This window comes from Gemella massiliensis (genome assembly GCF_900120125.1).
Taxonomy (GTDB): Bacteria; Bacillota; Bacilli; order Staphylococcales; family Gemellaceae; genus Gemella; species Gemella massiliensis.
This window is the reverse complement of sequence record NZ_LT635544.1, coordinates 172,501-595,003: the sequence shown is the minus strand read 5'-3', so window position 1 is coordinate 595,003 and position 422,503 is coordinate 172,501. Positions and strand designations below refer to the sequence as shown.

General features: G+C 30.4%; 372 protein-coding genes, 9 tRNA genes, 1 rRNA gene, 2 other RNA genes, 15 pseudogenes, 2 riboswitches and 2 other annotated features. Of the genes and pseudogenes, 92 read left to right on the top strand and 307 right to left on the bottom strand.

What is annotated here, in order from left to right; genetic code table 11:
- Positions 1–69 (bottom strand): 16S ribosomal RNA (locus BQ7358_RS02755); the annotation flags it as partial.
- Positions 70–463: 394 nt separating this feature from the next.
- Between BQ7358_RS02755 and BQ7358_RS02750 the strand changes: the two are divergent.
- A pseudogene (locus BQ7358_RS02750) lies at positions 464–1,414 on the top strand (DDE-type integrase/transposase/recombinase); the annotation flags it as partial.
- Between the two features lie 447 nt (positions 1,415–1,861).
- Here BQ7358_RS02750 and miaA read toward each other — a convergent pair.
- The 3 genes from miaA to mutS are packed head-to-tail and all read right to left on the bottom strand — an operon-like array spanning position 1,862 to position 7,418.
- Entirely contained in the window at positions 1,862–2,758 is an 897-nt protein-coding gene (miaA, locus tag BQ7358_RS02745) for a tRNA (adenosine(37)-N6)-dimethylallyltransferase MiaA (RefSeq protein ID WP_072520182.1), read from the bottom strand.
- A 9-nt stretch (positions 2,759–2,767) separates the two neighbouring features.
- Entirely contained in the window at positions 2,768–4,741 is a 1,974-nt protein-coding gene (gene mutL, locus BQ7358_RS02740) for a DNA mismatch repair endonuclease MutL (protein WP_062173145.1), read from the bottom strand.
- 4 nt (positions 4,742–4,745) lie between these two features.
- Positions 4,746–7,418, bottom strand: a complete 2,673-nt coding sequence (mutS, locus tag BQ7358_RS02735) for a DNA mismatch repair protein MutS (protein WP_062173144.1) — start codon at positions 7,416–7,418, stop codon at positions 4,746–4,748.
- A gap of 533 nt (positions 7,419–7,951) precedes the next feature.
- Between mutS and BQ7358_RS02730 the strand changes: the two genes are divergently transcribed.
- Entirely contained in the window at positions 7,952–9,139 is a 1,188-nt protein-coding gene (locus BQ7358_RS02730) for an FtsW/RodA/SpoVE family cell cycle protein (protein WP_072520181.1), read from the top strand.
- Between the two features lie 88 nt (positions 9,140–9,227).
- On the opposite strand, the gene BQ7358_RS02725 is transcribed toward BQ7358_RS02730, so the two are convergent.
- The 16 genes from BQ7358_RS02725 to ssrA form a co-directional block, all read right to left on the bottom strand.
- A tRNA-Arg gene (locus tag BQ7358_RS02725) sits at positions 9,228–9,301 on the bottom strand.
- A gap of 101 nt (positions 9,302–9,402) precedes the next feature.
- Positions 9,403–9,675: a 30S ribosomal protein S15 gene (gene rpsO / locus BQ7358_RS02720; protein ID WP_027130682.1), complete on the bottom strand. Its 273-nt coding sequence runs from the start codon at positions 9,673–9,675 to the stop codon at positions 9,403–9,405.
- Positions 9,676–9,825: 150 nt separating this feature from the next.
- Positions 9,826–10,740, bottom strand: coding sequence for a bifunctional riboflavin kinase/FAD synthetase (locus BQ7358_RS02715; protein ID WP_062173143.1), 915 nt, complete (start codon positions 10,738–10,740; stop codon positions 9,826–9,828).
- Between the two features lie 16 nt (positions 10,741–10,756).
- Entirely contained in the window at positions 10,757–11,680 is a 924-nt protein-coding gene (gene truB / locus BQ7358_RS02710; RefSeq protein WP_062173142.1) for a tRNA pseudouridine(55) synthase TruB, read from the bottom strand.
- On the bottom strand, positions 11,680–12,129 hold the full coding sequence (locus tag BQ7358_RS02705; RefSeq protein ID WP_062173141.1) for a Fur family transcriptional regulator: 450 nt from the start codon (positions 12,127–12,129) through the stop codon (positions 11,680–11,682). Before BQ7358_RS02705 ends, truB begins: the two co-directional genes overlap by 1 nt.
- 12 nt (positions 12,130–12,141) lie before the next feature.
- Complete coding sequence (locus BQ7358_RS02700; RefSeq protein WP_062173140.1) at positions 12,142–13,026, bottom strand: deoxyribonuclease IV; 885 nt, start codon at positions 13,024–13,026, stop codon at positions 12,142–12,144.
- Entirely contained in the window at positions 13,026–14,357 is a 1,332-nt protein-coding gene (locus tag BQ7358_RS02695) for a DEAD/DEAH box helicase (RefSeq protein ID WP_062173139.1), read from the bottom strand. Before BQ7358_RS02695 ends, BQ7358_RS02700 begins: the two co-directional genes overlap by 1 nt.
- 356 nt (positions 14,358–14,713) lie before the next feature.
- A complete protein-coding gene (gene deoC / locus BQ7358_RS02690) occupies positions 14,714–15,352 on the bottom strand; it encodes a deoxyribose-phosphate aldolase (RefSeq protein WP_062173138.1) in 639 nt (212 codons plus the stop codon).
- Positions 15,353–15,362: 10 nt separating this feature from the next.
- A complete protein-coding gene (locus tag BQ7358_RS02685; protein ID WP_072520180.1) occupies positions 15,363–16,667 on the bottom strand; it encodes a thymidine phosphorylase in 1,305 nt (434 codons plus the stop codon).
- A 17-nt stretch (positions 16,668–16,684) separates the two neighbouring features.
- Positions 16,685–17,233: a hypothetical protein gene (locus tag BQ7358_RS02680; protein ID WP_062173136.1), complete on the bottom strand. Its 549-nt coding sequence runs from the start codon at positions 17,231–17,233 to the stop codon at positions 16,685–16,687.
- 19 nt (positions 17,234–17,252) lie between these two features.
- On the bottom strand, positions 17,253–17,582 hold the full coding sequence (locus BQ7358_RS02675; protein WP_062173135.1) for a hypothetical protein: 330 nt from the start codon (positions 17,580–17,582) through the stop codon (positions 17,253–17,255).
- A 2-nt stretch (positions 17,583–17,584) separates the two neighbouring features.
- Positions 17,585–18,070 (bottom strand): hypothetical protein, encoded by a 486-nt coding sequence (locus BQ7358_RS02670; RefSeq protein WP_062173134.1) that lies wholly within the window; start codon positions 18,068–18,070, stop codon positions 17,585–17,587.
- Between the two features lie 24 nt (positions 18,071–18,094).
- On the bottom strand, positions 18,095–19,084 hold the full coding sequence (gene floA / locus BQ7358_RS02665) for a flotillin-like protein FloA (RefSeq protein WP_062173133.1): 990 nt from the start codon (positions 19,082–19,084) through the stop codon (positions 18,095–18,097).
- Between the two features lie 25 nt (positions 19,085–19,109).
- A complete protein-coding gene (locus tag BQ7358_RS02660; protein WP_062173132.1) occupies positions 19,110–19,736 on the bottom strand; it encodes an NfeD family protein in 627 nt (208 codons plus the stop codon).
- Between the two features lie 5 nt (positions 19,737–19,741).
- Entirely contained in the window at positions 19,742–20,461 is a 720-nt protein-coding gene (locus tag BQ7358_RS02655) for an MBL fold metallo-hydrolase (protein WP_072520179.1), read from the bottom strand.
- 268 nt (positions 20,462–20,729) lie between these two features.
- Positions 20,730–21,088, bottom strand: a transfer-messenger RNA (tmRNA) gene (gene ssrA, locus BQ7358_RS02650).
- Between the two features lie 97 nt (positions 21,089–21,185).
- Here ssrA and BQ7358_RS02645 point away from each other — a divergent pair.
- Together BQ7358_RS02645 and BQ7358_RS02640 are read left to right on the top strand one after the other, a co-directional pair.
- Positions 21,186–22,433 carry a replication-associated recombination protein A gene (locus BQ7358_RS02645; RefSeq protein WP_062173130.1) on the top strand — a complete coding sequence of 416 codons (1,248 nt, stop codon included), beginning with the start codon at positions 21,186–21,188 and terminating at the stop codon, positions 22,431–22,433.
- 46 nt (positions 22,434–22,479) lie between these two features.
- Positions 22,480–22,776, top strand: a pseudogene (locus BQ7358_RS02640) (TfoX/Sxy family protein).
- A 99-nt stretch (positions 22,777–22,875) separates the two neighbouring features.
- Here the strand turns inward: BQ7358_RS02640 and murB are convergent.
- From murB to BQ7358_RS02610, 6 genes are all read right to left on the bottom strand, one after another.
- On the bottom strand, positions 22,876–23,775 hold the full coding sequence (gene murB, locus BQ7358_RS02635; protein ID WP_062173129.1) for a UDP-N-acetylmuramate dehydrogenase: 900 nt from the start codon (positions 23,773–23,775) through the stop codon (positions 22,876–22,878).
- Complete coding sequence (locus BQ7358_RS02630) at positions 23,759–24,289, bottom strand: GrpB family protein (protein ID WP_062173128.1); 531 nt, start codon at positions 24,287–24,289, stop codon at positions 23,759–23,761. The genes murB and BQ7358_RS02630 overlap by 17 nt, the downstream gene beginning before the upstream one ends.
- 219 nt (positions 24,290–24,508) lie before the next feature.
- Positions 24,509–25,075, bottom strand: coding sequence for a DNA-3-methyladenine glycosylase I (locus BQ7358_RS02625; protein WP_062173127.1), 567 nt, complete (start codon positions 25,073–25,075; stop codon positions 24,509–24,511).
- A complete protein-coding gene (gene mfd / locus BQ7358_RS02620; RefSeq protein WP_072520178.1) occupies positions 25,065–28,625 on the bottom strand; it encodes a transcription-repair coupling factor in 3,561 nt (1,186 codons plus the stop codon). Before mfd ends, BQ7358_RS02625 begins: the two co-directional genes overlap by 11 nt.
- A gap of 308 nt (positions 28,626–28,933) precedes the next feature.
- On the bottom strand, positions 28,934–29,491 hold the full coding sequence (gene pth, locus BQ7358_RS02615) for an aminoacyl-tRNA hydrolase (RefSeq protein ID WP_062173125.1): 558 nt from the start codon (positions 29,489–29,491) through the stop codon (positions 28,934–28,936).
- 75 nt (positions 29,492–29,566) lie between these two features.
- Positions 29,567–30,517 (bottom strand): ribose-phosphate diphosphokinase, encoded by a 951-nt coding sequence (locus tag BQ7358_RS02610; protein ID WP_062173124.1) that lies wholly within the window; start codon positions 30,515–30,517, stop codon positions 29,567–29,569.
- Positions 30,518–30,724: 207 nt separating this feature from the next.
- On the opposite strand from BQ7358_RS02610, the gene glyA reads away from it, so the two are divergent.
- Entirely contained in the window at positions 30,725–31,942 is a 1,218-nt protein-coding gene (gene glyA, locus BQ7358_RS02605) for a serine hydroxymethyltransferase (RefSeq protein WP_062173123.1), read from the top strand.
- A 135-nt stretch (positions 31,943–32,077) separates the two neighbouring features.
- Entirely contained in the window at positions 32,078–32,548 is a 471-nt protein-coding gene (locus tag BQ7358_RS02600) for an S-ribosylhomocysteine lyase (protein ID WP_062173122.1), read from the top strand.
- A 72-nt stretch (positions 32,549–32,620) separates the two neighbouring features.
- On the opposite strand, the gene yajC is transcribed toward BQ7358_RS02600, so the two are convergent.
- The 8 genes from yajC to BQ7358_RS02560 all read right to left on the bottom strand — a co-directional run bounded on the left by yajC (position 32,621) and on the right by BQ7358_RS02560 (position 39,190).
- Complete coding sequence (gene yajC, locus BQ7358_RS02595; RefSeq protein WP_062173121.1) at positions 32,621–32,884, bottom strand: preprotein translocase subunit YajC; 264 nt, start codon at positions 32,882–32,884, stop codon at positions 32,621–32,623.
- Between the two features lie 78 nt (positions 32,885–32,962).
- Positions 32,963–34,117, bottom strand: coding sequence for a tRNA guanosine(34) transglycosylase Tgt (gene tgt / locus BQ7358_RS02590; RefSeq protein WP_062173120.1), 1,155 nt, complete (start codon positions 34,115–34,117; stop codon positions 32,963–32,965).
- Between the two features lie 21 nt (positions 34,118–34,138).
- Positions 34,139–35,167, bottom strand: coding sequence for a tRNA preQ1(34) S-adenosylmethionine ribosyltransferase-isomerase QueA (gene queA / locus BQ7358_RS02585; protein ID WP_062173119.1), 1,029 nt, complete (start codon positions 35,165–35,167; stop codon positions 34,139–34,141).
- A gap of 323 nt (positions 35,168–35,490) precedes the next feature.
- Positions 35,491–36,702: an FtsW/RodA/SpoVE family cell cycle protein gene (locus tag BQ7358_RS02580; protein WP_062173118.1), complete on the bottom strand. Its 1,212-nt coding sequence runs from the start codon at positions 36,700–36,702 to the stop codon at positions 35,491–35,493.
- A 3-nt stretch (positions 36,703–36,705) separates the two neighbouring features.
- Entirely contained in the window at positions 36,706–36,990 is a 285-nt protein-coding gene (locus tag BQ7358_RS02575) for a DUF1507 family protein (protein ID WP_062173117.1), read from the bottom strand.
- A gap of 9 nt (positions 36,991–36,999) precedes the next feature.
- On the bottom strand, positions 37,000–37,200 hold the full coding sequence (locus tag BQ7358_RS02570) for a YqgQ family protein (protein WP_062173116.1): 201 nt from the start codon (positions 37,198–37,200) through the stop codon (positions 37,000–37,002).
- A gap of 11 nt (positions 37,201–37,211) precedes the next feature.
- Complete coding sequence (locus tag BQ7358_RS02565) at positions 37,212–38,651, bottom strand: hypothetical protein (protein ID WP_062173115.1); 1,440 nt, start codon at positions 38,649–38,651, stop codon at positions 37,212–37,214.
- Positions 38,652–38,686: 35 nt separating this feature from the next.
- Positions 38,687–39,190, bottom strand: a complete 504-nt coding sequence (locus BQ7358_RS02560) for a PTS sugar transporter subunit IIA (RefSeq protein WP_062173114.1) — start codon at positions 39,188–39,190, stop codon at positions 38,687–38,689.
- Positions 39,191–39,447: 257 nt separating this feature from the next.
- Here BQ7358_RS02560 and BQ7358_RS08950 point away from each other — a divergent pair, with 257 nt between their 5' ends.
- Both BQ7358_RS08950 and BQ7358_RS08945 read left to right on the top strand, forming a co-directional pair.
- Positions 39,448–40,272, top strand: a complete 825-nt coding sequence (locus BQ7358_RS08950) for an ISL3 family transposase (RefSeq protein ID WP_234971559.1) — start codon at positions 39,448–39,450, stop codon at positions 40,270–40,272.
- Complete coding sequence (locus BQ7358_RS08945; RefSeq protein WP_231723783.1) at positions 40,241–40,849, top strand: transposase; 609 nt, start codon at positions 40,241–40,243, stop codon at positions 40,847–40,849. The genes BQ7358_RS08950 and BQ7358_RS08945 overlap by 32 nt, the downstream gene beginning before the upstream one ends.
- A gap of 95 nt (positions 40,850–40,944) precedes the next feature.
- Here the strand turns inward: BQ7358_RS08945 and BQ7358_RS02550 are convergent, their stop codons facing one another.
- From BQ7358_RS02550 to BQ7358_RS02510, 9 genes are all read right to left on the bottom strand, one after another.
- Positions 40,945–41,883 (bottom strand): serine hydrolase, encoded by a 939-nt coding sequence (locus BQ7358_RS02550; RefSeq protein WP_072520177.1) that lies wholly within the window; start codon positions 41,881–41,883, stop codon positions 40,945–40,947.
- A gap of 153 nt (positions 41,884–42,036) precedes the next feature.
- Positions 42,037–42,795 carry a GNAT family N-acetyltransferase gene (locus BQ7358_RS02545; RefSeq protein WP_062173112.1) on the bottom strand — a complete coding sequence of 253 codons (759 nt, stop codon included), beginning with the start codon at positions 42,793–42,795 and terminating at the stop codon, positions 42,037–42,039.
- A gap of 93 nt (positions 42,796–42,888) precedes the next feature.
- Positions 42,889–43,563 carry a tRNA (adenine(22)-N(1))-methyltransferase gene (locus tag BQ7358_RS02540; protein WP_231723805.1) on the bottom strand — a complete coding sequence of 225 codons (675 nt, stop codon included), beginning with the start codon at positions 43,561–43,563 and terminating at the stop codon, positions 42,889–42,891.
- 32 nt (positions 43,564–43,595) lie between these two features.
- Positions 43,596–44,807 (bottom strand): DNA polymerase IV, encoded by a 1,212-nt coding sequence (locus BQ7358_RS02535; RefSeq protein ID WP_062173110.1) that lies wholly within the window; start codon positions 44,805–44,807, stop codon positions 43,596–43,598.
- Positions 44,808–44,871: 64 nt separating this feature from the next.
- Positions 44,872–46,659 carry a ribonuclease J gene (locus BQ7358_RS02530; RefSeq protein ID WP_083577628.1) on the bottom strand — a complete coding sequence of 596 codons (1,788 nt, stop codon included), beginning with the start codon at positions 46,657–46,659 and terminating at the stop codon, positions 44,872–44,874.
- The gene (locus BQ7358_RS02525) at positions 46,640–47,428 is read right to left on the bottom strand and encodes a ribonuclease HII (RefSeq protein WP_062174694.1); all 789 of its coding nucleotides are present in this window, start codon (positions 47,426–47,428) and stop codon (positions 46,640–46,642) included. The genes BQ7358_RS02530 and BQ7358_RS02525 overlap by 20 nt, the downstream gene beginning before the upstream one ends.
- The gene (gene ylqF, locus BQ7358_RS02520) at positions 47,418–48,290 is read right to left on the bottom strand and encodes a ribosome biogenesis GTPase YlqF (RefSeq protein ID WP_062173108.1); all 873 of its coding nucleotides are present in this window, start codon (positions 48,288–48,290) and stop codon (positions 47,418–47,420) included. Before ylqF ends, BQ7358_RS02525 begins: the two co-directional genes overlap by 11 nt.
- 590 nt (positions 48,291–48,880) lie before the next feature.
- Positions 48,881–49,954: a PTS sugar transporter subunit IIC gene (locus tag BQ7358_RS02515; RefSeq protein ID WP_072520176.1), complete on the bottom strand. Its 1,074-nt coding sequence runs from the start codon at positions 49,952–49,954 to the stop codon at positions 48,881–48,883.
- 103 nt (positions 49,955–50,057) lie between these two features.
- Positions 50,058–50,384, bottom strand: a complete 327-nt coding sequence (locus tag BQ7358_RS02510; protein ID WP_062173106.1) for a winged helix-turn-helix transcriptional regulator — start codon at positions 50,382–50,384, stop codon at positions 50,058–50,060.
- Positions 50,385–50,563: 179 nt separating this feature from the next.
- Here BQ7358_RS02510 and BQ7358_RS02505 point away from each other — a divergent pair, with 179 nt between their 5' ends.
- Entirely contained in the window at positions 50,564–51,193 is a 630-nt protein-coding gene (locus BQ7358_RS02505; RefSeq protein WP_062173105.1) for an NAD(P)-dependent oxidoreductase, read from the top strand.
- A 99-nt stretch (positions 51,194–51,292) separates the two neighbouring features.
- Here the strand turns inward: BQ7358_RS02505 and BQ7358_RS08940 are convergent, their stop codons facing one another.
- The 6 genes and pseudogenes from BQ7358_RS08940 to ffs all read right to left on the bottom strand — a co-directional run bounded on the left by BQ7358_RS08940 (position 51,293) and on the right by ffs (position 54,469).
- On the bottom strand, positions 51,293–51,484 hold the full coding sequence (locus BQ7358_RS08940; protein WP_234971558.1) for a hypothetical protein: 192 nt from the start codon (positions 51,482–51,484) through the stop codon (positions 51,293–51,295).
- Between the two features lie 5 nt (positions 51,485–51,489).
- Positions 51,490–52,137, bottom strand: coding sequence for a DegV family protein (locus BQ7358_RS02500; protein WP_234971557.1), 648 nt, complete (start codon positions 52,135–52,137; stop codon positions 51,490–51,492).
- Positions 52,138–52,152: 15 nt separating this feature from the next.
- Positions 52,153–52,332: a hypothetical protein gene (locus BQ7358_RS08935; protein ID WP_234971563.1), complete on the bottom strand. Its 180-nt coding sequence runs from the start codon at positions 52,330–52,332 to the stop codon at positions 52,153–52,155.
- A 9-nt stretch (positions 52,333–52,341) separates the two neighbouring features.
- Positions 52,342–52,532, bottom strand: a pseudogene (locus tag BQ7358_RS08930) (DUF1836 domain-containing protein); the annotation flags it as partial.
- A gap of 217 nt (positions 52,533–52,749) precedes the next feature.
- Positions 52,750–54,108: an MATE family efflux transporter gene (locus BQ7358_RS02490; protein ID WP_062173103.1), complete on the bottom strand. Its 1,359-nt coding sequence runs from the start codon at positions 54,106–54,108 to the stop codon at positions 52,750–52,752.
- A gap of 96 nt (positions 54,109–54,204) precedes the next feature.
- An RNA gene (gene ffs, locus BQ7358_RS02485) (signal recognition particle sRNA large type) lies at positions 54,205–54,469 on the bottom strand.
- A gap of 213 nt (positions 54,470–54,682) precedes the next feature.
- On the opposite strand from ffs, the gene BQ7358_RS02480 reads away from it, so the two are divergent.
- The 8 genes from BQ7358_RS02480 (at position 54,683) to BQ7358_RS08920 (ending at position 56,877) form a co-directional block, all read left to right on the top strand.
- A tRNA-Asn gene (locus tag BQ7358_RS02480) sits at positions 54,683–54,756 on the top strand.
- Between the two features lie 2 nt (positions 54,757–54,758).
- Positions 54,759–54,846: transfer RNA gene (locus tag BQ7358_RS02475), tRNA-Ser, on the top strand.
- A gap of 10 nt (positions 54,847–54,856) precedes the next feature.
- Positions 54,857–54,931, top strand: a tRNA-Glu gene (locus BQ7358_RS02470).
- 27 nt (positions 54,932–54,958) lie between these two features.
- Positions 54,959–55,034 (top strand) — tRNA-Asp (locus BQ7358_RS02465).
- A gap of 4 nt (positions 55,035–55,038) precedes the next feature.
- Positions 55,039–55,111, top strand: a tRNA-Phe gene (locus tag BQ7358_RS02460).
- A gap of 11 nt (positions 55,112–55,122) precedes the next feature.
- Positions 55,123–55,198 (top strand) — tRNA-His (locus BQ7358_RS02455).
- A gap of 277 nt (positions 55,199–55,475) precedes the next feature.
- The gene (locus BQ7358_RS08925) at positions 55,476–56,300 is read left to right on the top strand and encodes an ISL3 family transposase (protein WP_062172723.1); all 825 of its coding nucleotides are present in this window, start codon (positions 55,476–55,478) and stop codon (positions 56,298–56,300) included.
- Positions 56,269–56,877, top strand: a complete 609-nt coding sequence (locus BQ7358_RS08920) for a transposase (protein WP_234971553.1) — start codon at positions 56,269–56,271, stop codon at positions 56,875–56,877. Before BQ7358_RS08925 ends, BQ7358_RS08920 begins: the two co-directional genes overlap by 32 nt.
- Positions 56,878–56,955: 78 nt before the next feature.
- On the opposite strand, the gene BQ7358_RS02445 is transcribed toward BQ7358_RS08920, so the two are convergent.
- The 4 genes from BQ7358_RS02445 to BQ7358_RS02430 all read right to left on the bottom strand — a co-directional run bounded on the left by BQ7358_RS02445 (position 56,956) and on the right by BQ7358_RS02430 (position 62,754).
- Positions 56,956–58,305, bottom strand: a complete 1,350-nt coding sequence (locus BQ7358_RS02445; RefSeq protein ID WP_062173102.1) for a glucose-6-phosphate isomerase — start codon at positions 58,303–58,305, stop codon at positions 56,956–56,958.
- Between the two features lie 21 nt (positions 58,306–58,326).
- Entirely contained in the window at positions 58,327–59,310 is a 984-nt protein-coding gene (locus BQ7358_RS02440) for a gluconeogenesis factor YvcK family protein (protein ID WP_062173101.1), read from the bottom strand.
- Between the two features lie 4 nt (positions 59,311–59,314).
- Entirely contained in the window at positions 59,315–60,175 is an 861-nt protein-coding gene (gene rapZ, locus BQ7358_RS02435; protein ID WP_062173100.1) for an RNase adapter RapZ, read from the bottom strand.
- A gap of 146 nt (positions 60,176–60,321) precedes the next feature.
- Complete coding sequence (locus BQ7358_RS02430) at positions 60,322–62,754, bottom strand: transglycosylase domain-containing protein (RefSeq protein WP_062173099.1); 2,433 nt, start codon at positions 62,752–62,754, stop codon at positions 60,322–60,324.
- Between the two features lie 346 nt (positions 62,755–63,100).
- Here BQ7358_RS02430 and BQ7358_RS02425 point away from each other — a divergent pair, with 346 nt between their 5' ends.
- A complete protein-coding gene (locus tag BQ7358_RS02425; RefSeq protein ID WP_062173098.1) occupies positions 63,101–63,400 on the top strand; it encodes a hypothetical protein in 300 nt (99 codons plus the stop codon).
- 158 nt (positions 63,401–63,558) lie between these two features.
- Here BQ7358_RS02425 and BQ7358_RS02420 read toward each other — a convergent pair whose 3' ends face one another.
- The 15 genes from BQ7358_RS02420 to BQ7358_RS02345 form a co-directional block, all read right to left on the bottom strand.
- Entirely contained in the window at positions 63,559–65,349 is a 1,791-nt protein-coding gene (locus BQ7358_RS02420) for an ABC transporter ATP-binding protein (RefSeq protein ID WP_072520175.1), read from the bottom strand.
- Complete coding sequence (locus tag BQ7358_RS02415) at positions 65,342–67,492, bottom strand: ABC transporter ATP-binding protein (protein WP_072520174.1); 2,151 nt, start codon at positions 67,490–67,492, stop codon at positions 65,342–65,344. Before BQ7358_RS02415 ends, BQ7358_RS02420 begins: the two co-directional genes overlap by 8 nt.
- Before the next feature lie 4 nt (positions 67,493–67,496).
- Complete coding sequence (locus BQ7358_RS02410) at positions 67,497–67,931, bottom strand: MarR family winged helix-turn-helix transcriptional regulator (protein ID WP_062173097.1); 435 nt, start codon at positions 67,929–67,931, stop codon at positions 67,497–67,499.
- Positions 67,932–68,050: 119 nt separating this feature from the next.
- A complete protein-coding gene (locus BQ7358_RS02405) occupies positions 68,051–68,656 on the bottom strand; it encodes an ATP-binding cassette domain-containing protein (protein WP_062173095.1) in 606 nt (201 codons plus the stop codon).
- A 389-nt stretch (positions 68,657–69,045) separates the two neighbouring features.
- Positions 69,046–69,288: a hypothetical protein gene (locus BQ7358_RS02395; RefSeq protein WP_062173093.1), complete on the bottom strand. Its 243-nt coding sequence runs from the start codon at positions 69,286–69,288 to the stop codon at positions 69,046–69,048.
- 1 nt (position 69,289) lies between these two features.
- Positions 69,290–70,069, bottom strand: coding sequence for a hypothetical protein (locus BQ7358_RS02390; protein ID WP_072520173.1), 780 nt, complete (start codon positions 70,067–70,069; stop codon positions 69,290–69,292).
- A gap of 247 nt (positions 70,070–70,316) precedes the next feature.
- A complete protein-coding gene (locus tag BQ7358_RS02385; RefSeq protein ID WP_062173091.1) occupies positions 70,317–71,762 on the bottom strand; it encodes an N-acetylmuramoyl-L-alanine amidase in 1,446 nt (481 codons plus the stop codon).
- 3 nt (positions 71,763–71,765) lie between these two features.
- Complete coding sequence (gene dtd / locus BQ7358_RS02380) at positions 71,766–72,218, bottom strand: D-aminoacyl-tRNA deacylase (RefSeq protein ID WP_062173090.1); 453 nt, start codon at positions 72,216–72,218, stop codon at positions 71,766–71,768.
- Positions 72,219–72,225: 7 nt separating this feature from the next.
- The gene (locus BQ7358_RS02375) at positions 72,226–74,406 is read right to left on the bottom strand and encodes a RelA/SpoT family protein (RefSeq protein ID WP_062173089.1); all 2,181 of its coding nucleotides are present in this window, start codon (positions 74,404–74,406) and stop codon (positions 72,226–72,228) included.
- Between the two features lie 181 nt (positions 74,407–74,587).
- A complete protein-coding gene (locus BQ7358_RS02370) occupies positions 74,588–76,078 on the bottom strand; it encodes an amino acid permease (protein WP_062173088.1) in 1,491 nt (496 codons plus the stop codon).
- A gap of 89 nt (positions 76,079–76,167) precedes the next feature.
- Positions 76,168–76,347: riboswitch (Lysine riboswitch) on the bottom strand.
- A 409-nt stretch (positions 76,348–76,756) separates the two neighbouring features.
- Entirely contained in the window at positions 76,757–77,122 is a 366-nt protein-coding gene (locus BQ7358_RS02365) for a single-stranded DNA-binding protein (protein ID WP_062173087.1), read from the bottom strand.
- A 51-nt stretch (positions 77,123–77,173) separates the two neighbouring features.
- Entirely contained in the window at positions 77,174–77,458 is a 285-nt protein-coding gene (locus tag BQ7358_RS02360; protein ID WP_062173086.1) for a cupin domain-containing protein, read from the bottom strand.
- Positions 77,459–77,477: 19 nt separating this feature from the next.
- A complete protein-coding gene (locus tag BQ7358_RS02355) occupies positions 77,478–78,239 on the bottom strand; it encodes a class I SAM-dependent methyltransferase (RefSeq protein WP_062173085.1) in 762 nt (253 codons plus the stop codon).
- Between the two features lie 331 nt (positions 78,240–78,570).
- Positions 78,571–78,930 (bottom strand): DUF1304 domain-containing protein, encoded by a 360-nt coding sequence (locus BQ7358_RS02350; protein ID WP_062173084.1) that lies wholly within the window; start codon positions 78,928–78,930, stop codon positions 78,571–78,573.
- A gap of 27 nt (positions 78,931–78,957) precedes the next feature.
- Entirely contained in the window at positions 78,958–79,356 is a 399-nt protein-coding gene (locus tag BQ7358_RS02345; protein WP_062173083.1) for a MarR family winged helix-turn-helix transcriptional regulator, read from the bottom strand.
- A gap of 223 nt (positions 79,357–79,579) precedes the next feature.
- Here BQ7358_RS02345 and pgtP point away from each other — a divergent pair, with 223 nt between their 5' ends.
- Complete coding sequence (pgtP, locus tag BQ7358_RS02340; RefSeq protein ID WP_062173082.1) at positions 79,580–80,926, top strand: phosphoglycerate transporter protein PgtP; 1,347 nt, start codon at positions 79,580–79,582, stop codon at positions 80,924–80,926.
- A 126-nt stretch (positions 80,927–81,052) separates the two neighbouring features.
- Here pgtP and BQ7358_RS02335 read toward each other — a convergent pair whose 3' ends face one another.
- From BQ7358_RS02335 to BQ7358_RS02250, 18 genes are all read right to left on the bottom strand, one after another.
- Positions 81,053–81,670: a response regulator transcription factor gene (locus tag BQ7358_RS02335; protein WP_072520171.1), complete on the bottom strand. Its 618-nt coding sequence runs from the start codon at positions 81,668–81,670 to the stop codon at positions 81,053–81,055.
- Complete coding sequence (locus tag BQ7358_RS02330) at positions 81,648–82,913, bottom strand: sensor histidine kinase (RefSeq protein ID WP_234971556.1); 1,266 nt, start codon at positions 82,911–82,913, stop codon at positions 81,648–81,650. The genes BQ7358_RS02335 and BQ7358_RS02330 overlap by 23 nt, the downstream gene beginning before the upstream one ends.
- Before the next feature lie 112 nt (positions 82,914–83,025).
- Positions 83,026–83,940, bottom strand: a complete 915-nt coding sequence (locus tag BQ7358_RS02325; protein WP_062173079.1) for a PhnD/SsuA/transferrin family substrate-binding protein — start codon at positions 83,938–83,940, stop codon at positions 83,026–83,028.
- A gap of 86 nt (positions 83,941–84,026) precedes the next feature.
- Positions 84,027–84,683 carry a DNA alkylation repair protein gene (locus tag BQ7358_RS02320; RefSeq protein ID WP_062173078.1) on the bottom strand — a complete coding sequence of 219 codons (657 nt, stop codon included), beginning with the start codon at positions 84,681–84,683 and terminating at the stop codon, positions 84,027–84,029.
- Positions 84,684–84,687: 4 nt separating this feature from the next.
- Positions 84,688–86,289: a CTP synthase gene (locus tag BQ7358_RS02315; RefSeq protein WP_062173077.1), complete on the bottom strand. Its 1,602-nt coding sequence runs from the start codon at positions 86,287–86,289 to the stop codon at positions 84,688–84,690.
- Positions 86,290–86,434: 145 nt separating this feature from the next.
- Positions 86,435–86,992 carry a signal peptidase I gene (lepB, locus tag BQ7358_RS02310; protein WP_231723801.1) on the bottom strand — a complete coding sequence of 186 codons (558 nt, stop codon included), beginning with the start codon at positions 86,990–86,992 and terminating at the stop codon, positions 86,435–86,437.
- 177 nt (positions 86,993–87,169) lie between these two features.
- On the bottom strand, positions 87,170–87,784 hold the full coding sequence (pyrE, locus tag BQ7358_RS02305; RefSeq protein WP_062173076.1) for an orotate phosphoribosyltransferase: 615 nt from the start codon (positions 87,782–87,784) through the stop codon (positions 87,170–87,172).
- A 13-nt stretch (positions 87,785–87,797) separates the two neighbouring features.
- Complete coding sequence (gene pyrF / locus BQ7358_RS02300) at positions 87,798–88,505, bottom strand: orotidine-5'-phosphate decarboxylase (protein WP_062173075.1); 708 nt, start codon at positions 88,503–88,505, stop codon at positions 87,798–87,800.
- 54 nt (positions 88,506–88,559) lie between these two features.
- The gene (locus tag BQ7358_RS02295) at positions 88,560–89,477 is read right to left on the bottom strand and encodes a dihydroorotate dehydrogenase (protein WP_062173074.1); all 918 of its coding nucleotides are present in this window, start codon (positions 89,475–89,477) and stop codon (positions 88,560–88,562) included.
- A gap of 10 nt (positions 89,478–89,487) precedes the next feature.
- The gene (locus tag BQ7358_RS02290; protein ID WP_062173073.1) at positions 89,488–90,252 is read right to left on the bottom strand and encodes a dihydroorotate dehydrogenase electron transfer subunit; all 765 of its coding nucleotides are present in this window, start codon (positions 90,250–90,252) and stop codon (positions 89,488–89,490) included.
- A gap of 14 nt (positions 90,253–90,266) precedes the next feature.
- On the bottom strand, positions 90,267–93,443 hold the full coding sequence (gene carB, locus BQ7358_RS02285) for a carbamoyl-phosphate synthase large subunit (protein WP_062173072.1): 3,177 nt from the start codon (positions 93,441–93,443) through the stop codon (positions 90,267–90,269).
- A 34-nt stretch (positions 93,444–93,477) separates the two neighbouring features.
- Complete coding sequence (gene carA, locus BQ7358_RS02280) at positions 93,478–94,572, bottom strand: glutamine-hydrolyzing carbamoyl-phosphate synthase small subunit (RefSeq protein ID WP_062173071.1); 1,095 nt, start codon at positions 94,570–94,572, stop codon at positions 93,478–93,480.
- 152 nt (positions 94,573–94,724) lie between these two features.
- A complete protein-coding gene (locus tag BQ7358_RS02275) occupies positions 94,725–96,014 on the bottom strand; it encodes a dihydroorotase (RefSeq protein WP_062173070.1) in 1,290 nt (429 codons plus the stop codon).
- A gap of 16 nt (positions 96,015–96,030) precedes the next feature.
- A complete protein-coding gene (locus tag BQ7358_RS02270; protein WP_062173069.1) occupies positions 96,031–96,912 on the bottom strand; it encodes an aspartate carbamoyltransferase catalytic subunit in 882 nt (293 codons plus the stop codon).
- 175 nt (positions 96,913–97,087) lie between these two features.
- Positions 97,088–97,612, bottom strand: coding sequence for a bifunctional pyr operon transcriptional regulator/uracil phosphoribosyltransferase PyrR (pyrR, locus tag BQ7358_RS02265; RefSeq protein ID WP_062173068.1), 525 nt, complete (start codon positions 97,610–97,612; stop codon positions 97,088–97,090).
- Positions 97,613–97,838: 226 nt separating this feature from the next.
- A complete protein-coding gene (locus BQ7358_RS02260) occupies positions 97,839–98,936 on the bottom strand; it encodes an MGDG synthase family glycosyltransferase (RefSeq protein WP_062173067.1) in 1,098 nt (365 codons plus the stop codon).
- On the bottom strand, positions 98,936–99,562 hold the full coding sequence (locus tag BQ7358_RS02255) for a phosphatase PAP2 family protein (RefSeq protein ID WP_062173066.1): 627 nt from the start codon (positions 99,560–99,562) through the stop codon (positions 98,936–98,938). Before BQ7358_RS02255 ends, BQ7358_RS02260 begins: the two co-directional genes overlap by 1 nt.
- Before the next feature lie 84 nt (positions 99,563–99,646).
- A complete protein-coding gene (locus tag BQ7358_RS02250; protein WP_062173065.1) occupies positions 99,647–100,579 on the bottom strand; it encodes a dihydroorotate oxidase in 933 nt (310 codons plus the stop codon).
- A 185-nt stretch (positions 100,580–100,764) separates the two neighbouring features.
- Here BQ7358_RS02250 and BQ7358_RS02245 point away from each other — a divergent pair, with 185 nt between their 5' ends.
- The 3 genes from BQ7358_RS02245 to BQ7358_RS08910 all read left to right on the top strand — a co-directional run bounded on the left by BQ7358_RS02245 (position 100,765) and on the right by BQ7358_RS08910 (position 103,300).
- On the top strand, positions 100,765–101,748 hold the full coding sequence (locus BQ7358_RS02245; RefSeq protein ID WP_072520170.1) for a DDE-type integrase/transposase/recombinase: 984 nt from the start codon (positions 100,765–100,767) through the stop codon (positions 101,746–101,748).
- Between the two features lie 150 nt (positions 101,749–101,898).
- Positions 101,899–102,723, top strand: a complete 825-nt coding sequence (locus tag BQ7358_RS08915) for an ISL3 family transposase (RefSeq protein ID WP_062172723.1) — start codon at positions 101,899–101,901, stop codon at positions 102,721–102,723.
- Positions 102,692–103,300 (top strand): transposase, encoded by a 609-nt coding sequence (locus BQ7358_RS08910; protein WP_234971554.1) that lies wholly within the window; start codon positions 102,692–102,694, stop codon positions 103,298–103,300. The genes BQ7358_RS08915 and BQ7358_RS08910 overlap by 32 nt, the downstream gene beginning before the upstream one ends.
- A gap of 410 nt (positions 103,301–103,710) precedes the next feature.
- On the opposite strand, the gene BQ7358_RS02235 is transcribed toward BQ7358_RS08910, so the two are convergent.
- From BQ7358_RS02235 to BQ7358_RS02190, 10 genes are all read right to left on the bottom strand, one after another.
- Positions 103,711–105,429, bottom strand: a complete 1,719-nt coding sequence (locus BQ7358_RS02235) for an ABC transporter ATP-binding protein (protein WP_174222371.1) — start codon at positions 105,427–105,429, stop codon at positions 103,711–103,713.
- The gene (locus tag BQ7358_RS02230) at positions 105,419–107,167 is read right to left on the bottom strand and encodes an ABC transporter ATP-binding protein (RefSeq protein ID WP_062173062.1); all 1,749 of its coding nucleotides are present in this window, start codon (positions 107,165–107,167) and stop codon (positions 105,419–105,421) included. Before BQ7358_RS02230 ends, BQ7358_RS02235 begins: the two co-directional genes overlap by 11 nt.
- A gap of 231 nt (positions 107,168–107,398) precedes the next feature.
- Positions 107,399–110,368, bottom strand: coding sequence for an MMPL family transporter (locus BQ7358_RS02225; RefSeq protein ID WP_062173061.1), 2,970 nt, complete (start codon positions 110,366–110,368; stop codon positions 107,399–107,401).
- A 138-nt stretch (positions 110,369–110,506) separates the two neighbouring features.
- Positions 110,507–111,073 (bottom strand): TetR/AcrR family transcriptional regulator, encoded by a 567-nt coding sequence (locus tag BQ7358_RS02220; protein WP_062173060.1) that lies wholly within the window; start codon positions 111,071–111,073, stop codon positions 110,507–110,509.
- A 375-nt stretch (positions 111,074–111,448) separates the two neighbouring features.
- Positions 111,449–112,489 carry an LLM class flavin-dependent oxidoreductase gene (locus BQ7358_RS02215; RefSeq protein ID WP_062173059.1) on the bottom strand — a complete coding sequence of 347 codons (1,041 nt, stop codon included), beginning with the start codon at positions 112,487–112,489 and terminating at the stop codon, positions 111,449–111,451.
- 1,326 nt (positions 112,490–113,815) lie between these two features.
- Positions 113,816–115,309 carry a carboxylesterase family protein gene (locus BQ7358_RS02210; RefSeq protein WP_072520169.1) on the bottom strand — a complete coding sequence of 498 codons (1,494 nt, stop codon included), beginning with the start codon at positions 115,307–115,309 and terminating at the stop codon, positions 113,816–113,818.
- An 11-nt stretch (positions 115,310–115,320) separates the two neighbouring features.
- Positions 115,321–116,787 carry an ABC transporter ATP-binding protein gene (locus tag BQ7358_RS02205; protein WP_072520168.1) on the bottom strand — a complete coding sequence of 489 codons (1,467 nt, stop codon included), beginning with the start codon at positions 116,785–116,787 and terminating at the stop codon, positions 115,321–115,323.
- Between the two features lie 10 nt (positions 116,788–116,797).
- Complete coding sequence (locus BQ7358_RS02200; protein ID WP_106388765.1) at positions 116,798–117,493, bottom strand: energy-coupling factor transporter transmembrane component T; 696 nt, start codon at positions 117,491–117,493, stop codon at positions 116,798–116,800.
- Positions 117,494–118,084, bottom strand: coding sequence for an MptD family putative ECF transporter S component (locus BQ7358_RS02195; RefSeq protein WP_062173056.1), 591 nt, complete (start codon positions 118,082–118,084; stop codon positions 117,494–117,496).
- Positions 118,085–118,725: 641 nt separating this feature from the next.
- A complete protein-coding gene (locus BQ7358_RS02190) occupies positions 118,726–119,016 on the bottom strand; it encodes a hypothetical protein (protein ID WP_062173055.1) in 291 nt (96 codons plus the stop codon).
- A gap of 184 nt (positions 119,017–119,200) precedes the next feature.
- Here BQ7358_RS02190 and BQ7358_RS02185 point away from each other — a divergent pair, with 184 nt between their 5' ends.
- The gene (locus BQ7358_RS02185; protein WP_062173054.1) at positions 119,201–119,578 is read left to right on the top strand and encodes a winged helix-turn-helix transcriptional regulator; all 378 of its coding nucleotides are present in this window, start codon (positions 119,201–119,203) and stop codon (positions 119,576–119,578) included.
- A 530-nt stretch (positions 119,579–120,108) separates the two neighbouring features.
- Here the strand turns inward: BQ7358_RS02185 and BQ7358_RS09265 are convergent.
- The 7 genes and pseudogenes from BQ7358_RS09265 to BQ7358_RS09330 form a co-directional block, all read right to left on the bottom strand.
- Positions 120,109–120,243 (bottom strand): annotated as a pseudogene (locus tag BQ7358_RS09265) (hypothetical protein); the annotation flags it as partial.
- Between the two features lie 91 nt (positions 120,244–120,334).
- The gene (locus BQ7358_RS08670; protein ID WP_062173053.1) at positions 120,335–120,847 is read right to left on the bottom strand and encodes a transposase; all 513 of its coding nucleotides are present in this window, start codon (positions 120,845–120,847) and stop codon (positions 120,335–120,337) included.
- A pseudogene (locus BQ7358_RS08905) lies at positions 120,771–121,115 on the bottom strand (IS481 family transposase); the annotation flags it as partial. The gene BQ7358_RS08670 and the pseudogene BQ7358_RS08905, both read right to left, overlap by 77 nt.
- A gap of 93 nt (positions 121,116–121,208) precedes the next feature.
- Positions 121,209–122,264, bottom strand: a complete 1,056-nt coding sequence (locus BQ7358_RS02170; RefSeq protein ID WP_062173052.1) for an acyltransferase family protein — start codon at positions 122,262–122,264, stop codon at positions 121,209–121,211.
- A gap of 322 nt (positions 122,265–122,586) precedes the next feature.
- A complete protein-coding gene (locus BQ7358_RS02165) occupies positions 122,587–123,492 on the bottom strand; it encodes an alpha/beta hydrolase fold domain-containing protein (protein WP_072520167.1) in 906 nt (301 codons plus the stop codon).
- A 189-nt stretch (positions 123,493–123,681) separates the two neighbouring features.
- Positions 123,682–123,828: a Maff2 family mobile element protein gene (locus BQ7358_RS02160; protein ID WP_072520166.1), complete on the bottom strand. Its 147-nt coding sequence runs from the start codon at positions 123,826–123,828 to the stop codon at positions 123,682–123,684.
- 193 nt (positions 123,829–124,021) lie between these two features.
- Entirely contained in the window at positions 124,022–124,144 is a 123-nt protein-coding gene (locus BQ7358_RS09330; protein ID WP_442899684.1) for a hypothetical protein, read from the bottom strand.
- Between the two features lie 379 nt (positions 124,145–124,523).
- Here BQ7358_RS09330 and BQ7358_RS08900 point away from each other — a divergent pair, with 379 nt between their 5' ends.
- Together BQ7358_RS08900 and BQ7358_RS08895 are read left to right on the top strand one after the other, a co-directional pair.
- A complete protein-coding gene (locus BQ7358_RS08900; RefSeq protein ID WP_234971555.1) occupies positions 124,524–125,348 on the top strand; it encodes an ISL3 family transposase in 825 nt (274 codons plus the stop codon).
- Positions 125,317–125,925, top strand: a complete 609-nt coding sequence (locus BQ7358_RS08895; protein ID WP_234971554.1) for a transposase — start codon at positions 125,317–125,319, stop codon at positions 125,923–125,925. The genes BQ7358_RS08900 and BQ7358_RS08895 overlap by 32 nt, the downstream gene beginning before the upstream one ends.
- Positions 125,926–126,127: 202 nt before the next feature.
- Here BQ7358_RS08895 and BQ7358_RS08665 read toward each other — a convergent pair whose 3' ends face one another.
- The 5 genes from BQ7358_RS08665 to BQ7358_RS09315 all read right to left on the bottom strand — a co-directional run bounded on the left by BQ7358_RS08665 (position 126,128) and on the right by BQ7358_RS09315 (position 129,349).
- A complete protein-coding gene (locus BQ7358_RS08665) occupies positions 126,128–126,271 on the bottom strand; it encodes a hypothetical protein (protein ID WP_156439982.1) in 144 nt (47 codons plus the stop codon).
- Between the two features lie 125 nt (positions 126,272–126,396).
- Positions 126,397–127,875, bottom strand: a complete 1,479-nt coding sequence (locus BQ7358_RS02150) for an Lsa family ABC-F type ribosomal protection protein (RefSeq protein WP_072520165.1) — start codon at positions 127,873–127,875, stop codon at positions 126,397–126,399.
- Between the two features lie 118 nt (positions 127,876–127,993).
- On the bottom strand, positions 127,994–128,161 hold the full coding sequence (locus tag BQ7358_RS09325; RefSeq protein WP_456071310.1) for a DUF4368 domain-containing protein: 168 nt from the start codon (positions 128,159–128,161) through the stop codon (positions 127,994–127,996).
- Between the two features lie 7 nt (positions 128,162–128,168).
- Complete coding sequence (locus tag BQ7358_RS09320) at positions 128,169–128,462, bottom strand: hypothetical protein (protein WP_062173047.1); 294 nt, start codon at positions 128,460–128,462, stop codon at positions 128,169–128,171.
- Positions 128,463–129,058: 596 nt separating this feature from the next.
- Positions 129,059–129,349, bottom strand: coding sequence for a MobA/MobL family protein (locus BQ7358_RS09315; protein WP_456071309.1), 291 nt, complete (start codon positions 129,347–129,349; stop codon positions 129,059–129,061).
- A gap of 358 nt (positions 129,350–129,707) precedes the next feature.
- On the opposite strand from BQ7358_RS09315, the gene BQ7358_RS02130 reads away from it, so the two are divergent.
- Complete coding sequence (locus tag BQ7358_RS02130) at positions 129,708–130,730, top strand: hypothetical protein (protein WP_072520164.1); 1,023 nt, start codon at positions 129,708–129,710, stop codon at positions 130,728–130,730.
- A 522-nt stretch (positions 130,731–131,252) separates the two neighbouring features.
- Here the strand turns inward: BQ7358_RS02130 and BQ7358_RS02125 are convergent.
- The 13 genes and pseudogenes from BQ7358_RS02125 to BQ7358_RS02065 all read right to left on the bottom strand — a co-directional run bounded on the left by BQ7358_RS02125 (position 131,253) and on the right by BQ7358_RS02065 (position 139,535).
- Complete coding sequence (locus BQ7358_RS02125) at positions 131,253–131,954, bottom strand: B3/B4 domain-containing protein (protein ID WP_062173045.1); 702 nt, start codon at positions 131,952–131,954, stop codon at positions 131,253–131,255.
- A 306-nt stretch (positions 131,955–132,260) separates the two neighbouring features.
- Positions 132,261–132,998 (bottom strand): hypothetical protein, encoded by a 738-nt coding sequence (locus tag BQ7358_RS02120; RefSeq protein ID WP_062173044.1) that lies wholly within the window; start codon positions 132,996–132,998, stop codon positions 132,261–132,263.
- Positions 132,999–133,281: 283 nt separating this feature from the next.
- Positions 133,282–133,569, bottom strand: a pseudogene (gene tnpA, locus BQ7358_RS02115) (IS200/IS605 family transposase); the annotation flags it as partial.
- A gap of 249 nt (positions 133,570–133,818) precedes the next feature.
- Positions 133,819–134,436, bottom strand: coding sequence for a DNA alkylation repair protein (locus tag BQ7358_RS02110; protein ID WP_062173042.1), 618 nt, complete (start codon positions 134,434–134,436; stop codon positions 133,819–133,821).
- A 32-nt stretch (positions 134,437–134,468) separates the two neighbouring features.
- Entirely contained in the window at positions 134,469–134,858 is a 390-nt protein-coding gene (locus tag BQ7358_RS02105) for an NUDIX hydrolase (RefSeq protein WP_231723816.1), read from the bottom strand.
- 178 nt (positions 134,859–135,036) lie between these two features.
- Positions 135,037–135,474: a GNAT family N-acetyltransferase gene (locus BQ7358_RS02100; protein WP_062173041.1), complete on the bottom strand. Its 438-nt coding sequence runs from the start codon at positions 135,472–135,474 to the stop codon at positions 135,037–135,039.
- Between the two features lie 38 nt (positions 135,475–135,512).
- Positions 135,513–135,992, bottom strand: a complete 480-nt coding sequence (locus tag BQ7358_RS02095) for a GNAT family N-acetyltransferase (RefSeq protein ID WP_062173040.1) — start codon at positions 135,990–135,992, stop codon at positions 135,513–135,515.
- 400 nt (positions 135,993–136,392) lie between these two features.
- Positions 136,393–136,935, bottom strand: a complete 543-nt coding sequence (locus BQ7358_RS02085; RefSeq protein ID WP_200773557.1) for a class I SAM-dependent methyltransferase — start codon at positions 136,933–136,935, stop codon at positions 136,393–136,395.
- Positions 136,881–137,159 carry a hypothetical protein gene (locus tag BQ7358_RS08750; RefSeq protein WP_200773555.1) on the bottom strand — a complete coding sequence of 93 codons (279 nt, stop codon included), beginning with the start codon at positions 137,157–137,159 and terminating at the stop codon, positions 136,881–136,883. The genes BQ7358_RS02085 and BQ7358_RS08750 overlap by 55 nt, the downstream gene beginning before the upstream one ends.
- A 32-nt stretch (positions 137,160–137,191) precedes the next feature.
- The gene (locus BQ7358_RS02080) at positions 137,192–137,404 is read right to left on the bottom strand and encodes a helix-turn-helix domain-containing protein (protein WP_062173039.1); all 213 of its coding nucleotides are present in this window, start codon (positions 137,402–137,404) and stop codon (positions 137,192–137,194) included.
- 126 nt (positions 137,405–137,530) lie between these two features.
- The gene (locus BQ7358_RS02075) at positions 137,531–137,689 is read right to left on the bottom strand and encodes a Maff2 family mobile element protein (RefSeq protein WP_072520163.1); all 159 of its coding nucleotides are present in this window, start codon (positions 137,687–137,689) and stop codon (positions 137,531–137,533) included.
- A gap of 3 nt (positions 137,690–137,692) precedes the next feature.
- Positions 137,693–138,004 (bottom strand): hypothetical protein, encoded by a 312-nt coding sequence (locus BQ7358_RS02070; RefSeq protein ID WP_062173038.1) that lies wholly within the window; start codon positions 138,002–138,004, stop codon positions 137,693–137,695.
- A gap of 226 nt (positions 138,005–138,230) precedes the next feature.
- Entirely contained in the window at positions 138,231–139,535 is a 1,305-nt protein-coding gene (locus BQ7358_RS02065) for a VirD4-like conjugal transfer protein, CD1115 family (protein ID WP_456071308.1), read from the bottom strand.
- 226 nt (positions 139,536–139,761) lie between these two features.
- On the opposite strand from BQ7358_RS02065, the gene BQ7358_RS02060 reads away from it, so the two are divergent.
- Positions 139,762–140,745, top strand: a complete 984-nt coding sequence (locus BQ7358_RS02060) for a DDE-type integrase/transposase/recombinase (RefSeq protein ID WP_072520192.1) — start codon at positions 139,762–139,764, stop codon at positions 140,743–140,745.
- A 549-nt stretch (positions 140,746–141,294) separates the two neighbouring features.
- On the opposite strand, the gene BQ7358_RS02055 is transcribed toward BQ7358_RS02060, so the two are convergent.
- The 23 genes and pseudogenes from BQ7358_RS02055 to BQ7358_RS01960 form a co-directional block, all read right to left on the bottom strand.
- Positions 141,295–141,819: a hypothetical protein gene (locus BQ7358_RS02055; RefSeq protein ID WP_072520162.1), complete on the bottom strand. Its 525-nt coding sequence runs from the start codon at positions 141,817–141,819 to the stop codon at positions 141,295–141,297.
- Positions 141,820–141,874: 55 nt separating this feature from the next.
- Positions 141,875–143,335, bottom strand: coding sequence for a MobQ family relaxase (gene mobQ, locus BQ7358_RS02050; RefSeq protein WP_072520161.1), 1,461 nt, complete (start codon positions 143,333–143,335; stop codon positions 141,875–141,877).
- A gap of 238 nt (positions 143,336–143,573) precedes the next feature.
- Complete coding sequence (locus BQ7358_RS02045) at positions 143,574–143,894, bottom strand: DUF3847 domain-containing protein (RefSeq protein WP_072520160.1); 321 nt, start codon at positions 143,892–143,894, stop codon at positions 143,574–143,576.
- Between the two features lie 383 nt (positions 143,895–144,277).
- Positions 144,278–144,694, bottom strand: coding sequence for a hypothetical protein (locus BQ7358_RS02040; protein WP_200773554.1), 417 nt, complete (start codon positions 144,692–144,694; stop codon positions 144,278–144,280).
- Between the two features lie 13 nt (positions 144,695–144,707).
- Positions 144,708–144,830, bottom strand: coding sequence for a hypothetical protein (locus tag BQ7358_RS09130; protein ID WP_256386950.1), 123 nt, complete (start codon positions 144,828–144,830; stop codon positions 144,708–144,710).
- Positions 144,796–145,284: a ClbS/DfsB family four-helix bundle protein gene (locus tag BQ7358_RS02035; protein WP_200773553.1), complete on the bottom strand. Its 489-nt coding sequence runs from the start codon at positions 145,282–145,284 to the stop codon at positions 144,796–144,798. Before BQ7358_RS02035 ends, BQ7358_RS09130 begins: the two co-directional genes overlap by 35 nt.
- 163 nt (positions 145,285–145,447) lie before the next feature.
- Positions 145,448–145,630, bottom strand: coding sequence for a transposase (locus BQ7358_RS08745; RefSeq protein WP_072520159.1), 183 nt, complete (start codon positions 145,628–145,630; stop codon positions 145,448–145,450).
- Between the two features lie 84 nt (positions 145,631–145,714).
- Positions 145,715–146,137, bottom strand: coding sequence for a DUF4368 domain-containing protein (locus BQ7358_RS09310; protein ID WP_456071307.1), 423 nt, complete (start codon positions 146,135–146,137; stop codon positions 145,715–145,717).
- A gap of 3 nt (positions 146,138–146,140) precedes the next feature.
- Complete coding sequence (locus BQ7358_RS02025; RefSeq protein WP_456071306.1) at positions 146,141–147,553, bottom strand: recombinase family protein; 1,413 nt, start codon at positions 147,551–147,553, stop codon at positions 146,141–146,143.
- An 85-nt stretch (positions 147,554–147,638) separates the two neighbouring features.
- On the bottom strand, positions 147,639–147,941 hold the full coding sequence (locus BQ7358_RS02020; protein ID WP_072520158.1) for a conjugal transfer protein: 303 nt from the start codon (positions 147,939–147,941) through the stop codon (positions 147,639–147,641).
- Positions 147,938–148,387, bottom strand: a pseudogene (locus tag BQ7358_RS08540) (PcfB family protein). The gene BQ7358_RS02020 and the pseudogene BQ7358_RS08540 overlap by 4 nt, the downstream one beginning before the upstream one ends.
- 32 nt (positions 148,388–148,419) lie before the next feature.
- Entirely contained in the window at positions 148,420–149,055 is a 636-nt protein-coding gene (locus tag BQ7358_RS02010; protein WP_456071305.1) for an ATP-binding protein, read from the bottom strand.
- A complete protein-coding gene (locus BQ7358_RS09305; RefSeq protein WP_456071304.1) occupies positions 149,030–149,272 on the bottom strand; it encodes a P-loop NTPase family protein in 243 nt (80 codons plus the stop codon). The genes BQ7358_RS02010 and BQ7358_RS09305 overlap by 26 nt, the downstream gene beginning before the upstream one ends.
- The gene (locus BQ7358_RS02005) at positions 149,269–150,039 is read right to left on the bottom strand and encodes a replication initiator protein A (RefSeq protein WP_072520156.1); all 771 of its coding nucleotides are present in this window, start codon (positions 150,037–150,039) and stop codon (positions 149,269–149,271) included. Before BQ7358_RS02005 ends, BQ7358_RS09305 begins: the two co-directional genes overlap by 4 nt.
- 208 nt (positions 150,040–150,247) lie before the next feature.
- Positions 150,248–151,312 carry a hypothetical protein gene (locus BQ7358_RS02000; RefSeq protein WP_072520155.1) on the bottom strand — a complete coding sequence of 355 codons (1,065 nt, stop codon included), beginning with the start codon at positions 151,310–151,312 and terminating at the stop codon, positions 150,248–150,250.
- Positions 151,313–151,443: 131 nt separating this feature from the next.
- On the bottom strand, positions 151,444–151,725 hold the full coding sequence (locus BQ7358_RS01995) for a CD1845 family protein (RefSeq protein WP_072520154.1): 282 nt from the start codon (positions 151,723–151,725) through the stop codon (positions 151,444–151,446).
- An 18-nt stretch (positions 151,726–151,743) separates the two neighbouring features.
- A complete protein-coding gene (gene rlmD / locus BQ7358_RS01990) occupies positions 151,744–153,357 on the bottom strand; it encodes a 23S rRNA (uracil(1939)-C(5))-methyltransferase RlmD (RefSeq protein ID WP_083577627.1) in 1,614 nt (537 codons plus the stop codon).
- A gap of 247 nt (positions 153,358–153,604) precedes the next feature.
- Positions 153,605–154,051 carry an ACT domain-containing protein gene (locus BQ7358_RS01985; RefSeq protein ID WP_062173021.1) on the bottom strand — a complete coding sequence of 149 codons (447 nt, stop codon included), beginning with the start codon at positions 154,049–154,051 and terminating at the stop codon, positions 153,605–153,607.
- Between the two features lie 11 nt (positions 154,052–154,062).
- Positions 154,063–155,367, bottom strand: coding sequence for a GTPase ObgE (gene obgE, locus BQ7358_RS01980; protein ID WP_062173020.1), 1,305 nt, complete (start codon positions 155,365–155,367; stop codon positions 154,063–154,065).
- 243 nt (positions 155,368–155,610) lie between these two features.
- Positions 155,611–155,684: transfer RNA gene (locus tag BQ7358_RS01975), tRNA-Gly, on the bottom strand.
- A 278-nt stretch (positions 155,685–155,962) separates the two neighbouring features.
- Complete coding sequence (locus BQ7358_RS01970; protein ID WP_072520152.1) at positions 155,963–156,412, bottom strand: threonine/serine exporter family protein; 450 nt, start codon at positions 156,410–156,412, stop codon at positions 155,963–155,965.
- Positions 156,413–156,421: 9 nt separating this feature from the next.
- A complete protein-coding gene (locus BQ7358_RS01965) occupies positions 156,422–157,192 on the bottom strand; it encodes a threonine/serine exporter family protein (RefSeq protein WP_062173018.1) in 771 nt (256 codons plus the stop codon).
- A gap of 85 nt (positions 157,193–157,277) precedes the next feature.
- Positions 157,278–158,483 carry a glycosyltransferase gene (locus BQ7358_RS01960; RefSeq protein ID WP_072520151.1) on the bottom strand — a complete coding sequence of 402 codons (1,206 nt, stop codon included), beginning with the start codon at positions 158,481–158,483 and terminating at the stop codon, positions 157,278–157,280.
- A 221-nt stretch (positions 158,484–158,704) separates the two neighbouring features.
- Here BQ7358_RS01960 and BQ7358_RS08890 point away from each other — a divergent pair, with 221 nt between their 5' ends.
- Both BQ7358_RS08890 and BQ7358_RS08885 read left to right on the top strand, forming a co-directional pair.
- Complete coding sequence (locus BQ7358_RS08890) at positions 158,705–159,529, top strand: ISL3 family transposase (RefSeq protein ID WP_062172723.1); 825 nt, start codon at positions 158,705–158,707, stop codon at positions 159,527–159,529.
- Complete coding sequence (locus BQ7358_RS08885) at positions 159,498–160,106, top strand: transposase (protein ID WP_234971553.1); 609 nt, start codon at positions 159,498–159,500, stop codon at positions 160,104–160,106. The genes BQ7358_RS08890 and BQ7358_RS08885 overlap by 32 nt, the downstream gene beginning before the upstream one ends.
- A gap of 120 nt (positions 160,107–160,226) precedes the next feature.
- On the opposite strand, the gene BQ7358_RS01950 is transcribed toward BQ7358_RS08885, so the two are convergent.
- Complete coding sequence (locus tag BQ7358_RS01950) at positions 160,227–160,952, bottom strand: rhodanese-like domain-containing protein (RefSeq protein ID WP_062173017.1); 726 nt, start codon at positions 160,950–160,952, stop codon at positions 160,227–160,229.
- A 157-nt stretch (positions 160,953–161,109) separates the two neighbouring features.
- Between BQ7358_RS01950 and BQ7358_RS01945 the strand changes: the two genes are divergently transcribed.
- A complete protein-coding gene (locus BQ7358_RS01945; protein ID WP_062173016.1) occupies positions 161,110–162,633 on the top strand; it encodes a ClC family H(+)/Cl(-) exchange transporter in 1,524 nt (507 codons plus the stop codon).
- A gap of 74 nt (positions 162,634–162,707) precedes the next feature.
- Here BQ7358_RS01945 and BQ7358_RS01940 read toward each other — a convergent pair whose 3' ends face one another.
- Positions 162,708–163,505, bottom strand: coding sequence for a Cof-type HAD-IIB family hydrolase (locus BQ7358_RS01940; protein ID WP_062173015.1), 798 nt, complete (start codon positions 163,503–163,505; stop codon positions 162,708–162,710).
- A gap of 457 nt (positions 163,506–163,962) precedes the next feature.
- Between BQ7358_RS01940 and BQ7358_RS01935 the strand changes: the two genes are divergently transcribed.
- From BQ7358_RS01935 to BQ7358_RS01925, 3 genes are all read left to right on the top strand, one after another.
- A complete protein-coding gene (locus BQ7358_RS01935) occupies positions 163,963–164,697 on the top strand; it encodes an ATP-binding cassette domain-containing protein (protein ID WP_062173014.1) in 735 nt (244 codons plus the stop codon).
- The gene (locus BQ7358_RS01930) at positions 164,690–165,361 is read left to right on the top strand and encodes a methionine ABC transporter permease (RefSeq protein ID WP_062173013.1); all 672 of its coding nucleotides are present in this window, start codon (positions 164,690–164,692) and stop codon (positions 165,359–165,361) included. Before BQ7358_RS01935 ends, BQ7358_RS01930 begins: the two co-directional genes overlap by 8 nt.
- A gap of 186 nt (positions 165,362–165,547) precedes the next feature.
- Positions 165,548–166,372, top strand: coding sequence for a MetQ/NlpA family ABC transporter substrate-binding protein (locus BQ7358_RS01925; RefSeq protein WP_062173012.1), 825 nt, complete (start codon positions 165,548–165,550; stop codon positions 166,370–166,372).
- A gap of 248 nt (positions 166,373–166,620) precedes the next feature.
- On the opposite strand, the gene malQ is transcribed toward BQ7358_RS01925, so the two are convergent.
- The 18 genes from malQ to BQ7358_RS01830 all read right to left on the bottom strand — a co-directional run bounded on the left by malQ (position 166,621) and on the right by BQ7358_RS01830 (position 190,409).
- Positions 166,621–168,129 carry a 4-alpha-glucanotransferase gene (gene malQ, locus BQ7358_RS01920; RefSeq protein WP_072520150.1) on the bottom strand — a complete coding sequence of 503 codons (1,509 nt, stop codon included), beginning with the start codon at positions 168,127–168,129 and terminating at the stop codon, positions 166,621–166,623.
- An 83-nt stretch (positions 168,130–168,212) separates the two neighbouring features.
- Positions 168,213–170,045, bottom strand: coding sequence for an acyltransferase family protein (locus BQ7358_RS01915; RefSeq protein WP_072520149.1), 1,833 nt, complete (start codon positions 170,043–170,045; stop codon positions 168,213–168,215).
- Between the two features lie 17 nt (positions 170,046–170,062).
- A complete protein-coding gene (locus BQ7358_RS01910; protein WP_062173010.1) occupies positions 170,063–172,231 on the bottom strand; it encodes a Tex family protein in 2,169 nt (722 codons plus the stop codon).
- 178 nt (positions 172,232–172,409) lie between these two features.
- A complete protein-coding gene (acpS, locus tag BQ7358_RS01905) occupies positions 172,410–172,763 on the bottom strand; it encodes a holo-ACP synthase (RefSeq protein ID WP_062173009.1) in 354 nt (117 codons plus the stop codon).
- 274 nt (positions 172,764–173,037) lie between these two features.
- A complete protein-coding gene (locus tag BQ7358_RS01900) occupies positions 173,038–173,667 on the bottom strand; it encodes an MBL fold metallo-hydrolase (protein WP_062173008.1) in 630 nt (209 codons plus the stop codon).
- A gap of 165 nt (positions 173,668–173,832) precedes the next feature.
- Positions 173,833–174,531: a zinc metallopeptidase gene (locus BQ7358_RS01895; RefSeq protein WP_062174681.1), complete on the bottom strand. Its 699-nt coding sequence runs from the start codon at positions 174,529–174,531 to the stop codon at positions 173,833–173,835.
- 189 nt (positions 174,532–174,720) lie between these two features.
- The gene (locus tag BQ7358_RS09125) at positions 174,721–175,905 is read right to left on the bottom strand and encodes a cobalamin-independent methionine synthase II family protein (protein ID WP_265736671.1); all 1,185 of its coding nucleotides are present in this window, start codon (positions 175,903–175,905) and stop codon (positions 174,721–174,723) included.
- Positions 175,906–176,038: 133 nt separating this feature from the next.
- Positions 176,039–176,380: a sulfurtransferase-like selenium metabolism protein YedF gene (gene yedF / locus BQ7358_RS01880; protein ID WP_062173005.1), complete on the bottom strand. Its 342-nt coding sequence runs from the start codon at positions 176,378–176,380 to the stop codon at positions 176,039–176,041.
- Positions 176,381–176,760: 380 nt separating this feature from the next.
- Positions 176,761–178,605, bottom strand: a complete 1,845-nt coding sequence (gene typA, locus BQ7358_RS01875; RefSeq protein ID WP_062173004.1) for a translational GTPase TypA — start codon at positions 178,603–178,605, stop codon at positions 176,761–176,763.
- Positions 178,606–178,795: 190 nt separating this feature from the next.
- On the bottom strand, positions 178,796–180,451 hold the full coding sequence (locus tag BQ7358_RS01870) for an L-lactate permease (protein ID WP_062173003.1): 1,656 nt from the start codon (positions 180,449–180,451) through the stop codon (positions 178,796–178,798).
- A gap of 565 nt (positions 180,452–181,016) precedes the next feature.
- Positions 181,017–181,472, bottom strand: a complete 456-nt coding sequence (smpB, locus tag BQ7358_RS01865) for an SsrA-binding protein SmpB (protein ID WP_062173002.1) — start codon at positions 181,470–181,472, stop codon at positions 181,017–181,019.
- On the bottom strand, positions 181,469–183,613 hold the full coding sequence (gene rnr / locus BQ7358_RS01860; protein WP_062173001.1) for a ribonuclease R: 2,145 nt from the start codon (positions 183,611–183,613) through the stop codon (positions 181,469–181,471). The genes smpB and rnr overlap by 4 nt, the downstream gene beginning before the upstream one ends.
- A gap of 60 nt (positions 183,614–183,673) precedes the next feature.
- Entirely contained in the window at positions 183,674–183,904 is a 231-nt protein-coding gene (gene secG, locus BQ7358_RS01855) for a preprotein translocase subunit SecG (protein WP_040461049.1), read from the bottom strand.
- 74 nt (positions 183,905–183,978) lie between these two features.
- Positions 183,979–185,046, bottom strand: a complete 1,068-nt coding sequence (locus tag BQ7358_RS01850; protein ID WP_062173000.1) for a PIN/TRAM domain-containing protein — start codon at positions 185,044–185,046, stop codon at positions 183,979–183,981.
- A gap of 396 nt (positions 185,047–185,442) precedes the next feature.
- Entirely contained in the window at positions 185,443–186,825 is a 1,383-nt protein-coding gene (radA, locus tag BQ7358_RS01845) for a DNA repair protein RadA (protein ID WP_072520148.1), read from the bottom strand.
- A 2-nt stretch (positions 186,826–186,827) separates the two neighbouring features.
- Positions 186,828–189,302 (bottom strand): ATP-dependent Clp protease ATP-binding subunit, encoded by a 2,475-nt coding sequence (locus BQ7358_RS01840; RefSeq protein ID WP_072520147.1) that lies wholly within the window; start codon positions 189,300–189,302, stop codon positions 186,828–186,830.
- Positions 189,303–189,306: 4 nt separating this feature from the next.
- Complete coding sequence (locus BQ7358_RS01835; RefSeq protein ID WP_062172997.1) at positions 189,307–189,828, bottom strand: CtsR family transcriptional regulator; 522 nt, start codon at positions 189,826–189,828, stop codon at positions 189,307–189,309.
- A gap of 167 nt (positions 189,829–189,995) precedes the next feature.
- Positions 189,996–190,409 (bottom strand): YjdF family protein, encoded by a 414-nt coding sequence (locus BQ7358_RS01830; RefSeq protein ID WP_062172996.1) that lies wholly within the window; start codon positions 190,407–190,409, stop codon positions 189,996–189,998.
- A gap of 575 nt (positions 190,410–190,984) precedes the next feature.
- Here BQ7358_RS01830 and clpP point away from each other — a divergent pair.
- Entirely contained in the window at positions 190,985–191,638 is a 654-nt protein-coding gene (clpP, locus tag BQ7358_RS01825; RefSeq protein ID WP_072520146.1) for an ATP-dependent Clp endopeptidase proteolytic subunit ClpP, read from the top strand.
- Positions 191,639–191,780: 142 nt separating this feature from the next.
- Here the strand turns inward: clpP and rpsI are convergent, their stop codons facing one another.
- The 3 genes from rpsI to gltX all read right to left on the bottom strand — a co-directional run bounded on the left by rpsI (position 191,781) and on the right by gltX (position 194,310).
- A complete protein-coding gene (gene rpsI / locus BQ7358_RS01820; protein ID WP_062172994.1) occupies positions 191,781–192,173 on the bottom strand; it encodes a 30S ribosomal protein S9 in 393 nt (130 codons plus the stop codon).
- Between the two features lie 19 nt (positions 192,174–192,192).
- Entirely contained in the window at positions 192,193–192,630 is a 438-nt protein-coding gene (rplM, locus tag BQ7358_RS01815) for a 50S ribosomal protein L13 (RefSeq protein ID WP_040461052.1), read from the bottom strand.
- Positions 192,631–192,849: 219 nt separating this feature from the next.
- A complete protein-coding gene (gene gltX, locus BQ7358_RS01810; protein WP_062172993.1) occupies positions 192,850–194,310 on the bottom strand; it encodes a glutamate--tRNA ligase in 1,461 nt (486 codons plus the stop codon).
- A 141-nt stretch (positions 194,311–194,451) separates the two neighbouring features.
- Here gltX and cls point away from each other — a divergent pair, with 141 nt between their 5' ends.
- Complete coding sequence (gene cls / locus BQ7358_RS01805) at positions 194,452–195,969, top strand: cardiolipin synthase (protein ID WP_062172992.1); 1,518 nt, start codon at positions 194,452–194,454, stop codon at positions 195,967–195,969.
- A 63-nt stretch (positions 195,970–196,032) separates the two neighbouring features.
- Positions 196,033–196,980: a foldase protein PrsA gene (locus BQ7358_RS01800; protein ID WP_062172991.1), complete on the top strand. Its 948-nt coding sequence runs from the start codon at positions 196,033–196,035 to the stop codon at positions 196,978–196,980.
- A gap of 223 nt (positions 196,981–197,203) precedes the next feature.
- Here the strand turns inward: BQ7358_RS01800 and BQ7358_RS01795 are convergent, their stop codons facing one another.
- The 7 genes from BQ7358_RS01795 to BQ7358_RS01765 form a co-directional block, all read right to left on the bottom strand.
- A complete protein-coding gene (locus BQ7358_RS01795) occupies positions 197,204–198,163 on the bottom strand; it encodes a Gfo/Idh/MocA family protein (protein WP_072520145.1) in 960 nt (319 codons plus the stop codon).
- A 103-nt stretch (positions 198,164–198,266) separates the two neighbouring features.
- Positions 198,267–198,911, bottom strand: coding sequence for a VTT domain-containing protein (locus BQ7358_RS01790; protein ID WP_062172989.1), 645 nt, complete (start codon positions 198,909–198,911; stop codon positions 198,267–198,269).
- 72 nt (positions 198,912–198,983) lie between these two features.
- The gene (rho, locus tag BQ7358_RS01785; protein ID WP_062172988.1) at positions 198,984–200,258 is read right to left on the bottom strand and encodes a transcription termination factor Rho; all 1,275 of its coding nucleotides are present in this window, start codon (positions 200,256–200,258) and stop codon (positions 198,984–198,986) included.
- Positions 200,259–200,392: 134 nt separating this feature from the next.
- The gene (locus tag BQ7358_RS01780; RefSeq protein ID WP_062172987.1) at positions 200,393–201,280 is read right to left on the bottom strand and encodes a DMT family transporter; all 888 of its coding nucleotides are present in this window, start codon (positions 201,278–201,280) and stop codon (positions 200,393–200,395) included.
- A 10-nt stretch (positions 201,281–201,290) separates the two neighbouring features.
- The gene (locus BQ7358_RS01775) at positions 201,291–202,622 is read right to left on the bottom strand and encodes a hypothetical protein (protein WP_062172986.1); all 1,332 of its coding nucleotides are present in this window, start codon (positions 202,620–202,622) and stop codon (positions 201,291–201,293) included.
- Positions 202,615–203,454, bottom strand: coding sequence for a 6-phosphogluconolactonase (locus BQ7358_RS01770; RefSeq protein WP_062172985.1), 840 nt, complete (start codon positions 203,452–203,454; stop codon positions 202,615–202,617). Before BQ7358_RS01770 ends, BQ7358_RS01775 begins: the two co-directional genes overlap by 8 nt.
- A gap of 125 nt (positions 203,455–203,579) precedes the next feature.
- The gene (locus tag BQ7358_RS01765; RefSeq protein ID WP_072520144.1) at positions 203,580–207,218 is read right to left on the bottom strand and encodes a UvrD-helicase domain-containing protein; all 3,639 of its coding nucleotides are present in this window, start codon (positions 207,216–207,218) and stop codon (positions 203,580–203,582) included.
- Between the two features lie 111 nt (positions 207,219–207,329).
- Here BQ7358_RS01765 and BQ7358_RS01760 point away from each other — a divergent pair, with 111 nt between their 5' ends.
- Complete coding sequence (locus tag BQ7358_RS01760; protein WP_062172983.1) at positions 207,330–208,160, top strand: metallophosphoesterase; 831 nt, start codon at positions 207,330–207,332, stop codon at positions 208,158–208,160.
- 59 nt (positions 208,161–208,219) lie between these two features.
- Here the strand turns inward: BQ7358_RS01760 and pepF are convergent, their stop codons facing one another.
- Positions 208,220–210,028, bottom strand: a complete 1,809-nt coding sequence (pepF, locus tag BQ7358_RS01755) for an oligoendopeptidase F (protein WP_062172982.1) — start codon at positions 210,026–210,028, stop codon at positions 208,220–208,222.
- A 472-nt stretch (positions 210,029–210,500) separates the two neighbouring features.
- Between pepF and BQ7358_RS01750 the strand changes: the two genes are divergently transcribed.
- The 3 genes from BQ7358_RS01750 (at position 210,501) to BQ7358_RS01740 (ending at position 213,986) form a co-directional block, all read left to right on the top strand.
- Positions 210,501–211,622, top strand: coding sequence for an acyl-CoA dehydrogenase family protein (locus tag BQ7358_RS01750; RefSeq protein ID WP_072520143.1), 1,122 nt, complete (start codon positions 210,501–210,503; stop codon positions 211,620–211,622).
- 50 nt (positions 211,623–211,672) lie between these two features.
- Complete coding sequence (locus tag BQ7358_RS01745) at positions 211,673–212,482, top strand: phosphate/phosphite/phosphonate ABC transporter substrate-binding protein (protein WP_072520142.1); 810 nt, start codon at positions 211,673–211,675, stop codon at positions 212,480–212,482.
- 142 nt (positions 212,483–212,624) lie between these two features.
- Positions 212,625–213,986, top strand: coding sequence for a Na+/H+ antiporter NhaC family protein (locus BQ7358_RS01740; protein WP_062172979.1), 1,362 nt, complete (start codon positions 212,625–212,627; stop codon positions 213,984–213,986).
- Positions 213,987–214,048: 62 nt separating this feature from the next.
- On the opposite strand, the gene BQ7358_RS01735 is transcribed toward BQ7358_RS01740, so the two are convergent.
- Both BQ7358_RS01735 and BQ7358_RS01730 read right to left on the bottom strand, forming a co-directional pair.
- On the bottom strand, positions 214,049–214,600 hold the full coding sequence (locus BQ7358_RS01735; RefSeq protein ID WP_062172978.1) for a GNAT family N-acetyltransferase: 552 nt from the start codon (positions 214,598–214,600) through the stop codon (positions 214,049–214,051).
- Between the two features lie 26 nt (positions 214,601–214,626).
- Complete coding sequence (locus BQ7358_RS01730; RefSeq protein ID WP_062172977.1) at positions 214,627–215,472, bottom strand: sulfurtransferase; 846 nt, start codon at positions 215,470–215,472, stop codon at positions 214,627–214,629.
- Positions 215,473–215,776: 304 nt separating this feature from the next.
- Between BQ7358_RS01730 and BQ7358_RS01725 the strand changes: the two genes are divergently transcribed.
- Positions 215,777–219,679: a pneumococcal-type histidine triad protein gene (locus BQ7358_RS01725; RefSeq protein WP_062172976.1), complete on the top strand. Its 3,903-nt coding sequence runs from the start codon at positions 215,777–215,779 to the stop codon at positions 219,677–219,679.
- A 294-nt stretch (positions 219,680–219,973) separates the two neighbouring features.
- Entirely contained in the window at positions 219,974–221,254 is a 1,281-nt protein-coding gene (gene serS / locus BQ7358_RS01720; RefSeq protein WP_072520141.1) for a serine--tRNA ligase, read from the top strand.
- 200 nt (positions 221,255–221,454) lie between these two features.
- On the opposite strand, the gene BQ7358_RS01715 is transcribed toward serS, so the two are convergent.
- The 13 genes and pseudogenes from BQ7358_RS01715 to BQ7358_RS01655 all read right to left on the bottom strand — a co-directional run.
- Complete coding sequence (locus BQ7358_RS01715; protein WP_062172974.1) at positions 221,455–222,885, bottom strand: alanine/glycine:cation symporter family protein; 1,431 nt, start codon at positions 222,883–222,885, stop codon at positions 221,455–221,457.
- 154 nt (positions 222,886–223,039) lie between these two features.
- Positions 223,040–223,846 carry a hypothetical protein gene (locus tag BQ7358_RS01710; protein WP_062172973.1) on the bottom strand — a complete coding sequence of 269 codons (807 nt, stop codon included), beginning with the start codon at positions 223,844–223,846 and terminating at the stop codon, positions 223,040–223,042.
- Between the two features lie 310 nt (positions 223,847–224,156).
- Positions 224,157–224,633: a 23S rRNA (pseudouridine(1915)-N(3))-methyltransferase RlmH gene (gene rlmH, locus BQ7358_RS01705; protein WP_072520140.1), complete on the bottom strand. Its 477-nt coding sequence runs from the start codon at positions 224,631–224,633 to the stop codon at positions 224,157–224,159.
- Positions 224,634–224,636: 3 nt separating this feature from the next.
- Positions 224,637–225,446: pseudogene (locus BQ7358_RS01700) on the bottom strand (Cof-type HAD-IIB family hydrolase).
- A 599-nt stretch (positions 225,447–226,045) separates the two neighbouring features.
- Positions 226,046–226,924 carry an ABC transporter ATP-binding protein gene (locus BQ7358_RS01695; protein WP_083577626.1) on the bottom strand — a complete coding sequence of 293 codons (879 nt, stop codon included), beginning with the start codon at positions 226,922–226,924 and terminating at the stop codon, positions 226,046–226,048.
- Positions 226,925–227,023: 99 nt separating this feature from the next.
- A complete protein-coding gene (locus BQ7358_RS01690) occupies positions 227,024–227,731 on the bottom strand; it encodes an ABC transporter permease (protein ID WP_062172971.1) in 708 nt (235 codons plus the stop codon).
- A gap of 2 nt (positions 227,732–227,733) precedes the next feature.
- Positions 227,734–228,357 (bottom strand): ATP-binding cassette domain-containing protein, encoded by a 624-nt coding sequence (locus BQ7358_RS01685; RefSeq protein WP_062172970.1) that lies wholly within the window; start codon positions 228,355–228,357, stop codon positions 227,734–227,736.
- Positions 228,358–228,578: 221 nt separating this feature from the next.
- Positions 228,579–228,629, bottom strand: a pseudogene (locus BQ7358_RS09260) (hypothetical protein); the annotation flags it as partial.
- A 338-nt stretch (positions 228,630–228,967) separates the two neighbouring features.
- On the bottom strand, positions 228,968–229,744 hold the full coding sequence (gene radC, locus BQ7358_RS01675; protein WP_062172968.1) for a RadC family protein: 777 nt from the start codon (positions 229,742–229,744) through the stop codon (positions 228,968–228,970).
- Complete coding sequence (locus BQ7358_RS01670; RefSeq protein WP_062172967.1) at positions 229,738–230,466, bottom strand: prepilin peptidase; 729 nt, start codon at positions 230,464–230,466, stop codon at positions 229,738–229,740. Before BQ7358_RS01670 ends, radC begins: the two co-directional genes overlap by 7 nt.
- A gap of 126 nt (positions 230,467–230,592) precedes the next feature.
- Positions 230,593–231,450: a MetQ/NlpA family ABC transporter substrate-binding protein gene (locus BQ7358_RS01665; RefSeq protein ID WP_062174677.1), complete on the bottom strand. Its 858-nt coding sequence runs from the start codon at positions 231,448–231,450 to the stop codon at positions 230,593–230,595.
- A 499-nt stretch (positions 231,451–231,949) separates the two neighbouring features.
- Positions 231,950–232,714 carry an alpha/beta fold hydrolase gene (locus BQ7358_RS01660; protein ID WP_062172966.1) on the bottom strand — a complete coding sequence of 255 codons (765 nt, stop codon included), beginning with the start codon at positions 232,712–232,714 and terminating at the stop codon, positions 231,950–231,952.
- A gap of 755 nt (positions 232,715–233,469) precedes the next feature.
- Positions 233,470–234,420, bottom strand: a pseudogene (locus tag BQ7358_RS01655) (DDE-type integrase/transposase/recombinase); the annotation flags it as partial.
- 296 nt (positions 234,421–234,716) lie between these two features.
- On the opposite strand from BQ7358_RS01655, the gene BQ7358_RS08740 reads away from it, so the two are divergent.
- Positions 234,717–238,019 (top strand): LPXTG cell wall anchor domain-containing protein, encoded by a 3,303-nt coding sequence (locus tag BQ7358_RS08740; protein WP_072520139.1) that lies wholly within the window; start codon positions 234,717–234,719, stop codon positions 238,017–238,019.
- A gap of 95 nt (positions 238,020–238,114) precedes the next feature.
- Here BQ7358_RS08740 and thiE read toward each other — a convergent pair whose 3' ends face one another.
- From thiE to tenA, 4 genes are read right to left on the bottom strand one after another with little or no spacing between them, the layout of a single operon-like run.
- Positions 238,115–238,747: a thiamine phosphate synthase gene (gene thiE, locus BQ7358_RS01645; RefSeq protein ID WP_062172964.1), complete on the bottom strand. Its 633-nt coding sequence runs from the start codon at positions 238,745–238,747 to the stop codon at positions 238,115–238,117.
- A 1-nt stretch (position 238,748) separates the two neighbouring features.
- Complete coding sequence (gene thiM, locus BQ7358_RS01640) at positions 238,749–239,531, bottom strand: hydroxyethylthiazole kinase (protein WP_062172963.1); 783 nt, start codon at positions 239,529–239,531, stop codon at positions 238,749–238,751.
- A gap of 4 nt (positions 239,532–239,535) precedes the next feature.
- Complete coding sequence (gene thiD / locus BQ7358_RS01635) at positions 239,536–240,330, bottom strand: bifunctional hydroxymethylpyrimidine kinase/phosphomethylpyrimidine kinase (RefSeq protein ID WP_062172962.1); 795 nt, start codon at positions 240,328–240,330, stop codon at positions 239,536–239,538.
- Positions 240,330–241,010 (bottom strand): thiaminase II, encoded by a 681-nt coding sequence (gene tenA / locus BQ7358_RS01630; RefSeq protein WP_072520138.1) that lies wholly within the window; start codon positions 241,008–241,010, stop codon positions 240,330–240,332. Before tenA ends, thiD begins: the two co-directional genes overlap by 1 nt.
- Positions 241,011–241,113: 103 nt before the next feature.
- Positions 241,114–241,212, bottom strand: a riboswitch (TPP riboswitch).
- A gap of 279 nt (positions 241,213–241,491) precedes the next feature.
- Between tenA and BQ7358_RS01625 the strand changes: the two genes are divergently transcribed.
- The 8 genes from BQ7358_RS01625 to BQ7358_RS01590 all read left to right on the top strand — a co-directional run bounded on the left by BQ7358_RS01625 (position 241,492) and on the right by BQ7358_RS01590 (position 250,120).
- Complete coding sequence (locus BQ7358_RS01625; protein ID WP_072520137.1) at positions 241,492–242,010, top strand: hypothetical protein; 519 nt, start codon at positions 241,492–241,494, stop codon at positions 242,008–242,010.
- Position 242,011: 1 nt separating this feature from the next.
- Positions 242,012–243,460 (top strand): LPXTG cell wall anchor domain-containing protein, encoded by a 1,449-nt coding sequence (locus BQ7358_RS01620; protein ID WP_072520136.1) that lies wholly within the window; start codon positions 242,012–242,014, stop codon positions 243,458–243,460.
- Positions 243,461–243,632: 172 nt separating this feature from the next.
- Entirely contained in the window at positions 243,633–244,982 is a 1,350-nt protein-coding gene (locus BQ7358_RS01615; protein ID WP_062172959.1) for a G5 domain-containing protein, read from the top strand.
- Positions 244,983–245,108: 126 nt separating this feature from the next.
- Positions 245,109–246,461 carry a heme-binding Shp domain-containing protein gene (locus BQ7358_RS01610; protein ID WP_062172958.1) on the top strand — a complete coding sequence of 451 codons (1,353 nt, stop codon included), beginning with the start codon at positions 245,109–245,111 and terminating at the stop codon, positions 246,459–246,461.
- A gap of 14 nt (positions 246,462–246,475) precedes the next feature.
- The gene (isdE, locus tag BQ7358_RS01605; RefSeq protein WP_062172957.1) at positions 246,476–247,432 is read left to right on the top strand and encodes a heme ABC transporter substrate-binding protein IsdE; all 957 of its coding nucleotides are present in this window, start codon (positions 246,476–246,478) and stop codon (positions 247,430–247,432) included.
- Positions 247,433–247,547: 115 nt separating this feature from the next.
- On the top strand, positions 247,548–248,522 hold the full coding sequence (locus tag BQ7358_RS01600; protein ID WP_062172956.1) for a FecCD family ABC transporter permease: 975 nt from the start codon (positions 247,548–247,550) through the stop codon (positions 248,520–248,522).
- Positions 248,522–249,286, top strand: coding sequence for an ABC transporter ATP-binding protein (locus BQ7358_RS01595; RefSeq protein ID WP_062172955.1), 765 nt, complete (start codon positions 248,522–248,524; stop codon positions 249,284–249,286). Before BQ7358_RS01600 ends, BQ7358_RS01595 begins: the two co-directional genes overlap by 1 nt.
- Before the next feature lie 261 nt (positions 249,287–249,547).
- Positions 249,548–250,120 (top strand): TetR/AcrR family transcriptional regulator, encoded by a 573-nt coding sequence (locus BQ7358_RS01590; RefSeq protein ID WP_062172954.1) that lies wholly within the window; start codon positions 249,548–249,550, stop codon positions 250,118–250,120.
- Positions 250,121–250,423: 303 nt separating this feature from the next.
- On the opposite strand, the gene BQ7358_RS01585 is transcribed toward BQ7358_RS01590, so the two are convergent.
- The 20 genes from BQ7358_RS01585 to tpx all read right to left on the bottom strand — a co-directional run bounded on the left by BQ7358_RS01585 (position 250,424) and on the right by tpx (position 271,851).
- The gene (locus tag BQ7358_RS01585; RefSeq protein WP_062172953.1) at positions 250,424–250,780 is read right to left on the bottom strand and encodes a DUF956 family protein; all 357 of its coding nucleotides are present in this window, start codon (positions 250,778–250,780) and stop codon (positions 250,424–250,426) included.
- Between the two features lie 13 nt (positions 250,781–250,793).
- Positions 250,794–252,002, bottom strand: a complete 1,209-nt coding sequence (locus BQ7358_RS01580) for a leucine-rich repeat domain-containing protein (RefSeq protein ID WP_062172952.1) — start codon at positions 252,000–252,002, stop codon at positions 250,794–250,796.
- A gap of 12 nt (positions 252,003–252,014) precedes the next feature.
- Positions 252,015–253,550 carry a hypothetical protein gene (locus tag BQ7358_RS01575; RefSeq protein WP_106388763.1) on the bottom strand — a complete coding sequence of 512 codons (1,536 nt, stop codon included), beginning with the start codon at positions 253,548–253,550 and terminating at the stop codon, positions 252,015–252,017.
- A 3-nt stretch (positions 253,551–253,553) separates the two neighbouring features.
- A complete protein-coding gene (locus tag BQ7358_RS01570) occupies positions 253,554–254,510 on the bottom strand; it encodes a glycosyltransferase family 2 protein (protein WP_062172951.1) in 957 nt (318 codons plus the stop codon).
- Between the two features lie 14 nt (positions 254,511–254,524).
- The gene (locus BQ7358_RS01565; RefSeq protein WP_072520135.1) at positions 254,525–255,556 is read right to left on the bottom strand and encodes an L-threonylcarbamoyladenylate synthase; all 1,032 of its coding nucleotides are present in this window, start codon (positions 255,554–255,556) and stop codon (positions 254,525–254,527) included.
- 56 nt (positions 255,557–255,612) lie between these two features.
- Positions 255,613–256,401 (bottom strand): energy-coupling factor transporter transmembrane component T family protein, encoded by a 789-nt coding sequence (locus tag BQ7358_RS01560; RefSeq protein WP_062172949.1) that lies wholly within the window; start codon positions 256,399–256,401, stop codon positions 255,613–255,615.
- Entirely contained in the window at positions 256,394–257,281 is an 888-nt protein-coding gene (locus tag BQ7358_RS01555) for an energy-coupling factor transporter ATPase (RefSeq protein WP_062172948.1), read from the bottom strand. The genes BQ7358_RS01560 and BQ7358_RS01555 overlap by 8 nt, the downstream gene beginning before the upstream one ends.
- Positions 257,257–258,087, bottom strand: coding sequence for an energy-coupling factor transporter ATPase (locus BQ7358_RS01550; RefSeq protein ID WP_072520134.1), 831 nt, complete (start codon positions 258,085–258,087; stop codon positions 257,257–257,259). Before BQ7358_RS01550 ends, BQ7358_RS01555 begins: the two co-directional genes overlap by 25 nt.
- A 391-nt stretch (positions 258,088–258,478) precedes the next feature.
- Positions 258,479–258,625, bottom strand: coding sequence for a hypothetical protein (locus tag BQ7358_RS08660; protein WP_156439980.1), 147 nt, complete (start codon positions 258,623–258,625; stop codon positions 258,479–258,481).
- Positions 258,625–259,416, bottom strand: a complete 792-nt coding sequence (truA, locus tag BQ7358_RS01545; RefSeq protein ID WP_062172946.1) for a tRNA pseudouridine(38-40) synthase TruA — start codon at positions 259,414–259,416, stop codon at positions 258,625–258,627. Before truA ends, BQ7358_RS08660 begins: the two co-directional genes overlap by 1 nt.
- A gap of 75 nt (positions 259,417–259,491) precedes the next feature.
- Positions 259,492–260,187 carry a pentapeptide repeat-containing protein gene (locus tag BQ7358_RS01540; protein ID WP_062172945.1) on the bottom strand — a complete coding sequence of 232 codons (696 nt, stop codon included), beginning with the start codon at positions 260,185–260,187 and terminating at the stop codon, positions 259,492–259,494.
- A 100-nt stretch (positions 260,188–260,287) separates the two neighbouring features.
- The gene (locus tag BQ7358_RS01535) at positions 260,288–262,234 is read right to left on the bottom strand and encodes a fructose-1,6-bisphosphatase (RefSeq protein WP_072520133.1); all 1,947 of its coding nucleotides are present in this window, start codon (positions 262,232–262,234) and stop codon (positions 260,288–260,290) included.
- A gap of 262 nt (positions 262,235–262,496) precedes the next feature.
- The gene (locus tag BQ7358_RS01530) at positions 262,497–265,523 is read right to left on the bottom strand and encodes an SbcC/MukB-like Walker B domain-containing protein (protein ID WP_062172942.1); all 3,027 of its coding nucleotides are present in this window, start codon (positions 265,521–265,523) and stop codon (positions 262,497–262,499) included.
- Positions 265,510–266,646 carry an exonuclease SbcCD subunit D gene (locus BQ7358_RS01525; protein WP_072520132.1) on the bottom strand — a complete coding sequence of 379 codons (1,137 nt, stop codon included), beginning with the start codon at positions 266,644–266,646 and terminating at the stop codon, positions 265,510–265,512. Before BQ7358_RS01525 ends, BQ7358_RS01530 begins: the two co-directional genes overlap by 14 nt.
- A gap of 253 nt (positions 266,647–266,899) precedes the next feature.
- Complete coding sequence (locus BQ7358_RS01520; RefSeq protein ID WP_062172938.1) at positions 266,900–267,511, bottom strand: NUDIX domain-containing protein; 612 nt, start codon at positions 267,509–267,511, stop codon at positions 266,900–266,902.
- 12 nt (positions 267,512–267,523) lie between these two features.
- Entirely contained in the window at positions 267,524–268,474 is a 951-nt protein-coding gene (gene whiA / locus BQ7358_RS01515; RefSeq protein WP_062172936.1) for a DNA-binding protein WhiA, read from the bottom strand.
- Between the two features lie 115 nt (positions 268,475–268,589).
- Entirely contained in the window at positions 268,590–270,023 is a 1,434-nt protein-coding gene (locus tag BQ7358_RS01510) for an ATP-binding cassette domain-containing protein (protein ID WP_072520131.1), read from the bottom strand.
- 1 nt (position 270,024) lies between these two features.
- Positions 270,025–270,717 (bottom strand): energy-coupling factor transporter transmembrane component T, encoded by a 693-nt coding sequence (locus BQ7358_RS01505; RefSeq protein ID WP_062172931.1) that lies wholly within the window; start codon positions 270,715–270,717, stop codon positions 270,025–270,027.
- 2 nt (positions 270,718–270,719) lie between these two features.
- Entirely contained in the window at positions 270,720–271,340 is a 621-nt protein-coding gene (locus BQ7358_RS01500; protein WP_062172929.1) for an MptD family putative ECF transporter S component, read from the bottom strand.
- Between the two features lie 10 nt (positions 271,341–271,350).
- A complete protein-coding gene (tpx, locus tag BQ7358_RS01495; protein WP_062174675.1) occupies positions 271,351–271,851 on the bottom strand; it encodes a thiol peroxidase in 501 nt (166 codons plus the stop codon).
- Positions 271,852–272,033: 182 nt separating this feature from the next.
- Between tpx and BQ7358_RS01490 the strand changes: the two genes are divergently transcribed.
- On the top strand, positions 272,034–274,076 hold the full coding sequence (locus tag BQ7358_RS01490; RefSeq protein WP_062172927.1) for a DUF5776 domain-containing protein: 2,043 nt from the start codon (positions 272,034–272,036) through the stop codon (positions 274,074–274,076).
- A gap of 194 nt (positions 274,077–274,270) precedes the next feature.
- On the opposite strand, the gene metG is transcribed toward BQ7358_RS01490, so the two are convergent.
- Together metG and BQ7358_RS01480 are read right to left on the bottom strand one after the other, a co-directional pair.
- Positions 274,271–276,268, bottom strand: coding sequence for a methionine--tRNA ligase (metG, locus tag BQ7358_RS01485; RefSeq protein WP_072520130.1), 1,998 nt, complete (start codon positions 276,266–276,268; stop codon positions 274,271–274,273).
- 690 nt (positions 276,269–276,958) lie between these two features.
- Positions 276,959–277,909, bottom strand: a pseudogene (locus BQ7358_RS01480) (DDE-type integrase/transposase/recombinase); the annotation flags it as partial.
- A gap of 200 nt (positions 277,910–278,109) precedes the next feature.
- On the opposite strand from BQ7358_RS01480, the gene BQ7358_RS01475 reads away from it, so the two are divergent.
- From BQ7358_RS01475 to BQ7358_RS01465, 3 genes are all read left to right on the top strand, one after another.
- Positions 278,110–278,550 (top strand): DUF1307 domain-containing protein, encoded by a 441-nt coding sequence (locus tag BQ7358_RS01475; protein WP_062172923.1) that lies wholly within the window; start codon positions 278,110–278,112, stop codon positions 278,548–278,550.
- Between the two features lie 338 nt (positions 278,551–278,888).
- On the top strand, positions 278,889–279,443 hold the full coding sequence (gene def, locus BQ7358_RS01470) for a peptide deformylase (protein ID WP_062172921.1): 555 nt from the start codon (positions 278,889–278,891) through the stop codon (positions 279,441–279,443).
- Between the two features lie 216 nt (positions 279,444–279,659).
- Positions 279,660–280,103, top strand: coding sequence for a YehR family lipoprotein (locus tag BQ7358_RS01465; RefSeq protein WP_062172919.1), 444 nt, complete (start codon positions 279,660–279,662; stop codon positions 280,101–280,103).
- Positions 280,104–280,166: 63 nt separating this feature from the next.
- On the opposite strand, the gene prfB is transcribed toward BQ7358_RS01465, so the two are convergent.
- The gene (gene prfB, locus BQ7358_RS01460) at positions 280,167–281,276 is read right to left on the bottom strand and encodes a peptide chain release factor 2 (RefSeq protein ID WP_062172917.1); all 1,110 of its coding nucleotides are present in this window, start codon (positions 281,274–281,276) and stop codon (positions 280,167–280,169) included.
- 403 nt (positions 281,277–281,679) lie between these two features.
- On the opposite strand from prfB, the gene BQ7358_RS01455 reads away from it, so the two are divergent.
- Together BQ7358_RS01455 and BQ7358_RS01450 are read left to right on the top strand one after the other, a co-directional pair.
- Positions 281,680–283,371, top strand: a complete 1,692-nt coding sequence (locus BQ7358_RS01455) for a M3 family oligoendopeptidase (protein WP_062172916.1) — start codon at positions 281,680–281,682, stop codon at positions 283,369–283,371.
- Between the two features lie 206 nt (positions 283,372–283,577).
- On the top strand, positions 283,578–284,315 hold the full coding sequence (locus BQ7358_RS01450; RefSeq protein WP_072520129.1) for an HAD family hydrolase: 738 nt from the start codon (positions 283,578–283,580) through the stop codon (positions 284,313–284,315).
- 244 nt (positions 284,316–284,559) lie between these two features.
- Here BQ7358_RS01450 and BQ7358_RS01445 read toward each other — a convergent pair whose 3' ends face one another.
- The 4 genes from BQ7358_RS01445 to BQ7358_RS01430 all read right to left on the bottom strand — a co-directional run bounded on the left by BQ7358_RS01445 (position 284,560) and on the right by BQ7358_RS01430 (position 288,151).
- Entirely contained in the window at positions 284,560–284,856 is a 297-nt protein-coding gene (locus tag BQ7358_RS01445) for a PrsW family glutamic-type intramembrane protease (RefSeq protein WP_062172912.1), read from the bottom strand.
- Positions 284,857–285,115: 259 nt separating this feature from the next.
- Positions 285,116–286,009, bottom strand: a complete 894-nt coding sequence (locus tag BQ7358_RS01440; RefSeq protein ID WP_062172909.1) for a hypothetical protein — start codon at positions 286,007–286,009, stop codon at positions 285,116–285,118.
- Between the two features lie 172 nt (positions 286,010–286,181).
- Positions 286,182–287,009, bottom strand: a complete 828-nt coding sequence (locus tag BQ7358_RS01435) for a hypothetical protein (RefSeq protein WP_072520128.1) — start codon at positions 287,007–287,009, stop codon at positions 286,182–286,184.
- Between the two features lie 209 nt (positions 287,010–287,218).
- On the bottom strand, positions 287,219–288,151 hold the full coding sequence (locus tag BQ7358_RS01430; RefSeq protein WP_072520127.1) for a helix-turn-helix transcriptional regulator: 933 nt from the start codon (positions 288,149–288,151) through the stop codon (positions 287,219–287,221).
- A 470-nt stretch (positions 288,152–288,621) separates the two neighbouring features.
- On the opposite strand from BQ7358_RS01430, the gene efeO reads away from it, so the two are divergent.
- The 5 genes from efeO to BQ7358_RS01405 are packed head-to-tail and all read left to right on the top strand — an operon-like array spanning position 288,622 to position 293,344.
- A complete protein-coding gene (gene efeO / locus BQ7358_RS01425; protein WP_072520126.1) occupies positions 288,622–289,503 on the top strand; it encodes an iron uptake system protein EfeO in 882 nt (293 codons plus the stop codon).
- 1 nt (position 289,504) lies between these two features.
- Entirely contained in the window at positions 289,505–290,740 is a 1,236-nt protein-coding gene (gene efeB, locus BQ7358_RS01420; protein ID WP_062172905.1) for an iron uptake transporter deferrochelatase/peroxidase subunit, read from the top strand.
- On the top strand, positions 290,709–292,421 hold the full coding sequence (locus BQ7358_RS01415; protein ID WP_234971552.1) for an FTR1 family iron permease: 1,713 nt from the start codon (positions 290,709–290,711) through the stop codon (positions 292,419–292,421). The genes efeB and BQ7358_RS01415 overlap by 32 nt, the downstream gene beginning before the upstream one ends.
- A 9-nt stretch (positions 292,422–292,430) precedes the next feature.
- Positions 292,431–293,138, top strand: coding sequence for a twin-arginine translocase subunit TatC (gene tatC, locus BQ7358_RS01410; protein WP_062172903.1), 708 nt, complete (start codon positions 292,431–292,433; stop codon positions 293,136–293,138).
- A gap of 5 nt (positions 293,139–293,143) precedes the next feature.
- On the top strand, positions 293,144–293,344 hold the full coding sequence (locus BQ7358_RS01405) for a twin-arginine translocase TatA/TatE family subunit (RefSeq protein WP_072520125.1): 201 nt from the start codon (positions 293,144–293,146) through the stop codon (positions 293,342–293,344).
- Between the two features lie 45 nt (positions 293,345–293,389).
- Here the strand turns inward: BQ7358_RS01405 and BQ7358_RS01400 are convergent, their stop codons facing one another.
- From BQ7358_RS01400 to BQ7358_RS01330, 15 genes are all read right to left on the bottom strand, one after another.
- Positions 293,390–294,307, bottom strand: a complete 918-nt coding sequence (locus BQ7358_RS01400) for a homoserine O-succinyltransferase (RefSeq protein ID WP_062172899.1) — start codon at positions 294,305–294,307, stop codon at positions 293,390–293,392.
- 552 nt (positions 294,308–294,859) lie between these two features.
- Entirely contained in the window at positions 294,860–295,921 is a 1,062-nt protein-coding gene (locus tag BQ7358_RS01395; protein WP_072520124.1) for an SHIRT domain-containing protein, read from the bottom strand.
- Complete coding sequence (locus BQ7358_RS01390; protein ID WP_062172895.1) at positions 295,897–297,354, bottom strand: Sgo0707 family adhesin; 1,458 nt, start codon at positions 297,352–297,354, stop codon at positions 295,897–295,899. The genes BQ7358_RS01395 and BQ7358_RS01390 overlap by 25 nt, the downstream gene beginning before the upstream one ends.
- 400 nt (positions 297,355–297,754) lie before the next feature.
- Positions 297,755–298,318, bottom strand: coding sequence for a histidine phosphatase family protein (locus BQ7358_RS01385; protein ID WP_062172893.1), 564 nt, complete (start codon positions 298,316–298,318; stop codon positions 297,755–297,757).
- An 87-nt stretch (positions 298,319–298,405) separates the two neighbouring features.
- Complete coding sequence (locus BQ7358_RS01380; protein WP_268762335.1) at positions 298,406–298,891, bottom strand: histidine phosphatase family protein; 486 nt, start codon at positions 298,889–298,891, stop codon at positions 298,406–298,408.
- Between the two features lie 83 nt (positions 298,892–298,974).
- Positions 298,975–299,943: a class 1b ribonucleoside-diphosphate reductase subunit beta gene (nrdF, locus tag BQ7358_RS01375; protein ID WP_021752530.1), complete on the bottom strand. Its 969-nt coding sequence runs from the start codon at positions 299,941–299,943 to the stop codon at positions 298,975–298,977.
- 19 nt (positions 299,944–299,962) lie between these two features.
- Entirely contained in the window at positions 299,963–302,053 is a 2,091-nt protein-coding gene (gene nrdE / locus BQ7358_RS01370; RefSeq protein ID WP_072520123.1) for a class 1b ribonucleoside-diphosphate reductase subunit alpha, read from the bottom strand.
- Positions 302,040–302,420 carry a class Ib ribonucleoside-diphosphate reductase assembly flavoprotein NrdI gene (gene nrdI / locus BQ7358_RS01365; RefSeq protein ID WP_072520122.1) on the bottom strand — a complete coding sequence of 127 codons (381 nt, stop codon included), beginning with the start codon at positions 302,418–302,420 and terminating at the stop codon, positions 302,040–302,042. The genes nrdE and nrdI overlap by 14 nt, the downstream gene beginning before the upstream one ends.
- 268 nt (positions 302,421–302,688) lie before the next feature.
- Positions 302,689–303,405, bottom strand: a complete 717-nt coding sequence (gene treR / locus BQ7358_RS01360) for a trehalose operon repressor (protein WP_040460791.1) — start codon at positions 303,403–303,405, stop codon at positions 302,689–302,691.
- Between the two features lie 166 nt (positions 303,406–303,571).
- The gene (locus BQ7358_RS01355; protein WP_062172886.1) at positions 303,572–304,978 is read right to left on the bottom strand and encodes a peptide MFS transporter; all 1,407 of its coding nucleotides are present in this window, start codon (positions 304,976–304,978) and stop codon (positions 303,572–303,574) included.
- A gap of 411 nt (positions 304,979–305,389) precedes the next feature.
- The gene (locus BQ7358_RS01350) at positions 305,390–305,590 is read right to left on the bottom strand and encodes a cold-shock protein (protein WP_021752428.1); all 201 of its coding nucleotides are present in this window, start codon (positions 305,588–305,590) and stop codon (positions 305,390–305,392) included.
- Positions 305,591–305,825: 235 nt separating this feature from the next.
- Positions 305,826–306,302, bottom strand: coding sequence for a DNA-directed RNA polymerase subunit delta (gene rpoE, locus BQ7358_RS01345; protein ID WP_021752427.1), 477 nt, complete (start codon positions 306,300–306,302; stop codon positions 305,826–305,828).
- Between the two features lie 20 nt (positions 306,303–306,322).
- Positions 306,323–307,957, bottom strand: coding sequence for an arginine--tRNA ligase (gene argS / locus BQ7358_RS01340; RefSeq protein WP_062172883.1), 1,635 nt, complete (start codon positions 307,955–307,957; stop codon positions 306,323–306,325).
- Between the two features lie 27 nt (positions 307,958–307,984).
- The gene (locus BQ7358_RS01335; protein ID WP_062172881.1) at positions 307,985–308,362 is read right to left on the bottom strand and encodes a hypothetical protein; all 378 of its coding nucleotides are present in this window, start codon (positions 308,360–308,362) and stop codon (positions 307,985–307,987) included.
- A 3-nt stretch (positions 308,363–308,365) separates the two neighbouring features.
- Positions 308,366–310,279, bottom strand: coding sequence for an ABC-F family ATP-binding cassette domain-containing protein (locus tag BQ7358_RS01330; protein WP_062172879.1), 1,914 nt, complete (start codon positions 310,277–310,279; stop codon positions 308,366–308,368).
- 454 nt (positions 310,280–310,733) lie between these two features.
- Here BQ7358_RS01330 and BQ7358_RS01325 point away from each other — a divergent pair, with 454 nt between their 5' ends.
- Together BQ7358_RS01325 and BQ7358_RS01320 are read left to right on the top strand one after the other, a co-directional pair.
- Positions 310,734–311,420 carry a YdjY domain-containing protein gene (locus BQ7358_RS01325; RefSeq protein ID WP_062172877.1) on the top strand — a complete coding sequence of 229 codons (687 nt, stop codon included), beginning with the start codon at positions 310,734–310,736 and terminating at the stop codon, positions 311,418–311,420.
- A 79-nt stretch (positions 311,421–311,499) separates the two neighbouring features.
- A complete protein-coding gene (locus BQ7358_RS01320) occupies positions 311,500–312,696 on the top strand; it encodes a TVP38/TMEM64 family protein (RefSeq protein WP_072520121.1) in 1,197 nt (398 codons plus the stop codon).
- Between the two features lie 401 nt (positions 312,697–313,097).
- Here the strand turns inward: BQ7358_RS01320 and BQ7358_RS01315 are convergent, their stop codons facing one another.
- The 15 genes and pseudogenes from BQ7358_RS01315 to BQ7358_RS01245 all read right to left on the bottom strand — a co-directional run bounded on the left by BQ7358_RS01315 (position 313,098) and on the right by BQ7358_RS01245 (position 326,626).
- Positions 313,098–315,710, bottom strand: a complete 2,613-nt coding sequence (locus BQ7358_RS01315; RefSeq protein WP_072520120.1) for an FtsX-like permease family protein — start codon at positions 315,708–315,710, stop codon at positions 313,098–313,100.
- 4 nt (positions 315,711–315,714) lie between these two features.
- The gene (locus tag BQ7358_RS01310; RefSeq protein ID WP_062172872.1) at positions 315,715–316,416 is read right to left on the bottom strand and encodes an ABC transporter ATP-binding protein; all 702 of its coding nucleotides are present in this window, start codon (positions 316,414–316,416) and stop codon (positions 315,715–315,717) included.
- 103 nt (positions 316,417–316,519) lie between these two features.
- Entirely contained in the window at positions 316,520–316,864 is a 345-nt protein-coding gene (rplS, locus tag BQ7358_RS01305) for a 50S ribosomal protein L19 (RefSeq protein ID WP_062172870.1), read from the bottom strand.
- Positions 316,865–317,093: 229 nt separating this feature from the next.
- Positions 317,094–317,774, bottom strand: a complete 681-nt coding sequence (locus BQ7358_RS01300; protein ID WP_062172868.1) for a M48 family metallopeptidase — start codon at positions 317,772–317,774, stop codon at positions 317,094–317,096.
- A gap of 2 nt (positions 317,775–317,776) precedes the next feature.
- Positions 317,777–318,460, bottom strand: coding sequence for a YggS family pyridoxal phosphate-dependent enzyme (locus BQ7358_RS01295; protein ID WP_062172866.1), 684 nt, complete (start codon positions 318,458–318,460; stop codon positions 317,777–317,779).
- A 66-nt stretch (positions 318,461–318,526) separates the two neighbouring features.
- Entirely contained in the window at positions 318,527–318,976 is a 450-nt protein-coding gene (locus BQ7358_RS01290; protein WP_062172864.1) for a DUF4064 domain-containing protein, read from the bottom strand.
- The gene (locus BQ7358_RS01285) at positions 318,976–319,425 is read right to left on the bottom strand and encodes a Fur family transcriptional regulator (RefSeq protein WP_062172862.1); all 450 of its coding nucleotides are present in this window, start codon (positions 319,423–319,425) and stop codon (positions 318,976–318,978) included. Before BQ7358_RS01285 ends, BQ7358_RS01290 begins: the two co-directional genes overlap by 1 nt.
- 3 nt (positions 319,426–319,428) lie before the next feature.
- On the bottom strand, positions 319,429–320,004 hold the full coding sequence (locus BQ7358_RS01280; RefSeq protein WP_062172860.1) for an NUDIX hydrolase: 576 nt from the start codon (positions 320,002–320,004) through the stop codon (positions 319,429–319,431).
- Between the two features lie 15 nt (positions 320,005–320,019).
- On the bottom strand, positions 320,020–320,940 hold the full coding sequence (rnz, locus tag BQ7358_RS01275; protein WP_062172858.1) for a ribonuclease Z: 921 nt from the start codon (positions 320,938–320,940) through the stop codon (positions 320,020–320,022).
- 9 nt (positions 320,941–320,949) lie between these two features.
- The gene (locus BQ7358_RS01270; RefSeq protein WP_062172856.1) at positions 320,950–321,231 is read right to left on the bottom strand and encodes a cupin domain-containing protein; all 282 of its coding nucleotides are present in this window, start codon (positions 321,229–321,231) and stop codon (positions 320,950–320,952) included.
- A 3-nt stretch (positions 321,232–321,234) separates the two neighbouring features.
- Positions 321,235–322,110 (bottom strand): CvfB family protein, encoded by an 876-nt coding sequence (locus BQ7358_RS01265; protein ID WP_062172853.1) that lies wholly within the window; start codon positions 322,108–322,110, stop codon positions 321,235–321,237.
- A gap of 99 nt (positions 322,111–322,209) precedes the next feature.
- Positions 322,210–322,623 carry a transcriptional regulator SpxA gene (gene spxA, locus BQ7358_RS01260; RefSeq protein ID WP_021752501.1) on the bottom strand — a complete coding sequence of 138 codons (414 nt, stop codon included), beginning with the start codon at positions 322,621–322,623 and terminating at the stop codon, positions 322,210–322,212.
- A gap of 156 nt (positions 322,624–322,779) precedes the next feature.
- The gene (locus BQ7358_RS01255; RefSeq protein WP_072520119.1) at positions 322,780–324,648 is read right to left on the bottom strand and encodes a SasC/FmtB family protein; all 1,869 of its coding nucleotides are present in this window, start codon (positions 324,646–324,648) and stop codon (positions 322,780–322,782) included.
- 234 nt (positions 324,649–324,882) lie between these two features.
- Positions 324,883–325,017 (bottom strand): annotated as a pseudogene (locus tag BQ7358_RS09255) (YSIRK-type signal peptide-containing protein); the annotation flags it as partial.
- Between the two features lie 625 nt (positions 325,018–325,642).
- On the bottom strand, positions 325,643–326,626 hold the full coding sequence (locus tag BQ7358_RS01245) for a DDE-type integrase/transposase/recombinase (protein WP_072520188.1): 984 nt from the start codon (positions 326,624–326,626) through the stop codon (positions 325,643–325,645).
- Between the two features lie 168 nt (positions 326,627–326,794).
- On the opposite strand from BQ7358_RS01245, the gene BQ7358_RS01240 reads away from it, so the two are divergent.
- The 10 genes from BQ7358_RS01240 to BQ7358_RS08870 all read left to right on the top strand — a co-directional run bounded on the left by BQ7358_RS01240 (position 326,795) and on the right by BQ7358_RS08870 (position 334,350).
- Positions 326,795–326,878: transfer RNA gene (locus tag BQ7358_RS01240), tRNA-Leu, on the top strand.
- Positions 326,879–326,990: 112 nt separating this feature from the next.
- Positions 326,991–327,314 carry a PadR family transcriptional regulator gene (locus BQ7358_RS01235; protein ID WP_082729112.1) on the top strand — a complete coding sequence of 108 codons (324 nt, stop codon included), beginning with the start codon at positions 326,991–326,993 and terminating at the stop codon, positions 327,312–327,314.
- A 13-nt stretch (positions 327,315–327,327) separates the two neighbouring features.
- On the top strand, positions 327,328–327,948 hold the full coding sequence (locus BQ7358_RS01230; protein ID WP_062172848.1) for a DUF1129 domain-containing protein: 621 nt from the start codon (positions 327,328–327,330) through the stop codon (positions 327,946–327,948).
- Between the two features lie 107 nt (positions 327,949–328,055).
- Positions 328,056–328,949 (top strand): cation diffusion facilitator family transporter, encoded by an 894-nt coding sequence (locus BQ7358_RS01225; RefSeq protein ID WP_062172846.1) that lies wholly within the window; start codon positions 328,056–328,058, stop codon positions 328,947–328,949.
- A 215-nt stretch (positions 328,950–329,164) separates the two neighbouring features.
- On the top strand, positions 329,165–329,971 hold the full coding sequence (gene mvk / locus BQ7358_RS01220) for a mevalonate kinase (RefSeq protein WP_062172845.1): 807 nt from the start codon (positions 329,165–329,167) through the stop codon (positions 329,969–329,971).
- A complete protein-coding gene (gene mvaD / locus BQ7358_RS01215) occupies positions 329,953–330,864 on the top strand; it encodes a diphosphomevalonate decarboxylase (RefSeq protein ID WP_062172843.1) in 912 nt (303 codons plus the stop codon). The genes mvk and mvaD overlap by 19 nt, the downstream gene beginning before the upstream one ends.
- Positions 330,831–331,829, top strand: a complete 999-nt coding sequence (locus BQ7358_RS01210) for a mevalonate kinase family protein (protein WP_062172841.1) — start codon at positions 330,831–330,833, stop codon at positions 331,827–331,829. Before mvaD ends, BQ7358_RS01210 begins: the two co-directional genes overlap by 34 nt.
- Positions 331,830–331,848: 19 nt before the next feature.
- Entirely contained in the window at positions 331,849–332,796 is a 948-nt protein-coding gene (fni, locus tag BQ7358_RS01205; RefSeq protein ID WP_062172839.1) for a type 2 isopentenyl-diphosphate Delta-isomerase, read from the top strand.
- 152 nt (positions 332,797–332,948) lie between these two features.
- Positions 332,949–333,773, top strand: a complete 825-nt coding sequence (locus BQ7358_RS08875) for an ISL3 family transposase (RefSeq protein WP_062172723.1) — start codon at positions 332,949–332,951, stop codon at positions 333,771–333,773.
- Positions 333,742–334,350: a transposase gene (locus tag BQ7358_RS08870; RefSeq protein ID WP_231723783.1), complete on the top strand. Its 609-nt coding sequence runs from the start codon at positions 333,742–333,744 to the stop codon at positions 334,348–334,350. Before BQ7358_RS08875 ends, BQ7358_RS08870 begins: the two co-directional genes overlap by 32 nt.
- 49 nt (positions 334,351–334,399) lie before the next feature.
- On the opposite strand, the gene BQ7358_RS01195 is transcribed toward BQ7358_RS08870, so the two are convergent.
- The 16 genes from BQ7358_RS01195 to gnd all read right to left on the bottom strand — a co-directional run bounded on the left by BQ7358_RS01195 (position 334,400) and on the right by gnd (position 351,385).
- Positions 334,400–334,558, bottom strand: coding sequence for a hypothetical protein (locus BQ7358_RS01195; protein WP_062174664.1), 159 nt, complete (start codon positions 334,556–334,558; stop codon positions 334,400–334,402).
- A gap of 136 nt (positions 334,559–334,694) precedes the next feature.
- A complete protein-coding gene (gene rpsU / locus BQ7358_RS01190) occupies positions 334,695–334,868 on the bottom strand; it encodes a 30S ribosomal protein S21 (protein WP_003147339.1) in 174 nt (57 codons plus the stop codon).
- 314 nt (positions 334,869–335,182) lie between these two features.
- Positions 335,183–336,094, bottom strand: coding sequence for a class I SAM-dependent methyltransferase (locus BQ7358_RS01185; protein WP_231723795.1), 912 nt, complete (start codon positions 336,092–336,094; stop codon positions 335,183–335,185).
- A gap of 242 nt (positions 336,095–336,336) precedes the next feature.
- Positions 336,337–336,696: a Spx/MgsR family RNA polymerase-binding regulatory protein gene (locus BQ7358_RS01180; protein WP_072520118.1), complete on the bottom strand. Its 360-nt coding sequence runs from the start codon at positions 336,694–336,696 to the stop codon at positions 336,337–336,339.
- Between the two features lie 163 nt (positions 336,697–336,859).
- Positions 336,860–338,104 (bottom strand): NAD(P)H-dependent oxidoreductase, encoded by a 1,245-nt coding sequence (locus tag BQ7358_RS01175; protein WP_062172831.1) that lies wholly within the window; start codon positions 338,102–338,104, stop codon positions 336,860–336,862.
- 17 nt (positions 338,105–338,121) lie between these two features.
- Positions 338,122–338,835, bottom strand: coding sequence for an NADPH-dependent FMN reductase (locus tag BQ7358_RS01170; RefSeq protein WP_371524216.1), 714 nt, complete (start codon positions 338,833–338,835; stop codon positions 338,122–338,124).
- 52 nt (positions 338,836–338,887) lie between these two features.
- Positions 338,888–339,823 carry an FAD:protein FMN transferase gene (locus BQ7358_RS01165; protein ID WP_072520117.1) on the bottom strand — a complete coding sequence of 312 codons (936 nt, stop codon included), beginning with the start codon at positions 339,821–339,823 and terminating at the stop codon, positions 338,888–338,890.
- 1,088 nt (positions 339,824–340,911) lie between these two features.
- On the bottom strand, positions 340,912–342,228 hold the full coding sequence (gene eno, locus BQ7358_RS01160) for a phosphopyruvate hydratase (RefSeq protein ID WP_062172827.1): 1,317 nt from the start codon (positions 342,226–342,228) through the stop codon (positions 340,912–340,914).
- A gap of 59 nt (positions 342,229–342,287) precedes the next feature.
- Positions 342,288–343,049 (bottom strand): triose-phosphate isomerase, encoded by a 762-nt coding sequence (gene tpiA / locus BQ7358_RS01155; RefSeq protein WP_268762334.1) that lies wholly within the window; start codon positions 343,047–343,049, stop codon positions 342,288–342,290.
- Positions 343,050–343,081: 32 nt separating this feature from the next.
- On the bottom strand, positions 343,082–344,278 hold the full coding sequence (locus BQ7358_RS01150; protein WP_072520115.1) for a phosphoglycerate kinase: 1,197 nt from the start codon (positions 344,276–344,278) through the stop codon (positions 343,082–343,084).
- 246 nt (positions 344,279–344,524) lie between these two features.
- On the bottom strand, positions 344,525–345,532 hold the full coding sequence (gene gap / locus BQ7358_RS01145; protein WP_062172821.1) for a type I glyceraldehyde-3-phosphate dehydrogenase: 1,008 nt from the start codon (positions 345,530–345,532) through the stop codon (positions 344,525–344,527).
- Between the two features lie 22 nt (positions 345,533–345,554).
- Positions 345,555–346,595, bottom strand: a complete 1,041-nt coding sequence (locus BQ7358_RS01140) for a sugar-binding transcriptional regulator (protein WP_062172819.1) — start codon at positions 346,593–346,595, stop codon at positions 345,555–345,557.
- Between the two features lie 181 nt (positions 346,596–346,776).
- The gene (locus BQ7358_RS01135; protein WP_062172817.1) at positions 346,777–347,385 is read right to left on the bottom strand and encodes a hypothetical protein; all 609 of its coding nucleotides are present in this window, start codon (positions 347,383–347,385) and stop codon (positions 346,777–346,779) included.
- 85 nt (positions 347,386–347,470) lie between these two features.
- Positions 347,471–348,433 carry an asparaginase gene (locus BQ7358_RS01130; RefSeq protein WP_072520114.1) on the bottom strand — a complete coding sequence of 321 codons (963 nt, stop codon included), beginning with the start codon at positions 348,431–348,433 and terminating at the stop codon, positions 347,471–347,473.
- A gap of 176 nt (positions 348,434–348,609) precedes the next feature.
- On the bottom strand, positions 348,610–349,983 hold the full coding sequence (gene zwf, locus BQ7358_RS01125; RefSeq protein WP_062174660.1) for a glucose-6-phosphate dehydrogenase: 1,374 nt from the start codon (positions 349,981–349,983) through the stop codon (positions 348,610–348,612).
- Positions 349,973–351,385: a decarboxylating NADP(+)-dependent phosphogluconate dehydrogenase gene (gene gnd, locus BQ7358_RS01120; protein WP_062172815.1), complete on the bottom strand. Its 1,413-nt coding sequence runs from the start codon at positions 351,383–351,385 to the stop codon at positions 349,973–349,975. The genes zwf and gnd overlap by 11 nt, the downstream gene beginning before the upstream one ends.
- Before the next feature lie 241 nt (positions 351,386–351,626).
- Here gnd and aldA point away from each other — a divergent pair, with 241 nt between their 5' ends.
- Positions 351,627–353,078 (top strand): aldehyde dehydrogenase, encoded by a 1,452-nt coding sequence (aldA, locus tag BQ7358_RS01115; RefSeq protein WP_062172813.1) that lies wholly within the window; start codon positions 351,627–351,629, stop codon positions 353,076–353,078.
- Between the two features lie 93 nt (positions 353,079–353,171).
- Here the strand turns inward: aldA and guaB are convergent, their stop codons facing one another.
- The 5 genes from guaB to BQ7358_RS01090 all read right to left on the bottom strand — a co-directional run bounded on the left by guaB (position 353,172) and on the right by BQ7358_RS01090 (position 357,791).
- Complete coding sequence (gene guaB / locus BQ7358_RS01110; protein WP_062172811.1) at positions 353,172–354,635, bottom strand: IMP dehydrogenase; 1,464 nt, start codon at positions 354,633–354,635, stop codon at positions 353,172–353,174.
- 17 nt (positions 354,636–354,652) lie between these two features.
- Complete coding sequence (locus BQ7358_RS01105) at positions 354,653–355,243, bottom strand: xanthine phosphoribosyltransferase (protein ID WP_062172809.1); 591 nt, start codon at positions 355,241–355,243, stop codon at positions 354,653–354,655.
- Between the two features lie 218 nt (positions 355,244–355,461).
- Positions 355,462–356,337, bottom strand: a complete 876-nt coding sequence (gene hslO, locus BQ7358_RS01100; RefSeq protein WP_062172807.1) for an Hsp33 family molecular chaperone HslO — start codon at positions 356,335–356,337, stop codon at positions 355,462–355,464.
- A gap of 252 nt (positions 356,338–356,589) precedes the next feature.
- The gene (locus BQ7358_RS01095) at positions 356,590–356,997 is read right to left on the bottom strand and encodes a hypothetical protein (protein WP_062172804.1); all 408 of its coding nucleotides are present in this window, start codon (positions 356,995–356,997) and stop codon (positions 356,590–356,592) included.
- A gap of 20 nt (positions 356,998–357,017) precedes the next feature.
- Positions 357,018–357,791 (bottom strand): type III pantothenate kinase, encoded by a 774-nt coding sequence (locus tag BQ7358_RS01090; RefSeq protein WP_062172802.1) that lies wholly within the window; start codon positions 357,789–357,791, stop codon positions 357,018–357,020.
- Between the two features lie 256 nt (positions 357,792–358,047).
- Here BQ7358_RS01090 and BQ7358_RS01085 point away from each other — a divergent pair, with 256 nt between their 5' ends.
- Both BQ7358_RS01085 and BQ7358_RS01080 read left to right on the top strand, forming a co-directional pair.
- The gene (locus BQ7358_RS01085) at positions 358,048–358,776 is read left to right on the top strand and encodes a metallophosphoesterase family protein (RefSeq protein WP_062172800.1); all 729 of its coding nucleotides are present in this window, start codon (positions 358,048–358,050) and stop codon (positions 358,774–358,776) included.
- Positions 358,760–359,128, top strand: a complete 369-nt coding sequence (locus tag BQ7358_RS01080) for a DUF6176 family protein (RefSeq protein ID WP_062172799.1) — start codon at positions 358,760–358,762, stop codon at positions 359,126–359,128. Before BQ7358_RS01085 ends, BQ7358_RS01080 begins: the two co-directional genes overlap by 17 nt.
- Before the next feature lie 318 nt (positions 359,129–359,446).
- Here BQ7358_RS01080 and BQ7358_RS01075 read toward each other — a convergent pair whose 3' ends face one another.
- From BQ7358_RS01075 to thrC, 4 genes are all read right to left on the bottom strand, one after another.
- Positions 359,447–359,956 (bottom strand): GNAT family N-acetyltransferase, encoded by a 510-nt coding sequence (locus BQ7358_RS01075; RefSeq protein WP_062172797.1) that lies wholly within the window; start codon positions 359,954–359,956, stop codon positions 359,447–359,449.
- Between the two features lie 78 nt (positions 359,957–360,034).
- Entirely contained in the window at positions 360,035–361,111 is a 1,077-nt protein-coding gene (asd, locus tag BQ7358_RS01070) for an aspartate-semialdehyde dehydrogenase (protein ID WP_062172788.1), read from the bottom strand.
- A 27-nt stretch (positions 361,112–361,138) separates the two neighbouring features.
- Positions 361,139–362,017 (bottom strand): homoserine kinase, encoded by an 879-nt coding sequence (gene thrB, locus BQ7358_RS01065; RefSeq protein ID WP_062172786.1) that lies wholly within the window; start codon positions 362,015–362,017, stop codon positions 361,139–361,141.
- Entirely contained in the window at positions 362,017–363,489 is a 1,473-nt protein-coding gene (gene thrC / locus BQ7358_RS01060) for a threonine synthase (RefSeq protein ID WP_062172784.1), read from the bottom strand. Before thrC ends, thrB begins: the two co-directional genes overlap by 1 nt.
- A gap of 129 nt (positions 363,490–363,618) precedes the next feature.
- Between thrC and BQ7358_RS01055 the strand changes: the two genes are divergently transcribed.
- From BQ7358_RS01055 to BQ7358_RS01045, 3 genes are all read left to right on the top strand, one after another.
- Positions 363,619–364,767, top strand: a complete 1,149-nt coding sequence (locus BQ7358_RS01055; protein ID WP_062172782.1) for a homoserine dehydrogenase — start codon at positions 363,619–363,621, stop codon at positions 364,765–364,767.
- Positions 364,768–364,818: 51 nt separating this feature from the next.
- Entirely contained in the window at positions 364,819–366,129 is a 1,311-nt protein-coding gene (locus tag BQ7358_RS01050; RefSeq protein ID WP_062172780.1) for an aspartate kinase, read from the top strand.
- A 90-nt stretch (positions 366,130–366,219) separates the two neighbouring features.
- The gene (locus BQ7358_RS01045) at positions 366,220–366,843 is read left to right on the top strand and encodes an NAD(P)H-dependent oxidoreductase (RefSeq protein ID WP_072520113.1); all 624 of its coding nucleotides are present in this window, start codon (positions 366,220–366,222) and stop codon (positions 366,841–366,843) included.
- Positions 366,844–367,021: 178 nt separating this feature from the next.
- Here BQ7358_RS01045 and BQ7358_RS01040 read toward each other — a convergent pair whose 3' ends face one another.
- Positions 367,022–367,918, bottom strand: coding sequence for a 1,4-dihydroxy-2-naphthoate polyprenyltransferase (locus BQ7358_RS01040; RefSeq protein ID WP_234971551.1), 897 nt, complete (start codon positions 367,916–367,918; stop codon positions 367,022–367,024).
- A gap of 170 nt (positions 367,919–368,088) precedes the next feature.
- Between BQ7358_RS01040 and BQ7358_RS01035 the strand changes: the two genes are divergently transcribed.
- Positions 368,089–368,952: an NAD(P)-dependent oxidoreductase gene (locus BQ7358_RS01035; protein WP_062172776.1), complete on the top strand. Its 864-nt coding sequence runs from the start codon at positions 368,089–368,091 to the stop codon at positions 368,950–368,952.
- A 161-nt stretch (positions 368,953–369,113) separates the two neighbouring features.
- Here BQ7358_RS01035 and BQ7358_RS01030 read toward each other — a convergent pair whose 3' ends face one another.
- Both BQ7358_RS01030 and BQ7358_RS01025 read right to left on the bottom strand, forming a co-directional pair.
- Positions 369,114–370,190 carry a hypothetical protein gene (locus BQ7358_RS01030; protein WP_062172774.1) on the bottom strand — a complete coding sequence of 359 codons (1,077 nt, stop codon included), beginning with the start codon at positions 370,188–370,190 and terminating at the stop codon, positions 369,114–369,116.
- 15 nt (positions 370,191–370,205) lie between these two features.
- On the bottom strand, positions 370,206–371,153 hold the full coding sequence (locus tag BQ7358_RS01025) for an HD domain-containing protein (protein WP_062172771.1): 948 nt from the start codon (positions 371,151–371,153) through the stop codon (positions 370,206–370,208).
- A gap of 259 nt (positions 371,154–371,412) precedes the next feature.
- Positions 371,413–371,633, top strand: a binding site (T-box leader).
- A gap of 42 nt (positions 371,634–371,675) precedes the next feature.
- Positions 371,676–371,886: a binding site (T-box leader), on the top strand.
- A gap of 83 nt (positions 371,887–371,969) precedes the next feature.
- Between BQ7358_RS01025 and metE the strand changes: the two genes are divergently transcribed.
- The 6 genes from metE to BQ7358_RS01005 all read left to right on the top strand — a co-directional run bounded on the left by metE (position 371,970) and on the right by BQ7358_RS01005 (position 379,311).
- The gene (metE, locus tag BQ7358_RS01020; protein WP_072520112.1) at positions 371,970–374,204 is read left to right on the top strand and encodes a 5-methyltetrahydropteroyltriglutamate--homocysteine S-methyltransferase; all 2,235 of its coding nucleotides are present in this window, start codon (positions 371,970–371,972) and stop codon (positions 374,202–374,204) included.
- A 12-nt stretch (positions 374,205–374,216) separates the two neighbouring features.
- A complete protein-coding gene (locus tag BQ7358_RS08865) occupies positions 374,217–375,107 on the top strand; it encodes a homocysteine S-methyltransferase family protein (RefSeq protein ID WP_234971550.1) in 891 nt (296 codons plus the stop codon).
- Positions 375,032–375,796 (top strand): methylenetetrahydrofolate reductase, encoded by a 765-nt coding sequence (locus tag BQ7358_RS08860; RefSeq protein WP_268762333.1) that lies wholly within the window; start codon positions 375,032–375,034, stop codon positions 375,794–375,796. Before BQ7358_RS08865 ends, BQ7358_RS08860 begins: the two co-directional genes overlap by 76 nt.
- A complete protein-coding gene (locus BQ7358_RS09120; RefSeq protein WP_250636700.1) occupies positions 375,796–376,056 on the top strand; it encodes a hypothetical protein in 261 nt (86 codons plus the stop codon). The genes BQ7358_RS08860 and BQ7358_RS09120 overlap by 1 nt, the downstream gene beginning before the upstream one ends.
- A 245-nt stretch (positions 376,057–376,301) precedes the next feature.
- The gene (locus BQ7358_RS01010; RefSeq protein WP_062172767.1) at positions 376,302–377,000 is read left to right on the top strand and encodes an ABC transporter ATP-binding protein; all 699 of its coding nucleotides are present in this window, start codon (positions 376,302–376,304) and stop codon (positions 376,998–377,000) included.
- 1 nt (position 377,001) lies between these two features.
- On the top strand, positions 377,002–379,311 hold the full coding sequence (locus BQ7358_RS01005) for an ABC transporter permease (RefSeq protein ID WP_072520111.1): 2,310 nt from the start codon (positions 377,002–377,004) through the stop codon (positions 379,309–379,311).
- Between the two features lie 232 nt (positions 379,312–379,543).
- On the opposite strand, the gene BQ7358_RS01000 is transcribed toward BQ7358_RS01005, so the two are convergent.
- The 9 genes and pseudogenes from BQ7358_RS01000 to BQ7358_RS09115 form a co-directional block, all read right to left on the bottom strand.
- A complete protein-coding gene (locus BQ7358_RS01000; RefSeq protein ID WP_197415958.1) occupies positions 379,544–380,791 on the bottom strand; it encodes an SLC13 family permease in 1,248 nt (415 codons plus the stop codon).
- Between the two features lie 866 nt (positions 380,792–381,657).
- A complete protein-coding gene (locus BQ7358_RS00995) occupies positions 381,658–382,593 on the bottom strand; it encodes an AraC family transcriptional regulator (protein ID WP_200773552.1) in 936 nt (311 codons plus the stop codon).
- A 57-nt stretch (positions 382,594–382,650) separates the two neighbouring features.
- A pseudogene (locus tag BQ7358_RS00990) lies at positions 382,651–383,433 on the bottom strand (SDR family NAD(P)-dependent oxidoreductase).
- A 555-nt stretch (positions 383,434–383,988) separates the two neighbouring features.
- Positions 383,989–386,106 carry an AAA family ATPase gene (locus tag BQ7358_RS00985; RefSeq protein WP_083577624.1) on the bottom strand — a complete coding sequence of 706 codons (2,118 nt, stop codon included), beginning with the start codon at positions 386,104–386,106 and terminating at the stop codon, positions 383,989–383,991.
- 18 nt (positions 386,107–386,124) lie between these two features.
- On the bottom strand, positions 386,125–386,538 hold the full coding sequence (locus BQ7358_RS08730; protein WP_197415956.1) for a hypothetical protein: 414 nt from the start codon (positions 386,536–386,538) through the stop codon (positions 386,125–386,127).
- A 36-nt stretch (positions 386,539–386,574) separates the two neighbouring features.
- Positions 386,575–388,380 carry a DEAD/DEAH box helicase gene (locus tag BQ7358_RS00980; protein WP_200773550.1) on the bottom strand — a complete coding sequence of 602 codons (1,806 nt, stop codon included), beginning with the start codon at positions 388,378–388,380 and terminating at the stop codon, positions 386,575–386,577.
- The gene (locus tag BQ7358_RS00975) at positions 388,377–390,020 is read right to left on the bottom strand and encodes a site-specific DNA-methyltransferase (RefSeq protein WP_072520110.1); all 1,644 of its coding nucleotides are present in this window, start codon (positions 390,018–390,020) and stop codon (positions 388,377–388,379) included. Before BQ7358_RS00975 ends, BQ7358_RS00980 begins: the two co-directional genes overlap by 4 nt.
- Positions 390,021–390,023: 3 nt before the next feature.
- Complete coding sequence (locus BQ7358_RS00970) at positions 390,024–390,917, bottom strand: ORF6N domain-containing protein (RefSeq protein WP_062172755.1); 894 nt, start codon at positions 390,915–390,917, stop codon at positions 390,024–390,026.
- A 268-nt stretch (positions 390,918–391,185) separates the two neighbouring features.
- A complete protein-coding gene (locus tag BQ7358_RS09115; protein WP_257721424.1) occupies positions 391,186–391,308 on the bottom strand; it encodes a type 1 periplasmic-binding domain-containing protein in 123 nt (40 codons plus the stop codon).
- Positions 391,309–391,379: 71 nt separating this feature from the next.
- Between BQ7358_RS09115 and BQ7358_RS00965 the strand changes: the two are divergent.
- Both BQ7358_RS00965 and BQ7358_RS00960 read left to right on the top strand, forming a co-directional pair.
- Positions 391,380–391,853, top strand: a pseudogene (locus BQ7358_RS00965) (DDE-type integrase/transposase/recombinase); the annotation flags it as partial.
- A 1,008-nt stretch (positions 391,854–392,861) separates the two neighbouring features.
- The gene (locus BQ7358_RS00960; RefSeq protein WP_062172750.1) at positions 392,862–393,053 is read left to right on the top strand and encodes a hypothetical protein; all 192 of its coding nucleotides are present in this window, start codon (positions 392,862–392,864) and stop codon (positions 393,051–393,053) included.
- A 496-nt stretch (positions 393,054–393,549) separates the two neighbouring features.
- On the opposite strand, the pseudogene BQ7358_RS00955 reads toward BQ7358_RS00960, so the two are convergent.
- The 5 genes and pseudogenes from BQ7358_RS00955 to BQ7358_RS00935 form a co-directional block, all read right to left on the bottom strand.
- Positions 393,550–393,984, bottom strand: a pseudogene (locus tag BQ7358_RS00955) (transposase); the annotation flags it as partial.
- 735 nt (positions 393,985–394,719) lie between these two features.
- Positions 394,720–396,264, bottom strand: coding sequence for a glutamine-hydrolyzing GMP synthase (gene guaA / locus BQ7358_RS00950; RefSeq protein ID WP_062172749.1), 1,545 nt, complete (start codon positions 396,262–396,264; stop codon positions 394,720–394,722).
- 353 nt (positions 396,265–396,617) lie between these two features.
- The gene (locus BQ7358_RS00945) at positions 396,618–397,994 is read right to left on the bottom strand and encodes an ISL3 family transposase (RefSeq protein ID WP_072520108.1); all 1,377 of its coding nucleotides are present in this window, start codon (positions 397,992–397,994) and stop codon (positions 396,618–396,620) included.
- Positions 397,995–398,261: 267 nt separating this feature from the next.
- On the bottom strand, positions 398,262–400,286 hold the full coding sequence (locus BQ7358_RS00940; protein WP_062172745.1) for a glycosyltransferase family 39 protein: 2,025 nt from the start codon (positions 400,284–400,286) through the stop codon (positions 398,262–398,264).
- Positions 400,287–400,288: 2 nt separating this feature from the next.
- Entirely contained in the window at positions 400,289–401,290 is a 1,002-nt protein-coding gene (locus tag BQ7358_RS00935) for a glycosyltransferase family 2 protein (protein WP_062172744.1), read from the bottom strand.
- A gap of 133 nt (positions 401,291–401,423) precedes the next feature.
- Here BQ7358_RS00935 and BQ7358_RS00930 point away from each other — a divergent pair, with 133 nt between their 5' ends.
- Entirely contained in the window at positions 401,424–402,437 is a 1,014-nt protein-coding gene (locus BQ7358_RS00930; protein WP_072520107.1) for a lactonase family protein, read from the top strand.
- A 244-nt stretch (positions 402,438–402,681) separates the two neighbouring features.
- Here BQ7358_RS00930 and pyk read toward each other — a convergent pair whose 3' ends face one another.
- From pyk to glpK, 7 genes are all read right to left on the bottom strand, one after another.
- Complete coding sequence (pyk, locus tag BQ7358_RS00925) at positions 402,682–404,127, bottom strand: pyruvate kinase (RefSeq protein WP_062172740.1); 1,446 nt, start codon at positions 404,125–404,127, stop codon at positions 402,682–402,684.
- A 94-nt stretch (positions 404,128–404,221) separates the two neighbouring features.
- Positions 404,222–405,184 carry a 6-phosphofructokinase gene (pfkA, locus tag BQ7358_RS00920; protein WP_062172737.1) on the bottom strand — a complete coding sequence of 321 codons (963 nt, stop codon included), beginning with the start codon at positions 405,182–405,184 and terminating at the stop codon, positions 404,222–404,224.
- Positions 405,185–405,330: 146 nt separating this feature from the next.
- On the bottom strand, positions 405,331–408,603 hold the full coding sequence (locus BQ7358_RS00915; protein WP_072520106.1) for a DNA polymerase III subunit alpha: 3,273 nt from the start codon (positions 408,601–408,603) through the stop codon (positions 405,331–405,333).
- Between the two features lie 322 nt (positions 408,604–408,925).
- Positions 408,926–409,504: a flavin reductase family protein gene (locus tag BQ7358_RS00910; RefSeq protein ID WP_062172733.1), complete on the bottom strand. Its 579-nt coding sequence runs from the start codon at positions 409,502–409,504 to the stop codon at positions 408,926–408,928.
- A gap of 21 nt (positions 409,505–409,525) precedes the next feature.
- On the bottom strand, positions 409,526–410,254 hold the full coding sequence (gene yaaA, locus BQ7358_RS00905) for a peroxide stress protein YaaA (RefSeq protein ID WP_062172731.1): 729 nt from the start codon (positions 410,252–410,254) through the stop codon (positions 409,526–409,528).
- A gap of 6 nt (positions 410,255–410,260) precedes the next feature.
- Positions 410,261–410,671 (bottom strand): hypothetical protein, encoded by a 411-nt coding sequence (locus tag BQ7358_RS00900; RefSeq protein WP_062172729.1) that lies wholly within the window; start codon positions 410,669–410,671, stop codon positions 410,261–410,263.
- A 126-nt stretch (positions 410,672–410,797) separates the two neighbouring features.
- The gene (glpK, locus tag BQ7358_RS00895) at positions 410,798–412,294 is read right to left on the bottom strand and encodes a glycerol kinase GlpK (RefSeq protein ID WP_062172727.1); all 1,497 of its coding nucleotides are present in this window, start codon (positions 412,292–412,294) and stop codon (positions 410,798–410,800) included.
- Between the two features lie 353 nt (positions 412,295–412,647).
- Here glpK and BQ7358_RS00890 point away from each other — a divergent pair, with 353 nt between their 5' ends.
- Positions 412,648–413,424 carry a DUF6612 family protein gene (locus tag BQ7358_RS00890; protein ID WP_062172725.1) on the top strand — a complete coding sequence of 259 codons (777 nt, stop codon included), beginning with the start codon at positions 412,648–412,650 and terminating at the stop codon, positions 413,422–413,424.
- A 187-nt stretch (positions 413,425–413,611) separates the two neighbouring features.
- Positions 413,612–414,988 (top strand): ISL3 family transposase, encoded by a 1,377-nt coding sequence (locus BQ7358_RS00885; RefSeq protein WP_072520105.1) that lies wholly within the window; start codon positions 413,612–413,614, stop codon positions 414,986–414,988.
- A 53-nt stretch (positions 414,989–415,041) separates the two neighbouring features.
- On the opposite strand, the gene BQ7358_RS00880 is transcribed toward BQ7358_RS00885, so the two are convergent.
- The 7 genes from BQ7358_RS00880 to BQ7358_RS00850 form a co-directional block, all read right to left on the bottom strand.
- Complete coding sequence (locus BQ7358_RS00880) at positions 415,042–417,276, bottom strand: HAD-IC family P-type ATPase (protein ID WP_062172721.1); 2,235 nt, start codon at positions 417,274–417,276, stop codon at positions 415,042–415,044.
- Positions 417,277–417,479: 203 nt separating this feature from the next.
- Positions 417,480–418,571: an NAD(P)/FAD-dependent oxidoreductase gene (locus tag BQ7358_RS00875; RefSeq protein ID WP_197415954.1), complete on the bottom strand. Its 1,092-nt coding sequence runs from the start codon at positions 418,569–418,571 to the stop codon at positions 417,480–417,482.
- A gap of 228 nt (positions 418,572–418,799) precedes the next feature.
- Positions 418,800–418,988, bottom strand: coding sequence for a DUF951 domain-containing protein (locus BQ7358_RS00870; RefSeq protein WP_062172719.1), 189 nt, complete (start codon positions 418,986–418,988; stop codon positions 418,800–418,802).
- 3 nt (positions 418,989–418,991) lie between these two features.
- Positions 418,992–419,864 carry a mechanosensitive ion channel family protein gene (locus BQ7358_RS00865; protein ID WP_062172717.1) on the bottom strand — a complete coding sequence of 291 codons (873 nt, stop codon included), beginning with the start codon at positions 419,862–419,864 and terminating at the stop codon, positions 418,992–418,994.
- Between the two features lie 2 nt (positions 419,865–419,866).
- The gene (locus BQ7358_RS00860) at positions 419,867–420,724 is read right to left on the bottom strand and encodes a ParB/RepB/Spo0J family partition protein (protein ID WP_062172716.1); all 858 of its coding nucleotides are present in this window, start codon (positions 420,722–420,724) and stop codon (positions 419,867–419,869) included.
- Entirely contained in the window at positions 420,717–421,478 is a 762-nt protein-coding gene (locus tag BQ7358_RS00855; RefSeq protein WP_174222381.1) for a ParA family protein, read from the bottom strand. Before BQ7358_RS00855 ends, BQ7358_RS00860 begins: the two co-directional genes overlap by 8 nt.
- Positions 421,475–422,338, bottom strand: coding sequence for a ParB/RepB/Spo0J family partition protein (locus BQ7358_RS00850; protein ID WP_072520104.1), 864 nt, complete (start codon positions 422,336–422,338; stop codon positions 421,475–421,477). Before BQ7358_RS00850 ends, BQ7358_RS00855 begins: the two co-directional genes overlap by 4 nt.
- Positions 422,339–422,503: the final 165 nt, after the last annotated feature.

The window sequence follows — 422,503 nt, the reverse complement described above, 5'->3', positions numbered from 1 at the left end:
TCGCTCGACTTGCATGTATTAGGCACGCCGCCAGCGTTCGTCCTGAGCCAGGATCAAACTCTCCAAATATTTTCTTATTTGTTTGCTTGATTTAGCTCTTTTTAAAGTTTTATAGTTCCTTTTTGAACTGTCCTTTTTTGGAATTACGTTGACTTAATTCGTTTAGTTTTCAATGTTCAATTTGTTGCTTTAGCAACTTTTCTATCCTATCATTTTATTTCAGGTTTGTCAAGTTTTTTTCTTTTCCTTAACTTTTCCTACTTTAAAATCTTTTATCGTTCGTCTTCTTTCTTGAAGACGTGTACTAGTTTATCATTTTTACTTGTTGTTGTCAATACTTTTTTAAAATTTTTTTGGTTTATAATGTAGTGTTACAATAGATGTGAGACATATAATAAAAATAAAGAAGAGTAAATCCTGTATAATGAAGTTACCTACAAATCAAAAAAAGGAATTTAGTCTTATGAAAACTATTATAACAGAAAATATAGAAAAAACACAACGATATATACCTCATACTTTACAAACAAGAATAGCTGCAGTTAAAACTTATAGAAACGGTAACTCTATTCGTTTTGTTTGTAGGCGCTATAAAATATCAAAAGCCTCTCTTTTGCGTTGGAATAAAAAATATGACGGTACTAAAGAGTCTCTTATAGATAAGTCTCATAGACCTCATTCCATTCACCCTAACGCCCATACAGTTGAAGAATTGTCTTGGATTAAAAATCTTATTAAACGTAATCCTAATATTTCTATGATTGAATTATATGCTAAACTTAAATTCAACAAAGGTTATAAAAGACATCCTTGTTCTTTATTTAGAGTGCTTAGAAAATTAGGCTTTTATAAAGATACTAAGAAAAAAGTAATTCCTTATAAACCTAAACCTTATGACACACCTACTGAAATTGGTAAAAAATGGCAACTTGATGTGAAATATGTTCCTAAACGTTGTTATGTAGGAGAAATTCCTGATAAATTTTATCAATATACTATTATTGATGAAGCTACTAGGGAAAGATTTATTTTCCCTTTTAAAGAACAATCATCATATTCTACTGTTCAATTTGTTAAAATGGCTATTGATTATTTTGGGTATAAACCCAAGATAATTCAAACTGATAATGGTTTTGAATTTACGCATTTTAAAGATACTAAACGAATACACCCTTTTGATGTATTGTGTAATAATCTTGGCATTAAACATCAACTTATTAGACCTAGAACTCCTAGACATAACGGTAAGGTTGAACGTAGTCATAGAAATGATAATGAACGTTTTTACAGGCATTTATCTTTCTTTTCGTATGATGATCTTATATCTCAGATGAAAAAGTATCTATATCGCTCTAACCGTCTTCCTATGCAGACTTTAAATTGGCTTTCTCCTGTTGAAAAAAGAAAAGAGCTACGGAAAGAGTCTATAAAAATATGCCGGCTTTATAATTCCTTGTTAGATAATAGATTTCACAACTTATTTGTCAAGGACAAGGGCTACGCCTTTTTCAAATCCTTGACAAATAAGTTTTAGAAATCTGAAATGTTCTCTAAGGAATTAAAGCTGGCAAATCTAATCAAATAATGTATTTTACGTCGGGGGCTTCATACGGTTTACATAGAAGCTAGCTTCTATGTAATTCTATTATATCCAGTATTTATTTTTTACTTTTTTGTCTCACATCATTTACAAATGTACATTTTTAAAATTTTTTTGGTTTATAAATAAAATATATGTTGTAGTTTGTAAAATAACAACTGTTTTTTAAGTTGCTAGAATAGTATACTTACATATAAAGTTTTTTATCAAGAAGTAATTTACGGAGAATTTTTCGACATTCTCCGTATTTATCACTTAGTATTAATTTATTTGAAAAAACTTTCTAATATCACTTTCTATATTTTCCGTTATTTTTTCATCACTTACATTATACCAAGTACCATTCATCTTATTTCTAAACCACGTTAATTGACGCTTAGCATAATGGCGAGAATTTTTCGCAATATTATTTATCGTTAAATCTTTATCCACTTCACCTGCCAAGTATGGTAGCATCTCTTTATACCCTATTGCGCCCAGCGGTTGAAGATTTTTCCCATATTTTTCTATAATATCTTTAACTTCCTGTTCTAAACCTGTTTCAAACATTATTTCTACTCTACGATTAATTCTCTTATATAGTTCTTCTCTATCTCTATTTAAAATTATTATATAAGGGTTATATTTTTCAAAAATTTTATTTCCGTTTTTATTATGTACAATAGACTTTTTTTCTGATATTGCATAGTTATAAGCATTAATAACTCGACGACTATTTTCCAGATCAATACTTTTATATGTTTCCGGATCATTTTCTTTTAAATAAACCTTTGCATCCTCCGGTGTAACTTCTTCAATATAAGCCAATTCACTGAAATTATAATCATTCAACACTGCATTCATATAAAAACCTGTCCCACCGATTAATAAAGGCAACTTTCCTTTATTATGAACTTCTTCTATTTTTTTTCTTGCCAATTTTTGAAAATCATAAACAGAACAACTATCTGACGGTTCTAATTCATCTATTAAATGATGACTTACTCCCCCCATCTCTTCCTTAGTCACTTTTGCAGATCCTATATTAAAATATTTATATATTTGAACACTGTCTATAGAAATAATTTCACAGTTTAATTTTTTTGAAAGTTTTATGCTTTGTTCTGTTTTTCCTACAGCTGTTGGGCCTACCATTGCAATTAAAGGTATTTTATTCATCGCTACCTCCTAGACGATCCGCTTAAACATTTTTTCTAAATCTTTTTTATCCATTTTAGTAATAATCGGTCTTCCATGCGGACAGGTAAATGGATTTTCACATTTGTAAAGGTCACTTATAGCTTTATTCATTTCTACTTCGTTTAGCACCTGATTAGCTTTAATAGACATTTTACAACTTGCCATTGCCAACGCATCATTACGTAATTCTACTAATGTTATATTTCTATTATTTAAAACTTTATCGACTACTGTCTTAATAACTTCTTCGCTTTCTTCAGCAGCCCAAAGCGGAAATTCACGTACCACATACGAATTATTCCCAAATTCTTCAAACTCTATACCTAGTTCCTTGAATTTTTCCATATTACTCTTTATATCAGCAACTTCCTCTACAGAAAAATTAAACATAAGTGGGACTAAAAGTTGCTTTTTGTAATTAGCCTTTTGAGAAAATTCTTTTTGTAATTTTTCATAATTATAACGTTCCGCAGCTGCATGCTGATCTATTAAAAATATTTTATTGTCAGCTTCTGCTAATATATATGTTTTAAATATTTGTGCAAGAACCTTTAAATCAGGTAATATTTTGGTTTTAGTTTCCGGTTCTTGTTTATAATCTATTCCCTTGTTTATCTCAAAATCAGCAGCAACATTTTTAATCTCATCACTGCTATTATAATCATCAAATTCTTCGTTCTTAGAAAAATTCATAAAATTTTCAATTTCTTTTACTGTAGGTTTTTCATTACTTGAATTTTTTCTTCTTAGTTGTGGATTTGGTGTGAATTTTAATTTTGAATCTGTCGTATTATAAATTGAATTTTCTTTGTTATCATAATTTCTTTTTATTAATTCTAAATCTTCTTTATCTCCGAAATTAAATTCATTTTCTTTTATAATATACTTATTATCTAATTCTTCTAAAAAATTTATTTTTTCTATATGTTCTTTCTCTTTTTTTGTCAATACATTGTTCATTCCCTGCGGAATATAAGTATAGTTACTTAATCTATCAAAAATAACTCGTTTTATCAAAGTTACCAACTCTGTTTCTTTTGATAATCTCACTTCTTGTTTTGTTGGATGAACATTAACATCAAGTAAAACCGGATCCATTCTTATATCTATGATACAAAGCGGATAACGATTTTTCATAAGTAAAGTACCATAGGCGGCTACAATTGAATTTTGAATAATATAATTTCTTATATATCTCCCATTAATAAATATATTAATATAGTTCTTACTGGCACGTGTTTCTTCCGGAACAGAAATATATCCTTTTATTTCATAATCATCATTGTTACCGGAAAATTCTATCATATTTTTAGCTACAGTCATACTATATATTTTCGATATAATCTTATGAATATTACCGTCACCATAGGTTTTTAATAATATTTTCCCATCTACATGCACCTCAAAGGCTATATTTGGGTACGAAAGAGCGAATTTATTAATAACATTCATTATATTAGCCTGTTCAGTGTGCGGATTTCTTAAATATTTTAACCTTGCAGGCGTGTTATAAAATAAGTTTTCAACACTTATGTCAGTTCCTTTTATAGGAGCATACCATTCATCTTTAACAACTTTACCTGACTCCAACGTCATCATCTTCCCTTGCATTTCACCACTACAGCTTTTTATAATGACTTTACTTACAGAAGCTATACTCGCAAGTGCTTCACCTCTAAACCCTAATGTATCTATATGAAACAAGTCATAGTCATTATTAATTTTACTTGTGGCATGTCTTAAAAAAGCTTTTCCTAAATCATCGTTGCTAATACCACTACCGTTATCAATAATTCTTATTTGTTTAATTCCGAATTCTTTTATTATAATCTTAATATTTGTACTACCGGCATCAATCGAATTTTCCAATAATTCTTTAACAACGGAAGAAGGTCTTTCCACCACTTCTCCGGCTGCTATTTTATTTGATAATTCCGCAGACAGTATATTTATTTTTCCCAATACATTATTCCCCCTTGTTTATTTTTTTTTGTAATTCATATAACAAATTAAACGCTTCAAATGGAGTTGTTTCCATAAAATTTACAGAATTTAATTTTTCCTTAACAAATTTTAATTCTTCACTTTCTTCCCCTAAGTCTAATTGCAATTTAGTATACTCTTTTTTATTTTCTTTAACTCTTTTCTGAATATTTTTGTTCAACTCATTGGCATGATTTAATTGTTTTTCTAATAATTCAATTTTACTTTGTTGAGTTTCAATAATTTTCACTTTATTAGAAATCTCATTAATTTCTTCTGTATTTTTTTCAACAACTTTCCTTACAACATCATTATTATCTAATACGCCCTCTTCTAATTTTGTTAAAATATTATTTGCACAGGTTATTATATCATCCGGTAATTGTGCTAATTTAGCTACATGAATACCATAGCTTTTTTCTATTGGTCCTTCTTTTATTTTATATAAAAATATCAGCTCCCCACGATCCTCTTTTGCCGATACATGAATATTTTTTATCCCTTGTACTTTATCTTCTAATTTTGTAAGCTCGTGGTAATGCGTCGAAAATAATGTTTTACATTTAATAGTATTATTAATATATTCTAAGATAGATTGTGCAAGTGCAATACCGTCATAAGTTGAAGTACCTCTACCTATTTCATCAAAAATTAGCAATGAGTTTTTGGTTGATTCTACCAAAGCGTTCTTTGCTTCCATCATTTCAACCATAAACGTAGATTTCCCCCCTGCTAAATCGTCACTTGCCCCTATTCTTGTAAATATCTTATCGAAAATCGGAAGATTTGCCATCGTAACAGGTACAAAAGAACCTATCTGAGCTAATATTACTATAAGTGCAAGTTGCCTCATATATGTAGATTTCCCCGACATATTTGGACCTGTTATCAATAAAATATTATTATTGGAAGATACCGTACAATCGTTACTTATATAACTATCTGCACTGACATTTCTTTCAACAATAGGATGACGTCCCTCAATTATTTTTATTTCATTATTATCATTAAAAATAGGTTTTACATAATTGTATTCTTCCGCCACATCAGACAACGAAATAAAAACATCAATATCACTTAATGTATTTGCAACTTTTTGAAGCCTTGGTATAAAACTGTAAATCATTGTTTTAATCTCTTGAAATAATTTTAATTCCAATTCTTCAATTTTTGTTTTCGAATTAATAATATGTTCTTCAACCTCTTTTAATTCTTCTGAAATAAACCTCTCACAATTTGACAAAGTTTGTTTTCTATGATAACCGAATTCTGTTGGATCTACACTTTTAAGCCCTACTTTAGATATTTCTATATAATGACCGAAAACTTTATTATACCCTATTTTTAAATTTTTTAAACCTGTTCTTTCTTTCTCACGCTTTTCGATTTCAAGAAGTGTTTTACTCCCATTCTTACTGGCATTTTTATAACTGTCAAGTTCAGCGTTAAAACCTGCTTTTATAACACTGCCTTCTTTTACAGTCTGTCCGGCATCATCATCGATAGTATTTTCCAAATAATCCGCAAGATCTGCTAATTCATCAATTCCGTTCGCTATCTCAACTAATTTTTTTGAATTAAAACTCAACAGTAAATTTTTAATATTTGGAATTTGCTCCAATGTTTTTTTCAAATTCAAAAGTTCTCTGGGGCTAACCATATTATAAGACACTTTTGTTGCTATTCTCTCAAGATCATAAACTTCTTTTAAATACATTTTTACATCAGATTTCTCAAAGTAATGTTTAACAAAATCTTCTACTAATTGTTGACGAATTTTTATTTCGTTGATATTTAATAATGGATTTTCCAACCATTTTTTCAATTTTCTAGAACCTGCTGCTGTTGACGTTTTATCAATTATACTAAGCAATGAACCCTTTTTACTGCCATTTGCCATATTTTGCGTTACTTCAAGATTTTTTATTGAATAGTTAGTCATATACATAAATTTATTTTTAAAATATATTTCAAATTTTTTCAAACTTGATACATCTTTATATTGAGTTTTTTCTATATACTCCAATAAAGTATTACAACACAATCGAAGATTATTATCTTCTATATCGGCAGTAACATTTTTTTCTACAGACGGATTAAACTCTACTTCTGTTATATAAGCACTAATGTTCAGTTTTTGCCCCTTAATACTAACTATTTCTTTAATATTATTTTTAAAAATCTCATCTTGCAATTCCGTCATATTATCAAGAACAGTACAACTACTATCGCCCGTCATAATATCGCAAAATGAAAAATAAATTTTATTATCCTTTACATAAACACAACCTAAAAAATTATTTTCATCATAATTCTTATAATTCATATAAGTACCGGGGGTAACAACTTGAACGACTTTTCTTTCTACTATTTTACCCTGTCCCGGCTCTGATACCTGTTCACAAATAGCCACTTTGTATCCATTATTTACCAAAATATCAATGTAACTTGCTGAAGAATGAAAGGGAACACCGCACATCGGTATTTTCTCAGCTCCTCCTTCACGTGCCGTTAATGTAATTTCTAAAATTTTTGATGCTTTAATCGCATCATCAAAGAACATTTCATAAAAATCACCAAGACGATAAAATAAAAACATGTCTTGATAATCTTTTTTTATTTTTAAATACTGCTCCACCATTGGTGTATATTTCATATATTCCAACCTTTCTTCATATCACTTTATAATCTACTATATCATATCTTTCATAATCTATACCACCTATAAATACGACTTAATTACGTAGAATACTTAAAACATCTTACTATGAATAACCACAAACATTAAAATATTTGTAGTTAAACTCTTTATATATTTTGTTTTTCATTAATTGTTATTATAGCTTTACCATTTTTTCATTATATATTTTTAAAAATACTTTACTAATATACTTTAATTTTTATATTTTCAAGTATTAAACATATATATAAAATTTACAATATCTATTCACTTATTCTATTTATCATAAATCAAAATAACTTCTAATTTATTAATACTTACTATATTATTTTCTGGATTTTAAACTTATTAAAAAATATTTCTACACTTGATTATAACATATATTTTCTTAATTTAAAATTATTAATAATACATCATAACAAACCCTATAAACTATTTTTATTAACTAAAATATCAAAATTTGCCAAAATATTCTTGTTATTGTATAATTACACAAAAGGAGTTGTATTATGCGAAATTTTATAAAAGATAAAATTAATCTATCAATACTTATATTTTATTTTATATTCTCTCTATCAAGTTTAATATTGATAGCCTTAGCTGAATATAATAACAACATCACACCAACTTTATTTTTAAAACAACTGCTGTTTTATATTTTAGGATTTTTTATTATTTATTTTTTACAAAAAATTCCGATTGATTATATAGAACGCTTAACACTGCCATTTTATTTATTTTCTTTAGTTTTACTGGTTGGAATATTTTTAGTTCCTAATAACCTTGCTCCCATCGTTAACGGTGCTCGCAGTTGGTATAATCTTAAAATATTCACATTACAACCATCCGAATTTGCAAAAGTTGCTACAGTTGCAATGATTAGTTTTCTTATTAAAGAAAATAGTTTTAAAGAAAGTAGCGATAAAATCAAACTATTAAAAATATTATTAATTATCGCACTTCCTTTTATTTTAGTTTTAAAAGAAAATGATTTAGGAAACGGTTTGTTTTTTATATTTTTATTCTTAGGATTGGTCTTTTTGGTTAGTACACACAGAAAAACTTTATTAAATATTTACTCAGTTGTTCTTGTTATCCTTGGTATCATTATTTTAGCCGCACTTTATTTCCCGCGACTGCTTTCTTTGGTTGGTCTAAAATCTTATCAACTAAATAGAATATTATCGTGGTTAAATCCTGAAGGCTATAGACAAGACTATTCTTATCAAATAACTCAAGTTATAAGCGAAATTAATCGTGGCGGCGTTACCGGTACATTTGCTAAAAATAAAAACTATATTGACGAACAATTTAATGATTTTATTTTTTCTATTGTTGCTAAAAACTTTGGATATATCGGTGCATCGTTATTTCTTATATTGTTCTTTATTTTTATATTAAGATTATTTAGTATTGTAAAAAAATGCGAACAAGGAAACTACAGTTACTATTTTATTCTTTTAGCAATTTGTAGCTTCTGCTTTTCATTTTTTATAAATATCTTTTCTACTTTGAGTATTATTCCCGTTATTGGAATTAGTATGCCGTTTATAAGTTATGGCGGTAGTTCTCTCATCGCAAATGCACTTCTCTTCGGTATTATTGTAAAAATAAACGCCACCATTTATGAGGAATATTTAGAAGATGAATATTCTGAAGAACAAAAAGATGAATACAATCATCAATACTATGAATAATGGCTGCATAATAAGTACAGAGTGTTTACTATACTCTATACTTATTATGCAGCCAAAAAAAATAGAACCAAAAGTTCTATTTTCATTACGTCCCAGAAGGGATTCGAACCCCTGACCGACGGCTTAGAAGGCCGTTGCTCTATCCTGCTGAGCTACTGAGACAACTCACTTCTTACAAAGCACTATAATAGTATATCAATAATACAATATTATGTCAATACCTTTTTGAAAAATTTGAAGGAGAACAACTCCTTCAAATTTTACTATCGTCTTAAACCTAAAGATTTAATTAACTCACGATATCTTTGAATATCTTTTTTAATTAAATAGTCTAACAAGTGACGACGACGGAAAACTTTTTTTAGCAATCCACGACGACCGGCATGATCTTTTTTATGAGTATTCAAATGCTCAGTTAAAGCATCAATTTCTGCTGTTAACACCGCAATTTGCACTTCCGGAGAACCGGTATCTGATTCATGAGTACGGTATTTAGCAATAATTTCTTGTTTTTTTTCTTGACTAATTGCTGCCATTCTTTATTCCTCCATATATTATTTTTTTCCTTAATCCTAGTAAAGAATCTGGAGTGTTTCCATACCACGACTAAGGCACATTGATTATTCTACATTATTTTTATACTTATTTCAAGTAAAAGATAATAATTTTACAATTTTTTATAAAATCTATATTTCTTTTTGCTCACAAACCATTTTGTCTTTTTGTAATTGTTTTTTTAAATGATTAAAACTTTCAAATTTTTGTTCTTTTCTTAAAAAATCGTAAAAATAAACCTCTATCATTTCTCCATAAATTTCAGCATCAAAATCTAAAATATGAGTTTCTATAAATTTTTTATCTTTAACTTCCGACACTGTCGGGTTATAACCGATATTGGTAATTGATTTATATATTTTATCCCTTACTTTCGTTTTGGTAATATAAACACCATTAGTTTTCGGAAGCAAATACGAAGATTCCATTTTTAAATTTGCTGTCGGAAAATTTATAGTTCTTCCTAGTTGACGTCCCTTCACTACTACTCCGGATATTGAGTAATATCTACCGGTAAAATCATAATACCCGGTAAAATTTGCACTTTCCACAAATTCTCTTAGTACTGTTGTTGATATTTTTCTATCTCCAATCATCTCTTCTTCTAAAATATTTACCTCTATATCACCATAGTCAACCATTAATTTCGGCGTCCCTGCTCCTTTATATCCAAACTTATAATCATAACCGCAAAATATTTTCTCCACGTTTAATTGTTTTAATACTTTATCAATATAGCTTTCTGCACTTAATGTTTGTAGTTGTTTATTAAAACTTAAATAGTACACTTCTTGTACTCCAAGTGCTTCAAATATTTCTGATTTTTTCTCAAGCGGTGTTAAACATTCAACACTTGTATGACCAAAATACTCCTTTGGACTTTTGTCAAGTGTTATTACTATCGGAATTATATCTGTTTCTTTCAGCATTTCCGTTATTATTTTTTTATGTGCTTTATGAACACCATCAAAAAAACCTAACGCTGCCACTCTTCTTTTATTATCTTTTTTTATTTGTCCCAAATTAGAAATATTAAAAATTTCCATAATTTACCTTTCTTAACTACTCTATTATCTTCGGAAATATCGTTTTTACCGATAACAATTCATCTTCACTATGTTTTAAATAGTATACCGCTATCGCTTCTTTGTTATAAGTAAATACCACAGACGTTGAAAAATCATAATCGGGGAATTGCTCTTTTCTAAAACGCAAGCCATTCATTACTTGCTTAGCACGACACATCGGAAGTTCTAAAAATTGATATTCTTCCAATGCATATTCTTTTGGTAATAAATATTTTATTAAATTCCCTTCTTTTATTGCAAGTTCTACTTCTGATAATTTTAAACAATCATCAACACCTATTTTCCCACTCCGTGTCCTTGTTAATTTACTCATTGTACTAGGAATATTTAATAACGCACCGATTTGTGTTGCTATCGTTCTTATATACGTTCCTTTTCCACAACTAATATCAAGTGAAAAATAATATCGTCCATCTTTGTAATACTCACTGCCATCTATAAAATCAATATTGAAAATATTTACCGTTCGGCTTGGTATTTTTACATCAAATTTCCCAATTCGTGCATATTCATATAGTTTCTTTCCTTTGACCTTGACGGCTGAATATATAGGTGGTATTTGCTCTATTTTGCCAACCATAGTCATAAGTTTTTCCTTAATGTCCGCTATATTTACATCGGTTACCTTCTGCTCTTTTACAATTTCACCGGTTAAATCTTCCGTTGTTGTTTGTACTCCTAAACAAATTTCCGCACGGTAACTTTTACCTAAATTCATAGCATAATCACTAACCTTAGTTGCACCGCCTAATAGTAATAAAAGAACTCCATCCACTTCAGGATCTAATGTACCGGCATGACCTATCTTTTTCATCTGCAATATTTTTCTTGCTTTAAAAACCACATCATGGCTTGTCATTCCACGCTCCTTATAGATTGGTAGGATACCATTGTACATTATTTATTCTCCTTTTTTTCAAGGCACTTAGGACACAAGCCGTAAATCTCAAACTTATGACCGTCAATTCTATATCCTTCTAACTCAGGAACTTTTAAATCTGCACAAACATTAATATGAACTGTCTTCGCCTTACCACAATTTAAACAGATATGATGATGGTGATGATGATCAACATTTAAACAACCTATTTTAAAATATTTTTCACCTTTTATTTCTGTTGCTTCTAAAATACCTAACTCTTCATACGTGCTTAAATTTCTATAAATAGTATCAAAACTTAACCCGGGGTATTCTTTTCCTACTGTTTCAGAAACATATCTTGCATTAATATACCTATCTTCACTAACGAACAATTCTACCATTGCCCTACGCTTATCGGTATATTTATACCCTTTTTCTTTTAAATACTTCATTATCTCATCGACTTTTTCTTCTACCGTACTCATAGTCCTTCTCCTCTATGTTTCTTTTTTAAAATCTATATCGAATATTCCACGACGCAACATATCAATTTCATATTTATAAGGAGCAAACTCCTTATTTTCACCATACCACGGAGTTTCTAAAATTTTTGGAATATGCTTAAATTCACTAAGATGAACAATACGATTAATCGCATCAAATCCAATCCCGCCATATCCTATATTCTCATGTCTATCTTTATGAGCCCCTAAAGAATTTTTACTATCATTAATGTGTAATACTTGGATACGCTCAAGCCCTACTATCTTATCAAACTGTGTTAAAACCTCATCAAGATTATTTACAATATCATACCCGCCTTCAAAAACATGACAGGTATCAAATGTAACAGTCAATCTATCATTTAACACCACGCCGTCAATAATTTGAGCAATTTCTTCAAAACTTCGTCCACACTCACTACCTTTACCAGCCATTATCTCAAGTGAAATATTTGGTACCATATCTTCAGTAAGTACCTCGTTTAATCCCTTAATGATACTTTTAATCCCCTTATCTTCACCGGCTTTTACGTGAGAACCGGGATGTAAAACAATATTCTTTGCCCCAATTTTTTCAGTACGCTCTATCTCCAGGCGTAAAAAATCTATCGCAAGTTTATAAATTTCCGGTTTTATTGTATTTGCCAAATTGATGATATACGGTGCATGAACAACAATATCACTAATATTATACTCTTTCATCAAATTTTTCGCCTCAGAAATACGAAGTTCTTCTATAGGTTTTCTTTTTGTATTTTGCGGTGCACCTGTATAAATCATAAATGTATCACTACCATAACTTGCAGCTTCTTTTACAGAACCAAGCATCATTTCTTTACCCGACATTGATACGTGTGACCCTATTTTTAAACTATTCATCAATTACCTCTATTTGTCCTATTCATTCTTTTCGCAAATTTTCTGCGTTCTTTTTGTTTTAATTTATCCATTTTATATTTATATTTTTTCTTATAACCCGGTTTTACTTTCTTTGATACTTTTACTTTTGATTTTAATTTTTCCGTTAAATTATGATCAGCTACTATTTTCTTTCTACTCTGACGTTTGTTTCTATCCTTTGTTTCAATAAATTGTCCGTTTTTAATATCTACATGATTAAATTTTATACCACGATTTTCTAATATTTGCAGTTTTTCTTCATCCTTACTGTTATAAATCGTAATACATTCTCCACTCAACCCTGCACGACCGGTTCTACCTGCTCTGTGAATAAAAAAGTCTAAATCATTAGGAATATTAAAATTAATAACATGACTAATTCCTTCGATATCAATACCTCGGCTCATTAAATCACTAGCAACTACATAAGTAAAATCTAAATTATTAATTCTGCGTTGCATTTGCTTTCTCTCACGTGGTGTTAAATCACCATGCAACACACCAACATTAAGTCCTTGTTTAATTAAATAATTACTAATTTCCTCTACTTCTGTTTTTTTATTGGCAAAAATCAAAGCTAAATATGGATTGAGCACCGTTGTTATTTCATACAATTTCTCAAAACGTGTAGAACTTTTTTCTGGTACTAGTATATAGTTTATTTTCCCAAATTTTGCATTATCCACATCAATATGTTGTGCATTGTTTAAATATTTTTTTAAAAAATAACTCATTTGTGTTGGGATAGTTGCAGAAAAAACTAGAAATTGACAATTTGTTGCTGCACGTTTAGATAATTTATCTATATCTTCCATAAAACCTAAATCAATCATCATATCACATTCATCAATAACCAACGTTTCTACTTCTTTTATCGATAAAGCACTGGCTCTATCCAATTCTAAAACCCTTGTCGGTGTTCCGATAATAATATGCGGTGCATTCGATACACGCTCTATATCACGGTTTAAATCTTGACCCCCGATACACAAAGTAATTTTTATTTCTTTTTCACTAAATGTTGCAATATGCACTGCCATTTCATATAACTGGCGTGATAACTCACGTGTCGGTGCCAAGATAATACTCTGTGTTTTCTTCCTATCTAAATCCAGCTTACTAAAAATCGGCAATAAAAATGAATGACTTTTTCCACTACCTGTTTGTGACCTTGCCACAATATTTTTTTCTTTCAACACCGGAGAAAATACTCTCTCCTGAATTTTTGTCGGATTTTTAAATCCTAAATCAATTATCGCCTTATTTACAAAGTCTTTAAATCCATATTGTTCAAATGATTTTGATAACATTATATCTCCTTTATACTATCAACACTTACTATCCACTCAATACTACTACATATAATAACTATTTTATTTATAATAAACCATTTTTTATTATACTATAAATGCTTATTTTTAGCCATTAAAATTATTTTTTATTAATGTTATATTAAAAATATATTTATTATATATTATGCTTTGATATAATAATTTATCTTTTTTTATAAACATTATAATAAAAAATTACACTGAATTTATTTTTACAATTTAGTTTTCAAAATAATTTTAAAATTAATAATAAAAAACTAAGTAACGTAATGTTGCTTAGTTTTTTCTCATGTTACGTATTTAACACAGAACCATCAAAATAGCTCTTTTTTAAATTATTTTATTATTTCTATTCCTGAACTTGTTCCTAATCTTTCCGCTCCAAGTTCTATGTATTTTTCCGCAGTTTGTTTATCCTTCACTCCACCGCTTGCTTTTACCTTAGCTTTATTACCGACAACATCTTTCATAAGTTTAACATCTTCAAATGTTGCACCGCCGGTACCGAAACCTGTTGAAGTTTTCACGAAATCAGCTTTAGCATCTAATGATAATTCACACGCTTTTATTTTTTCTTCATTTGATAAATAACAAGTTTCTATAATTACCTTTAAAATATTTTCTCCTATAGCATCTTTTATTTGTTTGATTTCGTTTTTTACATAATCATATTTACCATCTTTTAATTTTGCTACATTAATTACCATATCAATTTCCGATGCTCCTTGTTCAATTGCATCTTTAGCTTCAAAAACTTTTGCTTTTGTTGACATCGCCCCTAGAGGAAAACCTACCACAGCTGCTACTTTTACATCACTACCTTGTAACATTTTTTTTGCATCATTAACATAGCAACCATTAACACAAACACTATAAAACTTATGTTTTTTCGCTTCTTCACAAAGTTTTTTTATATCATTCTCTCCTGCTGTTGCTTTTAAAATTGTGTGATCTATGTATTTATTTAATTCCATATATACCTCTCTATTCTATTATTTCTAATATATTATTAATTTTTTTTGGTTTTTCTTTTTTAATTATATAAGATTTTAATACCATATTTTTACTATTTAAAATATTTTCATCATTATTGTAATAAATTTTAGCAAGAACTTCTCCTTTTCTCACAAAATCTCCTACTTTTTTGTTTAGTTTTATACCGACAGCATGATCTATAATATCATCTTTTGTAGCACGTCCCGCTCCAATTACCATAGCCGCTTTTCCTATTTCTTCAGCTTTAATTTTGGAAACATAACCTTCTTTATCCGAAGTAATTATCAAGGTTTCATTCGGTATAGGGAGTAAAGAATAGTTATTTATTATCTCTCCATTTCCTCCGCTTAATTGTATAAATTCTTTCAATGCGTTTAGAGCTTTTCCACTTTCAATCACTTTATCAATTTTTTTAGAGGCTTCATCAAAAGTTTTTACCTCCCCTTTGTATTTTAAAGCAAGGTAAACTATCTCGTAAACAATTTCTTTAAGATCTGTTGCCCAATTTCCTTTTAATGCTTCTATTCCCTCTATTATCTCACTAGCATTACCAATATTAAAACCTAACGGTTCATCCATATTTGTAAGAACCGCTATTGTTTTTCTGCCTACAACATTTCCTATTTCAACCATTCTTCGTGATAATTCTCGTGCCTCTTCTATTGTCTTCATAAAAGCACCATCTCCAACCTTAACATCTAAAATTATAAGATTGGATTGAATAGCTAATTTTTTACTCATAATGCTACTGGCTATAAGCGGTATACTATCTACCGTTGCAGTCACATCACGTAAAGCATATATCTTTTTATCCAACGGAACTATTTTATCACTATAACCCATTAATCCTATTCCGGTTTTACCGGCAATATCCATTAATTCTTCTTTTGTTGTACTAAATTCAAAATTTTTTATTGATTCAAATTTATCAATAGTTCCACCTGTATGTCCTAACCCTTTTCCGGATAATTTTGTAGTAGCCATTCCCAGTGTTGATAAAATGGGGCCTAAAACAACAGTTACCTTATCTCCGACACCACCGGTAGAATGTTTATCCACCAGATAAGAATTAAGGTTATCAAAGAAAATTGTATCTCCGGAATCTCTCATTGTAATAGTAAAATGGGCAAGCTCATCAGTTGTCATATTATTAAAATAAACCGCCATTAAAAATGAACTTATTTGGTAATCAGGAACTGTTCCATTCAAATATCCATGTAACAATGTTTCAATTTCCGATTTAGACAATTCATGATTTTTCTTCTTTTTATCAATAATGTCAACAATACGCATAAAATTCTCCTCTTTATTTAATAGTCTTTACAATAAAAATTCTTCAAATTATACTTCTCTTTTTCTATGTAAATATTATCTGATATTTCAATAATTTGCAATGATTTTCTTTCTTTTAATATTAGTGATAATTCTAAATAACTTTTTTTGCTGTATATTAACTTATCACGTATATTATATACTTTATAACCCAATAATATTAAAGTATAAGATTTAAATTTGAATTTTAATGTTGTTAGTAAGAAAAACACTATCGCAAGAATTATTAACTTTATATTTATATTCATTTTATCATGAATAATTAAAAAAGTTAATATGATACTAAGAATTAAATAAATATAATCAATTTTTTTTACAGATATTATCTCCTTTTGAGAACAGACAAAAACGTTTGTCGGCTCTTCTAATCCTTGTTTTATAATACCAATAAAACATAATATTAATAAAATAATTATCAAAACTACATTTTCAATATCCTGTTTAATAAATGAATAAATAAGTAAAAAAAAATAAAGAGGTATAAATGAACAGATACAATAACTTAAATAGTTATAAACTCTTTTCATAGATTATACCTCCTGATACTTAGCGTTTACTCTTAGGTTTAGACAAAATCTCCGAGAAAATTATATCATTTATAATTTTTTCTTTATCCATAATGCTTGAATTTGATAAAATTTCTTTTTCTTTATCAACTATAACTCTATTTTGTCTTTGAATAGTTCTATTATAATTCATACTATCCTTTTCATCAATAGTAATATCGCTTTTTATTAAATTTTTTTTATTTTGTCTTTGTCCTTTAACTTTACTTTTTGAGACTTTTTTACGTTCGGTCTTCTTATTTTCTTTTTTAAAACTATTAATAGTTAAACCAATCACAAATATTATAATAGAAATAATTACAGAATTCATAACTAAACTCTTTTCCTTGTATTTTTTCTATTCAAATATTCTTTTGCTATAAGTCCTCTTACAATATTTTCTTTAGAATAGACCAGCTTTTTAGAATATACTTCTTTGGATAACCGAGTATTATTTATCGGCTCGAACAAAGTCTTTTTAGTTTCATTATGTTTTTTATTATAATATTGTTCATATTTATTTAAAGTTCTCTGTTGTTGTAAAGTTTTTCTTTTTATAGTAGCAACTTCTTTTTTAGGCTCTCTATTTGTATTAGGTAAATTCTGCCTACTCAGTGATTTTTGAGCATCATATCCACTTCTAATCTTTTTAATTTCTTCAATTGTTTTCAGAGCAAATTCTCTGGCTCTATCAAGTTCAATCTGTTTAGAATTATTTAAACGTTTTTTATATTTTTTACTATCTGATAAAAATACGGCAGCAAAAATAATTAATATAACAATAAATATTATAGGTACAGCGAAGAGTACAAATGTCATACTACTACCCCCTCTGTTTCTTTATTATTTATTTTCTGTTGCTTCCGGTTGTGACATTCGTTTTATTGAATCTCTCATTCCGGTATCAGCCTCTAGGTTTTTATAATTCATGTAATCCATAACCCCAAGATTACCTTCTTGGAACGCTTTTGCCATTGCAAGCGGTAATTCCGCCTCTGCTTCAACCACTTTAGCACGCATTTCTTGAATTCTTGCTTTCATTTCTTGTTCAGCCGCTACCGCCATAGCACGACGTTGCTCTGCTTTTGCTTGGGCAATATTCTTATCTGCAATCGCTTGTTCTGTTTGAAGATTTGCACCTATATTTTGACCGATGTCAACATCAAGAATATCAATCGATAAGATTTCAAATGCAGTCCCCGCATCAAGGCCTTTATCAAGAATTGTTTTAGAAATTCTATCCGGATTTTCCAAAACAACAGTATGTGACTCGGAAGAACCAATGGTAGAAACTATACCTTCACCTACACGGGCAATAACCGTTTCCTCTCCTGCTCCCCCTACTAAGCGTTCTATATTAGCACGAACGGTAATTCTAGCTTTTGCTTTTACCTCAATACCGTTAATCGCGACACCTGCAATATATGGTGTTTCAATAACCTTAGGATTAACACTCATTTGAACAGCTTGGAGTACATCACGTCCTGCAAGGTCAATCGCAGCACAACGTTCAAACGTTAAACTAACAATATTGGCACGATGAGCAGCTATAAGGGCATTAATTACCCTATCGACATTCCCTCCTGCTAAGTAATGACTTTCCAATTGATTAATAGTCACATCAAGCCCGGCTTTATGTGCTTTAATCATCGGATTGATAACACGACTTGGAATAACACGTCTTAGACGCATTCCTACCAATGTAAAAATGCTAACTTTTACACCGGCCGCTATAGCACTAATCCACAATCCCAACGGAAAAAATGTAAAAAATATTGATAATACAATAAGTACTATAACTAAAATTATACCTGTAAAAATTAATTCCGGCATAATACGCCCTCCTTATATTATAAAATTATTTTTTTCTCACTACGATACGCATACCTTCAACATGCGTAACTTCAATAATATCACCTTTTTTAATAAAATCTCCATCGGTAACCACATCAAACTTTTCATCATTCAATACAGCTGTCCCGGCAGGTCTTAAGTCAGTATATGCTACTAAACTTTTTCCAAGTAATTCCGCTCTGCTTTCCATAGCTACATAACCGTCTTTTGTTGTAATAGCATCCTTTAATACTAACGCATTTAAAAATACTAACTTTTTGTTCAATATATGTCTATTAAATATGTACAAACCAATAAATAATATTATCGCTATAACCATAATAAATGTAACGCTATAAGTAGCGTTGTTGATATAAATTATCGCACTTATCAAAGTTATAATTCCTATCGTTCCTATTATTCCGCCCGGAACAAACATTTCTAAAACAACAAGAGCTATTCCACTTAAAAACATCACTAAAACAAATATATTTATATCTGTATTATATGAATGTAAAGCTATATAAACTGCCAAACTAAGAATAGATATTATTCCATAAAGATTAAATTTCTTTGAAAATAATTGTTGACAAAATGTAAGTGACATTAATATTAAAAGGATCCAATCAAGATACAAATACATATTTTCCATTTTGATTACCTCAGCTTATCATATTCTTTTTCTAAATAATCCAACAGTGCTTTTCTTGAAAAAATATTTCCATGCCCCGGTATAGCAAACTCAAAATCTAAGCCTTGAATTTTGTCAATGTAATTTCTTAATTTTTCTTTATTATAACTTATAGGTTTTGTGTAATAATTTTTGGCATGACTATCACCTAAAAATAAAACTTTTTCACCAGGAACATAAACAATAAAAGCATCATTAGAATGAGAATTATCACTATATAAACAAGTGATTTTATCATTTCCGATATTAATAATAATATCACCGGATTTTGGAATATCAGGTATCCTTATTTTTACTTGACAATTTTCATATACTTTTTCAAAAACATCTGCACTATATCTTATTTCCGCTCCGTTTTTCACCCTTTTTTCAATGCTGGCAATATCCCAACTAAGTTTTGATAGCTCTATAAGAGCTTCTTTAGCCTTAGTTGTTGCAATAACCGGCATATCCAAATAACTTGCACCGAAACTATGATCCCAATGATGATGAGTTAATATTACGTAACTTGGCATTGGTAAATTTTCTTTTTTTAAATCATTTAAAAATTCTTTCACCTGCTTTGGACCGTTTCCTGCATCTATCATCACGGAAAAGTTATCTCCTCTTATATAGCCAAGTGCAGGTTCTAAATACATATACCTTTGTTTCGAGTAATATATTCTATCTGAAAATTTTATTAACATACCTGTTTACTTCCTTGAAATGATAACCTTATTATAGCATAATTTATTTTTCTAGTAAACATTTTCAAATTTACACAAACTGTATTAATCTAACGTATTGTCTATTTATATAAATTTTACACTTAAAATCCTAATAATATTATAACTAACATAAATAATATCCGACAATAACTTATAATATAAAGTTAAAAGATAAAAAGAGAGCGACTCAAAAATCGTGATTTCATTAAAAATTGATTTTTTCGAGTCGCTCCGTATAATTTTTTAGATATGGAGATGGCGGGATTTGAACCCGCGTCCAAAAACACCTCCCCTTAGTTTCTACATGTTTAGTTTATCTATTGAATTTAATTTTCTACATAAGCCGATAAACAGGCAATAGAAAACGAGTTTGATTTATCTCTTAATAAACTTTACAAACGGAAAAGTATATTCGTAGACTGCTATTTAATGAACCGATTAACATTGCCGCAGTCGAACAAAGTAACCAGCCTTTAGCCTATTAAGCTGCTAAAGCGTAATTTGTTTTTTCGCCAGTTATATTTAACTGAGTGTGTTGTTAAAGAAGTCAACCCTCCTACATGCCGCCAAGAAGACCAGTATCCCTGTCGAATCCTAAACATCCCCTAACTGATGCTATTATTCTATCATAATTTTTAAAATATGTAAAACTTTATTAATTTTTATGCTATAATTATCTTAACTATTTATTTGGAGGTTTCTTATGCAAACATTAATAAATAAACTACGCCCCCAAAAAATTAATGACATAATAGGTCAGAGTCATCTTATTGGGGAAAATAAAGTTCTCACTAAAATAGTTGACAGCAAAAAGATGTTCTCTTTTATCTTATACGGCCCACCCGGAACCGGGAAGACATCTATCGCTTCTGCTCTAGCAAACGAACTTGACTATAAATTCAAAATACTTAATGCTGTGAATTGCACAAAAAAAGATTTGACAACCGTTATTGAAGAATCAAAACGTTTTAAAAAAGTTATTTTGCTATTAGATGAATTTCATAGACTTACCAAACCGATGCAAGATATACTCTTACCGGAAATTGAGTATGACAATATTTATGTTATTGGTTGTACCACCAATAACCCTTATCATACTGTTAATCCTGCAATTCGCTCCCGTCTAATTATTTTTGAATTAAATCCGATTTCTGAAGAAAATATTTATAATCATTTAAAAAAAATATCAGCAGATAGAGAATTATTTTCTAAAAATCTTAATATAGATGATAATGTTTTTAGAACTATCTCACTTAATTCCGCCGGAGATTTACGATTTTCTTTAAATGTATTAGAAATACTATATAATCTGTCTGATGAAAACTCTCATATAACTAAAGAAGATCTTTTAAATCTTTCTTTGGGACATAATACCCATTATGACGCTGACGGAGATAGTTTTTATGATATAATAAGTGCCTTTCAAAAATCAATTCGTGGTAGTGATGTTCAAGCATCTCTATATTACTTAGCCTTATTAATCGATAGCGGTGACTTAGATACTATTTATCGTAGAATGACCGTTATCGCTTATGAAGATGTTGGGCTTGCCAATCCTAATATCGGTGCATTTGTTCACTCTGCTATAGAAAGTGCAAAAATGCTTGGGCTTCCTGAAGCACGTATTCCTCTTGCCAATGCTGTTATTCAATTAGCACTGTCAATAAAATCAAATAGTGCTATCACAGCAATTGATAATGCACTAACAGAAATTAAAAATAATCCAAAATTTGTTATTCCTACACACTTAAAAGATAATCACTACAGCGGAGCTGAAAAGTTAGGTCATGGCGTAGGATACAAATATCCACACAACTCTCCTAATGGATATATTAAACAGCAATACTTACCTGATAACTTAGTAGGTGCAGAATTTTATTCTCCAAAATTAAATAATAAAAATGAACAAAATCTGGCACAATATAAAAAATTTGTAGATAATTCCAAATAAAAAATTAGAAAGTTGAGATAATAATACAGCTTCCGGCAAAAAATATTTGAATTTTATTTTAGAACAGTTATCATCACTGGAAAATATAAAATATCGTGAAATGATGGGTGAGTATATTTTGTATTACAAAGATAAAATTGTTGGCGGAATATATGATGACAGATTGCTCGTTAAACCCATAAAATCGGCTATAAATTATATGGAAAATTAAAATATAAATTACCATATGCTAATGGAAAAAATGATATTAGTAGATAACGTAGATAATAAAGAATATTTATCAGGATTGTTTGATGTTATGTTTTATGAATTACCCGCTCCGAGAAACAAAAATAAAGGATAAAATCTATATCAAATAAAATTAATAAAACATAACTTCACTTTGTATTCAACTGCATTACAAAAAGAGTTAGTCATTTTAAAAAAGGACTAACTCTTTTACCTATTCTCCTAAAATTTTCACTTCACATTCCAATTTAACACCGGAATTTTTTAGAACTTCTTCTTGAACTTTTTTTATTAAATTTTTATAATCTTCACAAGTTGCATTACCGATATTCACCATAAAACCTGCATGTTTTTTAGACACTTGTGCCCCGCCGACAGTTACCCCCTGTAAATTTGCATCTTGAATTAACTTCCCTGCAAAGTAACCAACCGGTCTCTTAAATACTGAACCGCATGAAGGATATTCGAGCGGTTGTTTTTCACCTCTTAACTTATTCAATTCATCAACTTTGGCGATTATATCATCTTTATTACCTTTAGTCATTTTAAAATATACTTTTGAAATAATTTCTTTTGTTTCTTGAATAGTAGAATGTCGATAACTAAAATTCATTTCATTATTTGAATAAACTTTTTTATTACCGTTTCTATCAAAAACTTCTACCTTTAAAACAACATCTTTCATTTCACCACCATAGGCTCCCGCATTCATAAATATTGCGCCTCCTATGCTACCGGGTATTCCACACGAAAATTCTAAATTTGTCAATGAGTTTTTTATACAAAAATCTGTAAGTTCTTTTAAAGTTACACCAGCATAACATGATATTATATCATTATGTAGCTCTATAGCAGTCATTTCACTAGTTATAACGACTATACCTTTTATTCCGTTATCAGAAATAAGAACATTAGAACCGTTTCCAAGAACAGTTAACTCTACTTTATTTTTGTTACTGAAGCGAATAACATTTTGAAAGTCTTTCTCACTTTTTACTTTTACAAGTATTTGAGCATTTCCTCCGGTTTTTGTAAAGCTATACTTCCTTAAAGGTTCATTTTCCAATACTTCACTATCACTTAATAATTTTCTTAATTTATCTACTTCTATCATCTACTCTAACCTTCTTTAAAATTTCACCAATAAATTTTGCTTTTTCATTTGAATACTCTTTAAATGATAATTCTAAACATCTTTTCTTAAAGTCATTATACTCTACTTTTATATTATCATAAGAAAGTAATTCTATACTTTTCAAAAAATCGTTATAAATATTCGTATTTCTTTGAACGACATATAAAACAACATCGTAATTCATACTAAAATAATCAGTAAGACGTGCATATTTTATAACACCCTTGATGCTATTGTGAGCTATTCTATGATAATTTATATTATTTAATCTCTTTTCATCAAAAGTTGTTATTTCATGTAAATTTTCTACTATGACCAAAATATCGACAATATTTTCTCCTAATACATTTGTCATACTGGTTGCTCCGATATGTTTAAACTCACAGCTAGGCATTTTGGGAATTGCTTTTATTTTTTTTATTTCAGCATAAAACAATTCCTTGTATTGTTTCCCATTACTTATATTTTCAATTCGTACAATTCTTTTGTTCATTAAAATTTATCCAATCACCTATTTCAAATACTTATCCATTATACTTTCTTATTTCGATAATGTAAAGTTAAAAAGTATTAATAAATATCTAATAACTAAATAAAATAATCAGTATATGTGGATAAACAGTAAATTAGCAATAAATATTTTAAATGGAAAATTGTACCTAATTTTTACTTATATGTTTAACTTTTTCTAAAATTAATTCTAATTTGCTTTCTAATTTTTACTGCATTCTTTATAACAAAAACACTCTCCAGTATGATCATTTAACATTCCTATAGCCTGCATAAAACTGTAAATAATCGTACTTCCGACAAAAGTAAAACCACGTTTTTTCATATCTCTACTAATCTTATCCGATAAATCACTGGTGCTCGGCACTTCACTACTATTGTTAAAATTATTTTGTATTGTTTTATAATCTGAAAATTTCCAAATATAATTATCAAAAGTTCCAAATTCTTTTTGTATTTCTAAAAATGCTCTAGCATTTTTTCTAACACTGTAAATTTTTAATTTATTTCTAATTATACTTTCATCCTGACGTAAATTTTCTAAATATTCATCTGAGTAATTTGCACAAATCTTATAATCAAAGTTATTAAAAGCACGTTTAAAATTTTCTCGTTTTTTTAAAATTAATGACCAGCTAAGGCCTGCTTGCATTCCTTCTAACACCAAATATTCAAAAAATTCTCTTTCATTATGTGTAGGTCTACACCATTCATTATCATGATATAAAATATCTAATTCATTCTTCGCCCATAAACATCTATTTTTCATCTTCTTTTTCCTTTATTAAATTATCATTTACTATTCTTAGCAGCTTTGTAAGACGTCTAATATTATAATTATCTTTTTTATCAACTTCTAAATAGAAACCATCTTTTGCAACAATTTTAACATCTCTATATACGTTTAATGCCGTAAATAACTCCTTACCGTTCAAACTATTAAAAATATCTTTATTAAAGGTAATCACTACCTTATTAGCGAGCTCTTTTATACTTTCTACATAAGTATCTTTAGCTATTATACGAAGATAACATATATCAATAAGATTTTCCACTTCACTTCCGAAATCTGAAAATCTATCAATTAAATCTTCTACCACTACTTCTATTTCTTCAAATGTTTTTGCATTGTTTAATCGTTTATAAAAATCAATTTTATCTCCGTCACTATTAATATATTCTTTAGGAATAAAAGCATCAACGTTTAATTTTATTTCTACATTATCCTTTTCTACTTCAAATATATCTGTTTTAATTTTTGGAGCTGTTTCTTTTATAATATTTTTATAGTATGCAATATCTTGATTTTTATCTCGGGATAAAATCGGTTCTAATATTTCTTTTTTCAACATAAGTTCCTGCTCCAGCATTTGCGAGTATAGTGTATAACCTACCGAATCAATAAAGCCGTGTTGCCGTCCCCCCAGTACATCTCCGGCACCTCTGATCGATAAGTCTTGCATAGCTATTTTAAAACCGCTACCTAATGTTGTAAAGTTTTTTATCGCTGATAACCGTTTTTCTGAAGATTCTGTTAAGGATTTAAAAGGTTTGTACATTAAATAAGCATATGCTTCTCGTGTACTTCTTCCTACTCGTCCACGCAATTGATATAGTTGACTTAACCCAAATTTGTCCGCATCTTCTACTATTAAAGTATTAACATTCGGAATATCAATACCTGTTTCTATTATAGTAGTTGTTATTAAAACATCGTATTTTTTATCGATAACATCTGCCATTATATTTTCCAATTCTTTTTGACTCATTCTTCCATGTGCAAAAGCGATATTTACATCCGGAAGCATTTCTTTTAGTTCAAGATATTTTTCATCAATAGTTTCTACCCTATTATAAACGTAAAAAATTTGACCTCCTCGTGCCACTTCATTCAAAATCGCCTCTTTTATTATCATTTTATTTTCAGCTGCAACAAAAGTTTGAATGGGCTGACGTTCTCTCGGAGGTGTTTCTATTACCGACAAATCCCTTATTCCTATTAAGCTCGTATGTAATGTCCTTGGTATAGGGGTTGCACTTAGAGTTAGTACATCAACCGTATTTTTCAAATATTTTATTTTTTCCTTATGTTTTACGCCAAAACGTTGTTCTTCGTCTATTATTAATAACCCTAAATCACGATACTTAAATTTATCGTTAAGAAGTTTATGCGTGCCTATTATAATATCAATCTGCCCCTCTTCAAGTCTTTTAACAATTCGGGTTATATCTTTGATTGTATTAAACCTACTTACAACTTCAATATTAATTGGAAAGTTTTCAAATCTTGTAACAAAATTTTCATAATGTTGCTCAGCCAACAAAGTTGTCGGAACTAAAATAGCAACTTGCTTATTGTCCATAACCGCTTTAAACGCTGTCCGCATAGCAACTTCCGTCTTCCCAAATCCAACATCACCACACAAAAGTCTATCCATAGGACGCTCTTTTTCCATATCCCGTTTTATTTCTTCCGTTGCTTTTATTTGATCGTCAGTCGGAATAAAATTAAAATCAGCCTCAAACTCACCTTGTTCAATGCTATCTAAACTAAAAGCATAACCTTTATTTAATTCTCGTTTAATATATAATTTTATTAAATCTTCTGAAATATCTTCAATTTCTTTTTTAACTTTTGACTTAACTTGTTGCCATTTTTTAGTACCAAGTTTATTTAATGCCGGCTTTCTATTATCAGTAGAGGCTGTATATTTCTGGATATAATTCATATTATGAATATCAACATAAATTATATCTCCACCATCATAAATTATTTTTAAAAAATCTTTGTACACGCCACCGACTTCAACATTTTCTATACCTTTATATAATCCTATCCCATGACTTACATGAACAATATAATCCCCAATATTTAATTCTTGGTAATTTCTTATTTTTTCAGAATTTTTATATTTGAAATTGATTCTACGTTTTTTCTTACCTTCTTTTACAAAAAGTTCATAAGGTGTAAGTAATAATATTTTATCTTTACTATCTTCAAAACCTTTCAGATTAAATTTATTTATATCTACAAATATCTTACCTTCTTTTATTCCATAGTAAATATCATCATAAAAGTGATTATCAAAAAGTATTTTTTCTATATAATTTTTTTGTTTTTGATTATTCAAAGAAATAATAACCTTATATTTATTATTTAATTTTTCTCTAATTTCTTTAACTAAAAACTCTTCATTTGCGTAATAAGTCAAATCTATAACATCTAAATTATAATTTTTTTCAATTATTTTATCACTTAACTTTAAATTTGACAGATAATACTTCGTTGTATTAATATTTAATAATTTTTCGAAAGCAATATTATCAATAATATCTTGAAAAATATAATTTCTATTCATCTCCGATAAATTTACCAAAAAATATTCTTTAAGATTTTCTTGTTTTTCTACTATTTTATTATAATTATCAAAGAAAATTATACTATCCTCGGGTAGGTAATCTATTACACTGTATGTTTTATCATAAATTAAATTTGAAAAATTTTCTAATTCACTAAAATCATTTGTTGCCTGATATAGCTCTATCTTTTGATTAAGGTACTCACTAATTTCTTTATAATTTTCTTTTTTATGTAAAACTTTGTCGTCCAATTTTTTCACTATATTATTAATAACCATATTTTTTTCTCTGTTGGTTAAAAAGAAATCGCTAGTTGGATAAATATAGGTTTTTTCCTGCTTTTTTAATGATTTTTGCGTAACAATATCAAACTCTCTTATACTGTCTAATTCATCATCAAAAAAATCTAACCTGATTGGATTATTACTTAACGGACTAAATACATCAACAATACTCCCACGTTTAGAAAATTCTCCGACTACATCAACGCTATTAACTCGATTATATCCCATATTAACTAATCTTTTTTGAAGATCTTCAAAAGAAATAACGGTATTAAGTGTAATTTCAAAACTATTATTTTTAAAATCCTCCGGTTTTTTTATAGTTCTATATATTGCTTCTATCGGAATAATAATAATGCTGGGAATATTATTTACAAGATTTTCCAACACTTGTATTGAATTTTGAATCAAATCATTACTTTTAGTTACAAAACGTTTTAGCACATCAATTTCCGGATATAAATAAGTTTCTTCTTCGAACTCACTTATTAATGAAAAAATTTCTTCTGCTTCCGCTTTCCCTTGAGTGAATACTATGGTCATCTTTTTGTTTTTTTCAAATTCATTAAAAATTTGTAATGCTTTTGTAGTAATATTATGACCATAAATTCCTATATTTTTATAACGTTTATCAAAATTTAAATCTACAATTTCAAATAAATTTTTAAGTAACATTTCATCCTCCTTTTTACAAAAATTTTTACACGGCAAATAGGGTGTGGATCTAAAATCGTAACTTTATAGAAATCAATCTATAGATCTACCCCTACATAATATTTTAAACATAACATATATAAATATTTTATAGTAAGAAAGTTTTATACAAATTATTTGAAAAATGAAACACTTTAACACTAAAATAATTAACAGTTCTTCATTATATATAAAATTCTGTATATAATCTGCATTACTTTCCAATAAATTACATTACTATGTTACTTATTTTTGAAATACTTTCGATACTTTAATTATAATAATTCTTTTTAGTTATACTTATTCATTAATTCTACTATATTCATTTTTGAAAAATCTTCTATAGCATCAATGCTTTTTTTATAAATTTTTTCTATTTCATTCATTTCTTCTTTTGAAAATTTCCCGAGTACATAGTCAACAACTTTCATTGGAGGTGTCGGTCTATCTATCCCAATCTTTAACCTATTAAAATTTTCGGTGCCTAAATGTGAAATAATACTTTTTATACCGTTATGCCCACCGCTACTTCCTTTTGCCTTCAATTTAAAACTTGCTGTTTTAGTATCTAAATCATCATAAACTACAAGTATATCATCTATATCTATTTCAAAATAATCATAAAATTTCCTTAAAGCCTCACCTGATAAATTCATATAAGTTGTCGGCTTTATTAATAAATACCTTATCCCGTTATAATAAGCAACCGTATAATCAGCATTAAATTTATTTTTATCAAAACTGACTCCCCAGTTTTTTGCTAATTCATCTAAGATCATAAATCCTATATTATGTCTTGTATTTGCATATTGTTTACCGGGATTTCCAAGCCCAACAATTAATTTCATTTTTTCTCCTTTCTTAATTAATATTTAAAAAGGCAACGAATTCGCTGCCTTTTTTTAATCTTCAAAAACTTTATATTAATCAAAAAGAACACTTACCGGTTCGTTGTGATGAATTCTATAAATTGCTTTAGCAATCAATTCACCGACACATAACGGAACCATTTTATCTAATTTTTTCTCTTCCGGTATATGAATTGTATTTGCATATACCAACTCTTTAATTGGAGAATCCTCTATTCTTTCCAACGCTTGCCCACTTAATACAGCATGCGAACAACTTGCATACACCTCTTTTGCACCCATATTTTTAAGTGCTTTAGCTCCCAGTGTAATAGTTCCTGCCGTATCTATAATATCATCTATAAGAATACACGTTTTCCCTTCGATATTACCTACAATATTCATTACCTCCGCAACGTTCGGTTTAGGTCTTCTTTTATCTATTATAGCTATCGGCGTATTCAACGAATCCGCTAATTTTCTGGCACGTGTAACTCCTCCATGATCGGGGGAAACAACAACAACATCGTCCATATCCGTTAACTTGTTTTTAAAATATTTCGCAATAATCGGTACTGCCATAAGATGATCTACCGGAATATCAAAGAAACCTTGAATTTGAAGTGCATGTAAGTCTAAGGCAATTACTCTGTCAGCTCCAGCTACTTCTAAAAGATTAGCTACCAATTTAGCAGTAATCGGTTCTCTACTTCTCGCTTTTCTATCTTGTCTTGCATATCCATAATATGGAATTACTACATTAATAGTATCTACAGAAGCACGTTTTAAAGCATCAATCATAATTAAAAGCGTCATTAAATTGTCATTTACAGGTTCACTTGTTGATTGAATAACAAATACCTCACAACCTCTAACACTTTCTTCAATATTGATAGAAACCTCCCCATCGCTAAACTTTTTAACACTACATTTACTAAGTTCCACCCCTAGTGAATTTGCAACTTGTTTTGCCAGTGGAATATTAGAATTCAATGAAAATAGCTTCAACGGTTTATCTACAAGCATTTTAAATATTCTCCTTAAATTTGGTTCGATATAGTAATACAGCCGTATCCCTCTATAATTATAGCACAAATAATTTCGATTTTCTACCTAAACCCCGAACTTAATTTCAATTCATTTGTTTTGATTTCAATTTATCATATGTTAAAATATTTCTATAAAAATTGAGAAACTATCATCTCTACAAATCTAATTATAAAGGAGCTCTTAATGGATAAAATTTTTGAACTTATTGAAAAAGAAAAAGATCGTCAAAATACAAATATTGAACTCATTGCTAGTGAAAATTTTGTTTCAGAAAATATACTAAAAGCAACCGGAAGTATTCTTACCAATAAATATGCCGAGGGTTATCCCGGAAAAAGATATTATGACGGCTGTGAAGTTATTGATGAAATAGAAACTCTTGCTATTGAAAGACTAAAAAAATTATTTAATGCTGAATTTGTCAATGTTCAAGCTCATTCCGGTTCTAGTGCTAATATTGCAGTTTACATGGCTTTACTAAATCCGGGGGATACTGTTCTTGGTATGAGCATGGATTCGGGAGGACATTTAACACATGGTAGTCGTGTAAACTTCTCCGGAAAAATATTTAATGCTATCTCCTATGGCGTCACTAAAGATACTCATCTTATCAATTATGATGAAGTGTTAAAACTTGCAAAAGAGTATAAACCTAAAATGATTATAGCCGGGGCGAGTGCTTATTCTCGTATAATAGATTTTAAAAAATTTAGAGAAATTGCCGATGAAGTCAATGCTTACTTAATGGTTGATATGGCTCATATCGCAGGGCTTGTTGCTACTAAATTACATCCTTCTCCATTACCTTATGCTGACGTTGTAACTTCTACCACACATAAAACTCTTCGTGGCCCTCGTGGAGGAATTATATTAACCAATAACGAAAAAATAGCTACTAAAATCAACAAAATGATTTTCCCGGGAGCCCAAGGCGGTCCGTTAGAGCATATTATTGCAGCAAAAGCAATCTGCTTTAATGAGGCTTTACAACCATCATTTAAACTTTATCAACAACAAGTTCTAAATAACATGAAAGCTATGGTTAAAACTTTTAAACAAAATAATATTCCTGTTGTAAGTAACGGAAGTGATAATCACCTTTGTTTAATAGATACCTTTACTACTTACGGTATTAACGGTCATGATGCCAGTGATTTACTAAGTAAAGCATATATCACATGTAACAAAAACGGTATCCCGTTTGATACGTTACCGCCGGCAAAAACAAGCGGACTTCGTTTAGGTACAGCGGCTATGACTACTAAAGGGTATGTTGAAGAAGATTTTATTGAAATCACCAACATTATCTGCAACTTACTGAAAAATGGAAAAAGCTATCTCCCAGCAGCTCAGTTGGAGGTAAAAAAAATAACAAGTAAAAAAAGAAAAGAATTTAGATAAATCTATCCGTTACCATAAGTCAATTTTATTGTATTTTTACACAATTTTTTATATTAATTATACACTTTTTTATTTAGAAAAAATATAGTATAATTACACTACAATCGAAAATTTATTTTTTAATGGAGAATAACGATGACTAATAAAAAAATGAATGTTGAAAGTTTTAACCTTGATCATACTAAAGTAGTTGCACCTTATATTAGGCTTGTTGGAGTATATAGCGGAGAAAATGGTGATAAAATATATAAATATGATATTAGATTTTGCCAGCCGAATAAAGAACATTTAGCAATGCCAAGCCTTCATTCTCTTGAACATTTAATTGCAGAATTAATTCGTAATCACCTTGATAATGTTTTGGATTTTGGACCAATGGGTTGTCAAACAGGGTTTTATTTATCAGTAATAAATAATGATAGCTATGAGGCGGTAGTAGAAGCTCTTACCAAGACGTTGGAAGATGTTCTTGTTGCTACTGAAGTCCCGGCTTGCAATGAAATACAATGCGGCTGGGCAGCTTCTCACTCCCTAAAAGGCGCTAAGCAAGAAGCTATAAAATTCCTAGATAAAAAATCTGAATGGAAAAACGTATTTGGTAAGTAATAAATTTATTTTTTAAAATATTATAAAATAAAAATCGAAGATTAGAAAATTTTTCTATCCTCGATTTTTATTTTATTTAGCCGCTAAACTACGAATAGCATTTCTGTCCAACTCAATTTCTACTTTAGGTGCTATTCTTACCTTAACTGTCAGTGTTCCTACTTCTATTATATCTCCGTATATCCCGGCGAATGTGACGATTCTGTCACCTTCTTTTAAAGAATCCTGTAATAATTTTAATTCTTTATTTCGTTTTGATTGCGGTCTTATCACTATAAAATACATAAAACCAAATAATGCAACTATCATTATTATATTAATATATTGACTTGGCATATTTTTTACCTCCGAATTTCTGTATATGTTTATTCTACTATAATGTTTTAAAAAAATAAACTATAAATATTAGTATTATTAGAAATTTTTAGGATTTTCCTGATTTAAACCATATTTTTCGAAAAATTCTTCTTTATAATCTAATAATCTATCTTCCATAATTGCCTTACGAATATTTTTCATCATATTAATTAAAAAATGTATATTATGTGTTGATGTAAGCCTTGCTCCAAATATTTCATCTGCTTTAAATAAGTGGCGAAGATATGCCTTAGTATAATTTTTACAACAATAACAATCACACTCCGAATCCAGCGGGGTAAAATCTTCCGCATATTTTGCATTTTTTACAACAACTCTTCCCTGCGACGTCATACATGTTCCATTTCGTGCAATACGCGTAGGTAATACGCAATCAAACATATCAACACCACGTAATACACCCTCAAACAACGCATCAGGAGATCCTACACCCATTAAATATCGTGCCTTATTTGTAGGTAATAACGGTGTTAGATATTCTAATACCCTATACATTTCATGCTTAGGTTCCCCAACTGAAAGCCCTCCAATTGCATATCCCGGAAAATCTAAACTCACTAAATCCTTTGCACTTTGTTTTCTTAAATCATCGTATCCTGCACCTTGCACAATCCCAAAAATACTCTGCGTTTTCGGATTTTTATGTGCTTTTAGACAACGTTCTGCCCAACGTGAAGTTCTTTCAACAGATTGTCTAATATATTTATAATCATGATTAAAATCAGGACATTCATCAAATGCCATCATAATATCAGAACCAAGTGAATTTTGAATAGCCATAGCTTTTTCAGGAGATAAAAATAATTTTTCACCCGATAGATGATTTCTAAAATGAACTCCTTCTTCTTCTATTTTTCTTAAATCACTTAATGAAAATACTTGAAATCCTCCTGAATCGGTTAAAATACTCCCATCCCAATTCATAAATTTATGAAGACCTCCGGCTTTTTCTACTATACCCTCTCCGGGTCTAAGCCATAGATGATATGTATTGGATAAAATAATATTTGCTCCCATACTTTTAACTTCTTCCGGCGACATTGCTTTAACTGTTGCCTGTGTCCCTACCGGCATAAATACCGGAGTTTCAAAACTACCATGCGGAGTATGAACTATACCAAGTCTTGCTCCTGACTGTTTACAAGTTTTAATATGCTCATACCAAACTGCATTTTCTCTTACATCTCTCATTACATAATCCTTTCTCAAACATCATATTATCATCATCGCATCTCCAAAACTAAAGAAACGATATTTATTGTCCACTGCAATCTTATATAATTCTAACACTTTTTCTCTGCTATAAAATGCACTAACCAACATTATTAGTGATGATTTCGGCAAATGAAAGTTAGTTATCAAACCGTCTACACATTTAAACTCAAATCCCGGATAAATAAATATATTTGTCCATCCGGAAGCCGCAACTATCTTTCCATTATTATCTCTAGCAATAGTTTCTAAAGTTCTTGTAGAAGTTGTTCCAACCGAAAAAACTTTATTACATCTTTTTTTTGTTTCATTGATTATATTTGCAGTTTCTTCATCAATTGTATAATATTCAGAATGCATATCATGATCTTCAATATTTTCAGTCACAACCGGGCGAAATGTTCCAAGACCTACATGAAGCGTCAAATAAGCAATATTTACACCTTTTTCTTTTATTTTTTTCAACAATTCTTCTGTAAAGTGTAACCCTGCCGTTGGAGCCGCTGAACTGCCGATTTCTTTTGAATAAACCGTCTGATAACGTTCTTTATCAATTAATCTTTCTTTTATGTACGGTGGCAGTGGCATTGTTCCCAGTTCATCAAGACGTTCTTGAAAAATTCCCTCATAGCTAAACTTAAAATACCTAAAGCCATCATCCATTACTTTGATACACTCCGCTTCCATAACTCCGTCACCGAATGAAACAATACTTCCTATTTTTATTCTTTTGGCAGGTTTTACTAAACACTCCCAAATATTATGTTCTTTAGTTTTTAAAAGTAGTACCTCAATAGCTGCACCGGTTCCTTTTTTCTCCCCATATAAGCGTGCCGGCATTACACGGGTATTATTAAGAACTAATGTATCTCCGGGATTAAAATAATCTATAATATCAGAGAATACCTTATGTTTATAATTATTGTTTTTTCTATCAACCATAAGTAATTTACTAGTATCTCGTTTTAACAACGGAGTTTGTGCTATCAACTCTTCTGGTAAATTAAAATTAAACTCTTCTAATTTCATTTAATATCTCCTTTAAAAGTTACTTTACTATTATAGCTTGAATGTTAAAACTTATCAAGTTAACCATCAAATTTATTTCTTTCTCAAATAAAAAAATAAACCTAAAGTTAAAATTCTAGGCTCTCCTAGAAATACGGGTATGAAATTTTTTCATTTATTAATTTCATTAAAAATAGCTCCCCAAAACTTATCCAAGTTTCGGGGGCTAGTACCTATCCATATTTATTATACAACCCAAAAAACTAATTTAAAGACAAAACTCTAAAAGTAACAGAGCATATTCTTAAACTTTTAGTAAAATTTTCACTTTAAATTAGTTATTTTTATAAATTTTGTTTATCTTCTCTTAAAGATTTAACATGAGCAAGAATATTGGTAACTATACCAAGTCCTATACTAAGAATTAAAAGCGAACTTCCTCCATTACTTACAAAAGGAAGTGGTACTCCTGTCATGGGAATGGAAGCAGTAACCCCTCCAATATTTATAACAGTTTGAACTGATAAAAGTGTTGCAAAACCTATTGCATACATGGCACCAAACGTATTTTTAGATTTAGTCCCCGCAAAAACAGCTTTTCCCACCAATATACAAAGTAACAGAATTACAAATAACACTCCTATAAGACCGAGTTCTTCTGCAATAATTGCTAAAATAAAATCTGTATGAGCTTCCGGCAGATAACCGAGTTTTTGAATAGAGTTTCCTAAACCACGACCCACTAAGCCACCATTACCAAACGCTATATAGGAATTTATTACCTGATCGGCCGCTGCACTAAGATTCTCTGAAAAAGGATTCAAAAATACCTTTATCCGATTAGTTCTATATGAGCTTCCGGAAAACAACCCTGTAATAAATAAAATACCTATTAACATGACACTCGCCAATAATGCAAGTGTTATAATTTTCCTAATATTTTTAAAATTCATATTGGAACAAAGCGCCATAATTCCAACAACACTAAGAGTTATTAAAACCATTCCGGTATCATTTTGAGCAAATATAACCGCTGTTAAAAATAACGGTATTCCAAAAATATTAATTAACTCACTGCTTGTTAAGACTTGTCTTAATTTTGTCTTTCTTGTTTCTAAAATAAATGCCATATAAATAATAATAAATAGTTGTGCTAAAGTTGACGGTTGAAAACTAAATGCCCCTAATCTTATCCATGATCTTGCACCATTTATACTTGGTAATGCAAACGGAATTAATAGTAATCCTAAAATAATGAACTGCCCATATTTTAATAAATTTTTACTTCTAAAAATTTCGAATGGAATTACTACTGAAAAGATTAAAAACGCCACGTAAGATAATGATGCCCAAATCGCTTGCCTTATTAAAAAATAATTTGCATCTACCGGTATAGACGATGTGAATGTTCCATACTTATTCCCAATCATACTGGCGCTATAAACCATTATACAACTTAAAATAAATAAAATTAATAATGTTAAAGCTACTACAAGATCTAATTTTACATGACGTCGTTCATGTTTTATACTTTGCTGTAATCTTATTATCTTCATAACCTAGTTTGCTTTGCTTTGGTTGTCAACACTGCCATACATCATACCGGCTTTATCTTCAAGATCGGTCAAAATTTTCTTACCTGCCTCCGCAGTGATACACCCTATTTCTACCGCAAGATTTATTTCTTTCGTTAATCCAAAAATTTGTGTATCAATTACATCTTGATATAATGGACATTTTTTTTCACCTTTAACTGAAAGACACGCTTCAATCATATCTTCGATTTTCATAATATCTTCTTCTATTCTCTTTCTAACTTTTATAAATATAAGACTATTTTCCATTTTTCTCACCTATCCTTTCGCTAATTCATAATTCATCTCATGTTTTATAATAGCAATCGCTCTTATAAAATCTTCTTTGGAAATTAATTCTAATCTTTTTAATTCTCTTACTTCATACTCTACCATACTTAAAGTATGCTTTCTATCTTTCATATATATTATTATACCAAAAGATTTTAAAAATTGTTGTAAATCATAAAAATTTATCATCATCTTCACCCTTAATAATTACTAAGTTCTTCCACCAAGTTTTTATATTTCTCAAGATTACTAATTTTTAATGCCTTATCTGCATATTCCTTAGATTTACTATAATTACCTTCTTGTCTTTCTATTAATGCCAATTTGTAATAAAGCGGTGCAAAACTGCTATCAAACTGAATTCCCTCTAAGAATACTTTTTTAGCATCATTAACTGAAAGGTTTGTCATTTTAATCATACCTAACTCATAATATGTAAGTGCCGATTTATTTCTGGAAGTCAATTCTTTTTCTAAATTAAAAATATCCTCATCACTTCTCGGTTTTTCCAACCTTTTATCAATTTTTCTAACTAAGTAAGTATTAACTTTACTTTTTGTATCAATATTAGCAATTTTTACAACTATCCCGGACACCATAATCAATACAAAAGCTATTGATAATATATAAATACTCCTTTTATTCAATAATAATAGTTGCAAAAACACCCCAACTATAAATGAAAAAATATAAAGAGCAACGTTGGTGTTTAGTAGTATAGCACTTCCCAACAAATACACTAATGATAAAGAAACAGCGTACATAAATTGCAAATTATTACTTTTTTTACTTAACTGCGTTAAAAATATAGAACCTAAAACTGCCAGATAAGAAACAACAGGAATATTTAAATCTCCCGAATAACCAAACAGCAAAAACAGATTAAAAATGATAGCTGTAGTTATTAATATTACCGACGATTCACGAATATTCAAATTCTTATTAAATAATAACGATGATACAAAAATACTCACTACTACTATAAATAAGCTCATAAAATCATTAACAACAAAAACACTCGTTATTAACCTATAAAATTGTCCGCTAATAATTCCTTGATAATCATATCCTAAAAATTTATAAATTGAGAAACTTCCGTTACTTGCATAAATACTAACATATTTTAAGAAAAACAATAATAAATAGCATAACGAAATTATGTTAAATTTGACATCAAATACTGTTTTATTTAAAGTTTGTTTTTTGTATAGTTCTACAACTCTGGTTTTATAACGTGATGTATCCGGAGAATCTTCAATAAATTTTAAATCACGTTCTTTCACGAATAGCTTACTATTTTTTTCATTAAATAAAACTCTTTCTATTATCAAATCACTTGAAATTTTATACTTTTTATAATCTGTAATTATCTCATCATATTCCGGTGAAACAAATATTATTTTAATTTTTAAATTTTTCAATTTAAACATTTTTTTCAATCTTGTTTCGTTCCGAATTATATTAGAAATTACACTATCTATTTCAGTTGTTTTAAAATTATTGCTATAAATAAATCTTACCAACTCATTATCATCATTTATTAACCAAACATCTTTCTTCTCCGGACGATAATAAAGTATATTATAATTATATTTAACAATATGCAAATATACTATTTTCCAAAATTTTTTATCATTCATAATATTATACTATTAAAACTTAAATAGACTCGCATCTATTTAAGTTTTATTTTTGCCACTTCTTGTGAAAAATCTACGGTTTCATTTAGTTTTAAAACACTAATATCTTCAACAATATCCATATTTGTAACTACACAAGGGGTAATGATATCTTTTGCTTTTTCTTTTACTAATTCTAAATCATAAGTTAATAATGTTTGACCGACCTCTACTTTATCCCCGGCTGACACTAAAACATCAAATCCTTCACCTTTCATAGATACTGTCTCTAAACCAACATGGATAAGTAACTCTACATCTCCTGTCTTTATTCCGAAAGCATGTTTTGTCGGAAATACTTGGATAATTTCTCCCGAAACCGGTGACAGCAATTTTCCTTCTTCAGGGATAATTGCAAAACCATCACCCATCATTTTCTGTGCAAATACCGGATCCGGAACTTCAGTAATGGCTACTACTTTTCCTTTCATATAAGAATTTATTACTAATTCTTCTGTTTTTTTATCTTCTTTTCCGAATAATTTTGATAAAAATCCCATTTCAATCCTCCGTACTAAAATATTACCCTAATATACCTATTATATACTTTTATATAGCTTTTTTCAATTATTTTTATCAAATTATTTTCAAAACATTATCTCACTTAATCGCAAAAAAACATCTAATTTTTATGGTTGTATAATAAATACGGGGCATGGAAAAAAATCCATACCTCGTATTATTTTTTAATATACAAAAAGACAAATATCCAATATAATTAAAGTGCAAAAAAATAAACTATGAAAGGATATCTGTCATGAATAATTTTAACACAAAAACAAAAGAAATAAAAGAGGGAGAATTCATTAAAAACCTACTACAAATAAAAGATAAAAATATAACTATTGAGAAAACACATAACGAAACTATAAAAAATAATCAAAAGTACTTTGTATTCAAAGGTACCTTAACATATAAACCCAAGAAGTGTGAATGCTGTGGTTGTCTTAATAAAGGTTATACTGTAGTTAAAAACGGCTTTAATGAACTTACTAGAATTAATCTATTAAAAATATCAGGTATCCCTGCTTATTTGGAACTAAGAAAGCAACGTTTCAAGTGTAAAACTTGTAATAAAAAATTTGTAGCTACTACTTCTTTTGTAGATAAATACTGTAGTATTTCTAAAAATGTTAAGTTTTCTATAATGAGTGATTTAGCTGATACTTTATCTTTTAAACAAATAGCCAAAATGAATAATGTATCGGTTAATATTGTTATAAGAACTCTTTATAAATGTAAATCCCATGTAGACATTCTTAACTATAATACCTTACCTGAGTATTTATGCTTTGATGAGTTAAAGTTTACTAAAGATAGTAAAAATGGTATGAGTTTTATTTTTTTAGATGCTTTAACTCATGAGATTATTGATATAGTTGATGGTAGAACTGAGTATATTTTAAATAATTATTTTTCCAGATTTTCTAAAGAGGCTAGAAGTAATGTTAAGGCTATTTGTATTGATATTTATACTCCTTATATGAAGTTGATTAGAAATAAGTTTCCTAATGCTGAAATTGTTATAGATAGGTTTCATATTATTCAAAATGTTAATAGAGAACTTTATTCAAAATGTTAATAGAGAACTTAATAGAACTAGAGTTAAGCTAATGAATATTTACAAAAAACAAAAAGGTATTAATTATACTCTTTTAAAAAATAATTGGAAGTTAATATTAGAAGATGAAAGTAATGTTACTCATGGTAGGTTTTTCTTTAATAGGAGTTTTAGGAGTTTAGTTACTAGACGTGATATTTTAGATTATTTATTAGGATTAGATTGTATATTTAAGGCTAGCTATGAGAGAGTTCAGGATATTAGATATGCAATAAGGTATAGAAATGAGTTGGAGTTTAAAGAATTAATTGAAAAATCTACTATCGATTTATCTGATGGTGTTAGTAAGGCTATTAATACTATGAGAAAACATAAAGGGTATATGCTTAATAGTGTTAGGTATTCTATTTCTAATGGTTCTTTGGAGGGTATTAATAATAAGATAAAGGTTTTAAAGAGAGTTTCTTATGGTTATAATAGCTTTTATAACTTTAGATTACGCATTTTAGTTGTTTCTAGGTTATTTGTTTCTGAGTATAAAAATAATATTTCTTTTAAGGGCGTTTTGAAAAATGCCAAGCAACACTGCATTGCTTAGCATTTTATCCTTATTTTTTCTCATGCCCCGTATTTGACACAGAGCCATTTTTATCAAAGTTAGATGTTAATATTGTCGAAATAACTGTAATTACTTTACATATTATTATCAGTAAGATTATTTATCTCTTTTGCCATTTCTGAAATACTATTTCCTGAATTTGACAAATTATTTGTATATATGAGCAGCATATAGTCTTGATCACCAAATACTATAGCAGTGTCGTGCATATTGGCATCTATTCCGCCATACTTACTCGCTATTTTTTTATCTTGAATACCTTTTTTTATCCATTCACTATCTTTTGTGTCTTGCAAATATTTTAATAATTCAGGGTAGTTATCTCTTTCTGAATATAATTTACTCCATGCTGCCTCCATCATTTTTGGAGTTACTTTATTTTTTTGTGCTTGCGCTACAGGTAGAGAAACACCTAATTGTGCAAAATATTTAGTAAGAACATCGCTGGCTGTCGCACTGTTCCCAATGAGCATTCTGGTAGCTGTATTATCAGAATATTGAATCATATTTTGAATTACATACTCTAATTCATAACTATCCTTTTTAGGTTGATTGGTTATTTCTCCCCCACCTTCTTCTAAAAATTTCTTATTATAATAAATCGGCTTATCTTTAGATATTTCTCCTGCTTTTATTCTATCATAAATCTTCATAGCATATACAACTTTAACGGTACTCGCCGCTGTAAAATATTTATCATCTGCTACCGCAAATCTGTAACCGGTTGAAAAATTTTTATAAACAACACCAATTTCGTTATTTCCTTGATATTTGCTAACTATATTATTCATAGCCTCATCAAGTTCCGCTTGATTTAATTTTTTCTTTTCTTGACTTTCTTCTTTGGACTCATTATTTTTTTGAACCTGTTCCTGTTTTGAAACTTCTACTTGATTATCTTTATGTTTTTTAGATTTCACATAACCACCGGCAGAAAAAACTCCATAAATAATAAGGACAACTACTGAGGATTCTATAATAAATTTTAATATTTTTTTAACTACCTTTTTCAATTTTATTTACCTACTCTCTTCTATAAAACCACCACTATTAGTTTACTACACATAACAAAATTCATCAATATTTTAAAAATATTTTCCAAAAATATTCGGTTGTACTTATCCTCTTTAATTCTATAATTAGCCAAATATTTATTAAAGCATTTCTTAATTAACATTCGATTTTAGATAAAAATCTTGCTTTGATATTTTTTTAAATCCAATTTTTTCATACATATATTTAGGTGTATCATTACTATCAGCAACCAATACTACATTTTCTTTTCTCATATTTAACACTGCGTAATTTAAAAGATGTTTAGCAACTCCTTGTCTTCTGTACTCTTTGGCTACATACAGATTATCAACTTCAAAAAAGTCTGTTTTCATTATTACATTCATAGTTCCTATAATTTTATCATTATCTTTTGCTATTAATTGAAGTATATTTTCTGAACGAATATTTTCATAAAGCAACTCTTGATTATGAATTGCCCATCGACTATCACCCAGTTCCGAATCTATTTTATATTGAAACTCTAAATATTCACTGTTATCTTTTTTCTGTAAAAATTCTACTTTATAATTACTCAGATTTTGTTCAACAAATTCTTCTCTTTTCAAATGGTACAAGTCAAAATTTATCTCATTATATCCATCTTTTTTTAGATATTTTTTTAATTTTTTAGAAAGTTCTTTTTTCTCCGGTGTAGCTATATGAATAAAATTAATACCGGCATCTTTAAAAAATTTATAACAAGAAGCTATATAATATTCCAACTCATCAACAATTTCCGGCATTTGTTTTATAAGTAAATAATTTCCACTAAAATTTAATTTCGATTTTAACATTTGATAAATAACATATCTATCTGTTTCTACTGCTACTTTTGATCTAGAATACATATCTTTAAAACTATATTCCATTTTCTTACACTCCTATCTTGTGTCTATCCAAATCAATTATGATTTATAAATTATAAATACCGTTCTAATAAATTTTTTTGTAAATCTTAAAAACTACTGAATTAGCGCTTCTATTTTTTTATATTTTTCTTCCTGCACCTTTATTTTCTCTAGCTGAGTATTGTTAGATTTTTTTAGTTGTGCTAATATATAATTTATTTTTTCTAATTCTAAATTTTGTTTCTTTATATATAGTTCCGGTTTTTCTTTTGTTAAAAATTTTCCAAAATTTATCTCATCTTCTGTTAAATTCATTTTTCCAAAACTAGCTACTATTATTTCATAAATATGCCCATCTTCTTCTATTATGTCTTCTGCATCTATTTTATATCCTAATTCTTGCAATTTAATGCGAACGAAATTTTCTCCAACATTTGGTTGTAAAATTAAACTCGGCTTGCTTTTTAATTTTCCTTTTCCATTTTCCAATATTTCAGCTATTAATTTTCCACCCATTCCACAAATAGTAATTACTTCTATATTGTCATCAAGTGATATTGCATCTAATCCTGCTGCTTTCCGACATTCAATAATTTTTGAAAAACCTTCTTGTGCTACATTTTTTTGAGATACTTTATATGGACCTTCTACTATTTCACCGGCTATAGCAAAATCTATTTTTTTATTTTTGACCAAGTATAAAGGTAAATATGCATGATCACTTCCTATATCTGCAAGCCTTCTACCCGTAACATATGTTGCAACTAATTCTAATCTCTTATTAATCATCAGCATTTTTCTTCCTTTCTTTTAGGTTTTTATTAATCTAAAAAATCTTTACTAAAGCTTGTAGTTATTATAGTCTTTTTGTTTTTATTATCATTTTTTTGAGGACTTGTAAGAACTTTATCACCAAATTGTTCTTTTAAACTTCGTGATAATTTTCTTAACTTTTCTTCTTTTTTATAATTTTTTTCATCAAAAATATCTAATTGAATGTTTAAATCTTTTAATTTTTTTATCTCATTTAATGACACTCCCAATAACCTTATCCCTACATTAAAATCATAATTTTCGGATAATAATTCCCAGGCATAACCAAAAATATCTTTTTCAGCATTTATGTACTCAGAAATTTTTTTCGAACGTGTCATAACCTTAAAGTCAGAAAATTTAATCATTATAGAAATATTATTCCCTACATAATCTCGTGATACAGCTCTTTCACTTACCTTTTTACTTAATTTTTTTACTTCTTTTAATATTTCCTCTTCTTCTATTAAATCACTGGAAAATGTTTTAGAATTTCCTATTGATTTTCTTTCTACGGTGTATTTTAACACTCTACTATCTTCTCCATTGGCTCTTTTTTTTAATCTTAAACCTTGAATTCCAAGAATACTATGTAAAATAACCTCATTAGCAGTTGCAACATCACCTATTGTATTAATTTTTAGTTTTTTTAATTTTTTTGTTGCAGCTTTTCCACAACCGTGCATCTTTTCTACATCAAGATTCCACAATATTTCCTTATAATTTTTTTTATTTATTATCGTAAAACCAAGCGGTTTTTTTAAATCCGATGCCATCTTTGCAAAAAATTTATTATAAGAAATCCCTATACTCGAAGGTATTTTCAGTTGTTTATATATTCTTCTTTGAATTACAGCAGCGACTTTTATCGGATCTTTTATTTCACTTAAATCTATATAAGCCTCATCTATAGAAACTATTTCAATTTTATCAGTATATTCCCTTACTAAATCAAAAATCCTTTTTGATTCTATTTGATATTTTTCAAAATCAGGACGTACTATTTGCAAACTTGGACATAATTTTCTGGCTTCTCCTACTCTCATTGTAGTTTTCACTCCAAAAGATCTTGCCGGATAATTGGAGGTAACTATTATTCCATGTCTTTTCTTAACTTCTCCTGCAACTGCCAACGGTCTTCCCTTTAATTTTGGATTATACTTTTCTTCGACACTTGCATAAAAACAATTCATATCGATATGAGCAATCACTTTAGACATAAGCTACCTCCTTTTTAGTTAGTTATAAGGGGACAATTAATTTATTATCCCCTTTTATTTTTTATTAAATTAATGTAAAGTTGACTATAATTATAGGTTTTCGTTTTGTACTATCATAAAGTAGACTGGATAACATACTTCTAATTTCTGATTTTATTGTTGAACAATCACGAATACTCTTTATAGGATTATTAATTAAGTATTCTGTGACTTTTTCTTCAGCTTCTTTTATGAGTTCAGCACTTTTTTTAACATAGACAAAACCCTTTGTTTGAATACATGGTCTTCCGACTAAACTTTTAGTTTTTCTGCTTATTGCATACGAGGTTACAAAAATACCGTCATTTGACAACAACTTTCTATCTTTTAAAACACTGTCTTCTACATCTCCAATTCCACGACCATCTACAAGAATATTTCCAACCGGAATATTTTTTAATAATTCTTTTGCCTTATTACCTGAAATTTCCAACGTAGTACCTTTTTCCAATATGTGAATATTTTTTTTGTTAACACCTGTTTCCGCTGCTATTTCTGCATGTTTTCTTAAATTCCTAAATTCTCCTTGAACAGGAATAAAGTGTTTAGGCATTAACATATTCAACATCAATTTTAATTCTTCACGTGTAGCGTGACTTGCAGCATGAAGACGTTTAGAGGCGGTAACAACATTAGCACCTAATTCTACAAGAAGATTTAATGTTTGGAATAACATAACTTCCATGTTAGGTGATGGAGTTGCCGCTATCATAATAGTATCTCCTTCTTCTATTTGAATATTGGTAATAGATTTCTCTGCAATATTTTTCATCGCTTCAATGGGTTCTCCTTGTTCTCCGGATGAAAGAATACATATTTCATTTTGTGGATAGTTTTTTAAATCGTCTATACCAATTAATTTATCGTCTTCTATTTCTAGGTAATTCATATTTCTTGCACTATTTATAGAATCTTGAATAGCTTGACCCAGTAATAATATTTTTCTATTTTGACCTAATGCGGCTTTAACAATATGAGAAATTGTTAAAAAATTAGAGGCATAACACGTAACAATAATTCTTTTATTAGCTTGATAAAATGCGTTATCAATCTGTTCTGCCGCCTCATTTTCCGGCACATTATATCCCTTTACATTAGCATTACTGGAATCACTTAGTAATACCATAACACCTTTTTGACCTAGTTGGCTAATTTTTAACATATCTGCTCTGTATTCTTTACTTACAGATTGGTCAAACTTAAATTCTCCGGTATAAACTATATTTCCTTGTGCGGTAGAAATGCAAATACCTAGTGAATCCGGCATAGAATATGTCGTTTTAAAAAATGTTATATGAGCATTATTAAAATCATATTTATTATTCTCTCTAACATAATAAAATTTAATACGACGTCTGATATTTAATTGTTTTAAATGATTTTTTAATAAATCAATCGTTAATTTAGAACCATAAACAGGACACTTCAGCTTATCTATTATATAAGGAACAGCCCCCATAGAACTTACACGTCCATTAGATAAAAAGATACCTTTTACCCTATTCTTATTCTTAATCAAGTAACTAATATCCGGTATAACCGCATCTATCCCTATCATTTCAGTTTCAGGGAACATAAGACCGGCATCTAAAACAAATATCTCGTCACCAATTTCTACCATATACATGTTTTTAGCTACTTCTTCTACTCCCCCTAACGGAGTTATACTAACCTTTGGATAATTTTTTCTTGATTTACTTGGTTTTTTCTTTACTTCTTTACTCTCAATGTTATTTAATTTATTTTTCACAACATTATTTTTTTTATGTACGCTGATCTTCTGACCATGATTATTATTTTTTTCGTTGTTCATTTTTTCCTCCTTGTATTATTGTTTTTATCGGTTCAAAATCTCTTCGATGTATTGGACAAATTCCATATTTATCTAAGGCTTCCAAGTGTCTCTTGGTGCCATATCCTGCATTATTTTCAAAATCATAATATGGATATTTTTTTGAATAATCTTCCATTAAGCGATCACGATATACTTTAGCTATAACGGAAGCCGCCGCTATTGAAACGCTTTTTTCATCACCCTTAACCATACTAAAATTTGAAATTGGATAATTTCCAAATGGCATGGCATCAATTAAAAGAAAATCCGGCGTCTGTGATAACTTTTCAACAGCTTTTTGCATTGCTATTCTGCTGGCATTATAAATATTATATTTTTCTATTTCTCTATTATCTACTTCACACACCGCATATGCTAATGCTTCAGCTTTTATTTTATCGTACAATTCTTCACGTTTAGTTTTTGATAATTTTTTTGAATCATTTAATCCTTCAAAATAATTATCCGGTTTTAAAATTACCGCAGCTGCTACTACCGGACCCGCCAAAGGTCCACGACCTACCTCATCTACTCCACAAATATACTTATACCCACTATTATAACACTTATTTTCATAAAATGACTTTTTTTCGTATTCTTTTTTTAGAAAATTTTTCTTTTCTTGTTTTTTATTATAACTAAGTAATATTTTTTTTACACCTATTCTCTCATCTTTTTGCAATGTTTCTATTATTTCTTTTTCTACTATCTCTTGTGAAAAAATTTCTTTTATTTCGTTAATTTTCATCATTAATTTCCACCATTTCTTGATAATTATCTAAGGTAATTAATCCGAATTTTTGTGTTCTGAAATCTTGGATAAGTAATTTTATAGTAGAATCATAGTCATAATCTCCGGCAATCTTTTTAAATTTCTTCTCAGCAATTTTTTCCATAATAAAAACATTGTCATCATCTTGTGACACATTTATTTTATAAAGGTTATTTAAATTTTCTAAATAATTTGTTTTTAATAATTCTATTAAGTATAAACATACATCATCAAGTGGTGTTATATCATCTTTTATTGAAGCAATTAAACTTAATTTTTTACCTATTTTTTGATTGTCAAATTTGGGCATTAAAATTCCCGGTGTATCCAACAACTCAATATCTTTATTCAATTTTAACCACTGTTGTTTTTTAGTAACACCTGGTTTATTAGCAGTATTTGCTACATTTTTTTTTATCAATTTATTGATAAATGTTGATTTTCCGACATTAGGAATCCCTATTACCATAGATCGAATTGCTCTTGGTTTTATACCTTTTTCTACTTGGCGAGCAATTTTTTCTGCTAATTCTTCTTTAGCCTTACCAATTACTTTATTTAAGTTATTGCTATTTTTTGAATCAGTGTAAACAACAACATATCCTTTATCTTCAAAATAATTTTTCCATTTTGCAGTTTCTTTTCTATCACATAGGTCAACCTTATTAAAAATAATAATTTTCTTTTTGTCTTTCACTACTTCATCTAAGTACATGTTGTGTGATGATAACGGACAACGAGCATCTACAAGTTCAAATACAATATCTACTAATTTTAATTTTTCTTTTACTTCTCTTGTTGCCTTTGCCATATGCCCGGGAAACCATTGAATAACCATGCAATTTTAACTCCTTTTGTTATTTAATTATATATTATTTTACAAATATTCCAGCAATGGTTAGTAGTGGTATGGACGCCTACAACTAACCTACTACGTAGGTGGATTTTTCGGCTAGAATTTTAGCCAAGGTCTAAAATTCTCCAAGTAAAATGCTTTTAGCATTTTACTATTACCACTACAAACATTGCTATTAAGTTCGTTGCTGTTCAAAGGTTAATTTTTAAGGGTAACATACTACTATAAAATCAGCAAAAAATAATATTTTGTATATAAATATATAATTGTATTTACAGTCCTATTTATTTTACCATATTTTAATGACTTTTGAATACTATTTATATGTATTTACAATTTTTTTATATTTTAACTTTTCATAGTATAATATTTATTATCTCGTTAAAACAGCAAAAAACAATCTCAACGTCAGTCATATAACATTGAGATTGTTTTTAAATTGCACTAATTTTTTTGAGCGGTATTTTTATTTTATCCGTCTTTTTGCATATTCATCAAAATTCTTGCACCTATCTTAAATACTTTATTAATTAACTGTACATAATATATATATATGTATGATGTATTATTTATTATAATGCAAGTTGGTAATCTGATGATTTAACATATCCTTTTTTTTCCATGTAATAATAAACTGCATACGATAATATCGCCGGCAAAATAAAATGCAGTAGCAATATTTCTACAAGAAGTATCATATGGTTAGTATGCCCAGCCATTGTTTGCCATGTCATAAGTTGTCCAACAAGACCTGATGTCCCCATACCACCACCGGCAGGGTTATTCTCCATTGCACATACAAGTGTTGCTACCGGACCAAGTATAGCACTTGCTATAATAGGCGGTATCCATATAATAGGTTTTTTCATAATATTCGGAACCTGAAGCATTGATGTTCCTAAACCTTGTGCAAGTAATCCGTTCCAACCATTTGCTTTAAAACTAATTACCGCAAATCCTACCATTTGCGCCGCACACCCGACAGTAGAAGCTCCTGCCGCTATACCCGACAATCCTAAAATTATAGATAATGCCGCCGAACTAATCGGTAATGTTAAAATAATTCCCATTACAACTGATACAACTATTCCCATTATAAATGGTTGTAATTCTGTTGCCTCTCGAATAAATGAACCAAGCATTTTCATACCACTAATTAAATATGGACCGGTATAATAAGCCACAACGGCTCCAATAATAATCGTAACAAAAGGTGTTACAATAATATCTATTTTTGTTTTTCCTGAAATTAATCGTCCACACTCAGCCGCAATAACGACAGCAATAAAAGCCCCAAGCGGATCACCTGAACCACTAATAGAAAGTTTCCCCTGTTCAATTAGATGGTTTGTACCAAGGTTAGAACCAAATGCTCCAAGAAATCCAACAACACCTGATGCTAAAATTACTAACTTAGGTGCTTTCAACGCATGTGCTACTCCTATACCGATTACAGGTCCTGTAAGTGCCATGGCTATCGTCGCTACAGCAACTAAAAATCCTGATAACCCTCCACTTAAGCTTAATGCTATCTGTTTAATAATAAGCCCGATTATAAGAGTACAAAACAACCCAAGAGCCATACCGTTTAGTGCTACAATGAAGTATCTATGAAATACTTTTGACAACAAACTATTTTTATTCATAGTTATTCCCCTTTAATATATATTAAAATAATAGTGCATACTTATGCACCTTGACTATATTATAACTCATAAACAATTAATTATCATCTAAATTATTTTCTTTTTATAAATTTTCCAGTTTATTTCTATATGTCATTCCCCAAGAACCTAATGAGTTTATCACTAGTTCTAAAGAATTTCCTAAATCCGTTAACGAATATTCAACACGTGGCGGTACTTCTGCATAAACTTTTCTATTAATTAATCCGCTTTTTTCCATTTCACGTAAATTGGCGGTAAGAACTTTTTGTGATACATTACCTACAGATCTTTTTAATTCTCCAAAACGTTTAGTTCCCTCTAATAAATCACGAATAATAAGTATTCTCCACCTATTACTTATAAGAGTTAGTGTCAGTTCCACAGGACATGCCGGTAAATTTTTTTCCATAATTAATTACCTCCGAAAAAATTAAGTTTTATATCTAATAAAACTTATAATACACAATAGTTTCTTTTAAGTAATTATATTACCTTAAAGTGCGTACTTTACATTTAGTTTGTATAAGTATATTATATTATTATCAAAACAAAAATTCAATAATAGATTTAAAAACGGAGGTCATTGAAATGAAAATAGCAGTTATAGGAGCAAACGGTAAAGCAGGTAGTTTAATTGTAAAAGAAGCAGTAGAACGTAATCACGATGTTACAGCAATCGTTCGTTCAACCAACAAAACAGTAACAAATGAAGTTATTGAAAAAGATTTATTCGATTTAACTAAGAATGATTTAAAAAAATTTGATGTTGTAATTAGTGCAATAGGAGCATTTACCCCTGAAACTTTTCCTATTCACAGCAAATCAATAGAATACCTTACAACTCTACTAGCAGATAGCGATATCCGTTTCTTAGTTGTGGGTGGTGCAGGTAGCTTATATATTGATAATACACATACTACTCGTCTATTGGATACATCTACTTTCCCGGAAGAATTTAAACCATTAGCTACTGCGCAAGCTGATGAATTAGATCTACTAAGAACCAAAAATAATGTAAAATGGACATTTATAAGTCCTGCTGCCAATTTTATTGAAAATGGAGAAAAAACCAATAAATATGCAACTGCCGGAGAGGTATTTACGGTAAATCAAAAAGGGGAAAGTTCTATAAGTTATGCCGATTATGCCAGTGCAATGCTTGATGAAGTAGAAAATGGAAATCACATTCAACAACGTATCTCAGTTTATAGATTATAATACTCACAAAAAATAAAGGTATAAAAGAAATAAGGTACTAACTCCAAAACTTGTCAAAGTTTTTGGGTTAGTACCTAAACGCTATTCCACCTTTATTTTTTAATTAATTTCGTATCCTAGTAAAATTCCGCCTTCTTCTGCATAAAAGCTGCACAAACCTGAAGTTCGTATAATTGAAAAAGTTATATTTCCATAAAATTCTTGTAATTTACTTTCCAATTTTTTACAAATTCCTTCATTATTCCTATGAGTTATAACTACTTTTCCACCTTTATAACCATGTTTTTTCATTTCATTTATAATCTCAGTAATTGCTTTTTTTCACCACGAACTTTATGTAATAAATGAAGCGTCCCTTCATCACTTGCTTCCCCAACCATACGAATATTTAAAAGTCCGACAACGGTTGCCGCTAGTTTACTAAGTCTTCCGTTTTTTACTAAATTATCAACTTTTTCCAATACAAATAATAATTTTGAATTTTTATGATACTCTGTTATTTTTTCCACTATCTCCTCAAAATCATATCCTTGACCTATTAAACTATTTAACTTCAAGACTAATAAATCCATATGCCCCCCTGCCGATAAGCTATCTATTACATGTATATTAGCTGCCGGGTTGATTTCATATAACATTTTCTCAGCGATTTTTGCACTATTATAACTGCCTGATAATCCGCTGGTTAGTGTTAAAACGAATATATTATCTGTATTTTTATATGCTGATAAAAACGCATTAGGACTAGGGCATGCAGAACGTGCTACTTTTTCACTTGAATAAATTTCTTCCATCATAAAATCTATATCTAAATCTAAAGTATCTTTGTACTCTTTCTCCCCTATTTGAATAGAAAATGGAATTCTTTCAAAAACTGTATTCTCTGCTAAATTAGGTATTTCCCGTAAGTCGCAGCCGGTATCTACCACTATTTTCCAATTCATTATTTCTCTCCTTTACTATACTTCTTCTTGTTTTTCTAAATCTTCTACTATCATATGAGTTTGTTGATATAAACGAATGGTTCTACAAGCCAAAATAATGGCAGCCGGTATATCATCGCTTTCTTCACCATTCATGCAACGAACAAAATTATCATACATTTTTTCTGATTGATTGTTTTTGGTTAATAATTTCACCGTTTTACTGACCTCTTGAATTGAGAAAACATTTTTTAAACACGTTATAACTATAAGGCGTGCTAATTGTCTTCTTGTATATTTTTTTTAATGGGTTTATCTAAATATCCATGTTTAACATAATTATTTATCATTGCTGAGGTTAAGCCCTTTTCTCCATGAACAACTGCTGTGCTATCTAGTTGATTAACATAAAGCAATACCTGATCTAAATATAAATCAAACTCCGGTAAATCAATCCATTTTGGATATATATTTTCTTTCAAATTACCATCACCTTTTTATCTAGTTTTGATAACTACATTATATGGTTTTTATAAAATATTGTCAAGAAAAAAATTACGCTTTCAACTAAAAACAGCTAAATTTAACACTTTATTGCTTTTAAAGTTGATTACGTAATTTTAGATTATAACATTATATTGAATAAATTTTCCTGTTAATCTTTCTTTTCATATACCAATAATAAATTAAAATACCGATAGCATAAAAGGTTAAACCGATAATCCAGCCTATCCATAGACCATCAATTCCTATATTGCGAACGAATACCAAATAATAAGATATAGGTATTCCTATTAAATAATATCCTATCCCCATTGTCACACAAATAGGAACAGCCTTTTTATAACCACGCAAAACCCCTGCTAAACATGAAGCAAAAGAATCACAAATGGCAAATCCTATTGCATACAATAACAAATGCGCTGTTAAATTTATTACCCCTTTATCATTTGTATATAGATAAGGGATTTTTGAATCAAATATATAGACCATAAGTCCTGATATAAATGAAAAAACCATACCTATGCCACACCCAATAAATGTATATCTCTGAGCCATCTTATAATTTTTTGCTCCAACATGAAATGCTACAATAATTGTTACAGTATTTGCTACACTAACCGGTAAACTATACAAAAAACCCGAAAAATTTAATGCTGATTGATGGGCAGCAATTATAGTTGTATCGAACCTTGATACCATAAGTGATAATGTTGAAAACACTACTGTTTCCAATGCTGCTGCAAACGCTATAGGTACCCCAAGTCTAAAAATTTCTCCCCAGTGATTAAGTTTAATACTCTCTTTTTGAAATATTTTATATTTATTTAATTTTGGATGTTTTATTGTAAGGACTAATGCAATAAAAAACAATGCAGTATATGTTACCGATACGGCTACAGCATTTCCGGCTCCACCTAACTCCGGCATTCCAAATTTTCCAAAAATAAAACTATAAGCAAAAAATACATTAATCGGAACTGAAATTACCATCATAATCATTGATAAACGGGTTAAGCCTAAGCTATCCATAAAACCACGAAGTACAACGTAAAGAAATATTGATAATACTCCAAAACTCTCATAAAATAAATATTTTTTAGTAACTTTAGCTATACTTTCCTCTAAACCTAGTGAATTTACTACCGGTGTAGCTAAAGTATTTAGCCCAATTATTAAAATTATACTAATCGCTATAGCTATATACAAAAATTGACGAACTTTCGTCGGAATTTCATCCTCTCTTCCCTTTCCAATTAGCTGTGATACTATCGGAATAATGGCAAGTACTATTGCATTAAGCGTGTACATAATTGGATTCCATATATTAACTCCCATACTTACCCCTGCTAAATCTGTCGGGCTGTAATGTCCTGCCATAAACGTCCCTATCATTCCCGATGAATATGAAATAATTTGATAAATCAATACCGGAATAAGTAATTTTATAAATATTATTGATTGCTCTTTTATATTTTTTCCTTGATACATAAAATCCCCTTTTTCACTAATACAATTTCTATTTCTATAGTTTAAACATTAAAAAAATCCAAAAGTTAACACTTTCAGATACTCATCGATTTATAAATATGCAACCAAGACTTGAATAAACTAAAAGACCGTTAGTCTAATCGCCAACTCAACCTTGACAAAAACTCACACCCACAATAAACATACTTAATGCTGCTTCCTTCCGGACCTGACATGGTTCATAAGCACTGCGTCGTAAGGTGCCTCAGTCTCAACATTACGTGTTAAACTCGACATCCCCTAATTTACCCGCATCTCGGTATTCAGTCTTGCTAAAGCGGATTGCAAGTACAGGGCACCGCTAACTCCCCACCTAGCATTTCTATATTATAGCAAATTTAAAAATAAAAAGCAAGAGCTTTTATTTATACTTTTTTTGTCTCACATCATTTACAAATGTACATTATTATTTATACTTTTTTGTCTTACATCTATTGTACCTATGCAATACAATATCATAATTTTTCTAAAAAAGTGTTGACTTTATATATATATTTATGTATAATAATAAATGTTCATTGCAACTGAACATTTATCCACAGTAGCTCAGTTGGTAGTAGCATCTGACTGTTAATCAGAGGGTCGCAGGTTCGAGTCCTGCCTGTGGAGTTGGAGTAGTACTCAAGAGGCTGAAGAGGCGCCCCTGCTAAGGGTGTAGGTCGGGAAACTGGCGCGAGGGTTCAAATCCCTCCTGCTCCGTTTTTTTTGTGGCCCGTTGGTCAAGCGGTTAAGACACCGCCCTTTCACGGCGGTAACACGGGTTCGAGTCCCGTACGGGTCACCATTTTTTTGAGAGTAAGAGTATAAAGTAGGTCCCGTGGTGTAGCGGTTATCACGCCTGCCTGTCACGCAGGAGATCGCGGGTTCAATTCCCGTCGGGACCGCCATTTTGCCTTGATAGCTCAGTTTGTAGAGCAATGGATTGAAGCTCCATGTGTCGGCAGTTCGACTCTGTCTCAAGGCATTTTTTTTATGGCGGCTGTGGCGAAGTGGTTAACGCATCGGATTGTGGTTCCGACATTCGAGGGTTCGATTCCCTTCAGCCGCCCCATTTTTTGAATATTGTATTTAATATGATGATACATGTTATTATCATATTTTTATTTTATAATATATATTCTTTTATTTATGTATAAGTTACATAAAACATTTCCCAATATGTTTCGGTACTTCACAAAACTTAAAAGTGAACTGATTAAAATTGGTTGTATAATAAATACGGGGCATGGGAAAAAATCCATACCTCGTATTGTTTTTTAATATACAAAAAGACAAATATCCAATATAATTAAAGTGCAAAAAAAATAAACTATGAAAGGATATCTGTCATGAATAATTTTAACACAAAAACAAAAGAAATAAAAGAGGGAGAATTCATTAAAAACCTACTACAAATAAAAGATAAAAATATAACTATTGAGAAAACACATAACGAAACTATAAAAAATAATCAAAAGTACTTTGTATTCAAAGGTACCTTAACATATAAACCCAAGAAGTGTGAATGCTGTGGTTGTCTTAATAAAGGTTATACTGTAGTTAAAAACGGCTTTAATGAACTTACTAGAATTAATCTATTAAAAATATCAGGTATCCCTGCTTATTTGGAACTAAGAAAGCAACGTTTCAAGTGTAAAACTTGTAATAAAAAATTTGTAGCTACTACTTCTTTTGTAGATAAATACTGTAGTATTTCTAAAAATGTTAAGTTTTCTATAATGAGTGATTTAGCTGATACTTTATCTTTTAAACAAATAGCCAAAATGAATAATGTATCGGTTAATACTGTTATAAGAACTCTTTATAAATGTAAATCCCATGTAGACATTCTTAACTATAATACCTTACCTGAGTATTTATGCTTTGATGAGTTAAAGTTTACTAAAGATAGTAAAAATGGTATGAGTTTTATTTTTTTAGATGCTTTAACTCATGAGATTATTGATATAGTTGATGGTAGAACTGAGTATATTTTAAATAATTATTTTTCCAGATTTTCTAAAGAGGCTAGAAGTAATGTTAAGGCTATTTGTATTGATATTTATACTCCTTATATGAAGTTGATTAGAAATAAGTTTCCTAATGCTGAAATTGTTATAGATAGGTTTCATATTATTCAAAATGTTAATAGAGAACTTTATTCAAAATGTTAATAGAGAACTTAATAGAACTAGAGTTAAGCTAATGAATATTTACAAAAAACAAAAAGGTATTAATTATACTCTTTTAAAAAATAATTGGAAGTTAATATTAGAAGATGAAAGTAATGTTACTCATGGTAGGTTTTTCTTTAATAGGAGTTTTAGGAGTTTAGTTACTAGACGTGATATTTTAGATTATTTATTAGGATTAGATTGTATATTTAAGGCTAGCTATGAGAGAGTTCAGGATATTAGATATGCAATAAGGTATAGAAATGAGTTGGAGTTTAAAGAATTAATTGAAAAATCTACTATCGGTTTATCTGATGGTGTTAGTAAGGCTATTAATACTATGAGAAAACATAAAGAGTATATGCTTAATAGTGTTAGGTATTCTATCTCTAATGGTTCTTTGGAGGGTATTAATAATAAGATAAAGGTTTTAAAGAGAGTTTCTTATGGTTATAATAGCTTTTATAACTTTAGATTACGCATTTTAGTTGTTTCTAGGTTATTTGTTTCTGAGTATAAAAATAATATTTCTTTTAAGGGCGTTTTGAAAAATGCCAAGCAACACTGCATTGCTTAGCATTTTATCCTTATTTTTTCTCATGCCCCGTATTTGACACAGAGCCTTAAAATTTATTATCAGTTCACTTTTTATATTTTATTTTAATCTCTCCTCCAATTCTTTTCTTAAATCTTCAAAGCCAGGTTTTCCTAATAGAGCAAACATATTTTTCTTATACGCTTCTACCCCCGGTTGATCAAACGGATTTAATCCTTGCATATATCCGGAAATAGCAACAGCTTTTTCAAAGAAGTATACTAAATATCCAAATGTAAACTCACTCATATCCGGTAATTCTATTACAAAGTTCGGTACACCACCATCAGTATGAGCAAGTAGTGTTCCTTCAAAAGCCTTTGTATTTACAAAATTCATTGTTTTACCTGACAAGTAGTTTAAACCGTCTAAGTTGTTCTCCGCTTCTTTTAATTCAATATCTTTGTTAGGAGTTTTCACTTTAAGAATAGTTTCTAACAAAATTCGACGCCCCTCTTGAATATATTGCCCCATTGAATGTAAATCCGTTGAAAAACACACACTTGCCGGATACAACGCTTTACCGTCTTTACCTTCCGACTCACCGAATAACTGTTTCCACCATTCATTAAAGTATACCATCGACGGTTCATAAGAAACTAAAATTTCTATCAATTTACCTTTTTGTTGTAAAATATTTCTCATTACCGCATATTGATAGGCAATATTTTTAGATAAATCAGCTGTTGCCAGTTCATTTTGTGCCAGTTTAGCCCCTGACATTATTTTGTCAATATCAATACCACTCACAGCTATTGGTAATAACCCTACTGCCGTTAATACTGTAAAACGTCCTCCTACATCATCAGGTACCACAAATGTTTCATATCCTTCATCGTCAGCTAATGATTTCAATGCACCTCTTCTTCTGTCAGTTGTAGCAAAAATTCTTTCTTTTGCACCCGCTTTCCCATATTTTTCTTCTAACAACTCTTTAAAAATACGAAACGCAATTGCCGGTTCTGTTGTCGTTCCTGATTTAGAAATTACATTTACTGAAAAGTTTTTATTGGTAGTTTTTAAGTAGTTCACTAATTCTTGCGTATATGTAGATGAAATAGTATTTCCTACAAAAAACACCTGCGGAGTTTTTCTACCTTTATCATAAAAATTATAAAAACTGTCATTCAACATTTCTATTGCCGCTCTTGCTCCCAAATATGAACCACCTATACCGATTACTACTAATACATCTGAGTTCTCTTGAATTTTTTTAGCCGCTATTTTAATGCGTGAAAATTCTTCTTTATCATAATTAGTCGGTAAATCTAACCAGCCCAAAAAATCATTTCCTATTCCCGTTTTGTTATGCAAAGTATCATGTGCTACTTTTACATAACTTTCCATATTTTTCATTTCTTGTTTATCAAAAAAATTTAACGCTTTTGAATAATCAAAATTTAAGTGCATTCTTCTTCTCCTTATATTTTATTACCTTTTATTATAAATAATTGTTGGTTTATCGTCTATAATATAATTGTAAATTAATTCAGATACCTTATCTGCATTGTGCCGAATTACATTATTTTCAACGATACCGACGTTTTTATTTTCTATTAATTCCACCCCAAGTGTAGCAATTTCTTCTTTGTCTATTTCCACTGCGGTTTGTTGTTCTTCTTTGTAACGTTCCAAAATTTCTTTTGAAAATACATTTGAATTTGCAATTACAATATCAAAAATATTTTTCCCAATATGTTTATTTATTGCTTTTATATGATCTGATACAGTGTAATTATCCGTTTCGCCATGTTGGGTCATAACATTACAAACATACATTTTTTTTGCACTGCTTTTAATAATAGCCTCTGATACTCCTGATATCATCAAATTGGGAATAATAGATGTATATAAACTACCCGGCCCCATCACAATATAATCACAATGTTCTATTGCTTTAATAACATCCGCATTCGCCTTTACTTTCGATGGCGTTATATAGACATTGTCGATTTCTCCACCTGCTTTTGTAATTGATGATTCACCTCGAATAATTTCTCCACTTTTAAGCACTGCATTTAATGTTGCCATCTCATTGGTTGTCGGTAAAACTGTTCCACTGACATTTAAAATTTTACTCATAATTTGAACAGCTGTACTAAAATTCCCATATATATCCGTCATTGCCGCAAGCATTAAATTACCTACCGGATGCCCCTTTACTTCGCCAGAATCAAAACGATACTGAAACATTTTTTCAAGATATGGTTCTACATCTGACAAAGCAGCTATTACATTTCTGACATCTCCGGGGGAAGGAATATTCATATCACTGCGAATTTTTCCGGAACTTCCTCCATCATCGGCAACAGTCACAACAGCCGTTATATCCAATGGATATTTTTTTAAACCACGGAGCAAAACCGACAAACCGGTTCCACCACCGATAGTTACTACTTTTACTCTATTATTCATTATTCTACCTACCCTTATTAATATCTCTGTGTTCAAGATACACTCTATAACCTAAATTTTTTACATCTTCATGTAATTTTCTTGCAATACTAACCGAACGATGTTTCCCGCCGGTACAACCTATTGCTATTGCTACTTTATCTCGCCCTTCGTATTGGTATTTATCAATCATATAAAAAATTAATTCTTTAAATTTATCATAAAATTCAGCGGTTACTTTATCTGAAAAAACATAATTAAATACTTCTTCTGAGCATCCGGTCTTTTCTCTCAACTCTTTAATATAGAAAGGGTTTTTAAGAAATCGAACATCAATGATATTATCCGCATCAATAGGAATACCGTACTTATAACCGAAACTTGATATTGTTACATGATAACTGTTTCTTTTTTCAATACCAAAATCTTCTAAAATTTTAGTTTGTAAATCTTTAACGGTAAAATTAGAAGTGTCATAAATATAATTTGCCACTTCTTTTACATCTGCCATTACTACTCTTTCTCGCTTTATTCCTTCAAGTAAACTATATTTAACAGATAGAGGATGATTTTTTCGTGTTTCTTTAAAACGATTAACAAGGACTTGATCATCGCTATCTAAAAATATTATTTTTACATCAAAATATTCACTGGTTTGTACTTTTTTTAATAATTCTTTCAAATCAACAAAAAGGTGTTTACTTCGAATATCAATACTCACTGCTATTTTATCTATATCTTTTTCTTCAATAATTCTAAGAAAATCTTCTAATAACAATCCCGGTAAATTATCTGTACAAAAGTATCCCTGATTTTCAAAAATCTCCAAAGCTGTATTTTTACCGGCCCCGCTTATTCCTGTAATGATTACTAATTTTTTTTTCATAGTTTCACATCCATTGAATTAATATTTTTTCTTTTATAAGTTAAAAAGAAAAATTTATATATACTATTGTACACTAAATTTATTTTTTTGTGTAGTATTAAAAAAGTAGAGCAATTTTATCTTGCTCTACTTTGTATATCGTAAGATTATCCGTCATTATCTCCGTTACTGTCATTTATATTATTTCTCGTGGTATTATTGCCACTTGATTGATTTCTTTGATTTCGATTATTATCATTGTTTGAACTATTATTTCGACTGTTACCGTTATTTAAGTCACCATCTCTTCTTTGTGATTCTTGATTTCGCTTAGTTCTCTCTTCTATTTCTCGTCGTTCACTATCACTTATTACTTTGACAGTTCCATTCACAGAACCCACATCTTTTGGTACAGTAAATCCTTTAGGTGGGTGTATTTTAACAATATTCTGCATATTAACTCTATACAACATCTGTGTTTTTTGTGTATCTTGTTGTGTCATGTATTTAGTTGGACCATCTATGGTATCAAACCCTTGCCACACCGCCAAAGTATAATTACTTGTATAACCAATTGTCCAAGAATCTTTGGAGTAGTTATTTATATCAAAACCATACTTTGTTGCTTCTCCTTCTCCAAAAGTTGTAGTCCCGGTTTTCACAGCCATATCAGCACCTGACACTCTGGCATATTGTGCCGTTCCATTAACCACATTTCGGAGCATTGAAGTCATTATATAAGCTGTTGATTCTTTTATTACTCGTTTTTTATCATCTTTGCTGAAGCTTCTTACTTCATTTCCTTCATTATCATATACTTTTTTTATAGTTTTAGGAGTAGCGTAATAGCCTCCGTTACTAAACGGGACATACGCAGCTGCCATTTGAAGCGGTGAAAAACCATCTTTACTACCGCCTATAGGTGTTGTTAGTGAATCATCCGTTATATCAATTCCAACATTCGCCGCATATTGTTTTACTTTATCAAAGCCTACTTGCTGATATGTTCTAATAGCCGGAATATTGTACGACATTGTCAAGGCGTTATTCATAGTGACTTTCCCATGATAAACTCTATCCCAGTTTTGAATATTGGAACCTTGAATTTTTGTATCATCAATTAATTGCCCCGAATTCCACCCTAAATATTCTATCGCCGGTCCGTATGCCAGTATAGGTTTTATAGATGACCCCGGTTGCAGTTTCGCCTGCGTCGCAATATTATAACCATTAAATTTCTGATTTTTTCCTCCATATAATGCCGCTATTCCACTATTTTCATTATTTAACACAACCATAGAAACATTGCTTGCTTGTTTTATACCGACATAGTTTGAAGTTACACTGTCACTTAGTGTACTTTGTATTTTCGGATCAAAGTTTGTGTATATTTTTAATCCTAAATTCAATACATCCCCCTCATAATCCTTATACTCTTTGCTGTTTCTAAGCTCATTAACAATTTGGTTCATATAAGATGTATATTTAGAATCGAACTCGCTTGACAATATCACCCTACTGGTTTCATCACGTTTTACAATTCCGGACATAACATCCGTATTCTGTGCCGCCGTCAATTCTTCCTGTGTTATTTTACCGTGACGTTCCATCAAATGAAGTACAGTATCACGTCTGGTTTTTGCCGCTTCCGGATTATCATAAGGATTATAAGTGTTAGGATGTTGAGGTAGTCCGGCAAGTAATGCCATCTGCGGTAAAGTAAGCTGATTAACATTTTTATTATAATAATATTTAGCCGCTGTTTTTAATCCATATACTCCGTCAGAATAGTAGATTCTATTAACATACATCGTGAAAATAGTTTCTTTGTCATAATTTTGCTCTAGTTTATAAGCAAGATATGCCTCCTGAACCTTACGTTTAACACTCTTATTATCATCTAAAAATGTTCTTTTTATAAGTTGCTGAGAAATTGTCGAAGCACCTTGCGAACCAAATCCGCTTGTTAAATTTGATACAACAGCCCCGATTAGACGTCTATAATCTACTGCACCGTGTTCAAAGAATCTATTATCCTCAGTTGCCAAAATAGCATTTTGCATTTGTTCCGGTATATCTTTAGTTTCTATATTTTCTCCGACCTGATTACCTAATTTAGCTACTTCGTTGTTGTTTACATCATAAACAACTGTTCTGGAATTATTATCTAAAATTTTAGAATCAAATGCCGGTGCTTGAAAAATCCAAAATACGCACAAGAAAAACACCGTTATTATGAAAATACTCGTTGCATACAATCCGTATCTTAATACCTTAGCCCAGACTGAATTTTTTTTCTTTTTATTATTAGGATTACTTATTCTATTAGATTTTCTTATCGGTGGTTTATTTCCACCTGAATAATTTTGATTATTTTCTGAATTATTACCGTTACGCCCTTGAGATACCCTACGGCTACCATTAGGCACACCGCCACCCAAACGTTGAGATTTTCTTCTCATTACCTCTTCTCCCAACGCTCTAGGACGTTGGTTTGGGTTATTATTTCCACGTGAAATATAACCTCCCGGTGTAACATTTTTTTTATCATTTGAATGTCTATCTCTTCTTGATAAACGCTCATTGTTATTTTCTGTCATAATATATCCTTTCTCTTTATTATGTTAAATACATTATACATCATTAATTTTAATGTATATCAAAAAAAAAATCAATTTTATTTAAACAATTTTTAACATATTAATATTCTTTTAATATTTTTGTAACAATACATCTTTAATAAATTAAAATATTCTGGTTTTCTTATTCAATACTAAAATTATATTTTATATACTTTAAACTGAATTTACAAACTAAAATTTCTATTTGTTACCTAGTATATATTATATAAATATATAATTTAAAATCTTAAAAAATAAGTGTTTTTCTTGCAAAAACTACCATTATTTTGTATAATGGTAAAAAATAAAACTAAAGGAGATTTTTATGTATACTATGAACTTATCTAGTTTGGAGTCACCAGACCTCTGTTTCTCACAAGACGATGAATATTCCCAGGATTTTAATACAGAAATAGATTATGAGGACGAAGTTTTATCAGATTATGCTGATGAAAGTTTTAACGAGGTTGAGTTTTTAACGGCTGATGATGACAAATTTTTAGATTACTCTAATGAGATGTTTCTTTATAAAGAATATTCATATGATTTTGATGAGGACTTCGAGTACGATGAAGTCAGTATATCTAATGATCAGATAATGTTAGAAAATATAGGCGAAGCCTAAATTTAACAGATGAATATAAAAATTCCATAATAAATATGGAGTATAAAAAACAAAACGAAATACTAAGCGGATTGGCTCTGCTTAGTATTTTTCTTATATTTATTAATTCTTACAATTAAAATTCTCAGCATCTAAATCTAAAAGACGCTGAGAATTTTTTATTCTGCAAATTGGCTTTGATATAATTCTGAATAGAAACCTTTTTTCTCTAACAGTTCATCATGACTACCTTGTTCAATAATATCTCCATCTTTTAAAACAAGAATTTTATCTGCATTTCTAATAGTTGATAATCTATGAGCAATAACAAATGTTGTACGCCCTTCCATCAGCTTGTTCATCGCTTTTTGAATTAACACTTCTGTTCTTGTGTCAACACTTGAAGTTGCCTCATCAAGAATTAAAATCGGTTTATCTGCCAAAATAGCACGTGCAATAGTTAAAAGTTGTTTTTGACCCTGCGAAATATTTGAAGCCTCTTCATTTAATTCCATATTGTATCCACCCGGTAATGTTTTAATGAAGTGATGAATATGAGCCGCTTTAGCCGCAGCTATTACCTCTTCATCAGTTGCATCTAAACGACCGTAGCGTAAGTTTTCCATTATCGTACCTTTAAATAACCATGTATCTTGAAGTACCATTGTAAAGTAAGAACGTAAATCTCCTCTATTAAATAATGAAATATCCTTACCGTCTATTGTAATTTTACCACCATTAATGTCGTAAAAACGCATTAACAACTTAACCATAGTGGTTTTCCCTGCTCCCGTCGGCCCGACAATTGCAACCATTTCTCCTTTTTTAACATCACTTGTAAAATTTTTAATAATTATTTGATCTTCAATATACCCGAATCTAACATGATCAAACACGACGTTACCTTGTTTTTCAGTTATTTTAATAGGATTAACTACCGGCTGTTCTTCAGTGGCATCTAAAAACTCAAAAACACGTTCTGCCGCTGCAGTCAGACTTTGCACTTGCGTCATTGATTGAGCAATTTGTCCTATAGGTTGCGTAAAACTGCGAATGTATTGAATAAATGCTTGAATATCACCTACTCCAATTTTTCCGTTTGCAACCAATAACCCTCCTGAAAACACTATTCCCACGTAGCCTAAGTTTCCTACAAAGTTTATAATAGGAAACATCATCCCAGAGAAAAACTGTGACTTCCATGATGAACCATATAATTCACTATTTTTTTTCTTAAATTCTTTTATACTTTTATCTTTATGATTAAATGCTGTAATAATATTTTGCCCTGAATAACTTTCTTCCACCTGTCCATTAACATCCGATAGTGATTTTTGTTGATTGACAAAGTACTTTTGACTCATTTTAGTTAAACTCCCTAATAAAATTGCAGATATCGGGATTATTACAAGAGCGATTAAAGACATTACCGGACTGATTGTGAACATCATTACTAATATTCCCAACACCGTCATTACACTTGCTATAAGTTGAGTAAACCTTTGGTTAAGCCCTTGCCCAAATGTGTCAACGTCATTTGTAATACGAGATAAAGTTTCTCCAACTGTTCTTTGTTCAAAATACCCCATCGGTAATTTATTGATTTTCACACTAATATCTTTTCTCATATCATAAGTTAATTTTTGAGAAACATTACTCATCAACCAACCTTCCAGAAATATAAATAATGATGAAATAGCATATAAACCTAATGTTGTCAAAAGAATACCGGCTATTTTACCAAAATTTATTTCGCCTGTATTGTTTATTTTAGCAACCAAACCTTCAAATAACTCAGTAGTTGCACGCCCCATAATTTTAGGACCTATAATTGAAAAGATTGTTCCGGCTATTGAAAAAATAATAAGAAGTATCATAGGTATAGTGTATGTTTTAAACATCATCATCATTATTCTTTTAAATGTTTTGCCGAAATTATCAGCTTTTCTTACTTTTTTTTCATTACCCATGGCGCTTACCTCCTTTTCCCAATTCTTCTTCACTAAGTTGACTTTCTGCAATTTCTAAATATGTTGGACAATTATGAAGTAATTCTTCATGGCGTCCTATTCCTACTATTTTCCCTTCATTCATTACAATAATTTTATCGGCATTCATAATGGTTGCTATACGCTGTGCAACAATAATTGTAGTAATGCCCGACATTTTTTCTTGTAGCGTACGACGTAGTTTAACATCTGTTTTATAATCTAATGCTGAAAAACTATCATCGAACAATAATATTTTAGGTTTTTTCGCCAAAGCACGGGCTATGGATAAACGTTGCTTTTGCCCACCGGATACGTTACTTCCACCTTGAGCAATAGAACTAGAAAATTGTCCTTCTTTTTCAAGAACGAACTCACTAGCTTGGGCTATTTCCGTTGCTAATTTCATATCAGTATCGCTGATATTTGCATCACCAAACTTAATATTAGATTCAATAGTTCCACTGAATAAAACACCTTTTTGTGGTACAAAACCTAAAATGCTACGTAGTTTACTCATACTGACATCTTTAATATTCACTCCATCAATCGTAATTTGACCTTGCTGAGCGTCAAAATAACGAGGTATTAAATGAAGTAGTGTCGATTTCCCACTACCGGTGCTTCCTATAATAGCTGTTGTTTCCCCGGCTTCCGCTTCAAAGTTTATATCAGTCAAGACCGGATTATCCGCACCTTCAAACGTAAATGTTACATTTTCGAAACGAAGTGTTCCTTTAACATCATTTAATTTATTATCATCAACTTCTTTATTATCAACTACACTAATTGGTGTATCCAATACTTCATCAATACGTGTAGCCGCTACTGTAGCACGTGGTAATTGCATTACTAAAAATGTAAAAAACAGAAATGACATAACGATTTGCATTGTATAGGTAATAAATGCCATCATATCACCTACTTGTATAGAGCCGTTATTAATATTTTTACCACCGACCCAAATTATTAACAGAGCAATAGCGTTCATAATTAACATAATTGCCGGAAATAAAATTGACATAACACGATTAACAAATAGCTGATTATCCATTAAGCGTTTATTTTCTACATCAAAACGTTCTTCTTCATGTTTTTCGCGCCCAAAGACACGAATAACCGAAATACCCGTTAGCAACTCACGACTTACTAAATTAACTTTATCAATTAATTTTTGCATTATTTTAAATTTAGGAATTGACACTGCCATTATAAGCCCGATAATTAAACCTAGAACTCCGATACCGACAGCAATAATCCATGTCATACCGGTATCTGTTTGCATAACTTTGTAAATTCCCCATATCGCCATTATCGGTGCATAGAATGCAATAAAAAGTAACATATTTAAAGCATTTTGAATTTGTTGGATATCATTCGTAGTACGAGTTATTAATGATGCCGAAGAAAATTTATCAATATCTTGTTTTGAAAATGATAATACTTTGGTAAATAGTTTTTCACGTAGATTATATGCCACTTTTGCAGATACCCTACTCGAAATTAAACTTGAAAAAATACTTGCCACACCGCCAATCAATGTTACTAAAATCATTTTCCAACCGATATTTTTTAAATAATTTGTACGAATATTATTCGTATCAATATCAACTTTTTTATATTCTTCTTTTACGAAAGCTATTCCTCCTTGTTTAGTCATCATATTAGCAGATTGCCCTAAATCCTCAATAGCTTTTTTTCGTTGTTCTACCAATGTATCTTTCTGAACAACTCCGGCACTAACACCTTGTACCATTTGTTCTAATTTAATATTTTTATTTTTTGCTCCAAGCACAACAGTCATAGTTTCTTTAAAAATATTATTTAATTCATCTCGTGTTTCTTGTGAGATATTCTTTAATGTGTAAATATTGTTATTTTCTTCATAATTATTTTCTACCTTTTCAACTTCTTCAACAGTCATAAATACTTCTAATGTTTTTAATGACTCCTTGCTAATCTTAGTAGGTACTGAATCTTCAATACCACTTTGCTGAATTCCCGTATCTACTATTTTACTGGTATAAGTTGGTAATTCCAACTCCGTCATAGCCCTGACAGCAAGCAAGGATACTAAGATAATCATCGGCACTAAAAAACTTTTTAAATACTTAAATAATCTCATAGTATTACTCTTCCTCCTCTAAATCTCCTTTAACTACTTTGTTAATTTTAGCTATTAAATGTATCCAATTAATTTGTTCTTCTAAAGTAAATTTATCCCAAAGTTGTTGAAACCATTCTTCATATTTGGTACGTTCGCTCACCATATATTCTTCTCCAACTTTAGTTAATTGCAATAATTTTTTTCTTTTATCTTTAGTATCCGGCACCTGTTCAACAAAACCTTTATCCGTTAATTTTGAGATTATTGCCGTAACTCGAGATTTAGTAACACCGAGTTCCTCTCCAAGTTTTTGCATTGTTATACTTTGAAATTCCAATATAATTAATAATGCGTGGAATTCAACCTTTCGAAAAGGTTTATTTTCTTTGTTATGAAGTTTTTTCATCGTTACCCTAAGGTCATCCATAACATTCATAGCTTTTTTATAATTATCCATCTTATCACCACCCTATAAAAATAGTTCACATTATTAACTAAAAAGTTAACCATGTGAACTATTATATATAAAATTCTCCTTTTTGTCAAGGTTAGTTAATATATTTTTTTATAAAAAAACTATAAATATATTACCTCATCACATAACATATCTATATCCATTTTTATATGAGTTGTAAGAATAATTAAACGATTTGGATTTATATAATTTTTAATATATTCCCTTGTTTTATTTGCAGAAACCTCATCTAATCCATTGAAACATTCATCTAAAATAAGAGTTGTGGGATTTGACATAAAAGCCTGTATTAATAGCATTTTTTGTTTTGTTCCAAGCGATAACTGTCTATATTCTCTATCCTTATACTTCTCTACATTATAAAATTTCAACCAATACGATATATCAATTTCTTTTTTACTGTCGGACAAATTTTTTATAATATTCAAATTTTCATAAAGGGTAAAATCTTCCGTAAACTTTGGATTTTCTATAATAATTCCTGCATCTTCTATAAAATTATTTTTATTACGTATTTTTTTATTATCTTGAAAAACATTACCGCTTGTTAAAGTAGTATATCCACATAAACATTTCATTATTACAGTTTTTCCACTACCATTTTCTCCAACCAAACCGTAAATTTTACCATTCAAGAATTTTAAATTAAGATTTTCAAAAATAATCTTAGATCCATATTTTTTTAAACCATTTTGTATTCCTAACATATTTAAACCTCTTCATTCAACAATATTTTTTTTATTACTATCATTATTACAACTATTATATATATCCAAAACAAAATCATAGTACTTAAATAATTAATGAAAAATATATACAATATAATTAATATGTATATCAACGAAAATCTTTCTGTTTTTTTAATATTGAAAAACGTAAATATTATTAACCCAAGTAACAATAATAAAGGCAACTTTGCTATATCTACAATACCGTTGTAATAGTTATATAAATTTATATCTTTTGTTTTAATCGTATACGCTATTATCAATACAAATAAAAATATTACTGCATCCCTAAAGAATATTTTAAAGAAAAAAGAAAATGTCTTTATTTCTAAATCCAATATACTTGTACATTTATATCTTATCATTTTTTAAAAATTTTCTATATTTACTGATAAAACCTTACTATATACATAAAAAAACGCCATATATAAAGCTAACAATAAGATTACTTGTTCAATAATTATCTGTCTATCTTCATCAAAAATTTTGTGCATATCATATCTGATAAACTTACTAAAAGTTATTTGTGAAATTTCCCTAACATTAAACATCAGTCCATAAAAGACCGGTATTGCTATACTATATCCATATAAATTTTTCAATCTACTCATTTTAAAATTCTTTCTTATGCGTTAATTTAAACAATAAATATATTATCCCCATATAAATAAACGAAATAAACATCTGAATATTGCTAAATGCAACTCCACTAAACCAAGAAATAGACCCTTCTATCCCCAGTGATCTTGATATATACATTTTTAGAAAATCGCTAACTACATAAAGTGATAGAATATATGCTATTATTAAATAAATATAATTATACCCATAATCTATCAATGTTATTAAAAGCATTGTTGTAAAAAATATGTACATTCCGGTAAATATTACCAATAGAACAATATATCCGAAAAATGGCCCATTAACAAAACTAAAGATATTATTTTCCGGTACAAAATCATCAAAATTAGCACCTTTTCTTACTTTAAATCGTGTCAGAATATAGCATACTACGGTGTATGCCAATAGTACAACATAGAAAAATACAACCGGTAAAAAAGTAAGTAAATATTTATTTATACTTCTACTTTTTCCAATTAAATATTTAAAACTCTTATTTTTTATTTTATTATATTTATATAAAGCAACTACTATCATCGAAGGTAATAATAAAATAGTATAATCAATTATCGCTCTGTACATTACAGCCGGATCATAACTTGAGGAGAAAAAACTATTTCTCAGTGACACCCCATCAGCTGTTAAATCCGATGCATTTGTATCAAATTGGTAAAATTCAACTAATTCTTTTAAATCTCTTAATACAAAATATAATATCAAGAAAAAAATAGAATAAAAAATTATTTCTTTTATTTTAATATATTTACTCATGTTATTCTCCTATATTTCTCACTTAAGTATTTGATAAATGAGTTGCTCCTTCCATTCCAAATAAAACTACTATTATTAAAATTGTTTAAAATATTTTACTCACCTTTAATTTTTCTTTAATATGTTTATCTAACTTTCACTTCAAATATATCATATATATATCAAACGCTTTTATTTATAGTTATTAAATACATTTAAAATTCTTAAAAAATAGTAGGAACAGAAAAATTTCTGCTCCTACTATTTTTTATTTGCTGAATGCCCACGCTTGTAATAAATTATTTTCCACATCATTTTTGGTAAATCCGTTATAACTATTCAACTTAACATCATCATCATTTGGATCATTAATATAAAATTTTTCATCTTCATAACCACGAATAACTTTATACGTTGCCTTATCCCCAAACAATCCACTCTTCATTCGTACTAAAATAGGTTTATTATCTTTTAATGCCTGCTCAATATCTTCTATTTTACCAATATCAACTTTTTCCACTTTTAGATTATACTTGTCTGCAAATGCTGAAACAATACTTCCATATGTTCCTTGATTTTTAATATAATACTTATTACCTGCCCAATTCACAATATCATCAACACTTGGCGAATTATCTTCAATTAAATAATTAGCTATCATTGCTAAGGAAACAATCGCATCTCCATTTTCTTCTATTGTTTTCTTACCGTCTAAACCATATGAAATATTTCTATAATTATCTTGTTTAGTATAATACATCGGTATATTCAACCCTTTTTGTGGAAGATTTAGGAGCTGCTCTTTTCTCTTGGCATTGTAATTATCAATATTAATAAGATAATATAAATAAGATTCAACACCTTCTTTTAATGCTGTAATATACTGTTCATTAAATATTTTATCATTTAGTATATCTACATCAACCTTATCAGCTAAATTACCTGATATAATTTTTACTTGTGGTAAATTTTCGCTTAATTGATCAAAGTTACTTTGTTTTTCCGCTGAAGATATTTTAGAAATATATCTTGTTTTTAAGTTTTTTTCTAATGCACGGGCTATCCTTGATGATTCTGTTGTTAAATAATGTATTTTAAGTCCCTCACTATTTTTATTTGTTGCATTGTTTACATCAAATTCAAGTAATACATCCGCTTTATTATCTACTGAAATTTTCTTAATTTCATCTTTTGTCGGAATAACATCGTTATTTTCTCTCGTTAATATTACTTTTACACCGTCATTCGATAATTTTTTTTGTAATTTTTTTGCTATTTCTAAATTATAATTTTTGGGGTAAATATTTTTATAATCAGGCTGTTCTTCTTTTTTTATTATTGGATTTATTACTACGGTGTACGTAGCAAGTTTTTCTTTATTTTTATCTTCCGGACTTTTTATATCACTTCCTAATATCGCCCACCCCGGTATCCAACCTACATACTTATCGTTAGTTTCCACTTCATACCAAGCATCCATTTTGCTTAACATTTTCACATTGTCACCGGCAAAAATCTTTTTAAGCGACGGATAGGAGTCATCAGGTCCTGTCCTAACTTCTATTTCTTTAGATATAGCCAGATTATTTTCTTCATTCATGTTTTGCGGATTTATTTTTTTTGAAAAATAATACATTCCTCCAAACAAACAAAATAAGGTAATCAACCCTAACATTAATAATAAAATTGAATTATTTGTTCTTCTTATTTTCATACATTAATTTCCTGCCGATAATTTTTCATAAATAATAGTAACCGGACCGTCATTTACTATATTTACTTCCATCATAGTTTGAAATATTCCGGTTTCTACATTGACACCTTCTTCCCTTAAATATCCATTAAAGACTTCATACAATTCTTTTGCTTTTTCTGCCGTTGCCGCATTTGTAAAACTAGGTCTTTTACCTTTTTTAGTATCAGCATAAAGGGTAAATTGAGATACCGATAAGATGCTTCCTCCAACATCCTTTAATCCCAAATTTAATTTTTCATTTTTATCTTCAAACAATTGAGCTTCCGCTATTTTTTTCGCAAGATACTTTGCATCTTCTTTCGTTGACCCTTTATGAACTCCAACTAAAAGACAATACCCTTTACCTATAGTACCGACAATTTTCTCATCAACACTGACACTTGCTTTTTTTACTTTTTGTAATACTATTTTCATATTTCACCTATTTTACTATTCTTTCCACATTATAAACATCCGACAATTGTCTTAGTTTTTTTATAATAAAATCACATTCATCAACATTTTTTACATAGATTCCTAAATTAATCACGCATGTTTTATTAAGTTTAGATTCAGAATTAAGTTTTTTTATTTCTACCCTACTCTCATTTAATGTCAATAATACTTGCTGTAATAATAAATCTCTATCAAAAGCATGGATTTGTAATGTAACGCTATAATGTCTATGATTAAGACTTTGTACCCATTCCACATCTAAAAATCTATCTTTATCTTCTTCACTAAGATTCGGACAATTACTTCTATGGACTGTAACACCACGCCCCTTTGTTATGAAACCGACTATTTCATCCCCCGGAATTGGCTGGCAACATTTAGATAGTCTTACTAAAATATTATCAACACCCTTTACATAGACACCGGTTTCCGTAATAATATTTTTATTATCATCTTCCGCATTTACCAATTTCTCCAGTTTAGCTTGTGCCATTCTTTCTTTCCGAAGTTTTTCAGTTAAACGAGTTACAACTTTATTGGCAGTAAGACCACCATATCCGATCGCAGCATAAAGTTCTTCAATACTGGCAAATTTATACCGAGATAAAACAATTTCTATATTTTCTTGCGTTAACACTTCATCAATATCAAAATTATTTGCCTTAATTTCATCTTTAAGAAGTATCTCACCTTTTATTAGGTTTTCTTCTCTAGCTGCTTTTTTAAAGAACGATTTTATTTTTGATTTTGTCTGAGAAGATGTTGCTATATCAAGCCATGAACGTTTCGGACCGGTAGAATTTTTACTCGTTCTAATATCACAAATTTCTCCTGTAGATAATTTATAATCAAACGGTTCTATCTTATCATTTACTGTCGCTCCGATCATTTTATTTCCGACTTCTGAATGAATAGCATAAGCAAAATCAACAATACATGAGCCTTTAGGTAATTCTATGATATCGCTATTCGGTGTAAAAACATATATTTTATCACTTAATAAATCTACTTTTAGAGATTCCATAAAACTTTCGGCTGTAGTTTCAGTTTCATCGTTAGCAGCCATTTGTTGAAACCAATTTAATTTTTCATAAAAATTATTTTTTTTATTGACTTTTTTACCTTCTTTATATGCCCAGTGAGCAGCAATACCTTTTTCAGCTATTTCGTGCATTTCATAAGTTCTAATTTGTACTTCAAGTGTTTGTCCGTCAGGTGCTATTACTGTCGTATGTAACGACTGATACATATTCGGTTTAGGCATCGCTATATAGTCTTTAATCCGCCCGGGGATAGGAACCCACAAGTTATTTACAAGTCCTAAAGTTGCATAACAATCAGCAATGCTATCTACCAATACACGTACAGCTAATAAATCATAAATTTGATCAAACGTTTTATTTTGTTTTATCATTTTTTTATAAATACTGTAAATATGTTTCGGTCTTCCGTTTACTTGAGCTTTAATATTATTCTCCCTTAGCAATTCGGTAATACTAAAACACGCCTCTCTTATGCTCTCTTCTCTTGCGCTACGTTTTTGTTTCATCATACCGACAATAGAAAAATATTGTGCGGGATACATATATCTTAATGATGTATCTTCAAGTTCCCATTTTATCGAACTTATCCCTAATCTATGAGCAAGTGGTGCATAAATTTCTAATGTTTCGCTGGCTATTTCACGTTGTTTTTCTTCCCTCATGTATTTAAGGGTTCTCATATTATGAAGTCTGTCGGCTAATTTTACAAATATTACTCTTAAATCTTTAGCGATTGCTACAAAAAGTTTACGATGATTTTCTGCTTGAGATTGCCTTTTAGAGCGAAATTTTACCTTATCTAATTTTGTAACGCCGTCCACTATTACGGAAATATCTTCGCCAAACTCATTTTGAATATCTTCTAATGTAAATTTAGTATCTTCTACTACATCATGTAAAAAACCTGCACATATAGTGGCATAATCTAATTTAAGTTCCGTCAAAATCCCTGCAACTTGAATAGGGTGCAAGATATAAGGTTCTCCTGATTTTCTAAATTGATTCTCATGTGCAATTTTTGCAAATTCATATGATTTTTTTATAATATTTATCTGCTCTTGCGATAAATATTTTCTTGCCATATCTTCAACATTTTTATAGTCATAAGGGTATTCAAGATTCACAGAAATTCCTCCTTCTTTAAAATTTTCTTTATCCCTATTATCATACCACAAAAACTAACAAATTTGTTATATTTTATTAAATTTTAAGTTAAAACACCTTTGAATACATCGCCCCAAAAAGTTAGACCAAGAAAATCTAACTTTTTGGGGTCGATATAAAATCAAAGATGTCTATTATTTATTATTTAGTTTCCACATCTTGAGATAAGTCAACCTCGTTTAGTGGAATAATTTTAGTTTTATATTTTACTTTGTGATATATATAGAAGAATAAAAATATCGGAATTCCCATATACGTGGTTAGCATACCGCTCCAATTTACTATACCTTTTGTTATTAATTCTGTATCCTGTCCAACAATTACAATAATACAAAGTACTAAAGCAATAATTGGACCAACCGGGAACCATTTTGCACGATATTTCAAATCTTCTAAATTTTTCCCTTGGGCTGTATATGCTTTTCTGAAACGATAATGACTAATTGCTATTCCTAACCAAGCAATAAATCCGGTAAGCCCGCTGGCTGCCACGATATAAGTATACGCATTTTGATTAGTAAGTTGAACCAGAAAAATTACAAACACTACCGCAGCGGTAGTAAGCAAAGAAATAACCGGTGTACCATATTTAGTTACTCTACTAAATATCGGATATGCTAATTTTTCTTTACTCATAGCATAAAGCATTCTTGTTGAAGCATACAATCCTGAATTACCTGCTGATAAAATAGAAGTTAGTATAACCGCATTCATTACACTGGCGGCTAAAGCAAAACCGGCGTTTTTGAACACTATGGTAAACGGTGATTTTGCTATTTCTTCTGTACTGCCGGCACCTAATAAGTCCGGTGAAGTATATGGAATAAGTAATCCTATTACCAAAATAGCCAGCACGTAAAAAATTAATATTCTCCAAAAAACTTGTTTTACAGCTCTTGGGATACTTTTTTCCGGATTTTCGCTTTCTCCAGCTGTAATACCGATTAATTCTGTACCTTGGAAAGAATATCCGGCAATTAAAAATACACCGAGTGTTGCTAAAATCTGTCCTGATAATGAATTATTTTCTCCAATAAACGGAGCATCTCCTATAGTCAAATTTTTAAATCCGATATAAGGACCGCCCAAAATTCCAAAAATTGTTAAACAACCTACTACTAAAAATATTATAACTACTACTACTTTAATTAATGCAAACCAATATTCACTTTCACCGTAGACTTTTACACTCAAAGAATTTAATAAGATAATTAATGCCAGAAAAATTATACTCCAAGCCCAGCTTGGTAAAATACGCATCGGTTCCCAATAACTGACTGCCAACGCCGATAATTCTACGTCTGCCGCTACTGTAATAACCCAATTAAACCAGTAGTTCCACCCAAGGGCAAACCCCAATGACGGATCCACATATCGTGAAGCATATGTACTAAACGACCCTGAAGTCGGTAAATACGTAGCCATCTCACCCAAAGATGTCATTAAAAAATACACCATAAGACCGATACAAAGGTATGCGACAATCGCACCTCCCGGTCCGGCACTATGAATCGCTTGACCACTCGTCATAAATAATCCACTACCGATACAACCACCAATAGCGATCATACTTATGTGACGTGATCTAAGATTTCTTTTTACTTCTGTTGCGTTGCTATTATTATTTGTCATTATAAAACCTCCTTAGATAAAAATAAAAAAGCACAACATCTACCATATTTGTACGGAGTCATACTTCAACAATTATCTCTCCAAAACAAGATACTAGTAGCTCAACATAGCACAACATGGCTATGACAGTCCTATACCTATTAAGTATAGTCCCAACAATATTAATATAGGATTAATACCATTTCGGCGACGTTTCCTTTCTGATAATGTCATAAAGCCCTATACTTTCAATTATCATACTATTAAAAATCGCGACCTCTACCTCACTCATTTCGTGAGGCATATATTTAATTTTATGGTTCTAATTATAGTATAGTTTTTTGGGCTTGTCAATAGAGAAAATTCATTTTTAATAATATATTCACTAAGCTATAATACAGATTGTTAAATAAAACCACCCGTATTCAGTCTATTTATATAGAATATTAGCAATATATTTTATGTATAATAAATTATATACTTATATACGAAATATTTTTTGTTGCTAATTCTATAATAATGGCAACCTTAAGAAATCAACCGCAAAGGACAAAAACGAGCCTAATACCACTACTAACCCTTGCTGAAATATTTGTAAAATAATATATATATTTTCCTCTTTTTTGTATTATTAAACCAAACAAAAATCTTTAGTGTTTTATCAATTATAACACTAAAGATTTTCATTAATTTAATTTTTTATTGCCCTAACACAAAAACATCACCGGCTTGCTCTTCTTTTTTATTTCCCCTACTTAAAAACGAAACTTTATTAGCAATTATAGATAATTGATAATGATTAACTCCGTTCTTATCTTTATAAACATTGTTACTAAGGTTTCCCACTATGTTTAGTAGACTACCTTTATCACAATATTTAACCGTATTTTCCGCATTTTTCCCAAAGGTGGTAAATTCTAAAAATTCTGTTTCATATTCGCCATCTTTATTTTTGTAATCAGATTGCACTGCTAATGTTGCTTTTAAATAATTTTTCCCACTTTCACTTTCTCTTAATTCCGGTTTTTTTACTAATCTTCCAATCAATATTACTTGATTTAACATATTATTACTCTCCCTTTATTTATTATTAAAATTCTTATCAAATTTTTATCACTATTTATGAATTAATGTAACAAATACTTCGCCCGCTTCTAAAAATTCTGCATTAATATAATTATCACCATCAAAATGCAAAACTTTTCCCGGTTCTACTATGTGAGTTTCAGTCTCATTAAGATGTACCTCAACTTTTCCCTTAACAACTATAAATATTACTAATGCTTCCGGATGATTATGTTTAGGTATTTTATCACCCTTATTCCCAACTTTTTTTACCAATTTAAATCTATCATGTGTTTTTAATAATCCTGCTTCATTAAAAATAGTTCCTATTTTCATTTTTAAATACTCCTTTATTTTAGTCATTTTTAATTTTTTTATTGATAAAACATACGTAGTTCATATCGTTTTTCAATTTACCAAATGTCGTTTTCATTTTTATAAATTGTTCTCTATTCTCAGGTTTTAGACCATTTTTTACGATTCGTAATGTATTAGCTATTCCCTCATCTTTAACCATTCCTTCCGGAGTCATTAAAGTAAGTTCACCTTGAAGAGAATTTACAATTTTAAAACCGTGTTCTTCAAATAGTTCTTTCCATTCATTTTTTGGAAGTGGAAAAACATTGATGTTTATTGAATCTGACAATATTTTTCTTGTTTCTTCATAATTATTTATCAATATTATATCGTGTGTTAATAATAATCCTCCCGGTTTTAATACTCTAAAATATTGTTTAAGTGCTCTGTCTTTACTTTTATTACTACACATTGTTAACATCGCTTCATTAATTACATAGTCAAAACTATTATCAGGAAATTCTAAATGAAAAGCATCAGCACGTAAAAATTTAATATTTTTAAATCCTTTTTTTACCGCCACTTCTGTTGCTTCTTGTATTGATGTTTTATCAACATCTATCCCTATAAATGCAGTCGCCGGATATTTACCGGCTAATTCCAAGAGATTTACTCCCCTATTGCAAGCTACTTCAAGAACACTATCTCCCGGTTTAAAATTAGTATGTGCTAATAAAAAATTTGTTCCTGTCACTCCTCCGGGCCTTAGTCTTTTTTTACCGAGTTTTTTTAAAAACTGATGACCTTGCTCTTTTTTCATAATACTTACCTCCTAATTAAATTATTATCATCATCCTTTATTTTATAACATATCAATTTATAAAGCCAGTTTTTTTATAGCGTTTTATAAAAAATTATATGTAATAAATAATATACATAATAATATCATAGACACAAATATTATTAAATTTCCTTTAATATTTTTATCTCACAATATCTAACTTTAACAGTTTGTTTAAAATCATTTATAAAGTATATTAACGTTATTACTTATTTGCATTATAATTATTCCCAATTAGTAAGTTTATTATTACAAAATAAAAAAATTAATACTTAATGTGTACTAATTTTTTTACCTATTATATTACATTTTAAAAAAGCAATGAAATTAATGCTAAAATTGGTAATCCTCCTTGTTTTAAAATGATTTTTTTATCACTTGTTAAACTACCATAGATTGCTACTAAAATAATATATATTAATAACATAGCTACAACTTCTTTAGCATTATTTGAAATAAATGCTCCATACAATAAAGCAATACCCAGCAAACCGTTATAAATCCCTTGATTTTTAAACAATATATTTAAAGCCGGTCTTCTTAATTCTTCTTGACTTATATTAAATACCCTACTTGTACTTTGAGAATCTGTCGCAAATGTTTCTAAATACATAATATAAAAAAACAATAGTGCTACCAATACTGTTAAAATTGTTGATATAATATTCATTTCAATACCTCTTTATTTCATATTTTTTTAAAATTTATTTAATAATGATACTAAATTCTTTAAATCATCATGTGTAAATTCCGAATTTAATATATTATTTAAGTCATATTCTTTCTCACAGTTATCAATTTTCACTTTAGCATACTCTGTTATCTCCACATTCATTTCTCTATTATTTTGTTCATTTCTACTTCGTTTAATATACCCTCCTTGTTCCAAAATTTTTAAATGTCTTGTAATAGCTGCGCCATCTATTTGCAATGTATCACATAATTTTCGTTGAATACACGGTGAATTTTCCTTTAAATACATAAGGATTTGATAACGTGTTAGACTAACGCCCATTTCATTTTCAAATAAATACGTCAGTTGTTGATTGATTATCTTTAAGTTATACAGTAAGTCACTAAATTCTTCTACTTCCATAATTACTCCTTTTAATTATTGATAAGTCAATAGTTTTCCTAATTAGTATAATTCATAATTGTTGACTTGTCAACGATTTTAATGTAAGAAATTTTCTTACATTCAATGTAAGGCTTTTTCTAATTCTCAAAAACTTTGATTTATAAACTTTACAATCGTTTTCTGGTTTTCTATAATTATAGTTACAAATTAAAAATATTTTAACCAAGGAGGAAACAAAAATATGTTTTCATTTCTTAAGGCATCTACCCCTAAACCCAGAATTGAAAATTCTAGGACGGACGCTGAATATAAAAAACTTCGATGGCAAGTATTTTCCGGTGTATTTATAGGGTATGCAGCATACTATTTAATAAGGAAGAATTTTTCTCTTGCTATTCCATATTTAATTGATCAATATGGTTATACTAAAGCTGATTTAGGTAAAGTTTCTCTTGCTTTATCTCTTGCATACGGATTTAGTAAATTTATTATGGGGAACGTATCGGATAGAAGCAATCCCAAGTATTTTATTACTATCGGATTAGTTGCTTCTGCACTTGTTAGTTTAATATTCGGGTTAGTGCCGGCTGTACTTTCATCGCTTACATTTATGATTGTTTTATCCGCACTTAACGGTTGGTTTCAAGGTATGGGGTATCCTCCGGGAGCTAAAACAATGACAAACTGGTTCTCAACTTCAGAACGTGGTGCTTGGTGGAGTTGGTGGAATATTTCTCATAATCTTGGTGGAGGATTAATAGGACCTCTTGCACTATTAGGATTATCTATATTCGGTGCTTGGCAATCATTATTTTACTTACCTGCAATAATTGCAATCATTCTGGCAATTATTATGTTCTATTTAATGAAAGATACTCCGGAATCAGAAGGTTTACCTCCTGTTGATGAATGGAAAGGTGAAAAAATTATAGAAAAAATCGAATCTGCTCACACATTATCAGCTAAGGATATTTTCTTTAAATACATTATTAATAATAAATTTTTATGGGCTATAGCTATCGCTAATGTGTTCGTATACTTTGTACGCTATGGTATTATTGACTGGGCACCTACATATTTAAAAGAAGTTAAACACTTCTCAGTTGATAAACAAAGTTGGGCTTATTTCCTATATGAATATGCCGGTATATTTGGAATGTTAGCCAGCGGGTATTTGAGTGATAAAGTGTTTAAAGGGCACCGTGCTCCCCCTATGTTATTATTCTTAGTTGGTGTACTTATTGCTGTGTTTATTTACTGGAAAAATCCTCCGGGCAATCCGCTTATTGACAATGCTTGTCTTGTAGCTATTGGATTTTTAATCTATGGACCTGTTATGATGATCGGTTTACAAGCTGCCGATCTTGTCCCACGTGTCGCTACAGGAACGGCAACAGGGCTTACCGGATTATTTGGGTATCTGCTGGGTTCTGCCAGTGCAGGCTATGTAATGGGTAAACTTGTTGATCTATTCGGCTGGAACGGTGGTTTTTATGCGTTAATTCTTTCTTGTATTTTGGCATTTATCTTCATCGGTTTAACACTATTCAAAAAAACTTCTAAACAGTTAGAAACTAAAACAAAATAATATTATAAAAGCTATAGACTCGGTATTTATCCGACTATCTATAGCTTTTATATCTTTTTATGCTGTTAAATAAATCCTGTAATTTTCTTTTTATTAGTAAAAATAACCATTTTATTTATAAGTAATTTATAACATTATATTATGTTTTAAATATTCCACTAATTCACTTCGTTTCTTTGTATTAGTTTTTTCCATAAGACGCTTTTTATAAGTATCTATCGTTTTTACACTCAAAAATAATTTCTCTCCTATTTCAGTTAAAGTATATCCCATTAAAATATATTTTGCCACTTCTTTTTCCCTTTCACTAAGTTCAGATATTGCTTTTTCTTGATATAATTCATAAAAAATACCACTATATTTCTTATTAATATATATTTCACCATTATTCATAACTCTATCTATTGCTGTTAATATTTCCTCATGTGCATTACTTTTTGTTATATAGCCTCTAGCGCCTAATCTCAAAGCTTTTTTTACATAGTTTTTATCTTCATACATACTTAAAACCAAAACTTTTGAATTAATATTCAGTTCAGTTACTTTTTTTAATATGTCATATCCTGTTCCGTCCGATAATGATATATCACAAATTATTAAATCATAATTCATGTTTTTTATCTTTTCCATTGATTCTTCTACTGTTGAACAATCTTCTACTACTTCCTTACTATAATGATCTTCTAATAACACTTTAATTCCTATTTTTATCAATTTATGATCATCTATAAGTAATATTTTCATCAATTTTTTCCTCCACCATATTTCTTCTAAATTTACATTTTAGAATGGTTGTATATTCTAAATTATTATCTAATTCAAATTGACCGTCAAAATCCAATACTCTTTCTCGAATTCCATAAATTCCTAATCTACCTTCTTTTCTTGCCTTTTCCACCCTATCTAAAGTTAATCCTACACCATTATCCGAAATCGCTAACGATATATAATCCGAATTAATATAAAATTTTATATCAACTTTTGTAGCCTGTGAATGTTTTCTTATATTTGTTAAGGTTTCTTGAATAATTCTATAAATAGTTATATCAAAATTGCTATTTTTTAAATCAATATAATTGGTATCAAATGAAACATCTAAATTATAGAGTTCCTTATAATCTTCAATGTATTTTAAAATTGTTTCTTTTAAACCATGTTCTTCCAAACTGGCAGGTCTTAAATTCACCGCAATATTTCTTATATTTGTTAAACTTTGTTCTATTTCATTTTTTATTAAATTTAACCTTTCTTTCTTCGTTTCATCTTTTTCCTTTTCAATTAAATTACTCAATAGAAACAATAAACTGGCTAAAGATTGGCTTACTTCATCATGAAGCTCTCGTGAAAGCATTGCTCTTTCTTTTTCTTGAACCTTAAAAACTTTATTTAATAAATGATTATTTATTTTTTTATTACTTCTATTATCCTCTACCATTTCATTTATGGAATCTACTAACTCATAAAAGTCTTTGCTATAACTGTATTTATTAACTTTGTTTTTATAATCACCTTTATTTATTATTTCATTTGTTACTTTTGTTAAATCTTCGACCGGTCTTTCTATCATTTTTGATATGCGATATGCTATTATTAACAAAAATACAAAAACTATAACGTTTAATGCTATTATTTTTATAAACTCAAGATAAGTTAAATTGTATATTTCTTTTGTGTAAAATCCTATTCGTATATACCCTATATTTACTTCATCTATACCGGAAGTAAAATCCATAATTTCCCCATTATTGCTTCGGTATATTCTAAATTTATCATTCTCCACTTTCACTTCTGATAACTTCTTAGGCAGTTCCTTTAAGGTTTTTCCTAAAACATTTTTTTCATTGTCATAAATAATAATATATGAAACTTCCTTATTAGAACTGAGATTTTGAATTTTTTGATGAATTTCATATGTATTATTTGTTCGAATATCTTCAGACAGCATACTTGATAATTGATAATATACTTGGTTTATCCTATTTTTCATAGCATCTTCTAAAATAATTTTATTATTTTTGTAAGTATAGGATAAAATTATACTGGTATATATAGTATAGATAACAATAAAAAAAGTTATAATTTTATTTTTTATTTTTAATTTACCTAACATCTTTAACCTCTTCTAATAGAGTTGGATAGTTTTCTATTTTTGTATCTTCAAAATTTTTAATTTGTAATCTTTCTAATACTGTTTTTATAGTGCTATCTTTATCTATATTAAATAAAATATTCTTTAATTTTTCTTTATCCTTATAATTTTTATGCGTTACTACCGGTCCGGTTGCAACTTCCGGAAATATTTTTATTACTTTTATATTATCTTTTATATTAGAATCTTCATTTGCTAGATTTTGCAATGCCCAGTCATCTATACTCGCTGCGTAAACTACTCCGCTAAGTACTTGTTTTATAGAATCTTCATGACTATATGTAAAATAATATTTATTATTAAAAAATTTATTAATGGTTGTGTTTTGTTGTTTAAAGTAATTATTCACTGCCAAATAACCTGAATAACTATAATTATCTACAAAAGCAAAATTTTTATTATTTAATTCTTCAAAATTTTCTATTTCGGAATCTTTTCTGGTAATAATTATCGGATGATAGTATGCTTTTCCTCTGTTCGGTCTGGCTATTAATTCTAAATCTTTTTTATCTTCATATAAAGAATAAGCACCTGTCGATAAAAAGGCTATATCTATTTGATTATTTTTTAATAAGGTATTTATTTCTTTATAACTTTTTTTCTGAACCAATTTAACTTTTTTATTTAGCTTTTTACCGATATAACTTACCAATTCTTTTTCAGACACGTAACCTTTATTTCCACCGGTTACAGATATAATTCCTATTGTTACTATATCTTCAGGTATTGAATAATTTTCATTAATATTCACCGTATCTTTAAAATCTATATATTCTGTATTGGTTTTATTATTTAGAGAGGTTACTAAGAATAACAGTAGCAATGCTACAACACTATATACAAAATATAAAATCTTTTTACCCATATTGTTCCTCCTAAAATAATTTTCTTACTTATTATACAATAAAAAGTACATTTTAGAAATCTCTAAAATATACTTTTTATTTTAATCTATAAATATTTACCTGCTTCTTTTATACTAAGATTAGACATCTGTTTATGATATTTTTCTATAAAACTTTTTACCCACTTAGGATTTGTTTTTGAGTAATCTCTTAATGCCCATCCTACTGCTTTATTTACAAAAAATTCCGTATGATTTAAATTATTTATTAGTATTTTTTCTAATAAATCTACGTTGGTGTTTTCTTTTCTTAATAATTGATGATCAATTGCGACACGTCTAAGCCAAATATTATCATCTTTACTCCACTCTAAAATTACACTTTCCAATTCTGAATAACGACTAATAAGGCTTCCAATAACCCTATCAAGAATATCAACACTATCCCACCATGATTTTGTAACAACAAGGGATTTTAGTTTAGGTAAATCTTCTTTTACCAAAAATTTCTGCATTGTTTTTAAATAATATCCTGCTATATATTGGCACTCTCGTTTATCGTATTCCCAACAATATTTTATAAAATTCCAATCAATACTTTTGGTTTTTTTCGCCTCTTTAAAATATGGTGTCCATAATTCTTTTCTTTTCGGAGCTTGGATACCAAAAAACAAAAACTTATTTTTCATATACTTTTCCATAAATTTCGCTTGGGTTGGATTAGCATTTTTTTCAAATTCTTTTATCAAATTTTCTAAATTCATAATTTTATTTTCTATTATCTAAACTTGCTTTAATAAAACCAGCAAATAATGGATGTGATTTTTCAGGGCGTGATTTGAATTCCGGATGAAATTGTCCTGCGATAAACCATGGATGTTCCGGCAATTCAATGACCTCTACTAAACGACCGTCAGGACTTACACCTGATAAAACTAATCCTTTTTCCATTAAACGTTCACGATAAAAGTTATTAAATTCATAACGGTGACGATGACGTTCAGTAATCTCCAAAGCATTATATTCTTTATGTGCTTTAGTTCCCTCTGTTAAAACGCATGGATAACTTCCTAAACGTAAAGTCCCCCCCATCTCTACCACATTTTCCTGATCCGGCAGTAAGTTAATAATTGGGTATGGAGTATTCGGATCAAGTTCTGATGAATGTGCTCCGGTAAGTCCACAAACATTACGTGCAAATTCTACTGCTGCAAGCTGCATTCCTAAACAAATACCGAAATAAGGCACTTTATTTTCACGTGCATATTTAATTGTTGTGATTTTCCCTTCAACACCTCTATCTCCAAAGCCTCCCGGTACTAAAATTCCGTCTGCATCTTTTAGATAATCATATACATTTTCTTCTGTAATATCTTCTGATTGGATCCAATCAATTTCCACTTTTGCATTATATTTATATCCTGCATGTTTTAATGATTCTACAACTGAAATATATGCGTCATGTAATTCAACATATTTTCCGACTAAAGCAATTTTAACAGTATCTTTTAAATTATCAACACGTTTTACTAATGATAACCATTCTGTCATATCTGCTTCCGGTGCTGTCAAATTGAAGTGTTTTAAAACAATATCATCGATTTTTTGATTCTTTAAATTAACCGGTAGTTCATATAAATTACTAACATCTCTACTTTCTATAACATGTTGTTTTGGAATATCACAGAATAATGAGATTTTTGCGCGCAGCTCATCTGTTAACGCAAGTTCATTACGAACGACGATAATATCCGGTTGGATTCCTAACCCACGCAATTCTTTAACTGATTGTTGAGTTGGTTTTGTTTTCATTTCTCCAGCAGCTTTAATATAAGGTAACAAAGTACAATGTATATAACAAACATTTTCACGCCCTAAGTCGCTTCGAATTTGTCGAATAGCTTCTACAAACGGTAATGATTCTATGTCCCCTGTCGTACCGCCGATTTCTGTAATAACAACATCGGCATCACTTGATTCACCCGCTAATAAAACACGTGATTTAATTTCGTTAGTTACATGAGGAATTACCTGTACTGTTCCTCCTAAATAATCTCCACGACGTTCTTTTTCAATAATTGATGAATAAACACGCCCCGCAGTTACGTTTGAATATTGCCCTAAATTTACATCAATAAAACGTTCATAATGTCCTAAATCTAAATCCGTTTCCGCTCCGTCCTCCGTTACAAATACTTCTCCGTGTTGATATGGACTCATTGTTCCCGGGTCAACATTCAAATATGGATCAAATTTTTGCAAAGTTACTTTTAATCCTCTGTTTTTTAACACTCTACCTACTGAGGCAGCTACTATACCTTTTCCTAATGATGATACTACTCCACCTGTTACGAAAATATATTTTGTCATTGCATTCTCCTTTAAAAATAATAAAACCCCCTACTATTTTTAAGTAGGGGGACTGTTCCTTAATTTCACTCTTTCAGAGTGCCCGTCTATTATTCTAACATAATGTAGTGTTTTAAGCAATTAAAAACCTTCAATATTTTTTTAATTAAAAGAATTTAAATGATTTAAGCGGGTAGTATCTTAAACTTACTTTTCCTATCATAGCTTCTTTTTTTACAAAACCAAAAATACGACTATCTGTACTATGTTGTCTATTATCTCCCATTACGAAATATGTTCCTTCCGGAACGGTTTTTGATTTCGTACTGCTTAAATACTCTATATTAAAATCCGGTGTTAATGGTGAATTACCTTCTGATTTTGCTTCTTTTATCTTCTGCTCAAGATATGGCTCATCCACTTTTTGACCATTTACATATAGTACATCATTTTTATATTCAATCGTATCTCCCGGAACACCAATAATACGCTTAATATAATCATCTGTTTCATTAGCATGGAAAACCACTTCATCTCCACGTTTATAATTTTTACTTAATTTATTAACGAACACTTTATCATTATCTGCAAATGTATAGTCCATCGAATGACCTTTTACGGTGAACGGAGCAATTACGTACGTACTCAATACTAAATAAATAACTATAGATACGACAACGACAACTATCCATTCCAAAATTTCTCTCAAAAATTTCACTGTCACAATCCCTCTTTTTTATATTATTATGATTTCTAATTTTATCACACTTCTTGGTAAAAATCAAAAATGTCTTGTCGTACTATTATAGTTTCTAAACATTAAGTTAACTTTAAAGAAACAATATATTTTGATGGTTTCTATATACTTATACTATTACGTTTGGGGAACTATAAAGATATATTACAAATCATTTCTCCATTTAAGAAGTTTTTCTACATCTTCTTTTTTAATATAACCATTATTAAGTGCCTCTTCTATTAAATAGTTATAATTTGTCAATGTGTGGTATACCACATTATCTTTAGCAAATGCTTCTTTTGCTTTCAATAAATCATAACTAAATATTGCTACAACTCCCAAAACTACTACTCCTGCTTCTTCTAGAGCTTTTACTACCTTTAATGATGACAATCCTGTTGAAATTAAATCTTCGATAACAACAACCTTTTGTCCGGCAATTAAACGTCCTTCTATCTGATTGGTCTTACCGTGCTTTTTCTTTGAATTTCTCACATAAACCATAGGTAAATTCAGTATCTCACTCACCCACGCAGCATGTGGAATACCTGCAGTAGCTGTCCCCGCTACTGCTTCTACATCTGGGAAAAATTTCCCAATCAATTCTGACAATCCGTTAGCTATTTCTCTTCTTGTTGTTGGATACGACATCGTTATTCTATTATCACAATATATAGGAGATTTAATTCCCGACGTCCATGTAAAATAATCATTGGGTCTTAATGTCACCGCTCCAATATCCAGTAAATGTTTTGCTATTTGATTTTCTATGTTCATAGTTTACTCCTTTTCATTCATTATTGTTTGTAAATTGCTCTTTAATAAATTTATATATTTTTTGGGGATTACTTACTTTAGTTATTGAACGACCGACTACAATATAGTTACTACCTTTTTCGTTTGCCATTTGAGGTGTAGCTACACGTTTTTGATCCTCTGTTCTGTCGTTTTTCAATCTTATTCCCGGAGTTATTTTTAAAAAATTTTCTCCACATTCTTCATTAATCAACCCAACTTCCCATACTGATGATACAACTCCGTCAAGCCCCGCTTTTTTTGACAAACGCGCATAGTTTCTCACACTTTCTTCTAGTGATGTTATCACTAATTGCTCTTTTTTCATATTTTCTTCCGACGTTGAGGTAAGTTGAGTAATAGCTATTACTTTTGTATTTTCTCCACCGCCATCTACCATACCTTGTTTAGCAGCTTTTAACATTTCAAATCCTCCTGCTGCATGTACCGTCAATACATCTATATTGAATTTAGCTAGCCCTTTTGCTGCACCATAGACTGTGTTAGGTATATCATGAAGTTTTAAATCTAAAAATATTTTATGCCCTAAATTCTTTATCTTTTCTATTATTATAGGTCCATTTTGTAAATATAATTCCATACCAATTTTTACGAACAATTTTTCTTTTTCAAACTTTTCTAAAAATCGCAATGTTTCTTTTACTGTTGGGAAATCTAAAGCTATAATAACATCTCTTTGCATTGTATATTCCTCCTTTTGTTATACTTATAATAATTTATTAACAGTCAACAATTTTTAATTTTTATAAGCACGTCCTTTTAAATCCAATATATGATTTACTCCTAATTCGTCTAAGGCATTCTCTAGTTTATCAATGATTTTTGGGCAAACATAAGGATCTGTAAAATTTGCCGTCCCTACTGCCACGGCACTTGCCCCGGCTGAAATAAAATCAATTACATCCCATTCATCCATAATTCCGCCCATACCAATTATTGGAATATCAACAGCTTGTGATGTTTGATAAATCATACGGATTGCTACCGGTTTTATTGCAGGGCCCGACAACCCTCCCGTTACATTTGCTATTATCGGTTTTCCTGTTTTTTTATCTAATCTTATTCCCACCAATGTATTAATCATTGTTATACCATCAGCACCTCCACTTTCAACAGCTTTTGCCATTGTTACAATATCGGTTACGTTAGGTGATAATTTTACATAAACCGGCACTTTGGATACTGTTTTTACTCGTTCTGTCAAATAATGTGCCGTACTTGGATCTGTGCCGAATTGAATACCGCCGCTTTTCACATTAGGGCATGATATATTTAATTCCAACGCATGTACATTAGGTGCTTTACTTATATGTTCTGCAACATAAACATAATCATCTACCGTACTGCCGGCGATATTGGCTATAACTGGCACATTATACTGTTCAAGTTCTTTTAGCTTAGTATTAATAATAGTGTGTACACCGGGATTTTGTAATCCTATTGCATTAAGCATTCCGCTAGAAGTTTCCGCTACTCTCGGTGTCGGATTCCCAAACCTTGCCTCTTTTGTTGCAGCTTTTATCATAATTGCACCAAGTTTTGATAAATCGTAAAATTGAGCATATTCCAATCCGAATGCAAAACATCCTGAAGCCGGCATTATAGGATTTTTTAAATTTAAACCGGGTAGTTGCACTTTTAATCGCTCATTCATAGTTAATCTCCTATACCGCTATCTCGTCCGCTTTATACACCGGACCGTCATAACATACTCGTGATACCATACCGTCTATTTTGTTACAAACACAGGCATAACACGCTCCTACACCACACGCCATTCTCTCTTCCAGTGAAATATAACCTATATGCTCACTGTCCATATTTTTTAATGCCTTTAACATTGCTAATGGACCACAGCTGTAATATTTATCGTACTGAATATTATATTTTTTTATTATATCGGTAACGAATCCTTTTTCACCATATGTTCCGTCTGCCGTTGCGACGTAAGTAGTTCCTAATTTTTCAAATCTTTCTTTGTAAAAGACATCTTTTTCATTATTAAAACCTAAAACATGAATAGTTTTTACCCCTTTTTCATTGAATTTCTTTGCCAGTTCGTATAATGGTGGAACACCTATCCCACCTCCTACTAAAAGTGCTGTTTCTCCTTTAATTAAAGTAGTAATGTCATATCCCTTACCTAACGGACCTAGGACATCAACCATCTCCCCTATATTAAGTTTTGAAATACACTTTGTCCCCTCTCCGTTTACTCGATATACTATAACAAAAGTTTGTTCTTCTTTATTTATTTCACAAATTGATATTGGGCGACGTAATAGAAACTCTCTTCCTTTACCAACTTTTATATTTACAAACTGCCCCGCTGTATTCATCTCATTTACTATACTTCCTTCTAGGGTTAACTTATATATTTTATCTGCTATTTTCTTATTTTCTACTACTTTAACTAATTGTACCTGCATTAAAATCCTCCTACTTATAATGGTAATATATTAAATGAAATTGATTCAAGAACTTTTAATAAAGCATTCGCCGTATCAAGTGACGTCATACATACAATCTCTTGTTCGCTCGCCACTCGACGAATTTTAAAGCCGTCTTTTGTTACATCTTTATCTTTTGATGTTGTATTAATAACTATATCAACATCTCCATTATATATCGCATCTAATACACTGTATTCACTTTGACTAATCTTTCCGACAGCTGTTACCCTTAAATTATGTTGTTGTAAAAATTTTGCCGTCCCTTCTGTTGCTAATAAATTGTATCCTAAACTTGAGAAGCGTTTCGCCAGCATCAGTGCTTCTTCTTTATCGTCATTGCTTATTGTAAACAATATATTACCTTGATCGCTAACTCTAATTCCTGCAGCTACCAACCCTTTATATAATGATTTTTCCAAAGTTGTATCACTTCCTAATACTTCACCTGTTGATTTCATCTCTGGACCAAGAGTAGTATCTACGTCTTTTAATTTTTGAAAACTAAATACCGGTACTTTTGTATAAAAATTATTGCTTTCAGGTAATAGTCCTGTTTCATATCCTTGTGATTTTAATGTTTTTCCTATTATCGTACCGGCTGCAAGTTTTGCCATAGGCACACCTGTAATTTTGCTTAAAAATGGTACTGTACGTGAACTACGAGGATTTACTTCAAGAACAAATACTTCTCCTTTGCTTATTACATATTGGATATTTAATAAACCTACTATATTTAAACCTTTCGCTAATTTTATTGTATATTCTATCAGTTTCTCTTTTTCTGAAGATGACAGTGTTTGTGGCGGATACACCGAAATCGAATCACCTGAATGTACCCCTGCACGTTCAATATGTTCCATTATTCCCGGTATTACAACAGTTTCCCCGTCACTAATTGCATCAATCTCTATTTCACGCCCTACTAGGTAACGATCCGTTAATACCGGATGTTCCGGCGTTAATTTAACCGCTGTTTTCATATAACGACGTAATTCTGATTCTTCATAGACTATTTCCATAGCACGACCACCTAATACGTACGATGGTCTTACTAATACCGGATATCCTATTTCTTTTGCATTTTTTAGTGCCGTTTCAACATCAAAAGCTGTTTTTCCTAATGGTTGTGGAATAGCTAATTTATGAAGTAAGGCTTCAAACTTATCTCTGTCTTCTGCATTATCTATTTCTTCAAGTGCCGTACCTAAAATATTTACGCCGTTTTTTTCTAATTTATCCGCTAAATTAATTGCCGTTTGCCCACCGAATTGTACTACTACTCCTAGCGGTTTTTCGTGATTAATAATTGCCATTACGTCCTCTTCGGTTAGCGGTTCAAAATAAAGTTTATCTGAAATGGTAAAGTCCGTTGATACAGTTTCCGGATTGTTATTAATAATAATAGCTTCATACCCCGCTTCTTTTATCGCCATTACAGCATGCACCGTTGCATAGTCAAACTCAACACCTTGTCCTATTCTTATTGGTCCGGAACCGAGAACTATAATTTTTTCTTTAGTGCTGACGATTGATTCCTGTTCCTGCTCATAACTTGAGTAAAAATACGGTGTTTCTGATACAAATTCCGCTGCACATGTATCAACCATTTTAAATACCGGAATAATATTATTTTTTTGACGTAATTTGTATACATCACTTTCTGCCATATTCCAACGATGTGCAATTACTCTATCGGAGAATCCATATTTTTTAGCATATTCTAATAACTCTAAGTTACCGATATTTTCTTTTAATTCATGCTCAATATCAATTATGTTTTTCATTTTTTCCAAGAAAAATATATCAATTTTGGTAATTTCATGTATATCTTGGGTACTCTGCCCACGGCGTAATGCCTCGCCGATAAAAAATAATCGCTCATCACCTGCTTGTCTTACTTTTTCTAATATTTCTTCTAATGAAAAATCTCCGCCATTCGGTAACCCTAAGTGATGAACTCCATATTCTAGTGAACGTATCGCTTTTAATAAACTCTCTTCATACGTTCTTCCTATTGCCATAACCTCACCGGTTGCTTTCATCTGTGTCCCAAGTTTTCTATCGGCATTTTCGAATTTATCAAATGGAAAACGTGGTATTTTACTTACCACATAATCAAGTGTTGGCTCAAAGCAGGCATACGAATTTTTAGTTACAGGGTTAATAATCTCATCTAATGTTAATCCCACGGCTATTTTTGCGGCTATTTTTGCTATTGGATAACCGGTTGCCTTTGAGGCAAGTGCTGATGAACGTGACACTCGAGGATTTACCTCTATAATATAGTATTCAAATGATTTTGGATCTAATGCCAGTTGCACATTGCAACCGCCCTCGATTTTTAAAGCTCTAATAATTTTCAATGATACATCACGTAACATATGATATTCTCTATCTGTTAATGTTTGCGACGGTGCTACCACTACAGAATCTCCGGTATGAATACCAACCGGATCTATATTTTCCATATTACAAACTACAATTGCCGTATCGTTACTGTCACGCATCACTTCATATTCTATTTCTTTAAAACCTGCAATTGATTTTTCCAATAAACACTGCGTAACCGGTGAATAATGTAATCCGCTACTTACAATCTCATTCAAATCATTTTCATTATAACAAATTCCACCTCCGGTACCACCCATGGTAAATGCCGGGCGAACAATAACAGGATAACCTATTTTCTCAACAAAAATATATGCCTCATCTAACGTCGTGATAATTTCCGACTCCGGTACAGGTTCGTCTAATTTATTCATTAAATCTCTAAATAGCTCCCTGTCTTCCGCTCGTTCTATTGAACTTAATTTCGTACCTAATAATTCTACTCCATAGCGTTCTAATATGCCGCTCTTATGTAATTCAACAGCAAGGTTCAATCCTACTTGTCCTCCTAATGTCGGTAGCAGAGCATCAGGACGCTCTTTGCGAATTATTTTACTGACAAACTCTAACGTTAATGGTTCCATATACACTTTATCTGCAATTTCTTTATCTGTCATAATCGTTGCAGGATTCGAGTTTACTAAAATAACTTCATATCCTTCTTCTTTTAGTGAAAGGCAAGCTTGAGTTCCCGCATAATCAAATTCTGCTGCTTGTCCAATAATAATTGGTCCTGATCCGATTACTAATATTGTTTTAATATCTTTACGTTTTGGCATTATTGTCGTTCTCCTTGTATCATCTTTTCTCTTGCTATTTCTTTTTAGTCGCTTTATATTTACTCATATTTTCTATAAATTGATCAAATAGATAGTTTGGATCATGTGGCCCTGGTGATGCCTCCGGGTGATATTGTACCGAAAATACCGGATAATATCTATGTCTTACACCTTCACAAGTTTTATCATTAACTGACAGATGCGTTAATTCCAAGTCGGTACTCTCCAAAGATTTTATATCCACACTATATCCGTGATTTTGCGATGTTATATCAACTTTTCCGGTTAGTAAATTCTTTACCGGATGATTAGCTCCACGATGACCAAATTTTAATTTATAAGTTTTTGCACCACCTGCAAGAGAGATTAACTGATGTCCCATACAAATTCCAAATATCGGTAATTTATCCATTATCTCTTTTATCATTGCGATTGTTTCCGGGACATCTTCCGGATCTCCCGGCCCATTACTCAGCATAACTCCATCCGGATTTAAACGTAATAATTCTTTAGCTGAAATATTATAAGGTACAACTACAATATCACACCCACGTGCATTTAACTCACGTAAAATACCTGATTTCATGCCTAAATCCACTAAGACTACTCTATATCCTTTTCCGGATGATTGATAAGCACGTTGGATTGACACTTGAGAAATTTGATCCGTTGGAAGATTTGAACTTCGTAACTTTTTAAGCACTTTATCACTGTCTACACAAAGGTCGGTAATTACACCCTTTATTGTTCCGTGTTCTCTTATTTTTCTCGTTAAACTGCGGGTATCAATTCCTGAAATTCCCGGAATTTTCAAATCTTTTAATACATCATGAAGAGTATACTCCGTTCTAAAATTTGATGGTTTTTTACAAACTTCTCTTACTATTAATCCCTTAATACTTGGTGTTATTGTTTCAAAATCATCTCTGTTAATTCCGTAATTCCCTATTAGAGGATAGGTAAATGTTACTATTTGCCCATTATATGAGGGATCCGATAATGTTTCCTGATACCCTGTCATTCCGGTGTTAAAAACGACTTCTCCTACTGTTTCTATATCGGCACCAAAACCGTAACCCTTATATACCGTACCATCTTCCAAAATTAGCTGCTTATTATAACTGTACATAACTTTTCTCTCTTTCATTAATTTTTTGCAAAATTTATTTCAACATTTAATAATGATAAAGTATTCTACTTAACTTATATATGGTGTGTAAATACCATATCTTAATTTAAAAATTTTTCTATATATATTGAACTTTTATTGTATTTTTACCACTATAGATATTTTATATCAAACACTTCTTCATCTTTATATGCTATTTGTCCTTCACTTAATGTTAATACAGGTATTCCATAAATTTCTTCATCTACATAAGGAGTATTGCGTCCTTTTGATAAAAAATTATCCGGATTAATTGTTAAACTTTTTTCTAAATCAATCACTACTAAATCGGCATACCCATTTTCTTCCAATGTACCGAAAGGTAAGTCAAAAATATCTGCAACACGTTTTGTCATAACTTCTACTAAAAAATCTAATGAGAAAATTCCTGTTTTTACAAATTTTGTATATAACTGACTAAATGCTGTTTCACTACCGACAATACCAAATGCCGCTTTTTGCATTGGTAACTCTTTTTCATAAGTTGCATGCGGTGCATGATCTGTTGCTATTATATCAATAGTACCATCTAGCAGCCCAGCTATTAACGCTTTTCTATCCTCGCGTGAACGTAGCGGTGGGTTCATCTTCCATATACCGTTATTATCCGGAATATCCATTTCATCACTAATCAAATGATGTGGGCATACTTCACACGTTACTTTTATGCCGGCTTTTTTCGCCTCTCTTACTATTCTTACGGATTCTTTTGTTGATACGTGACACACATGATAGTGACAACCGCTTGCTTCTGCCAACAACACATCACGAGCTATTTGAACTGATTCACATATTGACGGTATCCCCGGCAGACCAAGTTCACGACTACGACGACCGCAGTGCATACAACCTCCTCGTATTAACGAATTATCTTCGCAATGTGCTACGATTGCTTTTCCTAATTCAGCTGCTACTTTCATTGATTCATACATCATATTTGCATTCTGTACCCCACGACCATCATCACTAAATGCAAAAACATATTTTGCCAACTCTTTAAATTCTGCATATTCTCTACCTTGTTCTCCTTTAGTTATTGCACCGTAAGGAATAGCACGAATGACTGAATCTCTTTCAATAATATCTAATTGTAATTTTAAATTTTCATAATTATCCGGTACAGGATCCAAATTAGGCATCGGCATAACCGTTGTAAAACCACCACGAGCCGCTGCACGAGAAGCATGATAAATATTTTCTTTATATTCAAATCCCGGTTCTCTCCAATGTACATGGACATCTATAAATCCGGGAGAAACAAATTTCCCTTCTAAATCAAGCACTCTATCTACCTTTTCCTCAATGTTTTCAGTTATCTTTAAGATTTTCTTACCGTCAACTAAAATATCTTTTTTCACTAATATTCCATTTTCTAATATTTGACCATTTTTTAGTAGTAACATACTGTACTCCTTTTTATTATAAATTATTGTCTTTAATTATTTTTTCTATCATTGCCTGACGCATAAACATACCATTTTTCATCTGTTCAAAAATAACTGATTTTGAGGATTCAACCAACTCATCAGCAATCTCCATATCACGATTCACCGGTGCCGGATGCATAATAATTGCTGTATCCTTCAAGTGCTTATACCGTTCAAGAGTTAGACCATAATTTTTGTGATATTCCTCTTTTGTTAAACTCATATGTTCACTATGTCTTTCATGCTGTACACGTAATAACATACAAATATCCACTTTTTCAATTATTTCATCAAAATCTACAACTTTTCCAAGTGTTTCATCTTTAAAACACTCCGGGCAAACAAAACTAGCCTTTGCGCCAAGGCGTGTTAACATATTGTAATTACTGCGTGCAACACGAGAATTTTTAATATCTCCGGCAATAATAATATTTAAATCGCTAAATTTACCGAATCTTTCGTATATAGTCATTAAATCGAGTAAACACTGGCTTGGATGTTCACCACTACCATCTCCTCCGTTAAGTATCGGTATATTTAAACTTTTTAGTTCTTTATAATATTTCTCTTTGTTATGTCTTATCACCAACATATTACAACCTATCATCTCAAGAGTTTTGCATGTATCGTAGAATGTTTCTCCCTTATTAACTGATGATGTTGTTATATCAAAATTAATAACATTAAGTCGATGTTTATGCTCAGCTACTTCAAAACTATGTTTTGTTCTTGTTGAATTTTCAAAGAATAAATTTGCAACATATAAATCTTCACGCGGTGCTACTTTTTTACCACTTTTTAATTCTAATGCACGTTTAACAAGAGAATATACTTCCTCATTTGTTAAATCTGACATTGATACTATATTTTTCATTGCTACCTCCAGTTCAATATTTATGAATAAAATAAAATACCTTAAAGTACGGGCTTCAAGGTATTTTGGTTATAGTATTTCTTATTTTATAAATATATATTTTTATCAATAAAAAATATATATTCTTACCAATCCCTTGCTAGCCTCTCCGGGCTATCTTAAAAAGATTTTTTATCTATATTAGTAATATTTCTTCACTATTGTCCACTTCATTTAAAAGCACTTTGACATTTTCTTTTTTTGAAGTTGGAATATTTTTTCCGATATAATCTGCACGTATCGGCAATTCTCTATGTCCACGATCTACTAATATCGCAAGTCTTATCGCTTGCGGTCGACTAACGTCCATAATTGCATCAATCGCTGCACGAACTGTTCGTCCGGTATACAGTACATCATCAACTATAATTACAGTTTTTTCATTCAAATTCATTTTAAACTTAGGTGTCTTTATTTCCGGGTCTTGTGATTGTTTTTCCAAATCATCACGATAAAATTTAATGTCCAATACCTCCACCGGAACATTGAAGTTTTCTATTATCTTAATTTTTTCTTTTAAACGTTTAGCCAAATAAACACCACGTGTTTTTATACCGACAAGAACGACATCATTAATATCATTACGTTCTAAAATTTCGTTTGCTATACGTGTTATCATTCGTGCTATCATCGTTTCGTCAAATAGTACTCTTTTTTTCATCTCTCACCTCATAAAAAATATCCTACTCATATGAGCAGGACAACAATATACTATACACCCGGATTAATTAAATGTGGTTATTTTAATCACGTATCTTTGCTGACCTCTCCGGATCACATTAAAGATTATTATTCAAATTATCGTTAGTATATACCATAATATTCTTATTGTCAAATAATATGGCAAGCAAAAATAATCTTTCTATACATCTATAATATTTTAAAATTTATACTTTAATTATTTTTACTATATCTTCACAGATTTTTTCCGTTGCATTTGGTAGATAATTTTGTGCCATATTCTTTTTTATCTCTATTAACTGTTGTTTGTTTTCTAATAATTTACTTATTATATCGACTAGTTCTCTATTTGTATCCGCAATTTTTGCCATATTATTTTTTTCAAAATATAAGGCGTTCTCTTTTTCTTGTCCCGGAACAGGTTTTAATAAAACTAGCGGAATATTACTGGCTAAACTTTCTGTAATAGTTACACCGCCGGCTTTCGTCACAATTACCGTTGATGCTTGCATCCATTCTCTCATATTAGTAGTGTAACCTAAAATCTTAACATGATAGTTTTCTTTATATAATCTTTTCAATAAATTTTTTAATTTTACATTTTTTCCACAGACTATCGCCAACTGTATATTTTTATTTCTTGCCAGTATAGCATCTACTATTTTATTAAAATTTTTTAATACTCCAAATGCTCCTGCCACCAAAAGTAAGGTTTCTTTCTTAATATCTAAATTATTTTTAGCTAACCATTGTTTTTTGGATATTCGTATATCAAATTTTTCTGAAATTGGTAATCCTAAAACCTTTATATTTTTTTCCTTTACACCCGCTTCTATAAACTGTATTTTTGTATTCTCACATGGTACAAAATATTTTAAGGCATTTTCAGTCAACCAACTTTTGTGAAAATGATAATCTGTCACCACATTAACAATAGGTATTTTTTTATTTTTTAAAAGTGTTAATGCCGGCGTTGGAAATGTTGATACTATTATATCAGGTTTGAATTTCTCTATTTTACTGTATAAATAATGGTAACTGAAATATCTATAGGCAGATGTTTGTTTATTATTTTTACCCATATAGTACAAATATCCATAAACATTTCTAAAATATGAAAAACTATATAAATATAATTTTCTCAATACTGAAGTTAAGCGTGGATGAGCTTGTAAAAATAAATCACATTCATCTACTATAACCCTATCTTTATATTTTTTTTCAAACATTTCTTTTAAATTTCCCGAGACTTGTAAATGACCGTTACCAAAAGAACCTGTAATTAATAATATTCTTTTTTTCATTATTTTTCTCCGTACTTGTATAAAGGACTTTTATAAAATACCCAATAATAAAACACTACTACCGTTATCCCAAGTGCTGCTCCTGCTATCGTATCAGTGGGATAATGTACACCTAAATATATTCTTGAAAATATTATAAATATTATTCCAATTGTTGCTATAGTTAGCGTAACTTGTTTCGTTAATTGTTGATATATTTTTACAATAATTAATGCCATCGAAAAATATAGTATTGTCGCAGACACTGTATGCCCACTTGGAAAACTATATCCCGAAATCTCCGCCAATCTATGAATTTGTGGTCTGGGACGTTGGATAAAGTTTTTAATACCCATTACCAACAAGCTACATGTCAACATACTTATCGTTAAATACAATGCTTCTTGTTTATATTTCTTCAAATATAACACGATAACTATTACTGTTGTAATTATTATATTTTGAATTGTATCCGATATATTAGTTAATAATGCCAGTATTTTTGTGAGAATTGGTGTTTCTAAACTCTGCACTATTTTTATAATTTCCATATCTAATGGGACTAATATATTATTAAAACCCAACACCACTATAATAAAAATTGTTAAACTGCATACCGGTAGCAATATATATCTCTTTCCTATCATCTATTACCCCTTTAATATAAATTTTAAATTATATCTAATCATTTTATCATTAAAATATTTATTTAATTTGATTTTCTAACAATATTATTCTATTATTTTTAACTTCCCTCTAAATTGTTCTAAACTTGTATATCCTTTTTCTTTCATTATAACTTTAAGTTCTTCATTTAATCTTGTAAAAACACCTACACCTTCTTTATGTAAAGTTGTTCCAACTTGAACTAAGTCCGCTCCACACAATATATGTTCAAAGACATCTTTACCGTTAATTACTCCACCGGTTCCAATAATTCTAATATTAGGGTTTAATCTTTCTCTAAATGCTCTTACATTAGCCAATGCTGTCGGTTTAATGTACTCACCGCCAAGCCCGCCAAAACCGCCTTTTGGCTTAATTACAACTTGTTCTTTATCAATATCAATACATAATCCGTTTCCTATACTATTGACACTATTTACATAAGTTAAAGGAAATTTATTTAAAATAGTTGCCATTCCATCAAAATGTGCTATGTCAAAATACGGTGGCAGTTTCACACCAAGCGGCTTTGTAAAGAATGTGAAAACTTCACTGAGCAGTTTTTCCATCAACTCAAAATCATATGCAATTTGAGGTTTTCCGGGTATATTTGGACATGATAAATTAAATTCTGTAACTCCTTGATAATCGCTTTCCTGAATTTTATTAAGCAAATTTATATTTTCTTCATAACTCATTCCTGTTACTGATAAAAATTGTAACTGAGCACCTTGTTGTTGGCGTTCAATCACATAATTCAAATAATAATCAAGACCCTTATTTGGCAGTCCCATTGAATTAATACTACCTAATTTTGTATCATAATAGCGAGGTTTTAAATTACCCTCTCGCTCAACCTGTGTCGCCGTTTTTGTAATAAAAACTCCCGCTTGACTATTTGTAAGCTCTTCTAATTCTTCAATAGACATACAATGAACACCGGAAGCATTCATAAGCGGACTGGTTAATTCTACTCCTAAAAAATTAGTTTTTAACATTCTCTAAACCTCCTGTGTATATTAAAAACAGTTTAACATAAAAACCGAATAATAACCATTACTAATTTTTATTTATCTAAAAATATATGTAGTGTTACAATAGATGTGAGACATATAATAAAAAAAAAGAAGAGTAAATCCTGTATAATGAAGTTACACCAAATCAAAAAAAGGAATTTACTCTTATGAAAACTATTATAACAGAAAATATAGAAAAAACACAACGATATATACCTCATACTTTACAAACAAGAATAGCTGCAGTTAAAACTTATAGAAATGGTAACTCTATCCGCTTTATTTGTAGGCGCTATAAAATATCAAAAGCCTCTCTTTTGCGTTGGAATAAAAAATATGACGGTACTAAAGAGTCTCTTATAGATAAGTCTCATAGACCTCATTCCATTCACCCTAACGCCCATACAGTTGAAGAATTGTCTTGGATTAAAAATCTTATTAAACGTAATCCTAATATTTCTATGATTGAATTATATGCTAAACTTAAATTCAACAAAGGTTATAAAAGACATCCTTGTTCTTTATTTAGAGTGCTTAGAAAATTAGGCTTTTATAAAGATACTAAGAAAAAAGTAATTCCTTATAAACCTAAACCTTATGACACACCTACTGAAATTGGTAAAAAATGGCAACTTGATGTGAAATATGTTCCTAAACGTTGTTATGTAGGAGAAATTCCTGATAAATTTTATCAATATACTATTATTGATGAAGCTACTAGGGAAAGATTTATTTTCCCTTTTAAAGAACAATCATCATATTCTACTGTTCAATTTGTTAAAATGGCTATTGATTATTTTGGGTATAAACCCAAGATAATTCAAACTGATAATGGTTTTGAATTTACGCATTTTAAAGATACTAAACGAATACACCCTTTTGATGTATTGTGTAATAATCTTGGCATTAAACATCAACTTATTAGACCTAGAACTCCTAGACATAACGGTAAGGTTGAACGTAGTCATAGAAATGATAATGAACGTTTTTACAGGCATTTATCTTTCTTTTCGTATGATGATCTTATATCTCAGATGAAAAAGTATCTATATCGCTCTAACCGTCTTCCTATGCAGACTTTAAATTGGCTTTCTCCTGTTGAAAAAAGAAAAGAGCTACGGAAAGAGTCTATAAAAATATGCCGGCTTTAATTCCTTGTTAGATAATAGATTTCACGGTTGTATAATAAATACGGGGCATGAAAAAAAATCCATACCTCGTATTGTTTTTTAATATACAAAAAGACAAATATCCAATATAATTAAAGTGCAAAAAAAATAAACTATGAAAGGATATCTGTCATGAATAATTTTAACACAAAAACAAAAGAAATAAAAGAGGGAGAATTCATTAAAAACCTACTACAAATAAAAGATAAAAATATAACTATTGAGAAAACACATAACGAAACTATAAAAAATAATCAAAAGTACTTTGTATTCAAAGGTACCTTAACATATAAACCCAAGAAGTGTGAATGCTGTGGTTGTCTTAATAAAGGTTATACTGTAGTTAAAAACGGCTTTAATGAACTTACTAGAATTAATCTATTAAAAATATCAGGTATCCCTGCTTATTTGGAACTAAGAAAGCAACGTTTCAAGTGTAAAACTTGTAATAAAAAATTTGTAGCTACTACTTCTTTTGTAGATAAATACTGTAGTATTTCTAAAAATGTTAAGTTTTCTATAATGAGTGATTTAGCTGATACTTTATCTTTTAAACAAATAGCCAAAATGAATAATGTATCGGTTAATACTGTTATAAGAACTCTTTATAAATGTAAATCCCATGTAGACATTCTTAACTATAATACCTTACCTGAGTATTTATGCTTTGATGAGTTAAAGTTTACTAAAGATAGTAAAAATGGTATGAGTTTTATTTTTTTAGATGCTTTAACTCATGAGATTATTGATATAGTTGATGGTAGAACTGAGTATATTTTAAATAATTATTTTTCCAGATTTTCTAAAGAGGCTAGAAGTAATGTTAAGGCTATTTGTATTGATATTTATACTCCTTATATGAAGTTGATTAGAAATAAGTTTCCTAATGCTGAAATTGTTATAGATAGGTTTCATATTATTCAAAATGTTAATAGAGAACTTTATTCAAAATGTTAATAGAGAACTTAATAGAACTAGAGTTAAGCTAATGAATATTTACAAAAAACAAAAAGGTATTAATTATACTCTTTTAAAAAATAATTGGAAGTTAATATTAGAAGATGAAAGTAATGTTACTCATGGTAGGTTTTTCTTTAATAGGAGTTTTAGGAGTTTAGTTACTAGACGTGATATTTTAGATTATTTATTAGGATTAGATTGTATATTTAAGGCTAGCTATGAGAGAGTTCAGGATATTAGATATGCAATAAGGTATAGAAATGAGTTGGAGTTTAAAGAATTAATTGAAAAATCTACTATCGATTTATCTGATGGTGTTAGTAAGGCTATTAATACTATGAGAAAACATAAAGAGTATATGCTTAATAGTGTTAGGTATTCTATTTCTAATGGTTCTTTGGAGGGTATTAATAATAAGATAAAGGTTTTAAAGAGAGTTTCTTATGGTTATAATAGCTTTTATAACTTTAGATTACGCATTTTAGTTGTTTCTAGGTTATTTGTTTCTGAGTATAAAAATAATATTTCTTTTAAGGGCGTTTTGAAAAATGCCAAGCAACACTGCATTGCTTAGCATTTTATCCTTATTTTTTCTCATGCCCCGTATTTGACACAGAGCCGATTTCACAACTTATTTGTCAAGGACAAGGGCTACGCCTTTTTCAAATCCTTGACAAATAAGTTTTAGAAATCTGAAATGTTCTCTAAGGAATTAAAGCTGGCAAATCTAATCAAATAATGTAATTTACGTCGGGGGCTTCATACGGTTTACATAGAAGCTAGCTTCTATGTAATTCTATTATATCCGGTATTTATTTTTTACTTTTTTTGTCTCACATCATTTACAAATGTACACTAATTTTTATTTATCTAAAAATATATTTTAAAAACTCTGCTCTCAACTCATTTATAAATTTTTATAAACTTCAAATATTATAAAAATGAAGTCTAATAACATTTTTAGACTTCATTTTTATTTATCTTTTAATAAGTAAATTGCTCTACCGCATGTGCTTTATCAACTAACTTTTTATAAATAGTTGAGTTGTCCAATAAATATTTATGTGTTCCTTGACATTCTACAACACCATCATCAAGAACAACTATTTTATCAGCATTTTCTATTGATTTTAATCTATGAGAAATAACTAACACTGTTTTATTAACAGTCAGTTTATTTAAACTTTCTTGAATTTTTTTCTCAGTTTCTACATCAAGTGCCGCTGTAATTTCATCTAAAATAATTATCGGTGCATTTTTTAAAAATGCACGTGCTATTGATAAACGTTGACGTTCTCCACCTGATAGGGTAGCACCGTTTTCTCCAATAATGGTATCATAACCGTCCGGTAATTTATCTATAAAATCACAATATGCCAATTTGGCAGCCTCTTTTACTTCTTCATCCGTTGCATCCTTACGTCCGATACGAATATTCTCCAATATCGAAGTGTTAAATAATACAACATCTTGAAAGACTATTGAAATATATTTGAATAGTGAATCTGTCGCTATATCTTTAATATCATGGTTATCTATTGTTATGCTCCCCTTATCGTAATCATATAATCGTGATACTAATTTTAAAACGCTGGTTTTCCCACAACCTGATACACCTACTAAAGCTGTAACTTCATTTTGTTTAGCTACAAAGCTTACATCTTTTAGAACCTTACTATTTTTATCATATGCAAACTCTACATTTTTTAATTCTATATCAAAATTATTAAATTCTACATTTTTTCCTTCTTGTAAAGGAAATTCTTTTATTTCTTTTATTCTTTTTATTCTTGAGTCAAGATAAAATATTTCTGTAGTATTAGCACTTAAACCATCTACTGCTTCTTTTATTTTTGTAGCGGCAAAAATATAACCTAGTAGGTATAAAAGATTTATACTTCCATTTGCGTATAATATAGTTCCTACAACTATTACCCCTGCTAAAGATAATTGAGATATTATCCACGATAAAAGCATAGGTACAAATAAAACTACTTCTGCTTTTAAATGTATTTTTTCACTTTCTTCCATTTTTTTATCTAAACTTCTTCTAATTTTTTCAGATAATCCGAAACTTTTTATATCTTGTTGTAACTCAATCGCTTCTTGGAAACTTTCTGAGTTTGCTCTTAATTTATCATAATGCTTCTTATTGGCAGAAAGTTGTAGTTTTTTTGAAATTACTATAAACATATAACTTACAGCAACCGATATAATAACGGTAAGCCCGAGCCAAACATTTCCAAGTAATAACAATATTGATATAATAGGGAAAAATATGAAAAATCCTATCGCTTTAGCCATAGCATGACTCATAGCGTGTTCTATTGCCTCAACGTCTTTCATTACAGTTTGACTTATGTCAGATAAATCGTGTTTTGAAAAATATGACAGAGGTAACTTACTAATTGTTGTTGCTATATCTATTCGTAAATTTTCACTCTCTCTATACGTAGCATTAAACAGAGAATCATACTCTTTGTCTAATAATATATACATAACTATTAGAACTACTATAGATATACCTAAATACTCATATTTATTTTTAATATGATCCAACAACAATCCATCTATAAAATACATTAATAATATTGCCGGGAACATATTTATAAAATATACTAAAAATGAGTATGTGCTGGCTCTCATTAAATCCTCGGCTCCTTGATCGGTTAATGCAAATAAATTTTTAATCCTATTTTTCATGACTAACCCTCCATTCATTTGCCTGTCCATAAACTCTTTGAAACTCTTTATATGAACTATCTATAGACATTAATTCTTTATCAGAACCTCGTTCGATAATTTTTCCATTATCAACTACAAGTATTTCATCTACATTTCTTATACTTGATAAACGATGAGCAATCATTATCACCGTTTTATCTTTAATAAGATTTGCAAAAGCTCTTTGTAATTCATACTCATTATCAGGATCCACCGCTGCACTTGCCTCATCCATGATTATTATTTTTGCATCTTTTAAAATAGCTCTGGCAATTGCTATTCTTTGTTTTTCTCCGCCTGATAGATATACTCCCTTAGTTCCGATTATAGTATTTTCTCTATCTTTAAATTTATCTAAAATAGTATCGCATCCTGCAAGATGAAGAGCCTCCATAACTTCTTCATATGTTGCATCATCTCTTCCTAATTTTACATTTTCATAAATACTATTTTTAAATAGTTTTACACTTTGAAATACAAAAGAAATATTTTTAATAAGTGCTTCTTCTTTATATGATTCTATATTTTCACCACCAATTTTTACAGCTCCTGAACTAATTTTGTAAAAACCGGAAATAAGTTTAGCTATAGTTGACTTACCGCTTCCTGAAGAACCTACAAAAGCATAACTTTTATTCTCTTCAAGTTTAAAACTTAAATTATTCAAAATAAGTTTTTCATTATAGCCAAAATTAACATTTTCAAATTCTATATCAAAGTTTTTAAATTCTTCTTTATCACCAAAACTTAATTTATTGCTTTGCATTTCATTAAAAATATTTTCTAATTTTTCTACTACAGAAGTTCCTAAATATGCGTACATCGAAACATACATTATTCCCATAATAGATACAAATAAAACTCCACTTAAAAACAGTATCATTATTAATTCAACAGTTAATTGTCGTGGGTCACTCATGTCAATAAAAAATATAACAATTGGTATTATTATAGCTATAAAACCATAAAAGAACAGTTGAAACCCGACATACCCTCTCTTACAACTCATAGAATAATCAAGAGCATATTTTGAATAATCTTTTATGGCATTATGCAAGGCTTTAAATGATAAAACATTAATACCGAAAATTTTTATTACCTGTATACCCCTTACATACTCAACGGTTTCACTACTAAGTCTTTCTAAAGATTTTTGGTAAATATCCATAAAGTTCTTTTCACCCATCATAAGTGATAATGCTAAACCACTAACTAAGCATAAAACCACCAGTGATACTCCTACTTTCCAGTTCACTATAAACCCTAATATTAAAATTAAAATCGGCGTTAATATCGCACGTGCATTGTCCGGGATTAAATGCGCCACTATCATGTGAGTCTGTTCTGCATTATCATCAATAATTTTTCTTGTTTTTCCTGAACTATGGGTATCAAAAAAACTGAAACTTGCATTTGATAATCCATTTATTCCATATTTTCTAAGATTTGTTTCTAATCTGAATCCTAAAACATGAGTTATTATCCCTGAAATTCCATATAATATCGAACTACCAACCAAAAAGCCTACTATAACAAACGCATAGTATTTAGAATCGGATATATTATTATCAATGACTAATTTATTTAGAAATTCATTAAAATAATAATATGCACTTATAGTTGAAATAACAGAAAATATAGAAAACAATATCCCTAGATAAACTAAATAACGTTCTTTTGGTACATAATATAATATTTTTTTATAAACGTTTAGCATAAATTTCCTCCTTATTTTTTATGGTAAAACTACCACTATTTTATTTTTTATATATTAAGCAATTTTATAAAAAATTTATATTACCATTGTATCACTACAGCTATTAATTGGCAATAATAATTACTATCAATTAATAAATTCTTAAATCTAATAAATTGTATAGGAGCAACTTAATAAAACCCATTTCTTATGAAATCACGATTTTAAGTCACTCCTTTTTAAATTATTATATCATTTTTTAGTTACAATATTTTTACCATAACTCAATTTAACAACTGCCGACATAATAATCGGCAACACAACTGCAAGTATAGCCAGACCTACTATTACACCAAGTGCCACATGAATAAGTGTAGTAATACCTGATGGATAAAGTGCTGCGAATGTCCCACCAAGAATAATAGCAGCTGAAATAACAACACCTCCAATTGTTCCTGAAGCATGATAAATAGCTTCTTTAGGTGTTAGATGAGCTAAATTTATATTTTCTTTATAACGCATCGCTAAAAATATACTATAATCCACTCCTAATGCTATTAGCATAATGAAGATAAAGAATGGTGCATTCCACGCTAAATGTTCTTTTCCTAATATTAATTTAGATAACAACTCCGCTATACTTAATGAAGCAAAATAAGTTCCGATTAATGTTCCCACTATCGCAATAGGTTGAACGATTGAACGGGTAATAGCTATAAGCATAACGGCAATACCAATTAACATAATTGTTGCCGAACGGGTAAAATCCTTATTGGTTAAGTTTTCTAAATCATTTATTTGTGATGTTTGTCCTCCGATAGCTATTTTTGCATCTTTCAATGATGTTCCCGCTGTAATAGTTTTTAACTCACCGTCTAAACTGTTGATTACTTTAGCTGAATCTAAGGTGCTTGGCTTATCTTTTAACACTACGGTTAATTTTGTTACTTTTTTATCTTTTGACAAATATTGATCAAAACTACGATTAAGTTGTCCTGAATTTAATACCGAATTAGGAACATAAAATGTATTTCCGACAAATGATTCTCCTAATTCTTTTAAATAACTGTTGGCATCTGTTATACCTGTATCAATTGTTGACAGTCCTGTATTAGCTTTAGATAATCCGTTTGTTAGTTGGTTCACACTGCCACCCATTTGTTGCAATGCGTTATTTAATTGGTTTGTTCCATCGCTTATTTGCTTACTTCCTGTTTGAATTTTATTCATTTCACTAAGAAGTGTATCCCCTCCTGCTCTTATTTTAGTTATCGGTTCATTCAAGGTTTTTGTTTGTTGAACAAGTGCTGTTACTTCACCAGTTAATTCCTTACTTTGTGCTTTCAATGTAGTCAACTGCTCTGTTATTTGTGATAAAGTTGTTACTTTTTCTTCTAATTTTGTTAATCTCGGATCATTTATATTAGCATTGATTTTATCAATTAATAATGACAATTTAGCTAATTTATTACTAATTACCTCCCCTTTAATTCCCAAACTGTCTATTTTTTTTGATAAATCTGATAAATGCTGCATTTGTTCCCCCAGCATTGCTATTTTTGGACTGGTTATTATACTTTCTATATTATTATTAAATGTATCAACCCCATTAACATATGTACCTAATCCTGAATTAAACTTAACTGTTCCGTCTGCTAATTTATTAGCACCATCTGCTAATTTATTTACCTGTCCTAATTTCCCGGTAACATCTTGATCTTCTATTTTAGTTTTAGCTGTACTCAACCCACTATTAATTTTTTTAATACCGTCTTGAGCCTCCCCAACTCTTTGCAACAAGGTGTTAAATTGATCTTTCAAATATAAAGCATCAATTTTTTCACCTGTAGGCTCCGTTACAGAAAGCACTTTATCTACTTCATTTTTATTTTTTAAATATGTCGTAATTTTGTTTATTTCACTTAAATCTTCTTTGTTAGTAAGTTCTCTATCTGTTCCTATATATATTGATACTGGAGCAATCATTCCTTTGGAAAAATGTTTTTCTACAACTGTATATCCTTGTTTGGCAAAGTTAGTTTCCGGTAATTCATCCGCATCATTATAATTTAATGTACGACTTGATAACTGCATTAAAAACGGTATTATCAATACTAGCATTACCCCTAACATTACTACAGGTTTTTTTAATGTTATACCTGACAATAATGACCATAATTTACTCTCCTTATGACCGGCGGCTTTTCGATTTGGAAGAAACATTTTTTCACCAAGTACGGTCATAAAAAACATATTAAGTGTTAATAAATTAAGCAATAACACCGCTATACCAATAGCTACGCTAACCGCAGATTGATAAATAATAAAATCTGCCAATCCCAATACGGCAAAACCTATAAATACGGACGAGCCACTGTATATAATTGTTTTCCCCGCTGTTCTTAGTGCTATCTTAGCCGCTTGTATTTTTCCTATACCGCTTGTTAACTCTTCTTTAAATTTTGTATACAATAAGATGTTATAATCCGTTCCAATACCGAGTAACACAACAGCTAAAAATACCTGCGTAAAATTAGACAACGGCAATTCATAATGCCATGCTAAATTCATAGTTATATTTAACGATACGATTAACGAAATTCCAACTGTAATCAATGACAGAAGTGGTGCAACCCATGAACGAAAAACAATAATTAACACTGCTAAAATAAACACGATTGAAATAATTTCTGTTTTCTTTATACCTTTTTGTGTTTCATTAGCAAATTCATGTGTTAAAACATCACTACCTGTTACATATGTATTTAGACCTTCTGTTTTTAATTCCGTATTAATATTTTCACTCATTTCTCTTACTTTATCCTTATCAACCGAAATAAGTGCTAATTCTGTCGTTTTATCTTCACTTAAAAGTTGTTTTTCAGCTTCTTTACTATCTGCGGCACTCGTTATACCCTTAATAGAATAATCATCTTTTTTATCCTTTAAACGATTTAAAATTTCGACAATATTTTTACGATTATCATCCGTTAATCCGCCATCACGATTAAAGACGGCAATCACTTGACTGGTATTTTGATTGTTATTATATTCAATTGACAACTTATTAGCTACCTGACTTTGTAAGTTTTCAGGTAATTTAATCTGCCCTTTTTCTCTGACAACTTTTGAAATACTTGGCATTGTCAGTAAAGAAATAATCAGTATACCTAACCACACTATTAATATTGATGTATATTTATTTTTTAATATCTTTCTCATTACTATTTATCTTTATTATCCTTTCAAAATAATTCCTACATTTTCTTCATTAATAAATAATTTATTTTTGTTGGAAATAAAAAATTTTCACCCGCAATGAACAATCATTCATTTTATTGAAAAATTTTTTGCGGTTATTTAATTTCTAACCGCATGCCAACAACTTTCCCTTAATTCCAACAATATATCTTCCGATAAATCAAGCATATTATTATGTTGCAAACAAATCGCCATCTCTATCGGTGCATAAACAAGTGCGATATACGCATTGTTAGGTAAATTTTTAACAATTCCCTGTTGTTTAAAATTTTCCAAATCTTTAAAAATAAACTCAAAAAAATTTGTTAAACAATTATTACTTTCTTTTGTTAAATAATATGAATACGAGTTATCATTAATAAATAAAAATGCTCTGTTGTTCTCTTTACAAAATTCGTATAATTTATCAAAAATATAATAAAACTTTTCTTTTGCTGTATATCCCGCAGGATAATCTTTCATTATAAAACGACTTAATTTATTTACTGTTTCCTGAAAGAGTTCATTTATCAAACTCTCCTTACTTTCAAAATAACGATAAATTGTCCCAACGCTAACTCCTGCCGCTTTCGCTATAGGTGGAATTGCTGTTCCGTCGTACCCTTTATGTAAAAACATTTCCAATGCAGCTCGAAGTATTCGCTCACGTTTATCATTTTTCTCCATCAAATTCACCTACCATTTTTACTAATTTAAAAAACTTAGCTTCAAAATGAATAATCATTCATTTTTACTAGTATATCATGTGTTATATATATTGTAAAGAGAAAATCGTAGAATTTTTTTTCTTAATCAATTTTATTAAAGTATAAAATAATGTATATTTCTCATTTAATATTTCATAATTAATAAATATCACCTTGTTTAAAAAATTAATCATTGTATCGGTTTATTTTTCACTAACTTAAAACTATTAAATACCCACAGTATAAAGTTATCCTATCTATCAAACAACATCACTATTCTTATAAATATACTCTTATTTTAACATACCAAACTTTACTAATCTCTCAAAATTAGAATTATACTAACCAACCTATATTACATCTCTTTTACAACTTCCGCTAACAGCTGATATGAATAATGTTGTGCCTGTTCATCGTAAATATACGAGTTAATCAACAATTCATCAAAGTTTACTCTTCGTTTCAAATTTTCTATTTGTTTTCTTACGGTTTCTTTACTGCCGATAAAAGAAACTTTCGTCATATGTTCAACAATGCTCTTTTCATGATCTACAATCTCATTATAATCAAATGCTATCGGGCCGAAATGCGGTACCTTTGTTGCAATTGCATAGTTTTTCCATACGGATTCTTCTGAATTTAAAGGAGGTTGTAATCCTTGAGGATTATTAGTTACTATATTAAGAAACGCTTGTAATTGAGTTGTTGATAATTTCTTGGCTTCTTCATCAGTATCAGCTACAACTGCATTAGCGCCGAGAATTACATATGGTTGCTTCAAACTACTTGACGGCTTAAAATAATGACGATATATAGCTATCGCATTTTCCATCATACTAGGTGCAAAATGTGCTGCAAATGAATATGGTAAACCTAACTCTGCTGCTAAATAAGCACTATCCGTACTTGACCCTAATATATAAAGCGGTACATTACGCCCAGCCGCCGGATAAGCATGAACAGGTCGTTCATCTTTAAAATATTCCGCCAATTCGTTTACTTCTTTTTTGAAATCTAATTCTTCACTTTTTACCCTTCGGATAGCACGTGATGTATTGTAATCCGTTCCCGGAGCTCTACCTAACCCTAAATCCACCCGTTTAGGATATAAAGTATCAATAGTTCCATACTGTTCAGCAACAATATACGGGCTATGGTTCGGTAACATAACACCACCGGATCCAACACGAATTTTATCAGTATTAGCTAATGTATGTTGAATTAAAAGTTGTGTTGCACTGCTTGCAACATTTTTCATATTATGATGTTCAGCTATCCAATAACGCGTATATCCTAATTTTTCTACTTTTTTTGCCAACCTAACCATTGCATCTATAGCATCTTTAAAACTCTCATCTTGACGTAATGGTACCAAATTTAATACCGATAATCTCATATACAACCTCCTTTTATATTTTACCTACTGTTACTATTTTCATACTGATAATGCTTTGCACATTATTTTTAAATAACTCTATAAGAATACCTATATTTTCACATATATAAATTTACTTTTATATCGCAGAATAATAATACCTTTCTTAATTATAATTTAGTAATTAATTTTTTCGATTATAAAAATATTAAATAAATTGTACTTAACATCATTTTTTATTTACATAAACACTTATAATCTCATATAATAAATTCCGCTAAATTTTATCAACTATAATATTATCATAATTCATTATACTCCTTGAAGTTAACTTTAAGTTAAATTATTTTACAATATACTGATTAAAATAAAAACTAGAATAACATAATTTTATGAAGATTATATTATACCAGCAATTTATCTATATATTTATATACAAAATATTATTTGTTGCTAATTCTATAGTGGTGTGGCAAACTTAAGAACTCTCTTTAATTCTTAGGTTTATGAGCGCCTTTAGCACGAATAAATCTTAGAAGTAAAGTATGCAACAGGAACTTGAATTTCAAGGAATGTAGTGACGAGGAAATTCTTAGTTCCCACTGCTAACGTACGCAATGGATTTCTTAAGGTTCACCTGAGCTTATAATCTCAGGTGAAGCCAGTATTCCACCACTAAGAATAGCAACGAACCTAATAGCAATGTTTGTAGTGGTAATAGTAAAATGCTAAAAGCATTTTACTTGGAGAATTTTATGCGTCACTTCTAATATTTATGAGTGCTATCTGCACATCATAAATATTAGAAGTGACGTATGCAAAGACACTAGTATCATCAAAGCCATAAACCATAGGTTGCAGATGATACGTTAGTGTCAACTGCTGACCCGTGGCAGTAGCTACTAGCTAATCTTTTACTCACTTTGTTCGTAAAGATTAAAGTAGCCTTGCATACCTTACTTCTACGAATTTTTACGCATCATAGATGCTAAAAATTCTAGAATTAACCTAGGTTAGTTGTAGGCGTCCATACCGCTACTAACCATTGTTAGAATATTTGTAAAATAATATATAAAAAAATTGTACTATAGGTGTTTTAAAACTCTTCGCTAAAAATCAGTATGAGAAAATTATGAAAAAATTTGCTGACTACATAAATTCATAAACGTAGTCAGCTCTTATACAATTTATCACATCAATAAATTTTAAAATTAATAAACTGTACAAGAAAGATTTGATAAAATCGCGTTCTTACGAAGTCATAATTTTTAAGCCTCTCTCATTGCCCATTGAAATTACACTTTTAAATTTTTATTCGGTTATTTACTTATTTATAACCATCTTTTATTATCTGCGATTACTTATATATTCTTTTCTCAGTTTATCAGCAATACCGCTATTTTGGGTACGATGAATAAGATCTACATGTGGAAATGGTACAGCTTTAATATCTTTATCATACTGTATAATTTTATCCGTTTCATTAAAAAGCGGGCGGTCTGCTATTTTCCCTGATTTTATAAATTCTGTCCAATCCTTTTGAATTGACATAACTGCTCTTCTATTCTCATCGGTAATTTGTATATTCATCTTGTCTATAGTCCCAAAGAAAAATGCAAGTTCTGCTCCATGGTAGGAACCACAAAGCCCATTATACAAGTTAGGAACATAATTCATTCTATATCCGTATATAGGGCATTTTTTCTCCAACGTTTCCATAAGAAATAATGTACTTGAATGAAATACAAAGAGCTCCATAATCAGAACTTGTAAATCAACAACTCCAGTTGCTTCCGTTTTAAATTCATTTTTAAGTATTTCTGCAAATTCCCCATATTTTTTTAAAAGAATTTCTTTCAGTTGTTCTTTTTTCTTTGTAATCCCAAGAGTTTTATAATACATTGGTAATTCAATCATAGAAAATTCATCCTTATTTGCTCCTATTAACACAGGCATAGAAGGAAATTCTCCTCGTTTTAATAAATTCATAGGATGTTCTGTGAAAAACTTACCATCGATAATATCATTTTGTCCCCCTTTTATTTTTAACAAATCCTTAACGGATAGTTTTTTTAATTCCTTAAGTCCGGTTAAATGATTTTTTGCTAATAGTTTCTTATATTGATTTTTAGCAAAATCAATTTTTGATAATATCGGAATGTTTCCCGCACACAATATCAATTTATGAAATAATTTGTTACTTGTAGAATTTAAATAATGATAAAGAGCTGCAACCGCACCACCACAATGCCCCATAAGTGTAATATTAGTATTATCTCCACCAAATGAGCTTATATTATTTTGAATCCAGGTTAATGCTGTTTGCTGATCAAGATAAGCAAGAGAACCTCTTATTTCTCCATTATCAAAAATAGGCATATAACCGAAATTCCCTATTCGATAAGTAATTGTAACTGCTACAACTCCCTGTTCAGCAATATGATTCATCATATATATCGGAACTGTCCCTGATCCTTCGCCCCCACCATGTAAAAATACAACAACCGGTTTTTTTTCTGTAAATTTATCAGAGGCCCATATATTTACTACAAACGCATTTTCTGTCTGAACATCTTTTAGTGGTTGAAATTCCGGGCGCAACATATGATGTTTCATAAAAATATTAAGTTTTAATGGATATTTTTTCTGTGGAAAGCAAAAACTTCCTTCTCTATTCAAAAAACTATCTTCAGAATACTCTTCCCTAGATATAAGTTCAGGATATTCAAATCTTTCAGCCCTTGCGTAAGGCACACTTAAAATAGAATGCACATCATTCCCTTGAAAATCTTTACCTACTATATCAGTATAAACTTTTCCAATTTTAGTTTGTAAAATCATTTATTCTCCTTTTATACTTCAAAATACTTTACTATCTTTCCGTCTTCAATCTGCAAAACAAAATCACAACAAAGTTTTATAAGTTCCGGATCATGTGTAGACACAAATAATGTTTTCCCTTGATTAACCAGACTCTGTAGCAACTCAGAAACAGCGCACATATGAAGATAATCTAAACCTGATGTAGGTTCGTCAAATAACAAAATCTCCGCTTTTGCTGCCATAGCCGAAGCTATAGCTACTCTCTGCTTCTGACCGCCTGAAAGTGCCATTGGGTGCTTATCCTTAAATTCAAGAAGTCCTAGATTATCTAAGATCTTATTACAAACCGAAATATCTTCTTTCTCCATGGATAATAGGACTTCTCCAACTACACTATCTGTAAAAAGCTGATGATTTACATCTTGCATCACCATATAGGACTTTCTTATTAATTCTTTTCCCCTATATATATTTTCCCCTATCTTTAATTCTCCTTTACAGCTCTTTTCCAATCCGCAAAGGCATCTTAAAAAAGTTGACTTCCCAGCTCCATTCTTTCCCGTAACACCTATTATGCTTCCCTTTTTTACAATTAGATTAGGTATTTCCAAATCCAATTTAGACTTATCTACTTTCTTTTCCCTTCTTCTTTTATATCTGAAAGTAAAATTTTTTAATTGAATTTTATCTTCATTGGTTAAAATTACCGGTTTATCAATATTATTCAATTCATCTGTAAATTGGCTGATATATTTAGATTCTAAATTTACAGGTCGTAACTTCATGTTGCGTAACTCATCTTCGTTTAGCTTACTAAACTCTTTCTGCCACTCCTTTTTAATCTCTCCATCTTCCATATATATTACTCTATCAATTAAATCTTTAAGATACCAAAGTCTATGTTCAGAAATAACTATAGTTTTACCTTGTTTTTTCCATTGCAATATTATTTCTCTTAAATCTTCTATTGCTTTCCAATCCAAATTAGATGATGGTTCATCTAACAACATTATCTTTGGCTTTAAGGCTGCAACCGAAGCACACGCAATTTTCTGCTTTTCTCCCCCGGAAAGTTCAAACAAACTTCTTCCTTTCAAATTATCTAAATGCATTTCCTGCATGATTTCATTTTTTCGTTTTACTATTTCCTCCACAGATAAGCCTAAATTTTCAGCCCCAAAAGCAATTTCCCCTTCAGTGTCTAAAGAAAAAAACTGACTTCGTGGATTTTGGAATACAGAACCGACAGTCCCGGCTAATTCATATAACTCGGTATTTACTACATCAAAGTTCGCTACCCTTAAATTCCCATCTAATTCCCCTTTGTAATAATGAGGAATTAATCCATTAATAAGTCTAGTTACAGTAGTCTTTCCACAACCCGATGCCCCAGAAAGTAGAATAGTTTCTCCTTCTTTAATTTCCAATGATATATTTTTTAAATCCTGTTTTTCAGATCCTTTATATCTAAAGTTAATATTTTCTATCTTAATCATAAAATCTCCTCTACAGCCCCCAAATATAACCTATGGTTAGGGTAGTAAAAACAACAAATGCTACATAATCAAATTTTTTAAAACCTATTTCACAAATATTGCTTCTTGTAACAGGTGCTCCTAATCCTCTGGTAATAGCTGCTGCCGAAAGTTCATCTCCAATAGAAACACATGAAAATAAGAGTGGTATAATTCTGTACTCAATCATCTTTATCAAATTTCCTCCTGCAAGACTAATACCTCTCATCTTCATAGCATCTCTTATATGCCCATATTCCTCTTTTATAGTGGGGAAAAATCTCAAAACTACGGCCAAGGAAATAGCTAATCCCTTAGGGCAATGCAACTTATTTAAAGCCACCATAAATTCGTTAACTTTAGTGGTTCTTACCGTATACCATGCCATAATAGCAGAAGGGAAAAATTGTAACATAACACTGCAGTACCCTAATGCTAAAGCACTAATGAAACCGCCTCCATTGTTAATAAAAAAATGCATAGCTAAAATTCCAAGTATATAAAATATAGTGAATCTAATAGCCGTTTTGACCTTTCCCTCAACTATTAATAGTAAAATCGGAACTATGGTAATAACCACCCTAAGTGTTAGACTAAGAGTGGTAGTTGCTGTTGACATCGTTAAAAACGATATTAAAAACATCATATACATTTTTGTTCTGGGATCTAGTGAAAATTCATTTCGCACTTATGCAATACCTGCTTTCTCAAAATGTTTTTTAACAACTTTCTTCCCTATAATCGCACCTATTACTCCAAAAATAAAACTTAAAACAATAAGTGGAATTAAAGTTGTGGTATTGATATATGTAAATAAACCATCCACATATTCACTTGAGAAATTTCCCGATTGCAAATTCTCACGATAACTATCTGCAGTAAATACAACAGGCAGAAAGTTTGCTGAACACCACATAGAAAATACTCCAAAACTAATTATAGTTTTCTTACTATTCTTATAATTACCGGATTTTGCAATTAAGTCGCTAATAACACCCACAGCTAAAATCATAGGTGCACCCAGCCATCCCATACCGGTAAAATACATAATAATTGCTAATAATGTAGCCATCATGGTTATCATACCGAATTTTTCAACTTTTGTATAAAAAAGCATCATCGGTATAGCACTCAATAATGGAATAATCGCTACATAAGCGGCTACAATGAATGGATGAATAAAACCACTCATACCGGCAGCAAATTCCACTACAAATATCAAAGCAGTAAATATACCTACATTTATAAAATCTTTTACATTTAATTTTTTACTATCCATTTCTAACTCTCCTTTAAGTTAAGCATTTTCATTTACTTCTTTAATTATAATCAACTATCTCTAACTCGTCAATACTATTATAATAAATTACTAATAGATTTGGATTGTCAACACTTTCCTAGACAACATTCATAAAAAGACTGTACTTTTAAGCCATCACCACTAAATTTTTAATTAACAACCAACATCCTTTATCCATTTTTTAATAACTATTTAGAATAGTAAATTTTCAGAGAAAATTAACACTGTTCCCAAAGGTTTAAACACAATATCTCTTGACTAAGTGAAAATTTTTCCTAAAATAACCCTACAACAAATATTTTCGATTTATATTATCTCTATTTCCTTTTGTTTTTATCGCATCTACCACTAATTTATCATCTTTATTCTTCGTTCTTCCTGACTGAATATCCTATAATCTCTCGGTTTATTTTTTTCTGTTTCACTTTCATTTTGTAAAAATTTTTGAGATTTGTGACTTTGTTTTGTATAGATAAAAATAATTCTTTGAAATATTTATTTCTGCATAAAGTTTTTAGCAGAAAACAAAAAAGATGATAGTTTTTTGCCTATCATCTTTGATAATTATTTTTTCTTATACCCAGTATTTAATACAGAGTCAGCTTTTAATATGTTACAGTTTAAGCTACTTCATAGAAGCGCACATCTGGATCGGTAGACCAAGTCGGCTTAAGTCCGACAAAAACATCGTTTTTAAACATGTCTGTTTCAAGATATGCCTTTGCATGCTCCATGCTATCGAAACCATGAATAACCTGAACATCCTCATCACGGATGAGCAGTTCTTTCGTCATTGCGCCTTCGATATTGTCAAGGAACGGCTGGCGGTAGTCGGTGTAGACCTTCGCTGCAGCAGGACGGTTTTCTGGGCTGATGACCATTGTGATCTCAAGATACGCTTTTACTTTCATCGTGAATACCTCCGAATATTTTATATTTGAATTTGCATTTCCTGAATGCAATTACAGTGTACCATAGATGCTAAATAAATAAAAGATATAAAGAATTTTATTTGTTACTTATAAATTTAATAGTGATTATATTTTTAAAAGTACTAATGCTATAATAAAAGTAGAAAGTTTGGAGGTGCTTAATATGTATCAAAAGAAAATGCAGCCGGACATCAGGTGTCCGTTAGAATATGGACTTAAATTGTTCGGAGGAAAATGGAAATCCCGCATAATCTGTATTCTGAATGAAAAAGGTACTTTACGGTATAGTAGTATTCGTAAGGAAATGTTGAATATCACGGATGCCGTGCTTGCCGCTACATTGAAGGAACTTATCAATGACGAGCTTGTCACCCGTAAGCAGTACGATGAAATACCTCCGAGAGTGGAGTATTCTTTGACAGATAAAGGTAAATCAGTTGTGCCAATTCTCCAAAACATTTGTAAATGGGCGGGCCTTTTCCAGAGAGAAAGTAGCGACAACATTATGACACAATGTCAAAAATGTGATTACAATAGATAACTGAATTTTATATATTACTTCAAGAAAACAAAAAATATGTCCATATTCATAAAAACTTATTAACAAACATATATTCTACGCAGTATAATACATCCTGTAAATTTACAACTAGGATGTACAGTAAATAGAGATGAGAAAAAACCACTACTTCTATTTATTATACAACCTGAATATTAGGACGAATAAGAAGAAAGCTAAACAACCATATGCTGCTTAGCTTTTCTCTGTCCCCTTGTACATTTGTAAATGATGTGAAACAAAAAAAGTTAAAAATAAATCACGGATATGATGGGGCTGACCCCAAAAGTGAAAAGAAAACCCAAGAAAAGATTGTGAAAAACTTATTTTTTGGTTTTTTCCATGATTTTTAACTGAAAATATAAAAAATATTTCCCAATAAAATCAATTGATTTCCCTTTGTTTATTAGTTATTTTTCTAGTTTTATTAGATTGTGGGAAATAGCATGTAGGGTAAATTCGACTCTCACATTTTCAATTCTGCAAAGGGGAAATCTTGTGAACGCTAGATTTTATCTTAAGTTACCAAAGAACCTCTCAATTTCTATTTTTCTTTTCGAATATATTTTCTTAGTTTCTTCATTTTTTAAAAGTCTTGCCTTTAACTCTTCATACGTTAGATTGTATAAAATAATCCTATTCTCTTTTGCTTTCGTACAGAGTTATTTTAACGAATAATCACCACAGTCTTCACATTTATATTGTTTTAAGTCTCTTTTATATTCATATTTATTTGTTCTACTTACAATTTTCAAAGTATATATATCTGTTATTTGGGCATAAAAAACTATCATTAAGTACGTTATATCCCCAGTTTGATGAATTTTTTATATTTTCTTCACAGTAGACACAGTTTTCTTTGCTTTCGTATCCTGCATCAGCTACTATTATTTTTGGATTTATTACCCCTTGCGATTTTATATATTCCATATGTGGTTGGAATATTCTTACATCTGTTGGATTTTGATGTATTGTAAATTCTAATACATATTTATTGTGTACTCCTACTTGTATATTGTATTCTGCTTTTAATTGTCTATTTTTCATATGATCATCTTTCATTCTCATGAATGTTGCATCTGTATCAGTTTTAGAGTAACTGTTTCTTTCTTGATGTATTTCTAATTGTTCTTCATATTTTTTAGTCTTGGTAGGTAACTGTACCGATCTCCTAAAAGTTAGATTTTTTGGGGTCGGTACAAAGAGAGCAAGGATGTTTTTTATAACCTTTATTAAATTTAAGTTTAGCATATAATTCAATCATAGAAATATTTGGATTACGTTTAATATAGTTTTTAATCCATGTTATTTCTTCTTGTGAGTGTGGTTTATGTGATTTATCCATAAGGGAGAGTGTTTTGTTCCGTCATATCTTTTATTCCAACGCATAAGTGATGCTTTAGATTATTTTGTATCGTCTACAAATAAACTCTATAGCATTGTTATTTCTATATGTTTTTACTGCTGCAAGTCTTATTTGTAGTGTATGGGGTATATATCGTTGTGTTTTTTCTGTTATAATAATTTTCATGATTTTTTGGTTTATACTATTATTATATCATGGAGATGATTTTTTGTTTATTAATTTTAAAAAGAAGTAACGATTTTTTCGCTACTTCTTTTTTCTACTGTCCTTTTGGATCAGCCACCTCTTTTGAATATTAATAATTATCAAATGGATAGCCTTTGCAGAAATTATACTAACTAAGAAAACGACTATTGTGAAGAGAATGTCATTTAAATTTGAAGAAGTAAAATATTTACCGAAAAATGTAATAGCAAGACCGTGAATCATATATAATTCAAAGGATATTGTACCTAACTTTAGTAAATAATTATTACTGAAGTCAATATTTTTTATAATTAGCATAAAATATATCGTGAAAATAATATTGTCTAGATTCGCTGAAATTGCATAACTATAGGCATCTACTAATCCTACTTTGGTAAGAACAATATTATATTTATGAGATATAAATATTAAAATAGTAAAAAGCATTAGACTTAAAATATAATATTTTCCAAAGAAATAATCTATTACTTTTTTGTTTTTTGCCCAAACTAATCCTATAATAAATGTAAGAATACTATTATACCACCAAAATCCATAATTCAATTTTATAGCTACAACAATATATAATACAATAAAGATAAAATTAACCGTAATACTCATGGTAGTATTCTTTATAAATTTAAATGAGATATAGAAAAATATATAAGTAAAAATTATAATATCAACAAACCAACCATTATATATTATAGTTGTATGTTTTAAAAATAAATTATAAAAGAAATTCAAATTTATTATTTCTTTTAGATATACCACTCTATAAACTAAGTATATTCCAGAGATAAATACAAATGGAATAAGTATTTTCAACAGTCTTTTTCTAAAAAAACTAGTTAAATAATCAGATTTTACTTGGGTTTGAATATATAATCCATAGCCAGATAAAAAGAAGAAAATAGAAACAATATAAGTACCCATATATTGAAAATTAGAAAAAGTCTCCCCAGAAGATATCCACTGAGATAGGTGATGTAATATTATGCCAATAGCTAATAATCCTTTTAATCCGTTTGTTGAGTTCTTGTCTAAATAATCTTTATTACCCTTTGGGAGCAAAAATATTAAACCTGAAAATAATAATAGTATTATTATATCCATAGCATCCTCCTTAATTTTATATAGAAATTGTATCGCATATCTTTTTAATATGCAATACAAATTTAACTATTTTATATCAGGCAGTAAATTTCATTATATACATTTGTAAATGATGTGAAACAAAAAAGTTAAAATAAATCACGGATATGATGGGGCTGACCCAAAAGGGCAGTAGAAAAAGGAAAAATATACCTTATATTTTCTTGTAAAATTAGTTTTAGATATAGTAAAAATCTCCTTAGTATTTTGTGGTAAATTTATTATATCAGATTTTTACTATGTTTTTTTTTCTAATTTGATTTTTCAATTTCCCATAGATAAATCATTTGTGATATTCAATCATATTTCTCCAACCTGATTTCGCTTCTTTTACAACAGGAAAAAATGGATAACAGTGATACAAATTTCCCCCTATTTCCGAAATAACCCTTACCCCACATTCTTTTAATTTAGTTTTGATGGGTTCATATGCGGCATATAATACTTCATCACTTCCATAGGAAAGATAAACCTCTCCTACCCCGTGATAATCTCCCTTTTCAAGATATAACATATATTCCGGAACATTTTTACCATGAGTCAAAATTTTATCCATTTTTTCCATATAAGACAGACTCAATAAAACATCTTTTTTATCAAGTTCCTGCCCTTTTCTTATCAACTCTTCATCTGTAAAGCATTGTCCGGGTGATGACGCATATATTTTCTTGGGAACTTCAACTTCTTTATGCATTGCATTGATATGAGATACAAGTCCTAATGCAAGTGTCGCACCGGAAGAACTTCCCGTAACAAGAATGTTCGAAGCGCTATAAGTATTGAGCATTGACTTATACAAAGCATAAATCCAATCAAATACTTCATCAATTGTATGATCTATGCAAAGCGGATAATATGGAATAACCATATTTCGTCCACTTTCAAGAGCTATTTTCAAAGCCTTTTTAATAGAAGCCGGACGAGGATGCACAAGCATACCACCCCCAATTAAAAATAGGCACACTTTCTTTGTCGGTTTCTTATGAGTTATATATACAACCTTTTCCCCATTAAACTCTTTAATTTCATAGTCTATTTCATTATGAGAAAGCATAGGAATCTTTGTTTTATCCATATCCTTTCGAGCTTTTGCAATCAACTCAGCTTCACCTGAATTAAAATATTTTTTAAATCCTATGAACTTAATAAATGCTTTTAAAAAACGATATTTCAACGATAAATTAGACATTTTTCTACCTCCTTATCTTCTATATTAACCATAATACATTATTTTTTTGTAGTTCAATGCAATACTAATCCTCTTTTTTCACTACTATACTTACAAGGATTATACCATAAATATTAATTATATCCAATATTTGCTTGCCTTTATGTTTTTATTTTAGAGATTTGGTTGTGTCGTTCAGTCTTTATTTTATCAATTGCTTGGAGCCTGTGATTTAGCTACAAGATTGTCATTCCCATATCTTTCCACGAGGTTGATAATTCCCCATGTTTCAAGCTCTGCGCCTACTGCCATAACTAAAATTTTTAATATACTAACAGCTTGTGTAAAAAATTCCATAATTTATTCCTGCTCATTTTCTTCTTTATTTTCAATTTTGTTATATGACTTCACTACAAAGTTTTTGTAAGTCTTTCACCCTTTTTCACACTTCTTAAAGTAGCCGAAGATGCAAATTAAATCACCTTTTGAAAACTCCTTAGCCACTTCAGATTTATTGTTATAGGCTGTACAGTTGGTATACTCTCTATATTTATTCGTAACTTTTTAAAAGAACAAAATTTACAACTTGAACCTCTTCATCGCCTTTATTAAAAGTCCCAAAAGTAGGTTTTTTTAACAAGTTGGCATTGATGTTAATCATCTCTTTATTCATTTATTTCCCTCCGATTAAAAAAGCGACTGAAAAGTTAATTCCAATCGCTAAGCGTTTGCATATTCAGTTGTCTTTTAAGTAGGGCTTCTTATCCTTATCATCGTATCTCCTTTACTTTCTGTAACATATTTAAGGAATTAGTATTTCAACGTATATATATATATTAGTGAAAGGCATTTGAAATACTAGTTAGCTTCTCTACGAGTTTTCCCTATTTATTGATCGCAATATAAATTGAAAATAGGCATGAAAAAAGAGGTTGTATAATAAATACGGGGCATGGGAAAAATCCATACCTCGTATTGTTCTTTAATATACAAAAAGACAAATATCCAATATAATTAAAGTGCAAAAAATAAACTATGAAAGGATATCTGTCATGAATAATTTTAACACAAAAACAAAAGAAATAAAAGAGGGAGAATTCATTAAAAACCTACTACAAATAAAAGATAAAAACATTACTATAGAGGAAACACATAGAGAAATCATTAAAAACAATCAAAAGTACTTTGTATTCAAAGGTACCTTAACATATAAACCCAAGAAGTGTAAATGCTGTGGTTGTCTTAATAAAGGTTATACTGTAGTTAAAAACGGCTTTAATGAACTTACTAGAATTAATCTATTAAAAATATCAGGTATCCCTGCTTATTTGGAACTAAGAAAGCAACGTTTCAAGTGTAAAACTTGTAATAAAAAATTTGTAGCTACTACTTCTTTTGTAGATAAATACTGTAGTATTTCTAAAAATGTTAAGTTTTCTATAATGAGTGATTTAGCTGATACTTTATCTTTTAAACAAATAGCCAAAATGAATAATGTATCGGTTAATACTGTTATAAGAACTCTTTATAAATGTAAATCCCATGTAGACATTCTTAACTATAATACCTTACCTGAGTATTTATGCTTTGATGAGTTAAAGTTTACTAAAGATAGTAAAAATGGTATGAGTTTTATTTTTTTAGATGCTTTAACTCATGAGATTATTGATATAGTTGATGGTAGAACTGAGTATATTTTAAATAATTATTTTTCCAGATTTTCTAAAGAGGCTAGAAGTAATGTTAAGGCTATTTGTATTGATATTTATACTCCTTATATGAAGTTGATTAGAAATAAGTTTCCTAATGCTGAAATTGTTATAGATAGGTTTCATATTATTCAAAATGTTAATAGAGAACTTTATTCAAAATGTTAATAGAGAACTTAATAGAACTAGAGTTAAGCTAATGAATATTTACAAAAAACAAAAAGGTATTAATTATACTCTTTTAAAAAATAATTGGAAGTTAATATTAGAAGATGAAAGTAATGTTACTCATGGTAGGTTTTTCTTTAATAGGAGTTTTAGGAGTTTAGTTACTAGACGTGATATTTTAGATTATTTATTAGGATTAGATTGTATATTTAAGGCTAGCTATGAGAGAGTTCAGGATATTAGATATGCAATAAGGTATAGAAATGAGTTGGAGTTTAAAGAATTAATTGAAAAATCTACTATCGATTTATCTGATGGTGTTAGTAAGGCTATTAATACTATGAGAAAACATAAAGAGTATATGCTTAATAGTGTTAGGTATTCTATTTCTAATGGTTCTTTGGAGGGTATTAATAATAAGATAAAGGTTTTAAAGAGAGTTTCTTATGGTTATAATAGCTTTTATAACTTTAGATTACGCATTTTAGTTGTTTCTAGGTTATTTGTTTCTGAGTATAAAAATAATATTTCTTTTAAGGGCGTTTTGAAAAATGCCAAGCAACACTGCATTGCTTAGCATTTTATCCTTATTTTTTCTCATGCCCCGTATTTGACACAGAGCCTAAATCCATAGCTATAACGCATAAAAATACCCTCCTTACTGATTGTCCAGTAAAGAGGGTACATATCAAAAGTTGAGGACTGTTTTTTTATTTTATTTCTCTAAACTTAGTTTCTGAACCTTTTTTATGATAATACTTAAATTTGATCCTGTTTCTTTAGCTATTATATAATGAATTAAGTTTGCCGTTTGCCGTTTGCTCCTTTGATAACTCTGTTTCCAAAATAACATTATCAATTTTAATACAAGTATTTACATTTTTCAGTCTTACTTTTTCAATTATTTCTACTAAAAGTGTCATTTTAGGTATTCTATTTTCCCTATCGGTGTTATTCCTCTCAACAATGCAATTATTTCCATAATTCTCAAACTCACAATACTTTATACTTTCATTAGATTCTTCTAAACTTTGATTGTTTATTTCGTTTATAATTGTATTATTTTATTAGCCATATCTTCTAAAAATCGCTTATCGTGTTCCACAAATATAAGTGTAGGCTTTGCTTCTTTTATAATTTCCTCAATCTGTATTCTTGATATTACATCTATATAATTTAATGGTTCGTCCCAAACAAATAAATGAGCTGGCTTTGACAAACTTACGACAATTAAAACTTTCTTTTTTTGTCCATCACTATAATTCTTCATATCCATTTCAAATAATTCTCTTGAAAAATCTAATTTTCTAAGAATTGTTTTACACAATGTTTCATCAACATCTTGCTTATGAATATACTCATTTAGGCTACCTGTTAAATCAGATGTATCTTGAGGTATATACGATATTTTCAAATTACTTACTAATTTTACCTCACCTGTATATTCATGATTTAGACCTAATAAAATTTTAATCAAGGTCGATTTTCCACTTCCATTACTACCACATATAGCTATTATATCGCCTTGTTTTATCTCAAAGCTTAGGTTATTTAATATCTGTTTTTCTCCATAGTGTGATGATAAATCACCAACCGATATTAGAGGATTTTTGTGATGATGTAACGGATGCAGTAATAGACTTTCCTTTGTTTCAATATCTTTTAATAAATTCTGTTTTTCTTCTATTGCCTTATTTTGTCTATTCTCCAAATTCTTAGATTTTTTCATCATCTTGGCTGACTGATGACCTATATGTCCTTTGTCCGGTTTTACACCTGATACTTTCACACCATTTTTAGTGTTTTCAATTTTATCAGACCAAATTTTACTTTGTCTTGCAGCTTCTTTTAATCGTTTAATATCTTTTCTTAATCTCTCATTTTGACTGATTTCAAATTGATCTTTCATCAATTTGTTTTCATACCATGATGTATAATTTCCTGATTGAACATCAATAGAATTCCTGTTAATAGAAATAACATGATTGACACAGCCATCTAAAAAATCTCTATCATGAGATATGAGCAAAAAACCTTTTTTACTTTTCAGATATTCACTTACAATTTTTCTTCCGTCCATATCTAAATGGTTTGTTGGTTCATCAATAAGTAAAAAACCATCTTCTCTTGTAAACAAAATAGCTAAAAGGATTTTTGTTTGTTCTCCTTTAGAAAGCGTTTCAAATCTCCTATAAACAAGCCTTTCATCTACATTTAGCAAATTAAGTTCTCTAAATAATTTCCATTCTTCCTCATCTGATATTAGTTCTTTATATAACTCAATCCCTAATTTTGAAGTATCAATTATATTTGGTGGAAATTTAATAAATTCAACATCCTTGCTTATTTTACCTTGATAAGTTTCTTGATTTAAAAGTAACTTAAATAGAGTTGATTTACCAATTCCATTTCTTCCTATCAATCCTATTTTCCAGTTTGTATCAAAGGAAAACGACACATTTTCAAATATAGGTTTTACATATCCATAATATGAGAAAGTGAGGTTTTCAATTTTAATTGTCGACATAAAAACACCTCCTCACAATCCTATTTCATTTAATATTATACCATTTTTAAGCCATTTTTTCTATATCAGCTTTCTGTGGCACTTGATAGTTGCCTATAAAATTAAAATATACATCAACTTATTGTTTTCTTTCTTTACCTTTTCTTCCTCCTATCGCTTCATGGACTACAACTTTTTCTATATACTCATTTATCATAGGTACGGTCAGTTTTTCAATATTGGTATATTTTTCTATCATTTTTAAGAATTTATCGGTGTCAACTTTTCTCTGATAATATCTTTCTATTTCTTGTTCAAAATACTGTATTTTTTTCTAAGTCTTGTTGCTTTGTATCATAGGTATTAAATAATCTATCAAAGTGTTTTACAGGAATTTTTCCAAGTGCATGGCCTTCATATAGCTTTGTAATGAGAGTTGTTAGTTCTGTATTTCTTGATGATAATTTTTCTAATTTTGTTTTATCCTCTTTATAATTTTCTTCTCTTTTTTCGTCGACTAACTTGTTCATCACTTTTATAAACTCTTGCTTTTCTTCTTTTGCAAAATCTGTGATTTCTTTTATTGATTTTAGGAGAATTTCATTCACCGTTTTTACTTTGATGTAGTGAATACTGCAAGTACCTTTTCTGTGTCTGTAATGTTGGCATACAAAAGAGTAATCACTATCATATTTCTTTTCTTTATGTTCTGCCGGCTCTCAATAGCTTAGCTTTCCTCCACAATCGGAACAGATTAAAAGCCCTATAAATGTTCTTTCAGTTATTTCTTGGCACTTTCAAATAAAATAATCTCTGCGGTATGCTCGTTATAAAAATCTTCTTGCTTGCTTTTCTTTAACTTGGTATAGACTTTATAAGTATCCTTATACTTCAAATACTTCTCTGCTTGGTCGATAAGTTTGGTGTTATCATCTATTCTCTTTTCGGTATCTTTTATAGCTCTTGTGGTCTTGTAGTTCTTATCTCTTAAAGTAACTATACTTTCTTTCAGTTCAGATAGAAAAGTGATGTTTTTCTCTTTTGAGAATTGATGGCTTTCAATATATTTTTCTAAATCTGCATTAGGATTATCTGCATTTTTACGGATAAGCTTTTCAAAAACGGTTGGCAGATTTTCTTTTGGTTAGAGGGAGGATTTGATATTTTCATTTTCTACTTTTTCTTCTTTTCCAATTCCTCTTATCTAATTCATCAAGGATTTTATTTGTCTTGCAATTTCTTTTATTATCTTATTCTGATATTTGACTTCTCTATTGATATTTCCTCTATTAGTAGCTATGCCTTGCTTTTCCATTTGGGTGGCTGATATACTTAAATGAATGGTCGGTATTTGCTCTATACCTTGTCTTTGATAGGAACGATGGTTAACTTTTTTCTGTATGCTGTTTTCTTTCAAATATTTGTTCGTAATATCTTCCCATGCTTTTCGCCACTCTCCCGCTTTTTCTTGCTCATTTAAATCGACTGTTTTTATCTTCTTCAGTCAATGGCCTTTCTTCATAAGTTCTGTTACTAATACGTCTCCTTATTACCTCTTTTACGTTAATTGGTAATCTATTAACTTTCTTAAATTTCATATTTAACACTCCTTTCTTTATCTATGTATAAAACTCTTATATTTTATTATATTACTAAATATATATTCTACTTAACTTTATCAGGGTAAGACTTCCTCTATATTTTATACTTGCATTATAACATGCACTTATGTCTATATGAGTGTATATTTTTTAATATATGTTTCATACCAATTTTTTTACCCCAAGGCTGTCTATATGATATAATTTACTTATACTTGATTGAAGAGATTAACTCAGAAAAGAGGACTGGATATGGGCTTTTTTATAGCAGTTTTAGGTTTTTACCTTATTTTCCTATTGTCATTTTTATTGACTATTTATATCTACCTTAGGCTTGCATTAGCTGTAAGGGCAGGCAAAGATGTTCCTAAATGGATTTATAAGTTTGGTCAGGGTTTTAGACATAGAAATTACCATACTTTTGATGATGTCACGGATCCTATTGCTCTAAGAGAGGCGACTTTCTTTATTTTTCGCCTTGTCATTATCAATATTATCGTATTTATTGTAATATATTACAAAACGTATAATTTCCAAAAAACACTTTATACCTGTTTAAGAACCCAGATGGCTATTGTCCTTGTAACTATGCTCATCCACGGTATTATAAAATTTATTTCGACAATTCGTAACAAGTCAAATAAGCCCATGCATGTGTATTCTTCATCAAATGCAGTGATTGGAGGTCTTTTTTTCACATCATTCCTCCTTACTATGTTTATATCTATATCAGGTTTCCCTGCCGAGCCTATCACAGTGCAAGTAGACAAAACCAACCTAGTTGTAGGTCAGACAAGAGCTTCTGATCTCTTGTCTTCAGGCTTTACCTTTTACAATAAAAGTCCTGATAGTGAGATTGTAAACAAGCGTAATGACCACTTTTATTATGGCGAACTTGTAGAACTGGTGAGAGATGGCAAGCCATATGGCTATGTGTCCCTGACGCCAGAGTGGTCAGATTCGGATAAGGTCAAGAACTGCATTGTAACTTTTTATGAAATAAAGGCAGATAATGAACAATTATCCAAGATTAGATTTAATAATAAGGATTTGTCAAAACTAACCATCAAGGATTTTAAGACTAGGAAATTAACCGATATTTTTTCACTAAATCCTGTCGATTACGAAGAAATAAAGAACGATATATTTTTCTGCCTTAAACTACAGACATCAGGATACGCCTTGTGGAAGACATACCGTATTGAAGCTAATTTTAATTCGGACTATACTCCGGATCGTTATGGTGTTAGAGCCCAACATACAATATGGGAGTAGGCATTGTATACCTACTCCCATATTAACTATATTTCAAATACCCAATTATTCCCAAATGTTCCTTTAATGATTTTCAGTCAATTATGAACCCTCTAAGAGCCATATCTGTTTCACATATCAAAGTATTGGCTTCAATTTATTTATATTATACTGTTTTATCGGAACAATATCAATCATATCGAAATGATATCCTATGTTTTACTGTATAATATAAGACTTAGAATAACACTTTACTTCTGAAATAACACTATCTTAGTTAGTTGTATAAATCAAGACCGGTCGTTCAACTGGCGGTTTGCACAAGGACTATAATCCAAGGGTTACTGACCAGAGCGTCCAAAGGCACCGGCTTTTACTCTCGTTTAAGATCTACCTTTGACTCGTACTTCCTTTAAAGTCAAGTCCAAAATCTTGCGTAAAATTATCCAGCACAATATTTGTTCTATTATTTACCTTAGTTGTTAAGTAATTTCTGGAGCTTACATTGTAATATACATTCTTTTCAGCTTCAAGCCGAATTTATTATAATATCATTTCCCTGTTATTACTATCTATAAATCCAATTTTTGTTTTACATTGAAAAATATTTTTCAAGAGGCTATCCAGTTCTGTCTGTGCCTTTATCACGTTATCTATGTTGAAATCATTGAAACCATCTATCGGGAAAAAGATATCAGATGAATTAGCAGTAATCTTGCCATGTTCGCTTTGTCTCCATGTCCAACGTCTTGTACGTACCTGCTGTCCAACTGCATATATAACCTCCCCAACATCTGGTGTTTCTTCTACATCAGCACCAAACGGAAGAAATGTATCTCCATCTTTCGCTAAACGGATGCAAATATCATCACCATCACCACCTAAATCATGCGCCCCCATTGGTAGCATGTATTTCAAAGAAACGGCATTGCCCAAATTCACAATAGGATTTATATGTGGTATTTTCTTTCCCTTTGCTATACGGGTAAAAAGAGCCTCTATAGAACAAAGATATTTGTTGGGATTGATTCCGAGTGTACGAAATGCTTCTCTATATGGCAAAATCTCCGCTTCCTCCTTCACCTTTTTTTCTTCAAAATGTAATACCGCCGTTTGAATATTTTCTGTCAGTAGCCTTTCAATCTCGGGGTATGGTCTTCTATTATCTATTCCTCTTGCCATAACAACACCAAAACAGGCATTTGGCAATTTCTCAAAAATTTCTTTCTCAACTCTAAAATACATATCAAATCCTCCAATCAATCATATTTTACAGATATACAAATTTCAACAACAAATTTTCTCGGATTATTTGTAATTCCATAATTAATGAATATAATCTCCTTTATTGCTTAACTAATAAGGTTACACACTCACAATGAAACGAGCAAATACTAAGTATGCCATATAGTCTTGTCTGTATATGGAAACATATCTATAAACCTTTTAACGATAGCATAAGGTTATCGTTAAAAGGTATCAGATAGATAAATTTAGATTTGTCATAATCCTAACCATTTTTATTACAACAACTTAGCCAAGTAATAACCATTAATTCGTAGTCTCAGCTACATTTATTAATCCAAGATCATCAAAGTAATCATAAAGTTCACTATTATATTTTTTTACAATTTCACTAGCCCTTTTATTCCAAAAACTATATATACGTTGTATTTCATCAATACAACCTTTCTTATCTTTTGATATATATATTTCTAATGGATTATCTGATATTTTGTACCATGACATACCATGAATTTCTAAAAAAGATTCATATGTAACCTTCTGAAAAAACTCATCTGCATTTTTTATAGCCCCTGTATATACTTTGTTTAAATACGAATCTAGAGAATCATAGCGATTGAGTTTTGCACTCGTTCTTCCATGACACATAGGAATAACCCAAAAATTAGCTAAACAATGATACTTAGACTGATAGTCAATTAATTCTTTAGGCCACTCTTCTTTTGGACTTCGTTCTTTTTTCGTTCTATTACCCAAAATCACATTCGCAAGTGAATTAAATGAATGAATAGTATCTCCCATATAATTCTCATTTTTATATGTCCCATCTTCATTTAAAATTTCTACATTATTTCCTCCTAAAATGTCCTTATATACTATTTTATAGAAACCCACACTAAAATCTGACATGTCTTCATCCGGATTACTTTTATATAGCTGTGGGCTATATATAACATTATCTTTCAAACAAATTTTAGGGACATTTTTATCACATTTGATAGGAGTAAGTAATATTTTATAAACTTTATTTTCTTTTTCTGTCACTTTATTCCCCCATGTAAATTCTTATTATATCTCACATTTTTAATTCTTGTTGACTATATTATATTATACCATATTTCATACACTTCATAAATAATGACCACCCCTGAAAAAGGGTGGTTTACTCTAGGGCTATAAGCCCAATAGTTACTAGGCTAGCGTCTCAAGGCGCTAGCTTTCGCTTTGTTCAAGCTACATTGCCCTTGCCGCTTTGATTGCACCTCGAAGGTGCTTTCTATCTTTTGAACGGATCTTCGTACTCTTTCACACTGAGTTTATCTATCGCTTGACCATGCTTCTCGAACATCATCAAAGCACCTTTGCCTTTGAGATATCCCGTGAAACTAAATACACTAATCTTAGGCGGTATGCTTAGCACAAGATGAACGTGGTCAGGCATCATATGTCCTTCTATTATTTCAACTCCTTTGTATCTGCACAGAGTTCTTATGATATCTTGCAGACTTTTACGATATTGATTATATATAATTTTTCGTCTATACTTTGGAGAGAATACTATATGATATTTGCACATCCACTTTGTATGCGATAAACTATTATGTTTATTTGCCATAATTAAAATCATCCTTTCTTTATTTTAGTGCTTGAACTACTCTTATTTTATCAAGAAAGGATGATTTTTCAATTGTTTAACTCTTATCTCGCACCCGCATAGCGGGTGGTTTATTGTTTCGGAGACTTCGCCTCCTCAACTGGCTAAAGCCATTAATAAAAAACAGTAAACCTTTTTTGATTTACTGTTTCATAAGTTGCTATATAATTGTTTATATTTAATTGTTTTACTTCGACAAACTGGAATTTATCAGCTAATAAGTTTACTCGCCAACTTATACACTTGATTTATTTCTTTGCTTTCTAACTTCCAGTTATTAAGTTCAGCTTTAATTAACTCTGGAAATTTTTTGCTTATATCCCTTAGAGCATTTCCTACTGATTTCCTAACATATTCACTCACATCTTCCTTTAAGTTGGCAATTCGTCTAATAGCTTCATTCGGATTGTCTTTGAAATATGGTCTACTCGTCCATATTCTCAACCCCTCTGTAACTGCTCTCCTTGTATTAGGATTATTATTTTCTAACCATTCATCAATGATTGGAAGTGCTTTTTCATACCCTGTCTTTTTGCAAAATTCATCAAATGCCTTTGCTAATACTTCCTGAACTCTCCAATTATCATCTTTAGAAACTTCATCTCTCATAAATACCAGAATATCATTTTGTTCTGACAAATATCCAAAAAGAAATACGCCATACATTCTTACTTGATATGTGTCAGATTTATAAGCTAAGAATCCCAACTTCTTGATATATTCATTATCATTAGATTTATAATCAGCAAAGGCTCTTTTTTCTTCCTCTTTAAAACCGTTTTCTATCAAAGAAAATTCCGTTTCTAAACTCGCAATATATTCTTTCACTCAGTTTCACCTACCCGCCAACTTCCAATTAATCAAGCTCTTTCATCGGTAATAATATGTTCAATCCCGCAATGACCGGTTTGAAGGAATTCTTTCATAAATAAGGGGTATGCCTTGTAGTCTTCAAGCCTTTCTATCGGGATCCAATACATATTTTCTTTAACTCCAAGCGTATAGCTGTTGCTGTTAAGTATCTGACTTCCCCTAGGTTTCATCAAATAATATAATGCAATCTCATGACAATCCGTTCCCTGCAATGAGCCGCTGCTCTCATTAAAGAAATTTTCATGAATTACTGCCAGACGATCCACTTCATATTCAACACCGGTTTCTTCAAATACTTCTCTTTTAACCGCATCTTCCGCTGTTTCACCCATATGAACGGCTCCGCCTATTGAAGTAGTAATAGTCTTCTTTTTCATTTCCGGCAAAAAGAACACAGCCATCCTCAACAATAATTGCCGTCGCACGATATCTGAACCTTTTATTGTCCTTTTGAAATCCGCAATTATATTCCACACTCATACCTCCATGAATTTGAACTTTAAATACATAAGCTAAACGGAAGCGGCTGCAAAGCGGGTATTTGAATTTAACTTATCAGAATACTTTTATAAAGCGTTTTTGAGTTTTATCACAAGTATAACCGATATTTTCATAAAACTTATATGATTCTAAACGATGAGATCCGGAATTTAATCTAATGAAACCGATATTATTTTTCAAGGCGTATTCTTCAATAAAAGCCATCAGCTTTTTCCCAATACCCTTGCCTTGAAAATCAGAATTAACCGCTAATCCTAATATATTCAATCCGATATCACTATATAAACTTTCATATATCTCTGCATGAATAAAGCCGACAACCTTATTTGTTTTTTCATCTTCATATACTGCGATGATATGATGTTTATTATCAATAGATAATTTTTCGATTTGCGTTTTCACCGTATTGATATCAACATTATATCCCAACTCATTTTTACAAATTTCTTGTATTTCTTTTGCGTCCGATATAATAATAATCTCTCTTATCACGTTTTATCTCCTCAAACTTTATCTATTAAAACGGGGTTTTATAAATTATACACGGCTACGATTTCATTGCCGCACATTTCTCCGTTTTCAGAAAAGCCATACTTAAGGTAAATTGCTCTTGCCCGTACGTTTTCCGGTTCATACGACAGCCATACCTTTTTTGCTTCGCCGAACGGAAATGTACGTATCAAAGCAATTACAGCGTCTATTGTCTGCTTTCCCAGACCGCATCCCTGATATTTCCGATCGATCATCAGTCTCCAAAGGCTGTAATTCTCCTTGATCAAAGGGCTCTCTTCTTCATTGCCGATGGTTCCTTTGCCGATCATAACAAATCCGATAAGTGTGTCGTTATCATATACTGCAAGCGGTAAAGCGTTATTCCCTTCGTTTCTCGTTGTATATGCTTCCGCAAGACTCTGTATGTTTTCCGCAACAAAATCTTTTTGCTCTTCATATGGCTCCAATGCGCAAACCTTCCAAATATTCTTATTTGTAATTTCATCAAGTCTGATCATTTATAATCTCCCTCGAGTTTAAATTCATCTTTCATTTTCAAGGATCTCATCGATCTTTTCAAATGTATTGCCGTTTCTGATCGTAATTTTCTTATAAAAATCCTGCTTCATTAATTTTTTATGGTAGGTGGTTTTTAAGTATTCCGACTCGTCATATTTGCCCCAAAATACCGCATGTTTCCCTACATACACTATTTCATTATAAAATGCCGCTTTATCTATAAAGTCAAGAATGTCCGAATCTATCCGAGTTACACGAAAAAAAATAAAACATCTCTTCTTGCCAGCTCTTGCTCCCACCAGTCGGGCAGTTCCGCCCTTTCTTTTAAATCGCTTATGGATACCTTATTTTTGCCGCGTAGCAAAAGTACATATCTCAACCTATCGGCCTCCGTAAATCTCAATTTATCCGGTTCCGTAATTTAATAGCTTTAGTTGCAATATATGTTTTAATATTCAACTCATGAAGTCTTCCGAAGCCGTTTGTGTCCTCATATATATCAACCAAAGTAAATCCCGCCTTTAATTGTCCCACCATCTGTTCGGTCATATCATGAGAAAACTGCATTCCGCAATCTTCATCCATCATAAAAGCCTTTGCGGCTTCATCCTTTAAAGGATTAAAAGGCATTTTCCAAACGATCTCTTTTTCCTCGCTGTCCACTATATAATTTATCTCATTGCCCAGAGCTGCAAGAAAAATGCCGCCTTTTTTCAGAACTCTATATGCTTCGTTAAAAATATGCTGCACATCCTCAACATAGCAGTTGGAACCCGGGTGAAAAACTATATCAAAGCTTTCATTTTCAAAAGGCAGGATTTTCGTCATATCTCCCTCAAGAGCTTTTATGGAATATCCTTCTCTTTCTGCAACTAAAATTTCACTTTCTATTTGTTTTGAGGAATAATCCAGTACGGTACATTCTGCCCCAAGGTGGTAAATATAGGCATCTGCTGTCCGCCTCCCGACGCCAAGCCTAAGATTTTCTTTTCCTTAAGATCCCCGAGCCAGTCATGCGGAACAGCTTTAGTCGGGGTAAGCAGTACTTTCCATTCTCCGTTTTTTGCATTGATGTATTCATCATGCGATATAGGTTTACCCCATTCCCAGCCTTCTTCAACCCATCTGTCAATGGTTTCTTTATTTATATCCTGATATGTCTTCATCAGATACACTCCTTTTCAAGTTAATATTCGCTTTATTCCTTATATTCATCATCAAAAGAGAATACATCGTTAGGTGTACAGTCAAGTGCCTTGCATATTCTCTCTAAATTTTTCATTGTAATAGGCTTGTTCTTTCCCATCTGTGCCATAACATTGGTGGTAAGTCCTGCCATAGCTATAACATCTGTTTTCTTCAAGCCCTTTTTTGCAAGCTGAACCCATAACGGTTTATAGTTTAATGCCATACTGACCCTCTTTCTGCTTTTTCTTGTAAATACAATTACAGATATTATACTACAAGTATTGAATATAATCAATTTTTACTTGTTTTAAGGTTTTAGTTTTAGAGATTTAGTTGTGTCATTCCCTCTTTATTTGGGCATAAATTGCTTAATACCTTGGCTCTTAGCACCGGGATTGTCATTACCATATCCTTCCATCAAGTTGATAACGCCCCATGCTCCAAGTCCTGCACCTACTGCCATAACCAAAATTTTTAATACATTAACTGCCTGTGTAAAAAATGCCATAAGTTATTCCTCCTCGTTTTCTTCTTTCTTTTCAATCTTGTTATATGACTTCACTACAAAGTTTTTGTAAGTCTTTCCCTCTTTTTCACGCTTCTTAAAGTAACCAAAGATGTGGATTAAATCACCTTTTTCAAAGTCCTTTGCCTTCTCTGCTTTTTCTCCATAGGCTGTACAGTTAATATACTCCTTGCCTTTACCGTACTTTTTTACAAGCGTGAAGTTTACAACTTCTACTGTTTCTCTATCTTTGTCAAAACTTGAAAAAGTTGGTTCCGCCACTAAGTTGGCGTTGATGTTAATCATTTCCTGCTTCATTAAAAATTTTTCCTTTTCAATTCAATAAAAAAGCGACTGGAGTATTTCTTTTCCAATCGCTGATACTCTTACTATTTAGTTTTCGTTTAAGTGGGATTTCTGATCCTTATCATCTTGCCTCCTGATTTTGAATAAAAAACAGCAAATCTTTTTAAGACTTACTGCATTCTTGTAATAACCGTTTCTCTATTTAATTTTGCTTTTCCTTTTCGCTTCATATAGCTTTCTATGTCAAAAAATTCTTCTTGTCATAATCCTCAAGGAGCTTATAGTTCTTATGCTTTGTAATATCGTACTTATCTGAAAGAAAAGGTCTGACACCTCTAAGCTGAAAAATACATTTACCGCCATCCATCACCGTAATTTCATCTTGGCTCATCAGCTCCTTACCTGTCTTTTGATAATTTAAACCAAAGCTCTTTTGATTTGACCTTGTTTCAGAGGTGTTGTAAAGGTCTATCGTTTCTTTTCCCAGTGTTTCAGACAATTCTTTTAGCGTAGTTTTCTCCTTGCCACCAAGAAACAAGGTACTATCACAGTTACCTACGATTGTATCAGCGTTATCCTTGTAGATTGCCTTTAGCTGAGATTGTGCTTGAAGTATGATACTTGCTGATATTTCTCTGGAACGGATTGTTGCAATTAACTTCTCAAACTTAGGTATTAAACCAATGTTTGCAAATTCATCAAGCAAGCATCTCACATGGACAGGTAATCGTCCGCCATATACATCATCTGCCTTATCACATAAGAGATTAAAAAGTTGTGAGTACATAATGGATACTACAAAGTTAAAGGTATCATCTGTATCAGAGATAATAACAAAGAGTGCCGTTTTTCTATCTCCGAGTGTATCAAGCTCAAGTTCATCTTCACTCATCAAATCCCTAAGTTCCCTAATATCAAATGGAGCAAGCCTTGCACCACAAGAGATAAGAATAGATTTTGCCGTTTTTCCGGCAGCCAATTTATACTTTTTATATTGCTTCACTGCAAAGTGTGTAGACTCTTTCTTTTCCAGTGCTTCAAAGAGTCTGTCTATCGGATTCATATAGGTTTCATCATCTTCTCTAACTTCTGAAGCGTCTATCATATCAAGAAGTGTTGCAAAGTTCTTTTCTTCTCTTGGAGCTTCATAGAAGATGTAGCCGATAGGGGCTGTATAGTAGTGCTTTTCAGCTTTGACCCAAAAATCTTCACCTACTTTTTCGCCCTCTCCTTTCGTATTTGCTATGATTGTCTGCACCAATTTCAGAATGTCTTTCTCAGAACGGATATAGGCAAAGGGATTGTATTTCATGGACTTTTTGAAGTTAATGGTATTTAAGATTTTAATCTCATAGCCATTATCCTCAAGCATCTTGCCACACTCAAGGACTATTGTTCCTTTGGGATCAGTTACACAGTAGCTACTGTGCATCTGCATTAAGTTAGGTTTTACATAAAATCGGGTTTTTCCACTTCCTGAACCACCGATAACAAGCACATTTTTATTTCTCGCATACTTTGGATTAGATGGTCTACCATTCATTATTAATCGCTCAGTTTGAGTAAGCAAAATATTATTTTGAAACTTTTCATCCATATATGGCTCTATATCTTTTTAGTTCCCCAGAGAGCGTTTTGTCAAGTATCTTTTTTGATTTATTGACGCTTATATGTAGTGTTACAATAGATGTGAGACATATAATAAAAAAAAGAAGAGTAAATCCTGTATAATGAAGTTACCTACAAATCAAAAAAAGGAATTTACTCTTATGAAAACTATTATAACAGAAAATATAGAAAAAACACAACGATATATACCTCATACTTTACAAACAAGAATAGCTACAGTTAAAACTTATAGAAATGGTAACTCTATCCGCTTTATTTGTAGGCGCTATAAAATATCAAAAGCCTCTCTTTTGAGTTGGAATAAAAAATATGACGGTACTAAAGAGTCTCTTATAGATAAGTCTCATAGACCTCATTCCATTCACCCTAACGCCCATACAGTTGAAGAATTGTCTTGGATTAAAAATCTTATTAAACGTAATCCTAATATTTCTATGATTGAATTATATGCTAAACTTAAATTCAACAAAGGTTATAAAAGACATCCTTGTTCTTTATTTAGAGTGCTTAGAAAATTAGGTTTTTATAAAGATACTAAGAAAAAAGTAATTCCTTATAAACCTAAACCCTATAATACACCTACTGAAATTGGTAAAAAATGGCAACTTGATGTGAAATATGTTCCTAAACGTTGTTATGTAGGAGAAATTCCTGATAAATTTTATCAATATACTATCATTGATGAAGCTACTAGGGAAAGATTTATTTTCCCTTTTAAAGAACAATCATCATACTCTACTGTTCAATTTGTTAAAATGGCTATTGATTATTTTGGGTATAAACCCAAGATAATTCAAACTGATAATGGTTTTGAATTTACGCATTTTAAAGATACTAAACGAATACACCCTTTTGATGTATTGTGTAATAATCTTGGCATTAAACATCAACTTATTAGACCTAGAACTCCTAGACATAACGGTAAGGTTGAACGTAGTCATAGAAATGATAATGAACGTTTTTACAGGCATTTATCTTTCTTTTCGTATGATGATCTTATATCTCAGATGAAAAAGTATCTATATCGCTCTAACCGTCTTCCTATGCAGACTTTAAATTGGCTTTCTCCTGTTGAAAAAAGAAAAGAGTTACGGAAAGAGTCTATAAAAATATGCCGGCTTTAATTCCTTGTTAGATAATAGATTTCACAACTTATTTGTCAAGGACAAGGGCTACGCCTTTTTCAAATCCTTGACAAATAAGTTTTAGAAATCCGAAATGTTCTCTAAGGAATTAAAGCTGGCAAATCTAATAAAATAATGTAATTTACGTCGGGGGCTTCATACGGTTTACATAGAAGCTAGCTTCTATGTAATTCTATTATATCCAGTATTTATTTTTTACTTTTTTGTCTCACATCATTTACAAATGTACACTTTTTTGATTTATTGACGCTTATATTTTGAAAATTGAGTAACAAAAAACAGTAAACCATTTTGATTTACTGTTTCTAAAATTGTTCTATTCAATTCGACAAACTGGGATTTGTTTTGATCTATATTCTTCGCAATTTTTTTATTTCTTTTTTAGACTTATCAACTATTATATCATTCTTTTTGGTTTTCCCGAAAAACAAAGTAATCGTCTTTCCTTGTTTTTTTCTATATACATGCCATATCTTGTCCCGTTGCAATGCCATTCCCTCTTCTATAAATTTTTTAAAATACTATCATTCAAAAATTAGGATATCGGAATTGTTCCATCTGTTGCATGAAAATTTTCAAATTTTTTCTATCTGTGATGACACTTACTTTCCTTAGCTTATTTAGTTTCTTTTCATGAAAAACACAATAAATAGGATTCTTAATTTCAAGAGTCAACTTCAAACAATTAAACGGACTCTTTTTAATTTTTATTTGTTCTATATCTTCGATGTTAAACTTAAAAAGCAATACACTATGCCCTCTGCGTCCATAAGTATAATATTTAACAACATTGTTTTCATAAACTTCTAATTTGGTTGCATTCATAAATAAATAATATCCCAGAGAAAATATAAGAATCGGAGCATAAATCAGTACCATTAGAATCACACACTTATCTGCAAAATCAGTTCCACAACTTAAAAGACGATTCAATATCAATACAACAATAACACCTGAAGATATCATAAATACAGGATATATCACATTAAGCTTAGACTTATGCGGATATGTCAAAATAAACTTTGGTTCATCTTGTAAAAAATTTAATTCCATAATTCATCATCCTTTTCCGTAATAATTTAATATTATATCATATTTCAACTAAATTTTATATGCCTAACTCTTGTCTCTTGACCTGCGTTAGTCCTCTGTTTTCTTGTAGTAACTGCTCAATACAAGTCTTAACTGTTTCCGCCTGTTTTACTTCTTCTCTTATCTTTAATATTTGATTGTATAGGCTATTTTTCTCTTTCTTCAAAGTATCAACCTCTAATTTCCATTTGCTGATAGCTAAGGTCTTGCTTTCTCCTAAATGTTCTTTCAAATATTTCTTGGCACTTTCAAATAAAATAATCTCTGCGGTATGTTCATTGTAGAAAGTATCTTGTTTGTTTTTCTTTAGTTTGATATAGGCTTTGTAGGTGTCTTTATGCTTGAGATATTTCTCGGCTTGGTCTATAAGCTGTACTCTATCATTTATTTTCTTTTCGGTATCTTTGATAGCTCTTGTGGTCTTGTAATTCTTATCTCTTAAAGTAACTATGTTTTCTTTCAGTTCAGATAATGAAGTGATATTTTTCTCTTTGAGTAGCTGATAACTTTCAATATATTTCTCTAAGTCTGCATTATTGTTATCTGCATTTTTACGGATAAGATTTTCAAAGATTGATTGCAAATTTTCTTTGGGTGGGAGGGTGGACTTTGTATTCTCGTTTTCTGCTTTTTCTTCTTTGCCTATTCCCCTTATCCAATTTAATAAGGCTTTGATTCGTCTTGATATTTCTCTTAAAATCATATTTTGATGTTTGATTTCTCGGTTGATATTTCCTCTATCAGTGGCTATACCTTTCTTTTCCATTTGGGTAGCTGATACGCCTAAATGAATAGTCGGTATCTGCTCTATTCCCTGTCTTTGATAAGAACGATAGTCAACTTTTTCTTGTATGCTATTTTCTTCAAGATATTTGTTTGTAATATCTGCCCATGCTTTTCGCCATTGCTCTGCTTTTTCTTGTTCGTTCCAATCCACTGTATCTATTTTTCTTGTTTTGTAATTACCGTTTTTGAGTTTTACTTTTTCTCCGTTTTTATCAAGGATATATTCCTTTTTTGATTTTGCTCGCCATGTTTTATCTTCATTTAACGGTCGCATAGTTAATAGGATATGTGCGTGTGGATTTCCGTCATTTTTATCATGTATGGCAATATCGGCACACATACCAACTTTCACAAAATTTTCTTTTACAAATTCTCTTACAAGCTCAATCTGTTTTTCTCTGTCTAATTCTTTAGGTAAGGAAATTTCTATTTCTCTTGCAAGCTGTGAGTTTTTACTTTTTTCTATTTTCTCGACACTGTTCCATAATGTTCCTCTATCTGAAAATTCCTGTGGTGTATTTTGAGGTAATAAGATTTCTGTATGGGCTATTCCGCCTTTTCTTGTAAAGTCGTGGACTACTCCGTCATACTCGTTTTTTATCTTTTCGCCACTTCGATAGGCGGAAGCTGCTGCTGCACTTTTGCCTTTACCTCTTGAGATAATCTTTATACTTAGATGATATATCGCCATAAGATAAGACCTCCTTTCGTTTTTGATATGGGTATGGTGGCGATGGATAAGACTTCCTAAAAAAATCGGATAGCTTTTATCCAATTTCTTTTGGGAAGTTTACAAGGGGTAGGAAATTTATTTCCGTAGGGGAGTGTAGCTCCCTTGTATCAGCTTTAGCTGATATGCTCTCTGCAAGAGCCTTCGGAGAACGCACACACCCTTTAGGGTGTATAAGTGCGCCCTTGTAAACAAGGGATTATTCCTCTATGTCTGTTTCTTCCTCTTGCATTTCTGTATTTTGATTTTCTCTTTCCTCTCGCTTAGCTATGACTTTTAGTATTTTTTGATTGACTGTTTCTTTTATATTCGGGAATGTAATTAGTTGATAAAATTCGTCTTTGGTGAAGTCTTTGCTTGCGGAAAAGATACTTTCAAAGACTGCTCCTTTTTCATAAAGCCGTCTATCTCTCTTTTTTCGTTCTTCCTGTTTTTGCTGACTGATGAGCTTTTTTCTTTTATTTTGTAACTGCTTGATTTCTTCATCTGCCATTAAAATTTTTTCCTCTATGTTTTTCATCTTCCTTGTCCTTTCTTCTTAATTTTGAGCAATAAAAAAACAGTAAACCTTTTTTGATTTACTGTTTTCATCGTATTCTTGTTAATATATCAACATATGTGGTTTTTTAAATATGATTGTTGCCCTTGCACTTATGTTAATTACTTTTTTTAAAAAAATAATCAATATATAAATAAAATAAATATATAGAGAATGATATTATGCTAATCCACAGCAAACCTAACCCATAACTTCCCATTACATTTTTTATTTTTTCTCCACTTTCATCAATATAATGTGCAATACTTACGAGCTAATAAGACAAACTAACCCAAGTAATAGTGCATACTACAAGCTGTAATATTTTTTCTTTATAGTTTAAAGATAATTCTTCAAAATTCATATTATTTCTCCCAATCAAACTCTTCGTCTACAAAATCATCTTCCCAAAAACCGTCAATTACTCTTTCGCTACAGCTTCCGTCTTCCCTCGTTTCAAGAAGTGCCCAGCTCAAGCTATCTTCTTCTGCACGCGGATTCCCCTCTTCAAAGAAATCATAAATGCTTGCCATCACACCTTTTGTGTAAATACGCAAAAACTTTTCCGCTTCTGTTTCTGAAAAGGTCTCTCTGAATTTCTCCAACAAATTATCCCAATCGTCATCTTCCGCCAAGTCATCTGCATAAGATAAGTTATCTTCCGGATTTCTAACAATTTTATGCAATTCCTTCAATACAGTCATTCTGGCAAACTGTGGAATATCCTCTTCAATTTCACTGTATGCCGCGGCAATACTATTTTTGAATCCTGCCTCTTCCATCTTCAGCATCAGTTCAAGAAGAGCTTTCTGTTTCTTTTTCTTTCATTTTAGGAATCGCATCCAAATAATAATTCTTATGAAATTCTTCTAACGTTCCCTCTTCAATCATCTGTTGTATTTGTTCTAATGCGTTCATCCTTATCCTCCTCTTGTAGTATTGCTCTTTTATCTATCCCTACTGCTGTTTTAGTCGCTTCATCAGCCCATTTTCTCATATGTGGCTTAAATAATTCTTCCTCATTTAACGAATCAATCATTACACAGATAGAATTAACATTTACTTTTAATTTTACTTTCAACTCTTGCAAAGATAGATGAGCAAACCACTGATATAATTCACCAAGTTGATTCCATTTGAATTCATTCGATGGTGTTTTTACTTCAAGTCCATTTCTTTCATCTTCCTCCCATTTAAGAACTAAGCTTGTCCACCCTACCTGATAAGCAAGATTTTCGGATGGAGTTCTATCAACTTCATCAAATCTCTTATCTTTTAAACTTTCCGGAATCTCATCAAATTCTGAAATATATTTATCAAATGCTTTATTTATTTCAGTTTTGAGTTCTTCTTTATTTTCGTATACTCTCAAAAACTCACCTCTACAACTTCTAATTTTTCTCTCTAAATTTTGCTTACATTATAGCATTTTTAAAACATTTTTTCTACTGCCAGATTTCCTACTTGCCCTAAAGCATTCATCAGTACATACAGAAAAAAATAGAACAGATAGATACAAAAATTATATTTTTCCTTTATTCTTTCCGTTCCGATTGCACTATCTTTAACAGCTTATCTTGAAATGTATCCTTGCTTTTTTTGTCAAAATATATCTCGGTTACAAAGGTCTTTCCATTCATCTTTTTTGTTAGAATGCCGTCAGGTTTTCGGGGTATGGCTCGTTCTTCTTTGGTCTGTGCTTCTTGTTTTTCTGTCATTCAATCCTCCTTTTTACTTGCACAAAAAAAGATTTCCTGTGATTTAGGAAACCTCTTTTCTTTCGTTTTGATTGATATTTAATTTTAGGTTGTCGCTTGTAGCTTCTTTCTTGCTCTGTATTCTCGTGCTTTTATCCGTTCATACTCTCTAAACTTTTCAAGATTTTTAGCTCGGTATTCTTTGGAATATGCCCTGTGATATGCTCTTGATTTTTCTTTCTTTGCTTCTTCGATTTCTTCTCTCATTTGTATCATTTCCTGTTCTGTCGGTTCTATTTCTTTTGTGAGTTCATTTTCAAATTTTCCGATATAGTTAAAATAGCCTTCTATTCGCTGAACGGCATATTTGGCTCTTTTGACATCTCGCTCATGCACTACAATTTTACTGATAAATTCATTGATGGCGGTAGGGGTAAGTTCTTCAAAATCTGAATAGCTTTCTGCCAGCTTGATAAAGTTCTTTGCTCTTTGGTTGGCATTTTCAAATTCGGATAAGAGTTCCTCTATTTCTTACTGTTCCTCTTTTAAGCTGTAATATTCTTCTGCATATTTTCTTGATAGCTGTTCATAGCGTTTTGGCTCGATATTTCCCAGTGCGTTATCTTCATACAGCTTATTCATCACTGTTTCTATCTGTTCCAGTCTGTCTGTTATTTGTGGAATACGCTTTTTCTGTTTCTTGATTTCTTCGGTCTGCTCTTTAGCAAGACTGTTTTTTACCAGTGCTTCAAATTCTTCTTTATTTGCCAATGAATACTGTGCTATCTTTCGCAAAACCTCTGTGATATTTTCCATCACATCATCAACATCAATACGGTGGGGAGAGTTGCATTTTGGGTGTTTGGATTTTCCTTTGGCATATTCACTGCAATAGGTTACATGCTGTACTTTTCCGTTTTTGTGTATGGTACGAATGTGCATTTTTGTACCGCAATCTTTACAGTACATCAGTCCTGATAGTGCATGGATTTCTCCATCTCCGTTTGGTCTTTTTACAGGTGCATTTTTCAATATCCTTTGTACATTTTCATAGGTAGCTCTATCTATAATTGGTTCATGCACATTTTCTATAATCTGCCACTTATCTTTATCTACATAGTGATTTCTCTTATCTTTGTAATGCTTTTCGGTCTTGAAGTTGACTATATCGCCACAATACTCCTGCCTTTTCAATATGCGTGTTAGGGTTGCTTTGTTCCAGTTATAGCGATTTTCTTCATTGAGTGTTCTGCTTTTTGCTGTTCCTCTGTCTTGTTGTTTCATATAAAAGGTTGGGGTTAGTATTTCTTTATTTTTCAAGTAAACAGCTATCTGATTACGGTTTTTCCCCTCCATAAAGAGCGTAAAAATGAGTTTTACGACTTCGGCAGCTTCTTTATCGACTATCCAAAAATCTTTGTTGTTAGGGTCTTTTATATAGCCGTATGGGGCTTCTGTTGCGACGGGCTTTCCGCTTGCTCCTTTAGTCTTAATTCCTGTTTTGACTTTCTTGCTGATGTCCCTTGCATACCACTCTGACATGATATTGATAAATGGGGCAAATTCCAATGTATTTTGGTCTTGGCTGTCTATACCGTTGTTGATGGCAATAAAGCGTACATTGTTTCTTCTAAATATCTCCATAGCATTTCCCACTTGAAGATAATCTCGTCCCCACCTTGTCATATCTTTCATGATAACAATGCCAATTTTACCATTTTCTACATCGCTCATCATCTGTGTGTAGACGGAGCGGTCAAAGAATCTACCGCTTTCATCATCGTCAATATAGTGATGAATGTTCATCAGCTTATGACCTCTTGCATATCTCTCTAAAAATGCCTTTTGATTGACTATACTGTTACTTTCGCCACCGTCCCTGTCCTCATCACCAACTGAAAGGCAGGAGTATAGCGCAGTGATTTTAGTTGCATATTCCATCATGGCGTTATCCTCCTTTTTGTGTCTATATATAACTCCTGTTCAGTTAATATTATGCAACCCATCTTGCCGATCCATACTCTTTCCCCTATCTAAACTTTTTCGCATTTTTACTCTTAGTATAGACAACGAATTTGATTAAAGCAGCCATTCCTATACCTATTAAAATATCCACCGGATGAATACTCGGAAGAAAGCTCATTGTGTTAAGCTCCAATATCCCCTGAAATATTTTATCTATCACATCTCCTCCAACATAGCTTCTTACATGATGGGAAAAGATGTTTCCTAAATAGAAAAATGCAAGATAGGGAATATTCTGCTTTAGAAACTTTACCTTATCCTGCACCTTAAATAAGCCTTTGATGTCCTTTAATATCTTATCTATCATAGGTTCTGCTCCTTCTGTTTATTCTTAACTTTATCCTTAGAAACAGAGTTCTTTGCCATTTCCTTGAACTTTTCAATATTCTTATGAATGGACTCCTTTCTTTCCGTTTTCTTTTCTGATTCGGAAAGAGCGTGCTTAAATGCTTTGTCCATAACCTTCATATCTTTAGCTTAAAAGAATACTGAATATTTCCCGCTTTCCTTGTCTTTCATCACAGAAAACTTAACACCATATCTATTCAGCTCTTTTTTCAATTCCTTAAGCTCTGCTTCCTCTACCGGAATTTCTTCAAGCTGTCCTTTTTTAACCATATCTTTGAGTTTTACTTCATTTCCATTAGCATTAACCAGCTTTTCAAGTCCACCAAGTTTTTCTGCCTCTTTCATCAGCTTCTTTAGTAATTCCAATAGAAGTTTCCCTGTTACTTTAGCAGCTCTTACTTCCATATTCAGCGTTTTTCTTGCTATCTCTTCATTGATCAAGTTCTCTCACCTCCATTCAGTAGCCTCTCTTTATTACGAGCCAGCTTATCCTTTTGAATAACCTTTCTAAAATCTTCTCCTACAACCATAACAGGAATACACATCTCTATGATTCGTGAATAAATCCTCTGATACTCCACACTTTCTGTGCAATTTAGAATTGTGTCATAGGAAAGGTTTGTGGTAAAAATAGTCGGTTTTTGTTTTAAGTACCTGTTATTAACAATGTTATATACCTGTTCTTTTGCATAACTTGTATCCCTTTCAATTCCTAAATCATCCAAGATAAGAACGGAAGTATTTACAAGAGATTCAATATATGCGTTTTTATCAAGGTCAAATCCGCCTTTTTGTAATTCGTTGATAATCTGTGCAAAATTTCTTATCTTAACCCCTACCTGATATTGTTCAATTAGAGCATTAGCGATAGAACAAGCAAGGTATGTCTTTCCACTACCTACCGAACCATAAAACAAAAGTCCTATATTTTCCTTTTTCATTTCCTCATAATCTTTTACAAAATTCTTGGCAATAATAAGGCTTTGATTTTCTTCTCCCTGATAATTTTCAAAAGTATATGACCACTGAATAACAGAGTTAAAGTAGCTACTCTTTAATCGCTCTATATCCATCTGCTTTTGTCTTTCCTTTTCTCTTGCTTCTCTGATCTCTATCACACTTGCATGAGGTTCTAAAGGGCATCTTGTTTCCAAAAAACTCCATCACTTTTCCGTCTTTTCTTTCGTGGCAGACTTTGCAATAGGCGTGTCCATCTTTGATGTATTCTTTTTCAGGATCAAAACTATATTCCACATCTTCAATCATCACTTTTTCTAATTCCTTATTCATAGATGTACTCCTTTGTTATATTCCTCCCATGTAGGGATATTAGACTTTTTCTTACTTCCCTGATCTTTATAAAACCAAGAAAGGATTGTTGCTTTATGGTCTTTATATGTCTTTCCGGTACTTTGAAGATAAGTCGATAATCTTTCAATGTAGTTATCAAGCTCTGCTGCCATTTTTATTTGTAATTCTCCTATATCCTCATCCTTTAAAAAGACATTTTGAAATGTTCCAAGTCCATTTTCACCAAAACTATATTCTCTCTTACTATACTTACTCTTATTATTATCTATATAGTTAGAGTCAACATTTTGAACTTCCTGAAGTTCATTTTCTTTACTTCTGAGGTTAAAATCTTTTACTTCTGAAGTTAAGTTTTTTGACTTCAAGAGGTCATTTTCTTTTACCACTAATATGCTCATAAAATCTTTGACATATATGACATTCGGCTTACCAAGTCCAAGCCTGACTCTTTCAATCAGTCCTATACCTTTTTTGCTGTCTAACTCGTCTAATGTTTTTATGGCAGTAGGCTTTGAGATATTTCTTCTTTTCATAATTTCTTCAACTGTGAAATAGATAAATACTCTGCCTTCCTTGTCTATCCAGTTATTCTTAAATGACATTCCTGTTCGTTTCAAAAGCATGGAATAAAGGATAATGGCTTCAGCAGACAGCCCTGTAAATTCTTCTCCGTCTACCAGTATTTCAGGTACTTTAAGAAAGTTAAATCGCTCTGCTTCACGATTATAGAAATAGTCAAAGTCCATACTGGATCACCTCCATCCTTAAAAATTTGCAAAGAAAAAGACGATAGTTATTCTCTATCGCCTTTGGTAACCATTTTTATGAAATTTTTTACAAACCGAGATTTTTCTGGGCAGTAATCAAGAGATAATCCACCATATAAGAATTTTCTTGTATACGGCAATAAATTTAATAACATCAATATGCTAAAACAAATATCTCTTTATATACTTATTTTCGCACTTCATCTCTTTTTTTAACCCAAATTTTTTCACGATAGTCATCAAACTTATATCCACATCCGTCCTTGAAACATATTATTTCGACTCCCAAATCAAACAAATCAGACATTACTGATCTTATATGTTCTACCAGCAAAAAATTATCCTTACTCTCATTGGCAGTAATAAAAATATTATCTCGGCTATTTTTATTTTTGTATCTCATGTGTCTAATGCTTGCCATAACAAAAAGATATTCAGCAAAATTTTGATGTTCTGAATCATTACTATATTCAATGATTTTAGTCGTATCTTCATTCCGGATAACATCTTGGTGTATGTTCGAAAGGCGATCTTGTACAGCCTCCAAAACAAACATATGCAACATCTTAGACAGGTTATTTTTATCAACTTTAAAAATAAGATTATTTGAGCAATAAAATTCATAAGAAATTAATTCACCATAAGGTTCAAAACGTACACCTAACCCCTCTCTAGTATTATTGGAATAAATACTGACAATTTTTAATTGCTGCATAAACATATATGAACATGTTTCCAATTCTCTATCTAACCATGAATTCCGTGTTTCACCAAAATAATCTGAAATAGAAATCTTTCCATTATTACTTGTAATAAAATCAGATGTGAACAATCCCCAAAAGCCTTTAATTGAAATTGCAAATCTAAGAGGCATGTTATGGGCAGTTGCATAATCAATACGCTTTTGTAAATTACCTCCCGATATTTTATATTCGTCTTTATCTGTGTGTTTAACTTCTATCATCATTTTATAATTATCTATAAATACAACTTCAAAATCTGGAGTTTTATCACCAGATATTTGAGATAATTCCTCATCAATAACTTTTATATCGCCAACACTAGCCACTGATTTCATAAAAATTAAAAACTCCATTTCCTTCTCTTTACCAAAGATACGGCGTTTATATTCATTAAAATCTATAGATAGGCTTTCTGCTATGATCTGTTTTTCAGTATCACTTTTTCCAAGTGTTTGTTCATGGAAATCCAATATTTCTTTGAACGAAGTTGAATTTTTTCTTTGTGCCAAATAGTATGCCTCCTTTCAATATAGGTTTTGATAATTCTTATTATTTATTTTCATAACCAAAATTATTCTTAGATTTAGTTTTATTCAGTTCATTAAACACTAAACAACTTCAAATTAATCAGTCGTTTGATTTAAACTAAGCTTATTTTCTCGTTTATTCCTTTCATAAAAGCTATAATTGCTGCCCCAACCATCGATATTCCGTATGGGCTTAACAAGAAATCTAATATCAATGCTTCTATGCCTATTGAAAAATCCTTTTGAAACAATGATACGATCCCAACAACGACACACATAAGCATTAGCAAATACAGTATTGTTGTTCCTATGGCAAGTAAAAATGTCAGAAATGCAGTGAGGATACTTAACACCAAGCTAATTGGAAATAAGATTATTTTTAATATCCATCTCATAAATACCCTCCATTTCTACTAAATCATTTTAAAATGTCTTAAAGCATCCATGATAGCTGCCTCTTTTTCCGGTGTGCATTGTGGAATAACCTGTTTCTCTTTTTTTGATTTATTATAATGCTCCCTCAGTACAATTCCACATTTCTTTTTAATCTGTGCAATATAGAGTGTCGAAACCTTTAAATCAAATTTTTCCAATATATATTCCTTGATTTGTGCATAAGTAGCTTTACTTTCAGCACTTGTCAAATCAAGCTCATCAAGCTTAATTTCAACATCTATATACTTATCAACATCAAGTTTGGACAATAATGCTACCGTCTCAACATGATAACTTCCCGGAAACATATCAACCGGTTGAACTTCCCCTAATGTGTATCCTAAGTTATGTAAAATTTTCATATCTCGTGCTAAAGTTGCCGGATTACAACTTACATAAACTATTTTTTTTATATTCATACTTGCTAAGTCATATAAGAAACTTTCCTCACACCCTTTACGCGGCGGATCAACAATTACTGCATCTATTTTTATATTCTGTGAAATTAAACTTTTAATTACACCTTCACTTTTTCCTAATAAAAATTCCACATTATTTATACTATTTAACTGAGCATTTTCTCTAGCATTATCAATAGCTACATCTATTACTTCTATACCGTAGACTTTCTTTACTTTTTGAGCTGCAAATAAAGTTATAGTACCAATTCCACAATAAGCATCAATTATTATATCGTTTTCTCCTAATTCTGCTAATTCTAGCGCTTTCTTGTAAAGAACTATTGTTTGAATAGGATTTATTTGATAAAACGAACGCAAAGAAATATTAAATTTAATTCCGGCTAATTTGTCCGTAATATAATTTCGCCCATATAAAACTCTTGTAGTATCACCATAAATGACATTTGTTTTTTTACTATTAATATTAAGTATAACACTAACAATACGATTATCTAACTCAACTATTTTATTAACAAAATTATCCAATTGATTAAAATTTTCTTTAGCAATAATACCAACCATTATTTCCGTTTTACTAGTATTGGTTCTGAGCATAATGTGGCGGATTGCTCCGGTGTGTGTTGCTTCATCATAGACAGATAAATTCATTTCACTAATTAAATTACGAATATCATTCATTAATTTATTATGTTCATCATATTGAATATAACATTTTTCAACATTAATAACATCATGACTACGCGATTTATAATATCCCATTTTTATTTCATTTTTAATTCTCTGTACCGGTATAACGGACTTATTTCTATAATGGTATGGTCTATTGGCACCTAATATATCTAATACTTTAACCTTGTTCTTCCCTAATGTTTTATCCATAATATTCCGAACTTTGTTTGTTTTAAAACGTAGCTGTTCATTATAACTCATATGAACCAAATTTGCACCGGATGTTTTTGAAATGCCATCTACCCGCTCACTAGATTTTGTTATAATTTGTACTAATTTTCCATACCCAAGATTTTTTTTTAACTTAATAATCTTAAATTCTATCTCTTCTCCTACTATTACATCCTCGATAAAAATGGGAAATGTATCAAGTTTTACTATACCCAAACCGTCATGTGTGTAGTCTACTACTGTTCCGGTAAAAATTTCATTTTTTTTCATTATAATAACCTTTCTAGTTTTACTTAAATAAAAAATAGGAGCAACCCTAAAATCGTTATTTCTTGAAACAAGATTTTAACAAGTTACCCCTCATAATATTTACTAGGTGTTCTAAAAGTAATTTTGAAGAAAATTTGAACTCCTGTAAACTACTGTATCTAAATTAAATATGGCATCTTTATAAAAATTTAACTTTTGGACTGATTCGTCATAAATAAATCTGCCCTCTTTTTAAAATAACATTACACTAGATACTCATGCCAATTACTTTAATTTCATTTACATAATCAAGTTTCTCTATACGTGCATTAAGTTTATCAATATTGGTATGTTCTAAATCAAGTTCAAGTGAAATAATAATCGTCGCTCTTGTATTAATAGGCACCGTTTGATGAATAGTCAAAACACTGCACTTTTCTTCATTAACAACAGATAGAATACTACCTAAAATGCCGGGAATATCATCTACATCAATTGATAATGATAAAATTGATTGTTTATGTATATCCTGAATTGGAAATATTGTATCTTTATATTTGTAAAATGCACTTCTACTTAAATCAAAACGTTTTGATGCCTCTAATATAGACAGTTTAGGATTTTCTTCCAGTGCTTTTTTCATTGTTAAAGTTTTCTTTACCGCTTCGGGTAACACATCTTCTCTAATAATATAATATATTTTTTCTTTGTCCATATTTTATTCACCTACTCTACAAATTCAAATTCACCTTGCAATATTCTTACTGTATCACCATTTTTACAACCACGTTCACGCAACTTATCATCAACACCCATTGAACGCATTTGCTGTGCAAAACGTCTTACAGACGCATCACGATTGAAATCAGTCATTAAAAACGCTCTTTCTATACCGGGACCACTTACAACATAAGCACCGGTATCATCACGTGTAATTTTAAATGTTTCATCTTTCGGTTTATGCTTATACAATACACGATTTTCCATTGTTTTTTCTTCTACATCTAATTCATACATTATATTAGGATCAATATTATCTAATATATCGCATATTTTATACAATAAATTATCAATATTACTACGTGTAAATGCGGAAATTTCAATGATTTCTACTTCCTGTTTATCTTTTTCTAACTGTTTTTTAAATTCTGTTAAATTTTCATTTGCGCCCGGAATATCCATTTTATTAGCTACAATAATTTGCGGTCTTTCTAATAGGCGCATATTATACTCGCCAAGTTCGGAGTTAATAATTTTATAATCTTCGTAAGGATTTCGACCGTCAGTTGCTGACATATCAATAACATGAACAATTACTTTTGTACGCTCAATATGACGTAGGAACTGATGCCCTAAACCAATACCTTGGCTGGCCCCTTCAATAAGCCCCGGTAAATCCGCCATAACAAAGCTTCTATGATCCTTTGTCTCTACGACTCCAAGGTTTGGAGCAAGTGTGGTAAAATGATAATCTGCAATTTTAGGTTTTGCTTTTGAAGTAATTGACAATAATGTAGATTTCCCAACAGACGGAAAGCCGACTAAACCGACATCGGCCATTAGTTTTAATTCTAATGTTAAGTTACGTTCTTCCCCAGGTTCTCCATTTTCAGCAATTTCCGGTGCCGGATTAGATGGTGTAGCGAAGCGACAATTACCGCGTCCACCACGTCCGCCACGTGCAACAATAACTTCTTGTTTATGTTCTACTAAATCGGCTAATATTTCTCCTGTATCAGTATCTCTTATTACCGTTCCCGGCGGTACTTTTAAGTATAAATCTTTTGATTTCCTTCCATGCATACCCTTGCTCATTCCATTTTCTCCGCTCGGAGCAACAAATTTCTTCTGGTAACGGTAATCCATGAATGTTCTCAGTCCTTCATCAACGACAAAAACTACGTTTGCTCCGCGTCCACCGTCACCACCGGCAGGACCGCCTTTAGGCACGTACTTTTCACGTCTAAAAGCTACTAGCCCGTTACCTCCATCACCGGATCTGACAAATATTTTTACTTCATCTAAAAACATATTATTCTCCTATTAATCTACTGGATTTATATTATACATTGTACTTTTATATAATATCGTTTTATAAATTGTTTTCTATCAAGAACAATTATATCATAAATTTAAATTTTATAATAATTATACACTAAAACAAAAAAATGTACGGGTGACTGACAACCGTACAAAACTCCGCACCCGCGCCCCTCTGATTAACAGTCAGATGCTACTACCAACTGAGCTACTGTGGAAAACTAAACAAAAAAATGGAGCGGGTGATGAGAATCGAACTCACAACATCAGTTTGGAAGACTGAGGTTTTACCACTAAACTACACCCGCTTAAAAATATTTATTAATTACTCACAGATTATATTCTATACTAAAAATTTATTTTTGTCAATAAAATTTTTAAAAATTTTTTAATTTTTGGGCTGAGAATATAACGTGAAAAATTATATATTTATCTCCACTATTAAAGTCTACTCCATAGAAAAATATGATATTTATAGTAAAAATATATAATCTTTTAAAGTGTTAATAAAAGAAATAATTCATAAGCGAAAACTTCTCTTACATAATCACTTATGAATTAACATTTTATGAGTAAAATATACAAACTATCTTTTTCTTTGTATTTTTACCCTTCTTATTGATGATGAAAACATCGAAGCTATCAAAATTCCAACCGCTATAGCTCCTGCTTGAAGTATTGTATCTATCCCTATTTTCGCCGCTAAATGATAACTTTTAGTAACCAAACTTCTCATTGTGTGATACATTCCATATCCCGGAACCAATGGAATAATACCGGTGTAAATAAATATAGTCGCCGGCATTCTTAATTTCTTTGAAGCACTGGAAGCCAAAACACCGATAATTATCGCTCCTGAAAAACTGGCTATTATAATTCCTGAAATCAACTTTACGTAATAGTATGCTAACCACCCTGCTGCTCCTATTACAGAACAAACTAAAATAGATTTCTTAGGTGCATTAAATAAAAATGAAAAAGCCAATGTTGAAATAAACCCTGCTGCTAATTGTATAATAAAATTATATATATCCATCTTTAACTCCTAAACTATTTTAAGTCCTAATATTACTCCAAGTGCTATGGCAATTGATGTAAATACTGCCGATTGTACCCCTATCATTCCTGATATATAATCGCCTGCCATAAAATCTCTTACACAGTTTGTTATTTGCACCCCGGGAACTAACGGCATTATTCCCGCTATAACAATAGAAGATGGGTTATAAATTGTAAAAAAATTTGTTGAAACTTCTACTAAAACAGTTACCAGCAATGCTCCGAAAAAATTCTGCATAAGATCCATTAATTTATATTTTGTCGCAAATGATAAAAAAGCACCTTCTATTCCCATTATTAAAAACGAGTAAATACTATCTTTAAATGTTCCACCGAACATTATTGAAAAAAATGGTCCCGATAACGCCAATAAAAATATTACTAACCACGGATTATATTCTTTAGTTACTTTTATTTCTCTAAGTTTTTTATAAGAATAATCTATTGACCATCCTTCTGTAACAATCTTCCTAGAAAGATCATTTATTAATGATATTTTTTCCAAATTTCTATTTCCTAAAATTATTCTTCTCATTGTAGTATAATTTATATCATTATAAACAAATGACACTATTACAAAATTATAAGTAACTAGTGTATTAGCCGCTTTTATATTATCAAATGATTTATAAATTCTATTAATGGTATCCTCTACCCTATAAACTTCTGCACCATAAGAAAGCATACTACGTGCCATTTTCACTGAAAAATTCAACAATTTTTTTGCATCATCTTCATTTTTTAATGATTGTATCATAAATATTATCCCTCCTTTTTTATATTATTCTTAATATCGACTATTAGTAAAATATACTTTTATAACATATAACAACTATTATATATCATAATAGCAGCTTATAAATCTCTTCTATTTTCTTTTTCCATGAGTGACGTTCTATTTCCGCTGTTAAATATTCGGGTATTTTTCTTTCTTTTTTTGTTCTTTCTGCCATTAAATTTAACGCTGCTACTATTCTTTCTATAAAAGCCGGCTTTTCTTCTTCTACTGCTTTATCAGTATCATAAATTGTCGGCATGGCAATATATTCTATAATATCCGAATTATTTATTTTTTCTCCCAAAAATTCTATTAAACCTTCTATTTCCGTTGCAACTACTCTTAATCCGCTCCCTAAAGCTTCAACAGCTATAAGTCCTAACCCTTCAAAATAAGAGGGTAAAATAAAAATATCCTTTGTTCTCATTATTTCTCCAAGATGTTTTTGATCCGTTGCATTATATATTTTTATATTGTCAGAATTTCCTATCAAACTAAAAATTTTTGCTTTATCTTCTTTTTTTACATTTCCAATCAACTCTAATGTAACATCATTTCTTAATAATTCTAATTTTCTAAATGCCTTAATAAGTTCAAAAAAACCTTTTGATTCGTCAAATTTACCGGCATAAAGTATCTCTATTTTATCTTTTTGAGTATAATTTTCTAATGGATAAAATATTTTTTCGTTATACCCTGCACCTATATTTATAATATTTTCTTTAGGGTAACTATAGACTTTTGATATTTCAGCTATAACTCCATTACTCAAAACTAAAACTTTATCTAATTTACTCAAATTTAAGACATACTTCTCTTTCAAACTTGGATTTTTTTTCGCTTGACGAATATCTGTATTATGACAAACTCCTATTATTTTACTATCAGTAAACACTTCACAAACAATAGAACTTAGTATCCAAAGATGGTGAGTTATAATAACATCAGGACAAAACTCTTTTTTGGCTTCCACTAACTTTTTTCTAAATTCGGTTTGCCAACTTTTCATCATTTTATCTGTCATATTTTTATAAAGAGTATTATTATATGGCATTATATCACTCATTCCTACTATTGGAAAATCAAGATTACTCCCCTCAAATTCAACTTCATATACAGTATCCAAAATACTAAAATTATATTCCGGCGTTGTCGCATAAATCGCCGCTTGGGTAATATTAAAATTTTTTAATCCATCGATAACATTTGTAAAATACACACCACTCCCTGTTTTTGTAGGAAGTTGTGCTAATACATGTAAAACTCTCATTTTTATAGTTCCTTATTTTTTATTTATTATAAGCTATATTATAACATAGAAAATAATTTTTTATACAAGATAAATAAAAAGAACCGGAATAATTTGGTTGTATAATAAATACGGGGCATGAAAAAAAATCCATACCCCGTATTGTTTTTTAATATACAAAAAGACAAATATCCAATATAATTAAAGTGCAAAAAAAAATAAACTATGAAAGGATATCTGTCATGAATAATTTTAACACAAAAACAAAAGAAATAAAAGAGGGAGAATTCATTAAAAACCTACTACAAATAAAAGATAAAAATATAACTATTGAGAAAACACATAACGAAACTATAAAAAATAATCAAAAGTACTTTGTATTCAAAGGTACCTTAACATATAAACCCAAGAAGTGTGAATGCTGTGGTTGTCTTAATAAAGGTTATACTGTAGTTAAAAACGGCTTTAATGAACTTACTAGAATTAATCTATTAAAAATATCAGGTATCCCTGCTTATTTGGAACTAAGAAAGCAACGTTTCAAGTGTAAAACTTGTAATAAAAAATTTGTAGCTACTACTTCTTTTGTAGATAAATACTGTAGTATTTCTAAAAATGTTAAGTTTTCTATAATGAGTGATTTAGCTGATACTTTATCTTTTAAACAAATAGCCAAAATGAATAATGTATCGGTTAATACTGTTATAAGAACTCTTTATAAATGTAAATCCCATGTAGACATTCTTAACTATAATACCTTACCTGAGTATTTATGCTTTGATGAGTTAAAGTTTACTAAAGATAGTAAAAATGGTATGAGTTTTATTTTTTTAGATGCTTTAACTCATGAGATTATTGATATAGTTGATGGTAGAACTGAGTATATTTTAAATAATTATTTTTCCAGATTTTCTAAAGAGGCTAGAAGTAATGTTAAGGCTATTTGTATTGATATTTATACTCCTTATATGAAGTTGATTAGAAATAAGTTTCCTAATGCTGAAATTGTTATAGATAGGTTTCATATTATTCAAAATGTTAATAGAGAACTTTATTCAAAATGTTAATAGAGAACTTAATAGAACTAGAGTTAAGCTAATGAATATTTACAAAAAACAAAAAGGTATTAATTATACTCTTTTAAAAAATAATTGGAAGTTAATATTAGAAGATGAAAGTAATGTTACTCATGGTAGGTTTTTCTTCAATAGGAGTTTTAGGAGTTTAGTTACTAGACGTGATATTTTAGATTATTTATTAGGATTAGATTGTATATTTAAGGCTAGCTATGAGAGAGTTCAGGATATTAGATATGCGATAAGGTATAGAAATGAGTTGGAGTTTAAAGAATTAATTGAAAAATCTACTATCGGTTTATCTGATGGTGTTAGTAAGGCTATTAATACTATGAGAAAACATAAAGAGTATATGCTTAATAGTGTTAGGTATTCTATCTCTAATGGTTCTTTGGAGGGTATTAATAATAAGATAAAGGTTTTAAAGAGAGTTTCTTATGGTTATAATAGCTTTTATAACTTTAGATTACGCATTTTAGTTGTTTCTAGGTTATTTGTTTCTGAGTATAAAAATAATATTTCTTTTAAGGGCGTTTTGAAAAATGCCAAGCAACACTGCATTGCTTAGCATTTTATCCTTATTTTTTCTCATGCCCCGTATTTGACACAGAGCCAATAATTTTAAATTTAATCTTACTCCCGTTCCTCATATATTTTAATGATAACCTATCATTTAATCTGAAGGTGCTCAGCCACAATCAGAAGTTATCTCTTCTGCCGGATTTTCTTCATAATCGCTTTTATTATAAAAAGCATCTCTATATTTCTTTATATTAAATGGTTCAACTAAATTTATAATAGTATAACCGGCTAATCCTAATTTTTTACATACTTCTTTATTTTGTTCAGGATTTTCACTATAAACAAAAATTTCCGATTCTTTATCCATTTTTTCCAAAATATTGTCTACTTCTTTAGGTAATATTTTAAATTCTTTATCATCTAATATCTCTTCTCCTAAATTGAGAAGTTGATAATTTTTGCTAACCGAAATACGATACTTAAATTCAGATAACAACGTATTTGTATATATAGCCGTACCATAGTCATATTGTTTAATTCCGTCCCCAATATGAAGCTTAGTAAAACCACGTTCTATTAATAATTTTTCTGTATTACGTGATGTAACATCTACAACACAGTATAAAATAATATCCTTATCTTTATAATCATCTAAAACATCGCTGCCATTTTTAAATAATTTTATTGGTAAACTCACCGCATTAATAGCATGACCACGTGCATACTCTTTTCGCCAGCGAACATCAACTACAAGTGCCTCTTCAAATGTTTTTTTCTCAACATCAGCACCCGCGATTCTTCCCGGTTTTCCCTTCAAAAGTTTTAACCAAAAAGCGTATAATCCTAGTGCAATAGCCAATAAAATAACACCTATTATTAACAACACATTCATCAACTCTTCTCCTTTCTGCATTAAATATATTCATATTCTATCATACTTTCTATATTTTTTATAATAAATTATACTTATAGCTAAAAATTATTTTGATTTTTCTTATAAATAAGAGTACAATGTTTAGTAGATATATTTATTTTGAAGGGAGTACCTTGTGAAAATTAATAAAATTAATTACATAGATAATAAAAATTTTAAAATGGAATCTTCCTTGCTCTTAGATGGAATTATTGTCGGATTAGTAGCCGGAGTGATTGGTGCCAGTTATCGTCTTCTTATAGGGTGGAGTGAAAAAATTGTGCATTTTACAGCAGAATTCATTAAAACCAGTTTTATTTTTAAATTTTCTTTGTTAGGAATTTTAATTTTACTCGCCCTTTTTTCCGGCTTTTTATTAAAACGTGAACCTATGGCTAGTGGTAGTGGTATACCACAAGTTTCCGCAGAAATAACGGGTAGACTTAACTCAAACCCTCTAAAAGTTTTAATATATAAAATCACCGGCGGCTTTGTTGCCAGTTTAGGCGGATTATCTTTAGGTCGTGAAGGTCCGTCCATTCAACTTGGAGCAATGAGCGGTAAATTAGTTTCAAGATTTTTGAAAAAAAATAATATTAAAGAAAAGTATCTTATTACCTGTGGAGCAAGTGCAGGGCTTTCCATAGCTTTTGGCGCACCGCTTGCCGGAGTACTGTTTTCTATTGAGGAAGTTCATAAACATATAACTAAAAAAATTATTATTTGTTGCTTCAGTGCTGCTGTCGTAGCTAATATTGTCGGGCAGTATATTTTCGGTTTAACGGCAATATTCAAATTCCCTGATATTTCTTACGTTGAGGTTAGTATTTATCCTTGGGTTGCCTTACTCGGTATTTTATTGGGAATTTTCGGAACGTTTTACAATACTGTCATAAAAATTTTATTTAAACTATATGAACGATTAAATCTAAGTATAGTATTTAGACCGCAAATTGCTTTTTTAGTATCTTTTATACTCTTTATTTTTTACCCGATAGTTCTTGGGAGCGGTCACAGTTTGGTAGAGTTTTTAATAGAAAATAAATTTAGTATAATGTTTTTATTAATTTTATACTTTATAAAAACATTGTTCTCCCTGATTTCATTTACATCCGGTGTTGCCGGCGGTATATTTTTACCCATTCTTATTCAAGGTGCAATTCTCGGAACTCTTTTCGGTAATTTTTTTGATGAAAAATATGCAGCATTGTTTATCATTCTTTCAATGTCCGGCTACTTGACCGCAATCGTTAGAAGCCCTATTACTTCAATTATTCTTTTGTTTGAGATGACACAAAAATTAAACTACTTTCTTCCTATCGCCCTTTGTTGCTTATTCGCATACTTTACAGCAAATATTCTTGGGACAAAACCGGTTTATGAGTATTTACTTGACAGAATTCTTACAACAAATGATATAAAAGATATAGAAAAAGAAATGGAAGTAGAAATCATTACCACAGTAACCAATGACAGCAATCTGATTAATAAAAAGATCAGCGAAATACCATGGACTAAAAATATTCTTATTTCAAATATAGAACGAAACGGCAAAGAAATTATTCCAAAAGGTGATACTATTCTCCTTTCCGGAGATAAACTTTCTGTTCTTATGTCGAAAGATGTTGTAAATAACTTTATAAAAAAATTTGATAACTAACTGAAAATAAACCTTGAAGATACATTCTATCTTCAAGGTTTTACCACTTTTAATTTGTACCACCGTTACAAATTTTATAATATATCAAAATGTTTCAACGCATTAGTTATACCGTCGTCATCAACACTGGTTGTGATAAAATCTGCAACTTCTTTTACATCATCACGACCATTTTCCATTGCAACACCTATACCGGCATGTTTTATCATATCAATATCATTTCCACCGTCACCAAAAGACATGGTTTCTTCCAATTTTATTCCAAAATAATTTATAATAGCATCTATTCCTCTATTTTTCCCCCCATCTTTTGGAATAACATCGGTAAAATGAGTTGTCCAACGAGCTGATTTTGAATTTGGCATATATTTTAAAAATTCCTCTTCTTCATCTTCTCCTACAAAAACATTGAGTTGATAAATTTTTTCTTTAAGGGCATTTTCATAAGCATGCTCATCTATTACAAAACGAGTTGAATCTCCTAATTCTTTTTCAAGCCACTGTACCCTCTCGTTTTTTAAATTTATGAATGCTCCTTCTAATAAAGTAAAATCACAAGCTATATTATTTTTTTTAAAATAAGGTAAAACATTTTTTATATCTTCTTTTGATAACATATTATTATTTAACACTTCTCCATTATTTAAAAAACAATACTGCCCATTAATAGTAATATAGCCGTCAAATTCAAAATCTAATAATTCATCTAAAAACTTTATATGAAAGGGTGCTCTCCCTGTTGCAATAAAAATTTTTATACCTTGTTCTTTTAATTTTTTTAATGTATTTTTAGTGTTTTCCGGAATAGTTTTTGTTTTAAAACTTCTTATTGTTCCATCTATATCAAAAAATATCGCTTTTATTTCAGTCATTAGTTTTTTCTCCATAATCATTAAAATTAACAGTATTTTTTAAGTTTTTAAAATTATAACCTAATTAAATTTCATCTACTATTTTTGTTATATCTGTGATAACAATTTTGCAGTATCTTATTCAAACATAATCTTAATTATATACCATTGTTTCAAATAAATAAAGAAATAATTTAGTTATAACTTTCCATGATTATTGTGTATGTTATTTTACAAAACACAATATATTTATAGATTAATATCTTATCTTTGAAGCATTTCCTGTTTAGTCAAAATTTAAACAGTTATTACTTAATTAACAGATGGGATTGTACTAGTTTCATATTTTTTTTAGAATAACAGTTCTATAAACTTAGTTATATTAATTTTATTAATATGAACGATATATTTTAATTTAAGAGTACAAATTTCTTGAAAACATTTTCTGAAAATGATATAGTTTTTTTGGAGGTAAATTATGATAGTTCAATTAAAAAATGTATCAAAAGAATACAAAAATGCTAATTTTAAGTTAAATAACATCTCCTTTGATGTTAATAAAAAAGAAGTCATCGGCATTATAGGTCGTAACGGCACCGGAAAAAGCACTATCTTAAAAATGATTAATGGGATAGTTCCTTATGACAGCGGAGAAATTTTATATAAAAATATATCAATTAATTCACTGGATAAGGCTTTATTACGTAAAATGAGAAAAAATTTGGCTTATATCTTTCAACATTCAAATCTTATTGATAATAAAACCGTTTATTATCATCTAAGTTTAATTTATAAACTTAATAAAAGCCCTGTTGATAAAAATAAAATAAATAACATTCTTGAATTTATGAATATCATTCATCTTAAAAATAGTCTTTGCGGTCGTCTTAGCGGCGGTGAACAACAGAAAGTTGCAATAGCAATGGCTCTTCTTCAAGAACCGGAAATATTACTCTGTGACGAAATTAGCTCTGCATTAGATGCGAATAGTGAAAAAGAAATTTTCTCTCTTCTTAACAAATTAAGAAAAACTACGGATATTTCTATCATAATGATTTCTCATAGTTTATCCCTTCTTAAAAACTTCTGTGACAAGATTATTATTATTGATAACTCTACTATTAGAGATATTATTACTCCTAACAAAAAAGAACATGATGACTATAATAATAATTACTATAATTACGTAAAGGAGTTTTTATTAAATGATTAGCTTATTTAAAACAAACTACGACGGAATATCAAAAGCGTTTTGGGAAACTAACTATATGATGACAGTTTCTATGATTACAATTTTAATTATTTCATTACCGTTAGGTATTATTCTATTTGCGCTTAGCAAAGATTATCTATTAAAAAATAGAATAATTTATGAAATTGTCAGTATTTTACTTAACGCTCTTCGCAGTGTTCCATTTTTAATATTTATATTTATTTTAATACCTGTTAACAGATTTTTATTCAAAACATCATTCGGTAATATTGCAGCTATACTACCGCTCACTCTTGTAGGTATCAGTGTTTATACACGGTTTGTTGAACAGGCATTGATTAATGTTCCGAAAAAAATCGTTGATAGAGCTATTAGTATGGGGGCTACCAGAATACAAATTATCAGATACTTTTTATTACCTGCAACAATAGATAATTTAATTTTATCTTTTACATACACTACTATTAGCTTACTGGCATATACTACCGTTATGGGAGTTATTGGTGCCGGCGGATTAGGTGAATATGCTTTTAGATACGGTTATCAAGAGTATAATTATAATCTTATGTATCTGATTGTTATTATATTCATTATTTATGTATTTATTATTCAATCAATAGGCTATAGCTTGGCAAAACTCTTTACGAATAAAAAAGAAAAATAAAACATTATCATCAATACTTTAAAGTTCACACCGGTTTTAATTATAATTCCGATAAAATAAAAACATTCTAACTTTTCAATAATTATACTTAATAACAATTATAATAAATTGATTTTTATAATTTCCTCTAAATATTAATAAAACATACAATCATATATAAAATATTCTAATTAAGGAGATATTTTAATGAAAAAATTACTATCATTTACTGTTAGTTTACTAGCATTAGTATTAATCTTAACAGCTTGTTCAACTAAAAATGACAGCCATAACAAAGAAGAAAAAACTACTATCAAAGTAGCTTCTCACACCTCACCGATGACGGATATGTTGGAGATGATTAAAGAAGATCTTCAAAAAGAAGGTTATAATCTTGAAATTGTTAAAGTATCCGATAATGTTCAAGCTAATGTAGCATTAAATAATAAAGAAGTAGATGCCAACTTTTTCCAACATAAACCATTTATGGAACAGTTCAATCAAAAAAACAACGCTCATCTGGTAGCAGTTCAACCAATTTATAATGCAACTGTATCTTTTTATTCAAAAAATATAAAAGACATTAAAGATTTAAAAAATGGTGCTGATATTGCTATCCCATCTGATCCTACTAATTTAGCACGTGCTTTACGTTTATTAGCACATGCAAAAGTAATTACTCTTAATAATCCCGATAGTTTCACTGTGACGGAAAATGATATTAAAGATAATCCTAAAAATCTCAAATTTACTAAAGTAAGCTTATTAAACTTAAATGAAGCATACAATGAAAAAGATTTAGTGTTTAACTATCCAACGTATATTTCTAAATTAGGATTAACTCCTGATAAAAATGGTCTTATTCTTGAAAAAGAGGGAGATTTAACATTTGCTATCTCTATCGTTGCACGTGAAGACAATAAAGATGACAAAAAAATAACTGCTCTTAAAAAGGCTCTTGCAAGTGAAAAAATAAAAGATTATATCAATAAAGAGCTTAAACCGAAAGGGCATGCCACACCGGCATTTTAATATATTTTACAATAAAATTATATAAAATATGAGAAGACTAACTTGAAAAGAAGCTTCTCTTATTGAGCTACTACGCACGGTTCATTAGATTTGGGAAAAGCTCTTTAAAGCACATTCCCAAATCAATGAACATTGCCTGTAGCTATCAATAAGTTTTTTTCCAGTTTGGTTTTTTACATAGCGGAGAACACTATGATGCAAGCCTCTTTATTGCTTAATTATCTATTCACCCTATTAAAATCAATTCACTAAATATTTGTTGCATTAGTTACCCTTTCTCGTGAGTATAATATAGTGATTTCTTTTAAAAATTTTTTATGTTTTTCCTCTAACTCTCCAGCTTTCATACGCCACTGCCAGTTCCCGCCGACCGTTGACGGTATATTCATACGACTATCCGCTCCTTTATCCAATAAATCTTGCATTGTTATAATTGACAAGTTACTCGCAGATGAGTGAATACCACGTATCATTGCTTGTGTTATAGATTCATCTGCTCGTCTATCTAGATAAGTATTAACAAACATCTTCCCTTGATCATCAAGTTCGCTATACCAACCATTCACAACATCATTATCATGCGTTCCCGTATACGCAACACTGTTTTGCGTATAATGATGCGGTAAATAAAGGTTATCCCCTCCGCCAAACGCAAATTGAAGTACCTTCATACCGGGGTATCCCAAATCCAACAGTAATTTTTCAACCTTCGAATCTATAAATCCTAAATTTTCCGCAATAATAGGTAAAGTACCTAGTTGTTTTTTTACCGCTTCAAACAGCTCAATACCGGGTCCTTCTTCCCACGTACCTACTTTAGCTGTAATCGCCGCTTTTTCAACCTGCCAATAATCAGAAAAACCTTTAAAATGGTCTATTCTTAATACATCATATAATTTAAAACTTTCCTTAATGCGATATACCCACCATCTAAAATTCTGCTCTTTATGTTTTTCCCAATTATAGACCGGATTCCCCCATAGCTGCCCTTCTGAACTGAAATCATCTGCCGGGCAACCCGCTACATAAAGCGGATCATTATTATTATCTACTTTAAATAACTCAGGCTTTGTCCACATTTCAACGCTGTCAGCTGACACATAAATCGGCATATCACCTATAATTTTAATACCTTTTTTATTAGCATATCCTTTTAATTCAAACCATTGTTTAAAGAAAAAATATTGTGTTACCGTATAATATTCTATTATATCAGCCAATTTCAGACGATATTGTTCACGTACACAAGGTTTTGCTCTTTTTATATCATTTTCCCAATAAATAAATGTTTGATACCCGAAATGTTCTTTTATCGCCATATACTCAGCATAATCAACTAACCAACTTTCATTATTATTTTTAAATAATTCTATTTCATCTGCATATTTAATATTTTCTAACGCATTTATCACCGCTTTTTCCAATATCGGTCGTCTTTTTTCATAAAGTAACGCATAATCTACTACCGCTAAATCATTACCAAAATTAACAGTAAAATAGTCTTCTTTTGTTAATAATCCGTCCTCTTTCAATAAATCAAAATCAATCAAATTCGTATTTCCGGCTACGGCAGAAAATGATTGATAAGGAGAATCTCCATAACTTGTTGTTGTTAATGGCAATATTTGCCAATACGTTTGCTCTGTTTCTTCTAAAAAATCGACAAAATCATATGCACTTTTTCCAAAAGTTCCAATTCCTAACTTATTGGGCAATGATGTAATATGCATAAGTACACCACTTGAACGAGTTTTCATGACATTTCCTCCAAAAGTATTTTCTTAAGTAAAAAACAAAACAAAGAGAAATTCTCCGTAGTTTTGTTTTTTCATTTATAGTATTATTTTAAATTTATCTGTTTTTTAAAACTTTTCTGTATTAAAGATATCATTTCATCTACTCCGGTTTGAACTAAATGAACTTTATCAGGTTCAAAATATTCGGGGTGTTGAATTGCCACAGAATACCAATCTATTACTGTAACATTAGGATGTTTTTCTTTTATACTGTTTAATTCTGTATTTACAGTTTTCTCCCAAGCACGTGGTACTCTTACATTAACAAAGTAAATATCCGATTTATCAAATTTTTTGATTAAAGTTTCTAATTGACTTTCAGTAAACGGGCCGTTTGTTCCAAGTTGAAATACTATAGCTGTATCTTCACTATTATATTTTGCATAGCTATTTGCAACAGTAGCAGCTTCAGTTAATTGTCTACTTATCTTCCCGTTAATTAAAACTCCCGGATATTTTTCTTTCATTTTTTTACCGATATCAACGGTAAGAGAATCTCCTAAAACGATAAGTGTTGTATATTCTCCTTGTTCTTTTTCTTGCTTTTCTTCTTGTTTCTCATTATTGCCTTGCTGATTATTACCCGTATTGTTTTCATTATTTTCCACAAATTGACTTTCTCCCGTGTTAGCCATCTCCTTTACAAATGCTGTCGAGACGAACGGAACACCTTTGCCAAATAATCCCATTATAAAAATCAGCGTCGCTAAACTTCCCATCGTTATTATTATTTTTCGTGTTTTTAATCTTAAGTTTGTAATTCTTTTGAACAAGAGATTTATAAAGTTAACAAAACCTAATTTTCTTATTGGAGTTTCTATCAGCATATAACTGGCTGTCGCTACAATAAATGTTAAAACAATTCTTAATATAACATAAAATATTTTAGGGCTTCCTATTTCTGAAACCGGTGTTGTCAATACCAAAATCGGAAAATGCCATAAATATAAACTATAAGAAATCTTTCCAATAAAAACAATAGGTTTAAACGACAATATCTTCGACATAAATGTATGTTGACGTCCGGTAGAAATTATAACTACTAAACAAAGTACAGCGACTAATAAAAATCCACCACGATATAACCATATATTATATTCAGAAGTGTATAACATTACTGCTATAAGCGACATAATAGAGATTAATGAAATCAGGCTATACAATCTATTTTCTTTTAAAGTTACTTTTTCACTTAATTTTTCCATTGGATATAATATCGCCCCCATTACCCCAACTAAAAGCGAAAAAGCACGAGTATCCGTTCCAAAGTAAATTCGACTAACATTATTAATATCAAATAATGGTATATGGACAATTAATGATATACTTATTAAACCTAAAACAATGTATTTAAAGTTTTTATTTATTTTATAACTGTTATCATTATTTTTTTTCTTGCGATTGAATATTAAAAATATTAATGGGAAAAACATATAAAACTGTTCTTCAATAGCAAGTGACCAAAGGTGTTTGAATGGACTTTGCGAACCGAAAGAATCAAAATAATTTAACTTGTGGAAAATATACCACCAGTTACTAGTATAAATGTATCCAAACACTGCATCCAAATGACTTTTATTTAATAAAACTCCATTAAATAGAGTAATAATTATCAATACTACAGTTATCATAAAATAAACTGCCGGCAGTAATCTTCTCGCACGACGAATATAAAAATTATACAAATTCAACGTTCCTGTTTTTTTATACTCTTTTATAATTAATGAACTAATCAAATAACCGGAAAGGACGAAAAATAAATCTACTCCTAAAAAACCACCTGGCAAATAGTTAACATCAATATGATAAATAATTACCGCAAGCACTGCAATTGCTCTCAAACTATCTATACTTGGTAAATATTTATGTTTATTCATTGGCTACACATTCCCTCCTAATCGTTAAACATCGCCAAGGATACTCGTCCACGTTTTGCATCTATTTCTATTACGAAAACATCTACTATTTGCCCAACGTGAAGGACATCTAACGGATTTTTTATATAACTTTTACTTATTTTTGAAATATGAATTAAAGCATCTTGTTTTAAACCGACATCGACAAAAGCACCAAATTGCGTAATATTTCTAATTGTACCTGCTAATTTAACACCAACTTTTAAATCTTCTATTGTCAATATATCTGATTTTAAAAGTGGTTTATCAAATAATTCTCTTTCATCACGTGCCGGTCGTTTCAGATCCTGTATTATATCTTTTAAAGTTTCCACTCCTGCATTTAGTTTTTCAGCAAGAACTTTTATATTAATATTATCTACTTTTTCTTTAAATTCTTTAGTCCCTATTTCATCAGTTTTAACACCCAGTTCTTTTAACAAATCCTCTGCTATTTTGTAACTTTCCGGGTGAATTCCTGTTCTATCAAAAACATTATCACCGTCCGGTATTCTGAAAAATCCAACACATTGTTCAAAAGTTTTTTTACCAAGACGTGGTACTTTAGAAATTTCTTTTATTGTTTCTATTTTACCATTTTCCTTACGATATTCAACTATATTTTTCGCAATCTGTTTATTTATTCCCGAAACATAAGACAACAAAGATACCGAAGCGGTGTTTACGTTAACACCAACTTTATTTACCGCCGTTTCTACCACAAAACCTAATTCTTTTTCCAAATATTTTTGAGTAATATCATGTTGATACTGTCCTACCCCAATAGATTTCGGATCTATTTTTACAAGTTCACTTAACGGATCTTGAATACGTCTTGCAATTGATACTGCACTTCTTTCTTCAACATTAAAATCCGGAAATTCTTCACGTGCTATTTCGCTGGCTGAATAAACACTAGCCCCCGCTTCATTTACTATTACATAGTCAATTTTTAGGTTATTATTTTTTAATGTTTCTACCACGAAACTTTCTGTTTCCCTTGAAGCTGTACCGTTACCTATAGCTATTAAATTAATATTATGTTTGTTAATAAACTTAATTATATCTTTTTTTGCCTGCTCCTGTTTTTCTTTGCTTGCAGGCTTATGTGGATAAATTACCATTTTATCAATATAATTTCCATATTCATCAACAACTGCCATTTTGCAACCTGTTCTAAACGCCGGATCCACACCCAATACTTTTTTATTTTTTAAAGGAGTTTGCATAAGTAGTTGTTTTAAATTCTCAGAAAAAATACCTACGGAATCTTCTTCAGCAATTTTTGTTAATTCACTGCGAATTTCTCTTTCGATAGATGGATAAATTAACCTTTTCATGCTATCTTCTATACAATAAAACAATAATTCGCGAACAACAGTTTCACGATTTCTTACTATTCCTTTTAAAATATATTGGCATAGACGTTCTTTATCATTTTCAATACCAACTCTGATAATTCCCTCTTTTTCAGCTCTATTTAATGCTAATATTCTATGAGAAGCTATTTTTGATACTCTTTCGCTGTAATCATAATAATTTTTATAGGTTGTATTTTCATCTTTTTCAGCTCCGTCTTTTTTTAACGTTGAAACAACACTGCCATATTTTTTTGTATTTTCCAATACATATTCACGATACTTCGCATTATCCGAAATATTTTCGGCAATAATATCTAAAGCATAAGAAATAGCTTCTTCTTTTGAATTTACTTCTTTTTCTACATTAATATATTTTTCCGCCGCTTTTTCTAAAACTTTATCATCTTTCGGTAATTTAATAATATACTCTGCTAATGGCTCTAAGCCCTTCTCTTTTGCAATCGTCGCTTTGGTTCTCTTTTTTTCTTTAAACGGTCTATATAAATCTTCAACTCTTTGAAGTTTTTCTTGGGCTAATATATCATCTTTTAATTGAGAAGTTAACAAACCTTTCTCATCAATTAAACGAATTACCTCCTCTTTTCTTTCCTGTAAAGATTTTAAATAATTAAATTCATCTTGAATTTGTTTTATAGCTACCTCATCTAAAGAATTTGTCAATTCTTTTCTATATCTGGCAATAAAAGCTATTGTATTTCCTTCTTCTAATAAGTTTAAAACATTGATAATATATTTATCTTTTATTCCCAACTTAACAGCTAAATTTTTTGTTATAGTTTCGTACATTTTACAACTCCATATTATTTTTTAGTATATTTCCGGTACTTTTTAATTTATGAAAAAATATTCCATAACATATTTGCACCTCAATATTCGACAAAATTATCTAATAACATCTTATTAACATTATATTCTCAAAATAATAGAACATCTAATCTTGATTTTTTATCCATATTACAACATCTTACACTTCTTTTTCCAAAACAACAAAAGCTATTGCAGTTGTTTCTGTATGACTTATCGTAACATGCGTTATAAAATCTTTATAATTTATATATGGTTTCCCAAAATTATCCTTTAGTACCTCAACATCATGAAATGAAAAAGTTTTAGAAATTCCGACACCAAGCGCTTTAGAAGTTGCTTCTTTTACTGCAAACCTAGATGCCAAAAATTCTAACTTTCTTCGAAAGTTTGTTATTTTAGAAAAATCTTCCAATTCTTTTTTTGTGTATAATTTATTTAGACGTTGTTCATTATCAATATATTTTTCAAATCTGATTATATCGACAATATCGCAACCAATACCATAAATCATTATATACTCCTTAAAGAAAAATATAATCGATACTTTTGTATTACTAACTTGCTATATTCCCACAGAATTAGCATTTTAATAAAAACTATATCTATATCGATTTCTGCACTTATCTATTATAACATTTATATGTTATTTATTAAAGAAAAAAAAAGAGGTCATCCCTCTTTATATTCTGAATTATTTAAACTTATTTCTTAAAATGTTTTTATATGTTATTTTTATTTTACAATACATTATTATTTCATTTAACCACACTCACCTTTTAAATCAATTAATATCTTATTAAATTCAAATCTCGTTCTCTTGCAATAGTCGTATCATCTCCATGCCCCGGATAAACGATTTTCTCCCCATCTAGTTTAAACAAAACATTACCTATAGAATTTTTTAGTGCGTAGTAATCAGAACCATACAAATCATAACGCCCAAAGCCATTTCTAAACAGTGCATCGCCAACGACAATAAATTTACCAAAATCAAATGATACTCCACCCGGTGAATGTCCAGGAGTTGGTAATACCGTAAAACTCATACCAGCCAACTCATATTTTTTATTTTCTTCAAACTCATGTTCCGCAGGTTTTGCCACCACCGGTACCCTTAGTCTAAACTGATTAGAACCGTTAAAATCAGGATTCTCCAACCAATCTTTTTCTTCTTTTGAAATATAAACAGGAACATTATAATATTTACGACATTCCTCAAGTGATACAATATGATCAAAATGTGCGTGTGTTAAAATAATTGCCTCTATTTTTACATCTAATTCTTCCACCGCCTTTTGTATTTTTTCAAATCCGGCACCGGGATCAACAATTAAACCACGTCCATTTTTATAAATAATATAACAATTTTCAGCAACCATATCCATTACTATTTTTTTTACTTCCACTTTAGCCATATTCCCTATTCCTTTCAATTTACATATATTAATATTGTATCTCAATATTTTCTTTATAGCAATGAAAATCTATAATTCATTTATTAATGTTTATTCTCATACTTGATACTATACATCTTAGTTTAATTACATAAAAAACGACTTCATTGCGAAGCCGTCTAAATACTAATCTCTACTATTTAATAGAATAAAGATAAATCTTAACATTTCCATCAGTGCAACAACTGCCGCTGCTACATAAGTTAAGGCTGCTGCTGTCAATACTTTACGGCAATGTCTGTGTTCTTGGTCATCAACTATATTTAAATCTACTACCTGTTCTAAAGCACGTTTAGATGCATCGAATTCAACCGGCAGTGTTACCACTTGGAACAACACCGCAAACATCATAAACCCTACACCTATCCATGCGATAGTGTACCCGAACTGTCCTATTAACCCTGTTAGTAAAAATCCAACAAGAATTAGAATTGCTGATAAATTTCCTCCTAAATTTGCTAATGGAACTAAGCTGTGTCGCCATCTCATAGGTTTATAATCTGCGACCTTATCTTGAATAACATGGCCTACTTCATGCGCTGCTATAGCGACAGATGCAACCGTCGGTTGTGCATAAACTACCGGCGATAACACAACAATATTCTTTGTTGGATCATAATGATCTGACAATTCAGCTTCTCCACGTACTACTTCAACATCAGTAATACCGTTAGCCTGCATAATAATTTCCGCAACATCTTTGCCTGTTAAACCTGATTTTGTTCTTACTTTTTTATATCTATTATACGTACTGGTTACCTTATACTGTGCCCATAAAGGAATAAGCATAATCAGTAGGAAGTATAGTATATAAGTCCCCGACATCCCATAATATCCAATTGACATATTAGATTCCTCCTAATCTATACTCGAGTTGTAACTTAATGCTCAACTACTGTAAGTTGTATAAAAAGCATTATATCAAGTCCTGCACCTTTAGTCAAGAAAAATCAATTAATTTATAATAAAATTTAAAATAATAAAAATTATATTTCTTAGATATAACAATGTTTATTATTTACAATATTTTTCACGCAATATTTCAGCAGCTTTTACCATATTACGTAATTTTTCCTCAATAATCGGATAAGGATTAAGTGGGCGTTTGGAAAATGTAGCGAACCCGCAATCAGGATTAAGCCAAACATTTTCCGGCGGCAAATATTGTAACACTTTTTCAACCGCACTAACAATTTCTTCCGGTGTTTCTACACGTTCATTACGTGGGTTAATACAACCATACCCAAGAATAATTTTTGTATCTAAAAAATTATTAGCAAACAATTTTTCAACTTCTCCGGCACGAGGGGTAGAAAACTCTAAAGCTAACATATCAACATTCAGTGAGTCAAAAAACTTACCTAATTTATCATATGCACCCTCCAGTAAGACACTCTCATCACACGTCCAGTTACCGCGACAAACATGTATAGCACTTAATACATCATGTTTTTTTATTTCGTTTAATACTTCTTGTATTAATTCACGAGCAAAATTTAATTCTTTGTCAACCTTGACTTTCGCTGATAATGCCCCTCAATAAAATGACTGCTCCCCTTTATCTCTTGTGAACACTACTTCTGATAGTATAGGTTCATCAATTTGGATAATTTTAACACCCTTGCTCACTAATCTGCGAACTTCATTTATAAGTAATTTTACTACATCTTTCCCTAATTCTTTACGACTAGAATAGGCTCTGCTTGAAACTTTCTTCATCCACATTGAACGAGTTAATAAATATGGACTCGGTATTGTCATTTTGAACATCTTATCTGTCATTCGTTCCAAACGTTCCAATTCTTCCGAATTAAGTGGGACATCCGTATCTATTTTATCAAAACAAACAGGACTGCACATTGTATTATCCGCCGCATCCATTTCTTCCAAACTCTTGTCAAACTCTCCAACGTTGGCAGCTAATTCACGCAATTCTTCCATAGTAAGCAATGCAACACCATCCACTTTCTCCGCAATATAACTCATATAGTTATCACGATTTAACTCTCCGCTGACTACAACATCGATTCCGGCAGCAATTTGCATTTTAATTGCTTGCTCTGTTTCCTTTTCAAGTTGTTCTTTATACGCTTCATTATACTTTGTCGTTAATAATGTTTGTTCTTTCAACGCCAATAGTTTTTTTGAACGTGGTAAACTACCTATCAGCGTTGTGGTAAACGGCTTAAATTGTTTCATACTTTAATCTCCTTAATAAATAATAAAAAGAGGTAAACTATAAGGAAAAACGATGACTTAATTATTTTTAAACTATAAAAATTCGTCAACCGGTATTTTTCGCCTATTATTTACCCCAATGCTTCATATTTTATTATGGCTCAATAACCAACTCACTATGCGAAATAATATCAACTACTTCACTCATAGTAGTAGTTCCTCCAACTTCTACAAAGTCGTCTAGGTCATAATAATCTAAACAAATACCACACGATAATATTTTAACACCTTTTTGTTCTAATTCAGTCAAATCCTCTAAAGAATCTGATCCTTTAGTTGCCAGTTTTACACCCTCACCATAAAATATAATATGTTGTGGTAAGTGTTCTTTTTGATTTAATGTATGGATAAATCCTTTCATTAAATTATCAACAAGAACCTGTTCCCCTTGTCCCATACCTGTTGATTTTATTACTACATCATATTTATTAGCCATAATTAGCTCCTCCTTTTATAGATAATTTTATTAAAATAATTTATATTTTTTTATATAACTATTACAATACAAGTATAACATTGTTTTAAATACAATGTCAATTATTAACAAAAATCTATTATTTTATTATAACTTAAAATATATTATTTATAAAAATATATTTATTTTATATTGCCAATAAAATTGCTATTCATAATTTTTTATATAAAATAATTTTCCCTATTATTAAAATATATGAATTTACCTATAACCATTATATTGACTGCGTTTTCAGTAAAAATATTTAATTTTCATTATTTTTACTGTATTGGTTACTATATTTGCAGTTTGATAAAAAAATCGTATAAAGCATATAACCTTATACGATTTTTAAATAATTTTTACTCTTCAGAATATTTTGCTTTACGTGCCGCTTTTTCTCGTACCGATTTATCCAGTTCTTTTTTGCGTAGTCGTATTGATTCCGGCGTTACTTCTAAATACTCATCATCACTTAAATACTCTAAACTTTCTTCAAGCGTCATAATACGTGCTTTCTTCAACGTAACTGTCTGATCTTTAGTTGATGAACGTACATTTGTTTGAGCTTTTGCTTTTGTAATATTTACGGTAATATCATTCTCACGACTGTTTTCGCCTACAATCATTCCGCCATATACTTCTGTCCCCGGCTCTACAAAAACTGTTCCACGTTCTTCTATACTTGAAATAGAATATGCAGTAGCTTGTCCGTTTTCTAAAGCAACAAGCACACCATTACGACGACCGCCTACTTTCCCTTTTTGCATAGGTTGGTAAGAATCAAATGTATGATTAATAATTCCATATCCTTTTGTCATAGACATGAACTCAGTTGTATAACCGATAAGACCACGTGCAGGAACATTAAATATAAGTCGAGTTTGCCCATTACCGTCAGCCTGCATGTCAAGCATATCACCTTTACGTTGTCCTAAAGATTCAATAACGGCTCCTACCGATTCATCCGGAACATCCACTTGAACACGTTCCACAGGTTCACAATCAATTCCGTCGATATTACGAATAATAACTTCCGGTTTTGATACTTGCAATTCATACCCTTCACGACGTAAGTTTTCAATTAAAATTGATAGATGTAATTCACCACGACCGCTTACTATCCAAGAATCATTGGTATTAGGTTCTACCCGTAATGATACATCAGTTTCTAATTGTTGCATTAGTCGATCTTCTAACTTGCGTGCTGTAACAAATTTTCCTTCTTTACCTGCAAATGGAGAATTATTTACTAAGAAAGTCATCTGTAAAGTAGGCTCATCTATATGTAATATCGGTAAAGCTTCTTGCTGTTCAGTTGGACAAACTGTTTCTCCAACATTAATATCATCCATACCGCTTACTGCAACTATATCACCGGCATAAGCCTCTGTTATTTCATCTCGTTTCAGTCCAAAATAACCAAATATTTTTGTTACACGAAAGTTTTTGACAGTACCGTCCAATTTCATAAGAGAAACAGATTCTCCTACCTTCATACTACCGCGAAAAACACGTCCAATCCCAATACGTCCAACATAATCATTATAATCTAACAACGCTACTTGAAATTGTAACGGTTCATCACTATTATCAACAGGTGCAGGTACATAGTCAATAATGGTATCATATAGACATTGCATATTTTCACCTTGTTCACTCGGATCACTTTTAAGTGATGCAGTACCGTTAATCGCCGAAGCATAAACAACCGGGAATTCCAACTGGTCATCATTTGCTCCAAGCTCAATAAATAAATCAATAACTTCATCAACAACTTCTTCAGGGCGGGCTGAATCCTTATCAATTTTATTAACCACAACAATAGGTTTTAAATTTTGTTCTAAGGCTTTTTTTAGTACAAAACGTGTTTGTGGCATTGTTCCTTCATAAGCATCAACAACAAGAAGCACCCCATCAACCATTTTCATAATACGTTCCACTTCTCCGCCAAAATCAGCATGTCCCGGTGTATCTAAAATATTAATTCTTCTTCCTTTATAATCAATAGCTGTATTCTTAGCTAAAATAGTTATGCCACGTTCTCTTTCCAAGTCATTAGAGTCCATTGCTCTTTCTTCAACGTGTTCATTTGAACGAAATATTCCGGATTGTTTTAAAAGCTCGTCAACTAATGTAGTTTTCCCATGATCGACGTGAGCAATAATCGCAATATTTCTTACCGTATCTCTTAATTTAATAGACATTTCTTTCTCCTTATTAAACCATATTCAAATCAATAAATATTTGTATATAGTATTCTAAATAATTAATCTAACTTATCAATAATACCACTATTTTCCTAGGTTGTAAATTGAAATACTAGAAAAAATAAAAAAAAGGTCGAAATTTCAAACCAAAATTTCAACCTTTTCGAAATAATTAACTATAAATATTTTATGGGTGAACCGGTATCATCCAACCGAGAACTCCGATCGCTTGAAGTGAAACAATAGCACACACAATAATCAGTAGTATAAAGCTGTGTTTTACTGTAAATTTAAGTAACTCAGATTCTCTACCAACTAATCCAACCGCCGCTGCTGCAACTGCAATAGATTGTGGAGAAATCATTTTACCGACAACACCACCAGATGCGTTAGCTGCAACTGCTAATAGTGGATCCATACCAACTTGGCTTGCTGTAACTTGTTGCAGTTTCGCAAACAGTAGGTTAGCTGATGTATCAGACCCTGTAATAAATACCCCAATCCAACCAAGTGCAGGAGACAAGAATTTGAATACTGTTCCTGTAGCTGCTAAGGCATTACCTAATGTATTAGACATACCAGATGCGTTCATAATATAAGCAAATCCAACTACAAAACAGATTGTCAATAATGCAATTTTTACTTCGTTAAATGTTTCAATAAATGTTTTAGCTGTATCTTTCCAACTAAGTTTAATAATAAATTTAGATACCAATGCAGCCACCAAAATACCCGTACCGATAGAACCTATAATGTCTAACTTGAATACGGCTGCAATCGGTTTTCCTGAAACTGAACTTATAATGTTTCCATCAATAAACGGAACTTTAGGATTAAGTGCAATTGTTTTAAAGAATGCTTTAGCAGGTTTCATAGTCCATAAGAAAATAAATACTGTTAGAACTACGAATGGTGACCATGCCACTAAAATATCTTTTAGTGAATGTTTAGGAGTTTCGTTTGTTTTCATATCAGAATCTTTTTCGTCAGCAAATCTCCAAGTAGTTTTAGGTTTCCAGAATTGAAGCAAGATAACTATAGATACAAGTGATATTAATGAAGAAAGAATATCCGGTAATTGTTCACCCAAGAAGTTAGAACTTACGAATTGTGCTAAAGCGAATGTCCCACCAGAAACTAATAATGCAGGCCAAACTTCTAATGCTTTTTTAAATCCTGCCATAATTAATACTAAGTAGAATGGAATGAAAATAGACACCAATGGTAATTGTCGCCCAATCATTGCTGCAATTTCTACCGCAGGTATTGGAGAACCATTTGCATAAGTAGCTAACCCATCCATCGCAGTAACCGGCGCACCTACCGCTCCGAACGCAACCGGTGCTGTATTAGCTACCATACACACACCAGCGGCATATAACGGTTTAAACCCTAAACCAACCAACAATGCAGCTGTGATAGCAACGGGTGCACCAAATCCGGCAGCACCTTCTAAAAACGCACCAAATGAGAACGCAATAATTAATGCTTGAATACGTCTGTCATCTGTTAATGAAGTGATACTATCTCTGATAATATCAAAGTGACCACTCTTAACAGTCATTTTATATAAGAATACAGATGCTAAAATAATCCAACCAATCGGTAAAATACCGTATACCATACCGTGAATAGTTGAGAATGCAGCAAAATGGAATGGCATTTTAAAGAACAGACAGGCTATAACAATAGCTACCACAAGAGTAAGTAACCCCGTTAGCCAACCTTTAACTTTGAATCCAGCAAGTGCCACTAAATAAAACACGATAGGAATCAATGCAATTAGTGCAGAAATATATAAATTATCAGCCACCGGCTGTAATATTTGAGTGAATTTTTCCATGAATACACTTCTCCTTTATAAAATATATTTTGTTTATATAAAGAAATCCGTTATAAATTTAAAAGATAAAACTTTAGGCACTATACTTAAATATTATATTAAAATTATGATATTTAAAATATAAATATTTTTCTTAATTCTATAATTTAGTAATACAACAGTTTTTATCTGTTATATTATTTTTATTGTATTTTATCGAAAAAAACATAATAAAAATAGTTACCAAGCTATCATTTTATCTTCAATTTTATTTACCGATTTCTTGACTTACAACTAATATTTTAGCACGCTTTCATAAAAATGTAAAGCGTTTTTTTGCTTGCTATGATAATATTTTTAATAAAAACCTATAATATCAAAGAAAATAAATTGTTTTTTCTAAAAACAATGACTTTAACATTTTTATACTTTGTTATATTTTTTACCATCATATTTTTTTAAAATTATTTCTTTTCTTGTATTTTCTAATATTTTTGATATTTTATATTTTTTCAATAAAAAAATATATACTACAAATTTTTTGTAGTATATTTTTATCACTAATTATATAATAATAAATATTTATTTAATATTTTTGTTTATTTTTTAATGCTCTACTAATCTCTTTATTGGCTTCTTTTTGTTTAAGAACATGACGTTTATCATAATTTTTCTTACCTTTAGCCACTCCAATAAGCAATTTAGCATATCCATTTTTTATATATAATTTTAATGGAATTATACTAATTCCCGCTTCATTTTGCTTATTTGTTAATATCGCTATTTGTTTCTTTTTTAACAATAATTTTCTTACACGCAAAGGATCATGGTTAAATCTATTTCCTTCTTCAAAATGAGAAATGTGCATATTATAGGCGAACATTTCTCCTTTTCTCGTTTGACAATACGAATCTTTTAAATTAACCCTGCCTCGACGTATTGATTTTATTTCTGTTCCTGTTAGCACTAACCCTGCTTCATAGGTTTCTTCAATAAAATAATCATGGGTTGCTTTTTTATTTTGCGCAATTACTTTATTCATATTTTTCTTCCTTTACTTTTTCTCTTTTTAATTAACGGTCTATGCGTTAATATTTTAAAATCAATTTCCTGATTATCTATGTCAACATTCATCACTTTAACTATCACCTCATCACCTAAGCGATATATTTTTTTATTTCTTCTACCTATTAAAAACATATTTTTTTCATCATATGTATAATAATCATCGGTCATAGCTTTAATATGAACTAAACCTTCTATTGTGTTTTCTAATGTAACGAATATTCCAAAATTTGTCACGCCTGATACCATACCTCTAAATGTTCTCTCTTGATATTTGAGCATATATTCACATTTTTTCATTCGATCTACATCTCTTTCACAATCAACCGCTCTTTTCTCATATTTCGATGATGTTTCTGCCAAATGTGGGAGTTTTTCCGCATTATGAATAAGTGTTTTTTCAGAAATATCGCCTTTAAATAAATATGTTCTAATCATTCTATGTACCAATAAATCCGGATAACGTCGTATAGGTGATGTAAAATGCGTATAATACTTTGCAGCTAATGCAAAATGCCCAATATTTTCTGAAGAATAACGTGCTTGATTCATAGTTCTTAATAATATCGTTGACAACATAGGTTCAATAACTTCACCTTTAAACTTCCGAAGCATATTCGCAAGCATGTAAGGCTCAATCTCCTCAATATTACCCTTTACTCTATACCCAAAACTTGAAGCTATATCGAAAAACTGTCTTAATTTTTGAATTTTCGGTTCTTCATGTATGCGATAAATAAACGGTACTTGCATCCAATAAAAATGTTCTCCAATTACTTCATTTGCACTAAGCATAAAGTCCTCTATCAACCGCTCCGCTACTCCACGTTCTCTAGGTACTACATCTAACACATCACCATTTTTGTCCACTACAACTTTCGATTCTATCTTATCAAAATCAATTGCTCCGCGTTTTTCTCTATTATCGCGAATTTTTTTTGATAATTCCAACGCAGTTTTTAACATTGGCGCATACTCTTTATATTCTTCTTTTTCCTTTTCGCTATTATCATACAAAGCATTTACCTTTTTGTATGTTAGTCTTCCATTTGATTTTATTATAGCCGGATATATATCATAGCTTTCAGAATACCCTTTATCGTTAAAATCAATATCGCAACAAATCGTATATCTAAGTACATTGGGATTTAGCGAACAAATTCCATTTGATAATTTTCTAGGCAACATCGGTACCACACGACCAGCTAAATAAACACTACATCCACGTTTAGATGCCTCAATATCTAATAAAGAATCTTCCTCTACATAGCGGCCTACATCTGCTATAAATACTTTTAATTGATAACCTTTTTTTGTTTTAGTTACCGAGATTGCATCATCTAAATCTTTTGCATCATCACCATCAATCGTGACAACCATTTCTTTTGTACAATCTTTATAATTATCACCAAATGTTATTTTTTCACTTATTGTCTCAGTTTCTTTAAGAACATCTTCCGGAAATTCATTAGGAATACTATATTTATAAATAACAGATAATATATCTACCCCCGGATCATCTTTATGTCCCAATGACTTAATTATGATACCTTTATGATCTTCGAAATTTGTCGCTGCATATTCTGTTATTTCTACTAATACTTTTGTTCCATCTACCAAATTAAAGTTTTTACCATTTAATATTTTTATGTACTTTGTTATATTTTTATCATCGCTTTTAACAAACGCAAACATTCTGGCATTAGTAAGCATACCAACTGTATATTTAGTATTCCGCTCCACTACCTTTTTGACAATCCCCTCAAAATTACGTCTATTCGTATAAGCACTATCAATCTCAATAAGCACGCTATCTCCTGTCATAGCATCCTTAGTAAAACCTTTGGGTATGTAAACTTCTATGTCTAACCTTTCAATATAAACAAAGGCAAACCCTTTTGGATTTAAACGAATTATACCTTCAATTTTTAATTTTTCTTCCATATATAAGAATTTTTCATTAGGTAATTGAGTAATAATCGCCCTTTGTTCCAGCTTTTCTAAGCATTTTACCAACTCTACAAAAGTTTTTGCTGATGAAACGGCTAATTTTTCCTTCAAATCATCAATACTTAATACACCATATTTTTTAAACAATTTTAATATATTGTCTAACATCTTTCCCTCCTTAATAAAAATAACCCTAAAATGAAATTTCACTTTAGGGTTACATTATTGTTATAATTTTAACCAAGTAAGGCACACTAGCGATATAAAGAATATTAATCCTAATACAATTGTTATTCTTTGTAAAACTAACTCAGCACCTCTTACTTTTTGTTTACCGAACAGTTCTTCGGCACCACCAGTTAAACCAGATAAACCACCTGACTTACTTTCTTGAAGTAGTACTACAATTATTATTAAAATACTGCTCAATATTGCTACTGTCATTAAAAAAGTGTGCATACTCTCCTCCTAAAATAATCATCTATTAATACAATACAACTAATCATAACATACTTTTTTATAAAAAGCAAATCTTATTGTACTATCTTGGTAAATATTATTCGACCTGATGATGTTTGTAAAACACTTTGAACCTCTACTTCCACTGTTTTTCCTACATGACGTTTCCCATTTTCGACAACAATCATCGTACCGTCTTCTGTATATGCTACACCTTGATTATTTTCTTTTCCTTCTCTTAATACATTGACTTTCAAACGTTCGCCTGTTGTTAATATAGGTTTTACAGCATTGGATAAGTCGTTCACATTTAAAACTTTTATAGATTGTAATGTAGCAAGTTTATTCAAATTATAATCCGTTGTAATAATTGCACATTTATATTTCAACGCATAATCTATAAGTAAATTGTCTACACCTTTATGTTCATTATAAGTATACTTATTATCTATTTCCAATTCTATTTCTTTCATATTTTTTAATTCTTCAACGCAATCCAATCCTAAACGACCTTTAGCTCGTTTTAACGGTTCCTCAGAATCAGAAATTAGTTGTAATTCTTTAAGTACAAAGTCGGGAACAATAATCTTCCCTTCTAAAAATCCTGTTTTAGCAACATCGTGTATCCTTGAATCGATTAAAGCACTTGTATCAATTATTTTATTTAAAACATCTAAACTTTTTTTAGATTTAGAACGAGTTTCCTTATTTTTGTTTCCAATTTTAAACGCCGTAAAAATATTAACAAATTCTCCTCCACGACGATAACCTATTACAAGTCCTAAATAACCGCAAACTATATATATCACAGCTGATATAATTCTTCCCATTATTCCGGAACCTGCTATAACATCAACTCCTGCTGATAACAACATCGCAAGCAGAAGTCCCAGTATCAGTCCGATAGTGGTAAAAACTATCTTTTGAATTGGTGTTTTTGATAATCGCTCTTCTATAGCACTCATCGCTGTTACAAATCTATTAGAAAACAATAAAGACACTATTAAAAAAATTAAAGCTGTACCGATTGTAACAATTAATCTTAAACTAGTTTCACTAAGCGACGAAAATACTTCATAGGTTATTAATGCTGATGTTATTAATGTACCTACCGTTATTCCAAGTAATAGTGAAACTATCATTAACACTTTTTTAACATATAATCACTCCTTTTTTAAAATTTATAGTTCTATTCTACTACATTCAGTTAAAAATTAATATAATTTTATTCAAAAAATTTTAAAATTTTTTCTAATTTTATACTTTTCACTGGAGCAACTCAAAAATCATGGTTTTATTAAAAATCGATTTTGTAAGATCTTCCCTGTGAAATTCACCGAAATTAGAAAATTTTTCAAGAATATTTCCAAATCAATGAACTGCTGCATTTGACTACCAATAGGTAAATTCTATTAAAATTTTTAACTTTTAGGTTGATCTCACAACAATTATATACTTTTTCTCTTAATAATTTATATGTTATGTAATATTATCTACATTTATTGCAAAATCGTAGGGCATTTTACCCTACGATTTTATTAAAATATATTTTTAAATGCTATGTCTAAACATTGTCTAATGTCTTTAACAGGAATTATTTCTATTTCTTTTGGGAATTCTGAGTTTTTGATATTGCTCGAAGGAATAATTACACGTTTAAAACCATGTTTTTTTGCTTCATTAATACGTTGTTCTATTCTGCTAACACGCCGTACTTCTCCAGTTAAACCAACCTCTCCTATAAAACAATCATTCATATCAACCGCAATATCTTTGAAACTGGAAGCAACCGCCATTATAACACCAAGATCTACTGCCGGATCATCTATTTTAACCCCACCGGACACCTTAACATAAACATCTTGCTGTTGCAATAAATACCCCGCTCGCTTTTCTAATACAGCCATTAATAATACCAGCTTATTATACTCCAATCCGGTTGATACACGTCGCGGATTATTAAATGCTGTCGGTGTTGTTAATGCCTGAATTTCCACCAAAAGAGGACGACTACCTTCCATTGTGCTAATAATCGTTGCGCCTGCTAAGTCCTTACTTCGTTCTTCTAAAAACATTCGCGATGGATTTTCTAAATCATGTAGCCCGCTTGACTTCATTTCAAAAATACCGATTTCATTCGTTGAACCGAATCGATTTTTAACAGCACGTAAAATACGATAACTATGCTGACTCTCACCTTCAAAATACAAGACGGTATCAACCATGTGTTCTAACATTCTAGGTCCTGCTATCGTACCTTCTTTTGTTACATGACCAACTATAAAAATTGCAATATTTAAACTCTTTGCCATTTTTATTAATTGCTGAGTACATTCCCTCACCTGTGTAATACTACCGGGAGAATTTTCCAAACTTGGATTATATATAGTTTGAATTGAATCAATAACTAAAAACTGAGGTTTTATTTTTTTAACTACCTGATAAATCAAATTAAGATCTGTTTGTGCATAAACATAAAGTTCATCCGTATTGTTTTTTAATCTATCCGCTCTAATTTTCACCTGTCTTACAGATTCTTCTCCTGTAACATAAAGTACATTATGTTCTTTTGCTAAATAGGCTGAAATTTGTAACAATAGCGTTGATTTACCTATGCCGGGATCTCCTCCCAGTAATACTAATGACCCTCCAACAACTCCTCCACCAAGCACTCTGTTTAATTCTCCGCTATCAGTCAGCGTTCTTGGAACGTCTTTAGTAGAAACCGTTTTTAGTTTTCCGGCTTCTACTCGTTGTACTTTTGTTTCTTCTGTACGATATTCAGTATGTTTACTCTTTACTTTTGATTCAACAACCTCTTCTAACGATCCCCACTTTGAACACTTCGGACATTTACCCAGATATTTTAAACTTTGATAACCACAGGCATTACATTCATATTTTACATTTATCTTTGCCATAATTACCCCTTAGTTTTCTTTATCATAAACTTATCATTTTTATAATCAATATTGATTACACCGGTTATATCCGGATTTTTCAACAATTCTTCACTTAATAAATCTTCTATATTTTTTTGAATACTACGTTTAAGAGGTCTCGCACCGTATTCTTTTATACTACCATCTTCAACAATTTTTGACATCGCTTTTTTTGTTAATTTAATTGTAATATTTTTATCGACTAAACGTTTCGATAAACCGGCTATTAATAGTTCAGATATTTGTTCCAACTCTTCTTTTTCAAGTGTTTTAAAAACAATAATATCATCAATACGATTTAAAAATTCAGGACGATATTGTTTTTTTAATGCTTCCATCATTGTATTCTGAACATTTTTATAATCATTTTTAATTGATTCACTGCCGCCAAAACCGACAAATTTTTGATCTTTTAGCTCGCTAACCCCTACATTTGATGTCATTATAATAATGGTGTTTTTGAAATCAACTGTTCTACCGGCAGCATCTGTCAAACGCCCATCATCAAGAACTTGCAGCAAAATATTAAAAATTGATGGATGTGCTTTTTCTATCTCATCAAACAACACTACTGAATACGGTTTTTGTCGTACTTTTTCTGATAGTTGACCTGCATCTTCATAACCAACATACCCCGGAGGTGCTCCTATTAAACGACTGATTGAATGTGATTCCATATATTCACTCATATCTATACGAATCATATTATCCTCTGAACTAAATAGTGCTTCCGATAAACTTTTTGCAAGTTCTGTTTTACCGACACCCGTAGGCCCAAGGAAAATAAAACTACCGATCGGTCGATTTTCTGCTTTAAAACCGCTTCTTGCACGGCGAACAGCTTTTGCTAAACTTGTAACGGCTTCATCTTGCCCAATAACTCTCTTATGTAGAATTTCTTCGAGTTTTAGTAATTTTTCACTTTCCGTTTCTGTTAATTTCGTTACCGGAACACCTGTCCAACCTGCTAATACCTCAGCGATATGATCTGCATTAATCTGAATTTTTTCTTTTGTTAAATTATCCTGCCATGAAATTTTGAATTGTTCAATTTTTTGAATAATTTTATTTACTTCATCACGTTTTTTTGCAGCTATTTCAAATTCTTGATTAATTACAGCTCTATCCTTTTCTTTATTTAAACGACTTAATTCTTCCTCATATTGTTTTAATTTTTCCGGTGATTTGTAAAAACGCAATTTAACTTTTGAACAAGCCTCATCAATTAAATCTATCGCTTTATCCGGCAAACAACGATCCGGAATATATGTTGAACTAAGTTTAACCGCCGTTTCTAATGCTTTATCTAATATTTCAACATTATGATGTTCTTCATATTTATGTTTTAAACCTTTTAGTATCACAATTGCATTTTCTATATCCGGTTCTTCAACTTTAATAGGTTGAAAACGGCGTTCTAATGCAGCATCTTTCTCAAAATATTTACGATATTCTTCTGTTGTTGTCGCTCCAATACATTGGATTATGCCACGCGATAGTGCCGGTTTTAAAATATTTGATGCATCCGCACTTCCTTCAGTACCACCTGCTCCGATAATAGTATGAATTTCATCAATAAAGAGGATAATATTCCCCGCTTCTTCAATTTCTGAAATAATATTTTTTAAACGTTCTTCAAATTCACCACGATACTTCGTACCAGCTAGCAAAGATCCCATATCCAAGACCATAACTCGTTTACCTAGTAGATTACTTGGTACATCTTGTGAAACAATTCGTTGCGCCAATCCTTCTACTATTGCAGTTTTACCGACACCCGGTTCTCCAATCAGTACCGGATTATTTTTTGTTCTCCTATTTAATATTTCAATCATACGTGTAATTTCTTTGTCACGTGCTAACACCGGATCAAGTTTGTTATCTAACGCATCTTTCGTTAAATCTTTAGCCAAACTATTTAATATTTTTGTTTTTTCAGAATTATCTTCTACTACATCCACTTTTTTAAAACCATCAAATAATTTTGAGAATAATCCTTGGCTTTGTTTAACTAATTCGAATAATTCTGTTATTAGAACATCGGTGTTTATATTAAGTTTATCGGTTAATAATCTAACTGCCGTACTATTTTGTTCATTTAACAATGATAACAATAAATGTTCGCTGGTTACGACAAAACTTGATGTATCATCAGCAAACTGTTGGCTTTTTTCTATCGTTCTTACCGCACCGTTTGTATAATCAATTTTCATCAAAACATTTCGATAAAAATCCGTTCCTTCAAGCTCATTTTCATAAAAATCTAATACATCTTTCCTAAAGTCATCATAATATACACCATATTTATTTAATGTTTTACAAGAAAGTGTATTACTTAAACTCAACATCGCCAATAATAAATGCTCAGTTCCTACAGCTTTAACACCAAAATCATTCGCTTCTTCTTTTGCTGTTGTCAAAACTATAAGGGCAGTTTCATTAAATCTTATATACATTGCATTACCCTCTCTTATTGTATTTTATATTTGTTAAAAATTTAATCGTTAAATTTCTTAATTGTGCTTTAGTGGCATATTGCATCTTTTGTGCAACCTCATCACTAGCTGCCAACTCAAGAAATTGATTATGAACATCAGTTACCGTTTCTACACTATTGATAAAATGATTATAGTCAAATTTGTCGATATATTCTTTATCTAATAAAATTTTTGTTATACGAATGGCTTCATCTATTTCTATTATATCAGTAGGTAAATTATCAATTAAATAGTCCAAGTAGTCTGTACCTGTGTGTAATGTGATTTTCGTAATACGAATAAAACCTCCACCTCCACGTTTACTTTCAATAATAAAACCATGCTCAGGTGTAAAGCGGGTCTTTATCACATAATTTAACTGTGAGGGAACACAGTCAAACTTTTGGGCTACATTACTTCTTTTTATTGTTATATAGTCTTCTGTAGATTTATTGAATAATTCTTTAATATATTGCTCAAGTATATCTGTCATATTATTATTCATAAGCCCACCTCCTTTATTGACTAAAATTGACCTTTAAATAAATTATACTATAAAAGTGTCTTAGTTGCAATTACAACGGATACTAAATAACATAATTGAAAATTAATGTATATATTATTTTACACTGACATTTGTAATATTATCTCAAAAAAATAAAAACATAGAAGCTACTTACCTCTATGCTTTCGTTTCCTTTTAAGCTTTTTTAGTTCAAATAAATATTTTTTACGCTCCTCTCTTTGTATTGAACAATTTTTCTTGCGTTCTTTTTTATATTCTTCAAATTGTAATTTCAGTGCTTGTTGTGATTTTGATGAAAATGTTTTATTACAAGATTTTTTTACAGCACGCTGTAATCTTTTAGGATTTTTTATTTTTACTTTTTTCTTGGTCGTTACGCTTGAACCAAAATTAAATTTGGTATAATGATTAATTATGTACTCATATACTTCTTTGTCATTCGGTTCTTTTCCAAAAGTCACCTTAACTGCTGAAAGTTTTCCATCTTCAACCCTTTCAAAAACACCAATCCAATAAGAATTACCAAAAAATATATTACACGAAATTGACAAACGGTTCATCAAACATCCTCCTTTAATTTTTATAAAAAAGAATGGACAACCAAGGAGGCAGGTTACTTACAGTGGATACTTGATTTCCAAATATTCTCTGCGGCTGGACTACCAACCAGCACTGTGTTTTTATCTTTTTTCTATATATTTATTATAACATCTAACTATTTTTCTTGTCAGCAAAAAAGAACATTTCCTAAGTTGAAAATGCTCTTAGCTTGTTTACTCCCTTGTTTCTATCCTTATTAAAGCATTGGGTTAATTCTATGACAATAACGTATAATATACAAATTAACCACATAGCATCATTTCTCTAAACTGAGTAATACTATTTCTCACGTTTTTATTATACCCCTTTTACTATTTTTCTGCAAGCGGAAACATTAAAAAATATTTATTATAATTAAAACAATGTATTATATTATTTTTATAAAAATATATATTAAAAATAATTGTAATAAAAATACAATAAATTTCACTTCTTTTCTGCTCTCAGATTTCCAAAATTATAACTATTTAAATTTGCACATTGACCAATTTTGATATATAATATCAAGTGAAATATAAATTTAGGAGGAAACACAATGAATCTAATTCCTACGGTAATAGAACAAACATCTCAAGGAGAAAGAGCGTACGATATTTACTCAAGATTATTAAAAGATAGAATTATTATTCTTGGTTCTGATGTAAATGACCAAGTTGCAAATTCAATTACAAGTCAGTTATTATTTTTAGAAGCACAAGACAGTGAAAAAGATATTTACTTTTACATTAATTCACCGGGTGGAAGTGTAACAGCAGGTTTTGCAATTTATGATACAATGCAACACATAAAATGTGATGTTGTAACTATTTGTATGGGTATGGCTGCAAGTATGGGAGCATTCTTACTGACAGCCGGAACAATCGGGAAACGTTACGCACTTCCAAACGCAGAAGTAATGATTCATCAACCACTTGGTGGAGCACAAGGACAAGCAACAGAAATAGAAATAGCGGCTAAACATATTTTGAGAACGCGTGGAAAACTAAACAAAATATTAGCCGATAGAACGGGTCAGACAATCAAAACAATCGAACGTGATACAGAACGTGATAACTATCTAACTGCAGAAGAGGCTTGTGAATACGGTTTAGTTGATAAAGTTATGTATCCGGAAAATAATAAACTGCAAAAAAAAGAAAAAATAAAAAAAGCAACAACTAAAAAAACAACTAAAAAATCGGAAGAATAATTGACCTATTTTCTTTCTATTATATTTATAGTTTACTCTTTATCCATAGCTATATATTGGCTAAATAAACAAAATAATATATAAGTAAAAAACACCGAAGAAAAAACTTCGGTGTTTTGACGTTGGTGTATAAGACCAAATATTAACGTTTTGAAAATTGAGGAGCACGTCTCGCACCACGAAGACCGTATTTTTTACGTTCTTTCATACGAGGGTCACGAGTTAGTAATCCTGCCGGTTTTAAATCTTTACGATATTCCGGATTTACTTCTAATAATGCACGAGCAATACCATGACGGATTGCTTGGGCTTGTCCGGTGTAACCTCCACCTTTAACGTTAACTAAAACGTCATAATTTCCTGTAGTAGATGTAACTTCTAAAGGTTGCATTAAATCTAATACCAATGATTCTAATGGTAAGTATTCACGCATTTCTCTATTATTGATAACAACTTTCCCTGTACCAGGTACTAATCTTACACGTGCTACTGAGCTTTTACGGCGTCCTGTACCGCGATATTCTACTTGTGCCATTTAATTATTTCCTCCTATATTAACCACGTAATTCATATTTTTCCGGTTTTTGTGCTGCATGTGGGTGTTCTGCTCCACGATAAACATGAAGTTTCATACCTTGAGCTCTACCTAAAGTATTTTTTGGTAACATACCTTTAATAGATAACTCTAAAAGTTCTTCCGGATATTTTTCCACCATTAATCCGGCAGTTCTTTCTTTTAATCCACCCGGGTGCATTGTGTGACGACGATAAACTTTATCAGATAATTTTTTACCAGTCAACACAATTTTTTCAGCATTGATAATGATAACATTATCACCGGTATCGATATGTGGTGTATAAGTAGGTTTGTGTTTCCCTCTTAAAATTGAAGCTACTTCTGATGATAAACGACCTAAAGTTTGTCCTTCAGCATCGATTACATACCATTTTTTTTCTACAGTTGATGGCTTTGCCATATATGTTTGACGCATGTCTTGTTTTCCTCCTAGATGTTGTTTTAAATCTGTCATAACGACTAAGTTTTCCGGGGCTTACTCGTGAAGATATATAAACAATATCACTAGATATAATATCGTATTTAAAAGTAAATGTCAAGTTATTTTCTTTACTTTTGTTATATATTTTTTCCCCAATCAATGAGTAAGACAGGTATTGCAATTTCAACACTCACAACACTCTGTCTTCTTCTTTTATAATAATTCCAATGCCAATTTTACACGTGTTCCTACACGTTTTTTACCTAATAATTCTAAACTTGTATTTAACTCCGGACCATGCATTGAGCCGGTTGATGCGATTCGAATAGGCATAAATAAGTTTTTACCTTTCACTCCTGTATCTTTCTGAATTGATTTGATTAGAACTTTTATGTTATCTGCGGTAAAATCTTCAATTGAATCAAGTTTGTCCAAGAAATCTTCAAATACTACTTTTGTAGTTTCTTGTTTTAATATTTCCAATTCTTCTTTATCAAATTTAATATCTTGAGTAAAAAATTGTTTTGTTAATCTTATTATTTCCGCTCCGTAACTCATCTGTGGTTGATATAGCGAAATAAGCTTCTCAAACCATGCCTTATTGGTAATTACTTCTTCTTCGGTAGCCACCCCTTCTTTAACAAAAAATGGTAACGCCAAATTTACTATTCTTTCAAGAGGTTGTGCTTTGATGTATTGATTGTTTATCCATGTTAATTTATTGTTATCAAAAAATGCCGGTGACTTACTTAAACGTTTTTCATCAAAAATTTTTACAAACTCTTCTTTTGTGAAGATTTCTTCTTCTCCTTCCGGTGACCAACCTAACAGTGTAATAAAATTAAACAATGCTTCCGGTAAATATCCTAAATCGTCATATTGTTCAATAAATTGAATAATAGTTTCGTCACGTTTTGATAATTTTTTCTTGTTTTCATTAACAATTAAAGTCATATGCCCAAAACGTGGCGCTTCAAACCCTAATGCCTCGTAAACTACCAATTGTTTTGGAGTATTTGATACATGGTCATCACCACGTAATACATGTGATATTTCCATTAAATGATCATCAACGGCAACGGCAAAATTATATGTTGCTACTCCATCATTTTTTACAATAACAAAATCACCAAAATCTTTCCCTTCAAACGATAATTCACCTTTTACCATATCGTCGAAACTATATACTCTATCTTGAGGAACTCGAATACGAATAGATGGTTTTCTTCCTTCTCTTTCAAATGCTTCTTGTTCTTCTTTAGTTAAATGGGCATGTTTTCCGCTGTAACGTGGCGGCAAACCGTTTGCAATTTGCTCTTCACGTTCTCTTTCTAATTCTTCAGCAGTCATGTAACATTTATACGCTTTATCTTCTTCTAAAAGTTGATTTGCATATTTTTGATAAATTTCAATACGTTCTGATTGACGATATGGGCCGAATTCTTTTTCCTTTCCAATACCTTCATCATAATCAAGACCCAGCCAATTCATATATTTGAGTTGACTACGCTCTCCTTCTTCTTTATTACGTTTAAAATCCGTATCTTCTATTCTTAAAACGAAGTCCCCTCCGTAATGTTTAGCAAATAAATAATTAAATAATGCTGTTCGTGCATTTCCAATATGAAGATTTCCTGTTGGAGATGGTGCATATCGTACTCTTACTTTTTTCATAGTTATCTCCTTTCGCTTTTTTCTAAAATTATAACACTAAATATTATATCATAGGTAACTACTTCTTTTCAATGCGAAAAAAATATTATTAATAGACTTTTTCCACATTTTAAGTTAATATTTAACTAGGAGTGTTATATTATGAATTATACAAACTTTAATATATTAAATATAAATTTATCATATGTAATAGATTTAATTGCAACATTTTTTAATAATATTAATTTTGATTTACTCTTAACATTGTTTTTAATTATTAATACAATACTCGCATTTTCTATTGTTTTTTTGGAATATCAAACAGCATCTTCATCATGGGCTTGGATTTTGGTATTATTTTTAATTCCTTATCTAGGGTTTATTTTATATTTGATATTTGGACGTCCCATATATCGAGAAAAAATTTTTCCTTTCTCAGATGAAGAAAAAATTTCATATCAAGAACGACTGTTGAATAGAACAACACCATATGAAATTACAAAAGATGAACAACTTATACATAAATATAGAAATTTAATTGAATTGAATTATGAAACAGATAAGGCATTTTTATCAAAAAATAATAAAATTAAAATTATAACCGACGGTAAAGAAAAATTTGATTTACTATTTGAAGATATAAAAAACGCTAAAAATTATATCCATATCCAATACTATATTTTAAAAAAAGATGGTATAGGTAAACAACTTTTTAAACTTCTTGAACAAAAACTAAAAGAAGGAGTTGCCGTTTATATTTTGTATGATGACATCGGTTCTAGAAAACTCAGCATATCATCTTTGAGAAATTTAACTAAAAATAATGCTAAAATAAAAAGTTTTTTTAAATCAAAATTACCGATAATAAACTTTCGTATGAATTATAGAAATCATAGAAAGATTGTTGTTATCGATGGTGAAATTGGTTATACCGGTGGTTTTAACGTTGGCGATGAATATTTAGGGCTGGATAAAAAGTTTGGTTATTGGCGTGATACACATCTTCGTATAGAAGGCGAAGCTGTAGGATCTTTAGAATATCGTTTTATTGATGATTGGAACTCTCAATCATCTAAAAAAGCCGAACAATTAAGTCTAAGACCTGACTTTATAGCTACTCATGTAAATAATTATACACCTATACAAATAGTATCAAGCGGACCAGATAGTAAACTTGAAAAAATAAAATATGGTTATCTCCAAATGATTTCACGTGCTAAAAAGTATATTTATATACAGTCACCATACTTCATTCCTGATGAAAGTGTTATGAACGCATTAAAAATGGCTATCCTTTCCGGTATAGATGTAAGAATAATGGTTCCAAATAAGCCCGATCACATTTTTGTATATTGGGCTACCTATTCTTATATTGGAGAATTAGCATCTTTCGGAGCAAAAACTTATATCTATGATAACGGTTTTATCCACACAAAAATGATTATAATAGATAATGAAGTTGCCAGTATCGGTAGCGCCAACTTTGACTATCGTAGTTTTAAATTGAACTTTGAAATGAATGCCTTTATTTATGATTATCAAACTACAAATACATTCAGAAAAATATTTTTACAAGATATTGATAAATCTATTTTGGTTTCATATTCAAAATACCAAGAACGTAGTATTATTATTAAAATTAAAGAAGCATTTGCAAGATTAATATCACCTATTCTTTAGTTGTTTTTAAATAAAAGATATGTTATATTTGTAAATAGTTATTAACTTATGGAGGAAATTTTAATGACAAAATTAAAAAAAGCTATTTTACCTGTAGCTCTTAGTATCTCTGTTATTGGTTTAGCAGGTTGTTCTTCTGGCGGAACAAAATACATCTCTAGTAAAGCCGGGGATGTTACAGAAAAAGATATAGTAGAAAGCATTGGTTCCAGCCAATTATCTAAAACGGCAACAAGCATGATGATTCAAAAAGTTCTTTTAGATAAATATAAAGGAAAAATTGATGACAAAGCCATTGATGAAAAACTAAAAAAAGCTGAAGAGCAATACGGTGGAAAAGAAAAATTTGAACAATTATTAAAACAACAAGGTTTCACCCTTGATAAATATAAAGACGGCCTTAAGGTTAAAGCTGCTCAAACACTTATGATTAACGAATACAACGGTGTTGACGATGAAACAATAAAACAAAGTTACGAAAAAAATAAACATCAATATCACCTTGCACACATCTTAATAAGTGTTAAAAGTGAATCAAACCCTAATGGACTGAGCGATGAAGACGCTAAGAAAAAAGCTGAAGAAATTCTGAAAAAAGTTAATGACGGAGAAGATTTCGCTAAACTTGCTAAAGAAAACTCTAAAGACACAGCTAATGCCTCTAATGGCGGCGATTTAGGTTGGTCTTCTAAAGAAGATAACTCTTTCGTTAAAGAATTTAAAGAAGCTGCTTATGCTCTTGAAAAAGGAAAAACTTCAGATGTAGTTAAAACTTCATTCGGGTATCACATAATCAAATTATTAGATACAAAAGATTCTACTTTTGAAGAATTAAAACCATCACTTGAAGAAAAATTAGCAGAAGAAGCTGTAAAAAGCGATCCAACAGTAGTAAGTAAAGCACTTAAAAATATTTTCGAAGAATATAATGTAAAATCTAGCAACAGCGATGTTGAATCTTACATTAAATCTATGTTAGAAGGAAACACTTCAGGACAATCAGGTCAATAATTTAAAAATCCCAGCTAATTAAAACTGAAATACCCTAAAGAGTTAGACAACCAAAAAATCTAACTTTTTAGGGTATTTCAAATTTTAATTGTTTTTTATTTGTAATATGAATGCAATTTTTTTACAAACGTTATAGTTGAATTATCAATCAATACAGCATCTATCCAATGTTTTTTATACATGTGATAAATCGGAGATGTTTTAAAAGAAATTTTTTATATTTTTATCCGATTGATTTTTTGGCTTTATCCAACACCTTCATTACCGACAAACTATGTCTTTTTTGTTTATTAACAAATGCAAAATCTCTTTGCGTTATTACCTGTGAAATTTTCTTAAATTCAGCATACATTCTGTGGTTATGACTGTTATCATTAATATTATCCTTAACTATATCCTTAGTTTTTAAGCTATAGTTTGACACTTCGTTAGTTGAACCTGTTACCTGTACTAAACCTTTATCCCCTTGAATATTAACATAACTATTATTAAAGGTATCTTTTGCTGCTATACATACCGCTTTAAATTTTTCATAAATTAAAACTAAAACTCCCGAAGTATCTATATCATTAATAATGTTAGGAAAATAATTTACGGTTTGAGGTTCTCCAAAAATCCCGACAATAAAATGAATATTATAAATATTCAAATCATTAAGAACACCGCCACCGTGTTCTTTGCTGAATACAGGTGCTATTTTCCCTTCTTTAAAATCCTTATAACGAGATGACAGCTGAGAAAAATTACATTCAATCAGTCTTACTTCTCCTATTTCTTTTACAGCTTTTTTTATCTCATAATAATTTTTTAAATATTGGTTTGTTATAGCTTCTATCAAAATTAAATTTCTACTTTCAGCTAATTCAAATAACTCTCTTGCTTCTTCATAATACAATGTAAAAGGCTTTTCACAAATAACATTTTTATTTGCCAATAAAGCTTTTTTCACAACACTATAATGAATATTATTTGGTATAGCTACATAAACAGTATCAATATCTTTATCAGTCAAAAATTCATCTATATTTGTATATATTTTTTTTATTTTATATTCTTTACTAAGTTTTTCCAGATTTTCTCTATTTCGTGCTACTATTGCTTCTAATTCTATTTCCGGTAACTCATCTGCTATGCTAAGAAAATCCTTTACTATCATTCCAGATCCAATAATTCCTAATTTCATACTAATCTCCTTTGTCGTCTTTCATAATCTCATTATATACTATATTTAAAAGAAAATCACAAAAACTTCATTAAAACCGTAGCGATTCTAACGAAGTTTTTTTCTATGCTTTTTTACGTGATTTTAATGTTCCAATTATTAGCGGTACTAAACTAATCAAAATTATTCCAATTACCACTAATGAAAAATTTTTCTTTACAATTTCAAAGTTCCCAAAGAAATAACCTACCGAAACAAACAGCAGACACCAGCAAGTTCCACCCAGAAAATCTATTGTTCTGAATTTGCTATATTTCATTTTACCGGCACCTACTATAAAAGGAACTATAGTTCGAATTATAGGAAAAAATCTTGCCAGAAAAATTGATTTCCCACCATGTTTTTCAACAAATTTTTCGGCATCTTTTATGTTCTCATCTGAAACAAATTTTTTAAACCATGACCTGCTCTTCAAATATTCAGAGAAATTTCTTCCAATAAAATAATTACAATTATCTCCTATTACCGCTGCGCTAATACATAGCATAAGCAATAAAAAAATATTATTTCCGGTAGCCGCCCACAAAGCACCGCTAGCAAAAAGTAGCGAATCCCCCGGTAAAAACGGCATAAATACCACACCGGTTTCTATAAATATTACTAAAAATATAATTCCATATAACCACCATGGACCATGTTGATTCATAAGCTCACCTAAATGTTTATCTATATGTAGCACAAAATCAATTAAAAATTTTATCGTGTTCACTCATAACCTCCTAAAACAATTATAAAATAGATTATAACATAGCTTAGCATAACTGTCTAATATTAATATAAGCTATTCACGAATAAACTTCTTCATCTCTGCTACATAATCTTTGTTTGAGTTATATTTTCTAAGATGATTTAAAACACCAATTGTCGGTTCACTGACGTCTTCCAATTTTCGTCGTGTTTGCCATAAAATTTTCACTTCATCTTCTGTTAATAACAACTCCTCTTTTCTGGTTGAACTTTTAGCAAAATCTATCGCAGGGTACACCCTTCTTAATGCCAGTTCAGGCGATAAAACTATTTCCATATTACCCGTTCCCTTAAATTCTTCAAAAATCATATCATCCATTCGAGAACCGGTATTTATCAATGCTGTTGCAATAATTGTAAGACTTCCACCGCCTTCAACATTACGTGCCGCTCCAAAAAAAGCCTTTGGCTTATGAAGACTTGACGGATCAATCCCTCCGGTTAACACTTTACCGCTACTAGGTTCAACTATATTATAAGCACGTGCTAAGCGTGTAATACTATCCATTAAAATAATAACATCTTGTCCCAACTCTACTCGACGTTTTGCATGCTCTATTACAAGCTCTGCCACTTTCACATGATTTTCCGATGTTTCATCAAAAGTCGAGCTAACTACATCTGCACCTTTTACTGAACGTTCCATATCGGTAACTTCCTCCGGTCTTTCATCAATCAACAAAATAATTAATTTTTTATCTGGATAATTTTTTCTAATTGCATTGGCAATATCTTTTAACAAAGTAGTTTTCCCCGCTTTAGGCGGCGCTACTATTAAACCACGTTGTCCAAGACCGATAGGTGCTACCAAATCAATAAATCTGGTTGATAATTTTTCTTTTGTAGTTTCCAAAACTAATTTACTGTCCGGATAAATAGGGGTTAACGCCTGAAAATGCGGGCGTGATTTTATTTCTTCAGCATTAACGCCATTAATAACATCTACTTGAAGTAACCCATAATATTTATCATTTTCTCTGGGAGGGCGAACTTTTCCGGTTACTTCATCACCCTTTTTAAGCTCAAAACGTCTTATTTGTGATGCCGAAACATAAATATCAGCTTCTCCTTTATTATAATTAACCGTCCTTAAAAAACCAAAGCCGTTGTCCGGGTGAATATCATCTAAAATACCGGTCATATAATAATTATTATCTTTTTCCATTTCCTTTTCTAAAATTGCAAGAACTAATTCCTTTTTATTAAGGGTAGAGTAACGAATAACTCCTAGTTTTTTTGCAAGAAGCGTCAGTTCCTTTGTCGTTTTACTTTTATACATATCGTCAAAAGTTTGATAATTATTATTCATTTGTTAAAATCTCTTTTCTCTTTTATAATTATTGTTAAAATACACTTATTTACCCCTTAATGTGATAATGAGAATATCAGACCTTACTAATACTCTCACCCTATTGTATATTCATTTTTCTTATTAAGCAAGTATTATCTTTTGCTTAAAACCACAACGGCAGATAGTATAAAGGCTGCTCCCAGCAAGTCTAAACTACTGAATGTTGTTCCAAGTAATAAAAACGAAAAAATTATCGCCGCTATCGGTTCAAAACAACCTATTATGCTACCGGTAACCGCTCCAATTAATTTAATTCCCTCTAAATACATGGTAAATGAAGCGATAGTTCCTATTAAGACAATTCCGGTTATACATAAAAAGTCAATTAAACTAAATCCTGCCGGTATATAATAACTTCCTGTCGCAAAATAAACAATCGTTCCCGCTATAAAAAGTCCCCATGCAGTTATGATTGTTGCACCATATTTTGTGGTAAGTCTTATTGAAGAAATATTGTAACTGGCAAGCCCAACCGCCGAGAAAATTCCCCAAAACAAACCGATTGCCGAAATAGATAATGTATTAAAGTCTAAATGAGTAGCCATCAAAACAACACCAAACAATGAAGTTATCATAGCTACAGCTTCCCTGATCATCGGCAAACGTTTATTTAAAACACAATAAAATGCCATTATCATAACCGGACCTGTAAATTGAAGAACTGTTGCCATTCCGGCATTGGTATATTTTATTGCTAGAAAATATGTTCCCTGACAAATAAGTAAACCGAAAAACGAAAAATTTATTAACCTTAAAACATCTTTTTTATCTTTAAACACTCTAAGTGTCACCTTTTTATTTTTTATTAATACTACAGCTAATAAAATTAATCCCGCATAGAATAAACGTGTAGCTATTACCCAAACAGAGTCTATTTTAGAAATATTAAGAAGATATTCTCCTAAAACCCCGGATAATCCCCAACATGTTGCTCCTGATATAGTAAGTAAAGTACCCTTTTGCATTGTACTTAATTTCATAACTTCCTCCTTAGTGATTAAATAATTTTAATCTTGAACTTACTATCGAATTTGTTCTTTCTATAACCTCATCATAACTGTCATCTTTTGATAATAAAATACTGGTAAATAAAGTTATCATATTTTCTAATGCAATCATGGTATTCCCGCAAGTATAAAACCTTGCATCTAAATTTGCATTAATATAACCGAAAGGCGAATACCAAAAACCATATCCTGTAGGACAATTTTCTTTTAAAAACTCTTCAGCAGCTACTTCGGGATAACCTTTTAATAGAGGAATCGGGTATAAAACACTAAGTGCCTTTATCGCCTTTTGTTTACTTATTATTCTTGTTTTTAGTACAGCATAAACATCTAACTTTTTACCCATTAACATCTTGTCATCCGAAACTTCAAAATCTTTCTCAAACTTAGCTTTAAACTCTTCTTTGTATCTGATAAATATATCCTTTTCATCAAACATAACAACACTTTTATCAGAAAAAAGATTTTCCTGTTTTAAATACAAGTACGCTTTTAATTCTTCATCATCAACATCTAACGATACCAAAGGATTGGTCGTTACAAAGAGGCTTTTTTTCATCTCAAATGCAATAAAATATCTCTTTTTATTAAGCAAATATTTTGTTATAGCAGCAAGTGAAGTTCTATTTTCTAATAATATCTGATTTTTTCTTGGTAATACTAATCTTTTAAGCTCACCTTGTTCTATTTTTAATAACGCTTTTCTTATATTTTCTTGCCAAACTTCCGGATAAATATCTCTTACTACAGATATTTTAGGTTCATTAAGTAATGGTTCTTCTTGAAAAACCAATTTTTCTAAAAATTCCGTTCTTTTTCGCCATAACTCCAGAAAGTCAACACCATCTTCCATATCAAAAAATAAGGTGAAATATACGAAGTCCCCTTTAAAAACAGCCAAAATTTCCGGTACTACAAAAGAAGTATCACTAAAATCTACCCACTCCTGCGTACTTTTATTACTACCGTCAGAAACACCGCCATATAAACCGAAATATTCCTCATCATGTTCATGAATATCAATAAAAGTTACCTGTGTTTTTAATTCTTCAAAACCCGATAAAATATTTTTATTATCAAAACTGGACAAAAAATCATTTGAATCTAATAACCAAGTTTTTTCATAACCTATTCCTATTTTAGAACTTCTGCTATCAGGTGTTTTTATTATAAATCTCTCCCCACGTTTGTGTGAAAATAAACTTATAAAGTCCCATTCACTAAAAGTTTTTTTCATTTTAAATTTTACTACTAACTTATTATCAAGAACTACATCATTGAAATCATAATTTATAATTCTCTGGTAATCATTCATTATATTCTCCATCACTCTGTATTTTCTCTATAATTTTCGCTTCTTTTTCTTCTTCACGACGTTGTTTAGCTAAAAGCTGTTTTTGTCGCTGTTTTATTAATCTATTTACTTCTTCTTCCGATTTATAACTTGCTTCTTTATCCGTAAAAATAAAAACATTATCATGCTCGTTTAAAAGTGATAAAATAGTTTCTTGTTCGTCATGATCATTTTCAAACAACTCCACCATATACTCTCTTTTATCAGCTCCTAAAACAACTATAAATAAACTTCTTGCTGATAGTAAATTTTCATATCCGATACTTATTAGTTTATTTCCTCGAAGTTGAATTCCGGACTTTTGTAACTGCGTTTTATCTTCCTTAGAAAACTCCAACAAATGAACTCGTTTATTTTCTTCGTTCATATATTTATAATCCAGTATCGTTCCTTCCGCACCTAAAAATACTATTGCTACATCAGCAATATTTTCTGCCAATATCTCTTCATATTTAGCAATATCATCTTCACTATTTTCACTATCCAAACATTTTGGATAATAAATATTCTTAGCATCCAAATCTAATTTTGTTATTAATTCTTTTCTAAGATAACGATATAATCCAAAATCTTCTTCTATATCTATATCTGCAAACTCTCTTTGTCCCACAAGAGTTATATGTTTATAGCGATACTTTCCGGCATTATAATCATCCACCATTCTATTCATAAATTGCGTGCCGATTATTTGTTCCGGCAACGACACAACAGCACCATCTTCTAAACATTTTTCAAATTCATCATACATTCTATTAAGCACCGCCGTCTGACTGTTACAAACTATATATTTCACTATTTCACCTCCAAATAAAGTCCGGTTATTTTTAATAACTATTATATCATATTTAGACTATAGTAACAATGAGAAGAAATTTACAGATTTTATCAAAAATTCACAAAATGTAACTCACCTGATTTCTACACTTCTATTAATTTTGATAAAGTGTAAGAATAGATGTAAGTCTTCACCTCAGTGCAATTATAATATTTTTTTACCGCTTCTTTATATATTTTCAACTGTTCACCATGACGTTTTTCTAAAATACTTTCACCGTTTTTCTTTGAAACATTATCAGTTTTATAATCTATTATTAAATATTGCCCATCTATATTAATTAACAAATCGACAACACCTTGAAGTATTACCTCAATATTGCTTTCACTTTCATTATAAAGCTCTTTTGCTTTTTTTAATGTTGTAAAAGACAATTCAGTTTCACAAGTATCTGCATCTTTTACAAAACTGATCACTTCACTTTCTAAAAACATTTTTACTTTAGTTAAATCATCTTCGTTATTTATTAGATTATACTCTTCTTTTGTCAATAAAGTTTTATTTTTTATATTATAGATAATATTATCCGTTCTAACTAAATTTTCTACATACGATTGAACATCAATTATTTCCTCTTTCTCAAAGACGCTTTGTACTATTCTTTCAAACAATTTATGAATAATATTACCCCGTTGTAAAGCTTTTGTAGCGGTAGTTATTTTATTTAGGTTAGATAATTCCAAGTAATTGATTTCTTTATTATCTTTTTTTATTATCTCATCTTTATCCTTATTAATTTTCTTCATAGCACTATATGAAGTTTTCGCCGGAAATATTTTGTTAGTCTTTTGTTTAATTAATTTATCTTTATTTTCGACTTCCAATTCTTTATAAATTTCAACAAAATTAACTTCTCTCTCATTTTCAACGGAAAATACTTTCTTATTTTGATTAGGTTCATAATATTCAAACTCCGCCGTTAATTCATTTTCTGCACGATCTTCGTTATTATAATTACTCAAGACAACGCTTAATATTTCTTCAAAATTTACTGCTTCAAAAACGCTACCGGTTACACTTATTTGTTTTTTTTCTTCGTCATTTAGCATAATACCGTTTGGACTTACCAAATACAAACCTTTCTCCGCTCTTGTTAACGCTACATAAAGATTTCTTATTTCTTCCTCACGTTCTCTTAATTTTATTAACTGTGCATTTAATTTATACAACTTAACAGGAAAAACGCTCTGATATTCATAATTATGCTTGGTTGCTATATTTTCCACATCAACACTAAACCCAAATTCAGAAGTGAATAATACTTCGCCGCTAAAACCTTGATTGTTAAAATCGGTATCTAAATCAGCGATAAAAACATACTTATACTCCAATCCCTTAGAAATATGGATAGTAGATAACGTTACGCTATTATTTGAAACTCTCTTCTTAGTTTCAAACTTCTCTTGTTCTCTTATATTTTCCAAATACACAATAAAATCACTCAAATTATTATTTACATTTTCATATTCATAAACGACATCTAAAAAATTCTCATAGTAATCAACTTCCTCATCATTTATATCAACTGTTCTCAAATAATTAATAAAATCTGTATCGATGACTATTTTTTCTAAGATAGTTCTTATTGAATTATTAAGGCTGTAATTCAGCCATGAATTTAAAATGTTTATAGTATGTCTATCTTTTACCTCATCACTAATTTTTAATTTTTTATAAAAAGTTTTTTCATTATTTAATGATAATTTCAATAACTCATCATTGGTATAAGAAAAAAGTTCGCTACGAAGTATAGCCACAAGGCTGCTATCTCTATTAGTATTATCTAAAAATTTAAAAATATTATAAAGAATATTAAATGTGTTTGATGAAGTAAATCCATCTTTCTCTTTAAAAAACAGCGGAATATTATAACTTGAAAAAATTTCTTTAAAACTTGCCATTTTTGTACTATTTCTTACTAAAATAGCATAATCACTATAATTATTACCTTGTTCTACACCGTTTAATATTTCAAAAGCGATATTTTTTATCGATTGTTCTCTATATCCTTTTTTATTTTCAATTTCCTGACCGCTAAAATAATCGATTTTACCATTTATTATCTTTGTCGGTATTGTTAATTTCGTCTTTTCTTTAACAGCCGGATAGTAAAGAGCATTTTCTTTATCATAACTAATTCCGGCGTTAAAATTCTTCATAAGTCGATTAAAAATATAGTTACAGCTACTTAAAACATTTACTTCACTGCGGAAATTTTCTTTCAACATTACACAAATTCCGGTTTTGGTTGTTTTCAAATGATATTCTTTTTCCATGCTGTAGTCTTCTATATTCAACTTTTCATAACTATTATATTTTTCTTCAAAAAGATCCGGATTTGAACCTCTAAACCCATAAATCGCCTGTTTTACATCACCTACTCTAAAAAAATAGACATTCTCCCCACGAATAATGTTTAGAATATACTCCTGAAGATTATTATTATCTTGATATTCATCTACATAAATTTCTAAAAAATATTTTTGATAATATTTAGCAGCAGCCGTTAATATCATTTTTCCATTTTCTTTTTTAGTCAAAGCTTTTATTGCTAAATGATTTAAGTCGGAAAAATCTAAAAAATTACTTTTTCTCTTCGTTTTTACAAACTCGAAATGAATTGTTCTAAGTATTTTTTGATAAGAACAGGCAAAATCTTTTATACTTCTTAAAATATTAAATTTTTCGGAATAACTTTTTAATTCTAAAAAAGTTGTTTCAAGCAACTGAGCATTAATTTGTTTTGTATCCTGCATTAGAAAAATATTTTCATCTAAAATATTAACTATTTTCTTTAGTTTAGTCTTATTTTCTATTCTACTACCAAAAATCGTTTCTTGTTCTATATCTCCACTAAAAAAATTGAATATTTTTTCTTTTTTTACATTATTCAAATCGACAGAAATAACAATGTCTTCTATTCTTCTAATATTTTTATCATTTTCTATAAAACTTTCTAAATATTTTGTAAATTGCCTTGCCGTTTGCAACGAATTATTCGTTGTTAAATCTGTTAACAAATTAAATTCAGACAAGACACTTTCATCAAAATTTTTAACCGTTGAATTTATATTAATCAAAAACTCTTTTTCCAAATAATTTTCAAAGTTAGGAATTGTGAGCAATTTATAATAAGTATCTTGTAAACTAGCTACAATATCCTTTTTTCCATTAAACACTGTAAATAAAATATCTGTTAATTTTGGAGAAATTTCCACAGTATTTTCTAAAACTGTATTTATTACTTGAGTTAACAAGGTCTTACTATTTGGCAGTACATTAAAGTTTGGTGATAAATAAATCATTTCCCCGTCAATATTTTCTTCAACAAGATAATAAAATTTTCTCAATACACTCAAGCAAAAACTATCTATCGTAGTTATCAAAGCATCATTCATCAACATTCTCTGCTTTCTTAAAAAGTGCAAAGCCTCTTCGTTATCAAAACTCAACAATCTATCTGCTATTTTATTTTCTATTCTTACTTTCATATTTTTTGCCGCCGCCGTTGTAAAAGTAAGTACTAAAATTTTATCAATATCCCATCTATCTGTTGCCACTTTCCTTGAAATTCTCTCTGATAAAACTTCCGTTTTCCCACTTCCTGCTGCCGCAGCTACTAATATATCAGCACCGTCTATCCCTATAGCTTGCCATTGTGCCGGCGTTGGCGGATATTTTTTATTTAACGTAAATTTATCTATTTTATCAATCTTAATCATTATCTAAATCCTCAAAATCTAATTAATCATCTTTTATTTTATCATAAAGTTCCCATATGTTATAATATTTGTAATAAATATATTGAAAACAGTATAATAAAGGGGACATACATGAATTATAAAAAATTAGCATTGGCACTATCTATTGTGAGTGCCGCTTCTTTAATTAAACAAAATAAAAAATTAAAACTAAGTCATTTTAACTTGCCGTTTAAAAATCTTCCGAAAAATTTTCATAATTTTAAAATCGCTCACATTAGTGACATTCACTCCGCTAAAATTGGCATTAGTGATTTAATTTTTATAAAAAAATTAAAAAATGAACATCCCGATATTATAGTTATTACCGGAGATATGCTTGATAGTTACAAAAATGACATGGACTGTGTTTACAATATTCTCAGCCAAATATCTGAGATTGCACCGACTTATTTTGTTTCCGGTAATCATGAATTACGACTTCCTGATGAATATGAAAAACTTAAAACTATTTTAGCTAAACTTGGAATTGTCAATTTAAACAATTCTAATGTTTTTCTTACTAAAGAAAATGAAAACATAAATTTGGCAGGTGTTGAAGATTACAACTTTTTTAAAAAATCTTTAGACCATAGAAACTCTTTTAATACTAAGTTAAATAACTTACACTCTAATGATAAATTTAATATCCTTCTATCGCATCGCCCGGAAAAAATTAAAAATTACGTCCTCACAGGCTTCAACTTAGTTCTTTCCGGTCATGCACATGGCGGACAATGGCAAATTCCTTTTATCGGCGGAGTATTTTCCCCAAGTCAAGGATTTTTCCCAAAATATTCAAAAGGAATATATAAAGAAAATAATACAACTCTGGTTGTTTCTTGTGGTTTAGGTAACAGTTCATTTCCACTTAGAATAAACAATCAAATAGAATTGGTAATAATCACACTAAAAAAATTTTAAGGTAAACCTTGTAAAAACATCGACCCGGAAACCCCAAGTCGATGTTTTTGTACTAATATTTATTTTTCAAAATATAATTTTTCAAATTTAGCTATTTTTTCTGCAAAATCTTGTAATGCCGATTCAATAGCTTCCGGCTTAGACATATCTACACCGGCATTTTTTAAAACAGCTATAGGATAATTCGAATCCCCTTTTGATAAAAATTCATCAATATATATTTTTGCATTTTTACTATCTTCCAAAATTAAACGTGATAGAGCTTGTGCAGCCGAATATCCTGTTGCATATTGATATACGTAGTAGTTATAATAAAAATGCGGTACCCTTGACCACTCATATTTAATTTCCTCATCATATTCAAATACATCACCGTAATATTTTTTAATAAGTTTTAGATACTCCGTGTTTAAAAACTCTGCCGTTAATGCCCCACCATTTTGTAAATGGCGGTTCATCATGTGTTCAAATTCTGCAAACTGAGTTTGTCTGAATACTGTTCCAACAAAACCTTGCAATGCTTGGTTAAGTACTCTTAGCATCGCTTCTTTATTACCCTCTTTTTCGAATTTATTATACAAATATTCTGTTAATAATGCTTCATTACATGTAGACGCAACCTCTGCAACAAAAATTGAATATCCGCCGTAAACCACCGGTTGATGTTTTCTTGTATAATAAGAGTGCATAGAATGACCTAACTCATGAATTAATGTGTAAACATCATTTAATGTACCGTCAAAGTTCAATAAGATAAACGGTTTTGTCTTATAACCTCCCCATGAATAAGCACCTGAACGTTTCCCTTTATTTGGATAAATATCAATCCAACGCTCTTCAAATGCTTTTCGCATATCATTGACATACTCTTCACCCATTGGTTTTACCGCCTCCAGCACAATATCACGTGCTTCTTCAAAGGTAAATTTAATAGGTTCTCCATCAATCATCGAAACTGATCTGTCATATAATCTAAAATCTTCATAACCGATTACTTTTTTGTGAAGTTTGTAGTATTTATGCAATTCATCAATATGACTATTAACAACCGATACTAAATTATCATAAACTTCTTCCGGGATAAGATTTTCTGATAAAGCATGGTTACGTGTAGAAACATATTTATGAGTATCCGCACGGTATTTTTTCGCTTTTAAATTTCCTCCCAGAGTAGATGCCAGTGTATTTATATGTTTTTCAAAATAACTATATAATGAAAAGAAAGTATTTTTTCTCAGTTCTCTATCCGGACTTTCCATATACGCACCATAAGTACCATGAGTTAAAGTATGTTCATTACCGTCACTGTCTTTTACATCATCAAATATTACATCAGTGTTATTTAAAGCTGCAAATGTTTCATCACTGGCATTAAGTGCCTCACTCGCCATTGCAATAAGTTTTTCCTGTTCTTTATCCAATGTATGCGGACGTTTTTTATTAATTTTTTCTAATTCAAATTTATATATTTTTAAATCATCTAATTCGTTTAAATAGCTGTTTAATTTATTTTCATCAACAGCTAATAATTCCGGTGTTAAAAACGACCACTCCGCACCATATTGTGCAACCAAACCGCTAGCTTTAGCATACATTTCTTTATTCACAGCATCTGTGCTGTCTTGATCATTTCTAAGATGTGCAAAAATAAATATCGTTTCAAGTCTTAACCCCCACTCTTCAGTAGTTTTAAAAACTTCTAACAATTCTTTTGCGCCTTGTGCTACTTTCCCTTGGTAATTTTTGATTTGCGGGATAAAATTTTCCACAGCTTTAAATTCTTTCCAAAAATCTTCGTCAGTTGAAAATATTGAGGATAAATCCCATGTATTTTCCGGTTTTTGATCTTTTCTTAATAATTCTGTCATATTATTCCTCCTTATATAATATAATTATTTACAATTATAACAGTTTTCATTACAATATTGCAAAAATATTGCTATAATATTTAAAAATATTTTTTAAAATTTACTATACCTATCATCTGCTATATGAGTTTATTTTAAAAGATGTTAATTACAAACTTTTATACCTATAAAACTACAGTAGTATCTTTAGAAAAAACAGCATTAGCGATATATATTAAATACCTATTAAAAAAATATTTTTAATATGATATTTTATAAAATTTGATTATATAGCCTTTCAGTGTATAGATGAGCTAATTTTTTATGTTTTAAAATATAATATTAATAATACATACATATTTTTAATATTTATTGACAATGTTTTATTTTAATTGTACAATAAAACTGCAGTGATATAATATAATACTTTAGCTAAAGAATAACCAATCATGCAATTTATAAATTTAATATAATTTTTAAGGAGAATTCAATAATGGACACATTATATAACACCGCAAAAGAATTCGGGAAAACTCATCTATTACCGGAAGCAAAAGATGTTGACATTAAAGGTCGTTTCCCAAAAGAAGGAATTCAAGCGCTAAGAGATGCCGGATATTTTGGACTGGTTATCCCTACTAAATACGGCGGACAAGGTAAAGGGGTATTAGCTCACGCCGAAGTATGTACCGGTCTAGCCGAAAGTTGTGCTTCCGCTTCATTATGCTATATGATGAGTAATGTAGGTTCATACTGTCTATCATTATATGCCAGCGAAGAATTAAAACAGGAAATTTTACCGAAAGTTGCTAGCGGAGAAATTATCTTAGGATTAGCTTACAGTGAAACCGGATCAGGCACACATTTTTACAAACCTGATATGACAGAAGAACCGCATGACGGTTACTCTATTCTAAATGGTAAAAAAAGCTTCGTAACTACTGCACGTGAAGCAGATTATTATTTAACTATTACAAAATCCATTGTGGACGGCACTATTAATTTGTGGCTTGTTCCTGCTGACAGCAACGGTTTAACATTTGATGAAGCCGGTTGGAATGGTGTCGGTTTACGCGGAAATGTTTCGGAACAAATGTATCTAAAAGATACTAAAGTTGACCATTTCTATAAAATAGACGGTAACGGTGACGGCGACAGACTTATCTTTGTTGTCGGTCTTGCATCGGCTTGTGCCGGAATTTCTATGGCTATTGCTGATGAAGCTGTTAGATACACAACATCAAGAAAATATACAAGCGGAAAATCTTTAGCCGAAATTGAAACTGTTGAAACTCATTTAGGTGATTTATATTCAAGAGCTTATGCTGCACGTGAAACACTGTTCTCAGCTGCTCGTAGCGTTGATAATAATGATGAAGACGCATTTAAAAATTGTATCGCAGCACGTGTTACATCTACAAAAGCAGCTGTTGAAAATGGGCACGAAGGAATGCGTGTTTGTGGCGGTATCGGATATGTTAGAAATCATCTACCTATGGAACGCTTAATGCGTGATTCTCTAGCGGGTCAAGTTATGGCTCCCGGTATTGATGTACTTCGTATTTGGCTTGGTAGATTACTTGCTGACTTAGATTATTTAGCAATCATGAAATAAACCATACTATATTTATAATTTAAAAAGAGAAAACAAGGAGAATTATTGTTATGAGTAAGATAAAAGTAGGAGCTGTTGTTTATGCTCCACAGGTAACTGTTATTTGGGGAATTATCGCTGACTATTTTAAAGAAGCCGGCATGGAAATTGAAACAGTATTCTTCAAAGATTATCGTTCTCAAGATAAAGCACTTTTAGACGGCGAAGTAGATATTATTTGGAACTCTCCTTTAGCATTTGTTGAGTGTGACATAAAATCTAACTCAAAAGCTACTTATAGCTATATGAGAGATACTGACCAAGACAGAACCAGTTGTTTCCTTACTAAAAAAGACAGCGGTATAAAAACTACCGAAGATTTACGTGGAAAAACAATCGGCTTCGGAGCCGTTGATTCACCTCAAGCCCGTTTGATACCGATTCAACATCTTAGAGAAAACGGCCTTGAGTATAATAAAGATTACAAAGAAGTAACTTTTGATGTTGCTTTAGGTTTAGACGGTGACCACGAAGGTGGAGAGTATGATGCATTGGAAGCACTAAGACGCGGTGAAGTAGATGCTTGTGTAACAACTGATAATAACCGTCGTTCATGGGAACTTAGCGGTAAATTAGATCCTAACCAAATTATAGTTTGTTCTACTACCGGACTATATGACCACTGTATATTCTCTGTAAGAGAAGGATTCCCTAAAGATCTATTAGAAAAATGGGAACAAATTCTTTCTGCTATGGATTATAACAATCCTAAACATAAAGAAATGATGGACATGGAAGGTCTTAAAAAATGGGTTCCGGGCAGACGCTCAGGCTTTACCCTATTAGAAAAAGCTGTTGATTATTTAAAATATTTTGATTAAAAATAACAATTATAAATTAGAAAGGTATCAATTTGTTGTACAAATTGTATTGGGGTGAAATCACAAAGGATTTCACTGACAAAATAAATAAGTTATATTATCCTAGTTGTGATTTCAAAATCACCCCTTGGGAAAAATTATTATGAATGAGAATAACAAAATTAAACCCAATGGATTGGCTTTATTGCCATTTATAATATTCGTTGGTATGTATTTAGGGGTCGGTATTATCCTAACACTTAATGGAGATAAGTTAGGATTTTACACCGTTCCCGCTTATATTTCTACTATTGTCGGTATTATTGCAGCCTTTATTTTATTTAGAGATTCAGTTAATAAAAAATTTGAACAACTTGTTGCAGGTTGTGGGGAGTCCAACATTATTATTATGTGTCTTGTTTTCTTGTTGGCAGGTGCTTTTTCAAAAGTTACCGCCAATATGGGTAGCGTAGATTCTGTTGTTAACCTTGGACTAACATACATCCCACCTCAATTTTTAGCGGCCGGAGTATTTATTATTGCTTCTTTCGTTTCCTTTTCTATCGGAACAAGCGTCGGTACCGTCGCTACCATGGGAGCAATAGTCTTTGAGCTTGCCAGTAAAACCGGCATCTCTCCTGCATTGATGCTCGCTACTCTTTTGTGCGGTGCAATGTTTGGGGACGGATTAACTGTAATCTCTATGACAACTATTGCATCAACTAAAATCTTAAATATAGATATTAATTCAAAATTTAAAAATCATCTAAAATTAGTTGTCCCAGCTTTCGTGTTAACCGTGATTTTACTACTTGTTTTCGGTTCTCCAAAAGATATCGGGAACATTAATATAGGTGACTTCAGTTTTGTAAAAATTATTCCATATATTTTTGTTTTAGTCGTCGCCTTGATCGGCGTCAACGTCTTCATGGTATTAACCTGTGGAATTATTTTATCAGGTATGATTGGTATTGCAACCAAAGACTTTACCCTTTTAAAATTTACTACCAGTATTAATGAAGGGTTTATGGGAGTCATCGATGTATTAATATTCTCTTTACTTATCGGTGGGCTTGCTTATATGGTTCAGCAACACGGGGGTATAGAATGGCTAAATGTTAACTTGAAAAAATTTATAAAAGGAAAAAAATCTGCACAAATCGTATCATTATTAATGATGATGATTGTTAACATCGCTTTAGCCAACAATACTGTATCGGTTATTATAACCGGAGCAGTTCTTGGCGACGTTTCTAAAAATTTCAAAGTTGACCCTAGAAAAATGTCAAGTATCGTCTGCGTAGCCGCCTGTGTTACTCAAGGTCTTATTCCATATGGAGCACAAGCATTGATGGTAACCAGCTATTCTAACGGAGCAGTCGCTCCCGTTCATTTAATACCATATTTATGGTACTTCTTCTTATTGATATTAAGTACGGTAATTTCTGTATTTATTCCGTTTGATAAAGATAAGACAGAATGGGATTATGAAACACACGCTCCAGTAGCAAGCACTAAAGCATAAAATTAAATATAAATTAAGTGGAATAAAGAAAATGTTCTTAACTTTATTCCACTTTCAATATATTATTTTTTTACAATCATATGATCATAATGTTCATGACCGATATATATTTCACAATCTTTTTTAAAACCGTAACTTTCATACAGTCTTCTTGCTCCATGATTCGATTGTGCCACATTTAGACTTTTTAAACTATAGTTCTCTTTTACAAACTGCGTAAGTAACTTATTGCCAACACCTTTTCCACGACTGTCGCTAAAAACATACAATGTATCCAAATAATATTCATTAGGCAGCAATTCATCATAATCAAAAATAATTGTTTCAGGTTGTAGATCAAACCTTTTCCCTGCATCATTAAACCAAAAATCTCTCATTTCATCTAATTTATTATAATGGTAACCAAATGAAAATCCAAGTATTTCCCCATTTTCTTCGTAAACTGTACAATATTTATGACTAAACCTATCTTCTTCCGATTCAAAAACGTAATTTAAAATTTCTTGAAATGTTTTCATCGATACTTCTTTTAGTATATCAATCTCCAATGATTCAATAAACTCACCAAGCCCTTCAAGTACCTTCTTATCTTCTTTAGTAGCTTTTCTTATCATAATAATATATTGCTCCTATACTCTATTTACTTATTTTCTACTTCTCCAACATTGGCATATTTTGCAAATGAAGGTTCATAATTTCTTACACTATAACCTAATTCTTCTAAAATAATTGCAACATACGCAGCACGAACACCGGTAGTGCAATATGTAATCAACTGTTTATGTTTATCCAACCCTTTGTTTTCTACATACTTCTCCAACTCTGTTCTTGTTTTTATAAAACCATTTTCATCTACTAATGAATTAAACGGCAATGATATAGCATTAGGTATATGCCCTGCTTTATTTTCTCCATAAATTACTCTTCCATTATATTCTACTTCCAAACGTGTATCAATAATTTGAACATCTTCTTTTCCTATCAAAGATAACAGTTCATCTGTAAAAATAGCTTTTCTATTATTAACAGCCTCTTTTCTTTCAATATCACTTACATCTATTCTATCTTGTTTCGGATTATATTTTTTATTAAAACCTAATTTTTCTACTTGCTTAAATCCACCGTCAATTATTTTCACATTATCGAAGCCTACATAATTAAATGTATATATAATACGCCCTTCATCACCAAAACCTTGATCGGGCATTGTAAATCCGTAAACTATTACTTCTGAATCAGGGGTAATATTAAGTTTTGAAAAAATTTGTTGATAATTTTCCTTAGTTAATAATTTCCCTAATTCTTCCCCTCCGAACTCTCCAAGCAAACTAATATTCGTCCAATCGACAACAGTTGCTCTATCATACATTAATGCACCTTCTTCCAACATTCCGCCGCGTGCATCAATCACGACAAGATTATCGTTATCTCTATTTTGCGATAAATACTCTACATCCACTAATTTTCTAAAATCAAATTTTGTCATATTTACCGTTCCTTTCTAATTATTTAATATACGAATTATTATAACATATCCCAAAATAAAAATCATATTTTCCACTTATTTTCAACCTATTTCTAAATATTTTGTACTAATACATTTTAAGGTATGTATAAAATAAAAAGTTAAATATATCCTTTAAAACGAATTATCTAATAATATAGGTTTTAAATATTTACTAACTTTAGGAATATAATTTTAAATCGGAAACAATACTATTTACAAAACAAAATATTTATGATATACTAAATCGGAATAATTTTGAATTAAAAAACTAAAAGGAGTTATTATGACAAAAAATAATAAGAAAAAAATAATTATTACAGGTGCATGTGGTACGGTTGTCATTGGATTATCAGCCTTTGCCGGATATGAATATGGCAAATATTCTAATAATTATCCTCATCAACCAATCCACAACATAGCACAAGCGAAAAAAATAAACTATGCCGATAAAATCAGCACTGTCGTTGTAAGTGAAATAACTGAAGACGGTTATGCTACTTTACATGGTGATCATAGCCATTTTGTAAAAGGGCTTGTACCATATAATGCCAAAATTTTAGAATCTCTTGTTTATAAAGATGATAAATACGTCCTTAAAGATGAAGATATTCAATACGAATTAGCTCAAGGTTATGTTATTAAAGTAAATGGTAAATTTTACTACTACCCTAAAAAGGGAGTAACCCAAACAAATGTTGTTGACGAAAAAACTGCAAGAGAAATAACAGCACATTCACATCATCATAGCCATTCCGAAGGTGAAAAAGAAGATAACTACACTTTTAATCCTAAAGATATTGTTAGTGAAACTGCTGACGGCTATGTAGTTCGTCACGGCGATCACTTCCACTATATTAAAAAAAGTGATTTAACCGCCCAACAATTAGCACAAGCAAAAAAACACGGTGTCAATACAGTATTAGCATCGTCAACAGCCGGAATTACCACACCCACAAGTGACGGTTATATTTTCAAAGGAGAACGTGATATTATAGGCAGAAATAGTTTAGGTTTTATCGTTCGTCACGGTAATCACCAACACTTTATTCCATATAGCCAGTTACGTGGCACAAAATGGGAATATCTATTATCTTCACCTTCAACACCATCTCATAATCATAATAACACACCTTCTGTACCTTCTACAGAAGATAACTACACTTTTAATCCTAAAGATGTTGTTTCTGAAGATGAAAATGGTTATATTGTTAAACATGGTGACCATTATCATTATATTCCGAAAAAAAATAATAATTCCAATAACGGCACACAAACACCGGATAAACCTAAACCGAATACACCCACACAAGATGACAAAAAAGATTTTAACAGCATCTTAAAATTCCCGGGAATTCATTTTACCACAAGCGACGGATTTTTATTGAGCGAAAACGACAAAATCACTACTACTTCTTCCGGAATTTCAGTAAAACATGGCAAACATGAACATTTTATCTACTATTACCAACTTGTTAATAGTAAATTTGAAAACTTAATTCCTAGTGAATATAAAGATAAAGCAAAAGATGAATATGCAAAACTGGAGCAAGAAGTAACTAAAAAAATTAATTACCTTGCACGTAAAAATAATGCTGATGCTAAAGAATTTCATTTTGTTGTGACAAATGAAGGTAATGCAATTGAATTTAAAGGTAAAACAACGTTGTTAAAAGATATTGTTATCGACAATACAGCAGATAACACAAAACCTAATGACACAGATGAAGATAAATCACTACAAGAAAAAATCAATTATTTAGCAAAATCGTTAAATATCGACCCATCTACTATTAAAGTTATTGATACCGACAAAGGAAAAGCATTAGTATATCCGCATGGCGATCACAGTCATACTATCTTAGCAAAAGACATTGATACTTCTAAACCGATAGAAGATCCACATCACAATGCCGGTGCCGATACACTTAAAAAACTAGGTTTTGACGATGATATTATCCATGATATTCAACATGCTTCTGCGGATACCGATTTCCCTACTCATGAAACTGATACAGAAAAAATGAAAGAATGGTTAAAAACTGTCAAATATCTAAATATAGGACAAAATAAAGACCCACTAAAACGTAAAGGTCTTGACCTTATGCCTAACATTGAAGTTCTTGGTGTAGGATTTACACCGATTGACGATATTACACCGGTTTATAAATTCAAAAAATTAAGACACTTATATGTATCAAAAACCGGTATTAAAGACTATTCATTTATTAAAAATATACCAACACTGGAAGGAATTGACTTTTCCGAAAATGATGTTGATGATATTTCGTTCTTAAAAGATTATCCTAATCTAAAATTAGTAGCCGCAGCCGGAAATAATATTAAAAATATTGATGTTCTTAAAAATCTTAAAAACTTGGAATCATTAAACCTTGATAACAATAAAATTAGCGATATTTCCGCTCTAAAAGATTTAACACACTTAAAAGCGGTAAGTTTGGAAAATAATAATATTACAAAACTTGATGCCTTTAATAATAAACCTGAGTTAAGTCGCTTATTCTTATCTAATAACGGCGGTTTAGAACTTGCTACACTTAAAAATAATAACCTTGAACAATTAACGGTAAATAACTGTAATATTCGTGATTTAAGTGTTGTTTCCAACCTACCTAAATTAAAAAACTTGGTAGCAAATAATAATAAAATTTCCACCCTTTCGCATCTTAAAAATGCTAAAAGTTTAGATTCAGTTGAAGTAAATAACAATAATATAGATCGTTTAGACTTTGAGAACAATACTATTACAAGTTTGGAAATTAAAAACAACAAACTGGATAATATTAATAACATACATAAATTAACATCACTTGAAAATCTTGATGCAAGCGATAATGAAATTAGCGAACTTCCAACAAATAAACACAACAAACTAGTTAATTTAACACTAAGTAATAACAAAATCACAACACTGGAAAATGTGAACAACCTTACTGCATTAAAATATTTAACAATGTCTAATAATTATGTATCGACACTAGTGCTAAAAGAAAAAAACAAAACACTTGAATATTTAGATATTAGTCATAATAATATATCAAAAGAAGAATTAACCATTCCTAGCGGGAAAAAGATTCCTAAAGGTATAGCAGATAATTTCGAAAAAGTTGACGGCGGTGATGTTAAAGATAACTACACACTATCTGCCGATTATATTACCAATGAAGCAAAAAAACTTCAAGAAGAAATTTTAAAACTTAAAAATGAGAAAAAATTAGATTCTAAAATTGCTGACGAATTAAAACAAAAAGCGCGTCTCATTGATCTTGATATTACATACAGTATAGATAAAAGTAAAAATAAATTAATCAGCTTAGAAAAACAACTTAATGAAATACGCAAAGATGTTAAAGAACGTTTAACTAATAATCAAACATCGCATAATAATGATAATCAAGGAAATCAAAACTCTCACCACGATGAAAACGAAGAACATAAATTTGAATTTGATGTTAATAATATAATTCGTGAAGAAGGTGACGGCTATATTGTAAAACATGGCGATCACAATCATTTTGTTAAAAAATCGGATTTAACCGCTGAACAATTAGAACAAGCTAAGAAATTTTTAGCAAACAAAGAAAACGGTTCAACCACTACCGATAAAGAAACTTTAGCTAAAAAGAAAAATTATATCGCCCTATTCTACGGAATAAAAGAAACTGACATTAAAGTCGAAAATAATACATTAGTCTTTAACTACAAAGGTACTGTCAAACGATTGGTACTTAGTGACATAACCGTTCCGGCGATGAGCGATGACTTAGAAGCAGATTTTGAAAAAGAAATTACCGCACTGGCTACCAGCATGAATACAACGGTTGAACATATCCAAGTTCAAGACGGACAAATGATAGTTAATCATGGTGATCACAATCACTATTATCCGATAAAAAGTCCGGGATGGAGATTATACAACCAAAATAAAATACCTTATATTGAAATTCCAAAAGTAAAAGGAACCATTGATGAAGCTGTTGTTAATAACAAAATAACCGAATTGGAAAACAAAGCAAAAGTCGTTTTAGCTAAAAATCCTGCTAAATTAAGAAAAGTTTTAGCATGGCTTAATAATTTCAGAGAAGTCAGCCTAGCTTGGCACGTAACAGCGACCGATGGATATTTACAAGCACTGGCTACTTTTGAAAAAACTCAATTAAATGGCTAAAAATACTTGACATTTACTACAAATATGGTAGAATAAATCTAAATAAATATATAATTTGATTATAGACATGTTTTAATCTAAATACTTTACAGAGAGGATATGGTTGGTGAAAATATCTAAGTCATATTTTAAAATTCTACTATAACTTTTATCAAATTGATGTTTTAAAGAATCCAACGGATTAAATTTGGGTGGAACCACGGTGAAAATTAATCGTCCCTTGCGTTTTAATAAACGCAGGGGATTTTTATTTTATCACTTAAGCTACTAATAAATAAAAAAGGAGAAATATTTATGTTAGATATTAAACTATTTAGAGCAAATCCTGAAATGGTTAAACAAAAATTAGCGGCTCGTAACCTCGAAACAGATGTTGTCGATTTATTAATCGATCTTGATAAAAAACGTCGTACTCTTCTTGTTAAAGTAGAAGACCTAAAAGCACTTCGTAATAAAAAAAGTGAAGAAATCGCTATTTTAAAAAGAAAACGTGAAGATGCCAGTGATGTTATAACTGATATGAAAAACGTATCTGATGAAATTACTGCATTAGATATTGAAGTAAAACAAATCTCTGATGAAGTCAACGAAAAAATTATTCGTATTCCTAATCTAATTTCTGATGAAACACCAATAGGTGAAGATGAAGACGAAAATATCGAAGTACGTCGAATCGGTCAGGTCAGAGAGTTTGGCTTTGAACCGAAAGCACACTGGGATCTTGTCGAAGAACTGGATATTGTTGACTTTGAACGTGCTGCTAAAATAGCCGGTAGCCGTTTTGTATTCTATAAAAAAGCCGGAGCATTACTGGAACGTGCCTTAATTAATTTTATGCTGGATACTCATGTTCTAGAACATGGTTATGAAGAATTTATGGTTCCACAATTAGTTAATCGTAATTCATTATTCGGTACCGGACAGTTTCCTAAATTTGTTGAAGACGTTTATACAATAGAATCAGAAGGATTAACGCTTATTCCAACTGCTGAAGTTCCTTTAACAAACTACTACAACGGTGAAATACTAAGCGAAGATATGTTACCGAAAGCAGTTACATCATTTAGTGTTTGCTTCCGTTCAGAAGCCGGAAGTGCCGGGCGTGATACTCGAGGTTTAATTCGTCTTCATCAATTCAATAAAGTTGAAATGGTTCGCTTTGCTAAACCGGAAAATTCATATGAACAACTTGAAATCATGACTTCACATGCAGAAAATATATTAAAAAAATTAAACCTACCATATCGTGTTATCACGCTATGCTCAGGTGATACCGGATTTTCTAGCGCAAAAACCTATGATATTGAAGTATGGTTACCAAGCTATAATGCTTATAAAGAAATAAGTTCTTGCTCTAACTGTACCGACTTCCAAGCAAGACGTGCTAATATGCGTTTTAAACGTGAAGACACCGGAAAAATAGAATTTATACACACGTTAAACGGTTCAGGTTTAGCTGTCGGTCGATGCTTAGCAGCAATTATCGAAAACTATCAAAATGAAGACGGTTCTATCACAATACCGGAAGTTTTACGCCCATACATGAGAAATATTGAAAAAATAGAAAAAATCTAATTTATTATATCCTTAAAATGAACTAATCTTCTAACCCGGCTCATTTTAAGGATATTTTCTGCTTTAATAATTTACGATTATAAAAATAATTAGTATAGTTTTACTATCCATACTAATTATTATATATCCATTATTATATTCCATTTTCTACTAATCAACTGAGATTTCACTAAATTTTAAACTAATTACCATAAAAATCTTTAGTTTTCTTTTTTATTTTTCCAACAATCAGCATTATCTATTTTTATCGGTAAATTATCCAGATAAAACTCCGGATTTTTCCCTTGTTTATGTTGTTTAACATAATCTTTTAATACCACATAAACTATCGATGATAAGCCTATTATAGCAATTAAGTTAAGCAAACTCATTACACCCATTGTTACATCGGCAAGTCCCCAAACTAAGTTCAAATCCATGACACTTCCAATATAAACAAAAATACAAACTATAACACGATATATATTTACCGCCCATTTTTTAGGTATTAAATACTGAATATTAGTTTCTCCATAATAGTAATTTCCAATTACTGAACTATATCCAAATAAGAAAATTGCAACAATTAAAAATATTGTTCCGATACTTCCTATTTGAGAAGTTAATGCAGCTTGCGTTAATTTAATACCCTGAAGTTTATCGTTGCCGTATTCTACTCCCGGATACAAAAGAATTAAAAATGCTGTTGCTGTACAAACCAGACAAGTGTCAAAATATACTCCAAGTGTTTGGATAAATCCCTGCTTCGCCGGATGTGAACTCTCTGCGGTCGCTGCAGCATTCGGTGTCGATCCCAACCCCGCTTCATTGGTAAACATTCCACGTTTTACCCCAAGAAGAATAGAAGTCGCCATTCCAATTACTCCACCACCAACCTGTTCAATACCAAAAGCTGATTTCACTATTTGTCCTAACACTGTTGGGAGTTTATCATAATTAATAACCATTATTATTAAAACAATAAAAAGATAAATGACTGCCATAATCGGAACTAACCACTGCGTTATTTTTACAACCTTAGTTACTCCACCAAAAATAACAAAAACAGTAAGTGCCAACAACACGCCTCCGGCTACTTTTGGATTAATATTATAAACCGCCAGTGATTGAGCAATTGTATTAGTTTGTACTGAGTTAAATGCAATTCCGTAAGTTATTGAAATAACAATGGCAAACAGTATCGCCATCCATTTCTGCCCAAGACCTTTTTCCATATAATAAGCCGGTCCTCCACGATAGACACCCTTTCTATCTCTTACTTTATATACTTGAGCAAGTGTTGACTCCGCAAATGAAGAAGCACCACCAAAAAGTGCAACAATCCACATCCAAAATACAGAACCGGGTCCTCCCATTGCGATCGCAATTGCAACCCCTGCTATAGTCCCCGTTCCAACACGTGATGCTGCTGATATTGTAAATGCTTGAAATGCCGATACTCCTTTTTTTTCTCCATTTTTTCCTATTTTCGGTTTTTCTGTAATTAATCTAAACATTTCTTTTATATAAGTGAACTGTATAAAATTTGTACTGAATGTAAAATATACCCCCGTCACCACAACAAGCCCTATTAGAAAATACGTCCATATAAAATCGTTTAAATTAGTTAACCATGTTAACAAATTATCCATTCTATAATCTCCTTAATAAATTTTTATATTCACTATTATACTTATTAATGATTATTTTTTAAAATATATGTCAAATTTTATAACAATTAAACGCAAAAATAACCTTGAGATTAGTTTTTTCAAAAAAATTCCCAAGGTTATTTATATATTTTTGTTAGATATATTCCATATTTTGAATACTGTTATTATGCTGTGCTTGATTATTATCCGCTACTAAACAACGTTTTCTACTTACTAATATTTCATTTATCTGTATATTATCCAATGAATTATAATCTAACTTATCATGTAGTATTTTCTTACCGCTTTGTACTTGTCTTCTTATGTCACCTGCTGAATATAAAGCGACGACGATAAATATTATTGTTATAGCTATCGTAATTAAATTAACAGTCGATTTTAAATCCGGATTATTCTCAGCTGTGATGTTCATTATTCCGGCAATTTGCGATACACCGAAAATTAAATATAATACCAAGATAACCTTTCTTGCTGTAGTTAACATTAGAGGCCAATATAGAATGACAGAAAGGATAATGTTAAAAACAGTTGATACTACTCCCAGCACCATAATCACTATTAACCATAAAAATAATCTCGAAATAATATCTAATATAGCATCTTCTGCATTCATACCACTTGTTACATTTGTTATTAACATTGGAATAAATTCTAAAAATATTACTACTAAAAATACATATAACAGAAAAGATATTACCGTAACTGCTACATATACTATTCCCCAATTACTTTTCCACACTCTTCCTTTGTATTCTTTGTATAATCGGTATGTATTATAAATAGGTATAAAGGCAAGTCCTTTTTTCACTCCAAGTACCTCAAATAAAATTGCACAAAAAACAACATTTATAATATATGCCATTAATAGTATTATTCCCACAATTATGGCTATTGCTACTAACAATCCTGTTGTAAAATCCGTAAAATCTGTAAAATCCATTGTTCCCATCTCCTTTTTTATGTTTTTTTTAAGAATTGTATATAAATAATGATTAAACTTGATAATGATATTTATTCCGGATGCAACTAGAAAATCTCAATTTCTTAAAGTTGGATTTTGTTAAGCCGTATCTTCAAAATTTACTAGAGGTACCCAAAAATTTTTGTAAAACAAATCTGAATATCGGCAAACTACCTGCGTCTAAATTAAATTATAAACGTTTTTATTAAAAATTAAGACTTTCGAATTATCTCCAAGTATCCATACCACTATCAATTATTGTTAAAATTTATCAAAAAACTTATTTTTTTTACTTATGATAACTTGCTCCCATAATTATACGATATGCCCTATATACCTGTTCAAGTAAAATAACACGCATCATTTGATGTGGGAAAGTCATTTTACTAAATGAAAGTGCATAGTTACTTCGTTTTTTGACACTATCGGATAATCCATAACTTCCACCTATCACAAGTACCACATCACTCTTTCCAGTTGTCATTAAGTTATTGATTTTTTCTGAAAATTTCTCACTTGAAATACTTTCACCGAGTATTTCCAAGGTAATAACATATTGCGTATCTTTTATTTTGGATAAAATATTGTTTCCCTCTTTTTCCATCGCAACTGCTATTTCTGATGAATTTTCAACTTTAACCTTTTCATCCGGTATTTCAACCGTTGTTAATTTAACATATGCACTAAGGCGTTTTTCATATTCTTTTATAGCTTCTCTATAAAATTTTTCTTTTACCTTTCCAACACATAACAATGTTACTTTCATTTTTTACTCTCTTTCGAAAACAAATTTTTCTACTGCATAGGCAAAACCATCTTCATCATTCGACTTTGTAATAAAATCCGCCTTCTCCCTTACTACATCACCGGCATTTGCCATTGCCACACCTACACCTGCAAACTCTATCATACTTAAATCATTTAACCCATCACCAAGTGCGATAACATTTTCTCTTTTAAATCCTAACTTTTTACACAAAGCACTAAGAGAGACACCCTTTGATATTCCTTTATCATTAATTTCTATAAAAAATGGTTTTGACATTGCGACTTCGTAACTATCACTAAGCTCTTTTTCTAATTTTTCCTTTATTCTTAATGCTTCAGTTGGTTCTTTTAAAACAATTACTTTTGCTGCACCCTCATTAATATAATCTTTCATGTTTTCCTTTATCGAAAGTTCAGCACCCACCAGTTCTGATTCTATTCTTGCATATTTATTATCACTATTCGTAAGTATTTTCCCATTTTGATAAGTTAAAATATCGCAATTGTTTTTTAAAGCTACATCTACCAAAAACTTTAATCTCTCTTTTGATAAAAATTTTTCATATACTTACTCTTTCGTTTTTATATTGGTTATTTTTGCACCATTAAAAGATAATAAATAATTATCATAATTATTCAAACCTAATTCTTTTACCATTGGTAACATTCCAAAATCCGGTCTACCTGATGCCAAAACTACTTTAATATCTTTTTTCTTACATCTTTCGATTATTTCTCTATTTTTTTTAGAAATTTCATGTTTGCTGTTCAGCAATGTATCATCTACATCTGTAACAACTAATTTTATCATACATTAGCTCCTTTTTTAATTTACTATGCGTGGTACGTTTTGATTTATAGGAACAAAGTGACGCATAAATCATTACGTACAACGTATGCAAAAACAACTGGAATTATCAAATCACAAAGTGATGAAGATAATTGCTAGTTGTAACTGCTGGGAGGGGCAAAGCCCTCTTAGGGGGCATTGCATTGTACATTTGTGTTTTTAGAAGCAAAGCGACGACAAAAAACTTAGGTACAGCGTATGCAACGAAGACTTACTTTCAAAGAAACAAAGTGACGCTTGAAAGTTTAGTCAAGACCGTCTACGATTTTTATCAATATTGTTTTAATAATATTCTACAAATCTGTTTTCGCCTAGTTCTATACATATATTATATCAGATAACATTATTTTCTCATAGAAAAAAAGAAAAATCATATCACATTGATGTAGTGTTACAATAGATGTGAGACATATAATAAAAAAAAGAAGAGTAAATCCTGTATAATGAAGTTACACCAAATCAAAAAAAGGAATTTACTCTTATGAAAACTATTATAACAGAAAATATAGAAAAAACACAACGATATATACCTCATACTTTACAAACAAGAATAGCTGCAGTTAAAACTTATAGATTGGTATTAATTTTATTATATCTAAAACACTAAACTTATTTTCATCAAAAACAAATTCTTTAGAATCAATATTTGTACGTAAAGGAAATATTCCTTCTTCATTTAAATCTACTATATTTTCTCCATGCATTTTTAATTTTTTATATTTATTAAAAATTTTCTTAAAGCTTTTCACTTCACCGTCATAGTTTATTTCACCATCACTAATTAAAATCATTCTCTTACATACTTTTTCAATATCCGAAATCTCATGAGTTGTTAGTATGATAGTTGTATTATACTTCTCATTTATTTTTAGTATTAATTCCATAATCTTCTTCTTTGTTTCTATATCTAAACCAATTGTTGGTTCATCTAAGAACACCAATTGAGGCTTATGAATAATACTAGCTATAAATTCTCCGCGCATTCTTTGTCCTAAAGAAAGTTGCCTCACTGGTTGATATAAGTACTCTTTTACATTTAATTCTGTTATCAAATAATCTAACCATTTTTTATTATCTACTTCATAGATTTTTGATAAATACTCAAAAGAATCAATTAATGGTAAATCCCACCATAAATGTGATTTTTGTCCAAATAGCACACCTATATTTTCAGCATTTTTTTGCCTATTAACAAATGGATCTTTACCAAACACTTTTATTGATCCTTTTGTACTAGTTAGTATCCCTAACAGTAATTTTATAGTTGTGGATTCCCCAGCTCCATTATTTCCTATATATCCTACAATTTCACCTTCTTTTATACTAAAATTTATGTCCTTCAATGCTTGTTTAATTATCTTTTCCGTATTGAAAAAGCTAATTCTATTTTTTATTATGTAGTCTTTACTAAGTCTTTTAACAATAATTATCTCTTTCATGATATTTCCTCATATTTTTAAATTTTTCTATATATTAATGTTTTTTACAACATAACTATTGTTTTTATGAATTTTCTTTATATATGTTTTTACCATAAATTAAATACCGTTCTTTATCCAAGACTTTTTCATAACTCCTAATATTATTAATACTAAAACAAAAATAGAAGCAATATATAGTAAAATTTCCGGTATATTTAACATACTATAATCACCTGTAGAAAAATACTTTTCAAAACCTTTGTAAGTCTTATTGGTAGCGTCAAAGAAAGAAAAAATTGAACTTCCACCTAATATGCTATTTATAACTATTCCTGCTATCCAAAAAACTATATTCACTCCGAATGAAAAAAGTATATTAGAAAATAAATATGCAAAGATACCGGAAGTTAATAAAATACTAATAATTACACTAATAAAATAAAAACATATTATTAAAAAATCATCAAATTTATTATAGTACAGAGATAGTATTATCAGTGATGATATAGTCGATAGGAAATACCAAAAACAAACCACTAAAATTTTTTCGAAAAAATATTTAAAAACTGTATAGTTTAAAGTTTTATAAAATATAATATTTTTTTCTTTATAATCAACATTAATAAAATTTATAATAGGAATAGATATTATTAACGGACCGAACTGAGTAAATACCGTATATACAGACAGAATAAATTGATAATAATTAACTTGATTTATATTATCTATAGTCTTCAGCAAAATATATCCAAATACAAACATAACATATGACGATAAAGTTATGAATAAAAACAATTTATTATTTAAAGATCGTCTAAATTCCATATTTATATATCTCCTTTTATATATTTTTCAATAACTATTTCTTTGTTTTTATACTCTTTTATATTATTATTCTCTATTAAATAATATTTCCCTTCTAACTCAGACAAATCCGCCATGTTATGTGTAATATTTAAACATATAGTTTCTTTAAATTCGTTAATATAATTTTTTATGAATTTATACAATTCTAATGTAGTTTGTTTATCTAGTCCATTTGTAAATTCGTCAAAAATAATAATCTTAGGTTTTTTCATTAAATAAAATAATAATTTTAATTTTTGTTTTTGTCCATCGCTTAATTTTGATATTTGAATATTTTTATCTATATTTTGCATATTAAGTGTATCTTTTAATTTATCAATAAAACACTTGTCATTATTTAATACTCTCTCTAAATCGCTCCACTTTAAGTCAGAAGGAATATTACTATATGAAGCTATTATTACAAAATCAGTTGCACACACTTCTCCAGAATAATCAAATCTTTTCTCCAATGTCTTTACTAGACAAGATTTCCCAGATCCATTTCTGCCTATTAAATGCGATATTCCGCTACTAAACTCTATATTTACATCATCAAATAATTTTTTATTTCCTACTTTCAAAGAAAAATTTTTAAATTTCATCCTTTTTATCCTTTCCATAGACTAATTATATACCAAATAGATAAAATTATATTTAATAATACTATTACCTTAATAATTACTTTGTTTCTCTTATGCATTTTCTTCATTTATAAAAATATTATATCAAAATAACTAATATGTTCCAATATAATATATTACAAAATATTTAGTTTATACAAATAAACCTACCATAGAATTTATTTCTACAGTAGGCTCACATCTTACCTTAATAATTCATTTGCTTTTTGTTGCACTTTATTGTAGTCATAACCGGCACTAGTAAGTCTATTAACCCTACCTTGTCCATTATCTCACATTCCTCTTGGGCTACATCAATTAAGTTATTGATTGTAGCATCACCGTGTAATAACTTATTCGTTATATTTAATACTTCAAGTATTCTTCTTACAGGATTTTGGATACACATCATTCTTTCCATCTCCTCTATTTATTATACAGCTTATATTTTTGTACTTTGTATAACTTAAAAGTATCGGCATTACCATAATTGAGTTGCTGTAACACCATATACAATCTTTTTTATTTAGCACCTGTTTACTTTTTCTTATGCCCCGTATTTGGTATATTCCTCATCTTTATTAACATAAATTTAATATTTATTTACAATTTTATATTTTCTAATAATATGTTGCAACTGTTTTTGTGTGATTTTTTCTTTTTTATAATCGATATTTTCCTCAGTTAAATAATTTAAAACACGTCGTATACTTACATAACCGGTTTTTGCTATAATAATGTGGTCTAACATCTCTATTCCCACTATCTCCCCAACTTCTAATAAATTAACCGTTGTTTTAATATCTTCCAACGATGGTGTTGCATCACCACTCGGGTGATTGTGAATACATATTACACTTGATGCACTGTTTTTTATTGCATTTTTGAAAATTTCTCGCGGGTGAATAATTGACATACTAAGACTACCTTTAAAGACTTCTCGCTGTTGTAAGATTTTTCCCTTTGTATTAATATCAAGTGTAATAAAAATTTCTTGTGTTAAATTTTCTAATGAGGATTTTAAATAATGTGCTATTACATTAGGGTTATTGCATATTACTTCAGGTTGCTCGGTTGCATAAATTCTTCTTGCAAATTCAATATTTGCTAGTATATGAATGGCTTTTTCATCACCAATTCCTTTATGCTTAGTTAATTCATTAAAAGTTACCTCACGAAGATTCCTTATTCCTCCGGCATCTTTTAAAATACCGGTAGCAAGTTCTAACACATTTTTTTCTTTTGTTCCCGTTCTTAAAAGTATTGCCAAAATTTCTCTATCACTAAGAGATGTTGCACCAAGTGTTCTTAATTTCTCCCTTGGGCGTTCATCCATCTCTAACTCTTTAATCGTATATCCCTTTACCATAAAATTGCCTCCCTTATTAAAATTATTGTTAAATAGGATAAAGTAATAAACGGCACCAAAGCAATCTTAGACCCTTTTTTTACTTTATTTAAAATTAATAACCCTACCGCAAAACCTCCGGCATATAAAAAAGTAAAAATCAGCAAATACAATCCCTCGTAAAAATTAAGACTAAGAGCTAAAATACAAAAAATTTTTATATCACCGTATCCCATTTTAAAACGTGTTAAAAAATATAAAATATGAAATAGAACAATTAATCCAAAAAAATTATAGAAAGAAAAAAATTTAAAATTATAAATTGCAAAAATTATACTGCAAAATAATAACGGGAAAAATAATTCATCAACCACTTCAAAATGCTTCACATCTTCAATAGAAATAAAGGAAAGTAAAACAGCAATTACAAGATGAAAAATACTTAAAAAAATAAACTGCTCCTGAAAAATAAAATATAATAAGGTTAACGTACTTGCAACAACTTCATACATAAAAATATCAATAGGAATATGAGTATGACAATAGCGGCAACGCCCTTTACTGATAATAAAACTCACAATCGGTATTAAATCACTTAACCCCAATAGGTGCTTACAGCTATCGCAACAACTTCTTCTATATAAGAAACTTCTTTTATTGCTACTGTCAATAAAACATTTTATTCCACTTGCAAATACACTCATTATTACAACATAAAAACAAAGTAATACTCCCTTTTCCATATTATTTCTCCCTAAAATAAATAACATTTATAGCCTTATTGTATCATACTGAAAAATATTTTAAAATAGATTTTAACCTAAAATAAAGACAGCTTTTTGGCTGCCTTTATCTTTCGTGTCTATTCATTATTTAACAGGTAATACCGCACCATTCCATTTTTCTTGAATGAATTTTTTAGTATCTTCCGATTTTAATGCTTCCAAAATTTTCTTAACAACAATTTTATCTTTATCTCCTTCACGTACTGCCAAAATGTTACCATATGGGTTATCTTCTGTTGCTTCTTCAACCAAAACAGGATCTTTTATCGGGTTCAAACCATTATCAACCGCAAAATTGGCATTAATAGAAACTAAATCACCCTCTCCATTTTCGTAGAACTTAGTCATTAAGGCAGGATCATTCTCGTAACTGAATTTCAAGTTTTTAGGGTTTTCAGAAATATCATCAAATGTAGCTGTTATCGGATCAACACCATCTTTAACTTTTACCAATCCTTTTTTAGCTAATAATTTAATTACACGTCCCCACTCAGATTTATTATTACTTACTAATATCTGTGCTCCATCTTTTAACTCAGAAACATCTTTTACTTTTTTAGAGTATAACCCGATCGGTTCTAAGTGTACTGCGCCGGCATTTTCAATTTTATAACCATTTTCTTTGACCGCATTTTCTAAAAACGGTAGGTGTTGGAAATAGTTAATATCTATTTCTTTATCGTTTAACGTTTTGTTAGGTACATAATAATCTTGGTAAGTAATAATATCTAATTTGATTCCTTCTTTTTCCAACTGTGGTTTAACATGCTCCAATAATACCGCATGTGGAACGTTAGTTGCTCCTACTTTAACAGTTACAGGATTGCTCGGGTCTAATTTTTCAACATCAATACCTTTTTTCTCGCTTGATTTACTTGAACAAGCTGTTAAAACTACTACAAGTGCTAAAAGACTTGCAACGAATGATAATATTTTCTTCATATGAAAATCTCCTTTTATATTATAATATTTTTTTGTTAACTGTGAGTTTTCCATAAAATAAAAACACCCCTACTCTCCTAAGAGAATAAGGGCGAAATCAATTTCACGGTACCACCTTACTTTTCGTAAATACGAACTCAATCACTACATTTGAATATATTATATATCCAAAGATAATGTGCATTTATAACGTAATGCACACGAAAAGAGTTTGTTTAAAACTCACTCTTTTTACCATTCAAACCATTTTCATATATCGTCTACATTATGTGCTTACACCTACCCACACTCTCTGAAAAAGTTCTTATATACTACTTATTTGAATATTGGTAATTCTTAACTTGAATATATCTTATCACCATCGGTATTAATTGTCAATAGTTTTTCTAACTTTTTACTAAATTTTTTGAAAATTCTTTTTTGTAAAGGTTTTAATTTGGGCGTTTGTCTATCTAAAAAATACATTTTCCTAAATAATCAATAAAATAACACAAATTTTTTATTTAAAATTATTTTTTTCTAACCACTCGTTTATAATTGATATTGTAACACTTCTAAATTTCGGTGCTTCGTACATATGATCAGAACCTTGAATAATTTTTAATTCAGAATTTTTATAACGTTTCGCTGTAGCTTTTGCGATATTGGGTGAAACCATTTTATCATCTGTGCCGGTTATTACTAGAACCGGTTCTGTTACTTTATCAAAATCTACACTTGCACCTTTTTGTCTATCTAAAAACGGTAATGCCATTTGAAAATATACAAAACCGGACTCCGGAACCAGCTTAGCAAATTCTCTTTCTTTATCATGTAATTCCTGATTATTCATACAGTAATCATAAAAAGCATGCTTATATGGTGGCATAGGCTTTTTCCAAAAACCCCAACGTAAAAAATGTTTATAAAAACAAATTATCATATTTGGATAAAAAGCAAAAATTCCTGTAGCCGGTGCCGTTCCCATAAGTACAATACCCTCTACCTTTGTTCTAACAGCTACTAGTTGTGCTATCAATCCACCGAGTGAATGCCCTAATATTATCGGCGGTTCATTTAAACTTTCTACCAGTTGCACAATATCCTCCACATAATCATTAAGGCTTACCGTTCCGACTTTTTCTTCAACTTCTTTATACGGTAAATCATGGTATCGAAGACTTGGTGTATAAACTCTTAAACCTAGTTTTTCCAATTCCACAGCGAATTCTCCCCAGACACTTCCGTCACACCATGTACCATGAATCAAAACAATATTCTTCATAACACTATCTCCTTTAGTAAATTAAATTTTACACTTATTATACTTTAATTAACAAAAAAATAAAATTATTTTGAGAGTGTTTGAAAAATATATTTTTTGAAAGTATTTATAATTTATAGAACTTTAACAAAATTTTAATATATTTTACTTTTACCAAATGTTAATATTAAATTTAGATAGAAAAATTTTAGTAAAAATCTAAGGGGGGATTAACCACACATCCTCCTGCATTTTTTTAAAACAAGTAGCTTAATAGTCAACAAGAAAAAACAACTTTATCAAAAGTTTAAGTGAAGCATCTCTTTACTAACAATGTTAGTTTTTTCTATTTATTTTATACCATATTTTTCTATATATAAATTTTCAATAATATAAAATAAACTCTATAAATTTATTTCATAATATGATTTACTTTTTTGTTTTACATTTACTGTAACTCCACAGTTATTTTTAAGTTTATTTTAAGTTTTGTACATTTGTAAATGATGTGAGACAAAAAAGTAAAAAATAAATACTGGATATAATAGAATTACATAGAAGCTAGCTTCTATGTAAACCGTATGAAGCCCCCGACGTAAATTACATTATTTGATTAGATTTGCCAGCTTTAATTCCTTAGAGAACATTTCAGATTTCTAAAACTTATTTGTCAAGGATTTGAAAAAGGCGTAGCCCTTGTCCTTGACAAATAAGTTGTGAAATCTATTATCTAACAAGGAATTATAAAGCCGGCATATTTTTATAGACTCTTTCCGTAGCTCTTTTCTTTTTTCAACAGGAGAAAGCCAATTTAAAGTCTGCATAGGAAGACGGTTAGAGCGATATAGATACTTTTTCATCTGAGATATAAGATCATCATACGAAAAGAAAGATAAATGCCTGTAAAAACGTTCATTATCATTTCTATGACTACGTTCAACCTTACCGTTATGTCTAGGAGTTCTAGGTCTAATAAGTTGATGTTTAATGCCAAGATTATTACACAATACATCAAAAGGGTGTATTCGTTTAGTATCTTTAAAATGCGTAAATTCAAAACCATTATCAGTTTGAATTATCTTGGGTTTATACCCAAAATAATCAATAGCCATTTTAACAAATTGAACAGTAGAGTATGATGATTGTTCTTTAAAAGGGAAAATAAATCTTTCCCTAGTAGCTTCATCAATGATAGTATATTGATAAAATTTATCAGGAATTTCTCCTACATAACAACGTTTAGGAACATATTTCACATCAAGTTGCCATTTTTTACCAATTTCAGTAGGTGTGTCATAAGGTTTAGGTTTATAAGGAATTACTTTTTTCTTAGTATCTTTATAAAAGCCTAATTTTCTAAGTACTCTAAATAAAGAACAAGGATGTCTTTTATAACCTTTGTTGAATTTAAGTTTAGCATATAATTCAATCATAGAAATATTAGGATTACGTTTAATAAGATTTTTAATCCAAGACAATTCTTCAACTGTATGGGCGTTAGGGTGAATAGAATGAGGTCTATGAGACTTATCTATAAGAGACTCTTTAGTACCGTCATATTTTTTATTCCAACGCAAAAGAGAGGCTTTTGATATTTTATAGCGCCTACAAATAAAGCGGATAGAGTTACCATTTCTATAAGTTTTAACTGCAGCTATTCTTGTTTGTAAAGTATGAGGTATATATCGTTGTGTTTTTTCTATATTTTCTGTTATAATAGTTTTCATAAGAGTAAATTCCTTTTTTTGATTTGTAGGTAACTTCATTATACAGGATTTACTCTTCTTTTTTTTATTATATGTCTCACATCTATTGTAACACTACATTATTTTTAAGTTTATTTTAAGTTTTTATTTGTATTTTTCTGTAAGTCATGGTAATATATTTAGTGAGCAACCTAGTTGTGTATTTTTTTTAAACACCTATTGATAACGATTATCTTTATCGTGATTTCTTTAGAGATTATTTAAAAAAACACACAATAAAGTTTTAAACAATAAATATACTAAGAGAGGTTATCTTAATGAAAAAAAATAATTTATTTACGTTGTTGCTGGCAGGAGTTGTAACAACCGGTATAAGTGCACCTTATACGACACTCAATCATAATAACGTAGCAAATGCTACCGATAAAACTGCCGCTACCAACAAAACTTTAGATATTAAAAATCTAAAAGACGGGGAATACTCATTTGATGTGAAAATCTTAAATTTCAGCAATGGAAAAGCGGCATCGATGGCAGACGGTGCTGTAAAAAGAGAAAACACACGTCTTATTGTTAGAAACGGGCAATATTTTATAAGACTTTCTTTCCAACCGATTGAACATGGTATGGGAAGTCAAAAATTCAGAGGTTACTTAGGTGATTTAAAATATTACAGCGGTGATAAATCTTATGCTGATAGAATGAAAATCGCTGATAATGAATTTAAAGAAGCAACAATAGTAGAAAACTATAACACTAACGAAAAAGATGACTTTTTCGATACTTATAAAAAACACTATCCTTCTCGAACTGCTTATCCTAAAACAGTAGAATATCCTGTTGATAAAAATAAAATAACTGCCGACAATAAATTAATTGCTTTCGGTCAGGTCTACGTCCCTGTTATGGATTCTATTAGCGAGGGTCTTGGAACACAAAACATTATACTAAATCATGATTTTAGTACACTTAAAGTAATTAAAGTAACAGAAGATCCGAAACCTGTTGAACGATATGTTAACATTCATGTTAAAGATGATACTATAGTATCTCCTGTAGTTAGAAAAAATGTTGATACTATCGGAAAATTAGTTCAAGAAAATGGACAAGAATACTTAGTTCTTACCTATTATAGTAAAATAGGTGAAGGAAAAAATAACAACGGTCTTCAAAATATTAAATATGCGGATAAAGCTATTGAAAATGCTAAAGACTCTGATTTAAAAACTCCTACAGAGGTAAAAGTAATTCAAACTTTAAAAACTTCCGAATCCGTTTTTGAAATTTCTCAAGCTAAAATCCCCGTTACCGGTAAAAAAGAAGTTTTTGTTTACGGTGATTTTCAATATCCGGCAGGTATATTCAGAAAATACGGAACCGTCACTTGGGACGATAAAAATGTTAATATCAACAAATCCCCTAAAGTAGATGCTCCTAAACTATTTTCTCTTAAACCTGTAGTACATGGAACTACCGTTAAAAAAGCCGGTGACCCTAAACAAGAATTCGATTTTTCTAAAGATGGTGTTGATTATTCACCATATAACGGTATTAATGGCGATAAATTCAAATTAGCTAATAACTACTTCTTCTCATTAGAAGCTGCATTTGAACGACCTAGTCTTGTGAATACTAAAACTCGTTATTTAAAATATACCTTAGATGGCAGCGAACCGACATTTTCATCACGAGATGCCGTAGCACGTTTCGCTAATGCAAATCCACATAAACCGGAATTTTACTACAACTTAAACATAGATCCTTTTGAAGAAGGTTCTAAAGTACCAACTACCGGTGGAAACTTAACATTAAAAGTAAAAGCATTTAGTGAAGACGGTAAAGAAAGTAGTGAAACAAAAACTTACGTATTACCTTTTGACAAAGAAACACTTGACAAAACAGAAACTACCGTTGACATGGATGGTACCAAGTACAAAGCTACATTATCTTCTGACAGAAAATTCTTACTTGATGAAAACGCACGTCTTGAAGCTACTCCTATTTCTGAAGAAATAATAAATAAAACACTGGACAGCAAGATTAATGAACTAGGCTTAAAAAATGCTAAAACTTTAAAATTAAATATTACTAAAAAAGATGGTTCTAAATTTACTCCTACTACCAAAAACGGTTGGAATATTGATGAAAACCCAATCTTTACTTTAAAACTGGAGAATTATAAAGCAACAACTAATACTCATGCTTATATCTATGAAAACGGTATTCTTCGTCCGGTTCCGACAACAGCAACAGTTTCTAAATCTACTTTGCAATTCAATGTTAACAGCGATGAAGCATACTTTGTTATCGCTGAAAAAGATACAAAAGCATTAACTGAAGAAAAAGTCGCGGAACTTAAAGAAAAAGCTGAAGAAGCGGAAAAAATTCTTGCTGAAACTACCAGCATTTCTACTGCAAAATCTAATTTAGAAGCTGAATTGCAAAAAGTTAAGAAAAAAATTAAAAAAAATAGTTTTACATTAAACGCTGTTCTTCTTCATCTGGAAAACATGGATAAAAATATAAAAATTTTAAAATCTGAAAAAACAACAGATATAAAATACTTACAAAAAAATGCTAAAACTCTAAGTGATATTGTTGATTCTGATATTTTAAAACAATTATTAACACCTGAAAAACTTTCTTCTTTAAATGAGTTAAAAACACGTGTAAATAATTCATTAACAGATACCGAAGCACTATCTAAAAACCTAAAAGACTTGCAAACCGCATTAAATACATTAGAGTACAAGTACCCTACTCAAGATGTTGAGTTCGCTATTAAAAAATTCCATCGCCCGGAAGAAACTTCAATGGCAAATAATGTATTTGTTAACAAAGGAAAATTAATCTTCACTCCAACTAAAACTTACTTGGATATTGATTTAAAAACTATGATTTTCGGTTCAGTACATGCTCATTTATTAGATTTTGATATTTTTAAAGACCAACTTGATGGAGAAAAACTACCATATCATGTCGTTAATAAATACGATGATCTTAATTCGCTAACCGGAGAAATCGGTAACTTTAATAAAAAATTGCTTGTTGAATTAGAAAAAGATGTAAAAACCAGCTATGATGTTCGTGTACCTAATGACGGAATGGGAACTTCAAGACCGGAGGCAAAATTAGTTTTCTCTACCACCATTAATCGTCCTGAAGCGCCAAATGACGAAGAAATGGCAGCAAAAAAACTAAAAGAAGCCGTTGAAAATGCAAAAACTGAGATTGAAAAATTACCTGATTTAACTAAAGAACAAAAAGAAAAATTTGTTAAACAATTAAATGATGCAAAAGATATTAATTCAGCTAATAAAATCTTAGAAGATGCGAAAAAACAAAACGAAGAAAATAAATCCGGCGATAACAACAATAATAACAATAATAACAATAACAACAATAATAACAATAACAACAATAACAACAATAACAACAATAACAACAATAACAACAATAACAACAATAACAACAATAACAATAATAACAATAATAACAATAAACCTACCGATAACGGTAAAAAATTACCTAGTACCGGTATTCATGCTACAGCCACTGCCGGCTTAGGTTTCTTGACACTGCTTTTCGCTTTGGTTCTTCGTAGAAAAAATAATAAATAATTACTAAAAAAGGATATACCACTATTAATTTAGTGTATATCCTTTTTATCACTTTGCGAATCGTCTTCAAAAAAGTGATTTCCTTTGGAGGCTTTTTATAATTGTTTTATCATGGTTTTAACGGTTTCTTCTATATTACCTGCATAGGAAATGGCAGAAATAATTGATACACCATCTATCCCAATGTCTATAATATCTTTAATATGTTGTATATTAATACCGCCTATTGCGACGATTGGCAAATCTTTTGCCAATTCTTTTACTTTGTTTAAGCCGGTATATCCTATTGCACTACCTGCATCATTTTTGGATATTGTTGAAAAGACAGGTCCCACTCCAATGTAATCAACATAGGCTAGTTTTGAATTTTTATACTCTACGGTATTCCCTACTGACAACCCGATAATTGCCTTTGGAAGTAATTTGCGAATTTTTTCTACATCAATATCCTCCTGACCGACATGGACACCATCTGCTTGAAGCTTTATTGCTAAATCAACATCATCATTAATAATAAATGGTACATTGTATTGCTTACATAGGTTTTGGATCGTTCGTGCCATTTGTTCTTTTTTATCACCTTTTAATGCTCCCATACCCTTTTCACGAAATTGAAACATTGTTATACCACCTTTAAGTGCCTCTTCAACAACATCAGGTAGATATTTATTATCACAAGTAGTCGTTCCGCAAATAAAATACAATCGTAAAACTTGTCTATTAAACATACTATTTCACCCTTTTATAATGTGCTATATCTTCGTCCGCTACCGTATATAAAGCGTTAATAAATTCTACTTTATACGTACCCGGTAAGTCTGCACGTGGCATTTTTTCCGCAATTTCTCCGGCAATATTATATGTCAGCAAAGCGGTTTCCAAAGCAACTAACAGATTATCTTCGTCTACTCCGATAAAACTTGCCAATACCGCACCTAAAAGACAACCCGTTCCTATAACCTTAGGCATCATTGCACTACCATTATATATAGTACGAACTTCGCCATTTACCGCTATCGCATCTACTTTGCCCGTCACTACTATCGGAATATTATATTTTTTGTTCGCCAATAACGCTAGCTCCGCTACATTATCTACCGTTGCACTGTCAACGCCTTTTGATTCTATATTCATTCCTACTAAACTGCCGATTTCTCCCGCATTACCACGTATTACGGCTAATTTATGATTACTAATTAAATCATTAACCACTCTTTTACGGTAAGCACTCGCTCCGCAAGCAACCGGATCAAGCACCGCCGGTACTTTATAACGCTCGGCAATCGTTAACGCATCTTTGTAAAGTTGCCAATTCTCATCGGTTAATGTACCGATATTAATAAATAATCCACTCGCATAACGTAATAAATCTTCCAAATCATCTTTATACTCACTCATTGCCGGTGATGCTCCGAGTGCTACCAATCCGTTTGCTGTGAAATTTTTCACAACGTCATTAGTAATACAAATAACCAACGGAGATTTTTCTTTTATTAATTTTATACTACTCATTATATTATTCTCCCTTGTATGCCAAATGGTTAACGGGTCCATTCCCATGCCCTATCCCCGGTGCTTCGGATATCGCCGTTGATATAAATTTTTTAGCTGTTGCCACCGCTTCAACCAAATCACGCCCTTTTGCCAACTCCGCTGTAATGACCGCAGAAAATGTACAACCTGTCCCATGTGTATGACGTGTATTTACACGTTCGCTTAAAAATATATGACGTGAACCGTCTTTGGTAAACAAATAATCCGTAGCATTACCTGTAAGATGACCGCCTTTAATAACAACCGACTGACATCCCACTTCCGATATAATAAATTTTCCTGCTTTATTAATATCCGACTCCGTTATTATTTCAAAATTTACTATTTCTTCTGTCTCCGGAATATTCGGTGTAATAACCGTAGCTAAAGGTAAAATTTCTTGTTTTAAATTTCTTCTTGCTTTATCATCTATAAGTTTATCTCCACTTGTGGCTACCATAACCGGATCAACTACGTACAGATGATTTTTCGGTATATATCGTTTTATTAATCTCATCATATCAGCATTAGCTATCATTCCGGTTTTAATAGCGTGGGGTGCTATATCGTTAAATACGCTGTTCAACTGTGCTTCTATCGTTTCCAAATTCAGATGTTGAATATATTGAACACCCAAAGTATTTTGGGCAACAACACTGGTTACTACCGCCATACCATAGACACCACGTGCCTGAAATGTTTTCAAATCTGCCATAATACCCGCTCCTCCTGTCGGGTCTGTGCCGGCTATCGTCAACGCAATATTTAACTTACTCATTATTCTTTCAACTCCCAACATTCTTGTGTATATGCCATATTAAAGAATTTTCTTTCATGTTCGCAACTTTCCAAAAAATTTTTAATAAGTCGTTTCCTATCAGCAATAGACATATGCTCAGCTAAACGATTAATTATTCTATAATACCAATGTAAACAATCTTTTGCCAAATCTCCGGCATAGAACTCAACCCAAAATTTTAACGGGTGATCATCTGCCAATTTATTTTCTGCCAAAATTTTCTCTGCTATTTTCGCATAAATCCATGGGCACGGTGCCATAGCACTAAGTGTTTCTGCCATACCGAAAGCATAGGCATTATAATACATATGCTTTATATAATGATCAGCCGACGGATACCACTCACCACCTTTAATAATTTCATTGTAATCACGTCCTATATAATCGGCTAAGTTTTTATGAGCGGCAATTTCTTCATTTAAAACAAAATTTATTTGACTTAAAAAGAAATTTTTTTCATCTTTATTATCACTTTTTGCCAGTAATAATGCGTAAATATCGCTAAAATTAGCTAAATACAACGCATCCGCTTTTAAATAATGAACAACTGCTTCCTCTGATAAATCAGCATGAATTAATCCTTGAATAAAGCCGTCATAATAAATTTTATCAATAATCGGTAGTGCCTTTTCTTCCATTATATCTGTAATTTGTTTCATCAATATATCCCCCTCAGTATTTTATTTGATTATAAACACAACCTAAAAAACTCCCAAACGTAGTGCATGGGAGTTAAAAAGTGTATTAATATTTACATAAAAAGACAAATTTTTATCACATTTCCTACGCTAGCATTATCTAGTTCAGGTCAAAGGGTCTAACATTTGTTATCTCAGCCTAAAGGCACCCCTAGTGCTTATATTTAATTTACCACCCTATCGTAACAGACTTTTTTAAAAATGTCAATCTTAATGCAATCGTTTTATTTATTTTTATATATCACTTAAATCATTGAAAATTATCTTTATTTTTATAATAAAACAAAGATAATAACCTTATATTTTACTGAAATTATATATTTTTTTAAATAAATTAAGAATGATTATCATTTTCTTCTTTATTTTTTACAGATTTTATAATATAATATTGCTTAGCGATTTTTAAAAAATCGATTACATATAAATAAGGAGATTTATCAATATGAAAAACAACACATTATTAAAAGTTCTTTCTGCTACGGCAATTTTCTCTGCAATAGCAGCCATAGAAGCCTACAATCAGGACGAACTTGCATACGCTGCGGAAGATAGTGCTATTCATGCTACAACAGGAGTAAGCACACCCAACACCACTCCGAAAGTACAAACTACCGCTACTACTTCGACTACCACTAAACAAGATGGTAAAAACTTAAAAAATGATGGAGGTAAAAAAGTTACAGCTGACAACTACGAGGCTGCTACATATAAAAACCCGAATAAAGACAGAGAGGTTGATTCAAAAACTGTAAAAAAAGAATTTCCACTTAATGTCCAAGGGCATCTAAGAAATGCAAACAATAATGATGAACCGTCACTATATGAACCGGCATTAGATAACAATGTTAAAGTCGAAAAAATCGGTAATAAATATAAATATACGTTTAGAATTAAACCGGGAATTACCGACGTCGGCGGAGAATTTTACAATTTTGAATTAAGTAAAATTATATCAAGATAAGGTGCTGGAATTAAAAACATTAAGCGAAAAACAACGTATTAAAGAAGCATCTATTACATCAGATAAATTATTGGATAAAATTCAATTAGACGGTACTTCTAAATATCCCGACGGACGTGATATGTCTCACTTTGTCACATTGCAACTGTATTACGAAACTGCTCGTAAATGGGAAGACAGACCTATCGTTGAAAAAGATGGTTCTACTGAACCGATTACTCCAAAACCTACTAAACCTGTAAAACCGGAAAAACCTAAAGAAGAACCTACCCCGGCTAAACCTATTGCCGAAGACCACGAAGCTGAGGCTAATAAAGTGCCTAATACTTTCCCGACCACAGTAAAAGGAGAACTTAACGGGAGAAATCGTGATGATTCTTCTATTTATTCTAACGCTTTTGTTAAAGATGTAAAAGTTGAAAAAATTGGCAACAAATATCAATATACTATCCAAGTAAAAGAGGGAACATCGTCTAATATGTTGCTTCGTAACAAACCGTTTACCCTTTCTAAAATTTATTATAAAGGTAAGGAAATAACACTTACTGAAATAGATTCAACCACTAAATTATATGAGGGTAAAATTATTACCGATAGTTTATTGGACAAAATTCAGCTGGATGTTATCGTTAATGTAAGGGTAAAAGCCGGTGCAAAACCTCGTTATGAAGATAGAACGACGGAAACTACTTTGGCTTTAAACTTCCCGATGGTAGAAAAAGCTGACAGTCCTTATAATAGCGTTCCGGCTAAACTTCTTAATGCCAATACCGATAATCTTTCTATGGGAAATCCGGCCTTAGTTAGTGAAAAAACTCGTGTTGAAAAAATCGGTGATACATATCACTACTACGTAACATTTAAAGACTTACATGTAGGACCTATTGTAGGTAATGTAAGTCGTCTTACAGTTAACGGTAAAGAGGCGGAAGTAAAAGACCTTGGTGGTAATGACCATGAAAAACAATATCATTTCACCAGCTCTGAAAAATTAACCACTGCACCTGTCACTATGGATATTTCTGTCGGTGGAAAATTATTCCATGCAAATACGCCGGCACGTCTATCGTTCGACTGGTCTAAAGCTACTCCTTTAACTAAAGAGCAAGTTCCTAATAACAAAGAAGATAATAAACTTCCAAAAGAACAAGAACCCGGCATTAAAGATAAAAACAAACTGCCTAAAGAAGAAGATAAACAAGAAAATAATACTAAAGAAGATAATAAAAAAGTTGAACAAGAAACTTCTATTAAAGAAAAAGATAAAAATAAAACAGATAAAACTTCTCAACTTGGTAGCAATAACTTAAATAATCAAAGTTCTGTCGGTAATATTTCAAATAATAAAAAAGTATTACCTAATACCGGTATTGCAACCGCTACCTTTAGCGGACTTGGTTTCTTAACTCTTCTTTCTGCATTAATTTTTCGCAGAAAAATTAATAAGTAGTAAATAATTTTATTAGAGTAGTGTAGGTTTTACATTACTCTAATATTTTTTAAGTTAAAGATACTAAAAGAATTAATAATGATTATCATTTACTACTTTATTTTTTGTTATTTTTATACTATAATAATAGTTAAGTTAAATAAAATATAAAAAATAAAAGGAGATAATAGATATGAAAAAAAATAATCTATTAAAAGTTTTTTCTGCCGCTGTTATTGTATCCACATTATCAGTGACCGAACTTTCTAATGTGCAAATACCTGCAAAAGTAGCAACAGCTGCTGAAAATACACCTAGTTCAGCTGTGTATGATATTCCTGTTAAACTGATGAACTATTATACACCTAATAAGCTATCTATGGGTAACGCTGCAATGGTAAAAGCTACCGTACAAAAAATAGGTAATCAATTCAAATATACTGTAATACTAAAAGATATCACATTTTTAGGAATGAGTGACGGAATCAGAAAATTCTGGGTTGAAGGAAAAAAAATACCTCTTAAATCTATAACTTATCCGGATCCTAATGTTAAAAATCCTGTTCAAGTGGAATTTATGAGTCCTGCACTTAAAGATTCTTTTGATGTAGAAGTATTTGTTAATGCTATGGAACAAATTATGCCGGGTGCCGGTCGTCAAAAAGCAAAACTCACTTTTGATACTTCAAAAGTCCCTTCTTCAATAAATGATCTTACTTCTGAAGAAACAAAAACTGAAGAAATTCCATATAAAACTACAAAAGTAGAAAATCCTAATCTTGAAAAAGGAACTGAAAAAGTCAAAACACCGGGTAAAAAAGGTGTTAAAACTGTTGTCTATACAGTAGTTACTAAAGCTGACGGTACTCAAACAAAAACTGTTAAATCAGAATCCATTACGCAACAACCTGTTGACGAAGTAATTGAAGTCGGTACAAAAGTTGTACAACAAAATAATCAAATTCAACAAACAGTTGTTAAATCTGGATACGTTGTACCTATAAAGTTACTTAATTATTATGAAAACAACAAATTATCTATGGGGCATGCTGCTATGGTAGATGCTTTTGTTTATCAAGAAAATGGTGTATATAATTATGTTATAACTATGAAGGATATTACTTTCTTAGGTCAAACAGACGGTGTTAGTGCTTTTTGGGTTAACGGTAAAAAAGTTGACTTGTATGAAGTAAAAATACCGGGACTTCTTCACCCTAAACAAGCTGTTTTCACTAGCACTAAAAAACTGGACAAAGTAGAAGTTGAAGTCTTTGTTAATACCATGGAAAAAATTATGCCGGGAGGCGGTCGTAAAAAAGCTATTCTTACATTTGATTGGAGTAAAGCTAAATTAGATGAGCGTACAGTCCCTACAAGTTCAACTCCTAAGGTTGATGGTGGTATCGGCGGTCCATCAGATAATGGTGGTCGAGTTGATAACAGCATACTACCTAGAACCGGTTTAGAAACGTCTTCTTCTCTATTAGCAGGTGCTATTACATTAATGGGTGCTGTTTTACTTGGTAGAAGAAAACAAAAATAATAATTAAATATAGTTAGTAGCCCCGCTCTTATTTTGGCATGTTACTACTAACTCTAAAAGCGGGAAAATTTATTCCCGCTTTTTATTTTTGAAAAGATATATTTATTTAGAAAGTGAGTAATAATAATGAAAAAAATATTGAAATTTGTTGCAATAACAATTACTACTTTAGCGTTTATTGTAACATCAAGTAATGTTCAGTTAAATCATAAAGTACAAGCTGCAGATAAAGTTTATAATGTTCCGATTGAGCTATGGCATTCTGAAAATACCGGGCGTTTATCGATGGGAAATAAGGCATTAGCTACACATGCTACCGTTAAGGTTCACGATAATAACACCTCATCAATTACCGTTCAATTCGTTCCGATGGATTTTAATAATATGCACGGTCATTTACTATCATTAAGCATTTATTCATCACCGATTTTTTCCGGTAAATTAACTCCGGCTTCTGTCGTAAGCACCTATAACGATACTAACCTTGACGGTGGAACCAGTACCTACCCTAGCAATTTAAGTTTTGACTTTGGAACTGCTAAACCCGATAAAGTCGGAGTTAGAGTTTCTGTTGATGCTATGAATAAAATTATGGGTGGCGACGCTTCTCAAAATGCTATTATAAAATTTAACTGGTCAGCTGCAAAACTGGTTTCAGGTACTGAAGACGGTAATGCCGATAAAGATAAGAATAAAAAAGAAGAAAACAAAGATACTGAGAAAAAAGATGAAAATAAAGCACCGGAAGGGTTTGTTACTAAGAAATTAGAAGATTACTTTAAAGAAGATCAAAAAACTAAAAACACCGGTGTTTATAACCTTGATATAACAGGCTCTTACCTAAGCCCATTAACCGGAATTACCGCTGACGGCGGAACTAAAAATGCCGCAATCGGTGAAGGTATGGTTCAAGGAGTTATATCTCCCGTTAATTCCGGCGGGAACTTAAACGATGCTCTTAAAAATCAAAAAGCGGGTGGAGAAAAACGTTGGTCTAAAGCCTTATTACAACGAACTAAAGATGGAAAATTATATGCTACCGTTAGAATTCACTTAATGAACTGGGTTCAACGTAGTAAAGAGCAAGGACCTTTTATTAAAGTATTGCAAAAAGACGGAGAATTTAAACAAGTTACAGCCACCGAAACAAAAGTTAATATTGAACAATATAAAGACAGCTATGTTGACTATCGTTTTGAAGTACCGAATGAAAACTTCTTAGCGATGGTTCAAATGTATGTAGAACCTATGAATCGTCCGGTTAGATTTTTCGTTGAAGTAAATACCGATACCATTCAAAACGGAAACGGTAATCTTGATATGGAAGTAATAAAAGAAAAAAATTACCTACCGTACTACCTTGGCGGCGGTGCTGTTGTTCTTGTACTAATCGCCGGCATCTTCATTGGCGTTAAAAAACGTAAAAATAATGTAGTTACCGAAAACCCTACCGAAGAAATCAAAGAAGAAAACGAATAAGAGGTCATAAAAATATGAAAAAAAAATTATCACTATTATTAACGATTCTTTTGAGTTTTTCACTGATTTTAACTGCTTGTTCTTCCAACAAGAACGCTAACACAACCGGAGATGAACCAAATATTGCTGATAAGGCTTTTAATGAAACTATTGACCTTACGGGAGTTAACAAAGATAAAAAATCCGAAGAAGAAAACGGTAAACGTGTTGTAATGGATTCTGTGGCTCTTTGTCAAGTTGCAGATGTTCTTGATATTAAACTTGCGGGTATTCCTACAACAAGATTAGGTCATATGCCAAAAAGATATGAAAACACCGTTCAAATCGGTTTGCCTATGAATCCGAATATGGAAGTAATTAAATCAATAAATCCGTCAATCGTTTATTCACCTGACAGTTTACAAGATTGGATTAAAGAAGGATTTGAAAAAAATAATATTCCATACAAGTTTGTTGATATTCGTAGTGTCAGCGGTTTATATTCTGTAACAGAAGATTTAGCCAAAGAGTTTGGAAAAACTGAAAAATTTAACCAACTAAAAAAAGAACATGATACATTTTTTGCAGAGTTTAATAAAAAAATAGCCGACAAAAAGAAACCTAAAGTATTAGTTTTAATGGGATTACCCGGCAGTTACATGGCTGCTACCGAAAAATCATATGTGGGTAATTTAGTAAAACTTGCAGGTGGAGAAAATATTATTAAAGGCTCTGAAGAATTTACACAATTAAACTTAGAAACTGCACTTAATGAAAAACCGGACTATATTTTACGTACGGCACATGCTATGCCTGAAACTGTAATGGAAATGTTCAAAAAGGAATTTGAAACAAATAAAAGCTGGTCACACTTCGATGCAGTTAAAAATAATAAAGTAATTGACCTTGATAATTCCATATTCGGCATGACCGCTACATATGACTATCAAAAAGGTCTTAATAACTTATACCAAGTATTTTATGGAAATTAATGTTACCAATCCGGAAGTAGCATATGCCTCTTCTGGATTTTCCTAATAATCACTAAATATATTTATAAATTTTTACAATCAACTTTATTTATTCGCATTTAGAAAGGAGGAAGTTATGTTGCGTAATAAAAAAATAATCTCTTTTATTGTTCTTGTCTTGTTATTGCTGACAACAATATTTGTTTCCGCAAACAGCGGTAGTATTAAGGCGGGTGTTTATGAACTTGTTGTTGGAATTTTTAATAACAAATACGCTAATGTTAATGCTATTGTAGATGTACGTTTTCCCCGTATTATTATTACGATTTTAGTGGGAGCGGCTCTCGGTGTTAGTGGTTTACTGCTTCAAACCGTCTTAAAAAATCCGCTCGTTGACCCAAGTATTATTGGAGTATCCAGCGGAGCTAACTTATTTTTATATCTTGGTATTGGACTATTTCCCCAATTATTAATGTTCAAAACAGTTTTTTCTATTATAGGGGGGATAATTGGATTTATTATTATCTATTACCTTGCAGGTCATACTAAAAATAATGTCAAGATCATTCTTATCGGTATTGCTATCAGTTATTTCTTTACAGGAATATTAAGTAGTATACAGTATATTACTCAATCAAGTCCGTCTACATCATCAGCTGCTAAAACCGTTTCCCTTGGAACTAAAAACTGGGAAGATGTGCGACTTCTTTTAATATGGATTCCTGCGTTATTAATTATCAGTTTGTTTTTAGCAAAACTATGTAATATTTTTACACTTGATGACAATATTATTGCTTCACTCGGAATTAACATTAACAATATACGTTTACTTATTTCATTTGTTGCAGTAGCACTTGCCTCTGTTGCAACTGCGGTTGCCGGTGTTTTAGTATTTTTAGCACTTATAGTACCACATATCGCAAAAATTATTATCGGGCGTAATCATCTCTACACAATACCTTTTAGTGCTGTTTTAGGTGCATTTGTATTACTACTTTTTGATACTTTAGGACGTGTGGTGTTTGCCCCTGTAGAAATCCCTGCGGATCTAATTATGATGATTATTGGTGGCCCTGCATTTATTATTCTTGTTAAGAGAGGGGTTAACTAATGGAACATATTATTGAAATTAATAATTTATCATTCAAATATAATAATGACACCGTGATTTTTAATAATCTGTCATTAGCTATTGAAAAAGGAAAAATTACCACCCTACTCGGTAAAAATGGTTGTGGTAAAAGCACTTTAATTAAAATACTGGCAAAAAATCTTCCTTATCATAGTGGTAGTATTCTCTTGGAAAACAAAGAATTAAAAAATTATTCTTTAAAACAATTGGCAAGTTCACTTTCCATAGTTTATCAAAAAAATGAAACTCCTAAAGAAATTACAGTCTATGACATGGTCAGCTTTGCTCGACTTCCATATCAAAATATCTTTTTCTACAGAAAAACACCGGAAGATATAGAAAAAATTGATTTTGCATTGGAACAAACCAATCTTACCGATTATAAAGATAAACGTGTTGATGCTTTATCCGGCGGTCAATTACAACGTGTTTATATTGCGATGTGCCTTGCTCAAAGCACCGATATTATAATACTTGATGAACCGACAACATTTCTTGATATTAAATATCAAAAATCAATTATGACGTTGGTAAAAGAGTTGAATGCACGTTTCGGTATAACTATTATTATGGTGCTTCATGATATTAACCAAGCGTTGACATACAGTGATAATATTATAGCATTGCATAATGGCATGGTAGTAAAACAAGATAAAGCAAGTGAATTTTATAATACAAAGCTGCTAAATACCATTTTTGATGCTGATATACAGATTAAAGATAAAACTGTTATTAGCTGGTAATACTTAAAAACCTAGAAAATCTCTAGGTTTTTTAAAATTTTTACCTAGAAAATACGTATTTTTTTACTTCTCATATCTAATAATTTCCCAATTAAGGAGTAAGGATCGACTTAAAAGTTGTAATCTCAACTATTCTATAAAGTCACTCCTATTTATATCTCACTATATTTTATTGTAAAAAATGTAGTTCTTTAAACTTTACTCCGCTGAAAATTACTGCTACAATAAAAATAGTATATACTATTTAAAAAGAGGAATTGTATGAATACGAAAGAGAAAATTTTAATAACCGCACGAGATCTTATTTACGAAAATGGTTATGCAGGAACTTCTGTCAATGATATTTTAGTAGCTGCTAATGTCGGCAAGGGGCAGTTTTATCATTATTTCGAATCAAAACATGATATCGCTTTAAAAATTATTGAGTTAAATATTTCTGAGTGGGAACAAAAACTTTTTAAACCTATTTTAATGAGCAACAATAATCCTGATAAAATATTTTGCGATATGATTGATTGGTTTTCTAAGGCACAAGAATCGGGAAAGCCGGTATTTCATGGTTGCCATATAGGAAATCTAATTGTCGAATTTTCTGCTAAAGAAGAACATTTTAGAACTTTATTAAGTGATTTATTGCTTACTTTTGCTGATTTAATCGCAAAAAATTTAATGGAATTAAATAACAACAGTTTTAATACCTATAATGTAGCTTTTAACGAGGCAAAATTTATTATTGCTGTAATTCAAGGAAATACTCTTCTCCTTAAGGCAACACAAGACATAAATGTTTTCAAAGATAATTTGAATTTACTAAAGAATAAATATCTTAAATAAAAATGATGACAGTCACATAAAACGACTGTCATCAGGTTAACCTTGTAGAATATTCTTATGTTCGATAAAATCAACCATAGAATAAATTAGAAATTATATAAAAGAAAGTATTTGTACCTACTAGTAGGTACAAATACATATTATCATTTTATTACTCTTTTGTCAATATTCTTATATATATTTTACAAATATTTCCGCAATAATTAGGTAGTGATATGAACCCCCACAACTAACTTGAACTAATCCTGAAATTATTTTATCCTTTTTCAAAAGGAACAACCAAAATTACTTTTGATTATTTTTTTAAAATAATCTTCTCAACGAAATTAAAGGCTTGTTTCTGACTATTTTTTCGTTGCCGATAAACTTCCTCATTTCTTTAAGACATTTTCCGGCATTTTTTACTACAAAATTAAAACTGCCATCTTTTTTAGTATCTATAAAAAATCCTCGAATATATTTATCTTTGAAAAATATTTGCGCTCTTACCCTTTCGATTTGCTCCCACGGTATTTGGATATAGTCTTCAGGGTTACGATGATTATAAAATTCTATAGCTTTATCTCCTACTAAAATATCACCATGTTTATTACCTATTCCACCCGATAAAAAATTAGCCTTTGTATTGTAAACTACTTTAGTATTTATAGACATTGCCATAAAAACACCTCCTTTATTTATTTTTTCTCCAATAACTTCGTATTCCTGTTAGTGTTATTAATACTATTATAAACATAAATATATAATTTTTAATACTGAAATACTTTGATGCTTCCGTTTTTATAACTTCGATCTTTTTATCAATATTATTATTCTTTTTAACAACTTTGTTATGTTCTTCAAATTTTTCCAAGTCGTTATTGCTGATTTTTGTATTTTTTACCGCAACATAATAAATATATTTCAAATCATTTAACGGTTTTATTTCTTCTACCGCTGTATTGGAAATATCCAAACTTGCCAAATTACCTGCGGTGGCTAGTGGAGAAATATCTTTTAATCCCAAATTATCATTAAGCATTAGACGATATAAATATTTCTTGCCGTACAATGCTCTTATATCTTCAATACTGTTTTTGTATAACAATAACTCTTCCAAATTTTCTAGTTTTCTTAGTGGGCTTATATCTATTATATTATTTCTATCTAAATATAAAATTCTTATATTGTTTAAGCTCTCAAGCGGAGTTAGATCTTTTATTGAATTTTCTTCTGCAATCAAACTTTCCAATTTTTTCGCATTTTTTAAAAATGTTATATTGTCAAAACCAATTCCTGAAATATTTAAACTCCTTATATTGTCCAGTTTTAAGTTATTCGGGACATAATCTTTTAAAGCTCCGTTTATTGAAATATCCAGCGACTCTACATTTAATTCATTAAGAAAATCTAAATTATTCATTAAATTTTTTCTTAATGACAGTTGTTTTAATTTCTTTAGCTGTGCCAAACTTTTTGTATCTTTTATTTTATTATTAGTTAAATTCAAATCTTCTATTTCTTTAAGATTTTCGAGTGGCGATAAATCTTCAATAAAATTATTGGATAGATTCAATGTTTTTAAATTTGTTGCATACTCTAACCCTTTTAAAGAAAAAATATTCATCCACGGTAATGACAAACTTGTAAATTGTTTCATCATTCCTACAGTAATATCTTTTCCTTTATAATTTTTATCAATATGAAATTTATAATATTCCAATAATGATTCTTTTAAATTCAAATCTTCAAAGTCTATTATTTGTCCACTTTCTTCCTTTGATAAATCCTTTTTTCCGAACGGAACGTAAATATCACCGGCAGAAACGATTTTTGTATTAAACTGTGAAGTCATTAAACTCAAAGTTGCAATCATAAAAACACTACACATTACTTTTTTCATTTTGTTCCTCTTTTATTTTTTATATGTTAATATTTTATTTTTAACGACAACTAATCCATAAGCCGCTAAGGGTAGAAGAAAAACAAAATACGGAAAAACATATCTGCTCTTCGCTTCCCAAATCATATGGAATAGAGTTCCACCTACAAATGCTATCGGTATAAGTGCATATACTTCCTGTTTACGTCTATATATTACTACCGAAAAAACAAAGGTGAATATATAAATAAACACTTGAAATATCTTCATTAAAAAGTTTAAGAAACTATGTGTTTCATTAAAGTAAATCTGTTTAACAAAAAAATCTTTAACCTTTTCCAGTTGTGTTTCACTGTCAAAATTACGCTGTGGTGCCGTCACCAATAAACTTTGAAACGTCGGTTCTATAAATTGATTTTCATATTTTCTCTTATAAAAATCCAGTGCATAACTAGGATTTTCTTTAAAAACATTTAATCTTTGTTTAATAGAATTTTTTGCGATTTCTTTTATTCTTTCATCATTATATTCTTCTTCCGGCATAATATCATAGTTAAATCTATTCCACCAACCTGCTTCTCTTTCACCTTCCTGCATACCCATAGCAATCCAAGTTATTTTATTTACTCCGCTAGAAATTTCCCTTTGCGATTTCACCTCGTAATAATTATAAATAATACTTTTACCTGCTATCATTACAAAAAGACATGAAATAATAAATAATGGTATCTTTTTGTCTTTTTTCTTAATAAAGTACACCATCGCAACACTAAAAATCGCCAACATATGAATAATATTATTACCTATCAAAATAATCGAAAGATTAAGTGCAAATAAGCTGATAACCAACATATACCATTGTTTTTGCTTTGTATACTTTATAAAATAATAATAAGCTACAAGTGTTAAAAACATTCCCGGCAATATACCATAAACAAATGCTACATAAAAAACTAAAGGAAAACACAATGCACCAAGAATAACTACAAGATAATTTGTATCTTCATCATCAAATAATATATTAGATATTTTATATAACATCATTATGATAAAACTTATCGAAAAACTTTGCATAATATACAAAATAAATGTTGCTCTTCCAAAAAGATTAAGTATTATTTGGAATATAAAAATAGTCGTTATTTGGTGTGAGTATATATATAAATAATTATTTCCTTTATCAAGCCCACTATAATTACCACGAATAAAGTTGTTTGTTTGATCAATAACATTAAATGGATCAAACTGTACATAATCACGTCGTAAAATTGCGAATAATATACTCATTATAAAAGCATAAATCATTACAATAAGTACCAAACGCTTTACACTAATAATTTTTTTTAGATATTTTGTACACATTAAGATAACTATACTAAATATTACGAGAAAAATAATATTTAGTATAGTATTATCTTGTTTATAATATAATGTTTCTTGATAATCTCTTGGAAATATTGCTGTTTTTGTTAAAACTAATAGTGTATTAAATCCCATTAATAAAAAGAATATAATGGCTATTACTTTTATTAAAAAATTAGCAATTTTAGATAATATTTCCTTACTCATAGATTATTCCTTTGTTTCTTCGTTTAAAAATTTTTCAATAATAAAGCGTGGACGCTCTTTTGTTTCAAGATAAATTTTTCCTACATATTCGCCAACAATTCCCAGAGAAATCATAATCATCCCTCCGATAAACCACATTGAAATCATTGTACTTGACCAGCCCGGACGTGCAGAACCTGCAAAATAGCTGTATAATGTGTAGAAAAATACAATCACCGCTATAAAAATCATCAACATTCCACCGACTGTAATAAAACGAATTAGTTTTACCGACAATGACGTAATTCCCTCAAAAGCGAATGCAAGCATTTTTGACAACGGATATTTACTTTCCCCCGCAAAACGCTCCGCACGTTCATAAGTAACAACATCTGTCGGATACCCGATCATAGGAACGATACCGCGTAAAAATAAATTAACTTCTTTAAATTCTGCCAAACCTTCCAAAGCACGTTTGCTCATTAAGCGATAGTCAGCATGGTTAAACACCGTATTAGCCCCTAATTTTTCCATCATACGATAAAAGGCTTCTGCTGTAAAACGTTTAAAAAATGTATCGGTTGTTCGAGCTGAACGTACTCCATAAACAATATCACAACCGTCATAATATTTTTTTATCATTTTATTCATGGCATCAATATCATCTTGAAGATCCGCATCCATTGAAATACTCACATCACAATAATCTTTTACCGTCATAAGTCCGGCTAAAAGTGCATTTTGATGTCCACGATTACGACTTAAGTTTATTCCGCTGAATAACGGATTATTTTTGTGTAATTTTTCTATCATTTCCCATGTTTTATCTTTTGAACCGTCATTCACCAAGACAACTCGACTATCTTCGGCAATCAAGTTTTCCTCTATCATAGTGTTCATTTTTATTTCTAAACGTTTTGCCGTTTCGTTTAATACCTCTTCTTCATTGTAGCAAGGTATTACCACATATAGTTTTTTCATTACTAATCTCCTAATTACTTTTTACTAATCGCTTTATTAAGTCTATTAAGCAAAGCTACGTTTTCTTTAGTTTCTTTTATGGGTAGCATATATATTTCATCTACCTTCTCATTATCGAACTCTCTTAGAATATTATATAAATTTTTATTCGATTGTTCAATATTTTTTTCGTTGTTCGCAAGAAATTTTACTACTACCGGTAAGTCTTCTACTTTTTTTTCATTATCACTATAAGTTATTAAACCTGTTTTTTTATTTTTTGTTTTTAAATATTCTATCAATTTGTCTAAAGTATCATGATAAACTATAAGTTCCGCTTCCGGTGAATAGTGTCGGTACTTCATTCCCGGCGCTATCGGGGCTTTAGTTTCAGTCATTATTTCGTCATTATATTTTACACTGCCTGTACCTAGTACAACTTCAATATTTTCTTTTGTTATCTCTCCGGGTCTTGCTATAACGAGCGGTGTTCGTGTACAGTCAATCACCGTACTCTCTAACCCAAATTCCGCTTGTTCATCTTCGATTATTACCTCTATTTTCCCGTTCAAATCATGGTAAACATGCGAAAAACGTGTCGGTGACGGTTTCCCGCTGGTGTTGGCACTCGGTGCTGCAAGTAATATACGTGTTTCTTTTAAAATATTTCGTGCCGTTTTATTCGACGGCATTCTTACCGCCAATGTTTTTAACCCTGCACTAGCTTTTTTTGATATATTGTTATTAACTTTTGCATTTAAAATAAGGGTCATCGGGCCAGGCCAAAAATACTCTGCTAATTTTTTTACACATTCATCTGAATAATCAACAATATTATCCAACTGGCTAATTTCATAAAAATGGATAATAAGCGGATTGTCACTCGGTCTTCCCTTAGCAGTATAAATTTTTCCAACCGCCTCATCTTTAGTTGCATCAGCACTTAATCCATAGACCGTTTCTGTCGGAATAGCAACTAATTTATTTTCATTATAATATTGTTTTAATTTTTTATAAATACTCTCCTTATCAGTGCTTGTATTTATATTAATTATTTCCGTTTCCATATATTCTCCTTACATTATTAGGTGAAATTCAGACTAATTATTTTAATTAATAAAAGTCATAATATCACTATAAATATTGTAATAGCTATAATTAATACATAGCTTAAATAATCATATTTTTGATAATGTAATACCTTGTATCGTGTTCTTTTAGCTGTTGTATTATAGCCCCGCACTTCCATTGCCGTTGCCAGTTCATCAGCCCTTTTAAGAGTAGCTATAAACAACGGGATAAGTATAGGAATAATTTTTTTTGTTTTTTGGAGTATATTCCCCTCATTAAAATCTGAACCGCGTGATACTTGAGCATTAATTATTCTATTAGCTTCTTCCAAAATCGTTGGAATAAAACGCAGTGAAATAGATAAAACTAAGGCGAAAGTCGAAATAGGTACACCAATTTTATTTAAAAATCCAAGACTTTTTTCTATTGCGTGGGTAATTTCCGTTGGAGAAGTTGTCATCATAAAGACTATCATAATCATTACTACCAACGAAAAACGACAGGTAATAAGTATTATACCGTACAACGCACCGCTGTATAATACAAAACCGTAATACTCAATTAACTTTTCCCCCGTTCTATTAAACACCAAGTGTATTAGTGATGTAAAAAAGATTAATACACTAACCGATTTGATACTGAATATTAATTGCTTTAATGTTGTTTTAGATAAGTGTACACTTATTATCAATATTATAAATAATATCAAAAATTCTACAATATCAGTTGCTATAAATACATCAACTAAATACACCGTTACAAAAAACAGTTTTAGTCGCGGATCTAAATTATGAATAACTGTTCCTAGCGGTATATATTTACTAATTAATGAATTATTCATCTTTAGCCCTTTCCAGTAATAATTTTATGCCCTTTGTTAAATCAGAATATTTTCTTGGGAATAACCCTATGTCTATTCCCTGATTTTTTAATTTATTATACATTTTTAATACTTCCGGCAATTCCAGTGCATTTTCCGTTAATATCGTTTTATTGGTAAAAAGTTCTTCCGCACTTCCGCTAAACACTACTCTACCTTTTTTCATTACAAAGACCTTATCGGCATACTCAAGCACATATTCCATATTATGTGTTACTAAGACAATTGTCATATTTAACTGTTCTTTTAATTTACTTATAAGTTTCATAATCTCTGTTCTGCTTTTATAATCAAGTGCTACCGTCGGTTCATCAAGTATCAGTGTTTTAGGCTTAAGTGCCAAAACACCGCAAAGAGCGATTTTTCTCATCTCTCCGCCGGATAGTTCAAATGGCGATTTATCCAAATATTCTTCACTAAGTCCTACCAGATTAATTAATCTTTTTGCACGATTTATCGCTGTTCGTTCGTCAACACCGTAGTTTAACGGAGCAAAAATAATATCTTTTAACACAGTTGTTTCAAATAGCTGTTGTTCGGAAAATTGGAAAAGTACAGCTACTTGTTCTCTAAGATTACGTAATGTTTTTGCCAGTTCTTTACGTTCTTTTTTATTTTTTGCTTGTCTTAAGACTGTCGTACCGACCGTAACTTCTCCCGTGCTTGGTACCAATAAACCGTTTATATGTTCTATTAGCGTCGATTTTCCACTGCCCGTCTTGCCTACGATAACAGTATAACTGCCGTCTTGTATATCTATATTGATATTTTTTAGTACCTTTCTTTCGTAAGGGGTTTTTTCATTATAATTATAATCTACGTTTTTAAAACTAATTTGCATAATTTATCTACCACGCTCTTTTCGCTATCTGTTACTGTAAATATATCGCTATTTGTATATTCATTTAGGTTTCGTTTAAATTTCTCAAGAAAAGGTACTTCTAAATGATAATTTTCCAATATTAGGGCATTATTATATAAACTATTATAATCTCCTTTATATACTATTTCACCTTCTTTTAAAATAATTATATTATCAGAATAGATGCTTTCTTCCGCATCATGCGTTATCGAAATAATCGTCAATTTTTGCTCTTTGTTAATTTTTTTTATATATTTTAATACATAACTTCTTGCCCCCGGATCAAGCATACTTGTCGCCTCGTCCAATATTAATAGTTGCGGTTTAAGTGCCAGAGCGGATGCCAACGCAACGCGCTGTTTTTGTCCACCGGATAATGCTGTCGGTTCGGACTTTCGATATTCTTTCATATCAACAATCTCCAAAACTTCATCAATAATCATATCCATTTTTTCACGAGGAATATTATTATTCTCAAGTCCAAAGGCTATATCTTCTTCAACGGTGCTACCTACAAATTGATTATCAGGATTTTGAAATACAACCGCTATTTTACTATGAATTTCATTCAGTATTTCTTTTGAATATTTTTTATTATTTAGAAAAATATTACCGCTACTTGCAATATTCTGTCCATAAATTAATTTCATTAATGTTGATTTACCACTACCATTTTCTCCAAGGACGGTTAACCAACTGCCCTTTTCTACCACAAAAGTAATATTTTTCAATACTTTTTTTTTAGTGTTATTATATATAAAACTTACATTATCAAATTTTATCATCTTTATGTCCTTGCCTTAACAATATCATTTTATTATACCAAATTTCTTTATATTTCTCAAACTTTAGTACCGGTTGAAAATTAAAATTCTATAAAAAACAAAATATCCGGTATTTTTAATTTTTTCAAAAATAATAATTTTATTTTTTAATATCATAACCGGTTCTGATTTGTTTTTTCAATATCAATATAATATTTTAGAATTTTTCTCAAATATTTCCTTTCACTCAATTTTTTCGATAAAAAAGAATTAAGAAAAACCTTTTTCACCAAAACGGCGATTAAGTATTTTCCCTAATTCTATTACCCCATACCCCAAACCGGTTTTTATCTTAATTTTAAATTTCTTTAAGGGAAAAATAACCCGTGGTACTATGTATAATTTCTTCCTCTTATTCAATCTGTTTAAAACCTAATAATTCGTATAATTTTATCACCGGAATTAAAGCAGTTCTCGGAATATCTAACTTTTCTTTTACTAAGCTCGTTCTGATAATTTTCACCATTTTCTCATCATAAGCTAATAAATCTAACATCATTATTTATAATATTTTAAAGCATTTTTTATAAATCTATTAACAACTTCATTATTATATTCTACACATTTTAAATATAAACCTTGTGCGTCAGCACGTGCTCCGGCAAATTGTCTATCTTGTTTTTTAAATATTTCTTCAATATATTCAGCTTCATATTTTCCATTTGCAACATTTATTATAGTCCCGACAATAATTCTTACCATATTATATAAAAAACCATTACCGGTAATTTCAAAATTAATTATATTATCATTTAAACTGTCACGTTCTATAGAAAAATCATAAATTGTTCGAACTTTGTCTTCTACACTGCTATTTTTTGAACAAAATGAGGTAAAATCATGTTCTCCTAAAAAATATTGTATTGTACTCTGCGCTTTTTCTAAATCAAAACGAAAAGGTTGATGCCCTACATAATTAATTAACAGAGGATCTACTTCTTTTCCGATATATAATTTATAAAGATATGTTTTTTTTATGCTATTATATCTCACATGAAAATCATTATCCGTTAACATTGCAGATACAATACGAATGTCTTTAGGTAAATTTGCATTTATTGCCCTTTTCCATGCCTCACCCGAAATATTTAAATCACTATCAAAATGTAACACTTGGCCATAGGCATGCACCTTGCTATCGGTACGCCCACTCATATAAATACGCACATCTTTTTTGTGTATTTTTTTTAAACTCTGTTCTATTTCTGCTTGAACGGTATTATTATTCGGCTGAATTTGAAAACCGTGATAGCCGCTCCCGTCATATCTACAAAGTAAAACTACCCTCACATTATTCCTCCTTAGTAATTTTTCCTATATCCAACCATAAAATTTTTATGGATAATAGATTATTCCATTTATGTCTTAATAAGCTTTTGCCTCTTCTTCACTCATCCAAAAATGAATACCACCTGTTGAATCATACCAACGATCTTCATTGAAATTTTTGGCAAAAGCCCATTCTCCTAATTTATAGCAAAAGTCGTTATCAACAGTCGACCATGCTTCATCGTAATGCTTCGTCCCATCAAAACTTTTTATTTCTAAAACTTTAGCTTTGTCGCATCTGCAACAATTCATCGTTGACGATACTCTTTTAGCATCGCCGGGTATCAATAACTTTACTATTAAATTATTGATACATTTTTTATAAGCGATAAATGCTCCCTCTTCGGGGCAATGTAATGTAAAGTTTTTAGTCATATTATCAAATTTTATATTTTTTAAATTGGCATTCTCTAAAATCGCACCATATAAATTTGCTCCGCTAATATTCGCTCCTTCTAAATCTGCCCTACGAAGTGAAGCTGTTTGTAGATTAGAGTTTTTAAAATTAGCATTTTTTAATGAACAATCATCTAACAAACAATTTTTCAAACTACTGTTTGAAAAATTAACATTATCTAAACGGACATTAATAAAATTAGAATTTGAAAAGTCGATATTGCTTAAATCATAGTTTCTTAAATCACAATTTTCCAATATAATATCCGACAAATTCAATCTACCAGTTCTATTGTGCAGCATGTTTTTTAATTTATCAAGGTTAACTATTTTCATATCATCACCTCACATACTATTATACAATAAAAGTAAACAGCTGCAAAAATAAATTTTACAATTTATTCCGCAACTGTTTGTTTTTTCATATTTACCCTTATTATCTTTCAACTAATGTTCCGTCTTTATAAGCATCAAGCAACACTTTCAGCTGTTCTATCTGTATTTTTATCTCTTGACCGGTATCTGTATCAGCTATTGTTTTTCGCTCAACTTTCTTATCAACAACACGACGTGTCGACACAATATCCGTTTCATCTTTAAGAGCTTTTTTCTTACTTTGAAATATATCATGTCGCATAATCTGCAATCCATAAGAATTATAAGTTAATGTATATCCACCATGCCCCGTAGTTTTATGATAAGCACGTGACATACCGCCGTCGATAACAATAGTGCGTCCGTTTGCTTTAATCGGATTTTCTCCTTTTGTTTCTTTAACCGGTGTATGACCGTTAATAATATGACCACTTTCTGACAATCCAAATTCTTTTAATAACTTAATACAAAACGCTTCGTTATCACGTAATTTATAATAAGCATTTTTTACTTCTTCGTGAGAAGCCTTATCTTCAATAAAGTAGCGTTCAAATGTAGTCATATCACGTTTACCGAAGAGCGGAGAATATTCCCCTTGCCATAGATAGAAAAATAATCCGTCACCGCTTCGATCATTACTGTAAAAAATGCTACGAACTTTTTTATCAAAAAAGTCCAACATCGCTTTTCCTGTATAAGTTTCTCCCCTATAGGTAAATGTTTGGAAATTACCGTTCACATCAACCGGCATACAACCGTGAATTAATAGATTACCGTTATAACATTTATACATCGCACCTTTATTTATAAATAATTCAATATGTTTTTTTAATTTTTCACTGGTGGTAAATAACTCTCTTAATTTTTTCACTACTTTTTCTTCTTCCTTACTCAGTTTATAAGGATTTTTTCTATCAACGGTCGGAAAATTACATGACGTCATCGGATATGTTTTCCCACGCACCTCTACAGTTTTTTTCTCAAAGTTTATTTTATCAAGTAAAGCACGACTACCTAAATTAAATTCCGGATTTGCATCAATTGCCTGTTTTTCCAATTTAAACTGAATTACCGCTATAGCCTTGTGCATACGTGCTATTTGCATAATTTCATGTTCACTGTATTTTAATTCGTCATTTTTCGATAATTTCGGCATAAATTCCTTACAAGGATCATCTTTATAATATGTTTCACTAAGATTTAATAAACTTCTTAAAGAAATTCCATATCTGTCTTCTATAATATCCAAATTGTCATATCTCGCACAAATTCTCAGTACATTCGCCATAGTAATTGCATCGCCACAATATGCTCCAATCCACAACATATCATGATTACCCCATTGAATATCTACAGAATGATAATTAAGCAGGCGATCCATGATTTTATCAGGATAAGGCCCACGATCATAAACATCACCCACTATATGCAGGTGGTCAATAATCAGTTTATGAATAGATAAACTAAGTTCAATAATAAACTTATCCCCTGCTCCTAATTCAATGATATTTTCAACAATTTTCTCATAGTAATCAGCTTTATCACGTGTTTGCATTTTGTATAACAATTCTTCAATGATGTAACTAAAATCACTTGGTAGAATTTTTCTTACTTTTGAACGTGTATACTTACGTGCCGCTATTTGAGTTACTTCTAATAAACGTAAAAGCAAAATCTTTTGATATTCTTTATATTCGTTCTCAGTAAATTCTTTTTTCAATATATTTAACTTTTCTTCCGGATAATAGATAATTGTTGCCAATAAATTTAACTCTTTTTGTTGCAATCTATTACCAAAAACTTCTTTTAATTTTTCTTTAATTACACCGGAACCATTACGTAATACATGGTCGAACGCCTCATATTCGCCGTGAATATCACTAAGAAAATGCTCTGTTCCTTTTGGCAATGATAAAATCGCCTCAAGGTTAATAATTTCTCTCATTGTTTCATTAATATTTTTAAAATTATTTGATAATAAACGTAAATGTTCCCTAGATATATCCATAGTTTTCTCCTTGAAATCGTTTTATACCTATCATTCTATCACTTTTTTTATCATATTTCAATTAGAAAACGTATCATAATACTAAAATTAGATTGTTATTATTTCCTGTTATTTTAAATATCAAATTCAATTATTTTTTCGTTATCCTGATAAAAGGTTTTACAACAATAGTTTTAATTTCAAGAATATAGCCACCCTATATATATTATATTTTTACACATTTAATCCGGCATCTCTCACATATGAATAACCCTTGTTAAAATTAAATACCTACTATTTTTACTTTTGATGAATTATTATCAGAATATACTTCCACTCCGGCTCGTACCCGCTCTTTTAATTCACTAACATGGGATATTATTCCGATATTTCTACCATATGACTGCAATTCAATAAGAGTTGAGATGGCAGTATCGAGTGTTTCGCTGTCTAATGAACCGAACCCCTCATCTATAAAAATCGTTTCAAGAGAAATACTGCCGCTTTCTTGCTGAATAATTTCAGCAAGTCCTAATGCTAGGGATAGCGAAGCTAAAAATAACTCACCTCCGGAAAGAGAACTAACATCTCTGTTACTGTTTGAATTAACGTCATATACTTCTATATCCAAACCTTGAAGTCCATTACCTTTTTGACGTTCTAATTTTCTTATAAAACTGTAACGCCCCTCGCTCATTTTTAAAAATCGCCTTGAGCCGGCTTCTAATATCAGATCAAGATAATAACCTTGAACATATGTTTCAAGGGATTTTTTGTTATCGGTTTTCCCGCTGATAACATTACTTAAATGGATAATTTCGTTGCTGTTACCAACATCTTTTTTCCATATATTATATTCACCCAGTAAAGCATTATACAACTCATTATTTGTGTTAAAAATTGTTTCAAGGACAACCGCTTCTTTCTTTATTTCCTCTAAGGAATTTCCTTTTTTGTCCAATTCTAGTTTTATTTGTTCCAACTGTGGGCGTTGTTTTCCTAGCAGTTCTTTTTTCAATCTCTCAATATTATTCAATAACATATTTACGTTATTATTATATTCTTTTACCGTTAAACGGTATTCCTCTAATTTTTTTATTTCAGACAAATTATCATTGGCAGTTTCAATACTATTATAGTATTGTTTTAATTTTGAATTATTAAATTCTTCTGTTAAATTACTTTTGTCAATTTCCAACTTTTCAAACTGCTCTATATTATTTTTTATTTCAAAATCTAATTTAGCATCAGCAAGCACCAAATTATTTTTTGTTTCGATATATATTTTTTCTTTTTTCTGAAAATCTTTTATTCTGTCCAGTAGCGAATTATAATATTTTTCAAAATCATCAACATTAACTTTTATTTTTTCTTTATATTGACTTATTTTAATTTGAGCGGATAATAATTTTTCCTTATAGCTTTGTTCTTTTTGCAAAACTTCTTCTAATTGTACTATCTCTTTTTCCGACTCATTTACAGCTTTTTGTATTTTTTTTAAACTTTGTTTTATTTTATCACTTTTCTCTTTTAATCTGCTCTCGTTATTACTTAATTCTTCCAACTCTTCGGCTGCTTGTTTATTTATCTCCATTTTCAGCGTAGCAGATTTTTTCTCCAATTCAGAAATATCTTCTTTATTTTTTTGGAATGTTGTTTCCAATTTTATTATTTCCCTTGTAATATTTTCCAACTCATCTTTAAAATTAGAATCTAACTGAACTACATTTTCTTTTTTGGGAAGATGTTTTATCTTTTGCTTGCAAAGTGGACAATCATCACCAATATGAAGTTTCTCCACTAAATTATTTATTAATTCTCTATTTTTATTTTTTTCTATTTCAGCTACTTTATTTTCCAACTCTTTTTTAGTTATTAGTAACCCCTCTAATTTAGTCTTATCAGCCTTAACTTTTTTTAATTTATTTTCTATTTCTGTTGTTAAGTTATAATAATTTTCCAAATTTTCTACTTCATATTCTTTCTTTAAAATTTCCAGCTTAATATTATTGAATTCTTTTTCCACTACGATATTATCTTCTTCTATTTCCTTTTGTTTAGCGATTTGTTCTTCCAAACCTATTTTATATTCCCTAAGTTTGTTCTTATCAGCTTCTAAATTACTAATTTCCAAAAGATATTTTTTTTCATCAAAAAATGCTTCCTTATAGCTGTTAATATTATTGTAAAAATAACTTCTTTCTTCTACATACTCTAATTCTTTTTCTTTTGTTTCGGCAATATTTTTTAAATAATCTCCTAAATTATTATTTTTCTCTAATTCCTTAATATAATTTTCTTTTTTCTTTATTAATTCTTCGCTTTTATCTTTTTCGTTCTTTATTTTTTCCAACAAAGTATAATACAACTCTATTTTATGTTTATTTTTCCCCAATTCTTCTAATTTCTCTATTATTTGATTAAGGTTTGCAATATTTTCTTCTTTAGCCTGTAAGTTTTCATATTCATTATTGTAATTATCCAACTGAATAAACTTATCATCTACTTTACCTAACTCTAAATACTTATTTTGAAGTTTTAAAAACTCCATTTCTTTTTCTTTTAAGTCTTGATCTAAATTATTTTTTTCTTGTTCTTGTTTTTTAAGCTCCTCTTTTAAATTATCAAAACTATTTTCTTGGAGATATTCTACCTCTTCCAACTTATTTGAAAATTTAAAATGACTAAATCTATTTATCAATTCTTTTTCTTTTACCTTGTATTCACTCGCTAATTCTTTAGCGTAATTTTGTAATTTTTCTACAAATTTTTGGTATAAATAAGTATTAAATAATGAGCGTAAAATTGCAGCCTTTTCTGATGATTTTGAGAGTAACAGCTTTTTAAATTCTCCTTGTGGCAAAATTATAATTTGACAAAATTGTTTATCATCAAGCCCTAACAGTTCTATCACTTTTTCATTCACCGTTGTTTCTTTACTCGCAATAACTTTTATATTATCGCCGTTTATTTGCATAAATTCAACTTTACCGGGTGTTAGCGACCTGTTTCCTTTTTTAAGATACGCTAACGTTCTTTCTAAACGATAGCGTTTTTCTTTTATCTCAAAATCAAAAATAACCTTTGTCTTAATTTTATCATCGGCAGTTTTTGAGCGTAAGCTATCAATATTCTTACCACCGCTAGTTTTGTTATAAAGTGCATAAACCATTGCATCAAACAAAGTTGATTTTCCTGCACCGGTTTTTCCTGTTATAAGAAATATCGGTTCATTTATTATTTTACTCCATTCTATTATTTCATGTTTATATGGTCCAAACTCCTGTAATTCTAATCTAATTGGTTTCATCGCTATTCACCGCCTTAAAAATATTATCCAGTGTTTTTTTCTGAATATATGTAAGTTCTCCACTAACTTCTTCTTTATAAAAATTTTCTATAAGTTCTAACGGAGTTTTTGATAACATTTCTTTGGTTAAACTTTCTTTTTCGTTATTTTCTTTTTTTGTTTTTTTCTTTAATAATAGGGTATTGGGATACATTGCCTGTATTCTTGGCATCGGATCTGTTATACCGTCCAATCCGCTAAGTTCCATACTAAAAAAATCATTCTTAAAATTAAAGTTTTTTTGAAACTCCTTAGTCATTACTTCGCTATAATCCGCCACTACATTATGTAGCTTTCGCAGTGGTTCCAACGGTAAAAACTGTTCTTCAAATGAATTTTTCGTAATATTAATAAGCCTTGTCCCTTTTATTTGTTTTGCTTCACTAAATGAATATGCTAACGGACTACCGCTATATTTTATTTTTTCTTCATTACACGCATTCGGATTATGAAGATGTCCAAGTGCCACATAATCAAATTTTTCAAAAACATCAACTGCCACATTTTCTACGGTACCGACAGAAATTTCACGTTCGGAGTCGGTTTCCAAACTACCGGCAACAAAAGTATGTGCAACAAGAATATTAATATTCTTCTCACTCATCGTACTATATATTTCATCAACAACTCTCTTAGTCGCTTTATGATGTGTATCAAGTGTATTATCGTTAAAATACTCCCTTGCTTCATACGGCTCAAAATATGGTAACAAATACATGTCTACATTATCAAATGTTATTTTTTTAAAACTTTGCTCAAGTGTTGTATGTAAGTAGAAATTATGCTGACTGAACCACGCCTCTCCTACCGAAAGTCGCTCTCTACTATCATGATTACCGCTAATCGCAACAATCGGTAAATTATGTTTGATATTAATATCGGAAAGTGCTTGTTGTAGCAAATGCGTTGCCTCTTTACTCGGGATACTCTTATCGTATAAATCACCCGCAATAATAAGTAATTCCGGATGATATTTCTCTATTTGATTAATAATTTGATTAATAATATATTCTTGGTCTTCCAGTAGACTAATCCCTTGTAATTTTTTCCCAATATGCCAATCGGCTGTATGTAATATTCTCACACCAATTCCTCCGCTATATTTAATATAATTATTATAACAAATTTTTTTACCCAAACCAACGTAATTATAAATATATATTATTTTACAAACATTGTTATTAGGCTCGTTTCTATCCTTTGTGGTTGATTTTTTAAGGTTACCACCACTATAGAATTAGCAACAAATAATATTTTATATATAAATATATACAAAAAGCTAGTTGGGCAAAACAGCAAAATCTATTTTTACCCGACTAGCTTTCTTTATAATATTGTTACATTATCGGTTTTAAAAATGCCGACCATGTTTCGTAATTTTCTTCAGCACGTGCTTCTTCCGTATTATCCCACTTTATAACAAGCGTATCGTTTTCTTTAACTTCGACTTTATCTTTATCAACTTCACAAGTGTAAACTACTCCGACATGTACTTGACCGACAACTTCTTTATCATCATTTATTAAGCCTACAAAATGAAGATTTTTTAGTGCGTAATCCTCATCTACTCCTACCTCTTCGTTCAATTCTCTTGCCGCATTAACTTTTAACATCTCGTATATTGTCTTTCCTGCTACTTCGTTCATATGCCCGCCAATTCCTACAGATGCTTTCCCGTGAAGTCTTGCTTCACCGCCTCCTACCAGACGACGATATACTAATACTTCTTTAGTTATTTTATCTTTTACCAACACATAACCGATAAGTTGCTTATATTTTGGATTTTCTTCCATATCGCCACGACGTTTTACTTCGTAATGTTCAAATGTATCTACTATTTTTTTTACTTTCTCGTCTTCTTTTGGTAAAAAACCGTAGAAATCATTTTCCTCATTATTAAATAAAATTTCTCTTTTCACGACCAATATTTGTTCATCCCACTTGCTCATTACTATTCTCCTTTATTTTATCTTATATGTTCCATCTCTCAGTTCTTTTGCAATTTTGGATATTTTTCTAAAACGGTGGTTAAGCCCCGATTTTGATAAGTTTCCATCCTCTATCATTTCCGCTATTTCTTTTAACGGATACTCCGGATATTTTAAACGTGCTTCTGCCACAACACGAAGTTTATCATCAAGATTATCAAGTCCCAACCGCTCTTCTATTACATTAATATCTTCCACTTGTTTAGCAGATGCGTTTACCGTTTTATTCATATTAGCCATATCACAATTTTGCATTCTATTGACGGAGTTATTAATATCACGAACTATTCTTTCATCCTCAAACTGAAATAACGCTTGATATGCACCGACTAAATTTATAAATTCCGCTATTTTTTCCGACTCTTTAATATAAACTATATAACCTTTTTTTCTCTCTAAGGTTCTTGAGTTAAGTTTATAAAAATTTAATAACTCATTGAGTTCTTTAATATGTTCCAAATAAGATGAAAAAATTTCCATATGATAACTTGAAGTTCTCGGATTATTTATTGACCCTCCTGCTAAAAATGCACCACGTAAATAGGCTCTTTTTTTCTCATCTGTATTTATTAATTCATTAGCTATATCCACACGCATTGTATAATCATCACCTAAAATATATAACTCGGTTAAGATCTCTTTAACATTTTGTTCCAAACGACAAATATAGACATTATTTTTTTTTAATTTTAATTTTTTTCGCACCGAAATATGAACGTCAACATTATAAAAATATTTCACCAAAGAAAACATTCTTCTTGCTATTGAGGCATTTTCAGTTTGAAAGTTAAGGCTTAGTCTGCCATTTGCTATTGTTAAAACACCATTCATTTTTATAAGTGCTGATAACTCTGATAAAAATTCTTCTTTTTTCGTTATTTCTATTAGAGTTAATTCTTTTTTCATATCCGACGCATATGACACACCAATCCCTCCTTTTTACTTCAGCTTTTTTATTTTACCATGATAGCCATTAATAGACAACTGTTTTAGTGTATCAAAATAAATTCAAAGAGATTTTTTTCCCTTTGAATTTATTTTAACTCATTATTTTTAAGATTTTTTCTTTTGTTTCAACGTTTAGATCAATCCGTTCTCTTATCCCGTTTTCATCAAAGTGCAATACTTCATCGGCAACTGTACATAAAAATTCATAATCATGAGTTATGATAAAAATAACTACATCGCTTTTTCCTATTTCATGAATTAATTTACTCAATTCTATCATATTAATGTAGTCCAAACCACTTGTCGGTTCATCAAAAATAAGAATTTTTTTCTTTGATAAAAGAGCCGAAGCAATAGCTACCCGTTGCTTTTCTCCACCGGATAATGTATTGGGGTGTCTTCCTAACAGTTTTCTTATACCCAGACTATCGACTATTTTATCAAACATTTCTATATTATTACAACCCAATTTTATTTCTTTATCCACTAAATTGGTAAATAGCTGATAATTAACATCCTGCATTACTTGGAAAGTGTTTTTTAACAAACCTTTTTTAGAAATAACTTCCCCGGCTAATTCTATATTATATTTAATTTTTACTAAGCCACTTAACGCATTTGCAAAAGTAGTCTTACCACAGCCGTTATCTCCAATAATGGCATAAACTTTTGAAGTTGAAAAGTTTTCCCGTTTTATTTCTATATTTTTTTTATTTACCTTGTAGCTAAGAGAATTTATCATTAAATAATTTTCTTTACCATCTGTAACTCTTTTTCTTGTAGCAAGCTCTACTTTGTTCAAATCTATTTGTCTTGTTTGACAAGCTCTACCGTCAAAATTATTTAATTCTTCTTTACCAACAGAATGAATGACTTTACCGTCTTTTATGATGTACATTCTATCTATTAAATCTTTTAAGTAGTATATTCTATGTTCAGCAATAATAACCGTTTTTCCATTTTTTTTCAAATTTTGTATAATGGTAGAAATTAGCTTTATAGCCTTAAGATCTAGGTTACTCGTTATTTCATCAAGAACGTAAATATCAGCATCCAACATCATGCTTGCCATAAAAGCTAATTTTTGTTTTTCTCCGCCACTAAGTTCAAGGACGTTTCTATCAAGAAGATGTTCAGCAGAAAATTCGCTAATAACCTCATCTATTCTTTTTTGAATTTTTTCCCTTGGATAACCGTAGTTTTCCATACTAAAAGCAAGTTCACTCGTTGAATCAAGGTTAAAAAATTGATTTTTAGGATTTTGAAAAACGCTGCCGACTATTTTTGAAAATTCCCTTAATCTATCACCAATATTCAAATGAAGAACCTTAAGTTCGCCACTATACCCGCCTGAGAAAAATTCCGGTGCAAGACCGTTTAGCACTCTACGAATTGTCGTCTTACCGCTACCGGAGTTTCCGGTAAAAAGAACACACTCCTCTTTTTTTATATCAAGCGATAAGGAATCTATATTTAATTTTTCCGATTCTGTATATTTATAATTAAAATTTTTAAATGTTATCAACTTACCACCCCATAAACATAATATAACTGAATAAAGCTAAACATACCAATATAACTAGGTAATCCTGTATTCTAAATTTCAATGTAATAAATGAAGTAGGTTTAGCCTCATTATCTATTCCTCGACATAAACAAGAAACCGCAAGTTCATTAGCAATATTCGTACTAATAATAACATAAGGAACAAAAACATATTCAAAAAACTTGAACGGATGAATTAGGTAATACCCTCTGGTTATACCTATTCCTTTCATTTTTAGAGAATTTTTTATCTGTTTATAGTCCGTCATTAATACGGGGAAAAATCTATACAATACCGCCAAAACAATTATTGCATTTTTCGGTATCTTTATCATTCTTAAAAAAGTTATTAACTCTGATACTTTAGAACTGCTAACCAATGCTATTCCGGCACAAAGCGGAAAATAAATAGTTTTAAACATTAAAGAGGTCAGCAGCAAAAAGCTATCCAACATCTTTACTATGGAAACATGCCCGAAATATACCTCATAAATAGTAAAAATCAAATATACAAGAAACATTCTCCCTGCTCTTATAGGCTTGGACTCTATCGCTAAATATAAAGTAAAAAATATAGCTACACCTAAATGCCACATTACATCTAATGATTTAAACATAAGTACATTAGCCAATATAAGCAATAGTATTTTTGTTCTTATATCCAACTTCAACATAATTACAAACCTGCTTTATGGAAATTTTTAAAGTATAGTTTTCTACCTAAATATGCTCCAATAAAAGATAATAGTACCGTTAATACTATAATTAAAATAAAAGTTTTAATATCAGAACTTCCCATTACAAAATCTATTTTTTCTTGAGAATAATTTCTCCCTTGAAGATGTTTTATATAAGTATCTTTCATAAAAAACATTGGAAGTATTATACCGATATTTCCAAGATTAAAGAATAGATAAGACAAATATTCATTATTCTTTCTAAAGAAAAATTCTGCAAATATTGCACAAACAATCATAGTTACAGAGCCAACCAATGAATGACCCGTTAAAGCTATAAAAACTGCAATTATTGTTATCATTGTGAAAATTGCCATGTTTTTATTTATTTTATTAAAAATTAAACTATAAGCACTTCCACAAACTAACGCAGTCGCAGCAGAAACATATGTTGCAAAATAAACCTTACCGCCAAAAACAACTGATGTTACCAATGTTCCGATACCTACTCCGATTGCCATTGATAAAATCAAAAGTATTGTATAAAGCCCTAATGTAATTAAATCTTTTATTTGAAGTTTTTTATTACCTTGTTTATCTATGTATTTTAATTCTGTCATTAATTACCTCTTATAATATTTTTTTTACAACTTCTAGTGCAGCTTCATAGTTCGGTTCACTACCGACTTCTTCGCAAAGTTCTTTATGACGAACTACACCTTCTCTATCAAGTACATACACTAATCTTGCCAATAAACCTAATTCCTCAATTAGTCCCCCGGCATTATTTTCAAAATCTTTGTACTTGTAGTCGGAAACTGTTATTGCATTTTCGATTCCTTTATCTGCACAAAAACGTCCTAAAGCAAACGGTAAATCTTTTGAAACAGTAATGACAACCAAATCGTTGTAGTTTTTTACCTCTTTATTAAATCTTATAGTCTGCAAAGCACAAATTCCTGTATCAACCGATGGAAAAGCGTTAATAACAACAACTTTACCTTTATAATCTTCTAAATTAAAATCAGCAAGTTCTTTCGTTACCGCTTTAAATGTCGGAAATACATCACCTACTTTAACTATATCTACCACTGTGACCGGTTTTCCTTTAAACGATATTGTTTTCTTCATAGCAATTACCATCACATGATAAAAAATATCATGTGTCCTTTCTTAATTTTATCTACTTAATGATAACATATTTCAATTAGGATGGTAAAGTTTTTTTTATTATTTTAACTCATTTTTATGTAGTAGTAATAGAATTTTATGGTATAATAAAATATAATAATTAGTACGAAAGGATTGTTACAATGACACAAGATGAAAAAGATAAATTAACCGATCAAGAAGAAAATTCTTCTAAAATTGATCCTGACGACAACACTAATATATCTTTTTTTGGTCGCCTTAAAAGTCAATTAGGAAATTTTAAAAAAAACAAAACAGAAAATAGCAACCTTGAAGAAGACCATCCAGAACAAAAATTTTCACCATTTCAAATAAAAAAAGAAATCAAACAAAAAGAGCAAGAAGCTAGGGCTAAAGCCGAAAAACTGGAATATGAGAGAAAACAGTTTGAAGCTGCACAAAAAAAAGCGGAAGAAGAACGTGAAAAACACCATTTAGAACGAATGGAACAAGAACGTATTGAAAAAGAGCGTATCGCTCGTGAAAAAGAACTTGAACGAGAGCGTATTGAAAAAGAAAAAGCTGAAAAACGTGAAAAAGAGCGTATTGAAAAAGAGCGTATCGCCCGTGAAAAAGAACTCGAACGAGAACGTATCGAAAAGGAAAAAGCTGAAAAACGTGAAAAAGAACGTATCGAAAAAGAACGTATCGCCCGTGAAAAAGAACTTGAACGCCAGCGTATCGAAAAGGAAAAAGCTGAAAAACGTGAAAAAGAACGTATCGAAAAAGAACGTATCGCTCGTGAAAAAGAACTTGAACGCCAGCGTATCGCAAAAGAACAAGCTGAAAAAAGAAAACAAGAATTTTTCGAAAAAGAGCAGGCATTTAAACTGGAAGGCGATAAAAAACAGGTAGAATTTCTGGAAAAAGAAAATAAAATAAAAGAAGCAGAAAACCAAATATTAATGCTTAAAACAGATGCCATAGTATTAGACGATAAAATCGCCGAAGAAAAAAGAGCTATAGACAGTTTAAAAATAAATAATGATGATAAAGAAAAAATTACTTATCACGAAAAAAAATTAGCCAACTTTACCTTTGAAAAGCAAAAATTGGAAAAAGAGATTTCTCTAATAACCAAATCTATCGAAAAAATCAAAAAAAATCTTGAACTTGAACACAAATTAGTTGGGCTAAAAAAAGAAATATACAATATAAAAAAAGAAGTCGTTAACGAAAATGAAACAGCATTTAAAATAAAAGATTATGACAATAAGGTGAAAAATATTTTCTTAGTAGCTTTCGCATCTATAAAAGCATTTATTTTAAAAAATATTTTTAGAAAAAATGTCGAAAACTATGATAAAATTAGGAAAATTTCAAAAAATATTAAAATAAAAATTGCAATTTCCTTTATTCTTGCGATAGTTTTATCAATCTTCTTCCTTATTCTACTAAAATTTGTTTCTTCTGCCAAGGAACATTATGCTGATTTCGACAATGTTCAAACCCCTGCTGTAGACTCTACAGAAGAGATGAAAAAACAAAAAGAAGCTGAAGAAAAAGCTAAGATACTTGAAGCACAAGAAAAAGCAAATGCGGCAAGAATCGATTCGGCAGCACAAGATGAAGAAATAACCGCAAAACTTGGTGGAACATTTGTCAGCTATTCTTTTGATGTTAACCGTGAAATTACGGTAAACAAAAAAATTCATACATTCAACTCTGCCAACTGGAATGATGTTGATAAAGTTGTTGAATCCGGGACTAAATTTACAGTTAATAAACTGGTTTCCCCTGCCGGATATATGATGTATCAAATTACTTCCGGTGACCACGCCGGAAAATTCATTACGGCTAATGAAAAATTTGTTACTATTGATAAAAAAAATGATGATACCTCTAATTTTATTTCTAAGACAAGTGCTATTAAATTCCTTGCTACTCAAAATGTGTATAGCGATGAAGAAATTAGTAAGGTTAAAGCTACTTTCGGTAGTAACGCCGTCCTTAATATCAGTGGATACGGTATTTCTAAAAATAATAGATTAGTATATCATATTACAGACGGTTCATTTATTCCGGTTAATCCTGTGAGATTAATTGAAGTTACCCGTGAATCAGCTAAATCAAAAAATATTGATAAAGATAATAATAACAGTTCTAACAATCAAAAAAACAGTACCACACAAAACACTACCCGTTCTAAAAAAAATAACAGATAATTAAAAGTGGTGCTACATAAGTAACAAAAATAAATAAATTAGGATTATTTCAAAAATTTCAAATTTTTTATAAAATAAGAGCGGTTTTAAGTATGATTTCAAAAATCACATTTTAACCGCTTCTAATTTATTTAATAATCTCAAACCTAAAAACCTCACAAACTGCCAGTTCAATTTGTGAGGTAATTATTTTATTATCTTATTTCTGCACCATTTGGAACGTCAGCACTAATTTCCACTACTCTTAGTATTCCATCTTTTTCTGCTGATAAAATCATTCCTTCGCTTAATTCTCCACACAATTTAACTGGTTTTAAATTTGCAACAATCGCTACTTTTTTACCGATTAACTCTGTCGGTTCATAATACTTGGCAATACCCGAAACGATTCTACGTGTATGATTTCCTAAATCCAGCTTGAACTTCAATAGTTTAGAACTTTTTTTCACTTTTTCACATTCCAATACTTCTGCTACTCTTAATGATGTTTCAAAAAATTTATCAATGGTAATTTCTTCCGCTAATTCAACAAAAGAATTATCTTCTTCTTTTATTTCTGTTTCCAAATTTGCCAATGATTTTGGTGACATTTGCTCTTTAATGTACCCAATTTCAACTTCTTTATCAAAACGTGGGAATATCGGCATCGGTTTTTCAATTACTTTTACATCACCTTTAAAAACACCGAATGTTTTTACCGTATTAAATGTTAATAAATCTTTATTAATCCCTAATTGTTTTGCAATTTCTTTAGGTGCATTCGTTAATGCCGGACTAATCAGAATGGTTGCTATTCTCAAACTTTCTGCCAAGTAATTCATTACCTTATCAAGTTCTGCTTTACTATTTTCGTCTTTTGCCAAAATCCACGGTGTTGTTTGGTCAATATATTTATTAGTTCTTGAAATAAATTTCCAAACAGATTCCAACGCTTTAGAAAATTGCATATTTTCCATATAATCTTCATAATCTTCAACAACTTCTTTTGATAATTCGATTAATTCTTTATCAAATTCAGTAGTCGGTGCTACGAATTTCGGAATAATACCACCACAGTATTTATTAATCATCGAGATTGTTCTGTTCAACAAGTTTCCTAAATCATTTGAAAGATCCGAATTAATTCTTTCTATAAAACTCTCCGGTGTGAAAATACCGTCCTGTCCAAACGGAACTTCACGTAATAGGTAATAACGTGCCGCATCTAAACCATAACGTTCAATTAACATATATGGATCTACTACATTACCTTTTGATTTACTCATTTTACCGTCTTTCATTAAAAACCAACCATGAGCAAAAACTTTTTTAGGCAGTGGTAAATCTAATGCCATTAATAAAATCGGCCAATAAATCACGTGGAAACGAACAATTTCTTTCCCAACTACTTGTACATCAGCAGGCCAGTATTTATTAAATAATTCTTCACTCTCACCGGTAGCATACCCCAAAGCTGTAATGTAATTTACCAAAGCATCTATCCATACATATACAACATGTTTCGGATTTGATTTTACTTTCACACCCCAGTCAAAGGTTGTTCTGGTTACAGCCAAGTCTTCCAATCCCGGTTTAATAAAATTGTTTAACATTTCATTTTTTCTACTTTCCGGTAAGATAAACTCCGGATGTTCATCATAATAATTTACCAAACGATCTGCATACTTACTCATCTTAAAGAAGTAACATTCCTCACTAACAAGTTTTACCTCGTTACCGCTTGGTGCAATACCTCCGATCATATTTCCGTTTTCATCACGAAATACTTCTTTTAGTTGAGTTTCAGTAAAGTACTCTTCGTCACTTATTGAATACCACCCTTTATACTCACCAAGGTAAATATCACCTTTTTCAATAAGACGTTCAAAAATTTCTGCAACGGCTTTTTCATGATAATCATCAGTTGTTCTAATAAACTTGCTATAATCAATATCCATCGCTTTCCATAATTTTTTTATATTTCTAATCATTTCATCAACATAAGCCTGTTCACTAATTCCTTTTTCCTGTGCTTTTTGTTGAATTTTTTGTCCATGCTCATCAGTCCCTGTTAAAAAATAAGTATCAAAACCGCTTAATTTTTTATATCTAGCTATTGCATCACATGCAACCGTTGTGTAAGCATGACCTATATGTAAATTACCACTTGGATAATAAATGGGTGTTGTAACGTAAAATGTTTTTTTAGTCATTTCACAAAACTCCTCTCGTAAGTTTCATTATAATATACAGTAACTATTGTACCATATATTAAAGGCTATTGCATAACTTTTTACAATGTACAGGGTAAAAAAAATAGGATAAAAATATCCCAACTCTAATATACTCGAAATTTACATCTTTCTCAAACTTTATCTTATATCCTATCCATTCGGACACTGTACATCTATTAATATTTAGTACTCTCGAAATTCACACATACTATTAGTCTAAATATCCATATAATCTCAGATTTTTATAAATAACTGCTCACAACGAGCAACCTTTCGGCATCTTAAATAAATTTTTATTTGAACTCTTTTGTAAATTTCGAATATGTCTATATTGTACCCTTGATTCTGTAAAAAATCAAGTTATACTATATTTACTATACTTTGTACATTTGTAAATGATGTGAGACAAAAAAAGTAAAAAATAAATACCAGATATAATAGAATTACATAGAAGCTAGCTTCTATGTAAACCGTATGAAGCCCCCGACGTAAATTACATTATTTGATTAGATTTGCCAGCTTTAATTCCTTAGAGAACATTTCAGATTTCTAAAACTTATTTGTCAAGGATTTGAAAAAGGCGTAGCCCTTGTCCTTGACAAATAAGTTGTGAAATCTATTATCTAACAAGGAATTATAAAGCCGGCATATTTTTATAGACTCTTTCCGTAGCTCTTTTCTTTTTTCAACAGGAGAAAGCCAATTTAAAGTCTGCATAGGAAGACGGTTAGAGCGATATAGATACTTTTTCATCTGAGATATAAGATCATCATACGAAAAGAAAGATAAATGCCTATAAAAACGTTCATTATCATTTCTATGACTACGTTCAACCTTACCGTTATGTCTAGGAGTTCTAGGTCTAATAAGTTGATGTTTAATGCCAAGATTATTACACAATACATCAAAAGGGTGTATTCGTTTAGTATCTTTAAAATGTGTAAATTCAAAACCATTATCAGTTTGAATTATCTTGGGTTTATACCCAAAATAATCAATAGCCATTTTAACAAATTGAACAGTAGAGTATGATGATTGTTCTTTAAAAGGGAAAATAAATCTTTCCCTAGTAGCTTCATCAATAATAGTATATTGATAAAATTTATCAGGAATTTCTCCTACATAACAACGTTTAGGAACATATTTCACATCAAGTTGCCATTTTTTACCAATTTCAGTAGGTGTGTCATAAGGTTTAGGTTTATAAGGAATTACTTTTTTCTTAGTATCTTTATAAAAGCCTAATTTTCTAAGTACTCTAAATAAAGAACAAGGATGTCTTTTATAACCTTTGTTGAATTTAAGTTTAGCATATAATTCAATCATAGAAATATTAGGATTACGTTTAATAAGATTTTTAATCCAAGACAATTCTTCAACTGTATGGGCGTTAGGGTGAATAGAATGAGGTCTATGAGACTTATCTATAAGAGACTCTTTAGTACCGTCATATTTTTTATTCCAACGCAAAAGAGAGGCTTTTGATATTTTATAGCGCCTACAAATAAAGCGGATAGAGTTACCATTTCTATAAGTTTTAACTGCAGCTATTCTTGTTTGTAAAGTATGAGGTATATATCGTTGTGTTTTTTCTATATTTTCTGTTATAATAGTTTTCATAAGAGTAAATTCCTTTTTTTGATTTGTAGGTAACTTCATTATACAGGATTTACTCTTCTTTTTTTTATTATATGTCTCACATCTATTGTAACACTACACAAGTTATACTATATTTACTATACTTCATATTGAAAATATAAAAATAACCGTGTATAATTAAATTATCTATAAAACATCACAAAAAAGGAGAAAAAATTTCCATGAAAAAAATATTTAAACTATTGACCGTTTTACTTACAGTTTCGTTGATTTTGACAGCCTGTTCGAAAGAAAAAACTAAAGTATTCACTCAAACTCACGATCAACAAAATAATGAAATAACCATCTATTATAAAGGAGATGTAGTTAATAGAATAGTTAACGTTTCAACAATCAATGAACTTGGAACGGATAAGGATAAAGCCATAAAATCCATAAAAGAATCAATAAAAGAACATTATGGCGATGTCGAAGGTCTAACTTACGAGTTTGAAGAAAAAGATGACAAACTGATAATGAAATCAGTATTGGACTATACTAAAATTGATTATGATAAAGCTAAAACCAAACTTAGATTTAATAACACATCGCTTGATGAAGAACGTAAATTATCAAATGTTGAAAAACGTATAATAGATAATAACGGAAAAGAGAAAAAATAATTATAACCATAAGTTTAAAAAGGGGGGACTCAAAATTATGATTTCGTTAAAAATCAATTTTATAGGGTCGCCCCATATAGTTTATTAATTCGAAAAAACTCTTTAAAGCATATTTTTAAATCAATAAATCATCACGTCTAACTGCTAATAAATTCTATCAGAATTTTCAGCTTTTAAGCCAATTCCTTTATAATACTCTGCCATAAAACCCAAATATACTAAAGATTTATTATTTTCACCTTGGCTAACTTATCTTTTTGACTTTCTTTTCTATTTATGAAATAATAGTATAGAAATTTATATTATTAAACAATACAATATTTAAGGAGAATTTTAATTTGATTACAACTAAAAATATAATTATTGATCCTCATGATACTCTAAGAGCTCGTGCTAAAGAAGTATCCAATCCTATTTCAGATGAGGACAAAGAAATCTTACGAAATTTATTAGATTACGTTATTGCATCTCAAGATGACGAATTAGCAGAAAAATATGGATTAAAACCGGGAATCGGTCTGGCAGCTCCACAAATTAATGTAAGCAAACGAATGATTGCTGTTCACATTCCCAACTATGAAAATCCGGAAGATACAGTTTCATACGCACTTTACAACCCTAAAATAATTTCCAACTCGGTTACGAAATGCTATCTGGCAGGTGGTGAGGGATGTTTATCCGTTGAGGAACAAATTCAAGGATACGTACCACGATATTCAAAAATTAAAGTCGTCGGTTATAATGAAAATAACGAAAAAATTACACTAAATCTGACGGGTTTACCTGCTGTTTGTTTCCAACATGAAATTGATCATCTCAACGGTATTATGTTCTACGATCATATTAATAAGGAAAATCCATTTTCTGTTCCTGAAGATTATGAGAAACTATAATGTTTATCTTAAAATAACTGTAAATATTAATAAAATAACCAATATAAATACTTAGATTTATTATCTATAATATATTTTTTATTAAAAGAGAAATAAATTCTAAATTATATTAATTATTTAATAAGCAACAATATTACAAATCCATAATATTGTTGCTTATTTTTTAAAAATGTGGTATATTTAAAGTATAGATAAATATCAGGAGGATTTACCGTTATGAAAAAATTACTAACTATATTATCAGCTGTTTTACTTATATTCCTTGCGGGATGTTCGGGAAAAGAGCAAAGCAAGACTTTTACAAAGTCTGAAAATGGTGTTACAATGGAATTGACATATTATTATAAAGGCGATAAAGTTACTAAACAAACTGCCAATAATACGATGGAATATTCTAAATTAGGTGTTACTAAAGAAGCACTGAAAGCAACATTAGAACCTATAATGAAAAAATATCAAGGGGTTGAAGGGTTGGAAGAAAGTGTTGATTTTCAAGATGATAAAGCTGTAGAAAAACTAACTATTGATTACACCAAAGCAAAAATCAGTGAACTTAAAGGAATCCCCGGCATAGAACTTGATGCAAAAGACGGTGACTCTGTCAGTTTGAAAAAATCTGAAGAAGCACTAAGTTCACAAGGTTTCAAAGAAAAAAAATAAGATAACAAAATAAGATGATACCGGATTTAATGAAAATCTGATATCATCTTTTTAAATTGGCAACTACTTTCCTTGCATATAATAATGAAGATACGCATCGATAAAATCAATAATCTCACCATCCATTACTTTATCTACGGTTGATACTTCATAATTTGTTCTATGATCTTTTACCATGGTATATGGTGTAAAAACATAAGATCGAATTTGTGAGCCCCAACTAATATCTTTTTGTTCGCCACGAATACTTGCCAACTCTTTTTCTTTTTCTTCCAATTCTAATTTATATAGCTTCGATTTTAAATTTTTCATCGCATATTCTCTGTTTTTTATTTGACTGCGTTCTGCTTGAGATTGAACAACTATTCCTGTAGGTATATGTGTTATTCTTACTGCCGAATCGGTAGTATTAATATGCTGCCCGCCCGCACCTTGTGCTCTATAAGTATCTATTTTTAAATCTTCCGAATTTATTTCTATATCTATCTCATCATCAGAAAATTCCGGTATAACATCTATTGAACAAAACGACGTATGACGTTTACCTGACGGATCAAAAGGAGAAATACGAATTACACGATGAACACCTTTTTCCCCTTTTAATAAACCATATGCAAAATCACCCTCTACTTTTATAGTAGCTGATTTAACTCCTGTAATGTCACCGGTTTGATAATTCAAATAACTATAATTTAAACCCTGCTTAACAAAAAACCTCTCGTACATCCTAAGCATAAGCTCCGCCCAATCTGTAGCGTCTGTCCCGCCGGCTCCTGCATGAATTTCCAATATTGCCGCATTGTTATCATATTCCTCTGAAAATAATAACCTGAAGCTGAAATCATCTACTTTCTTTTTTAAATTTTTTACAGTATCAATCAATTCCGTATAAATTTCTTCATCTTCATCTTCTTTTAAATACTCTATCATTTCACTTGAGTGTTCTGCATAATCAATCATTTCATTAAATTCATCTAATTCTTTTTTTATGTTCTTAGATTCCGTAACCATTTCACCGGCTTTTTCCGCCTCATTCCAAAAGTCAGCTTCCAACATCATATTTTCTATTTCAGCAACACGTTCTTTTTTATCTTCTATATTTAGAGAATTTTTAAATTCTGTAATTTTCTTTTCGATTTCTTCCAGCTCTCTTTTTAATTCAACAAGTTCCAAAATTGTCACCTCTTTTTCCTTTTTTATTATACAAGAATTATCTCCAATATACAAGAGTTCATAACAGTAAATACTTTTATATTAATATTTCACATTGAAATAGATAGTGAATAAAATTTTAATACTTTTTTCACATTGATAAACATACCCTATTATAATAAAATTACCGGGATTATATAGTATAATATTATGAGTTTTGAATAAATTATTTTAGTTTATAATTCACATGGGCAATAAAATAACAAATTTTCTCTATCGTATTATTAATTCTTTTCACCACTATATATTATAATTAATTTTTCTATTTTCAACAGTGAATTTTCTGAAAGTTTATTTTGTATTTTTTCTTTATTCATGGTATGATAGTTGTAATATTTATTTATACGATTAATAGGAGGATAATATGACTTTTGAACAATATCAATACACAAGACCTAATATTGAAGAAACAAAATCTAATATTTTAAAAATTGAACAAGAAATAAAAAATGCTAAAACCGCTAATGAAGTATTGGAAGTATTTACTAAATATAACACTCTGAGAAATTCTCTTGAAACAATGTCCGTTCTAGTTGAAATCAGACATACTATTGATACAACAGAAAAATTTTATGAAAGTGAACGAGAATTTTGGGATGAATTTTCTCCTGAATTAACTGCATTAAAAACAAAGGTTGACACTGCAATTTTCAATTCACCTTTTAAAACCGAGTTAAAAAAAGAAATCGGAGAACACTATTTCAATCTAATTGAAACTAATTTAAAAGTTTTCAACGACGATATAATTGAAGACCTTAAAGAAGAAAATAAACTTGCTTCTGAATACACTAAATTAACTTCAAGTGCAAAAATTCCTTTTGACGGCAAAGAAAGAAACCTTAGCGGTATGGCTAAGTACACTCAACATGAAGATAGAAATGTAAGATTGGAAGCGGGAAGAGCCGTTGCTAAATTTTTCACCGATAATCTTGAACAATATGACAGCATTTACGATCGCATGGTTAAAGTTCGTACTCGAATTGCTAAAAAACTTGGTTTTGAAAACTTTGTTGAAGTTGCATACCTTCGCTTAAACAGAACGGATTATAATGCTAAAGATGTTGCTAATTACAGAAAACAAATTCTTGAAGAAGTTGTTCCTTTAGTCGAGGAATTAAAGAAAGCTCAAGCAAAACGCCTTGGTTTAGAAGCACTTCGTTTCCAAGATGAAGCCGTAAACTTTAAATCCGGCAACCCCACTCCAAAAGGTGACAGAGCCTATCTGGTAGAAAGTGCAAAAACTATGTATAAAGAATTATCACCTGAAACAGATGAATTCTTTAGCTTTATGGTAAATAACAATTTACTTGATCTTGATACAAAACCGGGCAAAACAGGTGGCGGTTATTGTACATTTTTACCCGATTATAAAGCTCCATTTATCTTCGCAAACTTTAATGGGACACCTCATGATGCCGAAGTCCTAACACACGAAGCAGGTCATGCTTTCCAAGTATATCAAAGTAAAAATCATTTACCTGAATATGTCTGGCCTACTTTTGAAGCATGCGAAATTCACTCAATGAGTATGGAATTTCTGACTTGGCCGTGGATGGAACTATTCTTTAAAGAAGAAACTGAAAAATTCAAATACTATCACCTGACAGGCTCTTTAAAATTTTTACCATACGGCGTAACAGTAGATGAATTTCAACATGCTGTATATGAAAATCCGGAAATGTCACCAAAAGAACGTCGTGCAAAATGGATAGAAATTGAAAAAAAATATTTGCCATCACGTGACTACACCGATATACCTGAACTAAACAACGGTATGTTCTTCTATCGTCAACTTCATCTATTCCAAATGCCATTCTATTATATAGATTACACACTAGCACAAGTTTGTGCATTCCAATTTTGGAAAAAAGCACGTGACAATAGAGAAAAAGCGTGGGAAGAATATCTTCACCTATGTCGTTTAGGTGGAACACTTCCTTTCTTAGCATTAGTTAAGGAAGCAAATTTAGAAAATCCATTCCAAGATGGAACTATTTCTCACATTGTACCTGAGATAAAAAAATATATTGATTCTGTTAATGCAGAACAATTTTAATAAAAATAGGGCTGATCCCAAAACTAAAAATTCTAACAAATTTTACTTATTGGTAGTCAGCCACAGCGGTTCATTGATTTAAAAAGTTACTTTAAAAAACTTTTACCCTACATCAATGAACTGTACGGGGCGTCTTAACAAAATCGATTTATAACAAAATCATGATTTTTTAAGTCGCTCCCTACTCTTATAATGGAGGTAATCTTATGAACAAAAAAAAGAAGATTGCAGCGTTCTTTGATATTGACGGAACTCTTTATAGAGATTCGTTAATGACAGAACACTTTAAAAAACTAATAAAGTACGAAGTTGTCGATGAACGTTATTGGATAAACGGAGTAAAAGATACCTATATAAATTGGGATAAACGCTTTGAAGACTATGACAACTATTTATTCGAGGTTTCAGAAGCCTATGTTCAAGCAATAACGGGACTTCATAAAAAATACATTGACTTTGCTACCGAGCAGGTTATGAAATTAAAAGCCGATCGAGTATATAAATTCACGAGAAATATTATTGAACAACACAAAAAAGATGAACACCTTATTATCTTTATTTCAGGTAGCCCTGATTATCTGGTAGAAGCTATGGGCAAAAAACATCATGCGTTTTTAGCAGTAGGTAGTAAATACATAATAAAAGATAATAAATTTACCGGTGAGGTTATCCCTATGTGGGACGCCGACAGTAAAAATGCAATGATAGATAAATTGGTAAAAGAATACAATATTGATTTAGAAAAATCCTTTGCTTATGGCGATACAAACGGCGATTATAATATGCTAAGACGAGTAGGTAATCCTGTAGCTATGAACCCGAGCCGTGAACTTCTCAGTAAAATTAAAGACAACAAAGAACTGTCAAAAAAAGCTACTATTCTGATAGAAAGAAAAGATGTTATCTACAAAACTCATGCTGATATAGAAATTGTGGAGGTATAAGAGGAATTAGGTTTTATAAAACCAATCAAATTTTATTAATAGTTTTAAAATAAATCCCCTTAGAAAATAGCCCTCAAAACACTTGAAACAACTGTGTTTTTGAGGGCTATTAATTTCTTAAGTGATAAACTTATGGTTAGTTTATAATACCTATTTTCTCATGTTTTGTATTTAATCTAGGGTCAAAAAACTGATTAATCTTGATAATTAATTGATTAAGGCTGTACATCATATTTATACCGCGTTATTTCTTTAAGACCGCATTAATAATAACAAATAACTCTATCCATGCCAATATTATTAAAATAACCATTTGTAGTAAATTGTTAATTAGTAAATCCATATCCCACAATGCATGCATCAGTATAATAGATGAAAAGAAGAAAATAAATTGAGATTTCATAAAATGAGATAACTCTAAATTTTTATCTCTTTTAGCTATTATTAATGCACCACCCGCTATAGCTGTCCATGCAAGATGAACACCAATAGATGTAGTAGTACGTAAAATAGTTATATTCATAGGTTGGTATTCTTTCATGAATAAGTCTTTAGAATAAAAAGATTATCTTTAAAGACATATCCAACTCCTACTAAAATAAATATGAGAGAAGCAAAAACAGAGTAGAATGTTTTTTTATCTTCTCTTTTTATGTATATTTTGTTCATATGTAGTATTATTTGAGTTCATCTTTTTTCCGTATGGCTGACAGAAATTAGAAGTAGCACTATTTTCTTTCCCACAATTATCACAAAATTTCATAATACATTATTTCCTTTATATTTCGTATTCTATAATATTAATTTACACTTATAAAGAGATTATCATCGTACACATGTATGACATATCCTCCAAATGCTCCACTTATCCATTGATAATTGAATTCTGCAGTTTTAGTTTCTCCATTTTTCATTTCTATGTAAATAGTAATAGGGTCATCTGGATTCACTTGATGAAGAGAATTGTAATTTGTAGTAATTCTTTTTGCATTTTTATACGAACTTTTAACCGTTGATAACATTTCTGAATCCCCACCTCTTTTTATCCATTCTTGTTGAAGACTTGTTACATTATCAGGAATAGTCATACCCATTGAGTTTTTTCTTTCCATTTTTACAGGTTTATTTTCTGAAGTCGTATTTTGATTTTTAACTGATGTTACCTTTTCGGTATTTTCTTTATTCTCATTTTTATTTGCTTCATCACTCAATTTAGCTTTTAAAGCACTGTGATTAAATTTATATTTATCTAAAATATCATTAATACTGCTGCTATCTTTATTATCTAGTGCTTCAATTTCTTTTAATGCCTTATCGTAATTTGTAATATCCGATTTTAACCACTCTTCTACCTGTGAAAAAGTATCATCCATTTTTAATGTTTCTACTTTTTCCAGTGATTTTTTAGCTCCCTCAATATCCTTGTTATCCAAACTATTATGAGTATTTTTTAATTCTTTCGCTATTTTTATTTCTGTTTTTATATTAGAAAGTGATGATTTGTCTTGCAAACTCTCTAATCCCGCCACACCGGTATCAAAATCGTGTGTAATATTAATAGCATCAATATATTTTTGATGTTCAGCTTTTACATTTTTACTGCTACCGCTACCTAGAAAAAAGTAATATCCCACAAAACAAATTATAACAAATACTATCATTCCTGAAACTATTCCTACTGTTGTTTTTTTCATAAAAACCTCCTTAGTTTAAATATAACTTAATTTACATTGATATAAACATGTAAATTTCATATATTTCTAATGTTTAACTTTCTCATTTTATACTACTCCACCAAGAAAAGAGTAACCTACTTCAAAACAAAATACATCAAATACTATTGCTCTGAAGTCATTACTATATTTTTTATATTTCACTTGAAATATTATTTTCTACAACTTTCTCTTCGTCCCCATAATCTCTCACTACTCCTTGAACTATATCTAAATCTTTTTGTGCTTTTTTCTCTGAATAATCATAAGTAACTTCACTCAATCTTTGTCTTAAATTTTCACCTGATTTACTAAGACTTACATAAGTAATTCCACCTGATATAAATCCACCGACTACAGGAATTGATTTTTGAACTACTTTTCCTAAACCGCCTTTCGTAACTTTTATACCAAAAAATTTGGCTACCGATTTTATTATTGGGTACCATACTGTTTTTGTTACAGCTGTTTTATTCAAGATTTTTACTATTTCTTTAGGTGAATTTTTTGAAAATAATCCTATTGCTGCTGTTGCCGATGAGGAACCTAACATTACTCCAAAATATGCAATAATCGTATTATAGCCATTTTCTTGTAGTACACCACTAGCATCATGTAAATCATTTTCTCCGTAAAGATAAGCTAATTTTTGCGCTAATCTTAAGCTATGAGCTAAATTTTGTAATATATCTGCTGGAATAGTTCCAGCTATTGCATATCCTCCTGGAAGACCGGTTGCAAATGCTGCTGCCGACGAACGATTTGTTTCTGTTTTTATTACTTTTTTTGCTAATCTATCTATATAATATCGTGAAAATAATTCTACATTTCCTGTTTTTATATATTCTTCTATTTTATTAGAACTCTCGTTTTTAAAAGTATCATACAAAAATTCTCTTCTATTAATTTTTACATAAGGTAATGTTAAAGCTTTACTAATATATTCTTCACCTGTTTTAATATATATATTTTTTTCTTCCATTGTTAAATTAATTCTCCTTTTGAATAGTATTTATTTATTTTTATTAATTTTTGATATTATTCTTTCATCTTTTTCCTCCTTTTAATTTAGATATACTATTTATTATTCTCAACATCGACAGACAAAAAATAGCTTTTTTTGCATCTCTTATTCTTAATGGTCTTTTTACAGCTTCATTCATCAAAATTCCTATTATTCTATTCATCCCCCTACACCTCTCTTTCTTCTAATATTTCAACATCTTCACCTTGACTGTTAAGCCACATGTTTATGCCATTGCCGTAGCTTTCTGCTTCAATTATATGTATACCATTTTCTGATTTTAATACTTTAGCTGTCGGTAGTCTGTCTAAGATGGATTCTAATGATTTTCCACTAAATTTGAATTTTACTTTTTTAAGTTTTCCTGTATACATAAATTGAATTCTCTTTCTAAATTCTCCGTCTTCGAATTTATCTCTATACGGAATATAAAAACTTTCATCTGTATATTTGATTTCACTCATTCTATCTATTCTAAAGATAATCGGAATTTTTTCTTCATCTTTTTTATCAAATGCTATTAAATAAAAATAATATTCCGAAAACATTATAGCTACCGGTAACATTTCTTTTTTAGTTTTTTTACCATCCATTCTTGTATAATTAAACTTTATAACTTTACTATCTCTTATTACTACAGATAAGTCATATATCAAATCCAAAAGTTTCTTTCCATGCTGCGGTTGTACATAATGGTATACTTCATTATCTAAAATACTCTTGGCATTCTTTTGTAAAATCTTAGGTAATTGAGCGATTAATTTATCGTATAATAATTTCAATTCACTATTATTAAATGCTCTACTTTCCAAAATTATTTTTGAAACAGCTAATATTTCTTTTTCGTTCAAGTTTTTGCTGATATCATCTTTTATTTCATATATTTCTTTTGCTCGTGAATAGTTGATACTCACATCGCCGTATCTTTCTTTTTTATCAAAAATATACTGTCGCACTTCCTCAATATCCCGTTGAATAGTTTTTTCACTAACTCTATATTCTTGTGCTAAAGATTTTTTCGTCAACGATTCATTATTTTTTAACCTATCAAAAATATCCAGTACCCTATAACTCTTATGTTGTGATAAATAATCGTTCACTTTCCTACCCCTCTTTCTAAATATACAACTGTATTTTCCACCACTATAATATATATTCAAATATTGATAATGTCAAGCTAAAAATTAAAAAATATTTTTTATTCGTCCTTACTTATTTATTATATATTTTCATATGGACTTTTATTGTCCTTTTGGTAATTTTTTTAAAAAAATGTTATATATGAATTTTTTCTTTCTATGAAATTATCTATTCTAAATTTTTATTTTTTAAATTTATTAAAAACAACTACCTTAATTTTTAAAAATTATCTACTATAAGCTCCTTTGAACTATGAATTATTTATTTTTTAATATAATATAGTTTAAAACTTTTTATCTTTTTTATTAATTTTCTTTCCTCTTGGTAAACTTTTTTATATTTATTGAAAATTACTTTACTTTCTAATTGATAGAGATTATAATTTTCAGTAGATACAAATTTATATAAAATATGAAAGTGAGTAATTATTATGAAAAAATCTAAATTATTTTTAGCTATTATGACCGGTGCTATTGTTATTAGCGGATGTTCTGCCAAGACTGAACAGAAAAAAGAGGAAAATAAAACCGAACAGGTTGATACCTCTAAGAGTACAAAAGAACAGCTAAAACAGGCTACTGATCTTTATAAAAAATATGTTGAAGGTCAAGTGGATAATCTTCTTAAAGATACTGAAAAATTTGCCGAAGCACTTAAAGCCGGCAATTTAGATGAAGCTAAAAAACAATATCCGTTAATTCGTATGGCTTATGAACGTTCTGAGCCTATCGCTGAAAGTTTTGGTGAATTAGACGTTAATATTGACTTCCGTCTTGCTGATTATTTAGAAGAGAATAAAACAAAAGAAGGTTGGAGAGGATTCCACAGAATTGAAAAAATCATGTGGGAAAAAAATACGACTAAAGGTACTGAAGAATATGCTGATCAACTGGTTAAAGATATTAAAGAACTAAAAGCTAAAGTTGCAACCGTTGATGTTACTCCTGATTTAATGGTAACCGGTGCTGTTGACTTACTAAATGAAGTAGCTACACAAAAAATTACCGGTGAAGAGGAAATTTTCTCTCATACCGATCTTTATGACTTTAAAGCTAATATTGAAGGTGCGGAAGAAATTTTTAAAATCTTTAAACCTCTTATTGAGAAAAAAGACAGCAAACTTTCTTCTGACTTAGTTGAGAAATTCAAAGTTATTAATGACTTATTAGATAAATATAAAACTGATGATAAAAATTACAAACTTTACACTGAATTAAGTAAAGAAAATACTAAAGAATTATCAGAAGCTGTTACAAAACTAGGTGAACCACTTTCTCAAATGGGTGTAATTTTAGACGAAGAGGCTAAGTAGTATGGAAGAAAAAGGTAAAAATTGGACAAATAAGAAAATAACACGACGTGATTTTCTTAAAAAAGCAGGTATGACCGGTGCCGGAGCTGTAATCGGTGCTTCAGCACTTGGAGGTTTTTTCGCTAACAAGGCTGAAAACAACCGTGAAATTGCCGACGGTGATGAAAAAATTACCTTTTACGGTAAACATCAAGCCGGTATTACAACAGCGATGCAAAAATGTATATATTTTGTTGTTTTGGATTTATATTCTACAAAACGTGAAGATGTTATTGATATGTTCAAAGAATGGACTAAATACAGTGAAAAACTTATAAATGGTGAACTCGTTGAACCCGCTCTTAAAAACCATTATTTACCGCCAAAAGATACAGGTGAAACGGTAGGGCTTAACCCCTATCGTTTAACTCTTACCTTTGGAATAAGTCCAAGTTTTCTTAAAAAAATGAATCTTGGAAATAAAGGATTAAATGAGTTTAAGGAGCTTCCACCTTTTGCCAGAGAGCAATTAAAAGAACGTTATACCGGTGGTGATATTTGTATTCAAGCGTGTGCCGATGATGAACAAGTAGCTTTTCATGCTGTAAGAAACTTAATAAGAAAAGCACGCTCTACTATCACTATGAGATGGAGCCAATCCGGTTTTGCGGCAATCGGTAATCGTTTAGAAACTCCACGTAATTTATTCGGTTTTAAAGACAGTACAGCCAATGCTACAAAAGAAGAACAATTTAATAATATTGTTTGGTGTGATGGAAACAACTGGCTTAATGGCGGTAGTTATTTAGCTGTTCGCCGTATACAAATGCACCTTGAAACATGGGATAGAACAAACCTAAATGAACAAGAACACACATTCGGTCGCTACAAAGACAGCGGAGCACCGATTGGAGAAACTGATGAATTTGCTACCGTTGATTTCGATAAAAAAGATTCGGACGGTAAGCCGTATATTCCAACCGATTCTCATGTTCATCTGGCACATAAAACAGGTGTCGAAGTATTAAGACGTTCTTACTCTTATTCTGACGGTATTAATGAAACTACCGGTCAATTTGAATCCGGTCTACTCTTTATTTCATTTCAAAAAGATCCTAAGCAGTTTATTACCATACAGAACAGTCTAGGGAACGAGGACAAAATGAATGAATATATTACACATATCGGTAGCGGTCTATTCGCTTGTTTCGGTGGAGTGAAAGAAGGTGAGTATATTGGTCAAAAATTATTTGAGTAAAATAATAATAGCTGTTGCCATTGTACTTAGTGCGATACTTCCTTATAGTTACTACGCTCAGGCAAAAGATAGAACATCTTACAGTCAATTATTTATTAAAATTACCGATGCTACCACAGCTTTAAAAAATAATGATAATGATAAAGCAAAAAAATTGATTGAAGAATTTAAAACAGAGTTTGAATCTACTAAAAATTCAGACTCTGAAGCCGGAAAAAAGGTTAAACAAACAATTAAGACAGATAATATTAATGAAGAACAACTAAGAGAACTTTCTACCGCACTTCTAAACTTTGAAAACGAGCAAAATCCACTGGATGTTGATGCGGAGAAAAAAGCATTTAAAACAAAATTATTTCCGGCTTTTAATAAATTAGAAAAAGCTATCGACACTAAAGATGTTGAAACGATGAAAGCCGAGTATGTGAAATACAATGCCGCTTGGGTTAGAAATGAAGGTATTGTCCGCACGTTAGAACCTGCTTATTACGGAAAAATAGAAACAACTATGTCGTTTTTGCGTAGTTCTATGGAAGTCGAACCTTATGATTACCAAACGACAAAAATGTATCTGACAGATTTAAAAAAATATCTTGATGATTTTTTAGTAGGGAAAAAATTAGAACAAAATAATGATGTGAAAACTCTTGAACAAGGTATTAAACTATTAGAAGAAAGTTATAACTCCTTTGTTAACGGTGATAAAGCCCAAGGTTCTCAAAAAATGAAAAAATTTATTGAAGTTTGGCCTGTTATCGAGGGAGATGTTCGTACTCGTAATGCCTCACTTTATACAAAAGTGGAAAGCGAAACCCCTATTATTATGGTTAAAGGTGATGAGGTTAAATATCAGGAGCAACTGAAAAATTTAATCACCGAACTTTCTAAAATTGACACAAAATCTAATTATAACGCTATCGATTCAATGCTTATTCTGTTACGTGAGGGTGTAGAAGCACTTGTTATCGTCTTATCACTAGCCGGTGCATTAAGAGCGGCTAAACAACGTAAAGGTTTAATCTGGGTTTATGCGGGTGCTATTGTCGGTATTTTAGCCAGTATTCTTGCGGCGGTAATACTAAAATATTCATTCCCTGTTTTGGCGTCCGGAACCAATAGGGAAATTATTGAGGGAGTTGTTGGTATTTTTGCCGTAGTTATGATGATTGGTATCGGTATTTGGCTACATGGTAAATCATCGGTTAAAGCATGGAAAAATTATATGGATAAAAAACTGAATTTGATGCTTTCTACCGGTAGTTTTATTTCAATGTTTACGTTAAGTTTTCTTGCAGTATTTCGTGAAGGAGCGGAAACAATACTATTCTATGCCGAAATTATGCCGCTAATTAGTACCGCCAGCCTGTTGACAGGAATCGGATTAGCCGTCATCGCTTTAATTATTATCGGCTTTGTTATGCTTAAAGCTTCCGACAAACTACCTATTAGCAAAGTATTTCTTGTGCTTTCTTGGTTAATTTACATACTTGGATTTAAAATGTTGGGTGTAAGTGTTCATGCTTTACAAATTACGAATATGGTTTCCAATCATATACTTGAACATATTCCCACTATTGAATGGTTAGGTATTTATCCGAGTACAGAGGTACTTGGTTCACAGATTATTTATATAATTATAGTTGTTGCCAGTATTCTTTATGAAAAATCTAAACATAAATAGGGTATAATTATGAAATATGGTGATAAAGTATCAACCGTCGATCATTTAACGGAACTTAGACGGAGATTGATATTAAGCCTTTTGTTTTTTATCATCTCCTTTCTTGTAAGTTTGGTATGGTCTGCGGATATTTATAAATTTTTAACGAGTAATTTTAAAGATAAGTTGATTGTTTTAGGTCCTAATGATATACTATGGATATATTTAACTTTAGCGGGTATTTGTGCTATTACATTTACGATACCTTTCGCTTGTTATCAAATATGGGCGTTTATCAAACCTGCACTTGAAAGAAGAGAAGCACGCGCATTGCTTGCTTACATTCCGGCGGTCTTCATCTGTTTTACAGTCGGTTTATTGTTTGGTTTTTTCTTGGTAACTCCTGCCATTTTAAACGTACTGCTTTCAATAGGTAATGATTTATTCAATACTCAGCTGACAGCACAAAATTATTTATCTTTTGTTATTAACACAACTATACCAATCGCTATCTTATTCGAGTTTCCGGTTGTTGTTGCGTTTTTAACATCTCTTGGAATTGTTACTCCAAAATTTCTTACAAAAAACAGGCGTTACGCATATTTTATTTTAATCGTTATTGCTGTTGTTATTACACCGGCGGATTTTATAAGTGATATTGTAATGTCTATCCCATTGATACTAATTTATGAAGTAAGTGTTCTGATTAGTAAATATATTTATAAAAAAAGAGGTTAATAACTATGGGTTTTTTGCGTGATATAGGTGCTCCCGGAGTTATTGTGCTTATTATTGCAGCACTAATTATCTTTGGACCGAAACGTCTTCCGGAACTTGGTGAATCAATCGGAAAAATGTTTACATCATTTAAAAAATCAATCTCCGGATTAACTGATGAAAATTCTTCATCAGAAAAAGAAAAAAATGAACAGGAAAATAAATAAAATTGAGTTTTTGACTCAATTTTATTTATTTTATAACTATTTATACTATTTTTCTAAGTTTTTTAAATCATACGGTGTTAGTTGATATACTTGATTTAGCCAATTATGATAGAATAAATATGCTACACATCGCCACGTGTTTTTAGGTTCTTTTGTATCATCATTTTCCGGGTAATAATTAAATGGAACTTCTATCGGCAGACCACTACTTTTATCTCTTATATATTCATTGTGTAAAGTATCTGCTTCATATTCAATATGGCCCGTTATAAATATTTTTCTTAAATTTTTTGTAGTAATCAACAGCGTTCCGGCTTTGTCTGTTTTTGCTAAGATTTCTAATTCATCAATAGTCAATAATTTATCTTCTTCTATTTTTGTATGTCTTGAATGTGGTGCTAAAAATACGTCTGTAAAGCCACGTGTCAACGCATGGTTTTTAATTAAAACTTCATGTTCAAAAACTCCAAATATTTTTTCTGAAACCTTTTCTTTTTTTACACGATAATGATAGTATAAACTCGCTTGTGCTGCCCAACAAATATTTAATGTTGAAAATATATGGGTTTTACTCCATTTAAAAATCTCTTTAAGTTCTTCCCAATAATCCACTTCTTCAAACTTTAAATGTTCTATCGGTGCTCCCGTTATGATAAGACCGTCATAATACTCATTTTTTATCTCAGAAAATGTTGTATAAAATTTTTCTAAATATGAATTTGCCGTGTTTTTAGCAATGTGAGTTGCTACATGCAAAAATTCCACTTTTATTTGTAGAGGTGAATTTCCTAATAATCTTAGTAATTGTCTTTCTGTTTCTTCTTTTTTTGGCATTAAGTTCAATATTAAAATTTTAAGTGGTCTAATATCTTGATTTTTTGCTCTATTTTCTTCAATTACCACAACATCCTCTTTTAATAAATCATTTTTTACCGGTAAATCATTTTGAATACAAATTGGCATAACTTTTTCTCCTTAACTATTTTTTATACAGATAATTTTTCTATAAAGTGCAACGTAAAAAACTCATCTCTATTGCATTTTACTACAATAGGGACGAGTTTATCGTGTTACCACCCTGTTTTATAAATAATCTCACAATTATTTACCTTAATCAGTACATTATAAATACCGTATGCTTTAACGTGCATTAACGTAACCACCTATTAGATAATTATAGCTCCAAGACCATTTTCAATTAACTGATATTTTGTTTTCTTTCACCGAACAAAAACTCTCTTTATTTATACCGAGATAATTTACTTATCTTTTCAACACTAATTCTTATTAAATTATCTATAGTATAATTAATACTCCAACTTTTGTCAAGAAATTATACAGCTATATCATATGAATTATCCTTAATATTTTTTATAGTTTATTGTTAATATTCTAAATATAATCAAGGTTACAAAACATTAAAAGAGTGATGAATTTTTCCATCACTCTTTCTTTTCCTGATTTTTTAATCAGTTTTGTTTAATAGCCCAAAACGTTTATTACTTTTGTTTATTTCTATTCTTCATCTTTTCTTTTTCTTCTTAATGCTAATCCAAGTCCTGCCAATAATGTTGCCACTCCTGCATATATTCCATTTGTTGCCTCATTACCTGTTTTTGGTAATGGTGTTTTTGGTGTTGTCGGTGGTACCGGATTAGTTGTCGGATTGGTGTCTATGTCTAATACTCCGTCTGATGTACGGGCTATATTTTTAATCTCTTTGCCATATGTTTCTTCATTGACTTTTACTTTAAATGTTACTGTCCATGTTTCACCTTTGGCTACTCTCTTAGTCCATACTACTTCTCCGTTTGTGTATTTTCCATTGTTATCTGCTGAATTTTCTACATATGTTGTGTATTCAGGGATTTTATCTTTAATTGTTACATCTCGGTCTTCTCCCGTTGTATTTGTGTAACTTACTGTATATGTTAAGATATCTCCAGGTTTTACCGCTTTTCCGTTTATTGTTGTTCCTTTATTATCTACAACATCTTTTATCGGCTTTTTCGGTGTCGGGTTATTTGTTGGGTTGGTATCTATATCCAATACTCCGTCTGATGTACGGGCTATATTTTTAATTTCTTTACCATCTACGTCATTGTTTACTTTTACTTTAAATGTTACTTTCCATGTTTCGCCTTTAGCTACTTTTTTACTCCATGTTACTTCACCATTAGCGAATTTTCCGTTGTTATCCGCTGAGTTTTCTACATATGTCGTATACGCAGGGATTTTGTCTTTAATTGTTACTTCTCTATCTTGGTCTGTTGTGTTTTTATATTCAACAGTGTATGTTAGAGTTTCTCTAGGTTTTACCGCTTTACCATTAATTGTTGTTCTACTTTCGTTTACAACATCTTTTACTGGTTTGGTAAATTCTTCAAGTACCCACTTACCTATAAAGTGAACATCTTGACCATCTATAGTTTGTGTCTCTTTATCATACCCTTTAAATACCCAGTTACCTTCTTTTACAGTAACTTTAGTTTTTGTAGGTTGATCCGGATGTACTACCGTACCGTTTGGAATTCTTTCAACGGTTTTTGGTGTCAAATCCTTAACAGATTGTGGCAATTCTTTGCCCGGAGTTCCACTAATAAACTCATGAGTTTTTTATAAAGTAAGGTTGTTCTTACTTTATTAGATGGTGTTAGTGTGTTATCAGCTTTTAAAGTTACTATATTATCTATAATTCCTGAAGTTTTTCCTTCTACTTTTTTATTGGTTTCCATATTATAAGTAACAGTAATTTCTTTTCCTGCACTTTCACGTTGCAAATATTCATCTCCCATATTGACAATAACCGTTTGTCCATATGTTGTAATAGTATAATCCTTATTTTCCGTTAATGTTTTTCCATCTACATCTACTTTTAAACTCTTGAAGTCTAAACGGTCATCAAAATTATCTATTAAATTTAAATTACTTAACGGTCCTATAATATCTTTTCCCGGAGTTGGAACTTTAAATGTCCCTGTGTAAACAATTTTTTCGCCGGCTTTAGCCAATACTTGCGGTTTATCGACAGTTTTTTTAGGTGCCGGAATTTTACCTTCTACAAAAAGTCCAAAGACTGTTGAGCAGTTTATCGTTGTATGATATCCAAAGTTTAATTTATTATCAACAGAACGTACGGCTAATCCCGATACATTATTTTCTTGGTCATCACCTTCTGTTGTGGTGGTTGCCTTCCAGTAAGTTGAATCACCTTCTGTTACTTGATTTAATTTATTTCTATTATTTATAACTCTTTTGTCAACACTTGTACTATAATTTTTAATATAAAAAGTTTCTCTAAGAGAACCATCAACAACATCAATATCAGCCGGACGCATAACTAATTTTAAATCTGTTTTTGAACCATCTGAATATCTTAATTCAGCTGTTATGTCTGCATCATTCCAAAAAGCCCCTTTTATAAGATTAGTAGGGTTTTCATCTTTATATGGATCATATTTTTTCTCACTATAAATAAGGTTTCCTATTTCAAAATTTCCACCTTCACCCCAAAAGCTTGAAAGTTGGAAAAATGGAACAGCAGTTTTACCTTCTTTTTCAAGAGCATTTTTAGCTACTTCATTATTTAAATAATGAAGAGTAACCTTATTAAATTTTAAATATGCATCAACTTTTTTACCGTAAACTTCACCTACATTTGAAAATTTCAACTCCAAAGGTTTATAAAAAACCTGATTCCCTTTATTATTTTTATCAACTTTAAGGGAAAAATTTTGCAATGGTCCGGAAAGCTGTTTTAAATTTCCTTCATACCATGGATTATTTAATGTCGTTTCTTCGACTGCATCAGATTTTGATACTACGGTGGCATTATTTATATTTAAATTAAATTTATATGTATTGATTTTTGCCAAATCCGTATCATCTTTTACTTCATTTACCGAAGCCGCAGCTTTTTTAGCTGGAAAAAGCGATAAAATTACCATAATTGATAAAATTATTACAAACAGTTTTTTTAGTTTAGACAACCTAAATTTTGCCTTTATCATAAATATTCTTCCTCCTTAATTTATTAAATATTTTTCCTTTCTGTGTATTTTTTAGTAGGAATTAATTTACACATGAATTTTATTATGTTATACTATATCATATAGTAAGGATATTGGTTTATATGATTGATATTTATGACTTTTCTGTCATCAGTGTTTTATAATATTATGTGTTATTTTAAGTGTAAATTAAATCCTGATTTTTTTACACTATATACTATGGCAATACCTTGTTTAAACTGTTTTAACTAAGATAAAATTTAACTTTAAAATTAATTTTAAAAAAGAATATTTTCAAAAATTTAACACTTCTCAAATTTGATTAAATTTGCGAAGTGTTATTAATTAGGTTATTAACTAAAAAAATAAAACCGTACCTTAACTAATTTCTTATTAATTGCTATTTATTAAACTCTATTAATGTAAAATTCTCTCCGTCATAATCCAAAATACTTACCGATGTATTAATAATAGTACCTCGTCCTACTTTTTTTATACCTTTTTCAGTAAGAAATGAACGAATTAATCCACCATGACACACCGCTAAAATAATTTCGTTTTGATGTTCTTTATGTTTTTCTTTGAAAAATTCTTCTACTCTATCAGCTGCTTCTGCATCTGTTTCCATTCCACGAAATTCTCCTGCTGTAAGACCCGCACTATATTCTTTAAAAGAAACTCCCTCGTATCCTCCATAAGATTTTTCTATTAAACGTTTATCTTTGTTCACTTTAAGTTTAGAATTATTTTCGCTATTTGAATTATCCAACATATAACGTGCGGTATCAAATGCTCTTCCCAAGGTGCTACTATATGCCGTATCTATTTTGTATCCTTCTATTTTTTTACCCGCTTCTTTTCCTTGCTTTATCCCCTCTTTATTAAGCGGAATGTCACTATGCCCTTGTACCTTTTTACCTTTATTATAGTCCGTTTCACCATGTCTTGCTAAAATAATTCTCATATCATTCTCACTTTCTTTAATTATTATATACTTTTAACAAATAAAGCAGAACATTAAATTATTTATTTGTCCTGCTTTTATATATTATTATATATTAAATTGTTCCAATGTAAAGTTTTTCCAATCAAAATCTATTACATTTAATGCTGTATTATTTATTAGTATATTTGTTTTAGGGTAAAGACCTAATGTTCGCAAAAAAATTCTAATCAAAGCTCCATGACAAACTACCAAAATAGTTTTATCTTCATGAGAATTATATTTTGACGCAAAAAAGTCATTTGTTCTTTTAAATACTTCAGCATCAGTTTCTATAGTTTCTAAACCTTTATTATTTTCTAAAGCTGTAAAATATTCATCAAAGGTCACTCCCTCAAAATCTCCAAAATATTTTTCTATCAATCTATTGTCTTTTTCTATAATAAAGTTATTATTCCCTGAATGTTCAAGCATAAGAGCTGCCGTTTTTACAGCTCTTTTTAAGGGACTACTAAATGCCAAGTCTATATTAAATTCTAAGATTTTATCAGCAGCTTTTGTTGCTTGAGCTATCCCCGTAGCATTCAGTTCTATATCGCTATGTCCTTAAATTTTTCTGTTTTTATTATAATCCGTTTCACCATGTCTTACCAACAATATTTTCATGATATTTACTCCTAGTCAAAAATAAAATCTTCATCTTCTATTGATTCGACGTTCATACTTACTACATAACCATCACCCTTTACACTAAAGAAATCATGATTTTTAGTAGAGGTATTCATCGCATTTTCAATAATAGGATTAATATCCTTATCTTCAAAATATCCCGGATAACCTAAGTTTGCCAAGGCACGATTTGCATTGTATTCAACATAATCTTTTACTTCTTCGTACAATCCTATTTCACCGTAAATATCTTGGGTATATATCAGTTCGTTTTCATATAAATCTAATAATAGTTTATACATTTCTTTATTCGCACGCTCTTGTTCTTCGGGAGTTAATGTTTTGAAAACCTCCTGTGCATCAAAGCCGGTAAAACTACCGTGAATAGTTTCATCTAATAAAATCTTACGGATAATTTCTCCTGATGTGGTTACTTTTCCTTGCCCTGCTAAGTATAACGGATAAAAGAACCCGCTGTAAAAAATGTAGCTTTCTAAAAATACAGAAGCAACTCGTGCCATATATAAATCATAATTTTCTACTTCTTGTTTAAAAAGTTTTAAATAATATTTTTCAATAATTCTCGCTTTAAATTGTAACTCTTTATTACTTGGTACCCATTCGTCTAATAAATAATCCGTTTCTTGACTTGATATTAAGGATGTAAAAATTGTTGAATAGCTCTTGGCATGAATCTGCTCCATCATTCCCATAAAACTATATACAGCTTGTTTACGCATATCCTCGGTGTGAAGAGATACTAAGGGCATTCCAATATCTCCTTGTTGAGTGTCAAGTCCGGTTAGTCCTGCCAATACTTTTTTATAAGTATCACGTTCTTTGTCATTTAAGTCTTCATTCCAACTTTTTATATCTTTTGATACCTTAAACTCCGTATCAACCCAAAACTGTGCAATATTTTGTCGCCAATACATAAATGTTAAGTCATCTTGTTTATTCCAGTTTACTGCTTTCATCTATGATTCCTTTCTCTTATTATATTGAACATGATGTACATTCTTCTACTGATAGAAGTTTATTACGTGTATAATATAGGGATTTTAGTCCTTTATAATGAGCATAGATATAATATCTAGCTAATTCTCTTGTTGTAATATCTGAATTTACATATAAAATTACAGAAATACCTTGATCAATATGTTCTTGAATTACTGCCATTAAATCAATTAATTTCATTTGATCCATCGTAAATGCCGATTTATAATACCATTGCGTTTTTGGGCTTAAGTATGGCATCGGATAAAATGTTTCAGCGTTTCCATATGTTCTACGTTCAATTTTATCAACGATTGGTAAGACACTTGAGGTTGAGTTTTGAACATACGAAATACTTTGTGTCGGTGCAATCGCCATTCTATAAGCATGATATAAGCCATTTTCTTTTACTCTATTTTTTAAACTACGCCAATCTTCTTTAGTTGGGATATAAATATCTTCAAACAAGATTTTAACCTTATCTGTCTGTGGAAAGAAATCTTGTTCTACGTATTTATCAAAATAACTCCCACTATAATAATCAGATTTTTCAAAATCTTTAAAAGTTGTATTGCGAGCTTTTGCAATCTGCATCGAACGTTCTAATGTGTAGTAGTTCATCATCATAAAGAAAACATTGGCAAAATCTTTTACCTCTTCGCTCTCATAGGCTATTAAGTTTTTTGCTAAATAACCGTTTAAGTTCATCGCACCTAAACCTACTGAATGAAATTCTTCATTAGCTTTTACTACACCGGGGGCATTTTTTATCTTGGTTGAATCACTGACAAACGTTAAGGCATCCATGCCGGAATAAATAGATTCTTTAATTTTTTTACTCTCCATTACATTTACAATATTTAATGACGCAAGATTACATGAAATATCACGTTTTATAATATCTCCTTCTCCATAATCTTTAATAATTGATGTTTCTTGTAATTGGAAAATTTCCGTACATAGATTACTCATTTTAACCTGTCCAATATCTTTTAACGCATGATGTTTGTTTGCATTATCTTTAAACATTAAATACGGATACCCTGATTGAAGTTGTGTTTGTGCAATTAAATTTAACATATCACGAGCGTTGTATTTGCGTTTTAATATATTTTCATTATCTACAAATTCATCATAATATTTTGCTAAATCAATATCATCAAGAACCAATCCGTATTCTTCATAAATTGAATGTGGCCCAAACATATAAAAGTCTTTATTATCTTTAGCCAACTCAAAAAATAGGGACGGCACTATAATTCCGGTTGAAATAGTCGGTAAACGTAACTCTTCATCAGCATTTACTTTTTTAGTATCCAAAAATTCCAACACATCATAGTGAAAGATATTCAAATAAACCGCTCCTGCACCGGGGCGTTGTCCCAGCTGATCTGCATAGGCAAAACCTTGTTCAAGAGATTTAGCAACAGGTATAACACCCTTAGCCACTCCTTTTATTCCTTTAATACTTTCTCCACGTGCACGAAGTTTAGATAGATTAATAGCTACCCCACCTCCAATTTTTGAAAGTTGTTTTGCCGTAGAATCAATGTAATTAATAGAATTTAGTGAGTCGCCTACTTCCAGTAAGAAACATGATACTAATTCTCCACGACGACTACGTCCGGAATTTAAAAATGTCGGTGTCGCAGGTTGAAGACGTTGTTCAAGCATTGCAATAATTAGTTCTTTAGCGAGATTTACATCACCATCGGCTAGATACATTGCAACGATAAATACGTGTTGGTTAAAGTTTTCCAAATATTGTTTTTTATCATTTGTTTTTAGAGCATAATCTTTATAAAATTTACTTGCTGCCATGTAACTTTTAAACTTGAATTTAAAGTTTGCAGCCAGTTCTAAGCATTCTAATATTTCATCTTCAATATATTTATCAAAAATATTATAATAAAAATTTTCTCTCACTAAGTAACGTAATCGTTTAATTTCCGAACTAAACTTTACGGTTTTATAATCTACTTCACGAAGAAACTCCTCAATGGCTTCTTGGTCTTTTTCTAATTTGAAAAAACCTGTTTCACCACGTTTCGTTACCTCATTATTTAATTCAATATGGTTAAATTTTTCCATTCTTTGTACTCTCCAAATAAATTTTCTTGAATTTAATTAAATCTCTAGTATTACCATGTAATTCTATTTTCATTAACAATGGCACATTATATTGTTCGCTAATTGTTTCTGATGCCTTAGCGAAACGATTTCCCCAATTTTTATTACCACTCCCAACTACACCGACCAGATGCTTACCATTTTGTTCTAAAAACGTAATAACATCATCAGGTACTTTCCCAAAACCAATCGTCGGTGTGACAAGTATATAGTCAAAATCTACATCATAATCTACTTCCCACAAATCCAGTACATCTTCGACAGGTATTTTACAGCGTTCAACAAATCGTTTACAGTTTCCTGTTAAAGAAAAATATATTACTTTCATGGTCCCCCTCCAAAACTCTGAGAAATTATTTCCCGGAAATTTAAAACTTAATTAATATTATACCTTGTATTTTATTTTTTTTCAATAAATATTTTTTTGATTTTCCGACTTAAAAATTTAATACATATTTTTTATTTTATTTTCTAATCTTCCACCTTTATTCTACTCTTTTCTTTGCTTTTACTATAACAAAATATTTTATAAATTTTTTTACCGAAATGTAAAAGAGTATATATTAGCCGGCTACTAACATATACTCTCTTTAAGATTATTTTTTATTTGTTCTACGTGCAAACTCTGAAAAATGAAATTTGTCTACCCTGTGGCGACTTTCCGTATAATGAAGAAAATCTGTTCCTTCCGTATATACATCGCCCTTTACAACTGCAATATGCTTATTATCGTTCAAATCAATATAGTTCTTGTCTTCTTCATTTATCGGCTCTATTTCAAAGTGTTTATTACCATATGAAATTTTAATCCCCATCTCATCTTCCAAATAGTCATACAATGAATCTTCTACCTGTCTTGTCGGAACGTTTTCTATAAAAGTTTTCTTGATATAGTCTTTATCTAAAATAACAGCTTCACCATCTATAAATCTCTGTCTTAACAAATAAATCAGTTTTTCTCCTCTTTTAGCCAGACCGAGTTTTATTAAAAATTCCGGAGCTTCTATTTCCTTGTTTTCTATTACTTTTGTAGTAGAAACCGTATTTTGAAGTTCTTGTATTTCTTTGAAACTTATAAGCCCTGAAACCGGTACTCTGTATTTATGAATATCTAAAACAATAGAACCCTTCCCTTGAATTTTATGAATATAACCATTTTCTAGTAACAGTAAAAGTGCTTTTCTAATAGTTTCCCTAGATACACCGTATTCTTTCGCCAATTCGTTTTCACTTGGCAACAGACTGTTATATCTATATTGCCTGTTTTCTATTTTTTCTCTTAATTCTAAATAGATTTTAAAAAACTTATTCATGATTTCCCCCAAATAAAATACTATATGTTGATATTTTAACATAATTTTTTCTATTTAGGAACATTTTTACTCAAAAACTTTAATTATCAATTCTGTTTTTATTAAAAATCGTAAATATGTAAACCAAATTTCATCTATTATAATTTTTTATTTAAGTAAATTTTTATTAATTTTCTTCTTGAGCTATCGCTTTTGCTTCTTCTTCAAGTTTATCTATGTGCATCATATCATTTAAGCGACCTTTAATTAGAAGCAACACTATACCGAATATTAATACTATCGCACCAATGTAAGTAAATACTTGAGTAAAGCTTAATTTTACTGTTAGTTTTGCTAAATATCCTGAAATAATATTTGATAATGAGAATGTCATATACCAGATACCCATTGATAATGATGCGTATTTAGCCGGTGATAATTTGTTAAACAATGACATTCCAATTGGAGAAAGTAGTAATTCTCCTATAGTTAACAACACATAAGTTATTAAAATATATGATATATTCATTTTAGCACCTGATTCTATATTTCCACCAATAGTGTTAACACCTAAAATCATAACTCCAAATGCTATACCTGAAAGTATCATGCCTAGACCCATTTTAGTTCCGGTATCCAAATCCCCGTGTTTAGTTTTACTTAGTTTAACCCACAATGCACCGAATGCAGGCGCTAATGCTGCACATAATAATCCGTTAAATGAAATTAACCACGGTGTAGGAACTGTCCAACCGAATATTGTTCTATCTACTGCTTTTTGTGTAAGAATTGCAAATGATGTTTGTGTTTGATACCATGCAGACCAGAACAATGTTGAGAATACAAATAGTATAGCCATAGCTTTCATTCTATCGATATCAATTTTAGTTAATGGATGATTTACTGATTTTTTAGCTTTTTTACTTGCTACAGGATATTTACCTTTTTCTTTTAACCAAGAAGGTGCAAATAAAGCAAAAACTAAAAATTGAACAAATGCCAATGCTGCCGCCACTAAGAAACCATAACGATAACCATAAGAGATTACTTTGCCGTCACTTCCGACTTTAGCAAACCAACTGTCTGTCATTAAACCGAAGATAATCGGTCCGAATAGGCTTCCTATATTAATAGCCATATAATAAATACTGTATGCGGCGTCTTTCATAGTTACTTGGTCACGTTCATATAACGCACCTACCAACGCACTAATGTTACCCTTACCTATACCGGCTGCTATTAAAAGTAATAATAAGCTGGCTATTACTGTCCACAGTTCACTGGTGGAAAAATATAGTGCTACATATCCAAAACAGCTGAACAATGTTCCTAAAATAATCGATTTTTGGATACCTAAATATTTATCCGCTAACCAACCACCTACAAGTGCCATCATATAACCTAAAGCACCATAATAACCGTATAATTCTGAAGCAAAACCTCTATCCAATCCTAATCCGTTTTCTGCTGTACTGGCAGTAAAGAATAGAATTAAAAATCCTATAATACCGTAAGCATATAAGTTTTGTAACACGGTTACAACGTTAACCAGATGTAGCCCTTTGGGGTGCTTCATTTTTTCAACATTCTCCATAATTATATCCTCCTAATAAATAATTTATGTGTTACGCTTTCATTATATTATATAAATTCTCATAAATCAATAAAAATTTTAGTAAGAAAACTTATTATGAAAATTATATATTTTTATTACTAAAAAAATATATATTCATTTTATTTAATTTTTTTAAAAGAAAAAATATCAAATATTTTAAAATTTTCTATATTGACATATTTTAATAAATCTAATAATACACCTTATAAATTCATTATTTAACCCTTATGTTAAATTTTATAATTATTTTAATCTATATATATTAATATCAATTAAATATTATCACTTACTTTTTTATATTTTCAATTATATTTACATTGTTTTTAAAGATTTAATATAAAAAGAAAGTTCCTTTGATTATCAACAGAACTTTCTTTTTGTTTTCATTATTTATAGAGCAACTACGTTAGCTGCTTGCGGTCCGCGATTTCCTTCTTCTACTTCGAATTCTACTTTTTCGCCTTCTTTTAAAGTTTTAAATCCTTCTTTTTGGATACTAGAGAAGTGTACGAATACATCTTTTTCACCCTCTACAGAAATAAATCCGAATCCTTTTTCCTCGTTGAACCATTTTACTGTACCTTGTTTCATAAGTTACAATCTCCTTTTATTTTTTATTATCAATAATCAATCGTATTCTTGCTTTTAAAGATAATAAATAAAATAAATAGAATATCTTTATTCACTTACAAAACTTAAAACCTGTATTACAATTATTACTTTATATTTTACTGACTTTGTCCATTATATCCTATTTAGAATAAATTAGCAATCAATATGAAAACACCGATAATTTTTATTTTTCGGTGCTTTTATTGTTTAATTCTTAAAATTCGTCTTCTTCTTCGTTTATATTAAACTTAGATACTATTCCGCCATTATCAAAGTCATAGACTTCATCATTTTCTTCTATGTCTTCTTCTTCGATTAATTCGTCAACTTCGTCATGAACATCTTCTTCATCTTCATCAACCATTTCATCAAGTTCTTCATCTTCGATTTCAAATTTTTGAACACTTGGTTCAACAAAACTCTTAATATCCTCAACTAACAGCGTATCTCTTAATTTCCAACTTCCATCTTCTACACAGATAAATCTTCCATCTAAATTTAAGTCAGTATAAAAATATGCTGCTTGAGCTGAAAACTCTTCTTCATCTACTTCTCTTAACGGTTTTATATAATCAAGAAAATCATAAATATTTAATTTCTCAATTTTTTCATCTATCATATATGCGTAACATAAGTCTATTAACGACATTTCTTTTATTTTTTCACCGCTTAATTCTTTTAATTTCGTCATTATCTATTATATCCCTTCTTTTACATTTTTTCCGGAGCTGATACTCCGATTAGTTCCAGTGCATTTTTTATCGTTGTTTTAACAGCAGTTATTAATGCTAAATAACTCTGTGACTGTTCTTTATCCTCTGTTATTACTTTATTATTGTTGTAGAATTTATGGAATGAACTTGCTAAAGTTTGTAAATAATTACAAATTCTATGAGGTTCATAATTTATAGCTGCTTGGGATACAATCTCCGGGAAGTATGCTAAATTTTTAAGTAAATCTACAGAATAATCATCTGTTAATAACTCATAATCACAATCGGTCACATTAATAAAACCTTGTTCTTCAGCCTGACGTAATATTGAACAAATACGTGCATGTGCATATTGAACATAATATAATGGATTATCATTGGATTGTTCTTTAGCTACTGCGAAATCGAAATCCAAATGACTGTCCGCACTTCTCATTACTAGAAAATAACGTGCAGCATCCTTTCCTACCTCATCAATTAAATCACGAAGCGTAATAGATTTTCCTGTTCTTTTACTCATTTTTACAACTTCGCCGTTATTTAATAACTGAACCATTTGCATAATTAGAACCTCTAATTGTTCTGCTTTATACCCCATCGCCACAATACTGGCTTTTAAGCGACCGATATATCCGTGGTGGTCAGCTCCGAGAACATCAATTAATAAATCAAAACCGCGATCTAATTTATTTTTATGATAAGCTATATCGCTGGTTAAATACGTCAATGCACCGTCCGCTTTAATCAATACCCTGTCTTTATCATCACCGGTTCCAAGTGCTGTGGTTTCCAACCATAACGCTCCATCTTTTTCATAAACAAAACCTTGTTCTTTCAAAGAAGCTAATGCTTTGTCTATAGCACCTTCTTGATATAATGATTTTTCGCTAAAATATACATCGTACTCTAAACCAAAATCACCAAGATCTTTTTTTATATTATTCAGTTCATATTCTATTGCATAATTACGAATAAATTCTTCTAAATCGGTACGTAATAATAGACTGTCGCCGAATTTTTCTTTTAACTCTTTTCCGAGAGTTTTAATATCTTCACCATGGTAAGCATCCTCTGGCATTTTTGCATCCAGACCTAATGCTTGTTTATAACGAACTATAGCGGAACTAACAAGGTTATTAATTTGATTGCCTGCATCGTTAATATAATATTCACGTGAAATATTATAACCCGCCTTTTTCATAATTCTGGCTAAAGAATCTGAATAGGCAGCATTTCTGGCGTGACCTACATGAAGTGTTCCGGTAGGGTTAGCAGATACATATTCTAACAATACTTTCTTGCCGTTCCCTACATCAGTTTTCCCGTAATCGTCACGTTCTTTTAAAATTTTATCTATTATACCGCCAAGGCTCGATTTTTTAACATAAAAATTAATAAATCCGGGACCTGCTATTTCAATTTTTTCAACAGATTCATCATCTTCTATATTAGAAATTATCTCTTCGGCTATTATACGCGGATTTTTTCTTAATACTCTTGTTAACTGCATAGCAACATTAGAAGAAAAATCTCCGTTATTTGTGTTTTTCGGTGTTTCTACATAAACTTCTATATCGTTTATATTTAACTTTTTCAAAGAATTTTGCAACAATTCTACTATTTTAGTTTTCAATTACAATACCTCCTTAATAAAATTACTCTAATTGCGTTTCAATAATATTTTCAATGTATTTTTTTGTTTGTTATCGGGATTAAAAATAATATTATAACTTATTTCAAAGAAAACAAGATTATTACGTTCTTTTTTCTTTATCTTAATAAGCTGCATAGCAAGGTTAACTATCCCCATTTCAGTTTTATAATTAGATTTTTTAACAATATAAGTTATATCAATTTTAAAATCATCTTTCTCTATACTAACACTTTCTTTTATTTTGTCAATAAAAATTTTTATTTTTTTATTATTTTTATCATAATACTCTATTTTTTCATATTCTTTTTGATTAAAATATTCTCCAATATAGCTTTCCTCAAGAAGTTTTTCTTCATCTACATAGGTTGTAATTTTTATCTTCATCTATCAATCCCGCAAACTTTCTAATTCTTCTTCTACCATCAGCCACTCTTCATTTAAAGTATCCAGTCGGTCGTTAATAACTTTTAATTGTTCATTAAATTCTTGAGTTTTTATGGCATTTGTGTAAATTTCTTCTTTTATTAATTCTGAATTAATTTCAGAAATATGGTTTTCCAACTCTTCGATTTTTTCAACTATTTCATCTCGAGTTCTCTCCAGCTTTCGAAGATATTTTTTTTCTTCTTTACCCAATATATAACTATTTACTTGTTTTTTTTCTATTTCTACTTCTTTTTCTTCTAAGCTCGCCAGTAGCTTTTCTTGTGCCAATTTTTCCAAATAATAATCATAATTTCCTAAATAAATACTGTAACCCTTATCTGTAATATCAAGGACTTTATTGGCAATTTTATTAATAAAGTATCTATCGTGACTGACAAACAAAATAGTTCCTTCGTAATTTTCCAACGCTTCTTCTAAAACTTGTTTACTGGTTATATCTAAATGGTTGGTAGGTTCGTCCAATATTAAAAGATTATTCTTTTCTAGCATAAGTTTAGCTAGTTGTAATCTTGCTTTTTCTCCGCCGGATAAATCTTTGACAATTTTTAAAACATCATCACCTCTAAAAAGAAATCTTCCCAAAACATTTCTTATTTCCGCTTCTTTCATTAACGGGTATTCGTCCCAAAGCTCATTTAAAATGGTTTTTGATGATTCAAATTCAGCTTGTTTTTGATCATAGTAGCCTAATGATACTTTACTGCCATAACTAACTGCCCCACCAAGAGGATTTTGCCTTTTAGCTATTGTTTTAATCAAAGTAGATTTACCAATACCATTTTTTCCGACTACCGCTATTCTATCTCCTTTATAAATAGAAAAATTATATTTTTCTCCAATCTGACTGTCATAACCCACAGTCAAGTTGTTTATCATTAGAACATCTCGTCCGCTTTGTTCTTTTATTCTAAACTCTATATTTGCTGCTCTGTTATCTTTTTTAGGATTATCTATAAGCTCCATTTTTTCTAACACTTTTTGACGGCTTTTTGCCATTTTACTGGTAGAAGCACGAGCTATATTTTTTTGGACAAAGTCTTCCAGTCTTTTTATATCTTTTTGTTGACTATTATATTCTTTTAATTGTTTACTATAATCATCTTCGTATTGAACTATAAACTTGGTATAGTTCCCTACATATTTTTTTAATTTCCCAAATTCAAGATTATAAACTACATTCACTACTTTATCTAAAAAATATCTATCGTGGCTGACTATAACAATTGCACCGTCATAAGAACCTAGATAATTTTCTAACCAAGCTACATTCTCCATATCAAGATGGTTAGTCGGTTCATCAAGAATTAGAACATCAGGTTCACTAAGAAGCAGTTTTGCCATAGATAATCTAGTTTTCTCACCACCGGAGAATGTACTTATTTTTTTATCAAATACTTCTTTTTTAAAATCTAAACCGAATAAAACACTCTCTATTTTACTTTTATAATGATAATCCTTATGGGTTAAAACTTCATTTTGCAACCTGTCATAACGATTAAGAAGTTTAGAGTCTTTTTCTAAATTTTCCGGTGTTAATTCAGAAGAAAGTTTTTCTAATTCTTTTTCCAAGACTATTATTTCAGAAAAACAGGTAATCATTTCTTCATATATCGATAAATCCTCTCTAACAATAAACTCTTGTGAAAGATAACCTATGCTGGTTCCTTTAGATACCGCTCTTTCTCCGGTATCAAAGCTAAGAGTACCCGCTATAATTTTAAGTAATGTACTTTTCCCCGCTCCATTTCTTCCGACTATAGCTATTCTATCTTTATTATTTATCTCCATTTTTACATTCGAAAAAATTTTATTAACAACAAAATTTTTTGTTATATTATTAAGTTGAATTAACACTTTCTCACCCCTTTTTATTGTCTAAATTTTATATGTAACTAAAACATTATACCACAAACTATATATCTTAGCTAATACTATAGTACACTTTTACCCTTTTATGAGAAAATTTCTCAAATAATTATTCCTCTTAGTTAATTGATAGTTAATATCAATTAAAACAATTATCATCTACTTCATTATTATATTTTAAAATATAATTTTTTTAAAACTTTATTTATATAATAATTAAATATTTTTAAAAGTTAAATTATATTTATTAACGTTTTATTAAAATATAATTTTATCTATCCATAATTTTTATAAAAAAATATTTTTTGTTAAACAATTAAATTTCTATAAAAAATATTTTCTAGCTATTTATATAATAATGTTTTTATCAAAATATTATTGTTTAGTTTTTATATAAATGTTATAATACAAATACAAAAATCATTTCAGGGGGTATTTCGTAATGAAATCGAAAAAAATATTATCTGTCTTAATGTCTGCAGGATTATTAGTTACGCTTGCCGGTTGTAGCAATAGCAACAACAATAATTCATCTACACAAAATTCTAATCAGCCTGCTGACTATGTAAAAGGAGTTTCTTTAGATAAACCGCTAAAAGTGGACAAAGAGGCAGGTACTGTCACAGTACTAACTAAAGTTAACGGTAAATATTTCGAGCAATCTACTCGTCATAATTCTGTTGAACAAAGCGGAACTAATGGTGCTAAATCTATCTTTACAGCATTTGCTAAACCGGAAGATTTTTACAACGCACTTATCGAAATCGGTGCTAAACCCGGTGAAAATATGAATGCTAACAATGCGGAAACTACTCATGTTGAAGGTGATATAATCGATACAAAAGTAACTTGGAACGGTGCTAACAAAGATTATGATATTAACGAAGTAGTAAAAGATAGCAACGGTAAAAAAATTGAATTCCATTTTGGCGGAAACTTAAAAAATGCTAAAGAAAAAAATACCGGTTGTCTTTCTTGCCTAGATAGTTGTCCGGTGGGTATCATTTCAAATTCTACTTACACTTATGGAGCTGTTGAAAAACGTAAAGAGGTTAAATTCACCGGTAACCAAGATGTTTTACCGGAAGACGGAACATACGTTGCTGTTATTTACAGTGTAAAAAAATAATTAATTAAATTTATATTCAGTCGGAGTATCTGCTGTTCTGATACTCTCGACTTTTATTTTAAAAGATTGGAGAGATTTAATGAAACGTTTAAGATTACTATTTTACTTCACTACTATTGGAATAGCCTTAGGTTATTTTTTTGCAGTGTTGCTGTCATTTTTCGTTCAATATGCAATGTTAGCTGATGAAAGTCTTATAATGTATGTTTGGACGCTATATGGTATTATGACAGGTTTTGTCTTTAAAAAAATCGGCAACAAATATGGATTCTTCATTATTGAAGGACTTGTTTTAATAATGATGCTTATTGCCGGTAGAATGAATATTCTATTTTATATTACTAAAGAAGCACTTGGATTAACGTCAGTTAAACAGATTCATACACCGCTTCTTGTTATCATTGTACTGGTAAATATTATTAACTTCTATATAGTCTACACTCGTTCTAAATATCAAAAAGTTTATAGTCGTGAAGAGCTTAAAAAAATTAAGGAAGAAGAGGTTAAACTTAGTGACTTACGTGAAGTAAATCCGGAAGAAGAAGCTAAACGTAAAAAACAACGTAGAAATGCACGTATTATTACTATTGTTGCCTTCGCACTGTTCTTTGCAATTTATTTTACTGTCCCTAGTTTTAAATCAGGAATTAACACGGCATTTGCAACGCTATCACAGTTTGATACTAATGCTGTTATTGAGTATCTTCGTAGTTGGGGAGCGTGGGCAGCCGTAGTATCATTTATTTTAATGATTTTACAATCAATCGCCGCTCCTATACCGGCATTCTTAATTACATTATCTAATGCTGCTATTTTCGGTTGGGTAATCGGTGCTGTCCTTTCTTGGTCATCTGCCATGGCAGGTGCTGCTGTGTGTTTCTATATAGCACGTGGTTTAGGTCGTGATGTTGTTGAAAAATTAACAAGTAAAGGTGCTATGGCCAGTATTGATGTTTTCTTCGAACGTTATGGAGATCGTGCTATTTTAATCTGTCGTTTATTACCGTTTGTATCATTCGACTTTGTCAGTTATGCTGCCGGTTTAACCAATATGGGATTCTGGAAATTCTTTATTGCGACAGGTATCGGACAACTTCCGGCAACTATCATTTATTCTTATGTTGGAGGTACACTTTCAGGCGGAGCAAGAAATCTGTTTATAGGTTTAATGTGTCTATTCGCCCTATCTATCGTAATCGGTATTATGAAAAAAATATACAATGATAAGCACAAAAAAGAAGAAGAAAAACAAAAAACCGGTGAAATGGTAAAATAAAATTATAAGTAATTTTCTAAACTATTTTAAAAAAACTAATTACACCTCTTTATGAAAGTGTAATTAGTTTTTTTTAATAACTAACTCCTGTTTGAGTTAATTGCGAAGTAAATAAAAATTTATTTATATCTATCGTTACATTATTTTTATCTAAAATAAGATTTGATGCTATAAAAATTTTAAATTCTCCTGTTTTATATTCTGTAAAATTATTTCTATTAGAAAAATTTTTCTTTGCTAAAATCGTAATAGCTTTTCTCTTTCTTCCTCCTCAACATAATATCTCATCTAAAGTTATAATTATGTTATATCTTTGTTTTTTTACTAAATATTCTTGTGCCTTTTTTGTAACAGTAATCGTCATTATATCATCTCCTTAAAAATAATAATATTTTTTATAACTACTCTATAGCTTTAAGTGCTTCTACCATATTTACTTTTTTCAGTTTTCTGTGCATGATTAACGTTACAACTATAGTTATTAATATAGTAACTCCTGTTGCCAAGGCATAGACAATAACAGGTACTCTACTACTAAACATCATATTCCTTCCTGCCAGTTCCAAGATTATTCTTAAATATAATCTATAGCCGAGATAATTCCCCAATATTATTCCAACACCGCTCAAATAGAATATTTCTCTAAAAACATATATCGTCACTTCCTTTGGATAAAAACCAAGCACTTTTATCGTTGAGAGTTCTCTAATACGTTCTGAAACGTTAACATTAATTAAGTTATACAGCACTACTAATGCCAATGTTACTGAACAAAGTACCATTACTGCCACAATAATATCTATACCTTTTATAAAATTATCCAATGTTTCCTGAATTTTTGAATTATCACTTACGCCAACAATATCTTTATTATTTTTTAATGTGTTTGTTAACTCTTCTACTACACCACTGTTTTCATTTGTTTTTATTAAAAATGTATTGTCCTGATATTTTTTACCGAACACAGTTTCATAATAATTTTTATTTATATATATAGTATGACCGAAATAATTTTTATTAATCGCTCCTACTTTTAAACTATATTCCTTATCATTAACGATTACCGAAAAATTATCACCTATATTCAGTTTATGCAAATATGCCAGCTTTTCATTAATCACCGCACTATCTTGAGGTAAATCCAATTCCTTTGAATTATCTTTTAATGATATATAATCTTTGTAGTTACTTTCGTCTAAGGTTAGCAACTGAATACTGTCCAATATCTCATGATTTTTTTCAATAGTGGCTAACTGCATATTCACTTTTGCACTTCTAATTACATTGTTATTATTATTAATTTCATTTTGAATATTATCGACATCTTTTTCATCAATATATGGATTATAAGTAGCTGCTATATCAACTCTATTTATAACTTTGAATTGTTCGTTAGATATGTCTATGACGCCATAGCGTATTCCAAAACCTATAAACATTAGCGCTAAGCATCCCGTAACGCCAAAAATAGTCATAAGCATTCTTATTTTATAACGAAAAATATTTCTAAATGTTACCTTTCTTAAAAAGGTTAATCTTCTCCAAATGAAAGAAATTTTTTCTAAAAATATTCTACTACCTCCACTAGGTGCTTTAGGTCTTAACAAATAAGCACTTTTTTCTTTAAGGTTTTTTCTAAGTGGTATAAAAATTGATAAAATTATACAACCTACAGCTATACCAAATGCTGATATTAAAATTAACGGGCTGTAGACTGATACCGGTTTATTCAGCGTGAAAAATCTGGCATATGAATTATAAACCACCGGTACAATAACTAAATAAGCTCCTATTATACCTAATATTGTTCCAATTAAAGTTGATAACACCCCATAAATATAATATTTTTTAGAAATTTGCCAGTTGCTGTATCCTAAAGATTTTAATGTTCCTATATTTATCCTATTTTCATCTATCATTCTGGTTAAAGTCGTCAATGAAACCAAGATAGATACTACAAATAAAAATATAGAAAATACATTAGCTACAAAAGTTAAACTGGCAGCTGAATCAATAAATTGAGCATAATTTTTCAATCCTCTAATATTTTCAACATTAAATCTTGGATAAGTTTCATTTTCTAAACTTCGTTTTGCTACATTAAGCTGTTTTTTATTCTCTTTAATTTTCAATTCCGATTCAGTTATTTTTTTTACTTGTTGATTATACTGATTAATATCAATATTTTTTAGTGCTTCCACCTGATTTTTTGTATCTTTTAGAGTTTTTTCCGCTTCAATTATCTTTTGCTCATTTTCCTGCAATTTTTTCTTATTAACTTCTAAATAATTTTTTTCATCTATTCTCTGCTGTACTTGAAGTTGCTCTATTAAATTATCTCTACTTTTATTTACTTCTTTTGTGTAATTTTTATCACTATACTTATATTTAATATTTGTTAGTTTTATGTTTACTCCGGTTGCATTTTTAAAAGAAAAATTTTCTTTAATTACATAACCGAAGTAATCTTTATTCGCTAAGTTATGATTTGAAACTTCAATATGATCTGCCCCTTGAACAAAACCTACCAGTTTATAACTTGTTTCTTTTAACTTATTTTCGTCGCTATCATTTTGATTGAATGTGATGGTATCACCGATTTTATATTTATTTTGCAATGATTCCACCAATGCTATTTCCTTATTATTTTTAGGGAGTTGTCCGGAAGTTATTTTTGGTGTTGCTAATTTTTCAGGTAGCGATTCTACGTTTAAATAATCACCATTATTATTTATCTGCAATTTTTTTATATAATACTTTTCTAATTCTGAAATGTTATCTAATTTTTTTATAACATTCAGGTCATCATCACTAATTCCAAAATTATGTGTAATTCTTAAATCATAAAAATTGTATTTTTCAAGGTGTTTATTGTAGGTATTTTCCATAGTTGGAGATGTTTCTTTTAAACCGACGAATATAAAAACACCTAAAAACATTATTATCATTATAGAAATAAATTTTGCTTTTGTTTTTAATATTTCTCTAAAAATGTCTTTATTTATTGCTTTCATAACACTACCACTCTATTTCGTCTATACTTTTTGGATTTTTATTGATAATAATATCTTTTACTTTTGCATCATAAATTTCTATTACCTTATCCGCCGCTTGTGCTATTGAACTGTTGTGAGTAATAATAATAACCGTTTTATTTTCATTTTGACAATACTCTTTTAAGATTTTTAGTATACTTTTCCCTGTTTTATAGTCTAACGCCCCTGTCGGTTCATCACAAAGTAAAACATCAGGATTTTTAGCTATTGCACGTGCTATAGCTACTCGTTGTTGCTCACCGCCGGATATTTGACTTGGGAAGTTATGTAATCTATGTTCTAAGCCAACAATTTTTAATATTTCTTCAGCCGATTTTGGACTCTTTACTATTTGTTCAGCCAATTCTACATTTTCCAAAACGGTTAAATTCGGTATTAAGTTATAGAATTGGAAAACAAAACCAATTTTTTCTCTACGATACTTTGTTAATTCTTTATCATCTAAAGCTACTATTTCCTTACCAAATATTTTTATTGAACCCGATGTTGCTGAATCCATACCTCCAATAATATTTAACAGGGTACTTTTCCCCGCTCCGCTGGGTCCTAATATAACAACAAATTCCCCTTCGTCTATTTCAAAATTTATATTATCGTTCGCAATTACTTTGTTATCATTTTCTCCGTATTCTTTTACTAAATTTTTGACTATTATTTTTTTCATATTATCACTCTTTCAATCGTATTCCCTTTTATTATACCATATAATTTACATAAAAAATAATCCCAAAATCTAATTGATAATGGGATTATCCTTTAATTTTTTCTTATCGAATTTCTTTGATACGAGCAGCTTTACCACGTAAATTACGTAGATAATACAATTTAGCACGTCTAACTTTACCTTTACGTACTACTTCAATTTTCTCAACTTTTGGAGTATGAACAGGGAATGTTCTTTCTACACCAACACCGTTAGAAATTTTACGTACAGTATATGTAGCAGAAATTCCGCCACCACGACGTTTAATAACTACTCCTTCAAATTGTTGGATACGTTCACGTCCACCTTCTACGATACGAACATGTACTCTTACTGTATCCCCGGCTTTAAATTCAGGAATATCTGATCTTAATTGCGATTTAGTTACCGCTTCAATGATTTTGCTCATTATTCTTTCTCCTTTTTTTACAAAATGCTCGTTATTAATGCTTGATTAACAGAGGAACATCGTAATTAATGCTTTCACATCCTGTCTATTGTATCATTTTTAAAACTAAATAGCAAGAAAAAATTGAAAATTTTTATTAGTCAGCTAATTTTTTATTGTAAGTTAGGTTATAATAAAAAACTATATATTATTTCACAAATATTCCAGCAAGTTATACTTTCTTATTTTTTTACGATTTTTTTGAAAACTCCCTTAGCAATTTATCATTTTCCTTATAATTCGGATAAAATTTTCCTAATAACTTATAAAATCTAGGTGTGTGATGTGTTTCTAATAAGTGCGTCATTTCATGAACTACGATATGTTCTAAACATTCTATCGGGTATTTTGTAAGCTCTTCATTAACCCAAATTCTTTGTTTTTCTATATTACAAGTTCCCCAACGTGTCTTCATTTTTTTTATTCTAAGTTCGTTTACCTTAACATTCATTATTCTCTCATAATGTTTTACAAATTCTCTAGCCTCTGTTAGAAGAACTTGTCTTAACTTCCTACCCATAAATTTTTCTTTATCAGTTTTATCAGTAATTCCTAATATAATACTATTGGAGATAACTAAAAAATTTTTATCCGCATTTTCTACTAAAAGTTTTCTTTCTTTACCGAAAATATAAAATTTCTCTCCGGTTACATACTCTCTACTTGAATTGCTTTGGTTAATATTTTCAATTCTAGTTTTTACTTCTTTAATATTGTCACATACCAATTTTTTTATAATATAATTCGGTGTTTTGGGAGGTGCAGAGACTGTAATATTCCCATCTTTTTCAACTTTCAAATAAATATTTTTCATATTTTTTCGATATTTTACGATAATATCTAACTCTTCAACTGTAATATTTTTTTTCAAATTTAATCCCTCTTTAATTCATTCCCAACTAAAGCAGTTCCTATACGAATATGTGTTGCACCTTCCTCCAGTGCGATTTTATAATCATTGCTCATTCCCATTGATAAGTATTTACATGGAGCATAAGGTAAATTCAAATTTTTGATTCTGTCCCGTAGCATTTTTAATTCTCTAAAACAATTTCTCAATATAATTTCATCTTCAATAAACGGTGCCATTGTCATAAGTCCAACGACTTTTATTTTTGAATAGTTTTCTAATGATTTAATAAAATTCTCCGCTTCGTCGACTTTTAAACCGTGTTTACTTTCTTCACCGGATACATTCACTTGTACAAAACAACTAATTTCTTTTGTCGCCCTTTTATTGATTTCTTTGGCTAAATTTTCTCTGTCCAAAGCGTGAAAATAATCCACTTCATTTATCACATCTTTTACTTTTCTAGTTTGTAAACTACCGATTAAATGCCACGTATAATTTGGAAAAATATTTTTTCTTTTACTATAATTATCCGATCTATTTTCTGCAAAGTTTGTTATTCCTGAATTTATCACCTCCGCAACTCGTTTATCAGTTACATATTTTGTTACTGCTATTAACTGCACTTCCTCAGGATTTCTACCCTTTTTCTTACATATTTTTCTTATATTATTTTGGATATTATTAAAATTTTCTCTAATATTCATTTAATTATCACCTTTTAAATGTTTTATTGTTAAAGAGCATAACCAAGACAAATATGTTCGCCTTAATTACACTCTTTGTTCTTTGTTTCTTGTTAATATAATTCTAAGCCCTATAAGGAAATAAATTATACAGCTAATAAATAATATTCCTAAACTGAATACCAACAGCACAACACTGTATAACAGTAATAAAAATGCTACGATATTATGATTAATGCCTTTCTTAAATAACATAAATATCATCAAGAGAAATAAAACTATTAATAACGCAAAATATATCCAAGCAAGCTGTCCCATTACCTGAAAAATAAAATGCATATCTTTTGTTGATACATTTGCACTATCTTGTGTAAGTTTTGTTTGTTCTCTTATCTGATCAACAATTTTCGTGCGTAAATATTCATTACCAACATAATTTTTAAATAATTTTATAGTAGTTCCCAGAAAAATTATATAAATTACGTAAACTACACCGGCTATAAGTAATAAAATCTTCTCTAATTTATCAAGAACCATTACTTCGCACCTTTTTTATCTTTGCATTTTTTGCAAATACCATAGAAAGATAACGAATTATCCTGAACCTCAAATTCATACTCTTTTTTCATATACTCTATCAATTTATTAAATATTGGATTTGAGACTTTTTCTATTACATTACATTCTGTACATATTAAGTGGTGATGTAATTCTTCATTATTTGCTTGTCGTAGATGATATTTTGAAACACCGTTGTTAAATGAAATCTTCTCTAAAATTTTCAAATCATAAAATATATCTAAAGTTCTATAAACTGTAGCAATCCCAATGTCCGGAGTTTTTTCTTTCAGAATAAAGTACAATTCCTCCGCACTTAGATGCTTATCTTTATTTTCTATCAAAATCTCAACAATTTTTTCACGTTGTGGGGTTACTTTGTATGGTGATTTTTGAATTACTTTTATTATCTTCTCAAAAATATTCATATATTATAATTTTCCTTTCCTTGTTTTTAAATATAATAATGCCAACATTGTTTTACTATCTGTTATAACATTATCATCCAACAATTTTATCGCCTCATCTATAGGATATTTTTTCAAATTAATAAATTCATCTTCATCAGGATTTTGCTCACCTGCGTATTCCAAATTGTCTACATAATAAATGGTGATTAATTCTGAACTATACCCAAGTGCTACATGGACATCACAGATTTTTTCCAATCTATCTTCCGTTACAACATAACCGGTTTCTTCTTGAAGTTCACGTACTGCTGATTTTTTCTTATTATCAGCTTCTCCGTCTTCTAATTTACCCGCGGGTATTTCCAAAGTAACGCTGTCTATAGCTTTTCTATATTGCTCTACCAAAATCACCTCATTATCTTTTGTTACGGCAAGTATCGCTACAGCCCCTCTATGATTAATCAATTCTCGTGTTGATGTTTCCCCATTAGGTAAACTTACAGTATGAATTTCGACATCTAAAACTTTTCCTTTAAAAATTTTTTTCACTTCCACTGTTTTTTCTTCTAGGTTATTTTTTACGGTGTTGTTTTTCATAAGCTTCTCCAAATATTAAATTTTATATTCAGCAAAATCTTTTGCAATATAAGTATTACATTCCTTTAGCAACTGACTTTTCACTTCATTTTCAATAATTTTATCATATCTTGCACTAATATGAGTTAAATATAGATTTTTAATATTATTATTTTTTACCAAATTCTCTACATCAATTACACTTAAATGAGCATTTTTTTTAGCTAAGTTATGGTCTTTTTTATCTAAATATGTACATTCAGTAATGAATACATCACTTCCTTTAACAAAATCTCTCAACTCTATAAAATACCTTGTATCCGCTATGACGGTTATGACCTTTCCTTTTTTATCTTCTGATAAAAAATCTGTTGAATTATAAGTTTTTCCATTAAATTCAAAAGTATCTGCATCTTTTATCACCCGATAAAAAGGTCCGGGTTCTATACCGAGTGATTTTAATCTCTCAACATTTAAACTACCTTTTTGATCTTTAAAAACCATCTTATACCCATAACATTCTACATTATGTCTTAATGGGTAAGCATAAACGCTCAAGGTTTTATTATCTATTATACACTGTTCGCTAGAAAATTCAATAAATTTTATATTATAACTTAGTGAACAATATGTGAATTTCAAATTCATTAAAATATATTCTTTTATACCGACCGGCCCGTATATTTCTAAATCTGTACTTTTTTTATCCAACAAAAAACTTCGTGATGATAAAAAACCGATAAGTCCCAATACATGATCACCATGAAGATGACTTATAAAAATTTTTTTTATTTTGGTAGGTTTTATTGTTGTTTCCAATATTTGATGTTGTGTGGCTTCTCCACAATCAAACATCCAACACTCATGAAGTTCCTGCATAAAATTAAATACGATACTTTGAGTATTTCTAAATTTAGACGGTAGCCCCGCTCCTGTTCCTAAAAATTGAAAATTCATTATTCACCTTTATAATTTTACTATGAAGATCTGAGCATCTCCCAAGCAGGTAATAACGTGTTCAACCCCTGCCGGAACTTCCAACAACTCAAATTCATTTAAGATTTCAACTGTTTCTTCAAATGTAACTGTAATTTTTCCACTAATATTAAACAGTAATATATTTTTATTATTACTGTAAGAATCTGTTTGATTCCCTGCTTTTAAATTCATATGAACTACTTGATAACGTTCATGTTCTAATACTATTCCACCTAATAAAGCATTTTTATCTAATTTAACTTTTCTCATTTCTTATCTTCCTTTACGTTTATATAATCCATCTTCTTCAATCATTATTAATTTATTCTTAAACAATCTTCCCACAGCACGCTTGAAACTTCCCTTACTCATCCCAAAAACAGCTTTTATTTCTTCAGGAGATGATTTATCGGTGAAATCACAGTACCCGTTATTTTCGATATAATCAAGAATAGCCTGTCCATCTTTATCCATTCGTTCATAAGCACGTGGTAAAAATGAACCGTTTATTTCTCCGTTATCCTTTATCCCAATAACTCTAAGCGATACTTTTTCTCCAAGACGAGGCTCAAGTTCACGCTCCGATTCATGAACAAAAATTTTGTATCCATCTTTTGATAACAAGAATGTTCCTACTTTCATTAAACGATATGGGTATGCTTCCAAGTCTTTATTTTTTAAATTTTTTGTAGCTTTTGAATAAAGTGTTGATACTATTGTTTCCGTTGCAAGACGAGCAAAAAGTTGCCCTGTATAGTCACGACGCAATGTTATAAATAACTCATCACCTTCTTTTGGCCAAACACTTCGTAATTTTGGCAAATCTTCTGCCAATAATGGAATTTCTCGAGAAAAACCTATATCCAGACCTACCCTGTCTTCTTCTACTTTTACTACTTTGCTAAAGGCATATTCTCCGTAAGTAACTTCCGGAATATTAGGCGTTGAAAATAATTTTCCACTTCTTGAAGGATAAACAAACATTGAGTATTCTTCTCCTAGATTATAATTATTCAAGCTATCTACATCCGATTCATTACAATTTATTTCTTCTCCGTTTGGACCTTTAAATACAAGAGAAGAACTCTTTTTTTCTACAAGTTCTAAAAAATGAATTTCTCCCGTTATAAACTTAGTATCTTTTTCCATCTAATACCTCTTTCTTTTTATTATTAAATACTCATAAAAAAAGGTTGATACCTAATATCAACCTCTCTCTTCTTAGTTAAAAGCAGTATCAGGGCATACTTACTCAACTTCGCTCTTTATTTGTTTTAATTGATTTAATTGATTTACTCTAATTTCTTTTGGAAGAAATCTTCTAATTTCATCCTCGTTATATCCTACTTGTAATCTTTTATCGTCTACGATGATAGGTCTTCTTAGCATTCCCGGATTATCACGTATAATTTTATACAAATCTTGTATTGACATACTATCTATATCTAAGTTCAACTTTTGAAAGGTCTTAGATCTAAATGAAATAATGTCCTCTGTTCCGTGTTCAGTAATTGAGAGAATATTCTTTATTTCTTCCGTTGTCAATGCTTCAGAGAAAATATTTCTTTCTACAAACTCTATATTATTTTCCACTAACCAAGCCTTTGCTTTCCTACAAGAAGTACAACTAGGCGATGTAAACAATGTAACTACCACCAGCATTCACACTCCTTTATAAAAATAACATTAATATTTTTATAATCTATATACTCCTATATTATACTATATAAGTTATACTTTGGCAATATTATATTTAAAGAAATATTTTAATGTTTACCAAAAATAAGTATTGGAAACTAGTGTTAATTACTGTAGATTTTACTTTTTATTTTCTTTACGACGTTTGGCGATTAATAACATTCCTAATACTCCCAAAGCTAATCCTGAAAATGATAAATCTGTATTTTGTCCTGTATTAAACAGTTTTTTTATCGTTCTTTCATTAGTATTCAAATTGGATTTTTCTGGTAATATTTTTTTAAATTTATCCTTTTGTTTTGATTTTATTGATATATTATTAATTGCACTTACTCCCGCGTCTTTCGCTTTTGTCACGTCTTCGTTTGTTGTTGCTTCGTCTATTGCTTTATTCGCTTTGTCAGCTTCTTCTTTTGCTTTAGCTTTCGCCGCTTCTTTTTCTTCTTTTGTTCCTTTACTTGCTTCGATTTCTGCCTCTTTTTCTTTAAGTATTTTGGCAATATCAAGTTTTTCTCTATCTTTTGTTAATTGAAGTTCTAAACTATTTATTGTAGCTTGATTAGCTTGATCTTGCACAGGTGTTTGATCTGTTTCCGCCAAAATTTTTTCGGCTTTACTTATGGTATTTTGCAACGCATTCCACGAATCTTTTGTATAATCTGACTGTTTTAAACCTGTTAATGAATTTTTTACAGTTTCTAGATTCTTACGAAGTTCTTCCTTGTACATTTTAACAGTTATTATTTGTGTATTTACTGTTTCTTTTCCTTGATTTTTTGTTTTGATACCACTTTGATTAATTACCATACCATTGGTTTCATAATTTACAATTCCTTCCAAACTTTCTTTTATCGGTGTATCAGCCGGTAATTGAAGTTTATAAGAAATTGTTTTAGATGTATGACTTTCAACTTTACCGACATTAACAGTTAACTCTCCATTAGATTCGGTGCCACCTGAAAGTACCTTCGCACCTTTTGGTAGTTTCACTTTATAGATTGTGTTAGCTGATGATTCCCAGCCTTTATTTTCCACTTTAACAGTTACGGTAACTTCAACCGTTTTTGCTATTTTTGATGATGAACTTACCTCATAATTCGTTTTGGTTACTTGGGATACTATATAAGAACCGCTGTTAACACGAACATTACTTACTACACCACCTGGATAAACTTTTGTTTTATTCTTGGTATCAAATTTATTATTATCCGTGTTTGCATGGTTATAATTGTCAGCATCCTCAAATGTTATTCGAATTCTTTTTACTGTTTTTGGAATATTAATAATCTTTCCGTCAAATTTCCCAAAGTTTTGAAAACCACTCCAATTAGGAACTCCGCTATATAAGATATTACTTAGATTATCAGCATCTGAAACAGTTAATTTTGCTCCGGCAAAACCATAAGCTGCTCCAAAACTTGAAGAATTGTATTTTACCAATAATTCAGAACCAGGAGTAACATCAAACTCCTGATATATGCCACCTATTGTATCAACTTTGGTAGTACCAGGATTACCTTGATTTGTTTTTTTCTCAGTATACCCACCCAAAACAGCTCCATATGGGGCGTTTGAATCAGAGGTATTTGAACCATAATCTGATTTTTGAGCATTAGCTATAGGTATTTCCGTTTGTTTAGTCGGATCTACAACTTTCCATCCTGCTACTTTATCTTTATCATTTGTCACTATATTAGTTGATCCTTGGGGCAATTGTAATCCTTGCCCTTGTTCAAAATTACCATTAATAATATTAAGTTTTTTTTCATTTTTGTGATGAGTGTCGTCTTTAGCTTCTGTTTCATTTACAGAACGAAAACTTGATGTTCCCATTCTTAAACTTTTATCCAATATACTATTAGATTCTATATTAGTTTTACTTGCCTGTATGTCAGATTTATCAGTCTTATTCCCTTTTATTTTAACTGATGTCTCTCTGTAATTATCCTCTTTTTTAGATTCTAGTTTAGAATTTACTATAGTTACCAATGATTGGTAAGCACTATCTATTTCCTTTTGAGAAGTAGCAGTTGACGAAATATTTTTTGCTTCTTTTAATTTTTGTTTTAAAATATTTATGCTTTCTTCCGTTTTATTTTTATAACTGCCATTTTCTAATTTTTCCTGAATATTTTGTATGTAAGCTGTTAATCGATTTTTTTCTAGTTCAACATTGGTAACTGCGGATACTTTCTCATTAACAGTTTTTTCTTCTGCATGGGCAACTCCCCCTACTCCTAGAAAAATTGAAGCAGCTACCGCTACCGAAGCCGTTCCTATAGTAAGTTTTTTTATTGAATAATGATTAAATTTTTCCCCTCTTTTTTCTAAATATAATTTATAATTATTTTTTCCAATTGTTTACATATTATATATCCTTTCATTTTATAACACTATGTTCAATTATCCTACTTTTTTCTTAATTTGTCCATAAATTTTGATATAAATATTTTGATATTATCGTTATAAAGTATTAACATAGTTAAAAAAATTTATAATAATAAAATATAAACTTGGATATTTAATGATAAAATTAAAATAAAAATAACGTTTCCAGAAAATAAAAATATAATTAGTTTAAATAATTTTATATTTAAAACAACGATAAATAATTTTAACCAACAAACTACTATAAAATGTTTTTTGCTCATAGTTTTATTACTAACTATATATACTCATCACAATATACACATTATAATACTAAATAAATTTTTGAATTTAATTTGAAAATTGTACATTTGTAAATGATGTGAGACAAAAAAAGTAAAAAATAAATACCAGATATAATAGAATTACATAGAAGCTAGCTTCTATGTAAACCGTATGAAGCCCCCGACGTAAATTACATTATTTTATTAGATTTGCCAGCTTTAATTCCTTAGAGAACATTTCGGATTTCTAAAACTTATTTGTCAAGGATTTGAAAAAGGCGTAGCCCTTGTCCTTGACAAATAAGTTGTGAAATCTATTATCTAACAAGGAATTAAAGCCGGCATATTTTTATAGACTCTTTCCGTAGCTCTTTTCTTTTTTCAACAGGAGAAAGCCAATTTAAAGTCTGCATAGGAAGACGGTTAGAGCGATATAGATACTTTTTCATCTGAGATATAAGATCATCATACGAAAAGAAAGATAAATGCCTGTAAAAACGTTCATTATCATTTCTATGACTACGTTCAACCTTACCGTTATGTCTAGGAGTTCTAGGTCTAATAAGTTGATGTTTAATGCCAAGATTATTACACAATACATCAAAAGGGTGTATTCGTTTAGTATCTTTAAAATGCGTAAATTCAAAACCATTATCAGTTTGAATTATCTTGGGTTTATACCCAAAATAATCAATAGCCATTTTAACAAATTGAACAGTAGAATATGATGATTGTTCTTTAAAAGGGAAAATAAATCTTTCCCTAGTAGCTTCATCAATAATAGTATATTGATAAAATTTATCAGGAATTTCTCCTACATAACAACGTTTAGGAACATATTTCACATCAAGTTGCCATTTTTTACCAATTTCAGTAGGTGTGTCATAAGGTTTAGGTTTATAAGGAATTACTTTTTTCTTAGTATCTTTATAAAAGCCTAATTTTCTAAGCACTCTAAATAAAGAACAAGGATGTCTTTTATAACCTTTGTTGAATTTAAGTTTAGCATATAATTCAATCATAGAAATATTAGGATTACGTTTAATAAGATTTTTAATCCAAGACAATTCTTCAACTGTATGGGCGTTAGGGTGAATGGAATGAGGTCTATGAGACTTATCTATAAGAGACTCTTTAGTACCGTCATATTTTTTATTCCAACGCAAAAGAGAGGCTTTTGATATTTTATAGCGCCTACAAACAAAACGAATAGAGTTACCGTTTCTATAAGTTTTAACTGCAGCTATTCTTGTTTGTAAAGTATGAGGTATATATCGTTGTGTTTTTTCTATATTTTCTGTTATAATAGTTTTCATAAGACTAAATTCCTTTTTTTGATTTGTAGGTAACTTCATTATACAGGATTTACTCTTCTTTTTTTTATTATATGTCTCACATCTATTGTAACACTACAAAATTTTTGAATTTAATTTGAAAATTTTTTTGACAAACTATTACTATTTATGTTATTATATATAGGTAATGCCAGCATGGCGGAATTGGCAGACGCACTGGACTCAAAATCCAGCGATGGTGACATCGTGCCGGTTCGACCCCGGCTGCTGGTATAATTAGAGAAAATCAAAACGGTTTCTCTTTTTTTTATCCAACTATTTTGTTTTACAAAATACCATAGATATGTTAGTATATTGTTAAACAAAGTACCCAAAGGAGATATTTATGAAAATTAACACATCTCAAATACTGAAAGGCACGCTCGAAGCATGTGTACTTAGATTAATTGAAAATAAGGATATGTACGGTTATGAAATAACTGAAGAACTAAGTAAATTTGGGCTTGAAATGGTTGCCCAAGGAACTATATATCCCCTCCTTTTAAAATTAGAAAAAGAAAAATTAATATCCAGTTATCTTAAAGAAAGTACCGATGGGCCTCCTCGAAAATATTATACATTGACATCTGAGGGTAGTGAATATATTGATGAATTTTCTCATGTTTGGCATCAAATATCAACTGCAATTAATAATATTTTACAACAATAAAGGAAATACACATATGGAAATATCAACATTAATTAAATACAATAATAAACTAAAACACCAATTAACGAAAGAAAATAAAAAACATTTTGATGAACTCTTAGTCTTTCTACGAACCAAATCCTTTTTTAAGGATGAAAAACAACTTGAAATAATATTACTTGAGATAGAGCAAGATCTTATTATCTATCAATCACAAGGAAAAACATTTATCGATGTTTATGGGGACGTCAAAAACTTGGCTAACAGAATTATTAATGAATTATCCGCCGCACCATTAAGACAAATATTACGACCTCTCATGATGTTAGCTTTAATATTTCTTAGTATAAATATTATTCCATATCTTTTTGAAGATAATATTTATCCGATATATACATTAGCAAGCAGTGTTACAAATATAATATTAAGTATATTAGCATTATATATTGCTTTTACACATAATAGATGGTACATTTATATATTTTCAGGGTTCTTACTCAGTATTTCTTTTACTATAATACCGCTTCTTACAACATACGGTTATCTTAATGTCTTAAAAGCATATTCTATCCCACTAACACCATTTATTACAGAAATTATATTATTTTTATGTTTAATTACAGTCGTTTATACAATTTTAAATTTTAAAAAATAAAAAGTTCGCCTAAGAGAAACAAATTTAGTTTTAAATTAAATATGTTTCTATTGATTAATTTTTTTAAACTTGTTATAATAATTAAACACTAATTTTAGGAGTATATTATGGGTAACAATTCTATTTTTGATAAATTAAAAAAAGCTGAACAAGGGGCTAAGTTAAGTATTTTATCTTACTTAATTCTCACATTAATAAAACTTTCCTCCGGGTATTTATTTTATTCATCCGCATTGGTAGCCGACGGAATTAATAATGCAACGGATGTTATATCTTCGATTTTTGTTTTAATAGGTCTAAAAATTTCCAGAAAGCCTGCTGATGACGATCATCTTTATGGTCACTTTCGCGCTGAGCTTATTTCTACCCTAATAGCTTCATTTATTATGCTTTATGCCGGTATTGAAGTGATAATTTTTGCAATCAGAAAAATTATCACCCACAGTTATGAGCAACCTAATATGCTTTCTGCTATTGTTGCCCTTATTGCAAGTAGCATTATGTTTAGCGTTTATTTTTATAACACCAAACTGGCAAAAAAACTCGGCAGTAAATCATTGAAAGCAGCTGCTCTTGATAATCTTAGTGATGCTTTGGTTTCTGTCGGTACGCTTGTCGGTATTGTTATGACTTACTTCGGTATTCCTATAGCAGATTCGATAGTCGCAATAATAGTCGGAGCATTAATAGTTTGGACCGCTATTAATATATTTAAGGAAGCAACTTATGTATTAACAGATGGCGTTGATACTGAAACTATAGAAAAAATTGAGGCAATATTGCATAATATTGACGGTGTCATGTCTATAGTTGATATTAAGGGTCGTACTCATGGGCTACTTTATCTTATTGACATCACAATTACCGTAGATCCTAATTTAAATGTTAAACAAAGTCATGATATAACTGTTAATATAGAACGAAAATTAGCTAAAGAATTTTACTACTGCGAAACGCTAATTCACTTAGAACCTTACGGTATACAATGCCACAAACATTAAATAATTTAAAAAGCGATTAATAAAGTAATATGGCTGAAATTTTTTACTTACTTTATTGATTAGCTTTTTTATTTGTACTCTGTTATATGTTATGATATTTTTAACTTTACTTGTTTGACAAATCATCAAGGTATCAGTATAATTAGTGTACATTAGAATTTATAATTTCATTTTTGAAATTATTTTTAAAATTTAAAAATTTTTGCGAGGGTATTATGACACACGCTAAAGCAATTTTTTTTGGAGAGCATGCTGTTGTCTATGGATACAAAGGAATTACTATTCCACTTCCTGAGATGCAAGTTGATGTTACTTTAAAACAAACAAATACTGTTCAACAACGTGATAAAATATTAGATTTTATAGCTAACCGTTGTGATATTGATAAAACAACTGAAATTAATATTAACAGCACTATACCCGTAGGACGAGGTCTTGGCTCTTCTGCGGCACTTAGTGTTGCAATAGCTCGTTCAAAAAATATAACTGATGTAAAAACTATTGCCAACGATTGTGAAAAATTTATCCATGGAAATCCCAGTGGAATTGATGTTAATCAAGTTTTAAGCGACAGTCCGCTTCTTTTTTCTAAAAAGGACGGTTCTGAAATTTTGAATTTTTCTTTAAACAGCTTTTTACTTATTATTGATACCGGAGTTGTCGGTATTACTAAAAAAACATTAAAACACATAAAAGATAATTTTAAACAATACAAAAAATATATTGATAATCTTGGAAAAATTACAGATGAAGTAATTCCTTATTTAAAAGATAAAAATATTGATGTTATCGGTGAATATATGTATGAGTCTCATAAATTACTTCAAAAACTCGGTGTTAGTCATAAAAGTAATGACGAAGTTGTTGAAATTTGCAAAAAAAATAATGCTAAAGGTGCAAAATTAACCGGTGGTGGTGCCGGCGGATGTTGTATCTGTCTTAGTGATTCATTAAATAATGCAAGAAAAATTCAAAATTCGCTTAAAGAGAAAGGATATAACTCATGGATAGTTACAGTCTAGGTTATGCCAACATTGCGTTGGTAAAGTATTGGGGGAAAAAATCAAAAAATCCCGTTTTACCATTTAACCCAAATCTTTCACTTCGTTTAGACAATTTAATTTCAAAAACAAAAATCGAAAAAAGTTTATCCAATGAAGATGAGTTTTACATTAATAATGAAAAACAAAACAATGATGAAGTGAAAAAAATAATTAACTTTATTTCAAAATTCACTCCGCATGATAGAGAGAAAATCTGTATAAAAAGTTACAATACCGTACCTACTGCAGCCGGTCTTTCTTCCAGTTCCAGCGGTACTATGGCGTTAGTTCTTGCTTGCAACAAATACTTTAATCTTAATAAAACTACCAAAGAACTAATCGAAATATCTAAAGAAGGATCAGGCTCTTCTTGCCGTAGCTTTTACAAACTTGCTTCTTGGCTTGAGGACGGTAGTGTTGAGGAACTTTCTTGTTCACTTGATTTTGGAATGATGGTTCTTGTTGTTAACGAGAATAGAAAAAAAATCTCAAGTCGTGAAGCCATGGAACGTTGTGTTCAAACTTCTACCAATTTTTCCAACTGGGTTAATCAGGCAAAAAAAGATTTTGCAGCTATGAAAGACGCTCTTGAAAATAATAATTTTGAAAAAATCGGTGAAATAACGGAAAGAAATGCTCTACTTATGCACTCAACAACCAAAACCGCAACACCCGGTTTTTCATTTTTAACCGATGAAAGTTATCAGGCTATGAATATAGTAAAAAAACTTCGAAACAGCGGCTATCGTTGCTATTTTACAATGGATGCCGGTCCCAATGTTAAAGTTCTTTATCTTAAAGAAGATCAAGAAATATTATATAAGGAAATTTCTAAATTATGGAACAAAAAAATAATCATGTGTATGGAGTAGCTTATGGAAAACTCTATATTGCCGGTGAATATGCTATTTTAGAAGATTACTCAAAAGCAATCTTGCTCGGAGTTTCCAAAAAAATTACTGCCATTATAGAACCAAGTGACACAACTACTATTTTCGATACATTGTACAATAAAAAAATAACTTTAGATGAAGATAATAAAGATTTTCACCTTATACAAAATTTTATTAAATTTACTCAGAATTACTTAAGAAGTAAAAATTCATTTTCACTTACTATTTTAAATGAGCTACATGGAAAAAACAGCAAATATGGGTTAGGTTCTTCAGGGGCTGTTCTTGTTGCTATTGCTAAAGCAATGTTTAATTTCGAAAAAATTGCTTTTGACGATTTATTAATTTTTAAACTCGTTGTTCTATATAATATTAAACATAATATTTGCAGCTCTATGGGAGATGTGGCAGGGAGTTTAACACAAGGTTTAACTTATTACGAAAAATTCTCACACAACAAGCTTTTATCACTAATAGAAAAAAGTAATTCCGATAAAGAAGTAATTGAAAGTCCTTGGCATGGTCTTATTATAAGAAAAATATCAACGAATATACCGATAGAACTTTTTGCTCACTGGACAGGAGATTCTATTGATACAAGAGAACACATTAAACTTTGGAACAATAATAAAAGTAGTAAAATAGATAACTACTCAACTTTTATCAGGCAATCAAATACTTTAGTAAGTGAACTGTATTTAACATTTTTTACTAATGATGTTAATACATTTTTAAATACTATTAATAAAATCCGTAAAAATTTATTATTTTTAGAGAGTTTTTCCAATATCCCAATGGAAACTGCTCCAATGAAAAAATACATAGAAAAATTTCCGGCTGGAAAACAAAGCGGCTCCGGCAGCGGAGATATAGTTTTAGGATTTAAAAACTCTGATAAACCTTTTTCAATAAATCTAATATTGAAAGAATTACAAATAAACTAAGACGTAGAGAGGAATATATATGAGAAAAAATGATCATATCCGACTTGCATTGGAAGATAAAACAATACTAACCAGCTTGGACAACTATGCTATTGACTATTATAGTGTTCCACGCTTTGGATTAGAAGATGTTGATACCTGTACGAATATTTGCGGTATAAGTTGGCAATACCCATTCTATATTAACGCTATTACAGCCGGTGGTAAGGAATGTAATAAAATAAATCAGGATTTTATAGAAGTAAGTAAAATATGCGGAATAAAATTTTTCCCCGGCTCTTACTCTCCGGCATTAAAAAATAAAGAAGATGCACATGCTTACCCTAAAGGATATTCTGTCAATCTCGGCTTAGATAAATCGGTTGATGATATATTAGATGCAATTAAACAAACAAAAGCACAGTATCTTCAAATGCACACAAATCCACTCCAAGAAATGATTATGCCTGAAGGAGATCATAATTTTGAAACATGGTATTCCACACTAAAAACGATTAGCGAAAAATCTACCATACCTATTATCTTAAAAGAAACCGGCTTCGGTATGAACAAAGAAACAATAGAACTAGCTATAAACTTAAACATATCTGCTGTTGATATTAGTGGAAAGGGCGGAACAAATTTTGCAAAAATCGAAAATGGTCGTCGAGAAAAAAAATCCGGTTACTTAGAAGAAATTGGTTTAACTACAGCAGAAAGTTTGGAAATTGCAAAAGAATACCGAAATAGAATTGATATACTGGCTAGCGGCGGTATTAGAAATCCTCTTGATGTGATTAAATGCCTTGCACTAGGAGCAAAGGCTGTCGGAGTATCAAGGATATTTTTAGAAATTTTAATCAATAACGGAAAAGAAGCATTAATAGAAGAAATAGAACATTGGAAAAAAGAATTAAAATTTTTAATGATTTTAATGAATGCTAAAAATATACCTGATTTATACGGGAAAATACGAAAAGTACGTTAAAGAAGACGCTTAAATGAGTTTAGTTTAAGGGTTGTATAATAAATACGGGGCATGGGGAAAATCCATACCTCGTATTGTTTTTTAATATACAAAAAGACAAATATCCAATATAATTAAAGTGCAAAAAAATAAACTATGAAAGGATATCTGTCATGAATAATTTTAACACAAAAACAAAAGAAATAAAAGAGGGAGAATTCATTAAAAACCTACTACAAATAAAAGATAAAAATATAACTATTGAGAAAACACATAACGAAACTATAAAAAATAATCAAAAGTACTTTGTATTCAAAGGTACCTTAACATATAAACCCAAGAAGTGTGAATGCTGTGGTTGTCTTAATAAAGGTTATACTGTAGTTAAAAACGGCTTTAATGAACTTACTAGAATTAATCTATTAAAAATATCAGGTATCCCTGCTTATTTGGAACTAAGAAAGCAACGTTTCAAGTGTAAAACTTGTAATAAAAAATTTGTAGCTACTACTTCTTTTGTAGATAAATACTGTAGTATTTCTAAAAATGTTAAGTTTTCTATAATGAGTGATTTAGCTGATACTTTATCTTTTAAACAAATAGCCAAAATGAATAATGTATCGGTTAATACTGTTATAAGAACTCTTTATAAATGTAAATCCCATGTAGACATTCTTAACTATAATACCTTACCTGAGTATTTATGCTTTGATGAGTTAAAGTTTACTAAAGATAGTAAAAATGGTATGAGTTTTATTTTTTTAGATGCTTTAACTCATGAGATTATTGATATAGTTGATGGTAGAACTGAGTATATTTTAAATAATTATTTTTCCAGATTTTCTAAAGAGGCTAGAAGTAATGTTAAGGCTATTTGTATTGATATTTATACTCCTTATATGAAGTTGATTAGAAATAAGTTTCCTAATGCTGAAATTGTTATAGATAGGTTTCATATTATTCAAAATGTTAATAGAGAACTTTATTCAAAATGTTAATAGAGAACTTAATAGAACTAGAGTTAAGCTAATGAATATTTACAAAAAACAAAAAGGTATTAATTATACTCTTTTAAAAAATAATTGGAAGTTAATATTAGAAGATGAAAGTAATGTTACTCATGGTAGGTTTTTCTTCAATAGGAGTTTTAGGAGTTTAGTTACTAGACGTGATATTTTAGATTATTTATTAGGATTAGATTGTATATTTAAGGCTAGCTATGAGAGAGTTCAGGATATTAGATATGCAATAAGGTATAGAAATGAGTTGGAGTTTAAAGAATTAATTGAAAAATCTACTATCGATTTATCTGATGGTGTTAGTAAGGCTATTAATACTATGAGAAAACATAAAGGGTATATGCTTAATAGTGTTAGGTATTCTATTTCTAATGGTTCTTTGGAGGGTATTAATAATAAGATAAAGGTTTTAAAGAGAGTTTCTTATGGTTATAATAGCTTTTATAACTTTAGATTACGCATTTTAGTTGTTTCTAGGTTATTTGTTTCTGAGTATAAAAATAATATTTCTTTTAAGGGCGTTTTGAAAAATGCCAAGCAACACTGCATTGCTTAGCATTTTATCCTTATTTTTTCTCATGCCCCGTATTTGACACAGAGCCAGTTTAAGTATCTTCTTTATTTTCTAATTTAGCAATCCTCTTAACTGCTTTTTTTAAATCTTCATCCATTTTTAATATTTTTGTTTTATTTTTTTGATTTTCAGCTATTAAATACCAGCATGATACTAATAACATAAAATTCAAACAAATTATTGCAAACATATATTCTCCTTTTTTTAAACTTGGCATTTATAAAAAATTCCTACTTGAGAATTCAAGTAGGAATATACCTATCAAAATAAATCTAAAAGAGGGAAATCTTTAGACTATTCCTTAATAAATTTTTACAATTTACCAATTAGTATTTACGTTTTCTAGCCGCTTCAGATTTTTTCTTACGACGTACGCTTGGTTTTTCGTAGAATTCACGTTTACGAACTTCTTGGATAGTTCCATTTTTAGAAACAGCACGTTTAAAACGACGTAGTGCATCCTCTAGTGATTCATTTTTACGAACTACAGTTTTTGACATTGGATTTCCCTCCCTCCGATAAAAAAAAGTCTAATCTTAATACAATCAAACGACCGTAAATTAAAATAAATACATAAAAGTCATTTAATTAATTCGATTGCTTAAGCAATCTACTTAAACATTGTATTATATAATCAAGGTATTGTCAACCTTAAAGACAAAACAAACCTATAAAAATAATAAAAAATATATATAATTTTTATCAAGTTTTTAAGTAATGATAAACTATAATGAAAATTTTGTTAGCTAACTTGGATTAATTATAAAACCGATACAACTCTTTTATAATGAAATGTTTTTGATAAAGCTCTATATTATCTTTCCTTTAACCACTTTTTAAATTCTTCTATAAAGTTTGAATATTGTTTTTTATTTTGATAACTTGGGATTTCTGCTAAAAACACTTGTTTAGGAAGCAGCTTCTGTTCTTTTTTAGTTATTAAAATAATAACTTTAACTTGCTCATCAGTTTTAAACATTTCTACAGGTAATGTTATCACGGCATTAAGATTAATATCTTTTTCTAAAAATTTTTTAAACTTATTATCAAGTTCCAAAACCTTTCTAGAAACTACCAATATTCCAATTCCATCATCTTTTAAATAGTTTACCGTTTGCTCTATAAAAAGAAGAGAATTAAGGCTATAACCATTATTACTACATAATTTATAATTTAAGCTGTTGTCAATATCAGCATAATATCCAAACGGAACATCGCTTACAATAATATCCTGTTTTTTTATATCTAACGGTTTTAAGACATCTTGATTAATAATATCAACATTCGTTTCCAATAAATTAAAAATATTTTGTTGAAGTTTAACATAATTATTATCAACATCAATCGATGTTAATCTTTTCTCTCCGTTGCTTAAAGCTGCAATATTTATTAAAAAATTTCCACTCCCACTTGCAAAATCTGACACACTTATACTTTTTTCACCGAAAATACATTCTATTAAATGAGAAACATACATTGTTATTATTTCCGGGGTAATGCTGTAGCTTGGATCATTAAGTTCTTTTAGTGACTTCAATAGAAGAAATTGATACGCTTTTCTTATAGTTTCTTTTGAGTAATTATCAACTATTTCAAAATAATCTTCATCTTTTTCTAATGATAAATAATTTATCAATGATTCAAAATAAGTATTATTACTTCTATTTTCTTCCGTTTTTCTATCAATCTTGAAAAATAATTCTTCTAATTCCGACAATTTTCTCACTCCATAATTTTATTATACATAAATTATAATATAACCGCTGATATTTAACAACTCTATCCTTAAAGTATTAAAAATGTATTTCTAACGGCTATTGCAGTACATTCAAAAGAAATTCAAACTACCAGTATTAAATTATATTTGCTGAAATTTAAAAAATTATTAAATATAGTAAAAATAATCAATCAGCAAATAACTTCTATAGATATCTATTTAGTTTTAGAACTTATTAATTAGTTATTTAATTAAAGTAAAGCCTGTTCCCATTGCTCTTCTTTATATCCCAACAGCAATATATCATTTTCCAAATCAAACGCTAATGGTCTTTTTATCAACATTCCATTATCTACCAACAATTTTAATGCCTCATCTTCTGTTAAATCGGCTAATTTATCTTTTAATTTTAATTCTTTATAAACTAAACCGCTGGTATTAAATAATTTTTTTATAGGTATATTAAACGTAGCTAATATCTTTTTAAAATTTTCAATAGACGGCGTTTCTTCTTTTACATTAAAATATTCTGCTTGTATATTATTTTCTTTTAATAATTTTTTTGCTTTTTTACATGTAGAACACGCCGGATATTCATAAATATAAAGCATATTTCTTCTCCTTTTATTTCTTACATTTTCTAAATTAATAATAATTTTTAATATTAAATATTATAGTCTTTAAGTAACTATTGTGTAAAGAAATATGCTTAATATACAAAAAAGCTAAAAATTCCTTTAATAAAATTATATAAAGGAACTTTTAGCTTTTTAACTATGCAGATGCACCACTTGTTGCGTCCGCTGCCGGTGTTGCTGCCGGTGCACCATGTGAATGACCTCCGCCGGATGCGCCGCTTGTTGCATCTGCTGCCGGTGCTTGTGCATAACCACCGGACATCGCCATACCATTTTTTACTAATGTCTGTCCTGTTTGTTTTAAATACCAGTCAACAATAGGTTTAAAATCTAAAATATACTCGTTAATTCCGGCATATTTTCCGTCTTTATCATACATTGCTTGATAGTTATGAACTACATATTTATCCGGACCGTGTGTTGGAACATGAGTTCTAAATACATCGATCTGACCTGAACGAAGTAAACCTACTAACCAGCTAACACTTCCATGCACTCTTTCGGGGTGAACCGCTGATAATGAGCAACCAACTTGTTCCGGTCGACGTTTAGCTAACATTTCATGCTCTTCTTTATTATAATTATAGTATAAGAATTGGTTATTACTATCGGCATAAGTTAATTCTATCGGCATAGAATTTAGGAAACAATTTAATTGATCTACAGTTAAAATACCACGATCAAGTTTTACATAGGTATCACCTGATACTGCATTTACTTTCTCTGCAGCTTTTTCATACCAGTCATCATCATTTCCTTCAACACCTTCTATAGTTGTAGAAATTTTCCCGCTAGCTGTTAAATCTTCAGGCGGCGTCGGTTTTCTCTCTGCTAAAGATTTTGCAACGGTAGCGAATTTTGCAAATTTAGTTAAACATATTCTAAGATATCCAATAGTACGTTCATCTTTGATATTTCCATTTTCATCAAATGCCTCTTTTGCTTTTCCTAAAAGAAACTCATTTCCCGGGAAAACTATGGCATTTACTCCCGGTGCGTCCAACACTTGACGTAGGTGAAGTTGAGCACGTGATGACCCTTGGTCATAATAAGAAGCTCCAACTACCATAACCGGTTTATTTTCGAATGGATGTAATTCAAACGATAACCACTCTAATGCACTTTTTAGCGATGCAGTTATTGTGTGATTATGCTCGGGTGTTGCAATAATAACTCCATCTGATTGCAAAATTTTACGATTCATTACTATTAAATCTTTATTTTCTTTAGAATGGTCTTCATCTTGGTTAAACATCGGCAAGTTTGTAATATCCAATAATTCCAAAGTAAATAAATCTTTATATTCTTTTGCTATAAATTCCATTAATTTGCGGTTGTATGAAACTTCCGCATTCGAACCTACAATTCCTACTAATTTCATATGTCTACACTCCTATTCTATTTTAACTCTTCCCAAGAAAAGTTTTCTATTTCTTTTGCTGCTTGTTTATGAGCATTCATTAGTTTTTCAGTAATTTTAATAAACAGTAAGAAATCTGCAAATAAACTATCTAATTTTTGAACAGTTTCCGGATTACTAATATCCCCTACTTCATCAAATGCTTGTAATGAATGACCTAATAAAAATTCCGAACTTGGCATAACTCGTGCTTTGACTTCCGGAGAATCTAAAATCTGACGAATATGTGCCTGAGCACGTGATGAACCAAGTGTACCGTAAGATGCACCGGTTAACATTACAGGTTTATCCAATAGTGGATGAATTCCATAAGATAACCACGCTATTAAACTCATAAGTGATGCCGGAACTGCGTGATCATACTCCGGAGAACTAATAATAACTCCATCAGCAGCTTCTATTTTTGCTGCTATTTCAGTCACCTGCACCGGAAGAACTTTATCAGCAGGTTTGTTAAATAAAGGAATATCTTTTATTTCAACTAACTCTATCTCCGCCTTATTTGCAAAATGTTTTTGAATATATTGTAGAAGTTGGCGATTTGTAGATTTTTTAGAATTTGTACCAACTATACCAATTAATTTAACCATCTTTTTATGTCCTTTCCCTTTTGTTATATTATTTTTTTCAACCGTAGTTTTGTTAGAAACTTCTTTATTATTTTTTTTAGAATTTTTTATCTCTTGAACCAATTTTCATAACCCTCCTAAATATTTAAAAGCATCTTATATTATTACAATATCTTTATCTAACTATACTGCTTTCCAAACCGTCAGAATAATATACCTCACCGGTGGTAGTAACCACAACCCCCTCTATATCAGGTAACGAATGTAACTTATCCATTATTTTCTCAACACTTTTCCCAAATAGCCGTGTTGTCCAAATTTCACCATCAACAGACAAATTAGAAATAATTGTTAATCCGGCAACGTTAGTTTCAACCGGATAACCGGTTTTAGGGTTAAGAATATGATGATAAGTATTTCCATTTTCTGTGTAATTTCTTTCATAAATTCCGGAAGTTACTACAGACTGATTTTTTATTTTTATTGTAAAAATATGATTACCTCTACTAAGAACGGGGTCTTGAATACCTATCCGCCAATAATAATCCGGATTATGAAGAGCATTTCCAAACGTTAAAACATTTCCGCCTAAATTAATAAGCCCTGAATTTACTCCTCTTTGTTTTAAATATTTCACCAGTAAGTCGGCTATATACCCTTTAGCTAAAGCTCCCAAATTTATAGCCATTCCTTTTCTTGTTAAATAAACTGTTTGTTCTTCATCGTTTAATATAATTTGGTTCGGATCCGTCAACAATAATAATTTTGATATTTCTTCATCTGTTGGAACTTTTACATCTTTAAAACCAATTCTCCAGCTTTGAACGATGGGACCAAGTGCAATATTCAGTAAACTGTCATTTGCCAAACTGTGTTTTTTTCCTATCTTTATTAATTCGTATAATTCCGGCTTTACTTTAACAGGTTTTATACCGGCATTGTGGTTTACAATCATAAGTTCTGAACTGTCATCATTAGCACTAAATCTATGTTCATATACTTTTAATAATTCTATAGTTTCATCAAGTATTAATTCAACCTCTTCTTGATCATAGATTGTAATATCAATCGCTGCTCCCATTAGTTTTATTGACCTTGTTTTTAATTCCATTACATTCACCTCAAAGTCCAAATTATAAAAAACTATTTTTAAAACTTAATTAACTTAAGTTTTATAGTATATAATATATATTTTACAATAAATAATTATTTTGTTAATAAAAAACTTTCCTTTTTTCTATTGTAGTACAATTATATAGCAATTTAAAAAATAATGCAATACAATATTTTAACATTAGATTAAAATAATTTTTCAAGAAAAACTTATTATATCAGTTATTAATATTATTAATTTTTATTAATTAAAATAAATATTATAACATTAATTTTATAATATTTTAAAAATAAAAACTGTATTAAGTTTTTTTATTTTCTATTTTATTTTTCAGTTTTTAAATATTTTTTATTTATCAGGAATAAAAGAAAGTTGATTTATAAAATCACCCTCTGAAAACAGTATAAAATAAGAATTTATTAATAAAAAATTATTTCTTAAAAATATAGTCTTAAAACAGCTGTTTTTAAATGTTTATTTTTATTTAATGATATTTTTATTCTGTACTATAAAAAACAAGTATAAAAAAACTATATCCTCTCCAATGTAATTTATCTTTACTTTTGTAAACCAAATTTTTTCTAAAAATAAATTTCAATTTATATATTTAATTTAAAATCAAAATGTTTATATCGTTATTAATAACAGCTATCAATTAAGTAATTCTTATTATTATTTTCAAATTTTTTTAATAATTTTTTTCCATTATAACCAATGTATTTTTGGAAGTTTTTGTATTTATAAAATGCAAATTTTTCTAAAATAAACTCTAACATATACGAACATAATAGATCAAAAATTAATTACTTTATATTCGGTAAATAATCATAGGTTCAAACAACTGTTTTATATATAAACTTTTGAAAATAATTTTACTAAGAGAATAAAAAATAGGAGCGACTCAAAAATCATGATTTCGTTAAAAATCAATTTTATTGAGTCGCCCCTCGTATACTTCATTAGATCTGGAAAAAAGCTCTTTATAGCAAATTCTTAAATCAATGAATCACTGCGGTCTTACTAATAAGTAAATTCTTTTAAAAATTTTTTTACTTTAGTTAACCCTTGTTAAACTTATTATCTTATTAACGTTTAATATTATAAAACGCTTTAATTCCCGGATATTCAGCTGTTACATCTAATTCATCTTCAATACGCAATAATTGATTGTATTTAGCGATACGGTCTGTACGGCTAAGTGAACCTGTTTTGATTTGTCCGGCATTTGTAGCAACTGCTATATCTGAGATGGTTGAATCTTCAGTTTCTCCGGAACGGTGAGAAATAACAGCAGTATATCTGGCACGTTTCGCCATTTCAATAGCATTTAATGTTTCTGTTAAAGTGCCGATTTGGTTAACTTTAATTAAGATTGAGTTACCAACACCTTGTTCGATACCTTGTGATAATTTTTTAGTGTTGGTTACAAATAAATCATCCCCAACTAATTGTACGCGATTTCCTATACGTTCTGTAAGTAATCTCCAACCTTCCCAGTCATTTTCATCCATACCGTCTTCAATAGTGATAATTGGATATTTGTTTACCAACTCTTCTAAATAATCTACTTGTTCAGCTGAAGTACGTTTTGCTCCACCTTCTCCTTCGAATTTAGTATAGTCATATACTCCATTTTCATAGAATTCTGATGATGCACAGTCAAATCCCAAGAATACATCTTTCCCCGGCTCCAATCCGGCTGCTTTAATGGCTGACAGAATAGTTTCAACAGCATCTTCTGTTCCCTCAAATGATGGAGCAAATCCTCCTTCATCACCTACTGCAGTTGATAGACCACGAGCATGTAATAATTTTGCTAAATTATGGAATACCTCTGCACCCCAACGCAATGCTTCTTTAAATGTCGGAGCTCCAACAGGTAAAATCATAAATTCTTGGAAAGCGATCGGTGCATCTGAATGAGAACCTCCGTTTACTATGTTCATCATTGGAACCGGTAATTCTTTTGAGTTGGTTCCACCCAAATATCTGTATAAAGCTACACCTAACGCATCAGCCGCAGCGTGTGCCACCGCTAAAGATACACCTAAAATAGCATTTGCACCCAGACGACCTTTATTTTCAGTACCGTCCAACTCAATCATAGCATAGTCAATACCTACTTGGTCAAATACGTCGAATTTACCTTCCAATAATGGAGCAATTTCTTCATTAACATTGGTTACAGCCTTAGTTACACCTTTTCCTAGGTAACGAGCTTTATCTCCATCTCGCAATTCAACCGCTTCATATTGTCCAGTTGATGCTCCTGACGGTACTAAAGCACGCCCAAATGCTCCTGATTCGGTAGTTACTTCTACTTCAACAGTTGGGTTCCCACGTGAATCTAAAACTTCTCTTGCATATACTTCTGCGATAATATCAAATGTTTTTGCTAACATTAATTTTCTCCTTCATAATTTAAAATTTATATTTATTATAATAGTAAAATTCCTTAAAATTAAGCTAATTTTCCGCCTTCTAATAAAGCTAAAAATGAATCTGCTTTAAGTGAAGCCCCACCTACTAAAGCTCCATCAACATCCGGACATGCTAAGTATTCTTTTACATTTTCCGGTTTTACAGAGCCGCCATATTGAACTCTCACTTTGTCAGCTACTTCTTTTCCATATAATCCCGCAACCACATCACGAACAGATTTACACATTTTTTGTGCATCTTCTTTAGTTGCTGATTTACCGGTTCCGATAGCCCAGATTGGTTCATAAGCCACTACAAGTTTTTCAGCCTGTTCTTTTGTTAAATCCGCTAAATCTTTTCGTAACTGACCTGTAATTACATCAACGGCTTTTCCTGTTTCATATTGTTCAAGTGTTTCACCGCAACAAACGATTGGTATCAACCCATTGGCAAATGCAGCTTTTGTTTTTTTATTAATTAATTCATCAGTTTCACCGAAATATTCACGACGCTCTGAATGCCCTAGTATAACATATTTTACACCTAAATCATTCAGTACATATGGAGAAATTTCCCCTGTATATGCTCCGCTTTGCTCAAAGTGGCAGTTTTCAGCACCAATATTTAATTCACTGTTTTTAGTTAATTCTACTAATGCCTCTAAGTGAGTTGCCGGTGCACAAATAGCCGACTCCACACTTGCTGCGGCAGGCACTTTACCTGCTACCGCTTGTGCAAACTCACGTGCCTCTTTCACTGTTAAATTCATTTTCCAGTTTCCTGCTATAAATGGTAATCTTATCATAATTGTACTCTCTCCTTGAGTTTTAAAAATTATTTATTTGATAATGAATCTATACCCGGTAATACTTTTCCTTCAAGATATTCTAATGAAGCACCGCCACCGGTTGAAATGTGAGAAAATTTTTCTGCATATCCTAAAGAAATAGCTGCCGTAGCACTATCTCCACCACCGATAATAGTAGTAGCACCCTCTAAGTGCGCAATAGCTTCACAAACGCCAATTGTACCTTTGGCAAAGTTAGGCATTTCGAACACTCCCATAGGTCCATTCCAAATAACCGTTTTACCACCTTGCAATGTATTTTTAAATAATTCTATTGTTTTCGGTCCAATATCTAAGCCTTCTTCGTCTGCTTCAATATCATCTGTTGCTATACGGCTTGGTGCATCATTTGAAAATTCTTTTGCAACAACTGTATCTACCGGTAATATCAATTTATCTCCGGCTTTTTCCATCAGTTTACGAGCATAATCTATTTTATCATTTTCACATAATGAATTACCGATTTCTTTTCCTTGTGCTTTCATAAATGTATATGCCATACCACCGCCAATTATTACTTTATCAGCTTTTTCCAATAAATTTTCAATAACCGCGATTTTATCCGATACTTTAGCGCCACCCAGAATAGCTACTAATGGACGTTCAGGATTATCAACGGCACCACCGATAAATTTAATTTCTTTATCTACCAGAAATCCTGAAGCTGAATTACCTTCTCCAATATTTGTAGCAATACCGACATTAGAAGCATGAGCACGGTGTGCAGTACCGAATGCGTCATTGACATAAACATCACCTAGTGATGCCCAATATTTCGCAAGTTCTGCATCATTTTTAGATTCTTTCTTGCCATCAATATCTTCAAAACGTGTATTCTCGAACATTAAGATTTCTCCATCTTTCAGTTCTTTTATAGCAATTTCTAATTTACTACCACGTGTTTCAGGTACAAATTTAACATCTTTACCTAATAATTCTGATAACCTTTTAGCTACCGGTGCAAGTGATTTAGATGCTTTATCCGCCTCTTCTTTCACACGACCTAAATGAGAAAATGCTACTACTTTTGCACCTTGATTAAGGGCATACTCAATAGTCGGCAATGCCGCAGTAATACGATTATCATTAGTAATCTTACCGTCTTTTAATGGTACGTTAAAGTCAACACGCATTAAGACAGTCTTTCCTTGTAAGTTACCTAAGTCTTTGATAGATTTCTTCATGGAAAACTCCTTTTTAAATATATTAGAATATAAGACAAAAAGCCAACTTATAAGCAAGATTTTAATACTCTTAACTGTATGTAGTATACTACAAGAAAAAACTAATTATAAATTAATTTTTTCAAGATACTTTACCACCATAGTTGAAAATACTATTTGATGAATTTTGTATGTTTATCTTAATTATTCATCATTTCCTACTTTTAAGTCAGCTCCTTATCTATTCTTCTTATTATCTATTATAAATTATTTTATCAATCCTGCAAAGTATTTTAATGTTCTTACTAATTGAGAAGTGTAAGACATTTCATTATCGTACCAAGAAACAACTTTTACTAATTGTTTATCACCTACTGTTAATACTTTTGTTTGAGTTGCATCAAATAATGAACCGAATTCTATTCCTACGATATCAGAAGAAACGATTGGATCTACATTGTATCCGAATGATTCAGTAGAAGCAGCATGCATAGCAGCGTTAACTTCTTCAGCAGTTACAGTTTTTTCAACTACTGCTACTAATTCAGTTAGTGAACCTGTCGGTACCGGTACACGTTGTGCTGCTCCGTCAAGTTTACCGTTTAATTCAGGGATAACTAAACCGATTGCTTTTGCAGCACCTGTTGTGTTAGGAACGATATTCACCCCTGCTGCACGAGCACGACGTAAATCCCCACCACGATGCGGTGCATCAAGTGTATTTTGGTCACCTGTATATCCGTGAATTGTAGTCATTAACCCTTCTACTATTGTAAAGTTATCGTGTAGTGCTTTTGCCATAGGTGCTAAACAGTTGGTTGTACATGATGCCCCTGAGATAACAGTTTCTGTTCCATCTAATGTTTCATGGTTTACATTAAACACGATAGTTTTAATATCACTACCTCCCGGTGCAGAGATAACAACTTTTTTAGCACCTGCTTGAATATGTGCTTCCGCTTTTACTTTAGAAGTAAAGAAACCTGTACATTCTAACACTACATCTATTCCTAACTCTCCCCATGGCAATTCTGCCGGATTTGGATTAGCAAAACCTTTTACTTCTTTACCGTTTATTATTAAACTACCGTCTTTTTCAAAAACTTCCCCTTGGAAACGCCCTTGAGTTGTATCGTATTTTAACAAATGTACCAATTGATTAACCGGAGTTAAATCATTAATTGCTACTACTTCAATTCCTTCTACGTTTTGAATTCTTCTTAATGCAAGACGCCCAATACGTCCAAATCCGTTAATTGCTACTTTCACTGTCATTTTTTAGTTCCTCCTAAAAATTTTATTTATTAATTTTAGTAATTATTTTTCTACATATTGCTTCATCAATAATAAGTGTTGCATTGATCGGTTTTGTATTTAAGTAACTAAATACCGCCTGCGCTTTATTTTCTCCACCAACTATTGTAAAAACATCTCCAATGCTATCAACATCTTTAAAACTCATCCCTATAGTAGAGGTTTTAAATATTTCGTGACCGTCTTCATCGAAATAACTTCCAAATGATTCACAAATAGCATTTTTCTTTTTTAACACTTCGAGAATATCTGATGAAGTTCTTCTTCTATAAGCCATCTCAAAAGCATTCCCTATACTATGTATTATAATTGATGTTTTTTCTATAACGTCCAAAGCATTTTTCACAACAGGTTCTTTAACAAGTTCTCCTAATGCTTTTTGTCCTATATTATCCGGTGCGTGTAGTAATTGATAGTTATTTCCGGAGTTATTAGCCATTTTTGCCGCTATATCATTTGATTGATACTCCGTATTAACTTCTGATAATCCGCCGCGAATAGGTGTTATAGTAACATTTTTTCCATATCCGAATGTTTTATCTGCCCTATCTGCAACATAGTACATTGTACTTCCTCCACTTACTCCGATTACACACTCTTTGGTTATTTTTGAATTAACCTTATCAAGAAGTAAGTCCGTCATCTCTACCCTAGTCGCTTCACTATTTACAAAATCTCCTGCCACTATGTAAACATCTTTTATTGAAAAATGTTTTTTTATAATACCTCGTTCTTTAACGAATGTATCATTGGTAATAAAAGATTTTATTTCTACTAAAAATTCCTCGCCTTTTTCCGTAAGACTCATTCCGGTAGTTTTCTTAGTAATTAAACCCAGTTTCGATAATACCTCACATTCAGTACGTAACTGTCGTTCAGTTATGGTCACAAAATTTAATAATGTTTTTCTTCCTACCGGTTGATTTATTTTAATAGTAAGAAGTAACTCATAGCGATCATTAAATTTTTTCACCATCTCGGGTACAAGTTTATTTTGCATATGTAACAAATGTAAAATATCCATATTATCATGCCCTTCTTGTTTGAAAATTCATCTTTAATATTATCGTTGGTCGGAATACGTCCTTATAGGTCGAAATACGTCCAAGTTGTGGTAAAAAAATAAACTTTCTGAATAGTATTATAACAGAGCACTCTTAAAAAATCAAGAGTTTTAACTATAATTCTATCAAAAAATTTATCCATTATTTTAAAACCGTTAACAATTCTACTTGAATAATAAAGTAGAAAACAAAAATCATTTCATGTTCTTTATAATCTAGCGGCAATGGCGAAATATATTGTTTTGGATAATTTAATTCAATTTCTTTTTTCAAATCATCTATACTTATCTTTTTAAGATTATATCTATTCAGTATTAAATCTAATTCTTTCTCGTTATAAAAGAATATATTTTTTACCTTTGTAGCGAATAATCTATCCGAAATCATAATATTACTAATTATTGATAAGGTAGATTCCAACTCTTTACTCGCTGTTGCAGGCGTATTTAACATTTTATAAATATTTTCTATTAATACTTTTGGTATTTGATAATCAAGTTCCAATTTCTTAAAATCTATTTTTAAAGATTTTTTAATATTATGTTTTCCCTCAGCTTTCTCCTTATTATAGAATATAACATATCTATCTTCTATTGTGATGAGTTCTTTCTTATTAAAAATTATCTCTATACCGGCATCATTTAAAAGTTTGATCGTTTTATCTTCGTCTAATTTCATAAACGGTCGTTTAAATTTATTATTATCTAATAGATAAAATCCTCTGTACGCCCTATGATATTTGAATTTCAAAATTATACCCCTTTCTTACTAAAATCCTTTATCATACTATCATATTTAGGAAAAATATTCAATATTGAGTATTATAAATTTGATATTAAAACTTTTCTCTTAATTTTTCCGGTTTTATTCCCGCTTCCAATAAAACCAACAACTTTATTCTTGCTTTTTGACCACTTAAACCGGTTGTAAAAATAACTCCATCTTGACAAAATCTTTTCCCTCCGCCCTCATAATCATAAACATCTTGAGTTACACCGTTAAAAGCTCTTGATACAAAAACAACGGGAATATTTTTTTCAATACATCTTTTTATTGCCGGAACTGTTTTAGGCGGTAAGTTCCCTGCTCCTAATGCCTCTATTACTAAACCATCTATTTTCAAACTACAAACTGAATCTATCAACTCTGCTCCCATACCGGCGTATGCCTTTAATAAAAATACTTTTTTATTGTTTGTAGTAATATTATAATGCTCTTTTTCTATTAATTTTTGAAAATAGATAACTTTATTTTTTAATACCAACCCTACCGGGCCAAATGTCGGCGTTTGAAAAGTAGCAACATTTGTTGTATGAGTTTTGGTAACATATGTTGCTGTATGTGCTTCATCGTTCATTACCACAAGCACACCTTTATCACAACTTTCATCACTTATTGCTACTACCAATGCGCTTCTTAGATTTACCAGCCCGTCAGATCCTAATTCATTACTTGAACGCATCGCTCCCGTTACAACTACGGGAATATTTACATCCAACGTTAACTCTAAATAATAAGCTGTTTCTTCTAAAGTATCCGTTCCATGAGTTATAACTACTCCATCATACTCTTCCTCAACAGCCTTTAGTATTCTTCTTTGAATACCTAGCATTTCCTGTTCTGTTATTTGCGGTGATGCTAAATTATACAGCTCCTCTACGGTTATATCTCCCATATATGAAAAAATGTTTTCACTCATTCCTATAGGATTAATTTTTGTTGGCGATACTTTGCCTGTAGTATGATCTTCACTCATTGAAATAGTACCGCCGGTACTTATTATTAAAATTTTCTTCATTATACCTTTCTCCTTCTATAATAAATATCAATTATAATTATATATATTCTAATAAAATAATATTATTAATACTTCTCCTAAATTCTACTCATGCCCTCTATTATAACACGCATAAAAAAAATATAAAACTCTAAGTATCATTTTTCCTTAAAGTTTTATATTTTTCCGGTTAGTTATTACTTAATCCATTCAACAAGCTTATTCGCCTCTTCCGGTCCCATTGAACCTTGGTCATAACTATAAAGAGGTGCCCCTTGTTTATGATATTTATCTAATAAATTATTAACAAACTGCCATGATACAACAATTTGATCCCATTGCGAAAACAATGCTCTGTCACCTTTTAAGCAAGCATCTAATAAACGTTCATACGCTTCAGGAGTATTTATTCTGTTTTCCAATATACAGCTTTGACAAAAATCTAAAGAAATCTGTTGCAACTCCTGTTCCGTTCCCGGTTTTTTAGCATTAAATTGGAAGTACACTCCCTCGTCCGGTTGTATTTTAATAATTAATACATTTCCGGGTGTATCTCCTATTGCTTTAAATTGGACTACAACTTGAGTTTCTCTATCACCCATTTTTTTACCTGTACGTATAAAAAACGGAACATCTTCCCAACGTTCGTTATCTATAAACAATTTTAGCGCTGCATATGTTTCTGTTTTTGAATTAGGTTGAATATTTTTTTCATTTAAGTAACCGTTATACTGCGCCATAACTAAATTGGCATTGGTATCTTCTACCGGTTTTATTGCGGACAATAAATTATATTGGCTATTGTGTATCTCGGTGCTGTTATCTTCTATCGGCTCCTCCATAGCAACAATTGATAATACCTGAAGTAGATGATTTTGTACCATGTCTTTTAAAGCACCGTTTTTATCGTAATACCCGGCACGTGTTCCTACCCCGACGGTTTCCGCTGCTGTTATTTGGATATTTTCGATAAAATCTTTGTTCCAAATTCCTTTAAAAATAACATTTTTAAAGCGAAGAGATAATATGTTCTGAATCATCTCTTTTCCTAAATAATGATCAATATGATAAATCTCATGTTGTCCAAAGAAATCTGCCAAACTGTCATTCAATATTGATGCTTTCTCCAGATCTTCTCCAAACGGTTTTTCAATAATAACCTTTGCATTATTATTTGCACAATATTTTTTAAGACCGTTTGTTATAGTAATAAAAAACGTCGGAGCTACCGCATAGTAATAAATATGCTGATCTATTTCCATTAATGTATAAAATGTTTGTAATATACGATATTCTTCTTCATTTGTCATATCCATCTTAAAATAAATAATACGACGTGCATACGAACTAAACTGCTCTTCATCGAATTTCGTTCTTGCATGTTCTTTTATCCACTCTCGTGCTATTTTGATATAATCATCCGGAGTGTACGCCCTACGACCAATAACAATTATTTTAAAATTATCGTCTAATTTTCCTAATACATCTAAATTATATAAAGCCGGTAGTAATTTTCTATAAGTTAAATCACCTGTTCCGCCGAATAATGTAATTGCATTATTATTTTTCATTATTTCCCACCCAATCATAATGGTAATTTCCTTCTTTATCCGTTCTTTCAAAAGTATGAGCTCCGAAATAATCTCGTTGTGCTTGGATTAAATTAGCTCCACTATCTGCTGTTGTATAAATATCTAAGTAAGAAATAGCAGAAGTCATTGCACTTAGAGGCAATCTATTTTGAATAGCCAATACTGCCACTTCTCGCAAATTATCTTGCCTTGTTTCTATAATATTTTTAAAGAACGGATCGAAAATAAGATTTTCCAGTTGAGAATTATTTTGATATGCTTCAATAATGTTTTGTAATATTTTTGCTTGAATAATACACCCACCACGGAATATTTTGGCTATATCGGCATAATTAAACTCCCACCCGTATTCTTTTTCAGCAGCTTGAAACAATTTAAACCCTTGTGCATAAGAAATAATTTTGGAAATAAACAGTGCATCTTTTACGATTTCCACTAAATGTTTTTTATCTGTTACAACATTATAAACCTTACGTGAAAATTCTTTTTCTGCTTTAATACGTTCTTCTTTAAGGTTAGACATATAACGACCATTTAATGCACTTGTAATTACGGAAACATCAATACCTAAATCGATTGCCTGCTCATTTGTCCACTTACCTGTACCTTTTTGACTGGCTTTATCCAGAATTTTATCAACTAGATAATCTCCGTTTTCTTCTTTAACTTTAAAAATGTTTGCGGTAATTTCTATTAGATAAGACTCTAATTCCCCTTTATTCCATTCTTCAAAAATTTCTTGCAATTCTTTATTATTAAAACCTCCAAGATGTTTTAATACTTTGTACGCCTCGGAAATTAACTGCATATCTCCATATTCAATACCGTTATGAACCATTTTTACATAGTGTCCCGCACCACCGGTTGACGTATAACTACAACAAGCAACTCCGTTTACTTTGGCAGCAATAGCTTCTAAAATCGGACGAATTTCTTTATAAGCAACTTCATCTCCTCCCGGCATTAATGCAGGGCCGAATCTCGCACCTTCTTCACCTCCTGAAACACCTACACCAAAGTAATTAATTCCTTTATTTAACAGTAGTTCATATCTTCTTTGAGTATCTTTAAAAAATGAATTACCTCCGTCAATAATAATATCCCCCTTGTCTAAAAGAGGTGTTAACTGTTCAATTAAGCTATCTACAGCTGCACCGGCTTTAACCATCAATACTACTTTTCTTGGTTTTTCCAATCCATTTACCAACTCTTGTAATGAGTGTCTTCCAACTATATTTTTATGAGGATGTTCTTTTAACATCTTATCAACAACACTGGTTGTTCTGTTAAACACTGCTACTTCAAATCCGTTATCAGCTATATTTAAAGCTAAGTTACTCCCCATAACCGATAAACCGATCACTCCGATATTTTGCTTCATTAAGTGAGCCTCCTAGTTTTTTTATCCATTATACCACTAATTTTTATCTTTGCTAAGACTTTTTCTTAAAAAATATTTATTAAACGTTTTCTTATTGGAAAAATATACAAAGGATTACTTCATTAGTCAAAAATTTGCTTTGAAGACAAAATATTTGAGTTTTAATTACTATATATTGTATAATTTATGCAGGGATGGTAACGTTTACTTACCTAATTTTATATATAAGGAGAATTTATTTATGAGTGAAGTTAAAGTTTTAAAGATGTTTATTGGGGGAAAATTTGAAGAAAATATCAAACGAGAATTTATCAAAGTGGTAAATCCCGCTACTGAGGAAGTTATTGCGAAAATTCCAGCCGGCAATTGTAAAGATGTTGATCATGCTATTACAGTTGCCGATGTTGCTCAAAAATCTTGGGAAAAACTACCCGCTATAGAACGTGGAGCATATCTGAAAAAAATAGCAGATCGTATTAGACAAAGAGAACCGGAAATTACACAAACTATCGTTAATGAGGGTGGAAAAACTTTTGAACTGGCTAAGGTTGAAGTGTTATTCACGGCTGATTACATGGATTATATGGCAGAGTGGGCTAGAAGATATGAGGGAGAAATAATTCAAAGTGATAGAAAAGATGAACATATATTCTTATTCAAACGTCCTTATGGTGTAACAACAGGTATTTTACCATGGAACTTCCCATTTTTCTTAATAGCGAGAAAAGCTGCACCGGCTTTACTTACCGGTAATACCATTGTTTTAAAACCTAGTCAATTAACCCCGATTAATGCCAATATTTTTGCGGAAATTTGTACAGAAGTCGGATTACCTGAAGGGGTATTAAATATTATTTATGGACGTGGTTCTGTAGTTGGGAACAGATTAGCTTCTCATCCTAAAGTGGGATTAGTTAGTCTTACCGGTAGCTTGGCAGCCGGACAAGAGGTAATGAAAGCTGCTGCCGATAATATTACCAACGTATCTTTAGAACTTGGCGGAAAGGCTCCTGCTATTGTATTTGAAGATGCCGATTTAGAACTTGCGGCAAAAGCGATAGTTGCATCGCGTGTTATCAACTCAGGGCAAGTTTGTAACTGTGCTGAACGTGTTTATGTCCATGAAAATGTAAAAGAACAATTTGAACAAATATTATTTGCAGAATTAGACAAAGTTAAATTCGGTGACCCGAACAAAGAACGTGGTTTGGATTATGGTCCGTTAATTGAAAAAAGAGCATTAAAAAAAGTCATTGAAAGAGTAGCATATGCCGTTAAACAAGGAGCAACATTAGCATATGGCGGTGATGTAGATAAAGAACAAGTAGGATATTTCTACGGGTCTACCGTCTTAACAGATGTAACCAATGATATGAGCATTATGAAAGAAGAAACATTTGGTCCTGTTATTCCAATTGCCACATTTAAAACATTAGAAGAAGTCATTAATTATGCCAATGATTCAGAATACGGTTTAACATCTTCAGTTTATACAAAAAACTTAAATACAGCATTTAAAGCTGTTAATGGACTGAAATTCGGTGAAACTTATATCAATCGAGAAAACTTCGAAGCAATGCAAGGTTTCCACGCAGGGCGTCGTAAATCAGGTATTGGAGGTGCTGATGGTAAACACGGCTTAGAAGAATATTTAACTACACAAGTAGTTTATATGCAGCTTGGTGATGAATAATATAAATAATTACTAAAAATTAGAAAAAGTTGATAAAAAAAGGTTATCAACTTCTTCTTTTTAATAATTAATAATAATTTTAAATTTAAGTTTTTATTTCGAATAATTCGGACTTTCTTTTGTTATTTGAATGTCATGCGGATGTGATTCTACAAGCCCCGCTCCTGTCATTCGGACAAATTGTGCCTCTTCACGTAATGTACGCAAATTTCTTGAACCGGTATATCCCATGCCGGCACGCAATCCACCAATTATTTGATAAATCGTTTCCGATACCGCTCCTTTGTAAGGTGTACGCCCTTCAATGCCTTCCGGTACAAGTTTTTTACCATCTTCTTGGAAATAACGATCTTTAGAACCTTTTTCCATTGCCGAAATAGAACCCATTCCACGATATGTTTTGAATGAACGACCTTGGAAAATTTCCAATTCACCCGGTGATTCTTCACAACCTGCCAACATTGAACCGAGCATTACAGCATGCCCACCTGCTGCAATAGCCTTAACAACATCTCCTGAATATTTTATTCCCCCATCGGCGATTATCGTTTTTCCTAATTCACGTGCTACCGTTGCACAATCATAAATTGCCGTAATTTGAGGAACTCCAACCCCCGCAACTACACGTGTAGTACAAATAGAACCTGGTCCAATACCAACCTTAACAACATCTGCACCGGCTTTATATAAATCTCGTGCTGCTTCTCCGGTTGCAACATTACCCGCTATAATATCTAATTCCGGATAATTTGTACGCAACGTTTTTACCGCATCTAATACACCTTTAGAATGACCATGAGCGGTATCAACAACAATTGCGTCCACTCCGGCATCTACCAATGCCTCTACTCGTGCTATTGTATCATTAGTAACACCTACAGATGCCGCTACCAATAAACGTCCTTTGTCATCTTTTGCGGAATTTGGATATTTTGCAAGTTTTTCAATATCTTTAATCGTGATTAATCCTGTTAATCTACCGTCAGCATCAGTCAAAATTAATTTCTCAATTTTATGACTGCGTAATATAACGCTAGCTTCCTCCAATGTTGTATTCGCCGGTGCTGTAATTAAATGTTCTTTTGTCATAACCTCACTAATTTTCACATCAAAATCAGTTAAAAAACGCATATCTCGATTTGTGATAATACCGACAACTTTCATTTCTTCTACATTATTAACAATAGGTACACCGGAAATACGATATTGTTGCATTAAACTTTCCGCTTCATCTACTAAACTGTCCGGTGTTAAAAAGAAAGGATCTGTAATAACTCCACTTTCCGAACGTTTAACTTTTCTTACCTGCTCCGCTTGCTCTTTTATAGACATATTTTTATGAATAACACCAAGTCCACCCTCACGTGCCATAGCAATAGCCATTTTATATTCTGTTACCGTATCCATTGCAGCTGAAATAACAGGAACGGATAATTTAATTCGTTCTGTTAGATTTACTTTTAAATCCACTTTTTTAGGTAATACATCACTTTTTGCCGGAAACAACAACACATCATCAAATGTTAAACCTTCTTTTTGAAATTTATCTTCCCACATTATTTTTATATCCTTTCTTATCGTTCATCGTCCGCTATATTAAATGTCACTTTATTATTTTCTAAAGAGGCTATACGACACAACGAACATACATCAATACCACGCTCTTCCAATAAATGTCTACCGGATTGAAAACTTTTTTCAATCAAAATACCGACACCTACTAAACTTGCAGCTGCTTGCTCAACAATTTGCATAAGTCCCAACGTCGCCTGTCCGTTTGCCAAGAAATCATCAATAATCAACACTTTGTCATCTTTGTTAATAAATTTACTTGAAACTACTACCGTGTTTGTAATATTTTTAGTATAACTATGTACCTGCGCCTCATAAATATCATTATTTTTTAGTGTTGACGGTTTACTTTTTTTAGCGAATACCATCGGTACCCTAAATAAATTTGCTACCATAATAGCCGGTGCTATACCACTCGCCTCAATCGTTAATATTTTCGTAACTTCTTTATCCTTAAAATAATCTTGCAAAGTTTCTGCCATTTTAAGCATAAGGTCCGCATCTATTTGATGATTTAAAAACGAGTCAACTTTTAACACATTATTATCATAGACCTTACCATCAGTAAGTACCATTTCTCTTAGTAATTCCATTATTCCTCCTTAAATAGTGTGTTTATTTTCTACTACCGACAACGAAATATTGATTTATATTTTAGAAAGAGGGATTAGGTATTTTTCCTATCCCTTCGTAATAATTTCTATTTAAAATTTTTACCAATAATTAATTTTTTTATTAATAATACCAAATTTTTACAAAAAACTCAAGTATCTAACTTAAAGTTGTTCATTATCTCTTTTTATTCGAACATTTACTGCGAATTTTCTAATAAATCAGTAATTTCGGTTTGAGAAAACAGATATTTCTGTTTACAAAATGAGCAGACCAACTCCGTTTCTTTTTGTTTTGCCAATGTCTCTAATTCTTCACGCCCTAAAGTTACCAAAGCATCGGCATATTTTTCTTTAGAACAGGTGCATTTAAAAACTACATCATTTTTTCGTAAAATACGATAATTTTCACCACTTCCAAACAATATATCTGCTATTTCTTCAGGAGTTTTCCCTTCATGAATAAGTGACGAAATAGGTTTAATATCATTGATTACTTGTTCTAATTTAGTAATTGTTTCATCCGTAGCATTAGGTAATACTTGGAAAATAAAACCACCGGCAGCAATTACCGAATTATCCGTATCTACTAAAACACCAAGCGATACACAAGAAGGTACTTGTTCACTTACAGCAAAATAATAAGTAAAATCTTCGGCAATTTCTCCTGAAACAATCGGCGAGGTCGTCGTATATTTTTCATTAAGCCCATAATCACGTACTACTGTGATGTTCCCTGCCCCTACTGCACCCTTAACATCTAACTTCCCTTGGGAATTACTCGGGATATGCACTTGCATATTTTTAGCATAAGCCGCTGTTTCCCCCAACTCATCAGATGTGGCGTAAATTGTACCTATAGGGCCATCGCCTCTAACTGCTATATCAACCCTATCCCCACTTTTTAACATTGCTCCCATCATAGTTGTTACCGTTGCAGTACGTCCTACTGCAGCTATTGATGTAGGATAAGCATCATGACGTCGTCTTATTTCTTCTATTAAATCTGTTGTCTTAGTCACAAAAAAGCGAATTTCATCATTAAAAGCCAAGCCTCGTATTAAATAATCTTTCATAATATATCCTTTCGCAAAACAGTTTCATTATCCCTTTAGAATGTATTTTACTATTATATACGGTTTTTTTCAACAAACAAGTTATAATGTTTATTTATAGTATATATTATTTTACAAATATATATATTATTTTATAAATATTTCAGCAATAGTTAGTAGTAGGGGCTAGAAATTCCATTGTCACTATATTTCCTTGAAATACCAATTCTTTATTCTTTAAAAAAGAATTATAGTTTAAGGAACATAGCTTGATTATATATTTTCTAAAAGCTCCATTATGCGATTAAAAGGAATTTTCCCCCTAATTTCTTTACATGCTGTGCGTGCGTTCATACCGGGTTTGCTTATTTTTGAAATAAGATTTTCCACAATCTTCGGCTCTTCTCTCAACGCCTCCACCAACCATATTAACGTTTCAGGACGACCAAAATTATTATACATTTTTAACGCACTGTTGTTCGGTGCATGCTCAAAATCTTTAATTCCCCCGGTTGGTTGAAATAAGCACCATACGGTAAGATGTTCTCTTTGGCTTAGCCACCACCTGTTATCTTTTTGTCCATATCTCGTATCATAACTATCTGCCAAAGGAGTTTTACCGTCTAACATACTTATTTTTCTGGCAAATTCTATTACGTCTATATCTTTTCTCTCTAACATTATTTTATTCCTTATACACACTATACGTCCTTATTCAATTTATACAATTCTATAATACCTTTTAAAGTTAAATCTTCATCAACAATATCAACTAAACTACTATATCTTGCAATAAATTTTGATAATCCGCCGGTTAAAACAACACGATACTCTTCGTCTAAATCTTTTTTTAAATGTTTAATAATATTCTCAAATTGTCCTAAAAAACCATAAAAAAGTCCTGCCTGCATTTGGGAAGTAGTGTCCATTCCCAAACTTGTATCAACAGCAGCAAATTCGACACGTGGCAGTTTGGCAGCTTTTGTATACAATGCTTCGGCACTGACATTCATTCCAGGACAAATAATACCGCCACGATAATTCATATCACTATCAACACAATCAAATGTCGTTGCTGTTCCAAAATCTACAACAATAGCCGGAAGATAATTACTCACCTTAGCTCCTACTATATCCACCACTCTATCTGAACCAAGTTTACTGCTATAAGGAGCAGGTACTTTTATACCGGTATTTATACCGGCAGTTACAATAATCGGATCTTTTTTGAAATATTTTTTACTAAGTAACTTTAGTGCAAACATCATTCTAGGAACAACGCTTGAAATTACAACACCGTTAAAATCTTCAAACTTAATATTTTTATCGACAAAAAAATTACGGATAATAACATACAGCTCGTCTTCCGTCTTTGTATTATCGGTAGCTATTCTCCATGAATGTAGCAATCTATATTCACTACTGAATACTCCTAAAACAATATTCGTATTCCCAACATCTAATGCAAAAATCATTTTTAATCTCCCACGCTATTTATTTCTTCATTATGAATGATTTTATTATATCATATTAATAATAGCAACTAAAACAATATATTGTAAATTTAACATGAATAAATTGCAAGTGATAAATGATATATTTTAGTCAACTAACACTTTTCAACAATAGCTACTTACCGGTTTTTATGCTATTACTTTTTATTATCTTTTAGTTTACAGATTTATATTTTTGTTTTAATATAAGGTTTATATACTAAAAGTAGGTGACAAAATGAGAAAAATTATAATTTCAGATATTCATGGTTGTTTTTATACAATGCAGCATTTATTAAAAGAAATAAACTTTAATCCTAATAATGATAAATTAATTTGTTTAGGTGATATGGGTGATCGCGGGAAAAATACAAGATTAGTATGGGAATACTTTTTTACTTTACAAAAAGAGTGTACTCATCATGTAGTTTTACTCGGAAACCATGAAGATATGTTTAACCTTGCAATGAAAGAAGCAATGTATAAACCTTATGAACGAAAAAGACAAGAGCATTATTTCCGAAACGGTGGGCTTATGACACTTAGATCATTTTATCCGGAGGCTACAAAAGAAGAAAGCGGCTTTTATTTTAAAAAAATAGCTGATAAACATAAAGCGTTACGATACTGGTTAAAAAATCTGCAAACAAGATATGAAAGTGATAATTTTTACTTTGTTCATGCCGGTGTTGATCTTTCTAAAACATTTTGGAATCAAAACCATCTTGATATGATTTGGATAAGAGAACCCTTTTTAAGCAGTAACAACAAATATAATAAAAAAATATTCTACGGTCATAGTCCTGTTATGGAAGAACCATATTATGAAATAAAAGAAAATAGAATTAATATTGACGGCGGTTGTGTTTACGGCGGAAAATTAAATATTTTTATTATTAATGATGATAACATACTTATTAAACAAAGTACCATTGATGAAAGGGATATATATGAAAACAATAGATAAATTAAATATAGAATTAACACGTTTTAAAGTTAAAGACGGCAAAAGTGAAACAGTAGATGAATGGCTTGATTTTCTTAACGGTAATATGCAAAACGTTTTATTAACGCTTGAACGTGAGCAGATGTATGTTGAAACTATTTTTCGTGAAACCTTAAACGGTGCAGAATATCTGTACTGGTATTCTATTCAAGGCGAAGACGGAGAACCTGTTGAAACATCAGAAAATGCCATTGATAAACAGCACCTAAAATATTGGAAAGAATGTATAGATCCGAATTATCCGGCAGTTGACTTAACCCCTGCCGTCGTTATGATACCGAAAAATATAACAAAAGTGATGAGAAAACTTTAATACATACTTATATAAAATCTTTCTGCAATAAAATAACAAAAATTTATAAAAAAAAGAGCCGAGAACTTTAATCTCGGTCTTTTATAGAAAAGGAAAGTTTATGAAGTTTATAACTATTTACTAGTTATATCTATATTATAAATATCGAACCTTAAATATAACTTAAATTTTAATTTAATTTTGAAAAAAATTAAAAATAGCCAAAAAACTTATATATCAGCGTTTTATGAGAAAATGCCCATACTTTGATTTAATCATTTCATTTAAGACGGTTAAAAAATAAGATAAATTAAATAATTATATTTTATGAAATTATTTTTACTCAATAAACTCTTTTTCCTGAATATCTTTTTGATACCACACAACATCATACCAGCGATTAAATTTATAACCAACTTTTTCAAAATGTGCCACTTTTCTAAAATTATGTTTTTCATGAAAAGATATACTCCCTTCATCAGGATATGAGATACATGAAGTTAAACGACAAATTCCTTTTTCAATTAATTGTTTTTCCAACTCATTATAAAGCAACTCTCCAATCCCTTTTCCTCGTGCCTGTTTATCTAAATATATTGTAATTTCCGCAGTCCAATCATAAGCACGCTTTGGATAAAATTCTCCGGCATAAGTATATCCGAGAATTTTCTTATTTTCTACAGCTACTAAGAAAGGGTATTTTTGCATCGTTTTTGAAATTTTTTCTTCAAATTCATGTATATTAGGCACTTCATAATCAAAAGTAATCGCTGTTTCTTCTACGTATGGTCTGTAGATATCGACTAATTTTTGTGCATCTTCTAAATCTACTGTTCTTATTTCTATCATTTGGCCACCTACTTTAAAGTTTTCTCTACTCATAATTATATCATAAATTTATTTTATTTTAGAAGAAATCAAACATTATTAATCTAAGTAACCTAATTTTTTAATTAATTCTGCAGTTAATACCGCACCCCCTGCCGCACCTCGCAAGGTATTATGTGATAAACCGACAAATTTATAGTCAAATAAATTATCCTCACGAAGACGTCCTAGAGTTATTTGCATTCCTTTTTCGTTGTTTCGATCTAAGACAGGTTGAGGTCTGTCGTCTTCTTCATAATATTTAATAAATGGTGTTGGTGCTAAAGGAAGTTTATATTTTTCAATTTCCGGTACAAAATTTTTAATTTTTTCAATTAATACATCTTTTCCCGGATTATTTTTTAGATTAAACGATACACAAGCTAAGTGCCCATCTAACACCGGTACACGAATACATTGTGCTGACAGTTTCATATTATCAGTCGGAACAATTTTTCCGTCTTTAATTTCTCCAAAAATTTTTAACGGCTCTTTTTCGCTTTTTTCCTCTTCTCCACCAATGTAAGGAATAATATTTTCTATCATTTCCGGCCATTCATTAAATGTTTTTCCGCTTCCTGATATTGCTTGATAAGTGCAAATAGATGCTTCTTTGATTCCATATTCTTTAATAACCTCAAAAATAGGCACATAACTTTGAATTGAGCAATTCGGTTTAGTTGCGATAAATCCTTTTTCAGTCCCAAGTCGTTTCCTTTGGGTTGGAATAATATCAAGATGTGCTGAGTTTATTTCCGGAATAATCATCGGTACATCATCTTTATTTCTATTGGCAGAATTATTGGAAACAACAACGACTTCATGTTTTGCATAGTCTTCTTCCAATTTAACTAATTTTTCTTTGTCTAAGTTAATCGCACAAAATACCAAGTCAATACCCCTAGTTACTGAGTCAATTTCATATAAATCCTCTACTATTAAATTTTTTGCATATTCCGGTATGGCTAAATCCAATTTCCAACGATTTTCCATTAACTCTTTGTATTTTTCCCCCGCCGAGCGTGGCGAAGCCGCCAATTTAACAACGTCAAAATATGGATGATTTTCTAATAATACTAATAAACGTTGTCCTACCATTCCTGTTGCACCTAAAATAGCTACTTTTGATTTTTGCATAATTTTTTCTCCTCTTTTCTATAATTTTTATATTACTACCGTTCCTTCCGTATCTACTTTTAGTAAAATCGGACGCCAATTATATTTCAATTTGGCTAAATCTTCTTTTATTTTCTCTATACTTTCTACACACTCTACTATATTCATAAGTGTTGAACCGCTACCTGAGATAAAAAAGCCTTTACTATCCACTTTTTCACAAATTTCTTTTACTTCTTGATATTCATGTATTATTCTTTTACGATAAGGTTCATGAATTTTATCACCCATTACTTTATTTAATAAAGTTAAATTATAGGTTTCAAACGCTTTAATCACCGAACCCAGTCTTGATAATGAATAAATAGCATCTTTTAAAGAAATTTTTTCCGGCATAACTTTTCGTGCTTGTTCCGTTGATGTTTCAAAATCCGGAATAAGTGCTAAAAAGTTAAAACGTTCGTCCACCTTATATTTTACCGTTACAGCTTCTTTGTCATCAGTTGTACACGATGAACTCAAACTTCCAAAAATTGCCGGTGAAACATTATCGGGGTGTCCTTCTATTTCATTAGCAATCGTAAATATTTCTTGTTTATCAAGCCTTGTATTTGTCAATAAATATGCACCGTAAATCCCTGCTACAACGCATGTGGAACTGCTACCCAAGCCTCTTGAAATCGGAACATCATTTTGAATAGAAATTCTAACTCCGCTTATTGTTTTTTCTAATTTTCTTAATACCGTTTGTAAAGTAACATATACCAGATTTTTTTCATTGGCAAATCGTTCTTCAAAACCGACGAACTCCACTCCACTTTCGATTATTTCAAAATCAAATGTGGCATATAAAGTTAAAGCTACACCTAAAGTATCAAAACCGCAACCGATATTGGCTGATGTAGCCGGCACTCTTACTTTTACCATTATAACTCACCTAATTTCTCTAAAATATATTTTTTCATATCTTCTTTTTTAATCACATCTTTGTGTCTAATTTCTTTTTTATCCAAATCCTTAAGATTTTCCGGAATAGAAACCTGCGTTTTTTTATTTAATTCTTTCATTAATTCAAATTCGTCTTTATCACTTATTCCGTTTATTGCCGAATAAACACTTTCGGTAAATTTATACGGAGAAGCTGTTGAAAGAACAACATTTATATGTTCTTTATCCGGATTATCCAACAAAACCTTGTAAGCCACCGCTGTATGAGTATCTAATAAATATCCGTCTTTTTTATAAATATCTTTGATAATTTTTTTAGTAGTGTTATCATCAGCAAAACCTGATTGAAATTTATCGGTAATTTTTCGCAATATATCATCATTAACTTTGTAGCATCCTGTTTCTTTTAAGTCTTCCATAAGTTTATCAACATATTTGTTATCACAACCGCTCATGTAGTAAATTAACCTTTCAAGATTACTGGAAATAAGAATATCCATGCTTGGAGATATAGTTTTTAAAAATTCACGATTTTTATTATAAATACCGGTTGTTAAAAAATCATGTAAGACATTATTGCTGTTACTTGCACAAATTAACTTATTAATGGGTAAACCAATTCGCTCTGCATAATAACCGGCAAGGATATTTCCGAAATTTCCGGTAGGAACGATAAAATTTATTTTTTCTCCCACCGTAATTTTTTGCTCTTTAATTAAATCTACATATGCTACAATATAATAAACAATTTGAGGAATTAATCGTCCGATATTAATTGAATTTGCGCTTGATAATTTAATATTTTTTTCTAATAATTGTTTTTTTAATTCTTCATCTGTAAACAGTTCTTTAATACCACTTTGTGCATCATCAAAATTTCCATAAATAGCACATACTTTTGTATTCTTTCCTTCTTGAGTTTGCATTTGCATTTTTTGAACTGTACTCACTCCATCATCAGGATAAAAAACCATTATTTTTGTTCCCGTTACATCTTTAAAGCCTTCCAATGCTGCTTTTCCGGTATCTCCGCTCGTCGCCGTTAATATAAGTATGTCATTTTTATCTTTTACCTTTGTTAAAGCTGTCTTAGTTAGTTGCGGTAATAATGACAAACCAATATCTTTAAACGCACTCGTCGGACCATTAAATAATTCCAATATATAACCGTCACTTAACTTAACAAGCGGGGTTATATTCTCATCAGAAAATTTTCCACGATAAGCATTATTTACACAGTCTTTAATTTCCTGTCTGCTAAAATCAACGAATAGTTTTAATACTTCCTCTGCAATTTCATAATAATTTTTACCAACCAAGCCTTTTAAATCCAATTTATTTTTTCCCAAATCTCTTAATACAAATAAACCTCCCTCTTCACTTAATCCTTGAAGAATAGCTTCACTTGGACTAATTTTTTTATTTATATCTCGTGTACTTTCATAAATCATAAAAAATCTCCTTGCTTTATCAATGTATATATGATACAATGTTCTCTGTAAAATTACAAGTGTTTTTCTCAAAAGAATAAAAATTTTTTATTTATTTTTTAAATATAAATTAATATAAAGGAGATTATTATGAAAATAGCAATTTTAGGATTTGGAACAGTAGGTAGTGGTGTTTATGATATTATTGCCAATTCCACTACTTCGGAACTAAAAAATATTGAAGTAAAAAGTGTTTTCGCTCGCAGCCGTGATAAGATGCCCCTTGCAACAAACGATATAAACGAAATCTTAAATGATAAAGAAATTTCTCTTGTTGTTGAGTGTCTGGGTGGTTTAACACCTGCATATGAATTTATTAAAAAATCGCTAGAACATAAAAAACATGTGGTAACTGCAAATAAGGCTGTTGCTGCGAAGTATCTTAATGAATTTATTGCTCTTGCTAAAAAAAATAATGTTAAATTTTTATTTGAAGCAAGTGTCGGCGGTGGAATACCATGGTTAGCAGGTCTTGAAAAAGCGGGAAGAGTAGACAAAATAAATCGAATCTACGGAATTTTCAACGGAACCAGCAACTACATCTTAGATAATATGTATAGAAATAATCAAGAATTTGATTCTACATTAAAAACTGCTCAAAATCTCGGTTATGCAGAAGCAGATCCAAGTGCGGATATTGATGGTGGTGATGTTGTTAACAAAATTATTTTGAGCAATGCGTTAGGATTTAATATTCATATTTCACCAGAATTTCCTACATACTCAATGCGTTACATCACAAAAAACGATATTGATTATCTGAAAAAACATGATTTCGCTATAAAATATATCGGTGAAGCAAATGTTAACGATTCAAACTATGAAACTTCCGTTATGCTTACTATTTTTTCTAAAGATAGTCAAGAAGCCGTTGTTCCGTTAAATAATAATATTATTACACTAAACGGAAACTTTATAGGCGAACTTAAATTTTTCGGACAAGGGGCAGGAAAGTTTCCAACCGGTAATGCTATTGTCCAAGATATAATTGATATTAATTCAAACGTACCGAGAAAAGAGATTACTATAAAAAATCATCTTGTCTTCTCTAAAAAACTTACCAGAAAGAATTATTTACTACGCTCTAAAGTTAATTTAAACCATGATTTTATTGAAAGCAGTGAACAATATAAAGAAAATCATTATTTAAAAACTAAGGAAATTACTTTAGAACAATTAGAACAACTGCTAAAATTACTAAAACAAGATAACAATATATTAGTGGCTAAATTTCATTAATAGTAAATAATGCTAAAGTAACAAATGAAATTATTGAAAAGGAGATTTTAAATGGTCAAAGTAGCTAAATTTGGAGGAAGTTCAGTAGCAAGTGCTGAACAATTTAAAAAAGTTAAAAATATAGTGGAACTGGATCCTGCAAGAAAACTTGTAGTAGTCAGTGCAATAGGTAAAGCTGACAACAAAGATAATAAAATAACAGATTTACTATACTTGTGCTACGCTCATATTAAATACAATATCAGTACTGACACTATTTTTTCAATGATTGAGAATAAATATTTAACTATTGCAGATGAATTAGGATTAACATTTGATATTCAAGGTGAACTTACCAAACTTAAAAATGAACTTACTAAGGACATTGATGAAGAATATCTGGTTAGTCGTGGCGAATACTTGACAGGACTTCTTATGGCTGAATATTTAGGCTATTACTTTGTTGATGCCAAAAATTTAATTTTTTTCAATTACCAAGGTAAAATTGATTACGGAAAAACTCAAGATGCTTTTAATAAATTAATTAAAAAGCATGATAAATTATTAATTCCCGGTTTTTACGGAAGTCTGCCGAATGGTGAAATTAAAATAATGTCACGTGGAGGCGGTGACGTAACAGGTGCTATTATTGCAAATATCGCAGATGCCGAGGTTTATGAAAACTGGACGGACGTTTCGGGTATTCTTATGGCTGATCCGCGTATTATAAAAAATCCGCGTGAAATTAAAGTAATCAACTACTCAGAACTACGTGAACTTTCTTATATGGGGGCAAGTGTTCTCCATGAAGAAGCGATTTTTCCTGTTCGTGATAAAGAAATACCTATTCAAATTAAAAATACCAATAACCCTAAAAATACCGGTACAATTATTAGCGATAATGCAGATATAATTGAAAATAAAAATATCGTTACCGGTATCGCCGGCAAAAAGAATTTTTCCATCATTACTATTAAAAAAAATCATATGGCAAACGAAATCGGATTGGTAGGAAAAGTCCTTAAGGTACTCGAAGAATATCACGTCAATATCGAACATATTCCAAGTGGTATTGATTCATTCTCTATTGTTGTCGAAACAAATACGATCAAGCCATTTATTCATGAACTTGTAGCAAAAATTAAAAATATTATTCAAGCTGATGAAATTAATGTAACAAACGAAATTTCTCTTATAGCCACCGTTGGTGAAAAAATGAAAAATTCTCTCGGCTTATCGGCACGTTTATTCGGTTCTTTAGGTAAAGCAGGAGTTAATATTGCATTAATCTCACAAACCAATGATGAAATAAATATTATTATCGGTGTTCATAATAATGATTATGAAAAAACAATAACCGCCCTTTATAATGAATTTAAGTAACAATTAAGTATCTTAAACCTAAATTTTTCGGTTTAAGATACTTTTTTATGATATAATGTTACTAAAAATCATCTTCAAAGGAGAATTGTTATGAACGTATTGCAAATTCTTTGCCATCCGGATTTTGATAACAAAAATCGTGTTTCCAATATTTTAGCCTTAACCGGTGAAACAGAATTAAAGAAGAAAGGTTTTAACAATATCAAAACTTTAAACCTGTACTCACCGAATTGTTATATTCCTGTTATGGATAAACATATGTTTAATTATGAAAACAAAAAATTGACACCAAAAGAACAAAAAGATTATACAAGACAAAAAGAATTATTAGCCCAATGGAAAAACACTGATATAATATTTATCTATATGCCGCTTCATAATTTTAATATTGTTTCTAAATTTAAAGATTATATTGATAATATCGTTATAGTAAATGAAACTTTTGAATGTGAAATAGAAACTTTAATTGGGCTTGATAATCCGGACAAAAAAATTATCTTTGTTCTTACAAGTGGCGGAGAATTTGATAGCCATATTCAGTATATAAATCTTGATTTTACCGTTGATTATCTCCGAGGAATACTCGGTGTAATGGGAATAAATCATATGCAACTTTTGCGTGTTCAAGGGTTGGATTTGGAAAAAAATAATAAAGAAAGAATAATAGAAACTGCAAAAATGGATTTAACAAAAATAATAAAAGAAACCTTATAATTATCTTATTATTGTTTTCAAAACTAATTTAAACACCAATAGACTACTGCATAAATTAAATATAACAAATTGAAAAAGACTAATCTAAAATCTAATAAATTATCAAGGGCGACTTAAAAAATTGATTTCTAACAAAATCGCAATTTTTAAGTCGCTCCCATTTTCTATTTACTTCATATTATAAAAATATATACTTTAATATATACGCACCTGACATTAATAATCCTATAAAAATAGTTAATTTAGCAGTAAGAACCATATAAGGTGCCATAGTTTTTTTATCATTATTATCGTTAAAGCCTTTTATTATTTTTACAGCTAAAGGTAATGTTAGCAAAACGAGTAAGTTAAAAAATGTACCGTACTTAGTGAATGAGAATAAAATATTTAAACTATAAACAATAATAAACACTGCGGCTAATGTTTTAATTGCATAGTTTTTTCCTACAACTATTGCGTAAGTCTTTCTGCCTGAATTTTTATCATTATCCAAATCACGAATGTTATTGGCAAGAAGGATACTGCCGATTAATAAAAACAGCGGTGCTGATATTATTACTATATCTATATTTACAAAAGTTGTTTGAATATAAAATGCTAAACTTACTATCACAGTACCCATAAAAAATCCGGATACAATTTCTCCAAACGGAGAATATGCAATAGGATACTTACCTCCTGTATAAAAATATCCTGCAAACATACAAATTATCCCGACTATAAAAATATTAAAACTTGTTATAAAAGAAAGAATTATCCCGAAAATCAGTGCTATTAAATAAAGAAGTATTGCACCGACTAAGACTTCTTTAGCACTTAACCTACCTTTTATTATTGAACCGGAAATTCCTTCTGAATCAATTTTATCTAAGCCTTTCTTATAATCATAATATTCATTAAATAGATTTGTTGCAGCTTGAATTAATAAACATGCTACTAAAAATATTAAAAATTTTATATATGATATACTCTTAACATAATTTAAAGCATAGGCTGATCCAAGTAGTACGGGTGCAAAAGCTGCAGGATAACTATGCGGTCTTGTACATAAGAAAAATTCTCTTAATTTATCCACAATAACCTCCAAAAATTATTTTATACTTTATCATTATAGCATATTTCTTAAAAAATAATTAAATTAAAGATTAAGAAAATAATTAAATCCCGATTGGCATTTAAAAGTAGAACGTTTACATTATTTTATGATATAATAAAAAAAGAAATAGAATAACGGAGGATATAATTATGAAAATTGTATGGATCGGTACCGGTGTAATGGGAGAAAGTATGGCTGGGCATTTATTGGATGCCGGACATGAGTTATTTGTTTATAATCGAACTCAGTCTAAAACAGCAGCCCTTATTAAAAGAGGAGCAACCCTTTTAGAAAAAATTGAGGATGCACCGTTAAAAGCTGATATAGTTTTCTCTATGGTCGGCTATCCTAAAGATGTTGAAGAAGTTTATTTAGGTGAACACGGACTTTTAAAAAACGCTAAAAAAGGGCAAATATTTGTAGATATGTCTACATCATCACCTACTTTGGCAGAAAAAATAAGTGCCGAATTTGCAAAAGTTGGAGCTTTTGCTTTAGATTTACCTGTTACCGGCGGAGATATAGGTGCTAAAAACGGTACACTCTCTATTATGGCAGGTGGAGATAAAGATGTCTTTGAAAAAAATGTTTTACCGCTGGTACAACATTTAGGTAAAAATATCACCTATTTCGGCAAAGCGGGTAAAGGTCAATATACAAAACTTGCTAATCAGATCGCTATTGCCACTACTATGATTTCAGTAGCAGAAAGCTTTAAATTTGCGAAATCTGTCGGTCTGAATATGGACGATTTCTTTAAAACCGTTTCAACCGGTTCCGGTGGAAGTTTTTCTATGACTTCTTACGGTCCACGTATCTTGAAAGGTGATTTTAAACCCGGATTTTTCGTCCATCACTTTATAAAAGATATGCGATTGGCACTAGAAGAATGTGAAAAAATGAATATTAAACTTCCGGGTCTTGAACTTGTCTATAAACTTTATACCAGTTTAGAAGAAGAAGTTAAAAATACTAACGGAACACAAGCCATCTCTAAATACTATAATCTTTAAAAATAACGGGAACGACTCAAAAATCATGATTTTTTAAAAATCAATTTTATCGAGTCATTCCCGTATAATTTATCTACTAATAAGTAAATGCTAAAATTTAGATTGGCTTTTTAAAATTTTTAGCATTTGGACAGTACAGTTTGCGGTGTTATTTTCTATATCTATCTTATCTCCTCTATATAATATTTACTTGGGCTGTTTCCCCCTTCATAATGTTTATTATTTAAACGAAGGATATATTCACCGTCTACTCTTCCATTTTTTGAAATATCTATTATCGGTACAATTATTCTTTCTCCATCTTCCTTATATTGTGATAAATCTTCTGAAGGCGATATCGGTGACGCTCCGCCTATTCCGCCCATTGCGGTTAAGTATATATTATCTTTTTTAAAAAATACCGTTTCTCCTAATTTTATATCAGAAAGCATTGTTTTTCCGTTTTTCTCAAAACTGTCATCTATTTCTTTATACATTTCTTTTGTGTTAGAATTTTTTATGACATTTATTATATCATCTTTTACTTGTGAGTCATTATAGGTATCCGGATAAACTGTATTGTATATGTCCGTTAATTCCTGTAATGAAATAACAGTAAATCCGGTTATATCGCCTGTTCCTTGTATTCTTTTGTCAGGATCCGGAAGATAACCGAACAAAGTTACCGGTTGTAATTTATATCCCTTTTTATCATGTATATGGAATAGATATGTTCTTACCGTTTCATACGCCGCTTGTCTATTATGTTTTGTGTTTTTTAAATTGATATTATTCCATTTCAATTTATCTTTAGTTTTTGTCTTTAAATCTTCAATATTATCATTAGTTTTTTCTAATTTATTATTGCCGACTTTATATATACCTATCCATCTGTTTATATCTATCGCTTTATTATCTTTGTAATAACCACCTGTTTTTACAACTATCTTATCTTCACCGGAACTGTTATCTACCGCATAACTTAGACGTGAATTATAGTTGTTAATAGTACCTATAGTATAGTTATCCAAATTTATTAATGATTTTAAATTTTCTATATCTGTTGTATTATTTATTTTTTCCAAAATTACCGTTGTTTCTTTTGACAAATCCTGTTTATTAACATTTCCTAAATTGGCACTTTCATTTATAGTATTTTGCTCTTTGTACTCTTCATACTTTACTATTCCAAAAACACAAACTAGCGCCGCTAAAAATATTCCAACAAAACCTAATACATATTTCATCATCTTATTCATAATCTACCAATTCCTTTATCCTTCTTCTTTATCAAATGTCGGCACATAAAAGTGGCGTCCTTCTAAACCGAACAGTTTATCAGAAAAACTACCCGGTTCTACATTTGCTAAATTTTTATCAAACATTTGCATTCTGGCGTCTATATTATCTATAAAATTAATAATTTCCGCTTCCTTAAGCATCGGTAACTTAGGCGAACCAAATTCATACTTACCATGATGTGCCAAAATAATATGACGTAGCAAAATAATTTCCTCGCCATTTATACCAAGTTTTTCAGCCGCTCTGGCTACTTCATCACTCATAATAACTATATGCCCTAAAAGTTCACCCTCGAGTGTATAAGATGTTCCTATCGGGCCGCTTAATTCAACTGTTTTTCCTAAATCATGCAAAATAATACCGCTGTATAATAAATCTTTATTTAGTGACGGATAAATAACAAGCAATGCTTTTGCCACCTTTAACATAGTTGTTGTATGGTAAATAAGTCCTGAATAAAAATCATGGTGCATAGACTTCGCCGCCGGAAAAGTCAAAAATTGTTTTTTATATTTATTTAATAATTCTATTGTTACCGCTTTTAATTTTGCATTATCTATATCTTTTAAAAAATTATTTAATTCGCTTATCATTACCTCTTTAGGTAGTGGTGCTGTTTGAATAAAATCTTGAATATTAATATTTTCATCACCGGTTTTTAAGCGATAATTTTTTACTTTTAGTTGTAATTTACCACGATAATCTAATACTGTCCCCTCGACAAAAATTATTATTCCTGATTTTAAATTTTCCGTATCTTCATCTTTAACATCCCAAATTTTCCCGTCAATACTCCCTGTTTTATCTTTTAAGGTTATGGTTAAATAAGGTTTCCCGCTTGTTGCTATACCACGAACTACATTATCCAAAAGAAAAAACATACTAACTTCCATATCGGTTTTAAATTCGTTAATAAACATTTTTCCACTCCTTCTTCGTATTTTCCATATACTATTTTACTAACTCTCAGACAAAAATTCAAATTAAACGGGATTTTTCAAAAAATTTTATAATTACCAAAATATAAAAAAATTTGAAAATTACATTCTATATATTTATTATTTTAAAATATTACTACTTTCTTTGTTTAAGGTATTATAAATTTTTATGTATATATATTTCCCAAAAAATTATTGACAAGAAAAAAATAATATGTTACTATCTTTATCAACAGTTAATAAATAAGCGTTGAAGTGAAGAACAACGGTATTGAATTTTTCAGAGAGCTTTCATTAGGTGAAAGAAAGTATTTTTATCCGTCGTAGATAGTCACTGAGCAGGATTAATGAGCAACAGTAAATTAATCACGATTGATTATCGTTATAAATCTTTGAGGTAATTTTAATTTTTTATTTTAAGATTATAAATTTGGGTGGTAACACGGTTTTTTCGTCCCTTGTGTTACCGCCTTTTTGTTTATTTTATAACTGTCTATTAATATATATCATACAGGGAAAAGATGAGTAAAAAAAGGCGTTTATATTAGAGAATCTCGGTAGCTGAAAAGAGATTAAACAATTTTTTTGAATATGGTCTTGGAGTTTTAATCATCAAGCACTGCGAGATGATTACGCTTAACAGCGTTAATGTTTAATGAGGTTTACACGGTGTGTAAATAAACTAAGGTGGTACCACGTAATTTACGTCCTTTAGCAATAGTATTTATTGTTAAAGGACGTTTTTTACTGCATAAATATACTGTCATACATATTTTAATTTTTTAGGAGGAAAGTTACATGACAAAAATTTCAAATTTAGGATACCCTCGTTTAGGTGAAAAAAGAGAATGGAAGAAATTAATTGAAGGTTACTGGAACAAAACAATTCGACAAAATGAATTATTTGAAGAAACTACCAAACTACGTAAAGAATTTTTGAAAAAACAATTTGATGCGGGAGTAGATTTTATTCCGGTCGGAGATTTTTCGCTATATGACCAAATTTTAGATTTATCAATTCAATTCAATATTATTCCAAAACGCTTTTCTGACAGAAAAGTTGATATTGATTTATTTTTCGATATTGCACGCGGTAACAAAAAACATGTTGCATCAGCATTGAAAAAATGGTTTAATACCAATTATCATTACATTGTACCGGAATGGGACAATGCCCAACCGAAACTAAATAACACTCGCTTACTTGATTTATATAAAGAAGCTCGTGAAATCGTCGGTAATAAAGCTAAACCTGTCATTACAGGTCCAATTACCTTTATAGCATTATCATCAGGAGTTAGCGACTTTAAAGACGCCTTGAATAAATTAGTACCTCTTTATACCAAAGTATTTAAAGAATTAGTAACTGCGGGCGCCACTTATATCCAAATAGATGAACCTATTTTTGTTACCGATGAAGGAAAAAATTATATTGAATATGCTTATGAAGTTTATAATCATTTTAATAAAAATATAAATGCAACATTAATTTTTCAGACATATTTTGAAGCATTGGTTAGTTCTGAAAAATTAATAGATTTACCGGTTGCATTCGGTTTAGATTTTGTTCATGGCTTAGAAGAAAACTTATCTTATATCGAATCCGGTTTATTTAAAAATAAAACCGTCTTTGCCGGTGTTGTTGACGGACGTAATATTTGGAGCAACAACTTTGAAACTACTGAAAAATTATTAAAGATATTAAAGGACAATGTAAAAGAATTAATTATTCAACCATCATCATCTCTTCTTCATGTTCCGGTAACCGCTAAAAATGAAACTGAATTAGATAAAACTTTATTAAACGGGCTGGCTTTCGCTGATGAAAAATTAACTGAATTAAAATTATTAGCTGAAAAATTAGACGAAATTACCAACCCTGATTATAATAACCACATCGAAAATTACAAAAAACTTCAACAAGCTGATTTTAGAAATTTGGAACTTGAATCAATAAACAATATTCGTTCTACTCGCTTATCCAACTACGCCGTTCGTCGTGTTGTTCAAGCTAAACGTTTTAACTTCCCGTTATTACCGACAACAACAATCGGCTCATTCCCACAATCTAAAAAGGTTCGTTTGCAACGAGCTTTATGGAAAAAAGGAGAATTATCTGATACTGATTATGAAAAATTCATTAAAGAAGAGATTGCACGTTGGATAAAAATTCAAGAAAATCTTGATCTTGATGTATTTGTTCACGGTGAATTTGAACGTACCGACATGGTGGAGTTTTTCGGTCAACGTTTTGCAGGCTTCGCTTCGACAAAATTCGGTTGGGTTCAGTCTTATGGTTCACGTGGAGTTAAACCTCCCATTATCTACGGAGATGTAAAACATATTCAGGCTGTAACTGTTAAAGAAACCGCCTATGCTCAAAGTTTAACTAATCATCCTGTTAAAGGAATGTTAACCGGACCGATAACTATTTTAAACTGGTCATTTGAACGCACAGATATTCCGAAAGCTGAAATCTTTAATCAAATCGCTATAGCACTTAAAAATGAAATTAATTTGCTGGAAAAAGCGGGTATTTCCGTTACTCAAGTTGATGAACCGGCTTTACGTGAAGGATTACCGCTGCGTAATAACAAAAAAACTAAATACCTTGAAGAAGCGGTATTTGCATTTAGACTTGCTACTTCATCGGTTAAAGATGATACCCAAATTCATACTCATATGTGTTACTCCAACTTCGATGAGATAATCGACTCGATCCGTGCATTAGATGCCGATGTTATATCTATTGAAACTAGCAGAAGCCACGGAGAATTAATTTCCGCTTTTGAAACTGCAATCTATCCGTTAGGAATCGGTTTAGGAGTTTATGACATCCACTCACCACGTATCCCGACAAAAGAAGAAATTAGACACAATATTTTACGTCCATTACAAAAATTATCCAAAGAGCAATTTTGGATTAATCCGGACTGCGGTCTTAAAACACGTGATGAAAAAAAAACCATAGAAGCCCTTAAAATATTAGTAGAAACAACTAAAGAAATTCGCCAAGAACTTTCCGATAAATAAGGAGGCATGTATATGCGTGATTTATTAAAAAGACTGGAAACGGATATTCTCGTTGCTGACGGTGCTATGGGTACCGCCCTTTATGGTAATGGTCTTGAGAGTTGTCATGAAAACTATAATTTAACAAATCCAAAAAGTGTGGAAAAGATACATCTTTCATATATTAATGCCGGTGCAGACATAATTCAAACAAATACTTACGCTGCAAAAAAATATCAACTAAAAGTCTACGGCTACAGTAATAAATTTAAAGAAATCAACAAAAAAGCGGTCGAAATAGCTCGAAAAGCCGCCGGAGAAGATCACTTTGTATTAGGAACTATCGGAGCTATTCGCGGACTTCGTGAATGTGAACTTACTTTAGACCAAATAGTAGATGAAACAATCGCTCAAGTAAATGTATTATTGGCAACCAATAAAATAGACGGTCTACTCTTTGAAACATATTACGATCTAGAAGAAATACAGAAGGTACTTAAAGCGGTAAGACCACTTACATCTTTACCTATAATAACTAATATTTCTCTGCTTGAAGCAGGAATAACACAAGACGGTCAAAAAGTAACGAATTCTCTAAGCGTACTCGTTAATCTCGGTGCTGATATAGTCGGTCTAAACTGTCATCTAGGTCCATATCACATGATAAAAAGTCTAAAACAAGTACCGCTATTTGCTCAAAGTTATTTATCGGTATATCCTAACGCAAGTTTATTACAACTAACCCAAACAACCAACGGTAGTGAATATCGTTTTAGAAGAAACTTTACCTATTTTGAACAAAGTGCCAAACTATTAGTTGAAGAAGGTGTTAGACTTATAGGTGGTTGTTGCGGAACTACACCCGACCATATTCGAGCTATAAAAAAGGTATCAGAGGGCTGGCACCTGTTAAACGTAAATTAATAACTCCTCTTCCCGCTGAAGAAGAATTAATAAAAGATTCTAACAATAAGCCAACTATTGTTGATAAAGTTAAACAAAAAGTTACAATTATAGCTGAACTGGATCCACCTAAACATTTAAACATCGATAAATTTATCAAAGGGGCAAAAGCTATTGATAAAAAAAATATTGAAGCCATTACATTAGCAGATAATTCTTTGACAAGTACACGTATTTGTAATCTAAGTGCTGCGACTATCCTAAAAGAACATATTTCAACTCCAACACTGCTACACGTAACCTGTCGTGATCACAATCTTATCGGTCTACAATCACGACTTATGGGAATGGATTTACTAGGTTTTAACAACGTTCTTGCAATCAACGGAGACCCCAGTAAACTTGGAGATTTCCCCGGAGCAACAAGTGTTTATGATGTAACAAGTCTAAAACTTATACCGTTTATTAAACAACTTAATAACGGTTTAGGTTATAACGGAGCTTCACTGAAAAAAACCACTAACTTCACAGTAGCGGCAGCTTACAATCCTAATGTAAGAGATATTAATAAAACCGAACGGCTGATTGAGAAAAAAATAAATGCGGGTGCTGATTACTTTATTACGCAACCAATTTATGAACATAAAAAAATTGAACAACTCTCAGAAATTGCAAAAAATATCCGGATACTCCATTTTTTATCGGTATAATGCCAATTACAAGCTATAACAATGCAATATTTCTTCACAATGAAGTACCGGGAATAAAATTATCAGAAGAGTTCCTTAACAAGTTGGAAGAAGTAAAGAATGATAAAACAGCTTGCCAACAAATCGCTTTGGAAGAAAGTAAAAAACTACTAAACACAGTATTAAAATACTTTAACGGCATTTATCTGATTACCCCCTTTTCTCAATATAGCTTTACCATTGAATTAATAAATTATATAGAGAGCCTCCAGAAAAATTAAAAATATTTAAGCTCGGAACTTTAAATTTTCTAAAGCTCCGAGTTTATTAAATATAACTAATTAAAATACTATTAAAAAACAAAATTATAATTTTATTTTTTAATAACAACTATAATTTACTATTTTTCTTAATTATATTTTTAAAAGCACTCCTATCACACTAAATAATTAAATATCTCTCTTTAAAAATTACAAGTATAGTAGTATAATGATAGTAATAATACACATGAAATGAGGGGGAACTTATGTTTTTAGTTGTTAAAAATTTGAATAAAGCTTATGGAACAAAAGAAAATAGAATCAATATTTTAAAAGATATAAATTTTTCTCTGGAAAAAGGAACACTTTGTACTCTATTAGGTCCTTCAGGATCGGGTAAATCAACTTTACTTAATGCAATCGGCGGACTTGAAAAAATCGACAGCGGTTCTATTATAATAAATGAATTTGAAGTTTCAAATTTAAAACAAAAAGATCTTACTAATTTCAGAAGAAAATATTTAGGGTTTGTTTTCCAATTTTATAATTTAATTCCTGATTTAACCGTAACGGAAAATATTCAGGTCGGTTCTTTTATTCACAACAATCCTATGGATATTGAAAAACTGATAAAAGACTTAAGTTTGTGGGAACACAGAAATAAATATCCAAGACAATTATCAGGCGGGCAACAACAACGATGTGCAATAGGCCGTGCTTTAATTAAAAAACCTGAAATACTACTTTGTGACGAACCGACAGGTGCTCTTGATTACAAAACTTCAAAAGATATTTTATCCCTTCTTCAAAAAATCAATAAAGAACATAAAACTACGATTATAATAGCAACACACAACGAAGAAATAACAAAAATGTCAAATACAATCATAAGACTTAAAGATGGCGCTATAGCTCAAAAAATAGAAAATGAAAAAGTGGTTGATGCACAAGAATTGGAGTGGTAGTATGAGAAACTTAAACAAAAGAATTTTTCGCAGTTTAAAAAAACAATGGTCAAAAAATTTATTTCTCTTTATTCTTATGATTTCCATGATTTCCGTAACATCAGGTATGCTGGTTGCATCAGGAAGTATTAAGGGATTATATTATGACCTTATGTCAAAAGGGACTGTAGAAGACGGAAAAATAGTATTCGCCTTTGATCCGACGGATGAAATTATGAAATCTATTGAAAAAGAAAATACAAAAGCCGAAAAAACATCTTATATTGATACAAAAGTTAAGGGAATTACAAAAGGTAATAATGACAAGGAAATTAGAATTTTTAAAAATAGAACAACCATAAATATTCCCGTTATAAATGAAGGTACCCTTGCGACAAATAAAAATGAAATAGTTGTAAATAACCTGTTTGCCAAAAATAACAATTTAAAAATTGGAGATACGATAACATTCCAAAAAGAATTTTTTAAAGATGGAAAAGAACATACTTTCAAAATAGTAGGGCTTGCCGCTCTACCTGATTATAACTCGGCATTTCAAAAAAACAGTGATTTATTATTTAATGCAATAGACTTCGGAGTCGGCTTGGTATCTGAAGAAGAAAAAGATATTTTTAATGAAAGTAAATTAAAATATCAAGTTTCCTACCGTTTTAACGAACGAAATCTCAACAAAAAAGAAATTGATGAAAAAAACGAAAATATATTAAAATCAGCAAATAAATTAAAAACCGTTTCAGAACAAATTACAAAAAAAGATAATAATGCAATAAGTTATCTAATAGATGATATGGGCGGAGATAGACCTATGATGATCGCTATGCTTTGTCTTATGGTAATTTTAATAGGATTTATATTTGCACTTTCTATCGTAAGTAAGATACAAGAAGAATCTGAAATAATCGGAATACTTCTCGCAAATGGATATAAAAAATCGGAACTTGTTTTAAATTATATTGCAAATTCGTTAATAATAACTTTTTTTGCAGCAATTTTGGGAAATATTTTAGGATACACGTATTTCACGAACTCATTCAAAGAAGTTTACTACAAGTCTTATGATCTTCCAAGCTTCACCCCTACTTTTAATTTGGAAGCACTAATAATTACAACAATAATTCCGATTTCTATAATTTTGATTTTTAATTACTTATATATATATAGGAAATTAAATTTTTCTCCATTAGATTTTTTAAGAAAGAATTTAAAACATTATAAAAATCAGGCAAAAGCCAAATCTATAAAAAATTTTAAAATCAAGAAGAATTTTTTAGGATCGTTCAAAAAGTCTGTTGTAAAATCAAACAGAGGAGATTATGTTGCAATAATACTCGGAATTTTTATAACTTCTATATTGTTTATTTTTGGGATTTCCGCAAAACCTACATTTGAAAACTATGGAAATAAATTAAAAGAAAACTTAATGTGTAACTATCAATATATCTTAAAAACACCGACAGAAATTGAAAATAAAACAGCGGAAAAATATACAACAATATCTGCAAGTGTTTATCATACAATCAAAAAAACTGATGAAAATATTCTCTTTTTAGGAATTAGTGAGAATTCAAAATATTTTGAAAATACAAAACTACCCGAAAATAAAAATGAAATAGTTATAAGTGAATATCTTTCAAAAAAACTCAGAAAATATGTAGGCGATGAAATAACCGTAAAAACTAAATTATTAGATAAAGAAAAAACTTATAAGATAGTTGATATTTATAAAAAATCATCTAATCTTTCTGCTTTTGTAAAAAAAGAATTTCTTAATGAAGAAATAGAACAAGAAAAAAATTTCTTTAATGGGTACTTCAGTAATGAAAAATTAAATATTGATGAGAAATATATTGCAACTACCATAGATGCAACTACTATAACTGATGTTTCCAAACAATTATATGATGTTATGGGACCTCTTGTAAATGCGTTTATATTCTTATCCGCTATTTTCTTAGCAGGTTTTATGTACAGTCTTATGAAAATAATAACTGACAAAAATACTGTACAAATAGCATATTTAAAAATTTTTGGTTATACTGACGGTGAAATTTCAAAAATCTATATCCGCCCTATAACAATAACAATATTGACCAGTTTAATAGTTTTAACACCTCTTGAAATATATGCGGTAAGAGAGATAACTTATTATTCTATGCTTAAGTTTTCAGGATATTTAGAACTTTATATCTCTGCAAAAACGGTAATATTATCTATCCTTATAACACTATTAATCTACGCATTTGTAAGTGTATTGCAATTTTATAAAATATCAAAAATGAATTTCAGTGAAGTTTTAAAAAATAGAGAGTAACTTATTATAAGTTTTATAACAAGTACAATAATAAAAATAGGGCGACTTAAAAATCGATTTCCCCAAGTCGCCCTTCCACAGTTTATTAGATTTTGGAAAAATTTTTTAAAGTAAAGTTCCAAATCAATGAACTGCTGCCTCTAACTACCAATAGGTAAATTCCAATAAAATTTACTAGACGTTTAAAAATCTTTTGTAAAGTGAAGTTAAACATCAAATACTTGCTAAACAATTATACACCTAATATTTTCCAGAATAATGCCAAAATAGGAAATAATGCCAAACCTAAAATTGATACGATGCTACAATATAACGTCATTTTTGTTTTTGATAAATTTTCGCTTTGTAATGCTACCATTAACGGCGGTGCTTGAAATGGGAAAAATATATTCGAAAACCCTAAGACTTCCGTCTTATACAAAAATTCCTTTGAAACATTACTTACTTCAGAAATCTTTTCTATTAACGGAGTTACTATCGCCGGAACTCCAACTAGAGTTACTATAAAACTTAATATAATACACAACACTATAATAAATATCGCAACTTCCACTTTACTTTTAGTCGATAGTTCAATTCCCTTCGCCATATACTCTGCTGCCAAATTTGCAATACCGGAATATTTAGCTACATTACCTAAACTTACAATCCCCGCTACGTAGAAAAAAGGTTCAAAATTAATCTTTCTTAACGGTTGGCTATCCACAAGTCCAATTCCGGAACCCATACATACTAAAGATGTCAACATTCCCGTCCATCCTGTCGGAATTTTATGAATATACTCGGTTATCCACATAACCATAGTAATAAATAACAAAACTGATAATATTTTTTGTTGTTTTGTAAGTGACATTTTATTAAAATTTATAACCTTAGTATCTTGGCATTTTTTATAAAAAAATAACATTATAAAATATAAAATTATCAACTTACCTATACCTAATACCGGAAAATACCACAAAAAATATTGACTATACGAAATATTTGTTGCATATAAATTCTGAATAATACCTATAAAAACATTATTAGGAACGTTTGACGGCAATACATAAAATGCCGGTATATAGGTCGAAAGAATTCCCATAACAAGAACTCCTTCCCATTCCTTAGTCAGTTTCTTATAACCCAACTCTTCTGATAAAGCATTTAAAATAGGAAGTAGCAAAACAATTCTGCTCATTGCTGAAGGCATTAAAAAGAGTAATGCTACTCCCAACAACATAACACCAAACAATACCTTTGAATACTTTCCTTGACATATAGGTAAAAGAATCCTTGCAAGCACTCTGTCTAATTTTGTATATTTAACCGATGAACCAATAATTATTCCTGATATAACCAACCAAGAAGCATCCGAAATAACTCCAGACAACAATATCTCTTTAGGAGCTAAATTACCGATAATACAAGATGTAAAAAATAGTAATCCTGTATACCACGCCGGAACAATATTACTTGCCAAAAGAAAAATTGAAATCAAAATTAAAAATCCTATCCGCATTGTTGCCGAAAAAAAATAGCAAGCTGATATTGTAACCGATAATAGTATAAATATCCACTTTACCCTTATAAGCATTTCTAATAATATCACCCTTTCAAAAATTTTATATCTATATAATTACATTCTAACAATATCACATTTTATATATTAAAAGCAAATAAAATTTTACAATATTATTCTACATCAACGATTATATTGATATTAAAAAATAATTAATTCAATCATTATTTTTATTATTTCATAATGAGTAATAATACTTATCCTTTATTTTATATGTTTCTTTATCTTATATATTATAATAGAATGTATGGATTTATTGTAACAAAATAATATACGGTTGTCAAATATAAAAGAGAAGAAATATGAGAAAAGTATTATTCATGAAGAAAAAATTTTTATAGATAAATCATGTAATAAATTTAATAAAAATAGTTGAATTAAAATTAACAATAACCGTATTAACGTCAGCTAGTTGAATACAAAGAAAAATACTATTCTTAAAAATAGGTGCTGTACCGAATAGAGAGAATGTAGAAAATTTTAGAGAAAAGCTAAGAAAAATTTTAATTGTTTCTAGGCTATTTATTTCTGGATATAAAAATAATACTATCCTTAATGGCAATTTAAAAAATGCCAAGCAACACTGTGTTGTTTAGCATTTTATCCTTATTTTTTCTCATGCCCCGTATTTGACGCAGAGCCTTTTTTCTCATGTACCATATTTATTACACAACCGAAAGATTTTAATCTTAATGCCGTGTGCTTTTTTAGTAATCCATTTTTTAGATAAATCGGAAATTTACACTCTCAATTTATTTAAAATCACCGTATATTTAATATTAACCTTAGACACCGTTTCTTTTGTATTCACCAACACTCATACCTGTCCATGTATTAAACGCTCTGAGAAATGAGTTTGTTTCTAAGTATCCCAAAAGAAACGCTATATCATCAACACTCATAGTAGTTGTTTTTATATAATGTTTTGCAAGTACCTCTCTGGTAGCATTTAACTGTTTTTGAAAAGTTGTATTTTCTTCACTCAAATGTCTTTGCAAAGTTCTTTTACTCATCCCCAGTTTTTCGCTAGCATCATCAATGGTGCATTTTCCCGCCGGAAGCAGCTCTGACATTACACTTCTGATACGGGCACTTACACTGTTATCTATTTCCATTTCATCAATACGCTTAACCAGTTCCGGCTCAAAATATGATAGCATAGCACTATTTTCTGTGATAAAAGGAATCTGCATATCGCTTATAGAAAATACAATTTCATTGCTATCAGATATTTCAATTTCAGAACCAAGAAATTTAGAATACTCATGTCCTACTTCTTTTCCTTGTATCATAACTGATATAGGTTTAATCATCTCTTTCGTTGCTCTTCTAATTAAACTTACAAGAAACAGGAATTCTCCGATAACAAAAGTTTGTGATAACTCCCCATTGTCTACGGAAGTCAAATTTATAATAAAATTTTCATCGCTTTGCGTGATTTTATACACTATAGGTCCAATTAGTTTTTTATATCTACCCAGTCTCTTCAAACATTCTTCGCCATTTTTGCTACAATAGGCTGCAAAGATTGGAGGCGAGAACATCTCGATTCCTTCCCCTGTTGCCATATGAATAAATATTTCAGGTTCGGGAACAAGCATGCCTATGGCGTCCATAAATCTCTTGTATTCATCTGAAGTCATCATCACCCTGTCTGAAGTGAAAATTCCTATAGGCAGGTCTGCCTTTTTCAACACTTCGTTAAGTTTCATTCCCTTCATTTCAAGCAGTCTACCATACTGTCCATCTACTATATATTTTTTCATAACAGCTTCCTTTTAACGACTTGTCTGCTGATCTGCAACAAATCCCATTATTGTTTTTTTTGGCATCATAGGCATTAATCCTACAAATACACTCTGCCAACCGGGTAATCCTGAAATAACACTGAGTTTCCCTGAAAGCATACCCTTGTAGCCGTCTTCTGCAACTTTATTAGGCTTTCCTGCGTTTGAAAACATCTTTGTTGTAGTCAGTCCACTTGCAGAAGCAAATCCTGTATCCATAGCTCCCGGCATCAAGACTGTACATGTTACTCCCGTTCCCTTAAGCTCGTACCATACTGCATTGCTCAGAGAAGTCAGATATGCCTTTGATGCATAATATTCTGCCTGAAGAGGCCCGGGCGTAAGTGCTGCTGTAGAAGAAACATTCAGTATTTTACCACTGCCACATTTTACAAAATCAGGAATGAAAAGTTTCATCAACTTTGTAGGTACTACAATATTTACATTCAACATTTCAAGATCCTGTTCCATGGTTCTATCAGCGAAAGAACCTTGACCACCTAACCCTGCATTGTTAATTAAATAATCTACGGCGATCCCCATCTCCTTAACTCTGTTATAGATTACTTCAGCAGCATTATAATCTGTGAAGTCTACAGCAATGGTATATACCTTAACTCTATAGTTATTCTAGATTTCTTTTTTTTGCTCATCAAGCTTCTTTTGGTTACGAGCGACAAGTACAACATCTCCACCACTCTTTGCATGAAGCTTTACGAATTCAGAACCAAGTCCTCCTGTAGAACCTGTAATAAGTGCTGTTTTATTTGTCATAATATTTCCCTCCGTTATATTCTGTTTACTTTTGATAGATATATTATACATAAAAATACAAAGAACGTAAACATCATATCACGTCATTTTGTTATCAATTTATGCCAAATGTTTTTTCATAGAACTAAATACTAATGATAACTTTATTTCCTGTGCTTATAATACAAATAGTAATTTTAATTCGGTAAATCCTAATTTCCTTACCACGACTTCCAAAAAAGCCTCCCATAAAAATGATGAAATGTCCTCCAAATAATTTACCTAAATTCAACAACTCCCTTTCAGACCTACTTTTTCCTATTTTTAGTATCAAAACAGTATCACTGAGGAGATTTTTGCTCCTGCAAAACGCTGAAATACTGTATTTTCAACGGTTTTATTGACAGAAACATATTTATTACTCTATTCCCACTCTTCTTTTTCTGCTGTTCAATATATCCAAAACCGTTCAAGATAAAGGCTTCTCGTTTGTTAGATGCTGGAAAATTTGTTTAAATTAAGCTCATTTTTAGATTTTTTTACCCGTACCAGTCCCAGTTCCAATATGATATTTACTTATCTTATAATTTTATTAAAGAGTGAAACCCATTTCGTAATATATTCATCAGGTATCATTTCAGAAATATTACCTGATATTAAGTCGCGTTTAATATCCTTTGATAACTCAACTTTATAACCTTGAATTAAATCTATAGAATAAGTATTCGCCCACTCTTCAATTTGGCTTATTACTGGTTTATTTCTATCAAATTCATCTTTAAATCTAAAGTCCCTATCATTTATTATTCTTTCAATTGGTCGTTCTAAAATCACTTCAGGAAACAAATCTTCTATTTCAGCATTTTCAATTCCAACAAATTTTTTTATCATTAGTATTTTATCTTTGTCGTTAGAATATAACTCTTTTTCTAATTTAGAAGCATAATCTTCCCCAGACTTATCTGAATCTAATACAACAACTGGAAGTTCTTGCTGTTTCCCAGCAATCAACGATGTTAATTGCTTCACTGACTTTACTCCTCCTGCTGGTACAAAAATCATCTCCTTTACAGGCGAAATTTTATTAGTAGAAATGAGATATTGCTTAATAGCGTTTAAATAAAACTGATCAGATTGTCCTTCAACAACAATTAAATTGCATCCATTTAATAACCCTTCCGATACAGACAATCCTAATGCTGCATGAACCGCATATACCGCTCCTGTTGCATTTTTCTTTTTCTCCCCGGCTCTCAAGTCTTCAGATACTTTTGTATATCCTTTATCATCAACAAATACAACCTTAGTTCTCTCAAGATGATTTACATCAACTAAAAATGGAGAATGTGTAGTTGTAATTATTTGATTTGTAATAGAAAGATTTTCAAAAAAATTCAATAAATCTTTTTGAGCCATAGGATGCAACGATGTACCAGCTTCATCTAATAATAAAACACAATTTTTATATGAGTCCTTACTTTCTACTAAAAATACCATAAAAAAACTTAAAAACCATTGTAATCCTGTGCTTCTATCTTCTAAAGGAATACGTGCTGGGCGTTTTTCGTCTGAAACCCAAATTCTAAAATACTCACCATCTGCTCTCAAATCAAATATATAGTCCCCTTGCTTCCACCATTCCTTAAAATCTTTTGTCAATTTGGTAGATGCTGAATTTAATAATACTTCTCTCTCTTTGGTTTTTTCTTGACCAGCTTTAATCTGTTCCTCTGTTAATTCGGTGATTGTTCCATATTCTTTTGTTCTATATGAGTATTGCCCCATCTCCATTATTTCATCAGGGCTTAAATTAACATAATCAAACAAAACTTTCAAAGTTCGTATTTTGGCATTAAATTTTTCGCTATGTTCTTTAGTAGATTTAAAATCTTTTATAACTTTCGGCAAATATATTTCTGAATCTAAATTACCATAATTAGCATAGTACACAAAACTAGGTAAATTTTTTATAACCAAGTCCCGTATATTGGAATTCTCCTCTTTATTCAATAAATTTACAATTTCATCCAATCCAGAAAATTTTTCAACAAATTCATCAATGTGGGGATTTATTGATGATGTTGCCATACTACTTTTTTCTATTTGGTTTACTTCTTCTTTTAATTTCAAATACTGATTTGTTGATATGTTAGTTTCTATTTCAATTTTAGATAACAAAGCATCTAGTTTCTCTATTAAACTTTCTTTAAATCCATCTTCTCCTTTTCCTGCATTACTCAAATCATTAACCTTTGTTTTAAAATCACCTATTTTATCCAAAAGTATATTTTTAATTGTAATTCCTCTCTCTTCAAATTTTGGAAATTTCACAATATATTTTCCAGCATAATTTCTTGATACTAATACATCATCAAAGATCGAAGCATCTATACAAAATTCATTTGATAAATCTTCAATTAAATCTTTTTTTATAATTTTAAATTCAGCATCTATAAAATAATGTTGTTCTGGATTTGTCCTGTATTCTGCTAATTTTTCTACAGGCATATCACTCGTGAAAATTATCTCCCCATTTCTTGCTGGATTCAATTTCCACAATGCCAATAATAAGTTGGATTTTCCCGCTTCATTAACACCTATTAAGTTGGTTATGTTTTCACATTTTATAACTCCGCTATCCTGTACTGATTTAAAATTCCTAACTCTAAATTGTACTAATTTCATACTTTCCATTGTAAATTTACACCTCCTCTAAAGCACTTCCTCAAGCAATATCCATCTATCATTATTCGTATCATCCACATACTCTGTGTTATTCAGATACAGTTCATCATTTTTATCTCTAACAAACCCAAACTTATACTTATGCTTATTCGCAAACTGCTTAAATGCTTCAAACTTATTTTCTATTTGAACATCAATATTTTTACTTTGTCCTTGATTTTCTCCACCTTTTGTTTCAATTAGCCATATTGTATCGTCCTTAAGCTGCACAATATAATCCGGATAGAATAGTCTTTGCTTATCAAAATTTGTTCCATAAACGATTGATAAATATTGCTGTCCACTGTCTCCATTCTTATAAACATACTTCACATTTTCATTTTTCTCGCAATATTTCTCAAATAGTCTTTCTGAAGTCGAGCGAAAATCATCTGTAATCATAGAGGTGTTATATCCTTTATACACATTGCTTCCCAGCTATTTTACATACCGTTCAAATGGAACATACCTGTAATGCTCTTCAAGAGGAATCTTAAATTCTTCCGTCTTATTCTCAAGGAACATAAGTTGATCCTGTCTTTGCCCGGAAAACTCAATAAAATCTCGTTTTAGAAATTCTGCATTGTTGATAATAAAAGCATAATATTCCCGCAAGGTTAAGTTTAAGAGTTTGTAATTATTATTACCGAACCCTTTTAAGAATAATGTTTTCAAGATCTGACTGGTTTTATTATATACAAGTCCTACATGCTTCTTTATAGCATCAACATTATGCTGAAGTTCAATACCATGTGTATGGGTATTTACTTCAATTGACATAGCACTATAATTAACAACTTCTTCTCTCACTTCCATTAAAGTTGTATATTTACCAATTAAATACTGTCTTGATAGTGCTGTTCCAAAAACAAAACTGTTATTTTCTAGTAATTTAACATTATCCGCCTTGATATTTGAAAGATGATACTTTTCCTTAAAAAACTCATAAACTCTGTTTCTAATAGCCTGCTCATCAACATAACTGCCGTCAAGGTTTCTTATCTCTTTAACCAGTTTTATATTTTTAGGTTCTTCTTTGATAAATACTCTTTGAGTTTCAAAACCATTGCCAGCTTTAATAACCTCCAGTTTATATTTTTCGTCAAAAGTATAGAGATAAGAGCAGTCTAAAATTTCTTTGCCGTAATGTTTTGCTTTAGGCATACGTCTTAAACGACCAAGAGTCTGGATTTCAAAGGTTTCACTCATATTCTCACGAAGTTTAACGAGTATCTTTGCACGTGGGCAATCCCAACCTGTCGCCAGAGCTTGTTTAAATAGCAAAAATACAGGAGTTGCATTTGATTTTGTTACGCTATCATCTTCTGTTGTTCCAATATTTATTTTCCCTAATTTCTTTGACTTCCTATCTTTATCCTCTTTATTTTCTGCTGAAAACCAACTTGCAAGAAGCTTATTCTCATATGAATATCCCATTAAATTCAGCTTCTCTTCCACGTGTTCTATTAAATCATCATTCAAGTTAGGAAATTGAACTAATACAAGAGGTCTTATATCTTCCTTTTCGTCAATATAAGCCTGAGCAATTTGCTTTCGAATTTCATCTGCTTTTTCTAATAAAATATCTGTCTCATGTAATGTATTTTCGACTGCTACTGTATCAAGCCCATCATTAATGTACATAAACCTTGTAATAAGTCCTTCGTTTATAACATCAATCTCAGGAATCTCATAGAACTCTCCGACCACCCTTTTATTAGGAGTTGCCGATACACGAATTTCATATTTTGCATTAATACTCGAGATAATATCATCTGCCTTTGAAGTATTATTCTGATGTTCTTCATCAATGATGACAATAAAATTTAAGTTTCTATTATGTGCTTCACTAATTCGTTCAAACAGATTTTTCCTTTCACTATCTCTTATAGCAGTATTATCTTTTTTAGTAATAGTCTCCCAATTAATGAAATAGGTAGTCGCACTTTCAAAACCGGTATTTAAAATATCGAAAACATTTCCTGTTTTTAGCGTTGGAGCAAAGCGTTCCATTTTTTCTTTCGATTGTTCTTCAAGTTCTCCCTTTCCTGAACAGAACCAACAAACTACACTATCTCTATGAAAATCGAGATATTTTTCAATATATGCAACTAAAATAATAGTCTTTCCACTTCCTGTCGGGCTCTGCATCACAATCTTAGGTTTGGAATTGCTGTCTGTTGTTTTGCTAAATAAGAAGTCAACGGCATCTTCTTGAAAATTTTTAAGTTTAATATTTATCATAGCTCGCCAACCTCCTTTAGTTCTTCTCTGAAATAGTATTCCGGAATTTCAATGATACTGACCCCCTTTTCTTCAAGTATTCTTTGATTACTCCGTGATAGGAATATACCCGAACGCACAAATAATTTTCCGCCATTTTCAATTTTAGATATAGCTTTATCTAACGCATCTTCATCGTCAAGAATAATATATTTCTTATCATCAAGCTCGATAGCATATTCCAGTTCAATCAACTCTCTAATATGTTCCATCATCTTATCTGAGATACTTTCCTCATCATCAGAAAATTTTGGTATAAAATCAGTTTTATAATATTTCAGATTATGTGGGAATTCCTCTTGAATATTCTTAAGTCTTTGATAAGTAATTTCCTCGCAAATATTGTTTTCATTATTCGTACAGAGAATATATTTACGATTACCACCATCTTCCTTATTAAGTTGCATAACAGCATGACCAGTAGTGCCTGACCCAGCGAAGAAGTCAAGGATTATATTATTTTTACGACCAGATTCATTAAATTTGACCAAATAAGATACTAAGGATTTAGGCTTTGGATAATCCATGCTATTATTTGGAACTAATTCGAATAGCTCTCTTTTAGCAGTCTCATTTGTATCTACTCCACATTCTTCTTTTGAAATTATATCGGAAGGACGCTTGCTTTTTATTACTTTTCTAATAAAACGAATTGATAGCTTTTTACTTTTCACGATAAATGTTGTCCCTAAATCAACTTCTTTATTCAAAGTCTCTTGAGTCCATTTAAATTCACCACTTATTGTAAAATCTTTATCAGCTAATCCATCAATTATTTTTATATCATTTTTTAATTCAACCCTGTCGTAAATTCCAGGTTTTAATTCTCCATCAAACATAAACTTGACACTGCCTTTTTTAAAGAAAATGTCCCTAACATTATTTCCTCTATTCAACAACGGAACATCTCCACCGTCCACTGTTCCGCCATTATAATTTATTGAATTTCTTATTTTTTCATAACAAATAATATATTCATACTTGTTCCTGACTTTTTGTGACAATGATGGTGCTGTAGCAGTTTTGTTCCATTTATAAACTGCAATAAAATTATCCTCACCAAATATACTGTCACATAGTAATTTTAATTGAGCCTGTTCGTTATCATCAATAGAAATAAATATTACTCCATCACTCGAAAGAAGTTCTCTCGCAATCACTAACCTTTTCTCCATAAATGACAACCATTTACTGTGTGCATATCCATCTGTTTTATCTACAAATGAATCATCATAAATAAAATCTTTATTCCCTGTATTATAAGGCGGATCAATATAGGTAACATCAATCTTTCCCTTGTGAGTTTTCTCCAATAATTTCAAAGAATGAAGGTTATCTCCTTCAAGTAAAAAGTTATATGGTTCATCTTCGTTTGCTGTGATTTTTCTCGTCTCATCTTCTATAAAGATCGGGATATTATGTTCCAGCATTTTATCGACTTTTTCAGAGTGTTCTTCCCATACAAGACCATATTTCTTTTCATTAAGTGCATTTTCTATCTCTGTAATAGCACGAATGTTTTCATCATTATTATTTTGTACCTTCAATTTCTCAAGATACTCAAGCATTTTTTCTCGCTTGATTTTAGATAAATTCGCCATACTCTACCTCACTTTATTTACAAGACTCTTAACCAAGTCTTTATCTTCTATTTTCGTAATTCCAAAACTCTTTTTACCAACATCTTTGATAGAAGCTCCAATATGATAAATTTCTGCTTTATCTATGATCAAAAATCTATCGTGAAAATCCATAGTAGTTTTAACCGATAGCTTTGGATATTGAGCGTTAAATTTCGTTACATCTTTTGTTGATAAGCTCCCTTTGCCGGCTGTCGTAATAGTAACATCCACACCTTGATTTTTCTTGCACAGAATATTTAAGGTGTTGACATCTACATAGTTATCAATTAAGATTATTTTTTTCTTAGCCTTTTTAACAAGTCCCACAATAAAGCTAAATGCATCATATATTTGCCCATCGAAAAAAACATTTTGCTTAACCTCGGTATTGGCAGCTATGTAGTTAAAGACTTCCTCCAGTTTCCTATCTGTTCCTGATTGTTTTAACTCAACTCTATCAAGACGAGCAAACATTTCTCTGTTAGAAAGCAAAAAGTTTCTCATCTCCACAAAGCTATTCATAATTTTAATACTGACTTCGACTGCTACATCGCTTTTAAGAACAGCAGAAAGCATGGCGATACCTTGTTCTGTAAATACATATGGCATATATCTTCTGCCACCCGAACCACTTTCTTTTTTTGTGGCGACATTTTGGCACCTCAAAAATTCATACTCTTCTTTAGTCAATTGAAAGCAAAAATCCTCTGGAAATCTATCGGCATTTCTGCTTCTCTGCCTGTTTAAATATTTTGTTTCAACTTGATATAGAATAGCTAAGTCACTGTCTATCATCACTTGCTTATCTCTAATGGTATAAATCAGATTCTGTATTTCTTTATTATCAACAATGACGAGATTTTTATCTTCTGCCATAAATACCTCCATCCTTTAAAACTTGAGATTCCATTTTGCCACCTCAAGTTTTTTATTTCTTTTGCTCTATAATTGAAACCATATCTCCAAAATCAACACCTTAAAAAAATCGGACTTGATTTTTCATCAGTCCGTTTTTTTGTTGAGCCAATAATTATCGATAGCCTTTATTGGCAAATTATCCAACTTTTCAAATAGCTCCTTTGGTTGGAAATTCATCTAATAAAAGAATTGCTTTTTCTATCTGTTCAACAGTGCTTATAGCCGATTAAGAAGATAACAAATGATTCGCAATGTAGTCATAAATATCGTCTATATCTTGAACCGCCTTAGTTGATAACAACACACGATACTTACCAAAGTGTTTCGTCCTCAATGCTTTCAGTGTCATTTCTGCTTCATGCAATTCACCATCTGATTGAATATCACGTTCAGCAATTGAAATAGCCTCGTCTATCGTTATATGTTCCTAAACGTTGTTATGTAGGAGAAATTCCTGATAAATTTTATCAATATACTATTATTGATGAAGCTACTAGGGAAAGATTTATTTTCCCTTTTAAAGAACAATCATCATATTCTACTGTTCAATTTGTTAAAATGGCTATTGATTATTTTGGGTATAAACCTAAGATAATTCAAACTGATAATGGTTTTGAATTTACGCATTTTAAAGATACTAAACGAATACACCCTTTTGATGTATTGTGTAATAATCTTGGCATTAAACATCAACTTATTAGACCTAGAACTCCTAGACATAACGGTAAGGTTGAACGTAGTCATAGAAATGATAATGAACGTTTTTACAGGCATTTATCTTTCTTTTCGTATGATGATCTTGTATCTCAGATGAAAAAGTATCTATATCGCTCTAACCGTCTTCCTATGCAGACTTTAAATTGGCTTTCTCCTGTTGAAAAAAGAAAAGAGCTACGGAAAGAGTCTATAAAAATATGCCGGCTTTATAATTCCTTGTTAGATAATAGATTTCACAACTTATTTGTCAAGGACAAGGGCTACGCCTTTTTCAAATCCTTGACAAATAAGTTTTAGAAATCTGAAATGTTCTCTAAGGAATTAAAGCTGGCAAATCTAATCAAATAATGTAATTTACGTCGGGGGCTTCATACGGTTTACATAGAAGCTAGCTTCTATGTAATTCTATTATATCCGGTATTTATTTTTTACTTTTTTTGTCTCACATCATTTACAAATGTACAAAAAGCTACCTCGGCTAAAAGGTGGCTGCTATCTGACTAAATGAATAAAAGAAACGTTAATTCCAAGAACAATTATTATTTATCATTTTTGTTATTGTTAGAATTTAAAATTTCTCTAATAAGCAAGAAAAGTAAAAGTTCTAAAGAATTGCTCAATGTTTCCACCTCCTCGGTGTTAATTATTCAAGATAGCAAAATAATTATAACATAAAAATAAAAAGAACGAATAATCCCAATTAGTTTTTTCCGGAGCTAGAGCAAAAAAAGGGAGACAACAAAATAAAAATGCGATTTTTTCGCTATAAAATATATAGAGAGAAAGCATAAAAAATAATTAATTGTTTTTCCGTATGCTTTCGCAAGGAATAATAATAGCGAAAAATTAAAAAAATCAAGGGATAGCAAGGAAGATTTTTTTTATTTATTATTAAATAAAAAAAATACTCTTGCCCTTGAATTTTTTAAAGCAAACAACATAAAATTGGTGATGAGGGTAGAATTAGAAATAAAAAGTTAATAATTTTTTTTATTTTGATATAAGAGATAAAAAAATTCGATTAATTATTTTTCTTTAACTAAACAGTTTGTTTGCTTTTTAGTTTTTTTTATGTTATTTTTTCCCTGTATACTAGTAAATTTACTTTTTAAAAATTACAATTTTTATTTATATTAATTAATTTTTATATATATTAATCAAATTAATTTTAAGGAGGATTTCATTATGAATAAACCTTTTAAGTTAGCTGGTGCTATAATATCATTAATTCCTAGAATAGGTGTTTTTGGAAGTGCAGCAGTATCAATAATTGTATCTGTTGTTGTTGGAAATTTAATATCTAATAATTTCGACTATAGTAGAGGAATTGTGGCATATTTTAAATATGGACATTTAGTACGTATTTACAGCCAATAGATAAAATGTATATAAGTTTAGAATCTATTTTATATTTTGGTATTCCAGGTGGTATAGCTGGAGTATTAGTTTATAAATTAATTGAGAAACGTAGAAAAAAAATAAGAAAAAGCGAAAAGATTAGATAAATTTCAAAGATAAAGAAGATCATATGGTCTTCTTTATTTTTGAATAAAACGAGAAAAATAAAAATAAAAAAAAGAAAGACAGCACACCATAAGGTTGACCAGTGCTGTCTTTTGCTCCTTGCTTTTCCGCAAAACCTTAATCGTCATTATAAATGAAAACAAAAAAGAAATCAAGAAAAAAAGTCAGCCTGGTCAAAGGCTAACTGCTACCAAGTCTAAACGAATTAAATAACACATTCCTAAAAAAGGTTATTTTTTATTATTGTGGTAAGAGTTTAACTCTCGAACCAAATAGATAAGCAATACTATTTCAATAAGGTTTTGAGTTTGTCATATATGAAAAATTATTTTTTGTAATCTGGATANGTGTCATAAGGTTTAGGTTTATAAGGAATTACTTTTTTCTTAGTATCTTTATAAAAGCCTAATTTTCTAAGTACTCTAAATAAAGAACAAGGATGTCTTTTATAACCTTTGTTGAATTTAAGTTTAGCATATAATTCAATCATAGAAATATTAGGATTACGTTTAATAAGATTTTTAATCCAAGACAATTCTTCAACTGTATGGGCGTTAGGGTGAATAGAATGAGGTCTATGAGACTTATCTATAAGAGACTCTTTAGTACCGTCATATTTTTTATTCCAACGCAAAAGAGAGGCTTTTGATATTTTATAGCGCCTACAAATAAAGCGGATAGAGTTACCATTTCTATAAGTTTTAACTGCAGCTATTCTTGTTTGTAAAGTATGAGGTATATATCGTTGTGTTTTTTCTATATTTTCTGTTATAATAGTTTTCATAAGAGTAAATTCCTTTTTTTGATTTGTAGGTAACTTCATTATACAGGATTTACTCTTCTTTTTTTTATTATATGTCTCACATCTATTGTAACACTACAAAATTATTTTTTGTAATCTGGATAAGGGAATTGACAAAAAGAAAGTATTAGTTTAAAATTAGTGTATAAGCAAAAAGTAAATATAATTTGCATAGAGAAAAGACAGGACCGTGAATCCTGTCTTTTTTATATAGGCTAGTTACTTTTTAAAAAATCTATCTAACCATTTGCAAATATAATAAGCAAATACACTTGCCATGATAGAAATAATAAAAGTAAATATAATATTAAGCATAGAGTTACACCTCCCTCTGTTACGAGATTAGTGAAAAAGTAACGATGTAAGTATAACACGAAAACGAAAATAATACAAAGTCATTCTTTCCGGTGCAGAGCAAGAATGTTAAAAAGAGAATAATAGGGCGATTTTTTTGCTATATACTGTAAGACCGAAAGCATAGAGCAAATAATTTATTCTTTCCGTATGCTTTCGCATAAGAGGAAAATAGCAAAAAATAAAAAAAGTAAAGTATCAGCAAGGAAGATTTTTAAGGTTACGAAAAAATACTCTTGCCCTTTACTTTTTTTAAGCTAATAAATTATATTATTTTATTTATTGGTTGCAAAATGGTTGCATTTATGGAAATCAAGTATTGTTATAAGTTGATTATACCAACGATTTGATAAGTTTTTACAATTATTCCCACTCAATCGTTGCCGGTGGCTTACTTGTAATATCATAGACTACACGATTAACGTGAGCTACTTCGTTTACTATGCGAGCTGAAATTTCTTCAAGAACTTCAAATGGTATATGTGCCCAACTTGCTGTCATACCGTCAATACTTGTTACCGCCCTAACAGCAACTGTATAATCGTAAGTTCTTACATCTCCCATAACCCCTACTGAACGAATTTCTGGAAGGCACGTAAAATATTGCCAGATTTCTCCTTCTAAGCCACGTTTAGCGATAACATCACGTAGAATAAAGTCACTATCTCTAACGATTTGAAGTTTTTCTTCCGTTACTTCTCCTAAAACACGAATACCTAATCCCGGACCCGGAAATGGCTGACGCCAAACGATTTCATGTGGTAAGCCTAGAGCTTCTCCTAATGCACGAACTTCATCTTTGAACAATGTATTTAAGGGTTCAATTAGTTTAAAACGCATGTCTTTTGGAAGTCCACCTACATTGTGATGCGATTTTATCGTTTGGGCATTTTTTGTTCCTGATTCTATGACATCCGTGTAAAGTGTTCCTTGTGCTAAAAATGGTACATCATGTAATTTAGCACACTCTTCATCAAAAACATAAACAAATTCATTTCCGATAATTTTACGTTTTTGTTCCGGATCACTAACCCCTTTAAGTTTTCCTAAGAAACGCTCTTTAGCATCAACCTTTATTAAATTCATATTGAAACCGCCGGCAACTTCTTTACTAAATGTAGACATAACACCCTCAGCTTCGCCTTTTCTAAGTAATCCATGATCAATAAACATACATATTAGTTGTTCTCCGATTGCTTTGTCTAATAATGCGGCAACAACAGATGAATCAACCCCACCTGATAAGGCACATAATACTTTTTTATTTCCAACTTCTGCACGAATTTCTTCAATTTTTTCTTCAATAAAATTTTGAATAGTCCAGTTTTCAGTACAATGACAAGCATTACGGATAAAGTTTTCCAATAACTTATAACCATATTCAGAATGACGCACTTCCGGATGAAATTGGAAACAATAAAATCCTTTTTCTACATTTTCTGCTGCGGCTATTGGACAATTATCACTTGTTGCTACGGTCTTAAATCCTGAAGCTAAAGAAACTACTTTATCAGAGTGGCTCATCAGCACTTGTTGAGTGGTCGGTGTATTTTCAAACAATTTAGCACCTGTCACTACATTGATATTATGTGCTCCGTATTCTCTGCTTGTAGCCGATTCCACCTTACCTCCTAATTTATGTTGCATAAGCTGCATACCATAACAAATACCTAACACCGGAATACCTAAGTTAAATATCTCATCATCAATAGTTAGGGAGTTCTCTTCATATACGGAATTTGGGCCACCTGATAAAATGATACCTTTAGGATTCATTTTTTTTATTTCATCAATTGATATTTCATTATCATGTAACTCAGAATAAACACCTAACTCACGCACACGACGTGTAATAAGTTGATTATACTGACTTCCAAAATCAAGAACTAATATAAATTCGTGTTTCACAGCGTTCCTCCTAGTTTTTTTATAAATAATACTTTACCATTATATCAATTAATATGAAATATGTAAAACTTTAATACGGAAAATGCTGAATTATTTTAGTGAAATTTAGTTTATACTAAAAAATTTCAACTAAATAACGAATAATCTCCTATATAGGTATATCAAATTTTACTTATCTTGGACAATACTCAAAAATTATTTTATTTAGGGGAAGCTTTGTAATATTTATTTATTTTTCCTGTCTAATTTGATTTTACAATCTTCCTTAGGTTTTAAAATCAAAAAATGCTAAGTAATTATATTTACCGGCTCTGTGTCAAATACGGGGCATGAGAAAAAATAAGGATAAAATGCTAAGCAATGCAGTGTTGCTTGGCATTTTTCAAAACGCCCTTAAAAGAAATATTATTTTTATACTCAGAAACAAATAACCTAGAAACAACTAAAATGCGTAATCTAAAGTTATAAAAGCTATTATAACCATAAGAAACTCTCTTTAAAACCTTTATCTTATTATTAATACCCTCCAAAGAACCATTAGAAATAGAATACCTAACACTATTAAGCATATACTCTTTATGTTTTCTCATAGTATTAATAGCCTTACTAACACCATCAGATAAATCGATAGTAGATTTTTCAATTAATTCTTTAAACTCCAACTCATTTCTATACCTTATTGCATATCTAATATCCTGAACTCTCTCATAGCTAGCCTTAAATATACAATCTAATCCTAATAAATAATCTAAAATATCACGTCTAGTAACTAAACTCCTAAAACTCCTATTAAAGAAAAACCTACCATGAGTAACATTACTTTCATCTTCTAATATTAACTTCCAATTATTTTTTAAAAGAGTATAATTAATACCTTTTTGTTTTTTGTAAATATTCATTAGCTTAACTCTAGTTCTATTAAGTTCTCTATTAACATTTTGAATAATATGAAACCTATCTATAACAATTTCAGCATTAGGAAACTTATTTCTAATCAACTTCATATAAGGAGTATAAATATCAATACAAATAGCCTTAACATTACTTCTAGCCTCTTTAGAAAATCTGGAAAAATAATTATTTAAAATATACTCAGTTCTACCATCAACTATATCAATAATCTCATGAGTTAAAGCATCTAAAAAAATAAAACTCATACCATTTTTACTATCTTTAGTAAACTTTAACTCATCAAAGCATAAATACTCAGGTAAGGTATTATAGTTAAGAATGTCTACATGGGATTTACATTTATAAAGAGTTCTTATAACAGTATTAACCGATACATTATTCATTTTGGCTATTTGTTTAAAAGATAAAGTATCAGCTAAATCACTCATTATAGAAAACTTAACATTTTTAGAAATACTACAGTATTTATCTACAAAAGAAGTAGTAGCTACAAATTTTTTATTACAAGTTTTACACTTGAAACGTTGCTTTCTTAGTTCCAAATAAGCAGGGATACCTGATATTTTTAATAGATTAATTCTAGTAAGTTCATTAAAGCCGTTTTTAACTACAGTATAACCTTTATTAAGACAACCACAGCATTCACACTTCTTGGGTTTATATGTTAAGGTACCTTTGAATACAAAGTACTTTTGATTATTTTTTATAGTTTCGTTATGTGTTTTCTCAATAGTTATATTTTTATCTTTTATTTGTAGTAGGTTTTTAATGAATTCTCCCTCTTTTATTTCTTTTGTTTTTGTGTTAAAATTATTCATGACAGATATCCTTTCATAGTTTATTTTTTTGCACTTTAATTATATTGGATATTTGTCTTTTTGTATATTAAAAAACAATACGAGGTATGGATTTTTCCCATGCCCCGTATTTATTATACAACCTATTTACCTAGCACTTTTATCATACTTCGTATTTGACATAGAGGCGAACTTTAAAAATCCCTACAATATTTTCCTATTTTTCTTTATTATAGGATTAGAATTTATTATATTTATCTTCCTAATTTTCGTAGAACAATGTTTATATTAATACCACCATAGTTTTTTATAGCGGTGACCTATTTGCAATGATAAATCTTTTTTATTCTGGTCTGCTCCGTTAATATAAAGTTTCCCAGCTTCGTACATATCAACCATCTCATTCGGTACGCTTGATATGACGATGCTGCCATTATTTTCAGTTTCTATTTGTGAAAATTTCACTGCATAATTTCCTGCCGGCAAATCGTCAAAATACCAACGCAATGTATAAGTTTGTAGGGGGATTTCCCAATACAACTCACGATAAATAAATGTATGTTCTCTTACTACTTTATTATTTTTTTTATCAATAATTTCAACTTTATAACGTGAGTTATTTTTTTCATCATATGATGAAATATAGCCTCGAATATAATTGAAACTGCGAGTTGCCTCAAATGTTTGTTCTACCTCAGTATCTTTATTTACCCTGACAATACCGTCTCTTAAATAGTTATCCGTTGCATAAATGCTGATTCCGTTAATCACACGTGAATCATAGTCTAAATTCATTGAATAAGATGGGCGTAAAAAACTGTCCGTTCCAATTTGCAAGGCAAAAACAACAGCAAATGAAATATATAATTTTTTCTTATAACGATCAAAAATAGTTGTTTCATAACGTTCAGCAAAGAGTATTAACCCTTTTGCCCCAAGTATAAAAATAATCGGCAGCCAAGCGTAAACATAGCGAGGTTTAGCTTCCCAAATCAGATGGAACATAAATACTCCGAATATAATAATTTGGAATAAGAAACACGATGTAATATATTCTTTACGTCGCTTGTAGATATAATAAACCATACCAAAGATTATAACGACATATATCATCTGCGAAATATAGACAAAAAAGCTGTTATTACTGCCATAAAATAGCTGCCATAAAAAACCGTCGCCATCACGTAAAGCACGTGTTCCGTTGGTGTAATTTATAGTCCCGTCACTCCAATTACCACGTATTTTTAAGACAAATACCAATAAATTTAAAAATAACGGTCTATGTGTCAGACGATTAAAGAATAATCCTAAATCATCCGCCGCTTTATTTTGACTAAGATATGTAAATTGAAAATCTTGCCAGTTATAACTTCCACCTTGAATACTCATCCCCATCATTACCCAATGTAACATTGGAAATCTGTATCCTGCGTCTTGAATAAAACCATAGTGATTCCACAGCATATCAAACCCTTTACCAAAAATAATAAACGATATAGCGAAAGTTACAAGTAATATCATTAAATTTTTATACCATTTGAAAAACAATAGATAAACAATAAGGGCAGGTAAAACAATAATAATATTTGAACGTAAATTCCAGCCAAAAGCGATTAATATAGCAACCGCTACAATATGTTTTGTTCTAAAAATAAAACTGCCGTCAGATGGGATAAGTACATAAATGATAAGCGATACCATAATAACCATTAAACTATCTGAATAGTAAAATAAACTATACATTTGAAATGGAATATATAATAACATCAGCGCCAGTATAATTGTTTGTTTTTGCTTTGATAACAATTTCCCTGCCGTTTTAAATGTTAAATACATTGTGACTGAAGTAATAGCAAAACAAAAAATATGCAATGCCCATACTTCTGATATATGTAATACCCCGGCTATACGATATATCCAATATAAAATAATCGTAGGATTAATATTATTCGGATAAACTAAAAAATAACGCTCACCTGAAAATTTTCCATAGTTTAGCATATAATGTGATTCGTTTTCTATTTCAGCACCATCGGAAAAATTCAGCGTATCCATCGATAGAATAATAGCTTGAAATATTAAATATACCACAACAATAATTCTATTGTATTTTTTTAACAATTCTTCATCTGTGTTTAGTATTTTTTTTGCCCCGTATATAAATAACATAAAGAACACCGGAACACCTAATAATAAAGCAAGCGGATTGAGAATACGCTCATAAACAAACGGTGCAACATATGCCCAAATAAGCACTATCGTAAAAAGTCCGATAAAAACATATGCAAACACATTATGTAAAATTCTTCTCATTACTATCCCCTTTCTTTTCTGTTTAAATGACCGGCAAATACTATCGGTGATATATTCAATAACATTTTATTTATAAAACTGTCGGTAGCGAAATAATGTTTCTTCGTTTTTATTAATTGAACCAATTCTACTTCTTCTTCCATATTATCATACATACGAAGTATATCAAGCCATAAATAACCGCATAGTAAATTAAGAGTTTCTTCGTATTTTTTCCCTTTTTTAAATACTTCTATTCTTTCGGTAGCATTCATTATTCTTCTTGTTGAAGCTGAAATCATCGCCTGATTACGAACAGTTTTTTGTTCCGTTAATTCTCTATAACTACATTTATCACTTTGACAAACTTTCATAGCGAGATCAAATGTTTTCAGTTTAAAATATAAATTCTCCAACGCCAACATATCTTCTTGGAATTGAAGATTATAAACATCAAGAAATTTTTTCTTAAACAAACAAGATGTTAAATTATAGTCTATATCATTTTTAAATATTTTAATTTCAGTTATTAAATAATCTACTCCGGTAATTATTTTATTTTCTAATACGGTACTATAATTTTTTCTAGTTGCAATGGCTATATCTAAGGAATTATTGTTTGCTGAGGAATATAATTTTTCAAAATAATTTTTTTCAAAATTTATATTTTCTTCGAGAAAAATCACATATTCTCCTTTGGCAAATTCCAATGCACAATTTTTTGCGGCGGCATTTGACCCTAGTTGCTTTTTAATGTAATTAATCTTACTGTTATCGTGATTTGTAATAAATTCTTCTATTTTCTGTTCGGTTGAGTCATCAATAATTATCACTTCAAATTCTTGCATTGTTTGATTAAAAACATTTGCTAATACATCACGTAATCTACTAATACTTCTAAATGCTGCAAGAACAACTGTTATTTTAGTTTTTCCTGACGTTTTTATTCGTTTAATTAAAATTTCATTTCCCAAAAGCATTGTATCTAAAAAAATGTCTTTTGTTCTGTCTAGTGTTCTACTCATTATCATTCCCCTATTCTAAAAGGTTTATATATCTTAGTTATTATAGCATAGTTTGAAAATTTTTTCATTTATTAGCAGAGTAATAAATAAAATGATATAATGTAAATAATTACAACAGTTTAGGAGATAATTTATGCCAAAAGCCTATATAGGAACATATACAAAAAAGGAAAGTCAAGGTATTTATAAAGTAGAATTGGATGTTCAGGGAAAAGTTAAAAATATTGAATCGGTAGCCAAGATAGAAAATCCGACATATTTAGACTTTTCTACAGATAAACAATATTTATACAGCGTATCAAAAAAAGATAAGAGCGGTGCCGTAACAAGTTTTAAAATTTTACCCGATGGAACATTAGAAGAACTTACATCAGTTGAAAAAGAGGGCAATCCTCCTTGCTATGTAGAAATAAGCCGGGATAATAAATATCTACTGTCAGCTAACTATCACACCGGAACGATTGACAGTTATTCCGTAGTAGATGGTAAATTATCCTCACTTTTATCTACGGATATACACTTCGGTAGCAGTATCCACCCTCGTCAAGAAAAGCCCCATGTCCACTTTTCAGGCTTTACACCTGATAATAAATATGTATTCAGCTGTGACTTAGGTACTGATGAAATCACAACATACACATTAGAACACAGTATATTATCAAAACGATATACCACTCCTGTAAAAAGTGGTAGCGGACCTCGTCATATTATCTTTGACAGTACACTAACCCATGCATTTGTCATTACCGAACTTACAAGTGAAGTTATAGTTTTTGATTATGACGATGGTAAGTTGTCAAATCCTAGATACTATGCAACCTTACCTTCTAATTTTGTTAAAGAAAATAAGGGCAGTGCCATAAAAATATCAAATAATAATCGTTTCATATATGTATCAAACCGTGGTCAAGACAGTATCGTCGTCTTTAAAAATAATAACGGCATCCTAACCCATATCCAAACTATTAGCACCTATGGGCAAAATCCACGTGATTTTAATTTGAGCAAAGACAATCATCTTGCCATTGCGACAAATGAAACAAGTGGAACCATTACAACATACATGGTTAACACAATTACAGGGAAATTAACAGCTGTCGATAAAGAAATTTCGGTACCTGAAGCAGTTTGTATAAAATTTTATTAAAATCATTCATATAAAATGGTTTTATATAAATATAGAAAGCATTTTCCTTTATTTTGCCATAACCTAAAAAAAGAAGTGAAGTTTTCACCTCTTTTTTTATTTGTAGTAACTTTTGATAAATTCTTTAGTAATGATTAGCAGTAAAACGGATTTTCCGATCAACTCTTTATAGTAACGAATTTCATTTCAAAATACGAAAAGACCGACTTATCAGTATAAGCCGATCCTTGTATAGTTTTTACTATTAATCTATTACAGACACTTTTAAAAAGTTAGTAGAGCCTACATTACTTCTTGAAGTATTCACAGGAATACCACCGGTAATCACAATTGCATCACCTTTTCTAGCATATCCCGATTCTTCTGCAATTTTCTTCGCTGTATCCAACATTTCATCTGTTGATTTTACCTGTTCCGAAATTTTTGCATCAACTCCCCATACAAGACTTAAACCACGTGCTACTTTTTCACTTGGTGTCACTGCCAAAATTGACGCATTTGGTCTATATTTGGAAATTAAACGTGCTGTTTGCCCAGATTCTGTATATGTTACGATTGTGTGCAGGTCTAAGTTCAATGCTGTGTAACCCACAGACACTCCTATAGCATTTGTAATATCTTTTGATACAATTTTTTTTGAACGATCTTTTAGGATACGTGAATAATCTTGCATTTCTTCTGTATGTTTTGCAATGGTTGCCATAGTACGAACCGATTCAATCGGATAAGCACCGGCTGCTGATTCTCCTGATAACATAATCGCATCAGTCCCGTCGTAGATTGCATTCGCTACATCTGATACTTCCGCACGTGTAGGGCGTGGATTTTTTTGCATTGAATCCAGCATTTGAGTTGCTGTTATTACAAATTTACCGGCACGATTACATTTAGTAATAATTGATTTTTGCATAATCGGTACTTCTTCCGCCGGCACTTCTACTCCAAGGTCACCACGTGCAATCATAATACCGTCTGATACTTCAATAATTTCATCAATATTATCAATAGCCTCTTGACATTCAATTTTAGGAATAATTTGAACATGCTCGCACCCTTCCTCTTTAAGAATGCGTCGTACTTCTAATACATTTTCTTTTGTACGGACAAACGATGCTGCCACAAAATCAATATCATTTTTACAACCGAAACGAATGTCTTCTTCATCTTTTTCAGTAATTCCCGGTAATTTTGTTGAAACTCCCGGAACATTTACACCTTTTTTGTTTTTAAGTACCCCACCGTTTTGAACTGTTGTATAAATTAACCCGGCAGCTGTATCTACATTATTTACTGTTAAACCGATTAAACCATCATCTAATAAAATAGTATCCCCGGCTTTTACATCGTGTACCAATTCTCCATAAGTAATTGAGAATTTATCCGCTGTTCCCAACACTTCTTCCATTGAAACGATAACATCTTTCCCTTTTTCTAAGATAATCGCATCATTTTCCATATTATGTGTTCTAATTTCCGGCCCTTTTGTATCTAATAAGATTGCAAGGCAGGTACCCGTTTCTTCTCTTACTTCTTTAATCGCTTTAATACGTGCCCCATGCTCAGCATAATCTCCGTGTGAAAAGTTTAAACGGCATACATTCATTCCCAGTTCTACCATCTCGGTTAATCTTTCTTTTGTTTCTGATTTAGGACCTATTGTACAAATAATTTTCGTTTTTTTCTGTATCATATAATTATTTACCTCTTAGCTTTTATCCAACACTTATTGTATCGTATTTTCAATATGTTTTCAAATTATTTCACTATTTTACAAAAATAATTTTCTAAATTGATAATTGTTTAGAAACATCGTAAATCGTTAAATCTACTTCATGTGTATTACTGAATACATCTTCAAAACGTGTACTTACTAATCTGTTATTTTGAATACCAACAGCACGACCTGATTTTTCTGCCAGCAATAGTTGAACCGCATAATTTCCAAAGCGTGATGCCAATACTCTATCCATTGCTGACGGTGTCCCTCCACGTTGAATATGCCCTAAGATAGTACATCTGATTTCTTCACCTGTTAATTCTTTAAGTTGTGCGGCTAGAACTTGTCCACCCATAACGCCCTCTGCTAAGACAATAATAGAATGTTTTTTCCCTCGTTTTTCGCCGGCTTTAATTCTGCTTACAATATCGGAAATATCTTCTCTTTTTTCAGGAATTAACAAACTTTCGCTACCTCCGGCAATACCGGCAAGAAGAGCTAAATCCCCTGCATTACGACCCATCACTTCAATAATGAACGCACGTTCATGGCTTGAAGCTGTATCACGAACTTTGTCAATTGCGTCAACAATAGTATTAAGCGCAGTATCAAACCCGATGGTAAAATCCGTACAGCAAATATCATTGTCAATAGTTCCGGGAATACCGATTGTTTTAATAGACATCTCATTACTAAGTGCCATCGCACCACGATAAGATCCATCTCCACCGATAACAACTAATCCGTCAATACCTAATTTTTCTAAATTTTTAATAGCTATTTGTCTAACTTTAGGATCTTCAAATTCCGGAAGACGTGCTGAATAAAGTATTGTACCCCCACGGTTAATAATACCTCCTACATCTCCGACTTCTAATTTTTTTATATTATTTTCTACTAATCCCTTATAGCCTTGGTATACTCCATAAACTTCCAATCCGTTATAAATCGCTGTTCTTACAACCGCTCGCACCGCCGCATTCATTCCCGGTGCATCGCCACCACTTGTTAAAACTGCTATTTTTTTCATGTAGTCTTACCTTCTTCCATATTTTGTATAGATTTTCATCAGATATTATACTGAATATTTTTAAATTTACTTTACAACAATATCATATTTTTTATCTTTTTTCTAGTAAAAAATTTGTTTTGTTTGTTTTTTGTTTGTTTTTTTTACTATTTATCCTTATATTCTATTTTAATAGGCTTATCAGGATATGTTTTCAAAAAATTATGAACAAATTCTTGTTCATTTTTTATTTTAACAGCTGTCGCTTTATTGGAATCATTAGCCAATAAACTTACCACTTTTATACCTTTTTCGGTTGTTTTATATCGAGAAAGTAATTCTCCACTTTCTTTGTCCGCTACCAGATAAATCTTTTTTATATTATTTATACAATATTGATTATAATTTTTTAAACTTGTTATTTTTTCGAGTATGTACTGCTCACGTCCATCACGTAGTTGTTTTTTCAAAGTTACCACAGCATATTTTCCAATCTCAATAAAAGCATCGGCATATTTATAAACACTTGGGAATACAGTTACATCATAGTCACCTTTTCCGTCATTAACTGTTAAAAATGCCATATAGTCACCGTTTTTTGTTTTTATTTCTTTTTTTGATACTACCTCAACATAGCTGTCCGCCAAATTTTTACCGATATAATGTAGTGGTAAATATGTATAGCGTTCTTTTTCAATCTGGACAGGGTGTTTTAAAAAATATGTTCCTGTCGCTTCTTTTTCCATGCGAATTTTTTCTTGAATAGGATAATCTTCTACCTCTTCTATTTTAAGTGTTAATCCGCTTTCTGCATAAAGTGCATTACGAACGGTATACATATGATTACGTGTATCTTCATAATATTCTTTTACTTTATTCATTAATGTTGCTCTGTTATACCCAAAAGTATCCAATGCTCCGGCTTTTACTAATGATACTGCCGCTTGATAATCGACTTTCTTATTCATTCTCTTTAAAAAATCATCAATATCCAAATATTTCCCAAAGTTAAGTCTGTCTTGAACAATTTCAAAAGCACTTCGATAACCGACGTTTTTTATGGCAACAAGAGCAAAAACTATCTCATTTTTATAAACACTAAAATCCCTAAGACTAACGTTAACGTCCGGTTTTATTAAGTTTATTCCGAAACTGCTTAATTCTTGCTTATATTCATTTATTTTTTTCTCACTACTGATAACATTATTTAAAAGAGCTGTCATAAAATATTTTGTATAATATACTTTTAAATATGCTAATCTGTAAGCTAACATACTATACACAACAGCATGACTTTTATTAAATCCGTAATTGGCAAACGTTACTATTAATTCAAATAGATGTCGCGCTATCTCAATATCATGACCTGCTTTTACAGTTTTTTCAATAAAGATATTACCATAATATTCTAAATCTTGTTTTTTCTTTTTCCCAACAGCACGACGCATATTATCCGCTTCGGTAAGTGTCATATGTGCAAAATTCACCGCAATAAGCATAATTTGTTCTTGATAAACAATAACCCCATATGTATCTTTTAATATCTTCTCTAATTTTTTATGCGGATATTCTATACATTCTTTACCATGTTTTCTCCTAATATAAGTTTCTACTTGTGCCATAGGTCCCGGTCTATACAGTGCATTCATAGCTACTATATCGTTAAATTCCGTAGGTTGCAGTAAACATAATTTTTCTCTCATCCCACTCGATTCAAATTGGAATATTCCTTCTGTTCTCCCGGCGGCAAAAATCTTATATACCTTTGGATCCTTATAATTAATACGTTTAATATCAAACTCCGGATTATCATGATGAATTTGTTCAACAATATTTGCAATCATAGTTAAATAACGAATACCGAGGAAATCAATTTTTAATAATCCTACATATTCTATATCATCCATCGTCCACTGTGTAATGTGCTGTGTCATATTGGATGGTGCAAGAGGAGTATATGCAACTAACGGTTTACTGTCGCTGATAACGATACCCGCCGCATGTACTGACGTGTTTTTCGGTAAATTCTCCAAACCGATTGCAATACTGAACCAACGTTTATTTCTATTAGTTGAATTCACAAAATTCCTTAAAGACTGCGATTCCCTATAACATTCCTTTAACGTACGTGTAGAACTGATATGGGTACTTATAAATTTTAATGTTTCATCATCAAATTGTAAAATACGTGCACTTTCACGTGCTGCACTTTTTGACTGAAATGTAGTAAACGTAGTAATTTGCGCTACCTTATCCGCACCATATTTTTTTTCAACATATTTTATCACTTCATCACGACGTGTATCCTGAAAATCTATATCAATATCCGGTAATGAAATACGCTCTTTGTTTAAAAAACGTTCAAACAATAAATTATATTCTAATGGATCCGCTTCGGTAATATCTAATAAGTAACAAACTAAACTTCCCGCTGCGCTACCTCGTCCTGCACCAACCAAAATATTATGTTCTTTAGCATATTTAACAAAATCATAGACAATTAAAAAATAGTCATTAAACCCCATTTCGTCTATAATTTCCAATTCATATTCATAACGTTTTTTATACACATAAACATCTTTACCTTGCAATTTCTCCTTTGCACCTTTTAAGACAAGATAAGATAAATACTCCTTTTTAGTCATAGAATTGTATATTTCTTCATGTTCTCCGTAAATATACTTAGGTAAATGGTAACCTGAAAAATCAAGACTATATTGACAGCTGTTTACTATACTTTGCTGCATTTTTAAAGAACGCGTTAAAATTTCATTTTTTAAATCTGAACTATTTTGTAATAATTTTTTAAAGTCTTCTTGTGTACGAACATAATGTATCCCACTTGTCACTGTTAATTCAGCAATATTAAGTTTTTTATTATCACGAATAGCACGACTTACAATTACTTGCTGATAATCCTTATTATCTATGTAATAACTCGGTTGAGTATAAACTATATTGTCATAGTCTACATATATATTCTCATTGAACTGTTCGTTATAGCCGAAATAAAAATCACAATTCTCAAATAGCTGGTTCAAATAACTGAACTCCACACTATCATACAATTCATCAACAACTATTAATATACAATGTTCACTACTTTCTTCCATTTTCCGAGCAAATGTTTCTACATCTATCTCTTCATTATGTTGAAACTGTGTAGCAATATTCAGTAACGTATAAAACATCTGTTCCGTTTTGCATAAAATATTAAATTTTAATAATTTCATGCCGTACATCAATTTAACTTCTAACGCATGTATAAGTCTAATATTGTACTTATCTGCCAATTTATACGCTTTTATTGCACCGTACATATTCGGATCTGCAATAACGACTGTATATTGGTTATCGTCTACCAGCTTTTGAAATAATTCTTCTAATTTTACTGTACTATTTAATAAATCATATGCACTATGAACTTGTAAATTATACATATTGTTTCCTCCTTTCAGCCATAATAAAAACTTATCAATTCAAAATAAAAAACTAAATGACCTTTTTCTTTATTAATTTTAAATTTTTTCTACGTTCAGCACTTTAAATTGTACTATGTAATACTATTGCTGTCAATGATTCGATCGTTTCTAAAAAACGTCTTTTATTCTGTTTATTTTATAAAAAAAGACACCTATAAGCATATTAAAATTCCAAAAAACTCTTCTTTTTTATAAGAGACGATTTGATTATTCAAGGCTTCTTAGTGTCTTTTATTTTATTATTAGTATTTATCAAATACTTTAACAACTAAATTCAATATTATCCGCAGATACTTTCATCTGAAAAACAACCCATGTTTTCACCTGAAATCTTACTTTCTTCGTTAAAGTAGCGATATATACGTTGATTGTCATCACCCAAGTAATAAATCGGATTAAATTCGGTTCCAATTAACTTTGATTCAGCATCAATCAAATTTTCACATACTAAACGTCGCTTGATTGTACCTATGAAATTAGTGTATCCGTTATGGTCAATTATACTATGCACCGTACATTCTATTGACAACATACACTCGTCAAGTAAAGGTGCATCAACATATTTTCCTATATCATATGTTATATCTGCCATTCCTATTTTATTTTGACCGGAGTAAAAACCGCAAATTTCAACCTTATTCAAAATACTTTGACGTGGCACATTAACAGTAAATTCTTTATATTGTTTAATATTCTTTACAGCATTACTCGCACTCGATAATGCCATTGTTATCGTATCACCCAGCGTATATGACGAACTGGATGTCGTTACATTATAATTCCACTTACTATCCTTATACCCGACCAATATTACCGGAAAACCATAATATAATTTTTTAGTTTCTATCTCTACTTTCATTTTACTAACCTCTCTTACGTATTACCTTGCGATAAATACTAACTTCTTATCCTCTGATAAACTCCCATCATAACTGTAATTATCGAAAGTTATTCTCTTTAACTGCTCTATATTTTCTACCTTTTCTTTTATCAATTTCGTTAAAAATTTTCCTCGTGCTTTTTTAGAAATTGTTGAATGAATTTTAAGTTCTCCATCTTTTTCTTCCATGAAGATAACTTTTATAAAATTATCTCGAATACTTTTTGAAAATACCTCCTCAAATTCATTAGATAGTAGCGAGATAACCAAACTTTCATCTTTTACATGACTGTCAAAATTATCCCTCCACAAAAACTTTAACGTCTTATTTTCAACCATAACTTTTTGTAAAAAATCTAAACGATGCACCGGAATAAAATCATACAGATTAATTATTCCGCATAGTGCCGTAGTTATCAACACATTTTCCTTAATATATTCAACATCACTATTATCAAAACTGTCTCTTGCGATATTTCTATACATAAGCCCATTAAATAATTCCAGTGCAGTATAGAAAGAACTTCTTCTCTTTTTTAAATCTTGCCAATATTTGTGTTCAATTTTTGCTTTTTCGCTCTTCACCTTATATATTTTCGCTAATTCTTCTGAACTCTTATTAGCAAATTCATCTATTATTTTTATAGTATTTCGATTTAATTTATCTAAAAAGTCATAATGTTTTATATTAAGATTCATTTCTTTTGCTGTGGGTATTAATATTTTCACCGATTACTACTCCATTTCCGGTAAAACCAAAAAACTATTTTCTATAAGACTTTCTATTTCCATTAAAACAAAATTTTTCTCCGTTATTTCGAGTTGCGGATCAATAATCAATGTATTAAAATATCCTACAACAAAATCACGGTTTGCTACTTCCAACTTAAACATATACTCGCTAATTTCATCAACTAAAAATGCAATTTCTTTTAATTTTTTATCCTCGTAGGTATTGGCATAATGAACTTTCTCCAAAAGTCTGCGTATTTCCATTTCCGGATATTGTTCTTTAAACCTTTTTTGAATATGTTTTGCCAGTTCAATATCTTTAAATTTTAAAACATTAACTTTCTTTTTCTCCAGCGCTCCACCTTGTTCTAATTTTTCCAATAAATGGGCTAATCGTTTATTTAAGCTACTCATTATTACTTCTCCTTAACATTTTTCATTATATTTTTCTCATCTACTACTTATTGTATAAAAAAAAGTATAAAAGTTCTAGCTATAAGGTAAAATGTTTACATTTTATCTTATAATTTTGACACAATCTTATTCTTCGGAAAATACCTGTGTAGCCTTTACAGCTTGACACCAGCCTTTATAAAGTTTTTCACGCCTTTTATCTGTCATATTAGGAATAAAAAGTTTCCCTGCTGAATTCAAATTTTTGATTTCTTCAATATTTTTCCAATATCCCACCGAAAGCCCTGCTAAAAATGCTGCTCCCAGTGCTGTTGTTTCCAAATTTTCCGCCCTGGCTATTTTCACACCGAGTATATCAGCTTGAAATTGTAACAAATAATCATTAAGAGCCGCTCCCCCGTCTACTTTCAAGAGAGGAATTTCTATATGAGCATCTATTTTCATAGTATCAACTATATCCCTTACTTGGTAGGCTATTGATTGTAAAGTAGCTTTTACAATATCTTCTTTAGTTGATCCCCGGGTTAAGCCGAACATTGCTCCGCGTGCATTAGAATTCCAATAAGGTGCTCCCAATCCGGTGAAAGCCGGCACTAAATAAATTTCATCATCACTGGTCGATTGCAGTGCTAATTTTTCACTATCCGCAGATTTTTTTATCATTTTTAGACTGTCACGAAGCCATTGAATTGCACTACCTGCTATAAAAATAGAACCTTCTAGTGCATAATTTATCTTACCGTCTATTCCATAAGCTATGGTAGTCAATAAATTATTATTTGACAACTCCATGCGTTCTCCCGTATTCATAATAATAAATGATCCTGTCCCATAGGTATTCTTTATCATTCCTTTATCAAAAGCAAGTTGCCCAAATAATGCAGCTTGTTGATCGCCTGCCATACCGCTGATAACCACTTCACCGCCGTAAAAATGATAATCCGTTGTTACACCGTAAATTTCCGAGTTTGATTTTACTTCCGGCAACATAATCTTAGGGATATTTAAAAGTTTCAATATTTCATCATCCCATTTTAATTCTTTTATATTATATAGCATTGTTCTGGCAGCGTTTGTATAATCTGTTACATGAGTTCTTCCACCTGTTAATTTCCATACTAACCAAGTATCAATCGTGCCAAAAAGTAATTCTCCATTTTCGGCACGTTGCTGTGCGTTTTCTACATTATCAAGAAGCCATCTTACTTTTGTTGCAGAAAAATAGGCATCAACGACAAGTCCAGTTTTTTCATGAATTATTTTTTCAAAACCGCATTCTTTTAAATCCTCTGCTATTTTTGCAGTTTGTCGTGATTGCCAAACTATTGCATTATAGATTGGCTCTCCGGTCTTTTTATCCCAAATAACAGTCGTTTCTCTCTGGTTTGTTATTCCAATACTCTTTATTTGTACCGGTTTTATCCCACTTTCAATAAAAACTTCTGCTATTACGGATTGAACGGAATTCCAGATAACATTCGCATCATGTTCCACCCATCCGGCTTTTGGAAAAATTTGCGGAAATTCTTTTTGACTGCTTGCCACAATCTCCGCTTTTTTATTAAAAATTATTGCCCTTGAACTAGTAGTCCCTTGATCTATTGCCATTATATACTGTTCCATATTGTTTACCTCTGCACATTATCTATATTATGATTATAGCATATCTATAATAAAATGATAACTCTACGGCTAACCATTAATAAGTAATTCAATTAAAATTTTTATCTTTTAGATCAACACCTTATAGTTATTACTCCACTTTTAGATAAGATAATAAGGATTATAAAAAACACATGAAAAACCCTAATCACTATATTATTAAATAACGACAAAACCTTAATTTCAAGCATTTGCAAACATTCTCAAAAATATTTCATATTCTCTCTTTTAAGTTGATTTATTTTTTAATATATATTATCATTATTGTAGTACATATATTCATATGTATATAAATTAAAATATTGGAGGATATTATGAAAAAATCTATTAAACGTATTTTATTCTTATTCACTACTATGCTACTAACCGTAGTTCTTGCTGCGTGCAGTTCAGGCGGAGGTGGCACTAAAACTATTTCTTCACAAGAAGCTGTGGATAAATATGTTGAGGCGGCTAAAAATATTAAAAGTGCAAAATTCACTTCTGATATCAATGTGAAAATGACTAACAATAACACAACACGAGAAGTTATCATGAAGATGAACGGATCAGTAGCAACTGAACCTCTAAGTTTATTGGTAGATTCAGAATCAAAAATAGCGACTCAAAGCCAAAAAATGTCGATATACCTTAAAGATAATGTACTATATGCAAAACAAGGCAGCCAAACTAATTGGTCTAAACTTCCAATCAGTGGGACATTCCAAAAACAAATTGAATCGTTAAAAAATGTCGGTAATACTGAAGATGCATTAAATTATTACAAAAATAATGCTAATGATTTTAAAGTAGAAGCACAAGGTGACAATTATGTATTATCTTATTCAGGTAATGATGAAAAATTCAAAGAGTTATTAAAAACTTCTGTTAAAACTACAGGGCAAAATATTAGCAATTTAGATAGTGTTGATATAAAAAATGCTTCTTTCAAAATTACTGTTAAAAAATCAGATTTCCAACCCGTTACATCTGAACTTTCAGTAGAAATTTCTCAAAAAGATAAACCTGAAAATAATTACAAAATGGATATAAAATATACCTTCTCTGACATTAACTCAACAACAGTTCCTACGCCTGAAGGTATAAAATAATAAATGATATTATCTTTCAACAATGGGACTCTCCTTTTAGGAAAGCCCCATTGTTTCTTTTTTTGGTTGTATAATAAATACGGGGCATGGGAAAAATCCATACCTCGTATTGTTTTTTAATATACAAAAAGACAAATATCCAATATAATTAAAGTGCAAAAAAATAAACTATGAAAGGATATCTGTCATGAATAATTTTAACACAAAAACAAAAGAAATAAAAGAGGGAGAATTCATTAAAAACCTACTACAAATAAAAGATAAAAATATAACTATTGAGAAAACACATAACGAAACTATAAAAAATAATCAAAAGTACTTTGTATTCAAAGGTACCTTAACATATAAACCCAAGAAGTGTGAATGCTGTGGTTGTCTTAATAAAGGTTATACTGTAGTTAAAAACGGCTTTAATGAACTTACTAGAATTAATCTATTAAAAATATCAGGTATCCCTGCTTATTTGGAACTAAGAAAGCAACGTTTCAAGTGTAAAACTTGTAATAAAAAATTTGTAGCTACTACTTCTTTTGTAGATAAATACTGTAGTATTTCTAAAAATGTTAAGTTTTCTATAATGAGTGATTTAGCTGATACTTTATCTTTTAAACAAATAGCCAAAATGAATAATGTATCGGTTAATACTGTTATAAGAACTCTTTATAAATGTAAATCCCATGTAGACATTCTTAACTATAATACCTTACCTGAGTATTTATGCTTTGATGAGTTAAAGTTTACTAAAGATAGTAAAAATGGTATGAGTTTTATTTTTTTAGATGCTTTAACTCATGAGATTATTGATATAGTTGATGGTAGAACTGAGTATATTTTAAATAATTATTTTTCCAGATTTTCTAAAGAGGCTAGAAGTAATGTTAAGGCTATTTGTATTGATATTTATACTCCTTATATGAAGTTGATTAGAAATAAGTTTCCTAATGCTGAAATTGTTATAGATAGGTTTCATATTATTCAAAATGTTAATAGAGAACTTAATAGAACTAGAGTTAAGCTAATGAATATTTACAAAAAACAAAAAGGTATTAATTATACTCTTTTAAAAAATAATTGGAAGTTAATATTAGAAGATGAAAGTAATGTTACTCATGGTAGGTTTTTCTTTAATAGGAGTTTTAGGAGTTTAGTTACTAGACGTGATATTTTAGATTATTTATTAGGATTAGATTGTATATTTAAGGCTAGCTATGAGAGAGTTCAGGATATTAGATATGCGATAAGGTATAGAAATGAGTTGGAGTTTAAAGAATTAATTGAAAAATCTACTATCGGTTTATCTGATGGTGTTAGTAAGGCTATTAATACTATGAGAAAACATAAAGAGTATATGCTTAATAGTGTTAGGTATTCTATCTCTAATGGTTCTTTGGAGGGTATTAATAATAAGATAAAGGTTTTAAAGAGAGTTTCTTATGGTTATAATAGCTTTTATAACTTTAGATTACGCATTTTAGTTGTTTCTAGGTTATTTGTTTCTGAGTATAAAAATAATATTTCTTTTAAGGGCGTTTTGAAAAATGCCAAGCAACACTGCATTGCTTAGCATTTTATCCTTATTTTTTCTCATGCCCCGTATTTGACACAGAGCCCTTTTTTTTAGTTTATCTTTTTTCTTCTTGTCATAAAGTGGATAAATGCTATTATCCCTCCTGCTATTATTAAATAAATAATATCTTTTGTAAGAAGTGGCGTAAAATAATTTTTCAATATAAAAATATTAACAAACACACCAACTAGGGCAGTTAAACTAAGAAGTGTCAATAAACCAATTTTATACTTATTAAATGGTGTGCTTACCTTTGCTACCATACAAAGCCCATTAATCAGCGCTAGGATAAAACAGATAAATTTCACCTGACTTGAATCAGTTAAAATAAAATTTGTAAGTAGAACGGTTAAAACCAATGTTCCCCCACCAATTACCGCACTGGTTAAAACATCTTTCATAAAATTGTTACTAACTTTTTCCTTATTTGCTTCAAATGTTAAAAAGAATGAAGGCACCCCTATAGTAATAGCGGAAATAATCGTAAATTGTATAGGGATAAAAGTAAATTCTAAAGCAAAAACAACACTCAGCACTGAAAATACGATTGAAAAGAATGTTTTAGTTAAAAATAGTGATGCTACTTTTTGGATATTATTAATAACACGTCTTCCCTCCATTAATATGTCATAAAAAACACCAAAATCATCCGTTAAAAATACTATATTTGAAACACTTTTCGCCGCACTTGTCGCACCGTTCATCGCAAAGCTGATATCTGATTTTTTAAGTGCCAAAACATCATTAACACCGTCACCACTCATAGCAACAGTTTTTTTATTTCTCTGGAGAACTTCAACCATTTTTTTCTTCTGTTCAGGTGTTACTCTGCCAAAAATATCATTAGCTAATACCACACCTTCAAAATCTTCTTCGGTTACTGTTGTCATATCAATAGCTTTTGCCTCTCGTTTAAAACCTGCTTTTAGTGCTACTCCTAAAACAGCTTTGTAATTATCACCACTTATGATTTTTACTTCAACGCCTTGACTTTCAAAATACTTAAATGTTTCTTTAGTATTTTCTTTTATTTCATCGGAAAGCACCACATGCCCGACTAACTTCATATTAATCGGAACTTTCGTTTTATCAGCAGTATAACCTAGTGATAAAATTCTAAATCCTTGTTTTTTAAACTTTTCATAGTAAGGTGTCATTTTATCTTCAAAACCTAAAAATTCATATGCCCCAAAAAAATATGTACCTCCGGTTTTTAGCTGGATGTAAGAGTATTTATTTTTACTGGAAAATGCTCCTATACTTTCTACTTCCCACTCTTTTTTACAGTTCAAATATTTTTTTAAAGCCCTTGATGTTGCATTCTCATCATCAAAATAAGCTAAATAGCTTGATAGTTTCTCCTTTACTTCTTTATCAATTTCTACCACATTCATATTACCGGTAGTTATTGTCCCTGTTTTATCAAAACAAAGGACATCAACACGTGCTAAAGTTTCAACGCAATATAATTCTTGAACAAGGACTTTTTTCTTGGCAAGTTTCATAGCAGCAACGGCAAGCGATACACTAACCAATAATATTAATCCCTCCGGCACCATTCCGACTAAAGCACCGGCACTTTTTAAAACTATATCAACATAAGAACGCCCTAAATAATAACCACGAGTATATAAAAGTATAGCTGTCGGTATTAAAAGTACAGAAATAACCTTTAATATCGCATCCATATAATCACGCAATTTTGACGGATATTTTTTAAATTCTTTTGTTCTTTTAGCGAGTTTATTAATATAGCTATCTTCACCTACTGCCGTTACTTTTACCAAACAACTCCCACTAACAACATTACTTCCGCTCATTAACTCATCATTAATTGTTTTATAAATGTTATCACTTTCTCCGGTTAAAAGTGATTCATCTACTTCTATACTGCCGGTTATTATTTTTCCATCGCATGGAACTTGATCACCTAAATTCAGGTGAAGATATTCCCCTAAAACTATTTCTTCAACAGTGATTTCAATAACCTTATTATCTCTATTTACTCTGTACTTACTTCTACCTAACAAACTCAACTCTTCTAAAGCATTTTTCGACTTCACTTCTTGGTAAATTCCTATTGCTGTATTAATCGCAATAACTCCGACAAAAAGCAAATTTTCAAACCTCAGCGTTGTAGCTACAAAAATAGCAAGCACTAAGATCATTCCATTAAAGAAAGTAAAAATATTAGAAAAAATAATTTCTTTAGTTGTTTTATAAGGCTTTATGTTACTAATATTTTTTTTTGAGTTTTGTACTTGTTCACCGGTTAAATACTTCATACTTCCTCCATATATATTATTATTGGAAACTATACCATACTTTTTATTCTAAGTAATATCATTATAATTCCTGTAACTTATATTTACGTTAAATAATAGTTTTTCTCTTAAAAAAATAATTAGCACGGATTTTCTACCCATACTAATTATTATATACTCAAGGCTACTTCGGTATTTTCTTTTTAAATCGATGTTTTAATTATCTATCTTTGAATATATTTTTCTACGGGATAATCGCTAAGCTCCAGTGTTAACTTGCCATTTAAAATAAGTTGTGCAACATTATAACCTATTATAGGTCCTGTTGTTAAACCTGAAGAGCCTAAACCGCTAATTGCATAAACATTTTTTAGTGCCGGTACTTCCCCGAAAAATGGAGAAAAATCTGAAGTATATGCTCTTATCCCTACACGTTCATTAATAATTTCAGCTTCTTTTAAATCATTTAAAAATTGCTCCGCTTCTTTTCCAAAACTATCAAGTTGAATTTTATCAACGTTAAGATCAAAACCTTTATCATTTTCGTGTGTTGCTCCTACACTAACTATACCGTCTTCAAACGGAATAATATCCAGCTCCCCTTCAGGCATAATTACCGGATACTCTCCCGTGTTTAAATCTTTTATTTTATAATCTCTAAGTTGCCCTTTTTGAGGTCTTATATCAACATTAAAACCTAAAGGTACCAAAATATCATTAAGCCATGCACCCACTGCAAGAACAACAATATCAAATTCACTGTCGTCAATTATATACTTATCTTCTTCTATTTTTAAACTTACCTTTTTGTTAATAATCTCTGCCTTTGAAGCATTAAGTAATATTTTTACGAATCGTTCTCCCTCTACCCTTGCTCCGCCACCTGCATATAATACATCACCATTATTATCAAAGCTAGGTATTCTTTCTTTTACTTTTTCTTTAGAAATTATTTCTAATTCCCCTATCATTGGAGAAAGTTTTTTTCTACTTTCTGCCAATTGTTTTAACTCCGGAAGTTTTTCTTCAGATTTTTTTAATAAATAAACCCCGCACTGTGAGTAAAAATTAGTTTCAAAATTATTTTTTTGCAAATCTTTCACTAATTCAGGGTAAAAATCCGCACCAAGTCTTGCCATAGTATACCATGGTTTATTACGACGCTTTGAAAACCATGGGCTTATTATACCGGCTGATGCTTTTGTCGCCTGCCCCTTTCCATAATCAAATACGGTCAATTCTATATCGTTATTTTTTGATAAATAATAGGCACAAGTCGCACCTACTATCCCACCACCTACTATTGCTACTTTCATAATATACCTCCTTTTACAACAAAAAATACCATCACTGTTTTCGTTACTATTCAAAATCTAATTATTAATCTATGGGTATCAAAAATATAAACTGATGTCCAAATATTACTTTGAGAAAAAATTTTATAGCAAATCAATAACCTGCTGCATCCGGTTATTAATAAATTTAACTAAAATTTTAACTTTTGAGATAGTACACTACCTTTCAAAAATTAATCCTCTACACCCTTACTCTTTATATTTTTCAACTACTTTTTTTATTTTTTTGTTAAATTCTCTACGTGGCATCATTATATTGTTATCACATTTAAGACATTTAATTTTTATGTCCGCCCCCATTCGCGTTATCTTCCAACGATTAGTACCACATGGATGTTTTTTTTTCATCTCAACAATATCATTTAAATCATATTCCATCTCTTACTCCTCCACTTTTCCTCTTGTTGTCAATGCTATTCCAAATTCATTATAAAAATCCCGTCTTAGCATAGTTTCTACTTCTTGCTTCTTCCCAATTTTAGCTTTTCCCGCTATCGAAATTGTAACAATATTATCCGCTATTTTCTCTATACAATCAATATGTAATTTATCATTTTTGTATATTAATTTATGATAACTGCCATTACTGTTCACCTTATTTAAAAGTTTTTCTACTCTATTCTCTGTTTCTTCCATCGTACTCGTTATTTGAATTGAAAACTGAAGTACAACCAAATTATATGTCAATGAATAATTAATAACCTGATTAATAGTGCCGTTCGGTATAAAGTATATTTCTCCATTATTTGAGCGGATTTTGGTTGAACGTAATCCTAATGCCATTACATATCCCCCTGCAATAAATGCACCTTGATTGTAAATTTTTACGTTATCTCCTACATCAAATTGACCTTCAAGTATAATAAAAAAACCCGATATAATATCCTTTACCAAACTTTGTGCCCCGAAACCTATTGCAACACTTGCAATCCCCGCACTTGCCACAATACTTGTCGTATTTATACCAAGTGTCGACAACATTTGAAAAAATGCTATAAAGTAAATTATATAGCGTGCACAACTTTTTACCAGTTTATGTAATGTTTCAGAACGTTTTTCATTAATTTTTATATTAAAACGTTTATTAGCATTTTCCTTTGTCGTCATTATATAATCAATTACTTTATTACAAAGTTTTACGCCAATAGATGCCAACACAATTATTAACATTATGACAATTATCTTTTCAAATATAACAAAAACAAAATCGGTATTACTAAATGTCTGTTGTACTTTATCTATTAACTTAGCCATTATTATTCATCCTTAAAAAGTGCGATAATACGTTCAAATTCATCATTATCTTTAAATTCTATCTCAATTTTCCCTTTTTTATTGCGATTTTGCTTAATTGTAACAACGGTACCCAAACGACGTTTTAAAATATTTTCCTGCTCTTCTATGAAGATATCTTTCGACTTAGTTGAAATTTTTTTAGGATTCGAAAGACGTACTATATACTCCTCTAGTTCTCTTACCGACATCTTGCGTGCAATAACACGTTCGCATATTTCTAACATCCGTTCTTTATTTTTTATTGAAAGAAGTGTTCTAGCATGAGCCGTACTTATAACACCGTTTTCCAGATAATCTTTAATCTTCTGCGGTAATTTCAATAAACGTAAACTATTTGCGATATACGGTCTACTTTTCCCAAGCTGTTTAGCCAGCTCTTCTTGAGTTAGCTTCATTTTATCCATTAAATTACGGTAGCTGTTGGATTCTTCCAATGCGGACAAATCTTCACGTTGTAAATTTTCTAAAACGCTAAAAATCATCATCTCATCATCAGTCATCTCTTTTACTATCGCAGGAATAGTTTCTTTTTCTAATTGTTCAAATGCACGAAAGCGACGTTCTCCGGCAATAATATAATAGCCTTTTACCGCTTTTTTTACAATAATTGGCTGCAATAATCCGTTTTTAGTAATCGATTCTTTTAACTCATCAAGTTTATCCTGATTAAATATTGTACGTGGTTGATACGGATTTTTTTTTATATCTTCTAATTTTAACTCAATGACAGCTGAATTATCTGCTGATATTTCCACTTTTTCTGCTGCAAAGATAGCATCTAAACCTCGTCCTAATCCTTTACCTTGTTTTTTAACCACGTTCAATCACCTCTTTTGCCAATGCGATATATTGTTTTGCACCGTTTGAGTTTTTTGCATATTCAATAATCGGTTCTCCGAAGCTCGGTGCTTCACTTAAACGTACTGTACGTGAAATAACCGTTTCAAATACTTTTCCTTTAAAGTGTTCTCTTACCTGTTCCCCTACTTGATTAGAAATATTTGTTCTACTATCCGTCATTGTAAGTAAGACACCAAAGATATCCAAGTGTGAGTTTAGATGTTTTCGCACAATATTAAAGGTATTCATAAGTTGACTTAACCCTTCCAAAGCATAATATTCCGTTTGAACAGGAATAATCACTCCATCAGCAGCCGTTAGTGAATTTAAGGTAATAAGACCTAATGATGGCGGACAATCTATTATTATATAATCATATTGATCTTTTATATCAGCAATAGCATTTTTCATACGTTGTTCACGACTAATTGCAGATACCAATTCGACTTCTGCACCTGCTAATGCAATACTTGACGGCACAATATCTAAATTTTCATAATCTGTTTTTAATATTACCTCATTAATATCCACCTCATCAACGAGAATATTATAAATAGACGACTTTACATCATTTTTATCAATTCCAATACCGCTTGTTGCGTTGGCTTGCGGGTCTGTATCAATAAGCAATACTTTTTTCTTTAAATATGCTAAAGATGCCGCTGTATTAATTGATGAAGTCGTTTTCCCAACTCCACCTTTTTGATTACAAATTGCTATTATTTTCATTATTTACCTCTTTTCTTATAACGTGGAACTGTTACGGTAATAACCACATTTTCCATAGTTTCGTCTTCTTCTTTGTTTAAATTAATATTGTATTTTTCCTCAAGTTTAGCTATTTCTCTCGATAGCTTAGCTATTATTTTCTGTGCATCATAACCGACACGGGAATTATCAACTGCCTTATTATCATTCTTAATTTTTAGGTAAGTTTCAATTTTTTCTTCTGTTTGTGATACATTTAGATTTTGACTTAGTATTTGCGTTAAAATTTGTTCCTGTGCTTTAGCATCTAACTTAACCATTGCTCTACCATGTCGTTCAGTTATTTTTTTTGAATTAATAGCTTTAATAACTTTATCACTAAGTTTTAACAACCTTATTTTATTTGCTACAGTAGCCTGAGTTTTTCCAAGAGATTTAGCAAGTTCTTCTTGGGTTAGCCTATTTATATTAAGCAATTTCTGATAAGCGTATGCTTCTTCAATAGGTGTAAGTTCCTCACGTTGAATATTTTCAATAAGTGCCAACGTTGCCATTTGATCATCTGTTAGTTCTTTAACAATTGCTTTAGTTGTAGCTAAGTTTAAATATTTAATTGCCCTTAAACGTCTTTCACCTGCGATAAGTTCGTAAAAACCATTTCCCATATCTCTAACGGTAATCGACTGTAGTAAACCGTTTTGTTTTATTGATTCTGCAAGTTCCTTAATTTTTTCTTCCGTAAACTCTCTTCTCGGTTGATATTTATTCGGCACTATATTTTCTACTCTAATCTCTCTTAATACATCATCATCAGAAATTCCAACCTTTTCAGCCCTATGAGTTAAATCATATAACTTACTGAATGGTTTTACACTCTCCGTCATATTATACCTCCTAAAAAATCTTTTACACTATAACGATAACATATTTAAGAATTTTTGTCAAAATTATTTCCCAAAAATAATTCATCAAAATCTAGTAAACTAACCTATAAAAGAAAATATTTCCTAACTTCGAGTATATCGTTAAGACAACAAAAAAAGGTGTAA

What these genes read in the sequence shown, in the direction of transcription:
- miaA (WP_072520182.1), bottom strand. Translation starts at nt 2,758, where the DNA reads ATGAATAAAATACCTTTAATTGCAATGGTAGGCCCAACAGCTGTAGGA.
- mutS (WP_062173144.1), bottom strand. Translation starts at nt 7,418, where the DNA reads ATGAAATATACACCAATGGTGGAGCAGTATTTAAAAATAAAAAAAGAT.
- BQ7358_RS02730 (WP_072520181.1), top strand. Translation starts at nt 7,952, where the DNA reads ATGCGAAATTTTATAAAAGATAAAATTAATCTATCAATACTTATATTT.
- rpsO (WP_027130682.1), bottom strand. Translation starts at nt 9,675, where the DNA reads ATGGCAGCAATTAGTCAAGAAAAAAAACAAGAAATTATTGCTAAATAC.
- BQ7358_RS02715 (WP_062173143.1), bottom strand. Translation starts at nt 10,740, where the DNA reads ATGGAAATTTTTAATATTTCTAATTTGGGACAAATAAAAAAAGATAAT.
- truB (WP_062173142.1), bottom strand. Translation starts at nt 11,680, where the DNA reads ATGTACAATGGTATCCTACCAATCTATAAGGAGCGTGGAATGACAAGC.
- BQ7358_RS02705 (WP_062173141.1), bottom strand. Translation starts at nt 12,129, where the DNA reads ATGAGTACGGTAGAAGAAAAAGTCGATGAGATAATGAAGTATTTAAAA.
- BQ7358_RS02700 (WP_062173140.1), bottom strand. Translation starts at nt 13,026, where the DNA reads ATGAATAGTTTAAAAATAGGGTCACACGTATCAATGTCGGGTAAAGAA.
- BQ7358_RS02695 (WP_062173139.1), bottom strand. Translation starts at nt 14,357, where the DNA reads ATGTTATCAAAATCATTTGAACAATATGGATTTAAAGACTTTGTAAAT.
- deoC (WP_062173138.1), bottom strand. Translation starts at nt 15,352, where the DNA reads ATGGAATTAAATAAATACATAGATCACACAATTTTAAAAGCAACAGCA.
- BQ7358_RS02685 (WP_072520180.1), bottom strand. Translation starts at nt 16,667, where the DNA reads ATGCGTATTGTTGACATTATTGATAAAAAGAAGAAAAATCATGAATTG.
- BQ7358_RS02680 (WP_062173136.1), bottom strand. Translation starts at nt 17,233, where the DNA reads ATGAAAAGAGTTTATAACTATTTAAGTTATTGTATCTGTTCATTTATA.
- BQ7358_RS02675 (WP_062173135.1), bottom strand. Translation starts at nt 17,582, where the DNA reads ATGAATTCTGTAATTATTTCTATTATAATATTTGTGATTGGTTTAACT.
- BQ7358_RS02670 (WP_062173134.1), bottom strand. Translation starts at nt 18,070, where the DNA reads ATGACATTTGTACTCTTCGCTGTACCTATAATATTTATTGTTATATTA.
- floA (WP_062173133.1), bottom strand. Translation starts at nt 19,084, where the DNA reads ATGCCGGAATTAATTTTTACAGGTATAATTTTAGTTATAGTACTTATT.
- BQ7358_RS02660 (WP_062173132.1), bottom strand. Translation starts at nt 19,736, where the DNA reads ATGGAAAATATGTATTTGTATCTTGATTGGATCCTTTTAATATTAATG.
- BQ7358_RS02655 (WP_072520179.1), bottom strand. Translation starts at nt 20,461, where the DNA reads ATGTTAATAAAATTTTCAGATAGAATATATTACTCGAAACAAAGGTAT.
- BQ7358_RS02645 (WP_062173130.1), top strand. Translation starts at nt 21,186, where the DNA reads ATGCAAACATTAATAAATAAACTACGCCCCCAAAAAATTAATGACATA.
- murB (WP_062173129.1), bottom strand. Translation starts at nt 23,775, where the DNA reads ATGATAGAAGTAGATAAATTAAGAAAATTATTAAGTGATAGTGAAGTA.
- BQ7358_RS02630 (WP_062173128.1), bottom strand. Translation starts at nt 24,289, where the DNA reads ATGAACAAAAGAATTGTACGAATTGAAAATATAAGTAATGGGAAACAA.
- BQ7358_RS02625 (WP_062173127.1), bottom strand. Translation starts at nt 25,075, where the DNA reads ATGAAAAATAGATGTTTATGGGCGAAGAATGAATTAGATATTTTATAT.
- mfd (WP_072520178.1), bottom strand. Translation starts at nt 28,625, where the DNA reads ATGTTACTTAAAAATTTATTTGAAATTGTAGATTTAAATTTTGATAAA.
- pth (WP_062173125.1), bottom strand. Translation starts at nt 29,491, where the DNA reads ATGAAATTAATTGTTGGGCTTGGAAATCCCGGTAAACAATATGCAAAT.
- BQ7358_RS02610 (WP_062173124.1), bottom strand. Translation starts at nt 30,517, where the DNA reads ATGCTTGTAGATAAACCGTTGAAGCTATTTTCATTGAATTCTAATATT.
- glyA (WP_062173123.1), top strand. Translation starts at nt 30,725, where the DNA reads ATGGATAAAATTTTTGAACTTATTGAAAAAGAAAAAGATCGTCAAAAT.
- BQ7358_RS02600 (WP_062173122.1), top strand. Translation starts at nt 32,078, where the DNA reads ATGACTAATAAAAAAATGAATGTTGAAAGTTTTAACCTTGATCATACT.
- yajC (WP_062173121.1), bottom strand. Translation starts at nt 32,884, where the DNA reads ATGCCAAGTCAATATATTAATATAATAATGATAGTTGCATTATTTGGT.
- tgt (WP_062173120.1), bottom strand. Translation starts at nt 34,117, where the DNA reads ATGAGAGATGTAAGAGAAAATGCAGTTTGGTATGAGCATATTAAAACT.
- queA (WP_062173119.1), bottom strand. Translation starts at nt 35,167, where the DNA reads ATGAAATTAGAAGAGTTTAATTTTAATTTACCAGAAGAGTTGATAGCA.
- BQ7358_RS02580 (WP_062173118.1), bottom strand. Translation starts at nt 36,702, where the DNA reads ATGAAGATAATAAGATTACAGCAAAGTATAAAACATGAACGACGTCAT.
- BQ7358_RS02575 (WP_062173117.1), bottom strand. Translation starts at nt 36,990, where the DNA reads ATGGAAAATAGTCTTATATTTATAAAAGTTAGAAAGAGAATAGAAGAA.
- BQ7358_RS02570 (WP_062173116.1), bottom strand. Translation starts at nt 37,200, where the DNA reads ATGATAAATTTTTATGATTTACAACAATTTTTAAAATCTTTTGGTATA.
- BQ7358_RS02565 (WP_062173115.1), bottom strand. Translation starts at nt 38,651, where the DNA reads ATGAATGATAAAAAATTTTGGAAAATAGTATATTTGCATATTGTTAAA.
- BQ7358_RS02560 (WP_062173114.1), bottom strand. Translation starts at nt 39,190, where the DNA reads ATGGGATTTTTATCAAAATTATTCGGAAAAGAAGATAAAAAAACAGAA.
- BQ7358_RS08950 (WP_234971559.1), top strand. Translation starts at nt 39,448, where the DNA reads ATGAATAATTTTAACACAAAAACAAAAGAAATAAAAGAGGGAGAATTC.
- BQ7358_RS08945 (WP_231723783.1), top strand. Translation starts at nt 40,241, where the DNA reads ATGTTAATAGAGAACTTTATTCAAAATGTTAATAGAGAACTTAATAGA.
- BQ7358_RS02545 (WP_062173112.1), bottom strand. Translation starts at nt 42,795, where the DNA reads ATGGAATATAGTTTTAAAGATATGTATTCTAGATCAAAAGTAGCAGTA.
- BQ7358_RS02540 (WP_231723805.1), bottom strand. Translation starts at nt 43,563, where the DNA reads ATGATTAATAAGAGATTAGAATTAGTTGCAACATATGTTACGGGTAGA.
- BQ7358_RS02535 (WP_062173110.1), bottom strand. Translation starts at nt 44,807, where the DNA reads ATGTCTAAAGTGATTGCTCATATCGATATGAATTGTTTTTATGCAAGT.
- BQ7358_RS02530 (WP_083577628.1), bottom strand. Translation starts at nt 46,659, where the DNA reads ATGAACAACGAAAAAAATAATAATCATGGTCAGAAGATCAGCGTACAT.
- BQ7358_RS02525 (WP_062174694.1), bottom strand. Translation starts at nt 47,428, where the DNA reads ATGAAAATTAACGAAATAAAAGAAATTTTTTCACAAGAGATAGTAGAA.
- ylqF (WP_062173108.1), bottom strand. Translation starts at nt 48,290, where the DNA reads ATGGTTATTCAATGGTTTCCCGGGCATATGGCAAAGGCAACAAGAGAA.
- BQ7358_RS02515 (WP_072520176.1), bottom strand. Translation starts at nt 49,954, where the DNA reads ATGAATAAAAATAGTTTGTTGTCAAAAGTATTTCATAGATACTTCATT.
- BQ7358_RS02510 (WP_062173106.1), bottom strand. Translation starts at nt 50,384, where the DNA reads ATGGAAAAAAATTTACCGGCATGTCCTGTGGAACTGACACTAACTCTT.
- BQ7358_RS02505 (WP_062173105.1), top strand. Translation starts at nt 50,564, where the DNA reads ATGAAAATAGCAGTTATAGGAGCAAACGGTAAAGCAGGTAGTTTAATT.
- BQ7358_RS08940 (WP_234971558.1), bottom strand. Translation starts at nt 51,484, where the DNA reads ATGAAAAAACATGGTTATAAAGGTGGAAAAGTAGTTATAACTCATAGG.
- BQ7358_RS02500 (WP_234971557.1), bottom strand. Translation starts at nt 52,137, where the DNA reads ATGAATTGGAAAATAGTGGTAGATACCGGCTGCGACTTACGGGAAATA.
- BQ7358_RS02490 (WP_062173103.1), bottom strand. Translation starts at nt 54,108, where the DNA reads ATGTATCAAGGAAAAAATATAAAAGAGCAATCAATAATATTTATAAAA.
- BQ7358_RS08925 (WP_062172723.1), top strand. Translation starts at nt 55,476, where the DNA reads ATGAATAATTTTAACACAAAAACAAAAGAAATAAAAGAGGGAGAATTC.
- BQ7358_RS08920 (WP_234971553.1), top strand. Translation starts at nt 56,269, where the DNA reads ATGTTAATAGAGAACTTTATTCAAAATGTTAATAGAGAACTTAATAGA.
- BQ7358_RS02445 (WP_062173102.1), bottom strand. Translation starts at nt 58,305, where the DNA reads ATGCACTTAAATTTTGATTATTCAAAAGCGTTAAATTTTTTTGATAAA.
- BQ7358_RS02440 (WP_062173101.1), bottom strand. Translation starts at nt 59,310, where the DNA reads ATGAATAATAGAGTAAAAGTAGTAACTATCGGTGGTGGAACCGGTTTG.
- rapZ (WP_062173100.1), bottom strand. Translation starts at nt 60,175, where the DNA reads ATGAAAAAAAAATTAGTAATCATTACAGGAATAAGCGGGGCCGGTAAA.
- BQ7358_RS02430 (WP_062173099.1), bottom strand. Translation starts at nt 62,754, where the DNA reads ATGACAGAAAATAACAATGAGCGTTTATCAAGAAGAGATAGACATTCA.
- BQ7358_RS02425 (WP_062173098.1), top strand. Translation starts at nt 63,101, where the DNA reads ATGTATACTATGAACTTATCTAGTTTGGAGTCACCAGACCTCTGTTTC.
- BQ7358_RS02420 (WP_072520175.1), bottom strand. Translation starts at nt 65,349, where the DNA reads ATGGGTAATGAAAAAAAAGTAAGAAAAGCTGATAATTTCGGCAAAACA.
- BQ7358_RS02415 (WP_072520174.1), bottom strand. Translation starts at nt 67,492, where the DNA reads ATGAGATTATTTAAGTATTTAAAAAGTTTTTTAGTGCCGATGATTATC.
- BQ7358_RS02410 (WP_062173097.1), bottom strand. Translation starts at nt 67,931, where the DNA reads ATGGATAATTATAAAAAAGCTATGAATGTTATGGATGACCTTAGGGTA.
- BQ7358_RS02405 (WP_062173095.1), bottom strand. Translation starts at nt 68,656, where the DNA reads ATGTTAGGAATACAAAATGGTTTAAAAAAATATGGATCTAAGATTATT.
- BQ7358_RS02395 (WP_062173093.1), bottom strand. Translation starts at nt 69,288, where the DNA reads ATGAGTAGATTGAAAAATTTATATGGATATAGTATAGCAATACCGGTC.
- BQ7358_RS02390 (WP_072520173.1), bottom strand. Translation starts at nt 70,069, where the DNA reads ATGAGTAAATATATTAAAATAAAAGAAATAATTTTTTATTCTATTTTT.
- BQ7358_RS02385 (WP_062173091.1), bottom strand. Translation starts at nt 71,762, where the DNA reads ATGAAAATAAGAAGAACAAATAATTCAATTTTATTATTAATGTTAGGG.
- dtd (WP_062173090.1), bottom strand. Translation starts at nt 72,218, where the DNA reads ATGAAAATAGTATTACAAAAAGTAAAAAAAGCAAGTGTCAGTGTTGAT.
- BQ7358_RS02370 (WP_062173088.1), bottom strand. Translation starts at nt 76,078, where the DNA reads ATGACAAATAATAATAGCAACGCAACAGAAGTAAAAAGAAATCTTAGA.
- BQ7358_RS02365 (WP_062173087.1), bottom strand. Translation starts at nt 77,122, where the DNA reads ATGTTAAATCAAGTAATATTGATTGGAAGATTAGTAAAAAAACCGGAA.
- BQ7358_RS02360 (WP_062173086.1), bottom strand. Translation starts at nt 77,458, where the DNA reads ATGAAAATAGGAACTATTTTTAATGAAGCAGGATTATTAAAAACACAT.
- BQ7358_RS02355 (WP_062173085.1), bottom strand. Translation starts at nt 78,239, where the DNA reads ATGAAAAAAGAGCAAGGTCATCAGTTTTTAAAAAAACTCGGTAAAAAA.
- BQ7358_RS02350 (WP_062173084.1), bottom strand. Translation starts at nt 78,930, where the DNA reads ATGAATATTATATCAACAATTTTAACAGTATTGGTAGCACTATTGTTT.
- BQ7358_RS02345 (WP_062173083.1), bottom strand. Translation starts at nt 79,356, where the DNA reads ATGGAAGTAGAAGAATTTAGTGACTTACTGTATAACTTAAAGATAATC.
- pgtP (WP_062173082.1), top strand. Translation starts at nt 79,580, where the DNA reads ATGTTTTCATTTCTTAAGGCATCTACCCCTAAACCCAGAATTGAAAAT.
- BQ7358_RS02335 (WP_072520171.1), bottom strand. Translation starts at nt 81,670, where the DNA reads ATGAAAATATTACTTATAGATGATCATAAATTGATAAAAATAGGAATT.
- BQ7358_RS02330 (WP_234971556.1), bottom strand. Translation starts at nt 82,913, where the DNA reads ATGAAAAATAGGATAAACCAAGTATATTATCAATTATCAAGTATGCTG.
- BQ7358_RS02325 (WP_062173079.1), bottom strand. Translation starts at nt 83,940, where the DNA reads ATGGGTAAAAAGATTTTATATTTTGTATATAGTGTTGTAGCATTGCTA.
- BQ7358_RS02320 (WP_062173078.1), bottom strand. Translation starts at nt 84,683, where the DNA reads ATGAATTTAGAAAATTTGATAAAAGAATTTGAAAAAAATGCTAATCCA.
- BQ7358_RS02315 (WP_062173077.1), bottom strand. Translation starts at nt 86,289, where the DNA reads ATGACAAAATATATTTTCGTAACAGGTGGAGTAGTATCATCATTAGGA.
- pyrE (WP_062173076.1), bottom strand. Translation starts at nt 87,784, where the DNA reads ATGAACATAGAAAATCAAATAGCAAAACATTTACTGGATATTGGAGCG.
- pyrF (WP_062173075.1), bottom strand. Translation starts at nt 88,505, where the DNA reads ATGCAAAGAGATGTTATTATAGCTTTAGATTTCCCAACAGTAAAAGAA.
- BQ7358_RS02295 (WP_062173074.1), bottom strand. Translation starts at nt 89,477, where the DNA reads ATGAATGAGCGATTAAAAGTGCAACTACCCGGTTTAAATTTAAAAAAT.
- BQ7358_RS02290 (WP_062173073.1), bottom strand. Translation starts at nt 90,252, where the DNA reads ATGCAGGTACAATTAGTTAAAGTAGTAGAAAATAAGAAAATAGCAGAT.
- carB (WP_062173072.1), bottom strand. Translation starts at nt 93,443, where the DNA reads ATGCCAAAACGTAAAGATATTAAAACAATATTAGTAATCGGATCAGGA.
- carA (WP_062173071.1), bottom strand. Translation starts at nt 94,572, where the DNA reads ATGTACAGTTATAATAAGCAGCTAATTTTGGAAGATGGTACGGTATAT.
- BQ7358_RS02275 (WP_062173070.1), bottom strand. Translation starts at nt 96,014, where the DNA reads ATGTTACTACTAAAAAATGGTCAAATATTAGAAAATGGAATATTAGTG.
- BQ7358_RS02270 (WP_062173069.1), bottom strand. Translation starts at nt 96,912, where the DNA reads ATGAAAAATATAGTATCAATGTCAGATTTAACAAATGAGGAAGTATAT.
- pyrR (WP_062173068.1), bottom strand. Translation starts at nt 97,612, where the DNA reads ATGAAAAAAAGAGTACTATTTGACGAAACGATGATAGCACGAATGATA.
- BQ7358_RS02260 (WP_062173067.1), bottom strand. Translation starts at nt 98,936, where the DNA reads ATGAAAAAAAGAATATTATTAATTACAGGTTCTTTTGGTAACGGTCAT.
- BQ7358_RS02255 (WP_062173066.1), bottom strand. Translation starts at nt 99,562, where the DNA reads ATGATAGGAAAGAGATATATATTGCTACCGGTATGCAGTTTAACAATT.
- BQ7358_RS02250 (WP_062173065.1), bottom strand. Translation starts at nt 100,579, where the DNA reads ATGTTAAAAACTAATTTTTTAGGAGTAGAATTAACCAGTCCGCTTATG.
- BQ7358_RS02245 (WP_072520170.1), top strand. Translation starts at nt 100,765, where the DNA reads ATGAAAACTATTATAACAGAAAATATAGAAAAAACACAACGATATATA.
- BQ7358_RS08915 (WP_062172723.1), top strand. Translation starts at nt 101,899, where the DNA reads ATGAATAATTTTAACACAAAAACAAAAGAAATAAAAGAGGGAGAATTC.
- BQ7358_RS08910 (WP_234971554.1), top strand. Translation starts at nt 102,692, where the DNA reads ATGTTAATAGAGAACTTTATTCAAAATGTTAATAGAGAACTTAATAGA.
- BQ7358_RS02235 (WP_174222371.1), bottom strand. Translation starts at nt 105,429, where the DNA reads ATGAAAAATAGGATTAAAAATTTATTTGCATTAACCGATCAAGGAGCC.
- BQ7358_RS02230 (WP_062173062.1), bottom strand. Translation starts at nt 107,167, where the DNA reads ATGCTAAACGTTTATAAAAAAATATTATATTATGTACCAAAAGAACGT.
- BQ7358_RS02225 (WP_062173061.1), bottom strand. Translation starts at nt 110,368, where the DNA reads ATGAGAAAGATATTAAAAAATAAATATACATCAATATTAATAGTGTGG.
- BQ7358_RS02220 (WP_062173060.1), bottom strand. Translation starts at nt 111,073, where the DNA reads ATGGAGAAAAATGATAAACGTGAGCGAATACTTCGAGCTGCATTGGAA.
- BQ7358_RS02215 (WP_062173059.1), bottom strand. Translation starts at nt 112,489, where the DNA reads ATGAGATTATCGGTATTAAATTTGGTACCATTACGTCAAGATGAGAGT.
- BQ7358_RS02210 (WP_072520169.1), bottom strand. Translation starts at nt 115,309, where the DNA reads ATGATTTTACAAACTAAAATTGGAAAAGTTTATACTGATATAGTAGGT.
- BQ7358_RS02205 (WP_072520168.1), bottom strand. Translation starts at nt 116,787, where the DNA reads ATGATTAAGATAGAAAATATTAACTTTAGATATAAAGGATCTGAAAAA.
- BQ7358_RS02195 (WP_062173056.1), bottom strand. Translation starts at nt 118,084, where the DNA reads ATGGATAGTAAAAAATTAAATGTAAAAGATTTTATAAATGTAGGTATA.
- BQ7358_RS02190 (WP_062173055.1), bottom strand. Translation starts at nt 119,016, where the DNA reads ATGAAAGTAAAAGCGTATCTTGAGATCACAATGGTCATCAGCCCAGAA.
- BQ7358_RS02185 (WP_062173054.1), top strand. Translation starts at nt 119,201, where the DNA reads ATGTATCAAAAGAAAATGCAGCCGGACATCAGGTGTCCGTTAGAATAT.
- BQ7358_RS08670 (WP_062173053.1), bottom strand. Translation starts at nt 120,847, where the DNA reads ATGCTAAACTTAAATTTAATAAAGGTTATAAAAAACATCCTTGCTCTC.
- BQ7358_RS02170 (WP_062173052.1), bottom strand. Translation starts at nt 122,264, where the DNA reads ATGGATATAATAATACTATTATTATTTTCAGGTTTAATATTTTTGCTC.
- BQ7358_RS02165 (WP_072520167.1), bottom strand. Translation starts at nt 123,492, where the DNA reads ATGTCTAATTTATCGTTGAAATATCGTTTTTTAAAAGCATTTATTAAG.
- BQ7358_RS02160 (WP_072520166.1), bottom strand. Translation starts at nt 123,828, where the DNA reads ATGGAATTTTTTACACAAGCTGTTAGTATATTAAAAATTTTAGTTATG.
- BQ7358_RS09330 (WP_442899684.1), bottom strand. Translation starts at nt 124,144, where the DNA reads ATGAATAAAGAGATGATTAACATCAATGCCAACTTGTTAAAAAAACCT.
- BQ7358_RS08900 (WP_234971555.1), top strand. Translation starts at nt 124,524, where the DNA reads ATGAATAATTTTAACACAAAAACAAAAGAAATAAAAGAGGGAGAATTC.
- BQ7358_RS08895 (WP_234971554.1), top strand. Translation starts at nt 125,317, where the DNA reads ATGTTAATAGAGAACTTTATTCAAAATGTTAATAGAGAACTTAATAGA.
- BQ7358_RS08665 (WP_156439982.1), bottom strand. Translation starts at nt 126,271, where the DNA reads ATGACACTTTTAGTAGAAATAATTGAAAAAGTAAGACTGAAAAATGTA.
- BQ7358_RS02150 (WP_072520165.1), bottom strand. Translation starts at nt 127,875, where the DNA reads ATGTCGACAATTAAAATTGAAAACCTCACTTTCTCATATTATGGATAT.
- BQ7358_RS02130 (WP_072520164.1), top strand. Translation starts at nt 129,708, where the DNA reads ATGGGCTTTTTTATAGCAGTTTTAGGTTTTTACCTTATTTTCCTATTG.
- BQ7358_RS02125 (WP_062173045.1), bottom strand. Translation starts at nt 131,954, where the DNA reads ATGTATTTTAGAGTTGAGAAAGAAATTTTTGAGAAATTGCCAAATGCC.
- BQ7358_RS02105 (WP_231723816.1), bottom strand. Translation starts at nt 134,858, where the DNA reads ATGAAAAAGAAGACTATTACTACTTCAATAGGCGGAGCCGTTCATATG.
- BQ7358_RS02095 (WP_062173040.1), bottom strand. Translation starts at nt 135,992, where the DNA reads ATGATCAGACTTGATGAAATTACAAATAAGAATATTTGGAAGGTTTGC.
- BQ7358_RS08750 (WP_200773555.1), bottom strand. Translation starts at nt 137,159, where the DNA reads ATGAAGACATATCAGGATATAAATAAAGAAACCATTGACAGATGGGTT.
- BQ7358_RS02080 (WP_062173039.1), bottom strand. Translation starts at nt 137,404, where the DNA reads ATGGCATTAAACTATAAACCGTTATGGGTTCAGCTTGCAAAAAAGGGC.
- BQ7358_RS02075 (WP_072520163.1), bottom strand. Translation starts at nt 137,689, where the DNA reads ATGGCATTTTTTACACAGGCAGTTAATGTATTAAAAATTTTGGTTATG.
- BQ7358_RS02070 (WP_062173038.1), bottom strand. Translation starts at nt 138,004, where the DNA reads ATGAAGCAGGAAATGATTAACATCAACGCCAACTTAGTGGCGGAACCA.
- BQ7358_RS02065 (WP_456071308.1), bottom strand. Translation starts at nt 139,535, where the DNA reads ATGAATGGTAGACCATCTAATCCAAAGTATGCGAGAAATAAAAATGTG.
- BQ7358_RS02060 (WP_072520192.1), top strand. Translation starts at nt 139,762, where the DNA reads ATGAAAACTATTATAACAGAAAATATAGAAAAAACACAACGATATATA.
- BQ7358_RS02055 (WP_072520162.1), bottom strand. Translation starts at nt 141,819, where the DNA reads ATGGAATTAAATTTTTTACAAGATGAACCAAAGTTTATTTTGACATAT.
- mobQ (WP_072520161.1), bottom strand. Translation starts at nt 143,335, where the DNA reads ATGGCGATATATCATCTAAGTATAAAGATTATCTCAAGAGGTAAAGGC.
- BQ7358_RS02045 (WP_072520160.1), bottom strand. Translation starts at nt 143,894, where the DNA reads ATGAAAAACATAGAGGAAAAAATTTTAATGGCAGATGAAGAAATCAAG.
- BQ7358_RS02040 (WP_200773554.1), bottom strand. Translation starts at nt 144,694, where the DNA reads ATGGAAGAGGCAGGATTCAAAAATAGTATTGCCGCGGCATACAGTGAA.
- BQ7358_RS09130 (WP_256386950.1), bottom strand. Translation starts at nt 144,830, where the DNA reads ATGAACGCATTAGAACAAATACAACAGATGATTGAAGAGGGAACGTTA.
- BQ7358_RS08745 (WP_072520159.1), bottom strand. Translation starts at nt 145,630, where the DNA reads ATGACAGAAAAACAAGAAGCACAGACCAAAGAAGAACGAGCCATACCC.
- BQ7358_RS02025 (WP_456071306.1), bottom strand. Translation starts at nt 147,553, where the DNA reads ATGATGGAATATGCAACTAAAATCACTGCGCTATACTCCTGCCTTTCA.
- BQ7358_RS02020 (WP_072520158.1), bottom strand. Translation starts at nt 147,941, where the DNA reads ATGATAGATAAGATATTAAAGGACATCAAAGGCTTATTTAAGGTGCAG.
- BQ7358_RS02010 (WP_456071305.1), bottom strand. Translation starts at nt 149,055, where the DNA reads ATGGATATAGAGCGATTAAAGAGTAGCTACTTTAACTCTGTTATTCAG.
- BQ7358_RS09305 (WP_456071304.1), bottom strand. Translation starts at nt 149,272, where the DNA reads ATGAATAAGGAATTAGAAAAAGTGATGATTGAAGATGTGGAATATAGT.
- BQ7358_RS02005 (WP_072520156.1), bottom strand. Translation starts at nt 150,039, where the DNA reads ATGGACTTTGACTATTTCTATAATCGTGAAGCAGAGCGATTTAACTTT.
- BQ7358_RS01995 (WP_072520154.1), bottom strand. Translation starts at nt 151,725, where the DNA reads ATGAGATGGATATTAAAAATAATCTTATTTCCAATTAGCTTGGTGTTA.
- rlmD (WP_083577627.1), bottom strand. Translation starts at nt 153,357, where the DNA reads ATGAAAAAAAATGAAATTTTTACCGGAACAGTAGTAGACTACACACAT.
- BQ7358_RS01985 (WP_062173021.1), bottom strand. Translation starts at nt 154,051, where the DNA reads ATGGACAAAGAAAAAATATATTATATTATTAGAGAAGATGTGTTACCC.
- obgE (WP_062173020.1), bottom strand. Translation starts at nt 155,367, where the DNA reads ATGTTTTTAGATGAAGTAAAAATATTTGTCAGATCCGGTGATGGAGGT.
- BQ7358_RS01970 (WP_072520152.1), bottom strand. Translation starts at nt 156,412, where the DNA reads ATGGATATATATAATTTTATTATACAATTAGCAGCAGGGTTTATTTCA.
- BQ7358_RS01965 (WP_062173018.1), bottom strand. Translation starts at nt 157,192, where the DNA reads ATGATACAATCATTAAAAAATGAAGATGATGCAAAAAAATTGTTGAAT.
- BQ7358_RS01960 (WP_072520151.1), bottom strand. Translation starts at nt 158,483, where the DNA reads ATGAGAGTTTTACATGTATTAGCACAACTTCCTACAAAAACAGGGAGT.
- BQ7358_RS08890 (WP_062172723.1), top strand. Translation starts at nt 158,705, where the DNA reads ATGAATAATTTTAACACAAAAACAAAAGAAATAAAAGAGGGAGAATTC.
- BQ7358_RS08885 (WP_234971553.1), top strand. Translation starts at nt 159,498, where the DNA reads ATGTTAATAGAGAACTTTATTCAAAATGTTAATAGAGAACTTAATAGA.
- BQ7358_RS01950 (WP_062173017.1), bottom strand. Translation starts at nt 160,952, where the DNA reads ATGAATGTGTTGTTAATAATAGGTGTTATTTTATTGGCTATTGCACTA.
- BQ7358_RS01940 (WP_062173015.1), bottom strand. Translation starts at nt 163,505, where the DNA reads ATGACTGAAATAAAAGCGATATTTTTTGATATAGATGGAACAATAAGA.
- BQ7358_RS01935 (WP_062173014.1), top strand. Translation starts at nt 163,963, where the DNA reads ATGATAGTTCAATTAAAAAATGTATCAAAAGAATACAAAAATGCTAAT.
- BQ7358_RS01930 (WP_062173013.1), top strand. Translation starts at nt 164,690, where the DNA reads ATGATTAGCTTATTTAAAACAAACTACGACGGAATATCAAAAGCGTTT.
- BQ7358_RS01925 (WP_062173012.1), top strand. Translation starts at nt 165,548, where the DNA reads ATGAAAAAATTACTATCATTTACTGTTAGTTTACTAGCATTAGTATTA.
- malQ (WP_072520150.1), bottom strand. Translation starts at nt 168,129, where the DNA reads ATGAAAACTCGTTCAAGTGGTGTACTTATGCATATTACATCATTGCCC.
- BQ7358_RS01915 (WP_072520149.1), bottom strand. Translation starts at nt 170,045, where the DNA reads ATGAATAAACATAAATATTTACCAAGTATAGATAGTTTGAGAGCAATT.
- BQ7358_RS01910 (WP_062173010.1), bottom strand. Translation starts at nt 172,231, where the DNA reads ATGTACGAAACTATAACAAAAAATTTAGCTGTTAAGTTGGGAATAAAA.
- acpS (WP_062173009.1), bottom strand. Translation starts at nt 172,763, where the DNA reads ATGATTTATGGTATTGGTTGCGATATTGTCGATATAATCAGATTTGAA.
- BQ7358_RS01900 (WP_062173008.1), bottom strand. Translation starts at nt 173,667, where the DNA reads ATGGCTAAAGTGGAAGTAAAAAAAATAGTAATGGATATGGTTGCTGAA.
- BQ7358_RS01895 (WP_062174681.1), bottom strand. Translation starts at nt 174,531, where the DNA reads ATGTCGGGGACTTATATACTATACTTCCTACTGATTATGCTTATTCCT.
- yedF (WP_062173005.1), bottom strand. Translation starts at nt 176,380, where the DNA reads ATGGCTAATAAATATGATGTAGTAATAAAATCAACAGGTATGGGACAA.
- typA (WP_062173004.1), bottom strand. Translation starts at nt 178,605, where the DNA reads ATGTCTATTAAATTAAGAGATACGGTAAGAAATATTGCGATTATTGCT.
- BQ7358_RS01870 (WP_062173003.1), bottom strand. Translation starts at nt 180,451, where the DNA reads ATGGAAAAATTCACTCAAATATTACAGCCGGTGGCTGATAATTTATAT.
- smpB (WP_062173002.1), bottom strand. Translation starts at nt 181,472, where the DNA reads ATGAATAAAGTAATTGCGCAAAATAAAAAAGCAACCCATGATTATTTT.
- rnr (WP_062173001.1), bottom strand. Translation starts at nt 183,613, where the DNA reads ATGTTAGACAATATATTAAAATTGTTTAAAAAATATGGTGTATTAAGT.
- secG (WP_040461049.1), bottom strand. Translation starts at nt 183,904, where the DNA reads ATGCACACTTTTTTAATGACAGTAGCAATATTGAGCAGTATTTTAATA.
- BQ7358_RS01850 (WP_062173000.1), bottom strand. Translation starts at nt 185,046, where the DNA reads ATGATAGTTTCACTATTACTTGGAATAACGGTAGGTACATTAATAACA.
- radA (WP_072520148.1), bottom strand. Translation starts at nt 186,825, where the DNA reads ATGGCAAAGATAAATGTAAAATATGAATGTAATGCCTGTGGTTATCAA.
- BQ7358_RS01840 (WP_072520147.1), bottom strand. Translation starts at nt 189,302, where the DNA reads ATGTATATAAGATTTAATGAAACTGCCCTTATAGTTTTGACAACAGCA.
- BQ7358_RS01835 (WP_062172997.1), bottom strand. Translation starts at nt 189,828, where the DNA reads ATGAATAATAATATGACAGATATACTTGAGCAATATATTAAAGAATTA.
- BQ7358_RS01830 (WP_062172996.1), bottom strand. Translation starts at nt 190,409, where the DNA reads ATGAACCGTTTGTCAATTTCGTGTAATATATTTTTTGGTAATTCTTAT.
- clpP (WP_072520146.1), top strand. Translation starts at nt 190,985, where the DNA reads ATGAATCTAATTCCTACGGTAATAGAACAAACATCTCAAGGAGAAAGA.
- rpsI (WP_062172994.1), bottom strand. Translation starts at nt 192,173, where the DNA reads ATGGCACAAGTAGAATATCGCGGTACAGGACGCCGTAAAAGCTCAGTA.
- rplM (WP_040461052.1), bottom strand. Translation starts at nt 192,630, where the DNA reads ATGCGTCAAACATATATGGCAAAGCCATCAACTGTAGAAAAAAAATGG.
- gltX (WP_062172993.1), bottom strand. Translation starts at nt 194,310, where the DNA reads ATGAAAAAAGTAAGAGTACGATATGCACCATCTCCAACAGGAAATCTT.
- cls (WP_062172992.1), top strand. Translation starts at nt 194,452, where the DNA reads ATGAATTATACAAACTTTAATATATTAAATATAAATTTATCATATGTA.
- BQ7358_RS01800 (WP_062172991.1), top strand. Translation starts at nt 196,033, where the DNA reads ATGACAAAATTAAAAAAAGCTATTTTACCTGTAGCTCTTAGTATCTCT.
- BQ7358_RS01795 (WP_072520145.1), bottom strand. Translation starts at nt 198,163, where the DNA reads ATGAAATTAGGAATTATTGGATCTGGAATGATAGTAAAGGATTTTCTT.
- rho (WP_062172988.1), bottom strand. Translation starts at nt 200,258, where the DNA reads ATGAATAATAATTATCAAACTTTTGACGATATGTATAAAAGTAAAACG.
- BQ7358_RS01780 (WP_062172987.1), bottom strand. Translation starts at nt 201,280, where the DNA reads ATGAAATTAAGTACAATGCAAAAGGGTACTTTACTTACTATATCAGGA.
- BQ7358_RS01775 (WP_062172986.1), bottom strand. Translation starts at nt 202,622, where the DNA reads ATGAATGATTACCAGAGAATTATAAATTATGATTTCAATGATGTAGTT.
- BQ7358_RS01765 (WP_072520144.1), bottom strand. Translation starts at nt 207,218, where the DNA reads ATGATTAAGATTGATAAAATAGATAAATTTACGTTAAATAAAAAATAT.
- BQ7358_RS01760 (WP_062172983.1), top strand. Translation starts at nt 207,330, where the DNA reads ATGAATTATAAAAAATTAGCATTGGCACTATCTATTGTGAGTGCCGCT.
- pepF (WP_062172982.1), bottom strand. Translation starts at nt 210,028, where the DNA reads ATGACAGAATTATTAAGAAAAGATCAAAAACCGGAAAATACATGGGAT.
- BQ7358_RS01750 (WP_072520143.1), top strand. Translation starts at nt 210,501, where the DNA reads ATGGACACATTATATAACACCGCAAAAGAATTCGGGAAAACTCATCTA.
- BQ7358_RS01745 (WP_072520142.1), top strand. Translation starts at nt 211,673, where the DNA reads ATGAGTAAGATAAAAGTAGGAGCTGTTGTTTATGCTCCACAGGTAACT.
- BQ7358_RS01740 (WP_062172979.1), top strand. Translation starts at nt 212,625, where the DNA reads ATGAATGAGAATAACAAAATTAAACCCAATGGATTGGCTTTATTGCCA.
- BQ7358_RS01735 (WP_062172978.1), bottom strand. Translation starts at nt 214,600, where the DNA reads ATGATAAGAAAAGCTACTAAAGAAGATAAGAAGGTACTTGAAGGGCTT.
- BQ7358_RS01730 (WP_062172977.1), bottom strand. Translation starts at nt 215,472, where the DNA reads ATGACAAAATTTGATTTTAGAAAATTAGTGGATGTAGAGTATTTATCG.
- BQ7358_RS01725 (WP_062172976.1), top strand. Translation starts at nt 215,777, where the DNA reads ATGACAAAAAATAATAAGAAAAAAATAATTATTACAGGTGCATGTGGT.
- serS (WP_072520141.1), top strand. Translation starts at nt 219,974, where the DNA reads ATGTTAGATATTAAACTATTTAGAGCAAATCCTGAAATGGTTAAACAA.
- BQ7358_RS01715 (WP_062172974.1), bottom strand. Translation starts at nt 222,885, where the DNA reads ATGGATAATTTGTTAACATGGTTAACTAATTTAAACGATTTTATATGG.
- BQ7358_RS01710 (WP_062172973.1), bottom strand. Translation starts at nt 223,846, where the DNA reads ATGGATTTTACAGATTTTACGGATTTTACAACAGGATTGTTAGTAGCA.
- rlmH (WP_072520140.1), bottom strand. Translation starts at nt 224,633, where the DNA reads ATGAAAGTAACATTGTTATGTGTTGGAAAGGTAAAAGAAAAATTTTAT.
- BQ7358_RS01695 (WP_083577626.1), bottom strand. Translation starts at nt 226,924, where the DNA reads ATGAAAGAGATAATTATTGTTAAAAGACTTAGTAAAGACTACATAATA.
- BQ7358_RS01690 (WP_062172971.1), bottom strand. Translation starts at nt 227,731, where the DNA reads ATGGAATTTAGACGATCTTTAAATAATAAATTGTTTTTATTCATAACT.
- BQ7358_RS01685 (WP_062172970.1), bottom strand. Translation starts at nt 228,357, where the DNA reads ATGAAATTTAAAAATTTTTCTTTGAAAGTAGGAAATAAAAAATTATTT.
- radC (WP_062172968.1), bottom strand. Translation starts at nt 229,744, where the DNA reads ATGGTAAAGGGATATACGATTAAAGAGTTAGAGATGGATGAACGCCCA.
- BQ7358_RS01670 (WP_062172967.1), bottom strand. Translation starts at nt 230,466, where the DNA reads ATGGAAAAGGGAGTATTACTTTGTTTTTATGTTGTAATAATGAGTGTA.
- BQ7358_RS01665 (WP_062174677.1), bottom strand. Translation starts at nt 231,450, where the DNA reads ATGAAGAAAATATTATCATTCGTTGCAAGTCTTTTAGCACTTGTAGTA.
- BQ7358_RS01660 (WP_062172966.1), bottom strand. Translation starts at nt 232,714, where the DNA reads ATGAAGAATATTGTTTTGATTCATGGTACATGGTGTGACGGAAGTGTC.
- BQ7358_RS08740 (WP_072520139.1), top strand. Translation starts at nt 234,717, where the DNA reads ATGAAAAAAAATAATTTATTTACGTTGTTGCTGGCAGGAGTTGTAACA.
- thiE (WP_062172964.1), bottom strand. Translation starts at nt 238,747, where the DNA reads ATGTTTAATAGACAAGTTTTACGATTGTATTTTATTTGCGGAACGACT.
- thiM (WP_062172963.1), bottom strand. Translation starts at nt 239,531, where the DNA reads ATGAGTAGTATAAAATTAATAAAAGAAAAATCTCCGTTGGTTATTTGT.
- thiD (WP_062172962.1), bottom strand. Translation starts at nt 240,330, where the DNA reads ATGAGTAAGTTAAATATTGCGTTGACGATAGCCGGCACAGACCCGACA.
- tenA (WP_072520138.1), bottom strand. Translation starts at nt 241,010, where the DNA reads ATGAAACAAATTACAGATATAATGGAAGAAAAGGCACTACCGATTATT.
- BQ7358_RS01625 (WP_072520137.1), top strand. Translation starts at nt 241,492, where the DNA reads ATGAAAAACAACACATTATTAAAAGTTCTTTCTGCTACGGCAATTTTC.
- BQ7358_RS01615 (WP_062172959.1), top strand. Translation starts at nt 243,633, where the DNA reads ATGAAAAAAAATAATCTATTAAAAGTTTTTTCTGCCGCTGTTATTGTA.
- BQ7358_RS01610 (WP_062172958.1), top strand. Translation starts at nt 245,109, where the DNA reads ATGAAAAAAATATTGAAATTTGTTGCAATAACAATTACTACTTTAGCG.
- isdE (WP_062172957.1), top strand. Translation starts at nt 246,476, where the DNA reads ATGAAAAAAAAATTATCACTATTATTAACGATTCTTTTGAGTTTTTCA.
- BQ7358_RS01600 (WP_062172956.1), top strand. Translation starts at nt 247,548, where the DNA reads ATGTTGCGTAATAAAAAAATAATCTCTTTTATTGTTCTTGTCTTGTTA.
- BQ7358_RS01595 (WP_062172955.1), top strand. Translation starts at nt 248,522, where the DNA reads ATGGAACATATTATTGAAATTAATAATTTATCATTCAAATATAATAAT.
- BQ7358_RS01590 (WP_062172954.1), top strand. Translation starts at nt 249,548, where the DNA reads ATGAATACGAAAGAGAAAATTTTAATAACCGCACGAGATCTTATTTAC.
- BQ7358_RS01585 (WP_062172953.1), bottom strand. Translation starts at nt 250,780, where the DNA reads ATGGCAATGTCTATAAATACTAAAGTAGTTTACAATACAAAGGCTAAT.
- BQ7358_RS01580 (WP_062172952.1), bottom strand. Translation starts at nt 252,002, where the DNA reads ATGAAAAAAGTAATGTGTAGTGTTTTTATGATTGCAACTTTGAGTTTA.
- BQ7358_RS01575 (WP_106388763.1), bottom strand. Translation starts at nt 253,550, where the DNA reads ATGAGTAAGGAAATATTATCTAAAATTGCTAATTTTTTAATAAAAGTA.
- BQ7358_RS01570 (WP_062172951.1), bottom strand. Translation starts at nt 254,510, where the DNA reads ATGAAAAAACTATATGTGGTAATACCTTGCTACAATGAAGAAGAGGTA.
- BQ7358_RS01565 (WP_072520135.1), bottom strand. Translation starts at nt 255,556, where the DNA reads ATGGAAACGGAAATAATTAATATAAATACAAGCACTGATAAGGAGAGT.
- BQ7358_RS01560 (WP_062172949.1), bottom strand. Translation starts at nt 256,401, where the DNA reads ATGAATAATTCATTAATTAGTAAATATATACCGCTAGGAACAGTTATT.
- BQ7358_RS01555 (WP_062172948.1), bottom strand. Translation starts at nt 257,281, where the DNA reads ATGCAAATTAGTTTTAAAAACGTAGATTATAATTATAATGAAAAAACC.
- BQ7358_RS01550 (WP_072520134.1), bottom strand. Translation starts at nt 258,087, where the DNA reads ATGATAAAATTTGATAATGTAAGTTTTATATATAATAACACTAAAAAA.
- BQ7358_RS08660 (WP_156439980.1), bottom strand. Translation starts at nt 258,625, where the DNA reads ATGATGTTAGATTTATTAGCTTATGATGAGAAAATGGTGAAAATTATC.
- BQ7358_RS01540 (WP_062172945.1), bottom strand. Translation starts at nt 260,187, where the DNA reads ATGAAAATAGTTAACCTTGATAAATTAAAAAACATGCTGCACAATAGA.
- BQ7358_RS01535 (WP_072520133.1), bottom strand. Translation starts at nt 262,234, where the DNA reads ATGGATATATCTAGGGAACATTTACGTTTATTATCAAATAATTTTAAA.
- BQ7358_RS01530 (WP_062172942.1), bottom strand. Translation starts at nt 265,523, where the DNA reads ATGAAACCAATTAGATTAGAATTACAGGAGTTTGGACCATATAAACAT.
- BQ7358_RS01520 (WP_062172938.1), bottom strand. Translation starts at nt 267,511, where the DNA reads ATGAGCAAGTGGGATGAACAAATATTGGTCGTGAAAAGAGAAATTTTA.
- BQ7358_RS01505 (WP_062172931.1), bottom strand. Translation starts at nt 270,717, where the DNA reads ATGTTGAAGTTGGATATAAGAACAAAAATACTATTGCTTATATTGGCT.
- BQ7358_RS01500 (WP_062172929.1), bottom strand. Translation starts at nt 271,340, where the DNA reads ATGACAGAATTAAAATACATAGATAAACAAGGTAATAAAAAACTTCAA.
- tpx (WP_062174675.1), bottom strand. Translation starts at nt 271,851, where the DNA reads ATGAAGAAAACAATATCGTTTAAAGGAAAACCGGTCACAGTGGTAGAT.
- BQ7358_RS01490 (WP_062172927.1), top strand. Translation starts at nt 272,034, where the DNA reads ATGACACAAGATGAAAAAGATAAATTAACCGATCAAGAAGAAAATTCT.
- metG (WP_072520130.1), bottom strand. Translation starts at nt 276,268, where the DNA reads ATGACTAAAAAAACATTTTACGTTACAACACCCATTTATTATCCAAGT.
- BQ7358_RS01475 (WP_062172923.1), top strand. Translation starts at nt 278,110, where the DNA reads ATGAAAAAAATATTTAAACTATTGACCGTTTTACTTACAGTTTCGTTG.
- BQ7358_RS01465 (WP_062172919.1), top strand. Translation starts at nt 279,660, where the DNA reads ATGAAAAAATTACTAACTATATTATCAGCTGTTTTACTTATATTCCTT.
- BQ7358_RS01455 (WP_062172916.1), top strand. Translation starts at nt 281,680, where the DNA reads ATGACTTTTGAACAATATCAATACACAAGACCTAATATTGAAGAAACA.
- BQ7358_RS01450 (WP_072520129.1), top strand. Translation starts at nt 283,578, where the DNA reads ATGAACAAAAAAAAGAAGATTGCAGCGTTCTTTGATATTGACGGAACT.
- BQ7358_RS01445 (WP_062172912.1), bottom strand. Translation starts at nt 284,856, where the DNA reads ATGAAAGAATACCAACCTATGAATATAACTATTTTACGTACTACTACA.
- BQ7358_RS01440 (WP_062172909.1), bottom strand. Translation starts at nt 286,009, where the DNA reads ATGAAAAAAACAACAGTAGGAATAGTTTCAGGAATGATAGTATTTGTT.
- BQ7358_RS01435 (WP_072520128.1), bottom strand. Translation starts at nt 287,009, where the DNA reads ATGGAAGAAAAAAATATATATATTAAAACAGGTGAAGAATATATTAGT.
- efeO (WP_072520126.1), top strand. Translation starts at nt 288,622, where the DNA reads ATGAAAAAATCTAAATTATTTTTAGCTATTATGACCGGTGCTATTGTT.
- efeB (WP_062172905.1), top strand. Translation starts at nt 289,505, where the DNA reads ATGGAAGAAAAAGGTAAAAATTGGACAAATAAGAAAATAACACGACGT.
- tatC (WP_062172903.1), top strand. Translation starts at nt 292,431, where the DNA reads ATGAAATATGGTGATAAAGTATCAACCGTCGATCATTTAACGGAACTT.
- BQ7358_RS01405 (WP_072520125.1), top strand. Translation starts at nt 293,144, where the DNA reads ATGGGTTTTTTGCGTGATATAGGTGCTCCCGGAGTTATTGTGCTTATT.
- BQ7358_RS01400 (WP_062172899.1), bottom strand. Translation starts at nt 294,307, where the DNA reads ATGCCAATTTGTATTCAAAATGATTTACCGGTAAAAAATGATTTATTA.
- BQ7358_RS01390 (WP_062172895.1), bottom strand. Translation starts at nt 297,354, where the DNA reads ATGATAAAGGCAAAATTTAGGTTGTCTAAACTAAAAAAACTGTTTGTA.
- BQ7358_RS01385 (WP_062172893.1), bottom strand. Translation starts at nt 298,318, where the DNA reads ATGAGAATTATTTTAGCAAGACATGGTGAAACGGACTATAATAAAGGT.
- nrdF (WP_021752530.1), bottom strand. Translation starts at nt 299,943, where the DNA reads ATGAAAGCAGTAAACTGGAATAAACAAGATGACTTAACATTTATGTAT.
- nrdE (WP_072520123.1), bottom strand. Translation starts at nt 302,053, where the DNA reads ATGGAAAAATTTAACCATATTGAATTAAATAATGAGGTAACGAAACGT.
- nrdI (WP_072520122.1), bottom strand. Translation starts at nt 302,420, where the DNA reads ATGAAAGTAATATATTTTTCTTTAACAGGAAACTGTAAACGATTTGTT.
- treR (WP_040460791.1), bottom strand. Translation starts at nt 303,405, where the DNA reads ATGAATAAGTTTTTTAAAATCTATTTAGAATTAAGAGAAAAAATAGAA.
- BQ7358_RS01355 (WP_062172886.1), bottom strand. Translation starts at nt 304,978, where the DNA reads ATGGAGAATGTTGAAAAAATGAAGCACCCCAAAGGGCTACATCTGGTT.
- BQ7358_RS01350 (WP_021752428.1), bottom strand. Translation starts at nt 305,590, where the DNA reads ATGAAACAAGGTACAGTAAAATGGTTCAACGAGGAAAAAGGATTCGGA.
- rpoE (WP_021752427.1), bottom strand. Translation starts at nt 306,302, where the DNA reads ATGACGAAATTAAAAGAATTAAGCGGTGAAAAAATAAAAGAAATGTCG.
- BQ7358_RS01335 (WP_062172881.1), bottom strand. Translation starts at nt 308,362, where the DNA reads ATGAAGATAAAAATTACAACCTATGTAGATGAAGAAAAACTTCTTGAG.
- BQ7358_RS01325 (WP_062172877.1), top strand. Translation starts at nt 310,734, where the DNA reads ATGAAATCGAAAAAAATATTATCTGTCTTAATGTCTGCAGGATTATTA.
- BQ7358_RS01320 (WP_072520121.1), top strand. Translation starts at nt 311,500, where the DNA reads ATGAAACGTTTAAGATTACTATTTTACTTCACTACTATTGGAATAGCC.
- BQ7358_RS01315 (WP_072520120.1), bottom strand. Translation starts at nt 315,710, where the DNA reads ATGAAAGCAATAAATAAAGACATTTTTAGAGAAATATTAAAAACAAAA.
- BQ7358_RS01310 (WP_062172872.1), bottom strand. Translation starts at nt 316,416, where the DNA reads ATGAAAAAAATAATAGTCAAAAATTTAGTAAAAGAATACGGAGAAAAT.
- rplS (WP_062172870.1), bottom strand. Translation starts at nt 316,864, where the DNA reads ATGAGCAAAATCATTGAAGCGGTAACTAAATCGCAATTAAGATCAGAT.
- BQ7358_RS01295 (WP_062172866.1), bottom strand. Translation starts at nt 318,460, where the DNA reads ATGAATATTAGAGAAAATTTTAATAATATCCAAAATAATATAAGAAAA.
- BQ7358_RS01290 (WP_062172864.1), bottom strand. Translation starts at nt 318,976, where the DNA reads ATGGTTCTTGATAAATTAGAGAAGATTTTATTACTTATAGCCGGTGTA.
- BQ7358_RS01285 (WP_062172862.1), bottom strand. Translation starts at nt 319,425, where the DNA reads ATGAATATTTTTGAGAAGATAATAAAAGTAATTCAAAAATCACCATAC.
- BQ7358_RS01280 (WP_062172860.1), bottom strand. Translation starts at nt 320,004, where the DNA reads ATGAAAAACAACACCGTAAAAAATAACCTAGAAGAAAAAACAGTGGAA.
- rnz (WP_062172858.1), bottom strand. Translation starts at nt 320,940, where the DNA reads ATGAATTTTCAATTTTTAGGAACAGGAGCGGGGCTACCGTCTAAATTT.
- BQ7358_RS01270 (WP_062172856.1), bottom strand. Translation starts at nt 321,231, where the DNA reads ATGAGAAAAGTTAAATTAGATAAAAATGCTTTATTAGGTGGAATAGTA.
- BQ7358_RS01265 (WP_062172853.1), bottom strand. Translation starts at nt 322,110, where the DNA reads ATGGAAAAAGATACTAAGTTTATAACGGGAGAAATTCATTTTTTAGAA.
- spxA (WP_021752501.1), bottom strand. Translation starts at nt 322,623, where the DNA reads ATGCTGGTGGTAGTTACATTGTTTACATCGCCTAGTTGTACTTCTTGT.
- BQ7358_RS01245 (WP_072520188.1), bottom strand. Translation starts at nt 326,626, where the DNA reads ATGAAAACTATTATAACAGAAAATATAGAAAAAACACAACGATATATA.
- BQ7358_RS01235 (WP_082729112.1), top strand. Translation starts at nt 326,991, where the DNA reads ATGAAAATTAACACATCTCAAATACTGAAAGGCACGCTCGAAGCATGT.
- BQ7358_RS01230 (WP_062172848.1), top strand. Translation starts at nt 327,328, where the DNA reads ATGGAAATATCAACATTAATTAAATACAATAATAAACTAAAACACCAA.
- BQ7358_RS01225 (WP_062172846.1), top strand. Translation starts at nt 328,056, where the DNA reads ATGGGTAACAATTCTATTTTTGATAAATTAAAAAAAGCTGAACAAGGG.
- mvk (WP_062172845.1), top strand. Translation starts at nt 329,165, where the DNA reads ATGACACACGCTAAAGCAATTTTTTTTGGAGAGCATGCTGTTGTCTAT.
- mvaD (WP_062172843.1), top strand. Translation starts at nt 329,953, where the DNA reads ATGGATAGTTACAGTCTAGGTTATGCCAACATTGCGTTGGTAAAGTAT.
- BQ7358_RS01210 (WP_062172841.1), top strand. Translation starts at nt 330,831, where the DNA reads ATGGAACAAAAAAATAATCATGTGTATGGAGTAGCTTATGGAAAACTC.
- fni (WP_062172839.1), top strand. Translation starts at nt 331,849, where the DNA reads ATGAGAAAAAATGATCATATCCGACTTGCATTGGAAGATAAAACAATA.
- BQ7358_RS08875 (WP_062172723.1), top strand. Translation starts at nt 332,949, where the DNA reads ATGAATAATTTTAACACAAAAACAAAAGAAATAAAAGAGGGAGAATTC.
- BQ7358_RS08870 (WP_231723783.1), top strand. Translation starts at nt 333,742, where the DNA reads ATGTTAATAGAGAACTTTATTCAAAATGTTAATAGAGAACTTAATAGA.
- BQ7358_RS01195 (WP_062174664.1), bottom strand. Translation starts at nt 334,558, where the DNA reads ATGTTTGCAATAATTTGTTTGAATTTTATGTTATTAGTATCATGCTGG.
- rpsU (WP_003147339.1), bottom strand. Translation starts at nt 334,868, where the DNA reads ATGTCAAAAACTGTAGTTCGTAAAAATGAATCACTAGAGGATGCACTA.
- BQ7358_RS01180 (WP_072520118.1), bottom strand. Translation starts at nt 336,696, where the DNA reads ATGCTTTATATTTATGAATATCCGGCGTGTTCTACATGTAAAAAAGCA.
- BQ7358_RS01175 (WP_062172831.1), bottom strand. Translation starts at nt 338,104, where the DNA reads ATGAAATTAGTAGGAATTGTAGGTTCGAATGCGGAAGTTTCATACAAC.
- BQ7358_RS01165 (WP_072520117.1), bottom strand. Translation starts at nt 339,823, where the DNA reads ATGGAATTAAAAACAAGGTCAATAAAACTAATGGGAGCAGCGATTGAT.
- eno (WP_062172827.1), bottom strand. Translation starts at nt 342,228, where the DNA reads ATGTTAGCAAAAACATTTGATATTATCGCAGAAGTATATGCAAGAGAA.
- BQ7358_RS01150 (WP_072520115.1), bottom strand. Translation starts at nt 344,278, where the DNA reads ATGAAGAAATCTATCAAAGACTTAGGTAACTTACAAGGAAAGACTGTC.
- gap (WP_062172821.1), bottom strand. Translation starts at nt 345,532, where the DNA reads ATGACAGTGAAAGTAGCAATTAACGGATTTGGACGTATTGGGCGTCTT.
- BQ7358_RS01140 (WP_062172819.1), bottom strand. Translation starts at nt 346,595, where the DNA reads ATGGATATTTTACATTTGTTACATATGCAAAATAAACTTGTACCCGAG.
- BQ7358_RS01130 (WP_072520114.1), bottom strand. Translation starts at nt 348,433, where the DNA reads ATGAAGAAAATTTTAATAATAAGTACCGGCGGTACTATTTCAATGAGT.
- zwf (WP_062174660.1), bottom strand. Translation starts at nt 349,983, where the DNA reads ATGAAAAATAATAATGCAATTACATTATTCGGCGGAACAGGTGATTTA.
- gnd (WP_062172815.1), bottom strand. Translation starts at nt 351,385, where the DNA reads ATGAAGCAAAATATCGGAGTGATCGGTTTATCGGTTATGGGGAGTAAC.
- aldA (WP_062172813.1), top strand. Translation starts at nt 351,627, where the DNA reads ATGAGTGAAGTTAAAGTTTTAAAGATGTTTATTGGGGGAAAATTTGAA.
- guaB (WP_062172811.1), bottom strand. Translation starts at nt 354,635, where the DNA reads ATGTGGGAAGATAAATTTCAAAAAGAAGGTTTAACATTTGATGATGTG.
- BQ7358_RS01105 (WP_062172809.1), bottom strand. Translation starts at nt 355,243, where the DNA reads ATGGAATTACTAAGAGAAATGGTACTTACTGATGGTAAGGTCTATGAT.
- hslO (WP_062172807.1), bottom strand. Translation starts at nt 356,337, where the DNA reads ATGAAAGATTATTTAATACGAGGCTTGGCTTTTAATGATGAAATTCGC.
- BQ7358_RS01095 (WP_062172804.1), bottom strand. Translation starts at nt 356,997, where the DNA reads ATGTTAGAGAGAAAAGATATAGACGTAATAGAATTTGCCAGAAAAATA.
- BQ7358_RS01090 (WP_062172802.1), bottom strand. Translation starts at nt 357,791, where the DNA reads ATGATTTTTGCATTAGATGTTGGGAATACGAATATTGTTTTAGGAGTA.
- BQ7358_RS01085 (WP_062172800.1), top strand. Translation starts at nt 358,048, where the DNA reads ATGAGAAAAATTATAATTTCAGATATTCATGGTTGTTTTTATACAATG.
- BQ7358_RS01080 (WP_062172799.1), top strand. Translation starts at nt 358,760, where the DNA reads ATGAAAACAATAGATAAATTAAATATAGAATTAACACGTTTTAAAGTT.
- BQ7358_RS01075 (WP_062172797.1), bottom strand. Translation starts at nt 359,956, where the DNA reads ATGATAGAAATAAGAACAGTAGATTTAGAAGATGCACAAAAATTAGTC.
- asd (WP_062172788.1), bottom strand. Translation starts at nt 361,111, where the DNA reads ATGCAAAAATCAAAAGTAGCTATTTTAGGTGCAACAGGAATGGTAGGA.
- thrB (WP_062172786.1), bottom strand. Translation starts at nt 362,017, where the DNA reads ATGGTAAAAGTAAGAGTGCCGGCTACATCAGCCAATATCGGTTGCGGT.
- thrC (WP_062172784.1), bottom strand. Translation starts at nt 363,489, where the DNA reads ATGATTTATGAAAGTACACGAGATATAAATAAAAAAATTAGTCCAAGT.
- BQ7358_RS01055 (WP_062172782.1), top strand. Translation starts at nt 363,619, where the DNA reads ATGAAAATAGCAATTTTAGGATTTGGAACAGTAGGTAGTGGTGTTTAT.
- BQ7358_RS01050 (WP_062172780.1), top strand. Translation starts at nt 364,819, where the DNA reads ATGGTCAAAGTAGCTAAATTTGGAGGAAGTTCAGTAGCAAGTGCTGAA.
- BQ7358_RS01045 (WP_072520113.1), top strand. Translation starts at nt 366,220, where the DNA reads ATGAACGTATTGCAAATTCTTTGCCATCCGGATTTTGATAACAAAAAT.
- BQ7358_RS01035 (WP_062172776.1), top strand. Translation starts at nt 368,089, where the DNA reads ATGAAAATTGTATGGATCGGTACCGGTGTAATGGGAGAAAGTATGGCT.
- BQ7358_RS01030 (WP_062172774.1), bottom strand. Translation starts at nt 370,190, where the DNA reads ATGAATAAGATGATGAAATATGTATTAGGTTTTGTTGGAATATTTTTA.
- BQ7358_RS01025 (WP_062172771.1), bottom strand. Translation starts at nt 371,153, where the DNA reads ATGTTTATTAACGAATTTAAAACCGATATGGAAGTTAGTATGTTTTTT.
- metE (WP_072520112.1), top strand. Translation starts at nt 371,970, where the DNA reads ATGACAAAAATTTCAAATTTAGGATACCCTCGTTTAGGTGAAAAAAGA.
- BQ7358_RS08865 (WP_234971550.1), top strand. Translation starts at nt 374,217, where the DNA reads ATGCGTGATTTATTAAAAAGACTGGAAACGGATATTCTCGTTGCTGAC.
- BQ7358_RS09120 (WP_250636700.1), top strand. Translation starts at nt 375,796, where the DNA reads ATGCCAATTACAAGCTATAACAATGCAATATTTCTTCACAATGAAGTA.
- BQ7358_RS01010 (WP_062172767.1), top strand. Translation starts at nt 376,302, where the DNA reads ATGTTTTTAGTTGTTAAAAATTTGAATAAAGCTTATGGAACAAAAGAA.
- BQ7358_RS01005 (WP_072520111.1), top strand. Translation starts at nt 377,002, where the DNA reads ATGAGAAACTTAAACAAAAGAATTTTTCGCAGTTTAAAAAAACAATGG.
- BQ7358_RS00995 (WP_200773552.1), bottom strand. Translation starts at nt 382,593, where the DNA reads ATGAAGGGAATGAAACTTAACGAAGTGTTGAAAAAGGCAGACCTGCCT.
- BQ7358_RS00985 (WP_083577624.1), bottom strand. Translation starts at nt 386,106, where the DNA reads ATGGAAAGTATGAAATTAGTACAATTTAGAGTTAGGAATTTTAAATCA.
- BQ7358_RS08730 (WP_197415956.1), bottom strand. Translation starts at nt 386,538, where the DNA reads ATGATTACAGATGATTTTCGCTCGACTTCAGAAAGACTATTTGAGAAA.
- BQ7358_RS00980 (WP_200773550.1), bottom strand. Translation starts at nt 388,380, where the DNA reads ATGATAAATATTAAACTTAAAAATTTTCAAGAAGATGCCGTTGACTTC.
- BQ7358_RS00975 (WP_072520110.1), bottom strand. Translation starts at nt 390,020, where the DNA reads ATGGCGAATTTATCTAAAATCAAGCGAGAAAAAATGCTTGAGTATCTT.
- BQ7358_RS00970 (WP_062172755.1), bottom strand. Translation starts at nt 390,917, where the DNA reads ATGGCAGAAGATAAAAATCTCGTCATTGTTGATAATAAAGAAATACAG.
- BQ7358_RS09115 (WP_257721424.1), bottom strand. Translation starts at nt 391,308, where the DNA reads ATGACACTGAAAGCATTGAGGACGAAACACTTTGGTAAGTATCGTGTG.
- BQ7358_RS00960 (WP_062172750.1), top strand. Translation starts at nt 392,862, where the DNA reads ATGAATAAACCTTTTAAGTTAGCTGGTGCTATAATATCATTAATTCCT.
- BQ7358_RS00945 (WP_072520108.1), bottom strand. Translation starts at nt 397,994, where the DNA reads ATGAATAATTTTAACACAAAAACAAAAGAAATAAAAGAGGGAGAATTC.
- BQ7358_RS00940 (WP_062172745.1), bottom strand. Translation starts at nt 400,286, where the DNA reads ATGAGAAGAATTTTACATAATGTGTTTGCATATGTTTTTATCGGACTT.
- BQ7358_RS00935 (WP_062172744.1), bottom strand. Translation starts at nt 401,290, where the DNA reads ATGAGTAGAACACTAGACAGAACAAAAGACATTTTTTTAGATACAATG.
- BQ7358_RS00930 (WP_072520107.1), top strand. Translation starts at nt 401,424, where the DNA reads ATGCCAAAAGCCTATATAGGAACATATACAAAAAAGGAAAGTCAAGGT.
- pyk (WP_062172740.1), bottom strand. Translation starts at nt 404,127, where the DNA reads ATGATACAGAAAAAAACGAAAATTATTTGTACAATAGGTCCTAAATCA.
- pfkA (WP_062172737.1), bottom strand. Translation starts at nt 405,184, where the DNA reads ATGAAAAAAATAGCAGTTTTAACAAGTGGTGGCGATGCACCGGGAATG.
- BQ7358_RS00915 (WP_072520106.1), bottom strand. Translation starts at nt 408,603, where the DNA reads ATGTATAATTTACAAGTTCATAGTGCATATGATTTATTAAATAGTACA.
- BQ7358_RS00910 (WP_062172733.1), bottom strand. Translation starts at nt 409,504, where the DNA reads ATGAAAGTAGAGATAGAAACTAAAAAATTATATTATGGTTTTCCGGTA.
- BQ7358_RS00900 (WP_062172729.1), bottom strand. Translation starts at nt 410,671, where the DNA reads ATGAGTAGCTTAAATAAACGATTAGCCCATTTATTGGAAAAATTAGAA.
- glpK (WP_062172727.1), bottom strand. Translation starts at nt 412,294, where the DNA reads ATGGAACAGTATATAATGGCAATAGATCAAGGGACTACTAGTTCAAGG.
- BQ7358_RS00890 (WP_062172725.1), top strand. Translation starts at nt 412,648, where the DNA reads ATGAAAAAATCTATTAAACGTATTTTATTCTTATTCACTACTATGCTA.
- BQ7358_RS00885 (WP_072520105.1), top strand. Translation starts at nt 413,612, where the DNA reads ATGAATAATTTTAACACAAAAACAAAAGAAATAAAAGAGGGAGAATTC.
- BQ7358_RS00880 (WP_062172721.1), bottom strand. Translation starts at nt 417,276, where the DNA reads ATGAAGTATTTAACCGGTGAACAAGTACAAAACTCAAAAAAAAATATT.
- BQ7358_RS00875 (WP_197415954.1), bottom strand. Translation starts at nt 418,571, where the DNA reads ATGAAAGTAGCAATAGTAGGTGGTGGGATAGTAGGTGCGACTTGTGCC.
- BQ7358_RS00870 (WP_062172719.1), bottom strand. Translation starts at nt 418,988, where the DNA reads ATGGAATATGATTTAAATGATATTGTTGAGATGAAAAAAAAACATCCA.
- BQ7358_RS00865 (WP_062172717.1), bottom strand. Translation starts at nt 419,864, where the DNA reads ATGGCTAAGTTAATAGATAAAGTACAACAGACATTTAGTAATACCGAT.
- BQ7358_RS00850 (WP_072520104.1), bottom strand. Translation starts at nt 422,338, where the DNA reads ATGACGGAGAGTGTAAAACCATTCAGTAAGTTATATGATTTAACTCAT.